The 461373-nt window shown below is 35.7% G+C and carries 386 protein-coding genes, 1 tRNA gene and 1 other RNA gene (1 of these 388 only partly in view); 196 read left to right on the forward strand and 192 right to left on the reverse strand.

The features are described 5' to 3' along the window. On the forward strand, positions 1–606 hold a 606-nt coding region (locus P278_RS04775), incomplete at its 5' end, for a hypothetical protein (RefSeq protein WP_038263199.1). 1251 nt (positions 607–1857) lie between these two features. On the opposite strand, the gene P278_RS04780 is transcribed toward P278_RS04775, so the two are convergent. Genes P278_RS04780 through P278_RS04795 form a run of 4 tightly spaced genes read right to left on the reverse strand, consistent with a single transcriptional unit; the run spans position 1858 to position 7912 of the window. Then, the gene (locus tag P278_RS04780; RefSeq protein ID WP_139226739.1) at positions 1858–2652 is read right to left on the reverse strand and encodes a TlpA family protein disulfide reductase; all 795 of its coding nucleotides are present in this window, start codon (positions 2650–2652) and stop codon (positions 1858–1860) included. Positions 2653–2680: 28 nt separating this feature from the next. Further along, on the reverse strand, positions 2681–6313 hold the full coding sequence (locus P278_RS04785) for a M1 family aminopeptidase (RefSeq protein WP_038263204.1): 3633 nt from the start codon (positions 6311–6313) through the stop codon (positions 2681–2683). 18 nt (positions 6314–6331) lie between these two features. Continuing rightward, a complete protein-coding gene (locus tag P278_RS04790; RefSeq protein ID WP_038263207.1) occupies positions 6332–7204 on the reverse strand; it encodes an ABC transporter ATP-binding protein in 873 nt (290 codons plus the stop codon). A 39-nt stretch (positions 7205–7243) separates the two neighbouring features. Further along, complete coding sequence (locus tag P278_RS04795; RefSeq protein ID WP_038263210.1) at positions 7244–7912, reverse strand: hypothetical protein; 669 nt, start codon at positions 7910–7912, stop codon at positions 7244–7246. Between the two features lie 175 nt (positions 7913–8087). Here P278_RS04795 and P278_RS04800 point away from each other — a divergent pair, with 175 nt between their 5' ends. The 3 genes from P278_RS04800 to P278_RS04810 all read left to right on the forward strand — a co-directional run bounded on the left by P278_RS04800 (position 8088) and on the right by P278_RS04810 (position 11134). After that, positions 8088–9542, forward strand: a complete 1455-nt coding sequence (locus tag P278_RS04800; RefSeq protein WP_051413410.1) for a sensor histidine kinase — start codon at positions 8088–8090, stop codon at positions 9540–9542. After that, positions 9535–10230: a response regulator transcription factor gene (locus P278_RS04805; protein WP_038263213.1), complete on the forward strand. Its 696-nt coding sequence runs from the start codon at positions 9535–9537 to the stop codon at positions 10228–10230. The genes P278_RS04800 and P278_RS04805 overlap by 8 nt, the downstream gene beginning before the upstream one ends. A gap of 343 nt (positions 10231–10573) precedes the next feature. Next, a complete protein-coding gene (locus tag P278_RS04810; protein WP_038263216.1) occupies positions 10574–11134 on the forward strand; it encodes a hypothetical protein in 561 nt (186 codons plus the stop codon). Here the strand turns inward: P278_RS04810 and P278_RS04815 are convergent. Both P278_RS04815 and P278_RS04820 read right to left on the reverse strand, forming a co-directional pair. Further along, positions 11124–11918, reverse strand: a complete 795-nt coding sequence (locus tag P278_RS04815; RefSeq protein WP_038263219.1) for a hypothetical protein — start codon at positions 11916–11918, stop codon at positions 11124–11126. The genes P278_RS04810 and P278_RS04815 overlap by 11 nt on opposite strands. A gap of 105 nt (positions 11919–12023) precedes the next feature. Next, positions 12024–12617 (reverse strand): RNA polymerase sigma factor, encoded by a 594-nt coding sequence (locus P278_RS04820; RefSeq protein WP_038263223.1) that lies wholly within the window; start codon positions 12615–12617, stop codon positions 12024–12026. Between the two features lie 123 nt (positions 12618–12740). On the opposite strand from P278_RS04820, the gene P278_RS04825 reads away from it, so the two are divergent. The 6 genes from P278_RS04825 (at position 12741) to P278_RS04850 (ending at position 23358) form a co-directional block, all read left to right on the forward strand. Next, positions 12741–13922, forward strand: a complete 1182-nt coding sequence (locus P278_RS04825) for a FecR family protein (RefSeq protein ID WP_051413411.1) — start codon at positions 12741–12743, stop codon at positions 13920–13922. A gap of 156 nt (positions 13923–14078) precedes the next feature. Continuing rightward, positions 14079–17441 (forward strand): SusC/RagA family TonB-linked outer membrane protein, encoded by a 3363-nt coding sequence (locus P278_RS04830; protein ID WP_161808340.1) that lies wholly within the window; start codon positions 14079–14081, stop codon positions 17439–17441. A gap of 28 nt (positions 17442–17469) precedes the next feature. Then, complete coding sequence (locus P278_RS04835) at positions 17470–18978, forward strand: SusD/RagB family nutrient-binding outer membrane lipoprotein (RefSeq protein ID WP_051413413.1); 1509 nt, start codon at positions 17470–17472, stop codon at positions 18976–18978. 257 nt (positions 18979–19235) lie between these two features. Beyond that, positions 19236–20885: a glycoside hydrolase family protein gene (locus P278_RS04840; RefSeq protein WP_051413414.1), complete on the forward strand. Its 1650-nt coding sequence runs from the start codon at positions 19236–19238 to the stop codon at positions 20883–20885. 17 nt (positions 20886–20902) lie between these two features. Beyond that, positions 20903–21910 carry a zinc-binding alcohol dehydrogenase family protein gene (locus P278_RS04845; protein WP_038263231.1) on the forward strand — a complete coding sequence of 336 codons (1008 nt, stop codon included), beginning with the start codon at positions 20903–20905 and terminating at the stop codon, positions 21908–21910. A gap of 20 nt (positions 21911–21930) precedes the next feature. Next, positions 21931–23358: a tagaturonate reductase gene (locus tag P278_RS04850; protein WP_038263234.1), complete on the forward strand. Its 1428-nt coding sequence runs from the start codon at positions 21931–21933 to the stop codon at positions 23356–23358. 168 nt (positions 23359–23526) lie between these two features. Here the strand turns inward: P278_RS04850 and P278_RS04855 are convergent, their stop codons facing one another. Continuing rightward, positions 23527–24975 (reverse strand): serine hydrolase domain-containing protein, encoded by a 1449-nt coding sequence (locus P278_RS04855; protein ID WP_038263237.1) that lies wholly within the window; start codon positions 24973–24975, stop codon positions 23527–23529. 470 nt (positions 24976–25445) lie between these two features. Here P278_RS04855 and P278_RS04860 point away from each other — a divergent pair, with 470 nt between their 5' ends. Both P278_RS04860 and P278_RS04865 read left to right on the forward strand, forming a co-directional pair. Next, positions 25446–27008 (forward strand): glycoside hydrolase family 16 protein, encoded by a 1563-nt coding sequence (locus P278_RS04860; protein ID WP_082436114.1) that lies wholly within the window; start codon positions 25446–25448, stop codon positions 27006–27008. 601 nt (positions 27009–27609) lie between these two features. Then, positions 27610–28968 carry a carboxypeptidase-like regulatory domain-containing protein gene (locus tag P278_RS04865; RefSeq protein WP_139226740.1) on the forward strand — a complete coding sequence of 453 codons (1359 nt, stop codon included), beginning with the start codon at positions 27610–27612 and terminating at the stop codon, positions 28966–28968. A 238-nt stretch (positions 28969–29206) separates the two neighbouring features. On the opposite strand, the gene P278_RS04870 is transcribed toward P278_RS04865, so the two are convergent. Then, complete coding sequence (locus P278_RS04870; RefSeq protein ID WP_051413416.1) at positions 29207–30796, reverse strand: discoidin domain-containing protein; 1590 nt, start codon at positions 30794–30796, stop codon at positions 29207–29209. A gap of 760 nt (positions 30797–31556) precedes the next feature. On the opposite strand from P278_RS04870, the gene P278_RS04875 reads away from it, so the two are divergent. Beyond that, the gene (locus tag P278_RS04875; RefSeq protein ID WP_038263244.1) at positions 31557–33686 is read left to right on the forward strand and encodes an amino acid permease; all 2130 of its coding nucleotides are present in this window, start codon (positions 31557–31559) and stop codon (positions 33684–33686) included. 278 nt (positions 33687–33964) lie between these two features. Here P278_RS04875 and P278_RS04880 read toward each other — a convergent pair whose 3' ends face one another. The 14 genes from P278_RS04880 to P278_RS04950 form a co-directional block, all read right to left on the reverse strand. Continuing rightward, positions 33965–34558 (reverse strand): fasciclin domain-containing protein, encoded by a 594-nt coding sequence (locus P278_RS04880; RefSeq protein ID WP_051413417.1) that lies wholly within the window; start codon positions 34556–34558, stop codon positions 33965–33967. A gap of 329 nt (positions 34559–34887) precedes the next feature. Then, a complete protein-coding gene (locus P278_RS04890) occupies positions 34888–35820 on the reverse strand; it encodes a cation diffusion facilitator family transporter (protein WP_038263256.1) in 933 nt (310 codons plus the stop codon). Positions 35821–35832: 12 nt separating this feature from the next. Then, complete coding sequence (locus P278_RS04895; RefSeq protein ID WP_038263257.1) at positions 35833–36054, reverse strand: heavy-metal-associated domain-containing protein; 222 nt, start codon at positions 36052–36054, stop codon at positions 35833–35835. A 103-nt stretch (positions 36055–36157) separates the two neighbouring features. Then, complete coding sequence (locus P278_RS04900; protein WP_038263261.1) at positions 36158–38575, reverse strand: heavy metal translocating P-type ATPase; 2418 nt, start codon at positions 38573–38575, stop codon at positions 36158–36160. Between the two features lie 83 nt (positions 38576–38658). Further along, positions 38659–39219 carry a helix-turn-helix domain-containing protein gene (locus P278_RS04905; protein WP_038263266.1) on the reverse strand — a complete coding sequence of 187 codons (561 nt, stop codon included), beginning with the start codon at positions 39217–39219 and terminating at the stop codon, positions 38659–38661. A 177-nt stretch (positions 39220–39396) separates the two neighbouring features. Then, positions 39397–39771: a DoxX family protein gene (locus P278_RS04910; RefSeq protein WP_161808341.1), complete on the reverse strand. Its 375-nt coding sequence runs from the start codon at positions 39769–39771 to the stop codon at positions 39397–39399. Positions 39772–40023: 252 nt separating this feature from the next. Continuing rightward, a complete protein-coding gene (locus tag P278_RS04915) occupies positions 40024–41844 on the reverse strand; it encodes a M60 family metallopeptidase (protein ID WP_038263269.1) in 1821 nt (606 codons plus the stop codon). A gap of 571 nt (positions 41845–42415) precedes the next feature. Then, the gene (locus P278_RS04920; RefSeq protein ID WP_051413419.1) at positions 42416–44728 is read right to left on the reverse strand and encodes a beta-N-acetylhexosaminidase; all 2313 of its coding nucleotides are present in this window, start codon (positions 44726–44728) and stop codon (positions 42416–42418) included. 40 nt (positions 44729–44768) lie between these two features. Further along, entirely contained in the window at positions 44769–45866 is a 1098-nt protein-coding gene (locus P278_RS04925) for a mechanosensitive ion channel family protein (protein ID WP_038263272.1), read from the reverse strand. A 164-nt stretch (positions 45867–46030) separates the two neighbouring features. After that, positions 46031–46444 carry a hydroxyisourate hydrolase gene (uraH, locus tag P278_RS04930; RefSeq protein WP_152973894.1) on the reverse strand — a complete coding sequence of 138 codons (414 nt, stop codon included), beginning with the start codon at positions 46442–46444 and terminating at the stop codon, positions 46031–46033. A 100-nt stretch (positions 46445–46544) separates the two neighbouring features. After that, on the reverse strand, positions 46545–47069 hold the full coding sequence (locus P278_RS04935) for a nucleoside deaminase (protein ID WP_200909603.1): 525 nt from the start codon (positions 47067–47069) through the stop codon (positions 46545–46547). After that, the gene (locus P278_RS04940) at positions 47059–48180 is read right to left on the reverse strand and encodes an MFS transporter (protein ID WP_235444252.1); all 1122 of its coding nucleotides are present in this window, start codon (positions 48178–48180) and stop codon (positions 47059–47061) included. Before P278_RS04940 ends, P278_RS04935 begins: the two co-directional genes overlap by 11 nt. A 200-nt stretch (positions 48181–48380) precedes the next feature. Then, the gene (locus P278_RS04945) at positions 48381–48953 is read right to left on the reverse strand and encodes a Crp/Fnr family transcriptional regulator (RefSeq protein ID WP_038263277.1); all 573 of its coding nucleotides are present in this window, start codon (positions 48951–48953) and stop codon (positions 48381–48383) included. Positions 48954–49106: 153 nt separating this feature from the next. After that, positions 49107–52049 (reverse strand): ligand-binding sensor domain-containing protein, encoded by a 2943-nt coding sequence (locus tag P278_RS04950; protein ID WP_161808342.1) that lies wholly within the window; start codon positions 52047–52049, stop codon positions 49107–49109. Between the two features lie 363 nt (positions 52050–52412). Here P278_RS04950 and P278_RS04955 point away from each other — a divergent pair, with 363 nt between their 5' ends. The 17 genes from P278_RS04955 to P278_RS05035 all read left to right on the forward strand — a co-directional run bounded on the left by P278_RS04955 (position 52413) and on the right by P278_RS05035 (position 83707). Beyond that, positions 52413–55526, forward strand: coding sequence for a SusC/RagA family TonB-linked outer membrane protein (locus tag P278_RS04955; protein ID WP_082436091.1), 3114 nt, complete (start codon positions 52413–52415; stop codon positions 55524–55526). 12 nt (positions 55527–55538) lie between these two features. Then, positions 55539–57269, forward strand: a complete 1731-nt coding sequence (locus tag P278_RS04960) for a RagB/SusD family nutrient uptake outer membrane protein (RefSeq protein WP_038263285.1) — start codon at positions 55539–55541, stop codon at positions 57267–57269. Positions 57270–57458: 189 nt separating this feature from the next. Further along, complete coding sequence (locus P278_RS04965) at positions 57459–59090, forward strand: sulfatase family protein (RefSeq protein WP_038263289.1); 1632 nt, start codon at positions 57459–57461, stop codon at positions 59088–59090. 4 nt (positions 59091–59094) lie between these two features. Further along, positions 59095–60789: a beta-N-acetylhexosaminidase gene (locus tag P278_RS04970; RefSeq protein ID WP_051413421.1), complete on the forward strand. Its 1695-nt coding sequence runs from the start codon at positions 59095–59097 to the stop codon at positions 60787–60789. 130 nt (positions 60790–60919) lie between these two features. After that, positions 60920–62860: a glucosamine-6-phosphate deaminase gene (nagB, locus tag P278_RS04975; protein WP_038263292.1), complete on the forward strand. Its 1941-nt coding sequence runs from the start codon at positions 60920–60922 to the stop codon at positions 62858–62860. Between the two features lie 3 nt (positions 62861–62863). Then, positions 62864–63961 (forward strand): SGNH/GDSL hydrolase family protein, encoded by a 1098-nt coding sequence (locus P278_RS04980; RefSeq protein WP_038265234.1) that lies wholly within the window; start codon positions 62864–62866, stop codon positions 63959–63961. A 39-nt stretch (positions 63962–64000) separates the two neighbouring features. Further along, entirely contained in the window at positions 64001–67087 is a 3087-nt protein-coding gene (locus tag P278_RS04985; protein ID WP_038263295.1) for a glycoside hydrolase family 2 TIM barrel-domain containing protein, read from the forward strand. 305 nt (positions 67088–67392) lie between these two features. Continuing rightward, positions 67393–67932, forward strand: coding sequence for an RNA polymerase sigma factor (locus tag P278_RS04990; protein ID WP_038265237.1), 540 nt, complete (start codon positions 67393–67395; stop codon positions 67930–67932). A gap of 51 nt (positions 67933–67983) precedes the next feature. Further along, complete coding sequence (locus P278_RS04995) at positions 67984–68844, forward strand: FecR family protein (RefSeq protein WP_038263298.1); 861 nt, start codon at positions 67984–67986, stop codon at positions 68842–68844. A gap of 120 nt (positions 68845–68964) precedes the next feature. Continuing rightward, entirely contained in the window at positions 68965–72198 is a 3234-nt protein-coding gene (locus P278_RS05000; RefSeq protein ID WP_051413422.1) for a SusC/RagA family TonB-linked outer membrane protein, read from the forward strand. Positions 72199–72225: 27 nt separating this feature from the next. Further along, entirely contained in the window at positions 72226–73881 is a 1656-nt protein-coding gene (locus P278_RS05005; RefSeq protein ID WP_161808343.1) for a RagB/SusD family nutrient uptake outer membrane protein, read from the forward strand. 197 nt (positions 73882–74078) lie between these two features. Next, positions 74079–76463, forward strand: coding sequence for a hypothetical protein (locus P278_RS05010; RefSeq protein WP_152973895.1), 2385 nt, complete (start codon positions 74079–74081; stop codon positions 76461–76463). Positions 76464–76496: 33 nt separating this feature from the next. After that, positions 76497–78437 carry a glycoside hydrolase family 97 protein gene (locus tag P278_RS05015; protein WP_161808344.1) on the forward strand — a complete coding sequence of 647 codons (1941 nt, stop codon included), beginning with the start codon at positions 76497–76499 and terminating at the stop codon, positions 78435–78437. A 12-nt stretch (positions 78438–78449) separates the two neighbouring features. Next, positions 78450–79499: a PEGA domain-containing protein gene (locus P278_RS05020; protein ID WP_038263308.1), complete on the forward strand. Its 1050-nt coding sequence runs from the start codon at positions 78450–78452 to the stop codon at positions 79497–79499. Further along, positions 79490–81343 (forward strand): amylo-alpha-1,6-glucosidase, encoded by a 1854-nt coding sequence (locus P278_RS05025; protein WP_082436093.1) that lies wholly within the window; start codon positions 79490–79492, stop codon positions 81341–81343. The genes P278_RS05020 and P278_RS05025 overlap by 10 nt, the downstream gene beginning before the upstream one ends. A gap of 277 nt (positions 81344–81620) precedes the next feature. Further along, positions 81621–82934: a sulfatase-like hydrolase/transferase gene (locus tag P278_RS05030; RefSeq protein WP_051413423.1), complete on the forward strand. Its 1314-nt coding sequence runs from the start codon at positions 81621–81623 to the stop codon at positions 82932–82934. A 326-nt stretch (positions 82935–83260) separates the two neighbouring features. Continuing rightward, positions 83261–83707, forward strand: a complete 447-nt coding sequence (locus tag P278_RS05035; protein ID WP_038263310.1) for a hypothetical protein — start codon at positions 83261–83263, stop codon at positions 83705–83707. Between the two features lie 205 nt (positions 83708–83912). Here the strand turns inward: P278_RS05035 and P278_RS05040 are convergent, their stop codons facing one another. The 7 genes from P278_RS05040 to P278_RS05065 all read right to left on the reverse strand — a co-directional run bounded on the left by P278_RS05040 (position 83913) and on the right by P278_RS05065 (position 90209). Continuing rightward, a complete protein-coding gene (locus P278_RS05040) occupies positions 83913–84416 on the reverse strand; it encodes a DUF4494 domain-containing protein (protein ID WP_038263312.1) in 504 nt (167 codons plus the stop codon). A gap of 529 nt (positions 84417–84945) precedes the next feature. Then, positions 84946–85191, reverse strand: coding sequence for a hypothetical protein (locus P278_RS05045; RefSeq protein ID WP_038263314.1), 246 nt, complete (start codon positions 85189–85191; stop codon positions 84946–84948). 183 nt (positions 85192–85374) lie between these two features. Next, positions 85375–85527: a hypothetical protein gene (locus tag P278_RS16585; RefSeq protein ID WP_161808345.1), complete on the reverse strand. Its 153-nt coding sequence runs from the start codon at positions 85525–85527 to the stop codon at positions 85375–85377. Between the two features lie 367 nt (positions 85528–85894). Continuing rightward, complete coding sequence (leuB, locus tag P278_RS05050) at positions 85895–87013, reverse strand: 3-isopropylmalate dehydrogenase (RefSeq protein WP_038263316.1); 1119 nt, start codon at positions 87011–87013, stop codon at positions 85895–85897. An 11-nt stretch (positions 87014–87024) separates the two neighbouring features. Then, entirely contained in the window at positions 87025–87615 is a 591-nt protein-coding gene (leuD, locus tag P278_RS05055) for a 3-isopropylmalate dehydratase small subunit (RefSeq protein ID WP_038263319.1), read from the reverse strand. 7 nt (positions 87616–87622) lie between these two features. Next, positions 87623–89029, reverse strand: a complete 1407-nt coding sequence (gene leuC, locus P278_RS05060; protein ID WP_038263321.1) for a 3-isopropylmalate dehydratase large subunit — start codon at positions 89027–89029, stop codon at positions 87623–87625. A 7-nt stretch (positions 89030–89036) separates the two neighbouring features. After that, a complete protein-coding gene (locus tag P278_RS05065) occupies positions 89037–90209 on the reverse strand; it encodes a 2-isopropylmalate synthase (RefSeq protein ID WP_082436094.1) in 1173 nt (390 codons plus the stop codon). 154 nt (positions 90210–90363) lie between these two features. Between P278_RS05065 and P278_RS05070 the strand changes: the two genes are divergently transcribed. Then, complete coding sequence (locus P278_RS05070; protein WP_038263323.1) at positions 90364–91908, forward strand: hypothetical protein; 1545 nt, start codon at positions 90364–90366, stop codon at positions 91906–91908. 29 nt (positions 91909–91937) lie between these two features. Next, positions 91938–92813 (forward strand): DMT family transporter, encoded by an 876-nt coding sequence (locus P278_RS05075; protein ID WP_038263326.1) that lies wholly within the window; start codon positions 91938–91940, stop codon positions 92811–92813. On the opposite strand, the gene P278_RS05080 is transcribed toward P278_RS05075, so the two are convergent. Together P278_RS05080 and panB are read right to left on the reverse strand one after the other, a co-directional pair. Further along, the gene (locus tag P278_RS05080; protein ID WP_038263329.1) at positions 92814–93506 is read right to left on the reverse strand and encodes an RluA family pseudouridine synthase; all 693 of its coding nucleotides are present in this window, start codon (positions 93504–93506) and stop codon (positions 92814–92816) included. A 22-nt stretch (positions 93507–93528) separates the two neighbouring features. Beyond that, positions 93529–94347 carry a 3-methyl-2-oxobutanoate hydroxymethyltransferase gene (gene panB, locus P278_RS05085; RefSeq protein WP_038263332.1) on the reverse strand — a complete coding sequence of 273 codons (819 nt, stop codon included), beginning with the start codon at positions 94345–94347 and terminating at the stop codon, positions 93529–93531. A 106-nt stretch (positions 94348–94453) separates the two neighbouring features. Here panB and P278_RS05090 point away from each other — a divergent pair, with 106 nt between their 5' ends. Continuing rightward, complete coding sequence (locus P278_RS05090; protein ID WP_038263335.1) at positions 94454–94909, forward strand: nuclear transport factor 2 family protein; 456 nt, start codon at positions 94454–94456, stop codon at positions 94907–94909. Between the two features lie 17 nt (positions 94910–94926). On the opposite strand, the gene P278_RS05095 is transcribed toward P278_RS05090, so the two are convergent. Beyond that, positions 94927–96351: an L-serine ammonia-lyase gene (locus P278_RS05095; RefSeq protein WP_038263338.1), complete on the reverse strand. Its 1425-nt coding sequence runs from the start codon at positions 96349–96351 to the stop codon at positions 94927–94929. A 222-nt stretch (positions 96352–96573) separates the two neighbouring features. Here P278_RS05095 and dnaK point away from each other — a divergent pair, with 222 nt between their 5' ends. Then, entirely contained in the window at positions 96574–98484 is a 1911-nt protein-coding gene (dnaK, locus tag P278_RS05100) for a molecular chaperone DnaK (protein ID WP_038263343.1), read from the forward strand. A 63-nt stretch (positions 98485–98547) separates the two neighbouring features. Here the strand turns inward: dnaK and P278_RS05105 are convergent, their stop codons facing one another. Together P278_RS05105 and P278_RS05110 are read right to left on the reverse strand one after the other, a co-directional pair. After that, positions 98548–99057 (reverse strand): hypothetical protein, encoded by a 510-nt coding sequence (locus tag P278_RS05105; protein ID WP_051413424.1) that lies wholly within the window; start codon positions 99055–99057, stop codon positions 98548–98550. Between the two features lie 201 nt (positions 99058–99258). Beyond that, positions 99259–99972: a Crp/Fnr family transcriptional regulator gene (locus tag P278_RS05110; RefSeq protein WP_082436095.1), complete on the reverse strand. Its 714-nt coding sequence runs from the start codon at positions 99970–99972 to the stop codon at positions 99259–99261. 245 nt (positions 99973–100217) lie between these two features. Between P278_RS05110 and P278_RS05115 the strand changes: the two genes are divergently transcribed. From P278_RS05115 to P278_RS05160, 10 genes are all read left to right on the forward strand, one after another. Then, complete coding sequence (locus P278_RS05115; protein WP_038263349.1) at positions 100218–100640, forward strand: PaaI family thioesterase; 423 nt, start codon at positions 100218–100220, stop codon at positions 100638–100640. Positions 100641–100642: 2 nt separating this feature from the next. Beyond that, positions 100643–101698: an isochorismate synthase gene (locus P278_RS05120; protein WP_038263352.1), complete on the forward strand. Its 1056-nt coding sequence runs from the start codon at positions 100643–100645 to the stop codon at positions 101696–101698. Between the two features lie 73 nt (positions 101699–101771). Then, complete coding sequence (menD, locus tag P278_RS05125) at positions 101772–103544, forward strand: 2-succinyl-5-enolpyruvyl-6-hydroxy-3-cyclohexene-1-carboxylate synthase (RefSeq protein ID WP_038263355.1); 1773 nt, start codon at positions 101772–101774, stop codon at positions 103542–103544. 31 nt (positions 103545–103575) lie between these two features. Further along, a complete protein-coding gene (locus P278_RS05130) occupies positions 103576–104409 on the forward strand; it encodes a CvfB family protein (protein ID WP_038263358.1) in 834 nt (277 codons plus the stop codon). 29 nt (positions 104410–104438) lie between these two features. Beyond that, on the forward strand, positions 104439–105278 hold the full coding sequence (locus P278_RS05135) for a 1,4-dihydroxy-2-naphthoyl-CoA synthase (protein ID WP_038263361.1): 840 nt from the start codon (positions 104439–104441) through the stop codon (positions 105276–105278). A 42-nt stretch (positions 105279–105320) separates the two neighbouring features. Further along, entirely contained in the window at positions 105321–106223 is a 903-nt protein-coding gene (gene menA, locus P278_RS05140) for a 1,4-dihydroxy-2-naphthoate octaprenyltransferase (RefSeq protein ID WP_038263363.1), read from the forward strand. Between the two features lie 43 nt (positions 106224–106266). Then, positions 106267–106944: a metal-dependent hydrolase gene (locus P278_RS05145; protein WP_038263365.1), complete on the forward strand. Its 678-nt coding sequence runs from the start codon at positions 106267–106269 to the stop codon at positions 106942–106944. Between the two features lie 19 nt (positions 106945–106963). After that, on the forward strand, positions 106964–107998 hold the full coding sequence (locus P278_RS05150; protein ID WP_038263367.1) for an o-succinylbenzoate synthase: 1035 nt from the start codon (positions 106964–106966) through the stop codon (positions 107996–107998). 7 nt (positions 107999–108005) lie between these two features. Continuing rightward, positions 108006–108908, forward strand: coding sequence for a CPBP family intramembrane glutamic endopeptidase (locus P278_RS05155; RefSeq protein ID WP_038263370.1), 903 nt, complete (start codon positions 108006–108008; stop codon positions 108906–108908). 10 nt (positions 108909–108918) lie between these two features. After that, positions 108919–109167 carry a CBU_0592 family membrane protein gene (locus P278_RS05160; RefSeq protein WP_038263373.1) on the forward strand — a complete coding sequence of 83 codons (249 nt, stop codon included), beginning with the start codon at positions 108919–108921 and terminating at the stop codon, positions 109165–109167. Between the two features lies 1 nt (position 109168). Here P278_RS05160 and P278_RS05165 read toward each other — a convergent pair whose 3' ends face one another. Continuing rightward, positions 109169–109771, reverse strand: a complete 603-nt coding sequence (locus P278_RS05165; protein ID WP_038263376.1) for a TetR family transcriptional regulator — start codon at positions 109769–109771, stop codon at positions 109169–109171. Positions 109772–109904: 133 nt separating this feature from the next. Here P278_RS05165 and P278_RS05170 point away from each other — a divergent pair, with 133 nt between their 5' ends. From P278_RS05170 to P278_RS05250, 17 genes are all read left to right on the forward strand, one after another. Beyond that, positions 109905–113069 carry a SusC/RagA family TonB-linked outer membrane protein gene (locus tag P278_RS05170; RefSeq protein WP_082436096.1) on the forward strand — a complete coding sequence of 1055 codons (3165 nt, stop codon included), beginning with the start codon at positions 109905–109907 and terminating at the stop codon, positions 113067–113069. Between the two features lie 19 nt (positions 113070–113088). Further along, positions 113089–114549 carry a SusD/RagB family nutrient-binding outer membrane lipoprotein gene (locus P278_RS05175; RefSeq protein WP_038263377.1) on the forward strand — a complete coding sequence of 487 codons (1461 nt, stop codon included), beginning with the start codon at positions 113089–113091 and terminating at the stop codon, positions 114547–114549. A gap of 15 nt (positions 114550–114564) precedes the next feature. Next, the gene (locus P278_RS05180; protein WP_038263380.1) at positions 114565–115404 is read left to right on the forward strand and encodes a Calx-beta domain-containing protein; all 840 of its coding nucleotides are present in this window, start codon (positions 114565–114567) and stop codon (positions 115402–115404) included. Positions 115405–115492: 88 nt separating this feature from the next. Next, positions 115493–116578 carry an endonuclease/exonuclease/phosphatase family protein gene (locus tag P278_RS05185; RefSeq protein ID WP_074979127.1) on the forward strand — a complete coding sequence of 362 codons (1086 nt, stop codon included), beginning with the start codon at positions 115493–115495 and terminating at the stop codon, positions 116576–116578. A 19-nt stretch (positions 116579–116597) separates the two neighbouring features. Continuing rightward, a complete protein-coding gene (locus P278_RS05190) occupies positions 116598–117521 on the forward strand; it encodes a metallophosphoesterase family protein (RefSeq protein ID WP_235444253.1) in 924 nt (307 codons plus the stop codon). A gap of 3 nt (positions 117522–117524) precedes the next feature. Beyond that, the gene (locus P278_RS05195) at positions 117525–118445 is read left to right on the forward strand and encodes an endonuclease/exonuclease/phosphatase family protein (protein WP_038263383.1); all 921 of its coding nucleotides are present in this window, start codon (positions 117525–117527) and stop codon (positions 118443–118445) included. Between the two features lie 59 nt (positions 118446–118504). Beyond that, positions 118505–119704 carry an alkaline phosphatase family protein gene (locus P278_RS05200; RefSeq protein ID WP_235444254.1) on the forward strand — a complete coding sequence of 400 codons (1200 nt, stop codon included), beginning with the start codon at positions 118505–118507 and terminating at the stop codon, positions 119702–119704. A gap of 147 nt (positions 119705–119851) precedes the next feature. Then, complete coding sequence (locus P278_RS05205; RefSeq protein WP_038263388.1) at positions 119852–122962, forward strand: glycoside hydrolase family 2 TIM barrel-domain containing protein; 3111 nt, start codon at positions 119852–119854, stop codon at positions 122960–122962. A gap of 114 nt (positions 122963–123076) precedes the next feature. Further along, positions 123077–123709, forward strand: coding sequence for a Crp/Fnr family transcriptional regulator (locus tag P278_RS05210; protein ID WP_038263392.1), 633 nt, complete (start codon positions 123077–123079; stop codon positions 123707–123709). Positions 123710–124279: 570 nt separating this feature from the next. After that, on the forward strand, positions 124280–125593 hold the full coding sequence (locus tag P278_RS05215; RefSeq protein WP_038263396.1) for a TolC family protein: 1314 nt from the start codon (positions 124280–124282) through the stop codon (positions 125591–125593). A 5-nt stretch (positions 125594–125598) separates the two neighbouring features. Next, positions 125599–126675 (forward strand): efflux RND transporter periplasmic adaptor subunit, encoded by a 1077-nt coding sequence (locus tag P278_RS05220; RefSeq protein ID WP_038263399.1) that lies wholly within the window; start codon positions 125599–125601, stop codon positions 126673–126675. Positions 126676–126682: 7 nt separating this feature from the next. Further along, positions 126683–129883: an efflux RND transporter permease subunit gene (locus P278_RS05225; RefSeq protein WP_038263402.1), complete on the forward strand. Its 3201-nt coding sequence runs from the start codon at positions 126683–126685 to the stop codon at positions 129881–129883. A gap of 1 nt (position 129884) precedes the next feature. Then, positions 129885–130190, forward strand: a complete 306-nt coding sequence (locus P278_RS05230) for a hypothetical protein (protein ID WP_038263403.1) — start codon at positions 129885–129887, stop codon at positions 130188–130190. A gap of 17 nt (positions 130191–130207) precedes the next feature. After that, the gene (locus P278_RS05235) at positions 130208–130417 is read left to right on the forward strand and encodes a YgaP family membrane protein (protein ID WP_038263406.1); all 210 of its coding nucleotides are present in this window, start codon (positions 130208–130210) and stop codon (positions 130415–130417) included. Between the two features lie 127 nt (positions 130418–130544). After that, positions 130545–131099, forward strand: coding sequence for a YeeE/YedE thiosulfate transporter family protein (locus P278_RS05240; RefSeq protein ID WP_152973918.1), 555 nt, complete (start codon positions 130545–130547; stop codon positions 131097–131099). 6 nt (positions 131100–131105) lie between these two features. After that, a complete protein-coding gene (locus P278_RS05245) occupies positions 131106–131519 on the forward strand; it encodes a DUF6691 family protein (protein ID WP_038263415.1) in 414 nt (137 codons plus the stop codon). Between the two features lie 12 nt (positions 131520–131531). After that, a complete protein-coding gene (locus tag P278_RS05250) occupies positions 131532–132608 on the forward strand; it encodes an AMP-binding protein (protein ID WP_038263418.1) in 1077 nt (358 codons plus the stop codon). Between the two features lie 3 nt (positions 132609–132611). Here P278_RS05250 and P278_RS05255 read toward each other — a convergent pair whose 3' ends face one another. The 3 genes from P278_RS05255 to P278_RS05265 all read right to left on the reverse strand — a co-directional run bounded on the left by P278_RS05255 (position 132612) and on the right by P278_RS05265 (position 136391). Further along, positions 132612–133034, reverse strand: coding sequence for a DoxX family protein (locus tag P278_RS05255; RefSeq protein WP_038265262.1), 423 nt, complete (start codon positions 133032–133034; stop codon positions 132612–132614). Positions 133035–133120: 86 nt separating this feature from the next. Continuing rightward, positions 133121–134737, reverse strand: coding sequence for a M1 family metallopeptidase (locus tag P278_RS05260; RefSeq protein WP_038263421.1), 1617 nt, complete (start codon positions 134735–134737; stop codon positions 133121–133123). 25 nt (positions 134738–134762) lie between these two features. After that, complete coding sequence (locus P278_RS05265) at positions 134763–136391, reverse strand: acyl-CoA carboxylase subunit beta (RefSeq protein ID WP_038263426.1); 1629 nt, start codon at positions 136389–136391, stop codon at positions 134763–134765. Positions 136392–136548: 157 nt separating this feature from the next. On the opposite strand from P278_RS05265, the gene P278_RS05270 reads away from it, so the two are divergent. The 3 genes from P278_RS05270 to P278_RS05280 all read left to right on the forward strand — a co-directional run bounded on the left by P278_RS05270 (position 136549) and on the right by P278_RS05280 (position 139738). After that, positions 136549–136731 carry a CAL67264 family membrane protein gene (locus P278_RS05270; protein WP_038263429.1) on the forward strand — a complete coding sequence of 61 codons (183 nt, stop codon included), beginning with the start codon at positions 136549–136551 and terminating at the stop codon, positions 136729–136731. A 28-nt stretch (positions 136732–136759) separates the two neighbouring features. Further along, a complete protein-coding gene (ettA, locus tag P278_RS05275; protein WP_038263431.1) occupies positions 136760–138454 on the forward strand; it encodes an energy-dependent translational throttle protein EttA in 1695 nt (564 codons plus the stop codon). 114 nt (positions 138455–138568) lie between these two features. Then, on the forward strand, positions 138569–139738 hold the full coding sequence (locus P278_RS05280) for a C1 family peptidase (RefSeq protein WP_038265267.1): 1170 nt from the start codon (positions 138569–138571) through the stop codon (positions 139736–139738). 29 nt (positions 139739–139767) lie between these two features. Here the strand turns inward: P278_RS05280 and P278_RS05285 are convergent, their stop codons facing one another. After that, positions 139768–140502: an MBL fold metallo-hydrolase gene (locus tag P278_RS05285; RefSeq protein ID WP_038263434.1), complete on the reverse strand. Its 735-nt coding sequence runs from the start codon at positions 140500–140502 to the stop codon at positions 139768–139770. Positions 140503–140625: 123 nt separating this feature from the next. Between P278_RS05285 and P278_RS05290 the strand changes: the two genes are divergently transcribed. Beyond that, the gene (locus P278_RS05290; RefSeq protein WP_152973896.1) at positions 140626–142824 is read left to right on the forward strand and encodes a tetratricopeptide repeat-containing hybrid sensor histidine kinase/response regulator; all 2199 of its coding nucleotides are present in this window, start codon (positions 140626–140628) and stop codon (positions 142822–142824) included. Here P278_RS05290 and P278_RS05295 read toward each other — a convergent pair. Both P278_RS05295 and P278_RS05300 read right to left on the reverse strand, forming a co-directional pair. After that, positions 142821–143291, reverse strand: coding sequence for a GNAT family N-acetyltransferase (locus tag P278_RS05295; protein WP_038263440.1), 471 nt, complete (start codon positions 143289–143291; stop codon positions 142821–142823). The genes P278_RS05290 and P278_RS05295 overlap by 4 nt on opposite strands. A 192-nt stretch (positions 143292–143483) precedes the next feature. After that, positions 143484–144500 (reverse strand): formimidoylglutamase, encoded by a 1017-nt coding sequence (locus tag P278_RS05300; RefSeq protein ID WP_038263443.1) that lies wholly within the window; start codon positions 144498–144500, stop codon positions 143484–143486. Positions 144501–144626: 126 nt separating this feature from the next. On the opposite strand from P278_RS05300, the gene P278_RS05305 reads away from it, so the two are divergent. Then, entirely contained in the window at positions 144627–145517 is an 891-nt protein-coding gene (locus tag P278_RS05305) for an intermediate filament family protein (RefSeq protein WP_038263447.1), read from the forward strand. A gap of 51 nt (positions 145518–145568) precedes the next feature. Here the strand turns inward: P278_RS05305 and hutI are convergent, their stop codons facing one another. Then, positions 145569–146804, reverse strand: coding sequence for an imidazolonepropionase (gene hutI, locus P278_RS05310; RefSeq protein WP_038263449.1), 1236 nt, complete (start codon positions 146802–146804; stop codon positions 145569–145571). Positions 146805–146929: 125 nt separating this feature from the next. Between hutI and pta the strand changes: the two genes are divergently transcribed. Next, positions 146930–149023 carry a phosphate acetyltransferase gene (pta, locus tag P278_RS05315; RefSeq protein WP_038263452.1) on the forward strand — a complete coding sequence of 698 codons (2094 nt, stop codon included), beginning with the start codon at positions 146930–146932 and terminating at the stop codon, positions 149021–149023. Between the two features lie 13 nt (positions 149024–149036). After that, a complete protein-coding gene (locus tag P278_RS05320) occupies positions 149037–150227 on the forward strand; it encodes an acetate/propionate family kinase (RefSeq protein WP_038263455.1) in 1191 nt (396 codons plus the stop codon). 44 nt (positions 150228–150271) lie between these two features. Here the strand turns inward: P278_RS05320 and P278_RS05325 are convergent, their stop codons facing one another. Further along, positions 150272–150697 carry an META domain-containing protein gene (locus P278_RS05325; RefSeq protein WP_038263457.1) on the reverse strand — a complete coding sequence of 142 codons (426 nt, stop codon included), beginning with the start codon at positions 150695–150697 and terminating at the stop codon, positions 150272–150274. 579 nt (positions 150698–151276) lie between these two features. After that, positions 151277–152674: a class II fumarate hydratase gene (fumC, locus tag P278_RS05330; RefSeq protein ID WP_038263460.1), complete on the reverse strand. Its 1398-nt coding sequence runs from the start codon at positions 152672–152674 to the stop codon at positions 151277–151279. Positions 152675–152852: 178 nt separating this feature from the next. On the opposite strand from fumC, the gene P278_RS16655 reads away from it, so the two are divergent. Further along, a complete protein-coding gene (locus P278_RS16655; RefSeq protein WP_038263462.1) occupies positions 152853–153026 on the forward strand; it encodes a hypothetical protein in 174 nt (57 codons plus the stop codon). Between the two features lie 82 nt (positions 153027–153108). On the opposite strand, the gene P278_RS05340 is transcribed toward P278_RS16655, so the two are convergent. From P278_RS05340 to prfB, 3 genes are all read right to left on the reverse strand, one after another. Then, positions 153109–155610 (reverse strand): outer membrane beta-barrel family protein, encoded by a 2502-nt coding sequence (locus tag P278_RS05340; RefSeq protein ID WP_038263465.1) that lies wholly within the window; start codon positions 155608–155610, stop codon positions 153109–153111. 128 nt (positions 155611–155738) lie between these two features. Then, positions 155739–156080, reverse strand: coding sequence for an arsenate reductase (glutaredoxin) (arsC, locus tag P278_RS05345; protein ID WP_038263468.1), 342 nt, complete (start codon positions 156078–156080; stop codon positions 155739–155741). A 20-nt stretch (positions 156081–156100) separates the two neighbouring features. Beyond that, positions 156101–157195, reverse strand: a complete 1095-nt coding sequence (gene prfB, locus P278_RS05350; RefSeq protein WP_051413426.1) for a peptide chain release factor 2 — start codon at positions 157193–157195, stop codon at positions 156101–156103. A gap of 92 nt (positions 157196–157287) precedes the next feature. Here prfB and P278_RS05355 point away from each other — a divergent pair, with 92 nt between their 5' ends. Then, positions 157288–159687, forward strand: a complete 2400-nt coding sequence (locus tag P278_RS05355; protein ID WP_038263471.1) for a zinc-dependent metalloprotease — start codon at positions 157288–157290, stop codon at positions 159685–159687. An 18-nt stretch (positions 159688–159705) separates the two neighbouring features. Next, positions 159706–160746, forward strand: coding sequence for a threonine aldolase family protein (locus tag P278_RS05360; RefSeq protein ID WP_038263474.1), 1041 nt, complete (start codon positions 159706–159708; stop codon positions 160744–160746). Between the two features lie 35 nt (positions 160747–160781). On the opposite strand, the gene P278_RS05365 is transcribed toward P278_RS05360, so the two are convergent. Together P278_RS05365 and P278_RS05370 are read right to left on the reverse strand one after the other, a co-directional pair. After that, positions 160782–161111 (reverse strand): YegP family protein, encoded by a 330-nt coding sequence (locus P278_RS05365; RefSeq protein ID WP_038263478.1) that lies wholly within the window; start codon positions 161109–161111, stop codon positions 160782–160784. A 47-nt stretch (positions 161112–161158) separates the two neighbouring features. Continuing rightward, complete coding sequence (locus tag P278_RS05370; protein WP_038263481.1) at positions 161159–161482, reverse strand: YbaB/EbfC family nucleoid-associated protein; 324 nt, start codon at positions 161480–161482, stop codon at positions 161159–161161. A gap of 71 nt (positions 161483–161553) precedes the next feature. Here P278_RS05370 and P278_RS05375 point away from each other — a divergent pair, with 71 nt between their 5' ends. From P278_RS05375 to P278_RS05385, 3 genes are all read left to right on the forward strand, one after another. Continuing rightward, positions 161554–163689, forward strand: a complete 2136-nt coding sequence (locus tag P278_RS05375) for a S9 family peptidase (RefSeq protein WP_038263484.1) — start codon at positions 161554–161556, stop codon at positions 163687–163689. A 71-nt stretch (positions 163690–163760) separates the two neighbouring features. Further along, complete coding sequence (locus tag P278_RS05380) at positions 163761–164801, forward strand: PLP-dependent cysteine synthase family protein (protein WP_038263487.1); 1041 nt, start codon at positions 163761–163763, stop codon at positions 164799–164801. A gap of 165 nt (positions 164802–164966) precedes the next feature. Next, positions 164967–166226, forward strand: a complete 1260-nt coding sequence (locus P278_RS05385; RefSeq protein ID WP_038263490.1) for an aminotransferase class I/II-fold pyridoxal phosphate-dependent enzyme — start codon at positions 164967–164969, stop codon at positions 166224–166226. A 117-nt stretch (positions 166227–166343) separates the two neighbouring features. On the opposite strand, the gene P278_RS05390 is transcribed toward P278_RS05385, so the two are convergent. Continuing rightward, on the reverse strand, positions 166344–167753 hold the full coding sequence (locus P278_RS05390) for a TlpA family protein disulfide reductase (protein ID WP_038265272.1): 1410 nt from the start codon (positions 167751–167753) through the stop codon (positions 166344–166346). Positions 167754–167925: 172 nt separating this feature from the next. On the opposite strand from P278_RS05390, the gene P278_RS05395 reads away from it, so the two are divergent. Further along, entirely contained in the window at positions 167926–169551 is a 1626-nt protein-coding gene (locus P278_RS05395; RefSeq protein WP_038263493.1) for an ABC-F family ATP-binding cassette domain-containing protein, read from the forward strand. A gap of 46 nt (positions 169552–169597) precedes the next feature. Here the strand turns inward: P278_RS05395 and P278_RS05400 are convergent, their stop codons facing one another. After that, the gene (locus tag P278_RS05400; protein WP_038263496.1) at positions 169598–169837 is read right to left on the reverse strand and encodes a putative signal transducing protein; all 240 of its coding nucleotides are present in this window, start codon (positions 169835–169837) and stop codon (positions 169598–169600) included. A gap of 69 nt (positions 169838–169906) precedes the next feature. Between P278_RS05400 and P278_RS05405 the strand changes: the two genes are divergently transcribed. Next, entirely contained in the window at positions 169907–170641 is a 735-nt protein-coding gene (locus tag P278_RS05405) for a sulfite exporter TauE/SafE family protein (RefSeq protein ID WP_038263499.1), read from the forward strand. Here the strand turns inward: P278_RS05405 and P278_RS05410 are convergent. Together P278_RS05410 and P278_RS05415 are read right to left on the reverse strand one after the other, a co-directional pair. After that, on the reverse strand, positions 170631–171353 hold the full coding sequence (locus P278_RS05410) for a hypothetical protein (RefSeq protein ID WP_038263502.1): 723 nt from the start codon (positions 171351–171353) through the stop codon (positions 170631–170633). The genes P278_RS05405 and P278_RS05410 overlap by 11 nt on opposite strands. A gap of 226 nt (positions 171354–171579) precedes the next feature. Beyond that, positions 171580–173058 (reverse strand): nicotinate-nucleotide adenylyltransferase, encoded by a 1479-nt coding sequence (locus tag P278_RS05415; RefSeq protein ID WP_038263505.1) that lies wholly within the window; start codon positions 173056–173058, stop codon positions 171580–171582. 214 nt (positions 173059–173272) lie between these two features. Between P278_RS05415 and P278_RS05420 the strand changes: the two genes are divergently transcribed. From P278_RS05420 to P278_RS05430, 3 genes are read left to right on the forward strand one after another with little or no spacing between them, the layout of a single operon-like run. Beyond that, positions 173273–174040 (forward strand): MBL fold metallo-hydrolase, encoded by a 768-nt coding sequence (locus P278_RS05420; RefSeq protein ID WP_038263513.1) that lies wholly within the window; start codon positions 173273–173275, stop codon positions 174038–174040. 4 nt (positions 174041–174044) lie between these two features. Beyond that, entirely contained in the window at positions 174045–174536 is a 492-nt protein-coding gene (locus P278_RS05425; protein WP_038263516.1) for a hypothetical protein, read from the forward strand. Between the two features lie 12 nt (positions 174537–174548). After that, positions 174549–175508 carry a TerC family protein gene (locus P278_RS05430; RefSeq protein WP_038263517.1) on the forward strand — a complete coding sequence of 320 codons (960 nt, stop codon included), beginning with the start codon at positions 174549–174551 and terminating at the stop codon, positions 175506–175508. Positions 175509–175576: 68 nt separating this feature from the next. On the opposite strand, the gene P278_RS05435 is transcribed toward P278_RS05430, so the two are convergent. Together P278_RS05435 and exaC are read right to left on the reverse strand one after the other, a co-directional pair. After that, entirely contained in the window at positions 175577–175957 is a 381-nt protein-coding gene (locus tag P278_RS05435) for a DUF779 domain-containing protein (RefSeq protein ID WP_038263520.1), read from the reverse strand. A gap of 1 nt (position 175958) precedes the next feature. Next, positions 175959–177482, reverse strand: coding sequence for an acetaldehyde dehydrogenase ExaC (gene exaC / locus P278_RS05440; RefSeq protein WP_038263522.1), 1524 nt, complete (start codon positions 177480–177482; stop codon positions 175959–175961). Between the two features lie 205 nt (positions 177483–177687). On the opposite strand from exaC, the gene P278_RS05445 reads away from it, so the two are divergent. Further along, positions 177688–178593: an AraC family transcriptional regulator gene (locus tag P278_RS05445; RefSeq protein ID WP_038263524.1), complete on the forward strand. Its 906-nt coding sequence runs from the start codon at positions 177688–177690 to the stop codon at positions 178591–178593. A gap of 11 nt (positions 178594–178604) precedes the next feature. Here the strand turns inward: P278_RS05445 and P278_RS05450 are convergent, their stop codons facing one another. The 6 genes from P278_RS05450 to P278_RS05475 form a co-directional block, all read right to left on the reverse strand. Beyond that, entirely contained in the window at positions 178605–179267 is a 663-nt protein-coding gene (locus P278_RS05450) for an alpha/beta hydrolase (RefSeq protein ID WP_038263527.1), read from the reverse strand. Continuing rightward, positions 179267–179596, reverse strand: a complete 330-nt coding sequence (locus P278_RS05455) for a membrane protein (protein ID WP_038263530.1) — start codon at positions 179594–179596, stop codon at positions 179267–179269. The genes P278_RS05450 and P278_RS05455 overlap by 1 nt, the downstream gene beginning before the upstream one ends. Continuing rightward, positions 179589–180845 (reverse strand): dihydroorotase, encoded by a 1257-nt coding sequence (locus P278_RS05460; protein WP_038263533.1) that lies wholly within the window; start codon positions 180843–180845, stop codon positions 179589–179591. Before P278_RS05460 ends, P278_RS05455 begins: the two co-directional genes overlap by 8 nt. Next, on the reverse strand, positions 180842–182761 hold the full coding sequence (locus P278_RS05465; RefSeq protein ID WP_038263537.1) for a vWA domain-containing protein: 1920 nt from the start codon (positions 182759–182761) through the stop codon (positions 180842–180844). The genes P278_RS05460 and P278_RS05465 overlap by 4 nt, the downstream gene beginning before the upstream one ends. Positions 182762–182824: 63 nt before the next feature. Continuing rightward, a complete protein-coding gene (locus P278_RS05470; protein ID WP_051413428.1) occupies positions 182825–183631 on the reverse strand; it encodes a patatin-like phospholipase family protein in 807 nt (268 codons plus the stop codon). Between the two features lie 8 nt (positions 183632–183639). Then, the gene (locus tag P278_RS05475) at positions 183640–185127 is read right to left on the reverse strand and encodes a S10 family peptidase (protein ID WP_038263543.1); all 1488 of its coding nucleotides are present in this window, start codon (positions 185125–185127) and stop codon (positions 183640–183642) included. A gap of 259 nt (positions 185128–185386) precedes the next feature. Here P278_RS05475 and P278_RS05480 point away from each other — a divergent pair, with 259 nt between their 5' ends. Both P278_RS05480 and P278_RS05485 read left to right on the forward strand, forming a co-directional pair. Next, positions 185387–186934 (forward strand): PhoX family protein, encoded by a 1548-nt coding sequence (locus P278_RS05480; RefSeq protein ID WP_038263546.1) that lies wholly within the window; start codon positions 185387–185389, stop codon positions 186932–186934. A 76-nt stretch (positions 186935–187010) separates the two neighbouring features. Further along, entirely contained in the window at positions 187011–188813 is a 1803-nt protein-coding gene (locus P278_RS05485) for a cytochrome-c peroxidase (RefSeq protein WP_038263547.1), read from the forward strand. A gap of 49 nt (positions 188814–188862) precedes the next feature. Here the strand turns inward: P278_RS05485 and P278_RS05490 are convergent, their stop codons facing one another. The 8 genes from P278_RS05490 to P278_RS05525 form a co-directional block, all read right to left on the reverse strand. Further along, the gene (locus P278_RS05490) at positions 188863–189642 is read right to left on the reverse strand and encodes an HD domain-containing protein (RefSeq protein WP_038263550.1); all 780 of its coding nucleotides are present in this window, start codon (positions 189640–189642) and stop codon (positions 188863–188865) included. Positions 189643–189709: 67 nt separating this feature from the next. Continuing rightward, a complete protein-coding gene (locus P278_RS05495; protein ID WP_051413429.1) occupies positions 189710–190630 on the reverse strand; it encodes a helix-turn-helix domain-containing protein in 921 nt (306 codons plus the stop codon). A gap of 90 nt (positions 190631–190720) precedes the next feature. Further along, entirely contained in the window at positions 190721–191146 is a 426-nt protein-coding gene (locus P278_RS05500; protein ID WP_038263553.1) for a hypothetical protein, read from the reverse strand. After that, on the reverse strand, positions 191143–191604 hold the full coding sequence (locus P278_RS05505) for a carboxymuconolactone decarboxylase family protein (protein ID WP_051413430.1): 462 nt from the start codon (positions 191602–191604) through the stop codon (positions 191143–191145). The genes P278_RS05500 and P278_RS05505 overlap by 4 nt, the downstream gene beginning before the upstream one ends. Positions 191605–191681: 77 nt before the next feature. Next, complete coding sequence (locus tag P278_RS05510) at positions 191682–192251, reverse strand: Crp/Fnr family transcriptional regulator (RefSeq protein ID WP_038265279.1); 570 nt, start codon at positions 192249–192251, stop codon at positions 191682–191684. Between the two features lie 4 nt (positions 192252–192255). Beyond that, positions 192256–193020: a TIGR02757 family protein gene (locus P278_RS05515; protein ID WP_038263556.1), complete on the reverse strand. Its 765-nt coding sequence runs from the start codon at positions 193018–193020 to the stop codon at positions 192256–192258. An 8-nt stretch (positions 193021–193028) separates the two neighbouring features. Continuing rightward, positions 193029–193700, reverse strand: a complete 672-nt coding sequence (locus P278_RS05520) for an ABC transporter ATP-binding protein (protein ID WP_038263559.1) — start codon at positions 193698–193700, stop codon at positions 193029–193031. Positions 193701–193753: 53 nt separating this feature from the next. Next, a complete protein-coding gene (locus P278_RS05525; protein ID WP_038263561.1) occupies positions 193754–196183 on the reverse strand; it encodes a DUF5916 domain-containing protein in 2430 nt (809 codons plus the stop codon). 136 nt (positions 196184–196319) lie between these two features. Between P278_RS05525 and msrA the strand changes: the two genes are divergently transcribed. From msrA to P278_RS05540, 3 genes are read left to right on the forward strand one after another with little or no spacing between them, the layout of a single operon-like run. Continuing rightward, the gene (gene msrA / locus P278_RS05530; RefSeq protein WP_038263566.1) at positions 196320–196877 is read left to right on the forward strand and encodes a peptide-methionine (S)-S-oxide reductase MsrA; all 558 of its coding nucleotides are present in this window, start codon (positions 196320–196322) and stop codon (positions 196875–196877) included. Continuing rightward, positions 196867–197463 carry a GTP cyclohydrolase I FolE gene (folE, locus tag P278_RS05535; RefSeq protein ID WP_038263569.1) on the forward strand — a complete coding sequence of 199 codons (597 nt, stop codon included), beginning with the start codon at positions 196867–196869 and terminating at the stop codon, positions 197461–197463. Before msrA ends, folE begins: the two co-directional genes overlap by 11 nt. A 6-nt stretch (positions 197464–197469) precedes the next feature. Further along, positions 197470–197778 carry a hypothetical protein gene (locus P278_RS05540; protein WP_038263572.1) on the forward strand — a complete coding sequence of 103 codons (309 nt, stop codon included), beginning with the start codon at positions 197470–197472 and terminating at the stop codon, positions 197776–197778. A 43-nt stretch (positions 197779–197821) separates the two neighbouring features. Here the strand turns inward: P278_RS05540 and P278_RS05545 are convergent, their stop codons facing one another. The 8 genes from P278_RS05545 to P278_RS05580 all read right to left on the reverse strand — a co-directional run bounded on the left by P278_RS05545 (position 197822) and on the right by P278_RS05580 (position 205274). Beyond that, on the reverse strand, positions 197822–200095 hold the full coding sequence (locus P278_RS05545) for a TonB-dependent receptor (RefSeq protein ID WP_038263575.1): 2274 nt from the start codon (positions 200093–200095) through the stop codon (positions 197822–197824). Between the two features lie 67 nt (positions 200096–200162). Beyond that, positions 200163–200513 (reverse strand): hypothetical protein, encoded by a 351-nt coding sequence (locus P278_RS05550; RefSeq protein WP_051413432.1) that lies wholly within the window; start codon positions 200511–200513, stop codon positions 200163–200165. Further along, positions 200510–200806, reverse strand: a complete 297-nt coding sequence (locus P278_RS05555) for a DUF6787 family protein (protein ID WP_038263577.1) — start codon at positions 200804–200806, stop codon at positions 200510–200512. The genes P278_RS05550 and P278_RS05555 overlap by 4 nt, the downstream gene beginning before the upstream one ends. 29 nt (positions 200807–200835) lie before the next feature. Then, the gene (locus tag P278_RS05560; RefSeq protein ID WP_038263580.1) at positions 200836–201288 is read right to left on the reverse strand and encodes a DUF6146 family protein; all 453 of its coding nucleotides are present in this window, start codon (positions 201286–201288) and stop codon (positions 200836–200838) included. Between the two features lie 73 nt (positions 201289–201361). After that, the gene (locus P278_RS05565) at positions 201362–202000 is read right to left on the reverse strand and encodes a DUF937 domain-containing protein (RefSeq protein WP_038263582.1); all 639 of its coding nucleotides are present in this window, start codon (positions 201998–202000) and stop codon (positions 201362–201364) included. Positions 202001–202090: 90 nt separating this feature from the next. After that, a complete protein-coding gene (locus P278_RS05570) occupies positions 202091–203041 on the reverse strand; it encodes a D-2-hydroxyacid dehydrogenase (protein ID WP_038263586.1) in 951 nt (316 codons plus the stop codon). 24 nt (positions 203042–203065) lie between these two features. Then, positions 203066–204130: a 3-phosphoserine/phosphohydroxythreonine transaminase gene (gene serC / locus P278_RS05575; protein WP_038263588.1), complete on the reverse strand. Its 1065-nt coding sequence runs from the start codon at positions 204128–204130 to the stop codon at positions 203066–203068. 82 nt (positions 204131–204212) lie between these two features. Next, a complete protein-coding gene (locus P278_RS05580) occupies positions 204213–205274 on the reverse strand; it encodes an acyl-CoA reductase (protein WP_038263592.1) in 1062 nt (353 codons plus the stop codon). Positions 205275–205355: 81 nt separating this feature from the next. Here P278_RS05580 and P278_RS05585 point away from each other — a divergent pair, with 81 nt between their 5' ends. The 5 genes from P278_RS05585 to P278_RS05605 all read left to right on the forward strand — a co-directional run bounded on the left by P278_RS05585 (position 205356) and on the right by P278_RS05605 (position 212536). Next, positions 205356–205709: a 4Fe-4S dicluster domain-containing protein gene (locus tag P278_RS05585; RefSeq protein WP_038265285.1), complete on the forward strand. Its 354-nt coding sequence runs from the start codon at positions 205356–205358 to the stop codon at positions 205707–205709. Positions 205710–205805: 96 nt separating this feature from the next. Then, on the forward strand, positions 205806–206897 hold the full coding sequence (gene ychF, locus P278_RS05590; protein ID WP_038263596.1) for a redox-regulated ATPase YchF: 1092 nt from the start codon (positions 205806–205808) through the stop codon (positions 206895–206897). 82 nt (positions 206898–206979) lie between these two features. After that, positions 206980–207897, forward strand: coding sequence for a DMT family transporter (locus tag P278_RS05595; RefSeq protein ID WP_038263600.1), 918 nt, complete (start codon positions 206980–206982; stop codon positions 207895–207897). Between the two features lie 133 nt (positions 207898–208030). Next, positions 208031–209890: a DNA topoisomerase IV subunit B gene (locus P278_RS05600; RefSeq protein WP_038263602.1), complete on the forward strand. Its 1860-nt coding sequence runs from the start codon at positions 208031–208033 to the stop codon at positions 209888–209890. Positions 209891–209923: 33 nt separating this feature from the next. Next, the gene (locus P278_RS05605) at positions 209924–212536 is read left to right on the forward strand and encodes a DNA gyrase/topoisomerase IV subunit A (protein ID WP_038263605.1); all 2613 of its coding nucleotides are present in this window, start codon (positions 209924–209926) and stop codon (positions 212534–212536) included. 25 nt (positions 212537–212561) lie between these two features. Here P278_RS05605 and P278_RS05610 read toward each other — a convergent pair whose 3' ends face one another. The 3 genes from P278_RS05610 to P278_RS05620 form a co-directional block, all read right to left on the reverse strand. Continuing rightward, positions 212562–213377, reverse strand: a complete 816-nt coding sequence (locus P278_RS05610) for a TerC family protein (RefSeq protein WP_038263608.1) — start codon at positions 213375–213377, stop codon at positions 212562–212564. A 1-nt stretch (position 213378) separates the two neighbouring features. Next, the gene (locus tag P278_RS05615; RefSeq protein WP_038263611.1) at positions 213379–213756 is read right to left on the reverse strand and encodes a hypothetical protein; all 378 of its coding nucleotides are present in this window, start codon (positions 213754–213756) and stop codon (positions 213379–213381) included. Between the two features lie 66 nt (positions 213757–213822). Continuing rightward, positions 213823–214260: a helix-turn-helix domain-containing protein gene (locus P278_RS05620; RefSeq protein WP_038263613.1), complete on the reverse strand. Its 438-nt coding sequence runs from the start codon at positions 214258–214260 to the stop codon at positions 213823–213825. 411 nt (positions 214261–214671) lie between these two features. On the opposite strand from P278_RS05620, the gene P278_RS05625 reads away from it, so the two are divergent. From P278_RS05625 to P278_RS05635, 3 genes are all read left to right on the forward strand, one after another. Further along, positions 214672–215796 carry a M14 family metallopeptidase gene (locus P278_RS05625; protein WP_038263615.1) on the forward strand — a complete coding sequence of 375 codons (1125 nt, stop codon included), beginning with the start codon at positions 214672–214674 and terminating at the stop codon, positions 215794–215796. 91 nt (positions 215797–215887) lie between these two features. After that, entirely contained in the window at positions 215888–216367 is a 480-nt protein-coding gene (locus P278_RS05630; protein ID WP_038263617.1) for an Lrp/AsnC family transcriptional regulator, read from the forward strand. A gap of 109 nt (positions 216368–216476) precedes the next feature. Beyond that, on the forward strand, positions 216477–219065 hold the full coding sequence (locus P278_RS05635; protein WP_038263620.1) for a phosphoenolpyruvate carboxylase: 2589 nt from the start codon (positions 216477–216479) through the stop codon (positions 219063–219065). 43 nt (positions 219066–219108) lie between these two features. On the opposite strand, the gene P278_RS05640 is transcribed toward P278_RS05635, so the two are convergent. From P278_RS05640 to P278_RS05655, 5 genes are all read right to left on the reverse strand, one after another. Further along, positions 219109–219798 carry an LOG family protein gene (locus P278_RS05640; protein ID WP_038263623.1) on the reverse strand — a complete coding sequence of 230 codons (690 nt, stop codon included), beginning with the start codon at positions 219796–219798 and terminating at the stop codon, positions 219109–219111. A gap of 145 nt (positions 219799–219943) precedes the next feature. Then, positions 219944–220111, reverse strand: coding sequence for a lmo0937 family membrane protein (locus P278_RS16500; RefSeq protein WP_139226714.1), 168 nt, complete (start codon positions 220109–220111; stop codon positions 219944–219946). Positions 220112–220208: 97 nt separating this feature from the next. After that, the gene (gene uvrA, locus P278_RS05645) at positions 220209–223040 is read right to left on the reverse strand and encodes an excinuclease ABC subunit UvrA (protein WP_038263626.1); all 2832 of its coding nucleotides are present in this window, start codon (positions 223038–223040) and stop codon (positions 220209–220211) included. A gap of 83 nt (positions 223041–223123) precedes the next feature. Further along, complete coding sequence (ggt, locus tag P278_RS05650) at positions 223124–224800, reverse strand: gamma-glutamyltransferase (RefSeq protein ID WP_038263628.1); 1677 nt, start codon at positions 224798–224800, stop codon at positions 223124–223126. A 6-nt stretch (positions 224801–224806) separates the two neighbouring features. After that, positions 224807–225412: an acyl carrier protein phosphodiesterase gene (locus P278_RS05655; protein WP_038263630.1), complete on the reverse strand. Its 606-nt coding sequence runs from the start codon at positions 225410–225412 to the stop codon at positions 224807–224809. A 118-nt stretch (positions 225413–225530) separates the two neighbouring features. Here P278_RS05655 and glmM point away from each other — a divergent pair, with 118 nt between their 5' ends. Together glmM and P278_RS05665 are read left to right on the forward strand one after the other, a co-directional pair. After that, on the forward strand, positions 225531–226913 hold the full coding sequence (glmM, locus tag P278_RS05660; protein ID WP_038263633.1) for a phosphoglucosamine mutase: 1383 nt from the start codon (positions 225531–225533) through the stop codon (positions 226911–226913). 126 nt (positions 226914–227039) lie between these two features. Beyond that, entirely contained in the window at positions 227040–227819 is a 780-nt protein-coding gene (locus P278_RS05665) for an endonuclease/exonuclease/phosphatase family protein (protein WP_051413433.1), read from the forward strand. Here the strand turns inward: P278_RS05665 and P278_RS05670 are convergent. Further along, the gene (locus tag P278_RS05670; RefSeq protein WP_038263636.1) at positions 227816–228703 is read right to left on the reverse strand and encodes a lysophospholipid acyltransferase family protein; all 888 of its coding nucleotides are present in this window, start codon (positions 228701–228703) and stop codon (positions 227816–227818) included. The two genes, P278_RS05665 and P278_RS05670, sit on opposite strands and share 4 nt — an antisense overlap. A 60-nt stretch (positions 228704–228763) precedes the next feature. Here P278_RS05670 and P278_RS05675 point away from each other — a divergent pair, with 60 nt between their 5' ends. Both P278_RS05675 and P278_RS05680 read left to right on the forward strand, forming a co-directional pair. Further along, positions 228764–229411 (forward strand): rhomboid family intramembrane serine protease, encoded by a 648-nt coding sequence (locus P278_RS05675; protein WP_038263639.1) that lies wholly within the window; start codon positions 228764–228766, stop codon positions 229409–229411. Between the two features lie 43 nt (positions 229412–229454). Further along, entirely contained in the window at positions 229455–230144 is a 690-nt protein-coding gene (locus tag P278_RS05680) for an SIMPL domain-containing protein (RefSeq protein ID WP_038265291.1), read from the forward strand. Between the two features lie 368 nt (positions 230145–230512). On the opposite strand, the gene P278_RS05685 is transcribed toward P278_RS05680, so the two are convergent. The 3 genes from P278_RS05685 to P278_RS05695 form a co-directional block, all read right to left on the reverse strand. Beyond that, a tRNA-Tyr gene (locus P278_RS05685) sits at positions 230513–230595 on the reverse strand. Positions 230596–230775: 180 nt separating this feature from the next. Further along, positions 230776–231885: a TlpA disulfide reductase family protein gene (locus P278_RS05690; protein ID WP_038263642.1), complete on the reverse strand. Its 1110-nt coding sequence runs from the start codon at positions 231883–231885 to the stop codon at positions 230776–230778. A 126-nt stretch (positions 231886–232011) separates the two neighbouring features. Further along, positions 232012–232509, reverse strand: a complete 498-nt coding sequence (locus P278_RS05695) for a hypothetical protein (protein ID WP_038263645.1) — start codon at positions 232507–232509, stop codon at positions 232012–232014. A 66-nt stretch (positions 232510–232575) separates the two neighbouring features. On the opposite strand from P278_RS05695, the gene P278_RS05700 reads away from it, so the two are divergent. Together P278_RS05700 and P278_RS05705 are read left to right on the forward strand one after the other, a co-directional pair. Further along, positions 232576–235473: an FAD-binding and (Fe-S)-binding domain-containing protein gene (locus tag P278_RS05700; protein ID WP_038263650.1), complete on the forward strand. Its 2898-nt coding sequence runs from the start codon at positions 232576–232578 to the stop codon at positions 235471–235473. 10 nt (positions 235474–235483) lie between these two features. Next, the gene (locus tag P278_RS05705; protein WP_038263653.1) at positions 235484–236272 is read left to right on the forward strand and encodes a glycoside hydrolase family 16 protein; all 789 of its coding nucleotides are present in this window, start codon (positions 235484–235486) and stop codon (positions 236270–236272) included. 7 nt (positions 236273–236279) lie between these two features. Here P278_RS05705 and P278_RS05710 read toward each other — a convergent pair whose 3' ends face one another. Continuing rightward, positions 236280–237110: a UDP-2,3-diacylglucosamine diphosphatase gene (locus P278_RS05710; protein WP_038265294.1), complete on the reverse strand. Its 831-nt coding sequence runs from the start codon at positions 237108–237110 to the stop codon at positions 236280–236282. 185 nt (positions 237111–237295) lie between these two features. Here P278_RS05710 and aroC point away from each other — a divergent pair, with 185 nt between their 5' ends. The 4 genes from aroC to P278_RS05730 all read left to right on the forward strand — a co-directional run bounded on the left by aroC (position 237296) and on the right by P278_RS05730 (position 241452). Continuing rightward, positions 237296–238360: a chorismate synthase gene (gene aroC, locus P278_RS05715; RefSeq protein WP_038263656.1), complete on the forward strand. Its 1065-nt coding sequence runs from the start codon at positions 237296–237298 to the stop codon at positions 238358–238360. A 25-nt stretch (positions 238361–238385) separates the two neighbouring features. Further along, positions 238386–239702: a dicarboxylate/amino acid:cation symporter gene (locus tag P278_RS05720; protein WP_038263658.1), complete on the forward strand. Its 1317-nt coding sequence runs from the start codon at positions 238386–238388 to the stop codon at positions 239700–239702. 137 nt (positions 239703–239839) lie between these two features. Then, a complete protein-coding gene (locus P278_RS05725; protein WP_038263660.1) occupies positions 239840–240715 on the forward strand; it encodes an alpha/beta hydrolase in 876 nt (291 codons plus the stop codon). Next, the gene (locus tag P278_RS05730) at positions 240715–241452 is read left to right on the forward strand and encodes an alpha/beta hydrolase (RefSeq protein WP_038263663.1); all 738 of its coding nucleotides are present in this window, start codon (positions 240715–240717) and stop codon (positions 241450–241452) included. The genes P278_RS05725 and P278_RS05730 overlap by 1 nt, the downstream gene beginning before the upstream one ends. A 15-nt stretch (positions 241453–241467) precedes the next feature. Here P278_RS05730 and P278_RS05735 read toward each other — a convergent pair whose 3' ends face one another. Genes P278_RS05735 through P278_RS05745 form a run of 3 tightly spaced genes read right to left on the reverse strand, consistent with a single transcriptional unit; the run spans position 241468 to position 245962 of the window. Beyond that, positions 241468–243321: a DUF4139 domain-containing protein gene (locus tag P278_RS05735; protein WP_038263666.1), complete on the reverse strand. Its 1854-nt coding sequence runs from the start codon at positions 243319–243321 to the stop codon at positions 241468–241470. 51 nt (positions 243322–243372) lie between these two features. After that, complete coding sequence (locus P278_RS05740) at positions 243373–243789, reverse strand: thiol-disulfide oxidoreductase DCC family protein (protein WP_038263669.1); 417 nt, start codon at positions 243787–243789, stop codon at positions 243373–243375. A gap of 1 nt (position 243790) precedes the next feature. Beyond that, positions 243791–245962, reverse strand: coding sequence for an endonuclease MutS2 (locus P278_RS05745; protein WP_038265296.1), 2172 nt, complete (start codon positions 245960–245962; stop codon positions 243791–243793). A gap of 119 nt (positions 245963–246081) precedes the next feature. Here P278_RS05745 and P278_RS05750 point away from each other — a divergent pair, with 119 nt between their 5' ends. Together P278_RS05750 and P278_RS05755 are read left to right on the forward strand one after the other, a co-directional pair. Next, positions 246082–246747, forward strand: a complete 666-nt coding sequence (locus P278_RS05750; RefSeq protein ID WP_038263672.1) for a uracil-DNA glycosylase — start codon at positions 246082–246084, stop codon at positions 246745–246747. Between the two features lie 75 nt (positions 246748–246822). Further along, complete coding sequence (locus P278_RS05755) at positions 246823–248913, forward strand: polysaccharide lyase family 8 super-sandwich domain-containing protein (RefSeq protein WP_038265300.1); 2091 nt, start codon at positions 246823–246825, stop codon at positions 248911–248913. Positions 248914–248918: 5 nt separating this feature from the next. Here the strand turns inward: P278_RS05755 and P278_RS05760 are convergent, their stop codons facing one another. The 5 genes from P278_RS05760 to P278_RS05780 form a co-directional block, all read right to left on the reverse strand. Beyond that, the gene (locus P278_RS05760; protein WP_038263676.1) at positions 248919–249764 is read right to left on the reverse strand and encodes a substrate-binding domain-containing protein; all 846 of its coding nucleotides are present in this window, start codon (positions 249762–249764) and stop codon (positions 248919–248921) included. Beyond that, positions 249764–250633 carry a nucleoside phosphorylase gene (locus tag P278_RS05765; RefSeq protein ID WP_038263679.1) on the reverse strand — a complete coding sequence of 290 codons (870 nt, stop codon included), beginning with the start codon at positions 250631–250633 and terminating at the stop codon, positions 249764–249766. The genes P278_RS05760 and P278_RS05765 overlap by 1 nt, the downstream gene beginning before the upstream one ends. 22 nt (positions 250634–250655) lie before the next feature. Beyond that, the gene (locus P278_RS05770) at positions 250656–251588 is read right to left on the reverse strand and encodes a DUF1835 domain-containing protein (RefSeq protein WP_038263682.1); all 933 of its coding nucleotides are present in this window, start codon (positions 251586–251588) and stop codon (positions 250656–250658) included. Positions 251589–251667: 79 nt separating this feature from the next. Beyond that, the gene (locus P278_RS05775; RefSeq protein ID WP_038263684.1) at positions 251668–251994 is read right to left on the reverse strand and encodes a translation initiation factor; all 327 of its coding nucleotides are present in this window, start codon (positions 251992–251994) and stop codon (positions 251668–251670) included. 60 nt (positions 251995–252054) lie between these two features. After that, positions 252055–253005 carry an isopenicillin N synthase family dioxygenase gene (locus tag P278_RS05780; protein ID WP_038263686.1) on the reverse strand — a complete coding sequence of 317 codons (951 nt, stop codon included), beginning with the start codon at positions 253003–253005 and terminating at the stop codon, positions 252055–252057. Positions 253006–253166: 161 nt separating this feature from the next. Between P278_RS05780 and P278_RS05785 the strand changes: the two genes are divergently transcribed. The 5 genes from P278_RS05785 (at position 253167) to P278_RS05805 (ending at position 258315) form a co-directional block, all read left to right on the forward strand. Then, complete coding sequence (locus P278_RS05785) at positions 253167–255167, forward strand: alpha-ketoacid dehydrogenase subunit alpha/beta (RefSeq protein WP_038263688.1); 2001 nt, start codon at positions 253167–253169, stop codon at positions 255165–255167. A gap of 80 nt (positions 255168–255247) precedes the next feature. Continuing rightward, positions 255248–255733, forward strand: coding sequence for a lipocalin family protein (locus P278_RS05790; RefSeq protein WP_038263691.1), 486 nt, complete (start codon positions 255248–255250; stop codon positions 255731–255733). 19 nt (positions 255734–255752) lie between these two features. Next, entirely contained in the window at positions 255753–256436 is a 684-nt protein-coding gene (locus P278_RS05795) for an OmpA family protein (RefSeq protein WP_038263695.1), read from the forward strand. 104 nt (positions 256437–256540) lie between these two features. Beyond that, positions 256541–257389 (forward strand): dienelactone hydrolase family protein, encoded by an 849-nt coding sequence (locus tag P278_RS05800; RefSeq protein ID WP_038263699.1) that lies wholly within the window; start codon positions 256541–256543, stop codon positions 257387–257389. A 74-nt stretch (positions 257390–257463) separates the two neighbouring features. After that, positions 257464–258315: a universal stress protein gene (locus tag P278_RS05805; RefSeq protein WP_038263702.1), complete on the forward strand. Its 852-nt coding sequence runs from the start codon at positions 257464–257466 to the stop codon at positions 258313–258315. 147 nt (positions 258316–258462) lie between these two features. On the opposite strand, the gene trxA is transcribed toward P278_RS05805, so the two are convergent. From trxA to P278_RS05820, 3 genes are all read right to left on the reverse strand, one after another. Next, positions 258463–258762: a thioredoxin gene (gene trxA, locus P278_RS05810; RefSeq protein WP_038263705.1), complete on the reverse strand. Its 300-nt coding sequence runs from the start codon at positions 258760–258762 to the stop codon at positions 258463–258465. Positions 258763–258874: 112 nt separating this feature from the next. Further along, positions 258875–259153 (reverse strand): DUF3817 domain-containing protein, encoded by a 279-nt coding sequence (locus P278_RS05815; RefSeq protein WP_038263708.1) that lies wholly within the window; start codon positions 259151–259153, stop codon positions 258875–258877. 121 nt (positions 259154–259274) lie between these two features. Then, positions 259275–260567, reverse strand: coding sequence for a dipeptidase (locus P278_RS05820; protein WP_038263711.1), 1293 nt, complete (start codon positions 260565–260567; stop codon positions 259275–259277). Between the two features lie 143 nt (positions 260568–260710). On the opposite strand from P278_RS05820, the gene P278_RS05825 reads away from it, so the two are divergent. Further along, positions 260711–261379 carry a sterol desaturase family protein gene (locus tag P278_RS05825; RefSeq protein WP_038263714.1) on the forward strand — a complete coding sequence of 223 codons (669 nt, stop codon included), beginning with the start codon at positions 260711–260713 and terminating at the stop codon, positions 261377–261379. A gap of 18 nt (positions 261380–261397) precedes the next feature. On the opposite strand, the gene P278_RS05830 is transcribed toward P278_RS05825, so the two are convergent. Then, complete coding sequence (locus tag P278_RS05830; RefSeq protein ID WP_038263717.1) at positions 261398–263152, reverse strand: APC family permease; 1755 nt, start codon at positions 263150–263152, stop codon at positions 261398–261400. A 257-nt stretch (positions 263153–263409) separates the two neighbouring features. On the opposite strand from P278_RS05830, the gene P278_RS05835 reads away from it, so the two are divergent. The 3 genes from P278_RS05835 (at position 263410) to tnpA (ending at position 266527) form a co-directional block, all read left to right on the forward strand. Then, positions 263410–265170: a transcriptional regulator gene (locus tag P278_RS05835; protein WP_038263720.1), complete on the forward strand. Its 1761-nt coding sequence runs from the start codon at positions 263410–263412 to the stop codon at positions 265168–265170. A gap of 285 nt (positions 265171–265455) precedes the next feature. Then, positions 265456–265971 carry a hypothetical protein gene (locus P278_RS05840; RefSeq protein WP_038263724.1) on the forward strand — a complete coding sequence of 172 codons (516 nt, stop codon included), beginning with the start codon at positions 265456–265458 and terminating at the stop codon, positions 265969–265971. 121 nt (positions 265972–266092) lie between these two features. After that, positions 266093–266527, forward strand: a complete 435-nt coding sequence (gene tnpA / locus P278_RS05845) for an IS200/IS605 family transposase (RefSeq protein ID WP_038263728.1) — start codon at positions 266093–266095, stop codon at positions 266525–266527. Between the two features lie 74 nt (positions 266528–266601). Here the strand turns inward: tnpA and P278_RS16895 are convergent, their stop codons facing one another. Then, entirely contained in the window at positions 266602–267489 is an 888-nt protein-coding gene (locus P278_RS16895; RefSeq protein WP_038263731.1) for a putative metal-binding motif-containing protein, read from the reverse strand. A gap of 296 nt (positions 267490–267785) precedes the next feature. On the opposite strand from P278_RS16895, the gene P278_RS05855 reads away from it, so the two are divergent. The 4 genes from P278_RS05855 to P278_RS05870 all read left to right on the forward strand — a co-directional run bounded on the left by P278_RS05855 (position 267786) and on the right by P278_RS05870 (position 275399). After that, a complete protein-coding gene (locus P278_RS05855) occupies positions 267786–268454 on the forward strand; it encodes a response regulator transcription factor (protein ID WP_038263734.1) in 669 nt (222 codons plus the stop codon). Further along, positions 268451–269824, forward strand: coding sequence for a sensor histidine kinase (locus P278_RS05860; protein WP_038263736.1), 1374 nt, complete (start codon positions 268451–268453; stop codon positions 269822–269824). The genes P278_RS05855 and P278_RS05860 overlap by 4 nt, the downstream gene beginning before the upstream one ends. 77 nt (positions 269825–269901) lie before the next feature. Further along, positions 269902–274227 (forward strand): CusA/CzcA family heavy metal efflux RND transporter, encoded by a 4326-nt coding sequence (locus P278_RS05865; protein ID WP_038263738.1) that lies wholly within the window; start codon positions 269902–269904, stop codon positions 274225–274227. 14 nt (positions 274228–274241) lie between these two features. Beyond that, a complete protein-coding gene (locus P278_RS05870) occupies positions 274242–275399 on the forward strand; it encodes an efflux RND transporter periplasmic adaptor subunit (protein WP_038263741.1) in 1158 nt (385 codons plus the stop codon). A 375-nt stretch (positions 275400–275774) separates the two neighbouring features. Here P278_RS05870 and P278_RS16835 read toward each other — a convergent pair whose 3' ends face one another. The 5 genes from P278_RS16835 to P278_RS05890 form a co-directional block, all read right to left on the reverse strand. Continuing rightward, a complete protein-coding gene (locus tag P278_RS16835) occupies positions 275775–275909 on the reverse strand; it encodes a hypothetical protein (protein ID WP_262507899.1) in 135 nt (44 codons plus the stop codon). Positions 275910–275996: 87 nt separating this feature from the next. Continuing rightward, a complete protein-coding gene (locus P278_RS05875; RefSeq protein ID WP_051413435.1) occupies positions 275997–277424 on the reverse strand; it encodes a serine hydrolase in 1428 nt (475 codons plus the stop codon). A 1-nt stretch (position 277425) separates the two neighbouring features. Next, the gene (locus P278_RS05880) at positions 277426–277863 is read right to left on the reverse strand and encodes a MarR family winged helix-turn-helix transcriptional regulator (protein ID WP_051413436.1); all 438 of its coding nucleotides are present in this window, start codon (positions 277861–277863) and stop codon (positions 277426–277428) included. A gap of 374 nt (positions 277864–278237) precedes the next feature. Then, positions 278238–279443, reverse strand: a complete 1206-nt coding sequence (locus P278_RS05885; protein WP_038263743.1) for a threonine aldolase family protein — start codon at positions 279441–279443, stop codon at positions 278238–278240. A gap of 10 nt (positions 279444–279453) precedes the next feature. Continuing rightward, positions 279454–280704, reverse strand: a complete 1251-nt coding sequence (locus tag P278_RS05890) for a serine hydrolase domain-containing protein (protein WP_038263746.1) — start codon at positions 280702–280704, stop codon at positions 279454–279456. A gap of 257 nt (positions 280705–280961) precedes the next feature. On the opposite strand from P278_RS05890, the gene P278_RS05895 reads away from it, so the two are divergent. From P278_RS05895 to P278_RS05910, 4 genes are read left to right on the forward strand one after another with little or no spacing between them, the layout of a single operon-like run. Further along, entirely contained in the window at positions 280962–281561 is a 600-nt protein-coding gene (locus tag P278_RS05895; RefSeq protein WP_038263749.1) for a Crp/Fnr family transcriptional regulator, read from the forward strand. Positions 281562–281614: 53 nt separating this feature from the next. Further along, positions 281615–282061, forward strand: a complete 447-nt coding sequence (locus P278_RS05900; RefSeq protein WP_038263751.1) for a DMT family transporter — start codon at positions 281615–281617, stop codon at positions 282059–282061. 9 nt (positions 282062–282070) lie between these two features. Continuing rightward, the gene (locus P278_RS05905) at positions 282071–282796 is read left to right on the forward strand and encodes a GNAT family N-acetyltransferase (RefSeq protein WP_038263753.1); all 726 of its coding nucleotides are present in this window, start codon (positions 282071–282073) and stop codon (positions 282794–282796) included. After that, positions 282793–283422, forward strand: coding sequence for an NAD(P)H-dependent oxidoreductase (locus P278_RS05910; protein ID WP_038263756.1), 630 nt, complete (start codon positions 282793–282795; stop codon positions 283420–283422). The genes P278_RS05905 and P278_RS05910 overlap by 4 nt, the downstream gene beginning before the upstream one ends. Before the next feature lie 208 nt (positions 283423–283630). Here the strand turns inward: P278_RS05910 and P278_RS05915 are convergent, their stop codons facing one another. Continuing rightward, positions 283631–289717 carry a DUF2272 domain-containing protein gene (locus tag P278_RS05915; RefSeq protein WP_038263759.1) on the reverse strand — a complete coding sequence of 2029 codons (6087 nt, stop codon included), beginning with the start codon at positions 289715–289717 and terminating at the stop codon, positions 283631–283633. Positions 289718–290164: 447 nt separating this feature from the next. Here P278_RS05915 and P278_RS05920 point away from each other — a divergent pair, with 447 nt between their 5' ends. Beyond that, a complete protein-coding gene (locus tag P278_RS05920; protein ID WP_038263761.1) occupies positions 290165–290722 on the forward strand; it encodes a TetR/AcrR family transcriptional regulator in 558 nt (185 codons plus the stop codon). Continuing rightward, a complete protein-coding gene (gene fabF, locus P278_RS05925; protein ID WP_038263764.1) occupies positions 290719–291960 on the forward strand; it encodes a beta-ketoacyl-ACP synthase II in 1242 nt (413 codons plus the stop codon). Before P278_RS05920 ends, fabF begins: the two co-directional genes overlap by 4 nt. Positions 291961–292364: 404 nt before the next feature. Here the strand turns inward: fabF and P278_RS05930 are convergent, their stop codons facing one another. The 4 genes from P278_RS05930 to P278_RS05945 all read right to left on the reverse strand — a co-directional run bounded on the left by P278_RS05930 (position 292365) and on the right by P278_RS05945 (position 296144). Beyond that, positions 292365–293495 carry an alkene reductase gene (locus tag P278_RS05930; protein WP_235444256.1) on the reverse strand — a complete coding sequence of 377 codons (1131 nt, stop codon included), beginning with the start codon at positions 293493–293495 and terminating at the stop codon, positions 292365–292367. 31 nt (positions 293496–293526) lie between these two features. Beyond that, positions 293527–294540, reverse strand: coding sequence for a zinc-binding alcohol dehydrogenase family protein (locus P278_RS05935; protein ID WP_038263766.1), 1014 nt, complete (start codon positions 294538–294540; stop codon positions 293527–293529). A gap of 12 nt (positions 294541–294552) precedes the next feature. Further along, a complete protein-coding gene (locus P278_RS05940; RefSeq protein ID WP_038263768.1) occupies positions 294553–295068 on the reverse strand; it encodes a GNAT family N-acetyltransferase in 516 nt (171 codons plus the stop codon). 77 nt (positions 295069–295145) lie between these two features. After that, positions 295146–296144, reverse strand: coding sequence for a polysaccharide deacetylase family protein (locus tag P278_RS05945; protein ID WP_038263771.1), 999 nt, complete (start codon positions 296142–296144; stop codon positions 295146–295148). A 122-nt stretch (positions 296145–296266) separates the two neighbouring features. Here P278_RS05945 and P278_RS05950 point away from each other — a divergent pair, with 122 nt between their 5' ends. Continuing rightward, complete coding sequence (locus P278_RS05950) at positions 296267–297118, forward strand: AraC family transcriptional regulator (protein WP_038263774.1); 852 nt, start codon at positions 296267–296269, stop codon at positions 297116–297118. A gap of 100 nt (positions 297119–297218) precedes the next feature. Here the strand turns inward: P278_RS05950 and P278_RS05955 are convergent, their stop codons facing one another. After that, positions 297219–298124 (reverse strand): DUF5694 domain-containing protein, encoded by a 906-nt coding sequence (locus P278_RS05955; protein WP_038263777.1) that lies wholly within the window; start codon positions 298122–298124, stop codon positions 297219–297221. Between the two features lie 194 nt (positions 298125–298318). Here P278_RS05955 and P278_RS05960 point away from each other — a divergent pair, with 194 nt between their 5' ends. Together P278_RS05960 and P278_RS05965 are read left to right on the forward strand one after the other, a co-directional pair. Further along, positions 298319–299338: a sensor histidine kinase gene (locus P278_RS05960; protein ID WP_051413437.1), complete on the forward strand. Its 1020-nt coding sequence runs from the start codon at positions 298319–298321 to the stop codon at positions 299336–299338. Further along, positions 299335–300024 (forward strand): LytR/AlgR family response regulator transcription factor, encoded by a 690-nt coding sequence (locus tag P278_RS05965; protein ID WP_038263779.1) that lies wholly within the window; start codon positions 299335–299337, stop codon positions 300022–300024. The genes P278_RS05960 and P278_RS05965 overlap by 4 nt, the downstream gene beginning before the upstream one ends. 60 nt (positions 300025–300084) lie before the next feature. Here P278_RS05965 and P278_RS05970 read toward each other — a convergent pair whose 3' ends face one another. From P278_RS05970 to P278_RS05985, 4 genes are all read right to left on the reverse strand, one after another. Next, positions 300085–302559, reverse strand: coding sequence for a TonB-dependent receptor domain-containing protein (locus P278_RS05970; RefSeq protein ID WP_038265315.1), 2475 nt, complete (start codon positions 302557–302559; stop codon positions 300085–300087). A gap of 84 nt (positions 302560–302643) precedes the next feature. Further along, entirely contained in the window at positions 302644–303468 is an 825-nt protein-coding gene (locus tag P278_RS05975) for an AraC family transcriptional regulator (RefSeq protein WP_038263782.1), read from the reverse strand. A 241-nt stretch (positions 303469–303709) separates the two neighbouring features. Beyond that, positions 303710–303907 carry a hypothetical protein gene (locus tag P278_RS05980; protein ID WP_038263784.1) on the reverse strand — a complete coding sequence of 66 codons (198 nt, stop codon included), beginning with the start codon at positions 303905–303907 and terminating at the stop codon, positions 303710–303712. Positions 303908–304071: 164 nt separating this feature from the next. Continuing rightward, complete coding sequence (locus P278_RS05985) at positions 304072–304530, reverse strand: cold-shock protein (protein WP_038263786.1); 459 nt, start codon at positions 304528–304530, stop codon at positions 304072–304074. A 181-nt stretch (positions 304531–304711) separates the two neighbouring features. Here P278_RS05985 and recQ point away from each other — a divergent pair, with 181 nt between their 5' ends. Then, positions 304712–306826 (forward strand): DNA helicase RecQ, encoded by a 2115-nt coding sequence (gene recQ / locus P278_RS05990; RefSeq protein ID WP_038263789.1) that lies wholly within the window; start codon positions 304712–304714, stop codon positions 306824–306826. A 16-nt stretch (positions 306827–306842) separates the two neighbouring features. Here the strand turns inward: recQ and P278_RS16590 are convergent, their stop codons facing one another. From P278_RS16590 to P278_RS06020, 7 genes are all read right to left on the reverse strand, one after another. Then, positions 306843–307010: a hypothetical protein gene (locus P278_RS16590; RefSeq protein ID WP_161808346.1), complete on the reverse strand. Its 168-nt coding sequence runs from the start codon at positions 307008–307010 to the stop codon at positions 306843–306845. Positions 307011–307168: 158 nt separating this feature from the next. Beyond that, positions 307169–307762 (reverse strand): Crp/Fnr family transcriptional regulator, encoded by a 594-nt coding sequence (locus tag P278_RS05995; RefSeq protein WP_038263791.1) that lies wholly within the window; start codon positions 307760–307762, stop codon positions 307169–307171. Positions 307763–307902: 140 nt separating this feature from the next. Then, entirely contained in the window at positions 307903–310161 is a 2259-nt protein-coding gene (locus P278_RS06000) for a xanthine dehydrogenase family protein molybdopterin-binding subunit (RefSeq protein WP_038263795.1), read from the reverse strand. Positions 310162–310198: 37 nt separating this feature from the next. Then, entirely contained in the window at positions 310199–310663 is a 465-nt protein-coding gene (locus P278_RS06005) for a (2Fe-2S)-binding protein (RefSeq protein ID WP_038263797.1), read from the reverse strand. A gap of 389 nt (positions 310664–311052) precedes the next feature. Then, positions 311053–312519 (reverse strand): T9SS type B sorting domain-containing protein, encoded by a 1467-nt coding sequence (locus tag P278_RS06010; protein ID WP_082436099.1) that lies wholly within the window; start codon positions 312517–312519, stop codon positions 311053–311055. Between the two features lie 146 nt (positions 312520–312665). Beyond that, on the reverse strand, positions 312666–314339 hold the full coding sequence (locus P278_RS06015) for a formate--tetrahydrofolate ligase (protein ID WP_038263803.1): 1674 nt from the start codon (positions 314337–314339) through the stop codon (positions 312666–312668). A gap of 124 nt (positions 314340–314463) precedes the next feature. Continuing rightward, positions 314464–314892, reverse strand: a complete 429-nt coding sequence (locus tag P278_RS06020) for an FKBP-type peptidyl-prolyl cis-trans isomerase (RefSeq protein ID WP_038263805.1) — start codon at positions 314890–314892, stop codon at positions 314464–314466. A 225-nt stretch (positions 314893–315117) separates the two neighbouring features. On the opposite strand from P278_RS06020, the gene P278_RS06025 reads away from it, so the two are divergent. Then, positions 315118–315690, forward strand: coding sequence for a pseudouridine synthase (locus P278_RS06025; RefSeq protein WP_038263807.1), 573 nt, complete (start codon positions 315118–315120; stop codon positions 315688–315690). Positions 315691–315713: 23 nt separating this feature from the next. Here the strand turns inward: P278_RS06025 and P278_RS06030 are convergent, their stop codons facing one another. Beyond that, positions 315714–319271 carry a M1 family aminopeptidase gene (locus tag P278_RS06030; protein WP_038263811.1) on the reverse strand — a complete coding sequence of 1186 codons (3558 nt, stop codon included), beginning with the start codon at positions 319269–319271 and terminating at the stop codon, positions 315714–315716. 10 nt (positions 319272–319281) lie between these two features. Beyond that, the gene (locus tag P278_RS06035) at positions 319282–320160 is read right to left on the reverse strand and encodes an ABC transporter ATP-binding protein (RefSeq protein ID WP_038263813.1); all 879 of its coding nucleotides are present in this window, start codon (positions 320158–320160) and stop codon (positions 319282–319284) included. A gap of 207 nt (positions 320161–320367) precedes the next feature. Here P278_RS06035 and P278_RS06040 point away from each other — a divergent pair, with 207 nt between their 5' ends. From P278_RS06040 to P278_RS06075, 8 genes are all read left to right on the forward strand, one after another. Then, on the forward strand, positions 320368–321483 hold the full coding sequence (locus tag P278_RS06040; protein WP_038263816.1) for a sensor histidine kinase: 1116 nt from the start codon (positions 320368–320370) through the stop codon (positions 321481–321483). Further along, the gene (locus P278_RS06045) at positions 321480–322184 is read left to right on the forward strand and encodes a LytR/AlgR family response regulator transcription factor (RefSeq protein WP_038263817.1); all 705 of its coding nucleotides are present in this window, start codon (positions 321480–321482) and stop codon (positions 322182–322184) included. The genes P278_RS06040 and P278_RS06045 overlap by 4 nt, the downstream gene beginning before the upstream one ends. 99 nt (positions 322185–322283) lie before the next feature. Further along, entirely contained in the window at positions 322284–322583 is a 300-nt protein-coding gene (locus P278_RS06050) for a GNAT family N-acetyltransferase (protein WP_038263820.1), read from the forward strand. Continuing rightward, the gene (locus P278_RS06055) at positions 322580–323164 is read left to right on the forward strand and encodes a TMEM175 family protein (RefSeq protein WP_038263823.1); all 585 of its coding nucleotides are present in this window, start codon (positions 322580–322582) and stop codon (positions 323162–323164) included. Before P278_RS06050 ends, P278_RS06055 begins: the two co-directional genes overlap by 4 nt. A 124-nt stretch (positions 323165–323288) precedes the next feature. Then, positions 323289–324125, forward strand: a complete 837-nt coding sequence (locus P278_RS06060) for an OmpA/MotB family protein (protein ID WP_038263826.1) — start codon at positions 323289–323291, stop codon at positions 324123–324125. 302 nt (positions 324126–324427) lie between these two features. Further along, positions 324428–325582, forward strand: coding sequence for a hypothetical protein (locus tag P278_RS06065; protein ID WP_038263829.1), 1155 nt, complete (start codon positions 324428–324430; stop codon positions 325580–325582). Between the two features lie 12 nt (positions 325583–325594). Further along, on the forward strand, positions 325595–327220 hold the full coding sequence (locus P278_RS06070; RefSeq protein ID WP_038263833.1) for a BCCT family transporter: 1626 nt from the start codon (positions 325595–325597) through the stop codon (positions 327218–327220). Next, the gene (locus P278_RS06075) at positions 327217–328080 is read left to right on the forward strand and encodes a universal stress protein (protein WP_235444257.1); all 864 of its coding nucleotides are present in this window, start codon (positions 327217–327219) and stop codon (positions 328078–328080) included. The genes P278_RS06070 and P278_RS06075 overlap by 4 nt, the downstream gene beginning before the upstream one ends. Before the next feature lie 12 nt (positions 328081–328092). Here the strand turns inward: P278_RS06075 and P278_RS06080 are convergent, their stop codons facing one another. Beyond that, positions 328093–328770, reverse strand: coding sequence for a hypothetical protein (locus P278_RS06080; protein WP_051413438.1), 678 nt, complete (start codon positions 328768–328770; stop codon positions 328093–328095). 78 nt (positions 328771–328848) lie between these two features. Beyond that, positions 328849–330093, reverse strand: coding sequence for a carboxypeptidase-like regulatory domain-containing protein (locus P278_RS06085; RefSeq protein WP_161808347.1), 1245 nt, complete (start codon positions 330091–330093; stop codon positions 328849–328851). A gap of 585 nt (positions 330094–330678) precedes the next feature. Here P278_RS06085 and P278_RS06090 point away from each other — a divergent pair. After that, entirely contained in the window at positions 330679–331935 is a 1257-nt protein-coding gene (locus tag P278_RS06090) for a mechanosensitive ion channel family protein (protein WP_038263839.1), read from the forward strand. A gap of 102 nt (positions 331936–332037) precedes the next feature. On the opposite strand, the gene P278_RS06095 is transcribed toward P278_RS06090, so the two are convergent. The 3 genes from P278_RS06095 to P278_RS06105 form a co-directional block, all read right to left on the reverse strand. Beyond that, positions 332038–332430, reverse strand: a complete 393-nt coding sequence (locus tag P278_RS06095; protein WP_038263842.1) for an acyl-CoA thioesterase — start codon at positions 332428–332430, stop codon at positions 332038–332040. Positions 332431–332515: 85 nt separating this feature from the next. Beyond that, positions 332516–333406 (reverse strand): DUF72 domain-containing protein, encoded by an 891-nt coding sequence (locus P278_RS06100; RefSeq protein ID WP_038263844.1) that lies wholly within the window; start codon positions 333404–333406, stop codon positions 332516–332518. An 11-nt stretch (positions 333407–333417) separates the two neighbouring features. Next, positions 333418–334773 (reverse strand): NAD-dependent succinate-semialdehyde dehydrogenase, encoded by a 1356-nt coding sequence (locus P278_RS06105; RefSeq protein WP_038263848.1) that lies wholly within the window; start codon positions 334771–334773, stop codon positions 333418–333420. Between the two features lie 153 nt (positions 334774–334926). Between P278_RS06105 and P278_RS06110 the strand changes: the two genes are divergently transcribed. Then, the gene (locus P278_RS06110) at positions 334927–335334 is read left to right on the forward strand and encodes a hypothetical protein (protein WP_038263851.1); all 408 of its coding nucleotides are present in this window, start codon (positions 334927–334929) and stop codon (positions 335332–335334) included. A 5-nt stretch (positions 335335–335339) separates the two neighbouring features. On the opposite strand, the gene P278_RS06115 is transcribed toward P278_RS06110, so the two are convergent. Beyond that, a complete protein-coding gene (locus P278_RS06115; protein WP_038263852.1) occupies positions 335340–336011 on the reverse strand; it encodes a DUF2461 domain-containing protein in 672 nt (223 codons plus the stop codon). Between the two features lie 230 nt (positions 336012–336241). Here P278_RS06115 and epsC point away from each other — a divergent pair, with 230 nt between their 5' ends. Then, entirely contained in the window at positions 336242–337033 is a 792-nt protein-coding gene (gene epsC / locus P278_RS06120) for a serine O-acetyltransferase EpsC (RefSeq protein ID WP_038263855.1), read from the forward strand. After that, positions 337026–337913 carry a cysteine synthase CysM gene (gene cysM, locus P278_RS06125; RefSeq protein WP_038263857.1) on the forward strand — a complete coding sequence of 296 codons (888 nt, stop codon included), beginning with the start codon at positions 337026–337028 and terminating at the stop codon, positions 337911–337913. The genes epsC and cysM overlap by 8 nt, the downstream gene beginning before the upstream one ends. Positions 337914–338020: 107 nt before the next feature. Here cysM and P278_RS06130 read toward each other — a convergent pair whose 3' ends face one another. The 10 genes from P278_RS06130 to hisG form a co-directional block, all read right to left on the reverse strand. Further along, positions 338021–340522 carry a zinc-dependent metalloprotease gene (locus P278_RS06130; RefSeq protein ID WP_038263860.1) on the reverse strand — a complete coding sequence of 834 codons (2502 nt, stop codon included), beginning with the start codon at positions 340520–340522 and terminating at the stop codon, positions 338021–338023. A gap of 137 nt (positions 340523–340659) precedes the next feature. Continuing rightward, positions 340660–341751 (reverse strand): magnesium/cobalt transporter CorA, encoded by a 1092-nt coding sequence (gene corA / locus P278_RS06135; RefSeq protein ID WP_038263863.1) that lies wholly within the window; start codon positions 341749–341751, stop codon positions 340660–340662. Between the two features lie 26 nt (positions 341752–341777). Further along, positions 341778–342377 carry a bifunctional phosphoribosyl-AMP cyclohydrolase/phosphoribosyl-ATP diphosphatase HisIE gene (gene hisIE, locus P278_RS06140; protein WP_038263866.1) on the reverse strand — a complete coding sequence of 200 codons (600 nt, stop codon included), beginning with the start codon at positions 342375–342377 and terminating at the stop codon, positions 341778–341780. 14 nt (positions 342378–342391) lie between these two features. After that, positions 342392–343147 (reverse strand): imidazole glycerol phosphate synthase subunit HisF, encoded by a 756-nt coding sequence (hisF, locus tag P278_RS06145; protein WP_038263869.1) that lies wholly within the window; start codon positions 343145–343147, stop codon positions 342392–342394. Positions 343148–343260: 113 nt separating this feature from the next. Further along, positions 343261–343989 (reverse strand): 1-(5-phosphoribosyl)-5-[(5-phosphoribosylamino)methylideneamino]imidazole-4-carboxamide isomerase, encoded by a 729-nt coding sequence (gene hisA / locus P278_RS06150; RefSeq protein ID WP_038263871.1) that lies wholly within the window; start codon positions 343987–343989, stop codon positions 343261–343263. Between the two features lie 6 nt (positions 343990–343995). After that, positions 343996–344577, reverse strand: coding sequence for an imidazole glycerol phosphate synthase subunit HisH (hisH, locus tag P278_RS06155; RefSeq protein ID WP_038263872.1), 582 nt, complete (start codon positions 344575–344577; stop codon positions 343996–343998). An 89-nt stretch (positions 344578–344666) separates the two neighbouring features. Beyond that, entirely contained in the window at positions 344667–345806 is a 1140-nt protein-coding gene (gene hisB / locus P278_RS06160) for a bifunctional histidinol-phosphatase/imidazoleglycerol-phosphate dehydratase HisB (protein ID WP_038263874.1), read from the reverse strand. Between the two features lies 1 nt (position 345807). Further along, positions 345808–346857: a histidinol-phosphate transaminase gene (gene hisC / locus P278_RS06165; RefSeq protein WP_038263877.1), complete on the reverse strand. Its 1050-nt coding sequence runs from the start codon at positions 346855–346857 to the stop codon at positions 345808–345810. Positions 346858–346859: 2 nt separating this feature from the next. Then, positions 346860–348149 (reverse strand): histidinol dehydrogenase, encoded by a 1290-nt coding sequence (gene hisD / locus P278_RS06170; RefSeq protein ID WP_038263880.1) that lies wholly within the window; start codon positions 348147–348149, stop codon positions 346860–346862. A 17-nt stretch (positions 348150–348166) separates the two neighbouring features. Then, positions 348167–349024 carry an ATP phosphoribosyltransferase gene (gene hisG, locus P278_RS06175; protein WP_038263882.1) on the reverse strand — a complete coding sequence of 286 codons (858 nt, stop codon included), beginning with the start codon at positions 349022–349024 and terminating at the stop codon, positions 348167–348169. A 353-nt stretch (positions 349025–349377) separates the two neighbouring features. Between hisG and P278_RS06180 the strand changes: the two genes are divergently transcribed. Next, positions 349378–350238 carry an OmpA family protein gene (locus P278_RS06180; RefSeq protein WP_038263885.1) on the forward strand — a complete coding sequence of 287 codons (861 nt, stop codon included), beginning with the start codon at positions 349378–349380 and terminating at the stop codon, positions 350236–350238. Positions 350239–350245: 7 nt separating this feature from the next. After that, the gene (locus tag P278_RS06185; protein WP_038263888.1) at positions 350246–350797 is read left to right on the forward strand and encodes a hypothetical protein; all 552 of its coding nucleotides are present in this window, start codon (positions 350246–350248) and stop codon (positions 350795–350797) included. 4 nt (positions 350798–350801) lie between these two features. On the opposite strand, the gene nadB is transcribed toward P278_RS06185, so the two are convergent. The 12 genes from nadB to P278_RS06245 form a co-directional block, all read right to left on the reverse strand. Beyond that, positions 350802–352352 (reverse strand): L-aspartate oxidase, encoded by a 1551-nt coding sequence (nadB, locus tag P278_RS06190; protein WP_316930402.1) that lies wholly within the window; start codon positions 352350–352352, stop codon positions 350802–350804. Positions 352353–352354: 2 nt separating this feature from the next. Next, the gene (gene nadA / locus P278_RS06195; protein WP_038263893.1) at positions 352355–353281 is read right to left on the reverse strand and encodes a quinolinate synthase NadA; all 927 of its coding nucleotides are present in this window, start codon (positions 353279–353281) and stop codon (positions 352355–352357) included. 135 nt (positions 353282–353416) lie between these two features. Further along, positions 353417–354232 (reverse strand): prohibitin family protein, encoded by an 816-nt coding sequence (locus P278_RS06200; RefSeq protein ID WP_038263895.1) that lies wholly within the window; start codon positions 354230–354232, stop codon positions 353417–353419. A 10-nt stretch (positions 354233–354242) separates the two neighbouring features. Beyond that, the gene (locus tag P278_RS06205) at positions 354243–356276 is read right to left on the reverse strand and encodes a vWA domain-containing protein (protein WP_038263897.1); all 2034 of its coding nucleotides are present in this window, start codon (positions 356274–356276) and stop codon (positions 354243–354245) included. A gap of 64 nt (positions 356277–356340) precedes the next feature. Continuing rightward, the gene (gene fabG / locus P278_RS06210; RefSeq protein WP_038263900.1) at positions 356341–357087 is read right to left on the reverse strand and encodes a 3-oxoacyl-[acyl-carrier-protein] reductase; all 747 of its coding nucleotides are present in this window, start codon (positions 357085–357087) and stop codon (positions 356341–356343) included. Positions 357088–357282: 195 nt separating this feature from the next. Then, positions 357283–358155 carry a succinate--CoA ligase subunit alpha gene (gene sucD, locus P278_RS06215; RefSeq protein WP_038263902.1) on the reverse strand — a complete coding sequence of 291 codons (873 nt, stop codon included), beginning with the start codon at positions 358153–358155 and terminating at the stop codon, positions 357283–357285. Positions 358156–358232: 77 nt separating this feature from the next. Beyond that, a complete protein-coding gene (locus P278_RS06220; RefSeq protein WP_038263904.1) occupies positions 358233–359168 on the reverse strand; it encodes a UDP-3-O-(3-hydroxymyristoyl)glucosamine N-acyltransferase in 936 nt (311 codons plus the stop codon). 12 nt (positions 359169–359180) lie between these two features. Further along, complete coding sequence (efp, locus tag P278_RS06225) at positions 359181–359747, reverse strand: elongation factor P (protein WP_038263906.1); 567 nt, start codon at positions 359745–359747, stop codon at positions 359181–359183. Between the two features lie 26 nt (positions 359748–359773). After that, the gene (gene lpxA, locus P278_RS06230) at positions 359774–360562 is read right to left on the reverse strand and encodes an acyl-ACP--UDP-N-acetylglucosamine O-acyltransferase (protein WP_038263907.1); all 789 of its coding nucleotides are present in this window, start codon (positions 360560–360562) and stop codon (positions 359774–359776) included. A gap of 3 nt (positions 360563–360565) precedes the next feature. Then, on the reverse strand, positions 360566–361972 hold the full coding sequence (locus P278_RS06235; protein ID WP_038265324.1) for a bifunctional UDP-3-O-[3-hydroxymyristoyl] N-acetylglucosamine deacetylase/3-hydroxyacyl-ACP dehydratase: 1407 nt from the start codon (positions 361970–361972) through the stop codon (positions 360566–360568). Beyond that, positions 361965–362993, reverse strand: coding sequence for a UDP-3-O-(3-hydroxymyristoyl)glucosamine N-acyltransferase (gene lpxD / locus P278_RS06240; RefSeq protein WP_038265327.1), 1029 nt, complete (start codon positions 362991–362993; stop codon positions 361965–361967). The genes P278_RS06235 and lpxD overlap by 8 nt, the downstream gene beginning before the upstream one ends. A gap of 30 nt (positions 362994–363023) precedes the next feature. Continuing rightward, positions 363024–364247: an HD domain-containing protein gene (locus tag P278_RS06245; protein ID WP_038263909.1), complete on the reverse strand. Its 1224-nt coding sequence runs from the start codon at positions 364245–364247 to the stop codon at positions 363024–363026. 39 nt (positions 364248–364286) lie between these two features. Here P278_RS06245 and porX point away from each other — a divergent pair, with 39 nt between their 5' ends. After that, positions 364287–365834 carry a T9SS response regulator signal transducer PorX gene (gene porX / locus P278_RS06250; protein WP_038265329.1) on the forward strand — a complete coding sequence of 516 codons (1548 nt, stop codon included), beginning with the start codon at positions 364287–364289 and terminating at the stop codon, positions 365832–365834. Positions 365835–366166: 332 nt separating this feature from the next. Then, positions 366167–366544 (forward strand): hypothetical protein, encoded by a 378-nt coding sequence (locus P278_RS06255; protein WP_038265332.1) that lies wholly within the window; start codon positions 366167–366169, stop codon positions 366542–366544. A 322-nt stretch (positions 366545–366866) separates the two neighbouring features. On the opposite strand, the gene P278_RS06260 is transcribed toward P278_RS06255, so the two are convergent. Then, positions 366867–367988 carry a hypothetical protein gene (locus P278_RS06260; RefSeq protein ID WP_152973897.1) on the reverse strand — a complete coding sequence of 374 codons (1122 nt, stop codon included), beginning with the start codon at positions 367986–367988 and terminating at the stop codon, positions 366867–366869. Positions 367989–368341: 353 nt separating this feature from the next. Here P278_RS06260 and tsaE point away from each other — a divergent pair, with 353 nt between their 5' ends. The 6 genes from tsaE (at position 368342) to P278_RS06280 (ending at position 371477) form a co-directional block, all read left to right on the forward strand. Then, positions 368342–368740: a tRNA (adenosine(37)-N6)-threonylcarbamoyltransferase complex ATPase subunit type 1 TsaE gene (gene tsaE, locus P278_RS06265; protein WP_038263913.1), complete on the forward strand. Its 399-nt coding sequence runs from the start codon at positions 368342–368344 to the stop codon at positions 368738–368740. Positions 368741–368909: 169 nt separating this feature from the next. Further along, positions 368910–369062 carry a hypothetical protein gene (locus P278_RS16665; protein ID WP_200909605.1) on the forward strand — a complete coding sequence of 51 codons (153 nt, stop codon included), beginning with the start codon at positions 368910–368912 and terminating at the stop codon, positions 369060–369062. A 41-nt stretch (positions 369063–369103) separates the two neighbouring features. Next, a complete protein-coding gene (locus P278_RS16670) occupies positions 369104–369256 on the forward strand; it encodes a hypothetical protein (RefSeq protein WP_175496584.1) in 153 nt (50 codons plus the stop codon). A gap of 106 nt (positions 369257–369362) precedes the next feature. After that, positions 369363–369866, forward strand: coding sequence for a hypothetical protein (locus P278_RS06270; RefSeq protein ID WP_038263914.1), 504 nt, complete (start codon positions 369363–369365; stop codon positions 369864–369866). A gap of 33 nt (positions 369867–369899) precedes the next feature. After that, entirely contained in the window at positions 369900–371099 is a 1200-nt protein-coding gene (locus tag P278_RS06275; protein WP_038263916.1) for an alanine dehydrogenase, read from the forward strand. Between the two features lie 3 nt (positions 371100–371102). Continuing rightward, on the forward strand, positions 371103–371477 hold the full coding sequence (locus P278_RS06280; protein WP_038263918.1) for a hypothetical protein: 375 nt from the start codon (positions 371103–371105) through the stop codon (positions 371475–371477). Between the two features lie 29 nt (positions 371478–371506). On the opposite strand, the gene P278_RS06285 is transcribed toward P278_RS06280, so the two are convergent. Beyond that, complete coding sequence (locus P278_RS06285) at positions 371507–372673, reverse strand: proline dehydrogenase family protein (protein WP_038263920.1); 1167 nt, start codon at positions 372671–372673, stop codon at positions 371507–371509. An 88-nt stretch (positions 372674–372761) separates the two neighbouring features. Here P278_RS06285 and aroB point away from each other — a divergent pair, with 88 nt between their 5' ends. The 5 genes from aroB (at position 372762) to P278_RS06310 (ending at position 377737) form a co-directional block, all read left to right on the forward strand. After that, the gene (gene aroB, locus P278_RS06290; protein ID WP_038263923.1) at positions 372762–373832 is read left to right on the forward strand and encodes a 3-dehydroquinate synthase; all 1071 of its coding nucleotides are present in this window, start codon (positions 372762–372764) and stop codon (positions 373830–373832) included. 292 nt (positions 373833–374124) lie between these two features. Next, complete coding sequence (locus P278_RS06295) at positions 374125–375522, forward strand: arginine decarboxylase (RefSeq protein ID WP_038263926.1); 1398 nt, start codon at positions 374125–374127, stop codon at positions 375520–375522. Then, a complete protein-coding gene (gene speB / locus P278_RS06300) occupies positions 375515–376402 on the forward strand; it encodes an agmatinase (RefSeq protein ID WP_038263928.1) in 888 nt (295 codons plus the stop codon). Before P278_RS06295 ends, speB begins: the two co-directional genes overlap by 8 nt. Continuing rightward, the gene (locus tag P278_RS06305; protein ID WP_038263932.1) at positions 376389–377366 is read left to right on the forward strand and encodes a deoxyhypusine synthase family protein; all 978 of its coding nucleotides are present in this window, start codon (positions 376389–376391) and stop codon (positions 377364–377366) included. Before speB ends, P278_RS06305 begins: the two co-directional genes overlap by 14 nt. A gap of 74 nt (positions 377367–377440) precedes the next feature. After that, a complete protein-coding gene (locus tag P278_RS06310; protein ID WP_038263934.1) occupies positions 377441–377737 on the forward strand; it encodes a hypothetical protein in 297 nt (98 codons plus the stop codon). A gap of 27 nt (positions 377738–377764) precedes the next feature. Here the strand turns inward: P278_RS06310 and P278_RS06315 are convergent, their stop codons facing one another. After that, positions 377765–378283 carry a DinB family protein gene (locus tag P278_RS06315; protein ID WP_038263937.1) on the reverse strand — a complete coding sequence of 173 codons (519 nt, stop codon included), beginning with the start codon at positions 378281–378283 and terminating at the stop codon, positions 377765–377767. Between the two features lie 156 nt (positions 378284–378439). Here P278_RS06315 and P278_RS06320 point away from each other — a divergent pair, with 156 nt between their 5' ends. The 4 genes from P278_RS06320 (at position 378440) to P278_RS06335 (ending at position 385187) form a co-directional block, all read left to right on the forward strand. Continuing rightward, positions 378440–381256: a gluzincin family metallopeptidase gene (locus P278_RS06320; RefSeq protein ID WP_051413487.1), complete on the forward strand. Its 2817-nt coding sequence runs from the start codon at positions 378440–378442 to the stop codon at positions 381254–381256. A 185-nt stretch (positions 381257–381441) separates the two neighbouring features. Next, positions 381442–383850, forward strand: coding sequence for an alpha-ketoacid dehydrogenase subunit alpha/beta (locus P278_RS06325; protein ID WP_038263940.1), 2409 nt, complete (start codon positions 381442–381444; stop codon positions 383848–383850). A 53-nt stretch (positions 383851–383903) separates the two neighbouring features. Next, positions 383904–384362: a copper resistance protein NlpE gene (locus P278_RS06330; protein ID WP_038263943.1), complete on the forward strand. Its 459-nt coding sequence runs from the start codon at positions 383904–383906 to the stop codon at positions 384360–384362. Positions 384363–384611: 249 nt separating this feature from the next. Further along, positions 384612–385187, forward strand: coding sequence for a DJ-1/PfpI family protein (locus P278_RS06335; protein ID WP_038263945.1), 576 nt, complete (start codon positions 384612–384614; stop codon positions 385185–385187). Positions 385188–385197: 10 nt separating this feature from the next. On the opposite strand, the gene P278_RS06340 is transcribed toward P278_RS06335, so the two are convergent. Continuing rightward, positions 385198–385929 (reverse strand): DUF3667 domain-containing protein, encoded by a 732-nt coding sequence (locus P278_RS06340; RefSeq protein WP_038263946.1) that lies wholly within the window; start codon positions 385927–385929, stop codon positions 385198–385200. Positions 385930–386037: 108 nt separating this feature from the next. Here P278_RS06340 and P278_RS06345 point away from each other — a divergent pair, with 108 nt between their 5' ends. From P278_RS06345 to P278_RS06370, 6 genes are all read left to right on the forward strand, one after another. Continuing rightward, on the forward strand, positions 386038–387069 hold the full coding sequence (locus P278_RS06345; RefSeq protein WP_152973898.1) for a DUF4421 family protein: 1032 nt from the start codon (positions 386038–386040) through the stop codon (positions 387067–387069). 193 nt (positions 387070–387262) lie between these two features. Then, entirely contained in the window at positions 387263–387643 is a 381-nt protein-coding gene (locus tag P278_RS06350; RefSeq protein WP_038263951.1) for a DoxX family protein, read from the forward strand. A 199-nt stretch (positions 387644–387842) separates the two neighbouring features. Next, positions 387843–388727, forward strand: coding sequence for a TPR end-of-group domain-containing protein (locus tag P278_RS06355; RefSeq protein WP_139226716.1), 885 nt, complete (start codon positions 387843–387845; stop codon positions 388725–388727). 117 nt (positions 388728–388844) lie between these two features. Then, on the forward strand, positions 388845–389321 hold the full coding sequence (locus P278_RS06360; RefSeq protein ID WP_152973899.1) for a hypothetical protein: 477 nt from the start codon (positions 388845–388847) through the stop codon (positions 389319–389321). 188 nt (positions 389322–389509) lie between these two features. Beyond that, positions 389510–390601 carry a S41 family peptidase gene (locus P278_RS06365; protein ID WP_051413440.1) on the forward strand — a complete coding sequence of 364 codons (1092 nt, stop codon included), beginning with the start codon at positions 389510–389512 and terminating at the stop codon, positions 390599–390601. 125 nt (positions 390602–390726) lie between these two features. Next, positions 390727–392250, forward strand: a complete 1524-nt coding sequence (locus tag P278_RS06370; RefSeq protein WP_051413441.1) for a carboxypeptidase-like regulatory domain-containing protein — start codon at positions 390727–390729, stop codon at positions 392248–392250. A gap of 11 nt (positions 392251–392261) precedes the next feature. Here P278_RS06370 and holA read toward each other — a convergent pair whose 3' ends face one another. After that, the gene (holA, locus tag P278_RS06375; RefSeq protein ID WP_038263959.1) at positions 392262–393263 is read right to left on the reverse strand and encodes a DNA polymerase III subunit delta; all 1002 of its coding nucleotides are present in this window, start codon (positions 393261–393263) and stop codon (positions 392262–392264) included. An 87-nt stretch (positions 393264–393350) separates the two neighbouring features. On the opposite strand from holA, the gene P278_RS06380 reads away from it, so the two are divergent. The 3 genes from P278_RS06380 to P278_RS06390 all read left to right on the forward strand — a co-directional run bounded on the left by P278_RS06380 (position 393351) and on the right by P278_RS06390 (position 395714). After that, on the forward strand, positions 393351–393794 hold the full coding sequence (locus P278_RS06380; protein ID WP_038263962.1) for a type I restriction enzyme HsdR N-terminal domain-containing protein: 444 nt from the start codon (positions 393351–393353) through the stop codon (positions 393792–393794). Next, positions 393791–394804 (forward strand): glycosyltransferase family 2 protein, encoded by a 1014-nt coding sequence (locus P278_RS06385; RefSeq protein WP_038263964.1) that lies wholly within the window; start codon positions 393791–393793, stop codon positions 394802–394804. Before P278_RS06380 ends, P278_RS06385 begins: the two co-directional genes overlap by 4 nt. Before the next feature lie 70 nt (positions 394805–394874). Then, on the forward strand, positions 394875–395714 hold the full coding sequence (locus tag P278_RS06390) for an OmpA/MotB family protein (RefSeq protein ID WP_038265342.1): 840 nt from the start codon (positions 394875–394877) through the stop codon (positions 395712–395714). A 117-nt stretch (positions 395715–395831) separates the two neighbouring features. On the opposite strand, the gene P278_RS06395 is transcribed toward P278_RS06390, so the two are convergent. Both P278_RS06395 and P278_RS06400 read right to left on the reverse strand, forming a co-directional pair. Beyond that, positions 395832–396452, reverse strand: coding sequence for an L-threonylcarbamoyladenylate synthase (locus tag P278_RS06395; RefSeq protein ID WP_038263966.1), 621 nt, complete (start codon positions 396450–396452; stop codon positions 395832–395834). A 22-nt stretch (positions 396453–396474) separates the two neighbouring features. After that, on the reverse strand, positions 396475–398805 hold the full coding sequence (locus P278_RS06400; RefSeq protein ID WP_038263969.1) for an ATP-dependent helicase: 2331 nt from the start codon (positions 398803–398805) through the stop codon (positions 396475–396477). Positions 398806–399211: 406 nt separating this feature from the next. On the opposite strand from P278_RS06400, the gene P278_RS06405 reads away from it, so the two are divergent. From P278_RS06405 to P278_RS06415, 3 genes are all read left to right on the forward strand, one after another. After that, the gene (locus tag P278_RS06405; protein WP_235444258.1) at positions 399212–400774 is read left to right on the forward strand and encodes an FMN-binding glutamate synthase family protein; all 1563 of its coding nucleotides are present in this window, start codon (positions 399212–399214) and stop codon (positions 400772–400774) included. A gap of 163 nt (positions 400775–400937) precedes the next feature. Then, complete coding sequence (locus P278_RS06410) at positions 400938–401705, forward strand: OmpA family protein (RefSeq protein WP_038263971.1); 768 nt, start codon at positions 400938–400940, stop codon at positions 401703–401705. A gap of 76 nt (positions 401706–401781) precedes the next feature. Further along, positions 401782–402294 (forward strand): DUF7935 family protein, encoded by a 513-nt coding sequence (locus P278_RS06415; protein ID WP_038263973.1) that lies wholly within the window; start codon positions 401782–401784, stop codon positions 402292–402294. 59 nt (positions 402295–402353) lie between these two features. Here the strand turns inward: P278_RS06415 and P278_RS06420 are convergent, their stop codons facing one another. Genes P278_RS06420 through P278_RS06430 form a run of 3 tightly spaced genes read right to left on the reverse strand, consistent with a single transcriptional unit; the run spans position 402354 to position 406282 of the window. Further along, on the reverse strand, positions 402354–403277 hold the full coding sequence (locus P278_RS06420) for a patatin-like phospholipase family protein (RefSeq protein WP_038263976.1): 924 nt from the start codon (positions 403275–403277) through the stop codon (positions 402354–402356). Positions 403278–403292: 15 nt separating this feature from the next. After that, on the reverse strand, positions 403293–404189 hold the full coding sequence (locus tag P278_RS06425) for a patatin-like phospholipase family protein (protein ID WP_038263979.1): 897 nt from the start codon (positions 404187–404189) through the stop codon (positions 403293–403295). Further along, positions 404186–406282 (reverse strand): M1 family metallopeptidase, encoded by a 2097-nt coding sequence (locus P278_RS06430; RefSeq protein ID WP_038263982.1) that lies wholly within the window; start codon positions 406280–406282, stop codon positions 404186–404188. The genes P278_RS06425 and P278_RS06430 overlap by 4 nt, the downstream gene beginning before the upstream one ends. A 141-nt stretch (positions 406283–406423) precedes the next feature. Between P278_RS06430 and recG the strand changes: the two genes are divergently transcribed. Beyond that, on the forward strand, positions 406424–408535 hold the full coding sequence (recG, locus tag P278_RS06435) for an ATP-dependent DNA helicase RecG (protein WP_038263985.1): 2112 nt from the start codon (positions 406424–406426) through the stop codon (positions 408533–408535). 56 nt (positions 408536–408591) lie between these two features. Here the strand turns inward: recG and P278_RS06440 are convergent, their stop codons facing one another. Further along, positions 408592–409212: a hypothetical protein gene (locus P278_RS06440; protein ID WP_038263988.1), complete on the reverse strand. Its 621-nt coding sequence runs from the start codon at positions 409210–409212 to the stop codon at positions 408592–408594. A gap of 34 nt (positions 409213–409246) precedes the next feature. Continuing rightward, entirely contained in the window at positions 409247–409453 is a 207-nt protein-coding gene (locus P278_RS06445; protein ID WP_038263991.1) for a hypothetical protein, read from the reverse strand. A 219-nt stretch (positions 409454–409672) separates the two neighbouring features. Between P278_RS06445 and pheT the strand changes: the two genes are divergently transcribed. Further along, positions 409673–412099 (forward strand): phenylalanine--tRNA ligase subunit beta, encoded by a 2427-nt coding sequence (gene pheT / locus P278_RS06450; protein WP_038263993.1) that lies wholly within the window; start codon positions 409673–409675, stop codon positions 412097–412099. 77 nt (positions 412100–412176) lie between these two features. Here pheT and fsa read toward each other — a convergent pair whose 3' ends face one another. The 3 genes from fsa to ffs form a co-directional block, all read right to left on the reverse strand. Beyond that, positions 412177–412833 (reverse strand): fructose-6-phosphate aldolase, encoded by a 657-nt coding sequence (gene fsa / locus P278_RS06455; RefSeq protein WP_038263997.1) that lies wholly within the window; start codon positions 412831–412833, stop codon positions 412177–412179. Positions 412834–412874: 41 nt separating this feature from the next. Continuing rightward, positions 412875–413681 (reverse strand): SDR family oxidoreductase, encoded by an 807-nt coding sequence (locus tag P278_RS06460; protein WP_038263999.1) that lies wholly within the window; start codon positions 413679–413681, stop codon positions 412875–412877. A gap of 449 nt (positions 413682–414130) precedes the next feature. Continuing rightward, positions 414131–414229: signal recognition particle sRNA small type (gene ffs, locus P278_RS16410), an RNA gene on the reverse strand. Between the two features lie 89 nt (positions 414230–414318). On the opposite strand from ffs, the gene P278_RS06465 reads away from it, so the two are divergent. The 5 genes from P278_RS06465 (at position 414319) to P278_RS06485 (ending at position 419228) form a co-directional block, all read left to right on the forward strand. Further along, entirely contained in the window at positions 414319–415371 is a 1053-nt protein-coding gene (locus P278_RS06465; protein WP_038264003.1) for a glutaminyl-peptide cyclotransferase, read from the forward strand. Positions 415372–415373: 2 nt separating this feature from the next. Continuing rightward, positions 415374–415763: an acyl-CoA thioesterase gene (locus P278_RS06470; RefSeq protein WP_038264006.1), complete on the forward strand. Its 390-nt coding sequence runs from the start codon at positions 415374–415376 to the stop codon at positions 415761–415763. 86 nt (positions 415764–415849) lie between these two features. Further along, positions 415850–416221 carry a hypothetical protein gene (locus P278_RS16630; RefSeq protein ID WP_051413442.1) on the forward strand — a complete coding sequence of 124 codons (372 nt, stop codon included), beginning with the start codon at positions 415850–415852 and terminating at the stop codon, positions 416219–416221. 70 nt (positions 416222–416291) lie between these two features. After that, positions 416292–418361, forward strand: coding sequence for a TonB-dependent receptor plug domain-containing protein (locus tag P278_RS06480; RefSeq protein WP_235444259.1), 2070 nt, complete (start codon positions 416292–416294; stop codon positions 418359–418361). A 15-nt stretch (positions 418362–418376) separates the two neighbouring features. Next, positions 418377–419228 carry a hypothetical protein gene (locus tag P278_RS06485; protein WP_038264009.1) on the forward strand — a complete coding sequence of 284 codons (852 nt, stop codon included), beginning with the start codon at positions 418377–418379 and terminating at the stop codon, positions 419226–419228. Positions 419229–419302: 74 nt separating this feature from the next. On the opposite strand, the gene P278_RS06490 is transcribed toward P278_RS06485, so the two are convergent. From P278_RS06490 to P278_RS06505, 4 genes are all read right to left on the reverse strand, one after another. After that, positions 419303–420502 carry a glutamate-5-semialdehyde dehydrogenase gene (locus P278_RS06490; RefSeq protein ID WP_038264012.1) on the reverse strand — a complete coding sequence of 400 codons (1200 nt, stop codon included), beginning with the start codon at positions 420500–420502 and terminating at the stop codon, positions 419303–419305. 16 nt (positions 420503–420518) lie between these two features. Then, a complete protein-coding gene (proB, locus tag P278_RS06495; RefSeq protein WP_038264015.1) occupies positions 420519–421292 on the reverse strand; it encodes a glutamate 5-kinase in 774 nt (257 codons plus the stop codon). A gap of 20 nt (positions 421293–421312) precedes the next feature. Beyond that, entirely contained in the window at positions 421313–422113 is an 801-nt protein-coding gene (gene proC / locus P278_RS06500) for a pyrroline-5-carboxylate reductase (protein ID WP_038264018.1), read from the reverse strand. Between the two features lie 293 nt (positions 422114–422406). Further along, positions 422407–423072 (reverse strand): TetR/AcrR family transcriptional regulator, encoded by a 666-nt coding sequence (locus tag P278_RS06505; RefSeq protein WP_038264021.1) that lies wholly within the window; start codon positions 423070–423072, stop codon positions 422407–422409. Positions 423073–423633: 561 nt separating this feature from the next. Between P278_RS06505 and P278_RS06510 the strand changes: the two genes are divergently transcribed. Next, positions 423634–424731 carry an acyltransferase family protein gene (locus P278_RS06510; RefSeq protein ID WP_038264024.1) on the forward strand — a complete coding sequence of 366 codons (1098 nt, stop codon included), beginning with the start codon at positions 423634–423636 and terminating at the stop codon, positions 424729–424731. A gap of 1 nt (position 424732) precedes the next feature. Here the strand turns inward: P278_RS06510 and P278_RS06515 are convergent, their stop codons facing one another. Both P278_RS06515 and glyA read right to left on the reverse strand, forming a co-directional pair. Continuing rightward, positions 424733–425959 carry a glycosyltransferase gene (locus P278_RS06515; protein WP_038264027.1) on the reverse strand — a complete coding sequence of 409 codons (1227 nt, stop codon included), beginning with the start codon at positions 425957–425959 and terminating at the stop codon, positions 424733–424735. A gap of 81 nt (positions 425960–426040) precedes the next feature. Then, positions 426041–427315, reverse strand: a complete 1275-nt coding sequence (glyA, locus tag P278_RS06520; protein ID WP_038264029.1) for a serine hydroxymethyltransferase — start codon at positions 427313–427315, stop codon at positions 426041–426043. Between the two features lie 111 nt (positions 427316–427426). On the opposite strand from glyA, the gene fahA reads away from it, so the two are divergent. After that, entirely contained in the window at positions 427427–428725 is a 1299-nt protein-coding gene (gene fahA, locus P278_RS06525; protein ID WP_038264030.1) for a fumarylacetoacetase, read from the forward strand. A 32-nt stretch (positions 428726–428757) separates the two neighbouring features. Here the strand turns inward: fahA and P278_RS06530 are convergent, their stop codons facing one another. Next, positions 428758–431262 carry a glycoside hydrolase family 9 protein gene (locus P278_RS06530; protein ID WP_038264034.1) on the reverse strand — a complete coding sequence of 835 codons (2505 nt, stop codon included), beginning with the start codon at positions 431260–431262 and terminating at the stop codon, positions 428758–428760. Positions 431263–431549: 287 nt separating this feature from the next. Between P278_RS06530 and P278_RS06535 the strand changes: the two genes are divergently transcribed. The 3 genes from P278_RS06535 (at position 431550) to P278_RS06545 (ending at position 433962) form a co-directional block, all read left to right on the forward strand. After that, positions 431550–432734: a hypothetical protein gene (locus tag P278_RS06535; RefSeq protein WP_038264036.1), complete on the forward strand. Its 1185-nt coding sequence runs from the start codon at positions 431550–431552 to the stop codon at positions 432732–432734. A gap of 95 nt (positions 432735–432829) precedes the next feature. Beyond that, the gene (locus tag P278_RS06540) at positions 432830–433429 is read left to right on the forward strand and encodes a TetR/AcrR family transcriptional regulator (protein WP_038264039.1); all 600 of its coding nucleotides are present in this window, start codon (positions 432830–432832) and stop codon (positions 433427–433429) included. Positions 433430–433473: 44 nt separating this feature from the next. Beyond that, positions 433474–433962, forward strand: coding sequence for an acyl-CoA thioesterase (locus P278_RS06545; RefSeq protein WP_038264041.1), 489 nt, complete (start codon positions 433474–433476; stop codon positions 433960–433962). Between the two features lie 33 nt (positions 433963–433995). On the opposite strand, the gene ytxJ is transcribed toward P278_RS06545, so the two are convergent. Next, entirely contained in the window at positions 433996–434385 is a 390-nt protein-coding gene (gene ytxJ, locus P278_RS06550; protein WP_038264044.1) for a bacillithiol system redox-active protein YtxJ, read from the reverse strand. A 144-nt stretch (positions 434386–434529) separates the two neighbouring features. Here ytxJ and clpB point away from each other — a divergent pair, with 144 nt between their 5' ends. The 4 genes from clpB (at position 434530) to smpB (ending at position 439087) form a co-directional block, all read left to right on the forward strand. Beyond that, positions 434530–437136, forward strand: coding sequence for an ATP-dependent chaperone ClpB (gene clpB / locus P278_RS06555; protein ID WP_038264046.1), 2607 nt, complete (start codon positions 434530–434532; stop codon positions 437134–437136). Positions 437137–437206: 70 nt separating this feature from the next. Continuing rightward, entirely contained in the window at positions 437207–437857 is a 651-nt protein-coding gene (deoC, locus tag P278_RS06560) for a deoxyribose-phosphate aldolase (protein WP_038264049.1), read from the forward strand. A gap of 11 nt (positions 437858–437868) precedes the next feature. Then, a complete protein-coding gene (gene deoD, locus P278_RS06565; RefSeq protein ID WP_038264053.1) occupies positions 437869–438567 on the forward strand; it encodes a purine-nucleoside phosphorylase in 699 nt (232 codons plus the stop codon). A 61-nt stretch (positions 438568–438628) separates the two neighbouring features. Then, positions 438629–439087, forward strand: coding sequence for an SsrA-binding protein SmpB (smpB, locus tag P278_RS06570; RefSeq protein WP_038264055.1), 459 nt, complete (start codon positions 438629–438631; stop codon positions 439085–439087). Positions 439088–439351: 264 nt separating this feature from the next. Here the strand turns inward: smpB and P278_RS06580 are convergent, their stop codons facing one another. Then, positions 439352–439993, reverse strand: a complete 642-nt coding sequence (locus P278_RS06580; RefSeq protein WP_038264061.1) for a protein-L-isoaspartate(D-aspartate) O-methyltransferase — start codon at positions 439991–439993, stop codon at positions 439352–439354. A gap of 230 nt (positions 439994–440223) precedes the next feature. Here P278_RS06580 and P278_RS06585 point away from each other — a divergent pair, with 230 nt between their 5' ends. Genes P278_RS06585 through miaA form a run of 8 tightly spaced genes read left to right on the forward strand, consistent with a single transcriptional unit; the run spans position 440224 to position 449190 of the window. Further along, positions 440224–441183 (forward strand): Gfo/Idh/MocA family protein, encoded by a 960-nt coding sequence (locus tag P278_RS06585; protein WP_038264063.1) that lies wholly within the window; start codon positions 440224–440226, stop codon positions 441181–441183. Between the two features lie 54 nt (positions 441184–441237). Beyond that, entirely contained in the window at positions 441238–442125 is an 888-nt protein-coding gene (locus P278_RS06590) for a 3-hydroxyacyl-CoA dehydrogenase family protein (protein WP_038264065.1), read from the forward strand. An 18-nt stretch (positions 442126–442143) separates the two neighbouring features. Next, positions 442144–443379 (forward strand): DUF1015 domain-containing protein, encoded by a 1236-nt coding sequence (locus P278_RS06595; RefSeq protein WP_038264068.1) that lies wholly within the window; start codon positions 442144–442146, stop codon positions 443377–443379. Between the two features lie 14 nt (positions 443380–443393). After that, positions 443394–444053: a YggS family pyridoxal phosphate-dependent enzyme gene (locus tag P278_RS06600; protein WP_038264069.1), complete on the forward strand. Its 660-nt coding sequence runs from the start codon at positions 443394–443396 to the stop codon at positions 444051–444053. A 4-nt stretch (positions 444054–444057) separates the two neighbouring features. Continuing rightward, positions 444058–445443, forward strand: a complete 1386-nt coding sequence (locus P278_RS06605; protein ID WP_082436120.1) for an exonuclease domain-containing protein — start codon at positions 444058–444060, stop codon at positions 445441–445443. Positions 445444–445450: 7 nt separating this feature from the next. Continuing rightward, complete coding sequence (locus P278_RS06610) at positions 445451–447436, forward strand: DUF3857 domain-containing protein (RefSeq protein ID WP_038264071.1); 1986 nt, start codon at positions 445451–445453, stop codon at positions 447434–447436. Continuing rightward, positions 447437–448258 carry an ion transporter gene (locus tag P278_RS06615; protein ID WP_038264074.1) on the forward strand — a complete coding sequence of 274 codons (822 nt, stop codon included), beginning with the start codon at positions 447437–447439 and terminating at the stop codon, positions 448256–448258. It abuts the gene before it with no gap. A gap of 20 nt (positions 448259–448278) precedes the next feature. Next, positions 448279–449190 (forward strand): tRNA (adenosine(37)-N6)-dimethylallyltransferase MiaA, encoded by a 912-nt coding sequence (miaA, locus tag P278_RS06620; protein ID WP_038264077.1) that lies wholly within the window; start codon positions 448279–448281, stop codon positions 449188–449190. 58 nt (positions 449191–449248) lie between these two features. Here miaA and P278_RS06625 read toward each other — a convergent pair whose 3' ends face one another. The 13 genes from P278_RS06625 to P278_RS06685 all read right to left on the reverse strand — a co-directional run. Then, entirely contained in the window at positions 449249–449965 is a 717-nt protein-coding gene (locus P278_RS06625; RefSeq protein ID WP_038264080.1) for a response regulator transcription factor, read from the reverse strand. Between the two features lie 6 nt (positions 449966–449971). Next, positions 449972–451543 carry a sensor histidine kinase gene (locus tag P278_RS06630; protein WP_038264082.1) on the reverse strand — a complete coding sequence of 524 codons (1572 nt, stop codon included), beginning with the start codon at positions 451541–451543 and terminating at the stop codon, positions 449972–449974. A gap of 77 nt (positions 451544–451620) precedes the next feature. Next, on the reverse strand, positions 451621–452205 hold the full coding sequence (coaE, locus tag P278_RS06635) for a dephospho-CoA kinase (RefSeq protein WP_038264085.1): 585 nt from the start codon (positions 452203–452205) through the stop codon (positions 451621–451623). Further along, positions 452199–453167: a CdaR family protein gene (locus tag P278_RS06640; RefSeq protein WP_038264088.1), complete on the reverse strand. Its 969-nt coding sequence runs from the start codon at positions 453165–453167 to the stop codon at positions 452199–452201. Before P278_RS06640 ends, coaE begins: the two co-directional genes overlap by 7 nt. Then, the gene (locus P278_RS06645) at positions 453167–454168 is read right to left on the reverse strand and encodes a glycosyltransferase (RefSeq protein ID WP_038264091.1); all 1002 of its coding nucleotides are present in this window, start codon (positions 454166–454168) and stop codon (positions 453167–453169) included. The genes P278_RS06640 and P278_RS06645 overlap by 1 nt, the downstream gene beginning before the upstream one ends. A gap of 164 nt (positions 454169–454332) precedes the next feature. Next, positions 454333–455145, reverse strand: a complete 813-nt coding sequence (locus tag P278_RS06650; RefSeq protein WP_038264093.1) for an enoyl-ACP reductase FabI — start codon at positions 455143–455145, stop codon at positions 454333–454335. Between the two features lie 57 nt (positions 455146–455202). Next, positions 455203–456855, reverse strand: coding sequence for a DNA repair protein RecN (gene recN, locus P278_RS06655; RefSeq protein WP_038264096.1), 1653 nt, complete (start codon positions 456853–456855; stop codon positions 455203–455205). 86 nt (positions 456856–456941) lie between these two features. Further along, a complete protein-coding gene (gene porD / locus P278_RS06660) occupies positions 456942–457835 on the reverse strand; it encodes a type IX secretion system protein PorD (protein ID WP_038264098.1) in 894 nt (297 codons plus the stop codon). Beyond that, the gene (gene coaBC / locus P278_RS06665) at positions 457828–459039 is read right to left on the reverse strand and encodes a bifunctional phosphopantothenoylcysteine decarboxylase/phosphopantothenate--cysteine ligase CoaBC (RefSeq protein WP_038264101.1); all 1212 of its coding nucleotides are present in this window, start codon (positions 459037–459039) and stop codon (positions 457828–457830) included. Before coaBC ends, porD begins: the two co-directional genes overlap by 8 nt. Positions 459040–459041: 2 nt before the next feature. Continuing rightward, on the reverse strand, positions 459042–459368 hold the full coding sequence (locus tag P278_RS06670) for a DNA-directed RNA polymerase subunit omega (protein WP_038264104.1): 327 nt from the start codon (positions 459366–459368) through the stop codon (positions 459042–459044). Positions 459369–459376: 8 nt separating this feature from the next. Further along, a complete protein-coding gene (locus P278_RS06675; RefSeq protein ID WP_038264106.1) occupies positions 459377–460183 on the reverse strand; it encodes an outer membrane protein assembly factor BamD in 807 nt (268 codons plus the stop codon). Positions 460184–460309: 126 nt separating this feature from the next. Beyond that, positions 460310–461176, reverse strand: a complete 867-nt coding sequence (dapA, locus tag P278_RS06680; RefSeq protein WP_038264108.1) for a 4-hydroxy-tetrahydrodipicolinate synthase — start codon at positions 461174–461176, stop codon at positions 460310–460312. Positions 461177–461179: 3 nt separating this feature from the next. Next, a protein-coding gene (locus P278_RS06685; RefSeq protein WP_038264112.1) for a DUF6913 domain-containing protein crosses the window boundary here: on the reverse strand, positions 461180–461373 show its end. Its footprint extends 331 nt past the window's final position; the window shows 194 of its 525 coding nt (coding positions 332–525); its start codon lies beyond the right edge, outside the window — the gene reads right to left on this strand; its stop codon occupies positions 461180–461182.

The following is a 461373-nucleotide window of genomic DNA, read 5'->3' on the forward strand; positions in this document are numbered from 1 at the left end:
TTTTTACTAGATACTGTCATACAAATGTCTGAATACGACAGTAAATGGAAAACATATTATTTAGATTCACTTTCAAGAGTTGACCCAGACAATGCTAAAAAGTATGAGAAGAAATATGATAGTGTAGTTAGTGGGTTGGTTGAAAATAAACTAATACCAATTATTGAAAAATACGGATATCCTGGAGAGCGACTAACGGGTGTGATGGTAAACGGACCATTAAACGATTCCTATAAAAGAAGTTATGGGAATAATTACGCGAATGTAATTTTAATTCATTACTATACTTGGTTTACCAAATGTAGATTCAATGATCTTTTAATGAAGGAAGTTATTAAAGGTAATTTAAACTCACAATCGTATGCTAGTTTTATAGATTTTCAAGCAAGAGTTAAAAATAGCAGCTCATGCAATCCTATGTATTATAATGAATGGCATAGGACTAATGATTCTACAAAATTTAAGGATATCAATAAAAGAAGATTTAAGATAGGATTATCAAAGTTTCAGGAGATAGATGAAAAGTATTCCAGAGGCAAGAAAATTTGTAAAGATTTAAAGCAAGGAAATTATAATCATATTAAATTATTTTACTGGTGTGGATGAAATTAATGTTTTAGTATTATCGGAGGAAGGAGATAATACTATAGATACTGTGTTAAAATGGATAAAATATTATGGAGTTAATTTTTTAAGGCTAAATATATATTGAATATTTATTCTCCATTGATTGTAAAGGATCTGATTTAAATCCTTGAAATTACTATTGTCAAATAAAAAAAAATAGATTGTTTGATAACATCAAATGTGTAACTAAAAAGTATGGAAGATGGTGTTGAAAAGCTATAAAATGTTAAAATTTGTTAAATGGTGAGGGCATAGGTGTCAGTTAAAAATTGAGGGTTTGAGAACCCTTATAATACCTAAAAAATATCAGTTTTTTATATTCTCCCCGACTCCACGATTAAGCGGAAAGCCTGCACGGAAGTGCAGGCTTTTGTTTTTTATAGGCGTACAAAGCGTGCTTTGTTAAGCCATCTAAAAAACAAAAGGCACAAGCGGAGCTTGTATGGCTTTCCATTTACAGTACGGGAATTTATGGAGATCACGGTAGTAATCTCAATTAACAGGATACTCTGTTAAGCCATCTAAAAAACAAAAGGCACAAGCGGAGCTTGTATGGCTTTCCATTTACAGTACGGGAATTTATGGAGATCACGGTAGTAATCTCAATTAACAGGATACTTTGTTAAACCATCTAAAAAACAAAAGGCACAAGCGGAGCTTGTGTGGCTTTCCATTTACAGTACGGGAATCTATGGAGATCACGGTAGTAATCTCAGATTCCATATTTTACCTATACTTTGTAACCAGGGAGGTTAGTTCCTGAATATTTATTGGTAGCATAGAAAGAATTTGTATAGATATACATCAATTTAACTCTCCTCATACTTTATCCATACTTTAACTATACTTCAACTATGCTTCAACTACCTATTAAACCATTGGTAATTTAGGGTTGAGAATTGTGTTTTTACAAGTTCAATAAACAATTTATATGATTTTGTATCAATTTGTACATGGTGGTAAAAACATGTGAAATAGGATGTTTTTATGAGAAAATTCAGCCGTATTAAATATCTTATCTTTAAAAAGTATTTTTTAAGGATTTGCTAAAAATATTATTCATGTACACAGGTATCTTAATTCATGGATTTTAATAAACGCATTAAAGATCAATGGATTAATTCGATACAACCAGAGTCTTTATTAAATAAAGTTTTAACCTGGGGCTTTTGCAACCCTAGATTAAAACTTTAACTAAATCTTTTCTAATTAATTCAAATAAATTAAAAACTAACTCTTTAATTCTTCTTCTATAACGTGGTCCAAATTTTCCACCGTATTAGTTGTTAAGCCTGTGGCTTTATAAATAATTTTGGAATCCTGATTGATGATAATATGGGTAGGGAAACTATGTACATTATATTCGTCAGCAATAGACCTTGCCCCGGCAACGATTTGATACTTAAAAGGGGTTTCTTTTAAAAAAGATTCCAAATCGCCGGGCTTATCAAGAGCGAAAGCTATAAATACAACTTCTTTACCCTGGTATTTTTCAACGAGTTTATTTAAATCAGGAATTTCCATCGCACAGGGTTTACAGTTCTTAAACCAGAAATTTAAAACAATAACCTTTCCTTTTAATTTTTTTAAATAAAGTTCATTATTCTTCAGGTCGGTAGCCTCAAAATTTGGGGCAGGTTCGTTTAGCTTTTTGTTACTTTTTAAAGCATCTGAATTCGCAATTTTCATTTGAGCTTTTTCCTCATCAGTAGCCTCCCTCATTAAAATGGCCTTTATTTCTTTATCGTTATCTATATAGAAGTCAGGTGCAAAATCTCCAGAGGTAAAAGCTTTCATAAGAGAAAACCCTTTTAACCTCTTTCCTGTATTGTCATAAACAGGAATACTTTCACCATCGAGTGTTATTTGTTGGTTTTTATTCATTTCTCCTTCTTGTGCTTTTCTAAGCCCTTTTAAAAATTCAAATTTAGGGGGAGTCTTTGAACCGTTTTGAGCATAGGTCGAACGTGTCATAACCCCTATTGCTAATAAGATCATGATTAGTGTAAATAGATGTGTTTTCATTTTAATAGAATTTTTAATATTTATTTTTTTATTTTTCGGCTTTTTCAATCGTATAGGGAGGCCGTTCCCATTCTTTAGTCATTATTAAATAGTTAGGATCGATCACTAAAGTTGATGGTTTTCTGTTGGTTTTTAGATTTAAGTTGTTTTCACCAGATTTAAGTTTTAGTTTTTGATTAAAGAGGATATCACCTTTTGAGTTATTCTCTCGAACTTCAATGTAGTCGTTACAAGGCACTTCGATTTCCTCTCCCTGGTCATTGATATAGAATTTTCGAATATCGACTTTTGCTTCAACCGTATATGTAAAGTCTTTATTTCTCTTATAGTGAGCAGATTTAACAGTGGTTTTATAGAAGGTTATTTTCTCTAGTGCATCTTCTACGAAATACTGTAAGCTATCCGGAGTTTCTTGTTTAAGACGTGTTATAAGGTTGGCAGTAGTAGGATAAGGGGCTGATTTATATGCATAGTCATTCAAAAAGTTACGAAGGACTCCTTGAAATGTATCTTTACCCAGGTACTGCTCAAGCGCATTCATCACTAGAATTCCTTTTTGATAGAATGTTTGTATTTGATAATTAGCAACCTTGTCCAACGGGCGTTCATCTAATTGTTCCTTTTTTCTGGAGGTGATATATTTAAAAGCTTCATTTTTTAGGAACTTGGTTATGGCCGCATCATCAAATCTATTTTTCATGGATTGAAGGGCGCTATATTGCGTAAGTGATTCCATAAGCATTTGTGCTCCTTCAACATCGGCAGCTATAAGTTGGTGCGCCCACCATTGATGTGCCACTTCATGCACTGTAACAAAAAATGGATAGTCGATAGTAATTTCAGATTTGTCTTTAGTTTTATTGTTGAGTTCACGTAAATCAGCAATAAAGCCAATACCTTCGGAAAAAGGAATCATATTTGGAAATGATTGTGCATAACTTGAGTATCGGGGGAATTCAACAATACGTAGCTGTTCCGATTGATATGGAGCATATATCTTACTATAAGTATTTAAGGCTGTTTTCATCCCGTTCATCATGTTGTCAAGATTGTATTCGTGTCCTTTATGGTAATAAATACTTAACTCCGTTTCTTTACCATTTTCACTTTTCCATACGTCTGTTTTTACCTGATAATTTGCAGAAAGAATTGCATAATAATTCACCATTGGATGTTCTGAGCGGTAATGAAAATAATTTCTTCCGTTTTCCTTCCATTGATCAATCAATTTTCCGGGGGTTAATGCTGTTTGATCACTGGAAGTACCTACAATAGCTTCAAAGTCTACGAAGTCTGCATCATTATTAATAAAGTTATGCTGTATTCCTTGTGGATCATTGATATCGGCAGCAATTTTTCTTTTGGGTAATCCATGCTTCTTTCGAGTACGAGGATTTGTAAGTTCTCCTCCCTTATTGTATCCTAATGATGGAAATAAAGAATTGTAAAGGAAAGTCCCGTTTTTGGCACAGAAGTTATTTGCACCACCAACACTAAATCCGTTATTAATGCCTTCAAAGTAAAAGTCAAGGTTTAGACTGTCTTTAGATGCTAATGGTTGCTTAAGAAGATATAGGGAAACTCCATAAGTGTCATCACGCTCGATCAAGGTAACCTCTCGGTTAAACCCTAACGTTTTAACATTTATTCCTGCATTAATATAAAGGGTATCAATTGAGGTTGTTCCCCGGTTCTTTAATGTAAAAGTACCTTTTGCAATCATGTCGCCTTTTTCTGGATATAAATCAACCTTTAGTTTAATATTAGAAATCTTAGGTTGTGGTGTTTTTTCAAAAGATTTATATCGATTTTCATATTCAACAGCTTGTAATTCTCTTTGATATGAAGTTTTAAATTCTTTTTTAATATTGGTGTTATAAAAAATATATGATCCCACAATCAAGGCTAGGGAAGCCAGCCCCCAAATGCCTTTCATGGATTTTCCTTTGATTCTCCTTCCTAATAACTTTATACGTATACGCCAATTGGTTTCACTTTGGGTAACCAATAGTTCGATGCTCAGGATAATTAGAATTCCAGCGATGAAAGTCCAGTATAATTTAAAGATCGAATATGGAAAGAGTCCAAAGCCCCATCCATTCATGTCGGAATACATTACGGACGGGCCTCTACCATAGATTAACAAAGGATGTTTAAGCAATTGATCTATGAAGTAAGTATTCAGTACCCAATAAAGAATGATAAAAACATATCCCAGATATTTATTATTTACGATAATATGAATGAAAAATGCCAGAGCCATGACTAGTATACTTTGTACCAGGCCTATTCCAAATTCTGAGAAAAAGTACAAGCCTAATTCATAGTTATAATAATCCGCCAAACTTTGAATGATGATTCCACATACTATCATCACTAATTTTAGAAAGACAATCCCAATGGTGAGTGCTAAAAATTTGCTGGCATAGGAAACCCATCGAGGGGTAGGGTAGGTACAACTAATTTCATGAATATTTTTGTCGCGATCTCTCCAAATCATTTCCCCGGAGAAAATCATGATGATGATAAAAATAAAAAATCGAGCACTACCACCTAGAATGCCTAGTACCTGGTAAGTAACCGGGTAAGTGTTAGTGTCGTAGGTTTTTCCAATTCCTTTAGAAACCACAAACATAAACACAACCATTACCAAAGTGATTAGTAGAAACCAGGTGTTAGATATTAAGTTTTTGGTTTCGAATTTAAAAAGTTGCATAAATTCGGGCCACACCTTTCTGTTTGCTTCAGCTTTAGGCAAAGGTCTTCCGGGTTTATTACTAAAGTTATTTTCTGTTACTAATACTTTGCTTTTTTGAGTTTTCTTCTTCTTTATAGACCAGGTAGATAGGGTGTATGTAAATTTAAACCTTAAAAGGGTAAAAATTAATATTACGATTCCTATCCCAATCCAAAGTATTCGATTATACATAAAAACGTCTACTAGTTGTGCTCCGGTTTTATTCATGTCGGTAGCTGATGCTGAAGAACTGACGCTTACTGATGCTGCAATTCCAAACGGATCAAGTAAGGCAGCTATAGTTTGACTTTCCAGGTCTTTAAAAAGGCTCATGGCCACACCGTACAGAATATAGAGTCCTAGAATTGTAATCCAGTTGATTACAGCACTACGCAGTAACAGACTAAAGCTGAAAAATATGGCACTTATAAAAAAGATATTAGGGATTATTCGAGTGAGGTAAGGATTAATGTAAGTGAGCCATTGGTTGGGACCAATGTAATCATGGTTAAGGTAAGGCATCAAACTACCTACAAAAAAACCAATACCTGCACCCGTGAACACCATAATAGTAAGTACGTTTGATGCAATGAAGCGACCCAAGACATAGTTTACCTTCTTTAATGGTGTAACGAAAACAAGTTCCAGTGTGTTATTATTAAAGTCTTTTAATACAATACTAGAACATATGGCCGCGATGATAAAGATCCCTAAGTATGAAAAGCTCCCCATAATCAGGTCAATAATTCCAGGAGCATTGATAAAGGTTTTGTCGCCGGCTAATTGTAGGTTAATACTTTTAAATGCTCCGCCTGTTACATTTATGATAGCGAAAGCCAACAGAAAAAGTATGCCCCAGTAAATGTAAACTGCTGGTCGCTGAAGAGCTCGCTTTATTTCAAATCGTATAATTTCGAATAACATGAGATTGGATATTAAAGGTTAGGCAGAATGGTTAATCACCGAAAAATAAACATCTTCCAAGCTGGGGTAAACCGGGCTGAAACCATTTCCCGGATGATCATCATCCAAAATATTAATAAGCATATTCCCTTCATTTAGACGTGAAGTTATGATATGGTAATTTGAATGATATTGTTCAATTTCAGACTTACTAATTCGTTTTTGCCATACTTTACCATCCAGTTCTTTCATTAATTCCGATGGTCGACCGTTTATAAGTTTGTTTCCATGATTAATGATGGCAAGGTTGTTACAGAGGTCCTTGACGTCATCAACGATATGTGTTGACAAAATCACTATTTTATCTTCACTGATATCACTAAGCAAATTGTTAAACCTATTGCGTTCGGCTGGATCTAAGCCGGCGGTTGGCTCATCTACGATGATCAAATCAGGATCTCCCAAAAGAGACAGAGCGATACCAAATCGTTGTTTCATACCACCACTAAAAGTGTGTACACTTTTTTTACGGTCTTTATATAAATTGACTTGATGTAAGAGATTCGCAACGGTTTCTTTTCTTGGTTTTACACCTTTTATACCTTTAAGAACCGCAAAATGCAAAAGTAATTCTTGAGCACTGATTCCTGGATATACACCAAAGGACTGTGGTAGGTACCCCAGGTTTCTTTTCACTTTTTCTTTTTCCTTTAAGACATCGATATCGTTAAAATGTATGCTACCCTGGTCAGGTTCTTGGAGTGTTGCGATTGTTCTCATGAGAGATGATTTTCCGGCTCCATTGGGCCCTAGTAGACCAAACATGCCCTTTCCGATGGTTAAGTTTAGATTGTTTAAAGCCTTAACCCCATTGGAGTATGTCTTTGATAAATTATTTATAATTAACTCCATAACTATTCTTGTTACTTGTTGTAATGGTTGAAAAAGAGATTAGAGTTTTTGTTTTAAAGCATCCATTTTTTCCTCTTGCAGATCCAAAAACTGTTCTTTGGTGATTTCTGTCGAAGAATCAGGAATGAGTTTTTTAGGATCTATATTTTCGGAGAATGACTTAGCGATATAGGAAACTTTATCACCTTCAATGGCTAGAACTGCTCCATTATAAAACATAGGAGCTAGTGGGGTAATATATTTAGGAAGATGTTTGGTAACCCAGATGGAAAATTGTCCTTCACTTGTTTTGAATTCTTCGCAAGGGAAACCAAGAATTTTTTTTGACTTTCCGGTAGGTTTGATGTTTTCTAAAGCTACAATTGGTCCATTGTTATGGTATAATTCCCCATCAACGGTAATGTATTTACGAAAAACATTTCTATCAAAATCAAACCATGTTTTTCCTCCATCTCCTTCGGATGATATGATTATTCCTGTTGACTTTTTAGATGGTATTTCTTCATAAACACCTTTTGATTTATTAAATGTAAATCTAAAATCAGAACTGGTAGTTTCTGGTATCATACTTTTCATCATTTGCTGATCTTCCGATAAGTTTTTATGCAAATTGATAGTTCGTTCGTAAATAATAGTTCCTGAATTTTGAGCTTTCGAGGAATAAGCTAAGCCTATAATTACACTGAATAGAAGGATTGCTTTTTTCATATTCTTTAAGATTTTTGTTAGGTTAAACTTTCTGAGTTCAAAAGTATTGGAGATGTTTAGAGAAGATGGTTAACTCATTGTTACATAGTGTTATCGAGTGTTAACAGGCGTTTGTTTTGTATTAATGGATAAATATTAGTTGTACTTTTGCCTTGTACACGAAATTGTTTTACACATGAATCAGCGCATTCGTATTATCTTTTTTTTAGTATCTGTTTCGATTATTGGTTTAGTCCTGTTACAGGCTCATTGGATAGGAAAGTTCTACCATATAAACAAACAGCAATTAATAAAAGAGCTTAACCTTGCTTTAGAAAAGAGTGTTAATGAAGAGATGAGTTTACGATATAGCGAAGATCTTCAGAGAGTTATGCCTAATATGAATGCTAAAATCATCTCATCTCCACCGGATTCTATTTTGAATAAAATTCCGATGGATTTATTATCTAAAAGTGAAAGTTTTCCATCGGGGAGTGTTACCATGCATGTAGATTCCCCTCAATATCTGGATGAAGCATTTAATATGATAGATTCAGTACCTGAATCTGTTGAATTAAAATTGAGAGAGTTAGTACAACAATTAATTTCAGAAGATAACTCAAGAAATGAAAACGTGCAATTATCAGTAATAGACTCATTATTTCGATCAGAGCTTAATAATAGAGCAATAGATATGGATTATAGGTTGGATGTGTTGGACTCGAGTACTGTTTCAGAGTTTAATATGTCTTTTCCTTTTAAAAATAGCTATTTGGCATCCCGAACATTTCCTCTTAATTTTAAGGGAAACAAAAATATACGGGTAGTATGTACTAATGTACGTCAAGTTTTATATGCACAATTTGGTTTTGGAGGATTAGCTTCATTGGCATTGTTCATACTTATCATGATATGTTTTGTTTATATGCTTCGGACTATATTCAGACAAAAACAACTTTCGCAAATAAAAAGTGATTTTATTAATAATATGACACATGAATTAAAAACTCCGATAGCAACCGTTTCTGCAATTGTTGAATCCATGAAGAACTTCGGAGTTTTGAACGATAGGGAAATGACTGATAAATACCTTGATTCCTCTCAAAAGGAATTAACCCGTCTTTCTGGTTTAGTTGAAAAAGTTCTTAATATGTCGCGTGAGGAAAGGGAGCCAGCACCCATGCATCCGGAAGAAGTAAATTTCCGAGAGTTGTGTCAGAATATTTTAAATGACAGGAAGTATGGTCAGATCAATAAGAAAGTTAAGGTTGAATTAGAAATTGAACCTGAAGCTGAAAGGATTTGGGTAGATCGATTTCATATGGTGAATGTTATGCAGAATTTGTTTGAAAATAGTATAAAATATTCAATTGATGATGTGTTGATAAAGGTAGCTGCTAAACGAGAACACCACAACTTTTTAATTACCATCACTGACAATGGTATTGGGATTTCAAAGGTTGATCAAAAAAAGATATTTGATCGTTTTTATAGAGTCTCAACCGGATCGGTACATAATACAAAAGGATTTGGGTTAGGACTTTACTATGTGAAAAACACCATAGAGAAACATGGAGGAACCGTAGCTGTAAGGAGTGAGCTTAAAAATGGGACTACCATTATAATCGTTTTACCAGTAAATTATGAATGATAAGCTTAAAATTTTATACGTCGAGGATGAGCAAGCCCTTGCAATGGTGGTAGGCGATAGCCTTAGAAGTCGTGGATTTATTGTCGATCACTATGATGATGGAAAAAAGGGATTGGAGGCGTCTGTAAAGAATACTTATGATGTATTGGTTATTGATGTCATGTTGCCAGAGATGGATGGTTTTAGTCTTATTGAAGCTTTTAGGAGGGAAAACAGTAGCACCCCGGTTATATTTTTAACAGCCCGATCATTGACCGAAGATGTAGTGAAGGGATTTGAGCTGGGAGGAAATGATTATCTTAAAAAGCCATTTAGTATCGAAGAGTTAATTGTTCGTATAAAAGCATTAGCCAACCGCATAAATACTTCAGAAACAGCACCTTTAGACCATTGTTTTATTGGGAAATATAAATTCAATGTGCAAAAGCAAAGTCTTGAGTTGGATGGTTATGAAAGAATACTGACCCATCGAGAATCACAAATATTGTTCATGCTATATAAAAACCGGAATCAGGTGTTAGAGCGAAAGAAAGTATTAGATAAATTATGGGGTGATGATACTTTTTTTAATGCAAGGAGTATGGATGTATTTATTACCAAACTTCGAAAATACCTCAATAAGGATCAAGGGGTTCAAATTATTAACATCAGGGGGATAGGTTATAAACTATTTATTGACGAAAATTAGGACTTTGAGGGATTAAGTTTCTAATATTAGAAGATGAATATTCTTTTGTGGTTATTATGAGTTAATTTTGACTCAATTATTTTTGAAATAGGTGACTTTCATTGAAATCATCCCTCACTTAATACAACATAAAACTTAACAATTTTTAATTAAGATATTGATGGGTTATTCTCTAGTGATTGATGTGTATAGTCATTAGTAGCATAAAATCAATTTATATCTAAATACATCAATTTAACTCTCCTTATATTTTAACCATACTATAGGTATACTTCAACTATGCTTCAACTACCTAATTAAATCATTTTTATTAAATTTATAAGTAGCCAATGATTAAGTCATTATGATTTTAAAGATTAGACTTCTGTTATTTTTAATTATTGCTGTTGCTTGTTCATCCGGTCATCAGGATGAATTTCCAAGTCCGGATCAATTTAGTGGTGAAGATTTATATTCGCAAGCTTCGGAAACCGAGCGGATATTGATTGGGAAGTGGTATTTTGGGTACTGCTATAAAGAAATGCTCGATGGATCGGTAGAGATCAGTTATGATTCGGGTACAAGCTATCCCAATAACGAACGGACTGACACCATACAATTTTATTCGAATAAATTGGTTGGATATAGTTGGGATTGCCCTTACCAAAACCCTAATAAGGCACAGGTGAAGCTTGTAACCTCCGAATCGGCAAAATATTTCTCATGGTGTTTTCCCAGCGGGGTGAATGGTTGGCTGGTTGAAAACAACAATCTTACCTACTACAGAGGTTATGACACTAACGACTTTATAGCTTACCCGATTATGGAAATCAATAATGACTCCATTTTTTTCTTGTACAGGGATTATCCTGAAAATAGCCTTAACGGAATAGACAAGGAATATGCTATATTCTTTAAAAAGTAGAAAAATCCATTTGGTAATGGATGTTGTTATCCTTGGTGTTCTTGAACACGAAAACCATGGTGTCTTCTTTTAGCTCTAATAAGGTAGCTTCCCTTTTAAAATCACCTTCAATGACTAACAACATGTCATCTAAATCAAGATGCCAGATGCCTTGCTCATGCAAAACATTATTGGAGTATACAGAAAAAGTACCATTAGTATTGAAACTTACCTTAGCCTTTTCATAAAATAGGTTGTCGACCGATCCGTTTCTTACATATTTAAATCCATCCATACTGAATAATCGAGCCCAGACCAAATCGTATTTCCAATCCTTACAGATCAGGTCACTTCGGTTTATTTCTTTCTTATGCTCTTTTACAAAGCTATATATAACCTTATGTCCCGCGAATGGTTCTATTGAATAAGTTAAACTGTCTTTGGAGACATTTTCTATAAAATAGCGACGTTCATTTGACTGCCCTTTGGCAAGGATCAGGGTATCATTTGTTGCATTTAATTCCCATGTGAATAAATCAATGTTACCATCACTAGTTGATTTACGTACAGATTGGTCATTCTTAAAGAGTATACGCTCATAGTGTGTGTCACTTTCCATTCCTGTAAATGTTTTTCTATTGTAGACTACCTGGTCGTTAAGTACGGTTTTAAACGGCATCCATCTACCAACTATTTGTTCTGATACATTTATTGAGTCGGGAGTGCCATTGATGTCTTCATTGTTGCTATCCGAGCATCCCGATAACCATACCAAAAACATAATATATAATAATTGCTTTTTCATAATTATAAATCTAATCATTTGTAGGATTAGATGTACAAGTTGTGAAAAGGTTGCGTTGAGAAATATTGGAATAATCTCAAGAATTATGAATTAATGGAATAGATATTATGAATAAATTAAAGTTGATAGGACAGCGAAAATTTTTAAAACGACGTCGGCACTTGACAGTCGCTGTTTCAGTAATCTGTATGCTTTATTTATTTGAGATTCTACAGTTCTGATGGATACATTCATGAAATTCGCAATTTCTATATTGGTAAGTCCCTCTTGCTTACTTAGCAAAAAGGTTTCTTTACATTTTTCTGGTAAGTTGTCAATTTCATGGCGAACCATGTCTATTTTGATTTTAAGAAGGTCTTCATTCGAATCTTCTATAATTTCATTCAGGTTTTCCAAATGCTTTGATTCAATGGCTAACATCCTTTTATCTTTCCTCCACTGATCTATAAAGCCATTGTACACCGATTTGTATAAAAAATTTTTCAGTGACTTTACCCTTCCCAATTTTTGTCTGTCTGTCCAAACTTTAATGAACACATTTTGTACGATATCCTGTGCACCTTCATAATCATTAGAAAGACTGTATATGTAAACGCAAAGAGGTTGGTGATAGGTATCAATTAAAAAGGTTAAGGCACGTTGGTTACCTTTTTCCAATTCACGTTTTAGTATTTCTGGATTAGAAAATTCTTTGTTCAAATTTTAGGGAATAAAAAAATATAAGAACTAAAAATATAAAAAAATGATAAATACATAAAAAAAATTGACAAATACGTAAGTGTTATGATAATTTAATACGTCATTATTAAAATTGATATCGTTTTGACAGATAAAAGAATAGAAGATATTATCATAAAATATTTCTCGAAGTCGGCCACCATCCATGAATTAATGGAGTTGACCGAATGGTTAAAAGAACCTTCTAACAATGTTATTTTTAAGCAGTTTGTTAAAGCCAATTTTTTGGCAGATGTGCATTTGGTTGATTTCAATACTGATGAAGAAAAGAAGCATATTCTTCGCAGGATTAAAGAACAGGATAGAAGACTACGCCATAAAAGATACCTAACCGTTTTTAAATATGCAGCTGTCGGGCTTGTTATAATGGGTATCGGCGCTTATTTTATGCTACCGGAATCTTTATTAAAAAAGAACCCCACATCCGTTCAGGTTGTCGATAATGGTGTTCACATCTTACCGGGCAGTGATAAAGCCATTTTAACTTTAGAGAATGGAGCAGATGTTGCTTTAGAAAAAGGAGTAGATGTAAAGTTACATGGACGTACTTTAAACCAACAGCAACTTATCTATGACTCCAACCAGGAGGATGGGAAGTCGACCGTTCAATACAATTATTTAACCATTCCTAAAGGAGGGCGTTTTTTTGTACAATTATCTGATGGTACTAGTGTATGGTTAAATTCTGAATCTAAGCTTAAATATCCAGTTCAATTTATTAAAGGAGCAGTGCGTCGTGTTGAGCTGCTATATGGTGAGGCTTATTTTGATGTTTCGGAAAGCATCCATCATGATGGTAGTGCCTTTATGGTTCATACTGGCGGACAGGACATAGAAGTGCTGGGAACCGAATTTAATATAAAGGCTTATCAGGAAGAGATTAATGTTGTAACTACTTTGGTGGAAGGAAAGGTGAAGGTTAAAGCAGGTGAAGCAGATAGTTACAGATTCCTGAGGCCTTCTGAACAAGCTTTGTTTAATGCGGAAACAGGTGCTTTGGCGGTTCATAAAGTGGACAAGGTATTTGATGAAATAGCCTGGAAGGAAGGTTACTTTAGTTTTAAGCATATGACGATGAAAGAGATCATGAAAGTGCTTTCAAGGTGGTACGATATAGAATATACTTTTAAAAATCCGGATATTGAAGAGAAACGATTTACCGGTGTTTTAGATCGTGAGGTTAGTATAGACAAGTTGCTAAGGTATATTCAAAAGACGAACGAATTTAATTATAGCGTGAAAGATAAAAAGGTAATTATTGAATAAAAAAAAGGAATAAAGTTGCCACCTCCTACAGTTTAGACTTTATTCCTTATTGATTAGTAAGATTAAAATAATGTTTAACCAAACCATTGCAAATTTATGAAAATTAACTTTACAAATGTTTTCCACCTCAGGATAGGAAAACTTTCTAAAATTGTTATGAGGACATTTATTGTTTTATGGGTTACTACGGCATTTAGTTTTGTGCCCAGTAATTCCCTTTCTCAAAATGCCATTATTAAAGTTGATACCGATACCGTTATATCGGCAACTGAAATGTTTGAGCTCATCCAGGAACAACTTGGATACAAGTTTGTCTATAATGATAAGATAATTGCTGAGGCACCTAAGATATCCTTGGTAAAGGGAAAGATTGAGGCCAATGATCTATTATTATCGGCCTTGAATCCAATCGATTGCACCTATGAATTAACTGAAAACAGAACTATTATTGTTAAGAAAAACAGGACTTTTAACAGTTCTGTGCAGCAACTCAGGGTTCGTGGTACGATTAAGGATGCCGGAGGTGTACCCTTAATTGGAGCCAGTGTTTTGGAAAAGGGAACATCGAATGGTACACAATCAGATTTTGATGGTAACTTCACCATTGATGTATCTGGAAATGATGCTGTTTTAGTGGTTTCTTATGTAGGTTTTGCCACACAGGAACTTCCCGTAGCCGGTCAATCAACCTTCAATATAACATTAAAAGAAAGTGCAGCAGCACTTGATGAAGTAGTGGTAACTGCATTAGGTATTGAACGTTCGAAGAAGTCACTTGCTTATTCGGTAACAGAAGTAGGAGGTGAAGAGTTTACAGAGGCCAGAGAAACGAATGTTGCAAATGCATTGGCTGGTAAAGTGGCAGGTGTTAGTGTTAATAAAACTGTAAGTGGTCCGGGAGGCACCGCTCGAGTTATGATTCGCGGAAATACATCATTAACGGGTAATAATCAGCCATTGTATGTGGTTGATGGTATACCTATTGACAATAGCAACCAGGGGTCTGCCGGTATGTGGGGTGGATCTGATGGGGGTGATGGAATTGGTAATATCAACCCGGATGATATAGAGAGTATGACTGTTTTAAAAGGGAATACTGCGGCAGCATTATACGGATCAAGAGCTTCCAATGGAGTGATACTTATCACCACTAAAAGTGGAAAGTTAAACCAGGGATTACGTGTTGAAATTAATTCAAATTATGTGTTTGAGGAAGCCATTAATCTCCTGGATCCACAAAAAGAATACGGTCATGGTTTTAATGGTGAAAAGCCTACAACACAATCAATAGCATGGGATGCGGGTGAATCATCCTGGGGTGCCAGATTAGATGGATCTGATGTCATACAATTTGATGGTGTCAGCAGACCTTATTCGTATTCAGGGAATAACTTCGATAAGTTTTACAGAACCGGGAGTACTTTTACCAACACGGTGTCATTAAGTGGCGGAACCGCTGATATTGGCTACAGGTTTGGAGTTTCCAATATGGAGAACGAAAGTATTATGCCTAATTCCGGAATGAAACGACAGAATTTTAGTGTGAACCTGCATGGAAAAGGTTTGAATGATAAATTAAAATTTAAATCAAGTGCCCAGTATATTTTACAGGATGTAAAGAATCAGCCAGGATTGGCAGATTCTCCAAACAATGCCAACTATTCGGTCTGGCAATTACCCGTAACAACGAATATATATGATTTAAAAGGAGATCCGAACAGGTTAGGTGCCCACCCGGAAGACGCAACGGATTTATACGGTACTCAAGGACAAAAGGGTTATGAGTTGTTGCCATCGAGCAGTATCTGGTTTCAAAATCCTTATTGGGCTGCACATCAACAGCAGAGAGGATATTCAAAAGACAGGGTTTTGGGAAGTGCTTCGGTGCAATATGATATTAATGAATGGGTTTATATTAAAGGAAGAGCGGGTATTGATCAATGGGATCGATTAAGCGGAGGAATCGGTCCAACAGGTACCGGATATGCTCCAAATGGGAGCATCAGTGAATCACAGCGAAAGCATAAAGAGACCAATTTCGATATTATGCTAGGGTCCGATCACGAATTTGATAATGGAATCGCCTATAACTTCTTAGCGGGTGCCAATAAATTGAGAATTCAGGAGAATACAACCTCAGTGAGTAGCAATAATTTTGCACTTCCATTCTTTTATTCGGTAGCTAATGGTATTTCTAATTCCGGTGGAAGCGATATTACCAGATTAGGTACACATTCTGTTTATGGTCAGGCTGAAATTTCATATAACGATTGGCTCTTCTTAACGGGTTCCGGAAGAAATGACTGGTTCTCTACTTTAAATGGTAGAAGTATATTTTATCCTTCTGTTGGATTGAGTGCTATTTTATCTGATGTGGTGAATATGCCAGAGGTGATTGATTTTGCCAAATTCAGAACGGCATGGGCCCAGGTGGGAGGTTCTACAGATCCTTATGCACTTAATCAGTTTTATGGTCTGGGCGTAGCTCAAAACGGGATTCCTCAGGGAGGTATAAGTGGAAGCACGGTTGCTAATTCAGAACTTGTTCCTCTCATGGTAACTGAGTTTGAAGTTGGATTGAACATGCAACTTTTTGAGCGAAGGTTAGGAATCGACTTTAGTTATTACGATAAAAGGACCGAAGACGATATTCTGAATGCTACCATATCTCAAACCTCTGGTTATACTTCTGCCAAAGTGAACGTGGGAGAAGTTACCAACAAAGGAGTGGAATTATTACTGACAGGAACGCCTATCCGAACAAACGATTTTAGCTGGGATGTTTCTTTTAACATGAGTTACAATAAAAGTAAGGTGGTAAGCCTGTTAGATCCGGAAGTTGACAATGAAGTATTAAATATAGAACGAAGTCGTTCATTAAATACCTGGGTACAACATATTGAAGGCTTACCCTATGGTCAAATATCCGGATTTAAATATGTAAGAGATGCCAATGGTGATATTGCCCTCGATGATTCAGGTTTACCGATACAGGATACCGATGCTGGTTTTGTGCCTTTTGGTACTGGTGTACATCCATTTGTGGCAGGCTTACGTAATAGCTTTAGATATAAAAATTTGACACTAAGTTTTTTAATCGACATGAAGGATGGCGCTGTAATGCATAGTGGTACCAATGGTCAGTTATACCGAAGAGGGGTTCATAAAAATACGTTGGTTGGTAGAGAAAATGGCTTGGGAGTGCTACCTGCAAGTCAGATTGCTAACTACTACAACTATATTTATAATAATATCAGTGAAGAGTTTATTTATGATTCCGGCTTCATTAAACTGAGAGAAATTACCCTCGGATTTAGAATTCCTAAAAATGTATTAGATGATACTTTTATAGAAAATGCAACACTTTCTTTTGTTGCGAGGAACTTATGGTTGATTCACTCGAGTGTTGATAACGTAGATCCGGAATCTAGCTATAATGCAGGTAATGGTCAAGGATTGGAATTCTTTGGGTTACCACAAACGAAGTCCTTTGGATTTAATTTGAATGTTAGCTTTTAACTAAAAGACAATTCTAAAAGAGAAAATCATGATGAAGATAAATAATATTAGAACAAAGATTATATTGCTTTTTTTGGCAATATTTACCTTATCAACTACCTCTTGTGTTAAGGAATTGGAAGAACTGAATAGCGATCCGAATGCTATAGAAGAGTTGCCATATGGAATACAACTCACAAGGTTACAGCTATATCTTTCAGGTACTCGGTATGAAATGCGTAGAGCATCATTGGGTTGGGCTATGTCTGCCATACAACAGTTTGCCGATGTTAATATATCTACGAGTTTACTCCCTGGAGATAAATACATAGACTTTCTTGATTACAGTTCGTCGCTATTTGATAGGGCTTTTACTAATGAGTATAAAGATTTAGCTGATTATATGGCAAGAGTTTCTGAAGATCCTGAAGCTATAAATTATCATGCTGCCGGGAGGGTAATGCGCGTATTGTCGTTTCACCGCACTACCGATTTATATGGAGATATACCTTATTTTGAAGCGGGCTTGGGTTATTTAGATAATGAGTGGACGCCATCGTATGATAGCCAGGAAGAAATCTATAATCATATGCTCATGGAACTAGAGGAAGCAGCTTTGGAATTCAGTAATTCAGCTCCTTCCATTGGAAGTCAGGATTTATTCTATGGCGGTGATATTACAAGATGGAAAAAACTTTCCTACTCTCTCATGTTGAGATTGGGTTTGCGATTGGTGAAGGTAGATCCTGCTGCTGCGGAACTTTGGGTTTCAAAAGCCATTGCAGGTGGTGTTATGACTGATTTAAATGATGTTGTTAAAACTGAACATCAGATTGATGGCGGATGGATCAATACGAATCCTTACGGAGAAGCTTTTGAAATTGATAAGTTTATGAGGTTGAGTGATACTTTTGTTAGTTGGATGCAAGATCATGGTGATCCGAGATTAGAAATATTATCTTTTGTAGAAAGCGGTGGCCCACATCAAGGGTTGCCCAATGGGTTGGATCCGAATACTTTAGAGACCATGGGGCCAGCCGGTGGGGATTTAGCAAATTATTCTCAATTAAACCAGGCTTTGGTTCAACGAGATTCTCCTTTTATGTTTATGACTTATGCAGAAGTGGAACTTATGTTAGCGGAAGCTGCTGTGAGAGGTTGGTATAGTGGAGATGCGCAAACGCATTATAATAATGGAGTTAGGGCCGCCATGGAAAATTGGTCTTTTTATGGAGTCAGCACTCCTACTACGGCGGAAGTAGATACTTATTTGTCAGCAAATCCATTTGATGCGGCTAATGCTATAGAAATGATAGGAGAACAATATTGGGCTGCTACTTTTTTAAATCCCTGGGAAGGTTATGCTAATTGGAGAAGAATAGAGTATCCGGTATTAACCCCGGTGAATTATCCAGGAAATGCTACAGGAGGAACCATTCCACGTCGATTAAAATATCCTGATACTGAATATACGTTGAACGAGGAAAATGTTAGGGCTGCTGAGGCCCGACAAGGACCTAATAGCTATACCACCAGAATTTGGTGGGATAAAAATTAATATATACATAGTTTGTTAAGTTGCGTTAATCACTTTATGAAAGGGAGGCATTTGCCTCCCTTTTCTTTTATAAATATTCAATTTTCCCAAAATATAGAAGCAAATACAGTTTTGGTATTTCTAAAAGAACCTTTAAGTTTAACGGATCAAAGATTTTCGAGATTACATCAATATGTTTTTGAAGTCTGATTTACGATTAGCTTGTAATTATTGACAATCATTTAGATTAACAGGATACACCAAGCCATACCGATATTATGAAAAAAACAGGATTTTTATCACTTTTATTACTTTGCTGTAATTTCCTTGAAGCTCAAATAACGGATCGTAGTCGCCCTGCAGCATGGAATGATCTGGTAAATGGCGGACGTTTTATGGATCGATTTGAGGCAATTCCTATCATGAATAAACCAACCTCAGACACATGGGGAGGTGAAAACGTATTACCAAGAGATACATCGAATGGTATCGAAGATCGCGTTTATTCTTATTGGGGTGGTAATATAGTGAGGGGAGATGATGGAAAGTATCATCTTTATGTATGCCGTTGGCGTGAGGATTCACCAAAAGGGCATATGGAATGGTTTCATTCCATCGTAGTACATGCGGTAGCTGATAATGCTATCGGACCCTATAAAGTAATGGACATCGTAGGGTCTGGACATAATCCTGAGGCTTTTCAGTTAAAAGATGGTAGTTATGTGATCTATGTTATTGATGGGTATTATCATTCCAAATCATTAAACGGTCCGTGGGAGTATAATACTTTTCATTTCGATGCCCGGGATCGCCCTGTCATAGAGGGATTATCTAATTTGTCTTTTGCCAGGAGAGAAGATGGTTCTTTTTTAATGGTTTGCAGAGGTGGTGGTATCTGGTTTAGTAAAGATGGTATAAGTTCGTATAATCAGGTTTCAGATAAAAGTGTATACCCACCAGTTGATGGACGGTTTGAAGATCCTGTGATATGGAAAACCAATATACAATATCATATGATTGTAAATGATTGGTACGGAAGGATCGCTTATTATTTAAGGTCTAAAGACGGAGTTAATTGGAAGGTCGATACAGGGGAAGCATACATGCCCGGACTGGCTATTTATGAAGACGGAACGAAGGTAGATTGGTTTAAATACGAACGGATTAAGGTTCTACAAGATGAATTAGGAAGGGCATATCAGGCAAACTTTGCTGTTATTGATACGCTCAAACACGAGGATAAACCAAGAGATACTCATAGTTCAAAAAACATCAGTATTCCATTAATTGTTGGGAGACAAATAGAATTACTAGGCAAGAAAAAAATAACAGAACGAACGAAGCGTATTCAATTATTAATAAAAGCTGAAGAGGGATTTAATCCGCATACTGATATCGATTTGGAATCGCTAAGGTTCGGGGCTTCGGAAGCTGTTAATTATGGTGGGGGTTGCGTGGCGGTAGATTCGAAAATGAAAGGTAATGATTTGATTATAACATTTAACGGAAAGGGTAATGGTTTAAGTGCTGAAAACTTTGTAGGTAAGCTCTTAGGGAAGACAAGCGATGGAGAATTGTTATTCGGTTATACGAGATTGCCATGGATCAGCTATTATGAACCTATACTTTCTCCAAAATCACCTGAAATTGAGCAAGCTTCAGAAGGCGCGGATATTCAAGTTGAAATTCAAAATTTTGGCCAGGTAACTTCATCCATTATTCCAATACAAATCTATGTAAAGGAGCAAAATGGTTATGAGAAGATAGCTGCTGCTGAACTGCAGGGGATTGAGCCATTTGAAAAGATAAAATTAAGGTTATTTACGAAATACGAGTTTGTTAAGGGTGGTATATATACCCTTAAATTAGGGATTGAAACAGAGGAGAGTCATTTCGAGGAATCTGAATTTGAAGTGAAAGTTGAATAAAAAGTTTAAACTGAGTTATGAAATATATTGTGTGTGAAAAACCAGGAGATTTTCTATTAAAAGAAAAACCTACTCCTGAAAGGAAAAATGGTGAAGCCTTATTGAAGGTTACCAGGGTAGGCATTTGCGGGACTGACTTGCATGCTTATTTGGGGAACCAGGCTTTTTTTACATACCCGAGAATTCTTGGACATGAGCTGGCAACTCATGTTTTAGCGATTGACACGAATGAGCAAGGAATAAAGGCTGGAGATAAAGTGGTAGTCATGCCTTATATAAGCTGTAAAAATTGCATCGCTTGTAAGCATGGTAAAACAAATTGTTGCACGAACATCAAGGTTTTGGGTGTTCATACCGATGGAGGAATTCAAGAGCAGATTGTTGTTCCGAATGACTTGTTAATTCCTGCAAACAACCTTACTGATGATGAAATGGCTATAGTAGAGCCTCTGGCTATTGGTGCACATGCTATAAGACGGGCCGATCTTAAAGAAGGGGAGTCTGTTATAGTGATAGGGTGCGGACCGATAGGGATTGGGATATTAAAACAGGCACAATTACTGGGCGCTCAAACCATAGCTCTTGATGTTGATGAAGGGAGGCTACAATACGCGAAGGAATTTATTGGGGTAAACCATGTGGTGGATGTTAAGGATGATCCACTGCTTCAAATACGAGATATAACCAATGGCGATCTGGCATCGGTAGTTTTTGATGCAACAGGAAATAAGACTGCCCTGGAGAAAGGCCCTGATTATATGGCACATGGTGGGCGCTATGTTTTAGTAGGGCTGTCTAAAGGAAATCTAATATACCACCATCCGGCTATTCATGCCAAAGAAATGACAATGATGTGTAGTCGTAATGCAACCCTTGAAGATTTTAAAAGAGTTATTGAAATTCTTCCAGAGTTTCCTACGGATAAATTCATTACGCACACTGTACATTTTTCAGAAATGATTCATCATTTTGATTCCTGGACGAATCCTGAATCGGGGGTTATCAAAGCTACTGTCGAATTTTAATATCTAATCAAAAAGATGTAATGAAGGGGACTACCAGGACCAACCGACCATTAAAAGTCATGCAATTCGGGGGAGGTAAATTTTTAAGAGCCTTTGCAGTTTGGATGATAGAGGAACTCAATCAGAAAACTAACTTTAACGGCGGTGTGCTAGTTGTAAAGCCAACTAAAGGTGGTGACTATCTTGAGCTCAGAGAGCAAAAGGGACGCTTTCATGTGCTTTTAAATGATTGGGAAGGGAATAAAATAGTTACTACGGTTAAAGAAATTGATTGTGTAGAGGGGATTGTTAATCCCTATAAGGAATGGGAATTGTTTTTGGACTATGCCAACGATGCGTCTTTAAGGTATGTAATTTCGAATACTACAGAGGCAGGAATCACATTCAATCCTAAGGATAACTTTCATGATGATCCGCCTAATGAATTTCCGGCTAAACTCACCCGGGTATTGTATCATAGGTACAAACATTTTGGTAACGATCCTTCCAAAGGCTTGATAATACTTCCTTGTGAGTTGATCCATAAAAATGGTGAAGCCTTGAAAAAATGTGTTTTGGAATATGCAGCAGCCTGGAAACTGGACGGTGAATTTATTAGATGGGTAGCATTATATAACAAGTTCTATAATACCCTGGTCGATCGGATCGTTTCAGGTTATCCGGTTACCATTGCACCTGAAATTCAACAACAAATTACTTTTGATGATAAACTTATGGTAACGGGAGAATTTTATCATAGTTGGGTAATTCAGGCTGATGTTGAAATAACCGATGAGTTCCCTGTTGACGAGGCGGGATTAAATGTGACTTTTGTATCGGATATTATGCCTTATCACGATCTGAAGGTAAGAGTCTTAAATGGGGCTCATACAGCGATGGTCTTTTTAGGAAGCTTATTAGAACTGGTGTATGTTCATGAAGTTGTAGAGGATCGAAAATTAAATGATTTTCTCGACGCTTTGATTAGGAATGAGATATTAATGACCATCGACATACCGACTGAAATTAAAGATCAATTTTACCATAGTACAATTAACAGATTTAGAAATCATAGTTTAAAACATCGATTGGCTGATATATCACTTAACAGTTCCCATAAGTATGTATCCAGATTATGGCCTACCATCATTGATTATGTAGATACCTTTAAAAATACACCTGATAGGTTGGCTTTTATAACAGCTTGTATGGTATTGTTTTTTAGAGGAGCCTACAAGGGGAACCTAATTGCATTAAATGATGATCAGGATAGAATTCAAAACTTTTCGGGATTATGGCAGCTATATTTAAGAGGAGAGTTGTCGAGAATTGATCTGGTACATAATATTTTAGTCACTTCTGGAATTCCAGAAAAAGAATTAGATAAAGGCTTTATACAGAAAACAGCTTTCTATATAAAGGATATTGAGGGAAAGGGTGTTATGCAGGTCTTAGAGGGTTTAGTTTAATCTTTCATAATTATTAACGTCCTTATAAATCTAAAGAATAGATAAGTTTAAAACCAGCTAGCTTTTTTAACAGGAAAAGGTAGAATACCCTTCATGTCCTTACAGTTAATAAAATGCCAGCCTTAGTATTTAAGAAATTAAGTCTTGGTTAGGGGATGAGGTCCAGGGTTAATTATGGTATAATTTGTCTATTTTATTTTTCATCAGTTCATTGTAATTCCAATCATTATCTTTATTGAGAAGTATGGCTTTTTTATAATTTTCAATGGCTAGGGAACTATCTTTATTTATTTCATAAATTTCTGCTAAACTCGCCTTTGAAACCCACCAATTTGGATTTGCTTCTGCATTGAGTTGAAATATGTCAAATGCTTTTTGAAGATCAAGCTCATTGTATGCATAGGAATTCCCTATACTATTTATATTCCATTTCAAATTATCAAAGTCTGAATTCGGATTTTCCTGTTTTAATTTTTTAAATGCCAGAGTAGCCTCTTTAAACTGACTGTTTTTTACAAGGCTCATGATGTCTTCTTCCAACGCAAGATTTTGTATTCTCAGCTCTGGAATTGCAATTTTTGCAATGTCATTGATAATGATATCATAGGCTGGTATTTGATATCCATTAGATAATAGAATAATGGTTGTTTTATGATTGATAAATTTTCGTATGGCAGCCAGATTACCACCTGAAAACCCATAAGAATTTATTTCATTTACAGGATAGTATCCCCAACCATATGAAAAGTGGTCATTTTCATTATTAAAATTAAAGGGTTCCCACATTTTGGATTTTACATTATGGCTTAGAAGTTGGTCATTGTCGAGTTTTTTATTCCACTCCATAAATCTTTTTAGCGTAATATTCAGACCGTTTCCGGAATGTCCTCTTTTACCACTGTTATTGGTGTCTTTATCAAAGGCTTTGGTTTTTTCGTTATAAAAATATCTGGTTGCCCGGTTAGGAATGATTTCTTGTGAACTAGAAGAAAATAGAACTCCTGTTGTATCATTGTCAAATTCATTTTTCATAATGTAGTTATCGAAGGTCATTCCTGTAACTTTCTCCATAATTTGAGCAAGTAACCAGTAATTCGTTTGATTATACCGAAACTGATCACCGGGAGCAAAATCCATTTTGTCTTTGAACAGCTTATCCATTAGTTCGTGATCACTTAAAGTGCTTTTATACTTTATGATATCCGGTAAACCTGAGGAGTGACTTAACAGGTTTTTAATCTTGACTTCTTGCCATTGAGGGGGTAAATTATCTAAATAAATTGAAATATTATCATCGAGGTTGAGGGTGCCATTTTCTATCAATTGAAAAACGCCTGTTGCGGTAATCAGTTTTGTGGCTGAAAATATTCTGAACAAGGTGTTTTCATTTACAAGTTCTCCACTTTCTAATGACGATTCCCCCATATAATTTTCATATACTATTTCATCATCAATTATAACGGCCAGTGCCAATCCGGGAATATTATGTAATTCCATGGTGCTGGTAAGATAGTCATCTATGTTTTTTTTAATTGTGTCAGGATTGCTCTTATGCATATTACATGAACCGATCCATAATAAAAACAGGATGATAGCAAGTGGTTTAAATTTTTCCATGTGAGTTTGTTGTTTATTTTTTAAAGACGACACGATTTCTTTTGTGTGGCAAAACGTTGTTCTTTGTGAACGGTTATTTTAAGGTTTAGAAGTTGTATGTGTTTACCCTAAACAATGGCAAATTCTTTCAGAGGTAGCTTCCAAAGCATTTTAAGAAAGGGGATCGACTTTTCCTGAAAGGAATTTTAATTTAAGTTAAATGATGATAGCAAATACTTTTATCTAAATTGGCTTTCCTTGATTATTGTTTTTCAGGTAACCTAAATGTAATGAGGGTGTAACCTACTTGTAACCAGTAGATTGGTTAGATTAAAATTGCTGTGCATATATTTAGATACGAGACTTATTTCTTTTTAAGCAAATCGGTGGAAAATAGCTATTCTATTGTGACGAACCTATTGACTTTTAAAGATATTAATTCTGCCCCCAACTTCAACCAAAAACTTTTTATTAACCTAAAACGAAGTGAAATGAAAAACAAATGGATTATTCTGTTTTCTATTATTCTATTTTTTGGCTGTGATAAGGAAGAGGAAACTGTCGAACAGCTTTTTACTGAACATTTTCAGTCAACCTCATCTTCAAATTTCCAATTGATTTGGCAAGATGATTTTAACGGATCCACATTAGATACCACGAAATGGAGTCGTATTTCGGAAGGAACTCCGGACTGGAAAAATTACATGACTACCGATGACCAGGTTTATGAGATCTCTAATGGACACCTCCATTTAAAGGGAATTGTAAATCCGGATACCCAAACCGATCCAAGACCCTATTTAACGGGTGGTGTATGGACCCGTGGGAAATTTAATTTCACCTATGGTAAGGTCGAAGTACGTGCTAAAATGGATTCTGCCCAAGGATGTTGGCCCGCCATTTGGTTGCTAGGAAGCACAAATGAGTATGGAGGGTGGCCTGATTATGGCGAAATAGATATTATGGAGCACCTTAATTTCGATAACTATATTTACTCCACCATTCATAGTAATACTAAAAGTTCTCCAAGTAGCAGTACCGTTAGTGTTAATCCAGGGGTATTTAATACTTATGGAGTTGAATGGTATCCTGATCACATTGTATTTACCCTCAACGGAGCGGCTACCTTTACTTATTATAAGGAATCCGGTGCTGATTGGCGTCAATGGCCATTCGACAGGGATTTTCACTTGATTTTATCACAACAGCTTGGAGGTAGTTGGGTTGGTAGTATTAATTCTAGTCAATTACCGGTTGATTATGTAATTGATTATGTGAAATACTATGAATATGTTCCTTCTCCTGCGCCACCATCAGGCTCTCAACAGTACATTAAAATACAGATGAATGGGAACACTACAAATACCTGGAATCATCTCACTGAGGTAACCTTAATAAATGAAGGAATTGAATATGTGCTTCCTGCAGGACATAATGCACCATCATTATTGGGAGATGGTGTAGGGGTGAATGGGGCTAGTACCGGTTTTTTTGGGTTGGATGCCAATGGGTTGTTGGAAATTGATCTCGGACAGGGCTATGATTTTGACGCCATTAAATTAGGAGTCTATAATGGAGATAATCGCATTTATGAAGATGTTGAAGTATCTGTTTCTTCAGATGGGATAACCTATGGAAATTTGATTGTTGAAGATGTACAAAGTTCTGAGACTTTTGCGTTGAATCCTCCAGTTTATCAGTATATAAAAATTCAAATGAATGGGAGTACAGCCAACACCTGGAGTCATTTAACAGAAGTTACCCTGATAAATGGTGGAACGACGTTTGTATTGCCTTCCGGACATGATGCATCGGTTCTGTTAGGTGACGGTATTGGCGAGAATGGAGCCAGTACTGGTTATTATGGTTTGGATTCCAGCGGACTGCTTGTAATTAATCTGGGACAGGAAGTGTTGTTTGATGCCGTGAAACTAGGAGTATTTAATGGTGACAGTCGTACGTATCAGGGTGTAGAAGTCTCTTTATCAAAAGATGGAGTAAACTATGGACCTGTTGAGACTTATGATGTTCAAAACTATCAGGTGTTCTTTTAAGGCCACTGCTATTTTCAATATTAAGCACTTTAAAACCAAACATCTCTTGGGTGTTTGGTTTTTTAATTCTGATAATTTGGTTGGATGATACAAGGAAAAGGTAATCTTAAATTAAGGCAAATCATTGCGAACTCTTTAGACATGTTATTAAATCACTTTAAGCAGTATGATATTCAACTGATTTGGATTTGAACACCATTTCTGTCTTAGTACTTTGAAATATAGCTGATACGAATATTGTTTATAAGGGGTGAATTAACAAAATCTTATATGTCATTTAACAAGGTTTTATTACAGGTGTCAAAATGAAATATATAATTTTCATTATGAAAATAGCACCGTATATGTAGGTGATTATCAATGTTTATTGAAGCTTTTTAAGTTGTGTTTTGTTATAAATACTTAACCCCGTTATGATCTGGCTTAAAATTAGCAGGTGTGGCTTTTTTTGATGTATAACACTTTTACAGGATTCAATGCAAGGGTAATTGTTTGTAATTGATTGGGTTTAACCTTCTGTATTGTGTGTTTGTGTTAAAGGGTATGAATTTAGAAATCTTAATTATTCGTTCAATAAACATATTTCACAATGATAAAAAAAATGATTTTTTGCGCTTTTGCAATAGTGCTGGGAAACGGATTGATTGCACAAAACATAACCATTTCAGGGAAGATTATTGATGAAGGTACACGAGAACCTATTTTTGGTGTTGCTTTAATGTTAAACGATCGAATTATATGTTACAGCAATGATGAAGGTGCGTTTAAATTTGAAATTGATAATAGTCATGTGGATGAAATTATCTCTTTTCATCATTTTTCATATCCAAATAAGGCGCTTTTAATCTCGAAGTTAAAAAGTTTGCAAACTATTCAGCTAGTTCAGATGTCTATTCCATTAGAAGAAGTTGTGATTTCTTCTGCAGGAAAACTTACCAAAAAGGAAATTTTAAAAAGGGCCGTAAAACAATACGAAGATTCCGGCAAAACATCGCCTTATTGGTCTGATTTTAACTATAAACAAACGATATATAATAATAGTAAACCACAAGGTTTTTTGGAGTCTGACGGATATATATTAATGCCAGAAAAAATATCATCATGGAACTCTCCTATTATCGTGCCTAATCAGATGAGAAGGCTTAATGAGGATCCTGAAATTGCCGAATTGGACTTTAAAGATATGTTTGTTAATAACCGTAATGGTAATAAAATACAAATCCCTTTCAAGCATATTGGAGGATTATATATGAGGAGTCATTGGAGGGATTATGGATCTTTAGCTGAAAACCATCCATTGAGTAACAAGGGATTTAAATATTTTAGATTTAATATTGATAAAATAATAAACCAGGGGGATGAGGAATTTTACGTTATTGATTTTAAACAACATAAAACTATTTCCAACAAGGGTTGGGAACTTACACATATGCAGGGTAAGCTTTGGGTTAATAAAAGAACCTTTGGATTACATAAGTTAATAACCCAATTTAGACATCGATGGCATTATTCTTATATAAATTATGATATTCAATATCAACTTTTTGAAGACAAGTTGTTTCCTTATGAAATTGACCTATCGACTTATAAATACCAAACCTCTTCGGGTGAACATAATGTTGTAAAAAGAGGTACCGTAAAGTTGAATACCATTTACAAAGCAAATACGAAAAACCCATATATTCATGGCGGAGGGGATGGGAATGCCTTTGTTTGGTATGATGTTCATGAAACCTATAATCCTGAATATTGGATCGACCGACCTTTATCTGATATAAGGTATAGAAATGATGTATTTTCTATATTGGGAAAACAAAACTGGGATTCTGCATTTGTAAAAGGAGCGAGCCAAAAGGAGTATAAGGCTAATTCTTTAGCCATTAAAGGAATAGAGTTTTTTGAGGATGTTAGAAATGAATTCATAACATATATGGAGAAGGATTTGAACATAAATGAATGAGAGCTTGGATGCAGAAAGTTGAAGGTCTTAAAATTTCACATTTTTTTGGTTAATAAAATCATGATGAGCATTAATGATTACAGTTTTGTCCGATTCGGAGGCCTGGTCTGACTGATTGGATGGAATTTCAATATTGTCATGACTCATTACGGGGCAGAATATAAAGTATGCAAAGAATCAAAAAAGCCTCACTAAATAGTGAGGCTCTTTGATTTGAGTCTGATATGATTAGGTGATCTTAATCGAGATAAGCACCGAATTCAGCGAGGTGGGTATAGTTGAAATCGCCGTGACTGTTTTGAGTAACTACTTTTACATAGCGTATGTTTTTTCTTGTGCTAAAAGCGGTGTATTGCCAACTAGACTGTCTTTTTAAATGGTATTGTCCTTCACTGGTCCAGTTGATGTTGTCGGTACTCGTAAAGATTTCACAATCTTTGATTACTCCATTTAGGTTATCTCGATTTTGAAAAGCAAGGCCGTCAACAGTTGTTTCGGCTCCCATATCCACTACAAAATAATGCGGGTGATCAGGTAATGATCTTTTCCACTCGGTATGCCATACAGTAGCGCGATTGTCGTCTAGCATATTGGATGCAGCACCTGTGTCTTCTTCACTGTCCGCATCAATAACCTCCCAGTTATCTCTGTTTAGGATGTCTCTTATTTGCAGGTGGTCAACATTGGTTTCTCCATTGATATATTTATAATCACCCAGGTTTATTTGTCTTGTTGTTCCATTTTCAAATACAAACATTACTTTTAGGGTGTAATTGGTGTTTGTTACCTGAAACAGTTCAGCAACGGGCATGGAAACACTGAAGGTATCATCAGCACCAGGATTAGCTACCCAACCAATCTGATTGTAATTTGATCTTCCTTCCGGATCTTGATTTACAATAATTTTTTTAACTGGAGTATCACTTTCAAATTTACCATTTACGTTGAGGGATCCGTTTTCGAATTTCGATTTTAATTCTGTCAGTTTATAGCTTACCGGACCATAAAAGTTGTCTTCAATTGGACTGAATATTTCATTTTCGCTTAAAATTGCAGCATCAGAGGCCGTCATAAAAGTACGATCGATCTTTCCAACCTTGATTACATGGTTTCCGTTATCCATTAGGGAGGTTCCGAAATCGATGTATTCTGATCTCTTTTGAGAATTGTGCGGAAGGTTAATTCCGTGGCCGAGTTCGTGAATCAGTCCACCGATCCAACCGGCTTCGTTACCAGGCTGGCCTCCGGCACCCATATTATCCCATGTCATGTCGGCTCCGGCGTCGAGAGCAAAACAATATTTACCTACACCGTAAAAAGGAACTCCACCAATTTGATCTCCTTCCATACGTTCCGGAAGAATAACCAGAAAATGCTCGCTGGTTGGTTCAACATCGTCGTTATTAGCAAAATATTCTTTGATTTCGGGGATTATTTTTTGATAACCACCGGAATACGGGTATTCGTCTTTGGTTAATTTACCTTCGATTCGGATAATATTCACCATTTGGCTGCTTGGGTTGATTTGTAAGCCAAATGTAGAATTTGAATATCCCCAATGCTCCATCCATTTTTTTACATAAGATTGGGTATTAATCATGATGTTACTAATTCTTCGGCGATAGTCAGGTTTTGCATCGTTATCAGTAGGTGTAAAGTAAATAACGTTCAATGCGCGTGGAGTGGCAGAAACAAAGCCATTCTTGTCGGTTGTCATTGACGCATTTTCCGAGGTCAGATTTTCCGAGAAATCTGCTTTTTCGCAACTAACACCTATTGCGGCTATGCACAGATAGGTTGCCCATAATTTAATTTTAATGGTTTTCATATGAATAAAATTTAATAGTTCCGTGGTTTAATTTTTTTCTTGAAATCATGTTGTGGATGCCATGATTCATTCGAAGTGCTTCTGGTGGTGAACCAGCAATTAATTTCATGCTTGGTGAATTTATGTTATAGGGGTAACATAGAAGATTAAACATCCATGAGAATGCTGATGAGTCTTGGGGACTCAAGTTGTTACTACTTAATTTTTCAGTTAGTCTTCTATCTACTTTCATATGATATATAAATGGATTCTAATAGCATGAGTTCATATAAATTAGGTAACATTCGTTTTCTAATGTATGAATAAATTATTCTGTAAATAAACTGTTTGGTAATAAAATGTAATATTAAAATTTTCTTTTAGCTTGTTTTATATTTTTGTTTTGTAGGTTTTGGATTATGAAAAGCGTAGTTTATTTTGCGTGGCAAAGGCCTTGTAGCGTTATATTGTAGCTTATTTTATTGGGAATAATTAATAGAGGCACAAAGGCTTTATTATTCAGAATTCAGTGGTAGGTACAATTTGTAATTTAAACCCTGCTAGTACAACCACACAGTTTCTTCCATAGTTATTTCGAAATATTATTTTGTAATTAACTGATAATCATCTACTAGTAATAAAATCTTAAGATTTGATGTGTTTTTATACCATATAACCTATGAACGGGTATAGTTCGTCGGTTCGTTATTCCCGAATCGTGTAGTTTTTCATATATTATTATAGGTACAAGAAAAGTAATTGCTGCTTCAAATGTTTGTATATGAGAAATAAATTAAAAAAGGAGTTAGGGTTATTTGATGTTTTTGCTATTAGTACCGGGGCTATGTTTAGTTCTGGTTTTTTTTTACTTCCCGGTATTGCATCACATTATACGGGAGCATCTGTATTTCTGGCCTATATACTGGCCGGAGTTTTAATCTTGCCTTCTATGTTTAGTATAGCAGAAATATCGACCGCATTGCCACGATCTGGGGGCGCTTATTTTTTTCTGGACCGAAGTCTTGGTCCATTGATGGGAACTATTGGCGGTCTTGGCACCTATTTTGCTCTAATGCTGAAGACCGCTTTTGCAATTATTGGAATTGGAGCATATGCGGCTTTATTTTGGGAGGTTCCTACTAAAATCGTTGCCATAGTGGCCACCCTGTTATTTATGATTTTAAACTTGGTCGGAGCTAAGAAAACCTCCGCTTTTCAAAAAGTCTTTGTAACCTTCTTACTGGTTATATTGATCACCTTTATTGTTGATGGGATTTATTCTATATGTTGTGGCGGCACTATTACTAAACAGGGCTTAGATGCCCAGTTGACACCATTTCTTTCAGGAGGACTTAGCGGTCTGTTCACCTCTGCCGGTTTTGTTTTTGTATCGTATTTAGGTCTCACGCAGATTGTAAGTGTAGCCGAAGAGATTAAAAATCCTGAAAGGAACATTCCTTTGGGGATGATTCTTTCTTTGGTAGTCACTGGTCTCATTTATGGTTTGGGCGTTTTTATCATGGTTGCCATTATAGAGCCAGAGGCTTTTGCTAATGAGCTGGCACCTGCGGCTGTTGCTGCTTCACAAATGTTTAAATGGTTGCCAGAGAATGCCGGTGTGTTGTTAATGTCTATAGCTGCCCTTGCTGCTTTTGCTTCTACAGGTAATGCCGGACTATTATCTGCATCCCGATACCCTTTTGCCATGGGACGAGATAAATTGTTACCGGCTATAATGGCCAGAATAGGAGGCAAGGGGACTCCAGTTATGGCCATATTTTTTACTACCGCATTTATAATTCTTTTTATTTTAGTATTGTCGGAGGAAGGAATTGTTAAGCTTGCCAGTACCTTCCAGTTACTCATATTTATTTTTATTAATTTTTCTGTTATTGTTTTCAGAAAGAGTAAAATAGCCTCTTATGATCCAGGTTACCTGTCTCCTTTATACCCATATATGCAAGTTATTGGTATAGTTATCTCCTTCATATTAATTATATATTTAGGATGGATGCCTATTCTATTTACTGCGGGAATTGTCTTGTTGGGGGTTCTTTGGTATCATTTTCATGCCCGAGACAAAGTAAAGCGTGAAGGGGCTATATTTCATTGGTTTGCTTTATTAGGAAAATACCAATATGATGAACTGGAGAATGAATTAATGACCATCTTAAAAGAGAAGGGACTTAGACAAGGTGATCCTTTTGATGAAACTGTAATAAAATCTAAAATCAGTATGTTCAAAACTCCTGCGGATTTAGATAGAGTTTTGAATAAGGTTTCTGATTATCTTTCGGTTGAATTGGGAAAAAGAAAAGAAGCAATCAAAAAAAGGTTTCTACACGCGTTAAATGATGATGCCGTAATATCGTTACCAGGGGTTCTTATTTTTCATGCTACTTATGATGATGTTTTACATCCTTCCATGCAAATTATTGTTTCTAAACAGGAACTGGATGGTGAGATTCCTTTTAAAAGTCGGGCGGTTAAAGCTCCTATTCATATATGTTGTTTTCTGATAAATTCGGATGAAAAACCCAAGCAGCAGTTGCGTATGCTGACTCGACTTATAGATATTTTAGAAAGACCTGATGTTGTGGATGCATTGTTAGCCATGGATAGCCATCGTGAGATAAAGGAGTACCTTTTACAAAACGAGAATTTTGTGAGTGTAAAATTATTAGAAGGAACTACACAAAGTGCCATGATCGGACGTCAACTGATGGAAGTTTCCTTGCCTAAGGATGTCTTAGTAGCCTTGATTGAAAGAAATAATAAAACATTTACACCAAACGGGTCTACGGTCTTGCAGGAAAATGATATTCTTACCATCCTGGGAGATTCTAAATCTATTTCTAAATTATTTAAGGGTTATATGGGGGCGGAGATAGAAAATATGCAGGATATATAATGGATTGTTTGCTAAACAACCATTCTTCATTTCTCGGGTTTTATTGGGTTATATCAGCTGTTATTATGTAGAAAAATAATGCTTGTCAGATAAGTAAAGCATAGGAGAGGTTTCTGTTTAAATTAATTATGAATAAACTTTTCAAATATCCCTTTATTTGAAATTAAGGCAAAAATCAGGCTAGCCATTATGACAGAAAGATTAATTAGAAATGATTGGGGTGAAATAAAATAAAGCCACCTTGAGGGAGGTGGCTTTAGGAGGAATTAAAAAGTCAACTATTCAGATTCAGGGACTAATACTTCGTCAATTACATGAATGACACCGTTGCTTGCTGAAATATTAAATAACCCTTCAGAGACCAAAATGGTTGCATTTGCTTCCGTATCGTCATCATTTGTATCGATTCCTGCTGTGTTGCTTACAAAAATTGAATATCCGAGTAAGGTTTCTATTTCTCTTGGATTTTGTTTTGGAACTACACTGTTACTGAATCTTCTTCCATCTGTTACATGGTATGATAATACCGATGCTACCTGATCCGGTGTAAAATCTGTTAGTGCGTTATCTCCCAGAAATCGTACGAAAGCAGCATCAGTTGGAGCAAACACGGTGTATTGATCATTACCAGTAAACATTGAGGTAATACCTGCATATTCTAAAGCTGCCAGTAATAGGGTAAATTGCGGTTCTTCTTCATCTGTGGCATTGGCTACAACTATTTCTGCGATGCTTTGATCACCTTTTTCGGCAGCTACCGAAGCTCGAGCATTAATATCTGCGGTAATGAGTTGTTCATCTATTGATTCCTTTTCACAGGATGTGAAAATCAACATCATACTTAAAATTCCTATGGTAAATACATTTTTCATGATATATAACTTTTTGATTATTAGTTAAATATAATAAAATTTTCAACATTGTTCAACTTTTTGTAATAAATGTTAAACAAAATGTAAAAATGGCTTATAGTATTGAATAAAGTTGAATTGCCTGAAGAAGATGATCGAGAACCTTTCACTGAAAGAAAACTAATATTTTGAATCGGATATAATGGAGTGTCAAATTTTTTGCTTTGCCAGGAGTAACTCTTAATTAATAAAGCCATTAAGTCATCAATCTTATTGAAATAAAAATAGAAATGCATCCCCATCGATGGGAATGCATTTATTATCTTGTTTTTAAAGTCTTCAATAAGATTTTAACAAGTAAGTAATTTACAATTACTATTAGTTGTTTCCATTTGTACGGTAGGATGTTGGATATTAAAATTTTCCATAAGCTTTATAATCTTATTTAAGATGTCCTGCTTAGTCGTCGGATTAGAATCATTTATTACCGCGTGCACTGAACCTATATTGTAATCGCCATCCATAGTCCATACATGAAGATCATGAATATCAACGACCCCTTCTATGCGCTGCAATTCAACTTTAAACTTATTTATATTAATATGTTCCGGGACTGATTGTAACATTACCTTTAGGGTTTTGATCAGACTTTTGATAGCATTGATACCTATAAACAGGGCTATTCCTATGGCCAATATACCATCTATCCAATTCCAGCCTGTAAAGTAAATGATTACGGAACCTATTAATACTGCGGCCCACCCCAATACATCCTCCAGAAGGTGGAGCATTATAGATTGACTGTTGTGGCTATGTCCATGATGATGTCCATGATGGTGATGTCCGTGACCACCATTTTTGATTTTAATAAAGGCAAATCCATTTACTGCAAGTCCTAACAAGGCTAACCACAACATCCCGAAGCTATACACTTCTTTTGGGTTGATGAACGAATTGTATGCTGTAATTAGCATGGTAATTGAACCTGCCAATAGAAATATAGACAAACTTATGGCTGACAAAAGAGAAAATCGTTTATAGCCATAAGAGAATTTATCCGAGCGTTTTTTGCCTGCTATTTTTTCCATCACTATGGCAAGTCCGATCGCTCCTGCATCCATGAAATCATGAAATGCATCGGCTACAATGGCAGTTGAATTTGTTAAAATACCCCCAATTAATTCTATTATCGAAAAGAGCAGATTCAACCAAAAGGCCAATGTTAAACCATTTTTATGGTTATGATGTTGATCACAATTATGATGGTCTTCAGGATTTGTCATGATGCATTAGGTTTATACCAAAGGTTTAATTTGAAATCCTTTACTTTTTACAATTGTCATTATTTCATCTTCAGTTATTCCGTCCGATTTTACAGCAAGGATTTTGTCCGCATTATTGGTATCAACATCCCAATGGCAAATACCTTCAGCACTATCTAAGTCCGATTGTACTTTTGAGATACAACCTCCACAATTCAGGTTGGTTTTAAAAAGAAATTCATTATTGTTATCCATGATTTTGAATATTTTTTAATTGTTATTTAATACGGCAAATTTCTGCATAAGCCAGCAGTTGATTATTGTACTATTTTGTATTTGATTTACGAGATTTACAGATTTATTTCTTCAACTTTAATCTTAAGCTGTTACTTACAACACTCAAGCTACTCATGGCCATAGCAGCACCAGCAATCATTGGATTTAATAAAAAACCATTCACGGGATAAAGAATACCAGCTGCAATTGGAATACCTATGAGGTTATAAATAAAGGCCCAAAACAAGTTTTGCTTAATCGTGGCGACAGTTTGTTTTGACAATTTAATTGCTTCTGGAATCTTGGTAAGGTCGGAAGAAATAATGGTCATTTTGGCTACATCCATGGCAATATCACTTCCTTTACCCATAGCAATACTTACATCGGCCGTGGCAAGAGCTGTGCTATCGTTTATACCATCTCCGACCATGGCAACGGTTTTACCTTGTTGCTGTAGTTCTTTTACAAAATTAGCTTTGTCTTGAGGTAATACTTCGGCTTTAAAATACTTAATACCTGTTTGTTTTGCTATGGCCCTGGCCGTAGCTTGATTATCACCGGTTAACATATAGAGATCAATACCTGTTTGCTGTAGTTCTTTGATGGCATGAACCGATGTATCTTTTATCTTATCGGAGATGGCCAGAACGGAAATTGCCTGATTGCCCCTGGCAAACCAAATAACTGTTTTGGCTTGTTTCCCCCAATTATCGGCTGATTTTAATAGTTCACCAGGGATAATTATATTATTTTCGGTCAATAATTTTTTATTACCAATTAAATAAGTTTCGTTGTGATATTCGGCCTTAACACCTTTCCCTGTTATGCTTTCGAAATGATCTAATTTAGGGGAGGTGATTTCTCCGAAGTATTTAACCACTGCTTCTGCCAGCGGGTGCTCGGATTGTTTTTCGATACATACAAGTATATCCTTTGATGAATCGTCATTATGAAGCCAATATATGTCGGTTAGCTGTGGTTTACCTTCGGTAATTGTACCAGTTTTATCCAGAATGATGGCATTTACTTTTTTTGCTAATTCAAGGCTTTCTGCATCTTTAATTAAGATACCCTTCTCAGCTCCTTTACCGACTCCTACCATAATAGCGGTTGGGGTAGCCAGTCCTAATGCACATGGACAGGCAATTACCAGCACAGTGATAGCCGCCAAAAGACCCTGGACAATACCATTGGTTCCTCCAAGAAATAGCCATAGAATCAAGGTTAAGATGGCAATACTAATAACGATGGGAACGAAGATGCTTGCAATTTTATCTACTAATTTTTGTACCGGTGCTTTGCTTCCCTGGGCATCCTGGACCATTTTAATGATTTGGGCAAGCATGGTTTCTTTCCCCACTTTATTCGCTTTGAAACGGAAGCTTCCTTTTTGATTAATAGTTCCCGCAAACACTTTTTCTTGTTTTGTTTTGAGCACGGGCACAGGCTCGCCACTGAGCATGCTTTCATCTACGTATGAACTGCCTGTGGTTACAATGCCGTCTACCGCTATTTTTTCCCCTGGTTTTACCAGGATTATATCGCCGGGTTTTACAACTTCGATGGCTATTTTTTTTTCATGACCGTCTGCCTGTAAAACCGTGACTGTTTTGGGTTGTAGCCCCATTAACTTTTTAATCGCTGAGGAGGTATTTCCTTTGGCCTTTTCTTCCAACAATTTACCTAATAAAATAAAAGCAATGATTACGGCTGCGGCCTCAAAGTAGACGTGAGCCTCCAGGCCTCTTGTTTTCCAAAACGTCGGGAAGGTCATGTTAAATACGCTAAAAATGTAGGCTATACCCGTACTTAGGGCAACCAGCGTATCCATATTGGCAGAGCGATGTTTTGCTTGTTTCCAAGCATTTATATAGAAGTCTTTTCCTAACCAAACTACCACGGGTGTCGCAAAAAGCCACATGATTAAATTGGCATAGGTAATATTCATTAAAAACATCCCAATTATTACCACTGGTAGGGATAGCATTACGGCCCAGGTCGTTTTTTGTTTTAGTTGTTTGAACTTCTTTTGGTGGATAACTTCCAGAGTTTCCTGTTGGGTGGATTCATCTTCAATTAAGAGATCATAACCCGCAGCTTGAACGGCTTTTTGCAGTTTTTTAGCATTGGTCATATTTGGAAGGAATTCAACTGTAAGGTTACCGGTAGCAAAATTGACTGCAGCATTGACCACACCCGATTCATTATTCACAATGTTTTCAGCACTTCCTGCGCAAGCTGCGCAAGTCATTCCTAGCAAGGGATAATTTTTTTTTACAGTGCTGACTCCGTACCCCAGGTCTTTAATGATTTTTATAGCATCAGACACTCCTTTTTCTTGGGGAACGACAATTATAGCCCTTCGGTTTTTAAGTTCAACTTTGTGGGAATGAATTCCTTCAATCTGTGAAAGTCCTTTGTCAATAATACCTACACAGTGGTCACTTTCTACTGATTCCAGGGGCAGGTGGATGATTTTTTCATTATTATTTAAAGCCATTTTTTCTATATTATTTTACAGTACAAAAATGACTTTAAATAGGAGGAAAGCTATTGTATAATTTTGGAATTGTTTTATAAGATTTACACTTCGTCGAGAGGCTTTCTCTTATCGTCTCTGATTTTTTTAAAGTGGCTGGGGGTAAGACCCGTCACCTTTTTAAACTGGTTACTTAAATAGGCTACACTTGAGTAATTTAAGCGAAAAGCTATTTCACTCAAGGAGAGTTCATCATAGACTAATAGCTCTTTTACTTTTTCTATTTTTTGGGCAATGTAGTATTTTTCAATTGTAGTTCCTTCTACTTCAGAAAAGAGGTTAGATAGGTAATTATAATCATGTTGTAGGTTGTTGCTTAATAAATTCGAAAGGTTTGATTTAGCATTGTTATTTTGATGGTGGACCGCTTCGATAATTAGATTTTTTATCTTTTCTATGATGCGACCTTTTTTATCGTCGATAATCTCAAACCCTAACAATTCGAGTGAGTTAGTTATATTGTTTTTTTGTTCGACAGTAAGTTTTTTTTCGAGGATTACTTCTCCTAGTTTGATGTTTTTAACCTTCAAATTAAGTTTATCCATTTCATTTTGAACCACCATAATGCAGCGGTTGCAAACCATATTTTTGATAAAGAGGGTCATTGTATTTCCTTTCCTGAATTTAGGAGACAAAGATAAAAATCTGAAATGAAGACCGTAATTTTTCTGTCAGGTTTATATGCTATACATAATTTCAATTTAACAAAACCTATTTTGGCGGCATCTCTCTATTGAAAAGGCATTAAAGTGTTCTATTATTTATAGTTCAAAAAGAAATTTTCAGGAAAAAAGAGGAGCTCCCACGGTGTCAGCAATATAAATCAATTCGAAGGTTATTGCCCAATTCTTGGTAAAGTGCATTGATTCCATCATTGATTCTTGTTTGTCTTTTAATGACCAGAATTTATGAATGCTGAAGGACGCGATGATTAAAAATATACATAATCCCAAACAGCCATAGATTAGGAAATATCCAGAAATTAAAGTAAATCCGCCAAATATCAATAACATACCACTTATAAGTAGCATCCATTTTGGAGCAAAAAGACTTCGTTTCTCTGCATATTCTTCAAGTATCTTTGAATTAAAAAAGTGGTTTAATCCGTTTAGGATAAAGAAGACTCCGAGAAGGGTTAGCAGAATGGATTTTATCATGTTAGTTAAATTTAGATGTTGATAGACAATGCCAGTAGTTTTGTCCATACCAATTTACTAAAAAGAAGCTTAAGCCATATATTAATCTTAAATATAGGATGGTAGACAAGACGATTTATGAAAATTGAATTTTGGGTAACCATGTTGTTTTATGGATAGAATGAAGATTTTAGCTGTTAAACTTTAAATAACAGGGGGAAATGTATATTTCCCCCGTTAACCTAATTAATTATGAGAAGGCAACTATTGTGACTATATAATCTCAAATTCCGCTAAAGCGGCATTTTCAGTTCCGTCGTAGCTCGAATTCATTTGTATTTTAATATAGCGGCTTTGAACAGATTGATTTAGATCAATGCTTTGTGGAGTAGTGGTTTGATTAAGTTGGAAAGAGCCCAGACTATTCCAGCTTTTATTATCATCGCTAATTAGTAATTCTATGTCTTTTACATGACGACTTCCGTTTTGCCTTTGTGTAAGGCTAAATCCATTTATGGTGGTGGATGATTCGGTATCTATAATTATATAATGAGGGTATTTGCTATTTCCAGAGGACCATTCTGAATGCCAATAAGTATCGAGGTTACCATCTATAATGTTTAAGGCTGCACCATTTTCGGCACTCGTTTCCTGAGAACTATAACTTTCAATAGTGAAGGATGTATTATAATTAGGGTCGTCCGATAATTGCGTCAAGTCTTGTGGTGGTTCCGGTAAGTTCAGGGCTGCTATGGCATTATAGGTTGATTTCGCGTTTTTGAACTGGAATCCCCAGTCTTGAAAAAAGCGCGTCAGATTATATCCCGAAACCGTACACGCTGTTATCATAAAATAATTCATTTTTTCCTCAGTACTTATAACTGGAGGAGCGTCCTCTCTGGTTTGTTTATGAAGGTTTTGATAGAATTCATCTCCAAAGGCTAGCCATAGTTGATGAAACATAGCCAGTTTTACCCAAACGCTAACTCCTTTTCCATTGAAGTCTCTTTTTCTTTGTTCCTGACTCATAAAGGCCCTAACTTCACTCCAATGTCCTTCGCTTACGAGTCTTGAAGGAGTTACTCCCATAGCTCTCTCCACTGCCAGACTGTATATATTTACGGTAACTTCGCCTAATCCATCCCATTTCCATGCTTGTTGTTGATGCATATGTCCAAGTTCATGCCAAGGGCCCCATCCTTGTTGGTAAAGCTGATCGGGGTTAATTATATAATTGACCGCTCCCTGATCATTATAAGCGGTGCGGTACCAGGTGGCAGACATATAGGTACCCGGATCGTCGGTTTCGGTCATTAAAATTTTGTGAACATTTCTTTTGTGAATTGTTGCAGATCCATCTAAACCACTAATATCATCTTCGATATCCATGATCTGGGTGGTAAGATCCAGTAACACATCTTGATCTTTGTCTTTAAATTCAATGGCTTTATTGCGAGATACTACGATATATACATGGTTGCCTTCCAGTGTTACATCAGGAGCGTCGGGATAAGCATTAAGCATTGCGTGCCATTCACTTTGAGTGGTTACTCCGTATTTATAGTAAGGGTGTCGTTTAAATCCATCTATGAAGCGAACGGATGCCTGACCTGTAGGGGTTTCATTTTCTGCCTGTCTGTTTGTGTATCGCAGCCATATAACACCTCCATAAGCATCTGCTTGTATCGTATTTACTCCCCAGTCTAAAGCTATCCATTGGGGATTCCATTTGTTTGAGTATCGTGAGTAGGTACCAATACCCAATTGTATTTTGGAGTTGGTAGTACCACTGGTAAGTTCTGAGGTTTCTATTGTTAGGGTAGCATTCGGCTCTAGATAAAAACCGGTAGGTACAAAGTCTGAGGCTCCTGCACCTTGACCCAATCTATCGTTTTCCACATCTGAAGAAGGTTTTTCAATTACCGTTTGAATACTATCTACAGGGGTAAAACCAGCGATCAGGGTACTATTTGTATTGTTAAGCATGGATTCAGAAATTTCCGTAAATTCTTTTTCAGTGCAAGCTGAAGTAGCTACCAATAAGATTAACAGGCCGAACTTTGAAGCCCTTTTCATAAAGTTGAGTGTTTTCATTTTTTAGTATTTGAATGGTTGAACATTAATTAAATGTCATTTATAACCTCCCTTGCTTTTATCAAGGGACTGTTGTTAATTATTTTAAAGGCCAGTAATATGCAGGTTGCTTATTTCGTATTTATTGTGAAAGATAATTCTCCCTAATATTGGAACCTTTTCATGTACTAGACAATCGAAAGATCTAAATGACATCACTTATTTTCAGTGAATTAAGGTTTTTTAGAGGAATGGTTTTGATAAGCCATAGTTCAATGCTATATAAAACAAGGGGTGTTTCGGATTGTAGGAAATATAGAATGAGCTTTGGAAAGAAACTAAAATAGCTCGAAAGGGTAAAATGAGTTGTGGGATCAGATGATCGAATATTTTCCTCTGATGGCGATTGCAAATAGCAGAGTGGGGAAGGTGAAGGGACCAGGTAAATTTATGTTGGCAGTAATGTCATTAAGCGGATTTTAGTTGGCTTGAATGGTACTAATCAATGATTTGATAGCCAGTAAAGATTCTAAATGAGTCTATTATAAAAATCATTTTTGAAGCTTTACCAGCTATTCTATCTAAAACTTATTTATTTAATTATGATCTCGTCGGTGAATATAAAGGTTCCTTTATCTTGTATTTTCGAGTAACGAGCGGTTACTTTTAAATATTTAGTTTCAACAGCCGGAAAATCGACCCAAAATATCCGGGTTTTCACCTCTGAGTTTACTTCTATTTTTTTTCTGGATAGGTCTAATTTTTGAACCGAAGTAAAAACTTTTCCATTTTGGGAATAAGACACCTCTATGGATGTCGGGAAATAGATGCCAGCAGCGGTTTCTTCGATGCAACTTAGACCAATTTTTTGTACCGTTGTTGTAGTGTCTAGTTGTATTGTACTTTCCAGATCTTTATTCAAAAACCCCAGCCATTTACCATTACCCCATTTATTACCTCCAAAAATTCCATCTGTCAAAGAAGTGGCACCTGAGGCACTATACTTACCAAAAGGCTGATTGATAAGGCTAGTTTTGGCCCCAAGCGCCTTATGAACAATAATTTCTTTTTCTTCGATTTCACTAATTGATATTTCGTTTTTCAGTGCTATCGCTTTTATAATCGTATTGTTTTGTAATACAATTGGTTGGTTGTAAATATTCCCGTTTTGTAAGGATGGGTTACTACCGTCTGTCGTATATATAACCTCGCATGGAAGTTCGGTTATTAAAGACACCAGAATTCCTTTAGTTTCCTTATCTAAGGTACTTTCAATAATAGGTCTGTATGCACTCCTGGAAAAGTTGATTGGGAATTTTTCATATCTCATTATTTGAGATTCCATTTTTTCCTGAAACCTTTTCCAGTCTTTTTTGCCTTTTTCCTGCCAGGCTATTTCAGAAAGGGCCGCTATTCGCGGGAATGCCATGTACTCAATATGTTCAGGAGTTGACATGTATTCAGTCCATATATTAGCCTGGATACCTAAGACTTTTGATTTGTATTTGTTTTCCAGGCTGTCTGGTAGTGGTTCATATTGGTATACTTTCTTCAATGGGGCAAAACCACCAAAGGCTTTTGGCTCATTTTTGCTAAGACTTTGATAGTGGTCGAAGTAGAGATGGGATCCAGTCGTTAATACGGTAGGGTGTCCTTCACTTAATGCCTTTTCAACCCCGTTTTCTGCACCCCAGTACATTATGGTAGCTGTAGGACTCAATTCACCCTCGAGAATCTCATGCCATCCGATTAACTTTCGTCCTTTATCTTTAAGGTATTGATCAAAATGGTTCACAAAGTGACTTTGAAGCTCGAACGCATCATAGTTCTGTGAATTCATAACTTTTTTACATCTAATGCAAGTGTTCCAATTCCTCTTACTTACTTCATCACCTCCAATATGAATGTATTCCGAAGGAAATAAGGTTATGACTTCATCAATAATTGCTTCTAAGAGTTTATAGCTATTAGGATTCCCTGCACAGTAAACCCCATTATTGGCTAGTGGAGCATTGTTTTTGTCAACACATAATAATTCCGGGTAACATTGAAAAACAACTTCTGAATGTCCGGGTAATTCAATTTCCGGAATGACGGTTATATTTCTCTCTTTTGCATAGGCAACAACCTGTTTGATTTCTTCCTGGGTATAAAACCCTCCGTATTTTTTTCGATCATCTCCTGGACGCCATACCTCAAAATCTTCCCAAGGTTTTTTGCCTTCTTTTACTACGCGCCATGCTCCTATATCAGTAAGTTCCGGATGTGACTTGATTTCAATACGCCAGCCAATGCCATCTACCAGATGCCAGTGAAAAGTATTTAATTTATGCATGGCCAGGTAGTCTATAAACTCCTTTACGAAGGAAACGGGCATAAAATGTCTGGAAACATCTAAATGCATGCCACGCCATTTAAATCGTGGTTTGTCAGTTATTTGAAGGCTTGGTATTTCTAATCCCAATTTTGATTGATTCACAGAAGCAGGAGGGAAGAGCTGTCTGATCGTTTCAACACCATAAAAGAATCCCACAGGAGTCGTAGCTTCAACAATAATATTCTTTTGGTTACTTTTTAACAGATAGCCCTCTTTACCCAAAGAATCAGTTTCCATATGATATTTAAATAACACTCTATTGGTCATATCCTTTGCAATTGCCGTCTTGGTTTCAATGGTTATATCATAACTAAGAATATTTTTCAACCTTTTGGCGGCTTGAAACATTGAAGTGTCTGTGATGAATATTTTTGTTTCATCGTTAAATCGAAATGCGGGATTTTCCGTTTTCTTTAAAGATACCGGTTCAGGAATAATATGCAATTTCGTATTATTAGTTTCGCTTTGACATGCCATTAACGTACCGGCAAGTACGAACAGGGCTACAGTCTTATTAATAAAGTTCATGTATAATTATTATGAATTAGGTAGGGAATACTTTTTTAAATTAACTTTGGTTGTTTCCATTTTTAAAAACCAGTGTTCGGTAGGGAAAAGGAATTTCTACACCTTCGGTTTCATATCTTTTTTTAGTACTTTCTAGTATATCGCATTTCATTTCGAAAGCTTTAGGGAAATTTAATGACCAAGCCCAAGCTCTAATAGTTACTGAAGAGTCATTCATTCTTACCAAAGCGGTTTTAACCTTGGGTTGTTGATCTTTTTTTTCAAGCTTCGTTCGGTTATCGTAAATAAATGGATGATTTTCGCATTCTTCCTGAAGTAATTGTTTGGCTAAAGCAACATCGCTGTCATATGAGATATCAATTTCGATATGTTCACAGACTTTAGCGTCCCCTAAATCATAATTAATTAACTTTTCCTTATTAATGATAGCGTTTGGAATCACTATCATTTTGTTTTCAAAGTTTTTTATTACGGTATGACGTAGGGTTATATCCATAACGGTACCAACCATGGTATCTGTTACCTTTATAACGTCTCCTATTTTAAACGGTTTGAAAGAAATTATAAAGACACCTCCTACCAGGTTTGAAAGTGCTTCCTGTGATGCCACACCTGCTATAAGAGCTAAAACTCCGGCTCCTCCAAGTGCAGTATGCGCAATGCTTTTCATTGAAGGGAAGGCTAATAAACCAAACAGAATACCGATGAAATAGATGCAGAAAATAACAAAGTTTTTTAAAAACTTTAAGTTGGTAGTATCTTCATGGGAGTGTTCTTTCCTTGAAATGGTTTTACGGAACCACATATTAGCAACAGCTGCGCTTATAATGGTAGCGATAGCAAGGAATCCCAAGTAGGAGAATAGTTTAAAACGAGTGATTAATAATTCGTGATCTTCCTTTTCGGTGAATATAAAGGCAATGGCGATAATTCCTAATATATACCAAAGAGCATTGAGAATTTTACCTACCAGGTTTATTGTTCTTGGTTTTTCATCAGGAAATTTTTGCTGTTCTTTTTTTATTAACCATTTTTTTAATTGAATGGTTATTAGTCTTAGAAATAAAATACAAACTATAACTACTAGTATGTATAAGAGATGCGACTTATAGTTTTCGATAAAGTTGTTTAAATCCATACAGAATCTGGTAAACAATGGGTTTTTCTAAATTGTAAATTTAATCAAAAAGCATAACTTCTACGAGTGGGATTTTTATTCTAATTAAAATATCCAGAGATATTTTAAACGGAAATGTCTTATTTGTAATTTATTACAGCCTCCATAAATGTTGAATTCTTTTATCAACTACCTCGGTAAGTCGAATACCCATATGGCGAAACCGTAATGGGAACGTGATAATGTGATTGGTCATTAATTTCAAAGGGAATTTCAATATTTGGATAAAACGAATTTACTCCTTTATTCTTAAAATATGGCTTGGTATGAAAAATTAGCTTATATACTCCCTCGTTGTTCTGACTTGTTGGAAGGAAATTACTGATTCTTCCGTTCTCATCAGTTTTGGAAGTCTTTACTAGCACCCAGTTATTATGTTCTTTTTCATATCGCTCCAGACTTATTTGAATTTTTGCACCAGGTTTACCTTCCGTAATATCTAATACATGGGTTGATAATTGGAAATTTTTGGTTTGCCCATTGGTTATTGATACGAGTAAGAATATAACTATCCATAAAAATTTTTTGATCCAGTTCATAATATTTTTTGCTTTTAAGTTCATCACAAAAATAATGTGGGTGATGGCATTAAAACATTGATATGGAGCAAGGGTTTTACAGAATCTTGTTAATGTTTTTCTAAATTTTCTTTTGTCTTGAATAGTATTGGAAGTGTAAGGTCTTTATTTGATGGTAAAAGGATTCAAACGGACCTACTATTTCAACATCTTTTATTATCTCTTGTATGGGAATAAGATTTAATGGAAGGTCATTTATCTGCAATCCTTTTAACCATATTGATAACTGTGCAGCGGAAGAGGCATAGACAATTTTTCCTATTCCAGCCCAGCCATTTGCTCCTGCACACATTGGACAATGCTCCCCTGAGGTGTATAAAATAGATTGTTTACGCTCAATAGGAGTTAAGTTTTCAAGTGCCCATTGTGCTAATTCAAATTCCGGATGTGATAAGCTATGAATTTCGTTAACTCTATTTCTAGCCTCAGCCAATATGGTTCCCTCTTTATTTACGAGTATTGATCCAAAAGGTTTATCACCAGCTTCTAAGGCTTTTTTAGCCAATTCAACACATCTCAATAAATATTTTTGGTGAAACCTATCATTATTACTGAAACTTTCTTCCATTTGAAAATTATGATCCATAATTTTTTATACTCATGGTTAATAAAAGAATCATTAAAAAAGTACCTAGTGTTGTAACGCCAGTCCAACCCCAATTTTGATAGCTGAAAGCACCCAATGTAGTGCCAAGGGCACCTCCTATAAAAGAAGTGAACATGTACACCGTGTTTACACGATTTCTTGCGTCGGGGTATTTTTCAAAAATAATGTTTTGATTCGTTATGTGTAAGGCTTGTAGGCCTAAATCGATAAGTATTACTCCAATAATTAACATTATGACAGAGTGTGTAGAAAATGATAAAACGCACCATGCACTGAAAAGTGTAATACTTGCAATGAGGAGAATCGTTTTTTGATTTAGTTTATCATTCCACTTGCCAATCACAGCGGCTGAAAGGGCTCCAAAAATACCAATAACGCCAAATAATCCGGTAATTGTACTCCCATAACCAAATGAATCATTCATTAAAAAAACTAGGGTTGTCCAGAAAGCACTTAGACCAGCGAATCCCAAGGCACCGCGTAACCCAGCCATTCTGATGTTATTATCATCGACTAAATAAAACCGTAAGGAATTCATTAATTGGACATAATTTCCCTTATAATCAGGGTTGTAAGATGGTAGCCTGTATTGTAAAACGATATATAGCAGGAGCATAGAAATGCCTGCGATTATATACAATATCCTCCAGCCAAAATGTTCACCAATAACCCCACTAATTATGCGACTTACCAGAATACCAATGAGTAAACCACTCATGACTATTCCTATGGATTTTCCACGTTCTTCAGGGGTAGCTATGTGCGCAGCTAGAGGAATTAATAATTGTGGTACCGATGATGCTAAACCAACGACGAAGCTACTCAGTAAGAGGCAGAAAAGAGATGGGGAAAAAGCCATAGCAGTAAGGCCGGTAATCATAAACAAAAAGTTGTAGCTCAGGATTTTCTTTGTAGCAATTTTATCTCCCAATGGAATAATTAGAAGTAAACCGAAAGCATAACCTAATTGGGAACATAGAGCAACATTACTTACTTCCGATTCCGAAACATTGAAACTATTGGAAATCTCATTCAATAAGGGCTGACTATAATAGATGTTAGCAACAATTAACCCCGCTGCTAAACTCATTAAATAAAAAATAGATTTTTTGGGATGCAAAGCCATAGCTTGTTTCAGGTTAAAATATCCATATCTTATTTAAAGTATTGCGAACTTTAAGGGGAATGATACAACAATGATCGATCCCATAGGTTCACCATTGATATGATTTACTTTGGCAGCAAAGAAAGTTATCAACTACTTAAAAAGCATTGATCTAAAGCAAGACTTTAAAGCTTAGATTTTAATCGACTTAATGTTGATGGAGAAATGCCTAAATAGGATGCAGTAAGATTGTTAGGAACTCTTATTAAAAAATCTGGATAAGTTTCTAAAAGTAGTTTTAGTTTATCTATTGCTGCGTATCCTTGAAAGCTATAAATTCTTTTTTGGTTATTTATAAAGCTACGTTCTAAAATTTCTCTGTAAATTTTATCGAAATCACTGTACTGGTCAACTAATTTATAAAAATCGTTTCTTGTTATTTCCAAAAGTTCCGAAGGTTCTATTGCCTGAAAATATTCACAAGCCGGTTTCTGATCAATGAAACTTGGAAGTGCGGTACAAAAACTATTTTCAAAAGTGAAAAACCGAGTTAATTCAACTCCTTTTTTGTTTATGGTAAATATTCTTAAGGCTCCTTTGTTAACAAAATAAAATGCATTTGAAACCTGGTTAAAGTCAATTATTATTTCCTTCTTTTTAACCTTTTTTAGTTTAAAATGATTGGTAATGTAGTTGACATCATTATTAGTAAAGTCACCTTTACTTTTAAGGTAATTTTCCAGAATCGAATAAGTCATTTTTAATGGTATAAGGAAATTTAAAGATATTAAATCTTGTGAATTTGACACTGATGTTTTCCTGTACTGATAGGACCAAGCTTTTTAACGGATCATTATTACCTTTTAAAAAGAGCGTAAATGGAGTTCCTGTATTTAATTTAAGCGATAGCTTTAATTATATTTTTTTAAAAACGTATAAAGATCCTGATCGTTTTCCAGGTTAAGTTTTCGTCTCAGTCGATGCCGGGCTACTTTAATTGAACTTAGGGAAATTCCGAATAAATTAGCTATGTTTTGTGAGGTGAATTTCATCAGAATCAGGGCACAAAGTTTTATGTCTCGTTCACTTAAATTAGAATGTTTACTTTTTAGATTATCTAAAAAGAAGGGGTGAACTTCCTTAAATAAGGCATAAAATTGTTCCCACTCTTTATCTAACATGAAGCTATCATTAATATGATCAATAAGTAAGAGAATGTTCTTTTTGTCTATTTGTTTTTGCTTTACCTCAAATTGAAGTTTGTCTTTTATATTATTCAACAGGTCATTTTTATGAACTGTGAGCAAAGTGTTATTAGTAAGTTCCTGATTTTTGAATTTTAATTCAGCTATTAACTGTTTTTGAGATAATTCTTGATGATCTTTTTCTATTTGTAGCATTCGAATTTTATCCTGAGCAATCCTTTGTTCCTGTCTTTTAGCCTCATTGGTTTTTTGATCCAGAAGATTTTTTAAATGAATCTCTTTTTTTCTTAAAAAAGAGATTCTCCAAAAGTAAATAATTAGTAATAATACAATGGCTAACAAAATCATTAAAACTTTGAACCAGATGGTTTGGTGAATGGCCGGAAGGACGGTGATTTTTAAACTGGCATGGGCTTTTACCGGGGTTCCATTTTTATCAATTGCTTTCACCCATAATGAATAGGTGCCAGGATTCATATTTGAAAAGGTTATGGTCTGTTGAGATCCGACATTATTCCAGGTATTATTAAGTTCAGCTATTTTGTATTCGTATTTTAAATCATTCGAAATAATAGGATCGGAGCAGCTGTAGGTTATTGTAAATAAATTATTGTTGGGAGGGATTGTAATATTACTATCGAAATTGTTGTTACATTGGGTAAGTTCATTAAACGAGTAACTTGTTTCAGTGTTTTGGCTAATTGCTTTTGCTGCTATAAAATTGATTTTGAATTCTGATTCACTGTTATCGATAAGGGCTGGATTAAAGTATGACAAACCGAAAGAACCTGCCATATAAATCAGTCCATTAGTACCTAAATAAGCACCACCTCCATTAAAGGGATACACAGCATCATTATGATTGAAGTTGAATACATTTTGTAACGAATCAACTTTAGTAAGTCCTAAATTGGTACTAAACCATGTGTTTTTATTTTTATCACAAATAATTCCTTCGATGGTTTTTCCTGCCATCTGATCTGATAATGTATAGGGACTAAAGTTATTTTGTTTGCGATTAAATTGATTTACACCATAACCATAGGTGCCAATAAATATATTAAGGTTACTATTTTGACCAACAGATAAAATGTGATTACCGTTAATGGTAGTAGAATCGGTATTGTCGTGATAATAAGAGTGTTTTTTATATTGGCCTTTATTTATGAGTTCATAGCGGAAGAGACCATTCGCAGTACCTACCCACATATCATTCTTAATATCCTTAAATATCACATTTACAAGATTTGATGAGTTGTATAAAGGTTCAGTAGGAGTAAACTTTTCTTTTATATCTAAATTTTCATTATAAATGGTAATCCCTGTTCTGTTACCTACCCAAATGTTCCCTGAATGATCTAAAGCCAGTGCGTATGCCTGGTGAACCTGGTTTTCGGGCTTTAGATTTAAGAACTCATCGGAATTTAAGTCAATAATACTGATACCACCCCTTAAGGTGCCTACCCACAAACGTTTATTATGGTCTTCAACCATTGACATTACGATGCTTCCATTGAGATCTGATACTAAAGAAGGATTATCGGTGAATAGAGTTGAGCTACCAGAATCAGGATCGTATTTAACTAAGCCTTCCCTTCCAGCAGAAATCCAAATTTTTTTGTTACTGTCTTCGAGAATGTTAGAACCTTGTTGATCTTTAGTAGAAAAACCCAGTTTAAGGGCTGGGATGTTTTTAATATCAAAATTATTTTTAACAATTGACAAGCCCCCATGAACTGTGCTTAATAGAATAGTATTATTATGTCCTTTCTTAATATCTAAAATTGAATTATCAGCTATATTAGTTGTACTGTAAAAGTCCTGGGTATAATATTCAAATGTCTCTGAGTCGTGGTAATAAAGGTTTAAACCACCTCCGTCTGTACCCATCCAAACCCTATTGTTATCACTCAATAGGCATAGTACTACATTATTATTAATGGAAAGATTAGAGCTTTTATTTTTAATAAAATGTTTGGTCTTGTTTTTTATAAGATCGATCTTGAATAATCCATTGCCATCGGTTGCTACCCATAGATTATTATGTTCATCCATTGACAGATCATTAATTCGGTATATGTTTTCGGAGTTTTTCAAAAAATAATGTGAAATGGTCCCATCTTTCATTTTGAAGACTTCACCGTAACTTGTTCCAAGAATTAAGGATTCTTCTGGTCCGTCTATTATTTTTGTTATGTGGAATTTCAAAGGAGCTGGGCGGTTTAGAATTCCTTTAAACGAATCTTCAATCGGATTTAAGGAATCGTCGTATTTGTACTGAAAAAAATTACCACTATCCGTAGATATATATATAATATTGTCCGTCATAAACTTCAAGGCAACAATATTCTGATCTAAGAATTGTTTATGTTGGAAATTTGAACTGGTAATTTTTTTAAAACCACCTTCTTTTTTATTAAAGCAGTATAAGCCTTTGGTGGTCGTGGCCCATATATTTTTATCTTTATCCTCAACAATTTTATTAATGTTATTATTTCTACCCAGCGTATAAGAGTGTGTTCTATAGCCGTCATAACGGTCGATAGCAATTTTGTTTCCAGTCCAAATCATTCCTTCAGAATCTTGAAGTACTGCGGTAATTTTGTTGGAGGAAAGACCATTTTTATGATTGATACTTGTAAACCTCAAAATGGGCTTTTGGCCAAACGAAATACTGGCGTAAAGCACCAAGATGACAGTAGAACTATATTTTTTAATTTTTTTTAATGTGTATCCTTTCATTATTTAAAAATGTAAAGAAGCTCAATTTACTTTTTTTTCACAATTCCTTTTATACTGTGCTGGTTAGATATTTTCAAATACTTTGATGTAACCTAAAAGTAAGAATGATGTAACCTGATTGTAACCATTATTATTAACAATTATTTAACCCGTTTGATAATTTGGCGTTCGAAAAATTTTCAATATGGATCTATTTGGGTGACAATTAAAATGGTCCTTATTGAATAGCTAATCAATTAACTATTAATCAAAACCTATGTTTAAAAAATTATGAGAAACTTAATTTTTTTATGTTGCATGCTGTTTGCCACAATGAACACCTTTGGTCAGCAGGATGTAATTACTCTAAATGGTCGGGTACTAGATGCGGAATCAGGATCACCAATTCCTGGGGTTAACGTACTCGAGAAAAACACGTCAAATGGGAACGCTACTAACTTTGATGGAGAATTTACCATTAAGGTCAAGAGAGGTGCTATTTTAACCTTTAGCTATATTGGATATGAGCGTAAGGAGGTTAAGGTTACTTCTTCAGAACCTTTGACTGTAAATTTAAAGCTCCAAATGGAGGATTTAGATGAGGTGGTATTAGTCGGATACGGAGTTCAGAAAAAGGAAAATTTAACCGGAGCCGTTAGTACTATTTCATCTGATAAAATTGAGAACCGACCCGTAACTGATGTTATGCAGGCGATTCAGGGAACTGCGCCAGGATTGCAACTTAGTGTAGGGAATCAAGGTGGTGAGCCAGGAGCCAGCATGAATATTAGTATTCGTGGAGCCGGAAACCTTCAGGGAACAGGCGCACCTTTGGTAATCGTTGACGATATCCCCTTGAATAACCCGAGTGATATGAATGATATTAATCCGGAGGATATCGAAAGTATTTCTGTTTTAAAGGATGCTGCTTCTTCGGCTATTTATGGTTCTCGAGCTGCTTTTGGAGTTATTTTAATTAAGACCAAAAGTGGTGAAGCTATGGATGGACATAAATTTAGTTACACGAACAATTTTGCCTATTCGTCGCCTTTAAATTTACCTGAAATGATGAATTCTTTGGAGTTTGCCAATTATTTTAATCTGGCAGCTACTAATGGAGGTAGAGGAGCTGTTTTCTCTGATGAGGCTATAGAGCGTATTAAAGCTTATTTAGCTGATCCGGAAAATACACCGGTAACTATTGCAAATCCCGATGGTACCAGATGGCAGCAATACTCAGGATCTAATGCAAATACGGATTGGTTTGACGTCATGTACAAGGATATGGTTTTACGTCAGCAACATAATCTAAGTTTTTCCGGTCGTCAAAAGGATGTAAATTATCACGTGTCTGCTGCTGTGTTGGATGCACCTGGGGTTATGAGCTTTGGTGATGATTCATACAATCGTTATAACTTGAATGCCAAACTGGCTTCCAAAATGACGAATTGGTTCAGATTTGATGTTAATATGCGTTTGGCTAAAATAGATCAGGAGCGGCCTAGTTATGATCCCGGACTTTATTTACATAATATAGCCAGAAGATGGCCAACCAACGGTGTAATTATGCCAAATGGAAGTTATAGTGATGGTTCTGAAATTCCTTATATAATGGATGGAGGAAGAAGGTTAAGTGAATCTTTTAATTCGAATGTTGGTTTAAATTTGATTTTTGAACCAATCAAAGATTTGAAGTTTACTACTAGTTTACTTTATCGAAATTATCATACTGAAATACAAAGTCATAATGCTATAGTTTCGGTTACCGAACCTAACGGTTCAGAGCGTAAATTGAGACAGAACAGCAGTATCTGGAATTATGCATCAAACAATACTTACTTGTCTCCTAACTTTGTATTATCTTATAAAAAGACCTTTAGTCAGGATCATAATTTTAATGGGCTTCTCGGATATCAGCAAGAAGAAAACACCTATAGATCTTTAAGTGGAAGCAAAGATAATTTAATCACTGACAACGTACCTGCCATAAGAACAGCTGTTGGCGAAGATTATATTGACGCTACTCAAGGAACGTATGTTACTCGAGGATATTTTGGTCGATTGGCTTATAACTACAAGGAAAAATATTTATTAGAGGTTAATGGGCGTTACGATGCATCTTCTCGATTTGCAGAAGATATGAGGTGGGATTTTTTCCCTTCCGTATCCGTTGGATATAATATTGCGAAAGAAGGGTTTTGGAATGTTAAACCCATTAGCACTTTTAAATTAAGATATTCTGTTGGAAGTATCGGTAACCAAAATGTTGCTAATTACCTCTATATCGGTCGCATGCCTATACGCACTAATCTATGGTGGTTAACGGATGAAGGTAGACCTAACTATACTCTAACACCTGGATTAATTAGTCCGGATATCACCTGGGAAACTGTTACAACAGACAACTATGGTTTAGACATTTCTGCATTTAGTCAACGTCTTGATGTAACTTTTGAGATATTCAAGAGAACTACTGAGGATATGTTTGGTCCGGCTGAACGATTACCTGCCTTATTGGGAACAAGTGCACCACAATCTAATAATGCATCTTTGGAGACCAAAGGATTTGATTTGAGTGTGAATTGGAAGGATAATATTGGAGATCTAGGATATAACTTAGGGTTCATTCTTTCGGATGCACGAACTACAGTAACCGAATATTCCAACCCTAATAATTTGTTGAATACTTATAGAGTAGGTCAGGAATTAGGAGAAATTTGGGGATTTGAAACGGTTGGTTTGTATCAATCTCAGGATGAAATCGATAACGGACCAGACCAGTCACCTGTTTGGGGTGGCGACTGGAAACCCGGTGATGTTCAATATCAGGATTTAAACGGTGATAATATCATAGATTATGGTGATAGTACTACTGATAGTCCAGGTGATCGAAAGATAATCGGTAATTCAACTCCGAGATATACTTATTCTATTACTGGGGGATTGAATTTTAAAGGGATTGACTTTTCTATGTTTTGGCAAGGTGTTGGTAAAAGAGATGTTTGGACAGGTGGTCCATATACCTTTGGCGCCGTAGGGAATTTATGGCAATCGGCTGGTTTGAAAGAACATTTAAATTATTGGTCGGAAGATAATACAAATGGATTTTATCCCAGACCAACCTTTAATAATACATGGAGAAATCAGCAAGTTCAAACCAGATACCTTCAAAACGCTTCTTACTTACGTTTAAAGAATGTTACTGTTGGATATAGTTTCTCAGATTCGATCCTGGATTGTTTTCATATGGATAAACTACGACTGTATGTGACTGCAGAAAATGTTGTAACGATCACTAAAATAGCTGACATTTTTGATCCTGAGGCGACTGGAGGACGATGGGGGAATGGTAAGATTTATCCTTTACAGAAATCAATTGCCATTGGGTTAAATGTTCAATTTTAATTTATTACACTAATGAAAAAATATAAAATACTTTCATATCTCATAGTTTGCTTCCTTTTAACAGGATGTAGTGAAGATTTTTTAAACAGACTGCCGGAGGATGAAATTTCACCTGAACAGTATTGGAAAACGGATAATGATCTCAAGTTATTTTTAAATCAGTTTTATACCACTTTTCCGGTTCACAATGGATGGAATGGGGGCGTATTTGAATTCGACAACAATAGCGACAATCTTGTTCCGGTAAATGTTAATAACAGATTGGTTGGAAATAATAATGTTGCTCCATCTTCAGATGGATCCTGGAATTTTGGTAATATCAGGAGTGTCAATTATTATTTAGAGAATAGCCATACAGCAGAGGGACCTGAAGATATTATCAATCATTATAATGGAGAAGCTTATTTTTTTAGAGCCTATTTCTACTTTAGACTTCTTAAAAGGTATGGAGGAGTTCCTTATATTGATAAAACCTTAAATACAGATTCGCCAGAATTGTTAACGCCCAGAATGCCTCGTAATGAGTTAGCTACCAAGATTGTAGAGGATTTAGATCGCGCTTTAAATTTATTAATGCCAAGGAGTTCTGCTGAAAACTTCAGGGTTCATCGTGGAGTGGCTCTGGCGTTTAAATCGGAGGTTTGTCTTTATGAAGGAACTTGGGAAAAGTACCATGAAGGGTCGCCATTTGGAGCGGAAACTAATGAGAGTACCAAGTTTTTAACACTTGCTGCAGATGCCGCAGAGACTATGATCAATGAGGGGAACTATCAGCTCTACAACGATGGGTCTGATGATACTTATAGATTGTTGTTTAATAAATATGATTATAACGATGTGAGTGAGGTAATATTCTGGAAGAAATATAGTATTGAAGATGGAGTCATTCATCGTGTAAGCCATTATTTACCTCATACCGGGGCTGGTACGGGTTTAAGTAAATCATTAGTTGAATCGTATTTGAGTTCTGATGGATTACCTATTTCTGTTAGTCCGTTATACAGTGAAGCGAATGAAAATAGTTTGGAAACTGTTGTATCTAATAGAGATCCAAGACTTCAACAAACTATTTGTACCCCAGGCGATTTAATTACGGAACGTGCAGCATTGGATAATATATATTTTGATTTTCCTGCATTTCGAGAAAATGGAGAAACTGTATCTACTACAGGATATCAGATATACAAAGGAGGAGCCACAGATGAAGATGAGCGTGTAGAGAGTACTACTGGATCAATTATTTATCGTTATGCAGAAGTGTTGTTAAATTTTGCAGAGGCTAAAGCAGAACTTGGAACTATAACGCAGGCAGATCTTGATAAATCTGTTAATGTTCTAAGAGACAGAGTGGGTATGCCAGCTTTGACCACACTTCCCGTTTCGGACCCTAATAAACTATTCCCTGGGGTAAGCGATATCATTAATGAGATTCGCAGGGAACGAAGAGTTGAACTTGCACTCGAAGGAAAAAGATTTGATGATTTAATGCGTTGGAGAGCTCATGACCTAATCATAGGAAAGAGGTTAGTAGGGTTTAAAATTCAGGGTAGTGATCTTGAGGAAGAATTCGCTGATCTTATTGGGAACTCTATTTTGGTAAATGATCAAGGATATATAGACCCATATATGAATGTAATTCCTTCGGGATATGGATTCAACAAGGACAGGGATTATTTATCTCCGATTCCAACTGAACAAATCGTATTAAGCGAGGGGACTTTAGAGCAAAATCCGGGCTGGTAAGTCTATAAAATAAATGATTAAGTTGGTTAGACCCCACCTCTTATGGTTAATCCTTTTTAATAAGGTGGGGTTTAAATTGTATTAGTTCAAAAAGATTATGTTGTGATACATAAAGTTTGAGGATTAGTTAGTTTTTCCCGTTTGAAGTCTCTGGCTTCAGACGGGATATTTTTATTAAATTTTAATATTATGAAATATTTAGTTGTTGTTTTAGGGTTTTTAATGTTGGCATGCAAAACTCATGAAGAAAAAGATGAAAGGCCAAACATTGTTTTCATTATGTCGGATGATCACGCCTATCAAGCCATAAGTGCTTATAGTGATAAACTGATCAAGACCCCAAATATTGATCGTATTGCGTTAGAAGGAATGTTATTTACCAATGCCAGCGTAACTAATTCTATATGCGCTCCTTCCAGAGCAGTTATTTTAACGGGCAAACATAGTCACCTTAATGGTAAGATTGATAATATTAGCAAGTTTGACACCACCAATGTTACCTTTCCGCAATTGTTGAAAAAGGCTGGTTATCAAACTGCCATGTTTGGTAAACTTCATTTTGGAAATAACCCTAAAGGTTTTGATGAGTTTAAAATTTTACCCGGACAAGGAAGTTATTACAATCCAGACTTTATAACCAACAAAGGAGATACCACCATAACAGGATACGTGACGGATATTATTACTGACCTAACTATCGACTGGTTAGAAAATCGTAGAAAAAAAGAACAACCTTTTCTTTTAATGTACCTACATAAGGCACCTCATAGATCTTGGATGCCTGCCGAAAGACATTTAAAAGAATTTACGCAAAAATCATTTCCGTTGCCACAAACACTGTATGATGATTATAAAAGAAACCCTACAGGAGCTGATATTAATACTATCGATGCGACCCCAGAAATAAATCTCAACCCTTATAGTACGGCTGCTAAACAAGCCGAAATGAACATCAGGGAGCATATGACCCTGGCATATGATAATAAAATAGATAAAGAAACCTTATTGGAGCTTGGGATTTCAGAGCCTTATATGAATTATTCACCTCATGCCAGAATGAATGAACAACAGCGAAGAAACTGGGATGAGGCTTATGAACCAATAATAGAAGCATTTAAGGAGGCCTATCCCAAGATGAATGACTCCAGTTTAATGGCATGGAAATACCAGCGGTATATGCAAGATTATTTAGGAACCATTAAGGCAGTGGATGAAAATGTAGGCGAATTACTTGATTATCTGGAGGCTCATGAACTCGATAAAAACACCCTTGTGGTTTACACCTCGGATCAGGGGTTTTATTTAGGAGAGCATGGTTGGTTTGATAAACGTTTAATGTATAATGAATCGTTTAAAACACCGCTGTTAATTAAATGGCCGAATAGGATTAAACCTGGAATTACGGAGGATGAAATGGTACAGAATCTCGATTTTGCTCAAACATTTTTAGAGGTAGCCGGAGTGGTTGCACCTAAAGATATGCAGGGAAAAAGTTTAATGCCATTGTTAACAGGTGCTAAAAAGGAGTGGGATAGAGATGCTGTTTATTATCATTATTATGAATATCCCGGAGAACATAATGTCAAAAGACATTATGGTATAGCTACGAAGAATTATAAACTGATTCATTTTTACTATGATATAGATGAATGGGAGCTCTACGATTTAAAAAAAGATCCTCAGGAAATGAATAACGTTTATTATGACAAGGCCTACCAGGATGTTGTGAGTGAAATGAAATTAAAGCTTGAGGAAACCAGAATAAAATATAAGGATTCTAAAAAACTGGATGATTTTTATATAGAGTCTTATAAAAAGTAGCGTTATGGAGAATTGTTTATATAGTCTATCTGGATTTAATTTTTATTTCAAAGGAAACATATTGTTGCTTTTTCTATTGTTATGTGGTATAAGTCTTCAAAGTCAAATCATACCAAATCCCGAGGTTATGAATATGAATTCAGAAAGCTTCATGTTTGATTCCAAGGTTGGACTGGTCTACAAAAATTTATCTAAAGCAGATCGGGGTTTCTTGATTCCATACCTTAAAAAATCAATTGAAAAGGAATCGGGGATTATAGTGGATACCGGGAAAAAGCAGCCAAAGAATATCATTTTAGAAATTAATACAAAAAGTGCTCGGGAACAAAATGATGAATCGTATCAGCTTTATATCGATAGAACCAAAATTCATTTAAGGGCCAATTCCTATGAGGGACTTTTTTATGCAACACAAAGTTTCCTGCAATATTTTACTTTTTATAATACCAGTATACCTGTAAAGCTTCCGGGCTTAACGGTATATGATAAGCCTGCCGTTAACTGGAGGGGTATGATGTTGGATGTTAGCAGGCATTTTTATTCAGTGGAAGCTATTAAAAGGGTTTTGGATCTGATAGCGTATTATAAGCTCAACGTTTTTCATTGGCATCTTACTGATAACGAAGGTTGGCGAATTCAAATTAAAAAGTATCCAAAATTAACTACTATAGGAGCCTGGAGAAATGAAATACCGGGAAGCATTTTTTATAAAAAGGATAGTTCATATACCAAGCCATTAGCGATAGAGCCTTATCCTTATGGAGGGTTTTATACCCAACAGCAAATAAGAGAGGTGGTTGAATACGCAAGGCAAAGGGGGGTTATGGTTATTCCGGAAATAGATCTCCCGGGTCATTCGGCAGCGGCGCTTACAGCTTATCCTGAATATTCATGCGAAGGATATAGGCATCCTGCTCCAAATTCAACATTATGGAACGGTAAAGTAGATACGGATAAAGTTAACTTTAATTACTGTCCGGGTAAGGAGTCTTCTTTTATTTTTATAGAGGATATATTAACGGAAGTAATGGAACTTTTTCCATCAAGATATATTCATATTGGTGGGGATGAAGTGGATAAACAATATTGGCAACGTTGCGATGAATGCCAACAACGGATGCATTCGGAAAGATTAAAAGATGAAAATGAACTACAAAGTTATTTTTTGAAGCGGGTTACTTCATTCCTTGAAAAAAATAATAGAACTGTTATTGGCTGGGATGATATTTTAGAAGGAGGTGCCCCTGAAAGTGCCATAATTATGAGTTGGAGAGGGGAAAAGGGAGCTATAAATGGGGCAAAACAAAATCACCACGTTATAATGTCTCCTTCTAATCCTTTTTATTTTAATCGCTATCAGGATGATCCTGCGAAAGAACCATTGGCGGCTTCTTATTCGATTAATACACTTCAGCGAGTTTATGAATATAATATATGGCCTGAGCAATTGGATGAAAATGGTAAGGGACTAATTAAAGGGGGTCAATTCGCCGTATGGACAGAGTTTATATCTTCTCTAGAACATCTGGAATATATGCTTTTACCAAGATTACCAGCATTTTCAGAAAATTTATGGTCACTAGATCAGCGCAAAAATTATAATGATTTTATTAAGAGATTAAATCAGGGGCATTATGATGTTTGGAAAAGATCCGGAATAAGATTTCATCCTAAATATTATAACAAATCGGATTATTAGCATGTAGTATTCATAAAATGAGTTGATAATGGTTAAAATTTGGGTGTAACTATTAAAAACCAATATATTTGCATTATGTTATACATATATAGTATTGAAACCATCAAATGTATTTAATTATTAAGTAATCATGATTGCTGAAGAACAGTTAAGGAACCTAAAAGATATAAGTTACCAGGAGGCAGGTATCTATGAGAACACGCGTTTTGAAAAGATTCACAACGTTGTTTTTGACGATTCAAATATAGCCTCCGCAATAGTAGCTGCAGAGATCGCAGCACTTATCAGAAAGAAGCAGGAAGAAAACACACCATGTGTATTAGGTTTAGCAACGGGTTCATCACCAATTAAAGTGTATGAAGAGTTAGTGAGACTTCACAAAGAGGAAGGTTTGAGTTTTGAAAATGTGGTGACCTTTAATTTGGATGAATATTATCCGATGACCAAGCAGAATGTACAGAGTTATCATTACTTCATGCATGAATATTTATTCAATCACGTCGATATAAAACCAGAGAATGTAAACATTCCACAGGGAGATTTGGATGCTGATGATGTATTGGATTTTTGTGTAGCTTATGAGGAAAAGATCAAGAGTTATGGCGGTTTGGATTTTCAATTGTTAGGTATTGGTAGAACGGGTCATATCGGTTTTAATGAGCCAGGATCACATTACAATTCCAGAACGCGTTTGATCACTTTAGATCACTTAACGCGAAGTGATGCCTCGAGTTCATTTTTAGGATTAGAGAATGTGCCTAAGAAGGCGATCACTATGGGGGTTCGTACGGTAATGGAAGCCAAGCGTATCGTTTTATTGGCCTGGGGTCAAAACAAAGCAGATATCGTAAAGCAGACCATAGAGGATGAAATAGATTCTTCGGTACCGGCTACGTATCTTCAACAACATCACAATGCTACTTTTGTCTTAAACGATGAAGCGGCTTCAGAATTAACCAGGATCAAGACGCCATGGCTTGTAGGTCCTTGTGATTGGACAGAAGAATTAACCAAGAAGGCTGTTTTTTGGTTGTGTGATCGTGTTTCAAAATCAATTTTACGCCTTACAGATAAAGATTATAATGATAACGGAATGGAGGGACTTCTTGCCAAAGAGGGATCTTCATACGATTTGAATATAAAAATGTTTAATGAACTTCAGCACACCATTTCAGGATGGCCTGGAGGGAAGCCTAATGCAGATGACACCAACAGACCTGAGCGTGCAGAGCCAGCGAAGAAACGTGTGATTATCTTTAGTCCACACCCGGATGATGATGTGATCTCCATGGGAGGAACTTTCGACCGATTGGTAGAACAAGGTCATGAGGTGCATGTGGTCTATCAAACCTCGGGTAATATCGCGGTATCGAATCACGAAGCCTTGAAATTTGCAGAGGTAGCGGCTAGTCTGGATGGTGATAATGAGCTTTATCAAAAGATTATAACAAGCATAAACAAGAACGAGGAGTATGTAGTAGATGCACCGGAGGTAAGAGCGCTTAAAGGATTGATAAGACAACGCGAGTCTGTTGCTGCAACCCGATTTGTAGGCATACCGGATAGTCAGGCGCACTTTTTAAACTTACCATTCTACGAAACCGGAACGATAAAGAAGAATCCATTGGGGCAGGAAGATATCGACATCATGTGTAATATCATAAGAGAGATTAAGCCTCATCAAATATATGCAGCGGGCGATTTAGCAGATCCGCACGGAACGCATAAGGTGTGTTTGGATTCCTTGTTTGAAGCATTGAAAGTTTTAAAATCGGAATCGTTCATGGATGATTGTTGGGTATGGTTGTACCGAGGAGCATGGCACGAATGGGGAATGCACGAGATCGATATGGCAGTACCAATGAGTCCTGATCAGGTACTTAGAAAACGAAGAGCAATATTCTATCACCAGTCTCAGAAAGATGGGGTGATGTTCCAGGGAGATGATTCGAGAGAATTCTGGGTAAGAGCCGAAGAAAGAAATAAAGAAACAGCTGGTAAATACCACCAATTAGGATTAGCAGATTATGCCGCAATAGAGGCGTTTAGAAGATATTATTACCAGGATTGATCTATGAAAAGCAAGTTTTTTTTATTCTTAGTTGTAGTAGGGGCATTTTGTGGTCAGATGCCTTTAGTTTTTTCACAAGCAGGATATACCTGGAAGGATGGGCGTGAATTTAAAATTTTCGGACAACTGGATGATACGAATATATCTTATTATAAGCGTTTGCCAGATACATTAGAGCGTCATTTGAGAGCTCCTTTATGGAAGTTGTCTGAACAAGCTTCGGGCTTGTATATTAAATTTAAAACAAACACATCTTCCGTTTCAATTTCTTATCAGGTTGAAAATCCGATTGCGTTTCCTCATATGCCATCCACCGGGGTAAGTGGAGTAGATTTATATGCTAAATCTGGTGATACATGGCAATGGGTAAGAGGGAAATTTTCTTTTAAGGACACTATTAGTTATCATTTTAAGGGTATATCTTCAGATGAAGAAAGAATGTATCGATTGTATCTGCCTTTGTACAATCAAATAAAATGGTTAAAAGTTGGGGTTGATTCCAATGCAGTATTTCAAGCTATTGTTAAAAAGTCTTCGACAAATCCAATAATTATATACGGCACTTCAATTGCACAGGGAGCATGTGCTTCCAGAGCAGGAATGGCTTGGACAAATATTTTGGAAAGAACCATTGATTTGCCAATTATTAATTTAGGATTCTCAGGGAATGGAAGACTGGAGGATCCTGTAATAAATTATATCAAACGGTTTGATGCCAGTATGTTTATTTTTGATTGTATGCCAAATTTCACCAGTGGTCAAGGCTTAAATCCTAAACAAGCCAGGATTCGTTTAAAAAAGGCTGTTTTAGAAATACGGAGTAAACATGTTGAGACCCCAATTCTTCTTGTCGAACATGCAGGGTATTCAGACGCGATTTTGCAAACCGGCAGGAAGACTATTTATGAAAACTTAAACAGGGAAGTGGTTGCGACATTTAAAGAATTACAAAGCCAGGGTATTAAAAATTTGTACTTGTTAAGTCGAGAAGAAATAGGATTAGGGGGCAATAGTTTTGTTGATGGGACACATCCAAATGATTTGGGGATGTATGAATATGCTAGCGCATACGGTAAAAAAATAAAAAATATTTTAGATTAATTAATTATGAATGTTATAACAAGATGTCTACTCAGCTGCATGATTATAGCTGGATTAAATTTTTCAAGATCTCAGACTTTAGATCCTTTTATTGAAAATCCGGACATTATAGAAATAAATAAGCTTCCTCCAAGAGCTAGTTTTTTTCCATATCAGTCTATACAAACCGCTGAATCTGCTGAAATAGATAAAGCAGGTAATTTTCTTTCTTTAAATGGAACGTGGAAATTTAACTGGAGTAAATCACCTGAGGAAAGACCATTAGATTTTTATAAAGAGGATTATGCTGTAGATGGATGGGATGATATTGCCGTTCCTTCGAATTGGGAATTGGAAGGGTTTGGAGTTCCTATTTATGTAAATGCGAGATATCCATTTCAAAAAGGCAAACTTTCGCCACCAGATATTCCTGATGGCTACAATCCGGTGGGATCTTACAGGCATACATTTAGGATTCCGGATGACTGGAACCGACAGCATGTTTATATTCATTTGGGAGCTGTTAAATCGGCATTCTATATTTGGATTAATGGACAAAAAGTTGGGTATAGTCAGGGATCTAAATTACCTGCAGAATTTAATATTACTAAATATCTGAGACCAGGAGAAAATACAATAGCTCTCGAAGTTTACCGATGGAGTGATGGCAGTTATTTGGAGTGCCAGGATTTTTGGAGAATTTCCGGAATAGAAAGAGATGTCTATTTATATGCCAGACCTAAAACATACATTCAAGATTATTTCTCAAAGGCAGGTCTAATAAATAATTACGAGGACGGTTTATTAGATTTGGATATCACCATAGATAACGATCAGGATCGTAGCGTAAAAGGTAGCATAGAAGTTCAATTGGAGCGTAATGGAATATCACACTTTTTGAGTTCAAAAGAGGTAATACTCCAACCGAATAGTTCCGGTAATTTTTCTTTCACAAAAGAATTTCCGGAGATTCAAAGCTGGTCGGCTGAATTTCCTAATCTCTATAATTTAACTATCCTTTTAAAGGATAGAAAGGAGCGTGTATTAGAGGTGGTTAAACGAGCCATAGGGTTTAGAACTTCTGAAGTTAAAAATGGGCAGTATTTATTAAATGGAAAACCAATTCTTTTTAAAGGAGTTAACAGACATGAGCATGATGCTATAAAGGGACATGTGGTTAGCAGAGCAGATATGCTCAGAGATATTAAAATTTTCAAAGAAAATAATATTAATGCAGTACGGACGGCACATTATCCTAATGATCCTTATTGGTATGAGCTTTGTGATATCTATGGTATCTATGTTGTTGATGAGGCCAATATAGAATCGCATGGCATGGGGTATGATCTTACTCGTACCCTTGCCAATAATCCTGATTGGCTTAAAGCTCATAAGGCCAGGGTAAGCAGAATGATTGAAAGAGATAAAAACCATCCATCGATAGTAATATGGTCTTTGGGTAACGAAGCGGGTAATGGATATAATTTTTATGAATCGTACTTATTGGCTAAGAAGTTAGATGAAACCCGTCCCACGCAATATGAAAGGGCATGGCATGAATGGAATACGGATTTGTTTGTTCCTATGTACAGAACACCGGAAGAGGTTGAAGCGTATGCGAAAGATGACCAATGGGATAAACCTTTAGTACAATGTGAATATGCTCATGCAATGGGGAACAGTATGGGTGGATTCAAAGAATATTGGGATCTTTACGAGAAGTATGATAAGTTACAGGGTGGATTTATTTGGGATTTTGTAGATCAAGGAATTAAAACCGTTAAAAACGGAAAGGAAATTTATGCTTATGGTGGGGATTTTGGTCCTGAGGGAACTCCTTCAGATAATAATTTCCTCAACAATGGATTAGTTCAGCCGGATCGGAAATTAAATCCTCATATATATGAGGTAAAACATATTCATCAGAATATCAAATTCTATGAGGATGATTTGGCAAAGGGGAAAGTTCGAATGAAAAATTGGTATTTCTTTGATGATCTCAGGAATTATGAATTAGTTTGGGAGGTGCTTGAGAATGGATCGAAAATAGAAACGGGAAAATTAGATAATATTCAGGTTCAACCTCAAGAAACATTGATTTTAGATCTTCCTTTCAAGTCGGTTTTAAAACCCGGGCAAGAATATTTTTTAAACCTGAGAGTGTTTCTTAAAAAAGATGAACTTTTATTGAATAAAGGTTTCGAAATAGCTTATGAACAGTTTCAATTACAACCTTTTGAATTCAAACCTACCAATATTTCTAAGCAAAAAATTGATTATGAAGTAAGAGGGAATGAATTGATTGTATCTGGAAAAGATTTCGAAATGGTTTTTGATATAGAAAAAGGTATTTTGGATAAATTTTTATATCAGGAAGATCTGGTTTTAAAGGAAGGTCCACAGATTGATTTTTGGAGGGCTCCCACGGATAATGATTTTGGAGCAGGACTCCAAAAAAAGTATCGAGAATGGAAAGACTTGTGGATTACGCAAAAGGCGAAATATTCAATTGATAAAACCGAAGAAGACAAGGTCGTTCTTAATTTTGAAAAAAATGTTTTTGATGGCGATGCTAAACTAGTTCAAAGTTTTTCGATTCATGGAAATGGAAGTATGGAAGTGAAAAATGAACTTCGGGCCATGAAGGGTGAGCATTCTGATATATTCAGGTTTGGAAACTCTTTAGTTTTACCCGAGGATTTTAATGAATTAAAGTGGTATGGAAAGGGGCCGTTTGAATCTTATAGTGATCGTCAGCATGCCGCAAAAGTTGGCATTTATGAACAGCGTATTGATGAACAATATTTCCCTTATATACGTCCACAGGAAAATGGGACCAAAAGTGGAGTGAGATGGGTAGTTTTTGAGGGTGCTAATGGTATACAGCTCAAGATGTCTGCCGCAAAAGAGTTTTATTTTTCAGCGCTTAATTATAGTAAAGAAGTGCTTGATTCCGGTTTGGAAAGAAAGCAGGAGCACGCAGGTGAATTACCGAATCCGAGCAAAGAAGTTTATGTACACATAGATGGATATCAGCAGGGGCTAGGTAGTATAAATAGCTGGGGTAGGTTACCTATGGAAAAATACAGGTTGCCATTTAAAACTTATACATATTCTTATTGGATAATTCCGTCGAAAAAGCAATAATTATATAACGATAGTTTTTTAGTTAGTTTTTTGTAACCAGGATCGTCTTTATTGGTGAGTTATATATGTTGCTTACTAAAAGGTCCTGGTTATTTTTTTGCCAGTACTAAAGGGAGTAAAGATTTATATAGCTCGTAGATCTTTTGATACTTGCAGTCATACATGTGTTAATACCTGAAAATTTCTTCTAACTGGTAGTAGCTATTTTTCTTATTAATTTATCATTCTTAAATTTAATTTTCTATTAAAAAACCATTTTATTAATAATATTTTAAAATTTTCATAATATTGCCACGATGGATACTATGGAAACAAATAAGCTGCGCATAAGGTTACTTCGTTATGGAGATGAGGATTCCTTTAAGCAACTCTATTTGGAATATTATTCAAAATTACAAGGAATAGGAAAGCGGTTTAATTTTAAGTTTTTAACACCGGAAGACTTTGTTCAGGAGACTTTTATAAAATTATATAAAAGTAAAGAGCAGCTTAAAGAAGATGTACTACTGGATAAACAAATCTATGTTATCTGTAGAAACATTATTCTGAATCATCTTAAAAAGGAAAAACGAAGTATTTCTCTTGTCGGTGAGGACCTTATTGGCATGGAACATCAAGAAAATGACCAGGATTCCGAATTAATGGATAAAAAAAAGAAAGAGCTTTCGCGATTGATTAAACAGCTTCCAGAGAAAAGAAAAGAGGTTTTTACATTACATAAAATAGAACAATATACCTACGAAGAGATTGCAGAGATTACTCAATTATCTAAAAAGACCATAGCTAATCATATCTACCTTGCAAATAAGTTTATTTTAGAAAATCTTAAAAAAATTACCTTATAGATTGGGAACTTTCTTTTTTTCAATTGTTATGTATGTAAATAGCAATGAAAATTGGAAGAGCCTAAAAAAAAGTACAACGATTTACTGGAAGACCTTTGGAACCAATCTCATGAGGTGTCTCATTCATCTGATGCAGAAGCTTCATGGCATCAATTTGCTAAGAGGGTTGGTATTAAGGAAAAACGTGAAGTGATCAGGATGCGAGCTATATATTATGCCGCAGCAGTAATTGCACTGACAATTGCCATTGGGAGTTTTATTTACCACCAGACCCGCATAGATTATTTGGTTGTTGAGAATCCAGGGATTGGTTATAAAAAAGTGATACTACCAGATAGCTCTATGGTATCTATTGCCCAAGGAACCACTTTGTATTATGCTCAAAACTTTAATGAGAAAAGAAGTGTCAGACTTGAGGGAGATGGATATTTTGAAGTTCAAAGGAATGAAGCATTACCATTTACTGTTGCCTGTTACAAAACATTAACTACTGTATTAGGAACTTCATTTAACATTAAATCGGATCGAAGAGAAAATGTAGATATAGCGCTTTATGAGGGTAGTATTAAGGCTTCGGTGGAAGGAGTTAAGAACGATTGGTTATTAACTCCAGGTGAACAATTGAAATATAGAGGGCATAAAAAAATAAGTATAGAGCCCTTTAACAACTTTTTTAATCCTCTTGAATCCAATTTTGACCTTGAAAATGTTAGTGTAAAAGAACTTATAACCTACGTTAAAGAGATTTTTGGTTATGAAATTGTTATCGACACCGAATATCTTAATAACAGCATTACACTCCGAATCAATAAAAATGATTCTCTTCAAAATATTATAGAAGTAATAAGTACAATTTATAAACTAAAACCAGAAATAGATGAAGACATGAAAAGAATTACCCTATCGAAGTAAAAAAAGGATTCACCAAGCGTCCAAACTGAGAATCCTTTTTAGTAAAATTTAAAAACGGGAGTGTTAAGCATATTGTTTAACGGGCTCCGCTATTTAATTAACCAAAATTAACAAATTATTATGAGAAATCTACTCGTGGTGTTGTTTTTTATGACAACATTATTATGTTCTTCACAAGAAATTTCTTTATCCCTGAACAATCCTAAATGGGAAGAAATTCTTAAAAGAATTGAGTCTCAGAGCGAATACAAATTTGCTTACGACAGTACTTTTAAACTAACTACAAAATCTAATTTAAATCTAAAGTTTACCGATGCCTCTTTAGAGGATGTTATAGCATATTTGCAAAAGAATACTAATTATAATTTTAAGATTTTAGGAAAGAATATTACCATCACTGCCAAGCAGAATCAATCTTCGAAAGAACAGGCCATGACGGTGGAGGGGACTGTTTATGATGAGGCGGGTACACCACTTCCCGGAGTATCTGTAATGATTAAAAAGACTACTGTTGGCGTTTCTACAGGTTTTGATGGTAAATACGGAATAGAAGCCAGGAAAGGAAATATATTGGTATTTCAATATATGGGATTTACCAAACAGGAGGTTATGGTTGATGGCAATCAACTGGATGTAACCTTGAAGGAAAATGTAGAAAGTCTTGATGAAGTTGTAGTTGTTGGATTTGCAACACAGAAAAAGGTTGATCTGACTGGTGCTGTAACTTCAGTAAAAGGAGATGAGATTGTTGAAAAACCCATGTCTGATGTTAGACAAGCTCTTCAAGGAGTGGTACCGGGTTTAACTATTATTGACAGAGGAGGTAGTCCGGGAAATGAGTCATTGTCTTTTAATATACGGGGATTAAGTTCTGTAAGCGCAAATACGAGTCCGTTGATCTTAATTGATGGAATTCAATCAGACATAACCCAAATTAACACGAATGATATAGAAAGTATTTCGGTTCTTAAAGACGCTGCTTCAGCTTCAATATATGGAGCTCGTGCTGCCAATGGAGTAGTTCTTATAACAACCAAGAGGGGTGCTCAGGGAGAATATAAGGTAGATTACCACGGTTATGCAGGTGTTCAGACCCCAGCAACTTTACCCGAAGCGGTTACTGCCGAGCAATATTTACGTTTAGTCAATGAGGCATTGGTTAATGCGGGAAGGCCCGAAAAGTATTCTGAAGAATACATACAAAATACAATTGCTGGTACTGACCCTATAAATTATCCATATGTTAATTTGTTTGAAGAATTGTATAAAGATGGTTTCATTCAAAATCATTCTTTTGCTGTTCGAGGAGGAAATGAGGGAACAAAAATTGCGGTGTCTGCAAATTACTTAGATCAGGAAGGGATGTTGAAGAACACCAGGAGTACCAAGACCGGCGGTAGATTAAATGGTGACTTTAAGCTGAAAGATTATGCAAGGTTACGTACAGATATTTATTACAATAAGAGAAAATCTTTAACTCCCAACAGATATGGGGATGCCATTGGTGCTATTGTAGGGACTTCTCCTGTAACCGTTTTGCAATATCCAAATGGGGTCTATGGGCTGAATAAAGATAATACCAATGCTTTGGCTGCTCTTGAAAAAAGTGGAATGAACCAGAGTTTCAATGAGGACTTTAGTGTGAATCTTGGCCTGGACATTGATCTGATTGAAGGACTTACTCTAAAAACAGACTATTCTTATTTACGATCAACTTACAGGTATAAAAATTTCAGAGCTTCATATAATTTTAGAGACCCTAATGATATTTCTTCAATTGTTTATCGATGGACACCAAATCAGCTAGTTGATGGACGCGATGAATCGGGACAATGGAACTTTAAGAGTATTCTTAACTACGACCTCAATCTAGATAATCACCAATTTAATTTTTTAGGGGGTATTGATGTTATTGAAAATAAGAGAAACAGAATCTGGGCTAGTCGACAAAATATTTATAATGAAGAAACCCCCGAGCTTAATTTAGGAGATGTCACTTCTGAAAAGAATGGAGGTTACAGCGAGGATTGGTCTTTGTTTTCCTATTTAGGACGGGTGAATTATAGCTTTAAAAATAAATATTTATTTGAGGGAAATATACGTTATGATGGCTCCTCACGATTTGGGGATGGTCATAAATGGGGCGTGTTTCCATCTTTTTCTGCTGGTTGGAGAATATCAGAAGAAGCTTTTATAGATTCAATTGAATGGATCAATAACTTGAAATTAAGAGGTTCATGGGGGCAATTAGGAAATCAAAATATTGGATTATACCGCTTTTCTTCAACAATATATTCGAATTACCCTTATAGCTTTAACGATAATGAGGTTGATGGTTTTTCGCAGCGGTATTATGCCAATGAAAACATAACCTGGGAAACTACTGAAATGACAGATTTTGGATTAGATATTGGATTATTTAATAACAAAATAGATATAGTTTTTGACTGGTTCATTAAGGATACTGATGATATGCTTCTAACCTTGCCAATATCTCCATTGGTAGGTTTGGATCCCTCTGAATTGAATATTGGTAGTGTTAGAAATGAGGGATGGGAATTCGCAATAAATTATAACGGGAACATTAATACATTTAATTATTCCATAGGTTTTAATATTTCTCAGATAAACAATACGTTAACGGACTTTGGTGGCAATGAACCTTCAATTAATAATTGGTTTATACTTAAAGAAGGTGAAGCTATTAATTCTTTTTATGGATATAAGTCTGATGGTCTTTTCCAGTCTCAGGAGGAAATTGATACCCATCCAACTCAGCCTAATCATGCGAGTTTAAAACCGGGTGATATTAAGTTGGTAGACTTAAATGATGATGGTGTTATCAATAGCGATGACAGGGCTATTATTGGTAGTAATATTCCTAAATATCAGTACGGAGTGAATTTGGGAGCTTCTTTTAAAGGTTTTGATTTAAATTTATTTTTCCAGGGAGCCTATCAAGTCGATAACTATCTCTATGGTGCCCCAAATGAAGGTCCTGCGTATGAGATATTTACCACTACACGTGTATTGGATCGTTGGACACCTGACAATACTGATGCCTCATTCCCAAGATTGGAAGCAGCTTCTAATAAAAATAATTATTTATTCAATGATTTTTGGTTAAGAGATGCCTCTTACCTGAGATTAAAGAACCTGCAACTCGGGTACTCACTTCCTGAATCGGTAATAGGGAGGATGAATGTTGATAAGATTAGGTTATACTTTGGGGGAACTAATGTGTTTACCATTACAGATGTTGAATCAGGTTTAGATCCTGAAACATTAGATGGAAGACCTTCTTATTATCCTCCGGTTTCTACCTATACGTTAGGATTACAACTTACTTTTTAACGATTAATGATATTAAAATATAAAGATATGAAAGTATATAAATCAATGATTGCGGTCTTTCTTCTACTATCTTGTATTGCATGCAATAACGATTTTTTAGAGAGAGCACCGAGTGATCAAATATCAACGGCCAATTTTTTTAAACAAACCAAGGATTTAGAGGTTGCACTGAATGCGGTATATGATGAAATAGGATTTAATTCATGGTGGGTTACCTATGGTAGTGGAACAGATATGTTAAGGATTGAAGCGTTGACAGATAACGCTTTAGACCATCATTCCTGGAATGCGGGATATAGACTTGCCGATGGTACAGCAGCCCCGGATGACGGCTATTCCTCCTACAGGTGGAAAATGCGTTATGTTGGAATTCAAAGAGTTAATAGGATATTTGAAGGAGTTTCAGGTATAGAAAATATAGATGAAGAATATAAGAACAGGCTTTTAGGGGAGGCAGCGTTTTTAAGAGCGTATTTTTATTTTGACTTGGTTTATCTCTTTGGCGATGTACCTTACCTAACCACCAGTGTTTCCCCAACCGAGGTTCAAGGAACTGAAGAAGGCCCTACCACCATTGCTCAAAGAGTGGATAAAGATCTTATTCTTGATGATTTGGTAACCCAACTCAATGCAGTCGTGAACGATTTACCAGTGTCTTATCCTGACTCCGATAAGGGTCGTGTAACCAGAGGAGCTGCACTTTTTCTTAAGTCTAAAATATTATTATATCAGGAAAAATGGAACGAGGCTGCAGCCGCAGCTAAAGCAGTTATGGATCTTAATGCTTATCAGTTATTTCCAAAGTATGAAACCCTTTTCGATTATGAAGGGATTGGAAGCAGCGAGGTTATATTTGATATTCAGGTAAAACAAGATGTTAATCAGGGAGAATTCTACACGCAAAATTACGGACCAAATTCCGTCGGAGGATGGAGCAGTTCTTGTCCTCTTCAAAGCATGGTGGATGCATATGAGTGTATAGACGGGTTAACGATTGAAAGCTCTCCATTGTATGATCCTAACAATCCATACGAAAACAGAGATCCTAGGTTAAGGTATTCTATTTTGTATCCTGGTCATGAATGGAGAGGTGGGGTGTATAATACAATTCCTGGTGCTACGTATGATAGTTCCATTGTTTATGGAGATCAATTAGGTGATGGAGCTCCGGGAGAGTGGAATAAAACTGCGACCGGGTATAATTGGTTGAAGTATATTTCTAATCAGGATATCGATGAGTCTGATTATTGGGATGGTGGAGTGCATTTTATACTGATGCGATACGCTGAGGTATTATTAGTTTATGCTGAAGCTAAAATCGAAGCTGGAAGCATTGACCAAAGTGTATATGATGCTATTAACGAGGTACGTCAGCGTGCGGATGTAAATATGCCTCCTGTAATGGGAGGGCTTTCTCAAAGCGAATTAAGAACTATAGTGAGAAGGGAAAGGCGCGTTGAATTGGCCTTTGAGGGGCAACGTCTTTTAGATATCAGACGATGGAAAATAGCCGAAGACGTTATGCCGGGTGTGCCTGAGGGTTTAACTTACCTAGATGCTAACGATAATGAAGTTACCCTCAATTGGGGAGAACGTATTTTTGACCCTAATAAACATTACCTCTGGCCTATACCTCAAAACGAAATTGATATTTCAAAAATAGAACAGAATCCAGGTTGGTAGTACTTGAGTAGATCGAGAACTAACTTATAACTACCGATTTGTATGCAGCCGATAGGCAATATTTGATATTCTATCAATCCGATTTCGGCTGCATACAAGTTGGTAAGTACTCTTAGAAATCTAATTTTTTAGGGGCTAGGTTAGTATTGCCTAAATATTAATCAGAATAACTTACTTATTAAATGAATATGAATTACATGAGACTTTATTGTGTTTTCTTTATGATGCTACTATTTACAAAGATTTCTGTGGCTCAGGAAACCATTTATCCGGGTGCTAATGAAGGCACACCGTCGAAAGCGCAATATTTTAGTTGGATTAATAATACGAATGAAGGAGCTACAGAGGAACAAACCATGATCAACTTTGATTTTTTTGAATGGTTAAAAGACACCTATGGTATGCAGTTGGATATATATGCTTTTGATGCAGGAGCTATTGATGGAAAAAGATTTTATGGGAGTATAAACTCCGAAAGATTTGACGGACAGTTCCCGCATGGATTTGACCCTATTTATGAAAGAGCGAAAAGCATTGGATTCAGGCTTGGAGTTTGGGGCGGACCTGATGGTTTTGGAGATACCCCTGAAGAGGAAAAAAGACGTATACAACAAATGGTAAGCTTGTGCAGAGATTATGATTTTGCTCTTTTCAAATTTGATGCGGTATGTGGTCCTTTACGTCCTGAAAAAGAAGATGCTTTTATTGAAATGATGGAACAATGTCGAACCTATAGTCCGGATCTTATCCTTTTAAATCATCGATTAGGGCTTAATAAAGCGAAGCCCTATGCGACCACATTTTTATGGGGTGGTAATGAAACCTATATAGATGTTTTTATGACCAATAACACTACTGCTCCTCATCATCGGGCTGGTGCTTTAGCCAGAGGATTGGTGCCTGGATTAAAGCGATTAACTGAAGACCATGGAGTATGTATTTCTTCGTGTCTTGACTATTGGGATGATGATCTTATACTCCAGGCCTTTAACAGAAGTTTAATTCTTGCTCCCGAAATTTATGGGAATCCGTGGTTATTATCTGACGAGGAATTTCCCAAGTTGGCCAGGATCTATAATATTCATCGTAAATACAAGGATATTCTGACCAAAGGGATGGCACTCCCGGAAGATGTTTATGGACCGGATGCAGTTTCAAGAGGTGATCAAAATACGCGGATTATAACAGTTAAAAATTTAAGCTGGAGTGATAAGACGTATACCATTCGGTTGGATCAGGAAATTGGAATAAATGGAAGTGATGGTATTAAGCTAATTCAGGTGCATCCAAATGAACAGTATTTAGGCAGCTATACCTTTGGTGATGAGGTTAAGGTTAGTGTACCACCATTTCGTTCAGCTTTATTTATTGCAACGACAAGATCTTATGAAACTCCTTTAATAAAAGGCGCTCCTTATCAAATTATAAAAGATGTGCCGGGCGAGACTGTAATACTGGATGTTTTAGGAGCACCAGACTCCAAGCGTGTAATTTCTTTGCAAAATCCAGAATTATTCAAAAGCGGAATTGTTGAAGGTAAAAGCGCTGCTAAACTATTGGAAGGTCAAGGAGTGAAAGTGCGTTTTAAAGGAGAAGGTTTAAAACTTCCAACTCATCGAAAACTGAATGAATTTGAAGAAATACCAATCCCTCATGATTCAGATGCTTTGTATGAGGCTACGGTTTTTGCTGCCGATAATAATGCACTTGAGATACGATCGCTTCATCGTTCAGGGTCGACTGAAATACCTCAGGTTCAAAAAGCCAGGGATGCATTTTTTAATCAGAGGGTTTTTGTAGAAAGAGGTATCTGGGATAAGAACCTATTTGACGGAAATATGGAAACTGGTTTTTGGCCTTCCCGAAAATATAATATTGATCAAAAGATAAAGGGAGGTGCATTTCGATTGAATTTAGGTGAATTGACAGCCATTGATCAGCTCATTATAAAGGTTCCGGATGATTTTTCTTTACAACCCTTATTGACTGGAGAGGCAAATTATGTTGAGGTTTCTAAAGATCTAAACGAATGGAAACAATTATCATACATAGCGGGTAAAACCATGTCTATTCACATAAACGATACTATTCAATACCTAAGATTTAAGGAGCAACCACAGCGGATAACAGAGATTGAGGGGCTTTATCAGGATAGACCATTAAATCGTAGAAACTGGCGGGCGTCGAACCTGTTTGCTTATTCAAATCAAATGAAACCGGTAAAAGCCTGGAAATCATCTTTTGTATTGGAGGAATTGGCTGGAAATAGTTATTTAAGTATTGCGCTTAATGGGAAGCACGGTATCGAAGGTGCCTATGTGGCAGCCAAGATTGACGGTAAATTGGTAGGAGCACCGGATAGAGCGGTTTCTTATCCTTCTAATACCTGGGAGTATGTTAATGCCAAAGCAGACAGTAATTATACATACTATATACCCTTAGACGATTCTTGTATAGGGAAGGATATTGAAGTTTATGTCATGGCTTATGATAAGGAGCATCTTGAAATACGTCCGGAGGTCTGGATATCATCACCTAATCAGGGGAAGGAAAAAATTAGAATTGAATTTGAACGTAAATAATCCAGAGCTATGTTTAGTAAAATAAAAACCGTCATGGTTTTCATTTGGTTACCATTTTTGGTAGCCTCTCAAGATAATGGTAAAATATACAGTGTAGTTTCACCTGATAAAGGGATCATTTTTAATTTAAAGGTTGGTATGCAATTGCAGATTTCAGCTAGTTTTGAGGGTCAGGTTCTTCTGGAGCCTTCAATACTAGCAATGAATTTGTCTGATCGCGTACTCGGGGAAAATGCTGAGGTGGAAAACATAGAGAAGGCAAGCATTTCAGAAATTATTCATCCTATTGTAAAAATTAAAGAGGCCGAGATTTCCAATAACTGTAATGAACTACGGGTTCACTTTAAACAGGGTTTTTATTTAGTACTAAGGGCATACAATGAGGGATTTGCTTATCGTTTTGGTACTCAATACGATGAATCCATAACTATTCTTTCAGAAACAGGAGATTATCGTTTTCCTGAAAATCATATGGTTTGGTGGGGTAAGGAAACCCAATTTCAGTCTCATAATCAGGTGTTTTACGATTACCAGTCTTTGCGTAATATCGAGGCTACCGATTTGGCAAGTTTACCGCTCATCATTAACCCGATGCATGGACCTAAAATTGTGATTACAGAAACCGATTTGATCGATTATCCCGGAATGTGGATACAGGGCTCCGGAGCTAATACAATTTCCAGAGTTTCACCTAAATACCCTAAAACTATTGGTGCTTTATCAGATAGAAATCTTCCCATTTATGAGCGTGAAAATTTTATAGCTAAAACTAAGGGTTCCAGAACTTTTCCATGGCGTATTTTTGTTGTTGCCAGTGATGATGCAGATTTAATAAATAATCAATTACCATTTGTTCTGGCCTCTTCCAGTCAGATTAAGGATCCGTCTTGGATTCAACCGGGAAAAGTATCCTGGGATTGGTGGAATGCTAACAATCTATTCGGGGTTGATTTTAAGGCAGGAGTAAATACAGCAACTTATAAGTATTATATAGAATTTGCCTCTAACTTTGGAATTGAAAATATTTTATTAGATGAAGGTTGGTATACATTGGGTGATCTCTCTAAGGTTGTTCCTGAGATAAACATGGTGGAGATCCTTGACTATGCAAAACAAAAAGGTGTAGGTGTTATTTTATGGTGTGTTTGGAAAACTTTAGACGAGCAATTTGAAACAGCTTTTAAACAGTTTAAAGATTGGGGCATAAAAGGTATAAAGGTAGATTTCATGAACAGAGACGACCAGGAAATGGTGAATTTCTATTACAAAATAGCTGAAAAGGCTGCTGAGAATAAGTTGCTTGTTGATTTTCATGGTTCTCATAAACCTGCAGGAATTCATAGAATGTTCCCAAATGTTTTGACCATGGAAGGTGTGAATGGAGGGGAGGAGTTTAAATGGAGCATGCACCAAACTCCTGAACATGATCTTATAATTCCCTTTGGAAGAATGTTGGCAGGCCCTATGGATTATACTCCGGGTGCTATGATTAATGCTCAACAGAAAGATTATAGCCCGATATTCGACACACCAATGAGTATGGGCACACGTTGCCATCAATTAGCTATGTTCGTGTGTTATGAGAGTCCTCTTCAAATGTTATGTGACAGTCCCTCCCGATATTACAAAGAACCAGAATGTATGGAGTTTATGTCTGCGGTTCCGTCTGTTTGGGATGAAACCATTGTCTTAGCTGCAGAAATTTCCAATTATTTGTTGTTGGCTCGCAGAAATGGGAATGAATGGTATGTAGGAGGAATGACGGATTGGAATTCGAGAGCCATGGAAATAAACCTTTCTTTCCTTCCGAAGGATACAAAATATACCATGACCCTATATCAGGATGGGCTGAATGCCGATCGAATAGGAATTGATTATAAACAATCCAAACTAATCGTAGATCATTCTTTTAAGAAGTCGATTCATCTGGCTAAAGGAGGTGGTGTAGCTCTTCGATTGGTACCCGTTAATTAAAAATATTTAATTATGAAAAAAGTAATAAACTATAAAGTAGCTTTAATAAGTGTTTTATTCATCTATGCGATGATGATTAACCTGGGGTGTAACTCTATAGATGAATCTTCTGCTGAGGAGACCAACAAGCCAGATACCTCTAAATTTAACCTTAGCGTAGCAGCAGTTGAGGAAGGGGCAGCTATTTATATTGATGGAGTGTATACCGGGAAATCAACACCGGCAAATTTTTTAGTTTCTAAAGGTGAACATGTGATAGGAGTTGGTCTTAATACTGCTAAAACTTATTTAAGGAGAGAAGTGCAAGTATCAAGTACCACCGAGCAATTGGTTATTTCTCTTGATGAAGCAGACCTGCAGCAACCAAAAACTTGGAAGGTTCTTTTTGTAGGGGTAAATCAGGTTACGACTGCAAACGGTAATTGCATATCTTCCTACAGTACAGAACAATTAGATTTGGCTTACGAATTTCTGAAATGGAGTTTTGAAGAGAAGGTAGAGCCTTATTCATACAATACGACGAATTGGGAGTTTTATCGCAGCGATATTACGACTGATATTGTTCAGTTGAGTAATGATCATTTGATTAATCCGGAAATTTTTGAAAGTAAGATTATTGATATACAAAAAGGGGATTATGATCTGATCGTATCCTTTTTTAGAGGGGCTCAACAAGATTGTTTCATAGCCGACTTTATTGGTATTGCCTGGTATGATGTAACGGCTCTCTCTTCTGAATCCTCTTATTTTACAATACGATATTACGATGATCTTGAAGGTGCCATGATAACATCAAAACAAAACGATCCGGGAATGTTTATTCATGAATGGTTACACACGGTAGCCGAAAGGTTTTATCCAAACAGAGGATATACCATGCCAACATTCAAAGGTCAGGTGGTTCATGCAGCAGAACGATATGGATATTCAGCTCCCTGGATGAGCTGGTATGAGGATATTATTGCAGGTAAGGTTAAGGACGGTTCCAGTTATGTAGGGATAGGACCTGAGGCATTTTTGGAATGTACAGTTAGGGAACAAGCTATTGGGCAATGTTTATGATTAGACAGGTGAAACACCATAGGTTACAATTTTATATTCCTTCAGGAAGATTTGTTCAATTCATGATCATGTTGTTGTTGGTTTCCTGTGCCAAGCAGCAAAAAAGCAATAAGCAAAAAACTTCACTAGCTGTTGAATCACATTTTATCGCACCAGCCTATACTCCTGGAAGTCTTGAGTTCGATGTTAAAGAGGTTCCTTTCAGTAAGAAAGGGTCATATATGTCGTGTTCATCAAGAGGTTTAACTGATGATGATGAGGGACTTTTTATTTGGGATGTTTCGGGAAGAGGAGAAGATCGTGGTATTATTAAAATAGAACCTATATATCATGGAGATATTGTGGCTTCAACCATTACAGCAACACCAGAGAAATTAACCTTTAATACCGAATTTGGTGAATTGGGAATTAGCTTTGATGGCGATCAGGTATTACGTTTTTATTCAGCGCATGGCATTGGTGTTAAATTGTCAGTTAGACAATCATATATGTTACCTCGAAATGACCATCAATTAAGAATTATTCAGGGCGCCTTTTTACGGTATATGCTTAGTACCCTACGTGGTGAAATGCAACAGAAAGAAAATAAGGTTACCAATGGTATTATAATCAATATTGAGCCAGAGGATAATGGAACTATAGATTTTGTAATCGAAGAATATGAGAGTGAATGGAATGAACATGGGTATTCAGTGTCATTTTCGAAAGCAGTTGAGGAGGTTCGAAATCAGTTTTCTGAATGGATGAGAACAACACTTCCGGTGAATAAAGAGTACGAACATACAAGAGTATTGGCAGCCTATATAAATTGGTCAAGTATAGTTGCCTCCAGAGGTTTACTAAAAAGACCTACCATGTTGATGTCTAAAAACTGGATGCATCGGGTATGGAGTTGGGATCATTGTTTTAATGCTTTGGCACTTGCAGAAGGGAATCCCCAGCTTGCATGGGATCAATTTATGGTGATGTTCGATCAGCAACATGAAAACGGTGCATTGCCCGATTGCATGGATGATTATAGCATGATCAGGGGATATGTAAAGCCTCCCATTCATGGATGGGCGCTAGATAAGCTAATGATGCGTGGAGTGGTGACAAAGGAGCGTATGAAAGAAATCTACGAACCATTGACCAGGTGGACAGATTTTTGGATGAATTATCGGGACGATGATAAAAATGGGATGCCCCAATATCATCATGGTAATGATTCGGGATGGGATAATGGCTCTGTCTTTGCCGAAAACAGATATGTTGAAGGACCAGAGTTGAGTGCATACCTGATCATTCAAATGAACGTTTTAGCTAAAATAGCCAGAAAACTGGGAAGGCCAAGTGATACTGTTCATTGGGATCAAAAAGCAAATACTTTGCTAAATCGATTAATCGAACGGAGTTGGGTTAATGGAAAATTTGTTTCTAAGTATGTTGGTAGTGATAACTGGAATAAGAACAGTAAAAGTCTGATGGCTTTTTTACCGCTGTTATTGGGAGAACGACTACCGATCGAGATCAGGGAAAAAATGATTCATGATTTATGTTCGGATGAAGGTTATGCCACGTTATATGGACCTGCGACAGAACATCTTCAAAGTTTGTATTATAAGGAAGATGGATATTGGCGTGGAGCTATATGGGCTCCAACCACCTATTTAATTATTGATGGTTTGGTCGCTTGTGGTGAAACTCATTATGCCAAAGAAATGACTACCCGTTTTGTTAATATGTGTAATGAAAATGGCTTTGGTGAAAATTTTGATCCACTAACAGGAACTTCTTTGAGGGATCCTGCTTATACATGGACGGCAAGTGTCTTTTTATTATTGGCTCATGCAAATTTAGAATAAGAAATAGTTTAAGTTGGTTCAGTTTGTTTAAAGTCATTGCCGTATTACGGTGATGGCTTTTTTATTTTAATATGGAATTTGATATCAATAAGAAGTTTACAGGAAACTTACATTCTTAATCCATCAGGCTTTTTTGGGATGCATTAATAATGTTTATTTATTTTTAAAAGCTTAAAAGAAAACTAAATTGTTATATGGTGATTAGTTTGTAATTTAGGTGAGGGTGGTAGGTTTATAGGGGCTCCATTTTTAAAATATTTTAAAATCATATAATTAGATGAAAGCTATTGTTTTAAATACATTATTTGCATTGTTTTTTGTCATGACTTCATGCTCCAATCAGGGAAGTGATGATCGACCTAATGTTGTTTTGATTATGGTTGATGATATTGGTTATGAGTGTATAGGAGCTTATGGCTCAACGTCCTATAGTACACCCAATATTGACAGGCTGGCCTCCAGGGGAATTCTTTTTTCTAATTGTGTTTCTCAACCTTTGTGTACCCCATCCAGAGTGAAGATTATGACTGGGAAATATAATTATAGAAACTATGATTATTTTGGACATTTAAATCTTTCGGAGTACACCTTTGGGAATCTCATGCAAGATTCGGGCTACGAAACATGCATAGCAGGTAAATGGCAATTAAATGGTCTTGCTTATAAGGATATCATAACGGATTGGAGCGATAGTTCCCGACCTGTTAAATTCGGTTTTCAGGAATATTGTTTGTGGCAACTAACCAAGGAGCGAAAACATGGCGGCCGCTACAGCAATCCATTGATCGAACAAAATGGAGAAGTATTAGGACGAAATGTTGATGATTACGGGCCAGATATATTCTCAGAATTTGTCGTTGATTTTATTGAAAGAAAAAAGGATAAGCCTTTTTTCGTTTATTATCCAATGGTATTGGTTCATGATCCATTTGTTCCTACTCCGGATTCCTCTACTTGGTCAAACTTAGAAAACAGATATAAGAACGATACATCATATTTTAAAGACATGGTCGCCTATACCGACAAAATTGTGGGTAAGATTATCAATAAATTAGAGGCATTAGACCTTGATGATAATACCATAATAATTTTTACCGGAGATAATGGTACTCATCCTACTATTGAGTCTCAACTTGGTGAGGAACGAATAACAGGGGGGAAGGGTAACACAACAGATGCAGGAACTCATGTACCTCTAATTGTATATTGGCCCGATCAAATTAAGCGTCCTGTTGTTATAGATGACCTGATAGAGTTTAGTGATTTTTTTCCAACTTTAGCTGAGTTAACAAGTACCAAGGTTGAAGCTGATGGTAAAAGCTTTTATCCATTATTGACAGGAGGAACTTACCAAGCCAGGAAGACTGCCTTTGTGCATTATGATCCTAGATGGGGTAAAAATGTAAATCGGTACAGAAATCAGTTTGTAAGGTCTTTGGGATATAAGCTATATGCAGACAGTAGTTTATACGACTTAACAAATGATAAGCTGGAATTAAACCCTTTAACTATTGATTCCCTTAACACAGATGAACAAATTATAAGAACTGAATTAGTAAAAGAGTTAAAACGACATCCGGCCTGGAAATAAATAGACATTGAATAGCATCCTGATATTATTTATTTTGAGGTTGTATGTTTATTCAGCTCTTTCGGGAAATATCAAATTGTTCTTGTTGCAATTAACATTCTTCTGATCATGTGTTTTTATCTAATAATGTTAAGCATGAACGTTGTTTTGGTAGCGGATGGGAGGTCATAAAGGATATAGAAGTTGTTACAAAGCGGTTAAGTCTAAAATGATCTGTAATGTATTTGAATCAATGACTTTTGTTGTTTAACATGCTGATTCGTATTCTTTTAATGTTGTTTTGGTTTTCTTAATTTTAATAGAGTAAATCGGTAAAAAGTAAAGTTATGGAAAAGGCAAAAACATTTGATTCACTTGACAGAGAGGATAGAGAACTTCTACTAAAAGCGCCTGTATTGGTTTCATTTATGGCAGCCACTAAAGATAATATTATGGATGCACAGGAAAAGGCTGATGCCTTAGATATGGCTCATTTAAGAACTTTTACCGCGAATCCGAAGTTACAACCTTATTATATGGAGGTTGAGAAACGCTTTAAACCGCTGTTAAAAGAAATGATCGAGATGTATCTTCCTATGAATGAATATACCAGAAAGACAGTTAAAGAAGAGATCAATAAAATCAATGAACTTCTTGGGGAGATGGATAAGGAGTTTGCTACTCTATTACACAAAAGTCTTAATAGTTATGCGGAACACGTAAGAAAGGCTGATCGCAATGTTTTAGAATATTTCATGATCCCTTTTATAGTTCCCGGAATTAATGAATTATAGTATTTGATGAAAGATATCCAGGTTAGCTGGGTACGCTAAAATAATTTGGATCCGTTAAATTAAATATGCAGATTACTCAGTTTAAAACCTGTAAAGTTTAACGTGATTTCTGCCATGGCAAAAACATCTTTTAACGTTTAAATACCCAAATAAATTCGATTCGAAGGAGATAGAGGCTCCCCGAATCGAATCATTAATAATTTGATTAACTTTCAGAAACTTCAACCTCAGAAGGGGTTTCCTCAAGTTGATTGTACTTCTCCAACTGTTCTTCTTCTCCCGTAAAGTATGGAAATACATCAAATATTGGAGATTCCGTAATAGAAGGGATCGTATAATCACTCATGGTGTCTTTCATTGCCAATGTAGTGTTTTCGAACGCTTCTTTTACATCATTGGCCTGAACGAGTAAATAAATATTGGATTTACGTTCTTTTCCGCTTTGCTCATCAATGGTTATTAATGATACTTTGGTTTTGAACCAACGATCTGAATTTTCAAACGGATGGACCTCAGAGAAATTAGCCACTTTGATATTCATGATCTGAAATTCCTCACTTGTTAACTCTACCATTACTTCATTAATTCTCGATTCAGCTTCGGTAAATGAAACAGCATCCAGAAGGTAGGTTTCAGAGGTTAGTTTTTGTTCTCCGGTTTCATGGGTTTTTCTATATTTTACTTTGCATTCGTACCAGGTTACGCTCATATTTTTAATTTTTTAGGGTGCCAAAAGTAAAATTAAAATGGTTCCATAAAAATTAATTATACCCTGAGTTGTTCACAATTTATACTATCCGTACTTCAATACATCAGTATAGCGTTTAGATTGTGATGATTAGAGGTTAGGTCTGTTGATGAAGAGCAATGAATATACTTAAGGAAACATTTTATACAGGAATGAACAGTAATATACTCGTCCATACTTTATCCATACTTTAACCATACTTCATCTATACCGTAACTACGCTTGAAATATGCATTATTTGGTGCTTAATTTTGATGAGTTTGGTATTGAAAAATAAGATTTAAACGATTTTGTATGAATTTATACAACCTGCTAAAATGCATGTAAAATTAGAAGATTATGGAAGACACCATAATGTTCTAATGTAAGTCTTTTGGGCTGTTTTACGGGTTTAAAAAAACAGCGGCACAAACAGATACATCATTCCGCAAATGATAATTATGAAATTTAGTTATGCAATTGGAACAGGGTATATTCGTTAGACTACTTATTAGTATAAAGAAGCTAATTCAATACGCACTTCTTTTAATTTTACAATGTATTCTTTAACATCGTGAATTAATTCGCCGTCTTCGTCTAATTCGACCTTTTTGAATACACATACTTCATCATTAATTCTTTTGATATGTGCTTTGATGGTGGCATTTGAAAAGTAGATATTTACGATATCACCACAGCTGAATTTAGACTTTATTCTTTTAGCGAAGAAACTGGTTGAGAGTAAGTTTGGTATCATGTTTTATAAGTTTAGGTAAATAAGAAAATTAAGATATTCCAAAATGCTTAAATCCATTAATTTACCGGATAAACAGTATTTAATGTTCGATATAAGTACCAAAACGTATTATTATAGAGTGATCAAAAATTAACAACCTTCATGTGGTCATGAAGGTTGTAAAATTCATTTTAAGAATGATTTTTATCTGTTTTGGTTGTTCATTTTTTGCATAATGGTATCAAATTTTTCATTGGTAATGGGATTTACGTTTTGAATTTTGAGATACCAGTTTAAAAAGTTATTCATTCGTTTAATTGAGCTTTGTCCTTTTTGAGATGTAATGGTAGTATTCATAACCCTCTGGTTTTTTGGTATACATTGTAGTTACATACATCATTTAATCAATTATATCCTTAATAATTGTTTAAATGTAACCGATTTAACGGCAGTTCCATCATGAGATTACGAGGCGATAAAGTAGGTTTAAAACAGTTTAAATGAGCATTTAAAGCGTTTACTTAAATTTATGAAATTGAGGAGGTTAAGGTTGAAAGTTGCGGATTAACCGTGTTTAAAATCCGATAAAATGGGAAAAATGAATGTTAATTCAGGGTGGGAGATAAAAGAAAACCCCCACTCTAAAGGTGAGAGCGGAGGTTTAACACACACTAAAAACTAATCAAATTTAATGAATAGAGAATTGGTTGGTTAATGGTCTAGTTTAAATAATTGTGGACTGTCCGTAATTAATATTTTCCTGATTGTAGTTGATTGAATCCTCAGCATGAGCAATATAATCAGCAATAAAATCTCCTACTTGTTCAGTACCATACTGACTGTCCGGGTTAAGGTCGGTTGTTACTATTTTCATTTCAAGCGACTTATCGACCGCTTTATTTATGGCTTGAGCTTCTTCGTTTAATCCAAAATGCTCTAATAGCATGGCTGCCGATAAAATCGAGGCAACAGGATTTGCGATGTTTTTTCCTTTGGCTTGCGGAAAAGAACCATGAATTGGTTCGAACATTGCGTTTTCATCACCTACCGAGGCAGACGCTAATAATCCGATTGATCCGCCAATAACACTACCTTCGTCAGAAATGATATCACCAAACATATTTTCCGTTAAAATGACATCGAACTGACTTGGGTTTAAAATTAACTGCATTGCAGCATTATCAACAAAAAGGTAGTCTAATTCAACATCTTCGTAACTTTTACCAATATTTGTAACAACTTTCCTCCATAATCGGGAAGTTTCTAAAACGTTGGCTTTATCTACAAGTGTTAATTTCTTTTTTCTATTTCTTGCAGCTTTAAATGCAAGATGGGCAATACGTTCTATTTCTTTTTCTGAATATTCACAAAGGTCAGAAGCTATAGTTCCTTGTTCATTTAGTTTTTTCTCTCCAAAATAGATTCCTCCTGTGAGCTCACGATATATAGTAAGGTCGGTTCCTTCAATTCGATCTCTCTTTAAGGGCGATTTATCGATTAGTGTAGGGTAGGCCTTAATAGGTCTGATATTTGTGAAAAGTCCTAATGATTTTCTCAGCTTTAACAAGCCTTGTTCCGGACGTACTTTTGCCGATGGGTCATTATCATACTTAGGATCTCCGATGGCTCCGAATAAAACTGCATCATATTCCAGGCACAGATCCAAAGTTTCCTGGGGAAGCGGATCACCAGTTTTATCTATAGCAATAGCTCCAGCTAAAGCTTCTTTAAAGGTAAAAGTATGGTTATATACATCTGCTACGGCATTTAAGGTTTTAATTGCTTGAGCAGTTACTTCAGGTCCGATTCCGTCTCCGGATAATACAGCTATATTTAATTTCATAACTTATTTACTTAAAATTTTCTGGAAGCTTCAAAAGCTTCAATCTTCTCACGTTTACTTACTAAAAAGTCGATATCATCATAACCATTAATCAAACACATTTTTTTGTATGCATCGATATCGAACGATTCTTTAATGTCTGTATTTGCTACCTCAAAAGTTTGATCTTCGAGATTGACAATGAGCTCAGTATTTGCATTTTCTTCAATAGCATTAAATACAGCTTTTAATGTCTCTGGTGATACTTGAATTGGTAATAAGCCATTGTTCAGGGCATTTCCCTTAAAAATGTCGGCGAAATAACTCGATATAACAACTTTGAATCCATAGTCTGTAAGCGCCCATGCAGCATGCTCACGGCTACTTCCACAACCGAAGTTATCACCAGCAACTAATATTTTTCCGCTGTATTTATTATTATTGAATACAAAAGATTCATTTTCACTACCATCCTTATTAAAACGCCAGTCTCTAAATAAGTTTTCTCCAAAACCAACTTTATTAGTTGCCTTAAGAAAACGAGCAGGAATGATCTGGTCAGTATCGATGTTTTCGATGGGTAGTGGTATAGCTTGTGATTTTAATTTCTCAAATTTTTCCATAATATTCTTAGGCAATAACTAATTCTTCTTCCTCAATTTCTTTACTTACATCTACAATTTTACCGGCAATGGCCGTAGCCACTGCTACCAGTGGACTCGCTAAAATAGTTCGAGCTCCCGGACCTTGTCTTCCTTCAAAATTTCTATTAGAGGTAGAAACACAATATTCACCTGCAGGTATTTTATCTTCATTCATTCCTAAACAAGCGGAACAACCACTTTGGCGTATTTCAAATCCTGCTGCTTCGAAAATATCTTGTAATCCTTCCGCTTTAATCTGTTTGGCAACTTGTTGCGATCCCGGTACAATAAGGGCAGTTACATTGTCAGCTTTTTGCTTTCCTTTTATATATGCTGCTGCGGTTCTGAAATCTTCAATTCTTGAATTGGTACAACTTCCTACAAATACATAATTAATTGGCTTTCCAAGTAATTTTTCACCTTTTTCAAAGCCCATATACTTGATTGACTTTTCAAAAGAAACGTCGTTGATCTCAGGTATACGGTCGGTGATTTTTATTCCCATACCCGGATTGGTTCCATAAGTAACCATCGGTTCTATATCGGCAGCATCAAACTCATATTCTTTATCGAATGTAGCTCCTTCATCGGTTGGAAGAGTTTTCCAGTAAGCTACTTTTTGATCAAACGCTTCTCCTTCAGGGGCAAATTCACGGCCTTTTACATATTCGAATGTCGTTTCATCAGGAGCAATCATACCTCCACGAGCACCCATTTCTATACTCATGTTACAAACGGTCATTCGACCTTCCATGGTCATATCTTTGAAAACATCACCGGCATATTCTACGAAATAACCTGTACCAGAGTTGGTGCCTAGTTTGGCTATGATATAAAGAATAACATCCTTGGGAAGGACACCATTTTTAAGTTTTCCGTTTACTGTAATTCGCATACTTTTTGGTTTACTTAACAGTAAACATTGGCTAGCAAATACCTGTGCGACCTGACTGGTTCCAATTCCAAATGCAATGGTTCCGAATGCACCATGGGTAGATGTATGGCTATCGCCACAAACCATGGTCATCCCTGGTTGCGTAATTCCTAATTCAGGTGCCATTACGTGCACGATTCCCTGATATGGATGCCCCAAACCATAGAGTGTAATTCCTTGCTTATTACAGTTTTCTGTAAGCATCTCCACCTGCTTTTTAGATAGAAGATCTTGAATGGGCAGGTGTTGATCTTTAGTTGGAACATTATGGTCTGCCGTGGCAACAATCTGATCTTTCCTAAAAACAGGTATGTTACGTTCTTCCAATTCTGCAAAAGCCTGCGGACTGGTAACTTCGTGAATTAAGTGTTTGTCTATATATAAGATTTGTGGCCCGTTTTCAACAGTATCTACTACATGAGCGTCCCAAACCTTATCGAATAATGTTTTCTTTTCCATTTATAAATTATGCAATCGCTTTAATATCAATTTTACTAAGTTCAATGATCTTATGAATATCGTCATCCAACACTTCTTTCTTAAGGTCGGCAAATTTCAGGAATTCCTGATAAACTTCATCAAGTTGTAACTTAGTTAATTCGTATCCTACATTTTTGGCACGGTAAGCTAATGCTGCACGTCCACTACGAGCTGTTAATACAATAGCAGACTCCGTTACCCCTACATCGGCAGGATCAATAATCTCATAGGTCTCCCTATTCTTGATAACACCATCCTGATGAATACCTGAACTATGTGCAAAAGCATTCGATCCAACAATCGCTTTGTTTGGCTGTACAGGCATAGCCATACTCTCTGATACCAATTTGCTCATTTCATACAAATGTTTCGAATTGATGTTAGTATCCAGGTTTAAGTATGGATGCTGGCGAAGAATCATAACTACTTCTTCTAAAGCTGTATTACCAGCACGTTCACCAATACCATTAATCGTACATTCAATTTGGCGAGCTCCATTGGCAACACCAGCGATAGAATTGGCAGTAGCCAAACCTAAATCATTATGGCAATGGCATGATAAAATAGCCTTGTCTATATCCTTAACATTTTCTCTAAGGTATTTCATTTTTGCGCCATATTCTTCCGGAAGGCAATACCCTGTAGTGTCAGGAATGTTAAGTACAGTAGCACCAGCCTTCACTACAGCTTCACAAATTCGAGCTAAAAATTCATTATCTGTTCTACCGGCATCTTCTGCATAGAATTCTACATCCTCGACAAAAGTCTTAGCGTATTTAACTGCTTCTACAGCACGCTCAATTATTTTTTCACGTGTACTATTAAATTTATATTTAATATGTGAGTCTGATGTACCTATTCCGGTATGTATTCTCGGCTTTTTAGCGTATTTTAGCGCTTCTGCTGCCACCTCAATATCTTTTTTAACGGCACGTGTAAGCCCGCAAACGGTAGCATTTTTAACGATCTTTGCAATTTCTGTAACCGAAGTAAAGTCGCCCGGACTAGAAATTGGAAATCCTGCTTCAATCACATCCACTCCCAGCAGATCCAGTCTTTCAGCTATAACCAACTTTTGTTCGGTGTTTAACTTACATCCAGGAACCTGTTCTCCATCTCTTAATGTTGTGTCGAAAATTTGGACTTGTTCTTTACTCATATTGAATTTTTATAGTAATTTCATTAATGTGGAACGAATATATATATTGCGGTGTTAAAGTCGAATACTTCTTTATATAGTATTACAACGTTTAATATAATTTTAAGATATTTAAAATACTGAAAATCAGTTATTTACATTTTATTTTGTTACAATGACAAGCAGTCCAAAAGAACCATTATTTGTTTTAGTGAAGTCGCTCTCAAAATCTGAAAAGAGACAATTTAAACTCTATGTAAACAGGTTAGGGGTAAACGCTGATGCAAAATTTTTAGCCCTTTTTAATTTGTTGGATAAAATGAAGACTTATGATGAAGATGAAGTTTTAAAAAGTGGTATTGTTAAAAAACAGCAGCTCTCAAATTTAAAAGCCCATTTATATAAGCAAGTGTTAACCAGTCTTCGAATGAATCCGGTTAACCAAAACGTTCGAACTCAATTAAGAGAGCAATTGGATTTTGCTACTATTCTTTATCATAAAGGCCTGTATAGGCAAAGTTTGAAAATTTTGGATAAAGCTAAAAAGCTGGCCATTGATAATGAGGAGAAGGTTATAGCCTTTGAAATTGTCGAATTGGAAAAGGTGATTGAGACTCAATACATTACGCGAAGTATAAGTGGCAGGGCCGATGAGCTAGCGGTACAAGCCAAAGAGTTGATGCAGGACAATGTGATTACAAGTAAGTTGTCGAATCTCTCATTACAGCTTTATGGGATAATGTTAAAAATGGGTTATGTTAGAAGTGATGAAGAGTACAAATGGGTAACCGATTATTTTAATGCCAGAATGCCTGAGTTTAAAATTGAAGATTTGGGCTTTAGGGAGAAACAATGGTTGTATCAGGCGGAATTGTGGTATAGTTTTCTGACGCAAGACTTTTTGAATTGTTATAAATTTTCAAGTAAGCTAGTCGATTTGTTTTATGATCACAAGACGATGATCTATTTAAATCCCGTATTCTTTTTAAAAGGAAGTAACTATTTATTAGAGTCGCTTTATTACATAAAGTATAAATCTCAATTTCAGCAGAGTTTGTCCAGGTTGGAAGAGACCCTGGAAGATAGTCAGTTCCCGAAAAATGGAAATTTAGAGGTTCTGTCTTTTTTATACATCTATAGTAACAAGTTAAATCTTCATTTTCTTGAAGGTACTTTTGAAGAAGGTTTGCATTTAGAAAAGCCTATTTTAAAAGGTTTAAAAGGATTTAGTGATAAAATAGACGAACACCATGTAATGATCTTTTATTATAAGCTTGCTTGTCTTTATTTTGGAATAGGAGATAATAGAAAATGTATCTTTTATTTGAAAAAAATAATTGATAATAAGAGTTTAGTAATGCGCGAGGATCTTATGTGTTTTTCCAGAGTACTGAGTTTAGTGGCCCATTATGAAGCCGGACTTGATTATCATTTGGAAGTGCAGTTGAAAAGCACTTATAAGTTCCTTTTAAAAATGAATGATCTTCATGAGGTTCAAAAGGAAATGATCAAATTTTTAAGAAACCTCGGTAATATTTATCCTCATGAATTAAAAGGAGCATTCAAAAAATTACATTCCCGATTGAAGAAATATGAGAATGATCCTTACGAAAGGAGAGCTTTCTTATATCTCGATATAATTTCATGGTTAGAGAGTAAAATAGAAAATAAGCCGGTTGGTGAGATTATCAAAGAAAAATCTAAGCTTTTAATTCGATAAGCTTTTAAGCTTAAGAAATACTTATAGGGTTGGTAACAAAATCACATCATTTACGGCATATTCTGGAACTTAATTTCGCGGTACTATGCATTAGTACCTCGGGAACACTGGGCAAGTATATAAGTTTACCACCTGAACAAATCATTTTGTTCAGGTCAATTATGGCGGTAATTTTCATCTATATTTATTGTAGGTTAAGGAAATACGACTTTAAAATATCGGGGTTAGATTTCAAGATGGTTCTAATTTGTGGTGTTTTTTTTGGCATTCACTGGGTGACCTATTTCTATGCATTAAAGCTTTCTACGGTTGCTATAGGGATGCTCTCGATATATACCTATCCGGTGATTACTTCATTTTTGGAACCTGTAATATTAAAAACAGGATTTCAAAAATCGCATTTGGGTTTAGCGGTATTGGTTTTAACAGGTGTTTATTTTCTGGTGCCGGAGGTGAGTTTTAAAAACGATCATTTTATAGCCGTAGTGGTGGGGATAATTTCTGCTTTATTTTATGCCATAAGAAACATTCTTATGAAACCAAAAGTGGCACGTTATGACGGGTCTGTTTTAATGTTTTATCAATTATTGGTCATTGTTGTAATGTTAAGTCCGTTATTATTATTCTCTGATTTTCTTCAGGTGAAAACTCAATTGTTGCCAATTGCCTTTTTAGCACTTATTACCACCACAGTTGGCCACACGTTGTTATTGATGAGCTTTAAGCATTTTAGTGCTACTACGGCAAGTATTATGAGTAGTGTTCAGCCGATATACGGGATCCTTCTCGGGATGCTGTTTTTAAATGAAATACCAGAACTTCATACCATTATTGGAGGCCTATTGATCTTGAGTGCTGTATTTATCGAAAGTACCCGAACTATGCGGACTGCCAAAAATTCATAATTAATTACAGGCCTGCCACAAGGGATCGTTTGGAAGCGGAGCAATAATTGAAACCGGTTCTTTCTTTACCGGATGGACAAAACTTAGTTTTCTTGCATGTAAATGGATACTGGCATCTGGATTACTTCTGTTAAAACCATATTTAAGGTCTCCTTTAATTGGACAACCAATTGCTGAAAGTTGACTTCTTATTTGATGATGTCGACCAGTTTCTAAATCTATTTCTAATAAATAGTAATTCTCGAGCTCTTTGATGACTTTGTAATGCAGTACGGCCTTTTTACTGTCAGGCACCTCATTATGGTGAGCATAGGATTTATTTTGTTTGGAGTTTCTAACCATCCAATGAGTCAAGGTGTCCTGGGTGTGGGGAGGTTTATTTTTTACCAATGCCCAATATGTTTTATTAGCTTCTTTAGATGCAAAAAGTTTATTTAAGCGAGGTAAGGCCTTTGATGTTCTTGCAAATAAAACAATACCGGTAGTGGGGCGGTCTAATCGGTGTACCACTCCTAAATAAACATTTCCTGGTTTATTGTATTTTTCTTTTAAGTAATCTTTTACAATGTCACTGAGAGGTGTATCGCCCGTTTTATCACCTTGTACAATATCACCGGCTCTTTTGTTTATAACTACAATATGATTGTCTTCGAAGAGTACCTGAAGGTTCTTTTTGTTTGATATTTTTTTCAAGGTGATAAAGGTTGAGAATTACTTAGTATTGTTCATCATCATTAGGGAAGTCCTGATTTTTAACATCAGCAACATATTGTGATACGGCTCCGGTGATTTCATCATAGAGGTTCAAATAACGTCTTAAAAATCGAGGACTGAATTCATGGGTAATCCCTAACATGTCATGTATCACTAAAACTTGACCATCTACTCCATTACCCGCACCAATACCAATAATAGGTATGCTTACACTTTGAGCTACTTCTTTCGCCAGATTTGCAGGGATCTTTTCCAGAACAATAGCAAAACAACCAATTTTTTCCAAGTATTTGGCATCCTCTTTTAATTTTTCAGCTTCCTGATCTTCTTTGGCTCTGACTGTGTAAGTGCCAAATTTATAAATAGATTGGGGAGTTAAGCCCAAATGGCCCATAACCGGGATCCCTGCGTTTAAAATTCGCTTAATAGATTCTTTAATTTCTTTACCTCCTTCAAGTTTTACTGCATGTGCGCCACTTTCTTTCATGATACGGATTGCTGACCGCAAGGCTTCTTTTGGATCGCTTTGATAACTACCAAAAGGTAAATCGACCACAACCAGGGCTCTATCTATTGCTCGAATTACCGAACTGGCATGATATATCATTTGGTCGAGAGTGATGGGGAGCGTTGTTTCATGTCCTGCCATAACATTACTTGCTGAGTCTCCTACTAAAACTACATCGATACCTGCTGCATCGACCATTTTGGCCATACTGTAGTCATATGCAGTTAACATGGATATTTTTTCTCCATGTTTTTTCATATCGACAAGTGATTTTACGGTAACTCTTTTGTATTCTTTTTTAGCTACAGACATAATGATTGTTTTTAGAGACAGTAAAAATAATGAGTTTTGTTAAACTTTTCTTTAATCGTATCGTTAAATCCTTATTCCTGTTTAACTTTAAAAAAAATAAACTTCCATGTTACGTTTTATACTATTGGTTTTGTTGTTCTTAACTCAAATGGTTTTTGGGCAAGGTTCTACAGACGAAGCTGCAGTAAAGGAAACAATTGATGAGTTTTTTACTGGTTTTCACCAACAAGATTCGATTCAAATAAAAGCAACGGTGTTCAATCCGGTGATGCAAACTATAGGAAAGAGTAAAGAAGGTCTGACTTTGGTTAGAACAGAAACTTTTTCTAATTTCTTAAAATCAATTGTCTCTATTCCTGAAGACAAGGTGTATCAAGAGAAGTTATTGGGCTATGAGATTAAGATTGACGGAGACATGGCTCATGCCTGGACTCCGTACGAATTTTGGCTAAATGATGAATTTAGTCATTGCGGTGTCAATTCTTTTCAATTGGTTCGCAAGGATGACGACTGGAAAATTATATACATAGTTGACACCAGGAGGAGGGAAGGGTGTCAGTAAACAAATTTTTTAAAAAATTAGCAATCACTCAGGTTAACTCCCACAGCCAGGCCTCCTTCAGAGGTTTCTTTATATTTTGAATTCATATCCTTAGCGGTTTCCCACATGGTATTGACTACTTTGTCTAAAGGGACTTTTGCATTCTTAGGATCTGTATCCATGGCTAACTCGGCGGCATTAATTGCCTTAATGGCTCCCATAGCATTTCGCTCAATACATGGTACTTGTACCAGTCCTGCAATAGGGTCGCAAGTTAATCCCAAATGGTGTTCCATGGCAATCTCAGCAGCAATCAGAACTTGCTCAGGTGTTCCACCCATTAACTCCGTAAGTCCGGCAGCAGCCATGGCAGAGGATACTCCTATTTCGGCCTGACAACCTCCCATGGCAGCAGAAATAGTAGCGCCTTTTTTAAATATACTGCCAATTTCTCCTGCTACTAGCAAAAATTGTTTGATATCATCGAAGTTGGCATCGTGATTTTCGATAACCATATAATACATCAATACCGCAGGTATAACTCCTGCGCTCCCATTTGTTGGGGCGGTTACAACCCTACCCAAAGAAGCATTAACTTCATTAACAGCAATCGCGAAACAGCTAACCCATTTAATGATTTGACGGAATTTAACCTCTGTATCGCGAATGGCATAAATCCATTCTACGGGGTTGTTATATGGTTTTTCACTGATGAGTTTTTGATGTATATCGTAAGCTCTTCTTCTTACATTCAGACCGCCGGGTAGGGTGCCTTCCGTATGGCAACCAGTATACATGCATTCTAACATGGTATCCCACACCCGATTCAATTCTCTGTCAATTTCATCATCGCTTCTTAGCGACTGCTCATTTTCCAAAACTATTTCTGAAATAGTTTTGTTGTACTTTTCGCAGTGCGCCAGAAGTTCAGTAGCTTTTTGGATAGGATGAGGAAAGGTTTTAAAGGTAGCCAGGTTTTCTTTGGCATGAGTCCGTTCTTCCTTAACCACAAAGCCTCCACCTATTGAATAGTAGGTTTCACTATGTTGTGAACCTTCATGGGTGGTAGCTTCAAAAGTTAGTCCATTGGCATGAAAAGGTAAAAATTCTCTATGAAAAATAATTTGATTTTTCGGGTCAAATTCTATTATTCTTTTCCCTCCAAAATCGATGGTGTGCCCATCTTCGATTTCTTTTATGATAGCGTTAATGTTTTCAACCGGAACATATTCAGGATCGGCACCAGCCAATCCAAGCATAATAGCCAAGTCGGTGGCATGTCCTTTTCCGGTTAGGGACAGGGAGCCATAAACATGAACTTTTATTGCATTCACTTTTTCAAACAGACCTTCTTCCTGTAGTTCTGAAATCCACCTTTCGGCTGCTCTCCAGGGTCCTAAAGTATGCGAGCTGGAAGGGCCAACTCCAATTTTAAGCATATCAAAAACGCTAATACACTCCATTCACGAAATCGTTTTAGAATTTGGCAAATATACATTTTGTTGTAAAAGTAACTAAAGAGAATATTAAATAGTTTACAATCATTTTTTCTTTCAATGAAGATATTTCAGGAAGAAAAAAACATTTATGACAGCTTGTCATATTTTGCGTAATGGCATAGTCATTGACATATACAGAGCGAAACATTAAAAGAATTTTCAACACAATTTAGAAAATATAAGAACATGAGTAAAATTATTGGAATTGACTTAGGAACAACCAACTCTTGTGTTTCGGTGATGGAAGGTAACGAACCTGTAGTTATACCAAACGCAGAGGGTAAGCGAACTACACCATCTGTGATTGCTTTTGTTGAAGGAGGCGAAATAAAAGTTGGTGATCCTGCAAAGCGTCAAGCTGTAACAAACCCGCATAAGACTATTTATTCGATCAAGCGTTTTATGGGGAATAAGTTTGATGAATCAAAGAAAGAAGTAGCGCGTGTACCGTATAAGGTAGTTAATGGTGATAATACGCCAAGAGTAGACATTGATGGTCGTTTATATACACCACAGGAGTTATCGGCTATGATTCTTCAAAAAATGAAGAAGACTGCAGAAGACTATCTTGGTCAGGATGTAAGTGAAGCTGTTATTACAGTTCCTGCATATTTTAATGACTCACAGCGTCAGGCGACAAAAGAAGCAGGTGAAATTGCAGGATTAAAAGTACGCCGTATTATTAACGAGCCGACTGCAGCTGCTTTAGCCTATGGTTTAGATAAGAAATCAACGGATCAAAAGATTGTAGTTTTTGACTTTGGTGGAGGTACGCATGACGTTTCTATCCTCGAATTGGGAGATGGTGTATTTGAAGTACTTTCTACTGACGGAGATACCCACTTAGGTGGAGATGATGTAGATGAAACTATTATCAATTGGTTGGCAGAAGAGTTTAAAGCAGAAGAAGATATAGATTTAAGAAAAGATCCGATGGCGCTTCAACGTTTGAAAGAAGCTGCGGAAAAAGCTAAAATTGAGCTTTCTTCTTCATCTCAAACTGAAATTAACCTGCCATATGTAACTGCTACGGCTTCGGGACCAAAACACCTGGTAAAGACATTAACACGATCTAAATTCGAACAATTAATCGATGAAATCGTAAAAAGAACTATTAAGCCTTGTGAATCTGCTCTGAAAAGTGCAGGTATCTCGACTAATGATATTGATGAAGTTATTTTGGTTGGTGGATCTACTCGTATTCCAGCAGTTCAAAAGGCAGTTGAAGACTTCTTCGGTAAAAAGCCTTCTAAAGGAGTTAACCCAGACGAGGTAGTTGCTGTAGGTGCTGCTATTCAGGGAGGGGTATTAACTGGAGATGTTAAAGACGTATTGTTGTTGGATGTTACTCCGCTTTCATTAGGTATTGAGACTATGGGAGGGGTAATGACTAAACTTATTGAAGCAAATACGACGATACCTTCAAAAAAATCTCAGGTATTCTCAACTGCAGCGGACAATCAGCCTTCGGTAGAAATACATGTGATACAGGGTGAACGTCCAATGGCACAAGATAATAAGACTATCGGGCGATTCCACCTGGATGGTATTCCACCAGCACCAAGAGGTGTTCCTCAAATTGAAGTAACATTTGATATTGATGCTAACGGTATCATTCACGTGACGGCTCAGGATAAGGCTACCGGTAAGAAACAGGATATTAGAATCGAGGCTTCATCTGGATTAACAGAAGAGGAAATCGAAAAAATGAAGCAAGAAGCTGAAGCTAACGCAGAAGCTGATAAGGCTGCTAAGGAAAAAGTAGATAAGCTGAATGAGGCAGATGCAATGATTTTCCAAACGGATAAGCAATTAAAAGACTTCGGAGATAAGCTTTCTGATGATAAGAAGAAGCCAATTGAAGATGCTTTAGAAGAATTGAAAAAAGCTTATGAGTCTAAGGATGTTGAAACCATCCAGCCAGCTTTGGATAAAATAAATGAAGCCTGGAAAAATGCTTCTGAAGAGTTGTATAAAGCTCAGGCAGAATCGCAACAGGCTGAAGGTGGTGCTCAACAAGACCCATCAGCAGGAGCAGCGTCTGGATCTAAAGAATCAGATGATGTTCAGGATGTAGATTTTGAGGAAGTAAAATAAATTTCTTCCATCTTATAAAAAAAAGCGACCTCTGAGGTCGCTTTTTTTATGTTTTTAGATTGATTAAATGATATTCCCGTAGGTGTCGACTACTAAATTTTTCTTTTGATTATCCTTACGTAGTTGAATTCTATATTGTTTTTTGGTGTCCTTGTCTACATAATATGAAACCAAGTAAATATCTTTATGTAACGTCCATCCCGGATATTTCTGATATACAGAATTTCTTATAGCCGGAGGTAATAGTACATTTTTGAATTTCTCATAAGATCTTACAATTTTACCCTCTTCATCAAAAGTGGCAATGATCATACTATTAGTATGCTCGAAAAACACTTTATACGAATCGTATTCATCATCAAATAGGTCAGATTCTGTAATGTCATAACTGGCAACTTTGTGCTGCATGTCTTTAACATTCTCCGGAGAGTTGTTATCTAAAACATCTTTTAAGTATGTAGTGTTTATTGGTGTTGCCGATACGGTAACACTTTCCAGTTCAACTTGTCCTACCTGAGAATATCCTACGTTTATAAAGGCCATAGCTAGTATAGCCATCAACATCTTTTTCATAATGATATGTTTTAATGGTTAAAAATAATGTTAAGCTAGAGGAGGGAATAGCACTTTATTAATACTGCTGATCATTAGTATTTTGCTACTTAAATTTACGAATTTAATGGTTCAAGTTTTGCTACTTAGGTATCAGATCTGGCTATTTTGTGAAAAGTTTTAGAAAATAGGATGATTATCATAATAAAAACTAAAACAAGTCTATTTGTTAGATTCTGTAATTTTGATGAGAGCATCAATGTTATTGATAGTGATGTGTTTTCTTGTGATGTCAATGATACCTTCTTCCCTTAAATGTTGAAGTTGTCTGTTAACGACAGCTCTTGTAGTTCCAATCATTCCGGCAAGTTCATCATGAGATAAATCACTGATTCCATCAATGGTATTGGACTTTTTATTTGAATGGTTCAGTAATAGTTTCGCTAATCTGGTAGAAGTGTCTTCCAGGCTAACATCGATGACATAGTTTTCTAAGGTTCTGATTTGTTTTGTCAGGTATGTTAATAAATTTTGAGTGAAGCCCGGATTCTTATCTATCCAATTTTGCATATTTACTATAGGTATACACAAGACTTTTAATTCGTCTAAAGTTTCATAGTAAACATGATGCTCTTGATTATCTAATAGTGAAACAACATCAAACATATCTCCTTTTCTTAACATGAATAATGTTAAATGCCTGTTGTTGGATCCGTTTGTCTTATATATTTTAAGCCTACCGGATATGATAATATGAAATTTATATAGTGCTCTTTTACAATCAATAATACAGGTCTTTTTGGGCCATTCTTCTGCCGTGCCAAGCTGTAAAAGGTTGTTCAGTTCACTATCGCTTACTGTGTTTAGGAGTGGGTTCTCTCTTAGAGAACCTAGATATTTCTGATATGTTTTAAAACCACTTTCCATATACCACATAAAAATTACTTATAACATGAAAGGTTATGTAAGAATTTGGGTATTGTTTGAGGGCTCTGTTACGTCTTAATACAAATAGACCTATGTTATTTGGAAAGTATTACTTAAATATACGAAAAAATAAGGCTTGTAATGGCAAAATGTATATTAGGTTGCGTTAGGTCTTTAAAATAAGTCGTTGGATATGACAAAAAATTTAACAATGATGCGGATATTTGTAGTGATTAAATAATATCAATGATCTAATGGATTTTAATAAAGAAGAAATACTAGCTAAATGTAATGCGATATGTGAAAACACGCTAATGGAAACATTGGAGATAGTGTATACGGATGTTGGTGATGATTTTCTGGAGGCCAAGATGCCAGTTAATCATAGAGTGCATCAGCCTGATGGAGTACTGCATGGAGGTGCCATGGTAGCATTAGCAGAAAGTGTGGGTAGTGCGGCTTCGATGGTGTTTCTGAACTCTAAAGATTTTTTTATCAGAGGTATTGAAATTTCAGCTAATCATGTGAAAAGTGTTAAAGAGGGTGATGTTTATGCAAGAGCAACTGTTCTTCATAAGGGTAGGACCACTCAACTTTGGAACATCCAGATTAGAGACGGCAATGAAAATTTAATTTCTGTTGTAAAATTAACAACGATCGCATTACCTAAAAAGTAAGGATGATTAGCAATCAAGATCTCTTTAATAAAATACAGCTTCAATTTGATAGACAGCTTCCATTTGTTGTTTTCAGGGAACCTTTAGGGAAAAGGCTGACCTTAGTTTTGCAGCATACGGATGCCCTTGAGCATTTAAATTCTTTTGAAAAAGAGGGGTTTGTTTTTGCTCCTTTTGATCATTCAAAAAAAGGTGTACTGTTACATCCGGATACTATTTACGTATCAGAATATCATGGATTGAGTGATTCGATGTTTTCCGGATACCAGAAGGCTGTAGAGGATTCGGGAAAAGAGAATCATGTTAATTTGGTGTCCAGGGGGATTGAAAAAATTAAGGAAGGTTTATTTAGTAAAGTAGTGCTTTCAAGATTTCAGGAGGTACCATCCAATGATTTAAAGCCACTTGAGGTTTATAACCGGCTACTCAATAGATATAGAAATGCTTTTGCCTACTTTTGGTATCATCCAAAGGTAGGGATGTGGATGGGAGCAACTCCTGAAACTTTAATTGATATCAAGGGTCAGCATTTTAAAACCATGGCCTTAGCAGGTACTCAAAAGTATAATGATTCTGAGGAGGTATGCTGGGGACAAAAGGAATTGGATGAGCAAAAAATTGTAACGGATTTCATTCTGGAAAGTCTAGCTGGTATATCTGACGACCTTGAGGTGTCTGAGGTGACAACTATCAGGGCTGGAAATTTATTGCATTTGAAAACAGACATTAGAGGAGAATTGAATAAGAGTTTTGATGTAAAAGATTTGATAGAAACATTACATCCGACACCTGCCGTTTGTGGTTATCCTAAAGATCAATCCAATCGCTTTATTTTACAACATGAAAATTACGATCGGAAGTTTTATACCGGGTACTTGGGCTATTTCAATGGGCAAGAAGAACGTTCTTCATTTTATGTAAATCTCCGATGTATGCAGCTTTTTGAGGATAAAGCAGTTATATATGTAGGGGGAGGGATTACTCAGGATTCTGACCCTGTTTCAGAATGGGAAGAAACAGTTAATAAAAGCCAAACCATGTTGAATGCACTTGGATAAATAAGTTTTCATTTCCTTCGGTTATCCTATCATTATTGAGTATTTTTACGCGGCAAATGAGACTTCATAGTACATGAAATATTCTAATATTCCAGCTGCTCAACTTATCGTGCAGCTTTGTAAGCAAAAGAACATTCAACATATAGTAATATCTCCAGGTAGTAGGAATGCTCCATTAACAATTGGTTTTTCGGAAGATCCTTTTTTTAACACCTATAGTATTGTCGATGAGCGGTGTGCTGCCTTTTTTGCGATGGGTATTGCACAACAAATAGGAAGACCGACTGCTGTTATTTGTACTTCAGGGTCTGCTTTGTTAAACTATTATCCTGCCGTGGCAGAAGCTTTTTATAGTGATATTCCATTAATGGTAATATCGGCAGACCGTCCGGCATATTCTATAGATATAGGAGATGGACAGACGATTCGCCAGAAAAATGTTTTTGAAAACCACATTTTGTATAATGCTAATTTAAAGCAAGATATTCGTAAAGAGGGGACTGTGGTTTTTGGGGATGGAAAACTTCAACCCGAAATTATGAATGCGTTAAGTTCCGGGAATCTTCAGAATGGAATTCAACATTACAATAGTTTTGAAGTAAATAAAGCTATTAATATTGCTATTGGTAAAAAGGGGCCGGTTCACATAAATGTGCCATTTGAAGAGCCTTTATATCAGATGATAGAGCGTCCAACGGTTGCCATAAATCCGGATCATTTAAAAGATGAAAATTTCGATAGCGATAATGAGGAGCTTTCGGCTTATGTTGATATTTGGAATGCCTCTGAAAGAAAAATGATATTAGTTGGGGTGAACCCACCAAACGCTATAGAACAAAGGTTATTAAATATCCTTGGAAAAGATGATTCCGTTATAGTCTTTACTGAAACAACGTCAAATCTAAGTCATGAAAAATTTTTTCCGGGAATAGATAAGATCATAGCCCCTATAGAAAAAGATGTGAATAGCGAACAATTATTTGCTGAATTAAGACCTGATGTTCTGTTAACCTTTGGTGGAATGGTGGTGTCCAAGAAGATTAAAGCATTTTTACGTAAATATCAGCCAAATCACCATTGGCATGTTGATACCAAAAAGGCCTATGATACCTTCAAGTGTTTGGGTAAACATTTTGAAACCACTCCTAATGAATTTTTGGAATCATTTTTACCTCAAACCAAATCGGTTGAAAGCGAATATCATCCTCATTGGTTCAAGGTACAAAACTATAGAAGAAAAAAGCATAAAGAATATTTAAGTGAAATTCCTTTTACGGATTTCAAAGCTTTTGATCAATTGCTAACTGCAATCCCCGACAATTATCAATTGCAATTAAGTAATAGTTCTACCATTCGTTATGCACAGTTATTTGAAATAAATGAAAGGACTACTGTGTTTTGTAACAGAGGTACCAGTGGAATTGACGGAAGTACTTCAACGGCTATTGGTGCTGCGACTGTTTCAGATGAACCCACCCTTTTAATTTCTGGTGATCTGAGTTTCTTTTATGATAGTAACGCATTATGGAATAATTATATCAAAAACACTTTTCGTATTATTGTAATTAATAATTCTGGAGGAGGTATTTTTAGAATTCTTCCAGGGCATAAGAATACGGATAATTTTGATACTTATTTTGAAACCAAGCATAATTTGCAGGCAGATCATCTTTGTGAAATGTATGGTTTTGAGTATTTAAAAGCTGAAAATGCATCGGAAGTTGAAGAAGGCTTGAGTACCTTTTTCAATTCAAGCGATAAACCTAAATTGTTAGAAATATTTACACCAAGGCAGCTCAATGATGAAGTTTTGTTGAAGTATTTCGAGTTTTTAAACCAAAAGTAGGTGTTGACCTGCTTGTATAAGACAATATATTATGATTAAAATTGGAGAATATAATACGCTCGAAATATTACGACTTACTTCTGTAGGGTTATTTTTGGGAGATGAAGAGGAGAATGATATCCTATTGCCTAATAAATATGTTCCGGAAAATTATGAGATCGGTGATAAGCTGAAGGTTTTCTGTTACCTGGACCATGATGAACGTCCGGTAGCGACCACCTTAAAACCTAAAATAATCTTGAATAATTTTGCTTTACTTCAAGCCGTGGAGGTGAATGAAATAGGTGCATTTATGGATTGGGGTCTTGAAAAACATTTGTTTGTGCCTTACCGTGAGCAAGCCCGTAAAATGGAGAAAGGGAAATGGTATTTGGTGTATTTATACATGGATGAGGAGACAGATAGACTGGTTGCTTCGAGTAAGACGAATAATTTTATTTCGAATGAAGAATTATCCGTTGAAAAGTTTGAAGAAGTAGATTTGATAGTTTCAAGACATACAGAAATGGGTGTGGAGGTTATCATCAATCAAAGGCACAAAGGTCTGGTTTATGAAAATGAAATCTATAGTGATTTGCATTTGGGAGACCGTTTGAAGGGGGTTGTGAAAAAAATAAGAGATGATCACAAAATTGATATTTCTTTACAACAGATTGGTTATAAGAATATAGAACCTACTGCGCAAAAAATACTAAAGGAACTAGAGGATAATAACGGTTTTCTTGGTTTACATGATAAAAGCGATGCTGATTTAATAAAAGAGATGTTGGGAATGAGTAAAAAGAGTTTTAAGAAGGCCATTGGATCCTTATACAAGCAAAAACTCATTCAAATTAAAGAAGACGGTATTTATTTAAACAAATAAAGGAAAGGATTTAATAAAAATAATAGCATATGAGTTCACCAAATTGGAGAATAATAGAGGGTTATGAAGATATAACTTATAAGAAATGTGATGGTGTAGCCCGGATAGCATTTAACAGGCCTAATGTAAGAAATGCATTTAGACCAAAAACAACGGCTGAGTTGTATAAGGCATTTTACGATGCCAATGAAGATACCAGTATCGGTGTTGTTTTATTATCTGCTGAAGGACCATCAACCAAGGATGGTGTTTGGTCATTTTGTAGTGGAGGGGATCAAAAAGCCAGGGGTAAACAAGGTTATGTAGGCGATGATGGATATCATCGTTTAAACATACTTGAAGTTCAGCGTTTGATTCGTTTTATGCCAAAGGCGGTTATTGCCGTAGTTCCCGGATGGGCCGTAGGAGGTGGACATAGCTTGCACGTAGTTTGCGATTTGACTCTTGCCAGTAAGGAGCATGCTATTTTTAAACAGACTGATGCGGATGTAACTAGTTTTGATGGTGGTTATGGATCGGCATATTTGGCAAAGATGGTAGGGCAGAAAAAAGCAAGAGAGATTTTCTTTTTAGGAAGAAACTATTCAGCTCAAGAGGCCTACGAAATGGGAATGGTAAATGCTGTTATACCTCATGATGAGTTGGAGTCAACAGCTTATGAATGGGCACAGGAAATTTTAGCAAAATCTCCAATTTCTATCAAAATGTTGAAGTTTGCCATGAACCTTACTGATGACGGTATGGTAGGGCAGCAAGTGTTTGCAGGAGAAGCTACGCGTTTAGCATATATGACAGATGAAGCAAAAGAAGGGCGTAATGCATTCTTAGAAAAGCGTAAACCAAACTTTGATAAAAAGTGGATTCCTTAATAAAAGGAACTTACGGAGATTATAATAATTAATAAACTTTTTATGTCGGGTAAAACAAAGGCTTTTATAGCTGCTGCACGTTTGCGAACACTTCCTTTGTCTTTGTCAGGAATCATCGTTGGAACCGGATTAGCTGCGGCTGATGGATATTTTAGTTGGCAAATTTTTGTTTTGGCTTTACTGACCACGGTTGGATTTCAGGTGCTGTCAAATTTTGCAAATGATTATGGAGATGGTGTAAAGGGAACTGATGCAAACCGAGTAGGAGAAAAGCGGTTGGTAGCTAGTGGATTAATTACTCCAAAGCAGATGAAGAGCGCTGTCATTCTAACTACTGTTATTACTTTAGTGATTGCACTAATGTTAATTTATGCGGCATTTGGAAGTGAACATTTCTTCTTGTCTTTTATTTTCTTTATTCTGGGAATTGCTTGTATTGTAGCTGCAATTAAATATACTGTTGGTAAATCTGCTTATGGATATTCAGGTTTTGGAGATATTTTTGTTTTTATTTTTTTTGGTTTGGTTAGTGTGGCAGGCTCTTATTTTCTTTATGCTAAAGCCCTGGATTTGACGATTTTTTTACCTGCACTGACCATCGGTCTTTTGAGTGTTGGAGTTCTAAATCTCAATAATATGAGAGATCGTGAGACTGATATTCAAACGGGTAAAAACACGATGGTAGTAAAAATAGGGGCAGAATTTGCAAAGTATTATCATTACTACCTTTTAATATCAGCCATGTTCTTTAGTTTAATTTTTGTTGTTCTAACTTATAAAGGCCCTTTGAATTTACTTTTTATAATTGCTTTTTTCCCACTTGTGAAGCATTTGGTTACGGTTTATAAAAATGATGAACCGCAAGAGTTAGATCCTGAGCTAAAAAAATTGGCACTCGGTACTTTTTTATTTTCTGTGTTATTTACGTTAGGACAAATTTTGTAAATTCAAGAAAAATAAAACCTTAATTTAAAAACAATCTTTGTAGATGAAAATTACATTTTACGGTCATGCTTGTTTGGGGATTACAATTGGAGATATTAATGTCCTGGTGGATCCGTTTATAACTGGAAATGAAAAAGCCTCACATATTGATATAGACAAAATATCAGCGGATTATATTTTATTAACACATGCACATCAAGATCACATACTTGATGTAGAAGCTATCGCCAAAAGGACTAATGCGGTGATCGTTTCAAATTTTGAAATAGCTGCGTATTATGGTAAAAAAGGTTTTGATCATCACCCTATGAACCATGGTGGTACATGGGATTTTGAGTTTGGAAAGGTAAAATATGTTCCGGCTATTCATACTTCTTCTTTTCCAGACGGTAGTTATGGTGGTCAACCCGGAGGATTTGTGATTGAAGGAGAACATAAAAATATATATATCGCAGGTGATACTTCATTAACTATGGATATGAAGTTAATACCAATGTTCACCAAATTAGACTTAGCTATTTTGCCTATAGGAGGTAACTTTACAATGGGTGTTGATGAGGCGATCAAGGCTTCTGATTTCGTTGAATGTGATAAGATAATGGGATATCATTATGACACATTTGGGTATATTGAAATAGATCATGAAGAGGCGAAGCGTAAATTCTTTGATAGTGATAAAGATTTGATGTTGCTTGAAATTGGAGAAAGCCTCGAACTTTAAATAATTGAAGAAATTATTCATGAAAGCAACCTACCACAAGTATATTCTTGATTTTAAAAAACCAAGCGGGACCTCAAGAGGTGTTCTTACCCAGAAAGAAACCTGGTTTATTATTTTAGAAGAAGATGGTAAAAGAGGAATTGGCGAGTGTGGTATCCTCAGATCTTTGAGTATCGAGGATAAACCCAATTATGAGGACCGACTCAAGTGGGTTTGTGATCATATTCATCTTGGTAAAAAGACATTAATTCACAAGCTAAAACACTATCCATCAATTCAATTTGGCTTAGAGCAGGCTTTTTTATCTCTTGAAAGTCAAAATGAATTTTTGTTATATCCTTCAGACTTTACAAGTGGTAAGGATTCTATCGAAATAAACGGATTAATTTGGATGGGGGAGGCTTCTTTTATGAAGCGACAGATAAAAGAAAAGCTCCATCAGGGTTTTCAATGCATAAAGATGAAGATAGGAGCCATTGATTTTGAAACAGAAATTAATCTTTTAAGAGCCATTCGTAAAGAGTTTTCATCTAATGAAATAGAGTTAAGAGTTGATGCTAATGGCGCTTTTTTACCTGATGAAGCTCTCGAAAAATTAAAGTGCCTTTCAGAATTTGAACTTCACTCCATAGAGCAGCCCATAAAGCAAGGCCAATTTCAGGATATGGCTAGACTTTGTGAATTGTCGCCATTACCAATTGCCCTTGATGAAGAATTAATAGGAGTCTTTGATGTAACAGAGAAGGAGGAGTTATTACAAGTTATAAAACCGCATTATATTATTTTGAAGCCAAGTTTAGTGGGAGGATATGGGGGTAGTGCTGACTGGATTGATCTGGCGGATAAAATGGATATAGGTTGGTGGATAACGAGTGCGTTAGAAAGTAATATCGGTCTTAATGCCATTGCTCAATGGACCTATACTTTGAATAGTAAAATGCCTCAGGGACTTGGAACAGGTGGATTGTACACCAATAACATCGATGCCCCGTTGGAGGTTAAGAATGGCGCTTTGCATTATAACAGGAAGGTAGATTGGAATTTTAATTTATAATAAGAACATGTATATAGAACAAGGTTATAAAGGGAACATAGGTTTATGGAAATATTGGGTACTTCCAGTATGCTTTATCGGGTTTATTATTTTTAACTACATCAGTACAGTTAATTCGCCGGTGAGTGTAGAGGCTATGCTTCAGAGTATGATCGACAAACTCGGATCAAACATTGTTCTTATTATATTGTTGGCGCCATTGGCGGTTGGACTATTTGTTGTTTGGGGTTGGGTAAAGCTGGTACACGAACAATCGATCACTTCGCTTACCACTTCAAGAAGGAAGGTTGATTGGAAACGAATTTTCTTTGCTTTTATTCTTTGGGGAAGTATATCTTCCGGAATGATAGGTGTTGATTATTTTTTAAATCCTGAAAATTATCAGTTAAATTTTAATTTGGTTCCGTTTTTAATATTGAGTCTTATCAGTATTGTTTTAATTCCCCTTCAAACGAGTTTTGAAGAATATATGTTTAGAGGATACATGATGCAGGGTATAGGACTTATGGTTAAAAATCGATGGGTTCCCTTATTTATAACCTCTATTTTGTTTGGTTTAATGCATTTGGGGAATCCGGAGGTGGAAAAGCTTGGCTTTGGTATCATGGTATATTATATAGGTACCGGCTTCTTTTTGGGAATAATTACTTTAATGGATGAAGGATTAGAGCTTGCCTTAGGGTTTCATGCTGCTAATAATTTATTTACAGCCTTGTTGGTTACTGCTGATTGGACTGCTTTTCAAACAAATTCGGTTTTAAAGGATGTTTCTGAACCTGTATTGGGTTTTGATGTATTATTTCCGGTTTTTATAATCTTCCCGATATTGATCTTTATTTTTTCTAAAAAGTATCATTGGAGTGATTGGAGGGCTAAGCTTTTTGGGGAAATTACAGTTGTTGAACCCTAAATAATGATGAATGAATATTTATGAAATTGTTGGCTGGATAGGTTCATTTTTTTATCTCGTTGCCTATGTGCTTCTGAGCTTTAACAAAATAAGGCCGGACAGATTGCCATACCAGGTTATGAATGTATTGGGAGGTTTATGTTTGGTAATATGTGCCTATGATACCAAAGATCGTCCTAATTTCTTTACCAATCTTGTATGGATGATTATAGGTTTTATGGCAATACTAATGATTTTAAAAAAAAAGAAAAGATCTTGATTTAGACCTTTTCATTAATTTTAAGCATTTCCAGCGCTGCTTTTTTATATCGCTTTATCTTTTCTTCATATACTGGGGTTGAAGCATCATATAAAGAAAGATAGTAGTAGGAGCCTTCTACTAAAATAAAAATAAGTTCTGCTGTTTCTTTGGCATTTTCAACTTCTACAACGTTATCTGTTTGAGCTTCTTTAATGACTTCCGTTAGATAGTTTCTTAATGATTGATGCATGTTTTTATAAGCTTCCTGTATTGCTTTATTTCTAAAAACCAGAGCAAAGCTGCTATAAAACACACCATCATCTATAAGGGAGTTCCATTCCCTTGAAAACAGGTTGTTAATAGTACTTATCAGTTTTGTACGGCTATCTCCTGAATGGTTAGGATTATATAAGGACTTATAGTTATCCAGAATATAATTGATTAGTCCAAATATTAATTCATCCTTTGAGTTAAAATAATGGAGAATAAGGCTATTATTTACATCAAGTTCTTTAGCCACTTTAGCTACTGATGTATTTTCCAGGCCTTCTTTTTTGGCGACATTATAAAAGGCTTCTATAATCTCTTTTTGTCTTTCTTTTTTTAAACTTTTTCTACCCATTATGCAAACATAGTTAATATTTAGTTAACAAAAATAATACAAAGATTTTAAATTGATTGACCATTCAATCAAAATATTTTAATACTTTAGCATTCCATTAACGAAAACCTAATTAATAATTAAAAGTAATTAAATGAAAGCTTTAAACTTGTTTAATGTTGTGAGTAACAAGGCAGGTGGTTGTTTTTTAAAAAGGAATGAAATAGGCAAAAATCTATTATTATTTACATTTTTAATTTTTAGCCACGTTGTTTTTGCGCAAGAAAAATTGGTAACTGGAACTGTTACCGATATTGAAACAGAACAGCCATTACCAGGCGCTACTGTTATGTTAAAAGGTACCACTACAGGTCAGGTTACTGATTTTGATGGTAAATTTTCAATTGCAGTACCTTCTTCTGAATCAATTTTAGTAATATCCTATGTAGGGTTTAAAACGACAGAGGTAAAAGTAGGGGGGCAAAATACCTTAAACGTGAAACTTCAAGTCGAAGCCAGTGCCTTGGATGAAGTTGTGGTTACTGCTTTGGGGATTCAAAAAGAAACTAAGGCTCTTGGGTATTCAGTTCAAGAAGTTGAAGGGGAGTCACTTGTTAAGGCAAGAGAACCTAATGTGGTAAACTCTTTAACAGGTAAAGTTGCCGGTTTAGTTATTAGTAATAGTACTGAATTATTTCAGGATCCCGGAATTTCATTAAGGGGAAGACGTCCCTTAATTGTTATTGACGGAGTACCGAGTACTGATAATGATCTTTGGAAGGTTAATGCCGATGATATTGAAGATATAAGTGTGTTAAAAGGAGCTACGGCTTCTGCACTCTATGGTTCTATTGGTCGAGGTGGAGCTATGATGATAACCACAAAAAGAGGTAAACAGGGAAAGGCATCTATTGATTATAATGTGAGTGTCATGTTTCAACCTGATTTTATCCGTATTCCTGAAGTACAGAGTACTTATGGGAATGGTAATAATGGAGTATATGAATATGTAAACGGTTCTGGTTCTGGTTCTGAAGGAGCAGGTTGGATTTGGGGGCCTAAATTAGATCAATTAGACCCTTCTACTCCGAGCGGTTATTGGGAGACCCCTCAGTTTAACAGTCCAATTGATCCAGTTACAGGGGAACGTATTCCTATTCCTTTTCTATCACGAGGTAAGGACAACGTAAAGAACTTTTTTGAAACGGGGATGATCGTTACAAATAATTTATCAGTAAGTGGAGGAACTGAAAAAAGTAACTTTAGAGTTTCAGCATCACATATTTACCAAAAGGGAATTGTGCCTAATACAGATTTAAAGAACTCTTCATTTGGTGTATCCGGAGGTTATAAAATAACCGACCGTTTAAATGTTGACGCTTCTTTAACCTATAACAGACAATATACGAGTAACTTTCCGGATGTTGGATACGGACCTTTCAATTACTTATATAATTTAGTTTTATGGACAGGACCAGATGTCGATGTACGGGATCTTAAAAATTATTGGGTAGAAGGACAAGAAGGAGTGCAACAACGCCACTTTAATAAATCTTGGTATAACAACCCTTATTTTATAGCTTATGAAGCTTTAAAAGGATATTATAAGGACAATAGCTTTGGACAAATACGTTTAAATTATGAAGCTTCTGATGATTTAAACTTTAGTTTAAGATCTGGATTTAATTCCTCAAATGTTAATAGAGATTGGAAAAGGCCAAAAAGTTTCATTGGTTATGGAGATGTATCCTTAGGAAATTATTCGGTTGCCAATAACAATGAATTCAGTATTAATACGGATTTATTAGCAAGTTATAATAAAGAAATATCTGAGGATTTTGTTGTTACAGCTACTGCTGGTGCGTCCAACAGATATAAGTCATGGCGAAACATGAATGTAGGCACTGATGGGCTTACAATTCCTGAATTTTATAATATTGACAACTCTATAAACCCAATAAGTGGAGGGAACTGGAATGGAGAAGAACAGGTAAATAGTGTTTATGCTACGCTAGATCTGGAGCTCTTAAACTCCATGTATATTAATATTACAGGAAGAAATGACTGGGTTTCTACTTTGCCAGTTGCGAATAATTCTTTTTTCTATCCTTCCATGTCATTTTCAGTTGTACTTTCCGATTTATTGAATTTCGACGCAAGTGATCCATTTATTAAATTAAGAAGTTCTTGGGCTAATGTTGGTGATGGCGCTCTTCCAGGCGGTACCTATTCCCAATTACAAGCTTATGATACAGGAAGAACCTGGAATAATACACCATCCCTTTCTTATCCTGGAACACTCTTAAACCCTGATTTAGAACCTGCAAATTCAGATACTTATGAATATGGTTTAGACGTTAGGTTTTTTAATAACCGTTTAGGTTTTGATGTAGCATATTATACCATAACAGATACTAATAATATTGTTTCTATTCCGGTTTCGACAACTTCAGGATATGGTTCAAGGCTGATTAATGGAAATGTTTATAAAAGAAGGGGTGTAGAGCTCGTTTTATCAGCAACTCCAATAGAAACAGATAATTTCTCCTGGAATTTGGTATCTAACTGGAGTCATAGTTACAGGACCCTGGAAGAGGTATATGATGGTTCGGATAAGTTGAACAATATCAAGGTTGGAGAAAGAACTGACCAGATTTATAATTGGCAATATTTAACTACCCCGGGAGGTCAGCTCATTTATGGAAGTAATGGTATGCCTTTATGGGAACCGGTAGTTAGATACCGTGGTAATAATGATCCGGATTGGGTTTTTGGTCTTCAAAACACCTTTACCTATAAGAACTTCAAGTTAAGTGCTTCTCTTGATGGAAGAATTGGAGGTTTGATATATTCAAGTACCAATCAAAAAATGTGGTGGGGCGGAACTCATCCCGGTACTGTAAATGAGCATCGTGATGCTGCCAACAATGGTGAGTCGACCTACATTGGACCCGGAGTTGTGGTTGTTGAAGGAGATGTTGAATATGATGTAGAAGGGAATATACTAAATGATACACGAATTTATGCTCCTAATACCACCAAGGTTAATTATATCTCATGGATGAAAAATACCAGTAATGCACTATATGATCATTACTATGATGAAACTTTCATGAAACTAAGAGAAATCATTTTAACCTATAATGTTCCTAATGGATTTGCTAATAAAATAGGATTTCAAAAAGCATCAGTTTCTTTAATCGGAAGAAATCTTGCTGTATGGTCAGATTTACCAAATGTCGATCCTGATCCGGGTTATGATAGTTTGCAAACACCATCTACAAGAAATATAGGTTTCAATGTTAACTTAACCTTTTAATTAGTTCAATAATAAAAAGATGAAAAATTTAAATATCATATTTAGCTTAATCTTGATCACCATATTTGTGGGATGCAAGGATTTTGAGGAATATCAAATTGATCCAAACAGGACGACTGAGGGTGACCCTGGTCTACTTTTAACTGGAATTCAAATAAGCAATCTGCAACAAGTAACTTTATCCGCAGCTTTGGCATGTAGACAAATGGTTTATACTGATGGGTCTTCTTCGGAACAATATTACGGTTGGCAACGATCTGGATTTGGGGCATACAATAGTCTCAGACAAGTTGTTAAAATGGAAGAAGAGGCCATGAAAATTGAGAACACTAATTATATAGCTTTAGGGAAATTTTTCAGAGCCTATATATTTTTAAGGTTAACGAATACCTTTGGGGATGTACCTTATTTTGACGCACTTCAGGGATCTGAAGGAAATTTCACTCCCAAATATGATAAGCAGGAAGATATATATCTAAGTATTCTTGATGACCTAAAAGCAGCCAATCAATTACTGAATGAAGACAATGGAATTATCAATGGAGATTTAGTGTATGAGGGATCTATTGAAAATTGGAAAAAAGCGATCAATTCTTTGAGTCTTCGAGTTTTAATTTCACTATCTAAAAAAGAAGGCAATACGAAATTAAATGTTGTAAATCGTTTTAAAGAGATTGTGGAGAATCCTTCGCTATATCCAATCTTTAATTCAAATCAAGATAATCTTCAATTGCCTTATTATAATTTAGAAGGTAATGAGTATCCTTACTTCAATAATAACAGCATTAAAACGGCCTATTATTTTGATGAGTCTTTTGTTGATTTACTTAAAAACTATGAAGATCCCAGGTTATTTACGCTTGCAGACAAAGAAGAAAATGGAAGTGATTTAGAGGAGACAGATTTTAATGCATATGGAGGATTCGATGGAAGTGCATTATTAGATGTCAATACAGGTAGATTAGCCAATGGAGAAGGCTCGCCAATTGATGAGCGATATTACAATGATCCAATAAATGAACCTTCCATTGCACTCGGATATGCGGAGGTTGCTTTTACACTGGCTGAGGCAGCAGCGCGCGGTTGGATTAATTTAGATCCGGCCGAACAATACTATAAAGGTATTGAAGCCTCTATGAAATTCTATGGTGTTGATAACCAGGACATAGAATCTTATTTACAAAATGCTGCAGTTCAGTATGTACCGCAACAGGGGATAGAAATGGTTATCACCCAAAAATACATATCATTCTTTATGAACTCAGGATGGGAACCATTCTACAATCAACGCAGAACAGGATTTCCTGAGTTTAAGACGAATGGAGGTGGTGTATTAAACAATGAAATCATACCTAAGCGTTGGATGTATCCTCAAAGTGAAATTAATGAGAACCTTAATAATCTGGAAACGGCAGTAAACCGTCAATTTCCTGATGGTGATAATGTTAATGGAGAGATGTGGTTATTAAAACAAGAATAAAAAAAGTTCAAAAAAATGAAAAATCTTAGATTAATAATAGGCTTATTAGGTATTTTGGTAGTGTTAGCCTGTAGCGACGATGACACTATAAAAGATCCTATCTTTGAATTTATTTCCTTTCAGAATGAGTCGGTTACTATAAATGAAAATGGAGGAAGTATAGAACCAATACCGGTTGTTCTTAGGTTGATGGGATATGAACCTACGGAAGATATAAGAGTAGATCTATCCGTTACCAACACTAATGTTGAGGAAGGTATAGACTATGAATTATCTTCAAAATCATTAATTTTTAAAAGTGGAAGTTTTATCTCAGACACCTTATTCGTAAGTACCATCGACAATGAGATCGGGACTGACCTGGAAAGAAGTTTTGATATTCGTATTGAGAACATTAGCAAACCGGAAATAAAAGTAGGGTTAGGTATTGAAAATCCAACTAATGCTGTTATGAAGGTAGTTATAGCAGATGATGAATGTACAGAAACGATTTCTGTTTTTGACGGAGCACTAACGAATCAAACACCATGGGGAACACATGATATTAATGGATCGGTGAATGGTTCTGTTGTTACTTTAGTAGGGAACTTAATTACCTATTCACCATTTTCCAATGCAACTCTGGAGGTTACTTTAACACCGGATTTGGATGGAGGAACAAAGGGATCTGTAACGTTTGATGATTTTAATGCTGGTACGGATAGCGATGGATATGAATATCAGTTCAGACAGGTAGGGTCAGGTTCTTATGATGTTTGTTCAGGAGAAATACATGTTGGTTTTGATGTGTATTATATGTCTGGCGGATCATGGGTTTATTGGTATACAACAAATAATACAATAACTCTTCAGTAACTTAAAAGTGAAGTTACTTTAGTTTAATTTGGTTGATCTAAATGAAGGGAGTTTAACTCCCTTCATTTTAATTTAAAAATTGAATGAAATGATAAGACAAAAGCTGAAATATTTATTCATTACACTTCTATTTGTAGGCGTGTTTAGTTGTGAAGTTACCAAAAAGCAACAGGATCAAGATGATAATACCATATCTGAAGAGATTTCATTTAATGGAACTTTAAAGGTTTTATCACTCAATACATGGCATGAAACAACCCGGGTTGAGGGAGGATTTGAAGCATTGGCAGAAGTCATTGAGCAAGCGGAAGCTGATATTGTGATGCTATGTGAAATTAATAATTACAATAATGTTACTTTTAGTACGAAAATAGTGGGAGAGCTTAAAAAAAGAGGAATTGAGTATCATTCTTTCAATTCTGGGAAGTCTCCAATTATTTTATCTAAATATAACATTATTGCTACTCCGTCAATAGCATCGAATTCACTAACAAAGTGTATCGTAGAAGTGAATGATGAAACCACCCTGGCAGTTTATGCAGCACATCTTGATTACACGCATTACGCATGTTACTTACCAAGAGGATATGACGGCATTACCTGGAAAAAACTTCCGGAACCTGTTTTAGATGTTAATGAAATATTGGCTCAAAATAAAGCTTCACAACGAGATGAGGCGATATCATTGTTTATAGAAGACGCATCTAAGGAAAAGGAAAAAGGAAACCTCGTGTTTTTAGGTGGAGACTTTAATGAACCTTCACATTTAGATTGGACAGATGCAACAAAAAACATGTTTGATCACAATGGGGTGGTAGTGCCATGGCATAATAGTGTTATGCTTGAGAAGCAAGGCTATTTAGATTCCTATAGAGTAAAGTTTCCGGACCCGGTATCGCATCCTGGATTTACTTGGGAGGCTTATAACAGGGATGTGGAAATTTCTGAAATGATTTGGACCCCTGATGCCGACGACAGGGATCGAATTGACTTTATATATTACAGTGAAAATGAGCGATTAAATGTAGAGGATGTTATAGTTGTGGGACCTTCAGAAACTATTGTTAAAGGTCAAGCTATACAAGATAAAACGGCTTCTGATAAATTTCTGGAACCCACGGGTAAATGGCCTTCAGATCACAAAGGTGTTTTGGCTACCTTCAAAATAGAGTAAAATTAAAGGATATTTTAAAGTGAAAAATTATAATTCCAAAAGAAGAGAGGCATTAAAAAAGTTGGGGATGGCAGCCGGGGCTATATCTTTAAGCCCTATCCAATCTATAGCATTACCCAAGAAATTAAAATACACTACGAATAGACTTTTAAGATTGGCCCATATTACGGACATTCATTTATCTTCGGCTAATGATGCTCCTAATCGTTTCAGAAAATGTTTGTCCGAGATAAAAGATCATGATGTCGATTTCTTCCTTAATGGAGGTGATACAATTATGGCTGCGGATTATAGTCATATAACACGTGAGAGTGTTATCGAACAGTGGAATATTTGGGATCAAGTACGTAAAGAATTTGACACGTACAAAATGTACAGTTGCCTTGGTAATCACGATATGTGGTGGGCAGCACCCAATAAAGATGATGAGATGTATGGAAAAGATTATGTCATTAAAAAATTGGGAATGCCTAATCGGTATTATAGCTTTTCTCAAAAAGGATGGTATTTTATTATACTTGACAGTAATAATAAAAATGCTGGATCTTTGGATGAGGAACAGCGTACTTGGCTTGAAAATGAGCTTGATAGGATTCCGAATAATGCATCGGTGCTAGTGATGTCTCATTATCCCATACTAGGTGTAAGTACAATTCCTTATGGAGGTAGCCATACAGATAGTGCCTATATTACCAAATTGTTCTATGAGCATAGTTATAAAAAAATTCATTGTATAAGCGGTCATATGCATTTATTGGATAGTGCCACCTATAATAATGTTAATTATTTTTGTAATGGATCGTTGAGTGGATTTTGGTGGGGAGAAGGAAATAAAGATTCTGCTAAAAAATACTGGTATCACGAAACACCGCCAGGTTATGCCATAATAGATCTTTTTGAAGACGGATCTATCACTAATACTTATTATCCACATTCTTTTTAGTAAATGAAAAAGTTACATTTAGTAATATTAGCATTAGCTTTCAGTCTATCGGGTTGTAAGGATAAAAATGAGCCAAATACTTTCAAGGTCATGGCCTGGAATATCCTTCATGGGGGAAATGATATAGAAAACGGACCTGAGAATGTAATTCAAATAATAAAAGAAGTTAATCCGGATGTTATTTTAATGGTAGAAACATATGGATCAGGTAAAAAGGTAGCAGATGCTCTTGGATATAACTTTCACCTCATTGCTCCTGAAGGAACATCTCAAGATGACAAAGGAGTCAATTTATCCATCATTTCCAGGTATCCATTCGGAGATCGCATAGATACTGAGCATCCATTTTATTTGGGTGGAAGAGAAGTTTTTGTAGATAAATACAAAGTCCGTTTTTTTACCAATTGGTTTCATTATTTACCGTGGCATGATCAGCCTCATGAAATGGGGAAAACTGCAGAAGAACTTCTTGAATGGGAGCGAACAGAGACCAAATTTAAAATGATTCAGAAAGTTTTGCCCTATCTTGAAACATATGCCTCACAAACGGATTCTATCCCCATGATATTCGGAGGTGATATGAATACCCCATCTCATTTAGATTGGGGCGAAAATACTAAAGAAATACATAACGGGTTAGTGGTTCCCTGGTATGCTACCAAGGTATTAGAAAGTATAGGATTAAAAGATACGTATAGAATGTTGAATACTGATCCTATTCAGAATCCTGGATTTACATGGGATGTAAAGGATAAAAAAGACGAACACCGAATAGATTATATTTTTTATAAAGGGGCTAAACTAACCCCTATAAGTTCAGGGTCTTATAAAGCATTCCTAAATGAACCTTTTCAAATAAATAATAAAACCATCAGATATCCATCTGATCATGGTTTTGTCGTCACAACTTTTAAAACAAACTAAAACAAATACATAGCAATATGAAAGCGAACTTCAAAATAACATTAATTTGTTTATTCATCATGAACATATTTTACGCTCAAAAAGCCGGGGATAAAGTATTGTTTGTAATAGTCGATGGTATTTCATCTGATGTTATCGAAAAAATTAATACGCCTAATCTGGATGCCATCTCAAAGGAAGGAGGTTATACCAGAGCATATGTTGGAGGTGAAAAAGATGGTTATTCGCAAACACCAACAATTTCTGCTGTAGGTTATAATAGTTTAATAACCGGGACATGGGTAAATAAACATAATGTTTGGGGGAATAGTATCAAGGCACCTAATTATAATTATTGGACTATATTTCGTTTCGCAGAGGAATTAAGACCAAATCTTAAGACTGCGATATTTTCTACATGGCTTGATAATCGTACTAAGTTGATAGGAGAAGGAAAGCCAGAAACCGGAAATATAAAATTAGATTACCATTTCGATGGTTTTGAGCATGATACTATAAATTTCCCACATGGCAATAGTAGTATGTATATTCATAAAATAGATGAACACGTAACCGATGGAGCCGCTTCATATATTAAGGAGGGAAGCCCTGATTTAATGTGGGTTTATCTTGAATATACAGATCATATGGGACATGAGAATGGTGATAGTCCGCAGTTCCATAATTCTATTGAAGCCATGGATAAAAAGATAGGTAAATTATGGAATTCTATTCAGTATAGAGAACAAAATTTTAACGAAAACTGGACTATTTTTATTACAACAGATCATGGTCGTGATGAACACACTGGTAAACATCATGGTGGACAAAGTGATAGAGAGCGGTCCACATGGATTGTTACAAATTCCAAGAACTTAAACTCTTATTTTAAAGAAGAGGTTCCCGGAGTTGTTGACATTATGCCAACCATGTTATCAAAACTAAAACTTGAGCCGGAGAAAAATCAACTTTGGGAAATTGATGGAACTTCAATTACCGGCAAAATTTCTGTTGCAAAGGCAAAGGCAAAAAGAATTAACAATAGGAAAATTCAATTAACCTGGAAATCATATAATCCTAAAGAAAAATTGAAAATATGGATTAGTAGTACTAACAATTTTAATCAGGGTGCTGATGATCACTATGAGCTTATAGGAAAGGTGAAATCAGGTGCGGAAAAAACAGTGTTAGAATTAGATGTTAGTTCTTCGGAAATATATAAAATTGTTATTGAAGGGAAATATAATAGTAATAATACTTGGATAGTGAATAAAAAATAGCATCATATTTTTAATATATATTATGTTTATGCCCTACAAACTGGTAGGGCATTTTTCATTTCTGCTCAGGCTGTTAATATATTGTGCATGGAAATTAAAAACTATTATTGATCATTAGGATCGATACAAAACAAGAACAAATTAACAATGAATCAACTTTTAAAAAAAATTAGCCTACTGTTGTGTGTAGGGGCATTAAATCTGCACGGACAAACACTAGATCCGGTAATAGAGAACCCTGATGTGGTAGCGATAAATAAATTACCACCAAGAGCCTCTTTTTTTGCATATGAATCTTTGCAACAGGCAGAAGAAAATGAATCTTCAAGATCAACACGCTTTTTATCCTTAAACGGTACCTGGAAATTTAACTGGTCGAGGAGTCCGGAATTAAGGCCAAAAGATTTCTATAAGAGTAATTATTCAACGCTGGGGTGGGATGACATAGAGGTGCCTTCAAACTGGGAAGTTGAAGGTTATGGAATTCCTATATATACCAATACTGAATATCCATTTAATACCACCAATCCAAATCCACCGGATATTCCTGATGGATACAACCCGGTAGGTTCTTATAAAAGATCATTTAATATACCGGATAATTGGAATGGAGAAGAGATTATAATGCACTTTGGAGCTGTTAAATCGGCATTTTATATTTGGATCAATGGAGAAAAGGTAGGCTATAGTCAAGGATCTAAACTTCCGGCTGAATTTGATATTACCGAATATATTAACACAGGTGAGAATACTGTTGCTTTGGAGGTTTACAGATGGAGTGATGGTAGCTATTTAGAATGTCAGGATTTCTGGAGATTTTCTGGAATTGAAAGGGATGTGTATGTCTATGCTCGTCCTAAAATGTTTGTAAACGATTTTACTATTCATGCAGGATTAACGAATAATTATAGAGATGGATTATTTAATATTGAGGTACTATTAGAGAATCATAATGATAAAAGACAGAAGGGGGCTTTAGGAATTGAGCTTTTTAAAAGTGGTACTAAAATTTATTCAGAGGAAAAGACATACAAATCGGAGTCGGGAGAAACAATAGCTATTTCCTTCGAAAAAGAACTGAAAGATGTGGCAGCATGGTCAGCTGAAACACCAGAGTTGTATGAATTAAAAATAATTCATAGAAATCAAAAAGGTAATATAAAGGAGGCTATAATCAGAAAAATTGGATTTAGAACTTCTGAAATCAAAAATGGTCGTTTTTTATTAAATGGTAAAGCGATTCTATTTAAGGGGGTTAACAGGCACGAGCATGATCCGGTAAAAGGTCATGTGATTTCAAGAGAAGATATGTTGAAAGATATCCGTTTATTTAAAGAATACAATATTAATGCGGTACGAACATGTCATTATCCAAATGATCCTTACTGGTATGAACTCTGTGATGAATATGGTATTTATGTGATAGATGAAGCAAATATAGAATCGCATGGTATGGGTTACAATCTTACAAGGACTTTAGCTAACAACCCAAAGTGGTTAAAGGCTCATATGGAAAGGACTGAACGTATGATTGAAAGAGACAAGAATCACCCTTCTATTGTGATTTGGTCATTGGGTAATGAAGCAGGAAACGGATACAATTTTTATAATACTTATTTATTGGCGAAGGAAATGGATGCAACACGCCCGGTTCAATACGAACGTGCAGGTTTGGAATGGAATACCGATTTATATGTTCCGATGTATGCTACGCCTAAATGGGTTAAGGAATATGCAGAAGATCCCCAATATGAAAGGTCTCTTGTACAATGTGAATACGCTCATGCTATGGGAAATAGTATGGGAGGATTTAAAGAATATTGGGATCTTTATGAAAAATATGAAAAGCTTCAGGGAGGTTTTATATGGGATTTCGTAGATCAAGGTTTGAAAACGGTTAAAAATGGCAAAGAAATTTATGCTTATGGAGGTGATTTTGGACCTGAAGGTACGCCTAGTTCAAACAATTTCCTTAATAATGGTTTGGTTCAACCTGACAGAAAACCAAATCCACATATTTATGAGGTAAAACACATACAACAAAACGTCAAGTTTTATGAACAGGATTTAAATAATGGTTTAATAAAAATTAAGAACTGGTATTTCTTTAGAAATCTTGAAAATTATCAATTAAACTGGGAGGTAATTGCTGATGGAGAAATCGTAGAAAAGGGATCGCTGAATGATATAAATGTGACACCACAACAAACGAAAACCTTTAAGATTCCTTTTAGTTCTGATTTTAAAAGTGGACAGGAATACTTTCTAAATTTAAGTGCAGTTCTTAAAAGCGATGAGTCTTTACTTTCTCAAGGGCATGAAGTTGCATATCAGCAATTTCTATTAGAAGAGGGAACCATACTAAAACCATCTGAATCTGATGCAGCAGTTACATATACAACCAAAAAAGAGGGTATTGTAGAAGTTTCAGGAGATAACTTTGTTTTAAATTTTAATAAAAATAAGGGGAGACTTGTTTCGTATATCTATAATGGTTCCGTGATTATAAAAGATGGCCCGGAGGTGAACTTCTGGAGAGCACCTATTGATAATGATTATGGTGCAAGAACTCAAAATAAATTTAAAGAGTGGAAAGACGCTGGTAGTAGTTCTGAGGTAAGTTTTAATATTAAACGAATAACGAATAGTCAAATATCTATTGAAATTATTAAGGATATTTTTAATGGCGATGCTTCCTATACCCAGACTTTTGTAATAAATGGAGATGGGGTTTTAGAGGTAATAAATGATTTCAAGAAAGTAAAAGGGACGCATAGTAATATGTTTAAGTTTGGAAATGAAATTGTACTTCCTGAAACCTACACTAACATTTCCTGGTATGGTAAAGGACCTTTTGAGTCATACCCAGACAGGCAACATGCGGCAAAGGTAGGGCTCTATAATAGTTCAATTGAAGATCAGTATTTTCCATATATAAGGCCACAGGAAACAGGAAATAAACTCGATGTTCGCTGGGTAGAATTATCTGGCGGTAAAACAACCAAAATAAAAATAATTGGAAACTCATTATTAAATGTTTCAGCACTCCATTATACAAAAGAAGATCTTGACTCTGGAGATAAAAAAACGCAAAAGCATGCTGGTGAGTTAACAGCAAGAAAAGACGTGTATCTTAATGTTGATGGATATTTACAAGGGTTAGGTAGTATAAATAGTTGGGGAGCACTTCCATTAGAGAAGTACCGATTGCCTTATGCATCTTATCATTACTCCTATTGGATTGTTCCAGAACAATAAAATATAAAGGTATTTAATAAAAAGAGGAATTTATCGAATTCCTCTTTTTTATTTAAGTTCAATCCTTGTTTTTTTTAAGATTAAAGTATCTTTATCTAACATAGAAATTAATTTATGGTAAATATTATAAAAGATCGGTACGGTTATATATTCGAGGATGAATTGATTAATGAGATTAATGAAGTTGCTACAATAAAAGAAGTCAAGGAAGGTGAAAAATTAATTGAAATTGGCGACTATATTAAATTAATGCCATTGGTAATTTCAGGTGCAATAAAAATTATGAGAGAGGATAGTGATGGCGATGAATTACTCTTGTATTTTCTCGAAGGAGGAGACACCTGTGCTATGACTCTGGCATGTTGCATGGGACAGAAAAAAAGTGAAATTAGAGCTGTTGCAGAAACTAAAGCTACTTTGATTATGATTCCAGTCCAAAAAATGGAAGAATGGATGACAAAATATAGTACGTGGCGAAGTTTTGTTTTGGAAAGCTACCAAAATAGATTAAACGAAATGCTTGAGGCTATTGATACCATTGCTTTTTTGAAGATGGATCAGCGATTATTGAAATACCTTAAAGATAAAGCCATGGTAACCAGAGATGATGTTATAAGCACAACACATCAACAAATAGCTTACGACCTTCATACTTCGAGAGTGGTGGTTTCAAGGCTGTTAAAAGCATTAGAAAAAGAAGGGAAAATAAAATTGAATCGAAATAGCATTTTGGTTAAGGACCTTTAAAATATCAGTTAAATATCAGCCATATCTACCCCGTTCGAACGGGGTTTTTTTATTTATGGAATTATGTAACATAAGTTACTGTTTGTGTGCTAGTTAGTTTTTAATTTTACCACTAAGAAAACATAAGGTAGGTTGGTTTATATTTCATGATTGATTTGTTTATTGAAAAGGGCATTCTGTTTTTAAGAATGCTCTTTTTTTATGGTATAAATGATACCATTGTAGCTTTTAAAAACTTTAAAACAGTGTTTGTCATTGAAATGATATTAGTCATTGAAAATTTCTTGATTTATGCTGTAATTAGAGAGGTAGGATGCTAAAATGATATAACATAGCGTTTGTTTTAAGGTCATTATGCCTGGTAATATCAAGAACTTTAATATTACTTAAGGATTTGATTCATTCAAAATGTAAATTCAAACAATCTACAGGATACTTCAGTTTTATTAAATGAAGAGATATTGCCCTTGATCTTCAACTTCATACTATTTGGCTAGCCATAGTTGGTAACATTAGTTACTGACTGGCTTTACACTCAAACTTAATTTTGCTTAAATAAATTATAAATTCATGAAAAGAAAGATTTTAATAGTAGTAATAGCAACAATTCTTCATGGTAATAAAGTTTTAGCTCAGGAGGAAGTCGCTATATCTAAATCACATGTTTTAGAGATGATTTCCGAGCGAAACATGTCTTTGAAAATTTCACAATATAACTACAAAGGTGCACAGGCTGATTACAGGCAGTCTAATACTTTGTTTTTGCCAAACATTTCCATTTCATATACAGGAATGGCGACGACAAATCCATTGATGGCCTTTGGCGCTAAGTTAAATCAGGAAGTATTAACCCAGAATGATTTTAATCCGGTATTACTAAATGATCCGGATCAGGTTGAAAATTATGCTACGGTAATAGAAGTTCAACAACCATTGATTAACCTGGACGGACTATATCAACGGAAAGCAGCTAAGGCAACAATGGAAGCTGTGAACTCACAAACAAAACGGACGGAAGATTATTTAATTCTGGAAGCTGAAAAAGCTTATATGCAACTACAATTGGCCTATAAAGCAGTAGCCGTAATTAAAAAAGCTCAGGAAGCTGCCGAAGAAAATCTCAAAATAGCACAAAATAGTTTTAGACAAGGATACCTTCAAAAATCGGATGTGCTGGCAGTTGAAGTTCGAGTGTCTGAGGTACAAAATCAATTACAGCAGGCCAAAAGTAATGTGAAAAATGCTTCTGACTATTTAGCGTTTCTAATGGATGAAAAGACCGATGAGATATATATCCCAAAAGATAGTCTGGTTGTCAATGCTTCAATAGAACAGTTTAAGGAAGAATTAAATCAGGAGCGAGCAGATATAAAGGCCATGGAGTTTACTACCGAGGCTTTTAAGCAAAATTATAAGGCAGATAAAATGGCATTCTTACCAAGTTTAAATGCATTTGGAAGTTATGAACTCTATGATGATGAAATATTTAAAGCAGGAGCCAATGGCTATGTTTTTGGAGCTCAATTGAAGTGGGACATTCTCGAAGGTAGTAGTAGGTTTGGTAAATCTCAAAAGAGTAAGGCTTTATATGAGAAGTCTAAATTGGAATATGCCCAATATGTATCTCAAAGTGAATTAGAACTCAATAAAATAAAAAGAAAATTATTGGACGCTAAGAATAAATTAGAACTTACTTATTTGGCGTTGCAACAGTCTGAGGAATCCTTGCGAATACGCACAAACAGATTTGAGGAAGGACTTGAAAAAACTTCAGATCTTTTGTTATCTGAATCTAAATATGCTCAAAAGCAATTGGAGTACTATCAAACAGTATTTGAATTCAATTATACACAATTATACCTACAATTTTTAACTAAAGAATAAGAATAATGAGAACAAATAAGAATCTAATATTATTGGCCTTGGTAGCTTTATCACTTCAATCATGCGGTACGGACCATTCGAATAAGTCTGAAAGTTCAGAAATTATTTCGGTGAAGGTTAGCACTGTTAATGTCGATCAAAAAGAGGGTGTTTTGAACGCAAGTGGTAAAATCGAAGCAGTAAATAGTGCAAATTTAAGTACTAGAATGATGGGATATGTAAATAAGATTTATGTAAACATCGGTGAGAAGGTTAAAAAAGGGCAACTCTTAGTTTCCATCAGTAATAACGAACTCCAGGCACAGAGGGCTCAAGTCAATGCTAAAATTACTGAGGCTTCCGCTGCTGTTAATAATGCAAAGAAGGATTATGAACGTTATAAAAATCTTTATGAGCAAAATAGTGCTTCTCAAAAGGAGTTTGACGACGTTACTGCAAACTTTAAGATGGCCAAAGCACGTTTGGAAGCCGCAAATGAAATGAAAAATGAGATTGATGCTCAATTTACTTATATAAATATCCGAGCACCCTTTAATGGGGTTGTGATCAATACGTTTATAGATGAAGGAGATATGGCAAACCCGGGAGTACCCTTAATAGCAATTGAAGGACCTGGCAAATTTGAGGTAACCGCTATGGTACCAGAGAATGAAATTTCTAATATAAAATCAGGTATCCCTGTAGCGGTATTTATTAAGGCCATTGACACTACAATTAAGGCTCAGGTATCAGAGCTTAGCATATCGGCTAAAAATACTGGAGGACAGTACCTTATGAAAGCAGTCCTTGATGATACCAAAGCACCAGTCTTGTCGGGAATGTATGCTACGGTAATGATTCCTACCGAAAATAAGTTAAAAACCTCGACAGTTTATTTACCAAAGGATGTTCTTGTTAAAAAGGGACAATTGACAGGGATTTATACTGTCAGTGAACAACAAACGGCAATTCTTAGATGGCTAAGAATAGGTAAAACCTTTGGAGATAAGGTAGAGGTATTATCTGGCTTGAACCCAGATGAAAGCTATATAGTCAGTGCTAAAGGTAAATTGTATAACGGAGCCAAAGTCTTAATAGAATAAAATACTTATGAAAGAAGGATTAGCAGGAAAAATAGCTAAAGGATTTATTAGCTCTAAGCTCACAGTTCTACTGATGATCGTGTTTATGATCATTGGAGTGTATAGTTCATTCTTAATACCCAGGGAGGAAGAACCTCAGATAGATGTACCCATGGCAGATATTTTTGTGGGATATCCCGGAGCAAGCCCTACGGAGGTGGAATCAAGAGTTATTAAGCCATTAGAAAAACTAATATCTAATATTAACGGTGTAGAATACGTATACTCCACTTCGATGAAAGAACAAGGAATGATAATTGTTCAGTTTTATGTTGGAGAAGATATAGAAAGATCATTTGTAAAGCTTTATAATGAAATAAATAAACATATGGATGTCATGCCCCAGGGGGTAACTATGCCATTGGTAAAAACCAGGGCTATAGATGATGTACCTATGTTGGGATTAACGTTATGGAGTGAAACATACGATGATTTTGAACTGCGGCAAATAGCTCAAGAACTTACCAATGAGATAGAAAAGGTACAAGATGTTTCCTCTACCCGAAAAATTGGGGGACGTGATCGTCAGCTGCGCGTGGTATTGGATAAAGATAAGCTTGCTTCGAGCGGGCTGGATTTTTTATCCATAGCCGAAATGATTAGGGTTAACAATGAGCAACTAATTTCGGGATCTTTTGATAAGAATGATACTGAGTTTATTATTAATACGGGTCAATTTATTGCATCTGTATCGGATGTAGAAAATCTTGTTGTTGGAGTACAACAAAACAAGCCAATTTACCTGAAGCAGATTGCCGAAGTTGTAGATGGACCTGAAGTGCCAAAAAACTATGTGTCTCATGGTTATGGGCAAGCCAGCCTTAAAGCAACTGAATTTAACGGAGAGTATCCGGCTGTAACTATTTCCGTAGCAAAGAGAAAAGGAGCCGATGCTATGAAAATCTCTGATGTAATACTTGATAAAGTAGACCATTTAAGACAAAATTTAATTCCAGATGAAGTTCATGTAGAGGTAACTAGAAATTATGGTGAAACAGCCTCCCAAAAGGTTTCCGAATTATTACTACATCTAATCGGTGCCATAGTAGCTGTTACATTTGTTGTTATGTTAGCTATGGGATGGCGAGGAGGTTTAGTTGTTTTTCTATCGGTGCCAATAACTTTTGCACTTACATTGTTGAGTTATTATATGCTAGATTATACCCTTAACAGAATTACCCTTTTTGCCTTGGTATTTGTTACAGGTATTGTGGTGGATGATTCCATTATTATAGCAGAGAATATGCATAGGCATTTTAAAATGAAACAATTACCGTTTAAACAAGCGGCACTTTATGCTATTAATGAAGTAGGGAATCCTACAATTTTGGCAACGTTCACCGTGATAGCATCTGTTTTGCCTATGGCGTTTGTTTCAGGTCTGATGGGACCATATATGAGTCCAATGCCGATTGGCGCATCTATAGCAATGATATTATCACTCTTTGTGGCCTTGACAATTACGCCTTATCTGGGATATTTATTTCTTAGGGAGAAGGAGAAAAAGAAGAAAGGTAAGACCCCTGTAAAAGAAAAACAACTTGAAGATTCATTCATTTATAGAATATATGAAAGATTGGAGCGACCGCTCATTGAGAATAAAAAGAAAAGATGGCTGTTTCTGGGTATTACAATAGTCTTATTACTTGGGTCACTAAGTATGTTTTTTACAAATTCAGTGGCTGTAAAAATGCTTCCTTTTGATAACAAAAATGAATTTCAAGTGGTAATAGACATGCCTGAGGGAACCACTCTGGAACGTACAGCGGTTGTAGCAAGAGAAATAGGTCAATACCTGGCAACGCGTTCGGAGGTTGTAGATTATCAGTCATATGTTGGTACATCTGCTCCAATTACTTTTAATGGTTTGGTAAGGCATTATGATTTAAGGAGAGGCAGTAATGTGGCTGATATACAAGTAAATCTTATCGATAAACATGATAGAAGTCAACAGAGCCATGATATCGCCAAGCTTTTACGTCCAGATATACAGAAGATAGCAGCTAAATTTAATGCCAACGTAAAAGTTGTTGAGGTTCCCCCCGGACCGCCGGTGTTATCAACGATTGTAGCTGAAGTTTATGGGCCGGATTACGACGGGCAAATTGCAATAGCTAATCAAATTCAAAATCTTCTTCACAATACGGATGATGTAGTTGATATAGATTGGATGGTAGAGGCAGATCAAACTGAATATCAGTTTATTGTAGATAAAGAAAAGGCTATGCTCTATGGTGTTGCTCCTCAACAAGTAGTTCATACTATGAATATTGCATTGTCAGAAAATCCGGTTACAACGTTATATGATGAGAATGCAGTTAATCAAGTTGGTTTGATCTTAGCATTGGATGAAAAGGAAAAATCCTCACTGACAGAAATATCCCAATTAAAGGTCGCTTCGAATCAGGGCAATATGATCCCGATATCCGATCTGGTATCGATTGAAGAAACGACTGCCGCTAAAAGTATTTATAGAAAAAACCAAAAGCGTGTGGTCTATGTTTTGGCTGACATGGCAGGTAAATTAGAAAGTCCTGTATATGCAATACTAGGTATGACAGACAAGTTAAATGAGTTAGAATTGCCAGCCGGATATAACATAAATGAATTGTATATCGAACAACCGCAATATGAAGATGATTATACGGTTAAATGGGATGGAGAATGGCAAATAACACTTGAGGTGTTCAGAGATTTGGGAATGGCCTTCCTAGGGGTAATTATAATTATCTATATGCTAATTGTTGGATGGTTCCAAAATTTTAAGGCGCCAATTGTTATGATGGTTGCAATTCCACTTTCCATGGTGGGAATAGTTTTAGGGCATTGGCTAATGGGGGCCTTCTTTACCGCAACATCCTTTATAGGCATGATCGCTTTGGCTGGAATAATGGTTCGGAACTCTGTATTGTTAATAGACTTTGTCAATCTTCGACTGGCAGAAGGAATTCCACTAAAACAGGCTGTAATTGAAGCAGGAGCAGTACGAACCACACCAATTTTATTAACCGCCGGTACTGTGGTGATAGGGGCTTTCGTAATTTTATTTGATCCTATCTTTCAAGGATTAGCAATCTCATTAATGGGAGGAACAATTGCTTCGACAGTATTAACATTATTGGTTGTCCCGTTGGTATATTATTTAATAGAACGCAAAAATCATAATTAATATGAAATTGTTATTAGTAACTGCGGTGGAAGAATTTCAAAAAGACATTCTGAAATTGTTTAGTGAGGCTGAAATAGAGAGCTTTAGCGGATCAGGTATAGACGGATACAAAGAACCAGCATCGGTAATGTTGACTTCGAGCTGGTTTCCTGCAGAAAAAGAAGCAGTTGAATCTATTATGTTTTTTTCATTTACAGATGACGAAAAAATAGATAAAGCCTTTGAATTAATTAAAACCTTTAACGCACAAATAGACACCAATAACCCAGTAAAAGCGGTGGTTGTGCCTATTGAAAAATGGATATAACTCAAAATTAAATTATTATGATCAATAGATATATTAGAGCAATAGCGGGCACCTTTGTAATTATAAGTGTACTTATGGGAATGTTCGTGAATCCAAACTGGCTTTGGTTCACATTATTTGTCGGTGCAAATTTATTTCAATCAGCATTTACTCAATGGTGCTTAATGGAAAAATTCCTGGTAAAGCTGGGAATAAAGGATGAAGGAGATTGTTGCTCCGTGAAATAAATAGACAAATTTATATTTAATGAAAAGATCATGATAATTCATGATCTTTTTTGTTTTACCAGCTTCTGATATTTATTTCATATAAAATATAGTATTTTCACAGTCTAATATTAAGTAGGTAACTATGATTGAAATTATTTCTCAACCTTGGCCATGGTACGTTTCTGGATTTTTAATAGCCTTGATCATGTTGATTTTATTATTAATGGGTAAAAGGTTTGGTATGTCGTCTAATTTGAAAACTATTTGCACGATTTGTGGCGGGGGAAAGGCAAGTGATTTTTTTCGATTTGATTGGAGAAAAGATAGTTGGAATTTATTAATAGTCTTCGGAGCTGCTTTAGGTGGGTTTATAGCATCACATTATTTATCAGATAATACAATTCCTAAGGTTAGCGAAGCTACGATCGAAGCTTTAAGTGAAATGAATTTCAGTAGTGAGAATGCTTATTTGCCTAAAGAGTTGTTTTCACTGGAAGCATTCACCGATTTTAAAACGGTTTTAATTTTGATTATTGGTGGAATCTTAGTCGGTTTTGGTGCAAGATATGCTGGGGGATGTACTTCCGGACATGCAATCTCAGGATTAAGTAATCTGCAAAAAGGTTCGTTAATTGCTGTTATAGGATTTTTTATAGGAGGTTTGGTAATGATTCATTTAATATATCCATTAATTTTTTAGATCGCGATGAAAAGAATTTTATATATCATAATTGGTTTAATTTTCGGAATTGTTTTATACAAGTCTGAAGCTGCATCCTGGTTTCGTATTTATGAGATGTTTAGATTTGAATCTTTTCATATGTACGGAATAATTGGTACGGCTTTAATTTTTGGAAGTTTTTTTATTTGGAGTATAAAACGATTTAAAATCAAGTCTTTTGACGGGAGACCTATTACCATAGAACCAAAAGACAGTTCATTTCGAAAAAATCTTTTTGGCGGAATCATCTTTGGATTAGGCTGGGCTTTGGTAGGAGCTTGTCCAGGACCATTATTTGTGTTAATAGGAGCAGGGTTTGCACCTGTATTGTTGGTGTTAGTTGCTGCAGTATTCGGAACATTTTTATATGGAATTTTAAAAAATAAACTACCACATTAAAGTCTAAAGTACATGACACCATCATTTGATAAGATACATAATCAGTTTAAAATTAATGGTTATCATTACGATAGGGAAGGATTAGCAGAAGTAGCTTACAGTTTTATTAAAGAAGGAAAAGCTTATGAAAAAAGCATTGGTGATTTTCTTTTAGATTGGCTTAGTTCAAATAATGAAATTCAAGTTTTTACTTCGGGTTCTACTGGAAAACCAAAGCAAATTAGCCTTAAAAAGGAACATATGGTCAATTCGGCCATTGCAACAGGAGATTTTTTTGGCTTGAAACCAGGGAATACAGTTTTATTGTGCTTGCCAGCGAATTATATAGCAGGTAAAATGATGTTAATCAGAGCTATAATACTAGGGTTAGAAATTGATTTTGTTGAGCCAAATTTAGAACCTTTGAAAGGTATTAAGAAGTGTTATGACTTTGTTCCTATGATTCCTGCTCAAGTTGAGAGATCATTAATTCAAATAGAACAAATCAAAACGGTTATAATTGGAGGTGCTCCAATTTCTTCAGAATTATCTAGCAAGTTATTAGGTAAGAATACCGAATTTTATAGTACTTATGGAATGACGGAAACAGTTACACATGTTGCGGTAAAAAAATTAAATCAATTGAAACCTGGTGAATCTTTTAATTTTAAAACGCTACCAAATGTTAGTGTATATGCTGACAAAAGATCTTGTTTGGTATTAGACGCTCCATTGGTTTCAGACAAAAGAATAGTAACAAATGATGTAGTAAATATTATTTCCGAATCTGAATTTGAATGGCTAGGGAGATTTGACAATGTAATCAACTCAGGAGGTATAAAACTTTTTCCTGAAAAATTAGAAGATAAATTGTCTCAGGTTATAAAGGAACGCTTTTTTATTGCCTCTGAACCTCATGAATCATTCGGTGAACAATTAATATTGGTGATCGAAAGTGATGAAGCTGATGCGAATGAGCTTTTGAGTAGTATAAGAGGCATAAAAACGATTGAAAGATACGAAATACCAAAAAAAATCTACTCCATTAGCAAATTTGTAGAATCTGAAAATGGTAAAATACTAAGGCATGATACGCTTCAAAGTATATAAGGACTATTTTTGCATTTTAAAGTAATAATCCGCTGAGTGCTTTCCGCTACCATAAACCAGGAAAAAGGCACAAATGACTAAAATAATAAGTGCGGATAAAAAACCTTTTGTATCCATAGGGCCAAAGAAATTAATAGCTACAGCCCCAATTAATATTGGTAACTGAGCTATAATGGCCCAACGGGTTAATAATCCAAAGGCAATTAACAGACCACCTATTAAATGAGCAGGTGCTACATAATGTACCATCATGAGTGATCCCGCCCAGTTTTTTAAAGGGTCAATGAGTTCTATAAGAAGCTCAGTGTTCCCAATAAAATGAATTCCTTTAAAAAATAAAAAAACACCTAAGGCAACACGTATTAAGTCTAGCGGATAATAAGTATGCGCATTCGCCCACTTATTTAAAGTTTTAACCGTTCCCATATCTATTTGATTTACTCTAATATACTGATTTTCATTAACTTTTAAAAGATAAATCATAATAGATAATTAAGGTGTTTTATTTTAGACTACATACGCTTTACGTTAATATAAAATTCAGAGGTCATAACTTTCAGATCGTCTACCCTTGATTTCTTTAGTTTTTTCCATTTAGTGGTAGGTGTTAATCTTTTAGGTTCAGATTGTAATGAAACATCTACAGGCATGTTAAAGTTTGCTACATCAGCATTCCATCGGTACAAAATATCTTTTCCGTCTTGCTGAATTTCAAGGGTGGGTATTTTGGTATACCTAAGGTATTGATCAAATACGGGTTTTAACTTTAATCCTGATTCTTTTTCAAAATAATCTACAACATCTTTTGTGCTAATAATTTGATGTTTAAAGTGTTCAGCATAGCTACGTAAAATCGTCCACCATTTTGTATCGTTGTCAATGATGTGTCTGATAGTATTAAGCATTAAAGCCCCTTTATAATACATATCTCCACTTCCTTCACTATTTACACCATAATCACCAATTATAGGGATATCGTTTTGGATCATTTTAGCGGTACCATTAACATATTTTTGCCCATCTTCATATCCCCATCTACATTCGGTGTATACGTTCTCAGAATAAGCGGTAAAACTTTCATGTATCCACATGTCAGCGATATCGGAAGAGGTTAAACTGTTTCCAAACCATTCATGACCTGTTTCGTGAATAATGATAAAATCCCATTTAAGACCAACGCCAGTACCAGACAGATCGCTGCCCATATAACCCTTTTTATATTTATTTCCATATGCTACGGCGCTTTGATGTTCCATTCCCAGATGAGGTGTTTCAACCAATTTATAGCCATCTTCTTTGAAAGGATATTGTCCAAACTTTTCTTGGAAACAATCCATCATAGGTTTGACTTCCTCGAATTGAATTTTAGCTTTATCAAGATTATAACGCAATACATAATAATCGAGATCTAAACCTTTGTAGGTTTCACCAAAGTGTACATAATCTCCTATATTAAGAGCTACATCGTAGTTGTTGATAGGGTTTCTCACTTCCCAGTCCCAGCGGGTAAATCCATTACCCAGATCTTTATTTCCTTTAAATCTGCCGTTTGAAACATTCATAAGACCATTTGGTACTGCTACTTTTATGCTCATACCTTCTTCGGGTTCGTCAGACTGATGATCTTTATTTGGCCACCATAAACTTGCTCCTGTACCCTGACATGCAGTAGCAATCCAATCATTTCCGTTTGCATCTTTAGTAAATACAAAACCTCCATCCCAAGGAGCTCTTTTAGCTATGATAGGGTTTCCCGAATAATAAAATACAATACGATCTTTTGCACCTTTCTTAAAGTTACCATTTATAAAAACAGCATTAAATTCTCTTATATAATTTAGCTGTTTTCCATGATGTGTTATGGAGTCAACATTCATGTTGTCAAACAAATCGATTTGAATTGTACTTAAATTTTCGTGAGGAATAAATTCAATTGTGTTAGATCCATTTATGAATTTTTTAGCTGGATGAACAGTAATATCTAGATGATATTTTTTAACATCAAAATTTCTTTCAGTTCTCAAAGAACCTCTAAGAGTATCAGCTCTTGTATATGCTCTTTGGCCTGTTAATACTTGCGCTTTAGAAGTTAAAACAGTAAGAAAGGCAATTAATAATAATTTTTTCATGAATGTAAGTTTTGATATTGAATGATCAGACCTGGATAACCCCAAGGTTAAATTTCTTCTCAATAGGAGCATGGTTAGCAGCATTAATTCCCATGCTAATCCATTTCCTTGTTTCTAACGGATCAATAATAGCATCGGTCCACAATCTTGCAGCAGCGTAGTATGGAGAAACCTGGTCATCATACCGCGATTTAATTTTATTAAATAATTCTTCTTCTTGCTCTTTAGTTATGGTTTCTCCTTTTTTCTTGAGAGAAGCAGTTTCGATTTGAAGTAAAACTTTGGCTGCCTGAGCTCCTCCCATCACAGCTAATTCGGCACTTGGCCATGCAAAAATAAGCCTTGGATCATATGCTTTTCCGCACATTGCATAATTACCTGCACCGTAACTATTTCCAATCACTACAGTAAATTTAGGTACCACTGAATTACTAACTGCATTTACCATTTTGGCACCATCTTTAATAATACCACCATGTTCGCTCTTGCTACCAACCATAAAACCGGTAACATCTTGTAGAAATACAAGTGGAATTTTTTTCTGATTACAATTGGCAATAAAGCGTGTAGCTTTATCAGCAGAATCAGAGTAAATTACACCTCCAAATTGCATTTCTCCTTTTTTACTTTTTACTACTTTTCTTTGGTTAGCGACAATACCCACGGCCCAACCGTCAATTCTGGCATAACCCGTAATTATTGTTTTACCATAACCAGCTTTGTATTCTTCAAATTCAGAATCGTCAACTAAACGCTTGATGATTTCCATCATATCGTATTGATCACTTCTGCTTTTCGGGATAATACCATAAATATCGTCAGGATTCATTTTAGGCTTTTTAGCTTTAACCTTATTAAAACCTGCTTGATCTGCATCTCCTATTTTACTAATGATATTTTTAATGGTATCTAACGCATCTTTATCATCTTTAGCTTTATAATCAGTAACTCCGCTGATCTCAGAATGAGTTGTAGCACCTCCGAGAGTTTCATTATCAATGGTTTCACCGATGGCTGCCTTAACCAGGTAACTACCTGCCAAGAAAATACTGCCAGTCTTTTCTACGATAAGAGCTTCATCACTCATTATAGGTAAATATGCACCTCCGGCAACACAACTTCCCATTACAGCTGCTATTTGAGTAATTCCCATACTACTCATAATAGCATTATTTCTAAATATTCTGCCAAAATGTTCCTTATCAGGAAAGATTTCGTCTTGCATTGGAAGGTATACGCCCGCACTATCCACAAGATAAATAATAGGTAATCTATTTTCCATGGCAATTTCCTGAGCTCTTAAATTCTTTTTACCTGTAATTGGAAACCAGGCTCCTGCCTTCACAGTGGCATCATTGGCTACCACAATACATTGCTTATCCTGGATATACCCAACTTTGACGACAACCCCCCCAGATGGGCACCCACCATGCTCCTTATACATACCATTACCTGCCAGGGCTCCTATTTCTATAGACTCTTTATCCTTGTCTAGAAGGTAATCAATGCGCTCTCTGGCTGTTAACTTCCCTTCTTTATGTAGTTTTTCAATTCTTTTGTCTCCACCTCCTAATTTAATCTTTGCCAGTTTATTTCTTAAATCAGAAGCTAATAACTTATTATGATCTTCGTTTTTATTGAAGTTTAAATCCATAGTTCTTTTTAGTATGTTTGCGCTAAAATACAAAATAGGCTTATATATCATTCGATAATATTTGCTTAAATTGTACGACCTTTGTAGCGTTATAAAATTGCTACACGTGCAGTAATCATTACATTTTGCACAAAATTTTAAAACAGAACGGATTATTATGGGTATGAATAAGAATACGGTATTGGCATGGGCAACTTTTATAATGATTATCGTAGGGATATCGCTAATTGCATTAGGTGCATTTCGTTACGATGATGTAGCAGGATGGGGGTTTGCCTCTGTAGGAATTGGGTTCTTTGCAATTGCCTGGGTCTTTAATGCCCTTAAGGGACGTGTATAAAATTTTAAAGAATTAACTATAAATAAATATGTCAGACGATAAGAAAGTCATCTTTTCGATGAATAAGGTCAGTAAGACCTATCAAAGTACCAATAAGCAAGTACTTAAAGATATCTATTTAAGCTTCTTTTATGGAGCAAAAATTGGGATTCTGGGGCTTAATGGTTCTGGTAAATCAACATTATTAAAAATTATTGCTGGTGTTGAAAAGAATTATCAGGGAGATGTGGTTTTCTCGCCAGGATACTCTGTGGGTTATCTTGAACAGGAGCCAAAATTAGATGAAGAAAAGACAGTTATAGAAATTGTGAAAGAAGGGGCTGCTGAAACTGTTGCCGTTTTAGATGAATACAATAAAATAAATGATATGTTCGGCCTTCCTGAAGTTTATGAAGACGCAGATAAAATGCAGAAACTGATGGACAAGCAGGCGGAACTTCAAGATAAGATTGATGCCCTTGGTGCCTGGGAACTCGACAATAAGCTAGAAGTGGCTATGGACGCTTTGCGTACACCCGATCCGGATACTCCGATTAAGGTGTTATCAGGGGGTGAAAGGCGCAGAGTTGCTTTGTGTCGACTTTTATTACAACAACCAGACGTTCTATTATTAGATGAGCCTACCAACCACCTCGATGCAGAATCAGTTCTTTGGCTGGAACAACATTTACAGCAATATAAAGGAACAGTGATTGCCGTAACCCACGATCGCTATTTCTTAGATAATGTTGCCGGGTGGATATTAGAACTGGATAGAGGAGAAGGAATCCCTTGGAAAGGGAACTATTCATCCTGGTTAGATCAAAAGGCGAAACGTTTGGCTCAGGAACAAAAACAGGCCTCTAAGCGACAAAAAACACTTGAACGAGAATTGGAATGGGTTCGAATGGCTCCTAAAGGACGTCAGGCAAAACAAAAAGCTCGTCTAAATAATTATGATAAATTATTGAATGAAGATCAAAGAAAGCTTGAAGAAAAATTAGAGATTTATATCCCTAATGGTCCGCGCTTGGGTACTAATGTCATCGAAGCAAAAGGAGTGGCTAAAGCTTTTGGTGATAAGTTATTATACGAAGATCTTAATTTTACCCTACCACAGGCAGGTATCGTTGGTATAATTGGTCCAAATGGAGCTGGTAAAACCACCATCTTTAGAATGATAATGGGAGAAGAAACTCCGGATAAAGGAACTTTTGAAGTGGGTGAAACCGCCAAAATAGCCTACGTAGATCAATCTCATAAAGATATTGATTCTGAAAAATCTATTTGGGAAAACTTTTCAGAAGGTCAGGAATTAATAATGATGGGGGGAAAGCAAGTGAATTCAAGGGCCTATTTGAGTCGATTTAACTTTTCGGGAAGTGAACAAAATAAAAAGGTAGCAACATTATCAGGAGGGGAACGCAACAGATTGCATTTAGCAATGACGTTAAAAGAAGAAGGAAATGTTCTCTTACTCGATGAGCCTACCAATGATCTTGATGTGAATACTTTACGAGCGCTGGAAGAAGGTTTGGAAAATTTTGCAGGATGTGCTGTAGTAATTTCTCACGATAGATGGTTCTTAGATCGTATTTGTACACATATATTAGCCTTCGAAGGAGATTCACAAGTTTATTTCTTTGAAGGAAGTTTCTCGGAATACGAAGAAAATAAAAGAAAACGATTAGGTGCAGATGTAACGCCTAAACGAATTAAGTATAAAAAATTAATAAGAGATTAATAAAAAGCCCTGCGATCGCAGGGCTTTTTTATTCTTTACAAAAAGTTAAAAATTAGACCAGATCAAGTTGTAATAATTATTTTAGCGAGCAAATTAAATTAATTCATGATGTATATAAAAAGATCTCTTCTATCCGTGATGCTACTAGCTTCAGTAACATTATCGGCTCAAGATGATTTAATTAAGTCTCTCGAGGGAAATAAAAGTATTAAAGCTACGGAAGGATTTCAGTTTACCCCCGTGATCAATCTGGAAACTACTTCTGTGAAAAATCAAGGAAGTAGTGGTACCTGTTGGAGTTATTCCGGAAATTCATTTTTGGAAACCGAAATGATTAGAATGGGTAAACAACCTGTTGATCTCGCAGAGATTTATACTGCCAGATGTACATATATCGAAAAAGCTATTAACTATGTACGTATGCACGGTAATTTAGGCTGGGGAGATGGAGGAGAACTTCATGACGTGGTTAATATCTATAAAAAATACGGAGCTTTGCCTCAGGAAGTTTATGACGGATTAAACTATGGAACCGACATCAATAAGTTTGGTGAAATGCAAGCTGCTCTAAAAGGGTTTTTAGATGGCATTGTTCAAAATAAGAATGGCAAATTAACTCCAAATTGGTTGAGTGCATTTACTGCGGCCCTCGATAGTTACTTAGGTGAAATTCCGGAAGAATTTGAATATCAGGGTAAAACATATACCCCTCAAACATTCGCAGAAGAAGTAGTAGGAGTAAGGGCAGATGACTATATCGAAATGGTTTCTTATTCAGATCAGCCGTTGTATAAAGATGTATTTATGGCAGTACCTGATAACTGGAGTTTCGATACGGCTTATAATGTAGCCATGAATGACATAACGAAAACAATAGACAACGCCCTTAAGAATGGATACAGTGTAGGTTGGGCTACCGATGTAAGTGAAAAATATTTTAGCTGGAAAAACGGGATCGCCTATTTACCGGAACTTGATTACACTCACATGACCAGTGAAGAACGTCAAACTATGTTTTCAGGACCAAAACCAGAACTTGATGTTACAGCTGAAATGAGACAAAAGGCATTTGATAACTACACAACCACAGACGATCATGCTATGCAAATTGTTGGGGTAGTAAAAGATCAAAATGGAAAAGAATATTATATTGTTAAAAATTCTTGGGGAGTAAGTAATGATTATAACGGATATTTATATGTCACCAAAGAATTTGTCAAATATAAAACGACCGCTCTTTTAGTGCACAAGGATGCAGTTCCGAAAAATATTTTAAAGAGCTAAATAAAAGCCTGGAATTTTCCAGGCTTTTTTTAATACCATTTTCGCAATCGTACATCAATGTTATTGTTTTTATCATTTACCTTCTTTTTAAAAAGGTTAATATCACTTACATCTGGTCTCCCTCTGTAATGATAAGGATAAATAATTTTTGGTTGAAATTCAAGAACAGCATCAGCTGCTTGCTCTATATTCATGGTATAGGGTAGATTCATGCAAACAAACGCAACATCGATATCTTTCAAACTTCTCATTTCCGGGATGTCTTCTGTATCCCCACTTACATATATACGAGTGTTATTGAGTGAAATAATATAACCATTACCAACACCTTTTTTGTGTCTTGCGGTTTCATCATGAGGTAAGTTATACATAGGAAGGGCTGTAACAGATATCTCCTTAATTTGCTTCTTATTTCCATTGTTAAGTATTACTAATTGGTTTTTATATCTGGATGGTATTTTTTTAGCGACCGCTTCTGGCACAATAAAGGTTGCATGTGCTGTATTTAAAACCGCGAGCGTGTTTAAATCTAAATGATCACCATGAGTATGGGTAATTAAAATAAGGTCGGGATCTGAAATACCTTTAAATTTTTCAATTCCTCCATGAGGATCAACGTAGATGGTACTTTCATTATAGTCAAAAACAACAGAACCATGATAAACAGGGAAAATAGTTATACCATTAACTATGTCTGAATTATTTATTTGGGTAAAGCCTGATGAGGCATAGATAAAACAACCAATGGCAAGTATATATTTCATAGATTTTATTTTAAAAATACAAAAAATTGAAAATCAGTTAAGATGTTCTTTATCGGTTAATAGTATAAAACCTTCAAGATGATATAAATATTTCATAATATTGTATGTTATACAATTCGAATTTTGAGAACATATATCTGTTACATATTCTTCGTTTTATGCTGTTCTTTTTGGATGGAGGCTCAAGATTCAGAGCACCATTCAAAAACGCTGGATTCACTTACGAGAGCAGCCGAAAAAGCTCAGTTTAAATATCGTTTAAAAGAGTCCTTTGAAATTGCAAATAAGGTTGTAGATATTGCATCAAAAGAAGAAAGACCAGATTACCTAGCCAGGATTTATAATGTGATTGGAATTAATTATGAAATAATTCTGGATTATACCAATGCTGAAAAAAATTACCAGAAGGCATTGTATTATGCCGAACAGGATAAAAACGTAAAGTTTATTGGATGGATTTATAATAATCTGGGGAATGTATACTCAGACGGACTTAAAAATCATGAAAAAGGACTGCAATATTACCAGAAATCTCTTGAAAGTGCTAAGGAAGTAGGAGATTCAATAGATATTTTAACCCCTATATTAAATATAGGCTGGACTTATATCGATGAAAATAAATTTGATAAGGCATATCCATATTTAAAAGAGGCTTCTGCCTACATTGATCAAGTAGGAGATAAAACCAGTAAATTACAAATTAGTTATTTGTTGGGTAAATATTATTCCTCTAAGGAAGTCGATCAAGAAGCGGAAAAGAATTTTAATGATGCAATTGCTATTGGGGTAGAAAATGACTTTTACCTGGACCTGGCCGAAGTGTATAAAGCATCTTCTGAGCATTATAAGAATAAAGGAAACTTAAATCAGGCATTTAAAGATTTAGAGCAGCACAATTTTTATAAAAATAAAGTTTTTGATAAAGATCGACTAAAGCAGTTAGAAGTTGCAAAAGCGAGATTTGATGCAGACGAGTATCGTCGGGATTTGGAACTGGCCAAAAAGGAACGGGAAGCCCAAAACCGTGTTTTAAAGAAATCCAAACAGCTTGCTTTATTTACTGGAATAGGTGTTTTGGTGTTATTCATTTTACTCATGCTCTTGCTTGCAAGTATTAAACATATAAAGCATATTAACAAAGAATTAGAGCTTCAAAATGTACAGCTTGAGGTCGCTAAAGAGGAAGCTGAAAAGCTTTCAAATGTTAAATCTCAATTTATTTCAACAGTAAGTCATGAATTAAGAACACCGCTGTATGGAGTGGTCGGCTTAACTTCTTTATTGCTGGAAGAAGCGAAATTAACCCAGAAAGAATTTCAATATTTAAAATCATTAAAGTTTTCAGGCGATTATTTATTAAACTTAATTAATGATGTTTTGCAATTAAGTAAAATTGAATCCAATAAAGTGGTTCTTGAAAATACTAAGTTTAATATAAAACAATTAGGGAAAAATATAATTAATTCATTTGGTTTTCAAGCTGAACAGAAAGAAAACACCCTTGAATTTCGATTTGATAATGAAATACCAATTGCCATAAATGGAGATCCGGTTCGGTTATCTCAAATATTAATTAATTTAATAGGGAATGCTATCAAGTTTACTTCCAATGGTAATGTTGTATTGGCAATGAAACTCGTTTCGAAATCAGAAAAACATGTTGAGATTAATTTTAATGTGGAAGATAATGGTAAAGGAATTTCAAAAAAGGACCAGGAACAAATTTTTGAAAATTTTGCTCAATTAGATAGAGGTAATAATGAGTATCAAGGTACAGGTTTAGGATTGTCTATAGTTAAGAAATTAATAGAAATATTTGACAGTCAGATTACTTTAGAAAGTGAATTAGGAAAAGGTTCAAGATTTAGTTTTACAATAAAATTCGATTACAATGAGGGAGATATTATCGAAAATGTATATGAGGAATTACCATCTATTCTTGGTTTCAAGAATAAGGTATTAATAGTTGAAGATAATAAAATCAATCAAATAGTAACGCAAAGTATTTTACAAAAAGTTAAGTTTAAATGTAAAATAGTTAGTGATGGTCAGGAAGCAGTTGAAATATTGAAAAAGGAACATTTTGATTTGGTACTTATGGATTTAAATATGCCCAATATGAATGGAATGGAGGCAAGTAAGCTCATTCGGGAGTTCAATAAAAATGTTCCAATAATAGCTTTAACAGCATTGCAAATAGACGAAATTCAGTCTGATATTTATGAATACGGAATTAATGACATTATCAATAAACCCTATGACCAGCATGAGTTTTTTCAAATTATAGTGAAAAACTTAAATAAAGTTCAATCCCAAACTTAAGTGGTGACGGGTAGTTCCATCTTTATATCACACCTTAAATAAGAACAATTATTCTCTACAGGAATTTCTTTAAATCCAAATTTTCGGTATATATGAATGGCATTTTCAAGTTTGGTGCTGGAATAAATAATTAGCTTTTTCCATTTTTTTTCCCTGGCGAAATCAAGAGCATACTGCATTAATTTTTGACCGACCTTGAGATCTCTTTGCTCGGTTACGACCCCCATCTTGCTCAACTCAAAAATGCCCTCCTCAATTTTAATTAAAGCGACAGTTCCAATAATTGCATCATTGTGTTTTGCAAAAAAAATATGTCCTCCATTTCCAATAATATATGTTTCGGCATGATCCAGCACTTCCATGTCATGTTGTTCTACAAAAAAATATTTTTGTAGCCATTCAATATTAATGTCTTTGAAGTCTTTAGCATATTCTGGTTTGAATGGAATGATCTTTAATTCTTGCACAGTTTAATTGTTAATGGATTTGATTTTAATTTTTCAGGGTATTTCGAAAGAGAGGATTCTCGGAACCCTCCATGTTAGTAATATGGGAAAAATTAATCAACCGGTTTATTATAATTTAATTATCAATATGTTTTGCTCTGGAGTGGTTGAATCATCCCCACGTTAAACGATATTAATTAATGAAAATTTTTATTATTTTCTTATAAAATCAGTTATTAAATAACTTATAAGTTTTCCGACCAGAATCATTTCATTTTCCAGCTTCGGATTAGGAGCAGCTTCACATATATGTACGTATTGTATATTTTTACTTCTACTAAATTTATGCGTTAGATATCTGATGTCATTAACTGATAAACCAGACGGAGTCATCGCGCTGGAAGGTATATTTATTATGGAATCGCAATCGATCTCCAATCCAAAAAAGTCATCCTCAACGAAAGATAAAGCTCTCTCAGCCTCATGAATTATTTCTGTTTCTTTTCTAACCACAAGAGACTCGAAGGTGTTATACTGAATTCTTTCGTCTTCGTCATTTAACATATTAAATATTTCTTTGGAGGTATAGTTTTCATGAAGTCCAAATATGAAATATTTATTTAAAAAACCTTCTTCAAAAGCATATGAAAAGCCATTACCACTATGTCTTGTTTCAGTGGTTCGAAAATCGGTATGGGCATCAATATTTATAACATTAACAGGTTTACCATGGGCAAGAGCACAACCCTTTAAAATACCATATGCATTATTATGACCGCCACCAATTATGATAGGCGTTTTTCCACTACTTACTATTAAGTTTATTAAATAGGTGATTTCTTTATCAATAATATTAATAACGTTCTGCAGCTTTTTAGGTAATTCAGGACTGTTGAAATCAACGTTTTCTACCTCTTTTGAAAAATCCAAATGTCCTAATAATAATATTTTACCTCCTTTATTAAATTTATTTTGCTGTACATTAAGAAGCGACTTTAGCGTAGCGGTCCAGGCACTTTTAGCTCCAGGACGACCATAATTAGCCTGAACTCCATAATCTTCCGGAATACCCAGGATTACATGTTTTGTTTTTGAAGCTGTCAGTTCTTCTTTAAGAGCGGTAGGATCGTTTATAAATTTAAACTTTTCTCCTATTTTCACCTCTCCCTTTCTATGACCTATGTACTTATTAATTGTTTTTAATTGATAGGTAATTAAATATTTACTCATATTTTTCTTTACTAAATCTTTGAAATAATCTAAAAATTAAATTGGAACGTATATAATAATTGTAATATGTTTATACAAATTACCAGATAAACCTAAATTTAAATTTAACTAATTAAAACCACAATCATGACTGCAACAAACAGTAGTAACAGTTTAAAAGTAATTGCCGGTTTGCTTGGCGCAGCTTTGGTAGGAACATTAATTTATACCATTAGCTTATACAACGATAAAAAGCAAACTACTGCAAAGTTAAACGAAGAAAAGGATCTAGTAATAGAAGATCTTAATAATCTTAAGTCTGATTATGATAAAGCAATCGCTAACAATGAGGAAACAAGTGGAGAACTTGAAGAAGCAAGGGATAAGATTGCAAGTTATATCGATTCAGTAAAAACGATGAAAGCAGATATTTCTGCACTTTACAGATATAGACGACAAGTTAATCAGCTGAGAAAAGAAAGAGAATATCTATTGGCTCAAAACGATTCATTGAAGAAGTCTAATGAAATGATTGCTATGCAAAGAGATAGTACAATTGTAGCACTGGAAGAGCAAACAACTTTTACGGATTCTTTAGTTGTTCAAAATACTCAGCTGGCAAAAATAGTAGAAGCTGGATCTGCCTTAAACTTAAACAAGTTTAATGTCGATGCCGTAAGAGAAAGAAATAGCGGGAAATTAGTTTCAACGAATCGCAATAATAGAGCAGACAAGATTAAATTGTGCTATACGGTAGGAGATAACAAGATTTCAAATCCAGGACCAAAACAATTTTATATTCAGGTTACAGATCCTTCAGGTAATATTATGGGAGAAAAAGCTATAGCAGCTAATGAAGAGGAAGGAACAAATATTACTTATACCAAGGCGTCTAGTTTTTACTATGAAAATACTGCGTTAGATGTATGTGAATTTGTTTCTAAGGAAGGAAGTGAATTCCCGGAAGGAACATATACAGCTAAGGTATTTGATGATAAGTTGAGAGAGTTAGGAACCTCTACATTTACATTGAAATAAAGTAAATAATACTCTTTAAAAAAGGCGTCGTTAAAACGACGCCTTTTTTTATTAAATTTTTTTTCCATTAATGAAAACGCTGTCAATATTATTGGTGCCAAAGGCATAGGGTAGAAATCCATAAGATGGGATTTCCTTTGTAAGAATTAAATTTGCCTTTTTACCAACAGTAATGCTACCATGACTTTCTGAAATGCCCATGGCATAAGCAGCATTGATAGTTGCCGCATTAATAGCCTCTTCAGGAGTCATTTTCATTTTTATACAGGCGGTTGAAATAACAAAATTCATATTACCACTAGGTGTAGAACCAGGATTGAAATCAGTAGCTAATGCAAGAGGTAATCCTGCATCTATTAATTTTCTTGCTGGGGTATATGGAATACTTAAAAAGTAAGAACATGAAGGTAATGCAACAGGCATTGTTTCTGAATTCTTTAATATTTCTATGTCCTCATCAGATATCACCTCTAGATGATCCACCGATAAAGCATTGTATTCAACTCCTGCCGCAACACCACCAATAATGTTGAATTGATTGACATGAATTTTAGGCTTAAGTCCATATTTTTTTCCAGCTGCCAAAACCCGTTTGGTATCTTCTATTGAGAAATATCCTTTTTCACAAAAAATATCGATATAATCAGCCAGATTTTCATTTGCAATTGCAGGAAGCATTTCGTTAATAACTTGATCAATATAGCCAGCCGTATTATTTTTAAATGCCTTTGGTACTGCATGAGCCCCCAAAAAAGTTGCTTTAACAGGTAACTTATACTCCTGTTTAAGTTTTCTGATTACTCTTAACATTTTCATTTCAGCTTCCGGAGTCAAACCGTAACCGCTTTTAATTTCTACAGCCCCCGTTCCTAATTGCATGACTTCTTCTAAACGTTTCTTGGATTGTTTATACAGATCTTCTTCTGAAGTATTCTGAAGCTTTTCTGCAGAATTTACAATTCCTCCTCCGCGATTGGCAATCTCCTCATAGGTTAATCCGTTTATGCGGTCAACAAATTCTTGTTCACGATTTCCTGCATAAACAATGTGTGTATGACTATCAATCCATGTGGGCATTACTATTTTACCAGTACAATCAATGACTTCGTCAGCAATACCAAAACAAGTATCATTCATTACCCCATAGTCAATTATTTCATCATCCTTAACAAGAAGATATGCATTTTTTATACTAGGTAAGATCTTCATTTCCTGACCGGAAACCTTTTCGATGGTAGAGGTTCTGGTTTGAAGTAACTCTTTTATGTTTATGAATATCGTAGTCATTATAATTTTTTTGTAGGGGCTAAAGTTATTTAAAAGAAATTACTTTAAAACTGATAATACTTAGTTTTTCTTTTGTTTAAATCTCCGTATTTTACATAAAATTTACCACTCATAATACGTATGCTATGAATAAAGGATTATATATTGCTACACTCGAGGCTAATAGTGGAAAGTCACTTATTGCATTGGGGCTTATGCAAACGCTTTTAGCTAAAACTCCTAGAGTTGGTTATTTCAGACCAATTATTAATGATCCAAAAGATCAAAATAAAGATAATCACATCGATACTGTTTTATCATTTTTTAATGTTGAAATACCATATGAAAAAACTTATGCTTATACAGTTAGTGAGGTTGTCCAAAAAAGAAACGAAGGTAAGACTGGTGAAGTATTAGATAACATCATTCAAAAATATAAAGAAGTAGAAGAAAACTTTGATTTTGTTTTGGTGGAAGGTTCTGATTTTTCAGGGGAAACCAGTGTTTTTGAATTTGATGTTAATGTACATATAGCCAAAAACCTTGGTATTCCCGTAATTATTATAGGAAGTGGAGTTAATAAGACAAAGGAAGAGCTTCTTGGGAGTTTGCAATTGGCCTATAATACATTTGTAAATAAAGATGTTAAAGTAATTGGAGTAGTAGGGAACAAAATCCAGGAAAATAATTTAGAAATCGTAAATGAAGGTATAAAATCCTTTTTAACCGATGACGTAGATGTTTTTACCATTCCAATGCAAGAAATGTTAGCAAACCCTACGATGAAAGAAATCGTAGAAGAATTGGATGGAGAAGTGTTATTTGGGGGAGACCTTTTGGATAACCAAACGGGTAGTTTTGGGGTAGGAGCAATGCAATTGAGAAATTATTTAAATCACCTTAAAGAAAATAGTCTGGTAATTACTCCGGGAGACAGAGCAGATATCATTTTGGGAGCCTTACAAGCGAATATATCAGCTAATTATCCCAGGGTATCCGGTATTATCTTAACTGGTGGTATTACTCCTGAGGATACCATTTTACGATTAATTGATGGTGTTTCTCAAGTAGTTCCAATCATTTCAGTCAAAGGAGGAACTTTCCAGGTTACGAACCAAATAGGTAATATTAAATCTAATATTTATGCAGATAGTATACCAAAAATAAATGCTTCTATCAGTGCATTTGAAAAGTATGTGAATGTTGATGGGTTAATGGAAAAGATAACGGATTTTGAAAATACAGGAATCACTCCTCGAATGTTTCAATATAGTTTGATTCGAAAAGCTCAAAAGGAAAGAAAACATATAGTATTACCAGAGGGTATAGATGAAAGAGTACTAAAAGCAGCCTTTAGACTCTCTACCTTAGACTTGGTAGACTTGACGCTTTTAGGAGATGAAGACAAGATTAAAGAAAAAGCCACTGAATTAGGACTTCCGATTGATTTTAAAAAAGTGCATTTAATTAATCCTCCCAAGTCCAAATATTTTGATGATTATGTAAAAACATTTTATGAGCTTCGTAAGCATAAAAATGTGAATATGGATATTGCTCGAGATTGCCTGACTGATGTTTCTTATTTTGGAACCATGATGATTTATAAAGGTCATGCTGATGGCATGGTGTCAGGGGCAATGCATACAACTCAGCACACGATACGTCCGGCTTTACAGTTTATTAAAACTAAACCAGGTGTTTCCTTGGTTTCTTCTATATTTTTTATGTGTTTAGAAGATCGGGTTGCCGTATTTGGAGATTGTGCAATTAATCCGAACCCTTCAGCTAAAGACTTGTCAGAAATAGCCATATCATCTGCAGAAAGCAGTATCAATTTTGGTATTGAACCTAAAATTGCAATGCTGTCATATTCTTCCGGAACATCTGGGAAAGGAGAAGATGTTGACCGAGTTCGTGAAGCTACAGAAATGGTTAAAAATCAGCGTCCGGATTTAAAAATAGAAGGACCTATTCAATACGATGCAGCGGTAGACATTACAATCGGGAAAAGTAAATTGCCAGAATCTGAAGTGGCGGGTCAGGCAAGTGTTCTAATATTTCCTGACTTGAACACTGGTAATAACACCTATAAAGCTGTACAAAGGGAAACAGGAGCCTTGGCTATCGGACCGATGCTTCAAGGTTTAAACAAGCCAGTTAATGACTTAAGCAGAGGCTGTACAGTTGATGATATATTTAATACAGTAATTATTACAGCCATTCAAGCACAAGGAATTTAAATCTATAGATGGAATGAAAAATATTTTAGTGATAAACTCGGGGAGCTCATCCATTAAATTTCAATTATTTAAAATGCCTGAAGCTAAAGTTGATGCATCAGGCTTAGTAGAAAGGATTGGATTAGATGATGCAACTATTCATTATAAAACATCAAAACTTAATCTTCAGGAAAAAATAGCTATTCCTGACCATAAAACGGGTTTAAAAGAAGTAGCTAAACTACTAATGGACCCTGAAGACGGTGTTATATCAGATGCTAAGGATATTGATATTGTAGGACATCGGGTTGTTCATGGAGGGGCATCATTTTCTGATACTATTTTAATAGACAATATCGTAAAAAAGAAAATTAAAGATCTATTTAATTTAGCTCCTTTGCATAACCCTCATAATTATACGGGTATTGATGTAGCAGAAAATATATTTCCCTATGCCAAACAGGTAGGGGTTTTTGATACAGCATTCCATCAAACCATCCCTGAAAGGGCTTATAAGTATGCTATTCCTAATGAGTTTCTTGAAAAAAACCGGATACGTTTATATGGGTTTCACGGTACAAGTCATAAATATGTGTATACCAAAACCGTAGAATACCTGGCTAAACCTTTACCTAAGGTAATAACAGTACATTTAGGAAATGGGTGTAGTATTACAGCTATTCATGAAGGTAAAAGTGTAGATCATTCTTTAGGTTTTGGCCCTGTGAACGGATTAATAATGGGTACACGAAGTGGAGACATTGATCAATCGGTTATATTTTATATGATTGATAAACTAGGATATACTCCTGCTCAGGTCAGTGAATTGCTCCATAAAAAGAGTGGTATGTTAGGGCTAACGGGATATAGTGACTTAAGAAATATTGAAGAGGAAGCATCCAAAGGTAATACAGACTGTTTGTTAGCATTAGAAATGAACGCCTATAGAATAAAGAAATATATCGGATCTTATATTGCGGCAATGAATGGGATAGATGCTTTGGTCTTTACTGCTGGGATAGGAGAAAATAGTAGCACTTTAAGACGTATGGTTTGCTCAGAATTGGATTATTTGGGTATACAAATAGATCCAGATAAAAATAACATTCGATCAAAAGATATTCGTCTCATCAGTCATGAAGATGCAAGGGTTGATGTTCTGGTGGTTCCAACTAATGAAGAATTAGAAATTGCCAGGCAGGCATATGGCTTATTAAAAAACTAAACAAAAAAGCTCAGTTTAAACTGAGCTTTTTTGTTTGAAATAAACTATTGCTTTTTGAAACGCATTAGTTCGATATCATCCATATAGAAACTGAGGGTTTCATTCATTACTTTATAGCTTTCTATTTTTGAAAACAGTTTTGTGAATGCTTGCTCTCCACCACCTTCACAGAATCTCATGGTTGCTATAGGATCGTTGATGGAAATTTTATTTCCTTCAATGGTAATTTTACTGCTATAGGCATTACAACTGGTACTACCTCCAATACTGTTTTCTTCTAAATTGAAAATTAAAGTGGGTCTTTCTTTTGGGAATAAGCCTTCAAAAGAAATTCTCGGACCTGTTAAATAAACCAATTCCCAGGTGGCACCTTCTAACTTATCAATATCCTTAGAGATACTATTTTTAGAACTTTTACAAGAAACTGCCGTAAATAAAATGAGCGTGCAAATAAAAATCTGATTTTTCATATGTGTGTGTATTAATTACGTTTTAAATGCTTTAAGATAATGTTATTATTAATTTTTAATTGTGTAATGTCTTTGTAATTGAGTTAACCGTTCTTTCTTTTACTACAGGTCCGTAATCTTAATTATAAGCATCATCATTTTTAAAGACTTCCCTGTTTGCAGTTAGTTCCTCTGAGGCAATTGATATCCTGCAAGAATCTTGTCTCCTTTGACCATACCATTAATTATGCCATAACGGTATTCTTTTTCAAAGAATTAATATGATAAACTTCCAATTGTTTTATTGTTAGTTATTTGAACGGAAAGATTTATAACATATTTTGATTTGTAAACATATATCACTCCATGTCTTGTCTATTAATAGCTATTTAGGTGAGCTCTGAAGTAGTTTCTTCAATAGTATTATGCCTCAAAATGGTATGATAAGAAAACATAGAAACAGTAAGAATATAAATATAATAGATTGTATTATGCAATACCTGCAAAGTTCATTGTTTTCTAATTCAATCCATTTTAAAAATCCCTTAGGAACAAAAAAAGCATCCTTTAAGGATGCCTTTTTATGTTGTTAGATATACCTTATTTTAAGGATCCAACCATATCTTCTGGTTTAACCCATTCATCAAATTCTTTTTCTGTAAGGTAACCTAAACTAACAGCAGCCTGTTTAAGAGTGGTTCCATCTTCATGTGCCTTTTGAGCTATTTCTGCAGCTTTATAATAACCAATTTTAGTGTTAAGCGCCGTTACCAACATTAAACTATTGTCTAAAAGTTGTTTGATACGCCCATGATTAGGTTCTATTCCCTGAGCACAATGTAAATCAAAGCTTACACATGCATCACCTATCAGGCGAGCAGATTGCAATAAATTAGCGGCCATCATAGGCTTAAAAACATTAAGCTCATAATGACCCTGGGTTCCACCAACGCTTATGGCTACATCATTACCCATAACCTGTGCACATACCATGGTTAAAGCTTCACATTGAGTCGGGTTTACCTTTCCTGGCATTATTGAACTACCTGGTTCATTTGCAGGAATTATGATTTCACCAATACCACTTCGAGGTCCAGAGGCCATAAGTCTAATGTCATTAGCTATTTTATTAAGTGATACGGCCAATTGTTTGAGAGCCCCATGAGTTTCAACAAATGCATCATGAGCTGCCAGGGCTTCAAATTTATTCAGTGCAGATTGAAATGGCAATTCTGTGAATTTGGCAATGTATTCGGCAACCTTTACCGCATATCCATTAGGGGTGTTTAAACCTGTCCCAACTGCAGTACCACCAAGTGCTAATTCAGATAAGTGATCTAAGGTATTATTCAAAGCCTTCAGGCCATGATCTAACTGAGAAACGTATCCGGAGAATTCCTGTCCAAGAGTAAGAGGAGTGGCATCCATCAAATGGGTTCTACCTATTTTAACTACATTGTTAAACTCTTTGGACTTTTTCGCTAAAGTATCTCTTAATTGTTTAACACCAGGAATGGTTTGTTCTACCACCATTTTATATGCAGCAATGTGCATGCCTGTAGGGAAAGTATCATTTGAAGATTGTGATTTATTTACATCATCGTTAGGTTGTAATGCTTTTTCACCTTCTCCAATTTTTTTACCAGCTAATTGATGAGCACGGTTTGCTACAACCTCATTCACATTCATGTTACTTTGAGTTCCACTTCCGGTTTGCCAAATTACCAAAGGGAATTGATCGTCATGCTTGCCTTCTAAGATTTCGTCACATGCTTTTGCAATTAAGTCTCTCTTATCTTCAGGTAAAACGCCCAATTCACAATTTGTATAGGCGGCAGCCTTTTTAAGATAAGCGAAGCCATATACAACTTCCAGAGGCATAGATGCAGGAGCTCCAATCTTAAAATTATTTCTCGAACGTTCCGTTTGAGCACCCCATAGTTTGTCAGCAGGTACTTTAACTTCGCCCATCGTATCTTTTTCTATTCTATATTCCATATAAATGCGTGTATTGTTTTTCTGTAGGACAAATTTAAGCTTTTCGTATTATTTCAGGAATATTCATTGCATCAGATTTAAAATATGTAACATAAAAACAAAAGGATTTTTTAAAATTTATGGGGAAATAAAGAATTGTGTGTATCTTTGAAGCGAATTCAGAAAATTTCCGGAAATTATGTTCGAATTTGATCAGTATCTAGGCTTTTTAGCGTTCTTAACCATTTTAACAATTGGTTTCTGGTTAATGATCTTTTTATTGACTTTTGTTATTCCTTATTGGGTAGGAGGAGCAATTATGGAGATGATTAAAGAAAAGAGAGAAGCTAAAAAAGCTGCACAGAACAGTTAAAAACAAAAAAGAAGCTCATGAGCTTCTTTTTTTATTTAGAAAAAGAAAGACTACCATTTGGTAGTCTTTCTTTTTGGTTCTGTTAGCCTTCGAAGTCCATATCTTCTCCGCCACCGTTTCTATTATTTCCACCGCCTCGGCCATTTCTTTCCTTAGGTTGATTGAATCTGTATATAAAAGAAATATTGAATTGTCTTTCTCTCCATTGGAATTCACTTTCTGAGGTAAATCTTAGATTACCATTAGCGTCATAAGACTCAGTGAATGATTGTCTCTTACGACTGTTTAATAAATCTCTGACATTGAAGCTGATGGTCGCATTATCGTTCAATATGTCTTTACTGAAGGCAAGGTCTAATGAAAACATTCCTTCCGATTTAGTCTGTGAGTTTTCTCTAGGTCCCATGTAAAAAGCATTTGTTTGCCAGTCTATCTTTCCAGGTAGGGTTACTTTTGAACTAAATCTGGCAAACCAACTTGAACTTTTTGTTCCATAATCGATTCCATTAAATTCGCCATCAGAATCAAAATGGAAATAATTAAAACTACCGTTAAACCGCAACTTTCTTGATGGATTATACATCAAACTACCTTCAAAACCTACCCGTTGATTAGTAGCCAGGTTAATTGGGATAGAGCGGATGATTTCAATACCATCAGAGGTCGTTTCTCCTGTTTCTTCCTGAATACGTTCAAAAGCGTTGGTTTCACGTTGATAGTACACAGATGTGTTAAAAGTGATTTTTTCCCATCTTTTAAGGTAGCCTACATCAAAGGCATTGGCATACGCCGGATCTAAATCAGGATTACCTTGAAAAACATTCGTTCTACTAGATCTGGAAGGGAAAGGATTAATAAACCATCCTCTCGGTCTGTTAATTCTTCTGTTATAACCAATAGAGATGTTTTCATACTCATTCAATTCATAAATAAGGTTTACCGTAGGGAATAGGCCCAAATAATTCTTATCGAAATTAGCCTCTACATTAATACCTGGAATATTGTCTACAGGTGTGCCATCTAATGTTTTTACCTTACCAATTAACTGGGTGTTTTCAAGTCTTAAGCCTAATAGAAAAGAAAACTTTCCAAATTTATTACCATATTGAGTATAAAGTGCATGTACGTTTTCTGTATAATCAAAAATATTAGACAGATCATTATTGGTAATGTATTCATTAGAATTACGATCTAGCGTGTCTAATCTGTATTCATTTTGCTCTTTTTCAAAATCTCCACGGTATCCAGCTTCAAACTGCGCCTCTCCCATAGGAAGGACATAATCAGCTTGAATTAGGTAATCTTTTTGAGTTTCTATCTCATAAATATTTTCAGAGGCAATAAGTGAGTTGTTTGGATATGTAGCATTCTCAATAATATTTGAAAGAACGTCTTCATCATCAAAGGAATACTGTAGATCTGCTGTAAGTTGATGACCTTCATCATTAAACTTATTAATATAACTTAATGATACCTGATAATTGGTGTCATCCTCATTCTCCTCTTCCTTTCTATTGGTGCGACTATCTACGACAGAATTAATAAATCGTTCCGTTTTATTTTCTGTAACATCTTGTTCGTCTGATAATCTGGTAAAGAAGCTACCAGTAATAGAAGATTGATCATTAATGAAGTATTCCATACCTATGTTCATGTTAAACCCCTTATCTTTCCTGGACATATCCCGATCTTCTATAATTCTGTCAAATTTACCATCCTCGTAACGGTTGTCAAAAAAACCATTGCCAGGTGGTTCTCTATAAAAATACCCCAGGGTATTGAAGATATTAAACTTATCGGTTCTATAGTTGAAGTTAGTAGTGATCTGGCTACTATTTGGATATCCCATAGTTAAATTAGCTGACCCGTTAACACCTAAAGTTTTTTCCTTTTTCAGAACAATGTTCAATATACCTGCTGTTCCTTCAGCATCATATCTTGCAGATGGACTGGTAATAACTTCTACTTTCTCAATGGCATCTGCCGGAAGCTGACGTAAAGCCTCAGTGCTACCAAAACCGGCCATGGCAGAAGGCTTACCATTAATTAGGATTCTAACATTTTCGTTTCCTCTTAAACTAATAGCTCCGTCAATATCAACAGTAACTGACGGTACATTATTCAGTGCCTCACTTACGGTACCACCACTTGTGGTAAGATCTTTTCCGATATTATAAATCTTCTTATCTAACCTAACCTCTACAGTAGTACGTTCGCTAACAACTTCTACGGCTTCAAGCTGGGCTACATCTAACGATAGTTTAATAACTCCTAAGTCTTTATTTTTGGTTAAATTTTGATTTTTAATTTCATAGGTGCCATATGAGATGAATTCAACACGAATGTTATAAACACCGGAATTTGCTTCGACATTAAATTTACCCTCGGCATCGGTAATTCCACCAGTTACATTATTGGGGTTTTTTACACTCTGTAAAACAATGGTGGCATATTCCAAGGGTTCGTTAGTGTCAGCATCTATAACTTGTCCCGTTAAACGAATTTTCTTTGCAATTGGAGATTGTGCCTCGGCAGTAAATAGGCCAATGATAATGACACAAAAAGCAAATAATTTAAATTTCATAGTAGTTTTTTTGATTTAGCTTATTTCGATTACTAAATCCATTGACCCTAAAAACGGCTACGGGTTTAATTGATTTTGGTTAAAAGATTGTTAAATAAAAAAGCCCGGTGTTAATACCGGGCATGTTTTTATAAAATAGATTTTATGTTTTCAGGAGGTCTTCCAATGATAGCCTTATTGTCTTTAATAACAATTGGCCTTTCAATTAACTTTGGATGTTCAAGCATGATATCAATAATCTCATCATCAGAAAGTAATTTACCTTTAAAGTTTTCTTTCCAGATAGATTCATTTTTACGAATTAATTGTTCTGGTTTAATATCAAGGCAATTCAGAACCTGTCTGAGTTCTTTTTCAGTTGGAACATCTTCCAGATACTTAATAATTTCAAAGGTTTCTCCGGATGCTTCCAGTATTTGAAGCCCCTCTCTGGATTTTCTACACCTTGGATTGTGATATATTTTAATCATAATTACTTTTACTTTTCAGATTATTCTTGTTTCTGTCCCATCATCATCAGATAGGATTTTAAAAATTCGTCAATAGCGCCATTCATTACACCATCAACATCGGCAGTTTCGTGACTAGAACGAACATCTTTTACTAATTTATAAGGATGCATAACATAATTACGAATTTGAGACCCCCATTCAATTTTCATTTTACCTGCTTCAATTTCATCTCGCATCGCTTGTCTTTTCTTTAATTCAATTTCATACAATTGAGATTTCAATAATTGCATTGCCTTAGTCTTGTTATCCAGCTGTGATCTGGTCTCTGAGTTTTCTATAATAATTCCAGTTGGATGGTGGCGAAGTCGAACAGCTGTTTCAACTTTGTTAACATTTTGCCCACCAGCTCCACTTGCTCTCATGGTTTCAAAGGTAATATCGCCTGGGTTTATATCTACTTCAATAGAATCATCTACTAATGGATACACATAAACAGAGGCAAATGATGTATGTCTTTTGGCATTGCTGTCAAATGGAGAGATTCGTACCAATCTGTGAACTCCGTTTTCACCTTTAAGCCATCCAAAAGCGTATTCACCGTCAATTTCTATAGTTACTGTTTTAATTCCGGCGACATCGCCATCCTGATAATTCAGTTCACGTGTCTTAAACCCATGATTTTCAGCCCACATTAAATACATTCTCATCAACATGCTGGCCCAATCACAACTTTCGGTTCCTCCGGCACCTGCCGTTATCTGTAAAATAGCACTCATGCTATCACCTTCGTCCGATAACATGTTTTTAAACTCTAATTCTTCAACCAGAGTTTTGGTAATTTCATATTGATTTTGAACATCTTCTTCTGAAGCTTCATTTTCCTTATAAAACTCATATAGAACCTCTAAATCACCAATGTGAGTTCTGCTTTTATTATAATCATCAACCCATTTCTTTTTTGATCTAAGCTGTTGCATGAATTTTTCAGCTTCTTTTGGGTTATTCCAGAAATCAGGGTCTAATGTTTTTTCTTCATCATTAGCAATTTCAATTAGCTTTGCGTCAATTTCTAAATATTTTTTTAGAGCATCCAGACGCGTAGAGAGTTCTTTAATCTGATCTGAGTTTACCATTAATTTTAATTATGTTAAGCAAAAATACTATTTAACGAAGGGAATAAAAACAATTATACATAAATTTAGCCAATACTCTTATTAGCAAAATTATGTATAAAAAATTTGTTCTAGCCGCCTTAATTTTCATTAACTATACGAATGCTCAGTTTCTAGAAAAGAAAAATGATTTAGAAAAACAGGAAGGTTTCTTTAACATTTACTACCAGCCAAGTGAAGATAAAATATTTTTAGAAGTAGATAAGCTGGAGGAAGAGTTCCTTTACGTGAATTCATTGAGTAGTGGAGTAGGAAGTAATGATTTGGGATTGGATAGAGGGCAGTTAGGAGGCGAACAAGTAGTTTTGTTTAAGAAAGCAGGTAACAAACTTTTATTAATACAACCGAATTTAAAATACCGTGCTAATTCTGATAATGATTTAGAAGTAAAGTCTGTAGAACAGGCTTTTGCTAAATCTGTTTTATTTGGTTTTGAAATAAAAGAACATGAAGGCAAAAGTTATATTATTGATTTTACTCCTTTTTTATTAAGGGATGCTCATGGTGTTGCGAAGAAGTTAAAAGATAACGATCAGGGAACCTACAAATTAGATTTAAGTAAGAGTGCGCTCTATATGGCCAGAACGAAGGCTTTTGTTGAAAATAATGAATTTGAGGCCATGCTCACTTTTAATGGAGAGGCTAAAGGGAATTATATTAGATCAGTATCACCAAATTCAGATTTTGTAACAGTTGTTCAGCATCACTCGTTTATTAAATTACCTGATAATCAATACAAACCAAGAGTATTTGATCCAAGAAGTGGTTCGTTTTCAATTTCTTACATGGATTATGCAACACCCGTATTTGAACCAATTCAAAAGAGATATATTACCAGGCATCGATTGGAAAAAAAGAATCCTGAATTACCAATGAGTGAACCGATAGAGCCTATAATATATTATTTGGATAATGGAACACCTGAACCCATTAGATCGGCTTTGCTTGATGGTGCAAGTTGGTGGAATCAGGCATTCGAGGCAATTGGTTTTAAAAATGCATTTCAGGTAAAAGTGTTACCTGAGGACGCCGATCCCATGGATGTAAGGTATAATGTAATTCAATGGGTTCATAGGTCAACAAGAGGCTGGAGCTATGGCGCCAGTGTGAAAGATCCCAGAACCGGAGAAATTATAAAAGGTCATGTGAGTTTGGGTAGCCTTAGAATCCGGCAGGATTTTTTAATTGCTCAAGCCCTTATGAATAAACCTTTTGAAAAAGATGACGACAATTATGAACCGATGTTAGCGTTAGCTTTAGCTAGAATCAGACAATTGGCTGCTCATGAGGTTGGACATACATTAGGGTTTGCTCATAATTTTGCGGCAAGTGCATTAGATAGGGCTTCAGTTATGGATTATCCACATCCGCAGTTTAGTGTTAAAGATGGTCATGTCGATTTTTCTAAAGCATATGAAACCGGGATAGGTGAATGGGATAAAGTAACTGTTGCCTATTCTTACAGTATGTTTTCAGATTCAATTAATGAAAATAAAGCTTTGAGTAAAATATTAAGGAATGCTTTTGAAGAAGGACATCAGTTTATTTCAGATAACGATGCAAGAGCAAAAGGAGGAGCTCATCCAAATGCTCATTTATGGGATAATGGGCCTAGCGCAGCAGAAGAATTGAAGAATGTATTAGCGGTTAGGCAAGCGGCCATTGAAAATTTTACAAGTGATAATATTCGAACTGGTGAACCCTTCACTGTTTTGGAGGATGTTTTTGTTCCACTGTATTTTTTTCATAGATATCAGACAGAAGCGGTCATTAAAGTTATCGGTGGGGTAGATTATAATTATGCCGTAAAAGGAGGAAATCAAAAAGTAGTGGAAGAAGTTGATGTTGCAATTCAAAATGAAGCTTTAAAAGTGTTGTTACAAACTATTGATCCAAAAACATTAATGATTCCTGAAAATATTTTAAATCTTTTTCCGCCACGTGCATACGGATTTAATAGGAGTAGGGAATCTTTTAAAAGTCATAATGGTGTTACCTTCGATCCGATCGCCGCTGCAGAGACAGCAAGCGACTTTACTTTAAGTTTATTGTTCCATCCTGAAAGGGCAAATAGGCTTCTTCAGCAAGCTGCTTTGAATTCCAATCAATTGGGTTTAGAAGATTTAATAGATATTATACTCCAATCGACCATAGAGAATCCTTATCGTTCAGGTTACGAAGGTGAGGTTCAAAAAATAATTAATTATAATGTTGTTAAAAGTCTAATCAGGTTATCAGTGAATAAAAACACCTCTCCTGGCGTTAAAGCAACAACTGATTTTAAATTGAAAAGATTGAAGACTTGGTTGGAAAGAAGGAAAAAAGATAGTTTTGCATCATTCTTAGCTACAGAAATAAACATTTATTTTAAGGAACCGCAAAAGTATCAGTTGTTTCAAACACCAAAAATACCAGATGGTTCCCCAATTGGAGTAGATTGTTTAATGAATTAAAAACTTTAGAATAAGAAAATGGAAGTAAATTTAATTAGTGATACCATAACAAAACCAACTAAAGCCATGTTGGAAGCCATGATGAGTGCTGAAGTTGGTGATGATGTTTTTAAGCAGGATGCAACCGTAAATGCTCTTGAAAACAAATTGACTGAAATGTTTCAGATGGAAGCTGCTTTGTTTTTTCCAAGTGGAACCATGGCTAACCAAACCGCAATAAAGCTGCATACCCAGCCATCAGATCAGTTAATTTGTGATAAAGACGCTCATATTTATAATTATGAAGGGGGAGGAGTGAGTTTTAATAGCGGAGTGTCATGTAAATTAATAGATGGTACGCGAGGTACTTTTACTGCGGCTCAAGCGGCGAGCTATATAAATCCACCTGATTTCTATCACAGTCCTTTAACAAAGTTGATTTGTACTGAAAATACAGCAAATAGAGGAGGGGGTACGTGTTGGGATTTCAATGAATTAATGAAATTAAAGGATGTATGTGAGCAACATCAGCTGGCATATCACCTTGATGGCGCAAGGCTGTGGAATGCGTTGGTTGCTAAAAATGAATCTCCCGAGCAGTATGGACTTTTATTTGACACTATTTCTGTATGCTTAAGCAAAGGATTGGGATGCCCGGTAGGGTCTGTTCTCCTGGGTTCAAAGGAACATATTGACAAAGCCTTGCGAATTCGAAAAGTATTCGGAGGAGGGATGCGTCAGGCAGGGTATTTAGCTGCTGCCGGTATGTATGCTTTAGACCATCATATTAGTCGTTTAGCAGAAGATCATAAAAAGGCATTGGAAATAAGAGATGCCTTAGAAGATAGACCATTTGTCAAGAAGGTTGAACCCGTAGAGACTAACATTGTTATTTTTTATTTACAGGATGATATAGATGAAGTTCATTTTATGAATGAACTCATGAAGAATAATATTAAGATAATTAGTATGGGTATGGGAAAACTCAGAATGGTAACACATTTAGACTACACGGATCCAATGCATGAATATCTCCTAAAGACCTTGAAAATTTTGAAAATAAAAAAGGCTGCTATTTAGCAGCTTTTTTTATTAGGGAAACCATGTTTGTTTAATTATTCAGTTTTGTCTTCAACCCCTGCGCTACTGGCATTAGTTTTAACAGACTCTATTCCATTTTCCATTCCAGCTTCGGAAGCGTACATTTGGCTACTACCAATAATTTGACCGTTTCCAGCTTTTAAGTTAAAATGAAACTTTCCGTTAGATGCAGTTTTACGTTCATATTTACTGTCATCTTCAGCATTTTCTTTAATTGAATTAATGCCATTAGAAGCTCCTGATTTACTCTCGTATCCTTGACTTGACAGGATTACCTGGCCGTTCTTAGCTTTCAGGTTAAAATAGAATTTGTCATTTTTTTCGCTTTGAAAAAGTTCAAACATGATGATTTTTTTTTATGATTAGTCTGTCATAAATATAACTAAAATCTTTATTTAAAAAAATCCATTCCTGGAATATTAGGCATGCCATCTTTTGCTACCGCTCCTAATTCGGCCTCATTTACTTTAGTTGCTTTTTCAATAGCTTTGTTGATAGTTAGCACCAGATAATCCTCAAGTTGTTCTTTGTCAGTAAGTAGACTGTCATCAATATCGATTGATTTAATCTCCCTATTGGCCGTTAAAGACACTTTAAGCAATTCGTCGGAACTTGATTCATCTACTATTACAGAATCCAACCGCTTCTTTGTTTCTTCAATTTTTTTCTGGGTTTCTTTTAGTTTACCCATCATACCCATAAGATCTCCAAACATAATTTTATAATTTTTATAAGTTTAAGCTCACGCAAAAATACTAAATTAGAGGCTGTACAATAAAAATCTTAATGGAAAACAAAATTTTTGTTTTAGTACTATGTGCTATTTTTGCTACCTCATGCAAACTGGAAAAGCAAAAAGATAATATGATTCACATTCAAGCTCCAAAGGCTAAGATAGAGCCTACCTCATTAGAAAAACACGGTGATATTAGAATAGATAACTATTTCTGGATGAACCAGAGAGATAGTAAAGATGTTTTGGCTTACTTAGAGGAAGAAAATGCCTATTACGATGAAATGACCAGGCATACCAAGGAATTTCAGACAAGCTTATTCGAAGAGATGAAAGGGAGGATAAAGGAAGACGACTCCTCAGTTCCATATAAATATAATGGCTACTGGTATATAACGAGATATGAAACTGGCAAGGATTATCCTGTTTATACCCGTAAAAAAGGATCTTTAAAAGCCAAAGAAGAAGTGTTGTTCGATTGTAACCAAATGGCTGAAGGACATTCTTACTTTCATCTTAAAGGAATAAATATTAGTCCGGATAATAAGTTTGTGGCTTATGGGATCGATACAGTAAGTCGAAGACAGTATGATATAAAGATAAAAAATATTGAAACCGGAGAGGTACTTCCTGTAGTTATAAAGAATACAACAGGAGGAAGTGTTTGGGCTAATGATAATATCACTTTGTTTTATACTCGTAAAGATCAGCAAACCCTTCGCTCAGATAAAATTTACAAACATACTTTAGGAACAGATGTTTCTAAGGATAAGCTTGTCTACGAAGAAAAAGATGAAACTTTTAATGCATTTGTTTATAAAACCAAATCCAGAAAGTATATAGTTTTTGGAAGTTCGAGTACCCTTACGGCAGAGTATAGTATTTTACCCGCTGATAATCCTGATGCTGCATTGAAAATTTTTCAAGGTAGAGAGCGAGGTATGGAATATGGGTTATCTCATTTTAATGATTCTTTTTATATACTTACCAATGCAGATGGTGCTATCAATTTTAAATTGATGAAAACTCCTGAACATGCAACTGAAAAAGAAAACTGGATAGAAGTAATAGGACATAGAGAAGATGTTTTATTGGAAGATATAGATATATTTAAAGACTTTTTAGTGGTTAGTGAAAGAAGTGATGGATTAAATAAAATAAAGGTAATAAGATGGGATGGACAGGATGAATATTACCTTCCATTCGATAATGAAACCTATACAGCTTATTCCACAACTAACATTGAGTTTGATACTCAGATCCTTCGATATGGTTATACCTCCTTAACTACACCTGCCTCCATTATCGATTTTGATATGGTAACTAAAGAAAAAGAGGTTAAAAAGGAACAAGAGATTTTGGATCCGAAATTTGATAAAAGGAATTATGTTTCCGAAAGGGTTTGGGCAACTGCTGAAGATGGCACCAAAGTTCCGATTTCCTTAGTGTATCGTAAAGGGATAAAAAAAGATGGGTCAAATCCGCTTTTACAGTATGGATACGGGTCATATGGAGCTACTATTGATCCATATTTTTCTTCATCGAGATTAACCTTACTGGATAGAGGTTTTATTTATGCCATTGCACATATACGAGGTGGTGAGTATCTCGGAAGGCCTTGGTATGATGATGGAAAGCTACTCCGAAAAAAGAATACATTTACTGATTATGTTGCTGTTTCAAAATTCTTAATTGATCAAAATTATACGTCACCTGAACATTTATATGCCATGGGTGGTTCTGCAGGAGGACTGCTTATGGGGGCCGTTATGAACATAGCGCCGGAATTGTATAATGGTGTAATTGCATCTGTGCCTTTTGTGGATGTTGTTACAACGATGTTAGACGAATCAATCCCTTTAACAACCGGAGAGTATGATGAATGGGGAAATCCAAATGATAAAGAGTATTACGAGTATATTAAATCATATTCTCCATACGATAATATTGAAAATAAAAGCTATCCTAACTTACTGGTTCTTACAGGATATCATGATTCTCAGGTTCAATATTGGGAGCCTGCAAAGTGGGTGGCAAAATTAAGAGAATTAAAATCAGACGATAACAAATTATTATTTCATACGAATATGGATGCTGGTCATAGCGGTGCTTCGGGTAGATTTGAAGCGTTAAAAGAATTGGCAGAAGAATATGCATTCCTGTTGGATTTAGAACATATTCAGGACTAATTCAAAAAAAAGTTTAACTTTGCACCGTTTGAATTCAGCTAATAAACCATTTTGTACCTAACCCCACTATTATGGAACAAAAGATAAATGCTTACGATAATGTTTTAGACCTAGTAGGCAATACCCCATTGATTAAGCTAAGCAAAATAGCTAAAAATTTTAAAGGTAATTTTTATGCTAAGGTAGAAGCTTTTAATCCTGGGCACTCCACGAAAGATAGAATTGCTTTATATATTATTGAACAAGCTGAAAAGAAAGGGATATTAAAGCCAGGTGATACTATTGTAGAAACAACATCAGGTAATACTGGTTTTAGTGTCGCCATGGTGAGTATTATAAAGGGATATGATTGTATTCTTGCAGTAAGTTCTAAGTCTTCTAAAGATAAAATTGATATGTTACGGGCAATGGGTGCAAAAGTGTATGTTTGTCCAGCTCATGTAAAAGCAGATGATCCAAGGTCTTATTATCAGGTTGCAAAGCGCATTCATGAAGAAATGAAAGGATCTGTATATATTAATCAGTATTTTAATGAGCTAAATATGGATGCTCATTATAATTCTACCGGTCCTGAAATTTGGAAACAAACCGCAGGTAAAATAACTCACCTTATTGCCTGTAGTGGAACCGGAGGTACCATTTCCGGAACTTCGAAATTTTTAAAAGAACAAAATCCTAACATCAAAATAATCGGGGTTGATGCCTATGGCTCAGTGTTGAAAAAATATCACGAAACCAGAGAATTTGATTCCAATGAAATTTACCCATACCGCATAGAAGGGTTAGGAAAGAACCTGATACCAACAGCTACAGATTTTGATTTAATAGATAAATTTGTTAAGGTAACGGATGAAGAAAGTGCGCATACGGCAAGAGATATATCCAGAACAGAAGGAATGTTCGTTGGGTATACTTCCGGAGCGGCATGGCAGGCTATTAAACAATTGGAGATAGAAGGCGAGTTTGATGAGCATAGTAATGTAGTTGTAATATTTCCGGACCATGGATCTAGATATATGAGTAAGATTTATAGCGACGATTGGATGAATGAACAAGGCTTTTTCGATAGTGTGAATACCGAAGAAGAATGTAAAATAGAACATGTTAAATAATAGGAATTTAACGAATATAAAATAGCACCTAAGGGTGCTATTTTGCTTAAAAGTATTAATATAAATAGCATTTAGGCTATCGATTTTTTATGATATCAATCGAAAAATCTTTAGTTTTGCATGCTTTTTAATTTTAACTGAGTTGTAATTAACCCGAAAATCTACATGAGAGATTTATTTGAAAGAATACAGAATAACAAAGGGCCTCTAGGTAAATGGGCATCGCAAGCAGAAGGATATTATGTGTTTCCTAAGTTGGAAGGAGAATTGGGGCCACGAATGAAGTTTCGAGGAAAAGAGATACTTAACTGGAGTCTTAATGATTATCTGGGGTTGGCAACACATCCTGAAATTAGAAAAGTAGATGCGGAAGCAGCTGCGGAATATGGTGCTGCCTATCCTATGGGAGCAAGAATGATGAGTGGACATACGGACATTCATGAGCAATTAGAGCAGGAACTGGCTAGTTTTGTTAAAAAAGAATCTGCCTATCTGTTAAACTTTGGATACCAGGGAATGGTATCTATTATTGATGCTTTAGTTACAAAAAATGATGTTATCGTTTATGATGTAGATTCTCATGCCTGTATCATAGATGGTGTTCGTTTGCACATGGGTAAACGTTTTACTTATAAGCACAATGATATCAGTAGTCTGGAAAAGAATCTGGAGCGTGCTACCAAAATTGCCGAAGAAAATGATGGGGGTATTTTAGTAATTACCGAAGGGGTCTTTGGAATGAGAGGACAACAGGGTAAATTAAAAGAAATTGCCGCATTAAAAGAGAAATATAACTTTAGAATGCTTGTTGATGATGCACATGGTTTTGGTACACTAGGTGAAACCGGAGCAGGTGCAGGTGAAGAACAAGGAGTTCAGGAGGATATAGATGTGTACTTCTCTACCTTCGCGAAGTCAATGGCGGGTATTGGTGCATTTGTTGCCGGGAACAAAGATGTTATAGACTTTTTAAAGTATAACATGCGTTCTCAGATGTTTGCCAAATCCTTACCAATGATTTTTACCAAAGGAGCTTTAAAACGTCTTGATATGCTAAGAACCATGCCTCAGCTTAAAGCTAAGTTATGGGAAAATGTTAATATGCTTCAAAACGGATTAAAAGAACGTGGTTTTGATATTGGCGACACAAATACATGTGTAACTCCTGTATATCTGGAAGGTAGTATCCCTGAAGCCATGGCTATGGTAAATGACCTTAGAGAAAATTATGGTATTTTCTTATCTATTGTGGTTTATCCGGTAATCCCTAAAGGAATCATCTTGTTAAGAATGATTCCTACAACCTCGCATAATAAAGAAGATATAGAAGAAACGCTTTCAGCATTTGAAGCTATTCGTGAAAAACTAACGAACGGTACTTATAAAAGATTGTCAGCTGCAGTAGCACAAGCCATGGGCGAATAACAATATTACATAAATACTAATCATAAAAAACTCCGTACCTAAAGTTGGACGGATTTTTTTATGAGGTTATACATATTAAAGATATGATTCGAGTTTTATTCAATAAACTATAATGATTTATCGACTAATGGTGTTTTCTATATTTTGATAATTTGCATTAGCAAAAGCATTCGTAATGATTCCTTGGTTATCTGTAATAATAACCTTATTCAAATGGTCTATAACCAGCTTTTTGCTGGTTTCCTGCTGATTGACAGTCTTGTATTGCGATAATTGATTTAAACCATTCGCTTTTACCGTATTCAACCATTGTTCAGGTGAAATGTCATCGAAATTAATCCCAACAAATTGATAAGAAGGGTATTTATTTTGCAATTCAAGCATTCGCTTGTTAATATAGATAAGGTGTCTTTTTTGATTTGTTGACCAGAAATAGAAGATAGTACCTGAGGTTTTAGGATTTTCTACAACATCTGTAATATGCACTGTATCGTCGCTGATTGATGTTAGTAAAATGTCAGGTAGTTTATTCCCAGGTTGTAAATTTCGAATATTTTGAAAGACATTGTTAATTTCTTCTTTGTGACCTTTGTTTTTTGCCACCTCATTGTAAGCTGCAATGAATTGCTCATTATTTTTAAGGTTGTGGTCTCTCAAAAGATAGGAGTAAGCGGCATTTCTAAAAAGGTTATCTCTTAATTCACTACCATCAACCAAGCTATCAATCAAATGAAGTTTGTGAGTATGATAGTGAAGGGTGCGTTCTATTATTTCATCCTTGGAGCAGAACTTTTTACAGTTATTATAAGATAGATTGTTTAAGTGCATTACCAAGAAATCCATATATGGTTTGTAATGAACCATATCATCGTTTCCGTAATCGATAAAACTTCTGTAATCATAAAAATCTCCTGGCATTTCGGGAGCCTGTTTCAGTCCGTGATTCAATCTGTACATGGTAGGATAGTGCTCAAAGGACACAAAATGATTATAATCAATACTGGCTTTGGCAATTTTTTTGGCGCGTTCAGAAATGTCAAAATTTTGAGCGAAAGACTCGAACTGCTCCAGTTTCATTTCTTGAAGGGAATCCATCTTATGCTTAAATGTGAGAGGTTCCAGGCGATAGTAATTGTAAACAAGTTTTTTTTCATCCTCATCTAATAAGAACATATCGATAAGAAAGTTATTTTTTATGGACCCTTTACCAGAAAATACTAAGGAACCGTCAAAGTCAAGCGTATTTAAACGAAACAGGATACTGTCTCCTTTTTCTATAAAAACATATTGATACTCAGGGTAATGTTTAAAGTTATAGAGTCCCTCTTGCAGATTGTCAAGCCTCATTAAAAATCGATTGTCTTGGTCTAAAACAGCAGAATCGACAACCTCTTCATTATGGTATAATACTACATAGTTTGCTTTAGGGTTTACGATTTCCCCACCAAAGTATGTCGTAGTATTCCGTTTTTCTTCTTGGCAACTGATTAGGGTAATTGTAATAAGAACTAAAAAGAATCTATTCATCTTTATTTCATTAAGCACTTTAGGTAGCTTACTTATAACAAATCTAACAAAGCTTGAGATTTCGTCGTGTTAATGGCTAGTTAAAAAAGTAATTTAAAAGTTATTTAACACCCTTAATTTCATTAGATATTTCTTAATTTTGCGGCAATTAAGAACATCAAAAATAGAATAAATGCTTACAGTATCAAATCTTTCTGTACAATTTGGAAAAAGAGTGTTGTTTGATGAAGTAAATGTCGTATTTACTCAGGGCAACTGTTATGGGATTATTGGAGCCAATGGTGCAGGAAAATCTACTTTTCTGAAAATATTAGCCGGAAAGATGGATCCTACAAGTGGAAATGTTCATTTAGAACCGGGTAAAAGGATGTCTGTTCTGGAACAGGATCACCATGCATATGATGAATATAATGTACTTGATTCCGTTTTAATGGGGAATAAACCTCTTCACAAAGTTAAAACAGAAATGGATGCATTGTATGCTAATTATTCTGATGAAAATGCCGATCGAATTGGAGAGCTTCAGGTTGAGTTTGAAGAAATGAATGGTTGGACAGCTGAAAGTGATGCTGCTTCTATGCTTTCTAACTTGGGTGTTACTGAAGATATGCATTATACTCAAATGGCAGATTTGGATCCTAAACTAAAAGTTCGTGTGTTATTGGCCCAGGCCCTGTTTGGTAATCCCGATGTGTTGATTATGGATGAGCCTACCAATGATCTGGATTTTGAGACTATTGGGTGGTTAGAGGATTTCTTGGCGAATTATGAAAATACAGTGATTGTTGTCTCCCACGACCGTCACTTTTTAGATGCTGTTTGTACGCATATTTCTGATATTGATTTTAGTAAAATCACGCACTTTACAGGGAACTATACCTTTTGGTATGAGAGTAGTCAGCTAGCAGCAAGACAGCGAGCTCAGCAAAATAAAAAAGCAGAAGAGAAGGCTAAAGAGCTTCAGGAGTTTATTCAGCGATTCAGTGCCAACGTAGCAAAAAGTAAACAGGCAACCGCACGAAAGAAAATGCTCGATAAAATTAAAGTCGAAGATATCAAACCATCAAGTAGAAGATACCCTGCTATCATATTTGATATGGATAGGGAAGTGGGAGATCAGATTCTTAACGTTGAAAACCTTTCGGCTTCCCTGGATGGAGAAACACTTTTCCAGAATGTGGATATTAACCTGGCTAAAGGAGATAAAGTAGCCTTGATTTCTAAAAATTCCAAAGCAACATCGGCTTTTTATGAAATTGTAAATGAGAATTTAAAACCAGATACAGGTAAATTTCAGTGGGGTGTAACCACCTCTCAAGCATATTTACCAGCTGATAATTCATCTTATTTTGAAAGTGATGATAATCTGGTCGATTGGTTACGTCAATGGGCACAGACTGAAGAAGAGCGTGAAGAAGTCTATATAAGAGGATTTTTGGGAAGAATGTTGTTTAGTGGAGATGAGGCTCTAAAGAAATGTAATGTGCTATCTGGTGGAGAAAAAGTAAGATGTATGACCAGCCGGATGATGATGATGCGCGCTAATGTATTAATGCTGGACGAACCTACGAACCACTTGGATCTTGAGAGTATTACTGCCTTTAATAATTCATTAAAGAATTTCAAAGGGAATGTGATTTTAACAACACATGATCATGAGTTTGCCCAAACGGTAGCAAACAGGATAATAGAACTTACTCCTAATGGAGTTATTGACAGATATATGAGCTTTGATGATTATATGTCAGATAAAGGCGTTCAGGAATTAAGAGATAAAATGTACGGGGTAACCGTTTAAATAAAAAGCCGCTTAATAGCGGCTTTTTAACTTTTAAATTGAATTCTTAATTTCCTTCTTTTGTGATGTCGCCCATTTGATCCATTATTATTTGGGCTTTTTCCAGTTCATCTTCATGAACAAACACTTGTATATATCCGTAGACCTGCGGAGCGAAACCAGCGAGTCTTCCAGACTCAGATTCATCCTTTAAAAGTGGAATGATATCAACCTCTTTCAGCCTCGTAGCTATTTGATCAGCTATTACACCTGGACCCGTATAAATTCTTTTGTAATGTGATTCCATATCTATTTTATTTACTTATAAAGATAATCAGAATAATTTACTTAAATTAGAATTAGTTAGCCATCACTAATGAAAAATTTAGAATATTTCTTTTTGTTCTTAGCTCTTATAGCTGAAATAGTAGGGACTATTGGAGGCTTTGGTTCGTCTGTGTTTTTTGTACCATTGGCAAATTTTTATTTTGACTTCCAATCAGTTTTAGCTTTAACTGCATTATTTCATTTTTCCAGTAATTTGAGTAAAATAGCGCTGTTTCGTAGAGGTCTTAATAAGAACCTTTTAATTTATATCGGTATTCCATCAATAATATTGGTTATAATTGGTGGGGTCTTAACCAAATTATTTAAAACGAATCTACTGGAAATTGCATTGGGAGCTTTTTTGGTAATCCTTAGTCTGGTACTGCTTTTAAAAAGTGAATGGGTATTGAAGCCAAATAAAATAAATGCCCTGCTGGGAGGTAGTGTGTCGGGGTTCGTAGCCGGATTGCTGGGTACAGGAGGAGCTATTAGGGGTTTAACCATGGCGGCTTTTAATCTGGAGAAGAGCTCTTTTATTGCTACATCGGCCTTTATAGACTTCTTCGTCGATTCATCAAGGACTATCGTGTATTACCTTAATGGATATATGAAGAAAGAGTTATTCATTTATATTCCATTTTTATTTGTTATAGGATTTATTGGAACCTATATAGGGAGGTATCTTCTAAAGTTTATTTCACAAGATAATTTCAAAAGGGTATCACTAGGATTAATTTTATTAATTGGATTGGCAACATTAATTAAAATTATTTTTACGCATTAAAATACTTACTATTCCAAATAGCATGATTAAAGTTTTTCCCTAGCGCAAAGCCATAAAAGATCACAATGCTACCAATCATTTTAAAAACAAACATATATAATAACCAAAAAGTAGCTTTATCCGGATTAGTAGTAAACAACCTAATGGGTAATAGGCTTGTTACCAAAAGGCTCAGTAATAAAACCAAGAGAATTAAATTTCTTAAATTTTTAAAAGGTAACATCAGGTATTTTCGTAATGGATGTAAATTTTTACCCCATTTATCAATTAAATAAAAATAATTATTACCAATCGGCGCAAATAGTAGCGGATCATCAGCGTTCTTTAATTTAAATAATTTGGAAGGTGCAATAATTCTATATCCTTTAATTTGAATTTGATGTTGTGTTTCAATTAATTTAATTTTGTTTATAGTTTTTTGAGGAAAATCACCTTTAAAATAGGTAGTGCTTAAAAAACGTAAACGGTAATCAATGCATATCTTTTTGATCTGGTTAATATGAAAAATGCTTTCAGTATTAAGGAGATCGAAATTAAAATTATTTTCTAATATTTCAGATTCGGAATCAAGCTGAGATTTTATTCTGATGTCTCTGTTTTCTTCCTTATTTAATATAGCATGTACCTCCTCCAGAATTAACTTGGATGATCTTAAAGCATCCCTGTAATTCTGAAGTTTTGAAACAACATCTACCCGACTTAAAATGGCCATTTGTCAACGTATTTTTTTTGTTAACCATCTTAAAATTAAATAATTATGTTTTTTTTGCCAAGATTTCAATACGCAAATTTCTTCAATTAACACTTATGCTTTTGGTTTCTTAACGGTTAATAGAGTATAAGGAGGAGAGTTATGGAGGAAATATCCTTCTTTGAGAAGAAATGAAATAAAAAAAGCTGTCTATTAAGACAGCTTTTTAATTTATCCATTCTATGAGTTAATTATCTTCAATTAAGTTCTTCGACTTCTTTTTATCAAAGTTTTGAGGAAGATAGCCAAAGAGTTGTTGTTCTTTAATTAATTGAGATATTCCTTCTGGTAATAAATCTTCCCATCCATCTTCACCATCGGCAATCATCTTAAGAACCTCTCTAGAGTATATTTTTAATATTTCAGGATTATAATCAAATATATCTACTACTTTGCCATTGTATTTAAAAAACTTATAAAGTTCTTTCATACGAGGATGCACCTTTAAGTTGTTACTGGTGCTTACAGAACCCGTTTCCGGATTAATCATTGGATACAGGTATACCTTAAGGTCTTTATAGAATAGTTTACCGAATGCCTCTAGTATTCCACCACTAAGATGTCTGTAGTACTTTTCATCAAATATTTCAACCAGGTTGTTAACACCCATAGTAAGAGCCATACGTTCTCTTGAGTAATTCGAAAAGTATTCAACCAGTTTGTAGTATTCCTGGAAGTTTGAGATCATAACCTTATGACCTAATGAACAAAGCAATTGAGCCCTATCCATAAAGTCTTTTTCATCGATCTCACCCTCTGCTCTAAGGTTGGATAATGTTATCTCAAATATCACTACTGCATTATCTTGCTCAACCTTATTTTCACGTATAAAAATCTCATAAGATTTCTTATACATATCCATATTCACAAGCGTAACCGGTCGGAAGCTTCCACGCAACGCTAATATATTTTTTTTGTATAGGACAGCCGCTGGCAATATATTATTACCATCAGGACCAAACATAACTGCCTGAGTCATGCCATTTTTTACAAGCTGCAAGCTCATTAATCGGTTATCAACATCTTTAAAGCTAGGCCCTGAAAAGTTGATTGTATCGATTTCTAAGGTATCTTTATCTATATGATCATATAGATATTTTAAAAGCTTTTTAGGTTTATCATGTTTGTAAAATGCACCATAAATAAGGTTTAAACCAACAATTCCAAGCGTTTCCTGTTGTAGTCTGGCCTCTGTTTGTTTAAAACGAATATGGAGTACAATTTCATTATAGTCTTCATTCGGATCTACCTGAAACCTAATACCCATCCAACCATGTCCTTTATACTTTTTGCTAAAATCAATAGTAGCTACTGTGTTAGCGAAGGAAAAGAAAAGTTTATTCGGATGTTTTTCACGAGTTATACGTTCTTCCATAAGGCGCATTTCGTGAGAAAGCATTTTTTTAAGTCTAGATTCTGTCACATAACGTCCATCTTCTTCCGGACCATAAATTGCATCACTAAAATCTTTATCATAGGCACTCATCGCCTTGGCAATAGTACCGGATGCTCCACCAGCTCTAAAAAAGTGTCTAACGGTTTCTTGTCCTGCTCCAATTTCAGCAAAAGTACCGTAAATATCTTCATTCAGATTAATCCTAAGAGCTTTGGATTTTAAAGAAGGGATGTTTTCAAAATTTTTATCACCTTGTAAAACAATAGCCATTGTTAAGTTGTTTTGTTTATTGCAAAGTTAATAAGATTCATGAAGGTATTGCTGAAAAACCGGAGAAATTTAAATTGTTTCGACGATCCAATATTTCTTATAATTTCTGTGTTTTAAATACCACGAAAGTTAATTTTTTAAAAACTCTTCATTTTAACATCAGCACTCTTTTAATGAGAAAAATTTATGTAAGTTTGATTTAAAATACAGCGATTTGAAGGTAACATTTTTAGGTACAGGAACCTCTCAGGGTATTCCTATTATAGGTAGTGATCATCCGGTTTGTTTGAGTGAGGACCCAAGAGATAAACGCCTGAGGGTATCAGTCATGGTTGAATGGGATGACTATCGTTATATTGTAGATTGTGGTCCTGATTTCAGACAGCAAATGCTTACAAATAATGTAGATAGAGTAGATGGTATTTTATTTACCCATGAACATGCAGATCATACGGCCGGCTTAGACGATATTAGGCCTTTCTATTTTCGTCAGGGAAATTTACCTATTTACGGGCATAAAAGAGTTTTAAGATCTTTAGAGAAACGTTTTGATTATATATTCGTAGAACCGCATCAAAGATATCCCGGAGCTCCTGAAGTTGATCAATATGAAATTAAAAATAATCAATCATTTAAGTTAGGAAACTTAAATATAATCCCTGTTAATGTATGGCATCATAACTTACAGGTGTTTGGATACAGGTTCGATAAATTTGCATATTTAACGGATGTAAAAACTATAGATACTTCAGAACTTCAAAAGTTAAAAGGACTGGATGTACTAGTGATCAATGCCTTGCGAATTCAGCCACACATATCCCATCTCAACCTCGAGGAGGCATTGGCATTGATCGAAAGAATCAACCCCAAAAAGGCGTACCTGACTCACATAAGCCATATGTTAGGTTTCCATGCAAAAGTAGAAGCTAATTTACCAAATAATGTATTTTTGGCTTTCGATAACTTAACTATAGAAATATAACGCTATGAAGAATAAAATTTTCATGTTTTTGTTTTTTTTCTCAGTATTGTTCATTTTATTTCAATACGTGAATTCTAAAAAATATTTTGATGCTGAAACAAAGAAAATGGAAGATATGAAGGAGCAACTAAAAGTCTTAGATGATTCTATTCAGCAACTTACCCTTAATAATTTTAAACTACAATATTTTTCTTTGGAGAATAATGATGATGCACTTACTTATTTTGATGCTGTCAACATAGATGATCTGCCGAGGTATATAGCGGATAAATTATTGGAAACTAATGAGATTAAAGGAGATAATCCCTTAGTTCCATATGCAGGAATGAACGGGTCTATAAAGATTAATAAAATTAAGGTTTTAAACCATAAATGGATTATTGCTGATTTCTCTGATGGTAAATACTGGGGAGAACTTTTTATAAAATATGAACTTAAAGAGGATCTTGGAGTAGATTTTACATTAATTGATCATTTACTTTATACATCGTATTAGGGTAGGGGAAATATGGAAACAAATTTAGTTTGGGGAATTTTTATAGCTGGTATCATCGTTTTTTTAGCGTTGGATCTCGGAATATTTAATAAAAAAGCCCATGTGATTAGTAATAGAGAAGCTGGATTTTGGACGACTGTTTGGGTTAGTTCAGCGTTATTGTTTTCCCTGGTAGTGTACTTTATTTATTCTAAAGGATATATTGATAATCCTGATGATTTAACTCCATCAAATGCTACCCTTAAGTATATTACCGGATATTTAATAGAGCTCTCACTAAGTGTAGATAATATATTTGTGATTGCAGTTATTTTTTCATCCTTTAGTATTCCTCAAAAATATCAACACAGAGTATTGTTTTGGGGAATTTTAGGTGCTATTGTCTTTAGGGCTCTGATGATATTCTTTGGTGTTATTTTGATTAAAAAGATTTATTGGGCAACCTATGTATTTGGAGGATTTTTAATTTTTACGGCTATAAGGATGCTCTTTCAAAAAGAGGAAAGTTTCAATCCTAAAAACTCTTTTGTTTATAAATATGTTCGTAAGGTAATTCCAATTACATCGCAGATTGACGGAGAACATTTTTTGGTTAGACGAAGACATATTTTGGCAGCCACCCCGCTATTAATAGCTTTGATTGTTATAGAATTTACAGATGTACTTTTTGCACTCGACAGTATACCGGCAATTTTAGCAATTACACACGATCCTTTTCTTGTTTTTAGTTCGAACATTATGGCTATAATGGGCCTTAGATCAATGTATTTCTTTCTATCCAATATGCTTAACAAATTTTCTTATTTAGAATATAGTTTGGTGATAATATTAATCTTTGTAGGGATTAAACTAATTGTTTCGCATCATTATAGTTTACCCGAATGGTTGTCGTTAACAATCATCGGAGGTTCGCTTGCAGGAGGAATACTAGCTTCGTTATATTTAAAGCCAAAGAAAAATAAAGAACATTAACTTTAGAAAAAAAGGCTTGCCCCAAGCATTAGACAAGCCTTAAATCTAAACAACCTAACCAACTATTACTATTCTATTTCCGTAGCTAACTTTATTGGAGATAGATTTGCTGTCTCACCCTCAGAATAAAGTCTGGATTTAATAATAAATCGTATTCCTAAAGGTATTTCCAGTGAAAAACTGGAACCTCTTCCTTTTACGATATCAACGGTTAATTGGGTGTGTTTCCAATATTCGAATTGTGACTTAGATATAAAAAAATCACAATTATGAATAGTACCAAGCCAGATATCATTATGGTCTAAGATAAACTCTCCTTTTGGGAAACACATTGGGGAAGACCCATCACAACACCCTCCACTTTGATGAAATATTAGTTCACCGTGTTGGGCTCGTAATTGATCTATAACCTCTTTAGCGTTATCGCTAATTTCAACCCTCTTTACCATCTTAGAAAAAACCTAAAGCTTTTTTATCATAAGAGATCAACATATTTTTAGTTTGACGATAATGATCTAGCATCATTTTATGTGTTTCACGTCCGATTCCCGATTTTTTATAACCACCGAAAGGTGCATGTGCCGGATAATTATGGTAATTATTTACCCATACACGACCCGCTTTTACAGCTCTTGAAATTTGATAGGCCTGATGCATATCTCTTGTCCATACTCCAGCTCCAAGACCATAAAGGGTATCGTTCGCTATTTCTATAGCTTCAGCTTCATCTTTAAATGTGGTTACACATACTACAGGTCCGAATATTTCTTCTTGAAAAACTCTCATTTTGTTATTTCCTTTCAGAATGGTAGGTTGAATATAGTAACCGCCGTCAAGACCTTCATTATATGCCGCTTCACCACCTGCCAGAACTTCGCAACCTTCTTCTTTTCCTATAGCGATATAGTTTAATATTTTTTCATATTGATCATTTGATGCTTGCGCTCCCATCATGGTAGCCGGATCTAATGGATGTCCCAGTTTAATAGCATTGGTACGTTCAATAACTCTTTCTATAAACTTATCATAAATACTTTCTTGCACTAATATTCTGGAAGGACAAGTACAAACCTCCCCTTGGTTCAATGCGAACATTACAGCACCCTCTAAGCATTTGTCAAAGAAATCATCATCTGCGTCCATTATGCTTTCAAAGAAAATATTCGGAGATTTCCCTCCTAATTCAAGGGTTACCGGTATAATGTTTTTAGAAGCATATTGCATAATTAATTGACCAGTTGTTGTTTCACCTGTAAAGGCTACTTTGTTAATTCTTGGGTTAGATGCTAAAGGTTTTCCAGCTTCAACACCAAAACCATTGACAATATTTAAAACCCCAGCAGGAAGAATATCTTCAATTAGCTCCATTAAAACCATGATACCAACAGGCGTTTGTTCTGCGGGTTTTAAAACCACACAATTACCAGCTGCTAAGGCTGGAGCGATTTTCCAGGTAGCCATTAGTATCGGGAAATTCCAGGGTATAATCTGTCCTACCACTCCAAGTGGTTCTGGCACGTTTAGTGAAACTGTATTAGCATCAAGCTCACTCACAGTTCCTTCTTCTGCACGAATAACACCGGCAAAATATCTAAAATGATCAATCGCTAAAGGTAAGTCGGCCGCCATAGTCTCTCTAACCGCTTTACCATTATCCCAGGTTTCAGCTCTTGCCAAGCCTTCCAGGTTTGCTTCCATTATATCAGCGATCTTTAGCAAAAGATTACTTCTTTCAGTTGCTGATGAATTGTTCCAGGAAGGGGCTGCCTTCCATGCAGCATCTAATGCTAATTCTATATCCTCGGCTGTTGAACGAGCTACTTTTGTAAATGAATTTCCGTCAACGGGGGAGATGTTTTCAAAATACTGACCTTTAACAGGCGGGATCCATTTTCCACCGATATAATTGTCATATTGATTTTTGAATTTAGGCTTTTCTATAGCATTTTTTTCAGTTGTTTTGACGTTGCTCATAATTTAATTTTTAAGTTAACATACTGGTTATGAATTTCATAGTGATCTAATGAGGTCACTAAATCAAAAATAGGGAAGCACTCGTTTCTAATTATGAACTATACTGCTATTATGATGAACAATTCTATTAAAAATTGATAATATGACATATTTAGGCTAAATTTATTGAGGGTTATTACTTCTTAAGAATATAAAATTATGCATAATGCAATTACCTGAAAGTTTTTTTAAACAAAGGAGGCTTGAAACCTTAGTAGAAAATCAAACCTCCTACACACTTGAAAATGCAGCTTTACATGTTTTTGAGACTCATAAACAAGCAGAACATGTTTTATTACAATTTGATAATCCTGTTTTGGCTAGTATGCTTAAGGGAAAAAAGATAATGCACTTAAAAGATCATAGGTCATTTGATTTTTTGCCAGGAGAATCTTTAATTTTACCTTCAGATGAATTAATGTGTATTGATTTCCCTGAGGCCAGAGAAAACAGTCCTACACGCTGTCTTGCAATGGCAATTTCTGATGACTTAATTAAAGAGGTCATCACCTTTATGAATGATAAAATGCCTAAATGCGATCAAAGAGAATGGAGTTTTCTTGATTATAATTTCCATTTTACGAATGATATAGGTATTCATCAAATTCTACAACGACTCTTGTTTTTATTTACTGAAGCACATCCTTCAAAAGATTATTTTGTCAACAACATGCTTAAAGAGTTGATAATTAGAATAATGCAAACAAATTCAAATAAGATTTATACGGAAAAAACCATGGATTCATCTAAAGATGGCAGGCTTTCTTATATTATTGAGTACATAAGAAAAAACCTAGAAAAATCTATAAGTGTGATGGAATTAAGTAAAAAAGCCTATATGAGTGAATCCAATTTTCATCGGGTTTTTAAAAACGAACTTGGAATGTCTCCGGTTGATTTTATTAACAATGAGCGAATTAAGTTGGCTTCGAGTTTACTTCAAGATCCCAACCTTAAGATAAAAGAAGTTTTTATGCGCTGTGGCTTTGAAAACCGCTCTTATTTTAATAGATTATTCAAGAGAATTAAGAATGTTTCTCCCAGGGAATATCAAAAGAAGATATTTAAATAGGGTATAGGATGCTAAATATGTTCTTCTAACCATTTCTTTAAAGAAAAGAAGTTCTGTGGAGCGACACCATGTCCAACTGGAAATTCTTCATAAGTACAATCAACATCTAAAGCCTTCAAAAATCCTGGGGTCTTTTTGGCCCATTCTACCGGTATAACCTGATCAACTGTACCATGGGAAGCATAAATACTGAGTTTACTAAAATTATTAGTAGTATAGTCAGGTGCAAGTATTCCCTCATTTATGTAACCGCTAAGAGCTACCACATTTTTAACTTTTTCAGGGTAAGACAGGGCAACAGCATAACTTAAAATTGAGCCCTGGCTAAAACCGAATAAGGTGGTATTCTCTTTGTCCAATTCATAAGCTTCACAAGCTTCATCTATAAAATCTTTAATTAGTTCTCTCGATTTTATAGCTTGTGAATCATCACTCCACTTTCCATCTTCAGCATCGAAATGAATGGCATACCAGGCATAACCAAATCCAGACATTGAGTATGGTGCCCGAACTGAAATAATGAAGAGCTCTTCAGGAAGTTCATCAGCGAAAGAAAATAAGTCATCCTCGTTACTTCCATAGCCGTGAAACATAAAAAGAACAGGTGTTTTTTCTTTTTTTAATCTAGGCTGTTTTATAAGGTGATCTAATGAAAGGTCTTGTATTTTTTGCATTATTGAATAAACTTAAACCATTTTTGAAACAATTCACCAACCAGGGGAACTATCGTTTTTCTACCCTGTAGGGCTCCGGAAAATCCATAAACCCATAAAACCAATGAAAAGACCCAAAAACCATAGTAGGCGTAAATATTTTCAAAGAATCCAAGAATAATGGCGATTGAGATATATAACAAATGAATGCCAAAGGCTTGTCGAATATGGAAACGAGCAAATTCATTTTTTGATTCCATATTCATAGAATAAGCAATTAAAGCTCCGGCAATGGTAAGGTAACCTATTATTGCTGTAGTTTTTCCTTCCTTTACAATTGAGTTATTCATTGGTAATTAATTGTCCGTTGTTGTATATGCCGATAACTTTTCCTTTTAATCCTTGTCCAATAAAAGCACTATTTTTTGATTGAGAGTAGATGTTTTCTTTATCAAAAATATATGTTTCTTCAGGGTTGAAAAGAGAAATGTCAGCTTTTTCCCCAAGTGCTATTTTCGAAGTATTAAGACCAAAACGTTCTTTCCCCTTGGTTAATAGTTCGATAGTTTTTTCGGTTCCAAAAATAGTATTCAAGGCACCAAAGGCACTTTCAAGCCCGATAGTTCCGTAAAGCGCATGCTCGAACTCTCTTTTTTTCCATTCTACATCGATTGGATTGTGATCACTGGTCACAAAATCTATGATACCCTCTTTCACACCTGTAATAAGAGCTTCAATATCCGATTGAGTACGTAATGGAGGAAGTACTTTGTAATTAGCATCAAAAGTGTTTAAGACATCGTCGGTCAAAACCATATTATGAATGGCAACACTACAACTTACATCAAGGCCTTTTTCTTTAGCTTCCTTAATAAGCTGAACAGATTTAGCCGTTGAAATGGTAGGAATATGAAGTTTACCTCCTGTATACTCAAGAATGAATAAGTCTCTTGCAATATTTAATTCTTCAGCTAGCGCAGGGATTCCCTTTAATCCTAGTTTCGTAGCGTTAACCTCTTCGTTAACCACGCCTTTACCCGCGATTTTCTTTTCAGAAGGAAATGAAAGTATTAACCCGTCAAAGTTTTGAACGTATTGCAAAGCAATTTTAATAAGGTTAGCATTCGTAATTGACTTTTGATAATCACCAAAAGCAATTGCTCCTGCGCTTTTCATATCATATACTTCAGACAAATCAACACCTTCACTGTTTACAGTAAGGGCACCGATAGGATATAAATTAACAGCATTACCGAGCGCCTTGTTCTTAAGAAAACCGATATCAGCATTAGAATCAATGACAGGGTTTGAATTCGGATTTACAGCTACTGAAGTAAATCCACTTTTTGCAGCCGTAAGTAATCCATTAGCAATAGTTTCACGTTCTTCATAACCGGGTTCTCCGAAACTTACACTAGTATCAAACCACCCATTAGATGCATGGAGCCCCTTAATACTAAGAATTTTAGTCTCTGTATCTGGAGCGATCTCATCTTCTATTTTAGATATAACTCCATTTTCAATAAAGATGTCTTTAGCTTTTAAGTGATGTTCACTTGAAGGATCTATTATTTTGGCAGCTTTTAAGAGGATGTTCATTTAAAATATTTTAAGATGAGCGATTCAATAATTAAAAATATTAGTGCAAAAATAACAAACCATTTCCAAAGCTCCTTCACTTTGTTTTCGGATTTTAAGTCTTGAAAAAATTCCGGAATAGACTCTGAAATGGTTATATTATTTAATTGATTGATATTTAAGTATTCAAGATTACTTTCATTTCGGTTGGAATTAAAACTTATATTCTGAAGTTTTTCATCTTTTGTATAAATTCCATAATGCCCTTCGGTTGAAACACTGTTTGCAGTATTAATTCGAACCTTTTGACCATAATTCTCCTGGATAGGAATGAAATTATATTGATCATTCTTAATGGTTATGGTCTCATCCTGACTCAATGAAATATTAAAATCAATATCCTCTTTAGCTCCCAGAGTATAATATAACGTTGGTTGAGATAAGCTTTTTTTACCCAAATTATAGAGTATTGGTACAATAAGTGGAGAGTTTTTAAAATTAGAATTTGATTCGTCTAAAGAAGCAGTAAAACTATAATTAGTTTTATTACTAATTAAAAAGGGTTCATTGTTTTCTAAACTCAAAACACTGTTAAAATTACCTGTAATATGAAAGTACCCCTGAACTTCCGGATACTGAAAGTTAGAAACGGGATATTCAAATACCCCATTGAACAGCGGGTGGTCAAAATTGATATTGGTGATTTTTTTACTACTTATAATAAGACTATCAAAAATAACACTCGGAATACCGGAAAATGATTCTTTTACAGGTTTGGAAATATTTGGGATAAAGAGTGTGTTGATACCTTTCTTACTCAAATTGTTTAATGTATTAATCAATGAGGTGGTTGGTGTTAGTTGATTTATTATTATAAGTTGTTGCTTTTCTAAACGATTATAATCCAGTTTGTCAATTTGATAAGATTCGTAATTAAATTCATCTGTTGTGTATATTTTTTTTAAAAAGGAATCATCGGTATCATTTACAGATAGAATATTAATTTTCTCTGGTTCGTTCACAGAAAAATAAAAGTTGTTATCATAAGCTAGTCCATCATCAGTAATCGATATCATACCGCTAACACCTGACAGATTGGTAACATCAAATATGGCTTCTGCAGAATTTTTGTCTTTAAAAGATACACTGGTTTTAGCAATTAACGAATTATTACTATTAAATAAAGAAACAGGGATGTTGTTATCTATTTTACCTTGTCTCGATAATTTTGTACTAAGTTGTTTTCGTCCCTCATTATCTTCAATTAGACTAATACTGTCAATACTGATGTTGCTATCAATTATAGATTGAGATTTAATGAGGTTGATATTAAAATTCGTTGTCGTAAATTCAGATACCCGCTGATCAGGAATCTGAAAATCGGAAATTATGACAAGATTTTTAATGCTCGAACTATCCTTTGAAAATAGACTTTTAGCTTTTAAAAGTATTTCATTAAAATCATATTGGTTTTGGGTATAGCCAATATTTAAAAGTCGCGCTTGAAGTTCACTTGGTCCTACCGACTTTAGTGTAAAGTCGTTGGTGAAAATAGCCACGTTATTATTTTCTGAGACATGGTCTATTAGTTCATTAATGCTTCGTTGTAAAAGTGGACCATTTTCACCCCTTGCTTGCATGCTGTACGAGTTGTCCAGGTATATTATAGTTTCCGTTTCTGCATCAATAAATTCTTTATTTGTGATAAAGGGTTGGGTGAACGCAACTATTAAAAACGAAAGGGTCAGAAGCCTGGATAGAAGAATTAACCATTTTTTTAGTTCCGAACTTTTACGGGTTTCAACGCTAATTTTTTTAAGTAACTGAACGTTCGTGAAAGGCGTTTTTTTGAACTTACGTAACTGAAATAAATGGACTATAATTGGTATAACCAATAACAGAAATGCCCAGAGAAAATCAGGATGTTTAAAATTCATTCGCTTATAGGCTTACATGTCAAATATATGATTTTAAAAAATAGCAACATTCAGCACCTGAAACTATTTGGTAAATAGTTTTGCAAGATTATTTTTAATCTTTTGAAATAACGATTTCTCCAAATGAAAATCCAGGCTGATGGTATAATCATATCCCAATTGGAACATATCATCAGCTTTGGAGGTGTCAAATAAAGAATACTCTCTGAGTTTCATGGGTTCAATATAAAGATCTGCCCTGGATTTTTTAGCCTCATTAGCAGCATTAACGGCCAATTGAAATGTGCGTCCCGCAATATCCATTATTCCACCGAGGTTTTGTATTTGTTGAAGTGGACTAATACTACTAATAATAACATGATCACATAAATGTGCAATAGGCTCCATGGGAGTGTTATTAAATACACCTCCATCGACATAATAACTTTCATCGATTTTTACAGGGGAAAATAAAACTGGAATGGAAGCAGAGGCCATTACTATTTTAGATAAATCCCCACGATTAAAGTATTCAACATGTCCATTAAGGACATCAGTTGCTGCCACATACAAGGGAATTGGTAGATCCTCAATCCTTACTTTACCCAGTTCGGTTTGAAGTAAACTTTCTAATTTCTGAAAACTTAATACTCCCGTTTTGGGAATTTGAAAACTAGTAAGGTCACTGAATTTATGTGCCTTCATAATTTCAAAAGTTTCTTCAATCGATTTTCCAGCAGCGATAAATGCCCCAATAATGGCTCCTGCGCTTACTCCTGATATAATACTGGGTTTAATTCCTTTTTCTTCCAAAGCTTTTAAAACACCCAGATGCGCAAAGCCTCTCGCACCACCACCACTTAAGACGATTCCATATTTAAATGTTTCCAATATATTAATTAATATTTTGCAGGTTTACCTTCAGTTAAACTGTTAGAAATGAACTCTCTGATATGATCATTGGCAGCTTTTAAATCCTCTTGTCTCAGATACATCATATGTCCGCTTCGATATCCTTCAAACTGTAAACGATCTTTCATTTTACCACTTGGATCTAATTGCCACATCGTATATTTTGCATCAAAATAGGAGGTAGCACCATCGTAATACCCGGATTGAATTAACACTTTAAGATAAGGGTTTTGAGCCATTGCCTGTCTTAAGTTCTCACCTGTATTATTCCCTGAACGATCCCATGGGTGTACCGGGCCAAACATATTGTATTTAATATCAGTGATAAAATTTAATTCTTCACGTAAATAATAATTAATCGCTGGGGTAAATGAATGTAACCATGATGTTAGTTCCGAATTATAGTCGGGAGATGTACCTGCTTCTTTTTTATCAATACCTAAATATCTGGAGTCTAACCGTCCAACTGTAAATCCTTTTTCTCTTAAGAGATCTTTCCAAAAGAAACTCACCGGAACATCTAAATTATTTCTTAGAATTGATTGTTCTGAAAGACCAGAATAATAAGCCATTTTGGAAGCAACTTCTCGGCGTTTGACTTCATTTAGGAAACCTCCTTTGGCAAGTGCAGGTAGTAAGTCATTAATGGCATATTTTTCAACTTCAGGTAATATTACATCTAGATCCTTAGCCTGTAATTCAGGTTGAAGAACTTTGTGATGCCATGCGGCCGCAGCAAAGTAAGGTAATCTGTTGGCTGCCTCAACAGCACCGTCACGTTCGATACCTAAACCTGTTGGAGATACCAAAATAACCCCGTTCAAGTACATCCATTGCCTGTTTTGTAAAGCAAGAGCTAAACCAGAAACCCTGGTGGTACCATAACTTTCACCAATAAGGTATTTTGGTGAACGCCATCTATTGTGTCTTGATACAAAAGTGTTTATCCATTCAGCTAAATATAGAATATCAGCATTAACTCCAAAAAACTTAGAAGTGTCAACCTCTACATCACCTGTAGAAACACTTCTCGAATATCCGGTGTTTACCGGATTGACATAAACGATATCTGCTACATCTAAAATTGAATACGGATTCTCCTTAACACCGTATGGCTGTACCGGATATCCTTCATCATCAATCTTCAAAATACGCGGACCCGTATATGCCAGATGCATCCATACAGAAGCAGAACCGGGTCCACCATTGAAGGAAATTAACAATGGACGTTCCTGATTGCTTTTAACATCAGTTCTTTCATAATAAGTATGATGTAAAGCAGCAATAATTTCCCCTTTTTCATCCCAAACAGGCTGTGTACCTGTAGAAGCTTTATAAGGAATAGTCTTATTATTGATGGTAACTTTATGATTTGTAACAATTAGGGTGTCATTCGGAATCGTTTTTTGCTGTGCCATAATAGCACATGAAAACACCATTGAGGTAAAGAGAAATAGTATGTTTTTTACAATCATAGTATGAAAACGTTTATTTTCTCTAAAAATATAAATTATCTCACATCAAAAAAATCTATGTATCACCTTTAATATGAACTTATGAATTTAATTCGGTTTCCATTGATTTCAGATAACTTTAGATATGTTGAAGTTTATTAAACTTTTAATTTACATCTTAACATAAAATTACAAATAACGTAAAAGAATGGTGATTTTGAATTAACGCATTCGATTTATTAGCCTGATACTTTTGTGTCAAACCAAAAAAAACAAATCGATGATTAAATTAAACTTAATTTCAAAATTATTACTAATTCCGATAATCGGGTTATCCATTGTTAGTTGCGACGGTGAAGATGGAGCAGATGGAGTTAACGGAAAAGACGGTCAGGACGGTGTTGACGGAAAGGATGGTCAAAACGGTGAAGATCTTGTAACTCAGCCTACCATGTTTGAAAATAAGTCTGAAACAAAGCCTTTGGTCGCTATGTCAGGGCAGTTTAATTATGTTGAGGCTTATTCATTAATCAGTACACCAGATGTTATTGGTGAAAATTTTCAACTTGCAGGTTCTGCAGATGGTGCAGGATTTCTTAAAGATGGGGAAGGTTATATGTATGTGGTAAACTGCGAAGATAGCTATGCAGTTGCAAGGATACGGTTTGATGAACATATGAATCCGGTATCAGGAGACTATTTATTAAATTCCGGAGTAGCAGACTTTGCAAGACAATGCTCAGCTACTATGTGGGAAGCTGCAATTCACGGAGGTACTAAAGATTTGTTCTTGTCGGCTTCAGAAAGTATTAATTACGATGTTAAAGGAATTGACCCATGGGTAGAAACGCCAACTCCCAGTGCAGATTTTGGTCTTGATGCATTAGGGGAGTTTTCATGGGAAAATGCAGTGCCGTTACCTCAAAATTCTTATGCAGGTAAAACTGTTATAATTGGAGGTGATGATGATTCCAGCGATTCAGAAGGACAAGTCGTAATGTATTATTCTGAAAATAGTGATGATGATCTGGAGAACGGAAAGATATATGTATTACGAACAAAGCAGATTTCAGATGGAGCTGATGGCATAGCTCCGGTTGTTGACGGAACTGCGTATAATGAATCAAACTTTGATAGAGGAGCCACTTATGATGTTGAGTTTGTAGAGATAGAAAATGGTGCATCTTTAACAAAAAGTGAGATGGAAACGGCATGTATGAATATCAATGCTACACAATTTATGAGAGTGGAGGATGTGGATTATCAAAAAGGTTCAGATGAAAATGGACGTAACGTGTATTTTGCTGTAACAGGAAGAGGTCCGGGAAGAGGCACCTATAATGACTGGGGGACTGTTTATAAGCTTGAATTAGATGCAGATTCTCCGTTAACTGGTAAGTTAACTCAGGTTATCAGTGGTAACACAAATTCAAACAATATGGATGGTAATGTTGCAGAATTGCAAAGTCCTGATAATATATGTGTAACAGAAAATTTTATTTATACACAAGAAGATCCAAATTCATTCGACAGAGGGCATCCTGCTTATATTTATCAATCTGATTTAAATGGTAACAATACAACTAAAGTTTTAGAGCTTGTAGTAAGACAGGATTTAGACCCTGATTACAGCTCAGGATTTAGTGGAGAGTTTGGTTCGTTAATTGATGTTTCAGATAAAGTTGGAGAACCAGGTACATTCATTTTAGCTGTACAACCACACTATTGGAGAAATGATAACTTCATGAATCTCGATGGTCATACAAACGCTGATTATGAAGATAATCAGTCTTCACAAATTGTATTATTAAGGGGTTTACCTAGATAGTTAGTTTAAGTTAGTTTTAGCAAAAAGGCCACCATGTTTATGGAGGCCTTTCGTATGTATTTGAAAAAATTATAATATGTTGAAACGATCATTTAAGATATTCTTTTTAACACTCCTTCTTATTTCATGTAAAAAGGAAAAGACCGTAACTGTACCCGATTGGAAAATTACAGAAGAATTTTATATCAATGCATTGGAAAATGCAATATTGTATGCTGATTCCATTAGAATGACTGGGATAAACGGAGAGAAAACGAAATACTATTTTTCAAATTTACGTAAGGAGTTTAAAAAGGCAGAACCTTTTGCATCTTATATTAATCCAGAGGTTGGGCATAGAGTAAACGGACCGGCCTTACCTGTTTTTAAAGAGGATAATCAAAAAACTCTCTCTCCTGTAGGCCTCCAAAAATTGGAAGAGAGTATTTATGAAGGAGGTGTTACTGCTGATGAATTTACACGTGAATTGAATATAACCACTGGTATGCTGACTGTGCTTCAAAAAGGAATGAAGAAAAGAAATTTAAATCCACAGCGATTCTTTGTAGCTACGCATCAGCAGCTGTTAAGAATCATAGCTTTTTCAATTTCAGGATTTGACACTCCTGTAAGCCATTTATGTATAGACGAAATCAATGTATCCTTAGACGGTTTAGCAGAAGTATACAGAAGGAGTGTCCAATCTATGGTACAGGTGAATAAGGATGATCTAGATTCACAATTCATGAATCAGATAGAAGCTGCTAAAATATTTGTTTCTAATAATAATGATTTTGAAAATTTTGATCGATATCGATTTATCAGGGAATTTATGAACCCTATCACCAGAAGTTGGGTAGAAATAAGGAAAACAATTGATATTTGGAATGGGTCAGAGGATTTTCCATTCAATTTTGATGCTCCTACCTTTTTTGAGGACGATTCATTTAACCTAAAATATTTTACGACCAATACGAATAAGAATCCAACGCAAATACAAATTGAATTGGGTAAAAAATTGTTTTTTGAACCTAAATTGTCAGCGAATGCTAAAATGTCTTGTGCTAGCTGTCATATTCCGGAAAAAGGATATGCTGATGGAAGGGTTTTTAATGTCGGAAACAAAGGCTTGGAATTGCAAAGAAATACCCCCACATTATTAAATGTTGCTTTTCAAAAAAACTTTTTTTGGGACGGTAGGGCTGCGGATCTGTTAGATCAGATTTCAGCCGTTTTTCTAAATGAAGATGAATTCAATACAAGTGTACACGAATTTTCATTGGAAATTCTAGACGATAGCATATATAAAGCATCCTTCGAAAAAGCATTTGGAAGTGTGCCGAATAATAACCTTAATACAATTAAAGCCATCTCGTCATATGTAAGTACATTAAATAATTTCGACTCTAAATTTGATAAGAATATGAAGGGAGTGGAGGACACCTTTACGAAGGAAGAAATACAAGGCTTTAATTTATTTATGGGAAAAGCGCTGTGTGCTACCTGCCATTTCATTCCCTTAACCAATGGAACGGTCCCTCCATTTTATAGCGAGACCGAAAAGGAGGTAATAGGAGTTCCGGAAACAGCTGCTAATACTGCTATTGATGAAGATTACGGATTTTATTGGAAATTCAATGAAGCTACTCATAAAGGAATGTTTAAAACGCCGGGAATTAGAAATATTAATGAAACCGCACCCTATATGCATAACGGCGTTTATCAAACACTCGAAGAGGTAATTAACTTCTATAACCTTGGTGGAGGTGGAGGACTCGGTTTTGAACTTCCGCATCAAACCTTGCCGTTTGATAAATTAGATCTTTCGGACGATGAGCAAAAGGCACTGGTAGCTTTTATGAAGACCCTTTCGGGTTCAAGAATTGTCGATACATATTAATGAATCAATTGGAAAGATAATAAAGCCGTTACGCAACGGCTTTATTAAATTAACTGTATAATCTGTCAAGCGGATTGTCTTTGGCAAATTTAGAAAATCCTAACCGATACAAGTATCCTGCTCTGGAGTCTTTCTGATGGGGAAAAGACATGGTTTTAATGATGTCATTTTTAAATTGAGCCCTGGGATATTTGTCATGAACTTTTTTTAGTATGAGAGGAGGGATTGTATGATGCCTGGTTCCCAATACATCAAGCAAAGCACCCGATCCGAGTAGAAAACTTTCATTTCCATAGATCTTCGAATCAATTTTCGGGTTAAGATGGGCACTTATACTTGTGTAGAGCTTTACAGATCGCCTTTCATTCCATGAATTCTTTTCAGCAATAGATTTGGCAACTTTAGCACCTTCCATGGTAAAGCAACAACTACATAGATTTTCATTATCCTTGTTTGTTAATCCTAAATCGTGTAAAATGCTTCCTACAAACAAAAGTTCATGATCAATGGAATGGATTCCTTTCACCTGGGCAATGAGTTCTCCAAAAACAAAAGTTCTGTAGCAATGATTCAATAGTACCTGACTACATTGGTCTGTTGCATAGGAGAGGGCTTCTTTACCAGCTTTGCTTTCAGGAAATTTAATTTTATCTAAATCTATTTTCTTTAAATCATGTTTTGTTAACCCGATGCGATAACTTAATGCTGATAAATGGTTAGTTACCTGGCTTATCACAAGTTGCTGTACTAACTTTTTCTTTTCTTTTTTTGATAAAATACCATTGGTTTCTTTACACCAATCATAACTGCCAATTTTTTGTGTACTCATAAGATAATTATTTATTGAGTACAAAGATTTTTAAGAATGAGGATTTGTCATGAATACATTTAAATCATTATTTGGTATTATTCAATCTGTTTTGATATTCTGAAGGAGTGAATTGGGTATGCTTTTTAAAATACTTGGTAAAATAAGATTGGTCTTGAAAATTTAAATAATAGGCAACCATGCCAACAGTGTTTTCCAGATTTGACAGCAATACTTTTGCCTCTAAAATTAGTGCCTCAGCGATCCAGGTACTCGTTGTTTTTCCCGTTACCACCTTAAGTGTTTTATTTAAATGATTTTCAGAAATATGAAGTAGTGAGGCATAGTAACTAGGTGATTGGTGACTAATGATTCTTTCAAATAACAAATCCTTGAATCTCTGAGTAATGTATGTAGGCCTGCTTGTTTTCTTTTCAATGATCGTTTCATTGAAATTAGCTTTTGTTTCAAGTAAAATTGAAATCAGGTAAGATGAAATCAAAGCATGATTTAATTCATTTTTAAATAGGTAATTCATTCTTTTAAAGGTTTCATAAATGATCTTGAATGATGACCTTGATAAATTAACACCCTCATAAAAAGTTCTTTTATTAATTTCATCGAGATCCTCTAAAACTTTATATTTGGGATGGTACTGAAACATATAATTCAAGTCGAAGTGACAATAAAACCCTTCAATGTCATCAGAGAAATTATCAACAGTAGCTATTTGATTTGCAGACCACAAATGAATTTCTCCTGATTTAACGGTAACCTTGCTTAAATTACACCCTTTAGTGATGCTGCCCCTGGTTATAAATACAATTTCAGTAATTGGTCTTCTGTAATGAGTAATAGGCAACTTCATTATTTTCCTGATATCTCGAAATTTGGCTATTAGAAAACGTTCATAATCATTGATAAACATTTTATTAGCTTCATTTTCGGGACTGAAAAATTTCTTCTTAAAGGTTTCGGTGGTATAAAACGGGATGGGTCTTGAAATCATGATAGTTGTTGGTAATTATCAATCATCAAAATACATAATTATATTAAAATACACGGAAACTTTCATAGTAAGTTACCGTGTATTTATGTTTTAGTCCTTGGTAAATAATGAATCTATTTCCAAAAAGGATTGCGTCATACTACTAAGGCTAAATGCTGCTGCTGAGGCAATATAAACTGAATAATCCAACGTCCCCTTTATACCGTAGAAAAAAGTCATCGACAAAGCAAAAATCAAAAGCAAGATTCCACTTAATTTAGCAATCAATTGAGTTTGATACCCAACAAGTAAAAGAAGGGCAAAAAGAAGTTCTAAAACCGTGGCAATTCCGGCGATATATGGAATACTAAAATCTGGTAGGTAGGGTAGGAGTGATTGTGTATAATTCACAAAATTTTGCCAGTTACCCCAAACGGAAATATGTTCATCCCACCAACCAAATCTATCAGCAACGGCCGATAGGAATCCTAGCGCAATACTTAATCTTAGAAATAATTTAATATAGATTATTTTCATTGATGATGATTTTTAACTTGATAATTTCCGGGAGTAAAGCTAAAGGCTCGCATCAGTCTGGTCCATGTATTAATTTGGGCAATAGCTAATGTTAATTGACAAATCTCATTTTTAGTAAAAAACCGGCCAAGATTATCTAATAAAGATTGACCTATTGAATGATCTTTTAAAATAGTTAGTTCTTCCGTGAATTGCAAGATGAGTCGTTCCTTTTCATTAAAATAAGGGGTTTCTTGCCATACACAAAGCGAGGCTAATCGTAATTCAGTTTCCCCTGTATTTCGAAGCTCTTTATGGTGCATATCTACACAATAGGCACATTTGTTGAGCTGAGAAACTCGTAATCGTATTAATTCCAAAAGGCCAATTTCAATCGGAATTTCTTTGAGGTAGTTTTCGACCACCATCAATTTTTCATAATATCCTGGTGGAATATCTTGTTCTTTTATTTGTATCATAAGTTTATAGTTTTAATTATGCTACAAAATTATAGGTAGTCAAATGGATTTTCATTAAGATATCTTAAGAAATACGGCTAAATATCTTTTCTGAGGGAACTTAAGTATTCCGGTGATATTTCAAGATAGGAGGCAATCATGTATTGAGGTACACGCTGACTAAAGTCAGGTAAAGCCGCTATCATTTGTTGATACCTTTCTTTGCTACTTTTTTTCTGATAGAACTCATACCGCTTTTGAATGGCCACTAACATATTTTCAGTAATAATTCTAAAAGCTCTTTCTAATTTAGGAATACTTTCAAAAGCTAATTCTAAATTTTCTTTAGAAATTCTAAGTACAGTGGTTTTTTCAATAGCTTGTATAAAAAGTGCGGAAGGTGAGAGATTTTTATAACTGTCAAGGTTGGTAACCCACCAGTTTTCTATGGCGAATTGGGTGATTCTTTCATCTCCTTTCTCATCGATATAATAAGATCTAACAAGCCCTTCTGTAATAAAAAATTGATATTTACACAATTCATCTTGAACAAGGAGATGTTCCTTCTTTGGGAAGGTTCGGTATTCAAATAGTTTAAATAATATATTCATTTCCTCTTCACTGAAAATGACATACCTGTTTAGATAATTATGTAACTGATCTTTCATACCCTCAGAATTTTTCAAAAACACCTAATCCGAACAAGGCAAAATCGTATTTAACAGGATCTTCTTTGTCAAATTTCCTGAGATTTTTATCTAATTCTAATAATGCCTTAGCGTCGTTTTGCTTTCTTTTCAATAGACCCAATTTTCTGGCTACATTACCAGAATGTACATCCAAAGGACAAGAAAGTTGGGCAGGAGAAAGGGTTTTCCAAATACCCAGATCTACACCTGTATTGTTTGGCCTTACCATCCATCGTAAAAACATATTGATTCTTTTGGCAGCAGACCCTTTCATTGGATCAGAAATATGTTTTTGAGTTCGTTTTAAATGCTCAATTTCGAAAAATATTTGCTTGAAATAAGAAATGGATTCCTGTAGAGAATCTTCTAAGGCATGCTTGGCAAAAACAGCTTCAAGACCATTATGATTCAGGTAAATGTGACGCAATGATTTAATAAATTGTATGAAGTCTTCTCCATTGAAGGTTCGGTGTACAAATGGTAATAAATCTTGTTGGTCATCTTCAGTTGAGTTCATTACAAAGTCATGAGGAGTATTGCCCATCAATTCCATCATCTTTCTGGCATTATTGATAATACTTTTTCTATTGCCCCATGCAATAGTCGCAGCTAAAAATCCTGCAATTTCAATATCTTCTTTCAAAGAAAACTGATGAGGAATTTGTATTGGATCTGATGCTATAAAGCTAGGATGATTATAGACTTCAACCTTGGTGTTCAAAAACTCTTTTAACTCTTTCTGAGTCATAAATTTGCCTATTTATCTTCATCTACAATCTTTCCATCAACCATAACCAATTTTCGATCAGCCATATTAGCAAGCTCTTCGTTATGGGTTACAATAACAAACGTTTGTCCGAATTGATCTCTTAAATCAAAAAATAACTTATGTAAATTATCTGCTCCCTCTGAATCTAAATTACCACTAGGCTCATCTGCAAAAACAATAGAGGGATTATTAATTAAAGCTCTGGCTACAGCAACACGCTGTTGTTCGCCTCCGGAAAGAGCATTGGGTTTATGATGGATTCTGTGAGATAGTCCAAGGTAGTCTAAAAGCTCCTTAGCACGACCTTCAGCTTCCTGTTTGGAAGTTTTTTTAATATAAGCTGGGATACAAACATTTTCTAAGGCAGTAAATTCTGGTAGTAACTGATGAAATTGAAATATAAACCCAATATGTTCATTTCTAAACATGGCCAGATCTTTATCTTTCAAATTATTCACCTTGGTACCGTTAATCATTAATTCGCATATCGGTTTTTTGTCAGGAGCGTCCAAGGTTCCTAAAATCTGCAAAAGAGTAGTTTTTCCTGCACCTGATGCCCCAACCACTGAGACTACCTCGCTTGTTTTAATATGTAAATCTACACCTTTTAATACCTCAAGTGTACCAAAGGTTTTGTGAATATTTGAAGCCTGAATCATTTTTTAAAATTAGATTCGTGAAAGTAATCATTCCAAAGTGAAATTTGAAAAAATTACCCCTTAAATGAATCGTTTATGTTATTTATATCTATGAAATATACAAGTCTTAACGATAAGGTATGCTGGTTATTTTGTTTAAATAAGTTTTGAAGACTATTACCATAGCTCAGATCAGAGAACCTATCATTATTGAAGATAGCATGTCTGTAGAGTATAACAGCTTCACTTCCCGGAGCAAACCGCCAATTAAATTTCAAATCGATGTTCCAGATATTAAAATTTGTGTTCGGATTGTTATTTTCTATATCGTAATTATATGGCGTCCTGGTTCCATCATTATTTAATATGAAAAATTGTTGATCTCCATAATTGGCTACACTCCAGAAATTTCTGAATTTTATATTGATGGCCTTATAGGGATCAAAATTATAACTTGCATTTAAAGCGTTTTCGACGCTTTGAATATCTCTTTGTCCAATATAAATATGAGCCTCATCGTGGCCAACATAACCAAAATCATTATTGTGCCAAGCCATACTGGTTTCCCAAAGCATAAAAAAGCGATCTGAAAAACGATAACGCGGAAGAATACTTATTTCAAAGAAATCCTGATCCTCTTCAAACCATGTTCTTGCTTCGGAACGGATATCATAAGCAAATTTTTGACGATAATCTGATGATACAAATCCGTTAATTCCAGCATTTTTATTATAGGTAATAAATCGTCCATCTACTCTGGGCTCGAAATAATCATCTTTTTCACCATAGTAATCAGCACCAGCTCCAAAGGCAAATCGGGAAGGTTTTATAAAGAAGGTGTCAAAACCAAAGGAATCACCAGTAGCAACATTCGGATCCAATAATCTTCCATGTCTTCCCCAAAATGATAATCTGTACTTATTAAATGTTTTGGTTGGCTCGAATATCTCATAGCTCAGTTCACTGTATACATTGTTGAAATTATTTTCAAACATAATTCCCATGTCATTACTATCGTATGTTTTATTAGCCAGGTAATGACCAATAAACCACCTGAATTGACCTTTGGTTTTACTAAATTCTAAATTAGATCTAAATCCCGATTTGAGATCGTTAGGGATACGTACCTGACTCATTCTGACACCACCTTCTAAACGATATGAATTGGATTTATTAGAAAGGTCAAACAACAGGGCAGAAACATTAGCATCTCTGAAACCTCCACTTCTTAATACACTGGTATTAACAACCGAAATTGATGAGTTCTTATTGAATTGCTGGTCTAAAACAAAAATATTGTAATTCGCCAAAGATTCAGTAGTGAATTTGCGTACTTCGTTGGTAACTGTATCCTTAATAATTGCAGCTGTTTCCTGGGTTATAGCATTAAAAACACCAATGCCTAAATTATCTTTGGTGCGCCCCGATACTTTTACGGCATTGAGAAGTTTTGCATTAATCGGGTTTTCCAATATCACTTCATTGGCATCCAAGTTATTTACAACTTGATTTCTTCTTGTAGGAGCACCTCCAATTCGGCGACTGTAAAAAAGATTGCCTTTAGCGAACATTTCTGTTCCTTCTATAAAAAACTGTCTGTTTTCATTTAATTCCTGTTCAAAGGGGCCAAGGTTTAAAATGATGTTATCAAAAGTTGTTTGACCAAAATCAGGAATAAGGGTTGCATCCAGTGTAAAATTATCACTAAGCCCATACTTAACGTCCATACCCGCTGAAAAGTCTGTCTTGGTCTCACCCCCAAATGTAGTTACTGCTCCTTGTGTGAAAGGAAACAGCAGTAGTCGAATAGGAGGGTTAATATGCGCTAGACCGGTTATTAAACCATTATACTGAGTGATCTGCCCAACTTTTCTGTCAACATAACTCCAGGAATATTGTTCATTTAAGTGCTTTATTTTACGATGAAAGTTAATACTCCAATTTTGAATAGCTGTTTCCGGGAACCTTAGTGCATTATAAGGAATCTTAAATTCAGCATACCATCCCTTCTCGTCTAATGACATATTAGCTTTAAAAACCACATTATAACTAAAGTCCTCATTGTTCCCATTAGCTCTCGCATCTCCTATAGTTCCGGCTGAAGTAATGAAAAACCTGGTCTCATTGAGCCCGTCATCAAGTGTATTTATCGCTATAGCAAATAAATCTGCCTGAGCATCAATATCATCCCGTTGTGTAAATTGGCGTAATATCTTTGAGGAATCATTGTCATACATATAAGCGGCAAAGTATACGGCGTTATCGTCATAAGCCATTTTAACTTCCGTTTTATGCGTATTTCTCTCTAAACTTCCATCATTTACCGGTTCAAAAAAGAAAAAATCCTTGGCGGGTTCAATAGATTCCCAAACAGGATCATTCAGTATACCATCAATTTTTGGAGGGGTTTCAATACGGTAAGCTTGAATTGATTTTCTCTTTTCTTGTGCTTCACTGATAATGAAACATAGAAACCCTAGAAGAGTAAACGTTAGTCTGTGCATAGTTAGTTGTAAAGTTTAACAAAACTATAAGACTGATTAACGATGCTGTCTTAAATAAACGTTAAAATAAATCACAGTTATTTAGTATATTTATTAATTATAATACGAAATTTAAATAAAGTTTATTTAGTTTGGTATGCCTATATCCAATTTAAGTTATGTTGTCTTTGCGGGAGGATGCTTTTGGTGTACCGAAGCAATCTTTAACAGACTTGAAGGTGTAAAAAGTGTTGTTTCCGGTTATACCGGCGGTAAAACCAAAAATCCTTCTTATCAGGTGGTTAATGAAGGTAGTTCAGGTCACGTTGAAGCCGTTAAAATATTTTATAATGAGAATGTTATTTCTTTTCTTACATTAATGGAGATATTTTTTGCCACACATGATCCAACAACACTGAATCAACAAGGAGTCAATAAAGGAACGCAATTTAGATCTGTTATTTTCTACGCTGATAATAATCAAAAAGAACAAGCCGCCTCTTTCATTAAATTATTAAATGATGAAAAGGTATTTCAAAATCCGGTTATTACGACAGTAGAGCCACTAAGTGATTTTTATAATGCTGAAAAAGAACACCAGAATTATTTTGAAAATCATCCAGAAGAGGAATACTGTAGAGTGGTAATAAAATCTAAAATTGAAAATTTAAAACATTATTATGCTAACAAATTAAAAGATAAACATGCCATATAAAAATATAGAAGAATATAACATTAAAATTACGGATGAAGTCCGTGAGCGTTATAAACATATTATAGAAGAATTAGGAGAAGATACAGCCAGAGAAGGTTTAGTTAAAACTCCTGAAAGAGCAGCCAAAGCCATGATGTTCTTAACGCAAGGTTATCATCAGGATGCGAAAGCGATTCTGGAAAGTGCTATGTTTAGTGAGAATTATAATGAAATGATTATCATTAAAGATATTGAAGTATACTCTCTATGTGAACATCACATGCTTCCTTTTTTTGGTAAAGCTCATATTGCTTACATCCCTAATGGAAAAATTGTAGGTTTGAGTAAGATTCCTAAGGTGGTTGATGTTTTTGCAAGAAGGCTGCAAGTTCAAGAACGACTTACCAAGGAAATTTTAGAATCCATTGATGATGCCTTAAGACCACAAGGTGTTGCAGTGGTTATAGAAGCTGCACATCTATGCATGATGATGAGAGGTGTACAAAAACAAAATTCAGTAACCACGACTTCTGGTTTTAAGGGCCAGTTTGAAAAGAATGAAACCAGAAATGAATTTTTAAAATTAATCAGTTCAGATTTACGTTAAAAAAATATGTCAGAGAAAAATAAAGGTAAATACAAAAAGTTAGTACTAGGTATATTATTAGATTTAATAGGGATGCTTTCCTTCGTAATACCTGGAATAGGAGAGTTTTCAGATATTATTTGGGCCCCAATGTCCGGATGGATAATGACACGTTTATACAAGGGCAGGGCTGGACAAGTAGGGGGAGTGGTTTCTTTTGTTGAAGAACTGGTTCCAGGTCTTGATATAATTCCAACCTTTACCATCATGTGGTTTTATACCTACGTTTTTAAAAGAGAAGATTCAGCTAAAGATAAATTAGCAGATGCAAAATAAAAAAGGGCAGTATTATACTGCCCTTTTTCTTTTCGACTTTATATTAGAAAGGCATATTAATTCCAAAATTAATATTTCGTCCTATATTATATATACCATCTCTTTTTAAACGCGATAAATGCGAATAATAACTTTCATCTAATAGGTTATTAACGCTTAAATTAAGGTTGAGTTCTTGTCTGCCCAAGCTTATTTTGCCGCCAAGACCTAAATTAAGTAATACGTAACTGTTCGTTGGAGTTTCAAATTGACTGGCATTATTCTGATCAAAAACATTTTTAAGGGTAATAAAACCATAACTGTTTTTAACAACCTTTTTATCCTGATCAAATTCAACTCTGAAAGTATTAGTTAAGGAGCTAGCTGGTATTAAAGGTAAATATTCACCGGTATTTTGTTCGCCAAATACAATTTCAAAGCTAGATTCAAAGTGTAACCAATCTATTGGGTGCGGATGCAGATGAAATCCTGTTTCACCACCAAAAAGTTTAGCATCTTCCTGAACATAATTAAATACAGGGTTATCATCCAGAGTTTCCCCATTCGGCTCCAAAAAGATATAATCATTTATTTTATTGTAAAAACCGTCAAAGAACGCTTCGAAATGTTGATTTTTATACTCCAGGGTAAAATCAGTTTGCAGGTTGCGCTCGTTGTTAAGGTTTGAATTTCCAATTTCATATCGGTTTGTACCATGATGAACTCCATTAGAAGTAAGCTCTGCCAGGTTTGGAGCCCTGAAGCCACTAGCTATGTTCAACCGTAAGTCGATATGATCAGAAAAATTAATTTTTGTACCGAAAGAGGCATTAAAACTATTAAAGTTTTTATCTATAGCCGCAATATAATGTTCATCAGTAATTTCACCATGTGCGTCAGTATCAATAGATCTGATATCGTAACGGATACCAAATTGAAAATCAAATTTTTCTAAATGATAATGTGAAGTAGCGAGCAGTCCGAAGTCGGATGTAGTTGCATCAGGGATCAATATTTCTTCACCAAAATTTTTATTAGTCTGATACATTCCCTGCACTCCAATGATAGTTTCAAAGTTTCCTAATTTAGGTAAATTGTATCGTATGTTATAATTGAAGGTGTTAAGGTCCATATTCAGAGCCGCTTCTTCTCCATGTTCTTCTTCGAGATGCTCCTCTTCTCCGGGTACCTCTTCTTCTTCATGATGGTGATGTTCTTCAAATTCTTGTCTGTCATTATACGTGTAGCCGAGAATTACATCTAAACTACTGTTATCAAAAAACAAACTTGATTTTGAACTGAAAATATGGCTGGTAATCTCCTGATAAGGCTCTAAAGGTGTTCTGTCTTTACTTTGTAAACCAACTTCTTCAGGAATGCCTAGTTTAGACTTATTTAAATTGTAACGTATTTCAGATATAAAGTTCCCCGACTGATAACCAATTCCTGATTTCAAATCAACTTCGTTAAACCTGGTGTTGGTAACACGTTCACTAGCTCCTGTTTTATAATCTGCATGTGAACTATAGGTACCACGAATCAAAAATTTAAATTTATCTCCTGAAGTTTTAAATCCTCCATTGGTGCTATACCCTAAAGTATTGGTGTAATAATTTAAATTGATATCACCTTCACTACTATTGCTGTTAGCAAAGCGCTCAGGGTTCAAATATAATACCCCTCCGAGGGCATCTGATCCATATAAAAGAGAGGCTGGTCCCTTAATAACTTCTACACTTTCAATACCGGCATCATTAATTCCCAAACCGTGTTCATCTCCAAATTGTTGGTTCTCTAATCGTATCCCTTGCGTATAAACCAAAACCCTATTGCCACTTAAACCACGAATAACAGGTTTTCCTATTCCTACACCTGTAGAAACACTTTCTACCCCCGATATATTATTAAGTCCTTCAGCAAGGGTTAGCGCACCTTCAGCTTTTAATTTGGAAATACTTGCGCGTTCTACTTTCATTACATTATCGCTTTGTAGTTTATGAAATGGAGTAGAAACTATAACCTCCTCCATCTCTATAGCGGATGGATTGAGGCTAATAGAAAGTTGATTAGTTAATCCCGTTTTTACATTGGATGTAAAAGTGGTAAAACCTACCGATGAAACCACTAATTTGTATGTACCGTCAGGAAGGTTTTCTATGGTAAAGGAACCATTACTGTCAGTTTCTGTTCCCTTTTCAAGTTGAGGAAAGTAAACCGAAGCAAAAGGAATTCCATTAGTTGTTTTAGCATCTGTAACAACCCCCTTTATAGTGTTTTGAGAATGGGCTGCATGAATAGTAATCACACCTAATAGTATGATTTGTATAAAATTTTTCATTAATTTTTTAAAATCTTAGAGTTTATTAAATAGTAAGTTGTTTTCTTTTTAATAAAAGGAAACTAAATTATGCCCGAGAATTATGAACAAAACTCGGTGGACCTCTAAGATAAAAGTGAAGTGCCTGGTATTCGCTTAAATATGAATAATAATTGAATGTATTAACGGTAGGTAAAACGAGGTCTTCTAATTCAAAAACCTTTGGAATCAGGTCAACATAGTAATTCGACTTGAACTTGAAAATCTCGCACTCCACATCTTTTTTATGGAAGTGTGTAGAGTCAAAATCATAACATTCAAAATGATTATGTTCAAGAAGACTATGGGCAACACTTAAAATAGTGGGGAAAAAAAGGATTCCACTTAAGGCAAAGCTAAAAGCAAATAAAACAATATGTTTAATGAGTCTTTGTCTCATTTAAGTTTAATTCCTATTCTTTTAAGCATTTTTTTTTCAAAACCCCAGAAAAATTGAAATTGTCCAAATACCCAACCAAAAAACACCAGTAAAACCTGGTAAATAGGGAATATAAGAACAATTCGAAGCATCCAGTAAATCCACGGATTGGTAGTTTCTTGCCTCAAAGTTAACAGTTCCATTAGCGGTCCTGCTAATTTTGCAGCACTACTACCCGTGATTGCAAAAACCAACAAAATAACAAAAAGCTGAATATTAGATTTAATATTCCAACGTTGTTTCAGTTTTTCCATGTGTGCAATTTGAGGGCAAAGATAGGATTTTAATTAATACGAGGATAGAATGGCCCTAATCGTTGATTGTACTTCCTTTGAAAATAAATGAAGTAGTTGTACAATTGATAATTCACCTCATACCCGTAATCAATATCCGATCTGTAATCAATTTGCATTTCATAAAGATTAGGACTGTAGCGCATAGGTTGCATCACCCTTTGATTCCAGTTAATGACATAAATTTGATTACGATTCTCTAAATAGTTTTGAGAATAAAAACCACGAGGTTTGGCTATACTGTTCAGCCACGTATAAAATCCCGGATCTATAATAATGATTTCATATTCTAAACTATCATTGGCAATTTTGACAGTATCTTGTGGGCTTTCTTTCGTGTTAAAGGCTAATTTTTCCTCTTCGGAGATGTTCAGCGCTTCCTTTGAGGAAGAACAACCCCAAATTAGCATGAATAAAAATAATATAGATACGATGTACTTCATAATTGAGGCCTTTTATTAAAGATACAAAAAAAACCAAACATGATGTCGGCTTAAGGCTGTGAATATGCGAGTTTTATTTATTTTCAAATAATCCTCCAAGCATACCTCCTAAATCACTTTTTTTATTTTTTCCTCCCAAAAACATATCAGCAACATCATCAATAACACTACCATCTCCATCTGCATCCAGAATGGCTGTAATGAGGTTTTGCTCATGTTTAGGTTGACTACCCATTAAATTACCTAATAAATCATTTATATCATTCGAAGAATTGATTTTTCTGGACCTTTTTTGCTTTCCTAAATAAGACATAATTATGGGAGCAGCAATTTTAAGGATTTGCGCTATGGTACCAGAGTCTAACCCTGCTTTTTGACTCAATGCATTTTGTACAGTAGATTGTTTACTACCTAAAACATGTCCCAAAATACCTTCACCATCTTGCAGTGAATCAGTATCGACACCCCCATCAAAAAAGCTCCCCAGGTTCTCTAATATACTTCCATCATGCCCCGAAGAGTCTAAAGCCGTCAACAAACCTTCAGCTCCTTTGGTTGAAGAAGTGTTACGTTGCATAGCACTAAGTAATAAAGGTATTGCAGAACTTAAGACATCAGCTGTTTTGTTTTCAGGTGCTCCTGTATGAGAACTTACACCATTGATTATTTGTCGTCCCAAATCACTATTCAGTAAATCTAATATGCCAGACATTTTTATTATTTTATTGATTAATAGCACCCTAAGGTACAAAAAAAGCCTCTCTTAAGAGAAAGGCTTTATTATTATTAAGTTGTTTAATTGTTACTTAAGGAGTTCTGATATTTGGGTTGCGAGCTCCGTTCCGATTCTATCTTGAGCTTCAGAAGTAGCAGCACCAATATGAGGTGTTAATGATACCTGTGGGTGCATTAAGACCTTCATAGCAGGTTTAGGTTCGTTTTCAAATACATCAAGACCGGCAAAAGCTATTTTACCACTTTCCAGAGCATCTAATAAGGCAACCTCGTCTAACACACCACCACGGGCTGCATTAACAATACCCACACCATTTTTCATACTATCTAATTCCGGTTTCCCGATTACATATTCTTTTTGAGCTGGAACATGAACAGTGATAAAATCAGCTTGTTTTAAAACCTCCTCCTTAGAAATGGTTTCGATAGGGAAGTTAACAGACTGTCCATCATAGAAATCAACTTTGATATCTGCTTTCTCAATAAATGGATCATAAGCAACAACTTTCATTCCTACCCCTAAGGCAATTCGGGCAGTGGCTTGACCAATGCGACCTATTCCTATAATTCCTAATGTTTTACCTCTCAATTCCATACCGCCGGCGTAGGCTTTTTTAAGATCCTTAAAACGAGAATCTCCTTCTAAAGGCATGCTACGGTTGGCGTCATATAAAAATCTTACGCCACCATACAGGTGAGCAAAAACTAATTCAGCAACTGATTCTGATGAAGCTGCGGGAGTATTAATAACATGTAATCCTTTTTCTTTAGCATATGCAACATCAATGTTGTCCATTCCAACACCGCCACGTCCTATTAGCTTCAAAGAAGGACAAGCATCTATCAGCTCTTTCCTTACTTGAGTGGCACTTCGTACTAAAAGTCCGTCAATTTGATTCTCATTTATGTAGTTGATCAATTGTTCTTGAGCAACTTTAGTTGTGATGACCTCAAAACCATTTTTTTCTAAAGCATCCACACCACTTTTAGAAATTCCGTCGTTTGCTAGTATTTTCATTTTAATTTTGTTTTATGTAGTATTTTAAGCTCGTTTTTCAAATTCCTGCATTGCTTGTACTAAGACTTCAACACTGTTAAGAGGAAGTGCATTGTACATAGAAGCTCTGTAACCTCCAACACTTCTGTGTCCATTTAAGCCATTAATGTTAGCCTCTTTCCAAAGGGAATCAAAGATATCCTTGGTAGTGTCATCTGTCAGGTTAAACGTTGCATTCATGTTTGAACGATCTTCCGTAGCTGCAAAACCTTTAAATAATGGGTTTCGGTCTATTTCATCATAGAGAAGATCTGCCTTCTCCTGATTAATTTTTTCGATGGCCTGAATACCACCTAAGTCCTTTAACCACTGTAGCGTGAGCATCGAAACATAGACAGCGAATACCGGAGGAGTATTAAACATGCTATCCTTGTCTATATGAACCTGGTAGTCAAGCATAGAAGGAATAACTCTTTCTACTTTTCCTAAAACATCCTCCTTAACAACAACCAAAGTAGTACCAGCTGGTCCCATGTTTTTTTGAGCACCGGCATAAATGACATCGTATTTAGAAAAATCTCTTTGACAAGAAAAGATATCTGAACTCATATCAGCAACCAATGGAACACCAAAATCATAGTCTTGTTTGATTTGAGTACCAAAAATAGTGTTGTTTGTAGTTACGTGTAAATAATCCACGTCTGAAGGAACCGAGAATCCTTTTGGAATGTAATTAAAATTTTGATCTTTTGAAGAAGCAACTTCAATGAGTTCGCCGAATAACTTCGCCTCCTTGATAGCTTTGGAAGCCCATGTCCCGGTATTGAGATATGCAGCTTTTTCATTGAGTAAGTTATAAGCAATATTCAAGAATTGTGTACTTGCTCCACCTTGTAAAAACAGCGCTTTGTATCCCTTGTTTTCCAACCCAAGAAGTTCTAAGGCAAGGTTTTGAGCATTATCCATTACTTCGATAAAATTTTTATCGCGATGCGAAATTTCAATAAGAGATAATCCTAACCCGTTAAAATCAATTATTGCTTCTGAAGCTTTTTGAAAAACCTCTTGAGGCAAGATGCATGGTCCTGCACTAAAATTATGTTTTTTCATTATAAATAGTTGGTTGTTCGTGAATGCATACAAAGGTGCTAATTAATTCGGGAAAATTTGTTATAAACATTTTAGAATTTTGTTAAATACGCAACAGAAAATCCATAGTATCCACACCATCTGCATAATCATGTAATTGAGGCTTTTGTGTTTTACCAAAATCTACCTCATTCTCTAGAATGCCACTACCTACAATACATTGAATTTTATCGCTATCTTGAAGAAGTTTTTCACGAATGGAGTCTAGCGACTTGTATTCTTCATAGAATAAAGTGGCGATAGGAGAGACGTAACTTTCATCTTCCTTGAGCATTAAAAAACCGTTTTCCAGAATATTAAATAGACTCATTAAGTAAACAGCCTTGTTGTAATCATAATTATTAGCATACTTTTGATAATCGATCACATTCCTATAGCTATAAATAGCCTTAAAGAAGGAGTCAAAGTTGTAACCTTTTGGGACAAATATTTTGGAGACATTGCGACAACCTAAACCATAGTACCTGAAAATATCTTCTCCAAGGGCTTCCAGTTGTTCTTCGGTCTCATTTCCAGTAAGTACTGCTACCGAATTTCTGTTTTTTCTAATAATATTTGGCTTACTCTTAAAATAATAATCAAAATACCTGGCGGTATTGTCACTTCCTGTGGCTATAACTGCATCAAAACCTTCAAGCTTCTCCTCCGTAAAAATGATCTTACCCTTAAATTCAGGATTCACATATTCAAGATATTTAGCTAAAAATGGAAGTAAATGTTTGTCGTTAGATGATAACTTGGCAATCACCGAATGTCCGGAAAGTAAAACAGATAAAAAATCATGAAACCCTACCAGTGGGATATTTCCGGCCATTACGATAGCGACTTTTTTAGGAGTAACATTTTCAATAACATAATTTGAAAGCCATTGACTTAAATTCTCGTTTGTAAGAGCCTCAGACCATTGAGATAATGCAAAAGAAAGATTCTCTCTAGTAAACCAACTGTTGTTTTCGTTCGCTAATTTCAATTGATGTTTGAATCCATCAAAAAACAGGTCGTTATGTTCCAGGTTCTCCTTTTTAACAGGATCTATTTCGATAAATTGATTTAAAAAATCTCCTAGTTTAACAAATGCATCAATCTTGTTGCGAATATCACTCATTATATTTGTTTATGTTTTACTTCAACAGTATTTTTGTTCCAGCAAATTTATGGAAATTTAAACGACTCAAAGGAAATTGCTATGGCTATTATAATAACAGATGAATGTATAAATTGTGGTGCTTGCGAACCTGAGTGCCCAAATACAGCGATATATGAAGGGGCTGACGATTGGAGGTACAGTGATGGGACTTCTTTAACGGGCAATGTTGTTTTACCTAATGGAAAAGAAGTCAATGCTGATGATGCTCAAACCCCTGTTAGTGATGAAATATATTATATTGTACCTGATAAGTGTACAGAATGTAAAGGATTTCACGAAGAACCGCAATGTGCTGCAGTTTGTCCTGTAGATTGTTGTGTACCTGATGATGATCATGTTGAAAGCGAAGAGGAATTACTGGGTAAGCAAAAGTTCATGCATCCTGAGGAATAATTAATCAGTAAACTGATAATCTTAAATCCCAAGCTAGTTCTTGGGATTTTTTTATGAATAAAATATAGTATATTTGCGCGTCTAAAATTAAAGTGAATGAAAGCAGGAATTGTAGGATTACCGAATGTTGGGAAATCAACATTATTCAATTGTTTGTCGAATGCTAAAGCACAGAGTGCTAACTTTCCGTTTTGTACCATTGAACCAAACCTTGGGGTGGTAAATGTACCTGATAATCGCCTTCAAAAACTAGAAGAACTAGTGAATCCGGAACGCGTATTGCCTGCAACTGTGGAGATTGTAGATATCGCCGGTTTAGTAAGAGGTGCCAGTAAAGGAGAAGGGTTAGGGAACCAGTTCTTAAGCAATATTCGAGAGTGTAATGCGATCATTCATGTTTTAAGATGTTTTGATAATGATAATATTGTGCATGTCGACGGGAAGATAAATCCTGTTAGTGATAAAGAGACCATCGACATCGAATTACAATTAAAAGATCTTGAAACCGTAGAGAAGCGATTAGATAAAGTGAATCGTGCAGCAAAAAGTGGTGACAAAGATGCAATAAAAGAAAAAAGTCTACTCGAACGTTTTAAAGAGGCTTTGGAAAGTGGTGTTTCTGCACGTGCAGTTGAATTAAGTGATGAGGAAGAGGAGTTGGCTAAAGGTTTTCAACTGTTAACCGCAAAACCTATATTATACGTGTGTAATGTAGATGAGGGGGCAGCCAAGGATGGAAATGATTATGTAGAGCAAGTGAAAGAAGCTGTAAAGGATGAAAATGCAGAAATTATTGTATTGGCAGTTGCAACGGAAGCTGACATCGCTGAACTTGAAACTTATGAGGAAAGAGAAATGTTTCTGGATGATTTGGGTCTGGAAGAGCCCGGGGTTTCTAAACTAATCCGTGCGGCATATAAATTACTTGATTTACAAACTTATTTTACGGCAGGAGTCAAAGAAGTTCGGGCATGGACTGTTCCTGTTGGAGCAACCGCTCCACAAGCTGCTGGTGTCATACATACAGATTTTGAAAAGGGATTCATCAGAGCAGAGGTGATAGGATATAACGATTACGTTGAATATGGCAGCGAATCTAAAGTGAAAGAGGCAGGTAAAATGAGGGTTGAAGGTAAAGAATACGTCGTGAAAGACGGCGATGTAATGCACTTCCGTTTCAACGTTTAAGATAAACTTTAACTATCTGACTATCGTATAATAGTTATAGAGATTACAGTGATATCATAAAGAGGTATGTATTTTTGCTCCTATGTTTAAAAGCAACAATACATACCTCGCTGTTTTTATAGGTATTTTAGGAGTAGTCTTTTTCTCTGCAAAGGCAGTAATGGTTAAGCTGGCCTATCATTACGATGTTTCATCTGTGAATCTATTAATGTTCAGGATGCTTTTTGCATTACCGTGCTATGTGGTAGTTCTATATTTTATACAAAGCAGGAAGCGAGTAAAGTCTCCTGTAAATTTCAGAGATGTCCTCTGGTTGCTTTTTTTTGGGTTCATTGGTTACTACCTGGCTAGTTATTTCGATTTTTTAGGGTTGCAATATATCAAGGCGAGCATTGAACGTGTTATTTTATTTATTTACCCCACCATAGTTGTATTGCTTTCTGCGATTTTCCTCAAGAGAAAAATCAATCCGTTGCAAATATTGGCGATTGTAATTACCTATATAGGGGTTTTTGTAGCCTTCTGGGATGAATTTAAAATAGAAGGGACTGAATTTTTAATAGGAGCTGGGCTGATTTTTTTAAGTGCACTTACATATGCTTCATATCTTACCGGAAGCGATTTTTTAATACCAAAGTTCGGGGTATTGCGTTTTACTTCCTATGCCATGATTATTGCTTGCATCTGCGTATTGGCTCATTACTTTATTGTGGAAGAAACTTCTTTGTTTGGTTATCATGAGAATGTATATTGGCTAGGATTGGCAATGGCAATTCTCTCTACCGTAATACCTTCCTTTATGGTCTCTTATTGTATAAAAGAGATTGGGGCTTCTAATTTTTCCATTTTGGGTAGTTTAGGGCCCGTTTCCACCATTATATTGGCAAATATTTTTTTGGGAGAAAGGTTTTCTACTCTTCAAATGGGAGGAACACTTATTGTAATCTTTGGGGTGGTCATAATCTCTTTCCAAAAGAATGTTAAAACAGTAAAAAATTGAGCTGCTCATAACTGGTTGATTTACATTATTTAACTTTTATTTTAATAACCTTGTTAATTACTTTAACTATCGTATATTTTATTTTTACAGTTGTTATAGTATATTAGCGATTGTACACGAAATCCCTTTATTTATGGCTGACACTACTCAATATACCGAAGATAATATTCGTTCGTTAGACTGGAAGGAACATATTCGTATGCGTCCCGGAATGTATATTGGTAAATTAGGAGATGGGTCTTCAGCTGATGACGGTATTTATATACTGTTAAAAGAAGTTTTAGATAATAGTATTGATGAATACGTCATGGGGGGCGGAAAAACCATTGAGATATCTGTCCAGGGCGAAAAAGTCATTGTGCGTGATTACGGTAGAGGGATACCGCTGGGAAAAGTAGTAGATGTAGTATCTAAGATGAATACCGGTGGAAAGTACGACACCAGGGCGTTTAAAAAATCAGTAGGTCTTAACGGTGTTGGTACCAAGGCGGTAAATGCCTTGTCGAATTATTTCAGGGTAGAATCTACCAGAGATGGTAAATCAAAATCTGCCGAATTTGAAAGAGGTGAGTTGACTAATGAAGAAGAACTTGATGAAACTTCAAGAAGAAGAGGCACGAAAATAACGTTTATTCCTGATGACACCATATTCAAACATTATAAGTTTCGCAATGAGTATATAGAGAAAATGTTACGAAACTATGTGTACCTGAATCCAGGATTAACCATAGTTTTTAATGGTGAAAAATATTATTCAGAAAATGGTCTTAAAGACCTCCTTCAGGATAATACTAATGTTGATGATATTCTATATCCGATTATTCACCTGAAAGGCGAAGATATAGAGGTAGCAATAACACATAGTAAAACCCAATATAGTGAAGAGTACCATTCTTTTGTTAATGGACAAAATACAACTCAGGGTGGTACCCATTTAGCGGCATTCAGAGAAGCTGTAGTGAAAACAGTTCGAGATTTTTACGGTAAAAATTACGATGCTTCAGATGTAAGGAAATCTATCATATCCGCAATTTCGATAAAAGTAATGGAACCAGTATTTGAAAGTCAGACCAAAACAAAGCTGGGTTCTACCGATATGGGAGGTAACCTGCCTACGGTACGTACTTTTATAAATGATTTTGTAGGGACACATCTGGATAACTTTTTGCATAAGAATCCGGAAACGGCTGAAAAATTGCAACGTAAAATATTGCAGGCCGAACGAGAACGTAAAGAGTTATCCGGTATAAGAAAACTTGCGAAAGAACGTGCAAAAAAGGCTAGCTTGCATAATAAGAAATTGAGAGACTGCAGGGTTCACTTGGGCGATATGAAAAAGGACAGAAGGCTTGATACCACTTTATTTATTACAGAGGGGGACTCGGCATCCGGTTCAATTACTAAATCCAGAGATGTAAACACTCAGGCAGTCTTTAGTTTACGAGGTAAACCATTGAACTCTTATGGAATGTCTAAAAAGATTGTTTATGAAAATGAAGAGTTCAATCTATTACAAGCTGCACTTAATATCGAAGAATCTTTAGAAGATTTAAGGTACAATAATATTGTAATTGCTACCGATGCCGATGTAGATGGAATGCACATTCGATTATTGTTGATTACATTTTTCTTACAGTTTTTTCCCGAACTGATAAAAGAAGGACATTTATACATATTACAAACACCCCTGTTTAGAGTTCGTAATAAGAAAGAGACTATATATTGTTATAGTGAAACGGAAAGAAGGGAAGCAGTTGAAAAATTAAAAGGAAAACCAGAGATAACTCGATTTAAGGGTTTGGGTGAAATCTCGCCAGACGAATTCCAACACTTCATAGGTGATGACATCCGTTTAGAACCTGTAATGCTAGACAAAGCAATGTCTATCGAAAAGCTTTTAGAGTTCTATATGGGTAAGAACACGCCTGACAGACAAGAGTTTATCATAAACAACCTTAAGGTTGAATTGGATGTAATTGAAGAAAAAGCCTAATCATTAACCACTAAATAAAATCGATTTTCTTTCATGGATGAAAATCAAGAATTGAACGGACACGCAGAAAATGAATCTCCAGATACTATTACTCGGGTAACAGGTATGTATAAAGATTGGTTTCTGGATTATGCATCATATGTAATACTGGAAAGAGCAGTTCCTGCCATTGAGGACGGTTTTAAACCGGTTCAGCGAAGAATCATGCATGCCCTAAAAGAACTCGATGATGGCCGCTACAACAAAGTGGCTAACATAGTGGGACATACTATGCAATACCACCCCCATGGTGATGCCAGTATTGCCGATGCCATGGTTCAGATTGGACAAAAAGATCTTTTGATAGACACTCAAGGAAACTGGGGTAACATACTCACAGGAGATAGTGCGGCGGCTTCAAGGTATATAGAAGCTCGATTGTCTAAATTTGCGCTTGATGTCGTGTTTAGTCCAAAAGTTACGGAATGGCAACTAAGCTATGATGGTCGTAAAAATGAACCCATAAATTTACCGGTAAAATTTCCCCTGCTTTTAGCTCAGGGTGCAGAAGGGATTGCCGTAGGTTTATCAACTAAAATTCTACCTCATAATTTTTGCGAACTGATTGATGCTTCTGTAAAATATTTGAAAGGTAAAAAATTTACAATTCTTCCTGATTTTCCGACGGGAGGGATTATGGATGCAAGTAATTATAATGACGGTGAACGTGGAGGGAAAGTAAGGGTGCGAGCCAAAATTTCTCAATATGATAAAAACACGCTGGTAATTAACGAAATACCTTATGGCACTACAACCACTTCTTTAATAGATTCTATCCTGAAAGCCAATGACAAGGGGAAGATAAAAATTAAAAAAATAGAGGATAATACAGCTGCCGAAGTTGAAATTCTGGTGCATTTGCCAAATGGGATCTCACCCGATAAAACCATTGATGCGCTTTATGCATTTACAAATTGTGAAAATTCAATTTCTCCACTAGGTTGTATAATTATTGATAATAAACCTCATTTCATGGGGGTTTCTGAAATGTTACGTCGCTCTGCGGATCATACAGTAGATCTTTTAAAGCAGGAACTGGAAATCCAATTAAGTGAATTGGAGGAAAAATGGCATTTTGCTTCCCTGGAAAGAATTTTTATTGAAAACAGGATCTATAGAGACATAGAAGAAGAGGAAACCTGGGAGGGAGTAATCTCGGCTATTGATAAAGGCCTGAAACCGCATGTAAAACATTTAAAGCGTGAGGTAACAACTGACGATATTACGCGCTTAACGGAAATCAGGATAAAAAGAATCTCTAAGTTTGATATTGACAAAGCTCAGCAACTTATTGATTCATTGGAAGATGAAATAGAGAAGGTAAAGTATAACTTGAATAATTTGATACCGTTTACCATCGATTATTTCTCGACCTTAAAAAATAAATACGGAGAAGGAAGAGAGCGTAAGACAGAGATTCGCCTATTCGAGGATATAGAGGCTACCAAGGTAGTGATTCGTAACTCTAAATTATATGTAAACAGGGAAGAAGGTTTTATAGGTACGTCTCTCAAGAAAAATGAATACGTCTGCGATTGTAGCGACATTGATGATGTTATTGTATTTACGCAAGAAGGTAAAATGATCGTAAGTAAGGTGGCAGACAAAACCTATGTAGGTAAAAACATTATCCATGTGGCAATCTTTAAAAAGAAAGATAAACGCACCACCTATAATATGATTTACCGTGATGGTAAGGGTGGAGCGAGTTACGTGAAGCGATTTAATGTTACAAGTGTCACCAGAGACCGTGAATATGATCTAACAAACGGTAAAGCCGCTTCAGTAGTTAGTTATTTCTCAGCCAACCCGAATGGGGAAGCCGAAGTTGTTACTATACATTTAAGACAGGCTGGTAGTATTAAGAAATTAAAATGGGATCTTGACTTTTCGGATATTCTGATTAAGGGTAGAAACTCTAAAGGAAATGTAGTGACTAAATATGCTGTAAAACGAATCGAACTTAAAGAAAAAGGTGTATCAACACTTAAACCACGTAAAATTTGGTTTGATGATGTGGTACAACGCTTAAATGTTGATGGAAGAGGGGAATTATTAGGAGAGTTTAGAGCCACAGATAAACTTCTTGTAGTAAATCAAGACGGTGAAGTAAAAACAATAGCGCCGGAATTAACAACCCATTTTGACTCCAACATGATCCTGCTCGAAAAGTGGCAACCTGAAAAACCAATTTCAGTCATTTATTTTGATGGAAATAAAGAACGTTACTATGTTAAGCGCTTCTTAATAGAGAATGGAAACAAAGAGGAATTGGTGATTTCTGATCATCCTAAATCCAATTTAGAAATTATTTTGACCGATTGGAGGCCAATGGTGGAAATAGAATTTGTGAAACCTAGAGGTAAAGACCCAATCCCAAATTTAGAGGTTGATTTAGAAGATTTTATAGCCATTAAAGGAATTAAAGCTTTAGGTAATCAATTGACTGCCGATAAAATTCGTCAAATTAACAGATTAGATCCATTACCCTACAAGGAACCTGAAATAGTACCTGCCGAAGCTATGGAAGTCATAGAAGAAGAAGAGGTGCATGAAGATAAAGAAAATTCAGAAGGCGAGTCACAAACATCTATAGAATTTGAATAAAAAAAGCGCCTAATGGCGCTTTTTTTTATTCGTTGTTTTTTATGTTTTCAGTAACTGCAATTTTCTTTTTAAGCTTCATATTCAAAAATTCCACAAGTAATGAAAAGGCTATTGCAAAATAGAGATACCCTTTGGGAATAGCACCTATTTCCTGACCGAATACTATAGCATGTGATAAATGTGCAGCTTCAGCAATTAGCATAAATCCGATAAGGATCAGAAAAGAAAGGGCCAATAATTGCATGGATGGATGCTTGTTGATAAAGACTCGTATAGGATTGGCAAAGACCATCATGATAATTATAGAAATCATGACAGCTATAATCATTAAAATAAGAGCATCAGTCGGTTTAGATCCAATACCATTAGTCATTCCCACTGCCGTCAATATCGAATCTATTGAGAAAATAAAGTCAATGATAACAATTTGAAATATTGCCTTTGATAATTTTGTAATATTTTTTGATTTAAGCACCGCCTCATCGTGTTCAGGAATCTCTACCTTTTCATGAATTTCAGATGTACTTTTGTACAGCAGGAACAATCCTCCTAATAATAGAATTATGGCTTGGCCGCTTACACCCATGGTTAACCAGGTAGTGTCAATATGATAAAAAGGCTCTTTGAGCCCTACTAAATAAGAAACCGCAAACAGTAAGATAATACGCTGAACCATAGCTAATAACAGCCCCCAATTTGTAGCTTTTCTTTGGTGTTCTTTGGGTAACTTATTGGCTACTATCGAAATGAAAACAATATTGTCGATTCCGAGTACGATCTCTAAAAAGGTAAGCGTTAAAAGTGCAACCCAAGCATCTACACTGGTTAGAATTTCAAACATATTAATTGATTTTTATAGCAGTTCCTTTCTGTTTGTTCTTTGAGTCTCCAACAAGAGAATATTCAAAGGTATACGCATCCTCTGAAGTCTTAAGAATTTTAATATGTACAGCTTTTTTATCCGAATTAGATTTCGGATTAAGTTTACGAACTACAAACTCACAATCATTGATCCACTTAACGCTGTTCGTATCCACCTTACCTTCTACATATTCGAATTCAAGACTGTCAGTTCGAGTGAATTTATTAACGTGTTCTTCTCCATTAACTGTATAATGAAATTCAAATTCACCCGTTTTGAAATCCGAACACTCTCTCTGAACACTATAACAAGAAATAAATAAGGGGATAAAAGTAAGTAGTATTAATAATTTCTTCATTGTGGATCTTTTGTTTTGAATTTCAAAAATAAGCAATAAACGAGGAATATGAATTGGTTGGAGCTGTTAAGATTCTATAAAAGTTTTAAAAGTACCGTCTGTGTAAAAAATAATAATCTTTTCAATATTCTTTTTTTGAGCGCTCTTTATCGGATCTTCCTGTTTAGTTGAAACTTCCGGTTCCACATCAACTTTAGCAATACGAACCTCAGGATTTTCTCTGGGTGGAGCAGGATTTGAAAATAAGGTGCCGCTTGTTTCTTCAGCCGAATCAGGTTTTTTAGGGAATGTTCCCTGACCGTTTAGTAACCAATACAATTCAATCTCAGGAAAAGTATCCAGTATTTTAAGGACAAAATCCAGGCTAGGCTTATTTCGACCAGACATCAAATGAGAAATAGAGGCTCTGTTTACTTGTATTTTATCAGCAAAAGCAGAGGCGCTTAAGCCGTAGTAATCTAGTACTTTTTGTAAGCGTTCTATGAATTCAGCAGTATTAACCATATGTTTACAATGTTAAACAATAAATATTCGTTCTTCATGTTTACAAATGTAATGAATATTCATGAATATAACCACAATAAGACCTTAAATACACATAATCACTTGATTTAATAGTCTAGATAAACAACCATAACTATCTAGAATACAATTATTTAGATTGTTTTTTATAAAATTGTAATTTTCAGAAACATCTGTGTCTGTAACAGTACAGATACTGTATACAAAACTTAACAAAGGAGTAGTGAAATCATAGAAAACTCTGTTTACAGATGTAGCCAATGTTTATTAACAATGTTAAACAGATGCTTGTTTACCTTTGTAACATTCGGTTTTAAATGCGTTAGATTTTATAACTGTAAGGATGGACAACTTTATAATTCTCTATTTTTGCAATACAAAATAATTATAGCCATGAACGATTCACTTACGCACCATGAACAGTACCTGGAAAAACAGTTGCATGGTCGATATATTCATATGAATCACATTGAAAAGATTCTTAAAAACCTGCCAGATACTTTTACCGTTAGCATTGCAGGCAGATCTGTAAAAGACCAGCCTATTTATACACTTAAGGCAGGTAATGGCCCAATTAAAGTTTTAATGTGGTCTCAGATGCATGGAAATGAATCTACAACTACTAAAGCGGTATTTGACCTGCTTAAGCTCTTGCAAGACGCTGATAATCATTTTGGACAGTGGTTAATGGAAAAATGTACTGTTCTTATAATGCCTATGCTTAATCCTGATGGTTCAGAGGCCTATACAAGAGTAAATGCTAATAACATAGACTTGAACAGGGATGCACAAAACTTATCTCAGCCGGAAAGTAAGGTTTTAAGGACTGTATTTAATGAATTCGAACCTGATTACTGCTTTAACTTACATGATCAACGCACGATATTTAGTGCCGGGAGTGTAAAAAAGCCGGCAACAGTATCATTTTTATCACCATCAGAAGATATAAACAGATCAGTAACCGAAACCAGAAAGAAAAGTATGGAGGTTATTGTAGCTATGAATAAGGTTTTACAGGGATATATCCCTGGCCAAATTGGAAGATATGACGATGGTTTTAATTTAAATTGTGTTGGGGATACCTTTCAGTCTTTAGGAGTTCCAACTATTTTATTTGAGTCCGGTCATTTTCCTGATGATTATCTACGGGAGGAAACCAGGAAATACATATTTATAGCCATATGCACGGCTTTAGAATATATAGCAGAAGACAAAGTAACCGGAAATGCAGATCTTTTGTACGCTGAGATCCCTGAAAATGATAAATGCTTCCTGGATATCATTGTAAGAAAAACAAATGAGAATGGGGAAAGAGAGGATATTGGAATTTTGTTCAAAGAAACCTTAATTCAAGATAAGCTTCATTTGCTCCCAACTATTGAAAAAACTGGTGATCTCAAAGAATTTTATGGCCATATCGAACTGCAGAATGCTGTAAACTCTACTAAATCGTTTGAAATAAAGGGGTTTGGGAGGGTAGATATTACAGAAATCTTAAAAAATAGGCAGAATAGTTAATAATAATTTAACGTTTAGTCCAAATTTGACCAAAAAAACTAACGTTTGTGTATATATTTTTGATATTTTTGCTTGAAATTTAATTATAGTTATGGCGAAATTTAAATTAGACGAAGTCGATCACCAGATACTGGATATGTTGATAGACAATACCCGTACTCCTTTTACAGATATAGCAAAAAAATTACTTATATCTGCAGGTACAGTGCATGTTAGAGTTAAAAAAATGGAAGATGCAGGGATCATTAAAGGCTCATCCTTAACCCTGGATTATGAAAAGTTAGGTTATTCTTTCATCGCTTACGTTGGTATTTTTCTTGAGAAAACACACCAAACTAAATTTGTTTTGGAACGTCTTAATGAAATACCATATATAACAGTAGCATCAGTTACAACCGGGAAGTTTAATCTTTTCTGTAAAATAAGAGCTAAAGACACCAAGCATGCTAAAGAAGTGATCTTTGAAATTGATGATATTGATGGTGTTTCTAGAACTGAAACAATGATCTCTCTTGAAGAAAGTATTAATGATAAAAAGAGATTGATGCACACGATTTTCAACGAACTGTAATATCTGAAACATTTTGTTTAATTTCTGTGTTAAACACTTAAACAAGCCCTTTCAAGTCTGGTATTTGGAAGGGTTTTTTGTATTTTCACGCAAATAAAAATACCGACCTATGTCAAGAAAACCAAAGATAGACCGATTTAATGAAAGCGTACTTGCTAAGTATCAGATCTATAACAGTATTTTTATCACCTTACCTTTTGATGAAATTACGAATACAGGGGTGATGTTACCGTTGTTTAGTGAGTTCTGTGAAAAAGGTTTTGATAATGATAAAAACCCTTCGGAAATTGTAGAAGCCTTTTTTACAAAGTATTTTGATAATCCGAGTGAAGAAGAGAAAACAGCACTTCTTTTCAGGTTCATTCAATATATTGAACGTCAAGTTGTATTATTTGATGCTATTGAGGATGCCGCATTTCCTGTTATTAATAACATGAATGGACGTGGAACACTTAGAAACCTGAAAGAAGAGGCACAAGCCAAGAATAAACGTAAAGAGTTGGTTGAAAACCTTAAAAAGTTCAATGTGAGAACAGTGTTAACTGCTCACCCAACTCAGTTTTATCCCGGACCGGTACTAGGTATTATTACTGATTTAGCAAAAGCAATTGAATCGAATGATTTAACATTAATTAAAAAGCTACTCGCTCAGTTAGGAAAAACTCCATTCTTTAAAAAAGAGAAACCAACTCCATTTGACGAGGCCGTAAGTCTTAATTGGTACCTGGAAAATGTCTTTTATCAGGCAATGAGTAGTATCTATAACTATATTCAGGATAATATTTTAGAAGATGAAGAAATAGATAACGACATCGTTAATCTAGGATTTTGGCCAGGAGGAGATAGAGATGGAAATCCTTTTGTAACCACAGAAATCACCCTGAAAGTTGCTAACAGGCTGAGAAGTACCATTATTAGAAACTACTACCGTGACGTTAGACGTCTGAAAAGGAAGATTACCTTCAATGAAGTAGATGTAATGATTTCTGACTTGGAAGCACGTTTATATGAAAACATTTTCAAGGAAGAGGAAAAACCAACGGTTACAGCTGATGAAATTTTAAAAACGCTAACAACCATTAAGCAAATCCTTATAAAAAAACACCAATCATTGTATGTAGATGAGATCAGTAGCATGATCAATAAGGTGAAGCTTTTCGGACTCCATTTTGCAACTTTAGATATCCGTCAGGATTCCAGAGTACATCATAATGTACTTTCTAATATCGTAAAAGAATCAAGAGCTATGGGGCTTGATGTGTTCCCTAAGGACTATGAGTCCTTATCTGAGGAAAATCAAATAGAAATTCTAAGTAAGGTAGAAGGTAAATTAAATCCTGAATTATTTCAGGATGATATGGCTAAAAAGACCCTGGCTTCCATTTATGCAGTAAAGACCATCCAGGATATGAATGGAGAAAGAGGATGTAACAGATATATCATCAGTAATAATGGTAGTGTTATAAATGTTTTAGAGGCATTTGCTATGATTCGCTTGTGTGACTGGAGTCAACCAAATTTAGATGTTATTCCTTTATTTGAAACCGTAGATGATCTTGAAGTAGCCCACCAGGTTATGGAGACTTTATATACTAATAAAGCTTACGCCGAACATTTAAAGCGAAGAGGAAATAGACAAACTATAATGCTTGGATTCTCTGATGGTACTAAAGATGGAGGTTATTTAATGGCAAACTGGGCGATCTATAAAGCTAAAGAACGTCTTACCGAAATTTCAAGGAAATACGATATCAAAGTAATGTTCTTTGATGGTCGAGGAGGACCTCCGGCAAGAGGTGGTGGTAAAACACACCAATTTTATGCCTCATTAGGACCAACCATTGAAAATGAAGAAGTACAGTTAACGATTCAGGGACAAACCATTAGTTCTAATTTTGGAACAATAGAATCTTGTCAATATAATTTAGAGCAATTAATTAGTTCTGGTGTTGCCAATCAAGCTTTTGGTCAGGAAGAAGAAAATCTTCTTAGCAAAGAAGATCGTGAGACGATGAACAGATTAGCTGAAATAAGTTATAATGCTTATGTTGATTTTAAAAAGCATCCTAGGTTTTTGTCTTATCTGGAGCAAATGAGCACATTAAAGTATTATGCAAAAACAAATATCGGTTCCAGGCCATCAAAAAGAGGGAAGTCTGATAAACTTGTGTTTTCTGATTTAAGAGCGATCCCTTTTGTAGGTAGCTGGAGTCAACTAAAACAGAATGTACCTGGTTTTTATGGAGTAGGACTTGCATTTGAAGAGTTTGCAAATAATGGAGAATGGGATAAATTGGAGTCCCTTTATAAAAACTCTCTGTTTTTCAGAACCTTGTTAGAAAACAGTATGATGAGTTTAACAAAATCATACTTTAAACTAACAGCTTATATGAAACACGATAAGGAATATGGTGCTTTCTGGAATCAGATTCATGATGAATATCAGCGTAGCAAAGCAATGATCTTAAAGCTTACAGGTTACTCTAAACTAATGGAGGATTCACCAACAATGAGAGCTTCTATTCATGTCAGAGAGAAAATAGTATTGCCTTTGCTTACGATACAGCAATATGGTTTACGTAAGCTGCAAAAAATGCATAGAGAGAATAAAATTGATAAGAAAGAGTTAGAGACCTATGAAAAAATGGTTACTCGATCTTTATTTGGAAATATTAATGCCAGTAGGAACTCAGCATAATTAAGTAAAACAAAAGCCGCTGATAACAGCGGCTTTTGTTTTTTTAAAAGTTCGGACTCAAATTGTATTTTTTATAGAATGCATCCAAGGCTTCTATGACCTCTTCTTCTGAATCTACAATTTTTATCAAGTTTAAATCTTCAGGACTAACTTTTCCATGCTTTTTGAGTAATACTTCTTTAACCCAATCAAATAAACCTTTCCAAAATTCAGAACCTACAAGAATAATAGGAAATCGTCCTATTTTTTTAGTTTGAATCAGGGTCATAGCCTCAAATAATTCATCCAAAGTTCCAAAACCACCAGGCATTACAACAAATCCTTGAGAATATTTTACAAACATTACTTTTCGCACGAAGAAGTAATCGAATTGAAGATTCTTATCACTATCAATATATGGATTATCGTGTTGTTCAAACGGAAGATCAATATTTAAACCTACAGAGGTTCCGCCTCCCAGGTGAGCACCTTTATTCCCAGCTTCCATAATTCCCGGTCCGCCTCCGGTAATGACACCATATCCAGCTTCAACAATTCGCTTGGCAATACGTTCTGCTAATTTATATTGTGGATCTTCAGGTTTCGTACGGGCTGAACCAAAAATTGAAACACATGGACCGATTTGACTCATTTTTTCAAATCCGCTAACAAATTCACCCATAATTTTGAATATGGCCCATGAATCATTTGTTTTTATTTCATTCCACCCTTTATGATGTGATTCTTTTCTCATAGATTGTCAGTATTATATTTCTTATCAAATTTATAAATATAGGAGCTAACTTAGGTTGCTCAGTGTAAAAATATTTACCGATTATTGGACAAAAAAAAGCAAACCCCATGGCTTGCTTTGTTCTAACACTTTAAATCAAATGTAACTAAAGTGGTTTTCGTCCGGATATAACATTGTATAAAACAATAATGACAGCTATTACAATTAGAACATGTAATAAGCTGCTGGTACTTAAACCGGGAATGATTCCCAACAATCCCAGTACCCAGGCAACGATACAGATTACTGCAACTAACCAAAGAATGCTTCTCATAATGTAGTTTTTAATTGATTTCAGTCTAAGTTACTGATTATTAGATTAAAAACGTGTTTTCTGTCAATTAAATTGCTCTTTAATGACATTATTGAGATTAAACTAACTCCTTTTTTAAAAATTTAGCCGTATAACTTTTCTTATCCTTGATTATTTCTTCCGGAGTACCTGTTGCCACAACCTTTCCTCCACCTTTACCGCCTTCATAACCAATATCGATAATATGATCAGACATTTTAATAACATCCATATTGTGCTCAATGATTAACACCGTATTTCCTTTATCGACTAGTTTATTCAATACAGACATCAATACATTGATATCCTCAAAATGAAGTCCTGTTGTAGGTTCATCCAGAATATAAAAGGTGTTTCCAGTATCTCTCTTAGATAATTCTGTGGCTAATTTTATACGTTGGGCCTCACCACCTGAAAGAGTAGTAGACTGTTGTCCAAGTGTAATATAACCAAGACCTACATCCTGAATGGTTTTTAGTTTTCGATATATTTTAGGTATGTGTTCGAAGAATGTAACAGACTCGTTTATGGTCATTTCCAATACATCAGCAATAGATTTTCCTTTGTAACGAATCTCCAAGGTTTCTCGGTTAAAACGCTTTCCGTTACATGTTTCACATTCGACATATACATCCGGAAGGAAATTCATTTCAATAACCCTTAAACCACCTCCCTGGCAGGTTTCGCATCGTCCTCCTTTAACATTAAAGCTGAATCTGCCTGGCTTATACCCCCGAATCATTGCTTCAGGAGTTTTGGCAAATAAGGATCTTATTTCACCAAAAACACCAGTATAAGTTGCAGGGTTAGAACGAGGAGTCCTTCCAATGGGCGACTGGTTGATGTCGATAACCTTATCAATGTATTCCAATCCCTTAATTTGTTTGTAAGGCATTGGCTTTTTTACCGCATTAAAAAAATGCGCATTCAATATAGGGTAGAGGGTTTCATTAATAAGAGTAGATTTCCCACTTCCTGAAACACCAGTAACGCCAATCATTTTACCTAATGGAAAAGTAACATTTACATTTTTAAGGTTGTTTCCCCGACAGCCAGTTAGCGTAATTTCATGACCATTCCCTTTTCTTCTTTCATCAGGTATTTCAATCTTCTTATTTCCATTAAGGTATTCAGCAGTTAAGGTGTCATGCTTCATTAGCATCTCAGGAGTACCCTGTGAGATGATTTCTCCACCATGTTTACCCGCCTTCGGACCTATATCAATTACATGATCCGCACGTTCTATCATGTCTTTATCGTGCTCCACAACAATAACTGAATTCCCGATATCCCTTAGCGATTCCAATGATTTTATTAATCGTTCATTGTCTCGTTGATGCAATCCGATACTAGGTTCATCTAAAATATAAAGTACGCCCACCAATTGCGATCCAATTTGAGTAGCGAGACGTATACGCTGAGCTTCACCTCCTGAAAGAGATTTTGAACTTCTGTTTAATGAAAGATAATCCAATCCAACATCCAATAAAAACTGAATCCGGGCATTAATTTCTTTTAGAATTTCTTCCGCAATCTTAAACTGCTTTTCAGACAGGTATCCGGATAAGGTTTTAAAGAATTGAGCCAGGTCAAGAATATCCATATGAGCCAGATCCGCAATACTCCTGTTATTGATCTTAAAATACAGCGACTCTTTACGTAATCTTGAGCCTTCGCATTCCGGACAATTAATTTTATCCATATACCCTTTAGCCCATCGGGTAATTGAAGAGGAGTTGCTCTCTTCAAACTGATTTTTAATGAAGTTAACGATACCCTCAAAATCAATTTTATAATCCCTCGTTATTCCGAGGGTCTTTGAAACCACTGAAAACTTTTCTTTCCCTCCATAAAGGATGACATTCATAGCTTCATCAGGAATGTCTTTGATAGGATCAGATAGTTTAAAGTTATAGCGTTCAGCTATTAATTGGATCTGCTTATAAATCCAACTATTTTTTTGTTCGCCGAGGGGAACAATCCCTCCACTTTTTATATTCGAATTTTTATTGGGTATAATTTTGCTTAAGTTGACCTCATGAACCATACCGAGTCCCTTGCAATTCGGGCACATTCCTTTCGGAGAGTTAAATGAAAAAGTATTAGGTTCAGGATTTGGATACGAGATCCCCGTCGTAGGGCACATTAAACTTCTACTGAAGTACCTTGCCTCATCCGAATCGTTATCAATGATCATTAAAACATCATCACCATGATACATAGCAGTATTGATGGTTTCCATTAACCGTTTGACGGTATCGGGGTTTTCGTCAACTTTTAATCGATCAATGACGATCTCAATATCATGAGTTTTATAACGATCAACTTTCATTCCATGCTCAAGATCTCTTATTTCACCATCTACCCGAACTTTTAAGAATCCTTGTTTAGAAATTTGCTCAAATAATTCTCTGTAATGCCCTTTACGACTTTTAATCACAGGTGCCAGTACATTTATTCTTTTGCCTTTAAAATCCTCATAAATGAGATCCTTTATTTGCTCATCACTGTAACTAACCATCTTTTCTCCAGTCTCATAACTGTATGCATCAGCAGCTCTGGCAAACAAAAGCCTTAAAAAATCATAAATCTCGGTAATGGTTCCAACAGTTGATCGAGGAGATTTGGATGTTGTTTTTTGTTCAATTGCTATAACTGGTGATAACCCATCAATTTTGTCAACGTCAGGACGTTCCAAACCTCCCAGAAATTGACGTGCATAGGCAGAAAAGGTTTCTATATACCTTCTTTGACCTTCAGCGTAAATGGTGTCAAAGGCCAGAGAAGATTTTCCACTTCCAGACAAACCTGTAATTACCACAAGTTGTTCTCGGGGAATATTAACGTCTATATTTTTAAGGTTATGAACGCGTGCACCCTTAACCTCTATAAATTCTTCAAAATTATTCATAGTAATGAAACAAGATGCGAATTTACAACTTTAACCGCTAAAAATGAAGTCATATCCTATTTGAATATCAGTATTTACGGTTTCTAAAACCCGGCGGCTGCATCATCGCCTCGATGATCTGCTCCCGCTTCCAAACGTCCACTTTCAAGGCGTAATATTGCATCAACTTTTCCTATAATTTTAGAAGAAGTTTCATCAATCTCATAGCCTGATTTATAAAGCTTTCGTTTAAGGGAGCGGTTAAATTGTTTGGGTTCCATTTTCACGATGTCTGGTAACCACTGATGATGAAACCGTGCCGCATTTACTGCTTCCTGCATACTCATACCAAATTCATATACGTTTAGTATGGTTTGTAGGACAGAAGTGATGATAGTCGAACCGCCTGGAGTTCCAACGACCATAAATAACTCACCATTCTGTTCTACTATCGTTGGTGTCATACTGCTTAACATCCGTTTTTCGGGTGCAATACTGTTGGCTGTTGCTCCTGTGAGTCCAAATTTGTTAGGAACTCCCGGCTTGGCACTAAAGTCATCCATCTCGTTGTTGAGAAAAAAACCTAGTTCATCGCAATATAATTTAGATCCATAAGCTCCATTAATGGTGGTGGTAACCGAAACAGCATTTCCATATTGATCAACAATAGAGTAGTGAGTAGTTTCATCACTTTCCACGATTGTGACATTTCCGTGACTAACCTGATGCGATGGTGTTGCTGCCTTAAACGAAAAGTCACGCATTCTATCTTCTAAGTATTCTGACGATAAAAGTTCTCGCAAGGGTACGGAAACAAAATCAGGATCTCCTAAATAATAATTTCGATCTGCATAAGCTCTTCGCTCAGCCTCCGTTATTACCTGGATGGTTCTTTTGGAATTATGTCCATATCGGTCTAACGGATACCGTTCAATCATTTTCATAATTTGAGCTAAAGTTACACCGCCACTGCTGGGAGGAGCCATAGAAATAACCTTAAGGTCTTTGTAGTTGAATATGATAGTTTTACGCCATTTAGGAGTATAATCCTTTAGATCCTCCATCGTAACAAAACCTCCTTCTGATTGAATAAAATCAATCAGTTTACGAGCAGTTTCACCCGTGTAAAATTCTTGTGGCCCATGCTTTAAAATTCGACGAAGAGTTCGGGCTAGTGCATGGTATTTTATAGTGTCCCCTTCCTTATAAGCTCCGGAAAACAATGTAGTTACTCCACTTAGCTCCACAATTTTATCCTGATATGTTTCAATCGTTTTTTCTTGTTTTCTGGTAACAACGACACCGCGTTCAGCTAAAGAAATAGCCGGTTGTATTATCGCTTCTATCGGGAGCTTACCAAACCTGCGGTGACTTTCAAAAATTCCGGCAATACTACCGGGAACTCCAGTTGAAGTAGCTCCATACCAGGACATATCCGGAATAACATTCCCTAAAGAGTCTAAATACATGTCTCTGTGGGCAAGTTTTGGAGCTTTTTCCCGATAATCCAGAGATCCAACTTCACCATTGTTCAAACGATATACCATAAAACCACCCCCACCAATGTTTCCGGCATAGGGATAAGCTACTGCTAAGGCCAGACCTGTTGCTGCCATAGCGTCAAAAGCATTTCCTCCTTTAGCAAGAATCTCTTTCCCAATTTCAGAAGCTTCCACACGTGCAGAAACTACCATGGCTTTTTCTGTAACTAATCCGGAAGTTTTGACTGTTTTACAGCCTATGAACAGGCAAATTGCAAATATGGAAAGTGTTATTCTCATAAATCGCTAGTTGAAATCGGTTTCTTTTTGAAGTGATTGAAGTTTATGTGCTGAATAAGTTCTGAGTTCCTCAAAAAAACTGTAGAACTCTTCTTGAAACTCTTCGTAATATTCTTCGAGTTCATTAACCGCGAAGTTCATCTTCGATCTATTATTTGTTCGCCTGTTCATTCCATTTAAAACCCGCGAAATACCTTCGATACTGGCATAATTCAACAACCAGTTATCACTAATCATATAAGGCATCATTTTCTTGGTGTTAAGAGGTAGTATATCGTAATGTTCTCGAAGCAAATCATAAAAATCAGCTACAAACTCCGATAGAGGAATGTCGCTGTATCGATCCCAGTTTTTCGCTAAAAAATGATCGTAAAATATATCTACAATAACACTGCTGTAGTGATGGTAATTTTTATGAAGTTTTTTTGTGCTTAACCTTACAGTTGGATGAGCATCTGTAAAAGTATCAATCGCCCTGTGTAGTATAACTCCATTTTGAAATTGAACAGGATAACTTAAATATTTTTTACCTCGAATACTGTCGGCTACAAAATTACCTATTTTAACAAGGGGCTCATCGCCAGAAAGATAAATGTGTGCTAAAAAATTCATTTTCTAAAAATACAAATTCACTTAGGCTTATCACTATTTTATTCATTTTTTAATGGACGAAAGCTGACTTTTGTATGAAATAATTTGCAAATTTGTTCTTAAATCAAAATAAAACTAAATGACCTTAATAAAATCTATTTCAGGAATACGCGGAACCATAGGAGGTAACATAGGAGACAACTTAACACCAGTCGATGCAGTTAAATTTGCGGCAGCCTATGGAACCTGGCTAAAAAAAGAAGTAGGGAAAGATAAAGTAACAGTAGTAATTGGACGTGATGCCCGCCTTTCTGGCGAAATGATCCAAAATTTGGTCGCATCCACCTTAGTAGGGTTGGGAATAGATATTGTAGATTTAGGACTAAGTACTACTCCTACGGTCGAAGTTGCCGTTCCAATGGAAAAAGCAGACGGTGGAATTATTCTGACCGCAAGTCATAATCCAAAACAATGGAATGCTCTTAAACTTCTCAACAATAAAGGTGAGTTCCTTAGTGGAGCAGATGGAGCTAAAATATTACACCTTGCAGAAAATGATGACTTTGCATTTGCGGAGGTTGATGATCTTGGTGTGATTTCAAAAAATGATGCTTATATAGACATTCATATTGATGAAGTGTTAAATCTTTCGTTAGTAGATGTAGAGAAAATTAAATCCGCCAAATTTAAGGTGGTTGTAGATGGGGTTAATTCCACTGGGGGTATAGCGATCCCAAAACTTTTAAAAGAACTAGGGGTAGAGGTGGTTGAACTCTATTGTAATCCTACAGGACATTTTCCTCATAACCCGGAACCTTTAAAAGAACATCTCACCGATATTTCGGACCTGGTGATAAAAGAAAAAGCTGATTTGGGTATCGTGGTAGATCCCGATGTTGATCGTTTGGCCTTTATCAGTAATAATGGGGAGATGTTTGGGGAAGAATATACTTTGGTAGCATGTGCTGATTATGTTTTAGGGAAAACTAAAGGGAATACAGTATCCAATCTAAGCTCATCCAGGGCCCTGAGAGATGTTACTGAAAAGCATGGGGGAACTTATGAGGCTTCAGCAGTTGGTGAAGTAAATGTTGTAACACTCATGAAAAAGAATGAAGCCATTATTGGTGGGGAAGGAAATGGGGGAATTATATACCCGGAAATTCACTACGGTAGAGATGCACTCGTAGGAGTAGCACTTTTTTTAACACATCTTGCTGAGTTAGGTATCTCGGTTAAAGAGCTCCGGGATAGTTATCCTTCTTATTATATGAGTAAAAAGAAAATTCAATTAACGCCTGAAATTGATGTGGATGCTATTCTTAAAATGATGGAAGAAAAATATGCGACTGAAGATATTTCTACGGTCGATGGGGTTAAAATAGATTTTCCAGATAATTGGGTTCATTTACGAAAGTCGAATACAGAGCCTATCATTAGAATATACACCGAAGCAAAATCACAAGTAGAAGCAGATAATTTAGCAGATTCAATTATTGCCGAAATTAAAGAGTTGCTATAATTGACATCCTAATTTAATACAAAATATGTTTTGATTCGAAACTAATCGTAATTTTTATAGTTTCAATATTTTTCTTATTCATCTCTATTTGTATCTTAGCACTACTAAATTTAGAAACTTGAGAAAATGAAAAACATATTTTGTATTATTTTGTTCTTATCGGTATTAGCAGTTCCTGCGCAAAATAAACCTGATACTTTAAAAGTGATGACGTTTAATATTTTGCACGGAGCTACCACCAAAGGTGATTTCAATCTGGAGGCAATTGCGGGGGTTATTAACAAATACAATCCTGATCTGGTTGCCATGCAGGAAGTCGATTTCAAAACCAAAAGAGCAAAAAAATACAACTTACCACTAGAATTAGGATATAGGACTCAGATGATGCCCCTTTATGCGAGAGCGATGTATTATGATGGAGGAGAATATGGTGAAGCTGTATTATCAAAATACAGTCTTACATACACGGAGAATATTGCTTTACCACATCAAAAAACATCAGAACCTCGAGCAGCCCAGGTAGCCAGATTTGAAACCAGGCAAGGAAATATCATTCAGTTTGTAGCTACACACCTGGATCATTTAAGGAATGAGACGGATCGTTTAATGCAGGCTGATGCATTAGTAAAAGAGTTTAAAAACGAAACATATCCTACGATTTTAATAGGAGATCTGAATGCGCAGCCCGATAGTGAAACAATGAAAAAGCTATATCAGGTGTTTCATAAACCGGATATGGAAGAGGCATATAAACCAACTTATCCATCAACAGGACCTAAGATATGCATAGACCATATCTTGTTTAATCAGCCTGAAAAGTGGTCTGTTTTAAACTATGAGATTATTTGTGATGATTATGTAACGGATCACTGTATTGTGGTGGCGACCTTGATATATAAACCCTAATTAATTTTAGGAGCTTTGTCTTTATGCTTGAATCTTTTGTGAGTCCACAAATAGTATTCAGGCTTTTTCTTTATTTGGGCCTCCAATAACTCAGTAAAACGATCTGTGATTTCATAATCAGGAAGGTCTTTGGGTTCTTCTGAAATTACACTGAACGAAGTTTCGTAATACCCGCGTTTTATTTTTTGGATGTCTAAGAATAATACCGGGCAATTAAGACCTTTGGCAATTTTTTCAGCGCCTACAAATACAGGCACCTCAATCCCGAAAAACTCACGCCAATATTTGGCTCTGCTTGGCATAGGAGATTGGTCAATAGCTAAACCATAAAGCGCAAGCTCACCTTCTCTGTACTTTTGTAAAATCGTCTTGGTGGTATCGTACCTGGATATTAAAAAAGCCCCATGACGCGTTCTTATTTTTTTTACCAGGCGATCGAAATACTTATTATTAATAGGTTGATAAACAGCATAACCATTGTGCCTAATCTGGTAACCTAAAGACATTAACCATTCATAGCTTGCATAATGTCCACATAACAAAACAACACTTTTATTTTGATTCTCATAGGCTTTAAGGACTTCGATATTCTTAAACTTAAACCTTTTTTGCATTTCCTCCTTTGAAATGCTCAGAGATTTAATCATCTCCAGAAATAAATCACATAAATGATGGTAAAACTTTTTTTCAATGATTCGTATCTCAATTTCATTCTTATCAGGAAAGGCCAGCTTCAGATTCCCTCGAACTACTTTTTTACGGTAACCAATAAGTCGGTAAACAATAAAGTAAACAAAGTCAGAAACTTTATAAAAAATGGGGAATGGAAGCTTGGAGATAAACCAAAGCATCGGATATATAAGAAGGTATACAAGTAACTGCATGAATAGATTCTTTGCTTCGGCAAATATAACTATATTTGACTCTAAACATTTATATTTAATATGAATTTACAACTAGTTACTATTGCAATTATAGCCGCCAATGTCATTATTTCTATGAAAGGATTTAATGATTTTTCTTTTTTTGAACGGTACAAATTTCACGTTGGGAGTATTCGACGAGGAGAGCAAATTCGAATGCTTACTTCGGGTTTTTTACATGTAGATTGGTCTCACTTGTTTTTCAACATGTTTACCCTATACTTTTTTGCGCCGGTGGTTATCATGTATTTTGGAACGGTAAAATTTTTATTGATATATCTTATTAGTTTATTCGCGGGTAATTTACTTGCCCTGTTTTTTCATAAGGATGAGTACCATTATAGTGCAGTAGGTGCAAGTGGCGCTGTTACAGGTGTTTTGTACGCAGCAATATTGCTACAACCAGATATGAGATTAGCACTAATGTTTATCCCTATACCTATTCCTGCCTATATTTTTGGAATCTTATATCTTCTTTATTCGATATATGGAATGCGTAATAGGGTAGGGAATATTGGCCATACTGCCCATTTTGGTGGTGCTGTCGGTGGCTATGCCGCTACCTTAATTTTCAGCCCTCGATTATTAGAAACTGATACCTTGATGGTTGCGTTATTAGCTGCGCCAATTGTAGTACTTTTTATACTTGAAAAAGCGAAAAAGAATTAGTTTGGCACGAGTGTTGTTTAAGGTATTGATAAATTATCAAACTATGAAAAAAGCAATATTAATTTTAGTAGCAATGACTACAGTAGGTTTACAGGCCCAAAACAACAAACAGATAAATCCATCAGTTTCAGTAACCGGTGAAGGTCTGGTGAAAGTGGTGCCAGATCAGGTGCTCATAAATGTAAGGGTTGAACATGAAGGGAATTCAGCTTCTGAAGTAAAACAGAAAAACGATGAGTCTGTTAGTCAGGTGTTCTCTTTTCTGAAAAAGATGAAAATTGACAAAAAAGATGTCAGAACAGAATACCTGAACCTTAGAAAGAACTATAACTATCAAACTAAGGAGTACAGATATGTAGCGAACCAGTCAGTGTCGATCCTTTTGAGAGACCTTAATAAGTATGAGGAATTGTCTCAGGGATTGGTAAGTTCGGGTATCAATAGAATCGATGGCGTTCAGTTTAAATCTTCAAAAATGGAGGAATACATGTCTGAAGCCAGGATTAAAGCAATTTTAAATGCCAAACAAAAAGCCGGGGAGTATGCTGGAGCAATTGACCAGGAAATAGGTAAAGCAACACATATAAGCGAAACAACAGCTTCGGTTCCTCCGAGACCGATGTTCAAAATGATGGCAGCAGATACTATTGAATCAGGTGGTGCAGAGCAAACTATTGCTACTGGAGAATTAGAAATTAAGGTAACAGTGAATGTCGCTTTTGAATTGAACTAAATAAACTTTTATATGAATTAAAAGCTCAGCCAGTTGGTTGGGCCTTTTTTGTTTAAATGATTCAGTTTGGTAAGGATTGAACCATTTAAGTTTCGCGGTGTGTAAACTATTTATTGTTACGCTTGTCCAAAGGTGTCTAAGGAATAATTAAATACTACTAAAAAAGGCTCTAGGCCCGGTGCAAAGGCATAGATAAGCCATAGATAAGCCATAGATAAGGTATAGATAAGGTATAGATAAGGTATAGATAAGGTATAGATAAGGTATAGATAAGGTATAGATAAGGTATATATAAAGTATGGATACAATATGGTTAGAAATATAAAAAGCGACTAAATAAATCTAGTCGCTTTCTTTTCTTATGGTTGTGGGGAGAGCAGGATTCGAACCTGCGAAGGTAAAAACCAACAGATTTACAGTCTGTCCTCGTTGGCCGCTTGAGTATCTCCCCAGCCTTTGCTGTCACTACCGTATCGGTGGTTAAGCGGTTGCAAATATACTACAGTTTTTAGTCTGTGCAAGTAAAAAATAATATAATTTTAAATGTTTTTCATAAGCCGTTGAAATAGTGAAAAATAAAAAAGCCACTCATTTGAGCGGCTTTAGTAAATATCTTAAATATTAATTGATCTTAGTCTAAAATCTCAGCAACTTTAGCTCTCAATTCTTCACCTCTTAGGTTTTTGGCAATAATTTTACCATCCGCATCAATAAGATACGTAGCCGGGATAGCTCTGATATTGTATAATTGAGCTACAGGATCTTGCCAGAATTTTAAGTGAGAAACATGGTTCCAGGTAAGACCGTCGTCTTCAATAGCCTTTTTCCAATCTTCTTCTTTTCTGTCTAGAGAAACACCAACAATGTTAAGACCTTTATCGTGATAGTCATTATATAGGGCTACAACATTTGGATTTTCTGCTCTACAAGGCTTACACCATGCAGCCCAGAAATCTATTAAGGTAACTTTCCCTTTTGCTTGACTAAGAGTTAAAGAGTCTCCCTCTACAGTAGGAGCAGTAAAATCAGGAGCTACAGCACCTACACTTAACTTGTTAAGTTCAGTTAACTTCTCTTTAATGTTCTGTCCTTGTTCCATTTGCTTTAAATTATCAGCAAAGGCTTCAAAAATAGGAGCTAAAACATCAGGTCCCTGAGCACCAGAGTTAAGAACTCTCTCCATGATCAGTAAAGAAATAAACGAGTTAGGATTTTCTTTTAAGAAGTTTAATTCATAGTCCTTATTCTCTTCTTGAATCTCCATATAAGCTTCTTGAATGGCTTTCATTGAAGTTGTGTCGTTTTCTTGCCTCGCAGTGTTGAATTCTTCTCTTAAAGCACTAATTTTTTTGCCCATTTGCTTAGTGCCTTGCAAGTATTTATAGAAATCTTCATTAGATGGAGTTCCCGATATAACAGATGCATTTAAGCTATCTTTGTAGGCAGTAATATTGATAACACCTTCTTCAGCTACAAAAGGAACAACTCCTTGTACACCTTCTATTCTTATCAAGTGCATCGTAGGATCTTCTGCTTTACCAGAGAACTTTATTTCTCCTTCGGTAACTTGTACAGTGTCAATCACCTGAGGTGGGGTGTTTCCCGATGGCTTTTGTAGATATACATTAGTACCATCTTCCACGCTTCCTGCATCTACTATAACCTTAAAAGTGTTTTTTTCTACTCCGTTACTACATGCTGTTATAGCAACAGCAAGTATTAATAATCCCAATTTTTTCATTAAATCTTATTTTTTCGCTTTGTGCAAAGTTAAACTTTAAAGTAACTTATAAAAGTTTATTTAAAAACCATTAACAAAAAAAGCCTTCTTTATAAACAGAAGGCTTTTAATATGTTAAAAATATGTTTAGAATTGATACCTGATACCTAGAGCGATATCAAAATCAAAATCATCATCAAATCCGTCATATCCAACTAATCCTAATTCAGGTCTAAAATCCAATGACAATAAAAGCGGAATGTCAAAATTATATTCAATACCGACATCACCAGCAGCGAAAATAAAAGCCCCATCATTGTCATCATCAAATCGATCATCGTTGAAATCAACACTTCCGATACCACCACCGGCACCAACATACCAATTGAATCTTCCCTCAATAGGCATTACCCATTGATATAATCCAGTTAGTTTAAAGGCGTCAAAATTATTGTTATCTCTCCAGCCAAGATCAAACTCCAATCGATTCATATTTCTTCCCAATGCTCTTTGATACGAAATCTCTGCGCCAAATCCATCGCTATCACCTAAGCGCAAACCTAAGGCATTATCCGAAACTTCCTGAGCATTAGAGTTTAATGCAAATCCAATTGATAGTAAACCTAAAAAAAATAATTTTTTCATACGTATTGTTTTTGTTAATAACGTTTACAGCGCTAATTTAGTTCAACATTTTTATTTATTTATAAAATGAATCCTAAAAATAAGTTGAATAATCTGGTTAAACAGCTTCACGGAGAATTACACCATGATGCGCTTCATAAAGCTATTTATGCCACCGATGCTTCGGTATACCGAGAGTTACCAACCGCTGTTTCATTTCCTAAAGATATATACGATCTAAAACTGTTGATAGATTTCGCCAGGAAAGAAAACACTTCATTAATACCTCGCACGGCAGGTACGTCTTTAGCCGGACAATGTGTGGGAGATGGTATTGTCGTTGATGTGTCGAAATATTTTACAAACATACTGGAATTAGACGAACAAAATAAAACAGTTACCGTTCAACCTGGAGTAATCAGAGATGAATTGAATCAGTATCTGAAGCCCTATGGTTTATTTTTTGGTCCGAATACTTCAACGGCTAACAGGTGTATGATAGGGGGTATGGTTGGCAACAATTCCAGTGGTACAACCTCCATTAAATATGGAGTAACACGAGACAAGGTTCTGGAACTTGAAGTACTTCTATCTGATGGTTCCGAGGTTGTCTTTAAACCATTACTTCCTGAAGAGTTTAAAGAAAAATTGGAATTACCTTCTTTGGAAGGTGAAGTGTACAGAACGGTTTTTGATTTATTGAATGACCAGAAGAATCAACAGACCATAAAAAGTGAGTTCCCAAAACCTGAAATTCATAGAAGAAATACAGGGTATGCCGTTGATGAATTACTAAGATTACTACCCTTTAATAAAAATGGCGGTAAGTTTAATATGTGTTCTTTGCTGGTAGGAAGTGAAGGAACCCTTGCTTTTACTACCAAAATAAAACTCAAACTTGATCCATTACCTCCTCAACATAATGTAATGGTCGCAGCACATTTTAAAAGTGTTAGTGAAGCCTGTAAAGCCGTAGTTCCTGTTATGAATCATGGCTTATACACTTGCGAAATGATGGATAAGGTAATCCTCGATTGCACAAAAAATAATAAAAGTCAAGTGGCGAACCGGTTTTTTATAGAAGGAGATCCGGAGGCCATTTTAATGCTGGAACTGGCCGATAATGACCTTGAAAAGCTTGAAGTACAGCGTCGAAAACTCATCGAGACACTTGAAACGACAACTTCGTCTTACGCACATCCTTCTCTTTATAAAGAGGATATAGATAAGGCTTTGGAGCTCAGAAAAGCAGGACTTGGACTTTTGGGTAATATCGTAGGGGATCATAAAGCAGTAGCCTGTATAGAAGATACTGCGGTAGCAATTGAAGATTTATCAGATTATATTGATGAGTTTGCACAAATCATGCAGAAATATAATCAAAAGGCAGTCTATTATGCACATGCAGGGGCAGGGGAACTGCATTTAAGACCAATCCTCGATTTAAAAACATCAGAAGGGGTTCATTTATTCCGGGCTATTACTACCGATGTGGCCATGCTGGTTAAGAAATATAAAGGATCTATGAGTGGAGAACATGGTGACGGAAGGGTGCGATCGGAGTTTATAAAACTTATGATTGGCGAAGCTAATTATAATTTGCTTGAGCAAGTTAAAACGGCATTTGACCCGGAGAATATCTTTAATCCTGGTAAAATAGTGAACTATGTAGCCATGGATGAGTCACTGCGATATGAAAAAGATCGTCAAGAGCCGCTCATAGAAACCTTAATGGATTTTTCGGATTCCGAAGGGATCTTAAGAGCTGCAGAAAAGTGTAATGGTAGTGGAGATTGCCGTAAAACACATCATGCAAATGGTGCCATGTGTCCTAGTTATCATGCTACCAAAAATGAAAAGGATACCACGAGAGCCAGAGCGAATGCCCTGCGTGAATTCTTAACCAATAGTGATAATAAGAATCGTTTTAGTCATAAAGGGCTTAAAGAGGTTTTTGATTTATGCCTTAGTTGTAAGGCGTGTGGAAGTGAATGTCCAAGTAATGTTGATATTGCATCATTAAAAGCGGAATTTCTATATCAATACCAATCGGAAAACGGCACTACGCTGAGAGATAAGGCTTTTGCTTATAATACGAAACTGAATAAGTTGGGAAGTAGATTGCCATTTCTAATAAACAATTCAATCTCGAGAAAAATTGTTAAAAGAATATTGGGGGTTGCTCCGGAACGTTCGCTTCCTGAAATTTCAAGCTATAATTTCGACAGGCACCTTCAAAGTGCTAAAAATAAAAATATTACAAATAGGAAGGTGCTTTTGTATATTGATGAATTTACGGAGTTTTTAGACATAGAACTGGGTAAAGATGCCATAGATTTATTTCAAGCTTTAGGTTACGAAGTTGAACTTTATTACGGTGAAAGCGGAAGGACGTTTATTTCAAAAGGCTTTTTAGCTCAAGCCAAAAAAATTGCCAAAACGAACCTTACCAGACTAAATAAATTAGTAGACGATGGTTGTCCGTTAATCGGTTTAGAACCTTCAGCTATATTATCGTTCAGAGACGAATATTACAGATTATTACCGAATGATGCGAATGTAAAAAGAGTGGCTGAAAACGCATATTTAATAGAAGAATTTCTTGCCGGTGAAATAAAGGAGGGTAAGATAAACAGCTCTATGTTTACCAAAGAAATTAAAGAAATAAAGATTCATGGTCATTGTCATCAGAAAGCATTATCGAATCAAAAGGTTACGTTTGACATACTCAACTTGCCGGATAACTTTAAGGTAAGCATTATAAATTCCGGATGTTGTGGAATGGCAGGATCTTTTGGATATGAGAAAGAACACTATGAGGTAAGTATGAAGGTAGGCTCGCAAAGATTATTTCCCGCCATAGAAAAAACCGCCCCTGAAACTATTATAGCAGCAAATGGCACTAGTTGTAGACATCAAATTTATGACGGAACCAAACGCAGAGCGAAACACCCGGTAACCATATTAAAAGAAGCATTAATATAACACCTGAATTATGTTTAAGTATATCTCTGTTTTAATTCTATTGTTAGTTGGTTGCAAATCGTCTAAAATGGAAACCCTCAGTACAAAGGAATGGAATATAATCTGGGAAGATAATTTTGACAAAGACAAGGTTCTTGACCACAGTAAATGGACCAAAATAAAAAGAAACAAGGCAGATTGGGGAAATTATATGACTGACTATGAAGGCTGCTTTGAAATTAAAAATGGAAACTTACACCTAAAAGGTATTCAGAAGCCTGACCACATCAACGACACGGTTCCTTATTTAACAGGTGGAGTAGAAACCAAAGGGAAGTTTTCCTTTCAGTACGGTAAAATAGAAATTAAAGCTAAACTCGATAGTGGAAAAGGGGTATGGCCTGCGATTTGGATGTTGGCAGATCAGCCTAAATATGGAAAGTATCCAAGAAATGGAGAAATTGATATTATGGAACACCTGAACTATGAAAACAAGATCTATCAAACAGTGCACTCGTATTACACCTTAGTCTTAAAAGAGAAAGAAAATCCTCCCTATTATAGTACAACAGAAGTCAATACTGAAAACTTTAACGTGTATGGATTAGAGTGGTATCCCGATAAATTGGTTTTCACCTTAAACGGTAAAAAAACCTTTGAATATCCGCGATTAGATAATGTGGATAAAACCCAATGGCCTTTCGACCAGCCATTCTATTTAATGATAGACATGCAAATAGAAGGAAGTTGGGTAGGAGAGGCGGATCCTAAAGACCTGCCGGTAGAAATGATCATTGACTGGGTTAAGGTTTATCAATAAAAGTAACCTATTTTTTACCAGTGATCGTAATGGCTGCGAGTAACTCTTTATAATTTAATGATTTCAAGTCTTCGTCAGAGTAAAACGGACTCAATTTGTCGTTACTGAAATGATAGAGTTCCCATCGCTTGTCGTGATACTCTAATGCAGTTAAATTTTCAACCCAATCTCCGGAGTTTAAATACAAGCAGGTACCGTGTTTATTCGTTTTACGAACCATTTGTGGTTGATGAATATGTCCGCATATCACATATTTATAACCGTTTTCAATGGCAAGATCTGCAGCAGCTTTTTCGAAATCCCCAATATACTTTATGGCCTTTTTGACACTGTTTTTTATTTTTTTAGATAGTGAGTACTTTTCCCTTCCTAATCCAACCAATACCCAATTTATAAACCTGTTTAAAAGAATTAGAAAATCATACCCCCAACCACCAAGTTTGGCAATCCATTTGGTATGTTGAATGGAGGCGTCAAAAACATCACCGTGAAATATCCAGGCCTTCTTTCCGTCCAGGTTCAAAATAAGTTTATCCAGAATATGAATATTGCCCATAGACACATCACTGAATTTACGAAGCATTTCATCGTGATTACCCGTAATGTAGTAGACCTCGGTCCCCTTGGTAGATAAATCAATTATCTTTTTTATGACCTGTAAATGAGCTTTTGGGAAAAATCTTTTTCTAAATTGCCAGATATCAATAATATCTCCGTTAAGGATTAACTTCTCCGGATTAACACTGTTTAAATAAGATAACAATTCTCCAGCGTGGCATCCATAGGTTCCGAGATGTACATCCGATATAACTACTGTTTTAACTTTACGTTTTCTCAATGCAATAATGTTTATACAAAAAAACATGCTTCGTTTTACTCAAATATTAAAATGTAATTAATTCTATATGAGAAGATTGTTAATATAACATCACTAATTAAATGTGAATATTAATTTAGGTTTACTGGTATTTAATTTTTGTTTATTTGTATTTAGCTTTATTTTTGAACAAAAACCAAAACTATATGGCGGGAAATTCCTTCGGGAACCTGTTTAAGGTAACCACATTCGGAGAATCACATGGAGAAGCGTTGGGCGGTATTATAGATGGATGTCCAGCCGGTGTCGAAATAGACTTCGAAGCTATTCAAAAAGATTTAGATAGAAGAAAACCAGGCCAGTCGGCTATTGTAACACAACGTAAAGAACCTGATGAAGTACGTTTCCTGTCGGGGATATTCGAAGGAAAAACAACAGGGACTTCTATCGGGTTTATCATCGAGAACACCAATCAAAAATCTCACGACTATTCGCATATAAAGGACAGTTATCGTCCTAGTCATGCTGATTATGTATACGATCAAAAGTATGGTTTCAGGGATTACAGAGGCGGAGGAAGAAGTTCTGCCCGTGAAACAGCCTGCAGGGTTGTAGCTGGAGCTATCGCCAAGCAAGTACTGCGAGATGTAAACTTTCAGGCATTTGTTTCCGCAGTCGGAGAAATGTCTTTGGATAAACCTTATGAAGAATTAGATCTCAATGTAGCTGAATCCAACATAGTCAGATGTCCTGATGCTGAAAAGGCTTCAGAAATGGAATCCTATATAAAAGAAATTCGTAAACAGGGAGATACCGTAGGTGGTGTTGTCACTTGCGTTATAAAAAATACACCTATTGGATTGGGTGAACCGGTTTTTGACAAACTGCATGCTGAACTCGGAAAGGCTATGCTTTCTATTAATGCGGTTAAAGGTTTTGAATATGGAAGTGGTTTTGAAGGTTCCAGGATGAAGGGTAGTGACCACAATGATAAGTTTAATACCGACGGTACTACCAAAACTAATTTTAGTGGTGGGATACAAGGAGGAATTAGTAATGGAATGGACATCTATTTTAATGTGGCATTCAAACCGGTAGCTACGCTTATTCAATCTTACGAAACAATAGATAAAGAAGGTAATATAGTCGAGATGCAAGGAAAAGGTCGACACGACCCTTGTGTAGTGCCTAGAGCTGTTCCTATCGTTGAGGCTATGGCAGCATTGGTACTTGCGGACTACTACCTTTTAAATAGAGCTTCTAAAATATAAAGCTCAAAAACCTAAAATAATCTTTATGAAGAAACTAGCTTTACATTGGCAAATACTTTTGGGAATGTTAGTTGGGGTGCTTTTTGCCCTGCTAATGATTCAATTTGATTGGGGACCAAAATTTGTAACCGATTGGATTAAACCATTTGGAAATATTTTTATAAATGCCTTAAAACTAATTGCTGTTCCTTTAATTCTTGCATCCCTTATAAAAGGGGTCTCTGATCTTAAAGATATCTCTAAACTCTCTAAAATGGGAGGAAGGACCATCGGAACCTATATCATTACTACTGTAATAGCTGTTTCTATTGGTTTAACAGTCGTTAATGTCATTAAACCTGGGAAGACTATAAAAGAAGAAACTCGTAATGAGTTAATGGACAGTTATAGTGGTGATGCAAGCAGTAAAATTGCCGATGCCGAAAAGCAAAAAGAAGCAGGACCATTACAGGCCCTGGAAGATTTAGTTCCAAGTAATATTTTTAATGCAGCCAGCGATAATGGTAATATGTTACAGGTTATTTTCTTTGCCATCTTCTTTGGAATAGGCCTCATTCTTATTCCTGAAGAAACAGCAAAACCTGTTAAAGCCTTTTTTGACGGCTTTAATGAAGTGATCTTAAAACTCATAGATCTGATTATGCTGGCAGCACCATATGGTGTTTTTGCCTTGCTAGCCGCATTAGTGGTTGAAGCTCCAAGTGCAGATTTATTTAAAGCCCTTGGTATGTACGGGATAACGGTATTATTGGGCTTAGGTCTAATGATTGGAGTATATATCTTAATTGTCTGGGTATTTACCAAAAAAACGCCAAAATTCTTCCTGAATGGTATTTCTCCGGCTCAATTACTGGCATTCTCAACAAGCTCAAGTGCAGCAACTTTACCTGTCACCATGGAAAGAGTTGAAGAACATCTTGGAGTAGAAGAAGAGGTAACCAGTTTTGTGTTGCCTATAGGGGCTACGATAAATATGGATGGAACCAGTTTATATCAGGCTGTTGCCGCTGTCTTTATAGCTCAGGCGTTCGGTATGAACCTTGATATTGCCACGCAATTAGGAATTATAGCGACCGCCACTTTAGCATCAATAGGAAGTGCAGCAGTACCCGGAGCAGGAATGGTAATGCTGGTGATTGTTTTAGCCCAGGCTGGAATACCGGAGGCCGGTTTAGCTCTCATCTTTGCTGTAGACAGACCCCTTGATATGTGTAGAACAACTGTGAATGTTACTGGAGATGCAGCAGTATCGATGCTGGTTGCCAAGTCGGTAGATAAACTGGGAGAACCCCACGTAAGAGATTGGGATGATATTTATAAGAATAAGCCTAAGGAACAATAGACTTTAAATAATTGATTGTTAAGCCTGTGAATGTACATTCACAGGCTTTTTTCATATGTAAAATTAGGTTTAAATAAAGATTCTGTTTAACTTAAATAATATGTTTTAGACAAAGGTCTTTCTAACCAAATAAGAAGATGAATTGGTGGTTTGTCATACCCGTTGTAATACTGACTTATATAGTATTAAATATAGCAGTATATTTTTTACAGGAACGAGTTATATTCAAACCAGAAAAACTTCCTCAGGATTTTGAATATAAATATAAAAATCAGGTATTTGAAGAATATAACATAGCTGTAGCGAATCATGTCCATATTAATGGAGTTCATTTTAAGGTCAGGAACTCGAAAGGGATTGTTTTTTATCTGAAGGGGAATTCTAAAAGTGTAAAAGGTTGGGGAAAATTTGCTGTAGATTTCACGCGATATGGTTTTGATGTACTAATGATAGATTACCGTGGCTTTGGAAAAAGTACAGGATTAAGATCTGAAGCAGGAATAAAGCATGATTTACAGTATATCTATGATGAACTGAAAACACAAATTGAAGAAAGTCATATTGTTTTATATGGCAGATCTTTAGGATCGGGGTTTGCCGCTTACCTTGCGGCAACTAACAACCCTAGATTACTGATTTTAGATGCACCGTATTACAGTGTGAGTTATATAGCAAAAAGGTTTTTACCCTTTATGCCAATGTCTTTATTGCTGCGATTTCCTGTAAAGACGCATAAATCGTTGAAAGAGGTAAATTGTCCCATAAAAATTATTCATGGTACCAATGATAAATTAATTCCGTTTAAAACAAGTATTAAATTGTCTAAGATCAAACCGGAACAAACCAGACTTTACCCTGTAATTGGGGGAGGACATAATAACTTACACACGTTTCCTATGTACCATCGATTTTTAGAGGAAATATTAAACTCTAAAAGACCAAAACCTATAGACCCTGAGACAACGAGTTTGAATTTTAGAAAGAAGAAGAAAAAAGGTAAAAAATTATTTTGATGTTAAACTATTTACAGGAAAAACTAATTTTTAAAAGTGAGCAACTTCCAAAAAACCATAAATTTAATTTCAAAATACGCTTTAAAGAGTTGTTTTTAAAAGCAAAGGATGGTGCTAAACTGCATGGGGTACACTTTCAGCAAGATGACTCAAAAGGAATTATATTATACTTTCATGGTAATGCACGAAACATTGATTATTGGGGTATTTGGGGAGAGCAACTATCAAGTACTTATAAATATGATGTGGTCTTGATGGATTACCGAGGCTATGGAAAAAGTAAAGGAGAACGTTCCTACACACAAATGCTTGAAGACTCTTTGGTATTTTATAACTATTGCTGTCAATTTTTTACCGAAGATAAGATTATCCTGTTCGGCAGGTCTCTGGGTGGTGCCTTTGCCTCTTATACATCACTTCATACCAAATCGGAAAAACTTATTTTGGAATCTACTTTTACTACCCTGGAAGAAGTAGCAAAAACAAAATTTTGGTTTTTACCAACAAGTCTATTATTAAAATATCCCTTTCAAAATGAAAGGAATATGCCACTGATTAATAGTGAAACATTTATAATACATGGGTCTGACGATCCTTTAGTGAAATATGAACTTGCACAAAAACTTTATCATTTATCAAATAGTAAAAGTAAAGAGTTGAAAACTATTGAGGGAGCCGTGCACAACGATTTACGCAACTTTGAAGGCTATCATAAGTATTTAGATCGGATTTTATAAAAATGAATTTATATATTAAAGGTTAATGTATTTTCCTTTTGGGTACCTTAGTTCATAAGATAAATGTTTTTTAGACTGTTCTTTACTATTCAATGTAATTTTCCATTCAATAATCTGAGTTTTTGTATTGTAATCACCTTCATCAAACTCAATATCGTTAACTTTAATTTGGTTATTCTGGCTTAAAGGAATTCGATCTTTTAAGATTAATTCTATCCCATAGTTTTTATTGTTTTTAACCAGAATTTCAAAGGCTTTATCTACTATTCTGGAATTACCAATAAATGATTTATTCTTGTTGTACCGGGCCTCATTCCTTTCAACAACTACACTAGGATCAATACCAAGAGAAACATTTAATTTCTCTTCTATTGAGTTAGGGTCTATATATGTTTTACCGGCATAATTCCCCTCGAAATAAACATTTGCTTCTCCTGGGAGTAAATTGTATTGTTCCCAATCAGTTATTTTAGCTAACAGATAAACATTTTCGTTAATCACTGGTGCAGCAAAGTATGTATAATCAGCGTTTATAGTAAATGAATCAATCTCTATTACCGTTACGTCATTAATAGAAGGGATATTGTATTTTTTGGATATTTTAAAAACAGTAGTAGTGACATTTTCATGTTTTGTTACAGGTTGTTCTTCCTGAACTTGCTCAATTATTTCTTTTTTACGCGAATTTGCTTTAGCATATCCCGCAACTACCACTTCATCTAATCGATTTTCGGAATATTCTAAATGTACATTCATTCTGGTTGAATAAATCGGTAGGGTTTGTGACTGCATACCAACATAACTATATTCTAATTCTTTGGCTCCCATCACATTATTAATTATATATTTTCCATCAAAATCAGTTGATACTCCTGTTGATGTTCCCTTTATCAATACATTTACCCCAGGTAAAGGTTGTCCTTCTTCATCGTAAACATAACCTACGATATTGTTTACCATAGGATTATATTTATAATTAAATCTGTTTTTGGTCGAATTTTTATTATAATTAATGGGGTTTACGAAGTTAAGATTATGAGACTCAATAATCGGCATGGTATTATCGACCGAAGGGTCACCTGTAGAAAGAGTTAATTTAACATTCGACCAATCCTGACTAGTGTTTTGATATACATGTGCTTTATAATGAAAAGTTAAAGGAGCCTTTGTGCTTTCGGATTTTACATCATAAACAGGAAACCAACCTGCCCCATTTACGTTATAGGAAATTATTAATTTTAAATCCAGTTCTTCTTCTGAATTGAGTTTTAATTTAATTTCACCTCGCTTCTCTTTATTGTTCTCTAGAACCTTATTAAGCTCATTCTGGATTTTTGTTAATTTTTCTTCAATTTTTTTAATAGACGCGTTTGCATCATAGATTTCATTTTTTATCGAAATAGTGCGCCTTCTGTAATAGTCAGAAATCTCCTGAATTTTGGCTAAAGATAAACCCTTTTGCTCGGAGGATAGGTTTCGGTTCGTATTCAATACCTTTAGCTCTTCATCTAAACCAGTTATTAAGTTGATTAATTCATTTTTAGATTTTTTTTGAGCTTCTAGTAGTTCATTTAAACTCTTTTCTTTTTCAGACTTTTCAGCTACTACCATATAATTTATATCATAATTAATAGCTAATACTGAAGCTGATTTTAATCCTCTAATTTGAATGGTGCTTGAGTTAATATTTGGAGATAAACCTGTTAGGGTGATATCATTACTACCCGAATTTAATGATAAATAAGCCTCCCTTGTAATCTCTGCACCGGAAAGATAAACAACGGCCTCTGTAATTTTAGAAGTTGTATTTATTTCTTTACTAAATAGGAGAGAAGTACTAAATAATAAAACGTACAATATTTTTCTCATTAGATTAATTTTTATTTCTAATCTAAGGAAATTTCTTTAACATTTATGACACTAGTCTAAAAATTTATCCCTCAACTCCGGTGTTGGAACCATACATTGTTCTTTTTTGCCATACCACTTATACCTGTTTTTTGCAATAAAATTATAAACCATATCCCTGACACTGCCAGGTATAAATAGTAAAACAGAACCCATAAAGCCCATAAATCCTCCAAATTCTTTTGCAATTTCTAAGGCTGCAGTTGATTTTACAAAATAGGCGCTTCCTGGATCGATTAGAATTATAGAATCTATCTTTTGAGTATCGATTCCTCGTTCTTTGGTAAGTTGCATACCGATATCACTTTGTAATGAAGCAAATCGAAATGAATCTTTTTTGTCTCGTTTAATTACAGATAGTACAGTGCTATTACATAAATTGCATACACCATCAAATAGAATTATCTTTTTATTATCAGGTATTTTCATATCATTTCTTTGCTTCAACAAGTTCTAATTGATCTAATGCTACACTGGTAGTAAACATACCATAATTTACAATGGCCTTATTTTTCTCTATAGTGTCTATGCTACCGATTGCCTTCCCGTCCAAAAGCCTAACACGGTCACCAATTTTAAGAATAGGTTTAGGTTTGTTAACCTCCTTTTCTAAATTCTTCTTTTTCTCTACATTTTTCTTTTTTCGAATAACGGCAACCTCTTTCTGAACCTCTTTTTCTACGGTTTGCTTCTTAACCTTAATTTCTTGCTTTTCCTTTTTTGTTTGATGTTTTCGCTTAGAGTTTTCTGTTTCAACAATTCTCAAAAATTCGGAAATTAGCGGACGTTTCTTTTTGTTATAAAAATACTTTTCAGCAATATCATTTACCTTATTTCCTAAATAAATCATGCGCTGGTTATGATCGTACAACTGCTGATAGCTTTCTAGTTTATTTTTTATTTTACTGTTAAGTTCATCTAGTCTCCTTGCCTCCTCACGGGCCTTAACTTCTTCTTCTTTTAATTGTGAAGAGGTTTTGGACATCTGACGATGTTCTTTTTGAAGCTTTGCAATCGTTCTGTCAAATCGAACCTTTCCGCGTTCAATTTTTTTCTTCGCCCTATTAATTAAGCTATAAGGGATCCCGTTTTTTTGAGCTACCTCAAATGTGAATGAACTCCCGGGCTGACCGACAACAAGTTTAAAAACAGGCTCTAAAGTGTTGTTGTCAAACATCATGTTCGCGTTAGTAGTGTAAGGAAGTTCATCAGCCAACATTTTAAGGTTTGCATAATGAGTTGTAATAATACCAAAAGCGTCACGGTGATAAAATTCCTCGAGAAAGGTTTCTGCCAGAGCACCACCCAATTCGGGGTCACTACCGGTGCCAAATTCATCAATTAAAAATAAAGTTTGATCATTACACTTCTTTAAAAAGTAATTCATGTTCTTTAATCGGTAGCTGTAGGTGCTCAAATGATTTTCAATAGACTGATTGTCTCCTATATCCGTTAAAACCCTATTGAATAAGCACATTTTACTTCTTGGATGAACAGAAACCAACATTCCACTCTGAAGCATTACCTGAAGTAATCCGACAGTTTTAAGAGTGATACTTTTCCCCCCGGCATTAGGCCCGGAAATAACAATGATTCTATTTTCTTTATGAAGTGAAATAGATTGAGGATATGTCTTTTCACCCTTTCTTTTATTAGTTAGGAATAAAAGTGGATGATAGGCATCAATCAGTTCCATTTCTTTATGCCCGACAATTTCAGGTAATATTCCATTTACGTCTGATGCATATTTAGCCTTGGCTGATACGACATCAATTAAGGTTAAATATGTTTGATAATCTTGTAAAAGGGGAATATAGGGACGAAGAAAATCGGTTAAACCTTTTAGAATACGATTTATTTCTTCTTTCTCATCATATTCCAAATTATTTAATTCTCTGTTGTATCTGAAAGTCTCTTCCGGTTCAATATAAACAATACTCCCTGTTTTACTGCTCCCTAGAACACTTCCTTTGACTTTACGACGATACATGGCTTTTACCGCTAAAACTCGTCGGTTTTCAACCACTGATTCTTTGATATCATCTAAATAACCGGAGGCAATATAACTACTCAGAGCTCTGGAGAAGCTTTGATTTATTTTACTTTTCACCTCGTTTAACTGTATTCGGATGTATTTTAAATCGGGAGATGCATCATCTTTAATCTCGCCAAAACGATCAATGACCTTTTCTGTTTCCTCAATAATTTCCTTTGTAAATTCAATTTGTTGAGAAGTCCTAAAAAGGGTAGGATAGTAGTCATGGAATTTTTTAAAAAAAGTGATATGAGTATTTACAGTACCTGAAATAGTACCTATTTTTCTAAACCCTTTAATTTCAATAACCGTATTCTCGATATTTAACAACTTGATTTCAGGCGAAATATCTTCAAATCCATGATTAGGGATTTGATTATTGTTATCAAACGATGATAGATACTCATTGGTGAGATTTAAAGCTTCTATCATCTTGTCCCTCTTTGAAAAAGGCTTAATCTCTAAAGCAGCTTCTTTTCCTAATTCAGTAGTACACCTGTCGGCAACTTGATTTAGGACGGTTGAAAACTCTAAATCTTGTAATGTTTTGTCGTGAATCTTATTCATAGCAATATATACCTCATTTAAGGCCATACAAAATTAAGTATTTCATTAGAATGCCAATGGAGTTAGACTCATAGTTTAAAAAGATAATATTATTTTAGTCACAGAATAATTTGATGAGAATGAATGCATATATACATCCCGATTGGGAATCAATTTTAAAATCAGAGTTCAATAAACCCTATTTTGACGAGTTAACTGAATTTGTGAACGCTGAATATCAGGAGAATACCTGTTACCCTGAAAGGACCAAAATTTTTGCAGCATTCAATCATTGTCACTTTAATGACCTTAAGGTGGTTATAATCGGACAAGATCCTTATCACGGTCCTGGCCAGGCAAATGGTCTTTGTTTCTCGGTCAATCCAGGGATGGCGCATCCACCGTCGTTAGTTAACATTTTTAAGGAAGTGAATGATGATCTTGGAATTCCTTATCCTGTTAGTGGTAATTTAGAACGATGGGCAGATCAGGGAGTTATGCTACTTAATGCAACATTATCCGTAAGAGCTAATCAGGCAGGTAGTCATCAAAATAGGGGATGGGAAACGTTTACGGATGCTGTTATTCGATCCATTTCAGAACAAAAAGAAAATGTGGTCTTTCTTCTGTGGGGTGGATATGCGAAAAAAAAGAGTAAGCTCATAGACAAGTCTAAACATAAAATATTAACCTCCGGACATCCCTCACCTTTAAGTGCTAATAGGGGGTATTGGTTTGGAAACAAGCATTTTAGCGCTTGCAACACCTATCTTAAAGAAGCAGGAAAAGAACCTGTTAGCTGGTAGATTATTAATCTACTTATATTATTTTAGTATATTTACAATCGATTGTATTACCAACCAATAATGAATAATCGTAAAATGAGATTCTGGTTAATTTGCCTCTTAATAATAAGCTTCAACAAAATATATGGTCAAACTGATTTTGATAAGATCATAGAAAACATCCAAAAAGAGGAGCATACTAAAATTAAGGATGTTCTAAAATTAGATGATAGTGTAGCAGTTATTATCGGAAATCAAGAAAATAATGGTTCCTGGGATAATATAGATTACTCGATAACACATCGTACTTTATGGGAACCCTTACAACATTTAAGATACTTGAATCAGTTATCCTTGGGTTATACGTATCCTAAAAGTAAATTTTATCTAAATGAGGCAGTTTTCCATGCATTGAGAAACGGACTGAAATATTGGAATGAAAGAGATCCTAAAAGTAATAACTGGTGGTTCAACAAAATAGCTGCTCCACAGCAACTAGGAGCTATTTTAATCTTGTTAGAGCATGGGAATAATGAATTAAATCCAGAGTTGGAAAAGCGATTGATCAAACAAATGCATCGTGGGGATCCAGAAAAATGGACAGGAGCCAATAAATTAGATATTGCACTTCATTATATTTACAGGGGTTGTTTGTTAAGAGACCATAACGTTTTAAAAAAAGGGGTAGATGAAAGTTTCTATCCTATAAAATTTACTACCGAAGAAGGCCTTCAACATGATTACTCGTATCAACAACACGGGCCTCAACTTTACATAGGAGGCTATGGTACCGTTTTTGTTCAAAATGAAGTTTTAGTTGCTACCTATCTTAAGGGGACCTCTTATGCTTTAACAGGGGAGAAATTAAAATTATTATCCAAATTTATATTAAATACCTATGTGGAAACCCTGCATGGTGGTTATATGGATTATAGCGTAAACGGCAGGGGTATTAGTCGTGAAAACCGATTACATGATAAAGACATTGTAAAGACACTTGAAAAATTAAAATTTATAGATCCCTCCAGAGGTAAGACTTATGATAGAGCCATAGCCAAAATTAATAAAGTCGATTATAAATCAAAGTTACCTAAGAATCAAAATTATCATTTTTGGAGATCTGATTTTACCATTCATAAAAACAACAATTATAGTTTTTCCGTTAGGACTTCCTCCAACAGAACTTCTAAGACAGAAAATGGTAATAAAGAAAACCTAAAAGGATACTTCTTATCTGATGGAGCAACAAACATAAGGGTTAGTGGCGATGAATATTATAATATATTTCCGGTTTGGGATTGGAACAAAATTCCCGGTGTTACCGCCCCGATGGTCAATGAAATACCCGTTCGCAAAGCATGGCAGATCCCTGGAAATTCATCTTTTACCGGTGGTGTTTCCAATAATGTGTATGGAATTCATATGTATTGGCTAAAAGACTATGGGGTTCATGCAAAAAAAGCCTGGTTCTTTTTTGACGATGAAATTGTTTGTCTCGGATCGAATATACGTTCATATACCACGAACCCTATAATTACAACCATAGACCAAACCTCCTTAGGAAACAATTTCATGGTGTTTGAAAATGAAAAAAACGAACAAACTGAATGGATTATAAACAACGAAATTACGTATATCTTTCCCAGGAAAAATGAGTTGCAGTATACTGCCGGAGTACAAAAAGGGAGTTGGTATGAAATTAATAATACCCAATCATCACATCAAGTATCGAAACAGGTCATGACAGCCTGGTTCGATCATGGAATTAAACCAGGTAACGCTTCGTATGAATATATAGTGGTTCCAGGAATCAGTAATGAAGCTCAGTTAAAAGATTACAACCAAAAAGATATTGAGGTACTGTATAACGAGGCTTCCATACAAGCCGTAAAGAGCAACCAGCTTAGTTTATTACAAATGATCTTTTATGAAGCGGGAACCTTTCAACATGAAGGCATTAAAATTAGAGTCGATGCACCATGTGCACTTATGCTGAATTATAAAGACCTGGGGAATCCTGAGGTATACATCTCAGATCCTTCTCAAACTCGTAATAAAATACAACTCGACATTAAGATCAAAAAAGCTAATTATCAATTAATCAGAACTTGCAACATGCCTGGCGGACCTTATGCCGGATCTAGCCTTAAGGTTGATGTTGAAGGAAATATACCTGTGAAAAAATAGTTGTTTTAAAAGGTTAATTTCTTAAATGGAAGCTTGTCGTTAATTAAATTTAATTCTAAAAGTTGATGCTGCACTTTGTCAATCATAGCCTCCGATATCTGAGATTGACTCCACTGCGTGATGGATAACCACTTTTGAATATCGGTCAATTGTTGATTATATCGATTGGCAATAGTTCGGTCAATACTAGGTATATCTTTAAATTCAGTAGTATAAGAATTTATAACTTCCAGGATATGGTTAACGATGTTATGATTTTCTTTATTGAACTGATCGCTAACCGCTATTACAAAACATGGCCATGGAGTAGGGCAGTCCCCAACTCTGTTAAAGATTCCTTCATCAACAATAGGCTTTGTCGTAAAATGTTCCCACATAAAATAATCGGCAGTCCCATTAGTTAAAGCCTCGATGGCCCCATTTAAATTGTTGATCACTTCGAACTGTAACTCATCAACATTCCAACCTTGATTCTTTGCATTTACATAGGCCATTAAATGACTTCCGCTACCATATCTTGAAATCGCAACTTTACCTTTTTCAAGATCATTCAATGAATTAAAAGCAGATTTGGAACCAACATGTATTCCCCATAATAGCGGACTTTCAATGTATTTTTGGATTATTTTAGATGGGTTTCCTTCGGTTATATCCTTTATGATTCCTTCGGTAAGTATGATGGCTATATCGGTATCCCCATTGCGAAGCATCTGACACATTCGTCCAGTTCCCTCAGGAACCTCATTCCATACTAAATCAATACCTCTATCTTCAAACGCACCTTCTTCAATGGCTAAATGCCAAGGCAGGTTAAAATGTTCCGGAACTCCGGCTATATTTACTTTTATCATTAATTTGTTAATTTTTTCAGGGTATACTTTATGAGGTTATCCACAGAAGTTTTTGGGTCTTTCGAAAAAGTACCATTCGGACGGTTAGCAATAATACAGTTCATAGATGCTGCTCGATGCCCCAGTAATTTAGCTAAACCATAAATACCGGCAGTTTCCATTTCTAAATTGGTGACTTTTAGCCCTCGATATTCAAAAGAAGCCAATTTATCATTTAAATCGGCATCACTTAGGGGTAGTCTCAAAACACGACCCTGTGGACCGTAGAAACCGACATTAGTCCCCGTCATACCTAAATAAAGTTGATCCGAATTTAATAAATCGCCCAGGGCACTATTATATCCTACGATATAGGGAGTAGATTTATGTTTACTCCATAAAGTATGCTTTATAAAATCTTCTTGTAATGCCTGATGTTGAATATCTTTGCTTAGATAATAATGAAGTAAACTATCAAAACCAATAGCATATTCACTCAATAAAAACGAATCTACAGGGATATCCGGTTGTAATGAACCTGAGGTCCCTATTCTAATGATATCTATAGACTTTAAATGATTCTTGATTTGCCTGTTCTTAAGATCAATATTTACTAAAGCATCTAATTCGTTTAATACAATATCTATATTATCTGTCCCTATTCCCGTTGAAATAACACTTAAACGCTTACCATTTAATTCGCCGGTATGAGTAACGAATTCTCGCTTTCCTTTTTTTATTTCAATACGATCAAAATACCGGGAAACACTTGTTACACGATCAGGATCTCCAACAGTAATTACAGTATCTGCAATATCCTCAGGCAGGAGGTTCAGATGATAAATACTACCATCCGGATTTAGTATTAATTCTGAAGGTTCTAGACTCACTTAGAATAATTTTAAAAGGACACTATAACTTTAATAGTTTATTAGTTTCGGTATGGTAAAGAAAAGAATATTTTGGGGCACCACCTAAATAAACATTTTCATCTTTAATACTTCCATAATAGTTGGTAATGTTGTCAACCACTTCATTTCCCAATTTGGTAAGCTTAGCAGGGTGGAATGATATGAATAATGGACGTAAATTGGTTATCAGCTTTTTGTATTGCAAGTCACTAAAACCATAATAACCCTGGTCATTCAACATGTGTCTTATAAGCTCTTCTTTACTTTTAATCTTAAAATTTCTGGCAGATTGAAGGGTCTTGTTTTCAAGTTCATTAAGTCCATTTTCAACAGTAGGGAAACGATGTAAATGAGTCAGTAGGGCAGGTGTAAGGTACTTTAATTGGGAAGAATTCTGCTGAATAGCTGAATACAGTTGAATTGGGTTATCTCCGCAATACAGTTGCCAGATATAATCGGCATATTCAATATCATCTATGGTTAACCTAATTCGTTCTTTAAATAACTTTTTTAAATGATTCCCGGGAAGTTCACTTAAACCAAAAAGTTTATCAGAGGCATCCTCAATTCCAGAGCAAACCAGTGAAACGGGTACACCCTTTCTGTTTTTATGCAACCAACTCAATACTGCAATCATATTTACCTGACAAAACAGGTCGTATTCAAACCAAAGAACAATTTCTCTTTGGCTTTTTTGATTACATAATCTTCGATATTCCTTTAAAGTAAACTGAACAAAACGTTCTTTGCTTATTTTGTAGGTGTTTTTGAGATAGTCATAACGATTTCTCCAAAAATACTCACTTCCAACATCAGTAGTGGTTTTACCCTCACACAGCATTTCACGCCAGGTAATAATATCACCTTGTATGCCTAGTTTTTCCAAATATGAAGTAAAGGAATCACCATTAGTTATGTGCAGTATCTTACTCATTAGTATAATGTTAAGGTTTGATTAAGTAATGATAAAATTATAAATTTCATATAACACACCACAACAAAAAATGTTAAGATTAGCCTCCAACTCTTTTTACATTAAATCCTTTTTTCTTTAAGAAATCCATTATTTTATCACGGTAATCTCCTTGAATGAGTATTTCATCATTTTTAAAGCTCCCTCCAACGCTTAACATGGTCTTAATTTCTTTGGCAAGGGTCTTAAAATCGTTATCCGCACCATTGTATCCGGCGATTATAGTAACCGGTTTTCCCTTTCTCTTTTCATATTTACACAAAAGAGGTTCATCCTGAAGCCAGACGTTACTTTGTTCTTCCTTTTGATCTTCCTCAGATGGCACGTGATCTGGAAATAAATTTTTTAACTGATCCTGTAAATCCATAATCGTAAAATGAAGTTAGTTGCTGGTTTTAAAACTGTTCTTCATTCATTTTATTGTTTTTTATTCTTTAATTAAACCAAGCTCTACGAGTCGTTCATGTAAAAATTCACCCGCCGTAATATCTTCATAGAGTTTTGGGTGTGTTGCATCAATACAATTCTCAAGGCAATCTAACGGCATCTCACTAATAGGGTGCATAAAAAATGGAATCGAATATCTGGAAGTACTCCACATTTCTTTCGGCGGATTAACGACCCTGTGAATCGTTGATTTTAAACGGTTATTGGAATGTCGCGATAACATATCTCCCACATTGATCATTAGCTCATCGGGTTGGGCGATAGCATCAACCCAATCTCCCTGATGGTTTTGTACCTGTAACCCTTTACCCTGAGCTCCCATGAGTAAGGTTATTAAATTAATATCACCATGGGCCGCTGCTCTAACTGCATTATCAGGTTCTTCCGTAATTGGCGGGTAGTGTATCGGACGTAAAATAGAATTACCATTCTTGATGTATTTGTCAAAATAAGTTTCTTCTAATCCGAGATGTAATGCCAAAGCCCTTAATACGTATTGCCCTGTTTTTTCCAACATTTTATAGGTTTCTTCACCCACTTCATTGAATTTCGGAAGTTCCTCAACGATTACATTGTCAGGATACTCCTTTTCTAATTTCGGATCACCTTCAACATACTGTCCAAAATGCCAAAACTCCTTGAGATCAGGTTTTTTAAATCCTTTAGCCGTTTCTTTTCCAAAAGAAGTATATCCTCTTTGCCCTCCAATACCCGGTATTTCATATTTATCCTTTACGTCTTGTGGTAATGCAAAGAAATTTTTTATTTCCTCATATAAATCCTTGACGAGTTGATCAGATAAAAAGTGTCCCTTTAAGGCTACAAAACCTATATCCTCATAAGCAGCTCCTATTTCATCGATAAACTTTTGTTTTCTAGCAGGATCATCTGATAAGAAATCTCTTAAATCGACGCTGGGTATATTACTCATAATTATGTGTGTTTAATTAGTCTGTAAAGTCTGTTAACACAAATGTAGGGAATAATGTTGCCATTTTTATAACATAAATATTAACAGACTAAAAAAATATAACTTTCATACAGCTGATTGTTAATTTTTTCTACATTTGAGTGTTAATCTCACAAGTCGTAATGAAAACAGTATCAAATACACATATAGAATTCAATAGCAATGACCTTGCTAACGAAAAGCTCCTTGAGTTATACAAGGGAATGCTTAAGCCCAGAATGATTGAAGAAAAAATGCTGGTTTTACTGAGACAAGGCAAAATATCAAAATGGTTTAGCGGGATCGGTCAGGAAGCCATTTCGGTTGGTGTAACCAAGGCATTGATGGAAGATGAATACATTTTACCTATGCATCGAAATCTAGGGGTATTTACAGCAAGGAATATTCCTTTACATCGATTATTTGAGCAGTGGCAGGGTAAAGAAGGAGGTTTTACCAAAGGCAGAGATAGAAGTTTTCATTTCGGAACCCAGGAATATAAAATTGTTGGCATGATTTCTCATTTAGGACCTCAATTAGGGGTGGCCGACGGTATTGCACTCGGAGATCTGTTGAACAATAGAAAGAAAATAACAGCAGTTTTTACCGGAGAAGGAGGTACGAGTGAAGGAGACTTTCACGAAGCACTTAATATTGCATCTGTTTGGAATTTACCGGTGCTTTTCTGTATTGAAAATAATGGATATGGGCTTTCCACTCCGGTAAAGGAACAGTACAATTGTGAGAACCTCGTTGATAGAGCTACCGGATACGGAATTGAAGGACACCTTATTGATGGTAATAATATTCTGGAAGTGTATAGTACGATTTCAACCATAGCTGAAGATATTCGGTCAAATCCAAGGCCCGTGTTAATTGAATTCAAAACATTCAGAATGCGGGGACATGAGGAAGCGAGTGGAACAAAATACGTTCCGCAAGAATTATTGAACGAATGGGCACTTAAGGATCCAATTGCAAATTATAAAAACCACCTTTATGATTTAGGACTCTTAAATGACAAAATCGATGAGGAATTAAAGCGTAATATCAAACTAGAGATAGATGAAAATTTAAACCGGGCATACGATCAAAAAGCAATCACTCCTTCTCGAAGTATTGAGTTAAATGATGTTTACAAGGATTTTGATTATGAGTATGTTAAAGAATCAGATAACTGTAAAAACATACGTTTGGTAGATGCTATCTCGGAAGGATTAAAACAGAGCATGGAAAAGCATGACAATTTAGTTATCATGGGACAGGATATAGCTGAATATGGAGGTGTTTTTAAAATAACAGAAGGCTTTGTTGAATCCTTTGGGAAAGATAGGGTCAGAAACACTCCAATTTGTGAATCCGGAATTGTTTCTACAGCTATGGGACTCTCCATAAACGGGATGAAAGCAATTGTTGAAATGCAGTTTGCTGACTTTGTTTCATCAGGATTTAATCCGATTGTAAATTATTTGGCAAAATCGCACTATAGATGGAATGAAAATGCAGATGTTGTTATTAGAATGCCATGTGGTGCTGGAGTAGGAGCCGGTCCTTTTCATTCCCAGACAAACGAGGCCTGGTTTACAAAAACCCCGGGATTAAAGGTGGTATATCCTGCTTTTCCACGAGATGCAAAAGGCTTATTAAATACAGCGGTCAACGATCCGAATCCGGTTATGTTTTTCGAACATAAAGGATTATACAGAAGCATCTATCAGGAAGTTCCTGAGAACTATTATACTATTCCATTTGGCGAGGCAGCTGTTTTAAAAGAAGGAAAAGATATTACCATAATATCATATGGGGCAGGTATTCACTGGGCTTTAGATGTATTAAACAGTCATGACGATATAGACGCTGATCTCATCGATTTAAGAACTTTACAACCTTTGGATGTATCTTCAATCATACAATCCGTAAAGAAAACGGGGAAAGCAATTATTTTACAGGAGGATACCTTGTTTGGTGGAATGGCCAGTGAAATTTCTTCTATAATAATGGAGAATTGTTTTGAGTATCTTGATGCTCCGGTTAAGAGAATTGGTAGTCTCGAAACCCCTATTCCTTTTGCAAAGGAATTAGAAAATCAATTTTTAGGAAGGACCTATTTTGAAGTGGCTTTATTGGAGCTTTTAAAATATTAATAAAATGTGAAATCTTAAGGTTTCGTAATCTTAACAGGATATTTTTTACGTATCTTTAGTAGAACTAATATTAAAATCTTATGAATAAAAAACACATCTTACTAATTACAATTTGTTCTTTAATTCTGTATTCATGTAGTTTGAGTAAAGAAAATAAAGAGACGAGAAAATCTATAGATGGCACTTGGGAGTTGACAGATGTTTCTTATGAAGGAACTCAAGGATACTTTAAATCTACCTTATTTAATGATGCAGATTCAAAATGTTTCAAAGGCAGTGAATGGTTTTTCAGATCTAACAATAGTACAGGATTCTATAATATCATGAATGATGGATGTCCAACCGGACAAAGAAATATTCGTTGGTCTATTCAAGATGTAAATGGAGTGCCTTCTCAATTCCAGTTCAAGTATATCGATGAAAAGAAAAATGATTTAAACGGAGGATATGGCTATGTTTTTAAGGTAGCCTCACTAAATCAGAATCAAATGAAACTCACTACTGATGTCAATGTAGATGGTGATATTGTCACTATAGCGCTTGAATACAGTAGAAAATCTTTATAAATAAAAATAAACAACAGGAATGAAATCAATTTTAAGAAAATCTTCATTAGTAATAATAGCTGCATCTTTAATGATGAGTTGTTCAGCAATTCAAAATGCAAACAATGAACAAAAGGGTACCGCCATTGGTGCTGCTTCTGGTGCTGCTATAGGAGGTGTCATAGGGAATAATGTAGGTGATGGTAATAGTGTATTAGGTGCTATTATTGGTGCTGCTGTCGGTGGTGCAGTTGGGAATCGAATAGGTAATAAAATGGATCGTCAGGCTGAAGAAATCAAAGCAGCTGTCCCTGGAGCAGAGGTAACAAGAGTTGGTGAAGGTATCAACGTTACTTTTGACGAAAATAGTGGTGTTAAATTTGGCTTTGATTCTGACCAAATTCAATCGGAAGGTCAGGAAACATTGCAAAAAATGGCCGAAGTATTTAAGGAATATGATGATACTAACATTTTAGTAGAAGGTCACACAGATAGTTCAGGAGCAGACAGTTATAATATGTCTTTATCCAAAAAAAGAGCTAATTCGGTAGTTGATTATTTAGTGGCACAAGGGGTAGACCGATCAAGATTTACAGTAAAATGGTATGGAGAAACACAGCCTAAATACGATAATGCTACAGCTGAAGGTCGCTCTAAAAACAGGAGAGTAGAATTAGGAATCGTGGCGAGTCAGGAAATGATTAACGAAGCGAAGAATCAATAAAGAAACTTCCCTATATGAAATAAAAAGTCCGGTTTTCCGGACTTTTTTTTGTGATAAAATTCTAGAAATCACTATCTTAATAAGGTAAATCAAAAAACAAAGAAATGAGACTTTATAAAAGTGCTTTTATCCTATTACTCGGAATCCTTTTTATTACAGGATGCAAGCAGAAAAAACAGGAAGCACCGCAGTCGGAAGATAAGCCTTCAGTAGTTGTAGATGTTAAAGGGGAAGTCATTAAATATGCCGTTGACACGACTAATTTACAAGGATACCTTGCTTATGATGCAGGTAAGAAGGGTAAAAGACCAGGAATATTGATTGTTCATGAGTGGTGGGGACATAATGATTATGTACGTCACCGGGCCGATATGCTGGCAGAACTGGGTTACACCACTTTGGCTCTTGATATGTATGGAGATGGCAAGCAGGCTATGCATCCGGATGACGCCGGTAAATTTGCACAACAAGTAATGGGTAATATAGGGGAGGCAAAGAAACGTTTCGATGTAGCCTTAAAACTATTAAAAGAACAGCCTACAGTAGACTCCACAAGAATAGCTGCCATCGGCTATTGCTTTGGAGGTAGTGTGGCTTTAACAATGGCTAATATGGGTGCTGACCTTGATGCTGTGGCAGCCTTTCACAGTGGAGTACAATTACCGGTAATGCCAAATAAAGATTTAAAAGCAACTGTTCTGGTTTGTAACGGGGCCGACGATCCTTTTATCAATAAAGAATCAGTCACAACGTTTAAAGCTCAATTAGACAGTTTAAACATTGAATATAAATACGTGGAATATCCCGGAGTTGTGCACTCCTTTACCAGTAAAGTTGCTGACTCGTTGGGTAATAAATTTAACTTACCACTTAAGTATGATGCTGAAGCAGATAGAAAGTCCTGGAACGAATTAAAAAACCTTTTAAACGAGGTTTTCAATGAATCCATGTAGTAAACGATTGACATATATCATTTTATGAATAAAGTGTTGATAGTATCTTAGAACTATAATTATGATATAACACCATGAAAAACATTTTATTACCAACCGATTTCTCTGAAAATGCATGGAATGCAATTAATTATGCACTTCGTATGTTTTCTAAAACGGAGAATTTTTATTTGTTCAATTCCTATACACCTCCAACAGCACAACCGACTAGCGGAGTTACTTCTTCCAAAAACACTAAGTTATTATCAGACATGGCCAGAAAGTCCTCTGAGGAGGGGCTTACTGAAGTCATGAACAGGATCAAAAAAGAATTCCCTGAATTAGCCGAAAAAGTAAAATCAATTAGTGCATATGATTTTTTCGTATCCGGAGTTAAATCTGTAGTGAAAAAGTATGAAATTGATTTTATAGTCATGGGAACTAAAGGTTCCAGTGGAGTACGGGAAGTGATTATTGGAAGTAATACAGCTGGAGTTATTGGAAAAGTGAAATGTAGTGTGTTAGCAATTCCTGAAACAGCCGTATTCAAACCAGTAAAAGAAATAGCCTTCGCTACTGAGTATGATGTCTATTGGGAAGAAAGCGAGCTGGCTCCTATGATTGATATTGCCAAAAAATGGAGTGCAAGTATTAGAATTTTACACGCACTTGAGGCCAGGAATGAATTAAAATCCGAACAGATTAAAATTAAAGAATATTTAGACGGTATCCTGGAGACCATCCCGCATGCTCATTATACCTTATCTAAACTCTCACTAGAATCTGCCGTTAGAGCGTTTACAGAGAGCAGGGAAGTAGATATGTTATGTATGGTAGCAAGACACCATAACTTTTTTCAACGAATATTTGGAAAACCCAGAGTTGAAGAAATAAGCTTCCATATTCAAATACCATATTTGGTATTACATGATTATACTCATAAATAAAATAACGCTTAAACCATTATAAACCAAAGGAGAGACTAAATATGGATACCTTTAATGCTTTATGATAAAAGATTATAAATAGAATTTGTTGGTTCTCAGATCACTTTTATCAAACAAACGATCCCAAATATTTAGTCTCTTTTTTATCTATAAATGTGATTTAATCACCTTTACAAGGTCATTTTTTGATGCGAGTCCGGAGTGTCGCCAAACAATCTCTCCATTTTTAAATAAAATAAGAGTAGGTACTCCACGAACCTGGAAGTTAGCCGCTAAAGGTTGGTTTTTATCCACATCCACCTTTACAATATTAACCTCTTCACCCAATTCATTCTTGGTTTCTTTTAAAATAGGTGCCAGTGTCTGACATGGTCCGCACCATGTTGCGAAAAAATCGATAAGCACTGGTTTCTCTTTATTGATGATATCTTTAAAACTACTTTTCATGGTTTCTTATTCTTTTTAATTGATAACAACGAATAACTTGTCCATACCTTGTACAAGGTGGAAAATTTATGGCAAAGTTCTAAAGTTGATATTTAAAAATCAGTAACTTATGTTACGCCCGTAAATATTTTCTATCCATCCAGAAGGTACCGAAAGGAATTATCGAGCATAAGAGTATGATGCCAAGGGTGTATGCAGACCAGTTTTGTTTATTTTTTAAAACCAAAGCCATTACTACATACATCATAAAAAGGATCCCATGCATCATTCCAATATATTGATTTGGAGCATGCTGATCTAACATGTATTTCAATGGCATGGTTACACCCAAAATAAGTAAATATGAAATTCCTTCTAATATGCTGACTATTCTAAAATTCTTAAGATTCATAAGTTCATTCTTTGTGCGGCAAAATTACAACACAGCTTACAATCTCTTTTGAAATATTTGTTAAAAAGAAAAGGGTCGAGAAAAATTATCTCAACCCTTTATTTTGGTAATTTTAGCTTTATCAAGATTGCTGTTGTAATTGCTTTGCAACGGCCTGTACTTCATCCAATACACGAAGAAGGTTCTCACCCCAAAGCATAGCAATTTCCTTCTCGGTATAGCCACGTTTAACGAGTTCAAGGGTTACATTGAAGGTTTCGGAAGCATCATTCCACCCGTAAATTCCACCACCTCCATCAAAATCTGAACTAATTCCCACGTGTTTTATCCCTATTTTATTGACGAGGTAATCGATATGATCAACAAAATCCGAAACATCCACAGGATCTCCAGAAGCCTTTAAAGCTTCGACCTTATCACTAGCCGCCTTTCGCATGGCCATATACTTATCAACATATGCATTACGCATAGAATCCGGCATTTTTCTTACGCTATCCCATCCAACTGTTGTAAAGTTCATTTCTTTAGCCACGTCATCATAGATAGCTTTTGCTTGCTCCTGGAAAGCTTCATGCTTTTCCGTATTTACATAAGAGCTAAAGGCCACTGTCTGGACAACACCGCCATTTTCTTTCAACCACATTAATTGTTCATCATCCAGGTTACGACTATGATTACATAAGGCACGTGAAGATGAATGAGATGCTATAATGGGAGCCTTTGTAAGTTCAATCATTTGTTTCATAGATTCCTTTGACGGGTGAGATACATCGATCATCATTCCGTATTTATTCATTTCGGAAACGACTTCTCTTCCTAATTCACTGAGACCATTGTGCAACCATTCATCATTTTCCTCTCCCGTATTAGAATCACATAGTTGGCTATGTCCTTGATGAGAGAGCGACATATAGCGACCTCCCAGGTCATAAAACTTTTTTACATTACTAATATCCATTCCAACAGGATATCCGTTTTCTATGCCTATCATTGCCACCTTTTTTCCGGCATCATGGATACGGCGTACATCGTCAGAATTATAAGCTAATTCTATTTTATCAGGAGCAATTATCTCTGTAAGACGGTGAATCGCTTCGAATTTTGAAATGGCATTGTTATATGCTTTTTCATATCCCGAAGGATTTAATGAATCCTGCCCTGTGTACACTATGAACCAAGCCACATCCAGGCCTCCTTCATTCATTTTAGGGAGGGTGATTTGAGTATCCAGATCTTGTGTGTAATTGAGGGAATCAGTAAAATTTTTAACATTGATATCACAATGGGTATCGATGGTGATTACTTTTTGGTGTATTTCTTTCGCTTTTGCTACTATTTCTTCTTCGGTTAAAGGCTTTTCTTTACATCCTAAAACCAGGAAGAATACTAATACCGGTAAGTATAAGTTTTTCATTTATAATTTATTAATTTGGTTAGAAGTTTGGATGAAAATACATTATTATTTGTAAAGAAAGAAATTTGATTCGTTTGTTGTAATTCAATTAAGTGCATTTTTATAAATTTGTGTAGGCTTTAACCATCAATCTTGTGCATACTATGAGTGCTAAAAAAAATAGAAGACCTAAACATAAGGGAAGTGGTACCATATTTAAAAATCCAATTCTCGAACAATTAACCAAAACACATATAGCAATTCCGCTAACCCTGTATACAATTATTTCAAGTTGCCTGATATATTATGGGATTATTGAAAAAGGATTTACAACCCCGGTAATGATCTTATTATTCTTTGCCGGCATGTTTGTATTTACACTGGTGGAATATTTAATGCATAGATACCTGTATCATCCGCAAACGGAGAAGATGGAGGAGTTTAGTCATAAAGTTCATGGGGTACACCACGATTACCCTAAAGACAAGAAGCGTCTGGCTATGCCACCTATACTGGCACTAATACTGGCAAGTTTCTTTTTTATTATCTATCGTGCCATGATGGGGGATTATGTATTTGGATTTTTAGCGGGCTTTTTAATGGGATACACAGGATATCTTGCCATTCACTATAGCGTACATATTTTTAAAGTTCCTGGTAACTTCCTAAAAATACTATGGCATCATCATGCCATTCATCATTACAGGCAACCGGACAGAGCATTTGGTGTATCATCGCCTTTATGGGATTATATATTCGGAACGATGCCTGAGTTATTAGAAGATAAAAAGAAACAACAAGCGAAAGCTGGAGAATTTATAGACCCGTCCTAAAAGACGGGTTTTTTTTGATCAAATAATAAGTCTAACTCCACCCAGTTCTTCAATCCTGTAGGGGAAATGATCGCCTGGGGATGCTATAAACATAAAATTGATAGGTAAATTCCACTGTTTAGATAGTTTTTTAATGAGTTTAGGACCAAATTCACCTTCCATTTGAATAAACTCCAGCTTAACATCCGGATATTCCCTGTCTAATACTTCTATATCACTTAACAACGTTTTAGAGATTTCTTCATCTTCCTTTAAAACAGCAACAATTTTAAGTCGCCTCGTATGCTCATTTCTTTTAATATAAAGCATTACTTTATTCAGGGTAGCTACATCATCATCTTTTGTGAAATAAACGAATTCCTGTTCATTAATTTTATTTATAATCCGCAATATACCGGCGTGCAACCTCCTGACGGACCTTTCTAATGGCCTGAAAAAATAAAGTATTATATTTAAAATTAGTTTGAGAATAAAAACCCGGTTTAGCATAATGACCACAATCAGCATGGTAGGAATGAAATATTCAATAAAGACATTCAGATAAGCCGGATTCATGATGGCATTTCCTATTAAAGCCAGGATAACCATCCCTATGGCTAAAAGAAGAGCGATCCAGTTAGAGCGTTCGGGTCTGGGAAGATTTTTTCTCCTGATTTTCAATAGAATATTACCGATTCCAAACAGTACCATTACCGAGAGAAAAGCAATAGTATAAACGCCTGCCAATGCTTCCAGACGACCTTTTGTTATAAGCATCACAGATGTACATAACAAGAAAAAGGAAAAGGCAATTAAATAGGTACTCCCTTTTTTATTTCGCTTTAGTAAAAAGGAGGGTAATATACGATCTAAGGTCATTCGCTCAGTGAGTCCACTAACTCCAATAAAGGAAGTAAGCACAGCACCACTCAATACCAATGCAGCATCAATTGAAATAAGAAATGAAAGCCAGCTTCCTCCAGCTTTTAACCCTAAATGAGACAGGAGCGCTTCCTGGTGTAATTTTACTTCAGGAATAGGAAGAATGGCGAGGGCCAGAAATGCCATTAGCGGATTAAAAACACTAACGATAACCCACATATTTCTCAGTGTTTTTCTAAAAACACCACGTTGTTGTTCTTCTACAAAATTAGCAGAACTTTCAAAACCCGAAATTCCTAACATAGCGGCACTGAACCCAAAAAATAAGGCATTCGTAACACTACCCTGAACCGGAAGCGACAAGTTTTTATTAAATATCCCTAAACCGTTGTTCACGATAAACCATCCACAGAATAATGAAAGAATAATCAGGGATGAAAGATGAAACACAAAGATAACGACAGCCACTCTCGACGATTCGCCAATCCCCATTATGGTTACACTCATAAATAAGAACAAAAGTATAATGGTGGTAATCATAACGGGCCAGTTATCCAATAATCCATGGGCATATTGCATGGCCTCACTGGCCGAAATTACTGCGGTGGCCATATAAGAAAGTATGGTAAGGGTGGCGGCAAGGGAAGCAACCGATTTACTGGTTGTATTCAACAGGGCATTATAAGCTCCACCATTAAGTGGAATGGCTCCAACAACCTCTCCGTAAATTTTGCGGAACAGGTATAATACTAATGCGACAATTAATAACGATATCCAGGCATATTGGCCCGCATATAAAATGGTAAGCGAGGACACATATAAACATGAAGAACTAATATCGTTACCACAAATGGCTGTTGCAGGTAACTCTTTGAGTTGTTTTACAATGGGTTTAATGGTGGTCTTAGGCATGCCGTTTTAAATGAATGAAACAAACAGAAATCAAAAACAGGATAAATCCGTATCTAAGAACCTAATAATCGCAGGTCATACTAAAATAGGAAATTTTCCATGAATAATTGATTATTCCTCGGTATAATACCTAGAAATTCATAAAGTTAACTTCGATGTTGTCTTACAACGAAGAATTATACAGCATAGTGATATCAGTAGCTTCAATTGTGTATTATTGGTTATTTTAACACGAATAATCATCTGTAATTAAGTTTATGTATCAAGCATTTGCGGTTAGAATTAGTAAAGTGGTGTTGTTACTATTGTTTTCAATTGGATATAGTCAAGAAGCTATAGACAGTGATGAAGCTTTATTACGACATCAGGAGCTAACCGCCACTATGAATGCACAATTTCCTGTAGACGATATCAAGACTTTCCGAAGAGAATCTTTTACTGAAGATGAATTACAGGAATACCTTATGAAGCATTTTGAGCGAATGGAGTTACTTCCATATATTACCGACCACATTACGTATAAACTCGATAGCTATTTTCATTCGGGTAACTGGTTTTACCAGATAGGGTTGCCGGAAGAGAGTATAAAGTCTAATAAGGAAGCATTGAAATATTATCACCAGGTTTCTGATCAGCTTACCGAAGGTACTAAAGAGGAATTTTATGTAAAAGTATGTTTTGCGTATTCCGCCTTAGCCGAAAATTATGCCAGACTTTCTCTAAATGATAGTGCTGCGGTTTATCATCTTAAGAATATTGATTTTGCACAAACAAGAAACACCCCTTATTATCCTTCTGCATTAAATAATTTGGGTCTTTTTCATTATTGGAGCAAAAATGAAACCGACACGGCATTGGTCTATTTTAAAAAGGCTTTCGATATTACGAGGGCGGAGTTTCCAAATCATTATCTCATTGGAAGTATCAGGGATAATATAGCAGATATTTATATGGATCAGGGTAAAACGGAGGAGGCCGGACACTTATATGGCCTGAATTTCGATTTTTACCAGCATATCATTAATAAGGATTTAAAATCTTTAGACATGCCTCGTATTATAAGTGCGGGAGCTCAGCATATGAATGCTACTTTAAAACAAGATAAGCTAGAGGATGCACAGCAGACGTACTTCAGGTTGAATAGTCTTATAAATGACCCTAAGAATAAAGCCTGGGAATACCAGAAGTCAATGCCTGAATTCTTAAAAGCTAAATCGATTTTGTTGTACAAAAAAGAAGCCTTTAAAGAGGCTTATGAAAATGAACAATATTTAAATCGACTGTCTGACAGTCTTTATCAAGTTTCAAAAGATGTAGATAAAAGATGGCTAACCGCTACGAATGATATTGTTTTAGATAAAATAAGATTAAACTATAAAATGGAGCAATCCATTAAAGAGAATAAAATTAAAAACCAGCGATTAAAATTATACATTTCAGCTTCGCTGTCCTTATTGGTAATAACCTTACTTACCTCTTTATTCTTTAGCAGGCGACAACATCTAATTAATGCCAGGAATAAACGCCTTCTCGCTGAAGAACGGTTGAAATATGCTGCCGTACAAAACCAACAATTAGAAAATGAAGTAGCGGCTAAGAAAAGAGACCTTTCTGATTTTGCTATTAATCTTTCTCAAAATCAAAAATGGGCAGAGTTATTGGCTAATAAAATTGAAACGTTAAAAGCCACTAAAGGCAGGCAGCGAAAAAGTTTAATGGATGAATTGGAGCAGGAGATCAAGAATAAAGTGAGTTTCGACTCTGAGAACAAAGAGTTTTATGAGCGACTTGACAAGTTAAGTGATGCCTTTTACCGAAAATTAAAATCTAAGTTTCCCGAATTAAGCAAAACAGATAAAAGATTGTGTTCATTGATTCGTCTGAAAATCAACAGTAATGAAATTGCACGTTTACAAAACATTACCATAGCGTCTTTAAATACCAGCAGATACCGTCTACGCAAAAAGCTTAACCTCGCTAAAGAGGTCGATCTCGATGACTTCATTCAAAGTTTATAGTCTTTCCTATCTACTGATATTCAAGCAATGAAGAACATCTATTCACTCCTTGTCTATAATTAGTCTATAGTGATTTTTAGTGTTAGACGCTGATTTTCTGTACTTTAGAACTAAAGATTTAGCAAGGAACTATGCTCAACTTATTTCTATTAATAGCATTGAAATAAGTACACAACATATCACCAATGTTAGAGCACATTAAATAGTTCCGGTAAAAACTTCCCCCAAGCCAAGTCGGTTAACAAACATTAATCACCAAAACTTTAACTCAAAAAATCAATCACAATGAAAACATTTATTTTTGGTTTGGTATTTTTAGGATTTACCAATCTAACAGCTGCTCAAGAGGTAATTGCCTCAGTTAATTATGATAACAGTTCATTTAAAAGCGAACTAACGACTCCATTAAAAAACAGTGAATACTTATCAAATTTTGATACAAAGAATGTAAGCGAGGTTATTTCAGACTTTCAAAAGTATGTGGCAAATTACGACTTAGCAAATGCTAAGATATATACTTCAGAAGATCCTTCCATTTATCACATCTCTTTTTCTGAAGGCAATAATAGAGTAGAGGCCACCTATAATCAGGAAGGTGCATTGATCAGTTGTATTGAAAAATATGAAAATGTGCGCTTGCCATTAACGATAAGTAGTAAGATCGCCAGGCAATATCCGGATTGGGAATTCAATAAGGTACATTGTACCATTAAATACGTTAAAAATTCGGATGCTATTATTGCTTATGAGGTAGCTATTAAGAAGGATTCAAAAAGAAAGACCGTTAAATATACCCTATAAAAAAACTCACTCCTTTTTTAAGGAGTGAGTATCAAGCACTTTATTGGTTTCAAATTAGGGTCTAAAACCCTGCAATTTCATTGCAGCACTTTAGTTATATTAAAAATTATATCTTTATGAGATGCCAGAATATCAACTAAAAGGATCTCATACCATTAGTCGTTTGAGTTGCCATATAGTATGGTCAACGAAGTATAGGTATGAAGTACTAAAAGGAGATATTCAAATACGTTGTCGGGATTTGCTGATTCAAATATGTGAAGCAGAGGAAGTAGAAATATTAAAAGGAGTGGTGAGTTCAGATCATGTTCATATGCATATAGAATATTCTCCCAGACAGAGTATTAGTTTTTTGGTAAAGCAGATGAAAGGTCGTAGTTCAAGAAAATTACAGCAAGAATTTCCTCAATTAAGTAAAATGTATTGGGGGAAACATTTTTGGGCAACAGGTTATGGAGCTTGGAGTACTGGAAATATCACAGATGAAATGTTCAATGAATATTTAGAGCATCATAGAAAACCAAATTCAGATAACTCTAATTTTATATTAGAGTAAAAAGAGGGACTTTAGTCCCTCGTGTAACAAACCTATGGACTTTCAGTCCATAGTGGTTTAGTTAGTTAATGGGGCTATTTTATTATAACAGGTCCGCCACCGGAACAACTTCGATCAAATCCATCGCAATCCTGATCTATATTATCTCCACATATTTCCGGAGCTCCGGGATATACAGTCGGATCGGTATCATCACAATCTTCACTGGCGTTAAAACCATCTCCATCCGCATCTAATTCCGGACATCCATTAAGTTGGGGAACACCAGCTACCAATGGACAGGCATCTAGTGAATCCTGTATCCCATCGCCATCTGTATCAGGACATCCATTAAACAATATGAGGCCAGGAACTTCAGGACAATCATCTACATTATCATTAACACCATCATTGTCGCTATCAATAATATCAGGTGTTTCGGGGTTACAATCATCATCTATTCCATTAAATACTATTTCAGGGTTACCAGGAAATCTCAACGGATCGTTATCATCACAATCTAAATCTGATGAAACCCCATCATTATCAGCGTCAACAAGTTCGGGAGCATCCGGTGTATTCGGATTACAATCATCATCGATACCATTATTAACAATTTCGTTGTTTAAAGGGCTTACATTGGCATTCAGGTCATCACAATCGCCCATTACTCCAAATTCACAGGCATTATCAGGTACCGTACCGTCATTGTCCTGGTCATCTAATCGAACATCTCCATGTGAAGCATGGTCATCCCAGGAATTATCATTTACTTCAATAATATCCCATGAATTATCCTCCGAATCATAATGACAAATCTGAATTTTCTTGTCTTTACTCTTTTTAAAAGTTACATTTTCAGGATCTAACATTAATTCATCGTCGTGGTCTGATGTACATCCGCCCGTTATGCAAACAACCATTGTGATTGCTAATGCGTTGATTGCACGTCTGGGTGTTAAAAATAAAATACTGCTTTTCATAAAATAAAAGTTTTGGTTATTTAATATTTACTTCGCTTGGTGTGGAAGAAACTTGCGGTATACGGGGGAGGTAATCAGTGCTCTAAATTAAATGAATATCTGCACGGAGGCTCATTTTAGTAATAGACAAATAATCAACAACCACTAAAAAAGGAGATTCCACAACAACTTTTAAAAGGGGTAAGTGGAATTTATAAAACCAGGATATTAATCTTTTCAGAATCAGGAATTAAAAATTAAGCAAATCTTAAGGATCGTGAATTGATTATTTTTTCGATTTGTAGTTCTTTTGTATGATGCGTATTTTAATTGTTGAAGATGAACCCGGAATCGCCAATTTCCTCAAGCAGGGTCTTGAAGAGGAACTCTATACGGTAGACGTAGCTGAAGAAGGAGATACAGGGCTGGAACTGGCGCTTACGGGCGAATATGATTTACTTTTACTCGACTGGATGTTACCGGGAATGAGTGGAATCGAAATTTGTCGCCGTTTTCGAAAAAAATCTAAAGACACCCCAATCATCTTTCTAACAGCGAAAGATACGGTTAGTGAAACCGTGTTTGGATTGCAGGCAGGAGCAAATGACTACATCAAAAAGCCTTTTCATTTTGAAGAACTTTTAGAGCGTGTAAAGGTTCAGCTCCGTAATTCCGTAGGTGAAAATTCCATATATGAAATTGGTCCGATTACCTTGAATAAAGACACGCATCGGGTTTTTCGGGAAGATCAGGAGATCATTCTAACCCAAAAAGAATTTGCTTTGTTGGCCTATTTACTTCGAAACAAGGGGAAAGTATGCACACGTACCAAAATCATTGAAAACGTTTGGGATATCCACTTTCAATACAATACGGGCGTCATCGATGTTTATATTAATGCCCTTAGGAAAAAGCTTAACCTGACCGACAAAGAAAATTATATACAAACCGTACGAGGGGTGGGTTATATAGCCCTGGAGAAATGAATTTAAGTTTTAAAAATAGAATTGCCTTACATTATATGATCGCTACAGCAGCGATTATGCTGATTATATTTAGTGTTATATTCTTCATCGTAAGAAGTACCGTATACCGCAATTTAGACAGCGATTTAGCGTATGAAGCCCATCGGCACACAGATGAGATTGTGGTTGTAGGCGATAGCCTAAAATTCATCAATAAATTAGAGTGGGAAGAGAAAGAACACCGAGAAGTACAGGTAAACCCTGTTTTTCTCCAAATTATTGATAAGGATGGGAAATTGATGGATAAATCTCCCAATCTGAAACATGAAAGTCTTGCCTACCGAAGTCATGCTTCCAGCAGGGATCATATTAATGCCGAACTTCACAACCAGGCGATTCGACAGGTACAGATCCCTATAGAACAGCAGGGTGAAACCAAGGGGTATATTCTCGCTGCCATGTCACTCGAATCTTCTAAAATGGTAATTCTCAAGCTTAAAAACGTGCTTGTTTTTTCGTTTTTAACTGTTTTAATCGGGCTTTATTTTATTTCCAGGTATCTTGCCGGTCGCAGTATTCTTCCTGTATCTGAGATATCGAATACCACTAAACGGATCACCAAAAACAATCTGAATGAACGGGTTAATTTGCCCCAACGTAAGGATGAACTTTATGATTTGTCTTCCAACTTTAATGAATTATTGCAGCGCATTGAAAATGCTTTAGAACGTGAACGCCAGTTTACCTCAGATGCTTCCCACGAACTTAGAACCCCTTTAGCTGCCTTAAAGGGTACCCTCGAAGTCCTCATCCGAAAACAGCGCACTCCGGAGGAGTATATAGATAAGATCGGTTATGGATTGCAGGAAATTAACCGAATGTCAGAAACTATCGATCAACTGTTATTATTGGCTCGAGTAGATTCAGGTAAGAGTCTCGATGCCGGAATGGAGGTAAGTCTGCCGCTGGTCATCGACGAAATTCTTGCACGTCATAAGGAGCTTATCGAAGAAAAACACTTACAGATTACTACTCATTATGATGCGGAGACCGATTTAAATACCCCGCAATACTACACCATGCTCATCATGGAGAACGTTATACACAACGCTATAAAATACTCACATCAAGAAGGAAGCATTAAGATTGGGATAGAAAGGAACGAGCAAGGTATTGTTTGTACTGTAGAAGACCGCGGTATTGGAATTAAAAAAGAAGATATGAATAAACTCTTTAATTCATTCTTCAGATCTGATGCCCTGGCTCATAGAAACATTAAAGGCAACGGTCTGGGCTTATCAATTGTTAAAAAGGCAGCAGATGCCATTCATGCCCGGGTTCACATAGAAAGTGAGTTAAATAGAGGCACTAAATTCACCATTGTATTTTAAGCGAATCTTAAGAAAGTACTTAGAATAGCTTTAGATAGCAAACCTACATTTGGTCTTTATCATTTATAAAGATTAATATGCTAGAAAAGATTATTCAGTACAGTATTCGCCATAAGCTTATTGTATTCCTTTTTACTGCGGGAATAGTAGGTTATGGTTTGTATGCACTATCTCATATTCCAATTGGAGCGGTACCCGATATCACCAACAACCAGGTTCAGGTGATTACTACCTCGAAGAACCTGGCTACGGAGGATGTAGAAAAGTTTCTGACGTATCCGGTGGAGTTAGAGATGACCAATTTACCCGGGGTTAAAGAAATCCGGTCCATTTCTAAATTCGGTTTGTCGGTAGTAACCATCGTGTTTGACGATAAGGTTGGTACCTATTTACCACGACAGCTCATTGCCGAAAAAATAAAAAATGCCGAGGAGAAAATTCCGGAAGGATTTGGAACTCCCTTTATGGGACCAATTACCACCGGATTAGGGGAAATATATCAATATGTTATTGATGTCGATCCGGAGTTTAAAGACAACTATTCTTTATCTGATTTGAGAACCATTCAGGACTGGATTGTTAAGCGACAGCTTTCAGGAATTCCGGGGGTGGTTGAAGTAAATACCTGGGGAGGCTACCTGAAACAATACGAAGTAGCGATTAACCCGGAGCGGTTAAGGGCGATGAACGTTTCTGTATTTGAGGTCTATGATGCGCTTAAGGCCAATAATAGTGTTGCCGGTGGTGGGTATATAGAAAAAGTGAACCAGGCCTATTTTGTTAGAGGGGAAGGGTTGGTAAACAATATTCCTGATATTGAAAACATCGTAGTTACCAACCGCAATGGCGTTCCTGTATACATAAAAGACGTGGCAACGGTGGGCTTTGGTCATGCCAACCGATTTGGAGCCATCACCGGAAACGGTGAAGGAGAAAAAGTGCTTGGACAGGTAATGATGTTGAAGGGTGCTGATTCGAATGAAGTTATTAAAGCTGTTAAAGCACGGGTAGCAGAACTACAAAAAAGTCTGCCGGAGGGAGTAAAGATCAATGCATTCCTGGAGCGTAGTGAACTCATCGCTAAAACTACATTCACCATAGCGGAAAACCTTATTCTGGGGTGTTTAATTGTCATCTTTGTGGTAGTCCTGCTTCTAGGGAACTTCCGTTCGGGGCTGGTGGTAGCGTCCGTTATTCCATTGTGTTTATTGTTTGCTCTTTCATTGATGTATATTTTTGGTGTGGATGCGAACCTGATGAGCCTTGGAGCCATCGATTTTGGTATTATTGTAGACGGATCGGTTATTATTGTGGAGTTCATCGCATTCCGGATTACCAGTCAGCGTAACCAGCTATTACAATTACCCAAGGTAGAGCGACAAAAGCTCATAGATAAGATTACTTTTCAGGGGGCTACAAAAATGATGAATTCGGCGGTTTTCGGACAACTCATCATTATCATCGTATTCATTCCAATACTTTCACTAACCAATGTAGAGGGTAAAATGTTTAAACCGATGGCATTGGTATTTTGTTTTGCCCTTATAGGAGCCATGTTACTGTGTTTTACTTATGTACCTGTTATGGCATCTGTATTTATTAAACCGGGCGACCCTAATAAGAGGACTATTTCGAGAAGACTTATCACCTGGTTAGAGAATAGCTACCGTCCGGTTATTACCTGGGCCTTAAAAAAGCGAAAACTCGTGATCGCTTTGGCCGTTAGCTTACTGGTAGGAACAGCATGGTTGTATTCAAGAATGGGAGGGGAGTTTGTACCAACCCTTGATGAAGGTGATTTTGTAATTCAACCGGTGCTAAAAACCGGTACTTCACTAAGCCGAACCATAGAGGCGACTACGAAGATGGAGCAGGTATTAAAGACCTTCCCGGAAGTTGATCAGGTGGTTACCAGGATTGGAGCCGCTGAAGTTCCAACTGATCCGATGTCGATGGAAGAAAGTGATGTCATGATCAAGTTAAAACCCAAGGGTGACTGGACGTCTGCTGAAACAAAGGATGAATTAGCTGATAAGTTTAAAGAAGCCTTAACCCAACAGCTTCCGGGCGTAGATTATGAATTTACCCAACCTATTGAAATGCGATTTAATGAGTTAATTACGGGGGTTAGAGCCGATGTAGCCATTAAGGTATTTGGAGAGGATTTGGATATCCTTTATAAAAAGGGACTTGAAATACAAAAGGCTATCGAACATGTAGAGGGTGCTGCTGATATTTCGGTGGAAAAAATAGCCGGGTTGCCTCAAATGTCGGTAACCTACAACAGGCAGAAGATTGCCAAATACGGATTAAATATCGAAGATCTGAACAGGATTGTAACCATGGGATTTGCGGGTGCCAGTGCCGGAACCGTATTTGAAGGAGAAAAGCAGTTCGACCTGGTGGTGAGATTCGATCAACAGCATCGCAGCGATATTCAGCATTTGGAAACAGCTTCCATAACATTGCCCGACGGACGTTCACTGCCTTTGAGTGAGTTTGCTGATATAACTTATACCAAGGGTCCTGCCAAGATCTCAAGAGACAATACCAAGCGCCGTATCGTAGTGGGTATCAATGTCCGTAATCGCGATCTGGAATCAGTGGTGAATGATGTCCAGAAGATTATAGAGGACCAGGTACATCTACCGCCGGGATATACGATTAGTTACGGCGGACAATTCGAAAACCTGCAAGCAGCTTCGCAACGTCTTAAAGTAGCGGTTCCAATCGCATTAATTCTCATATTCGTCTTGCTCTATTTTGCTTTTAACTCCGTTAAGGAAGCCTTGATGATTTACAGTGCGATTCCCTTATCTGCAATCGGAGGGGTCTTATTGCTATACTTACGCGGCATGCCCTTTAGTATTTCGGCAGGAGTAGGGTTCATTGCCTTGTTTGGAATAGCGGTATTAAATGGGATTGTGCTTATTGAAGAATTTAAAGAATTAAAAGCCCATGGAATGACGAACATTCATAAACGTATATTAACAGGAACCAGAAACCGGTTACGTCCGGTATTATTAACAGCATCTGCTGCAGCATTAGGATTCTTGCCGATGGCTATTTCCAGTTCTGCAGGAGCCGAAGTGCAACGTCCGCTGGCCACGGTGGTTGTTGGTGGACTGGTAACGGCTACGTTGCTGACTTTAATTGTACTTCCGGTATTGTACGCCTGGTTTGATAGTAAAAAGCCTATCAAGCCTTTTAAAAGAAAGCAGCTTGCTACCTTGCTCATATTCATCTTACCGGTGGTTGGTATGGCCCAGGAAAAAGCGATTAGCTTACCGGAAGCCATTGAAATTGCCTTAGAGAACAACCATGGAATACAAGCAGCCAGGCAAGAGGTGCAACAATCGGAAGAATTTGAAGGTAGTGCATTTAACCTGGAGAAACCACAGGTGTATTACCAGTACGATGAAAATAATATTGCTGAAAACGGGGAAGCCTTAAGAGTATATGGGGTAACCCAGCAGTTCAGATTTCCGACCATTTACGGTACCCGAAGTAAAGTACTGAAACAGGAAACGGCCATGGCTTTACAGGTTTATAATATGCAGGAGCGCACCCTGAGAAAAGAGGTCTCTATAGCTTATTTAAGCGTGGTATATCAGCAGCAACTGATCCATCAGTACAATTACCTAGATAGTTTGTATAAAGCTTTTTCAAAGGCAGCAACCAGGAAATTCGAGTTGGGAGCCACTAATATGCTGGAGAAACTCACTGCAGAAACCAAACAAAAGGAAGTAGCCATGGCATTAACGCAGAGTCAAAAAGATTACGACAAGTCTTTGTTGGAATTAAGACAGTTATTGCAAGCTGAAGAGGTTATAACGGTACAACAAACGAATCTGGATCGATTGGATTATAAGGAAATCGATACGATTAATCACCCGGGATTGACTTATTTTCGTGAAAAGCAAGCCTTATCGGAGCTTGAGTTATCGATAGAAAAGCAGCAATTTCTTCCGGATATCGAGGTATCATTATTCCAGGGAACCAACAGTATGGTGGGTGCTAAGACCTACCGAGGTTTCCAGGCCGGACTTACCGTACCGCTTTGGTTTTTCAATCAGCGATCGAAGATAAAAGCAGCAAAAGCCAGAAGGGCTATGACCGATCACCAGGTTCAGGACTACCAGGTACGCCTGGAATCGCGCAATGAAAAGCTGCATGCCGATTTAGAAAAGTATGATCATGTGCTCTCTTATTACCAGGAAACCGGTAAAAAAATGGGAGATCAGCTCACGCTGAGTGCTTCTAAAGCCTATAAAAGTGGTGAAATCGATTTTTTACAGTACGTACAGCTACTGGAAAATGCCCGTGATATTGAGATCAGGCGTCTTGAAAGTCTTTTCAACTATAACAAAACAGTACTTGAATTAAACTATATAACCGAATAATAAGTCATTATACCATGAAGATTAATATATACATATTCCGATCAGTGATGTTTTTAAGCCTGTCAGGCTTGCTGTTCACTTCCTGTAATTCAGAAGGAGGGAAGGACCTTAGGGAACAGGCTATCAATATCCCCGATACTTCCAATTCGGATCACATTGTTATAACGGAGAATCAATTTAAAGCTGCGCAGATGCAGGTAGACACTATTACACCAACAGCTTTCTATCAAACCGTTAAGGCAAACGGGGTTTTTACGGTTCCACCGGAGCGTAAGGCTTCTGTAAGTCCGTATTTCTCAGGTTATGTAAAAGAACTATCGTTATTGCCCGGAGACCAGGTGCGCAAGGGACAAGTATTATTTACCCTTGAAAATCCGGATTATATCAGGGTTCAGCAACGATTTCTGGAGGCAAAAGGCCAGCTAAGGTATTTAGATGCGGAATACAAAAGGCAGCAGGAATTGATGAAAGACCAGATCACTTCTGAGAAAAATCTATTAAAGGCAGAAGCTGATTATAGTGTTATCAAGGCGCAATACGAATCACTAAAAAAGCAGTTATGGTTTATGAACATTAACCCGAATACGTTGAGTGCCTCTAATCTACGTTCAACCATAGCAGTAATAGCACCTATAGAAGGCCATATCACCAAGATAAACACTCAGAAAGGCGCTTATCTGAATCCTTCGGATATGGCGTTGAGTATCACTGATACAAAGCATTTACAAATAAAGACCCAGGTTTTTGAAAAGAATTTACCGCAATTAAAAGCAGGTCAGCCGGTGGTATTTAAGGTTCAGAACGGTAACGAGGGAAGTTACCATGGAACCGTTAAGCTTATCAATAAGGCTATAGATGAACACGACCGTACGGCGAGTGTGTATATAGACCTTAAGGACGATGAAGCTGCTGATCATTTTGCACCGGGAATGTATGTAGAAGTAGCTATTGTAACTGCTAAGGATACTTTGAAAGCTTTACCGGAAGAAGCTGTGGTTGCTATTGACAATGACTATTATGGATTGGTACGTATCAATGAAACGACCTTTAAACAAGTAGGCATTAAAATTGGGAAAACATCGAATGGTTATGTGGAAATTGTAAACCCTGAAGTATTTGAACCGAATACGGTATTCTTAACGAAGGGAACCTTTGAAATGATCATGCAATAATAAAGCATTAGAAAACCCATAAAGTACCATTGGAGTAGTTTGTGGGTTTATTTCTAAATATTCTATTTTACATAATATAAATTATAGTTCATTTATATCTATAGAGAAAATTGACGAATGCTTGTATATTACATCATTGCAGCTTTAGCAACACGCTCGTATTTTATATCGAAAGTAATTATGTAAAAGTCTATTTGCAATACGCCCGTTACATTAGTACTTATTATTGTCGGTATCTATAACAACACCTCAATGTTTTATCTCGTTGTTAATAATATAAAAGTCAATTGGTCCTGGTTTCAGAAACAAACCGTGATTCTCGTATATCATTTTAAAGCTTTCTTAAAAAACACCCTCTATCAAACCTCCCTTAATCTAAAAAATAGCAGGCAATAGATGTTGTGTTATCATTTTATCAATATCAGCATGCATATAGGGTAAGCCGTACCCTGAAGCGGTAATGACAATGACAACAGGGATGCCTTTAAAAATAAAGATTTTGTTTCCCATGCCATGCCCCAACTGTTTATAGAATACCATTTAATGTATTGGCTACTAAACAGGTTGGAGCATTCATTTAAATATTGAAGGTTAAAATCAACTCACTGATAAGGTCTTAAGTTTTTCTTTAGCGTTGTTGTTTTCAGGGTTGAGCTCCAGGCTCTTTTCGTAATATTCAATCGCCTTTTTCGTATCTCCATTCATCATATAAGCTTCTGCGAGTGAATCATAGGCATCATACGAATCAGGGAAGGCATATACCTCTAATTCAAACAAATCGATTGCTTTTTTATAGAATCCCCTGTTTATCATTTCATAACCTTTAGCATTAATATCTAATTCTGATAGATCAATCTCAGAGGCTGCTATAAGTTTTTCTGCAGTAGTTATACCGTCCTTTAAATACGCATTGATTACATCTTTAGTAAAGAAATAGCTCTCCAGCTTAGGTGTAGCTCCTGAAATTGTCTTTTCTATAAAAAACCGAGCGTCTAAGAAGCCTTCTCCCAGGTCCTTATTGGTTAAAAGAACTACCGTATAATCTTGTTTTCCGAAAACTCGCCATTCTGCACCTACTCCAAAGTGGCCCCCGCTATGGCCATAAACCCCTGATCCTTTACCTCCCGAAAACTGCATACCATATCCATATGAACCACTTTCCGGTTCTTTTTTCATAAGATCTGTATAAGTCGCTGAAAGTAATTGATTGTGTTTAAATGAAGTCGCAAAATTGAAAAGATCATCTATTGTGGATCTGCCTCCACCGGCGGGACTCCCCTTCACCCCACTCATAAACAAGGTCTTTTGAAGTTTATTTGGATAGACATCAGACAAGGTATAATGTTCGGCTGCATTAGGCGTTGGATGATCAGCATCAAAATTGCCTGTGTTCTTCATTTTTGCAATCGAAAAAATATGATCTTCTATATAGTTAGCATATGGCATTTGTGTAACCGCTTCTATTATTCTGCCAAGCATGATATAGTTAGTATTTCGGTATGCAAACTGTTCATTTGGCCTGAATTCTAATGGTTCGTTTTCATATAAAGGGGCAATACTCTCTAAAGTTCTGAATTGTTCTTTAGAGGTATTAATATACTTCTCAGAGCGAAAATAATTGGGTAACCCGCTTCGATGTGACAATAATAGCCTAATCGTAATAGCTTCTCTCGCCTCTTCATTCGGGTAGTCCGGAAAAAATTTTCCGATCGGATCATCCAATGATAGTTTTCCGGCTTCTATGAGTTGGAATATTGCTACGGCGGTAAATGACTTCCCAACGGATGCATATGAAAATTTGGTGTTTGTATTATTTTTTACCTGATGTCCGATATGGGCATAACCAAATGCTTTTTTATACAAAACACTATCGCTCTTGGCTATTAATACGGCGCCACTGAAGCCTTCCAGTGCCTCCAGGTAATTATTAATTTCTGTAATATGATTGTCACTGAAAGTTACGGGTTGTTCATTCGAACATGCTATTATTAAGGTAGCAATGATTGGTAGAAAAAAGTTTTTCATTTTAGTTGGTACAGTTTTTAGTTATTTTTTTTAGTAATTCAAATAATTGAATACGTTCCGGTTCTGTTAGTCCATTTAAGGCTGTAGTCCTGTTTAGGGATATAACGGGGGCTAATAATGAAATGGCCTTTTTACCCTTATCGGCAATTGTTAATGTTGAACGTCTTTTGTCTTTAGCATCGATCGTTTTTGTTAAATAGCCTTTCTTCTCCATTAATTTCAATATCCGGGTAATAGAGGCATAATCTTTAAACACTAAATCAGCCAACTCCATTTGAGTGTGATCGGTATTTTTATCTAAGATTAGCAGTATGAGTGCCTGGTCGACCGTTATGTCCGGAATCACTTCTGATATGTTTTTTGCACTTAGTTTGCGATATGCTTTAATGGTTTCCTCAATTGCATATAAGACTGTATTGGTAGGTGTATTTATTTTCATATTTATTTGATATATCAAACAAAAGTAGCAATTTATTTGATATATCAAATAAACACACTAAAATGTTCGTTGAAGTTATTTGTTGAATGGGAGGTTTTTACTTAAAGCCTATTGGGGAATTAATATGGGTTGGGCACCCTTAAGGCGCAAAATATATACACTCGAATCTTATTACAGTCCTCGCCTGCCACTTATAATGTAGTTTGAACATATTGGAAGATGCCATTGCAGTTTTGCATATGATTTAGAACGAAATGGCGCATAGTTAATTCGTATTAGTTTACCATTAACAACTTCCTAACTATTGTACTAACTATTTTTATTCGATCATTTATCCCCAGATTCAATCAAGCTAAACTCATAAAGCGGTCGCTTCACCCCTCCTTTCGAACTGACTTTACGCCCTTTTTCCAGGCATTGACAATATCGTTCAGGTTTCTGGTGAGCAGGCTTTCGTTGACGGTAAATTTCACGATGCCTTGATCATTAGCTCTTCCCAACCAGATATTATGCTCGTTATACAAATACATGGCCAGGTCTTTTAAATTGATGTCTTCCCTCAAACGCAGGTCATAAATATTGGTTCCCTTATCAAGACTGCTGATGTTCACCCCATCGATGGTATTCAACTCAGTGATTAAGGATTGGGTGCTTTTGATCACCTGTTGCCACCTCTCTTCAATACCCTTGAGGTAATGCAGGGCCATGGCCGTTTGATTCCAGCTTTGGAATACGGTTCCGCCAAGGATCTTCACCTGATGCGATACCTGGTCAATAACAGCTGCATCTCCACAGAGTATGGCGCCTCCGCTGGCATTTAAGTATTTGTATAAGGATATATATACCGTATCAAATTGTGCTGCATATTCGGCTATGGAGACTCCGGTATAAGCTGCAGCAATATGTAGCCTGGCACCATCGAGATGCATTTTATAGCCTTGTTGCTTGCAATAAGACGCTATTTCCTTTATGGCTTCTATAGGAACAATTCTTCCATCGGCTCTTCTAACAGGATTTTCGATCACTACCGTTCCTAATCCGCTTTTAAAAACCTCTTCGTGCTCCAGGTAGGAAATTTTCGTTTTCAGATCTTCCAGGCTAAAAGTTGACTGCCCGTTGCCTACCGGGATCAGTCGTTTCCCATGAACGCTTTGGGCTGCATCGGCTTCATCTCTGAAAACATGTGAATTTTCAGGGACCATTGCTTTCGTATTGGTTCCATTCAGCAATTTAATTGCCAGTTGATTCGCCATGGTGCCAGTTGGCAGGTAGATAGCTTTCTCTTTCCCGGTTAACCTGGCAAATTCTTCCTCTAATGCTTTGGTTGCTCCACCATTTCCATAAAAATCAGGTTCGATCGGATGGATATTGCTAATGGTGGTTAGTTTTTCCAGGTATTGCTTCGGGTCGAGCGATAAACCATCAAAAATAAAATTAACGGCTGTGGGATTATTTGTCGGTTGATTTTTGGCCCCGGTTTCAAAGGGCAAGGCGCTCATGCCTATGCCTGGTATCATAAGGGGTACTGCCGTCAGGCCACATTGTTTCAGAAAGTTTCGTCTTTTATTCTCGTTATTCATTTGGTTGGTTTTAAGGTCTTAGCCGGTTAAAATATTCATTCATTGTATCCCAAATCGCATAATACTCTAATTCTTTAGCCCTGTTATCGTTCCCCATATCGGTATTGATCACGATGTATCTTCCGGTCTTATCTTCCTTATTGAAATAGAACCAGGTACCGACCCCGGCATCGCCCCCGGAGTGTCCGACATAACCTTTAGCACTATGGCCGATAAAAATGGCAGGGCTATAATCTCCATTATACGGATTACTGCTATTTCGTTCGTCAAAATGGCGAGCATCCAGTTGTTCAGCGAAGAACTCTTTATAGCTTTCCTTCTTGAGTAAAGTCCCCTCCCCACTATATCCTTTCACCAATTCCAACAGGTACTTTGCCATATCGCTACTTGAGGATATCAACATCCCATCCGGATAGGTAATCCCTTTATAGAAAGGCAATACGGTCTGATCGTTTCGGTACAATCGCGAGTGCATAGAACGATCTATAGCTGCCAGGGACCAACCTGTATCCTTCATCTGCAATGGATCCAGTATATGTTTTTGTGTAAAGGAATCAAAGGTTTGCCCTGTTGCTTTTTCTATGATCAAGGCGCATAAAGTGGCGCCTATATTGGAGTAATTATAGCGTTCACCGGGTTTGAAATTAATGTAATGATCATTTTGATAGTATTCCCCGGTGGTGGTTAGATATTCCTTTAGAAACGTTTCCATGGGCATATCGGCTTCGGATGGGTTTAGTTGCTGATAAGGATAATCGGTACTCACCTTACTTAAATCCTGATCTTTTTCCAGGATCCAGGCTCTGTTCATGTACTGATCGGAATCGTTTATACCCGAAGTATGGGTTGCCAAATGCCTGATGGTTATTTTTTCATCTGGATAATTTGGGTTTATTACCTGAAAGGGCAGATAGTTTTCAATTGGGTCGTCGAGTTGTAGTTTACCGATTTCTTTGGCTTTCATCAAAGCGATCCCTATTAATGTTTTAGATACGGATGCAATATGTTGTATGGTATTTTCAGTGTATTCTTTTTTGGTTTCACGGTCGGCATATCCGAAGCCTTTGGTGTATAAGACCCCGTTTTGATCGACCATGGCTACAGCAAACCCATTTATTTGTCCGTTTTTCCAAATACCCTCTAATTCGGCGGTCAATGAATCTGATGCTGTCGGTTGTGTTGTTGCCTGGTTACTTTGATTGTTTTGCTTACAGGCTATACAAAGGAAGCTTAGGATAAGTAATCTGATTGCGTTTTTCATGGGTTATTTGGTTTCCTTTTAAAGAGATCAATAATTGTTTCTTGTTACAGTTATGGTATGAATTCATTTTTATTAATCGTTAATTTACAGCTCTCATCTATCGCATGCTCCCCTGTTCTGAATATCAAACAGCTCCTCTTTGTTCTTAAAAATACGCAATTGTTTTTAACCGTTAATTATGAACATGAGATCCAACAAATAACTTTAACTTTATGCCCGTGATATGTCCACCGTACATTTGAAGTTATCATCATACAATGAACTCAACAGAAACATACCGATCATTTACCAAGAGTATATTCAACACCTACAGTCCGCTCAGTGATGATACGCTAGCCACATTGTTTGCTATAGCTTCCATACAGCACTTAAAAAAAGGATCCATATTGCTTGAGGTTGGTCAAATTTCAAAGCACATACATCTCTTATATGGAGGTGCTGTCGTTTCCTATTACCTACATAACGATGGTAACCTGTATCATAAAAACATTTTTTTAGAAGGTGATTTTGTAGGATCTACCGTATCAGCAATTACCCAAAAGCCATCTCATTTCGCATTGGAAGTTGTTGAAGATGCCATGCTTATCAGTTTGGATTATAGCCAATATCGAGCGCTGATGGAGGACCATCCGGATCTTAAGGATTTCTATATTGCTTACCTGGAGAAAAACTGGGTTATTGATAAAGAAAAGCGGGAAATAGAAATTGTACTCACAGAAGCCAGGGAACGATACCTCGATTTTATCCAAAAACACCCTGATATTGAAAATCGGGTTCCATTGCGTTATATTGCCTCTCACCTTGGGATTACCCCAACTCAATTGAGTAGGATTCGAAAAAAATTACAGGAAATTTAATCGAATCAACATATGTAAAGAATAAAGTCAAGCCGACTGCTCATCTTTGCCATATGAAAATATTATTTTACTTATTAGCCTTTACAGGAGGCATATTTTTAGCTATACAGGCAGGGTTTAATTCGCAGTTGGGTTCGCTTTTAAAGAATCCCGTTATTGCGGTGATATCAGCTTCTATGGCCAGTGCCGTTTTTGGTCTGTTTTATATGTTTTCGGTTGGTAAGGGAAGTATACAGTTGAGCAACTTCCATCAAGTGCCCTGGTATTTATGGTTTATTGGGGGCTTATTTAGTATGATTGGCATCTCGCTTTATTTTTATACGATTCCTAAACTTGGTATTTCAAAAATGATTGCCTGGGGACTCTGCGGTCAGCTGTTGTTCTCCCTGCTAGCCGGAAAATTTGGCTGGCTTAACCTTCCGGTAGAACCTTTAACAGCCAGACGACTTTTAGGTGCCTTTGCCATGGTGGTTGGTATCGTTTTAATTAACTCAAAATAAAACTTAACAATGAATAAAACAGCTTTAAACATTAATAACCTAACGAATTTATGGACGGTAGCCGGAGAAGTATTTCAGGGATATTCAGAGCATAATGGAGTTTATTGTTCCCATATAAAAAACACCCAATGGCCGAATCGATTGTGGACTGACACTCCTCTTTCCGCTGGACTAAAGCATCAATTGAAAGGGAGTATGGAAAAGATACCCGGACTTACTTTTTCTTATTTTAATAATGGACATACGTCTCCTTTTCAGACCGATCCTGACTTTATGCTAAAATCTAAGCAGTATGGGATGAGTATGGAATTAACTGAAAAGTTCGGATCTAAAAAAATCTTTGATTTTAGAACGGTAACAAACCGTGAGGAGGCCGAATTATGGAGCAAGGCTTTTCATTTGGCTTTTAATTATAATATCAGCGTTGAAACGGTTCTGAATACAATGAATACGATTCCCTATATTCTTGTTTCTGAAGAGGAAGTACTTGTTGGTACCGTTATTTTACATATTACTGAACAGGTAGCCGGGATCCATAGTTTGGGTATTGTTCCTTCACAAAGAAAAAAAGGCTATGCCACCGAAATCATGTATCATATTATGAATGAGGCTATCGACTCTGATTCAAAACTAGCCACGCTGCAAGCTTCGGAGATGGCGAGAGCCATGTATGAGAAAATGGGATTTACAACTGATTTTTTAATGGAGAATTACACCCTAAAAAACGAACTATGAAATTTATAGAAAACCAGGAATGGCGTTATGCCACCAAAGAATTTGATCCGAACAGGAAAATTACTGCGGAGCAATTGGAAAGTTTAAAGAAGGCCATACAGCTATCGGTCTCTTCTTATGGCTTGCAATTGTATAAAGTGCTAATTATTGAAAACAAAGAAGTCAGGGCAAAACTACGTCCGGCTTCCTGGAATCAATCGCAGATAACGGATGCCTCTCATTTATTCGTTTTTTGTAATTATACCCGGGTATCTGAGCAAAACATCGATAGCTATGTAGAGCTGATAGCGGCTACCCGAGAACTGGAAAAAGAGAACTTACAGGGTTATGGTGATTTTATGAAGGCGAAGATCGATGAGAAATCGATTGATGATCAATTTCAATGGACCAAACATCAGACTTATATTGCTTTAGCCAATCTGCTGTCTGCTTGTGCCGAGTTAAAAATCGACACCTGTCCGATGGAAGGCTTTGAAGCTGCAACGTATAATGAAGTATTGGGATTAACTGAGCGAGGCCTCAATGCTTCCGTTATTGTTCCTGTAGGTTACAGGAGTAATACAGATACTACCCAATCGCTGGCCAAAGTTAGAAAACCATTGGCACAATTATTTGAAATGCTATAAATAGGAAATCAACCAAGCTTAATTTTGTGAATGAATGGGTATGCCCCTGCCCATGCTTTAGAAAGGCCCTTCGGGGCTTTTTGGGTTGACATCAATTGAATTTTTATAGCAAACAAATATTAAAATTTAAATCCTCCTGTTTTTAAAAAGGTAAAAGCTGCCATAAAAGACAGCTTTTTAATGCAATTAATAAAGTTTATCGTTAGTACTATGGTGTTGTACGGACTTTAATTACAACAAAGTATTGACTTTGTGATCCGGTATATTGAACTCGATCATCAAAATCACTGCCCGTATCGTTATTATAGATTTGCCAGGTTTTGTTTGGATCTATTTTACCGGCTTCATCGAGGTAAATTCTTCGTTTACCTACACTCACATTTGTTAAGGCATGAGGTGTAACCAAATTGTTCCAGGTACCATTAGCCAACTTCTCTGTTTGAATAGAATCAACTTCTAAATTCCCTCCAATTACAGTAATATATTCGTCCGTCTTTTCGACCACAATATCAGTATGTGATGACGCACGATTTACCTCCTGGTTTGATCTGTTGACTACATCATTATAATTGACTGCGGTACTCCTTCCTACAATATCTCCAACTTGAGGAGCATAGTCACTAATTTTATAACCCCAGAACGGATTTCGACGATTATTGTTTTCTTTGTTCAAAATGGCTTTAGCTATAAAATCTACATGACGTTGAGACCTTACAAACACAGAGTTACTTGAAATCCCTGCTTCCCGAACCAGGTATCCGATAAAAGCAGCACTCCATGCAGCTCTCGTATTAATATTGTCGTTGGCCCTCGCTGTTGTAAAGGCTGTCGTTGCAGAACCCGTATCATTTGTATCAAAACAAGCCAGCCAGTAATCTCTTAACCGTTGTTCTACATGGCTCTCTGTTTCCCAGAAAGCATCGCCGGTATGAAAGCCTCCATTATGCCAAAATTCATACTCACTAATTGCCCGGTTTTTCAAAGTATCCTTAAAAGTAGTCATATTAGAAGGTACACCATTCATCCATGTGATACTTGGTCCTTGTCCTTCAGATAATTGAGGTATAGCTTCTGCAAACCTTACTATCTGGAAAAACAGGCTTCCTGAATTGTCGGTAACCATTTGTTCGAACATCTCTATAAAATCTTCAAAATATTCGAACTGCTCTTGTCCGTCAGCCGGATTTATAAACTTAAAGGTTACATCATTCTGATTATTGAGATCTCCTTCCATTCCAAATAACAATAAAGCATGTGGCGAGAAACCTTCACTACTATCAGCATCAACAGTCACCCAAAGCGGGCCATAATGACTTAACCAATCGTAATACTGTTGTATGGTATAACTTGCAGGTGGCATGGCTTCCATATTCAATGCCGTAATAAATTGCTCTTTTTCAGAAGCTGGCAGCCCTGTAGCATTATTGAACATATCTACATAATAATTTTCATTTGGCGGATTTAAATTGTCACCTGCCATTCGTAACACTTCCTGAATTGGATTGGAACTTCTTAATTTCCAATTCATCATCATGGTAGCTACGGTTGCCCAACATCCCATAGGAGGTTGAACTATACCTTCAACCTGGAAATTTACATTTATTGGGTGAGATCCTTCCGGTGGTCTTACGTCTATAGCCTCATGCGTACCATCTGCATCGGTACGTTGTGCCTGAACCGATTGCCCTCTACTGATAGCCTCCGAGGCGGGTTGCATTAACGATGGACGGTTCTGTTCTCGTTCAAACTGTTCACTCTCTCTTGCACTTTCACCACCGTCAATCTGTTGTTGTAGATGCTGACGTGTTAAATTTTGAGCATCTTCCTCGCTAATGTTTCCATCGCGACGGGCCTGGGCTATTCCATCGGCTATACCCTGTGAATTTTGGGTGTTATGTTGTTGGGTGGCAAGGCTCTTAGCCATTTCTGCAAAAGCTTTCGCATTTTCCTGATTAGACAGGTAGGTCTTCATAGCGTTTTCCTGGTTGCCGCTTAAACCGGTAATATCTTTAAACACTCCCGATTTACCTAACAGTTCCGACATCTGAGCTAATCCTGCTGCTGGTGCCGGTGCGTCCGGAGCATTCTGGATATTCACCATTGGGGTAGCAAAATCTTTATATTCCGGCTTATAATCGGTAATGGTTGGAGTTGGTGTAATTACCGGTGAAATTTGAGTTGGTTCTTCGGTTCTAAACTTATCCCAATCCTGAGATGAGTTCTCTTTTACCATTTCACAGGCATCACAATTACCCTGGATAGCCTCCATGAATACGCCTTTAGTAGGAACACTCAATCTGTACGGTGGTATTGGTGTTAAAGGTTTGTAGTAATCAAATAAAGTGGTCTCTTCGAATACATTATCCCCTATCTCTTCGAGCATATTATTTCGTCCCACCCGGTAACCATCAGCAACCGGAAATACAAGTGAGTTTCCTGTTATGGTGACCAGTTCATTCTTGACCACTGAGGCCAGACTGCGCATAACCGACTTGTTTCCTGTAGAAGTATAGGTCTGAATATTAAAGCCATCCAGTAACATATACCTTCGGTCGGGGTCTAAGTTAGCCCAGAGTATCTTGTTGTAATGCTCGAGGTTGCTATTGAGATGTTCTATCAGTTCATTTACTAAATATTCATCCTCTTTACGTGGATTTCTTTTTTCGAATGAGTTTAAAGGTGTATTAATATTCTCAACATCATCGTGTAAATCATTATAAATACGTCTGTTTATAAGAGTTGAGGAATGATGATCACTTCTATAATTAATTTGAATACTGTGAAGTTTAAAGGTCACAAAATCAAAGAATAAGTCATGATGTTCCCCGGTAAGTGGAGAAGAATAATCAATTTCTATTTCATCAATAGATTTTCGGGTAATACTGGCAGGAATGCCATTATCTTTAATATAATACTTAAGAATTCTATTCCCTCCTTTATACTTTCTATCCTCTGTAAGATCAATATCTCCCAATGGTGTAATGGAGATTCTTCCTCCACTTCCACCGGTGGCGTCATTAATTAGATTACTTACAATTTGAGGGGCTATATGTTCATTAAATATGCGATCCCAATCCGCAATCACATTACCATTAAAATATTGAAATAATTCTTGCAAGTCCATATCCAGTATCTGCGCATATGCTTCCCATAGTTTCTTTTCCTTTTCCATACCTGCAAAGAAATCCATAGGAGTAGGAGTCTCATCACCATCAAAAACAATTCCCATAAAGTCATCAAATACATTTATACCATTTGAGCCATCGAAATTTACCCTAATACATTTTGCAGGGGGTACACTTTCATAGTTAGCATCCAGCGTCATGAACATATCAAATATTTGTCCACGGGTTAAAACTTCCGTAGAAGTTGTATTTCGCTTAATAGACGGCCCTTTTGCTGCACAAGGAACAACAGCCCCCACAACCGAATCTTTGATATTTTCGCGAATTGTACCGGCTACATCTATTCCTGCGTCTGATGTAATGGTCTTTTTTATAACCGGAAAAGATAGTATTCTGTCAAACCTTGTTTTTGGTCTGGGAATATGTATGTTAAACTTCAAATGCCCTGAAAGTTCAGTAATAACTTCATCAGCATAGGTATTCTCAGGATAATCTACACGCTCATAAGCTGTTTTTATACGTTCATTCGCATCAAAAGCTTTTAACAAAGGATGTTGTCTTCTTCTAAATGAAAATGGTCTTAAATAGGTATTAGAAGGGATAGGTTTTAGATTTTTAGCTAAAATATCTTTCCACTTATGGATGTTCTCTGTTGAGAAATTGGTCATTAATAAAGGAACAAACACACATTCTTCGACATGTGAGAGTTCCTGGTAAATGGCATAATGTCTCAATACCTCGAAATACATCATCGTCAACGAATGGCAATGGTTATGATTGGCTACCGTTTCTGCGGTAACTCCATAGTCTTGTCCTTCGGTAACCGTAGTTACAACGGATGCATTTAGTTCGCGGTAACTTTCTGCGTTCTGCATCAGGGATTGTCTTAGTTTTTCACCAAAAGACTGAGAGATATTTCGGGAACTGTTTTGAGATGCAGAGGAATTTGAATTCGCAAATCCTCCGGCAACCCCTAAAGAAGCTCCAATTCCACCATAGGAAACACCTACACCTAAACCGGCTGACATTCCGGAAGTGTGTGCTCTGCTTCTTCCGCTCATATTTTCATTAATACCTCCACTGATCTGATCGGTAATAAATCGATCACTGATTAGTTCGGCAGATAAACTTTCTCCCTGGGAAATGCTTTGTGATTCTGCACCGGTTAATGAATGCGAAGATTCAAACACTACAATTTGTTTCTTTTGTCCGGGTGCCAGGGGTAGTGAATACACTAAATCTCCTAAAGAATATCCATCTGCTTTGAAAACGGATTTATAATGGAGTATATGCCCTGTGGCCACTGAAACTGCCTGATACATTGAAAGGTTTTCTTTCGCATCGGGAGCATCTTCCCAGCGAATAGGATTATCGAGTCCTACCTCTCTTCTATCAAGGGTTTTCTTTCCTCCTACCAGGTTATATGATATTTTACCATCTCGCTCCTTTTTCTTTTCCAGTACATAATTTGATACTTCAGGATCTGATATACGTACAATGGCGTTATAACTATATTCTCTTAAGGTTCTGTTGGGTGTAGAAAGATTGATACATGAACCTCCAATATCCTGAGTATATTCATCAGAGTTAATCAGGTCTTCCTGATCGGGTAACCTTTTGGCTTTTTTTGGGGTGTGACAACCGCAATCGTCTTCTTCGGATTCACTTTCCGGCACCTGCACTTCTTCATCAATCAGGAGCAAATAAATAAAATCGTCTGAAATAGTTTCATTGGAATTATCTTGATCTACATCCAGGTCAACCGGACTATTGGGCATTAAGGAAACCATGGCCTGAGCTTCAGTATAATCCCCATAAGGATAATCTAATGAAAAGTTTCCTGATTGGTCTGTAGTAGAAGAAGCAACGATTCGATTTATTTCATCACCTTCTTTTTTAGCCTGAACAATAATTGTTAGTCCATTTAAATTATACTTATCACCATTTTGCAGAACCTTTCCCCTCAATCGCTTCGTACTTCGTGGTATGCCTGTTTGCGGATCAACCTCTATGGTTCCGGAAGGGTACTTTTTTATTGTTATATCGAGATTCTGCAAGGTTTCGTCCGTTTTACGAAGTTTATCTTCCCAAAGTACGGCACCGTCGTAACCTTTAACCTTTATGGTTATCGGTCCGGATATATTGTTTGTGAGTATAACTTCGTCTTCAGTAAAATTGAAAGCTATCTTATTATTTTCAATCGTCCGGGCACTTGATAACCAATCGTATTTTAATATTTTGGGGGTTCCATCCGGATGTTGATATTCTACAGAGAGGTCGTAGAAATCTAAATCTTGCTGACTAACTTCCTCCTCTGAAATAATAGTCATTTCTCCTGCTATAGACAAGGTATTAATTTCAGGAACTGCGATTGGGAAATCGAATAATTTGTTGAAGTTTTCCTGTAAATATTCAAAAAACTCCTTGCTTATATTATATTCGGACTTCTTAAGAAAGTCTCTTAATTGTGTAATTCCAATCGTAAAATCAGCATCCATAAATTCAGGATGCTCTCCATTGAGATCAACAAGAATTTGGATAAAGTTTAATACAAATTCATCAGTGATATTCCTGTCCGGATGAGCTGCATCGAAAATATATTTAAATAACTCATACGCCTCTTTATTTATAATAAAAACACGATTATTGTATTGTTCAGGAAGATTTGACAAGCCTTTTTCATTCAATTTCTCAGTTTTTTTAGAAGTAATATCGCCATATGTGCTTCTAAACTTACCGTATTCCTCTTGATGATTACGCCTGTCAAAATCAGAAGAATAAGGGGATTTCAAATAGTAAATACCTTCAAATTCTTTTGACTTTATAACCTGATTCAGCCCATCTTTGATATCTATGGTAAATTTAAAGGAGTAATCATTGATATTGATTCCAACATCTCTTAGGATATCAATAAAATGATATAGGAAAAAGCCATAGATATCTTCAGTATCAGACCCGACCAATTCGGGTAATGGTAAATGAACCTTATAGGAGTTGTCATCAATATCCTGAGAGGTACTAAAAGTCTTATGGTCACTAACATATCGCGAAATATGACTCCTACTGATATTAAAAGAAAATTTAGGAATCTTTACTTCTATAGATATATTGTTTAAATCAGATGAACGCTGGTCATCTGCTGATGAAAAAGTAAATTGTACTGAAGCCATAACATTTGTTGTTTTTAGATTTTTGAGTCATTGATAAGGCTGGGGATCGTGGGCATTTTGATTATACTTAGCATAATCACGTTATAAAGATCTAAAACAACTACTTGTTAATCAATGGGTTATTCCCTTTTTATGAATGGGGATTTTTCCTTAGAAACTACACATTTATTAGAGGGAAGACTGTCTGAATTGTAATAAGAAAACAGATATGTGTTATGGTATGAGCTATTCGGATTATTTTCTCATAATCGAAGGCTGTTGGAAAATTTTTCGAATATAACAATGGTTTTTTCCTTATAAATGTGGTATTTCTACGCTCATACGTATTAACACGAATAACGTCCAGCCGGGTTCTGGATAATTAATAGTTCATATTGTTTTGGAGTAGATTCAAAATATTTTGCATAATTATTTGCCTACCTATTAGTAGGTAAATATATTTGTACTATGAAAACGAGAGATAAAATAATTGTCGTTGGCGACAACCTCATAAGAGAGAAAGGATATAATGCTTTCAGTTTTAGCGATATATCAAAAGAATTGAAGATCAAGAATGCATCTATACATTATCATTTTCCCACTAAAACCAATTTAGTGATTGCTGTAATTCAAAAGCATTTAATACTCTTAGAAAAATTTAAAACAGCGGTGGTCAATGAAAACGCTATTATGAAAATAATAAAGTTTCTATCCGTTTATTCAATAGCTAAATCTGGGGGTAAGATTAGTATTTTAGGATCTTTAGCTAACGATTATAACACATTTGATCCCGAAGTACAAACAGAATTAAAAATTTTAACTGAAAGCACCATCAATTGGCTTACACAAACATTAACTGAAGGTAAAAAAGAAGGAACTTTTAAATTTATCCAGGATCCACGAACCAAAGCATTAACCATTATTACTACCATTTTAGGTGCTGAACAACTTTCCAGGATAACCTATCCGCATACCTTTCAAACAGTTAAAGAAAATATTCTTAATGATCTAAAACAAGAAATATGAGACGAGTTGTAGTGACAGGTATTGGAGCATTAACCCCGATTGGGAATACTGTTTCAGATTTTTGGGAAGCATTAATTAATGGAAAAAGTGGTGCTGCACCAATTACTTATTTTGAAACAGAAAAGTTTAAGACAAAATTTGCCTGTGAATTAAAAAAATTCAATCCCTTAGATTTTATTAAAAAATCAGAAGCCAGAAAATATGATTTATATACCCAATACGCTTTAATTTCAGTTGAAGAAGCTATAAATAATGGAAACATAGACTTTTCACATTTAAACAAAGACCGCATTGGTGTTATCTGGGGCTCAGGAAATGGAGGAATACAAACATTTCAGGAGGAATTAAGAACATATTTTAAAGGTGATGGAACACCACGGTTTAATCCGTATTTTATTCCTAAAATGATTGTCGATATAGCCTCAGGTGTAATCTCAATCAAGTACGGTTTAAGAGGTGTTAATTTTGCTACTGTATCGGCCTGCGCCACCTCCAACACGGCAATCATTGACGCCTACAATTATATTAAATGGAATAAAGCAGACATGATTATCACAGGAGGTTCTGAAGCAGCTATCACTGAAAGTTCTGTAGGTGGATTTAATGCCTCACGCGCTTTATCCACACAAAATGACAATCCGCAAACGGCATCGCGGCCATTCGATATTAATCGAGATGGATTTGTCATTGGGGAGGGCGCCGGTGCTATTATACTGGAAGAATTAGAAAGTGCTAAAAAGCGAGGTGCGAACATAATTGCAGAGATTGTTGGCGGTGGAATGGCTGCGGATGCATATCATTTAACAGGTACACATCCGGAAGGAAATGGTGCCATATTAGGAATGAAAAATGCCTTAGAAGATGCTAATATAGAGGCTAGTCAAATTAATTATCTAAATGCCCATGCAACCTCCACTCCCGTTGGAGATATTAGTGAACTTAAAGCCATTGATAGCCTTTTTGGAAGAATGAATGAACTTAGCATTAGCGCCACCAAGTCAATGACCGGGCATTTATTAGGTGCTGCAGGTGCTATTGAGGCAATTGCTTGTATAAAGGCTGTACACGATGATATTATACCCCCTACGATGAATACTACAGATGTAGAACCGGAATATAAGGGTTCTTTTAATTTTGTCTTGCACAAAGCTCAAAAGCAAAAAGTTAATTACGCCATGAATAACACTTTTGGTTTTGGAGGTCATATAGCCACCACGATATTTAAAAAATACCAGTAAAAGCAGACTGATGGTACCTCAAATTAACGGAAATTGTAATTTTTGTCAAATTGGGGTACTACTATAGGGTAATTAAATATTGTTTTCTAAAAACAATTCAAAATAAGCAGATTAATTCATTGATCCTGAATATAAAAAGGTTAACCCAATTATGGGACGATTTATAACCTTACCCTTTTCCTCTATTCCACACTAAAAAATAGCCAAGCAACAACAAACCTATTGCGAATCCACCAAGCACTAAATATATTAACAGCATAACATTGCTTTTATAATTCCTTATCAAATATAATATTAATAAAAGGTTCTTTTTCTACATGTATTTTGAAGCATTTGCCTACATAAATTCATGTCTATTCCCCGGTTATAAAACAATTATAACGTAACCGTATGCTATATAATATTTAATTCTCAGCCACCAGGTAGGGATAATCTGTATACCCCCTTTCATCACCACCACCAAATAGCGTATGGGTGTCTGTTATCTCATTCATTTGGGCATTTAATACTACTCGTTCCGGATAATCAGGGTTCGCTAAAAATCCGCGACCAAACCCGATCAAATCCACGAGCCCTTCTTTTAATAAAGCCTCTCCTTGTTCCGGTGTTTTATTACCGGTTGCAATGACGGTATTATGGAAGTTATTTCGTAATTCTACTCTGAAATTATCGGGAATTTCCGGGGCATCATCCCAATCTGCCTCACTCAGGTGAATGTAGGTCACCCCTATTTCATCAAGAGCTTTAACTGCCAACATGATGGTATCCAGGATATCCGGATCGTCCATATCCTTAAATTTAATAAAAGGTGATAAGCGAACCCCAACATGAGCTTTCCCTACCGCCTCCACCACCGCCCTGGTGATTTCAAGAAGCAATTGAATTCTATTTTCTTTACTTCCACCATAGCGATCGGTCCGTTTATTGGCATTGCTTCGTAAAAACTGATCGATCAAATATCCATTGGCTCCGTGAATTTCTACCCCATCAAACCCCGCTTCCATAGCATTTAATGCCCCTTGAGCAAAGGTTTCAATTGCCTGATCGATATCCTCCTGACTCATTTCTTTAGGTTCATCAACCGGTACAAAGGTAGCATCTCCGTTGGGGGCTCCGTTAAATATATACACTTGGGTATCCTTAGCCTTTATAGCTGAAGGCCCCATCGGTTGGAGTCCATTCACTTTATAAGTACTAACACGACCCACATGCCAAAGCTGCAAGAAGATCTTGCTTCCTTTCTGATGTACTTCTTTAGTTACCTGCTTCCAGGCTTCAATTTGTTCTTTGGTGTATATTCCAGGTGTATTGGCATAGCCTTTACCCTGTAAAGAAACCTGGGTGGCTTCAGTGATGATAATCCCTGCTGAAGTTCTTTGTCCGTAGTATTCCGCCATTAATGCATTTGGGACATCCCCGGGCTGAGAACTTCTTGAGCGGGTCATTGGTGCCATTAAAAAGCGGTTCTTCAATAGTTTTCCGCTCAAATTATAGGGTTCGAATAGTTTGGTGTATTTCATTTTATTTCTCTTCATTTTGACCATTGAAAACGGGATCAGTTGTTGCTTAAAATTTAATAACGGTTTTTCCTATGGCCTTTCCCGACTCCAGTAAAGCATGAGCATCTTTAAGATTTTCAACAGTTAATCCATTCAAGGTATTGGTAAGGGTCGACTTAAGGGTTCCATTTTCAAGTAAAGCAGCGACCTTATTCAATATATGGTGTTGTGCAATCATATCTTCCGTTTGAAACATGGGACGGGTGAACATGAATTCCCAGGAAAAGGACACACTTTTTGTCTTCAGATCATTCAACACCACCGGATCTGCACTTCCGGTAATGGATGCAATATGGCCTTGGGGTTTTATGAGTTCTACCATTTTATCCCAATAGCTATTGGTATTTACAAAATCTAAAATGAAATCCACTTGCGGGTATCCAGCCTCTTTCATTTGATTTAGTAAATCTTTATGGTTGACCACCACATCGGCACCCATTTCTTTGCACCATTCCGTGGTCTCGGGTCTTGATGCCGTGACGATCACGTTCAGTCCTGCTATTTTTTTTGCCAATTGAATGGCTATAGAACCTACTCCACCGGCTCCTCCGATCATTAATATGCTTTTGCCTTTGTCTTTTTCCGCTGAAATACGCATGCGATCAAATAGAATCTCCCAGGCTGTCAAGGAAGTCAGAGGCATAGCAGCAGCTTCTTCCGGTGTTAGTCCTTCGGGACGTCTTCCCACAATGCGTTCATCTACTAGTTGATATTCAGCATTACTACCCGAACGGGTAATATCACCCGCATAGAAAACCTGATCGCCGGTCTTGAACAATGTAACTTCATTTCCTACTGCCACAACCGTTCCAACTGCATCCCACCCAATGATTTTAGGGGTTTTCAGGACGGTATCTTTGGCACTGTTCTGTCGTACCTTATAATCAACCGGATTGACTGAAACGGCAGCTATTTTTACCAGTATATCTTTTCCTTTGGGTTCCGGCTTTTGAGTTTCAAATGCTATAAAACTATCCTTTTCTTTTATGGCTAACGATGTTTTAAATCCTATTGCTTTCATAGTTTTTAATTTTTAATGTTTTATACGATACAACATCCAATCTTTTTGTGGATGGTTTCGATGGATCATTCTTTCAAATTCAAATCCTAATTTGGTTAACAGGTTCTGAGCTCCCACGTTTACAGGCAAGGTAATGGCAATCAGTCGGTTCAATTGAAATGTATTTATTGCCAGTTCGGTTAGTACCTTTACACTTTCAAAGGCATATCCATTTCCTTCAAATTCCGATAAAAAAGCAAAACCCAGGTCAATATCATCCAAATCTTCGCGATCATAGAGTCCGATTGCCCCTATTTTCTTCTGATCGGATTTTCTGATCACGGTGTAATTCCCATATCCCAAGCGCTTTAATTGTGATAACATATTGTCTTCGATATACCTTACAGCATCTTCCCTTGTTTGTAACTGTCTGTCACCGATAAAAGTTAACCATTTCGGGCTATTAAATAACTCGAGTATAAAATCGGCATCTTCCAAATTAGTTGGTCGTACCCATAATCTTTCTGTTTGGTAACTTAAGTTAGTCATAATATTATATAATCCGGTTTTTAATGCTTCTTTCTGTTTACAGCTTAATGGTATTATTCAAAAATTACATAGCGTTTTTACTTGTTATACTCCATTTCCGAAGGATCTATAAGGGTATTTGGATCGTCTATGACCATTTCTGCTATTTCATCTTTTCTCATGAATACCACATCTTGATGACTTTTGGCATACTCAATAAATTGATCAACAACCTTCACTATACCCGGCGCGCCCCCGATGCGATCGTGGAGGCTTACACTCATCATTCTTCTCTGACTAGCCCCTTCGAGGTATAATTGATCGAATTCGGCTTTGAGTTGAGCCAAAAACTGATCAGGACTCCAGTTTTTCCCCTCTATATTCACGATGTCATTATTCCTAAGGGTATAAGGAATTACCACAAATTTTTCTCCTCTGACCAACGTCACAAACGGTTCATCACGACTTAAGTCATCGATATGGTATAAAAAGTTAAGGTCTTGCAACACCTTTAAGGTGTTAGGGCCTCTTCGCAACCAATTCGCATTATACCCCCTGCCTCGTTTACCGGTAATAGCTTCGACAGTATCAATGCCTTTCTTTATGAATTCATATTCTTCTTCGTAAGTCATATTCCATTGGTCACTCCAGGAAATTCCATGAGCCTCAATTTCATGTCCACCTCTGGCGATCGCCTTCGCTACCTCAGGATATTTTATGGCCGCCTCTCCTACCACATGGGAAGTTACGTGAATACCATGTTTTTCCCATAGCTTCAGCATTCTGTAAATACCTTCTTTAGCTCCATAACGAAACCAACTGTTAGCCGGCATATCAGGTGTTTCCTTGGGTAATGGCTTTCCTGAAAACGGACTCTCAGCACCATCGGGTTGACCTCCGGTCTCAAACTGCATGGAGAATGAAATCACCAATTGAGCCCCATTGGGCCAATGACGATTCTTTTTGGATTGCTGTGGTTCCAATTTTTTAGTATTTGCCATTTTTGAGGATTCCGGTTGCCCGCAAGCGACGATTCCGAACATTGATAGCAGTACTCCTATTGATTTAAGCTTTTTATTAGTCTTGATTATATTCATGATTTTACTGTGCTTAATTTTAAACGCGGGTTTTATTGCTGAATTTGTTATGACAAAGATAAAGTTGACAGAGGTAGTTGGTCTTGTAAAAACTCATGGTATATTTGTATAAATCAATCACCATGTCGAAGCGATTTTACATCACCAGGGATTTTGACGTTTTCGAATTTGAAGCGGTTCATGAATGGGGATACCCCCGTCACAAGCATCATTTTTTTGAATTAACCTTTGTGATCAAAGGAAGTGGTCAGCATTTATTGAATGAAAGTATGGTTGATTATAAGCAAGGAGATCTTTTCTTTCTGACTCCTAAAGATGAACATGAATTTATTGTTGCCGAACCAAGCACCTTTGGGATAATCAAATTCACCGAACAGTTATTTATAGAAAAGGCATCTTTTGCCACCAGCACCTACTGGCGCAAGCACCTGGAATCGGTTATTTTTCACTCTAATATTATTGCTAAGAGTATTATCTGTAATGAGCAAGACAGAAAGCAACTTTTTGGATTGTATGCGCTTATTCGCGATGAATTCCAAATGCCACAAACCTACGGGCGTAATGTAATGACCGCCTTGTTTGAGGCGTTGTTAATTGTGCTCTCGAGGAATTTAAAAGCTACCCTGAAGGAAGCTCCCCCGGAGCGGATGACCGATAAAGACAAGGTGGATGCTATCTTAACCTATGTCCGTCAAAATGTTTTAAAAAGGGAGCTGATAAACACCAAAGCTATCGCCTCTGCATTTCAGATGTCACCAAATTACGTCGGCATTTATATTAAAAAACACCTTGGAATTTCTCTTCAACAGTATATTATGGAAACCAAGATGAAAATGGCGGAAAGTCTTTTGAAACAAAGTAATTTGAATATCAACGAGATCGCCTTTAAATTAGGATTCGTCGATGCTGCACACTTTAGTAAAGCCTTCCAAAAATATGCAGGTATGAATCCTAGTGCACTCAAACAGCTTTAAGTATAATATTCAGGATGGCTGTAATTGTTCAAACCATCCTGATTTTAAATGTATATTATATTTTGTTAGCCCCTTACACACTTTAACCGTCGTTTAAGTATCAAATACTTTCTTTCACCAGGCTCTCCAGGCTAACCACTTTAAATTGTGGTGAGGCCTTAAAGCACTCATTCAGAATAGACATATGTCCATTTCCAAAGAGTACTAATATCCGATCATCTGAGGTGGGTTGAGTTTTCAGGATATTATTATAGATTCGGAGGTTTCGGCTATACCACCACATCGCTAATCCGTCAGGCCCGAGCGTATTATGAGTATTGAACCCCTGGGTGAGGTAATGACCATGTGCACGTCTTAAATATTCAGGAGACGACATTCCAAGAAATATTTCCAATAAGGTCATATCTTTTTCCCACACATCACTTGCTTTATACAATTCGCTGTATTTCGCACCCCAATAGTCACTTAATTCTTTATTAACCAATGTATTGTTATCCCCAAAAATCTTATCCTTGAAGGTGTTCTGTTCTTCCTTGCTTAGCTTATTACCAAAATCGGAATTCAAGCTTTCTGCATCCACTGCATACACTTTTTTATGCCCCAGGGCTTTGGCTAGACGATATGCCACCTGATAGATTTCGTTTCTTTTTAATGTGAAATCCCCTTTTAAATAAGCGTTATAAAGGGAATCGTGATAGGATTGATTTAAAGATTCTACATATATTTTGGTAGGATTGAATCTTTTTAAAACTACTAATAGCTCCTCTAATTCCTTTTGTTTCTGAGGTGACAGTATATCCATTTTATCGGCATCTGCGGTTTTATGCCCGTCAAGTCCGGGATAATTGAAGTGAAATGTCCCCAGTAACAGAGCTTCGGTTGGTTTTTTATCCTCTAAAAGTATATGATCTGCTGAGATCTTTTCTAATTTTTGCCAATCAACAGACTGAGCATACAAGCTATTCGCTACTAATAAAGCGGTTACTATTGATAAAAGGTTTTTCATTATTTTAAATGTTTATGAGTTTTAAATGCAGCTGCAAATTCGTAAGGTCCGCTTGTTATAACAAATAAGTTCTGTCAACTCAGGAAACAAAACTGTAAACACGGAAACTCGGCCTTGAACGGGTTCACCGATTCGATTCACGGGTTTACAGATTTGATTATCTTTAACCTCACATACATGCTACATTTGCCTACATGACTAAAAAACAACGCCTATTACTTTACGGGATCTGTATCCTGCTTTTTTTATTTGGGTTTGACCTCATAAACACTCTGAGTCAGGGAAATCGGGTGGAATGGAATAAGTTCTTCAGTTTTTATCATATTACCACACTCGTATATATGACTGTAACTTTCTGGTTAAGTTATAAACTGTGGAATCTTGTATGGCCACAACGCAAATGGCTCCATATTACCGGGGTCGTGGTATTGTTATATGTATTTTTTATAAGCTTTCGATATTTGCTGGAAGAAGTTATCAGTCCGCTATTAATTGGACATGGGAATTATTTCACCGGGGTCACCTTTCAATATTACGTCAGTGATAATTTATATTATGCCAGCATTTATATCGTCGTAGGGTTCTTATTATTTCTGCTTGATCATCAGATTAGACTGCAAAAAGAAAAGGCAGCTATGGAGGTTATAACGAGAAATGCAGAGTTGGATTTTCTGCGCTTACAGGTAAGTCCTCATTTCTTATTTAATGCATTAAATTCTATTTATGCGCTGGCCTATAAAAAGGCAGAAGAAACTCCGGAGGCGATCCTACAATTAAGTAATTTAATGCGCTATGTGCTATACGAGAAAAACGCGATGGTTGATCTGGATCAGGAATGGGATATGTTGCAGGACTTTATATCGCTACAGGCTATAAGGCTTAATGAACCACTGCAGTTGGCCACAGAAAAAAGCGGAGGTATTAATGGATTTCAAATACCTCCTTACTTACTGATTGCCTTTGTCGAAAATGCATTTAAACATGGTATTCTAACCCACAAAGATGATCCATATAAACTCTCTTTATCGGCTGAAAATGACCATATTCGGTTTATTTCAGAAAATAAGATTGGAAAAAAGAACAAAGACCACCAGAAAGGAATTGGTCTGGATAATATCCGTAAAAGATTAGATTTACTATATCCGAACAAGCATCGTCTGGTAATTAATCATACTGCCACGCACTTCAGCGTCGATTTAACTATACATTCATGAGCATAAGAACAGCCATTTTAGATGATGAACCTTTAGCACTAGATATTCTGAACGATTATGTAGCAAAAACAGCTTCCCTTGAGTTGGTATTGGCCAGTACCGATCCTTTTGAGGTTTTACAAATGGTACAAGAGGGTAAAGTTGATCTATTACTGCTGGATATTCAGATGCCCGAATTAACCGGGATACAGTTTATGAAAATCGTAAAAGAACAATGTCGAATTATACTCACTACCGCATACACGGAATATGCCATGGATGGATATGAGTATAATGTGGTGGATTATTTACTAAAGCCCATTCCCTACCACCGATTTTGCATGGCGATCGATAAACTATCTCCTAATGAAGATACTCCTGTTATTGGAGCTTCAGATGACTTTATTTTTGTAAAAAGCGGTTATAAAACTTTAAAATTACTACTTAAGGACATTGTATACATCAAATCTGATAGTGATTATATTGCCTATTATTTAACCGATGGCAGTAAGGTGTTAAGCCTGGACAATCTCAAGGACTTACAAGACAAACTCCCAGGTAGTTTTTACCGTGTTCACAAGTCTTATATGATCAATTTAGAGCATATTACCTCTATAGAACGCAATCGTATTACAACTTGTTTACAAAATATAATTCCAGTTGGTGACCGCTATAAAGAAGCATTTTTCAAAAGAATTCAATCCTAAAAAAAAGGCATCACACCATGAGGTGTGATGCCTTCTGAGTACGCATATATGTTATAATCTTTAAAACTCTTGCTTACCGAACTCACTATCGATAAATTTCGATTTGTTTTTACCGGATTTTAAGGTATAAGAAAGGTTCAGCATAACCATGTCTACCTCATAGATGTAATTGGTAGTCGTATAAAACTGATTGGGACTGTAAGTGGTAATTCGCTGTTCATTCGTATTTAAAAGCCCCATATCCATATTAAGCCATTGTAAGGTGGCCGTTAGCCTGTTATTTAAAAATGATTTTTGAAAAGTAAGATTCGGTGAATAAAACCTGGAATCTTCCCCTTGAGCAGTAACGCGCTCAGACAAATAGTTAAAATTAAACTGTACGGAAGCAGTTTTCCAGAACTCATAAGTCGAGTTGATATTTATGGAATATACAGTATTATTGGTGTTTACAGGAGTATTGTTAAAGTTTCCCTTTAAGTTGTAGTGGTTTAGGTTCCCTCCTATATAATTACTCCACTTTTCTGTGACATTGAACTGAGATCCTAATTCCAATCCGATGGTTTTTGCATTCCCTACATTCGAGTAGATCCTGTTTAAAATTGTATCATTATAGACCGTATTGACTCTGTTAACCACATTCTTAACATTTCGGTAATAGGCTGTCGCAAATAAGCTATTTCCATTCTTTAAATCTTTATTCACTCCAATTTCAAACAAGTCAATGAATTCTGGTTTTAGAGTTGGGTCTCCTTGTTCCAGCGTCTCTGAATGTTCCCTTTCAGGAAATGGATTCATTTTAAATGTTGTGGTTCTTTCAATACGCTTGGAGTATGCTGCTTTCAGATCTGTGGTTTCACTTAAAGCATACTGAACACTTGCTGAAGGGAATAATTTAATGAAATCGTAGTGATAGGTCGTGTCTACAATTCCTATTTTATCTTTAAGGTCGTATGAACGATCCATACTTTCAAGACGAATTCCGGCGCTGTATTCCCATTTATTTTTAGTACCAGCCAGTTGCAAGTAGCCCGAGTGAATGTTTCTTTTAAGGTCTGCGTCACTGGAAAATTCCGGAACCAGTTCAAAGGTTCCCATATCATTGTCCAATCGCTCATAAATAAAATCTCCGGTATGATCAAGGCTTCTGAATTGATATCCCGCTTCCACCGTTCCGAGGCTTATCGGTTTACTTACATAATCTACCTGGAACCTTGTTCCATATAGCGGATTGTCGTTGGTATTATATTCATCCTGATATACCAACGAGTTGTCCGGATAACCCAGATTCTGATTTACTGTTGGTCCACCAAGTAAGGTATATTCATATAGGAAAGAAGCCGTTAATTCAGCTTCATTTTGAAAGGTATGTGCATAATCAAAACTTCCCAGGATAAAGTCTCCTTTTCTTGTACGCAGGTTGTGATTGAAGTATTGAAATGTATAAATCCTGTCGCCACCTTCAGGTGGCGTTATTGCATGGTTATCATAGTACACAATATCCGCCAAACGGTCTTTGGTTCGTTTTCCTGCATAGAATCCAAAAGAAAAGTCATTTTGGTCATTGAGTTTGTAATCAACAGTAAGGCGACCATTATAGTTAATCTCATCAAAACTTCTTTCTCCGGTAGACGGGAAGCGGGTTAAGGTGTCATTGATAATCGTAAACACATCTCCTTCTCTTCTGCCTCCAAGATCATTTCTCTGATAACTGGCTCCGAAAGATACATTCCAACGGTCATTTCGAATGTTATATGTAAAATCGCCTCCGTATCTACGATGTATCTCTTCGTTTTCATAGGTCTCTATAGACGGTAATCCACCTTTAATATTTACTTGTGCAAAAGCACCATTCAAAGCACCTTTTTTAGTGATGATATTAAGCATTCCCGCTTTTCCTTCCGGATCGTATTTTGCTGAGGGAGCCGTTATAACCTCTACTTTTTCAATAGCATTGGCAGGAAGTTGACTTATAAAAGAAGCCGGATTACTTTGTAACGGCTTACCGTTTAACAATACCACAAAACCGCTAGAACCTCTGACGTTAATTTCTCCTTGACCATCGATATTTACTGAGGGAAGATTTCTGATGACATCTGCCCCGGAGCCCCCTTGAGCGGTATTAAATTGATCCACTTCAAAGACTTGTCGATCTATTTTACTAATTACTTTCTTTTTATTGGCTGCTACCACTACCTCCGAAAGTTCATTTCCTAAACTTAATTGGATGGTTCCCAGGTTTTGCGTCTTATGCTGTTTATTTATGATAATGTTATTGATATAACGAGGTTCAAAACCTATAAATGAAGCTTTTATAAAAAAAGTACCTTTCTTTAAATCAGGTATTTCAAAGTTTCCGTCTATATCGGTAACCACTCCTGTTACCAAGGTACTATCCTTTTCCTGGTAAATGGTAGCCGTAGCATATTCTAAAGGAGTGTTGGCATCATCAATAATTTTTCCGCGAACCTGACCATACAAGTTTATTCCACAAAAAAGGAAAAGAAACAATAGAGAAAATAATTTGAAATATTTCATGTTTTGAACCATTACATTTAATGGCGTCAAAGATACTTTTTAGGCAGTTTTGAAAATGGTATAAATGAAAAATAAATGGTGTATTTAGAGCACTTGTCCTGTTTTTCTAAATTGCAATGGTGTTATTCCGGTATGTCTTTTGAAATATTTGATAAAATTAGAAGTGTCTTGAAAGCTTAATTTATGAGCTATATCAGAGATACTCAAATCCGTATATAGCAATAATGATTTAACTTCTTTTAAGACATAGTAAGAAATAACCTGGGAAGCTGTTTGCTGGAAGCTTCTTTTGCATAAGTTATTGAGATTCTGCGGAGTCATATATAGTTTCTCCGCATAATGCCCCACATGAACTTTAAGGTCTGTCGCAATCAAATTGAGAAACAGTAATTTCACATCTTGTTTATGATTGTTGGTTTGTCCTTTAAAGTCTCTTAGATTCAATAAGATGACCTTCAAAATCCCTTCAAAGATTTCCGGGTTGGGATTCTTTTGTTCGTATTCGCTGCATAGTGCTTTAAAAAGGTGATCTAAATGTTCTGTCTTTCCTGTTGGAACCTGTAATATGTCGATCTCATTTAATTGCAGAAGTTGTGAGGTAATGGTTTTATCGCTGACCTTTTTCAGATAAGTTTCTTTAATGATAACCACAAACCCCCGGGGTTTGGTAGCAATCTCCCAATGATGTACCTGATTCTTATTAACGAAGAAAAGGACCGGCGGTTCGATTCTATAATTATTTAATCCAAGATTATGATACCCGTTCCCCTGGGTAAAGAAGACAATTTCCAGGTATTTATTGTGTTTATGAGGTTTGGTGTAACGTTTATTGATATCAAATTTCGCTACTTTAATATCCCCTATCGAATTCATTTTATCGACTACAGGTATTTCCTCTTTTCCGGCCATTATTTTTTAAAAATAAATAACGAAAATATGGAAAGTTGCTATCTAATAATGGGGTTGTTATTGTTTTAACATAAAATAAAGGAATTGTTTGTAAAATCAGGCCCTGAATAATAGCCTGAATGGATCGCTCATACTTTCTTTGTATATGGGATGTTATGAAATTCAAACCTCTCAAATACCCTGATAAATTAAATTTTCAGTTTATTGAATGGATATTCCGAATTATAATTACTGCTGGAAGTTAGGATTTCTTCAGCTCCGCTATTTCAGCCTTGAGAGAATCTATCTTTTTCAATAATGGAACAACTTTCTCCCCTATTTCTTCATCGTATTCCCAACCAGGGGTCTTTTTGGTGGTATAAGTCGATGTCCAAAATCCTATTCCAAAAAAGAAGATGGCAATTAATATGATATCAAAGAGGCGGTTATTTTTCATCATATATAGATTTTTGTTCTCTTGTAAGTATAGTAACAAATATATAGAAAACAATCTATAGTTTAGTGACAATTATCTATTCTCAGGAATAAACCAAATGAAAAAAGCTTCCTGATGCATTACATCACCAGGAAGCTTTTATATTTTGTTCTCCTATATTTCGGGAGTTATTTTCTCAATGTTACCTTCACGGCATTCATTCCTTTTGCTCCTTTTTCCAATTCGAATGTAACTTTATCATTTTCCATAATGTCATCAATCAGTCCGCTTACATGAGTAAAATACTTTTCCTGATTATCCGTGTCTATGATGAATCCATATCCTTTAGAGTTGTCAAAATAGGAAACTTTTCCTTTTCTAACCGGATCGATTTCTTCTTCAGACGCTATCGTCTTGGGAACACTAACATCGATATTAGCGGCTTCTACCTCTATCTTTTCGGAAGGATCGGGAGGGGTATCCGTTAAATTACCATATTGATCTACATATGCAAATTCAATTCCCTTAGTACCATTTTCTTTTACATCAGCTTTCCGAGCCTCCATTTTCTTTTTCTTTTCCTCACGTTTTTTTAAACGCTTTTTCTCTCTTTGACTCTTATTATACGATTGCTGAGATTTTGCCATAGTTTCAATTAAAAATTTATGTTATGCTCCAAAGATACCGTTTTAAAAAGAGCTCAAAGAACTTATAGGCTTCTATTTGGTTAATTAGGGGTAATTTATTTTAATTAAGAGGGTATTTGAATCCTGTTTATGCTGTTCTTTTTAAATCCATTACTTTTGTGCCCTAAATGAAATAAGGCATATGGCAGGCACCCAACTTCAGGATCAATTAATACCTACTCTTAAGAAATATTTTGGCTACGACAGCTTTCGTGGGCAGCAACAGGTAATTATTGAAACTGTCCTCAATAAAAATAATTGCCTGGTGATTATGCCTACCGGAGGCGGAAAATCTATTTGTTTTCAATTGCCTGCATTATTGTTCAAGGGGGTTACTTTGGTGATATCTCCCCTAATCGCCTTGATGAAAGACCAGGTAGACGGACTTAATGCCAATGGTATAAAAGCGGCTTACTTTAACAGTAGTCAGACTCCTGAAGAACAACAGTTAATAATCGATCAGGTTGCGGATGCTAAGCTTAAATTACTCTATGTGGCACCAGAGAGCTTACCCGGACTTGAAAACATACTCAAGGAAAATTACATCAGTTGTGTTGCCATTGATGAAGCGCACTGTATCTCTTCCTGGGGGCATGATTTCAGGCCTTCTTATCAACAATTGGGCTTTTTAAAGAAACAGCTCCCCAATACGCCTGTAATTGCTTTAACGGCAACAGCGGATAAGGCTACCCGACAAGACATACTCGATCAGTTAAACATTTCTAATGCACACTCATTTATATCTTCTTTTGATCGAAAGAATATTGAAATTGAAGTTCGTCCGGCTGATAAAAGAGCCCAGCAGATTATCCGCTTTATAAAGAAGCGACCGCAGGAAGCTGGTATTATTTATTGTCTAAGCAGAAAGAGTACGGAACAACTGGCTGAGACATTACAAAATAACGGAATCAATACCCGTGCCTATCATGCAGGCCTGGGTTTTGAAGAACGCAGCAAGGTTCAGGAAGACTATTTGTTTGATAAAGTGCAGGTTGTTTGTGCTACGGTAGCTTTTGGAATGGGTATTGATAAATCGAATGTACGATGGGTTATTCATTATAATATGCCCAAAAACCTGGAAGGCTACTACCAGGAAATCGGGCGTTCAGGTCGTGATGGCCTAAAGGCTCATGCCCTGCTCTTCCACAGCTATGCAGATGTACTTCAATTACGAAAATTTGCAGAAGGCAGCGGTAATGAAGAGGTGCAACTTGCCAAACTGGAACGAATGAAACAGTTTAGTGAAGCAACCAGTTGCCGACGTAAAATATTATTGAGTTATTTCGGTGAGTTGTTAGCTGAAAACTGCGGTAACTGTGACGTTTGTAAGAACCCACCCAAGTTTATTGACGGCACTATCATAGCTCAAAAAATATTATCGACGATTGCAAGATTAAATGAGAGCGAGGGCGTTGGAACCATTATAGACATTCTTCGCGGTGCTCAAAACGCTACCATTCTCGAACGACAGCTCAACCAGGTAAAAACCTATGGTATTGGCAGCGATATTGGATGGAGAGACTGGCAGCATTACTGTATTCAGCTTATTAACCAGGGACTTTGTGAAATAGCTTTTCATGAAAACAATACCTTAAAACTTACTGATTTATCAAAAAAGGTGCTTTTTGAAAATCAACAGGTGTGGCTCACCAAACCGGTAATTATTAAAGAAAGCGTTAAGGAAGCTCCAGTTAAGAAAGCTAAAACCACCAACGTCAATAACCTGTTCGAGCGTCTGCGTAAATTACGTTATGAAATTTCACTGGAAGAAAACATCCCTGCCTACCTCATTTTCAATGATGCTACCCTAAAAGAAATGGAACAGGTTCGTCCTATGAGTGAAACCGAACTATTGAATGTTAGTGGAGTTGGGCAACACAAAATGGAAATTTACGGTGATCGATTTATTGCTGAAATTTTAGACTTTATGGGATCTAAAATTAAAAAGCCGCGAAAAACAGATACGCATCTAAAAACTTTTGAACTCTATAAATCCGGAATGTCTATTGAGGAGATTTCTACTAAACGGAAATTAAAGACGACCACCATTTATTCTCATATTGCCAAACTATACAGTGACGGAAAAGACATTAACATCTATGATTTCATTACTAAAAATGAAGTGGCTGCTGTTCAAAAGGCTAAAGAAAAACTAAACGATCCCAGCGGATTAAAACCTTATTACGAATATTTTGAAGAGCAACTTGACTATTTTAAAATTCGACTGGCCTTGAGTGTTGTTGATAAGGCGTCGTAAGTGAATTGGGTTAAAATTAAACTTGTACCCCTGCTTTTTCTATGGTGCTGATAATTCTGTTGTAGCGCTCTTTTTGCTTTTTGAAATCGCGTTTCTTTTTCTGACCATAATGATAGCCAATGCCTATTCCCAAAGCAAAGGTGACACATATAATAACAAACGCATAAATGATTAAATATGACATCGCGTACGGGCTTTAGAGGTGTGTACACACCGATGGGTAAACAATTTGTAACAATCAAGGATAAATGTATGCTATTAGTGATTAGACTGGTTTAGAAGGCTCTAAAAACTTCAATTTCCTTGACATTTGTCAAGATATACCATGAGTTGATGGGGCTCCTAATCCTCCCTGTTGTAATCTTTTAGTATCCTGCTAAAAGTTTCCGGTCGAATATTAAGCATGGAGGCCAGGTATTTATGAGGTGTACGATTTAGCAAAAATTTATTACCGGTTTCTAAAAAATAATGAAAGCGTCCTTTTGCAGAAGGGATTCTGGATAATAAGGTTCTGTTTTCTGCATGTATATAATACTCGATCAGCAAGGCTGTAAATATCTGATTCATTTCCGGGAATAAAGCCAGTGCCTTCTGCAGGTTATCATAACTGATACATTCAACAGCCGTATCTTCCAGAGTTTGCATAGTTTCCCGGGCATTTTCGTTTTTAAAGAAGCCGGTTATTGAAGTTACCAGTTCATTATCAATGCTTATCCATGTCGTTATCTCCTTAGCTTCAATTACATGATATCCCCTGATCATTCCCTTTTTTATAAAATAAAGGCTATCACATAGTTGACCGCTTTCATTTAAAACCGTTCCTTTTTTATAAATATGTGTCGTAATATTACTTTGAAAAAATTGTTTTAATTCGGATGAAAGAGGTGCAATTTTTTCTAAAAAAAATAAACTTAAATAGACCTTTTTATTTTTCACTAATGCGTTTTTTACTAGCTGAATACTACATACTACATCTTTCTTTGGTTATTTCCTGGGGTGTTTCAAAAAGAAAGATCTTCCGAAACGCATGCGCTCCGGAAGATCCAAATATACTCCTTTAAGTGGATTTAATATAATTATGATGGCATTTCAGAACCATTATATATAAATGGCTGATGGTAATAACGTTTTCCCGTTGCTTTATACAAAGCATTAGCCAAAGCACCCATTACCGGTGGCAGTGGTGGTTCTCCAAGTCCGGTTGGATGAACATCACTATCGACAAAATGTACCTCTATTTCTTTAGGAGCTTCATTATGCCTGATCAAACGGTATTTATCGAAATTATTTTGCTGTGGAACTCCATCTTTGAAAGTCATCTGGCTATACATGGCATGTCCGATACCATCAACAGTTCCTCCTTCCATCATGTTCGTGGCAGCGATTGGATTAACCACAATTCCACAATCGACGGTACAGTATACTTTCTTTATAACAGGCTTATCACCTTTCATTTCAATATCCAGTACATTAGCCACATAAGAGTTGTGACAATAATAAGCTGCTACACCTCGATGCAGACCCGCACTATTCGAATTCCATCCTGATTTCTCTTTCACCATTTTTAGTACTCTTGCATAACGCTCTGCGTCGTAATCATTTCTTTCGCCTACAGGATTTTTCATAGCCTTTTCAAAAAGTTCCAAACGGAAGTCGATCGGATCTTTTCCTGCCGCTTCTGCAACTTCATCGAGGAAAGATTGTTCGGCACCGGCTATAAAGTTAGAGCTTGGAGCTCTCCAGGCTCCTACGCTAATGTTTGATGATTGTGTCCAGGATTCGGCGAGATAATTCTCAACGGCTCCTGCAGGATACCTGTTGGCAAATAAAGCAGCCTCGGGTATGCCACCGGATTTCACATGAAAACCGATTAAGTTTTTATCCTTATCCAAAGCAGCACGATAGGTTACATAATATGCAGGACGATAAATTCCAAAACTCATATCATCTTCACGGGTATAAATAAGTTTGACCGGAGCTTTTACTTTTTGAGAAATAACGGCCGCCTCTACCAAAAAATGACCGTACAGACGCCTTCCAAAACCACCTCCCTGACGTGTCATCTGTATGTCAATTTTATCCAGTGGAAGTCCGATTCGGTCTGAGACTGATTTTTCCATGTATTCCGGCGTCTGAATGGGTCCAACCAATTCGGCCTTTTCATCAGTAACATCCGCAAAAAAGTTCATAGGCTCCAGGGTGTTATGAGCTAAGAAAGGTGCTGTATAGACACTTTCTATGATCTGATCTGCATTTTTAAAAGCCTTTTCCGGATCACCATCTTTCCTGACCACGTTGGCGGCCTTTCCTGCGGCCTCCTTCATTCTCATTAAATGATCAGAAGTACTTTCTAAACCTGATGGCACTTTATGCTTGGAGGTATTCTCTTCGCTCCATCCATAGACTTCATATTCATAAGCTTCAAAAGGTTCCCATTCTATATTCAATGCTTTTTTCGCTTGTAATACCTCCCATGTAGAATTTCCGATTACAACGACCAATTCCGGAAATGAATCTACATCACACCATCGTCTTGGCGTTCCTTCTTCATAGGTGTTTATGACCATGACATCCTTAATTCCCGGCATTTGTCTTGCCTCGGTATCATCTACCGATTTAAGTTTCATTCCAAAGGCCGGTGGATGAACAGTCATAGCGATCAGCATCCCCTCTTTTTTATAATCTAAACCAAATAGTGGTTTTCCGGTAACAATATTTTTAGCATCGACATTCGTACGGGAAGTTCTTATGATTTTAAAATCTTTATATTCTTTTAACTCCAGCTCCTCAGGTACAGGAATTGAAACTGCAGCAGCAGCCATTTCGCCATAACCTGCTGTTTGTCCACTTGCTTCGTGACTAAGAACGCCTGCAGCCGTGGTTATTTCTTCTGCCGGAACATTCCAGGCTTTAGCTGCTGCCTGTACCAGCATATAACGTGCTCCGGCACCAGCCATTCTCAATCCGTCCCAACTCTGTCGAATCGATTGGCTACCTCCCGCTAATTGTCTTGTGAAGACTGCTGTATTTAATGGGGCTTGTTCAACGAAGACGTCCTTCCAATCTGCATCTAGTTCTTCAGCAATAATCATAGGCATAGAGGTTTTCACATTTTGCCCTATCTCCGGATTTGGAGACATGATTGTGATCATTCCATTGTCACCGATTTTTAAAAAGCCATTAATTTCAAACCATTCATCAGGCATCTTAGCAACGTCATCAACTTTAGGCTTACAGGAAGCCAGCCAACTAAATCCGATAACCATGCCGCCACCAGCAAGTGCTGATACTTTTAAAAATGATCTTCTTCCGTATGTTGTTTTTATTAGTGTCATTGTGTGATTTTTTAAGTAGCTGTTTTAAAGAAGTATGTTATGCCTCCTGCGAATTTGAAGCCGATTTAATCGCTGCCTTAATTCTGACATAAGTTCCACAACGACATATATTTCCACTCATAGTATCTTCGATTTCCTGATCCGATGGATTCGGATTGTTATTCAGCAAGGAAGCCGCTGACATAATTTGACCTGCCTGGCAATATCCACATTGTGGCACATCATGCTCTAACCACGCCTTCTGCACCGGATGATCCGCTTGTTCTGATAAACCTTCTATCGTTGTTATTTTTTGGGATGATACAGCTGAAACGGGTAATTGGCACGAACGTACAGCACTACCCTCTACATGAATGGTACAAGCTCCACATTGAGCAATTCCACATCCGTATTTGGTACCTACTAAATTAAGATGATCTCGAAGAACCCATAAAATTGGCGTTGATGGATCTACATCAACCTGATGAGTTTTTCCATTAACATGAAGTGTAAATGAAGCCATAATTTATTTTTTCCATAAGTTACTAACTTTAAACATAAAGTAAGTATTTAATGTTAAAAAATTAGCATTTCTTTAAGAAGTTAATTTTTATCTCTTTAGAGAGATAATACGAACAGTAATATAAAGAAGAAATTCAGAATAATTTCAATCACCTTTGAGACAAATGGAAACCGGGTTAACTAAATAAAAAGGGAAATCGGGTGTTTGGGCCATTTGTACATGTTTATAACACCCGATTTATATATTAGCACCAAACTTCTTGTGGGGCTCGTGCTATTAATCAACTTTAAATTACAACTTATAGTTAAGGTGTTGAAAATGAATCGTTAAACGGTTCACATATTACGGTTATCAACAGGTTATTAACAATTTTCACCTTAGGAACACCGCTAACGAAGTAAGGTGAAATGACCGTTTTTTGTAGTGCCATCTTCAAAGTTAACTAAAAACCAGTAATCTGCAGAAGGCAAAGGATTCCCATTAAAAGTACCGTCCCATCCTATCGAATGATTATCAAAGGTATCGATTGGCCTTCCATAACGATCAAAAACCTTAATGGTATAATCTATATTTGAAATATCAAACAAACTCCAGTAATCGTTTATACCATCTCCATTGGGTGTAAAAAACTTTGGTCCACCAAGCAAAACCACCTCTTTATGAAAAAAACCACAACCCTCGATTTCTCTGATATAAACCGTATACTTACCTCCTGGTAAATTAGTAAATGAATTAGACGATTGGTAATTGATATTATCCAGAGAATAATGGTAGTTGGTCCTGTTCGGAATCTGAACATGAATGCTATTATTGCCGGATAAATCAGTAATCGCTAAGGAAACATTGGGTTGGTTATTGGTATCGATTAAACGAACTTCTACTGTTGCCGTATCCATACCACAGGAGCCATTGGAAATGGTATAGGTATAGACTCCCTCCTGATCTGTTAACGGATCAAACCAGCCTGAACCACCTGATAAGGCCGGCGACCAGCTACCTCCGGCGTCTGGACCATCACCCAAAAAAGCATATAAATCGACAGGACCATTATTAACGCACAAGTCTGCTACAGCATCTGAACCGGCAAAAGGAGATTGATCTAACGAGACAGTTACGCTTGCACTCGAATAACCACAATAATCATTTCCAACCGTATAACTATATACCCCCGGGGCATCTCTTTGAGGATCAAAATATCCACTTCCATTTCTTAAAGGCGGAGACCATGTACCTCCTAAATCGGGGCTTCCTTCCAGGGCATCAAATAAATTAAACGGACTGCTACCTTCACATATAGATAATGAAGTGCTGATTCCGGAATTTGGGGTGTCGATCACCTCCACATATACTTCTGAAACCGTAGTGCCACAGGCGCCACTTGCAATATATGAGTAAATCCCGGGTTCATCGACACTGGGATTGAACACACTTGTTCCGCTTGATAATTCAGGTACCCAGGTACCTTGATTCGATGTGTCATTAGTAAAACCGATAAGATCGACCGGACCCGCATTGCTGCATAAAGTAGTTGAGGTAGTCGTCGCTGCTATCGGATCGACAACACTTACTTCAATTTCTACTTCATATAAGGTTACGTAATTACTTGTTACAGAATACATGTAGGTTCCTGAAGGATCAATAGAAGGGTTAAATATTCCATCACCTCCTGATAAACTGGGCGACCAGACGCCACCAGAAATGGCATCAGCATTTAGCATCGTAAATAAATCGACTGAAGATTCATTTGAACATATTTCCAAAGACACAACAGCTGTACTTCCGGACGAAGTTTGGGAATAGCAAAATAAAGCAGGCATTAACAGGAATGCACACCTTAGCATTTTGAATAGATTCATAGGGTAAGTTTGGGTGGTTGTTATATGAATAAAAGGTATTCAATATAATTTGTTTTGATTTGGGACTTAAATATAGTTAAAATTTAATTTTAACAAAAAATCAACTACCCAAACTTATCCTGAATTCATGAATGCATTAATGATTTTTAAGACAATCCACCGATCGTTCCATATTCATCAATATGCATTCCTTCGGAGGCTGGTGTTTCTGGAAGCCCTGGCATGCGCATCATGCTTCCGAGGATAGGGATTATAAACTGCGCTCCGGCAGCTATTTCTATATCCCTAACCGTTATATTAAATCCTTCTGGCCTTCCGATTAGCTTAGGATTATCTGAAAATGAAGTTTGTGTTTTGGCCATACAAACCGCAAAGTTTTCAAATCCTAACTCCTTAATCTTCTTCAATTTTTGTTTAGCCTGTGGACTATAATCCACACCAATTGCTCCATATATTTCACGAGCAATGGTGGATACCTTATTCTCTATAGGATCACTCCACTGATACAATGGGGTATATTCTTCCTGATTTTCATCGACAATGTCTGCAACCGTCTTCGCTAACTCTATATTCCCTTCTCCTCCCATTTGCCAGCTTTTAGAGACGATAGCTTCGATTTGGAGGCTTTTACATTTTTGTATAATGAATTCTTGTTCTTCCATGGTATCTGACACAAAACTATTTATGGCCACTACCGGTGTCAGGTTGAATTTTTTAATATTCTCTATGTGTTTCTCCAAATTACAAAAGCCTTTCTTAACTGCTTCCAGATTCGGTGTATTGTAATCTTCTTTTGCAACGCCACCATGATGTTTTAAAGCTCTGATAGTCGCTACGAGTACCACAGCTTTAGGGTTTAATTCGGCATAAGCGGCTTTGATATTCAAAAACTTTTCAGCTCCTAAATCCGCGCCGAAACCTGCTTCAGTAATCACGTAATCAGAAAGTGACATAGCCATTTTTGTGGCAATAATCGAATTGGTGCCCTGAGCAATATTCGCAAATGGCCCCCCGTGAATAATCGCAGGATTTTTCTCCAGGGTCTGAACCAAATTCGGCTTTATGGCATCTTTTAAAAGGATGGCCATAGCATCCTGAGCCTTTAAGTCTCTTGCGAAGATTGGCTTTTTATCATAGGTATACCCTATGAATATGTTCCCCAGGCGTTCTTTTAAATCGTCAAAATCTTTAGCCATACACAAAATGGCCATAACTTCAGAAGCTGGAGTTATATTAAATCCTTCTTCCCGTGGGATACCATTAGCGGTACCACCAAGTCCGATAATTATATTTCTAAGGGCTCTGTCATTCATGTCAATTACCCTTTTCCAGACAATGGTTCTCGGATCGATATTTAAGTTCTTTGTTTTACTTTGCAAGTTATTATCGATAAGTGCCGATAATAAGTTATTTGCTTTTTCGATGGCGTTAAAATCTCCTGTAAAATGGAGGTTAATATCTTCCATAGGAACCACCTGTGAGCAGCCTCCTCCTGCAGCCCCTCCTTTGATGCCAAAAACAGGTCCTAAAGAAGGTTCACGAAGCACCACGGTTGATTGCTTTCCTATAAAATTCATCCCTTCTGACAGGCCTATAGAAACCGTAGTTTTTCCTTCACCTGCCGGAGTCGGAGTAATCGCGGTAACCAGAATCAGGTTACTATTCTCAATTTTATCTTCATCGATTAATTCAAGCGGAAGTTTTGCTTTGTAATTACCATACATCTCAAGATCCTTATCATCTAGATATAGTTTATGAGCTATGTTTTTAATGTGGGTCATCGGATTTGAATGGGCAATTTCTATATCGGAAAGAAACATAGTTATATAATTTATATTTTACCCAAAAATACGTCCTAATCCATTCAAAGATCATGATAAATATCAGTCATAAAAAAAGCCGATCAATTCATTGATCGGCTTCCTGATAGGTTTGCTATTTAGCTTATTTAATTTCAATCAATTCTAAATCGAAAACTAAATCTTGTCCAGCAAGCGGGTGGTTAGCATCAATTACAATATGATCCTCTTTCACCTCAGCAATACGAAGTTGTTGCTCAGCTCCATCAGGGCTTTTCGCAACTAATCCCATACCTACTTCTGGTTTTATGTCTTGTGGTAATTCTTCATTTTTAACAACTTGAAAAAGCTCTTCTCTTACTTCTCCGTAAGCTTCTTCCTTAGGAATAGTAATGGTTTTCTTTTCGTTAACTTCCATTCCAACTAATCCCTTTTCAAAACCAGGAATTAACATTCCATCACCAAGTTTTACTTCTAAAGGACCTCTGGCTGCAGAGCTGTCAAAAACTTCTCCGTTGGATAATTTTCCTGTGTAATGTACGCTTATGGTATCGTTTGCTTTTACTTTACTCATAAATATAATCTTTGTAATTTATAGTATATTAATGTTTTGCAAATGTATGGTTTATAAAATGGCTTCTCCTAAAATATTGGAGAAATCTGAGAATTTGACATAACCTTAACAATTAAAGGCTGTATCGGGTTAATTACCAAATACATACCTCCTGTTTTTTCGGTTCCGGACAAAGCAATTGATTATCTTTTGGATTTCCTTAAATTCGCGCCATAATTCATCGGGATGCAGCATCGACATTTTATTCATTTTAAACCTTTCGGGTATATCAGTCAACTCAATAGCAATGACGACAGACAACTTCGTAAAAAAAAGTTTATCAATGAATTATTTGATTTCCCAGAAGGTACAATGCCTGTAGGCCGACTTGATGAAAAATCGGAGGGTTTGTTGTTATTAACCACCGATGGCAAGTTATGTCATCAAATTAACAGCGGTGGCTATGAAAAAGAATACTATGTGCAGGTGGATGGTGAAATAAACGAAGAAGCTATCGACGAACTTAAGACAGGTGTTTTAATTGGTATCAATGGTAAGAAATACAAAACTCAACCCTGTAAGGTGCATCGCATAGCGACTCCTGAACTTCCCGAACGCGGAAAGAAAATAAGAGATCCACGCCATGGGCCAACCAGCTGGATTTCTGTTACTATCACCGAAGGTAAATTTCGACAAGTGCGTAAAATGACCTCTGCTGTTGGTTTTCCGACACTTCGCCTGGTAAGGTTCAGGGTGGCAACGATAACCTTAGATAATTTACAACCGGGAGCCACTAAGTCCGTTTCGGAGCTGGTATAAACGCCCCCGGTTAATTATAAGGGTTACTTGATGTTATCGACGGGATTGATGTCTAAACGAGTACCAAATGGATCTACAGCCACATACTGAGGTTTCTTATCTACAATAAAATGCAGCACTGTTTTTTCCTTTACTAAATTTTGATTATCCAGATAAATAATGTCTTCATCTGACTGAATTTCAGAAGGGTGTTTCGTAAAAACCCCCACAGGAACCGGTTCATTAATGGTTATTTTTTTTTCACTCCCGTCTTCTAAGGTTTGATATCGTTTTGCAACGATACACATGCTCACCTGGTATTTCCCATTTTCCAATGATTTTATTTCTACGTCTTCTACTTTTAAATCATAAGTGATGATTTTTTTAAACCAATCGTCAATCAAAGCATGATATTTACCTGGAGTCTCCTTATAAAGTTCGTTGATAAAGGCTATTGAAGTTACAGAAAATGGCGGTGCCGTTCTTTGCTCTTCCAGCAGCCGCTTTAAAACCTTGTTGACTTTGCTTTCTCCTATTAATTCACTTAAAGCATACAGAACGGTATGAGCCTTGCCATACGAAAGAAAGCGCTCCCCTTCTACCTTGTATAAAGGCGATTCCAGCTGCTCATGATAGGAACGACCTGAAAAATAAAGCCGGTTGGCATTCTCACTGAGATCCCAAAGTGCTCTTTTTCCATACATTTTCTCCATAACCATAGCTTCTGTGTACTTGGCAAGTCCTTCTATCAATAAGGCTCCTCCTGCAACAATCTTTGGCGTTAACCCATGTCCCCACCATTGATGCGACACCTCGTGAATCGTCCTTTTTGCAACCAGGTTGAATTCCTGTTCTTCTCTTACATCCGACAAATACAACCTGTTTTCCACCATACTGATAGTGCCCGGATGAGCATAGCCACCCATGGGCCAATGCCCCGGTACCTCTGCAATTCGGAGGTGATTGAAGTCGTAATTCCCAAAATTAGAAATACAATATTCTAAAGCATATCGTGCTGATCTTTGAATCTCCTTAATGTTAAACTGATGTTGGGGATGAAAATACTGCTCTATCCTTATTCCCTTGTAATGATCAACCAAAGTATCATAACAGGCTGAGAAATATCCCGCTGTTGGAACTACTTTATCTTTGGCTTTGTACCTGTAGTACTTTCGATCCTCCTCCGTCCACTTTTCGGTTAAGTCTCCTGAACCAATAGCTATTTGATCGATACTGGTGGAGATGAGAGTTTCATAAGTCACCTTCCCAAATCCCATCGCTTCATTTATGATATGTTCATCACTAACTACACTGGATTCTAAGGGTGGTAAGTCCCTTTTTGTACGTTCGTAACTATTTTGTATTTCTAATCTATTCCGATACCCTAAGACCGGACTAAAATCCTTATGCATGATGTAACTTCCATTTTCTATAATGCCCGGGTTAATTTCATATCCCTTTTGTTTATAGTTGATTTCATATCGCATTTGAATGGAATCTTTAGGTGCTAATGGCTCGGCGAGTTGAAACAGATAAACTCCCAGTTCCGGATCCTGTTCTATTAAAGCAGCATTTTCAAAGCTTAAGAATTTCAATGGTTCCTTTTCAGTTACAAAGATCTCTGTCAATCTTTCTGTTCCTTTATTCTGCAGGATATATTCAGCCTGTACCTTGAACTGCCTTTTATGTGGGTATAAATCTACCTTAGTTTTTATGGACAATGGAAATAGCTGGGGCAAGGTATCATATTGCTTGTATAATCGCTCATAGACTTCCCTTTTGTTTATGTAATCGGCCGTACTATGGTAAGATACCTCAATATTGGTATTATGGTATATGACTGCACCGGAATACAAAAAAATAACCGACAAACAAATTAGAATTAAATTGCTCTTTTGATTCCAGCCGGATCGCAATATCCGCCAACGATAGTGAAGCCGTGTAACTTCTCCTCTTTTCCACAATTTATAACTGAAGAACACCAACAAAAATGCAATTGCCAACCAATATAACGCGAGGTGATTAAACATTTTGGTTTGATCACCGTATCCATTCATATTTGTATATCCGGGTGTTGGTAAGGCTCCAAAATGGAATAAAGGATGTTCGATACCCAGGAAACCGGCTACCTGAGTTCCCAGCACAATTATCAACACTCCGGTAAGTGTCATTCCTATATATTTATTATTGAACATCGTATGCATAAATAAGGTGATTGAACTGTATATAAACACAGGAATACCTTGATGATAAAGCATCATCAGGTATTGTTTTAATTCAAAGTTGTAATAACCTAAGCTCATTTGAAAACCTAAACATATTAAGATCCCGGTAACCATCAGTACCAAAGGCAATGTCACTAAGGTTATAACTTTTGAAAAGTAAAGTGTTCGGTTTTCCACAGGTGTAACGTCTACAATAACATGTAAACCATGACTTCGATCTCTCCAATACAATTCACCTCCATAAAAAATAATAAGGATGGTACTAAGAATGGCTAAGGGCTGAGATATCAATCCTATCAGGAGGTTAGTTGTCGGGTATAAACTATCATTGTACTGCCCCCCCTGATGAACTCTGGAATAGATTTCGGATATTACAATAATGATCCAGCAAATTGAAATGGCTACAAAAGGAAGGCTTTTAAACACTCCAATTAAATCTGCTTTAAGTAGGGAAAAAAAAGCTTGTCGCTGACTTCTTTTGGTCAATTCCGGTATCACGGGCTGATATGCCTTCATTTCCATAGACTCAACCGCTATTACCCCTCGCCTTTTTATGGTTTTACTAATATTTCGATATGAAAAACGCCTGAAGGTAATAAGCAACAGTAGGAATGCAACTGTGAACCACAGCATTCTGTTCCACATAAAATAACCCGAGAAAGCAATCATTTCCGTGTTTTTTTGAAAAGGCGTCCAATATTGCGTCTGCTCAAAAAATGCTGAAATCGCAAAGGGATCAGAAATTGCCGCTATAGCCATACCTTCAGGAGAAGCCGGTACAGCCTGTGCCATTAACGGAGAATTTAAGTAAATGGAACTAATAAAATACAAGGTATAGATACCTACAGCACTCACATAGATGGCAATGTTATTTTTGGCGAAAAGTCCGACGGAAAAGATGATAGCCGAACCGATAAATATATTAGGCATAATGATACAACAAATGGCCCATGCGTAGTGTGAAAAATCAAATGAGCTTATTCGTCCGGGATCAATGCCTGGTAAAAAGGTACTGATGAGGAAACCAATTAAAAACATAGAAAAAGTCAGTACACTGCTAAGGTATACCCCTAAAAACCTGACAACAAAAAAGCGAAGCTTTTTTAAAGGGGTTGAATACACTAATGGAGCCATATTAAATTGCTTGTCGCGAAGAATACCACTGACTGTAAAAAACATGATAATGAATACACTCCCTAAAGTAAATAATGATGTTATATGGGCTATAGCGTAAGCGGAATTATAAAATAGTTCGCCTCTCGTAGCGCCTTGCTTTCCCATTAAAATACCAAATCCAAGAAAAAGTATAGAAAGCCATAGAAATGCACGTTGTCTTAACTGATAATAAGCTTCAAACAGAATTAGATGTCTAAACATAGATATCGAATTAAATTGATTGATGAATTAATGAAGAGAAATACAAATCTTCCAGGTTCGCTTCCACCGGCTCAAAATCGAAGCCCGGGTGTGGGTCTGAAACGACTCGAATCTGGGTTTCTCCGGAGATTAAACGTGCTGAAATAACATCGAAAGTTCGATGGTAGGTATCCAAATCATTTTTTGTGATGATTTTAGACCAAATCTTGCCTTGCAGTTTCTTGACCAGGTCTTTGGGGTTTCCCTGCTCTATAATTTGTCCTTTTGACAAAATAGCCATGCTTTTGCATAGATCGCGTATGTCTTCTACAATATGGGTAGACAAAATAACCACTACGTTCTCTCCTATTTCACTTAACAAATTCAGAAAGCGATTACGCTCTGCCGGATCCAATCCTGCGGTAGGCTCATCCACTATAATCAATTGTGGGTTTCCTAATAAGGCCTGGGCAATTCCGAACCTTTGTTTCATTCCTCCTGAAAAGGTGTATACTGATTTTTTACGATGATCGTATAGGTTGGTCTGTTGCAGTAAAGCTTCGATTTGGTTCTGTCTCACTTTCTTGCCGGTTATACCCTTTAATACCGCGAGATGATCTAATAGTTTTTCTGCAGATACTTTAGGGTATACTCCAAACTCCTGAGGCAGATATCCTAGTTGCTTTCTTATTTGCTGTGGGTTTTGCACAATATCGACCTCGTTAAAAAGTATTGATCCGGATGAGGGTTCCTGAAGGGAAGCAATGGTACGCATTAAAGACGATTTACCTGCCCCATTGGCTCCCAACAATCCAAACATTCCATTGGTGATATCTAAGGAAACCCCACTTAAAGCTTTGGTTCCATTTGAATATGTTTTTGTTAAATTTCTTATTTTTAAGGTGTTCATATCATAAATGTTAAATATGGAATACGAACTTATAATACCTTAAAAATTTATCCCATTTTTTATGATATACACTATTCAAAAGGCCATGCATCAGTTGCTATTGGAGTCCAAATGAATTCATATTAAATAAGGATCGGTTGGATTAAAAAAATATCCTGTTCATCAAAATTTTTATTCTATGTGTCTCTGGTGACTTATTTTTGACCTATGATGAGATTTTTAAAAAAATACAAAGCCTTCTTTTTTGGAGCTGTAGTAACTATATGTATCCTTATAATCCTGAAGGTTACCGGAATTATAATCATCAATCCTAAAGCATGGGTAGAAAACACTTTACTTTTTCTATTTTGGTGGCTCTTTATTTCTATACCCATATATAAGTTTACATACATTCGAAAACAGAAGCAGTTGCTTTTAAAGCTGTTGATCTTGTGCGTATTATTAATCCTGATCGTAGCCATTGACAGCACTCTCGAGATCAGAGACAACCCTATCACCATAAGCTTATTAATTGCATTCTGGCTTGGGGTTACGTATGTAATTGCACCAGGGTTTTTCAATAAATATAAAGTACCTGCATTGTTCGTTTACGGCGCCATTCTGATTTACTTTTTCTATGCAAGATTCGGAAATTCATATTTTGAAGTACACAAAGAACGCGTTGTTTCATTTTTATTAATTCCCATTCCCTTTTTTATAGGGTTATGGGTGTTTGAACAATGGAAATGGGTGAAATCGCTGGAAAATGACAAAAAGGAAGCGGAACTTGCCTTATTAAAGAGTCAATTGAACCCACATTTTTTCTTTAATACCTTGAACAACCTTTATGGCCTAACTGTAGAAAAATCAGATCAGGCTCCCGAAATTGTATTGAAGTTATCGGACATGATGAGATATACCATTTATGAAGGAAAACACGATTGTGTTCCGCTTATAAATGAGTGCTCCTATTTAGAGAATTATATCGATCTGCATCGCATCAGATATCAAAAAAATATTGAGATACAATTTACTCATGACATCGATAAAAATGTGGAGGTAGCTCCCTTACTCTTTATAGTATTATTGGAAAACGCATTCAAACATGGCGTCGAAAGTATGGCCGAAAATGCTTATATTCATTTGAATTTAAATACCACACCAAACAAAATTGAATTTCAAATTGAAAACAATTTTGACATTAGTAATACAAATACCAAACCCGGTATTGGTATAAACAATTTAAAACACCGTTTAAACCTTATATATCCAAACCGACACAGGTTTAAAATAATTAAAGAAAATAATACCTTTATTGCACGTTTGGAAATAACTCTTGTATGATCTCATATATTATCATTGATGATGAGCCCATTGCTCATAGAATAATTGAAGGATATTGCGAACATTTACCACAATTAAAAAAAGCTGGTAATTGTTTCAATGCATTCGAGGCCATGCAGTTATTAAATGAGCAACAAATTGATCTTCTGTTTTTAGATATCAATATGCCCAGGCTTTCCGGGCTCAGTTTTATTAAAACACTTTCAAATCCTCCCGAAATAATCATAACCACCGCTTATAAAGATCATGCATTGGAAGGGTATGAACTGAATGTGTGCGATTATTTATTAAAACCATTCAGTTTTGAGCGCTTTATGAAAGCCATCAATAAAGTGTCCATAAACATAGCATCTTTGTCTAAAAATGGAACATCAACTCCTGATGATATCAGTCTTAAAAGAATCTTCCTTAAAGGAAATAAAAGGCACCATCAAATTGATATCGATCATATTTTGTTTATTGAAGCTTGTGGTAATTATTCAAAGGTGGTACTCCTCAATGAATCTATTGTATGTCATGAAAAAATTTCTACATTAGAACATATGCTTCCGTCAAAAAAGTTTTTAAGGGTTCATAAATCATTTCTTGTTGCTCTTGATCATATTGATATCATTGAAGGAAACAGAATTTTAATCAAACAACATAAAATACCAGTCGGACAAACTTATAAAGCGGCAATTAATCACTTAATTAAACATTAAATCTTGTTAAAGACCTGAATTTCGTTTCAATTAAGTAACTTATCATACATCAATGCAGTACTCATTGAATGTTCATAGGTTTGATTAAAATTTATTCTAATGGAATTGAAGCTTATTAATAACGAGCCTCAAAAAAGGTTTGAGGTGCACTACGAAAACTCTATAGCATTTGTTGACTATAAATTGTTTAAAGGTGGAATTGCATATATACATACGGAGGTCCCCAAAGCATTAAGCGGTAAAGGCATTGGGTCATTTTTGGCCAAAGGGGTATTGGATTATGCGGACGAGAACGGATTAAAAGTAAAGCCATATTGCCCTTTTATCAAAGCCTATATCGATCGACACGTTGAATACCAAAAGAACTCAATTTTTCATCAGAAAGACGAAGGTGTATGAAATCGGGAAGATTAGAAGCTTTTAGCGATGGTGTATTGGCCATTGTAATTACGATCATGGTGCTGGAGATGAAGGCCCCCGAAGAAATAACACTCGAAAGTCTATTCAGTGTTTGGCCTGTCTTTATTAGTTACCTGTTAAGTTTTATATACCTGGGAATTTATTGGAATAACCATCACCATTTAATGCAGGCTACGGAAAAAGTTAACGGAACCATATTATGGGCAAATTTACATCTGTTATTCTGGTTATCCTTAATCCCGTTTTCCACCAGTTGGCTTGGTGAAAATTATTCGGCCCCCCTGCCGGTAGCACTATACGGTTTTATTTTACTTATGTCTGCAATTGCCTATCGAATATTAGAAATCGCACTTATAAGATATCATGGTAAAGAACACGTACTTCAAAAAGCCCTTAACAAGGGAAAGAAAGAACTAATTTCTATGGTCCTTTACATCATTTCAATTCCCGCTGCCTTTATTAATATTTGGCTTGCTCTTGGTTGTATTGTGTTTGTTGCTATCCTCTGGATTGTTCCTGAACGGAAAATCGAAAACCTTATTAAAGAAAAGAATGAATAATATTTCAGGGATAAAAGCCTGTAAACGTGATATAAACAATGAATTCATAAAACTTTTTCAAGTCTAAATAATCTATATTTCTCAACTGTCCGTAAGTAATTATAGAAAACAATTAAATTTAGATATGAAAAAAGTAACGATCACATTACTGACTTTTGCACTACTAACTTCATGTGTTTCAAAAAAGAAATATGTTGCACTGGAACAGGAAAATGGTGAAATAAGAAGTCAGCTTCAAAAAACAGAAGTTGAGAAAGAAGAGCTAGAGGCTAAATTTGCAAAAATCCAATCACGTGTGGATGAATATAACAGCAAAATAAACTCATTAACAGAAGAAAACAACTCAAAAATGGTTGCTGTTGATGACGTAGCGGTTATTTCAAATGATGCACGCGAACAAATGCGTGAAACCCTTAAAAATGTAGATCCTGCTATCGTAAGTCAAGCGACATCTCTAAAGGACTCTATGAATATTGCTGTTTCATACAATCTACAAAAATCTTTAGATAACAGCACCTTGAATGAAGATGAAGATATTGCAATTGATATCGACGAAACGGTAGTGATGATTTCAATTTCTGATAAAATGTTATTCAATTCAGGAAGCTATAGAGTGAGTAATAAAGCAAATGCCATACTTCAAAAAATAGCTGATATCATCAACTCTGAAGAGAGCCTTGATTTAATGGTAGAAGGTCATACAGACAATAAACTTTTACTTGAATCTGCTGGTATCAGAGATAACTGGGATTTAAGTGTGTTACGTGCTACTTCTGTTGTACGCAAATTACAAAACGATTACGATGTGGCTCCTGAAAAATTAATCGCATCAGGAAGAAGTTTTTATCAGCCGCTTGTAAGCAATGATACAAAGGAGAACAGAGCTAAAAACAGAAGAACTCGAATTGTAATCCTTCCGAACATTGACAAATTCTTTGCTTTAATGGCTTCGAATCAATAAATAAAAGATTTATTCTTTTCTAAAAGACGGCTTAGGCCGTCTTTTTTTATGCCTTGCTATTAGGCATAATAATAAATTAAATGATGAAAAAGCCTATCTTTGTCTATACATGAAGACAAACCAGCTCTATAGACAAAATAATTCCCGCATTTATTCGCGTGCTTATGGAGTTATCAGATGCCAACCACATCGGTTTGTTCCTCCTTCCCTCTTATAATTATTTACCCCCTTCCCCCTAAACAAACTTATTCAATCCGCTTATTGGTTATGGCTTTTAGCTATTAACATTAAAACCCTTTATTTTGAAACAGCTCTTGTGGTTATTATTCATTTTTCCCTGTTTGGGTATCGCACAAGATAAACCCCAGATAAAATTTGGTGGTGCCTTAAGATTTAATTACATCTATTCTTCCTGGAAGCCGGAACAAAAACAGCAGGGCGGAGATTTTATGTATGATATGTTTCGTGTAAATGCCAAGGCTTCCTATCTGGGTATTAAGCTAAACGCGGAATACAGGTTGTATTCTGATGAGTTTGGAGGGGGTGTTTTAAAACAAGGTTGGCTCAGTTACAGCTTTAATGAAAACGATCAAATACATATTGGTCTCACACAGGTACCGTTCGGTATTCAACAATACAACTCTCATAACTGGTTTTTTAATATAGGTTATTATATAGGTCTGGAAGACGATCACGATATTGGCGTTAAATTCATTCATGAGAAAGAAGAAGGGTTCAATTACCAAATAGCATTTTTTAAAAATGCTGAAGCCATTGCCTTTGGGGGCAATAGTGATGTTTCTTATAGCAGGTATTCCTATGATGTTTCATCTATGGACATTGACGGCGACGGAGTACTTGATTATCGAAATAAAGAAATCAATCAATTCAACTTTAAGTTCAATTACAAATTAAACCATGGTGATTTCAGACATCAAATGGGTGCTTATGCCCAATATGGCGGACTCTATAACCTCGATACCAAGGAAGTTGGATCGCATCATGGTTACGGTGTTTTTTATGAGTTGGATTTTAAAAAAATCAATATAAAATCCGAACTATTACATTATACGAAATCTCCAAAAAATCCGGAAAGCGAGCGTAGCGAGTTATTTGCCATGGCGGCCTATGGAGCTCCTTATTTAGTAGCCTCCAAAGCTGATATGGCTACCTTGGCTGTTGCCTATACACTCCCAGTAAACTGGAAACCAATCCAAAGTCTTCAGTTTTATAATGATTTTGGCTATATTAAAAAGAGTGCTCAGGGGTTTGCCGATAGCTATATGAATGTTACCGGTATAGGCATAGCGGCAGGTCACTTATATACCTATATAGATTTTGCCGCTGGTAAGAATCATTCCTGGCTCGGCGGTAATTTTATTGATGATTTTGCCCAGGGTACCCCGGATGCGAAATGGGAAGCCAGGTTTAACATAAACATTGGATATTACTTTTAAATAAAGTCTATTATGGCAAAAAAAATTATTAGAAGCGACGAAAAGAAATCAATATTCGGGTTGGAAATTAACGGTCCTGTATTCTTTTCCTCTGCCATTATCATTATCATAACCATTATTCTAACCTTATCCTTCAAAGATACTGCCAAGGAACACTTTGAAAACATTCAAACCTTTGTTTCCAACAAAGGAGGATGGTTTTTTGTTCTCATGGTAAATGTCTTCCTGTTTTTTATGGTATTTCTGGCCTTTAGTAAATACGGAAGACTCAGAATCGGTGGTCAGCATGCTAAACCGGAATTTAAAACAATTTCATGGTTTGCCATGCTTTTTAGTGCCGGTATGGGTATCGGATTGTTATTCTGGAGTATCTCTGAACCGATTACCCATTTTAACTCCCCTCCTATTACCGCTGAAGGTGGTGCTGCCGCCGCCCAGGAAGCTATGAACTTTACATTCTTACACTGGGGATTTCATGCCTGGGGTGTATATGCACTGGTCGGACTGGCATTAGCTTATTTTACCTATTCAAGAGGGCTCCCTTTAACCATTCGGTCTGTGTTCTACCCGTTTCTGGGAGATAAGGTTTATGGCATTATAGGTGATATCATTGATATTTTTGCCGTATTAGCTACCATTTTCGGTCTGGCTACATCTCTTGGATTGGGTGTCAAGCAAATAGCTGGCGGCCTGGATCATGTATTTAACATACCTGGCGGACTCACTACACAAATAACACTAATTGCAGGAGTTACCGCTGTTGCAACAATATCGGTGGTACTCGGGGTTGATAAAGGTGTTAAATTCCTGAGTGAATGGAACATGCGGATCGCTGTCTTGCTTTTACTTTTGGTTGTTATTTTGGGACCAACGATTTATATATTTCAGTCATTTGTTCAAAACACAGGTAGTTATTTTTATAATTTTCTGGAGATAGCTACCTGGACCGAAAGCTATAACAATACCGGTTGGCAAAATAGCTGGACGGTCTTTTACTGGGGCTGGTGGATAGCCTGGTCTCCATTCGTAGGGATCTTTATCGCACGTATTTCAAAAGGGAGAACCGTTCAGGACTTTATTTTAGGCGTACTGATTATCCCTGCCCTGGTGACCTTCTTTTGGATTAATGCTTTCGGAAGTACTGCTGTTCAAGAGGCACTATTGGGCGATTTAACTATAGTCAATGCAGTTAAAGAAGATGTGGCAACCGCTATGTTCGTATTTCTGGAAGATTTTCCTTTAGCCACGGTATTAAATATAGTTGCTATTATTCTTGTTGCCGGATTCTTTATTACCTCTTCCGATTCCGGATCACTTGTAGTAGATAGTATTACTTCTGGAGGTAAAATAGATGCCCCCGTAGGACAGCGTGTATTCTGGGCAGTAACAGAAGGTACGGTTGCTGCAGTATTACTTGTCGGCGGAGGTCTTCAAGCATTACAAACAGCCGTCATCGTAACCGGATTACCTTTTGCCCTTATTTTACTGGTTATGTGCTATTCACTCTTAAAAGGATTAAAAGAAGATTTATTTAAGCTTAAGAAAAGAGAACAACAAAAAGAAATAGATAATTATAAGGATATTGTATCCGGAATCGTTAAAAAAAGAAATATTAAAGAACCTAATCAGAAGTCATGATGCAAACCATTAACAATATACTCGTAGCTCTCGACCTGTCAGACATCGACGAGACGCTCATTAAGTATGCGGCATATTTAGCTGATTCACTACAGGCTGAAAAGGTCTATTTTGTACACAACATAAAAAAGTATGAGATCATCGAACTCTTTGAAGATGAGCTTGCTGAACTCAACCTTGAGGAAATGATAGGTGATGAATTAAACGAAACCGTTGCACATAATTTCAAAAGCAAGGTTGAATGGGAAGTGTTGATTTCTAATGATCCATATACGGAATCGTTAATCAATTATATCGTCAATAAATACGAAATACAATTAACCCTGGTTGGAAACAAAAACAAGGTAAAAGGTACCGGGGTGATGAGTGGCAAATTATTGCATATGCTCAAATGCCATATCCTTAGTGTGCCTAAGAACATTGCTCCGGAAATTACGAAGCTATGTATTGGAACAGATTTTTCCAATGCTTCCAGAAAAAGCTTTGTGATGGCCAACTTCCTTAGAAAGAATGTTGGATGCAAGGTGAAAGCAATGCACATTTATAATGTTCCTTTGCAGTTCTCTCCCTATTTGCCAAAAGAGAATTTAATTCCGACCATTGAAAAGCATATTGAAGAAAAATCAAAAAAATTCATTAAACGACTGAAAGAATATGGAGATGGAATTGAGTTTGAAATTGTTCCCGGCAGAAGTTCCAGCGTACCTGAAAATCTTATACATCAATGTTTAAAAGAAAAGTTTGATATGTTGATGATATCTGATAAAGGAGGAAATACCTTCTCTTCACTCGTTATTGGTAATGTAACTGACGAATTGTTTAATGAAGATCTTGAATTTCCGTTATGGGTGTGTAAATAAATGTAATAGCGGTTATTCTACTTCTTTAACTACAACCATGGATGCTTTATAACCTGTAGCCAGGTTCCATTGTTTGGCGGATAACAATACTCCATTTTCATCATAGACTCTGAACTCAGCCGTATTAGGGCCGGAAGTACCCTGATTTAACGCTTTAAACTCTATGGTGTTGAATCCATCTTTCAATGGAACTGAAATGCCTTTAGACATATTAGTCAACACCACACGAACCTGAACCACCTCGTCGTTGATAATGACTTTAACCATATCCCCATCTTCCAGTTGATGATCTCTATACCTGATTTCTATTTTACCTGAAGTCGTCTTAATATCTCCAAGAAACTGATTTCTTTTAAAAACAGCCATGTTTTCATCCTCTCTTGGACGAACACTTTTGTTGAGGCGTTGTTCCAGGCCAAGCCCTTCTCCTGCACGAAGAAGTTTACTTTTTTCACCAAACCCCAGACTTTTACTCCTGTCTATTAATGGTTCCGGACGCCTAAGATTAGGTGAATTCAATAATGAAAAATTACTTTTCTCCTTTTTATTTAAATCCGGTTTAGGGACATCAGATGGCGGTGCAATAGCTGAAGAGTCAGCTGGAATGACCAACTTAATCTTCTCCTTTTCAATTTGAGCATTGATACTCGAAAATGAAAACAATAATACTATTAACACCAATATCCTCATTCTTAAATAAATTTTGACTAAAATATTATTTTTATAAACTGATAGACAAAATTCAACACTTAAACTATCGTTAAAATCTTATTTCTTGTCGCGTTCAATTTGCCTGCTTATCTTTTTAATTGCTGATTCAATAGACTTTTCCGGTTCAATTACATTGTACTTACCCCAAAAATCAGGATCTAGAAAACCTTCGGCTTCATCTGGAATAATCGCGGTTCTCTTTAAACGTTCCTTTCCTTTCGGACGCTCATAGTCTTTATCACTTTCCCAGTTGGTAATGGCCATTTCACTTTGTAAAGTAAAGACTGAATTAAATAACTTTCTTTTCCAATTAATTTTAAATTCTAACTGTACATTACTATGACCGTAATACCACTTACCATTATTCTGTCTGTAATCAACCCTGTAAACTGCCTCGGTTGGATAAACTTTAGCATTTTTGGGTTTCTTTCTTACCAGCAAATCTGATGCCACTTTTCTATTCTCAACATTTAAATTATAAACACCAGTTACCAGTGCATAGGTCTCAGCATCTATATATAACCTGCCATAGTACAAAGGAGTAACCACATTTGGCTTTTGTTTGAAGCGCACCACATACACTAATTTTTCGTTTATACGTGTAGATTTATCCATTTCAAAATCGTAGTAATTCATAAATAAATCAGAGAAAACGTATTCAGGATACTTCATTAAATCAACATGAAGTGTATTATAAGGACCTCCTTCCAGTTTAAGTGTTAGGGTGTCTAACCGCTCATAATCTGTTTTCTTTCTGGCTTTATATAAACTCACTATATCATCCCTGTTTGATGTATACGGGGTTTTATGAATTTTAATTACGGCCTCTGCCAAAGAAACATTTCTTCTTCGCTTTTTAATTGTTTCCCTGTAAAAAGCAGTCATTAAGGTCGGATAATCTATATAGTTTTTAGCCTTATTGGACAACATCTTCTCTACCAGCATTCCTGGATTATCTGCTTCGCCAACCATTACCTCAGGAAGTTCAGTAACCAACATCGTAAGGGCTATAATATTTTCTTCCCCGTTGAGTTCGCTTAATCTGATCCAGCGTTCCTGGTATCCAAGAAAGGTTACTATAATCTGTTGTTCATCTATAGACTTTGGAATCTTCAACACAAATTGCCCCTCGCTATTGGTGACCGTGCTGATATTGGTATTAGCCACATTAAGGGAAGCAAAAACCAAAGGTTCGTCTGTTTCAATGTCAACAACAGTACCTTTGTATTCCTGGTAAGACAAGGTATCCTGAACTATTGGCTCATGATTAAAGGTTTTAGCCTGCACTTGATATTGAAGCACAAAACAGCAGCTAAATACAACTATTTTTATAAAAAGATTTTTGGTAAAGCGTATCATTACTATAAACGTTAAAATATTCCTTATATAAAGTTAGTATATTTTAACCAATATAGCCTATTTCTTGAGATGGTAGGCTAAAAATATATGTCGACAATGAAATATTGACCAACGAAAAAACGCTGGACAAATGTGAAATAAAAGCCAATGTTGAGAAACGATCGTTAAATAAATTCTATTGCAGTGATATCATTCTCGAGGAGTATACCATTAATTCCTTCTAAAAAATCAGCATACTCAACACCATAAATTTGATATAGCATAGTAGATACATTAAGGGGTTAAACAATTATTTACTGCCTGGTTTATCAATCATTAATAATTTAATAATGCATAATTAAACATTTTTTCACATTTATAAAAGCTTTTTATCTAAAAATCAGCATTTTAACCTTAAAAAATATCTGATTATCGAGTAAAGTTCGGATGTTACATAATTGGTTGTATGAAAACTAAAACAATTCAATACTATTTGTAGGAATTCCGAACGATTTTTATTTAATTTTGTTCACTCAAAAACAGACTCGTATGAAGGAATATTTTAGATGGTTTTATCAATTTTTAAAAGATCATGGTACGGCAGATGAGACTGCACTCTATTTGAACCTTGCTTTTAACTTAGTCGTAATAACCATTGTATTACTTGCTATTGATTATGCCTTAAAATATTTCATCATTGGTTTATTCAAAAAGTTTTCGGATAAGACCAAAACCTCTTATGATGATTACCTGGTAAAAAGTAATTTTCCCAAGTATATTGCCCATTTGGTTCCGTTTATAATCATCCGGAATATCATACCTGTAGCCATACAAGATTTTCCACATTGGGAAGAAAACCTTATAAAGGCTACCGATGTCTATTTAATTATTCTTATTGTCTGGATCTTCAGGAGCCTGGTAAAAACCACAAAGAATTATTTATCACAAATAGAGAACTTTAAAGATAAGCCCCTTGAAAGTTATGCCCAGATCGTTGTACTTTTTATATGGTTTATCGGGTTTATATTTATTTTTTCAGAATTAGCTGATAAAAGTGTAATCGAGTTTCTTGCTGCATTGGGAGCAGCCTCAGCGGTCTTATTACTGGTCTTTAGAGATACCATTCTCGGTTTCGTTTCAAGTATTCAGGTTTCGGTGAATGATATGGTACGAATCGGTGACTGGATTACCCAGGAAAAATACGGTGCCGATGGGAATGTAACCGAAATAAGTCTGACAACGGTTAAAGTGCAGAACTTTGATAACACCATAACAACCATTCCGACGTACGCCCTTATTTCAGATTCTTTTAAAAACTGGAGAGGGATGCAAAACAGCGGTGGTCGAAGAATAAAAAGAGCTCTTTACATCAAACAAAACAGTGTTAAATTCCTTAGTGTGGAAGATCTGGATCGCTATGCTAAAATTCAGATGGTTACCCAATACATAGAACACCGTCAGAAAGATATTGATAAATACAATCAAGAAAACAATTTCGACAAGTCACTTATTGTGAACGGTCGTAATCAAACTAATTTAGGCATATTTAGAAAGTATTGTGATACGTATCTGAACAATCACCCGGCAGTAAATAAAGACATGATGATTATGACACGTCATCTGGCACCGTCCCCGCAGGGAGTGCCATTGGAAATTTATGCGTTTTCAAGTGATAAACGCTGGATTAACTATGAACACATCATGGCCGATATCTTTGAGCACCTTATAGCTGCAGCAAAATACTTTGACCTTGAACTCTATGAAACTCCTTCGGGTGAAGACCTAAAAACGTTGAAGGAAAATTAAAATCTACGAGAATAATTCCTGGAGGTTTTTTAAGCGTAACAATGATTTCGTTGCTTATGGAAACATATCAGGACAACTAGTACCGATGGATTATCCGACAATTTATTTGTCCTTTAATCGGTCTTTTACATATTCTATCTGCGTCTTACCATGGGCTACAGGTTTCCCTTCCTCGTTGAGGTTTACCATTATGATTTTATCGATACTAATGATAGATTCACGTGTCATTTTGTTGCGCACCTCGCAGCGTAAGATTAAAGAAGAATTTCCAAATTCAATAGGTTCTATTCCTATTTCTATGATTTCTCCTTCTCTGGCAGAGCTCTTAAAATTAATATCAGACATGTATTTGGTTACCACACGCTGATTTTCTAATTGTATGATGGCATATAAAGCAGCTTCCTCATCAATCCATTCCAATAAACGACCACCAAAAAGTGTTCCGTTAGGGTTTAAGTCTTCGGGTTTAATCCATTTTCTCGTGTGAAATCTCATAACTTATTTTTACCCAAAGTTAGGACACATATCGCTCATATTACAGTGATTAGGATCATTATTTTCAAATTGTTAATCAGATTTATCAATTAGAAAATAGATGCATGGCTTCATTGGGAATTTTAAGATTTGAACCGGGTTGTTTATTCAACTTTTCAATAAAATAAGAGGATAATAAAGGTGATTCTTTTTCTAAATTTTGATGCACGAAAAAATGTATTTTACCTAACCCCTGCTCTTTCCATTCTTCTAAACGTGCTGCCCAATCGTCTAACCTCCCGTAATCAGAAGCATGATTAGCACCAACATAGCGTACAAAAGCTTCATTATTGGTTAAACGCATGTGCATTAAGTCTCGTCTGCCGGCAGTATCAACTATAATATTAGCAATATTGTTTTCCTCCAGTAAATAATACAATTCATTGGCCACCATTTCGTCGTTGAACCAATCAGTATGTCTGAATTCGATTGCTAAAGGCAACTCCCGGGGCCACAACGTTACAAACCTGACTACTCTGTCAAAATTCTTTGGCGCAAAATTATTATGCATTTGTAAAAATACAGTACCCAACTTTTCTTTAAGATGCACAACCCCATCGAGATACTCCTCTAATGCCTGTTCGACATTTATGAGTCTTTTATAATGGCTTATTGTTTGATTCACTTTAGGGAAAAACTTAAAGTGTTCCGGAGTTCTGTCGTACCAGGATTTAAATTGTGAGGCCGGGAAGTTTCTGTAAAAAGTAGCATTTAACTCTATACTGTTGAATTGAGAGCTATAATAAGATAATTCATCCTTGATTCCTCTTGGATAAAATCCTTTTAAATCGGCTCTGTTCCATTTCGCGCATCCAACCGCAAGCTTTGCTGTTAATTTTTGATCTTTATTTTTTGCTAAAACCCCAGCAGTTCCAAAATGGTCTGCCGGCATTGTAAAATCTATATACTCAGGTTTATCTACCTTACCAAACTTCATTTATTATTCTATTATTTATTGATAAATACCGTTTTAACATTTACAAACTCTTTAATACCATGATGACTTAATTCACGGCCAAAGCCAGAAGTTTTAACACCACCAAAAGGTAATCTGGGATCTGATTTTACCAACTCATTAATAAACACCGCACCCTCATCAAATCGATGCACCAATGCTTCTGCATTAGTTATATCAGAAGTAAATAAAGTTACTCCTAATCCAAACTTCGAATTATTAGACAGTTCAACAGCCTCTTCTATTGTGTCAAAAGTAACCACGGCAACCAGTGGTCCGAAGGTTTCCTCACTGAGTACAGGCATATCTTCTTTCACATCGGTTACAACCGTGGGTTCAAAATAGGCACCGCATCTTTTACCTCCAATGAGCACCTTAGCCCCTTTATCTACTGAAGCTTTTAGTTGTTTTTCCAATTCAATAGCCAGATCCTCCCTGGCGAGTGTTCCTATATAAGTATCTTCATCTAAAGGGTTTCCGGATTTTAATGTTTCGACTTTCTTCAAAAACTTATTCAAAAATTCTTCTGCAATATCCTTCTGAAGTAAAAATCGTTTGGCTGCAATACAACTTTGACCTGTATTTTGATATCGTGCATTAATTCCTGTTTCAACAGCTTTATCTATATCGGCGTCATGAAGCACAATGAAAGCGTTGCTCCCTCCGAGCTCAAGCACAGATTTTTTTATTTCTTTAGCAGCCTTAGACGCAACAGCGCTTCCTGCCGGTTTACTTCCGGTTAAAGTAACCGCCTTTATACGTTCATCTTCAATGATAGCTGCAACACTATTACTACTGATGATTAAATTTTGAAAAACACCCTTTGGAAATCCGGCTTCAGTAAAACACGCTTCAATATTTCCAGCACTGATCATCACATTACTGGCATGCTTCAACAACCCCACATTACCAGCCATTATAGCCGGTGCGGCAAAGCGAAATACCTGCCAAAATGGATAATTCCAAGGCATAACTGCCAATAGTACACCTAAAGGCTCATGTTTAACATAACTTCTATCCGCATCTGTTGATATCAGCTCATCTCTAAGAAAATCAGCTCCGTTCTCAGCATAGTAGTTACATACCCATGCACATTTTTCAATTTCAGCAATAGCTTGTTTAATCGGCTTTCCAACTTCCAGTGCCATGATTTTACCGTACGCCTCCTTCTGTTCAATTAATACGTCAGCCAAAGAATGTAAGAGTCCGGAACGCTCATCAAAGGTTGTTTGTTTCCAAGATTCGAAGGCGTCCTGAGCCAGGGCTATTTTAGCTGCTATATCAGCTTCAGAAAGTTCTTCAAACTCTTTGATTAGCTGATTATTATATGGGTTAATAGATTGTATCATTTTATATTGCCTTTATGTCACTAAGTTATAAAGAATTCAACACTCTATACAAACACAATTATAGTTAATTGTTTATAAGATGGTTAATAAATAAGAGCCAAACACTTTACTGGCGCCTTTAGAATTTATAACTTTAAAAAAACTACTATTATTATGGACACCCGTACGAAGGACTTACTCAGTGTTCGTCCAGAAATTCCATCAGCATTAGTTTACGATTCAACAAGCAAAGATGAGCGTTTTCAGAATGCAACCCTGCGCCCTATTATTAAGCTTCAGAATGACTTACTTATCGAGGCTTTTAAAAATTATGCGAATAAGCACAAAGGTGTTTTCTTCGGTCTGGTTCTTGAAAGAAAGCTAAGATATATTGAAAATGCCATTCAAAAGGATATAAAATTTCGGAATTCCCTTAAAGGTATGATTATTGGTCAATTTACCGTAGAGGAGTACCAATGTTATATCGAGAACTCCTCTGCCTTAAATAAACGTATGATGAATATGGTGGTCGAAAGATTAAAAGACAACGTACAGCTTATGGACAATACCGCTGTGGCATAATCTCATTAATCGATCAAAGAAACTCCGTTTAAATCAGTGGTTAAGATTTCGCTCATATAATCAAAATATGGGCGAATTTTTTTAAAAACTTCATTTACCTCATTCATAAAGCCCTGAGACAACACCTCTTTATCATTAAATTCTTTAATTACAATAAATTGCTTTTTTCGAATGAGATCTATTGCTGGATGGTCTTTGTCAAAACCCTTCGGAGCAGTTTTCAACTCATCTCCTTTAAGCATACCAAAGGTGTCCTTGAAATCTTTTGAATTAATTAGGGCTCTTATTTCAGAATCATCAAGTTCAAATTCTTTTCTGATGCGCAATAGGTCGGCTTTTTCAGGTGCCCAAAAACCACATGCCAAAAAGCTGTTCCCTGGTTCAATCTGTAAATAGTATCCCCCTCTAAGCCTGGGTTTAACGCGATGAAAACTTGCAGAAAAATGTGTTTTGTAGGGCGTCTTGTCTTTAGAAAACCTAACATCTCTATAAATTCTGAACATCTTCATTTTATCTACCTCATCATGTGTTTTAAGAAGTTCAAATAAGGCCTCAAAGAAATTTTTAGCATTCTTTTCTTCCTTTTTGAATTCTTTTTTATGAGTTTCAAACCAGTCGCGATTGTTATTCGCTTTCAATTCCCTTAACGCTTCAAATACTTCTTTCTGTAGTTGCATAATTTATAAACTATTCTTAAAAGCCTACTAAATCTATAGACTTAACTATTTTTTATCATAATTTTGAAACTTCTCCGGTCATATTGTTTAATTTTGAAGCTTCGTAAACTAAACTACAAATAAGTATTGAGGTTTCCATGCTGAAATTTCCTTATATACTGTTAATTTTATAGTATAGATACGACTGATTACGAGATCATATCAATTTCATAACGGGTAAATCGTTAGCCATGAAGAATGAAACCATTTTAAACGCCATTCAAAAGCACAAAAAGCTTCCGAATGTAAAATTTCGTCTGAAAGAAAAAACAGAGTCCTTTACGGATACATTATTCTATACCTTATTTGATGTAGAGACTTCTGTTGAAAAACATATCAATAGCCTTGAAAAGGATTTCGAAGAATTAGTTGATCTGGCTTGTTGGGAACAACACAAGCCTTGTGCTAAAGTTTGGGAGAGTTATTTAAACAAACTTCCTGAAATTCTGGAACGTTTGAATCTGGATGCTCATTCCATCTATCAGAACGATCCTGCATCCTCTTCAGTGGAAGAAGTATATCTGTCCTATCCCGGATTTTATGCGATTGCGATTTATCGTTTGGCTCATGAATTATATTTAAAGGGTTTTCCTTTGGTGCCAAGACTTATGACAGAATACGCACACTCGAAAACAGGCGTTGATATCAACCCGGGAGCCTCTATAGGTGATTCATTTTTCATCGACCACGCCACCGGAGTTGTCATCGGTGAAACGACCATCATTAAGAATAACGTAAAAATATACCAGGGAGTTACGCTGGGAGCTTTAAGCGTGGACAAAAAAATGCAAAACGTAAAAAGACATCCCACTATTGAAGATAATGTGACTATTTATGCAAACGCTACCATTTTGGGAGGAGAAACTGTGGTTGGAGCTAACACGGTTATTGGGGGTAACGTTTGGCTTACCAAATCAGTTCCTGCAAACTCCTTAGTATCACATACCCCTGAAATAAAAATAAAGACAGTTACCCATGAGTAATACCATTCTAGATCAAATTGGCAACACCCCTATGATCGAAGCCACTTCTATAAATACAAATCCTAATGTAAAGCTATTTTTAAAATTAGAAGGCAATAACCCCGGAGGAAGTGTTAAAGACCGGCCTGCCTATAATATGATTAAAAGTGCTTTAGAACGCGGCGCTATTGATAAAAACACCAAACTTATCGAAGCTACCAGTGGCAACACCGGTATCGCTCTGGCTATGATAGCTGGAATTTACGGCTTAAACATAGAATTGGTCATGCCGGAAAATGCCACCAAAGAACGGGTGCAAACTATGCGCGCCTATGGAGCCAAAGTTACCTTAACCCCAGTTGATATTGGCATCGAAGGATCCAGGGATTATGCGGAGGCTAAGGTAGAAAAAGAAGGCTATGTGATGGTCAACCAGTTTGCCAACGACGACAACTGGAAAGCCCATTATAAAACCACCGGTCCTGAAATATGGCGTGATACTGATGGGAAAGTAACTCATTTTGTCTCTGCTATGGGAACTACGGGTACCATAATGGGTACTTCTACTTATTTAAAAGAACAAAATCAGCAGATACAGATAGTGGGGGTACAACCCGATGATCATGCAAGCATACCAGGCATCCGTAAATGGCCAGTGGAATACCTTCCTAAAATTTTTAATCCGAGTAAGGTTGATCAGGTAATAGAGGTAACAGAAGCCGAAGCAAGAGCTACTACGAAAAGATTAGCCCATGAAGAGGGTATTTTTGCAGGAATGAGCAGTGGAGGTGCCGTTGCCGCCGCATTAAAACTTATTGAGACCATCGATGAAGGTATTGTGGTAGCCATTATTTGTGACCGTGGCGACCGTTATCTTTCGTCCGATTTATTTGATAAATAGAGTAAAATGCTTTATCTGTTTTTTAGGAACTACATATGCTAATTTAAGAGTTAAACAAAAAAGCTCCGGAATGTTCCGGAGCTTTTTTTATGAAGGTACTAACACTATTAGCCGTTAGGGTTTAATACAACATCAATACGCTCTAAAGCATCTTGTAAATGAATTCTGCTCATGCTATCTCCTGTTCTGTTTAAACCGGAACGTATAGCTCTTTGAAGAGATGTCAATTCAGCTCTCACAACTGCTCTGATATCAGATTGACTCGTATTAACTGCCGTAGCTTTTATATATCTGCTGCCGCTTGCACCATTTTGATTTGGCGCATTCATTAAATAAGCTAATCTTTCAATATGTGCACGTTGCAAATTCCTGCGATAGGTATCGATCGCTTTACCACTTCTTAATTCAGTCCACACACCATTTCTAAGGTCACGTGTCATATCAGTAAGTTTGTAGGCATCGTTACCATTAATGGTTTCATTTTCAATCATTCGAGCCATTTTACCTACACTTAATACATTATTCAAGGTACGTGCCTGCAATTTACGAACTCGCTCTATTGAACCTGAATATTCAATTTTATTAAATATATCCTGGTCTAACAACCACTCAGGTGTTTCAAATAAGTTATCAATTACAAATTGTAAGGCTTCTTTCTGATGATTTTTATCAACATGAATATAAACAGCACCATCTTGTCCGGCAGCCTTGTAATATTCATACACTCCTCCTATATTATTTGAAACGTGCCCCATGTAACGATTAAACTGACTGATTACATGTCCGTACATTTCATCGAGATCTTCATATGTTTCTCCTTCAGTTGTAGTCCACTCAATTAGGTTCGGAACAATACGTTTCAGGTTTTTTATTCCATATTCACTTGCTAACATAGCATTATCGCCCAAATCCTCTGTTTGGGAGCTAGGGTCTACTACATTTCCAGCCTGTTGATGTCCAAATCTATATAGAGGATCTCCTGCATGCTTTAAAATCCATTGGTTTAAAGTTTCCTTCTCTTCCTCAGCAGTTTTATCTAAAATTGGTCTATACCCCCAAGAAATTGAATATTTGTCGTAAATCCCAATATTTGGCATAAGTGCTACCCCATCATCACCTGGCTGGGCAACATAATTAAAACGAGCATAATCCATTATAGAAGGTGCGGTACCGAACTGTTTTGTAAATTCAGCATCGCGTAATTTTTCAACAGGATAAGCAGCACTACTTCCCATATTGTGAGGTAAACCTAAAGTATGTCCAACCTCGTGAGATGAAACGAAACGAATCAGTCGTCCCATAACTTCATCTTTAAACTCCGGGCTTTGTGCTTCCGGATTAATTGCAGCTGTCTGCACAAAGAACCACCCGCGCAACAAAGACATTACGTTGTGATACCAGTTGATATCGCTTTCTAAAATTTCTCCTGACCTTGGGTCACTCACGTGAGGTCCGTTTGCATTAGGAATAGGAGATGCCAAATAGCGAACTACAGAATAACGAACATCTTCAGGACTCCACTCCGGATCTTCTTCAGGAGTTGGCGCATCTTTAGCAATTATTGCATTTTTAAAACCGGCAGCTTCAAAAGCCACTTGCCAATCTTCGATACCCTGCTTGATATATTTTCTCCATTTTTCAGGGGTTGCTCTATCTATATAATAAACTATTGGCTTCTTAGGTTCTACCAGCTCCCCTCTTTTAAACTTCTCGATATCTTCATCTTTCACCTCAAGTCTCCATCGATCAAGATATTCCAGTTTCTTACTGCGTTGTGCTTCCGAACCATAATCTGTTTGAGTACTTGTGAACCATCCTACACGTTCATCGAAATAACGACGCTTCATTGGCACTTTAGGTAAAAGAATCATTGAATTGTTCATCTCGATCGAAATCGTCCCGGTTGAACCATTTGAAGGCGGATTTCCTGCACTATAGGTTTTAACATGTCTTGACTCTATATTATGAGGGTAACTTTTAATACTCTCAATGAAAGATTTATCGTTTTCAAGACGTGTTACTTTATAAGCTTTTCTTGCACCACTAGCCAAACCGAATGGCTTAACATCACCCTCAAAAAGAGATGTTACATCAATAACAGTACTTACAGAGTCTTTCCCAATAGCTTTAATCGGAAAGGTCGCTAAAACAGGTTCGAAATTAGAGTTAACTACCGCTTGATATACCGGCAGGGAATCATTCGCTACAACATTATGAGAAACGATCCTTAAGATAACCTTCTTATCTTTCTTTTGCCAACGTAATACCTGTTCGTTTTGTTTACCTCCACCAAAACCTAAACCACTGGCTGTTTTGGAAATACGGGTAACCATTAACATCTCACGATCAAAAAGTGAATCATTGATTTCGTAAAAATACTTATCGTCTAATTGATGTACCGTAAATAAACCCGTATCGCTTTTAGCATCTTTGGTGATTACCTTACTATAGGGCTGAATACCATTTTTATCGGCTTTCTTGGCAGCAGGTTTTGCAGCAGTATTATCGCCTTTTTTAGATTTACTAGCCTTTTTCATTGTTGAGCATGAGGACAATACCAAAAATGCTGAAGCAACTAAAAGGAACTTCGAGGAAAAGTGTTTCAAAATAATAATTTTTTAAAATTAGCAGGCGTGAAAATAATTATTCTATGAGGAAAATTATCTATATGGCTGTTTTTTAGTTTTTTTTTAACTAAAGAAACGAATCCTGACCTCTGGCAAACTTCAGTTGAGGTCCGAAAGAATTAAAACCATCGTTTTCTTTTGAAGTAAATGATCATTACAATTAAAATCAGAAACATAATACCCAGCACATAAAAATACCCATACTCCGATTCCAGTTCAGGCATATTTTTAAAGTTCATACCATAAATACCGGCTATAAAAGTCAGTGGAATGAAAATAGTGGCTATGATCGTAAGCACCTTCATGACCTCGTTCATTTTATTGCTCATGTTGGTCATATACACCTCCATGAGGTTAGTGATAAGCTCTCGGTATAACTGTATATTTTCATTAATCTGAATGCTATGATCTAAAGCATCCCTTAGAAATAATTTAGTCTCTTTGGTGACCAGCGGATGTTCAGACTCAATAATCCTATTCACCAGATCTTTTACCGGAACCACCCATTTTCGAACGGAAAGTACTTCTTTTTTTAATCGTTGTATTTTTTCTGCAGTTTCCTGGCTTGGGTGATTATACACCTCCTCTTCGAGCAGGTCTATCTTTGCAGCAATGTTCTCTGTAACTACAAAATACTGATCGATAATAGCATCGATCAGTGCAAAGAATAAATAATCGGCCTGCCTGGTGCGAATCCTTCCAAACTTATTCTTAATCCGATCCCGAACCCCTTCAAAAACGTCGAGTTCAATTTCCTGAAATAACAGTACATTATGCTCAGATAAAATGATCGCACAGTGTTCTGTACTGATCTCATAATCTTTATTCAGGTATAGCATCTTCAAAGTTGCAAACACATAATCATCGTACTCGTCAATTTTTGGACGCTGATTTGTATTTACAATATCTTCGAGAACTAATGGGTTGATATTAAAGTAATTCCCCAGCTTATCGATCTCTTTCTCATTACTTAACCCATACACATTGAACCAGGTAACATTAACCTGTTCTTTAAATGCCAAAGCATCTTCCACCCTGGTAAGGGTTTGAAAATCAAACAGGTTATCAGAATAGTCAATAACGGTAATAGCGTAGGTACCATCTTCACGGTTTCCCATGTAGGTTATGGTACCCGGAGCTTTACCTATTTGTCGCTGAGAACGAAATTGCTTTTGTATTGCAGATTTAAGATTAAGCTTTTTCTTAGTCATGCCTAAATTTAAGAAAAAGCCTCATTTTAACGATGTCTATCCTGTAAAACCTTTTCAATATCTTTTAAAGAATACCCCTTGGCTCTCAACAAAATTAAATAATGAAATAACAGGTCTGCACTTTCATTTAAAAACAGTTCTTCATTATCATCCTTTGCTTCAATAACAGTTTCTACAGCTTCCTCGCCTACTTTCTGTGCTATTTTATTTATTCCTTTAGCAAACAAAGAAGCTACATAACTGCTATCCGCATTAGCACTTTGCTGGCGACTTTTTATAATCGCTTCCAAAACAGAAAAGAAACCATATCCTGATTCATTATTTTCTCCCCAACAGGTATCAGTACCTTTATGACAGGTAGGTCCTTCGGGATCGGCCTGAATTAATAGGGTATCATTATCGCAATCTACCTTCAGATCAATAAGCGTTAAAAAATTACCGCTTTCCTCTCCTTTAGTCCATAATCGCCCCTTGGTACGACTGAAGAATGTAACTTTTCGTGTTTCAAGTGTTTTGGCATAGGCTTCTTCATTCATATAGCCCAGCATTAACACATTTCTGGTACTGGCGTCCTGAATGATGACAGGCACTAATCCGTCGTTGTTTTTATTAAAATTAATTTCCATAAGTATATGCTCATTTATAATCTAACCGGAATATCGTGTTTACGTAATTCCGATTTCAAATCGTTTATTTCTATTTCTTTAAAGTGAAATACACTGGCAGCCAAAGCCGCATCAGCTTTTCCTTCCTTGAAAGTATCGGTAAAATGCTGGATAGATCCCGCACCCCCTGAAGCTATAATCGGAATATTTAATGCGGTAGATAATTGGGCTAAAGCTTCATTTGCAAAACCATTTTTGGTACCATCGTGATCCATAGACGTAAACAAGATTTCTCCTGCTCCTCTTTTTTCTACCTCTTTGGCCCATTCAAACAGATCTAATTCGGTAGGGACCTTACCTCCTACTAAATGTACCCTCCACTGCCCGTCAATTTGTTTAGCATCTATAGCTACTACTACACACTGACTTCCAAATTTAGCCGCCAGATCATTGATGAGTTGAGGATTCTTCACGGCTGAAGAATTTATAGAAACTTTATCAGCACCACACTTCAACAAGCGATCAACATCTTCAACAGAGCTGATCCCTCCACCTACAGTAAAAGGTATGTTTACTTTTTCTGCAACGTGCAATACCAACTCCGCTAAGGTTCTTCTTCTTTCTTCAGTGGCAGAAATATCTAAAAACACCAATTCATCCGCTCCTTCTTTAGCATAGATTTCCGCAAGTTCCACCGGATCTCCGGCGTCGCGAAGATCTACAAAATTCACCCCTTTTACCGTTCGTCCGTTTTTAATATCCAGGCACGGTATGATTCGTTTTGTTAACATTGTTCTTTATTCTTTAAACTGTCAGGTCGAGTCCTGTCTGAATGTATCTGACAGGCAGTTTAGACACATACGTTCTGTGGTCTGCCTTTTAACTTTACTCGAGCTCACAATTATCAACTATTTAAAATATAATTCTCCAATTGCTTCAGGCTAATTCTGCCTTCATAAATAGCTTTACCTATTATAGTACCCTCACAACCTATTTCCTCCAGTTTCGGCAACTCATCGAAAGACGAAATACCTCCGGAGGCAATGAGTTTCAAATCTGCATCAGAGGCATTCAGTATCTTTTTATACAAACCAAAAGCCGGTCCTTCTAGCATGCCATCTTTGGAAATATCCGTACAGATAACGTATTGAACTCCTTCTTTTTGATATCTATTAATAAATGGTATTAGCTCCTCTTTTGACTCCTCCTGCCAGCCGCTAACAGCAATTTTTTCATTATTGGCATCAGCACCAAGAATAATTTTATCGCTGCCATACTGGCTAATCCAGCTTTTAAATTGAGCAGGATTCTTAACGGCTATACTTCCTCCGGTAATTTGAGTAGCTCCACTCTCAAAAGCTATTTTTAAATCTTCATCAGATTTTAATCCACCTCCGAAGTCGATATTCAGGCTTGTTTTCCCGGCAATCTTTTCAAGAATTTTATAATTAACAATATGACTTGATTTTGCTCCGTCCAGATCTACGAGATGCAAACTTTTAATCCCGTAGTTTTCAAATTCTTTCGCCACTTCAAGAGGATCTTCATTATATATTTTCTTGGTATTATAATCTCCTTTGGTAAGACGTACACACTTACCCTCAATTATATCTATGGCTGGTATTATTCTCATTAGTTTTTAAAGGCTTAAAAAGTTCTTAATAAGTTGTTCTCCCGCAATACTACTCTTTTCAGGATGGAATTGTACTCCGTAAAAATTGTTCTTTTGTAAAGCTACCGAATATTCTACGCCATACGTAGCAGAGGCAATGGTATCCTCACATAACGGGGCATAATAACTATGAACCAGGTACATATATTCATTGTTCTTTATTTCAGAAAAGAAGGGAGCTTCCGGATGTTTGATTTGATTCCAACCGATTTGAGGAACCTTTACAGAATTATTAAACCGGATTACATCTACGTTAAATATACCTAACCCTTTGGTACTTCCTTCTTCAGAACCATTACACATCAATTGCATCCCTAAACAAATTCCCAAAACAGGTTGCTTTAAACGCGGTATTAACGAGTCAAGTCCTGTCTCTTTAAGCTTTCTCATCGCACTACTCGCCTCACCAACACCCGGAAAAATAACCTTATCTGCCGTCATAATTTCATCCGGATCATTACTTAATACAGGCTTAAACCCTAAACGTTGGAAAGCAAAGATGATGCTTTGAATATTTCCAGCTCCGTAATCTATAATTACTATTTTCATTTTATTGGTATTAGGCAGCGGACGATAGGTTTTAAAATTTGAATAACATCTTTTTATCCATCTACTCCGCTACCAACATCTATTTACTTTTATAATACTCCTTTTGTTGATGGTAATACCATTTTATCAGGATCGCGTTTTACTGCCACCTTAATCGCCTTTGCAAAAGCCTTAAAAATAGCTTCAATTTTATGGTGTTCATTTTGCCCTTCCGCTTTAATGTTCAAATTGGCCTTAGCACCATCAGTAAATGATTTAAAGAAGTGATAAAACATTTCAGTCGGCATCTTTCCTATCATCTCACGTTTAAAATCGGCTTCCCATACCAACCAATTTCGGCCACCAAAATCAATTGCCACTTGCGCTAAACAATCATCCATGGGTAAGGCAAAACCATATCTTTCTATTCCTAGTTTATTACCCAGAGCCTTACTGAAAACTTCGCCCAAGGCAATAGCAGTATCTTCAATAGTATGATGCTCATCTACTTCAAGATCTCCTTTTACATTAATATCCAAATCCATTTGTCCGTGTCTTGCAATCTGGTCTAACATATGATCGAAAAAAGCCAATCCGGTACTGATGTTACTTTTTCCAGTACCATCCAGATTCAACGTAATGCTAATGTCTGTTTCGTTAGTTTTGCGAACAACATCAGCAACACGGTCCTCAAGTTTTAAAAACTCATAAATTTTCTGCCAATCATCAGTTTCTAAGGCGATGTAAGGACTCAACTCCTCTTGTTTAACTGATATTTCGCCCGTACCCAAATTAGTATTCGTATTTATATAAATCGCTTTAGCTCCGAGGTTTTTAGCTAGTTCCACATCGGTTAGCCGATCCCCAAAGACAAAAGATTGATTTAAATCATAATCACCATTCATATACTTGCCGAGCAATCCCGTTTTTGGCTTTCTTGTTGGCGCATTTTCATGAGGAAAAGTTCGATCTATTACGATGTCATCAAATACGACTCCTTCGTTTTCAAATGCCTTTAATATAAAATTATGCACGGGCCAAAACGTATCTTCCGGGAAAGAGTCCGTCCCCAATCCATCCTGATTGGTTACCATCACCAATTCATAATCAAGCTCCATCGCAATCTTACTTAAATAAGTAAAGGCTTTGGGGAAAAATTCAAGCTTATCGAAAGCGTCAATCTGTTCGTCTTCCGGTTCTTTGATCATAGTTCCGTCTCGATCTATGAACAATACTCTTTTTTTATTCATTTTATAATTCTTTTAATGCTTTAATCAATGCTTCGTTTTCTGATTTAGTTCCAATAGTAAATCGTAATGTATTATCACAAAGTGGCTGCTTACTTCTGTTTCTTACAACAATCCCTTTTGCTATAAGCTCTTCATATCGACGATCGGCATTATCCACCTTCAATAACACAAAATTAGCGTCTGTTGGGTATATCTTTTCTACAAAATTAACTTGAAGTAATGCTTTAAGTAAATCCTCCTTATTTCTTAAAATACAATCAATTTCATTATTAACTTTACTAATATGCAACATTGTTTCCAAAGCTTTCTGCTGCGTAAGTTCGTTTACATTATAAGGCGGTTTAATTTTGTTTAAAACCGCAATAACTTCCTTCGATGCATAACAAATACCCAATCGAATACCAGCCATCCCATAAGCCTTTGACAAGGTTTGTGTAATTATTAAATTAGGGTATTCATCAAGTCGGTTTAACCAGCTTGGGTGCTTTGAGAAATCAATATAAGCTTCATCGATAACTACGAGTCCTTTAAACGCTCTCAGCAGCTGCTCAATTCTAACTCCGTCAAAAGAGTTTCCGGACGGGTTATTAGGCGAGCAAAGAAACATCAACTTGCTGTTAACATCCACTTTCGCTAAAATAGCCTCAACATTTGGCTGAAAATTTTCATCAAGAAGCACTTTTTTATTTTCAACATCATTAGTTTCGGCTAGTACCCCGTACATGCCATATGTGGGTGGCAATGTGATGATATTATCTTCTTTAGGTTCACAAAAAGCTCTGAACACCAAGTCAAGCACTTCATCACTACCATTACCTAATAAAATCTGATCAACCTGCACCCCTTTCTGCTCAGCCAGGACTTCTTTTAAGCTTCGCTGCTGAGGATCCGGGTACCTGTTTACTCCATTCTCAAAGGGATTCTCATTAGCATCCAGATAAATCATCTTCTGTTTAAAATCAACAAATTCATCTCTGGCAGAAGAATAAGGTTTTAAACGCAATACATTGCTCCTTACTAATTTTTCTATATTAAACGTCTTTATATCCATCTCTAATTTTCTTCTAGTGCTTTTAATCTTAAAGTTACGGCATTTTTATGGGCCTGTAAACCCTCAGCCTCGGCCATTAATTCAATAGCTTTCCCTAAAGATCGTATCCCTTGCTCGGTAATCTTTTGAAAAGTCATGCTCTTCATAAAACTATCTAAACTAACCCCACTATATTGCTTGGCATACCCATTCGTCGGAAGTGTGTGGTTAGTTCCGGAAGCATAATCTCCCGCGCTTTCCGGAGTGTAATTCCCAATAAAAACCGAACCTGCATTCTGCACTCCGTTCACGTAATAATCTTCATCTTCAGTGCAAATTATAAAATGCTCAGGCCCATATTCATTAATCATCTCTAAAGCAATCTCCTTACTTTCAACAATGATTAACTTAGAGTTTTCAATAGCTTTTTCCGCTATTGATTTACGAGGAAGCACCTTTAGCTGATCTTCAATTGACACTTCAACTTTATCAACCAAACTACTTGATGTTGTGATAAATACAACTTGGCTATCCGTTCCGTGTTCGGCCTGACTTAACAAATCTGATGCAATAAAATCAGGATTCCCGGAATCATCTGCCACAACCAGAAGTTCAGATGGTCCTGCAGGCATATCAATAGCCACATTAAACTTAGTAGCTAATTGCTTGGCAACAGTTACAAATTGATTACCCGGGCCAAAAATTTTATAAACCTGAGGTATGCTTTCCGTACCAAAAGTCATACCGGCAATAGCCTGTATACCTCCAACTTTTACTATTTTCGAAACTCCACATAATTGTGCCGTATAAAGTATTGCAGGGTTCACCACCCCTTCTTTATTTGGCGGTGTGCACAACACGATTTCTGAACACCCGGCCAGGTTAGCGGGTACTGCCAGCATTAAAATAGTCGAAAACAAAGGTGCTGTTCCTCCAGGTATATACAAGCCTACTTTTTGTATAGGTCTTTTTTCTTGCCAACACTTAACACCATCAATCGTCTCGACCTTGATTTTTGGGGTTTGCTGGGCTGCATGAAATTTTTCAATATTCTTTTTAGCGATTTGTATAGCTTCTTTTAAATCGTCTGAAACAGTCCTTGATGCTTCTTCGATCTCCACATCAGAAACCATCATATCACTGAGTTGAACACCATCGAAAATACTGGTATACTTTGCTATAGCCCGATCACCCTTTGCACGAACCTCTGCAAATATCTCCTTCACCGTATCTTCAATATCATCTACCGTTTGAGTAGGTCTTTTCAAAAGCGCTTCCCAGCTTTGTTTTGGTGGATTATATATCTTATTCATTGTTTACGTATTATCTTTTAAAGCACCATTTTTTCAATTGGACAAACCAAAATACCTTCTGCACCAACCTCTTTTAGTTCATCTATAATTTCCCAGAATTTATCTTTATTCATTACCGAATGTATAGAACTCCAGCCTTCTTCAGCTAAAGGCAAAACCGTCGGACTTTTCATACCCGGTAGAAGTGAAATAATCTCATCTATTTTCTCGTTTGGAGCATTTAGTAACACATACCTTGATTCTCTGGCTCTAAGGACAGATTTAATTCGAAACTGTAGTTTGTCCAGAATTGCCTGCTTCTCTGAAGATAAGTCAGGTGCCTTGGTGATCACAGCTTCACTTTTCAACATGACCTCTACTTCTTTAAGATTATTCTTGAAGAGCGTACTTCCACTGGAAACTATATCGCAAACAGCATCAGCCAACCCGATATTTGGTGCTATTTCTACCGAACCATTAATGATATGAAGGTCTATATCAACTCCTTTGTTATCAAAGTACCCTTTTACTGTATTAGGATATGAAGTGGCCACACGCTTTCCGGCTAAATCTTTTATATCCGTATAATCCACTCCTTTAGGAACAGCTATAGACACTCTACATTTTGAAAAGCCCAGCTTTTCAATAATTTCGAGATCCTGCCCCTTCTCTATTAAGGTGTTTTCACCCAAAATGGCGATGTCTACTACACCATCTCTGAGGTACTGAGGAATATCTCCATTTCTAAGATAAAGTACTTCTAACGGAAAGTTTCTGGCACTTGCTTTAAGTTGCTCTCGTCCATTATCTACAGAAATACCACAATCTTTAAGAATCTTCAACGAATCTTCGTTAAGTCTTCCTGATTTCTGAATTGCTACTTTTAATTTGGTCATTTTCTTTCAAAGTTTGGTTCGAGCAACTCACTGACAGGTATAAAAAAACCCGTTTGAATTGCTCAAACGGGTTAAATTTTTATGCTTAGAATTACACATAACTTTCTCACCTCGCCTGAGCGCAAGTATGAAAATGATGATGATGTAATTGAATGTTATTCATTATTTCTTTTTGTTGGTACAAATATATAGCACCTTTTTTAAATTAAACAAATGAACATGATAGTTTTTGTGTTATAAATATGTTTTTCATCCGATAAATCTGTGACAAAACTTATAAAACTCTCATAAATTGGAAGCATGATCACATATTTTTAAATTTATTATACACTTAACAACCAGCGTTTTACACAATGAAAGGATTTTTGGTTGCATTCACGATTTTCTTTGTTTGGTCCATTGTGGGCATTTGGATATTTAATATGCTCATGACGCATAATACGATCCAAACGGTTACCTCTGAATCAGAAACTCCACTGGTTAGTAATCAAACATCCAATGTTATCAATGAACCTGGCACCAATAGCCTTGATAGCGATATAAAAGGCAAGTTTATCATTAAAAAGTGGGAAACTAAAATCAGAGAAGTTAATTCCAAGGACTTTAAGAATAAACTACACACCTACCTAATTAATAATCCGGATAAATTTATTACCATACAGGGAATCTATAAAAAAACCGAGCCCTATACACTCGCCGAACGCAGAGCTGAATATTTAAAGTCAATTTTTGTAATTCATGGAGTTGACAGTAGCAGAATCAAAGTTAAAACGAAAGAAGGTGCTTTTGAATATAACAAAAAAGAGGAATACGATAACGGATTTCTAATTCACATCGACACCATTCCAAAAAAAATCAAAAAAGTAGTCAATAACAACATTTCTCGTAAAGTTTTATTTGCTAAGTTTGCCTCTAACACCTTTGAACCGGATAATGCATTTAAAACATATGTAGACTCATTAAGGGTGTTTATCACAGGTAATCCTGAAAAGAATATTGCTATTACGGGACACACAGACGATATCGGAAACGAAGCCGACAATGAGTGGGTTGGATTACAAAGAGCTAAAAGTGTTGCTTTATATTTAGTTGAACAAGGGATTCCTAAGGATAATATTACAGTTCGATCTGCTGGTGAAACAGAGCCTATTGGTGATAATAACACAACCGAGGGCAGACAAAAAAACAGACGTATTGTTATAACCATGAATTAAAGTATCTATGCTAGCTTTGAATGTATTTTTATTTACCGGATCGAACATTCTTATATGGATATTAATGTTTACCTCTTTTTTATTGGGATGGTTTTTATCTAAATTATATGCTGATAAAAGCAAGCCAAAGAAACCGAAACCTCAAAAGAAGACCCAAGAAGATGGCGAACTTAACAACAAAGAGGAAACACTAACTACGGAAGCTCCCAAAATTAAGGCCGTTTTACGGTACGGAAGAAGTGGCGCCAGCGTAATAGATCCGGACAATCAAGTATTCAAATCACAATTACCTAAGAAGAACGGCGCAGAAAAACCCAAATTAAACTTTGGTAACATAGGTGTAGCCACTACCCATGAAAAAGATGATCTGAAACAAATAGCCGGTATAGGGCCGTTTATTGAAAAAAAACTTAATGATATTGGTATTTTCACCTATCGTCAATTAAGCAAAATGCAAGAAGAAGACATCGAAACCATCACAACCCTCATAGAATTTTTCCCCGGTAGAATTAAGAGGGATGACTGGAAAGGACAAGCTCAAAACCTTATGGATGAGTAATAATTCATTTTAATTCCTTTACAAAAGGTACTCTATCTGAATTAAAATACCCGCCCTTATTAGTGCCTCTCCGTAAAGAATGCGCAATGATAAGCCCTGCCACTGTAAGCATATTCCTTAACTCACCAACTGCTAAATCAAGTGGAGGTGACGAATAATGACGCGCTACCAACCGCTTCCAATGGCTCACTTTAGTCTTTGCCTCGGCTAACGCCTCATCCGTTCTAACAATCCCAACACTTTCCGTCATTAAAATTTGTAGCTCTTCCTTTAAAGATTGTACATGAATTTGAGCATTTTTAGCTACATTTTTTTTTAGCTCTTTATGAAATTTTAAGCCATCAGGAATAGTATATTGAATTTTATGATATTCATAAATTTGATGCGCATAAACAACCGCCTCCAACAGCGAATTGGATGCCAAACGATTAGCACCATGCAAACCTGTCCTCGCACATTCTCCACATGCAAACAAATTTTTAACTGATGTCTGTCCGTTTATATCAACTTTAATACCCCCACATAAATAATGAGCAGCGGGTCTAACCGGAATCCAATCTTTAGATACATCGATCCCTGCAGTTAAACAATGATGATATATCGTAGGGAAACTCTCTTTAAATGACACTATATCAAGGTGCGTACAATCCAAATACACGCAAGAATGATTACTCATTTTCAATTCATTATAGATAGCTCTGGACACAATATCTCTGGAGGCAAGCTCACCTCTTTCATCATACTTAAAGACAAATCGTTTTCCTTCTGAATTTTTCAAATATGCCCCAAAACCTCTGACAGCTTCAGATATTAAAAAGGCTTTTCGATTCGATTGCCGATACATAACTGTAGGATGAAATTGCACGAATTCCATATCCTCAATGTCTGCCCCTGCCCTGTACGCTATGGCTATGCCATCGCCTGTGGCTATAAATGGATTTGTTGTATGACCATAAATATGACCTATACCACCAGTAGCCAATATGGTACTCCCGGAAGTTATGGTAATTATTTCTTGGGTGTTTGTATCAAGTATATAAGCGCCATTACATCTGAGATTCGGGACTTTATCCACTATGAGATCGATAGCAAAATGATTTTCCAGGATAGTGATGTTTTCACAAAGACGTATTTTACTTAAAAGTTTCTTTTTCAACTCAAATCCCGTAATATCCTTATGATGTAATACTCTGGGCAAAGAATGCCCTCCCTCTCTTCCTAGATCATAAGAATTCTGGTTATTTAAATCAAAAGATACACCCCAACTAATTAATTCCTTTAATCTATCGGGCCCTTGCTCTACAACCAATCTAACAACATCCCTGTTACACAAACCATCTCCACACTGTAACGTATCCTCAATATGCCTTTCGAAGGAATCTGATTTGAAATCTGATACAATTGCAATACCTCCCTGTGCATATCTTGTATTCGATTCCGAGGCTTCTTTTTTAGTTACAATAGTAATTTGCTTACCTGGATAATAAGTAGCTATTTTTAGCGCATAGGAAAGTCCTGCAAGACCCGATCCTATTATTAAAAAATCAGTATTCACTATTACACGGACAATTTAAGCATTCGCTCTATTGGTTTTACCGCTTCCTTTCTGATATCCTCAGGAACTTCAACAAGAGGAGCTTCATTTTTTAGTGCTTCATAGAGTTTTTGAAGTGTATTCACTTTCATGAATGCACATTCACTGCATGCACATGTATTATCCTCTTGTGCCGGTGCAGGTATTAAAACCGTATCCGGAACCTCCTTTTGCATTTCATGTAAAATTCCAACTTCGGTTGCAACGATATATTTTTCCTCGGGGTGCTCTTTTACATACCGAATCATTCCAGCTGTAGAACCAATGAATGAAGCTATTTTCAAAATGTGCTCCTCAGATTCCGGATGGGCAATTATTTTTGCCTCGGGGTTTTCTTTTAATAGCGTCAGGATCTTATCAATTGCAAAGGCCTCATGAACCACACATGATCCATCCCACAAAAGCATTTCTCGCCCTGTAACTTTATTTATGTAATTCCCTAAATTTTTATCTGGTGCAAATATTATGGGCTTTTCTTTAGGAATCGATTCTATTATTTGAATTGCATTTGATGAGGTACAGACAATATCAGTCATCGCCTTGATTGCAGCAGAACAATTTACATAAGTAACTACCACATGATCGGGATGCGATTTAATAAACTCATTAAAAGAATCCGGAGGACATGAATCTGCCAACGAACAACCAGCATCTAGATCTGGTACCACTACCCGCTTTAAAGGATTTAAGATTTTGGCAGTTTCAGCCATAAAATGAACCCCTGCGAACACTATGATATCAGCTTTGGCATCAACTGCCTGTTGTGATAACCCCAGACTATCGCCGACAAAATCAGCAACCTCCTGAATTGCCCCGTCTTGATAATAATGAGCCAAAATGACGGCGTTCTTTTCTTTCTTTAAACGCGTTATTTCTTCTTTTAAATTCATGTTTTAAGAATAGATAATCGCAAACAAAAATAGATAGCACTACCAGGAATAAACATGATAAAAGTCAGGTATTATTCCAAAACAAAAACGGCATCCCGTTAAGGATGCCGTTTAAACTATTAAATGCCTTAAAATTTACTGATTTCCAAGGATAATCGGTAAACCGTCATCACCCCCTCCAATAACAATAACTTTACTATTAGGAGATTCTGACATTCTCAAAGTGGCATCAATACCTTTTTCCCGTAAAATATTATCCGTCAGGGAGGCATTTAGAATTCGGTTGGCATTTGCCTTACCTTCTGCTTCAATACGTTGGCGTTCCGCTTCTTTTTCTGCTTTTTCCAAACGAAATTCATACTCCAAAGATTCCTGCTCTTGTCTAAGCTTTCGTTCAATGGCCTCTTTGATCGTCGGTGGAAGCGTAACATCTCTAACCAAAACTTCATTAAGCTGGATGAATTGATCAGAAACTATCTTCTTGGTTTCTTCAAAAATTTCCTTTTGAATGGCATCTCTTTTCGTGGAATACAATTGCTCAGGAGTATAGCGCCCTACTACACTACGCGCAGCAGATCTTACCGCAGGTAATAGCACTCTTTCTCTATATTGCTCACTCTTTTCTTGATGAAGTTTTCCCAAATTTTGATAATCCGGCTGAAACCAAACTGAGGCATCAAGTTTGATATCAAGACCATTAGAAGATAACACGTTCATTTTTTCAAAAATCTCTTGCTGTCTTACTTCGTATACAAAAACCTTGTTCCATGGAGCCACAATGTGAAATCCCTCTCCTAGTGGAGGCTCATCGGTAACAACACCCCCTCCAAAGACCTTGTATAAAACACCAGCCTCTCCAGAACCAATGGTTACTGTTGATTTTGATATAAATATGATTAAAAGTATAAAAATCACAATTCCGGGTATGACCGCTTTAGGTAATCTATCCATAAATATTAATTTAAATTAATCCGTTATATTTTCTTAAAAACCATTCCATCGCCAAAACCGCCGTTAAGAAAAATAAAATCCATTCCCATTCAATTAATGGAGTTTTAATTTCTTCTGTTTTGTAAATTGGTTTGTATGTATCTGTTTGTATAAGCCCTTCTATCAGATCATTTACTTGAGCTCCTAAATATACTTGAGCAGAAGTCTGTTCTGAAGCACTTTTTAATTTACCATAATTGGCGCTTGTAAACTGCTCTTCAGCGTTGTATTCTAATATAGTAAATTTGCCAGACTTACTAATCTTATCAGACAAGGAAGTTACCGTAAAATTATAATCCCCCGCTTCCAGCGCACTAAGGTCTACCTCAAAATAATTATTCTTCAATAGCATCGGAATAGTATTCACCTCATTCTTATCATCCCTTATAACAATTTGTAATTGTGCTTTATTATCGAATACATAATTCTTATCGAAATAAGTCGCTGAAATGGACACCTGGTTATTACCGTAATAAAATGAATTGAAATTCAAATTCAATCGATCCCTATCATTAGAGCTGCTCAGATATTGAATTAAACCACCCATAAATCTATCAAAAGGTTCGAAAGAATTTTGATCTCTAAAACTTTTTGCGCGCCATTGCCAGATTCCTTCACCAAAAAGAACTATTTCTCTTTTCTGTTTTTCCTCAAAAGACACCAATAGCGGTGTGTCTGTGTTCACATTACCTATTCTTGTGTTTAATAAAACATCCAATGCTCCAAGAATATTTAAATCTCCAAATGAAGCATGTAATGGTGGAAAATCATCAAACCCAATATCCTCAAAAATAAACGGTTGATACCCTTCATTATATATAGGTAAAACTTCTTCTGTATCAAAACTTATCGCTCTCTCAAATTGTATATACTTCTTGTTTAAATAAGACCAGTCTGTTGAAGTGCCTGTAATCGTAAAAGCGTTTTTATTGGTGTTTTTTAAATACCGATAAACCTTTTCAAATTTATTAGTAGGATTAAAAAGGATCAGGATTTGATATGCTCCCGCCTTTTCATCACTAAACATATCCACTTCAACCACATCAACTGCACGTTGCTCATTGGAAGTGATAGATCTTTTCAACGCTCCTATATCTGGATGTCTAATGTCAGTAACGATAGCTATATTAGTCTTCTGATCGATCACTTCAATAGCAAAATGCCGTGTGTTATTGGTTTTATTTTGCTCTTTTTCAAATGGAGTCAAAGTAGCCAGCAATCGCTGCACACCTATATCCACTGCTGGCAACTCAATCGTAAAAATATTTGAATTATTAGTTTCGGAAAAAGTAAAAGCTTTAGAATAAACCAATTTATTTTCATTGTAAAGCTTAAGAACCGTTGGTACCTCATTTTCTCCTTTATAACTGGTTATAATCTCTACAGGATACGTATTGTTTAAAAATGCATATTTATTAACGTTGATATTGTCGATACGAATATCCTGATGCTTGGTAGTATCACCTATAACCACCGAAAATATGCTATTCGGGTAATTCCTGGAATAAAAATTATAATCATAACCATAGGTCTGATTTCCATCTGAAATCAAAACAACAGGAAGTTTATTTTCATCCTGTAGCTCTAGCAATTGAGACAACGCCTTGGTTATGTTAGTTTGTTTTTCCTCAAAATTCAAACTGTCTAAACGATTTAACTCATCAGAAAAACTATAATAGACGACATTGTATTTGTCATTAAGATCTTTATGAGCTTTTAGGGTGGAAACAATATCTTTAGCCATCTGCCCCTGTCCCAAAAACCTGATCGATTCTGAATTATCAATTAAAACAGGTAATTCTTTTTTAGTTATAAAACTATGAGTGGTTGTTATTTCAGGACTAATTAACAATACCAACAAACTAAAAACACTAAGGAATCTTAAAAAAGCGAAAAGCAAGTCTTGAGAAGACTTGCTTTTCTTTTTATAAATATACTGAAATACAGCAGTTAACAAGGCGATAACTGCTGCTAATATTAGTAGTAAAACGGTTTCTATATGCATAAATACAGTACAAACCTACAAGCTACAAATTTATAGCGGAATGTGCTTAATCAAGTTATAAAAACTATGTTAACATCCCACCGTCTACATTCAACACTTGTCCGGTTACATAAGCAGATAAGTCAGAAGCTAAAAACAAACACGCGTTAGCAACATCTTCAGGAGAGCCACCACGTTTTAAAGGAATTGCATCTCTCCATCCCTGAACTACCTGATCGTCAAGTTTTGCGGTCATTTCAGTCTCAATAAAGCCTGGCGCAATAGCATTACATCTAATATTTCTGGAACCAAGTTCCAATGCAACCGACTTGGTAAAACCTAAAATCCCTGCCTTTGAAGCAGCATAGTTGGTTTGTCCGGCATTTCCTTTAACCCCAACCACTGAGCTCATGTTAATAATAGAACCTTTACGCTGTTTCAGCATGGTACGCTGAACCGCCTTAGTCATATTAAACACAGACTTAAGATTCACTTCAATTACCTTATCAAAATCCTCTTCTGTAATTCTCATTAAAAGATTATCCTTGGTAATTCCTGCATTATTAATAAGGACGTCAATCGAGCCAAACTCCTTTACAACAGCTTCAGCCAATTGCTGTGCTTGTTCGTAATCGGCTGCGTTACTCTTGTAGCCTTTAACTTTCACCCCTTTAGCTGATAATTCATTTTCTAAAGCATTAGCAGCCTCAGTTGATGAATTATAAGTGAATGCTATATTCGCCCCTTGTGCTGCAAAAACTTCAGCAATACCTTTTCCGATACCCCTGCTGGCACCTGTTATAATTACAGTTTTTCCGTCAAGTAATTTCATGTTTATTTCCAAATGATTAGTAAAAATCAAATATAAGTTATTTGTGTGAGCAAAAAAACAAATAACTTAGGACTATACGCACTAAACAGCATTGCATTATTAATCTACTGCAAGTAAATAGTTTACTACAAACAAAAAAGCCATCTTCAATAAAGAAGATGGCTTTTTAAAGTAATATTTCTTTAGAATCACCGATTACCCAAGTACCTCGGCAACTTTTTTTCCTATTTCAGCTGGTGAATTAACTACGTGAATTCCACATTCACTCATAATTCGCTTCTTGGCTTCAGCAGTATCATCAGCACCTCCAACAATAGCACCTGCGTGTCCCATTGTACGACCTTTAGGAGCTGTTTCTCCAGCAATAAAACCAACAACTGGCTTTTTATTACCATTTTCTTTAACCCAACGTGCAGCATCTGCCTCAAGCTGACCACCTATTTCTCCAATCATTACAATACATTCTGTCTCTTCGTCATTCATTAACAATTCAACAGCTTCTTTTGTAGTAGTTCCAATAATTGGATCACCACCAATTCCAATGGCAGTGGTAATTCCTAATCCTTGTTTTACCACCTGATCAGCAGCTTCGTAGGTTAAAGTTCCCGACTTAGAAACAATACCAACATTTCCTTTTTTGAAAACGAAACCTGGCATAATTCCAACCTTCGCTTCACCCGGAGTAATTACTCCAGGACAGTTAGGTCCTATAAGACGACAATCTTTATCGTTAACATAATCGTATGCCTTTACCATATCAGCAACAGGAATACCTTCTGTAATTGTAATAATTACTTTAATCCCTGCGTCGGCAGCTTCCATAATAGCGTCTGCAGCAAATGCAGGTGGAACAAAAATGATTGTAGTATCAGCTCCTACCTTTTCAACAGCTTCAGAAACTGTATTGAAAACAGGCTTGCCAAGATGTTCTTGTCCTCCCTTACCAGGAGTAACACCACCAACTACATTGGTTCCATAATCAATCATTTGTTCGGCGTGAAAAGTTCCTTCACTTCCGGTAAATCCTTGTACAATTATTTTTGAATCTTTATTTACTAAAACACTCATGAGTTATTTTTTTAGCTTCACAAAAGTAGTATTTAGAATACGAACTGCGAAATGAATTTTAATATTTTAATGATGATTTAATCTTTACCTATTTTCTCGATGATAAAAGGAATTTTACGAATAGATGCTAACTCTTTATACTTCTTACGGGCTTCCTCTGCTGGATATCCGAAATATGTAGTATTACCAGGCAAAGATTTACTGATACCCGATTGAGCCAAAATAACAGCTTTCTCTCCTATGGTAATCCCACTGGTCATTCCTACCTGACCCCAGATCGTTACTTCATTTTCTATAACCACACATCCTGCGATTCCTGTTTGAGAAGCTATAAGACACTTCTCTCCAATTACAGTATCGTGCCCAACATGAACCTGGTTATCAATTTTAGTACCTTTTTTGATGGTTGTATCACCTGTGACCCCTCTGTCTATGGTGCAAAGAGCTCCAAGATCAACATGATCTTCTATAACAACACGACCTCCGGAAAGCAATTTATCAAAACCCGTAGGCCTGTTCTTGTAATAAAATGCATCAGCCCCTAATACAGATCCTGCATGGATGGTTACATTATTACCAATAATCGTGTTATCATAAATACATACATTCGCATGGATTAGGCAATTCTCCCCTATCTCAACATTGTTACCTATGAAAGCACCAGGCTGAACAACCGTTCCTTTCCCTATCCTGGCTGTGGCTGCTATATTTTCATGAGCCCCTTCAAAAGGCTTAAAATAAGCTGTTAACTTGTTAAAATCACGAAAAGGATCATCTGATATCAACAAAGCTTTTCCTTCCGGACAATCCACCTCCTTGTTAATTAAAACAACAGTTGCTGCTGAGTTCAAAGCCTTTTCATAGTATTTAGGATGATCGACGAAAACAATATCACCGGGTGCCACCACATGAATCTCGTTCATTCCGAGAACAGGAAAATCATCAGCTCCTATATACTTCACACCAATAATGGTAGCTATTTGCTTTAGCGTATGCTTTTGAGGAAACTTCATATAAACAACATGCTATTCCTTAACGCGCTCTACGTAAGTACCTTTATCAGTCTCTATTTTAATCTTGTCTCCTTCATTGATAAACAAAGGCACGTTAACTGTTGCGCCAGTCTCAACCGTTGCAGGTTTTGTTGCATTGGTTGCCGTATTCCCTTTAACTCCAGGTTCCGTATGTGTAATTTCCAAAACCACATGAGTTGGCATCTCAACAGATAAAGGCATCCCGTCTTCTGAATTTAAGAGAATCGAAACCACTTCACCTTCTTTTAAAAGATCTGGTGCATCCAGCGCACTTTTTTGAAGTGTGATTTGATTGAAATCTTCAGTATTCATAAAATGAAATGAATCGCCCTCGGGATACAAATACTGAAAACTATGCGTCTCTACCCTAACGTCATCAATTTTATGACCAGCAGAAAAAGTATTATCGATTACCTTTCCGGTAGTTACACTTTTAAGTTTTGTTCTTACGAATGCCGGTCCCTTACCCGGTTTAACGTGTAAAAACTCAATAATCTTAAATATATCGTGATTGTAACGAATACAAAGTCCTTTTTTAATATCTGAAGTACTTGCCATTTTTAATGTTTTTTAAAATAATTATTTTAACTGTTCGCGCTGAAATACCCTTTCATAATTCCACGTTGAGAATCTTTAATAAACTGAAGGATTTCATCTCGCTCCGGAGTAGCTTCCATTTCAGCCTCTATAATTTCGACCGCTTGGGTATTGTTATAATTTCTTTGATATAGTATTCTGTAAATATCCTGAACTTCTCTGATTTTCTCGGTAGAGAATCCACGTCTTCTCAATCCAACAGAGTTAATTCCCACATAGGAAAGTGGTTCTCTTGCCGCCTTTACATAAGGAGGCACATCTTTTCTAACCAGTGAACCACCGGTAACAAAAGCGTGATTCCCAATAGAACAAAACTGATGTACAGCAGTCATCCCAGCCAATACAACACTATCTCCCACAGTAATGTGTCCCGCTAATGTACTATTATTAGAAAAAATACAGTTTGCACCCACAATGCAGTCATGTGCAATATGACAATAAGCCATTATAAGACAATTATCACCTAAAACAGTTTTCATCCTGTCGCTGGTTCCTTTGTTGATGGTTACACATTCCCTGATGGTAACATTATCTCCAATTTCAGCTATTGTATCTTCTCCTTGATACTTAAGATCCTGCGGTGGAGCAGAAATTACGGCCCCTGGAAAAATATTACAATTCTTTCCAATTCGTGCCCCTTCCATGATCGTTACATTACTCCCTATCCAGGTACCCTCTCCAATAACCACATTATTATGAATGGTGGTAAAAGGTTCAATTACTACGTTTTTTGCTATTTTGGCACCAGGATGTACGTATGCTAGTGGTTGATTCATTTCTTAATTTTTTACTTTTACTATCTGAGCCATTAATTCGGCTTCTGTTGCTAGTTTTCCATTAGCATAGGCATAAGCTTGCATATGACAGATACCTCTTCTTATTGGCGAAATTAATTCACATTTAAAAATAAGGGTATCACCGGGAGAAACTTGTTGCTTAAACTTCACATTATCCATTTTCATGAAATATGTCAAGTAGTTTTCTGGATCTGGTACGGTGCTTAACACCAAAATACCTCCTGTTTGCGCCATAGCCTCTACCTGAAGAACTCCCGGCATAACCGGAGCTCCTGGAAAGTGCCCAACAAAAAAAGGTTCGTTCATGGTCACATTCTTAACCCCAACTACATGACTATCTGACAACTCCAATATTTTATCAACTAACAAAAATGGAGGTCTGTGAGGGAGCTTATTCATGATCTCCGTAACATCCATCAATGGAGGTTGATTCAAATCAAATTTTGGAACTTTATTGCGTTTTTCAATCTTAATGATCTTTGACAGCTTCTTAGCAAATTGGGTATTCACAAAATGTCCTGGTTTATTAGCAATGACCTTCCCTCGAATTCGAGTCCCCACCAATGCTAAATCTCCAATAACATCTAATAATTTATGCCTGGCCGCTTCATTAGGATAATGTAATGTTAAATTATCTAATATACCGTTTGGCTTCACAGCGATGCTGTCTTTATCAAATGCAACCTTTAACTTTTCCATAGTTTGAGGAGATAATTCTTTATCTACATAAACAATGGCGTTATTAAGATCTCCACCTTTAATTAACCCTCCTTCAAGTAACATTTCTATTTCATGCAAAAAACTAAAGGTTCTGGCATTGGCGATTTCATCTTTAAAATCTGCCATTCTCTTCAACGTAGCATTCTGTGTCCCTAATACCTTCGTGCCGAAATCAACCATAGTGGTTACCTGATATTCATCAGCAGGAATAATCGTTATTTCACTACCTGTTTCCTCATCGGAATACGATATCACATCTGTTACCACATATTCTTCGCGATCTGCTTCTTGAGTTACCAATCCGGCCTTTTCAAGGGCTTCTATAAAATACTTCGAAGAACCATCCATTATTGGCGGTTCTGAAGCATCTAACTCAATTAAAACGTTATCGATATCCAATCCCACCAAAGCGGCTAAAACGTGTTCAGATGTCTGAATCTTTACCCCATTTTTTTCAAGGTTGGTACCTCTTTGGGTATTCACAACGTAATTAGCATCTGCTTCGATTACAGGTTGCCCTTCCAGATCTATTCGCTTAAACGCATATCCAAAACCTTCAGAAGCAGGTTTGAATGTCATTGTAACCTCCTTACCAGTATGAAGCCCTACACCTTTTAAGGATACTTCTTTTGCAATCGTACGTTGCTTATCTGTTATGGTATTAGTCATTGAAAGTATGTTTTTTTTCAAGTTGGTCAATTCTATCAACTATTTTAGGTAAATTTCTAAAGTAAACATAAGACTTATTATAGTCTGAATATCCCATTGCAGGAGAACCCTGAAGCACTTCATCGTCTTTTATATTTCTACCTATCCCTGATTGTGCCTGTATTCTAACTCTATCGCCTATTACAATATGTCCAACAATACCTACCTGTCCTCCAATCATACAATTTCTGCCAATTTTAGTAGAACCGGCAATCCCTGTTTGTGCTGCAATAACCGTGTTTTCTCCAATTTCCACATTATGGGCAATTTGTATTTGATTGTCGAGTTTAACCCCTTTTCTAATAACTGTAGATCCCAGGGTTGCTCTATCGATAGTAGTTCCGGCTCCAACATCAACAAAATCTTCTAAAATAACATTCCCGGTTTGTGGCACTTTCTGAAACGCTCCATTCTCATCTGGTGCAAATCCAAAACCATCAGCCCCTATTATTGATCCGCTGTGTATCACGCAATTATTACCAATAACAGATTCTGAATATATCTTTGCCCCGGCAAAAACGATACAATTGTCACCCAGACTAACATTGTCACCTATATAAACATTAGGATATATCTTCACATTATCCCCAATACTAACATTTTCTCCAATGTAGGCGAAAGCACCAATGTATATATCTTCACCATACGAAGCTGATTCAGAAACAAAAACAGGTTGTTCAATACCTTTTTTATTCAGTTTAACCTGATTATAATACTCCAATAGCGTAGAAAAAGCCTTGTAAGCATCATCTACTCTAATTAAAGTAGTAGTTAAACTTGCATCAACCTCGAAATCCTTATTTACAATAGTAACTGAGGCCTTTGTGGTATATATATGTGGTTTGTATTTCGGATTTGCCAAAAAAGTTAATGATCCTTCTGTACCTTCTTCTATCTTGGAAAGTTTAGAGACTTCAACATCTGGATTTCCTACAACATCCCCTTCAAGAATGTTGGCTATTTGTGCTGCTGTAAATTTCATCATGGCAAAAGTATAAAAAAACTCCAAAAGTTAGGACTTGGGGTAACAGAGATAATATTTTGTAACGGGTTTTGAAAGCGCCTTCAGGTTTAATTGGTCTGAGGCTTTCGCAACATCTATTATTTTTCCCGACTTTGATAATATATTGATATTCTGCTTCTCAACGTTATAAGCCTGGTTTTCAATTGCACCGGTGAACACAAAATAAGCCGCCTCTTTTTCTGTAATTCCCTTTTCAGCAATATATGCATTTTTAAGCCTTAAAAATTTCTTTTCCGATATAGGTTTCTTTTTCAGCTTAATCTTTAACAAATCCCGGTCTAAAATCATTTTACACAGATTAGACAATACAAAATCATCGCAGAATTGCCATTCTTTCATTGCAGAAATAATGTCGTAATCATCCAATCTTGCAAAAGTTTGCAATACATCTGTGTTAAAATCATTAAAAGAAACTTCATTGTTAAGAAAAAACGACAATGCAGAACTAGCCTCTAATTTCACCCCGTTATTTACCAATTCCTTGGCACGCTTAAGTATCCTGATCAATATTTGTTCAGCAGCCAGACTTGTTTTGTGCAAATAGGCCTGCCAATACATAAGGCGTCTCGCTACCAAAAATTTTTCGACCGAATAAATCCCTTTTTCTTCTATAACCAACTCATCATCAACTACATTAAACATAGAAATAATACGCTCCGAATTGATATTTCCTTCAGCAACCCCGGTGTAAAAACTATCTCGTTTTAGGTAATCTGTTCGATCCAAATCTAATTGGCCGGAAACCAATTGGTTCATGAATTTACGAGAATATTGCCCTTTAAAAATTTGAATTGCTAATGAAAGTGCCCCATCAAATTCTTCATTCAGTGCCTCCATAAACAATAACGAAATTCTTTCATGACTAACCCCATTAACAATGCTATGTTCCATAGCATGTGAAAAAGGTCCATGCCCTACATCGTGAAGTAAAATTGCCATTAACAATCCCATTTCCTCTTCTTCCGAAATAGCTACTTGTTTAAACCTTAATGTCTCAACGGCCTTCTTCATAAGGTGCATGCAACCTAAAGCATGATGAAATCTCGTATGATGCGCTCCCGGATAAACAAGATAAGACATCCCCATTTGAGAAATTCTTCTTAGACGTTGAAAATTTTTGTGTTCTATTAAATCGTAAATTTGTGTATTGGGAATGGTAATAAAACCATATATTGGATCGTTAAAGATTTTCAGCTTATTAGTTGTCTTCAATGTGAAATAGAAATTTATAAAAAGCAAATATACGTAAGTATGAGCGACATAAAAATATTATGGGTAGATGATGAGATTGAGTTGCTAAAACCTCATATACTTTTTCTGGAACAAAGAAATTATAAAATCGATACTCGGAAAAGTGGTTCTGAGGCTGTTGACAGTATCGATTCTAATGAATATGACATCGTTTTTTTAGATGAAAACATGCCTGGTTTGAGTGGCCTGGAGACCTTGTCAGAGATTAAGAGTAAAAAACCGGATCTTCCTGTGGTGATGATTACCAAAAGTGAAGAAGAAAATATTATGGAGGACGCAATAGGTGCAAAAATTGCCGATTACCTAATCAAACCGGTAAATCCAAATCAAATCTTGCTTTCTTTAAAAAAGAACCTGGATCATTCCAGACTGGTTTCCGAAAAAACAACCTCCAACTATCAACAGGAGTTTGGAAAAATTTCAATGGAAATGTCGATGGTTAATTCATATCAGGAATGGGCTGAATTATACCAAAAACTCATTTACTGGGAATTAGAACTGGAAGATATTGAAGATGCAGGGCTTATTGAGATACTCGAATCACAAAAAATCGAAGCCAATTCACAATTTGGAAAATTTATTGACAAGAACTACCAAAGATGGTTTGAAGATCAAGATCCTCCGGTAATGTCTCATACACTTTTCAAAGAAAAGGTAATTCCAGAATTAAAAGACAACACCCCCACACTCCTTGTAGTCATTGACAATCTGAGATACGATCAATGGAAAGCCATTGAACCGCATATTGCACCTTATTACAAAAAAACAAATGAAGCTCCTTATTTCAGTATTCTTCCTACGGCTACTCAATATGCAAGAAATGCTATTTTCTCGGGCTTGATGCCTGCCGAGATGGAAAAACTTTATCCGAATTTATGGAAGAATGATACCGACGAAGGTGGTAAGAACCTGCACGAAGCAGATTTTTTAAATGAGCAAATACGAAGACTCGGAGTGTCCTTAAAATGGGAGTATCATAAAATATCTTCATTAAAGGCCGGACGTCAGTTGGCTCAAAATTTTAAATCTCAAAAAGATAATGACCTTACGGTTATCGTGTACAACTTTGTAGACATGCTGTCACATTCAAAAACAGAAATGGAAGTGGTTAAGGAACTGGCATCTAACGATAAAGCTTACAGATCATTAACGCAGAGCTGGTTTAGAAACTCACCATTGCTAGATATTATCCAACAATCTCAACAACTTGGGTTTAGACTTATAATTACCACCGATCACGGAACCATTAATGTTAAAAACCCTTCAAAAGTCGTTGGTGACCGGGATACCAGCCTTAATTTAAGATATAAAACGGGAAGAAGCCTAACCTATCAGGATAAGGATGTACTCGCCATCAAAGACCCAAAAGAAGTACATCTACCCGCAATCAATATGAGCAGTTCTTTTATTTTTGCTAAAAATGATTTGTTTTTCGCCTATCCGAATAACTACAACCACTATGTAAGCTATTATAAGAACACTTATCAACATGGCGGGGTTTCACTGGAGGAAATGATCATTCCTATAGCAGTATTTGAACCCAAATAATAATAACCGATAAAAGATAAAAAGTTATCGAAATTTAGTGTGTGGCAGTTTTGGGGATATTTTTAGCACAGCCATCAAAAAAATAGATACCAAAGGCTATTTTTATTATATGCAACTTTTGTATATCCGTTCAATTGTTAACAAATTTTAGGGAACCAAAATATAGTTTACTTCCTCTGTTATTTCATCTTTTATAGCAATAAAAGTATCATCTTAAATTAGCAATATTTTATAAAAGAGTACGATAGCCGTAATAAAACTTATTTTTTTTCTTATTATTTACTATCTTTGCGATGTATTCAAGTATAGAATATAATCTACAAACTAAAACTATGCCTAAAACAATTGACAGAATAACTCATATTATCAAAATATTTGGTCTAAGCGCCAGGCAATTCGACATGTCTATAGGTGCTTCAAATGGCTACACCCTTAGAATGAGCAAAAACAATGCTTCTGTAGGAAGCGATGTATTAGCTAAAATTCTTGAAAAATATCCTGTTATAAACGCTCATTGGTTAATTACAGGCCAGGGTGATATGTTCAATACGAGTTCTAAAGCTAAAACCATTGATGCTTATAGCATTTCTGAAGAAGAAATCGAAGCCATCATTGATAAAAAATTAAAAGAACATGATAGTAAAGAACGTGATCTTTTAATGGACGAGATTAAAAAAGAAATTGAAGCTACTAAAAAAGGTTTAAAGTAGTTCTTCTACTTAAACCTTTTACCCCTGTTTTCTCCTTTACAAACAACCATCCTCAATAACTAGATTTACCCAATTTAAGGATGTGTTCCCTTCATGTCAGATTATCGAGCTTTAATCAATGATTGCAATGCAGCTTATTTGCAGAAACAATTATTTTTATTGGTAAAAGCAATTTGCTCAGGTAGATAAAGACACATCCCTCGCTAAGAACCCTTTAATTTATGTGTAATGTGAAAATCTTTAGAGCAGTCTCACATTTATATGGAAAAGAAGCCCCTTCGCCCTATCCTTCAAAATTATTATTAGCAACTAATCCTTTTTTCTATCGATCAACTTCCTCCTGCAACACCAATAATTTCTCTAAATATTCTTCAGAAGACATCCTCTTTTTACCTTCTTTTAAAGAAATTAATTGATCTCTTATTTTATCCCTCCTCTCATTGTTAATGATAGAGACCAATTGCGTAATTTCTGACTCTATTAAGGTTTGCAGCCTGGCAATAGAAAAATAATAATTAACCTTTCCGGAAATCCAGATTAATACGAATAAAATAGGAAGTAAATAGGGCAAGGCCCCCCAAATTGACTGTTCATCAATTACAGAATTCAGGTTAACGATATCGATAATCTGAATAATGGTAACTGATACAGGAGATAATATGGCAAACTTCCACCAATTCTCATTGGTTATATACCAAATTGAAAGCAATACAACAAGGTATAATTTTCCCCCAAGCAACCAAACTACTGTTAAAACAGAAGCATAATCATTGTCAAAAGCATCTCCAATCAAGCTTCCGGGAGCAACAAAATCTTGAGGAACAAAACGATAAACATAATACAGTATTGGCGTTGCTAATAGAAAAACCGAAGTAATTACCCCGGCAGCGTTTAATTTTGGCCTTGTCTTTTCGCTCCCCGTAACCCCTTCACCATATCGCTTCTTAACCTTGATACTTAATTTAGATAGCTTTTTTAGATATTCCTTCTGGTTTAAATAATTTTTGGAGGCTCTGATCGACCGCGACTTATTTCGTAAGTACTGCAAGTCACCCTTCAAAAACTTAGATTTATTTATCAGGTCATCAATCTGGAATGCATACACATCAGAACTTAATTTAAAATAGGCCTTCAACCGAACCTTTTTAAAAATCAACATACAGCATAAGGAAATTACCGTTACCGGAATAATCATAGCATACAAAATTCCCATTTCCTTATTAGCATGAAAAATAGTAACATCAAATTCCCTGAATAAAATATGCAAACACTGAATCATGTTCACATTAATTAAAAAGATAAGCGACCAACGCCACCAACTTCTACAAGTAAAATACCATATGGAAAGAAGAATAATTGGAATTAACTTACTTAAAACCAAATAAGACACAACATCCATCCCTTGAGACACCATCACCTCTACCCTAAAACCAAAAAGTTTCATGAAAGAATTTTTCGGGAATAATTCATTCAATCTTATTAGAAAGGGACTTACAATAATGAAAACTCCCAAAAAAACCTCAAATAAAAATATACGGCTATTTTGTTTACTACTATATTTTACGCTATCTACAAGACGCTTTATTGGTATACTAATAAGCATTCTCAAGTTTTTTCCATTACCCGATATAGCAGTATCGTGAATTTAAAATCAGACTCTTTAAATTTCAAACCAACATGCTTCATGGTTGCAAACCTAATAGATTTTAATGAATTACAATGATCAATTTAATAATATCAATATTTTTGTGAAATAATAAAATCGTTAGTTGCTTTCAAAGATTAAACAATAATATTATGAACTATACGTTAACAGATATACCCCAGGTTGCTAACTACATTATTAAGAATGCTAAAAGTAATATTCTATTATTTTATGGAGAAATGGGGGTTGGTAAAACTACGCTCATAAAAGAAATTGTAAAAGTGTTAGGAGTAAATGACGTAACCTCCAGTCCTACATTTTCGATCGTTAATGAATATGAGGGAAATAGTGGTAAAATTTACCATTTTGACTTTTATAGATTAGAAACTGAAGAGGAGGCTTATGATATAGGATTTGAAGACTATATTTACACAGATGCTATATGTTTGATAGAGTGGCCGGAGAAAATCGAAAATTTACTACCAGAAAATGCCACCAAAATTATGATCACAAAAGTTTTAGACAATAAAAGATCTTTAATTCTAAAATAGTTGTATATTAGGTAACTTCATTCCTTTTTAACTTAAAATATAGAAGAAAAAAACTACTAATATACGACTAACTTATTAATTTCCTGTAAGTTATTTTTTCGTAGGTTTGTTTCAACAAACAACGAAAAACAAAACGAATTTTTAAAATATTACCAAAAAACTTACAGTCATGAAATTAGTAAAAATTACTTTCGCCTTATTATTTATGGCCTCTTTTGCTTTAACTTCTTGCTCTCCTAGTAGCGTAGCTGATGAAGACAACCTGTATGATAACACTCAGGGAGTTGAGAAATCGAAAATCCAAATGCCTTCGGCTGGATAATTAAAGCAAACCTATATTCTACAACCTTTAAACTTACGATTATGAAATTAGTAAAAATTACTTTCGCTATATTATTTGTTGCATCTTTCGCTTTAACTTCTTGCTCTCCTAGCAGTGTCGCTGATGAAGACAACCTGTATGATAACACTCAGGGAGTTGAGAAATCGAAAATCCAAATGCCTTCAGCAGGATAAGAAAAAATACTTTTAATTTTATATATTTAATCCCTAATAATTTTATTAGGGATTTTTTATTAATTTATTTATGTTATTTAGACTCATTAGTTGAGAATAAAGTTTTATGAACCGTTCTATAAACTCCAAATCTAACACCACCAAGGTAAAATTAATATCAGTTGGTACACTCGTTGCTGTATTAATTGCTATAAGTCCGTATGTATTTTATCTATACGAAAGCTTGCCTTTAGATAATACCTGGAACACCCCATTTTTTGACTTTAAGACCGACTATTTCGCGACCATTTATATGATGGCTTGGGTATTCATGAATAAATTTGTTCCTTTCTATCTTTTAATATTATGGTTTTTAACCTGTCGACATTGGTGGTACCATATCATCCTGATCCCTATTAGTATGTTTATGTTTCAAATGGTGGTAACCATTAATGATGAGGCCAGATATGTTGATGAATTTGAGATATACTATATAATTCCGGTTATGATGGTGGTTATACCAATTGTTTATTTAATCAGAGCAAAAATCTTTGATAAAATCGTGCATGGTATAGATCTAAAGGAAATAGAAAAAGAGCTTAAAGAATACGAAGAAAAAGGAATTGATTAATTTAGTATCTTCACAAGAGTCTAATTTTAGCTTATGAATTTTCCAACCACTCCTTTTTCAAAGCAACAATTAATTCCACAGGAAGAAACCTTAGAGGTTCTCAAGCAAAAAGGAGAGCTCTTTATAGGTATTCCCAAAGAAATCTCGTACCAGGAAAAGAGAGTGTGCCTGACCCCCGATGCTGTAAATGCATTAACTTCTCATGGTCATCGGGTCCTGATTGAATCAAATGCCGGAGAAGGTGCTAATTTTTCTGATAAGCAATACAGCGATGCAGGTGCAGAAATAACCCGAGATACTAAAAAAGTATTTTCTTGCCCCATCCTCTTAAAAGTAGAGCCCCCTTCCATAGAAGAACTGAGCTATGTAAATCCGCAAACCATATTAATTTCAGCCTTACAACTCAAAACTCAACAAAAAAAATACTTTGAGACCCTGGCAAAAAAAAGAATTACAGCAATCTCCTTCGAATATATCAAAGATGAGGATGGAAATTATCCCGCTGTAAGATCCTTAAGTGAAATTGCGGGAACAGCTTCTGTTCTTATCGCTTCAGAATTATTAACAAATGTAAATCAAGGAAATGGCCTTATGTTTGGCAACATCAGCGGAGTACCGCCAGTGGAGGTTGTTATTTTAGGAGCAGGAACTGTTGGTGAATTTGCAGCACGATCAGCTTTAGGGCTGGGCGCTAACTTAAAAGTGTTTGATAATTCAATTACCAAATTAAGGAAACTGCAGTCCCATCTGGGAAGACCACTGTACACGTCTACCATTCAACCCAAAAACCTTATCAAAGCACTTAAAAGATGTGATGTGGTCATCGGAGCTATTCGAGGCCTAGACAGAGCTCCCGTTATTGTCACTGAGACCATGGTGGAAAATATGAAACCTGGTTCAGTAATAATTGATGTCAGCATCGATATGGGAGGTTGCATCGAAACAAGTGAAATAACCACCCACGGAAAACCTACATTTATCAAGCACGGAGTCATACACTACTGTGTGCCTAACATACCTTCTCGATATTCAAGAACTGCATCTGTTTCAATAAGTAATATTTTCACGCCATATCTTTTAAAAATAGGAGAAGATGGCGGACTTGAAAATTCTATTAGATTTGATAGAGGTTTAAGGAATGGTTTGTATTTTTACCACGGAATTTTAACCAACAAAACCATTGCTGAGTGGTTCGACCTCTCTTATAACGATATTAACTTATTGATTTTCTAAAACATGTCATTTTTAAAACGATTTGGGTTCTATTTAATAGGGCTGTCTTTGGGTATTGTTTTTTTAGCATTTTTCTTTAAGGAAAAACGAACTGAGTTCTGTTATCTGCCGAATTGCAGAGTCTTAAAGGATATTCGTTCTAAAGAATTAATATTTTCAGACGATATTAAAAAGCTTATGAATGATCAAACCATATCAAAAGCGTACTTCGATACTTTGTTAGTTGAAGGGAATGTGTTATTTAATAAGAGTGACACGAAGGCAAAGCCTTGTAAAACCTATATAATCGAAGGAATCATTAAAGAACAATTAGCCGAAGTTACCATTAAAAACTGTAAAAATGGTGCTGAGATATCAGCTTTGAAATTTGTAGAATAAAAAAAAGGCTTTAAAAGCCTTTTTTTTATTTAAATTTTTCTTCTTTTTCGTTCCTGTTTTAGCAAGCTTAACTCCCTGGTAGTTTGACCTGCAACAGAAGTGTTTTCTTCAGCCCTGCGGATTAAATATGGCATAACATCCCGAACCGGACCATATGGCAAATATTTTGCTACGTTATATCCCTTTTCAGCCATGTTAAAAGTGATATGATCACTCATCCCATATAATTGACCAAACCACACCCTGTCTTCATTAACCTTAATTCCCTTGGCATCCATAATATCCATGATAAGATAATTGCTAGCCTCGTTATGTGTGCCGGCAAAAATTGAAATGGTCTCTAAATTATCCATAATATATGTAGCGGCAGCATCATAATTCTCATCGGTTTCCTTCTTGGATGCACAAATAGGAGTTGGATACCCCATTTCCTCGGCACGTTCATTTTCTTTTTCCATATAAGCCCCTCTTACCAACTTGAAACCCAAACGAAATTCTTCCTTTTTCGCTCTTTCATGGAGTTTCTTCAAGTAATCTAAGCGATCCCATCTGTACATTTGTAATGTATTGAAAACAATCGTACTTTTTTTGTTGTACTTAGCCATCATCTGTTCGATTACCTGATCAGCCGCTTCTTGCATCCAGCTTTCCTCTGCATCTATTAAAACTGTAACCCCCAGGTTATAGGCATGCTGACAAACCCTATCGAAACGATCAACCACTCGATCCCATTCCTCTTGCTCTGATTTAGATAATACAGCTTTCTCCCCAACCTTTTGATAGAGTTCTAACCTGCCAAAACCAGTTGGTTTAAATACACTAAATGGCATTTCCTGCTTTTCAGCGGCAAAATCCAGCAGACTTATCACCTTATTGTAACAAGATTCGAATTGCGCCTCCTCTTCCTTTCCTTCTACCGAATAATCAAGGACCGAACGTACTCCCTTTTCGTACATACTTTTAACAATAGGCAAACAATCCTCCTCATTTACACCACCACAAAAGTGATCGAAAACAGTGGCTCTAATTAAACCTTCAACAGGTAAATGAGCCTTAATTGCAAAATTGGTTACGGCAGTACCAATCTTAACCAATGGCTCATTAGCGATCATCTTAAACAAAAAGTATGCTCGCTCTAGTTGCGCATCACTTTTAAGTGAAAATGCAACCTCAGTATTGTCAAAAATTCTATTCATTTATTTCATTAAAATCGTTTTACAAATATATTTACATTTTAAAAAGAAAAAACCGTTATTTTGCTTTTCGTAAAAAAAAAATCAAACCATGCTTCAACCAATTACCTGTAACAATTACACCATACACTTTAACGAAGAATTATATACCCGGTTAAACAAACATATTGACTCGCATTTTTACTCTAAAATCTTTGTGCTCGTCGATGAAAATACCCATGAGCACTGCTTACCATATTTTCTTTCTAATGTTCAAACCAATCTGGAAATAGAAATTATTGAAATTGAAGCAGGAGAAGAACACAAAAATATAGAAACATGTAGTGGAGTTTGGAATGTACTTTCTGAATTAGGAGCCGATAGGAAAAGTTTAATGATCAATCTGGGTGGTGGTGTCGTAACTGACCTTGGTGGGTTTGTAGCTTCTACTTTTATGAGAGGCATTGATTTTATTAATGTACCTACTACCCTTCTTGCTATGGTTGATGCTTCTGTTGGAGGCAAAACCGGAGTAGATTTGGGATCGTTAAAAAACCAAATTGGAGTAATCAATGTTCCTGTTTTTGTTTTTGTCGATACCAAATTCCTGAATACACTACCGTCAGAACAAGTCAGAAGTGGTTTTGCAGAAATGCTAAAGCATGGCTTAATTCACGACGAAAAGTATTGGGATAAACTGTTAAAAACATCTGGAGAGACAAACGAGCTCGACAATCTTATACATGAATCTATTGTTATCAAGAATAAGGTCGTAATGGAAGACCCTAAAGAAAGTGGTTTACGGAAAACTCTTAATTATGGCCACACACTAGGTCATGCTATTGAATCTTATTTTCTACAGGAACCATCCAAGCCAACTTTACTTCATGGTGAAGCTATTGCCATTGGAATGATTCTGGCAACTTTCCTTTCTCATGAATTACATAGTTTTCCTGTAAACAAACTAAAGACCATTACAGAAGTATTCATTCAAAAATATGGCAAAGTTCAATTTGAACCGACCGATTATGAAAGGATAATTGAGCTATTAAAATTTGATAAGAAAAATGCTTTTGGAGATATAAATTTTGTTCTTCTCGAGGATATTGGCAAAACGATTATTGATGTTAAAGTTGACAACGATCTGATTATCAAGTCTTTTGAGTACTACAAAAATCATTAAAATTTAATAAATTTATGTTTGCACAAATGAATTTTTTATTCATTTTTGCAACCGTTATTTGTTATGCCAAATGATTTCTAACGTACATATCGTATTTCCTGAAAAAGGAAAATGGTACTCACTCCATCCTCATAGATGGTGCAAATATTCATATAGAATTATTTCATTTAATTTACACAAATCCCAAAATCTGTTTAGGCATGACAACTCTATATTAGCCCTTCGCATTTGATTACAGTTTTCATTATTGTTTATCCCCAATTTTTTTAATAATTTAATCCAAAAGCAATAAATGAAAACTAAATATATAGACCTAATCGATCAAACCTATTACTTTCCTCAAGAGGAATTTAATCTTAAAAATAATAGCCTGCAGTTTCATGGGATTGACCTGATGAAACTTGTGGAAGAGTACGGAACACCATTAAAGTTCACCTATTTACCGCAAATCTCAAATAACATACAAAAAGCAAAACGATGGTTTGCTAATGCTATTGAGAAACATAATTATAAGGGTCAATACCACTATTGTTATTGTACCAAAAGCTCGCATTTTGAACATGTTTTAACAGAAGCATTACAAAATGATATTCATATCGAAACCTCTTCAGCTTTTGATATTGATATCGTAAATAAACTAATCTCACAAGGAAAACTATCCAAAGACAACTATGTAATTTGCAATGGATTTAAAAGAGATAAATACATTCAAAACATAGCAAAACTTATTAATAGCAGTCATAAAAAATGTATTCCGATTATTGATAATTATGAAGAGTTAGGTTTATTGACGGAAGTCATCAATGGTAAATTCAATATAGGCATACGGATTGCATCTGAGGAAGAACCAAAATTTGAATTTTACACAAGTAGATTAGGTATAGGCTATAAAAATATTGTACCCTTCTACAATCGTGAAATCAAAGATAATGAGCAGATCTCTTTAAAGATGTTACACTTTTTCATCAATACAGGTATCAGAGACACTGCCTATTACTGGAACGAATTACTAAAATGTCTTAAAGTATATATTCAATTAAAAAAAGTATGCCCTAGCCTAGACAGTTTAAATATTGGCGGTGGTTTTCCAATTAAAAATTCATTGGCCTTTAACTATGATTACCAATACATGATTGATGAAATTATCAATCAGATTAAATTGGCGTGCGAAGAAGCCGATGTTCCAACACCAAACATTTTTACCGAATTTGGAAGTTTTACCGTTGGTGAAAGTGGTGGTGCTATCTATCAGGTGCTTTACCAAAAACAACAAAACGATAGGGAAAAATGGAATATGATTAATTCATCATTCATTACCACTTTACCTGATAGTTGGGCAATTAGCAAACGATTTATTCAATTAGCAGTGAATCGATGGAATGATGAATATGAACGCGTATTATTAGGAGGTTTAACCTGCGACAGTGATGATTACTATAATAGCGAACAGCATGTGAATGCGATTTATTTACCGAAGTTTAATAAAAGTAAACCGTTATATATTGGCTTTTTTAATACAGGAGCTTATCAGGAAACCATTGGAGGATTTGGAGGTCTGCAACACTGTTTAATACCACAGCCAAAACATATTTTGATTAATAAAGACGCTGACGGAAATATCACCACTAAATTATTCGCAGAACAACAAACAGCTGACGACTTTCTTAAAATTTTAGGTTATCATGAGTAAAAAAACATATGCAGGTATTCCTGAGAAATACAGTCGATTAGACGATGCTAAAGTCGTACTGATCCCGGTACCTTATGACGGTACAAGCACCTGGCAAAAAGGAGCAGATAAGGGCCCAGAAGCTTTTTTACACGCTTCAGAAAACATGGAACTGTTTGATATTGAAACGCGCACTGAACCATACAGAAAAGGAGTTTATTTAGCACCATCAGTTACTGAAAACAGTAGTCCTGAAAAGATGGTTGAAGCGGTATACAGAACAACCAAAAACTACATTAAGCAAGATAAGTTTGTTACTTTGTTCGGTGGCGAACATTCTATATCAATAGGGACTATTAAAGCCTTTAATGAAAGTTTTGACAATCTTACTGTTTTACAAATTGATGCACACGCAGATTTAAGGCCTGAATACGATGGTACTAAGTGTAATCACGCATGTGCAGTATTTGAAGCCAGTAAAACGACGAATCTAATTCAGGTAGGAATCAGAAGTATGGATATCGAAGAGCTGGATCATATGGATGAAAATCAGACTTATTTTGCTCATGATATTATTTCAGATGACGATTGGATGGAAGATTCGATCCACCAAATGACAGATAATGTATTTATCACCATCGACCTCGATGCCTTTGACCCTTCCATCCTACCAGCTACCGGAACCCCTGAACCTGGTGGATTATTATGGTATGAAACCTTAGATTATTTAAAACAAATTTTCAAAAAGAAAAATGTAGTTGGCTTTGACATTGTAGAGCTCTGTCCAAACCCTAACGAAAAATCATCAGATTTTCTTGCTGCCAAACTTTATTATAAAATGTTGGCTTATAAATTTAAATATGGTACGAACCAAAATACAGTAGAAAATGAAAACGACTAAAGGACCTATTTCAGATTTTATACAAAAATACTATCTGCATTTTAACGCAGCTAGTGTTGTTGATGCAGCCAAAGCTTATGAGCAACAGCTGAATAATGGTGCCAAGATGATGGTTACCCTCGCGGGAGCTATGAGTACTGCTGAGCTTGGAAAAATATTTGCAGAAATGATTCGTCAAGATAAAGTTCAAATAATTTCTTGTACAGGAGCCAATCTTGAGGAAGACATTATGAATTTAGTAGCCCACTCTCATTATGAACGTGTTCCTAATTACCGCGATCTTACACCTAAAGAAGAATGGGATCTGCTTGAAAGAGGTTTGAATCGGGTTACCGATACTTGTATCCCGGAAGAAGAAGCCTTCAGACGTCTGCAAAAACATATTTTTAAGATTTGGAAGGATGCAGAAGAAAATGGTGAAAGATACTTTCCACATGAGTTTATGTATAAATTACTGTTAAGTGGAGTACTGGAAGAATATTATGAAATAGATATTAAAGACTCCTGGATGTATGCAGCTGCTGAAAAGAACCTTCCAATTATTGTACCCGGATGGGAAGATAGTACTATGGGAAATATTTTCGCTTCTTATGTCCTCAAAGGAGAACTGCAGGCAAGTACTATGAAGAGTGGAATAGAATACATGACATTCTTAGCAGACTGGTACGCTAATAACTCAAATAATGGAATAGGATTTTTTCAGATAGGTGGAGGAATTGCAGGTGATTTTCCAATTTGCGTAGTACCAATGCTCTATCAGGACATGGAAATGACAGATATTCCTTTTTGGAGTTACTTTTGTCAAATATCTGATTCAACAACCAGCTACGGATCCTATTCTGGTGCCGTTCCAAATGAAAAAATAACGTGGGGAAAACTGGATATAGATACCCCTAAATTTATAATTGAATCAGACGCCACTATCGTCGCTCCACTCATTTTTGCATATTTATTGGATATGTAATTTTTTTTAAAAATGAGTGATACAATTAAAAAAAAAATATATTATTTTTAACTAGTACCAACACCATCAAGCCCATGAAACGTGTTATAGTCGATTACAAAAAACTCACCAACGAAATTTTATCGATGTTGGTAGAAAAATATCCGGATGGATATGGAGATGATGATATCATTAGCTTTAAAAATGCTAAGAATGAAACTGTTGACGCTCTTGAGATAAGAGCTGAAGATGCGATCTATTTAGTAAAGGTTAGCACCCGTTTAGCCAATACTATGGAAAATTTCGATGAAGAAGATGATGATTATTCCAGTGATGATGTTTCTTCAGACGATATTGACGTACCTGACGATAACGATGATTCTGACGAATAACTTAAAGGAGCCTAATTAGGCTCCTTTTTATTTTAAATACCTGTCTTCAATTACATTGACATGATGTTTCATGTGCCCGCAAATAATAAAAGCTATTGCTCTTGCTGTAAAGGGTTTATTCATAACGAATCCCTTGCTGTTAAATGCTTCTTCATCAAATGATTTAACCAACTCGATCGAACTGGCTCTGACCGCTTTAAGCTCTTTTAGTAAGCTTTCACGAGACCTCAAATTCGCCTTAGAGGCAGGCACGTAATCATTTTCTTCAAATCCGGGCATATTAGTTTGATCACCCCTGGCTATGCGTAATAAACGATACTGAAATACCCGTTCGGCATCAATAACATGTAAAACAACCTCGGCAATGGTCCATTTTCCGGGAGCGTAGGCATATAACATTTTCCCCTCAGGTAATGCCTCCAGCAACTTAGAGAATTGATTAGCCCCCTCCTCCATAGCTTTCATTAACTCGATGTCATCAAGTACTTTTATATAATTCGCATAAAAAGCGTCATATTCGTTTGCACCTATATCTGTTGCCCTCATATTTCAAAGTTTATTCCTGGGTTATTGTATTGCCGATTAAAATTCTTTGATAATCTATTTTTTTATTTAATATTGCAAGTAACTAACTATTGTTTCAACTTAAACGATTTGGACCCTAAAATTACTAATCATTTTAAAGACAAACGAAAAAAATTAATGTTGAAACTATTCTGGTCTTCTATATTTACAATATGTTCGTTCCATTTATCCTTTGGTCAAAACACCCAAAAGATTTATGCAAGATTGAATTCGCTTCAAAATTCAATAAATATTCAACAGGAAATTGTATTTCACAATAACTCCAATGACACCCTGAATACTCTTTACCTTAACGACTGGAACAATGCATATTCAAATAAAAATACACCACTAGCCAAAAGATTTGCTGAAAACTTCAATAAAAGTCTGCATTTTGCCAAAAATGAAGATAAAGGATCTACCCAAATCCTAAGCGTTACGGATAATAACTTTAAAAGCCTGCAATGGAGCCGACCTAAATCCAGTGATCTTATAAAACTACAACTTAATCATCCCATTTATCCAGGAAAAAATTACAAGTTCTCACTCACCTATATTGTTAAATTACCGAATGCTAAATTCACGGATTATGGCTTTACAAACAATAGGGATTTCAACCTAAGATATTGGTATTTGACTCCCTGTGTTTATGATGGTAACTGGAAACTTTCCAGCAATAAAAACCTGGATGACCTCTATTCGTTAAAAACCACCTACGATGTCCAGTTTACTTATGCCTCAGGATATCATATCATTACTGATCTGGATGAAATTAACAAAGAAACCGGGAACGGAGTAACAACCATTAACCTTCATGGTGATAACCGGTCAGATTTGAAATTAATTTTTCAAAAAAGTTCTAACGCGTTCTCACATTTCACAAATAACAAATTAACCCTGATTACCGACTTAGAAGCAAAAAATCTAAACGACATCACCAAAGCCTCCTCAGCGAATCAGGTTGTAAATTTTGTCACAAGTCACTTGGGAGATTATCCGAATGAGAAATTAGTAGTCACTGCCCTTGAGTACAATAAAAATCCATTATATGGCCTTAATCAATTACCCTCTTTTATCAGACCGTTTAAAGAAGAATTTCAATATGAATTAAAACTCCTAAAGACCTTACTTCATAATTACCTCGAAAATACATTAACCATAAACCCTCGGGAAGAGCAATGGGTCCTGGACGGTATTCAAACTTATCTCATGATGAAATATGTAGATGAATACTATCCCAACATGAAATTAATTGGTAATCTTTCCGATACCTGGTTGTTGCGATCTTATCATTTGGCCAATATGAGCTTTAATGAACAGTATCCTTTCCTCTACATGTTAATGGTAAGAAAGAATCTAAATCAGGCACTCACCACCCCTAATGATTCATTAATTAGGTTTAATTTAAAGATTGCCAATAAATATAAAGCAGGAGTTGGACTTACCTATTTAAAAAATTATTTAGGTACAGATGCCGTCGATGAAGTAATTCAGGAATTTTATAACAATTGCCAGACCATAATGGCAACACAAGAAAATTTTGAAGCACTTCTAAAGGAAAAAGCCCAAAAAGACATTGATTGGTTCTTTACCGATTTTGTGGACTCTGAAAGACACATTGATTTTAAAATTAAAAAGGTTAAAAAAATAAAAGACTCTATTACTCTATCGGTAAAAAATAAAACAGGAACTAAAGTACCCATCTCCCTATATGGTATTAATAAAAATGATTCTGTTGTTTCTAAATTATGGTTAACCGACATTCGTGATGAAAAAAAAGTAACCATCGCCAATACTGGTATAGATAAACTTGTCCTTAATTATGATAAGGTCATTCCCGAATTCAATCAACGGAATAACTGGAAATCTACAGGAGGGTTTTTATCGAGCAATAAAAAATTAAAATTTCAATTTTTTAAGGATGCTGAAAATCCATACTATAAACAAGTGTTCTTCGTTCCCATAGCAACTTACAACCTTTATGATGGATTTACCCCCGGATTAAGACTCTACAATAAAACATTTCTAAATCAGCCGTTTATTTATGATATACGTCCCTCCTATGCTTTGAAAGAAAAAGCACTTGTCGGAGGCGGATCGTTTTTGTATAAAAATTATATACAGAATAGTAATATGTATGTCGTAAACTATGGGTTAGGTGGCTCTTCATATCATTATGCACCTGATTTAAGGTACAGCACCATTACCCCATTAGTGAGCTTTGGCTTTCGACCTGATGATCTTAGATCGAATGAAAGGGAATCTCTGATGCTTCGTTTCGTAAATGTTATACGAGATAAAGATCCGTCGATACAAACCAACCCTGATTACAGTGTATTTAATGTTCGATACAACTATAGAAATATTGGCGCTATCAATCACCTTACCTGGTTTGTAGATGGACAGGTCGCCAAAAACTTTTCAAAAGTTTCATTAAATATCGACTACAGGAAGTTATTTCAAAATAATCTACAGCTAAACCTCCGGTTTTTCGCAGGTAAATTTATTTACAACGATACCACCTCCGATTATTTTAGCTTTGCACTAGACAGGCCAACCGATTATTTATTTGATTATAATTATCTCGGTAGATCGGAAGATACCGGACTATTCAGTCAACAATTAGTGATTGCTGAAGGTGGTTTCAAATCTCAATTGGATAATCCTTACGCAAATAATTGGATCATGACCACTAACGCCAGTGTTAATATTTGGCGTTGGATTGAAGCATATGGTGACTTAGGGCTTGTGAAAAACAGAAATATACCAACTCGTTTTGTTTATGACTCTGGAATCCGATTAAATCTTGTTCCGGATTATTTTGAATTATATTTCCCTGTATACTCGAATAATGGATGGGAGATTGCAGATAACAGATATGATCAAAAAATTCGCTTTATCGTTACATTAAGTCCAAGAACACTGATCGGTTTGTTTACCAGAAAATGGTTTTAACCCTTTCAATAAACACTTCTTTTCTTTAAATAATTCTCACTAAAAACTGAATATTTTATCAAATATTAAAAATTACTCAAGTTTAAGGCCTTAAAACTGATAATAATTCATGATTTTAAGATGCTTTTACGTTGTAAAAAACGATTCTTTTACCTACTTTTGTATGCACTTGAATTAAAAATTATATGCAGACAGAAACCAATCCCCAAACAGACATTTCATTTGAAGATTTTAAAGATCAAGTACTTAGCGATTACAAAATTGCAGTACTTAGTAGAGAATGTAGCCTTTTAGGAAGAAGAGAAGTTCTAACAGGTAAGGCAAAGTTTGGGATATTTGGTGATGGAAAAGAACTCCCGCAATTGGCCATGGCCAGAGCATTTAAAAATGGAGATTTCAGAAGTGGCTATTACAGAGATCAAACCTTTATGATGGCCATTGGAGAATTGAAACCTAACCATTTTTTTGCCGGCCTTTATGCACATACCGATATAGAAAAAGAACCGATGAGTGCGGGGAGACAAATGGGAGGTCACTTTCTTACTCAAAGCAACAACCCTGATGGTTCATGGGTCGACCTTACCAAACAAAAAAATAGTAGCGCTGATATATCACCAACAGCAGGACAAATGCCAAGACTGCTCGGATTGGCTCAGGCCTCAAAAATATATCGAAATGTTGAAGGAATAAATCAAGACAAGTTCTCCAATGACGGCAATGAAGTTGCCTGGGGTACTATTGGTAATGCAAGTACCAGTGAGGGACTGTTCTTCGAAACATTCAATGCTGCCGGCGTTTTGCAGGTTCCTATGGTGATAAGTGTTTGGGACGATGCCTATGGCATATCTGTACCTGCAAAACACCAGACCACCAAAGAGAATATATCTGAAATTCTAAAAGGTTTCCAAAGAGACAATAAACATAATGGATACGAAATTATTGTCGTAAAAGGATGGGACTACCCTGCCCTTATTAATGCCTATGAAAAAGCGGGTAAAATTGCAAGGGAGGAACATGTTCCTGTTTTGGTTCATGTTATTGAACTAACACAACCTCAGGGTCATTCTACTTCTGGATCTCATGAACGATATAAAACCAAAAAACGTCTTGAATGGGAAAAAGAACACGATTGTAACCTAAAATTCAGAAATTGGATTATAGCTAATAACTTAGCAACTGACGAGGAACTTTCTGAGTTGGATAAGCAATTAAAAAAAGAGGTTAGGGATCAAAAAAAAGAAGCATGGGCCGATTTCTTAAATCCTATCATAAAGGATAAAAAAGAGGTTACAGAATTATTAGCCAAAATTGCAGACAAAAGCGCTAACAAAACATTTATTAATAAAATAAAAAATGACCTCATATCTATTGACGAACCTGTTAAAAGAGATGTGGTTGCCGCCGCAAGGAAAACATTAAGATACCTGAATCAGGAACAGTTCCCTGAAAAAGAGGCATTAAAAAATTGGATTGCTGAATTCATGAATCGTACCCAACCTGAATACAGCTCTTTACTTTATAATGAAAATAACGACAAGGCGACAAGTATCGAAAGTATTCATCCTGCATATGAGGATGATGCAGCCCTCGTAGATGGACGCGTCGTATTACGTGATAATTTTGAAAAATTACTGGAAAAACATCCTGAAGCACTGGTATTCGGTGAAGATAGTGGTAATATAGGTGACGTAAACCAAGGCCTGGAAGGCTTACAAGAAAAGTTTGGCGAACTTAGGGTTGCAGATGCAGGTATCAGAGAAGCAACCATTCTCGGACAAGGAATAGGAATGGCTATGAGAGGTTTGAGACCCATTGCAGAAATCCAATACCTCGATTACCTACTATACGCAATCCAGATTATGAGTGATGATTTAGCCACACTTCGATATAGAACCGCAGGTAAACAAAAAGCGCCTGTTATTGTTCGAACTCGCGGACATAGACTTGAAGGAATTTGGCATGCTGGTTCCCCTATGGGAGGTATCATTCACCTTTTAAGAGGAATGTATATCCTTTCTCCTAGAAATATGACCAAAGCAGCTGGTTTCTACAATACCCTCATGGAGACTGATGAACCAGCCCTGGTGATTGAAAGTCTTAACGGATATCGATTAAAAGAGAAAATGCCATCAAACATGGGTGAATTCAAAACCCCTATAGGAATTGTCGAAACTGTAAAAAGCGGTTCCGATATTACCGTGATTTCTTATGGTTCCACCCTGCGAATTGTAGAACAAGTAGCTAAAGAATTATTAGAGGTGGCCATTGATGTAGAAGTAATCGATGCCCAAACCCTTCTTCCGTTCGACATCAATCATGATGTTGTTGAAAGTTTAAAGAAAACGAACAGATTACTGATCATCGATGAAGACGTTCCCGGAGGATGTTCGGCTTATTTATTACAAGAAATTATAGAAAAACAACAAGGTTATAGATACCTCGACAGCGCTCCCCAAACCCTAACGGCACAACCCCATAGACCTGCCTACGGTACAGACGGAGACTATTTTTCTAAACCCAATGCTGAAGATATCTTTGAAAAGATATATAGCATTATGAATGAAGCTAATCCAGAAAAATATCCCGAATTGTAGCATCTTTTTATTGTGATTTTTCGTATTTAAATTAAACGATAATACTTATCACAATGAAGAAGTTTGTTTGCATTATACTATTGGGATCTGGTATCTTAATGAGTTGCCAGGAACGTAAAAGTAAACCTGATAACAACCAAATAAATAAAAATAACCTCGACAATGAGCATGTCGTAAGTGATTTACACAATGCCCAAAATGCACTCGACTGGGAAGGAACCTATTCAGGAGTATTACCATGCCCCGATTGTGATGGAATTAAAACCAAAATCGTTATAAGTTCGGATAACAGATATATATTTGAGCAGCGATATCTGGGTAAAAATGATAGTGTGTTTTTAAATAAAGGTAATTTCAGCTGGTCTGATAGTGGAACCAGGATTACGCTAAACAACTTAAATCAAGCTGCTTTCATGTATGTTGTTGGAGAAAATTCACTCACACAACTTGATCCGGATGGAAAAAGGGTTACCGGCGAATTAAGTAAGCAATACATATTAACAAAAGAATAAAAAGTTCATTCTTTAAATAAGGCCTGTTCAAAAAACAGGCCTTATTTATTTCCTGAAACTAAATCATAATTGAGATGATTGGGCCCCCCCCCTTTTTAATGTTTTCACCTCAAACAAATACACTTCATCATCTAAAATTCTTATCCTGACAGAAATAATATTTATTTCATCTTAATTCTATACCAACCTTCGTATAATTATTTAACTTCATGTAAAACAGTAAATAACTTATATTTAACCCTTTACGAAATGAAAAGAATTCTATTTTTAACAGGTGATTACACAGAAGACTACGAAACCATGGTGCCCTTTCAAATGCTTGAAATGGTAGGTTATGAAGTTCATACGGTTTGTCCCGACAAAAAAGCCGGAGATACCATAAAAACCGCAATTCATGATTTTGAAGGCGATCAAACCTACACTGAAAAGCCGGGGCATAATTTTGCGCTGAATTACTCATTTGATAACATAAGACTTAATGATTACCATGGACTTGTGATCGCTGGAGGAAGAGCTCCGGAATATCTGAGGTTGAATTCTAAAGTAATTGAGGTCGTTAGACATTTTTTTAAGGAAGATAAACCAGTGGCTGCTATATGTCATGGTATTCAAATTTTAACCGCAGCAAATGTGGTAAAAGGAAGAAAATTAACTGCATATCCTGCCGTAGGTCCGGAAGTCATATTAGCCGGTGGTGAATATCAGGGTGTTCCTGTCGATAGCGCCTACGTCGATGGTAATCTGGTTACCTCCCCTGCCTGGCCGGCACATCCAGTATTCATCCGGGAATTTCTAAAAATAATGGGAGCAACAATTACGCTTTAAAGTCCAATGCTTATTTGAGAAAATACCACAAAATGAAAACCACCATAAAAACAGTATATGCAAAAACTCCGGTAAGTACTGTCAACAGAAAACTTTTAACCTTTGATACCTTTTCAAAAAATTGGGAATAACACCAATACACCAAGATCAAATTAAGAAATAACAAAGCCCTGGAAATTAGAGATTCTATTTCACTGTTATAAGAAGCGTATAATAAAGGAAGTATCATAACATGAACCACCAAACGCTGAGAGGCGGCATAAGCATTCAAGACCATATGCTCTATAAAATTATAGCCTTGCTTCCAGAAAGCTATATAAGAACCCATGCTGAAAACAGGAATTAAGCATAGTGAAACAAGGGCATAGTGCTGTGTCAACCATTCATTTAAGGAGGGGTAATCAATTAGGTTTTCAGATTCGGAGACGCTATTCCCATGAATAAATTCTATACCCAAAAAATGAACAAGAAGCGCGTAGAAGGTGGCAAGCAAAATCACTAACGACAAAGGCTTAAAATGTCTTACACGCTTCCCTTTTATAAACGCTCTGATAGTATGACCCGGTCGGGTAAAAAGCTCTTTGAGCGTATAGAAAAGCCCCTTATCGAAAGCAAGAACGCCCAATTGAATATCATTTACTATATACTTTACGTTTAGTCGATGGGTACTAGCAGCCTGTCCACAATCAGAACAATACTTTCCAATTACTTCACTTCCACAGTTTTTGCAGGTTATTGACATGAGTAATACGCTTTGACGGTCAATTTAGGATTTGACCCTTCAAAATATACAAGTTTTTTTTGATTTATAATTCGTTTAGTATTTTCGTTAGACCAACAGCCAGGCAATTTGAAAAATACAATTCTGCTATTGATAGCCGTTTTAGTGTTCTTTCCAATTTTTGGGCAAGACCTAAAATCAAAACAAGACAGCGCTTCAGTGATCTCGTATTACGACAGGATCATGCTGAAAGCAAATATTGACACGCGTACAGATAGTTACCTCAGTAAAAGCTTGAATAGTAATGACGACGAATTAAACATTAGAAACAATAACGCTTTAAAGATGTTTTTCAATCTCAATTACAGATTTCTAAGCGTCAGTTTTGGATTTGCTCCGGAATTCTTACCAGGTAATAATGATGACCAATTAAAAGGAGAATCGTCATTTAGTGATATAAAATTTAGACTCTTCTTCGGTAATTGGATTCAGGAACTTCATTATAGCAAAGTAAGTGGCTTTTATGTTGTTAATACGGGTGATTTCTTTTCTGGCTGGCAAAAAGATATCGATCCCTATTTTCAATTTCCAGGTATATCCATTACATCCTGGGGAGGTACCACCGGTTACGTTATGAACCCCGAATATTCCCTTAAAAGCCTCTATTTTAAAACAGAATGGCAGAAGAAAAGTTCAGGGTCCTTCATCCCTTCTATTAGTTATTATTATGATCATTATTCGCTTCGATTTAAAGAATATTTAGGCTCAGATAGTATTGAGAACATATTTACCCTTAGTAGTGCGATTTCTTACTACTATACCATGGTTATTCACAATAAATGGTATGTTGCTCCTTATGCTACGGCAAAATCAGGGGTTAAATTCTCAAATTTTAAATACAATAGAAGTGATAATAACACTGCGGAGAGTCATACCTATTTTACCATAGCATTGGAGGGCGGTATACAAATTGGTTATAACACACCTCGGTTATTCTTTGGATCCGCATTTAACATAAACTCTAATTGGTATACAAGCTCAGAAAACAACAGGTTGATAAATGACAAAATTTATGGTGCTGTTTATGTTGGCTACCGATTTAATGCTCCGAAATTTATAGCAAATACCTTCGATAAAGCCGAAGACAAGTTAAAGCTTTAAATAAGCCTGCCACTCTATGGCTATCTCACTACAAGACCCCAAGGTTAATCTCATGCAAGATTAAATTTCCGATCCATTATCAATATCTACCCTAAATGATAACATCCATTATACAGGCCACAATTAAATTTATTGGGGTATTATCTCTTACTTTTTTCCTAAATTTAAACCTAACTCAAATAAAAATCATTTTATGAGAAATTATTCTAATATTGGCTTAACTGTGCTCAGGGTCGGAGTTTCATTACTAATGATGACGCATGGGTATGGTAAACTGGAAAGATTACTTTCGGGAGAAGAAATTCAGTTTATGAGCTTTTTGGGTTTAAGCCCTACCATATCTTTAATACTAACCATTATTGGAGAATTTGTAGCTCCAATATTCATTATCATAGGTTATAAAACCAAATGGGCATCAATACCTCCAATAATTGCCATGGCTGTAGCTGCGCTGATCGTGCATGGGGATGATCCACTAGCTAAAAAAGAAATGGCCTTACTATATCTTATAGCATTTATAACCATTGGCCTGTTAGGGCCTGGAAAATTCAGTATTGATGGAAGGAAAAGTTAAATTTTAAGGCTTAGATTATAATACCCAACCTCCTGTTTTTCCAATAGGAGGTTTTCTTTTTTTATCACCAAGCCTGTTGTGTATCACTAAATTACTATCTTCGCGCCCAATTTTAGTATTCAAACATAATACCGACGTAGGTATTATAAGGTTCTTGGCAGTTAACCTGCATATTCAAAAATCAGTAAAACGAGAAGGTATGATGCAAATCATTAAAAGCAATAGCATACGCTATTCCAAGGGACTATATTTTATAATCATGATGTTAATTGGCTTTAGCATGCAAGCCCAAAAAAAAGACTCTATCCAAATAATTGAAGAACCATTATACAAACCTTTTATTGAACGTTATATTCTTGATGAATTAAAAAACCTGCGTAATGATCAGGCTGAACTTAAAAAACTAACCGTTGAGAAAATTGCTAATTCTGAACTCAACAGCGCCGACAGAGCTATACGGTATACCACAGACACTACAACCAACATTTTCTATATTATTACGATTGCCGCTTCCATCCTTGTAATAATCGGCTGGAGATCATTAACGGATATCAAAAGAAAGGTTGAATCTTTAACGGAACAAAAAATTGAACAGGTTACCGCCGAATATGAAAAAAGACTTACCGAATTAGAGAATGACTTGATACTTAAATCAAAAGAACTTATCAATACTCAGGAAAAATTGACCATCACTAATCAAATACAAAGTTTATGGAGAAGAGCCTCCATTGAAGAAAAAAGTGATGAAAAAATACATATTTACGACCAAATTCTGGAAGTAGCCCCTAATAATGTAGAAGCCATGACTCATAAAGCTGATAGCCTTTTAGACATCGGAGAAATAAGATGGGCCAATTCGCTTGCAAATCAAGCCATAGATATAGATTCAAGATACTATTTGGCTTATTGGCAACGAGCTTGCTCCAATGCCATGCTGGGAAACACCACTGATGCCATTAAAGACATTGATAGGGCCGTTAAACTTACAGAGCTTACAAAGGAGGATCTTTTAAATGAAGACATGTTCACCAGCTTACACAAGCATAGTAAATTCAATCAATTATTAAAAAAGCTACAAGGGTAACCTCATTCTGTAAACAATAAAGCCGGATAATCTGTTATTAACTATGTAAATACGCTATAAACTGATTTTTTTTCATTAATTTAAGGGTGTCACCATTTAACAAAAAAACAATTGAAAATGAAAAAAATTTGCTCATCAATATTCAGTTTGGTATTTGTCATGTTGATTTACGGAAATACTTCATTTCCGTCCTATGCTGAAATACCGTTTCAGGAAAAATGGAAAACTTTAGCTCAGAATAAACAATATTTAGAAGCCGCAAGCGAATTATTATATTTAATGCATTCTGATGATACCAGAAAGAAAACTGTTGATTTTTGGAATATAGGACAAATGTATGCCATGGCCAATCAATATGATAAAGCCATCTTCTATATGAAAAAATCCATCACTGATTATTCAGATAAACAATGGACCTGGTACTGCAAAGGAACAATTGCCTTTTTGGAAAACGACAAACAAAAACTTGCATTGTATGCAACAGATTTAAGTGAAGATCACGATGACTACTATGCTCCAAACGTAGAAATACTGAACATGCTTTTAAAAAACTTTGGTAAGCCCTATGAACAGGCATATACCGGTAAGTATTAATCGGTAAGCTCGCCGGTAATCCTAATGTGGCAGATACGTACAATTTGTAGTATGCTCGTAATCCTGTTATACCCTCAATTCTTTTTATAATGCAACTTAGACTACCCCTATTTTTTGTGTGTACCCTCTCCCTATGTTTTATCAATTATGCGCAAGATAATTGCAATTGTCTAAAGGCCTTAAATGAAGTGGAACAGCTGGTTAAAAAATCGAAGAGCTATAAACTTCAGATAAAAAGGAATAAAGAAAAGGAAAAAGAATTTATTAAATGGAAAGATCATATAAATGAACAAATAACAAACGATCCGCAACGTCAATATTTTTGCGTCGGATACCTGCAAAAGTTCATTTCTTTTGTTAAAGACAAACACAATCAAATTGGGTATCAAAACACAAACCTTCCTACCTCCTTTCCGATATTTAATAAAAAAATAAATACTAGAAATTTCCTTTCTGATCAATTTTCAGGGATCTACCATGCCGGCAAAGAAAAACTGGTGATTAATAAAGAAAACGACAGTATTTGGTATGGTATCATGCTCAGTTCCAACGATCACAAATGGTCGAATGGAACTATCCGTCTAAAAATCATGAAAAACCAAAAGGGTGATCTGGAGATGTTTGAATATTTTAATAATGGCTTTCTGTTATACCATAAATTTATTGAATTCAAAAACGGTCGAATCTACCCTACATTTTGGAATAAACAGGATAGATACTTCTTTAATAAATCATATAAAGAGAACTTTGAATATAAATCTACCTATAATAATATAGATTACATCGCCATTGGATCACTTAAAAGAACCAACAAAAATATCATTGAAGCAAACCAATTTTACGAAGAGATCATACCCAAACTAAACAAAGAATACTTGATTATCGACCTTAGAAACAATGTTGGCGGGGCAATAGCTCAAACAGAACCATTACTCAAGTACATTAAAAGAAGTGATGGCCTGAAGCACATATATATCATCATCAATTTCAAAACAGCAAGTGCAGCAGAACTTGTAACTTATAAACTAATGGGTGATAAACGAACTACAGTCGTAGGTGAAAATTCAAGTGGTATAATAGCCTATAGCTATGGTAATAAATCGATGGTCGACGCTACCAATTGTTACGATTTAAAAGCTACTTTTAGTACCAAACATACAAGTTCTAAATTAGATCAATATGAATACGTTGGTATTACCCCTGCCTTTTATTTAAATAATCGCACAGATTGGGTTTCACAAATCGTTTCATTAATTAATTCCAATGCTTCTTCGAAATAAGTTTTATAAAAAATTATTAAAGCGGGTGGTATTTATGTTAATTATTTATAAATCGTAGCCAAAGAAATATTAAAGTAGATATTACTTCAGCTGTAATACTTTATTTTCAAAACAAAATCAAACAGATGAAACCATACTACTTTGCAATTACCTTATTTCTTACATGCATTTTACCGTCTTCAGGACAAAATTCAATTACTGCCAGGGTTATTGATACCACATCCAAACAACCAATCCCGTTTGCCACCATTACCCTCAATAAAAATTCTGGAATAATCAGTTCTGAATCCGGTAATTTCACCCTCCACCTTAATGCCAATATAACCGAACATGATTCGCTGTATATAAATTGTTTGGGGTATAGTGAAAAAACACTTAACATCAGTAAATTTAATGATTCCATCATTTTTCTTAGTCCAAAGGATATTGAACTTAATGAAGTAGTGCTTTTAAATAAAAACTACACCTTGGAGGAGATCATTGAACACGTCAAAGACAGCCTCGAAAAAAATTATGATTTTGATTTTTTAAAACAAAAGCTATTTATACGCAACTCCTACTACACAAAAATCGATAAAAAGGACGCAAAATTAACTGAGAGTTCCATTGCCGAATTTAATCAACCTTTTGTAGACAGCTTATTAAATGCCATCCCTAATACGAGTTCTAACCATTCTGAAGTATTAGGCGAGTTTTACAGCAAACTTTCGGAAGATAATGCTCCATCTAAGTTAGATATAATCAAAGCTTCACGGTTGTACGATAAGAATAATGAAATGTCAATAACCGCAATGACTGAAAAATTACAAGCCATTGTTAGAAAACACGTAAAGAGAGATTCCTATTTCAAAATAAAATCTGGAATCATTGGTACAAAAACAGAAATTGACTCTTCTCTTTTTGGTGATAATCAAATAAATCAAACCAAAGAAGCCATTGAAAACCGTAAAAAACAAGAGGAAGCACGTCGCAAAAGATTCTTACACTTTAAAAAACAGTCATTAACACAATTACAAAAGCATAACTTTATATTCAAGGATTCAGATCTAAACTTTATTCATAAAGACCATAAATATCAATTCGAATTAGAGAACTTAACAACATTAAACGATTACATTGTTTATAAGGTTTCTTTCCATCCAAAAGGCAGTGCCGATTACCAGGGAACCCTCTATATTAATGCCGATGATTTTGCTGTAATAAGGGTTGATTACCAAAATGTAAAACCGCTTAAAACATTTAAGTTGTTTGGAGTTTCATTTAATCATTACTTGAATAAAGGAACACTCCTCTACGAAAAGAATACCAGAAATAAATACGCCCTTAAATATGCGGAAGAAAAAGAAGGGCAACTGGTAGGTTTTAAAAGACCTGTTAAAATAATAGAAAAGAATAAAAATGTAAAAGGAAGAAGAAAACAAAACGAAGTAGCAAGTGATGTTGATTTTATTGTGAGAAATACTGACAAGGTAGAAATGATTGTATTTGAAAACACTCCAATCAACAAATCAGTCTTTACTGATTTCAAAGAAAAACCAAATGTAAAACCACACTATTTATCCAAATATGATCCGGAATTTTGGCAAGGATATAATATAATAGAACCGAATAAAGCAATTAAAACTTTTAAAAGTCTAGAAAACGAATAAACTTGGTAAGGTTAAGACATTATTTTTATAAGTAATTCTTTGAGCAAATCTGCCTGACTTAGGTTAGCGCCAACCCCCTTTCCCTGAACATCAACCTCACGCAAGTGAGATATTACAGAACTCACTTTTTTCATTGGGTAATTTTTTGCAGCCACCTGATACTCTCCCACGAAAAAAGGGTTAATCTTAAGAGTACTTGCTACACTCTTCTTAGAATGATCTGATAGCCCATGATATTGAAGAAGCTGCGTAAAAAAATTATGTAATAAAGACACGGTCACCACCAATGGGTTATCTTTCGGGTTTTGAGCAAAATAATTAATAATTCGGGTAGCTTTAACAACATCCTTATTACCTATTGCTTTGCGAAGCTCGAAATTATTGTAATCCTTACTTATCCCTATATTTTCTTCAATAATTTCAGGGGTAATCTCTGTTCCTTCCGGTAAAATTATCTGTAACTTTTCAAGCTCGTTATTAATACGCCCCAAATCAGTACCCAAAAATTCAACTAACATTTGGGATGCCTTAACACTTATCGAATATTTTTTACCTGCCAGTACCCTGCGTATCCAGTCTGGCACCTGATTATCGTAAAGCTTTTTAGACTCAAACAAAGCATCGCACTTTTTTAAGGCTTTGTATAATTTTTTTCGCTTGTCTATGGTCTTATATTTATAGCATATTACCAATACCGTAGTTGGCTGAGGATTCTCTACATAATTTTCAAACTTCTCAATGGTTCTGCTAAGGTCTTGAGCTTCCTTTAAAATAACCACTTGTCGTTCAGCCATCATCGGATAACGCTTAGCGTTAGAAACAACTTCCTCAACAGAAACATCACGGCCATAAAGCACCATTTGATTAAATCCCTTTTCCTCTTCAGATAATATATTATGCTCAATATAAGCAGCAATTTTATCAATATAATAAGGTTCATCACCCATTAAAAAATAAACAGGTTTTATATTTCCCTTCCTGATATCTGCTACCAATTGTTTTACCTCTTCCATTCAAAAGTGTTATTTTTAAGATACATCAAATGATAATAACCATATTTTAATTTGTGTAATCTCCTAGGTTATTTGCATATTTGCCTGATGCAAAAACTGAACTTCTCAAAATATAGCTTTCGCTTCAAAAGTAGCGAAAATAACATCCAAATCTTTGATGAAATTCGCAAAAAATTTGTGGTTCTTCAGCCAGAGGAATGGGTTCGCCAAAATGTTGTTCAGTTTTTAATTCATGAGAAAAAATATCCAAAACAATACATAAATGTTGAAAAACTACTTAAGGTCAATGGGTTAAACAAAAGATATGACGCTTTAGTTTATCACCCCGATGGCTCCATTAATATAGTAGTTGAATGTAAAGCACCGTCTGTTAAAATTAACCAGGCAACCTTTGATCAAATTGCCCGGTATAATTTGACACTAAAAGCAGACCTGTTAATGGTTACAAATGGTTTAAGGCATTATTTTTGTAGGTTGGATTATAAAAATGAACGTTATATATTTTTAAACGAATTACCTCCAAATAATTGAATAAACAACTCGAAATAGCCATTGTCATTCTGAATTGGAATGGACGCTCACTCTTAGAGCAATTCATACCGAATGTATTAAAGTATTCGGATAATGCAACCGTTTATGTAGCTGACAATGCATCTGAGGACGACTCCGTCGAATACTTAAGACAAAATTATCCGGAGGTCGGGATCGTTATGAATAAAGAAAATGGTGGATTCGCGAAAGGTTATAATGATGCCCTCAAACATATCAATGCAGATGTCTATTGTCTTTTAAACTCCGATGTAGAAGTTACAAAAAACTGGCTCACTCCTATTCGATCATTTTTTGAAAACGATAAAAAGATAGCCATCGCTCAACCCAAAATTTTAGATTTCAAAAATAAATCAATGCTCGAATATGCAGGAGCTGCCGGAGGTTTTTTAGACATGTTCGGATATCCTTTTTGTAGAGGAAGAGTATTCCAGACATTAGAAATGGATCAAGGGCAATACAATGACATTAAAGATATTTTTTGGGCAACAGGAGCTTGTATGTTTATCCGAAAACATGTCTTCGATTCACTAAAAGGTTTTGATGAAGACTATTTTGCCCATCAAGAAGAAATAGATCTATGCTGGAGAGCCAATAATTTGGGCTATAAAACTAAATATATTGGTACGTCTTCAGTTTATCACGTTGGTGGTGCAACTCTAAATAACATGAACCCTAAAAAGACTTTTCTAAACTTTAGGAATTCATTATACTCCCTGACCAAAAATCTTCCCTTAAAAAAGGTGATCCCTTTGGTTTTAATACGCCTGGTTTTAGATGGTGTTGCTGCAATGAGATTTTTATTTCAATTTAAATTCCAGCATTTGTTCGCAATATTTAAAGCACATTTAAGTTATTATTGGAACCTTCGAAAAATGTCGAAAAAAAGACAACAATTGGATGAGTATAAAAAATATTATGTGTGTACATCTATTGTATGGTCATATTTCGTAAGAAAAAGAAAACACTATAGCAGTTTAGTAAAAGATTAACGATAAACTCTTATTTTGTTTTAACATATTTTAATATTTTTGGTTGAACTTTAAATTAAGCATGTTAGTTATGAAAAAAATTCTTTTCTACGGTTTAGGATTAACCGTATTATTTAGTTCTTGTGTTTCTCAAAAGAAATATGCAGACTTAGAATCTAAGTACAAGGAATCACAAGATCTTTTAAATTCAGCAACAGTTAAGTTAAACTCTTGTCTTGAAGAAAAATCATCATTAAACAGTCAAATCGATAGACTTAGCGCAAGCAATAAAGATCTTATTAACCAAATAGGTAACTTTACTGATTTGACTAAAAAAGGTGCTGAAAACCTAGAGAAATCTCTCGAAAGCCTTCAAGAAAAAGATCTTACGATCAGAAAACTTCAAGATGCTGTTACGCGTAGAGACTCAGTTAACTTAGCCCTTGTACAAAGCTTAAAAGGTGCTCTTGGAAATCTTGATGACGAAGACATCGAAATCAGCGTTGAAAAAGGTGTAGTTTATGTTTCTATTTCAGATAAACTATTATTCTCAAGTGGTAGTACAAAAGTATCATCTAGAGCTAGAGAAGTTTTAGGAAAAGTGGCTACAGTTGTTAAAAACAAGCCAGACTTTGAATTTATGGTAGAAGGTCACACTGATAATGTGCCAATCCATACTTCTAGCATCCAGGACAACTGGGATTTAAGTGTTCTAAGAGCTACTTCAGTGGTTAGAATTCTTCAAAATGACTTCGGTGTTGCTCCTGCTAGAATGACAGCAGCTGGTAGAAGTGAATACATTCCTTTATCTGATAACTCTAGTAAAGACGGTAGAGCTAAAAACAGAAGAACAAGAATTGTTGTACTTCCTAAACTAGATCAGTTCTACAATATGATCGAAGAAGGTATGAAAGATCCTGAGATCAACTAATTTCTTCGAGATATACCATCATAAAAAAGGCTTCAAAATTTTGAAGCCTTTTTTAATATTTATAATTTAAAATTGAATGAGTAATTGAAACGAAACTAATCCCTTTAGCTTAATTAATTAAAATATATCCAGTGATCCTTTTCCTTCCCTGACAATTACAGCCTCATCTTCCGATAAATCAATTACCGTAGAAGGTATATTATCACCATACCCCCCATCAATAACTATATCCACAAGGTTATCCCATTTTTCAAGAATCAGCTCAGGATCGGTGGTATACTCTATTAATTCATCCTCATCATGGATAGAGGTAGATACAATAGGATTTCCTAATTGTTCCACAAGTTCTCTGGCTATATTATTATCCGGAACCCGAATACCTACCGTTTTCTTTTTCTTAAAATCCTTAGGTAAATTATTACTACCAGGAAGAATAAATGTATATGGCCCCGGAAGTGCTCTTTTTAAAATTTTAAACGTTGGCGTATCTATTTGCCTTACGTAATCTGATAAATTACTCAAATCCGGACAAATAAATGAAAAGTTCGCTTTTTCAAGTTTTACCCCCCTGATTCGGGCTATTTTTTGCAAAGCTTTGGAATTTGTAATATCACATCCCAAACCATAAACAGTATCAGTTGGATATATGATCAGCCCTCCCCGTTTAAGAACAGCAACCACTTTAGCTATCTCCCGCGGATTAGGATTTTCTTCGTATATGCGAATTAATTCTGCCATTTAACTATATTAATATACAAAATCAATCTAACACTTTGAGTTTGGCAAATCTTAAAAGCAACTTTTTAACACTACCATTATCAAATTTAATCTCAGCTTTTTTGTCGTTGCCAACACCTTCTAATTTAATAATCTGACCTCTGCCAAAACGCGTATGTTCTACCTTACACCCTTCCGACAAGCTTTGATCAATCGTATTAGTATTCTTTAAAGGTTCCCCTAAATTTGGTTTCAATTTACGCAATTTCCTTAGCTTTTCTTCATTGGGCCTTGGAACGGAAGGTGGAGTTCCCGATACGGGTTTCTTTTGTCGATATTTACTTTTGTCAACCTCACCGAAAATATCAGAGTCAATCATCGATTTATATCGGTAGCCGGAATTCACGGGAGGTGTTAAATATTCAAGAAACTGATCGTCTATTTCCTCTATAAATCTACTTGGCTCTGCATCGATAAGTTTCCCCCAGCGATACCTGCTTTGCGTATATGTAAGATATGCTTGTTTTTCAGCCCTGGTGAGTGCCACATAGAATAGGCGACGCTCCTCCTCTAATTCACTTCTTGTATTCAAACTTAATGCCGAAGGAAATAAATCTTCCTCCATTCCTACAATATATACATTCGGAAATTCAAGTCCTTTAGCCAGGTGAATGGTCATTAATGCAACACGATCATCATCTTCGTTATCATTATCAAGATCTGTCGCTAAAGCAACATCTTCAAGAAATTCAGACAAATTCCCGGTGGCTTCATCGATTTCCCTTTGGCCTTCGACAAAATCCTTAATACCATTCAACAATTCCTCTATATTATCGAGTCTGGTGATACCTTCCGGAGTACCATCTTTTTTTAATTCCCGGATAAGGCTGGTTTTCTTAATTACATGCTCAGTTAATTCGAAAGCATTAGCACTTTCATTCATAATCTGAAAACTCTGTATCATCGTTACAAAGTCTTCTAATCGCTGTTTGGTAGGATTATTAAGATTAAGATCAATTTTCCTGACATGTTGCATCACCTCATATATAGATCGATCATAATGTTTCGCAGCAACAACAAGTTTATCTATCGTGGTTGCTCCTATACCCCTTGCAGGATAATTTATGACACGCTTTAAAGCTTCTTCATCTTTAGGATTTAAAACTAAACGCAAATAAGCAAGTACGTCTTTAATTTCTTTTCGCTGATAAAATGACAAGCCTCCATAAATTCGATACGGTATATCACGTTTACGAAGTGCGTCTTCAATAGCTCTTGATTGTGAATTGGTACGATACAGTACAGCAAAATCCGAATTTAACATCTGATGCTGCATTTTAGACTCAAAAATAGAAGAGGCAACAAAGCGTCCTTCTTCTGAATCAGTTACTGATCTGTGAACCTTAATAAGCGGCCCCTCATCATTCGCCGTCCATACAGTTTTATCCAGTCTGCTTTTATTTTTCTCTATAACCGAGTTTGCCGCCTTTACAATATTATTCGAAGAACGATAGTTTTGTTCTAAGCGATATACCTCTACACCATCATAATCTTTTTGAAAATTAAAAATGTTATTGATATTCGCCCCTCTAAAAGCATAGATACTCTGAGAGTCATCACCAACAACACAAATGTTTTGATAACGATCACTCAAAGCCCTTACGATTAAATACTGAGAATGGTTGGTATCCTGGTACTCATCCACCAATATATACTTAAATCGCTCCTGATACTTCGCCAGAACTTCAGGAAATCGCGTTAGCAACTCATTGGTTTTCAACAAAAGATCATCAAAGTCCATGGCACCGCTTTTAAAACATCGGTTACAGTACTCTTCATATATTTCACCAATCCTTGGTCTCTTTGCCATGGCATCAGCTTCTTGTAAGTCGGAATTATTAAAATAGGCCCTAACAGTAATCAGGCTATTTTTAAAAGATGAAATACGATTCTGAATTTGCTTGTATTTATAAATATCCTTATCCAGCCCCATCTCCTTAATAATAGCCGCTATCAATCTTTGTGAATCCTGAGAATCATAAATCGTAAAATTACTTGGATAACCAAGCTTATCACTTTCAATCCTTAAAATCTTGGCAAAAATGGAATGGAAGGTTCCCATCCATAAATTCTTAGCTTCACTAGATCCTACAATCTGCGCAATTCGATGTTTCATCTCTCTCGCAGCTTTATTCGTAAAGGTCAACGAAAGAATATTAAACGGATCAACCCCCTGCTCCATTAAATATGCTATACGGTAAGTGAGCACACGTGTCTTACCAGATCCGGCTCCGGCAATCACCATTAAGGGTCCATCTTTATGTAACACAGGCGCTTTCTGCGCTTCATTTAACTCTGCTATATACTGTTCCAAAGTCGTTTATCTTATATCATTAATCAAACCGTGAATTTAACCATAATGAAACTATTATTAAAGGACATTACAATTATTTATAAACATCTTTTTAAGATCACTTTTTTCAGCTACCCAACAAGTATTTAAAGTCAGCCATGAATATTTATTGAAGTCAGAATCATACAATCCTCGAACATCATTAAAGGGCTGCTTAATCAATCTTACCCTACCCTAAACTAAAATCCAACATAATATTTTCAATGATGTTATGAGAATTTATTTCTTTATATACTACAAAGCCCGTAGATTTACATACAGGAAAATCAAAACCCATCGGAATCCTGGTAAATCGATGGAAAATGTTTTGATTGCAAAAACTATCATTCTTTGAATCAATGATATCAATTGTTAAGAAAAATAATTTATGGTAAACAATTTTATGCAGGTTCTGGCTAACATTCCCTGGTGGGGATGGGCCTTATTCATTTTACTAATAATTGCCATCAGAGACATTTTTATTCAACGAGCTCACACCATCAGTCACAATTTCCCCATTGTTGGTCACATCAGGTATATGTTGGAAAGTATAGGCCCTGAGTTAAGACAATACTTAGTGGCGAATAACAGAGAAGAATTACCATTCAACAGAATTGAACGTGGTTGGATTTATGCCTCCGCAAAGAGAGAAAATAATTATGAGGGCTTTGGGACAGACAGAGATATATATGCACAGCAATATATCTTTATAAATAATGCTATGATTCCTTTTAAACTTCCTGACGGGCATCCCAATAAAACCGATTATGCATTTATACCATGTGCTAAAGTAATGGGAGCTTATCATAAAAGAAAAAAGCCCTATCGTCCAAAATCCGTTATTAATATTTCTGCCATGAGCTTTGGATCATTATCAGCAAAAGCTGTGGAATCAATGAATGTCGGAGCCAAAAAAGCAGGTGCTTATCACAATACCGGGGAAGGTGGCCTTTCTCCTTATCATAAAAATGGCGCCGATGTGATTTTTCATATCGGAACAGGATATTTTGGTGTAAGAGATGAGGAAGGAAATTTTTCCATGGAGAAATTAAAAAACCTTGTCAAAGAAAATCCGTGTATTAAAGCTATTGAAATTAAACTTTCTCAAGGTGCTAAACCTGGTAAAGGTGGCGTATTACCAGGCAAGAAGATCTCTAAAGAAATTGCAGAAATCAGGCATGTCCCAATCGGACAAGATGTGCTTTCCCCACCAAATCATACTGTATTTAACACGGTAAGTGAAATGGTAGATTTCATTGAAAATGTTGCCAATGAAACTGGCCTGCCAGTAGGAATTAAAGCAGCCATTGGTAAATTAGACGAATGGAAAGAACTAGCCAAAATAATGAAGGAAACTAATAAAGGCCCTGATTTTATTACTGTCGACGGTGGTGAAGGAGGAACCGGTGCTGCTCCTCCTAGTTTCGCTGATCATGTATCACTGCCATGGGTTTATGGCTTTAGCGATGTATATCGAATATTTAAAAATCAAGACATTACAGATCACATCGTTTTTATTGCCAGTGGTAAATTAGGCTTTCCTGCCAGAGCTGCAATGGCATTCTCTATGGGAGCCGATTGTATCAATGTGGCTCGGGAAGCAATGATGAGTATTGGCTGTATACAAGCACAAATTTGTCATACCAATCGCTGCCCGGCAGGAGTTGCAACTCAGAAAAAATGGCTACAAAATGGTATTGACGTCCCCCTTAAAAGTGATCGCTTGTTTTCCTATTTTAAGACTTTTAAAAAAGAATTACTCGAAATCACCCATGCATGTGGCTATGAACATCCATGCCAGTTTACCATGGATGATGTAGATGTTAGTTTAGGCGATAAAAATATGACACAAACCTTAGCAGCTGCCCATAATTATAATAAACATAAGGTGCCGTTTAACGGCATGCAAGAATTAAAAGAATGCCCGTATTTAGGTGGGTCAAATGATTGAAAATGATTTTACAGGAAACACCTGTTATACATGTAAACACATTACCAATGTTATAAATTTAACGCTATTGCGCTAATTTCACCAATTATCTATGGTGAATTACTTTTTAAAAATTAATAAATTGCGTCGATTTTAAAATAATTAAAACTTAATACCTTTACTAATGAAGTACCTTTTACCTACTTTAACATTACTTTTATTAACTACAGGTGTATTCGCACAAAGCAGAAGAGAATTAAAAGATCAGGTGGAATCCTTAAGTTCACAACTAGACTCCACAACCACCCTACTCACAAAAACGCAAAGAGATCTTGGAAGTGCGGAAAGAAAGGTGAATAGTCTCGATACTCAGGTGACGCAACTTTCTGAAAGTAATAAAGAACTGCTTAATAACATGAACAAGTTTCTTTCAGCTTCGACTCAACAGTCAAATAGCATGAATAAAACTTTAAAAGCACTTGAAAATAAAGAGGCACAGTTAAAGGGCTTACGTGATGCTTTCAGCGCCAATGACTCCATCGCTCTGATTATTCTTACTGACCTAAAAAAATCATTAGGGGAAAATGCGCAGGTTGGTGTTCAAAATGGTGCCATTACGATTTTATCAAATAACTCTTCTATTTTCGGCTCTAAAACGGGAAGCAGTACAATAGAAGCGTCTGCTAAAGAATTTTTAGGAAAAATCGCAACCGCAGCCAAAAAACACCAGGGCTTTATGGTTTCGGCAGAAAATAATAGTAATGACTGGGCTATTAGTGGCTCTAGAGCTGCTGCTATAGGAGAGGTTTTTCAAAATGATTTCGAAACTCCAGCTAATGAAATAAAAACTTCAGCCGTTGCAGGAGAGAAAGATTTAACCATTATCCGTATTCATCCGTCATTCGACAATTTTTACCTTTGGGTAAGAGACAATATTAAAAATGGGAATTAAGAGGCATACCTCTAATTGGATGAACCGCTGAAACCAATAATTTTATTTACTTTAGTTTTAAATAAACTATAAAAAAATGGAAAACATTCTCTTCTATGTAATTGCCTTTACGGTACCAACAATAATAACTGGAGTTATTGCCTACTACTTCTTTAACCTTCACACAAAAAATGAGGAAGGAAGAAGAAGGTTTTTAATCCAAAAAGATGCCCAAAAGAATGCAATGCCGATACGACTTCAGGCTTATGAGAGAATGGCTTTATTTCTAGAAAGAATTAGTCCTGCAAAGCTACTTACCAGAACCGTTCCTGAATCAGCTGATAAAAATGATTATGAACGATTGTTAATTCGATCTATCGAAAGCGAATTCGATCACAATATTGCTCAGCAAATATACATGAGTGACGAATGCTGGAACATCGTAAAAACTGCTAAAAATGCAACCATCCAGCTTATTCGTAAAGCAGGAATGCAGGCCGAAACCGCTAATAAATTAAGAGAGACAGTGCTCAATGAACTTTTAGAAAAACAACCACCATCAAGTGCAGCCTTAGCATTTATAAAAAAAGAAGTTGACTCGATGTGGTAATCCCACGTCGATCAGGAAAAATTAAAAGCCGCTTACAGCGGCTTTTTTAATTCTTTATTTTATCCTGCTAAATTAATGTTTTTGACACTTTGCTTTCGCTCTGCTTCCAGACGTTCTTTTGCATAACCATAACCCTCTTTCCACCATTCCTTCATCAATTCTTTATTAAAATATAATGAGTTCTCAGTTAACCGTTTAGGGGTATAAAAAGTTCTCAGTTTAACATTCTTATTCATAGCGGCTAACTTCCCTTCTACAATATCGTGATACTCTAGCTGATCCAGTACAAATGTGTATAAATTAACCATAAGTGAAAAAGGGTTCTTTCCCAAAACTTTATTGAACTCCATGTTCTCGGTTTCTAAAATAATAGCATCAACTTCAGTAGCACCACGCTTAATAGCTTCTCTTATCGGAACCACACTTCCAAACCCCCCATCAGCATATTCGCATCCGTCCTTTTTTGCCAGCGTCATAAATGGAATATAATTACATGACATCCAGATCCAGTCACAAAAATCATCGTAATCAAAATCGTTGATAGATTTGTATTCTACCCTGTTTTTGGAAAGGTTACTTACAGTCACTACAACATCTTTATTACTATCCTTTAGAATATTGAATTCTTCCGGAGTTAAATTTCTCCTTATATTTTTCCTTAGACTTTTACTCTCTCCAAAGGTCCGCTTCCCTTTAATAAGCTGCCAAATTACATTTATATGATTCATTGCTACATATTCCTTTCCATCCTTCTTCCTGACAACAAAGGGATTATTACTAAATATTTTACGTTGTGTAACTGTTGTATAAATATCGTATAGCTTTTCAATATTTCGATTCGCTAAATGCGGTATTATTAAACTACCGGTAGAAGTTCCAACATAAAGATCGTAATCTTTTTGCTCGACTTCCATTAAATATTGTGCCACTCCACCAGCAAATGCACCTTTACTACCTCCTCCACTAATTACCAATGCCTTCATTCTTAACTTGTTTAATTATATCTCTGATGTCTGTTGATTCTTAAATTGTGCAAATTCAAACCCCCTTTGCCACCACTTAGTCATTTTTTCTTCGTCAAAAATTAATGAATTTGTGGTTAAAACCACTGGAGTGTAATAAAAATTTATGATCACATTATGATTACTTGCCACAAATTTCCCAATTTTTATATTCTGATTCTCTATTCGATCTAACATAAAAGCAAACATATTCGTCAATAATGAAAAAGCATTTTTTGACGGCATCCGGTTTAAATGTGTAACCTCCGTTTGTAATATAATTGCATCAACTTCAGTAGCACCTCGTTTAATCGCCTCCTCTATTGGAACCATACTTCCAATACCTCCATCGGCGTACTCACAGCCATTCTTTCTTACCAGGCTCATGAAAGGAGTGTAATTTGCAGATATCCATACCCATTCACAGTATTCTTCATAATCATAATCTAAAATCGATTTATACTCAACCTCATTCATCGATAAATTTGAAACAGTAACAACTACTTCTTTACCAGAATGTTTTAAGGCTAAAAATTCCTCTTTAGTTAATGTGTTACGTATTAAATTTAGCAAATTATAACTCTCTCCAAATGTTTTGCTACCTCTTAAAAAATTTCGAAGGACATTAACGTGATTAATCCCTACACTTTGTATTCCATACTTATTTTTAATGGTAAAAGGATATTTATTAAAAATATCATCATTGGTTACCGAGGTGTAAACCTTTTTAATCTTCTCAACCTTATTTAATGCTAAGTGATTAGCGAGTAAACTTCCGGTTGAAGTTCCTATTACCAATTTATAATCATTCTGTAATTCCTCTATTAAATACTGAGCCACTCCGCCGGCGAAGGCCCCCTTACTGCCACCACCCGAAATTACCAGCGCTCTCATTGTAACTTGCTTTTTAAAAAGGTTTGTTCTTTAGTATTAAGTTCGGAAATAATAGATTCAAATCTAATTTTATATGTTAAATCATTTAATAAATCGGTTAAAAGTGATTTTGAGAATTTAGCAAATTGCCACGAATGATGTAAACAGGCATTAACCAAATCCTTTAAATTCTGATCCGTAAAGGCCTGCAACTCATTCAGCATTATAAATGCGTTTTGCCTTACTTCAAAATTGAACCTGGATGAAGTATAAACGGATAATTCGTCAAAATATGACGACTTTTCTACAGTATTGTAATCCTCCGTTAGAATTGCCAGTGTTAACCATAACATCCTAATATTCTTATTATTAAAACCATAAATACCGTCTGTTTTATCCAGGTAAATGGAGGTTCGATTCGGAAAATTTCTCCAGAGATTGAATAAAGCATTTTCCATGGTAGTATAACTTTGATCAGAAAGTAAACTTTCATAATCAGATTGGAGATCGGGAGGAATACTATCCAAAGTCATTGACAAAACCTGTCTCACCTTCAGGTCTTTTAATTTAAACGCTTTCTTATAAAGAGGCATAGCCACAGAAAGTGGTAGTTTTTTTAACTGCACAACAGCTTCTTGCTTTAACGTATAGTAATAATTACCTTCTAAAATAGAATCCAGTAAGTCATAACGTTCCTTTTCAGATAGCAAAGTATCCCTTCTATCCTTTAAACCAATTAAATCCCGTAATGATTTATTCCTTTTCAAATGGTTAAAAGCCTCAGACTTCGGAAACTCCTTATTCATCAACCATGTTTGCTTAAATTCATTTAGATCTTTACCACTGGAAGCCTCCATTTCCCGTATAAAATCATCAACGGTAACATTTTTATAAGCGTAACGGTTCAAATAGTTCTTTATCCCCTCCCTAAAAGCATGAGATCCGATCTGCGATCTTAAAACGTGAAGCGCCCAGGCGCCTTTTTGATAAAACGTTAAACTGCTGGCTTCTGGATCCAATAGCCCCTCTCCCTTACCCTGTTTACTTAAATCTGTCAATTGCTTTGCCGATTCGTATAATGCATTAAAATAATAATCATCTCCAAATATTTCTCTTTCCGCTAACAAAGCATAATACGTTGCAAACCCTTCATGCAACCAATGATGTCCACCGTCAACTTCAGTAACTAAATCTCCAAACCATTGATGAGCAAGCTCATGAGCATTCACATTCACATAGTTTTCATCGTTATAGGCAATTGTATCAACGACATATCGATCAGAAAAAATAGTAAGGGTCGTGTTCTCCATGCCTGCATACATAAAATCCCTAACCGGCACCTGCTTATAGTTCTGCCAGGGATAAGCCACCCCTATTTCCTTTTCTAAAAAATCAAATATTTGTTTGGTGTATTTATATGTGGGTTCCAGTTTTACTTCATCCTTTGGACGATAGTATAATTCAATCGGAACTCCCCCCTCAGAATAAATCACCTTTTTATCAAAGTCACCTATCGCCAATGCTAATAAATAACTACTCATGGGCGCAGACATATCATAATTCCACGTCTTGGATTCACCACTGACATTTACACTTTTTAAATCTCCGTTAGCAATCACCACATAGGCCTTGTTAAAAGTTACTGATAAATCGAATTCAACCTTTTCGTTCATATCATCAAAACTAGGCAACCAATGACTCGTGTATTTACCCTGTCCCTGGGTCCATAACTCTTTATTCCGATTAGGTTCGTCCCAACCGATAAAATACATAGCTTTAGATGGAGTAGTATTAAAACTTATGGTCAAGTCGTAATTCTTACCACTTCTGAATTTTTTATATATAATTAATTTATCTCCCGTATAGCGATATCTCACCTTCGCATTATGTAGCAAAATTTCAGAAAAATTCATGTGTCGGGCATCTACCGTTAAGGAATCGGTTTTAGCCATAACATGAAAATTATATACCACAGTACCGGAAACGGATTTCTGTTCTGAATTTATTTTTATAGATGCCTTTCCTTTAAGAATATCTACCCCGGCATTCGAGGTAGCCTTAGAAAAAACCGCGTTATAAATGATAAAGCAAATAAAAAGTAAAGTTTTATTCATGTATGTCTTGGGTATTTTATTCTAAAATATGCAAAAGTTAACGAAATACAGAACGAACACCTAAAACTAAATGCAATCACCCCACAATTTAAATTTTTACAGGCCTTAGAATGCTTACAATTTATTTATATTTTCGTAGTTGTGAATAAAAGCCCTAACATACTACAAACCCCTATTGATTACCTCAAAGGCGTAGGCCCTAATAGAGCCGATCTTTTACGTAAAGAATTGGGTATTCACACCTATCAGGATCTGATTAATTTATTTCCTAACCGTTATATCGATAAAACGCGCTATTACAAAATAAACGAATTACAAAGAAACAGCGCAGATGTACAATTGGTTGGTAAAATTGTCCACTTAAAAACAGTTGAGCAAAAAAGAGGAAAACGATTGGTTGCCACCTTTACAGATGATACGGGTAGCATGGAGCTCGTTTGGTTTCGTGGGCATAAATGGATCAAAGAGAGCATAAAGATCAATCAACCCTATGTCGTTTTTGGAAGAACTAATTGGTATAATGGCGTTTATAGCATGCCTCATCCGGAAATGGAATTACTGGAGGAGCATAAAAAGAATATGCGTATTACAATGCAACCGGTATATCCATCCACCGAAAAACTAAATAACAAGGGAATAACCAATCGTGTTGTAAATAAATTGATGCAACAACTTTTTATAGAAACACGAGGCAGGTTTCAGGAAACATTATCCAATAAAATCTTAAATGAGTTAAATTTAATTTCCAAAAATGAGGCCCTTTTTAATATTCATTTTCCAAAGGATCAGGAACTATTGGCCAAGGCTAAATTTAGATTGAAGTTCGAGGAGCTTTTCTATATTCAACTTCAACTCATTTCTAAAAACATCGTTCGTAAACAAAAGATTAAAGGACTGACATTCGACCAGGTTGGAACATTCTTTACCGATTTCTACAACAATCATCTTCCATTTGATTTAACAGGGGCTCAAAAAAGAGTAATCAAGGAAATTAGAAATGATTTAGGCAGTGGAGCTCAAATGAATCGCTTACTTCAAGGTGATGTAGGCTCCGGAAAAACCATGGTCGCTCTGATGTCAATGCTACTGGCTATAGACAACGGATGCCAGACTTGCCTGATTGCTCCTACGGAAATACTTGCGCAACAACATTATAACGGACTTTTGGAGTTAGTTAAAGATTTAAATATCAATATCAATATACTAACAGGATCCAGTAAAACATCAGAACGAAAAATTATTCATGAAGCTCTTGAAAATGGAACGTTAAATATTCTTATTGGTACCCACGCCATATTAGAAGACAAGGTTATATTTAACAATTTAGGACTTGCCATTATAGATGAACAGCATCGATTCGGAGTTGCTCAACGCGCTAAAATGTGGCATAAAAATAGTGTTCCTCCCCATATTTTGGTCATGACCGCTACCCCTATCCCAAGAACCTTGGCAATGAGTTTATATGGAGATCTCGATGTTTCAGTTATAGATGAACTTCCACCGGGCAGAAAGCCTGTTAAAACAGTCCATAGATACGACAGCAATCGATTAAAGGTTTTTAAGTTTTTGAAGGATGAAATAGAAAAAGGTCGGCAAATATATATTGTTTACCCCCTTATTCAAGAGTCTGAAAAATTAGACTATAAAGATTTGATGGATGGATTTGAGAGTGTAGCCCGAGAATTCCCATTACCTGATTATCAGATATCTATCGTTCATGGTAAAATGAAACCTGCGGACAAGGATTATGAGATGGAACGATTTGTAAAGGGTGAAACTCAAATAATGGTGGCTACTACTGTTATAGAGGTAGGAGTGAACGTTCCTAACGTATCGGTGATGATTATAGAGAGTGCTGAACGTTTTGGACTGTCCCAACTCCACCAGCTTAGAGGAAGAGTTGGTCGGGGTGCAGAACAAAGCTACTGTATCTTAATGACCAGTCATAAACTGAGCAATGACTCTAAAACACGTTTAGAAACCATGGTAAACTCTAATGACGGCTTTGAAATTGCAGAGGTTGATTTAAAACTTAGAGGCCCGGGAGACATTATGGGTACCCAACAAAGTGGAATCCTGAACCTAAAAATTGCAGATATTGTAAAGGATAACGACATCCTTAAAACTGCTCGCTATTACGCAATGAATGTTCTAAAGAACGACACCAATCTTTCAAAAGAAGAAAATGCCATTATACGTTACACTTATGCGCAACTAGCCAAACATAAAAACATCTGGAACTACATAAGTTAATACATAAAAAAGGTGGGTTGAATAGACCCACCTTTTTTATTCCAATATACTATCGTTTAGTCCTCATCGCCTGCAGGCAAAACAATTTTACCTAAGCGCTCTTTTTCCTTTTCCAGAGCCTCTCTGCCATTTTTGATATGTTTATCCAACTCATTAAGCGACTCTTCAGCCCTGACAATAATTTCCTCTTTTTCTTTTATAACTGATTCTTCAAGGGTTCCCTCTTCCTTAGCTTTTGAAAGGCGCTCTTTTGCTTCAGTAACTTTCTGACGCCCATTTTGTAATTCACTTTCTTTATCGGCTAGAAGCTTTTCATGAGCTGATACCAACTCTTTTGCCTCCTCAGCTCGAGCTTGTCCATAAGCCTTACCGGTTAAACCATCTTTGTCTTTTCCATAAGAATGGCCATTATGATCAGCTTTATCATCTTCGCTCTGAACCTTAGCTTTTGTTTTTTCAAGCTGTTTTTTAGTTTTTTCCTTAGCTTTATCTTTTGCTTCCTGAGTGTCGTCCTCAACCTTATCTGATTTTTCTTTAAGTTCCGTTGTTTCCTTTTCTACTTTTTCCGAAGCTGCTTTGGCTGTTTTTTCAACAGACTTACCCTGAGCCATAGCTGTTTGGGTTGAAAAAAATAATCCTAACACAAAGGTTGATAATACAAGTTTATAAGTTTTCATCGAATAGATTTTTTTGAGTTAATTAAGTGAAGTTCTAAATACTGTCTAATTCCTTTACGGCTTCATGAACATCATCTGCCACATTTTTTAATGATTCAGCAGATGCTTCAATCGTATTTTGAACAGAATCTATAGTCTGAACAGCCTTATCAACTTGTTCTTGTTCTTTCTTTTTTGTGTCTTCGCAACCTACAGTGAATACTACAGTTGCCACTAAAGCTAAAATTTTTATTGATTTCATGTTTGATTTGGTTAGTAATTAAACATTTGTTACATAAACATATACGGGGATATTAAAAAATTAGACGTTTCTGGCCAGAAAAATATTTTTATCAGTTTGAGAACTACTAGCATTAATTTATCTTTGCCCTCCGTTGGTGCATTTCTGGAAAGGAGATTCATTTATGTTCTTCGGATAGAATGTTAAGGCACTGAATATTGTTACTATAAAAGCAAACAAATGAAAATATCTTACAACTGGTTAAAACAATTTATCTCATTAGATTGGGAAGCTGATAAAACTTCAGAACTTTTAACAGATCTTGGACTTGAAGTAGAGGGCGTAGAAAAATTTGAATCTGTTAAAGGTGGGTTAAACGGTGTTGTCGTTGGACATGTTTTGGAGTGCATCAAACATCCAAATGCAGATAAATTGAAAATTACCAAGGTAGATATAGGAAATAATACACCTGTACAAATAGTATGTGGAGCTCCAAACGTTGATGCAGGTCAAAAAGTTCCGGTTGCCACTATTGGTACCGTTTTATATGACGAAAAAGGAGAGCCCTGGCAGATAAAAAAAGGAAAAATTCGAGGCGAAGAAAGCTTCGGAATGATTTGTGCCGAAGATGAATTAGGTCTTGGTAAAAGTCATGATGGTATCATGGTACTTAACGAAGAACTAGAACCTGGCACACCATGTGCAGAGCTGTTTGAAATTGAAAGTGATACTGTTTTTGAAATAGGTCTTACCCCAAACAGAGCCGATGCTATGAGCCATTATGGGGTAGCAAGAGATCTAAGGGCAGGACTTGTTCAAAAAGAACATAATTTACAACTCATAACTCCATCAGTAAGTAGTTTTCATGTAAACAGTCGCACCTACAAAGTAGATGTAGAAGTAGAAAACAAAGAACTTGCTCCACGTTATTGTGGAGTGACTATTGCCGGAGTTAAGGTTACAGAATCTCCAAATTGGTTAAAAAACAGATTAAAAGCAATAGGTCTGACCCCTAAAAATAATGTAGTGGATGCTACGAATTACGTACTGCATGAACTGGGTCAACCCTTACATGCTTTTGATGCTGATAAAATTACAGGCGATAAGATCATCGTTAAAACCCTTGAAGCCGGAACCAAATTCACAACCCTTGATGAAGTTGAAAGAGAACTCAGCGATGAGGATCTAATGATCTGTGATACCGAAAAGCCATTATGTATTGCCGGTGTGCTGGGTGGTCTGAATTCAGGGGTTACCGAACATACGTCTAAAGTATTTTTAGAGAGCGCATATTTCAATCCTGTTTCAATTCGAAAAACAGCAAAGAGACATGGTATTAATACAGATGCTTCTTTTAGATTTGAACGAGGAATTGACATCAATTTCACTAAATATGCCATGCTTAGAGCGGCATTACTTATCCAGGAAATAGCCGGTGGTGAAGTTACTGCTGATATTGTAGACCTCTACCCTACTAAATTTGAAGACTTTCAAGTTTTTCTTACCTATGAAAAGGTTAACAGCCTGGTAGGACAGGAAATCTCCAGAGAAACCATTAAATCAATTTTAATGTCCCTGGAAATTAAGATTAATAACGTTACCGAAACCGGAATAGGACTAACCATCCCGTCGTATCGCGTTGATGTACAAAGAGAAGCCGATGTAATTGAAGAAATTCTCAGGGTTTACGGATACAACAATATCGAAATTAATTCCAAACTAAATGCCTCTGTATCACCTACCTCAAGATTTGAAGACTATAAGGTACAGAACGTAATTGGAAATCAATTGGTAGCTCAAGGGTTCTATGAAATTATGTCGAACTCATTGACTTCTGCCGAATACATAAAACTAACAGAAAGTCTTAAGGAAGAACACAATGTTGAAATGCTAAACCCATTGAGTTCAGACCTAAGCGTTATGAGACAGTCGTTATTATTTAATGGCTTAGAAGCTGTTTCCTATAACATTAACAGACGTAATCCGGATCTTAAACTGTTTGAATTTGGTAAAACCTACCATAACTACGAAAACGGTAGAACAGAAAATAAAAGGATGAGTATTTTTGTAAGTGGAAACAAAAACACTGAAAGCTGGAATAATTCATTACAAAAAGGCGATTTCTTTTACACCAAAGGTATTGTGGAAACTGTCCTTGAAAGACTAGGTATAACAAAGCTTAAAGCAGCTCCGATCAAAACTGATGTGTTTTCGGAAGGGCTGTCACTAAGCCTTGGTAAAATGAAACTCGTTGAATTTGGTATCGTTAAAAAATCTATTTTAAAATTCTTCGATATCAAACAAGAAGTATTATACGCAGAATTTAATTGGGATAAAGTTTTAGAAGCAGCGAGCTTTAACAAACTTAAATTTACCGATATTCCGAAATACCCTGAAGTGCGAAGAGACCTTGCTCTCTTAATCGACAACAACATCACCTTCAAGGAGATCTTTAATATAGCTCAACAAAGTGAGCGTAAACGGTTAAAAAACATCAATTTGTTTGATGTTTACCAAGGTGATAAATTACCGGAAGGTAAGAAAAGCTACGCAGTGAGCTTCACTATACAAGATGATGAAAAAACTTTGAAGGATAAGGAAATAGACAAAATAATGAATAAGCTTCAGAGTAGCTTCGAAAAACAACTCGGAGCTGAACTGAGATAAAAACAAAAAAACCCGCTCAATGAGCGGGTTTTTAATTTTATACATACTACAAACTGTAGTGTATAATATATCTTTAATTAACTATTTCCTTTATTGTAATCAGCAAGGAATTTTTCTAACCCAATATCAGTTAAAGGATGTTTTAATAATCCTGTTATTGAAGATAATGGTCCAGTCATTACGTCAGCACCAATTTTAGCACAGTCAATTACGTGCATTGTATGACGAACTGAAGCTGCTAGAATTTGTGTTTCAAACCCGTAGTTATCATATACTTGTCTGATATCTGCAATCAACTGCAATCCATCAGTAGATATATCGTCCAAACGTCCAATAAACGGAGATACATATGTTGCCCCAGCTTTAGCCGCTAAAAGAGCCTGACCAACTGAAAACACCAATGTACAGTTCGTTCTGATACCTTTATCGCTGAAATATTTAAGAGCTTTCACACCATCTTGAATCATAGGCACCTTAACAACAATCTGTTCATGTAATTCAGCCAACTCTTCTCCTTCCTTTATAATTCCCTCAAAGTCAGTAGCAATTACTTCAGCAGATACATCTCCTTCAACAGCATTACAGATATCAACATAATGCTTCAAAATGTTGTTTCTCCCTGTAATACCCTCCTTTGCCATTAATGATGGGTTCGTAGTAACACCATCCAGTACACCTAGTGCTTCAGCTTCTTTAATCTGATCTAGGTTTGCAGTATCGATAAAAAATTTCATCTGTTAATATTTAGTTGTGTATTTTTAACTTTGGTGCAAAACTACAACTTATAATGATTTAGTAATAGTTTCTCGTAAACTTTGTCTGGTAAAATATTCTTAAGAACAATTGAGAACTTCTGCATAAAGGCCCCTACCTTATAATGCACCTTAGGTTTTGTAGTATTTATAATCTTATACACAGTTTCAGCGACATCGTTTGGATCACCCCCATCATCGACATGCTCATTTATTAAATTAAGCGTATCCCCATAAGGCTTTTCATATGGCGAACCCGTTAAAACAGGTGCATGGTACCGTCCTGAAGCTATGTTAGTAGCAAAATCTCCTGGTGCTAAATTTGTGATCTGAACACCAAAATCTTTAGTTTCCATACGCATCGCTTCTGTAACAAGCTCAAGAGCTCCTTTAGAAGCTGAATAAAGTCCTCTGTAAGGAAGCCCCATATAACCCGCAATAGAAGTTATATTTATGATTAGACCCTGCTTTTGCTTACGCATTGGAGGCAGTACAGCCTTCATAACTTCTATCGGACCATAAAGGTTCGTGCTGAACACCTTATGAATTTCCTCCCGGGGAGTTTCCTCAATAGGTCCTGTAATACCAACACCGGCATTGTTAATTACAATATCGAGTCTTTTTTCCTTCGATACAATGGTATCTACCGCCGATTGTATACTGGCAGTATCTCCTACATCCAACCTTACCAGATTAAAGCTCAAATCTTCTTTAACACGATCAGGATTACGACTAGTACCGTATACAACGAATCCTTTATTCGTTAAAAATTCAGCTATTGATTTACCGATACCGGATGATCCGCCTGTAATTAAAACAACTTTCGACATGGTTTAAGGTTAAATTTTGGTTGACAAAGAAACAAAACAAATAGGGATCAAACCTAACACTCAGGTCTAAAAAGGTCAAAATAATTAATTTTTCAAGCACCTCGTCAAGCAATAAGCAGAAATCAGTCTTAACGATTCAAAAAGGTAACCCTAAATACACAACACCTTAAAAGCAATTTTAACATACTCTAGGCCCGGTGCAAAGGCATAGATACCCCAGGGATAAAGCATACATAAAGCATATATACATCGTACTAAAAACTGTAGAATTCAAATTGCAGCCTCCGGACAACTCCACTTCACGGCTAATAAACACCTCCTCACCTATATCTGAAGAATATTATACAGCTTGATTAAGGACCGCTAAGATGATCAATCACTTTTAATGCACTTTTATTAAAAACGATCCAGTATTTTATCATCAGAAACACCTAACAATAAGGCATAAAAAAAGGCAAGCTACCTACATCGCACCGCTACGACCGTATACCCTTGCTGTGTTCCCACCCTGGGGGATTCTACAGGAGCTGGTCGTGTAGGACTTGCCGGGTGCAAAGGTACAATAATTTTAAGTTTTCACAACCATTTCGACATCTTAATTTTATTGAATAACTTGCGATCAAAATCAACGAAATTAATGAGAACCCATAAGATTTTAATTATCAGTTTTTTATCTGTTTTTGCATTATCATGTAACGGAAAACATGCAACCAAAAAAAATAGATTATCGTTAGAAATTACTTCTGAAAACAAGAACATTCATCTAAACGATGAAATAAAGTTAGCTATTAAAAACCCTAAACAATTAGATATTTCATCCGTTGACTACACGCTTAATGGTAACCCCATCAATGTAACATCAAATAAGCTTCAGTTAACAGATGTTAAACTTGGAAAACACCTTCTTGAGGCTCATATTAATATAAATGATGATGAACCAATTAAGATTTCAAAATCCTTCATAGTCTTCAATAATACCGCTCCCAAGATATATACCTATAAGATCCTAAATGAATATCCACATGACATAGAAGCCTTTACACAGGGATTAGAATTTTACAATGACACCTTGTATGAAGGAACCGGACGCAGAGGATTATCCAAACTAATGAAGATTGATTACAAAACCGGTGAAGTATATAAAGAAATAAAGTTGGCTAACTCCTACTTTGGAGAAGGTATTTCCATTCTAAATGATAAAGTATATCAACTTACCTGGGAAAGTAAAACTGGTTTTGTCTACGATGTCGACAATTTTAAAAAACTGGAAACTTTCACCTATAATGCGAGTAAAGAAGGATGGGGTTTATGTAATGACGGGCAACAATTATATAAAAGCGATGGAACAGAACGTATCTGGACCCTCAATCCCGAAACTCTGCAAGAAGAAAATCACATTGAAGTATATACCAACAAAGCCAAACTTCAAAAAATCAATGAGCTGGAATTTGTGAATAATAAAATATATGCCAATACCTGGCAATTTGAGAAGGAAGTAGGAGTAATTATCAATCCTGAAAATGGAGCTGTTGAAGGAGTAATAGATTTCAGTGGTTTAAAGGAAAAAGTAAAGCAACATGCAGGCTTAGACGTATTAAATGGTATTGCTTACAACCCATCGACCCGTACATTTTTTGTTACCGGTAAAAAGTGGAATAAACTCTTTGAAGTTGAAATTTTAGAAAAGTAATATTGAAGATCTACGAAAAACATATTACCGTTCGGAAGGAAGACCTCGATTCTATGAACCACGTAAACAATGTTCGTTATGTTCAATGGGTTCAGGATATTGCAGAGGAACACTGGATTGCGCTTACTGATAAAATTTTACAAGAAAAATACCTTTGGGTGGTTTTAAGTCACCATATAGAATACAAGGGAGAAGCCCTGGTCAATGATATAATCAAGCTCAAAACCTATGTAGCCAACTCAGAAGGAGTCAGATCGGTTCGAATCGTTGAAATGTATAATTCCCAAACTGACAAACTATTAGTTAAAGCTGAAACTAATTGGTGCTTGATAAATGCTTCTACGAAAAAACCTTTGCGAATTCCTCAGGAAATCCAGGATATTTTTCAATAAATGAACCTCACTAAAAAATATAGTTTAAAAAGTTAAAATGACAATTATCATCTCGTTTTAAGCGACAAGTAATTAATTTTACAGCCGTGAAAAACCTCATTCTAATCATAGCGATCTCTACTTTGTTTAAGCCACTATGGCCTGTAGTAGACTATATTATAAACTACAAGTACATTAGTGAGGTTCTTTGCGAAAACAAAGATAAACCAGAGCTTAATTGTGACGGAAAGTGCTACCTGAGCAAAATGCTGGCTCAGGAAACAACCGAACAGGATAAGAATCCTTTTGAGGGAAAACAACTAAAAACTGAAACATTTCAAATAATTTGTTTTAAAACGTTTTCTTTTATCAACACTTTTACCTCTAAACAATTTCACTCCCCTATTTTTGGGCATGATGAAAGTGTAACTTCCAATTTATTTGCTTTCACAATACCACACCCCCCAAAAGTGTATTAATACCTTATTCAGGCAGATGCAATCTCTTCATCTGCAACGTATTTTATATTAATCATTTTTATACAACTATATGAGTATCTGTAAAATGATGCATAAGGCCTTATACGGCCTTTTAGCATCCAGAAAAGGTGCTTTATGTTCAGGTATTGCCGTATGCCTATTATTCAACTTTAAATTAATAGCTCAACAAACCGAACACAAGGACACACTTATTCTGCCGATAAATTTAGAAGAGGTTATATTAATATCTAAAAACCTCAAGAATAACACTTTAAACTACCAGAGTGAAGTAAAACCCCTCTCATCTCTTGATGAATACCTTGAAAGCGCGAAGAAAATAAACATGATAAAGCGAGGTGCATATGCATGGGAACCTATGCTCAATGGTATGTCGTCTGAAAGACTGGCTGTTACAATTGATGGAATGCGAATTTTCGGAGCCTGTACCGATAAAATGGATCCCGTTACATCTTATGTGGATGTATCAAACCTATCTAAAATTGAAATAGGATCGGGTCAGCAAGGTGCTGTATACGGAAATACCATTGGTGGAGGAATCAATTTAAACCTGGACAAAGAAGGGTTCAAAAATCAAGGCTGGAAAGGTTTATTTGATAGCGGATTTGAATCGAATAACAACCTTTATGTCCTTGGAGGTAAAGCCAGTTATTCAAACAACGAATTTTTTATAAATACAGACTTGGTATATCGTATAGCTGATGATTATAAGGCAGGCGATGCTGAAGGGATACCTTTCTCCCAGTATGAGAAATATAATCTCGCTATCAACAGCGGTTACAAACTGAATGAGCAACAGCAATTGTCTGCTTCATTTATATATGACGAAGCCAGAGACATAGGCTACACTGCATTGCCCATGGATGTTTCATTAGCTCGCGGCATTATTGGTTCCTTAAGTTTTCAGCAAGATTTGTTGTTTAACCGTTTATCTGATTGGGAAACCAAACTATACTTTAACAACATAAAACACGTCATGGACGACACCCAACGCCCAGAGGTGCCTATTCATATGGATATGCCCGGTTGGAGTAATACATACGGATTTTATTCTTCAGCAGGTATGGGATTTGACAGTCATAATTTCACCTTTAAAGTAGACGGATATTATAATAAATCATTGGCTGAAATGACCATGTACCCTAACAACCCTAACGAAGACACTATGTTTATGCTTACCTGGCCCGATATACGAACTTTGGATATAGGCATCTTTGTTAAGGATCAGATCGAACTGGAATGGTCTAAGCTGATCGTGTCTACGAGAATTGACATCCAAAACAGCAATGTTAAAGACGAGATTGGACTGAATAGCCTTAAGATATTCTATCCCGAAATAGAAGACAGTCAGGCACGATTCTTAAAAAGTTTTTCAATACAGCTTCATGAAGCCTTAGGTAACTTTCATTTCAGCCTGGGAAGTTCATATGGCGATCGTCCTCCCTCGGTGTCTGAAGGATACGGTTTCTACCTATACAATAGTTTTGATAATTATGACTATGTTGGAAATCCAGAACTTAAAAATGAAAAATCAACAGCATTTAATGGTAAAATAGGGTTTGAAAAAAGCTCATTTAAAACCCATTTAGAGGGTAATTACTTTTTGATAAAGGATTATATCATTGGAGTACCAGACACTTCCCTAAGTCCGATGACTATAGGAGCAGACGGAATTAAAGTGTACACCAGTCTGGAAAGCGCAAGAATTACAAACCTTTTGCTAGATGCCTCCTACGAATTCAATAAAGTTTTTAAGTGGTCTGGACTTATCTCATATCAGCGGGGAGTTGATCAGGATAATGAAAATCTACCGCTTATAAGTCCGATTCAATATAGAGGTCAGATCACTTTCAATCAGCATAAATTTTCAGCTAATGTGAGCTGTAATGGTGCAGTCAAACAATCGCATTACAATTCATTATACGGAGAAGATCAGACAGATGCCTACACCATTTTATCAGCTTCCGTTGGAAAGCAATTTTATATAACCAATGATGACTTCTATGTAAAGGCTGGAGTGGAAAATATTTTTGACGCTAATTATTCAACTTATACCGATTGGAAAAATATCCCGAGAATGGGACGTAATTTCTTTTTGACCTTATCATATACAATTCAATAACTAAACATAATAACAATGAAAAATATAAAAAACATTTTTACAGCTCTAATACTTACAATTACATTAACTGCTTGTTCATCAAGTGATGATACTCCAGAAGAAATTATCGATCCGGTTGCCAATCTAAACTTAGTAGATGTTATTGAAGATGATCTATATCAAATAGAATTATATTCCGCAACTGATCAATTATACGTGGGTTATAACGAACTTATCACGCGTATTAAGAATAAAAATTCTGAAGACTATGTTGAAAATGCAAGTATGAATTGGACTCCGGTAATGCATATGACCGAGATGCAACATTCCTGTCCTAAATCTCAAATTACTGAAACCGAAATTTCTTCAGTATATAAAGGTTTTATAGTGTTCCAAATGTCTGGAAATATCGAAGAGAATTGGAGTTTAAAAGTTGATTTTGAAATTAACGGAGAGGCATATTCCATCACCCAAAACATCAATGTCGTCAACAATGAAGACGAATATAGAGTTGTTAATGTATTTAAGGGTAACGATGAAAGCAAATATGTTTTAGCAATGGTACCCTCAGAACTTAATGTAAGTATAAATGACTTTGGAGCGGTACTGTACAAAATGGAAAACATGATGACCTTTTCGATTGTAGAAAACTACACCATTGCAATTGATCCTAGAATGCCTGGTATGGATAACCACAGTTCGCCAAATAATGAAAACCTCACTTTTAATGCCAAATCAGAATTATATAATGGTAAACTTTCATTAACAATGACGGGGTACTGGAAAGTAAATCTAAAAGTACTCAATCCTAACGATGAGATAATTAAAGGGGAAGAAATCACTGATGAAAATAAAGCTAGTTCTATCTACTTCGATCTTTCTATATAACAAATCACAAAATAATAAAACCCTCATGAAATCATGAGGGTTTTTCATTATATAAACAGGTATAAGAGTCTTGTTTAAACCCTTACATGACCATCACCAAAAACATAATATTTATTAGTTACTAATTGTTTCAAACCAAGAGGTCCGCGGTGATGTAATTTATCTGTACTGATTGCCAGCTCTGCTCCTACACCCATCTGTCCTCCATCTGTAAATCGGGTAGATGCATTGTGATAAACAGCAGCACTGTCTACCTGTTCCATAAATTTCTGTGCCTTAACTTTATCTTCGGTTAAAATGGATGCTGAATGACCTCCGGAATATTTATTAATCATTTCAATTGCCTGATCTAAACTATCCACTTCAGCTAAAACTATCTTAAGTGCCAGAAATTCTTCATACCAGGTATTTTCCTCAGGAATTTCAGTAGCATCACTAAGAATACCCTTGATCGATGAATCTACTAAAATATCTACATTAACAGCTTTTAAAACCTCTTCTAACGCTTTCACCTTAGCCTCATAATTGGGAATATGCTTATTGATAAGCACCTTATCTAAAGCATTACATCCAGAGATTTTGTCGGTTTTTGCATTCACAATGACTTTAAGAGTTTTTTCCCAATCTGCATCCTCAGAGACATATAAGAAATTATTTCCCCGACCACTGACTAAAACTGCACAAGTCGAATGCTCTTTCACAAACTGTATCAGTCGTTCACCGCCACGAGGAACAATCAAATCCAATTGCTCTGGTGGATTTTTTAAGAACTCCTGAGTCTCTTGCCTATTAATATGTAATAAAGTAATCCAGTCTCTTGAAAGCCCATTATCCTCCAGGGCCTCATGCCAGCATTTTTCAAGTATTACATTACTATTATATGCCTCTTTCCCTCCTTTTAAGAAGATTTTATTATTCGCTTTAAAAGCTAAAACAGCCGCCTCTATCGTTACATCTGGTCTTGATTCATATATGATCATAATGGTACCAAATGGAGCCGTTCTATTTGTAACTTTCAAACCGCTATCCAAGACGATTTCCGATTTTAGCTGACCCACAGGGTCTTCTTGATCTTTCACCTCTTTAATGGCTTGAATCATCCCATCTACCTTAGCCTCATTAACGACTAATCGATCATATAAAGCCTGATCATCACGATCAAATGCTTCTAAATCTTTTTTATTCTCATTAATGATGTTCTCTCGTTCTCGATCAATAATCTTCATCATTGAGTCAAGTACTTTATTTTTTAATTCTGAATTTAAAAGTTCCATGAATTTAATTTTATTTTTAAGAAATAAACTTTGTACCGACTTCTTTTCCGTCTATAATATCTACTATTACATTTTCGCGTTTACCATTTGCTATAAATGTAGGTATGTCTTTGCCGGCAGCACCTTTTGCTATCTTTAATTTTGACTCCATACCTCCGCGGCCTTCACCTTCGCCCTTTTCAGATTCCTGAACATACTTTTCAACATTCTCATCAACTTTAACTTCATCAATTTTTTCGGAATCATCATCATCTGGATGCCCTGTATACAGACCGTCAATATCTGTCAGAATTATGAGCATATCCGCATTGGTAAGCTCAGCAACCAAACTGGCTAATTCATCATTATCAGAAAACATAGACATTGATAATGAAACGGCATCATCTTCATTCGCAACCGGAATAACTCCTTCCGACAACAATCCTTCATAACAATTGATCATATTCTCACGGTGTCTTCCTGGGGCAAAATCGCGTTTGGTCGCTAAAACCTGAGCACAACGCATTCCATAATCATGGAACAACCCATAATAATGTCGCATCATTCGGGGTTGACCAACAGCAGAAAAAACTTGTCTTCTTGTAGATGGATCTTCTATATCCGAATGCCCAAGGATTTCCTGTCCTGCTATCGACGAACCAGAAGACACTAAGATTGTCATGATATCACGCTCATATAAAACACTTATCTGTCGCACTAGCTCTTTTAAAATTGGCTGTAAAATGCGGTTGTCTTTATTGGTTAATACATTAGTACCAACCTTTACCACAACTCTTTTTAAATCATCCATAATTTTAATATAGGTTCATACTATTTTCCAAGTTCAACAGCTCTGTTAAATGCAGCATATGCAGCTTCTTTTATTAACTCTTTCACGTTGTTATCCTCCATCGAGTCTAAAGCCGCACGAGTGGTACCTCCTTTAGAAGCAACCCTGTTCATCCATGATTCTGGCGAAAGATCTGACTCGTTGAATAATTTAACTGCACCTTCAAAAGTATTACTAACAAGCACTTTTGAATCGTGATCTGAAAATCCCATTTTTTGAGCAGCTTCCAACATAGACTGCATAAAATAGAAGACGTAGGCAGGACCACTACCCGATATTCCTGTTGAAGCATCAATATCACGTTCTGTATCAACATGAATCGACTCTCCTGTTGTATCTAATAAATTACGAACTGCTAATAACTCTAGCCTTGACACACCTTCGGACTCAGTATAAGAGGTAACGCCCATCCCTACCTGCGCAGGTAGATTTGGCATCGTTCTAACCACTTTTAAAATACCTAAACCATTTTGAATAGATTCTATGGTTACACCCGCCATTAATGACACGAAAATTTGCTCTTCATTAATGAGAGGTTTCATTTTATCGAAAAGATCATCTGCGTGATAGGGCTTAACTGCAATAAAAATGACGTCGCTATCTTTAAGCGGTTCTTCGAGATTTTCGTAAACCTTATACTTTGGATTCTTTTTTAGGGCAGTAATTTTTTCTGGATCGGTATCAAATATTCTGAGCTTATGCTTACCCAAAAATGGAGAATTAGACATTCCTTCAGAATACGTGAGCCCCATATTACCGGCTCCAATTACTAAAACTTTCATGTTTTTAATTTATAGTTAATTAACTTTTTTAGTTAACTAACATGCCGCAAGGACTATGCGAGGGTGCCAAATTATTTTTTTAATTTCCGAGAAATCAATATTTCTCAATCATAAAACAATATTTTTTGTATATCCTCAACAATAGAAAGCTATAATTTCAATATTCTCAAAATAATTTTTTACAAAATTTTAGCCCGACTGACATTTAGACATAAAAATGCAGTTATGACAGTTCAAAGACATGACTGTCATGACTTGATAGCTCGTTAAATAACTTCTATAATTTAAGCATTTTAACTGGAAAATGAAAACCTTTGAGTAACTCGTTCATATTCTTCTTTACCCAAATCTGTCATATACGGCATCAGTAACTCCCATATATGTTTAACCATTTCTCCTTCTTTTTGAAATTTAAAACTCGTTAATACCTCCTGCTGTATCAACCAAAAGGTAATAACAATCCGAATCGTATGTCTCAAACGAATATATTCATCTGAAGATTCTCCTATGATATACTTCTCATCAATAAACTTTTCAAATAAAGCTAACATTTGATCTCTTCTCAATCTTAAATTTTCTTGTAAGATCTCATTTATTCTCGGATAAGAACGATGGATTTCCAGAAGGTCTAAATGAAAGAATTTATATTTTAAATGGAAGTGTGCCAAATGTATTAAAAGCCTATGTAGGTGTTCTATTGAACTTGAATATGATTCTTTTATCAAATAAGATTCCGACATTTCTTCTCTCATTTGCTTATAGATCGCTAACAGAAGGTCTTCTTTAGTATTGTAATGATAATCCAAATTACCATGACTGATTCCCATTTCTGCGGCTATATGACGACTAGTAACGTTTTGTACTCCATTTGTATTAAACATTTCAATCGCATAATTAATTATGCGTTGTTTGGTACTTATTTTATCTGATTTTTTATTAGACACTGAACTTGTCTTCATGAATTCTTTTTTTATCAAAATGTTTGAACCTAAAACTCTATAGAAAAAATAGATTTACAAATATGCGAAAAAATTAACACTTAGTTTCTTAAATTTTTACACCCATTTCATGTAAAAACTACTCTATTAATTACACATTGCATCTAATGCTTTCTCACAAAACACTACAGCTAAATTAAAATTAATTTTCATCAATAAAACACGTAATATTCAATAATTAAACTTGATATTTAACTAAAATATAAAAAAATGTAAATTATTTTGCATAATTAGGGCTTGCGCACTATTTTTGGAACAGCAAGAAATTTAAATTAAAATGATTAATACCTTTAGGGAGCAGTGTTTATAATCTATGAGTTAAATACATAATGGTTTTTTAAGATTTGTTTTGGTTGACCGGTCTTAGCAATTAAGCTCCCTAAATGGGTATTATTCTACTCCTTCTATAATAACTTCATCGTAAATTTTAAACTGTATATTCTTCAAAATCGGTCGTAGGGCAATAAAATTTTATGTTTAATTACTATTACCTATATTTCATAAACTTTATTTCAAAAAAGCATGAAAAACCGAATTCTTTCTATTGATGTACTAAGAGGACTAACCATATGCCTTATGATTATAGTGAATACTCCAGGTTCATGGAGCTATGTTTACCCTCCTCTTCAACATGCATCTTGGCATGGATGTACTCCAACAGATTTAGTATTCCCCAGCTTTTTGTTCGTGATTGGCCTGTCAATGTCCATTTCATTAAAGAAATTAAATTCATCTAACGCTATACCTATTTTAAAAAAACTGATTAAGAGAGGAGGCATTATTTTTATAATTGGACTTCTTCTCAACTGGTTTCCATTTTACCAAACACACATTTCAGATTTAAGAGTTTTTGGGGTATTGCAGCGTATAGCCCTGGTCTTTATTTTAGCGGGTATTTTAATCAGCCTGATTCGCCAAACCTCTATTTTAATTATCACCGCTTTTACACTTCTAATTACCCATTGGGCTCTTTTATATTTTCTGGGAGGCGATAATCCTTTTGGACTCGAAACAAACCTGGGTAGATCCATCGATTTATTTGTCATTGGTGAAAACCATATGTATAATGGTTTTGGTGTACCCTTCGATCCGGAAGGACTCCTGGGTACCTTATCAAGTTCCGCTCAGGTATTACTTGGATACATCATTGGGAAAAATATCTTACAGAAAGGAATCCCATCCGCTCATGAACTAAATAGGTTAGCGTTAATTTCACTAATGTTAATATTTATCAGCTTAATATGGAATATCATTTACCCCATTAATAAACCGCTATGGACAGGCTCGTATACACTTTATACCACAGGCATTATAACAGGGGTTTGGGGTATTTTAATTTGGATTATCGATATCAGGAAAAAAGATAGATGGACCCTTCCGTTCAAGGTGTTCGGGCAAAACCCTTTAGCCAGTTACATTCTTTCTATTATCGTAGTTAAGCTATTTATTTACGTATTCAAAGTAGGAAATACATCGTTGTATGGATGGTCATTTAAGAACATATTTCAAACTTTATTTGATAATCACTTTGCGAGTTTTACCTTCGCCCTTGTTTTTACCTTTATGATTTGGCTAGTTGCCTTTTGGCTATATAAAAAAGGTAAGATCATAAAAATTTAAACTAGTTTTTGTTCTTTTCTTCAATCCACTTGGCCATATACTTATACGACAACATTGTTTGATGATTCAGCATCCGTCCAATGATGTTATTCTTTCTATCTTTACTCAGGTTTATGCATTTTTCTTGAATTTTAAGGTCGAAGTTTTTAAAATGAAGATCGAATTCAAACCTGCTGTTTATAATTTCCATCCCCTTTTGCTGGGAGCGTATCCACTGCTCTTTATTAAGATACAATTCAATACTTTTCTCAACAAAAAATTTAGATTCATCTTCAACAAACCCACTCCATTCGATGTCTTCATTTATGCCCTCTGCCCCTATACTTGTGGTCACACTTGGTGTACCATACCGCATTGCATCTATCAGCTTCCCTTTTAATCCGGCCCCAAAGCGTAAGGGCGCAAGACATACCCTGGCTTGTTGCATTACTTCCTGAACATTCTTGGCTCTCCCCTTAATTAAAAAGCCTTCATTCTTATTGTTCAGGTCATACACTTTTTGTGAGGCATAGGCTCCATAAATATGCAGCTCAGCCTTAGGCAATTGTTTTTTAATAGATGGCCAAATATTTTGCTTTAAATTGAGGACAGCATCCCAATTGGGTGCATGTAAAAAATTACCGATAAACATAAAATGTTCTCGCCGTTCATACGCTACCCATGAATCGGTATTCAATTCATTTAATTTTTTCTCTATAAATGGAATATACAATAACAAATCTTCCGGCACATTAAAGACATTCTTTAACAATTGAAACTCAATCTCTGATATAATCAGGGTAAGATCTGATCTGTAAATACTCGCTAATTCTCGCAATACCAAATCTCCTTCATAAAGGTCCGCTTCAGTACCTGTTTTAAATGCTTGATGACGTGCTTTCCTCAAAAAATGCAAATCCTCTGTATCAAGAACTCGTAATGCCGAAGGACAAATTTCTGAAACCCGCCAACCAAATTGCTCTTCCATCATATATCTATCGAACATAACAATATCAGGATCTACGGATTTAATGTAGTCATCAAAGGATGAATTATTAAGTTCAATCTTTTCTGACATGACTCCCAGATGGCTTAGATCAACCTCATTACCGGTTTTCTGTGAAGGAGAACAAAAAACAACCTGCATCCCTTGCGCCTGATAAAAACGTATAAGCTGCATCATTCTACTACCTGCAGCTGAAGAGGAAGGCTCCGGCCAAACATAGCCTATTATCAAAATTGTTGACATGCGCTATAATTTATTTGAAATCTAATAAAAAAAGCCTTAACCACAACGATTAAGGCTTTTTCCTATTATTTAAAAAACTATTTATGCCTGAAACAATGGATAGTTTTTCATCAGTTCATTTACTTTGTTTTTCACTGAAGATAAAACCTCGTTATCATCAATATTCGTAACAACTTCATCTATCAGTCCAACCACTGTTGCCATATCCTCTTCTTTCAATCCCCTGGTGGTGATTGCTGCAGTTCCAATTCTTATTCCACTAGTTACAAAAGGACTTTTATCATCGAATGGAACCATATTTTTATTCACTGTAATTCCAGCTTCTTCCAGCGCTTCTTCGGCTTGCTTTCCAGTGACATCCTTATTTCTAAGGTCAATTAGCATTAAATGATTATCTGTACCTCCAGAAATAAGATCATAACCTTTTTCTACAAAAGATTTAGCCATTGCCTGAGCATTTTTTCTCACCTGAATGATATAATGCAAAAATTCATCTGTTAATGCCTCTCCAAACGCAATTGCTTTAGCTGCAATTATGTGCTCTAAAGGACCTCCTTGGTTACCAGGAAACACGGCACTATCCAATAACGAAGACATCATTCTTGGTTTGCCATTTTTCAAGGTAATACCGAATGGATTCTCAAAATCTTTACCCATCATAATCAATCCACCTCGCGGTCCGCGCAACGTTTTATGTGTAGTAGTTGTTACAATATGACAATGAGGAATAGGATCGCTTAATACTCCTTTAGCAATAAGTCCTGCCGGATGCGAAATATCTGCCATTAATAAAGCTCCTACCTTATCTGCTATGGCTCTGAACCTTTTAAAATTTATATCGCGAGAATAAGCAGAAGCACCTGCAATAATCATTTTAGGCTGCTCTTTCTCTGCTATTTCCTCAATTTTATCATAATTCAAAATTCCTGTTTCCTTCTCTACTCCATAAAAAACAGGTTGATATAATTTACCTGAGAAATTTACAGGTGATCCATGCGTAAGGTGACCACCATGAGAAAGATCAAATCCCAGAATTTTATCCCCCGGTTTCAAACAAGCAGCATATACAGCGGTGTTAGCTTGAGAACCACTATGTGGCTGAACATTTACCCACTCAGCACCAAATAATTCCTTTGCCCTTTCAATAGCTATAGTCTCTACTTCATCAACAACTTCACACCCTCCGTAATAACGCTTGCCAGGATATCCTTCGGCGTATTTATTAGTCAGTACAGAACCTGCAGCCTCCATAACTTGCTCACTTACAAAGTTCTCAGATGCTATAAGTTCTAAACCATGTATTTGTCGCTCTTTTTCAGCTTGAATTAAATCAAAAATTTGTTCGTCGCGTTGCATTATAATAGTCTTTCGTTAAATAAAGCCCAAAAATAAAAAATAGATTGGTAAATTAGTTGAAAATAATACCTTTGAATCATTATTTATTAAACAATAATAAACAAATTTGTCATGCCACACACTGCAAACGACCCAAAAAAACAATCTTGGATCTCTGTAAAACAAGACTCCGACTTTCCTATACAAAATATTCCATTTGGTGTTTTCCTAACCCGTGACGATGTTATCACTATCGGTACACGTATTGGTGATAAAGCTATTGACCTTGGTGCCTTACACCAGTTAGGGTATTTTGAAAACATCCCATTAACTGACGATATATTTCTACAAGATTCATTAAATGATTTTATATCTGATGGAAAAAAAACATGGAGATTGGTTAGAAATAGAATCTCTGAGTTATTCGAAAAAAACAACCAAGAACTACAAAATAACAAGGAACATTGTAAAATCGTACTATTCGATCTCGATGAAATAGAAATGCAATTACCTGTACAAATTGGTGATTATACTGATTTCTACAGCAGTAAAGAACATGCCACCAATGTGGGTACTATGTTTAGAGACCCTAATAATGCTTTATTACCCAATTGGCTTCATATTCCTGTAGGTTATCACGGAAGAAGTTCTTCTATAATACCTTCAGGGATTCCGGTACGCAGACCTATGGGACAAACTTTGCCGTTGGGTAGTAGTGAGCCTGTTTATGGTCCATCTCAAAGGGTAGATTTTGAATTAGAAATGGCATTTATTACAACAGATGCAAACCTTTTAGGCGAGCCTATTCCGGTTGACGAAGCTGAGGACTATATTTTTGGAATGGTGCTTTTCAATGACTGGAGCGCCAGGGATATTCAAAAATGGGAATACGTTCCGTTAGGACCATTTCTTGCTAAAAATTTTGCCTCTTCCATGTCTCCCTGGATAGTAACGATTGATGCCTTGGAGCCGTTCAGAGTTAAAGGACCAGAACAAAACCCTGAACCTTTAGCATATCTAAAGTCAAGCGGTAAAAAAAGCTTTGACATTAACCTTGAGGTAGATTTAATTCCTGAAAATGGAGAGGCACTAACGATCACTAAAAGTAATTTTAAGTACATGTACTGGAACATGGCACAACAACTTGCTCACCACACCGTAAATGGATGTAAAGTAAACAGCGGTGATATGATGGCCAGTGGCACCATTTCCGGACCTACCCCAGATTCATATGGTTCCATGCTGGAGCTTACCTGGGCCGGTAAGAACCCCATCAAACTCAAGGATGGTAGTGAACGTAAATTTATAGAAGATGGTGATACCATAACCATGCGAGGTTATTGCAAAAATAAAGATTACAGAATTGGATTCGGTGAAGTAAGTTCTAAACTTTTACCCCCATTTGACCCTAAAAAAGGGAAAAAATCTTAATTAAACATAAAGAGGTCTTTCGACCTCTTTTTTTATTTTGAACCCAGCAGACTAGAAAGTGACTCAAAAACATATCCACGGTCTTTCAACAATACAATTAAGTTATCTAAAGAGTTATAAAACTTATCTGTTCGAGCTGGATGGCTCCCCAAATGACTTAACAAAATAGCCCCATTAAGTCCCTCCCTTTTTTCAAAATCTTTAACGGAATTGAAAATTTCTTCACTAGATCGATATTGTTTCGTATTTGGAATGGTATAATCAGCGTGCATCAAAGTTCCCCTTGTATAATTAATAATTTGTATATCCTGCTGAATTGCCCACTGGGTAATAATATTGTTATTCCATTCATAGGGAGGTAAAAAGTAAGTCGCATCTTTTTTCAAAATCCCAAACTTTTCCATTGCGATATAATTATTGATCAGATCAACCGTAAATTGGTCATGTTTTACTAATATTTTTTTTTCATCAGACCAATCATTGTATAGCAAATGTTTATCTGAATGTGCTCCCATATAATGTCCCTCCGCCATTGCCTTTTCAATGAAATCTTTATTAGCTTTGTTTTTATAGAACTCACCGGTTAAAAAAAAAGAAGCTTTTACACGATGTTTTTTTAATGTTTTGAGTATAGTTTCAACTCCGTCAGAATATTCATGTCCGCTAAAAATTAATGTCAGTTTTTTACGAGATGTTCTCCCCCGTACAATAGCTCCGGAATTATCTAACACATTACGGCTACGTTTTCTTCCTTTCATTCCATGTTTTTCAAGAGAAGATAAGTAATACACCAGACTAGCGGTCCCATCCATTGTTGGTTCATTAGTAGAATAATCTCCTGCATCATCATGGTACACCATCATCTCCGATTGGAAATCGGCATATTCATCTTTATTGTATAATTCAAGACCTATGAGGCTATTATATATTGAGCCATACACCGGTCCATCAACTAACCCTCCATAGGTTTGATATTTTTTTAAAACTTTAAAGGATGAATGGGGATCTTCTGGTGAGTCTACCGTATTAGGCAATCCAACGATCATGGTAGTTCCCCATGGATTACACCCAAAAAGCCAATCTCTTAAGCTTGCCTCCATCTCATCGAATGATTCGTCTCCGGTTAGCTTTTTATATAAGAGACATTGGGTTACCGCTGCGGTAACATAATTGTTGGAACACCAAACAAAAGGTGTACCTACTAAAAACGGACTATCCTTAGCACGTTCATAAATCATTTTAAGACCTTTCCGGTAAAAGTCACTCAACAACTCTTTATTATCCTTACTTGAGATCGATGCCATCTCATAATGTCCTACATTTAAAAATGGATAATACTGATAATGTCTTATGCTATCTCGTCCAATCCAGGGAGAAACGGGCTCACTGATAGCATAATTTAATCCGTCGATTTTGTAATCAAGCTTTTTTGTAAACTTAAATAAACTTGCTGCCGCTAATTCCATATCATCTTTCCAGTTCTCTTCTTCATAAAAATATGGAGCCTTACATGGAGCAGTTTGACTTACCCCAGGATGAGTTTTACCATAGGTATATGCCCGTATGGATCTTTCTTTTAAATCTTTAGCATACTTTGGATAAAACACTGATAAAACGTCTGCTCCTAAAGCAAAAGAAGATGCAAACTTTCCTGCTGTAGAGGCAACGCCGGTAGATCGGTTTTTAAACACTCCTAACCCTTGTGGCTTCGAAGAAGCAAGATATACGGGTCGACCTTTATATTTTTCGCTGTAAACAACCGTATCTTCATTTGGTAAACGATACCCTGCATGATCTCGATCATCAGCTATTTGATTATAATACTCATCCGGTGAAGGATTCATTTTTTGAAGCCAATCCATTCCATGCTTCGCCTCATCAATAACATCTGGAACCCCATTTGATCCCGGTAAACCATTCTCTTGAAACTCATCTCCGAAAACCATTGAATTTTCACGATAAGCAAAAAGTAGCTGATAAATTGCATTTGCTGAAGTAGTAGTATATTGCAAATAATCCGAAGCATCATGCCAACCTCCCGTCACATCTATTCGCTCACCCGATTTTGTCGGGTGATAAACAATAAAACCATCGTCTAAATGACAAGAATCTGTTAAAAATGGATTATACCCACAACGCTGCTGACGCATATATTTTAGAAGAAAGTCAGCTGTTCCTTCATATACATTATCGTCAATTTTAAAAACAGGTGATTTTGTAGACCCTACTTTTAAATAATACATTCCTGACGTTTTAAATTTAGAAAAATCAAGCCTAAAAGAAGATTTAAAAGGTCCAAACATCCCCTTTTCTTTTATCTCATTAGACGTGTAAACCACCGAATCTGTATACGCATTAACTAAAGAAAATTTTGTTACAGGTTCAATTCCCTCAGAACCTAAAACAGCTATTTTTATAGCGTCTGGTTGATAACCCAAGTTGTTAATTCTTATCCAGGCTCTGTTATTGTTGTTTACATTGCAGCACGGAAATAAACAAAGAATTGATGCTATGCAAACCAGAAAACTCGATTTCATGTATGATAATTTTAGTGATCAAATTAAATAACCACTATGAATATAAGACAAATATTTCTTTAAGTGTAAGTTGACATCTGTAATTATAAACATTTGCAAACGTATCATTTACGCATACGGAATTATGAAAAATCCGCCATAGTGAAGTAATTTAGATCATCTCTTAAAAATAAAAATGTGTTTTTTTCCAAACAAATTGACCACTAACCTTCAACATAAATCATAGGCTTTTTATATTTTTGGCATTATGATTGATTTAGTGATCATAAACCGCAAAAACTTAACTTATGAAGAAACTATTACTCTTACTGATTTTCATTTTTACAATCGCTTGTAGTGGCGTAAAGAAAACGCAAGAAGCAATTAACACTGGTAATTACGATAGCGCAATAAACCTGGCTATCACCGAATTAAGGGACAATAAATCCAAAAAATCAAATCAGCCATACATCATAATGCTTGAAGATGCATATGCAAAGGCTAAGGTTAGAGATTTAGACCAAATCAAATTTCTTATTAAAGAAAATAACCCTGAAAATTACGAGGTTATTTATGAGGCTTATGAAAAACTAAAACAAAGGCAACAACGCATAAAACCACTTCTTCCGCTATATATTACTGAAGAAGGCCGAGATGCCAAGTTTAAGTTTAATGATTACTCGGATGAAATCATTGGTTTTAAAAATAGAACAGCAGATTACCTATACAGTAAAGCTAGTAAACTACTTAAGACAGGAAAAAACAAACAGGATTTCCGCGTTGCCTACGAAGATTTTGAATACCTGAACCGTATCAATCCAAATTATAAAGACGTTCTGAACAAAATGGAGGAAGCGCATAACAAGGGTACAGATTTTGTAGAAGTTGCATTATACAACGATACTGACATGGTGATTCCAAAAAAACTGGAAGAAGACCTACTAAGCTTTAACTCATACGGAATTAATGATTTTTGGACAATTTATCATAGCAATCCACAACCAGAGTTAAGTTATGACTATACCATGGACCTTGCTTTTAAACAAATCAATATCTCTCCTGAACAAATTAAGGAACGGGAGATCATAAAAGAAAAGCAAATCAAAGACGGATGGAAATATGCTACCGATAACAATGGTAATAAATTAAAAGACAGCTTGGGTAACTTCATAAAAATAGACAATTTCAAAACAGTTCGATGCGTTTTTTATGAATTCACACAATCAAAATTTGTAGAGGTTATAGGAGATGTTGATTTTAAAGAATCGCAAACAAAACAAACCTTAAATTCTTATCCTTTAGCAAGCGGTTATAAGTTTGAACACCGCTTCGCAACATACAAGGGAGATAGAAGAGCTCTCGACAACTCATTATTACCATTACTTGAATTACGTAGGATTGGTTTCCCTAGTAATGAAGAGATGGTTTATAATGCCGGTGAAGATTTAAAAGCAACATTAAAATCTATAGTTTCAAAACAAAAATTTAACTAATAAATAAAAGGCGTTCATCTATTGAATGCCTTTTATTTATTTAAAAATATACCAAATGGTATATTTTTGTAACTTTGAAAAATATACTTTACCTAATGACCTATACAAAATCGGGAAAAACAACTGCTTTTATAATTGAAACCGTAGCCCCTATTTTTAATAAACATGGCTACGCTGCTACAAGTATGCACAAAATTACATCAGCTACCGGTTTAACAAAGGGAGCTATTTATGGCAATTTTTCTGATAAAGAAGAATTAGCCTACGAAGCTTTCAGATATAATATAAAAAAAGTACTTGGACTAATCAGTGAGCATATTAATGTAACAAACTCACCAATTAAAAAATTGCTCTTATTAATTGAGTTTTATAAAAAATATTATGAATTGTCAAAAAACCTTGGAGGTTGCCCTATTCTCAACATAGGTGTCGATGCAAATAATCAAAATGAAAGATTATTAAAAAAAGTAAAAAATACAATTTCAAAAATGGAATTCAGTATTATGGAAATGGTAGCAGAAGGTATGGGAAAAGGAGAACTTAAACCTGATCTTAACCCAGGAAACTGTGCTAAACAAATATTCAGCACAATTGAAGGAGCTATTTTCATGACCTCAACCATGAATGATCCTAAATACCTGGATGTAGCTACGAATTCTTTAAGGGAAACGATATTAACTCATTGGAAAAAATGATTTTTTTTACATAAAAATATACCATTTGGTATAAAATCAATATTATGAACAAACTACCAGTTACTTTAGAAAGTCAAACGAAAATACGATTTCAAGATTGCGATCCATTTAATCATTTGAATAATGGCAGATACATTGACTACTTTATTAATGCCCGGGAAGATCAATTATTAAAATATTATAATATAGATATCTTTAAGATCATACGAGAAGACAAACTTGGATGGGTTGTTAGTAGCAGTCAATTGGCTTATTTAAAACCTGTATTTACGATGGAAAAAATCATTATTACCACCGAACTAATAAGGTATTCTAATAAAGACCTAACTGTTGAGGCAAAAATGTGGAACAAAGACAAAACCATTTTAAAATCTTTGGCATGGATGAACTTTGTGCATTTTAACCTAACATCAAATCAAGTAAATGTACACTCTGAAACCTTCATGAATCTTTTTAAAGAAGTTGTCAGTCCTATAAAGGAAAATACTTTTGAAGAAAGACATTTGAATTTTAGACTTCAGAAAGTAAATTAACAAGGAAGAGCTGTTTTAAAGCTTAAAAATATACTAAATGAATGCCTCAATTGCTGAAGCGTTAATGCTTCCATGCGAGGCATGATGTACTATTTGACCTTCTTTAATCACCAACAATTGTGGACTTTCATGCCTTATATGAAAACGATTTGCCAGAGCATCAGAAACATCTCTAAATCGCAACAAGTCTAAAAAATATAATTGAGCATCTTCCTTTTTTAATCCATATTGCTTTTCAAAGCTGTTTAAAACCATCCTGCTAATACCACAACGAGTGCTATGTTTAAATACCGCTATAGGCATTTTGTATGATTCTTCCACCAGATTCTCTATCTCATTAATATGCACTAAACTATTCCAGGGCACATCAGAATTCTCACTATCTTTGCTAGTACTCCCAAATATTTTATCGAAAAGGTTCATTTCTGATCTAAATTAAAAGCATTATTAATGTCATTTTGTCCGTTAAATCTTATATAATCAAGTCATTTTGTCTCGATATATAATACGGAACAAGAATTGACAACTACAAATCAAAAGATTTAAACGCAACAAAAATAATATAAAATGAACTTTAACAATTATACAATAAAATCGCAGGAAGCCATACAACGTGCGCAGCAAATTGCTCAAGGTTATGGCCATCAACAAATAGAAAATGAACACCTTTTCAAGGGACTTTCAGAAGTTGATGAAAATGTGCTCCCTTTTCTATTAAAGAAATTGAATGTCAATGTCGTACTTCTTAATCAAATATTAGATAGCACCTTAAATAGTTTTCCCAAGGTAAGTGGCCAAGACATGATGTTATCGAGAGATGCTGGGACAGCATTAAATGAAGCCAGCATTATTGCCAAGAAAATGAACGATGAATTTGTATCCGTTGAACACCTTATAATTGCAATTTTTAAATCGAAAAGTAAAATTGCCCAGATTCTAAAAGATCAGGGTGTTACCGAAAAAGGGTTAAAAAGTGCTATTGAAGAACTTCGAAAAGGTGAACGTGTAACCTCAGCAAGTGCGGAAGAAACTTATAATGCTCTCAACAAATATGCTAAAAACCTGAATCAGTTAGCCAACGATGGTAAACTAGATCCAGTAATTGGTCGTGATGAAGAAATCCGTCGTGTATTACAGATTCTATCCAGACGCACAAAAAATAACCCAATGTTAGTTGGTGAACCTGGAGTAGGCAAAACTGCTATCGCTGAAGGCTTGGCCCACAGAATTGTACAAGGGGATATTCCTGAAAACTTAAAGGATAAGCAAATTTTCTCACTAGACATGGGAGCCTTAATTGCAGGGGCAAAATACAAGGGGGAATTTGAAGAACGTTTAAAATCAGTTGTTAAAGAGGTTACTTCAGCTGAAGGAGATATAGTAATGTTTATCGATGAAATTCACACCCTTGTTGGCGCAGGTGGTGGCGAAGGAGCAATGGATGCAGCTAATATACTTAAACCTGCATTAGCACGTGGAGAATTAAGAGCTATTGGTGCTACTACATTGGATGAGTATCAAAAGTACTTCGAAAAAGACAAAGCACTTGAGCGTCGTTTTCAAAAGGTAATGGTTGATGAACCTGATACAGAAAGCGCTATTTCAATTTTGAGAGGTATTAAAGAAAAGTACGAAACCCATCATAAAGTTCGAATAAAAGATGATGCCATAATATCTGCTGTTGAATTATCACAACGATATATTACCAACAGGTTTTTACCAGACAAGGCTATTGATCTGATGGATGAAGCGGCTTCTAAACTTAGAATGGAAATTAATTCGAAACCTGAAGAACTTGATGTTCTAGACCGAAAAATCATGCAGCTTGAAATCGAAATAGAAGCTATTAAACGGGAAAAAGATGAGGCTAAACTCAAAAGCTTAAATGCTGATTTAGCAAACCTAAAAGAAGAACGGAATGAGATTTTTGCAAAATGGCAAGCTGAAAAAGATGTTGTTGACGAGGTTCAAAATGCCAAAGAAGCAATCGAAAGTTTCAAATTAGAGGCTGAAAAAGCTGAGCGCGACGGTGATTATGGTAAGGTCGCTGAAATACGATATGGGAAAATCAAAGAGGCCACTGAAAAACTAGAACAACTCCAAAAACAATTAGATGAAACACAAGGCGATGGAAGTGCCCTTATCAAAGAAGAAGTCACCAGTGAGGATATTGCAGAAGTTGTTGCTAAATGGACGGGGATCCCTGTTTCAAAAATGCTTCAAAGTGAACGCGAAAAATTACTCAAACTTGAGGATGAACTTCACCTAAGAGTTGTTGGCCAAGATGAAGCCATACAAGCAGTTTCTGATTCGATCAGAAGAAGTCGTGCTGGACTACAAGATGTTAAAAAACCTATTGGCTCATTCCTGTTTTTAGGTACAACCGGTGTCGGTAAAACGGAACTGGCGAAGGCATTAGCAGAGTACCTTTTTGATGACGAGTCTGCCATGACTAGAATTGATATGAGCGAATATCAAGAACGTCACTCTGTAAGTAGATTGGTTGGGGCCCCTCCAGGATATATTGGATATGACGAAGGTGGACAATTAACCGAAGCAGTACGACGCAAGCCATATTCCGTAGTTTTATTAGATGAAATTGAAAAAGCACATCCCGATGTATTTAATATTTTGTTACAGGTACTAGATGAAGGAAGACTAACGGATAACAAAGGACGCCTTGCTGATTTTAGAAATACTATAATCATTATGACGAGTAATCTAGGTAGCCACATAATTCAAGAAAAGTTCGATGCAGTAAAAGATATTGAATCGGCAACAGAATCTGCTAAAATAGAAGTTCTTGGTTTGCTTAAACAATCGGTCCGACCTGAATTTTTAAATAGAATTGATGACATCATTATGTTCACTCCACTATCTGAGGCTAATATTAAGGATATAGTAAGATTGCAATTAAAAAATGTTTTCAAAATGGTAGCCAAACAAAACATTACGTTAGACGCTACAGAAGAAGCTATTGAATATTTAGCTAAAAAGGGATACGACCCTCAATTTGGCGCCCGACCTGTTAAAAGAGTCATACAGAAGGATGTCCTGAACGAGTTATCAAAAGAAATTCTCAGTGGTAAAATTCACATAGAAAGTATTATTTTACTGGATGAATTTGACGATCAACTTGTCTTCAGAAATCAATCCGATTTGGTGGAGAATTAATACTAAAAAAAGCAGCGTAAAACGCTGCTTTTTTTTATTTCAACGACTATCTATTCCTTATATTTACTATATGGAATTAAACAAATACATCGATCATACGCTTCTTAAACCAACCGCAACATTCGATGATATCGAAAAGTTATGTCATGAGGCAGATATTTATAAGTTCTTTTCAGTATGTGTTAATGGAGCATACATTCATTTAGCTAAAGAACTTCTGAGGGATTCAGAGGTTGCAATTTGTGGAGTTGTTGGCTTTCCATTAGGAGCCATGAGTGGCAAAAGCAAAGTCTACGAGGCAGAACAATCTATTGAAGATGGTGCAGATGAAATTGATATGGTCATAAATATAGGAGGCCTTAAAAGCGGTAAGCATTCTGAAGTTCTTCAAGAAATATCATTTATTAGGAATGTATTAAAAAGACATACGCTTAAAGTTATTATAGAAACTTGTTACCTTACGGATTTAGAAAAGACCACCGCCTGTAAAATTGCTATCGATGCCGGAGCTGATTTTATAAAAACATCAACAGGATTTGGAACAGGAGGTGCTACCTATTCCGATATAAAGCTTATGAAAAAAGCAATAAATGGTAAAGCAAAATTAAAAGCTTCGGGAGGAATCAAAGATTACAATACGGCAAAAGAATATATCGATCTTGGAGTAGATAGAATAGGTACTTCAAATGGTATCCGGATAGTAAAGAAAATTAATTTATAAACCTAATACTGATGAGTGTTCATATTGGTGCAACTAATGGAGATATTGCTGAAAATATACTTTTACCCGGTGATCCGCTGAGGGCAAAATGGATTGCAGAAACCTTTTTTGATAACCCTAAACTTTATAACGAAGTACGTGGTATGTATGGCTACACGGGTGTATACAAAGGAAAACGTGTTTCTGTACAAGGTACTGGAATGGGCATCCCCTCTATAGGTATTTACGTAAATGAACTCATTAATGAATATGGAGCCAAAAAACTTATTAGAGTAGGCACTGCAGGCTCCTATCAGTCTCATATAAAAATCCGAGATGTAGTTTTAGCAATGTCTGCTTCTACCAATAGTAGTATCAACCGATTTACTTTTAATGCTGAAGACTATGCTCCTACTGCAAACTTTGATCTTTTACTGAATGCTTATACTGTTGCTAAAAACAAAAGCATTAACGTAAAAGCAGGGAATGTTCTCACAAGTGATGTTTTTTATCAGGACAATTCTAATTATTATAAGAAATGGGCAAAATATGGTGTCTTATGCGTTGAAATGGAAACCGCAGCCTTATATACCATTGCTGCTAAATACAATGTTCAGGCATTATCAATTTTAACAATCTCTGACAGCTTGGTAACTCATGAGAGTTCATCCACTGAAGACAGGGAGACATCATTACATGACATGGTGGAAATAGCTCTTGATTGTATTTAATAACACTCATCTTAATAAATGAGATGGGATATTCCATAATTGTTATTACTTTTGCTCTCCTATGCAAAATAAGATCAACATACAAAATAAAAAAGCACGTTTTGAATACGAAATCCTGGACAAATATGTTGCTGGTATTGTTCTTACCGGAACGGAAATAAAGTCAATCCGTATGGGAAAAGCGTCGATAGCGGAAAGTTTCTGTGAGTTTAATGAACGCGGAGAGCTTTTTGTAATTAATATGTATATTGAGGAGTATGTGCATGGCACCCACTATAACCACAAACCGAGAAGTGAGCGAAAACTACTGTTAAATAAAAGGGAGTTACGAAAACTTCACAAAGAAGTTAAAAATGTTGGCCTAACCATCGTTCCTCTAAAGCTATTTCTTAACGACCGTGGTTTAGCTAAAATGCAAATAGCTCTCGCCAAGGGTAAAAAACTTCACGATAAACGTGAAACCATTAAAGACAGAGATAATAAGCGAAACTTAGACAGAATCAAAAAGGCATATCGATAAGTTTAATGCCTATTCCTCCTATCTCTTTCTCGTTTTTTCATTTGTCTCCAGGCAAAATACAGAATGAAAATCAAAATTGGTATGATAATATAAATCAATATATTATCAAAATCAGTGAAATCCACTGGTTCACTATCAGATTCTTTTGGGATTTCTTGTGGCGCCTGATGCAAAATTGATAAAATCGATATGTAAGCATTTATAAACATAATTCTTAATTATGCTTCAATTTACAAAAAAGAAAATGCTTATTAAAAGATCTAATTAATTCTTGTCTCCTAATAATGGAACAAATCTGAACTGACCTAACTCCTTTTTCTCAAATTCCTTTTCAGAAGTTCTGGTAAACAATGTCATCACTTGCTCATTTTGTCCGACAGGAATCACTAATTTCCCCCCTACCTTTAACTGAGCCAAAAGAGGTTTAGGCACAAAAGGAGCGCCAGCAGTAACAATAATACCATCAAAAGGTGCTTCATTAGGCAGCCCCTTATATCCGTCCCCAAAAATGAGCCTTTTAGGCCTGTACCCCAGTTTAGGAAGAAAAATATTCGTTTTTTTAAAAAGTTCCTTTTGTCTTTCTATAGAATATACCGCTGCCCCCATTTCTAAAAGCACGGCCGTTTGATAACCACTTCCTGTTCCTATCTCTAATATCTTATCCCCCGGAGATACATCTAACAATTCTGTTTGAAACGCAACTGTGTAAGGCTGTGAAATTGTTTGATCGGCAGCAATAGGAAAAGCTTTATCCTGATAGGCATGATCTTCAAAACTGCTATCCATAAATAAATGTCTGGGAATTTTTTTTATGGCAGCCAATACCTTTGAATCTTTAATACCTTTTGCCGCAACTACTTCAGTTAGTTTGTTGCGCATACCTTTATGCTTATGAGTATCTTTCACGGGGTTCACTATTATTAGAAATGCAAAGTTACACTCAAAATTATTTACTTAAAAATATTGCTATTTAACATTTATTATTAGATTAAAGCCTATCCTTACCTGTAGCTATATGCTTTTAAGGCGATTCTTAAGAGGCATCTATTAAAAAGACTTTAGGGTTACTTCCTTTAATTTTATAAACCATTGGCAATCTCGGTCAATAACCTTATTTTTGTTAAAAACACAATTCTATGCTTAAAGCCGGAGTACTAGGTGCTGGACACCTGGGCAAGATTCACTTGCGACTGTTAAACCAATCTGAAAAATACGAATTAGTAGGGTTTTATGATCCAAACGAAAAAAATGCGCAAAAGGTTGCCAAAGAGTTCGGATATAAAAGTTTTGGTTCCATTGAAGAATTGATTGATGCGGTAGATGTTGTGGATATTGTAACCCCTACCCTTTCTCACTACGATTGTGCTCTTAAAGCAATTTCAAAGAAAAAACATATTTTCATAGAAAAACCAATAGCCAACTCAGTAGAAGAGGCTTATGAGATCATTAAGCTTGCTAAAGAATATGGAGTTAAAGGACAAGTAGGACATGTAGAACGATTTAATCCTGCATTTTTATCGGTTAAGGATAAAATTGAAAATCCAATGTTTATTGAAACGCATCGTCTTGCCGAATTTAATCCGAGAGGCACTGATGTTCCGGTAGTGCTTGATCTAATGATACATGATATAGATATTATTTTACGTGTGGTAAACTCAAAAGTAAAAAGTATTAATGCCAGTGGAGTATCTGTTATTAGTAACTCTCCGGATATTGCCAATGCGAGAATAGAATTTGAAAATGGTTGTGTCGCTAATTTGACGGCGAGCAGAATCTCACTCAAAAACATGAGAAAATCACGCTTCTTTCAACGTGATGCATACATATCCATAGACTTTCTTGAGAAAAAGGTTGAAGTTGTTAAAATGAAAGATGCTCCTAAAAATCCAGATGAATTTGCCCTTATCCTTCAAAATGCTGAAGGACTTAAAAAGCAAATTTACTTTGAAAACCCAAAGGTATCTATCAATAATGCAATCTTAGATGAACTAGAAACCTTTGCTAAGGCCATCCAGAATAATACTGATCCAGTTGTAACATTAGAACATGGTACAGAGGCTTTAAAAGTGGCTCACGATATTATAAATTCTTTTTAAAAACACACTTATATAACTAATATACTTAACACACACTTTGAAATTATTTAGACTATGAAAAACATAACAGTTATTGGTGCTGGAACAATGGGAAACGGAATTGCCCATACCTTCGCTCAATTCGGTTATAAGGTTAACCTGGTAGATTTATCTAAGGAAGTTTTGGAAAAAGGAATTACTACCATTACTAAGAATTTGGATCGGATGGTTACAAAGGGTTCTATTTCTGAGGATGACAAAAACAACACCTTAAATAATATCACTTCCCTAACAGATCTTAAAGAGGGGGTTTCAAATTCGGATTTGGTTGTTGAAGCTGCTACTGAAAACAAGGAACTCAAACTCAAAATATTTAAAGACTTAAATAACTTATGTAGACCTGATACAATTCTGGCTACGAATACATCGTCAATCTCCATTACACAAATTGCTGCAGTTGTAGATACGCCTGAAAATGTAATCGGAATGCACTTTATGAATCCTGTTCCGATTATGAAACTCGTTGAAGTTATAAAAGGGTACAACACTTCTGATAAGGTTCTCAACACCATAATGGAAATTTCGAAAAACTTAAACAAAGTCCCTGTTGAAGTAAACGATTATCCCGGTTTTGTTGCAAATCGTATCTTAATGCCTATGATAAATGAAGCTGTTGAAACCTTGTATAATGGTGTCGCAGGAGTAAAAGAGATCGATACCGTTATGAAACTAGGAATGGCGCATCCAATGGGGCCTCTTCAATTGGCCGATTTTATTGGCCTGGATGTATGTTTGTCAATTCTTAATGTTATGTATGATGGATTTAAAAACCCTAAATACGCTCCCTGTCCATTATTAGTTAATATGGTTACTGCCAGAAAATTAGGTGTGAAGTCCGGAGAAGGATTCTACGATTATTCCGAAAGTAGAAAGGCTGAAAATATATCGAAAATGTTTCTATAATAATTCTTATCAAAAACTATGGCGAAAATAATTCCTTTTAAAGCTGTTCGCCCATCACGAGATAAGGTTGGATTGGTTGCTTCCAGGTCTTATGAAGATTACTCTCGAAAAGAATTGAAAGCGCAATTAAGATTTAACCCTTTCTCCTTTTTACATATTATCAATCCTGGGTATAAATTTCAGCATGAAGTGTCTGGTGTTGAACGTTTTAAATTAGTGCGTAATCGTTATTTAGAATTTAAGGAAGATGATACCTTTATTAAAGATGAAATACCCTCTTTTTATATTTACCAGCTAAACACAAGAGATCATTCCTTCTGTGGTGTTTTTGCCGGTGCCAGTATTGAGGATTATGATAATAATATTATTAAAAAACATGAAGATACCATTGAGCGAAGAGAGGTCTTATTTAAAGATTATCTAAAAACAGTTGGCTTTAATGCAGAGCCAGTATTACTCACCTATCCGGATAATGATAATATTGCTTTAGTAATTAAAAAAACAACATCCCAGAGACCTGAATATGAATTTGCTACTCCTGACAAATCAGTACATCGGTTTTGGCTTATAAATAAAAAAGATGATGTAGAAACCATTCGAAGAGAATTTAAAAAAATAAAAACATTATATATAGCTGACGGACATCATCGCTCGGCTTCTTCTTCCCTTTTAGCTAAAGAATTGCGTTCGGAAGATAATAACCAAACAGGAAATGAGGCTTATAATTATTTCCTAAGTTATATGATTCCTGAATCAGAATTAAGGATTTCCGATTTCAATAGAATGATTAAGGACCTTAACGGACTTACCAAAGAAGAGTTTTTAATAAAACTTGACGAATTTTATAGGATAGAAAACCGAGGAGAAGAATTATATCAACCTACTAAAAAACATCACTTTTCTATGTATTTAGACGACGATTTTTATTCACTCTATTTACGAAAATCAGTTTATAATTTTAGTGATGCTTTAAGCACTTTGGATACGCAAATCTTGTACAAAACAATATTAGAGCCTATATTAGGAATTTCCGATTTACGGAACAATAAACGTATCTCTTATGGATATGGGAATCAGCATTCTTTAAAGATGAAAGATTTAATAGATAAAGGAAAGTTTAAGGTTGGCTTTAGTATGCTTCCGGTTACAATTGATGAAATGAAGCTTATTGCTGAAGAAGGCCTGAAAATGCCTCCAAAAAGCACATATATAGAACCTAAGTTAAGAAGTGGACTTACAATTTATGAATTTTAAATTTAACTGTTTTAATGAGTATTTCTGAAAATATATCTCAATTAAAATCAAAGCTTCCCAAAGACATTACTTTAGTTGCGGTTTCCAAAACCAAACCGAACCGTGATATTTTGGAAGCCTACAATACTGGTCATAGAGTATTTGGTGAAAATAAAATCCAAGAAATGACTCAAAAGTGGGAAGAACTTCCTAAAGATATTCAATGGCATATGATTGGTCATGTTCAAAGGAATAAGGTGAAGTACATGGCCGAATACGTACATTTAATTCATGGGGTAGATAGTTTAAAACTCCTCAAAGAAATTGAAAAACAGGCTAAGAAACACAATAGAATTATTGAATGCTTACTCCAGATTCATATTGCCAAAGAAGACACCAAATTTGGTTTGGATGAAAACGAATTAAATAGCCTTTTAACCTCCAACGAATATCTAAGTATGACCAATGTTAAAATCGTTGGACTTATGGGAATGGCTACATTTACAAACAATAAAGAACAAGTAAGAAAAGAATTTTCATATCTTAAAGAAATATTTGAAACCCAAAAAAGTCGTTTACCGGGATTAGAAATTCTTTCTATGGGTATGAGTGGTGATTATGAAATTGCAATAGAAGAAGGAAGCACCATGGTTCGAATAGGAAGTAACATCTTTGGAGAACGGAATTATAAATAACCAAATTAAAAATCAATTGTACGCAATACTCGACATAGAAACAACTGGAGGACAATATAATGAAGAAGGGATTACAGAGATTGCCATATACAGGTTTAATGGTCATAAAGTAACCGATCAATTTATTAGTCTTGTGAATCCTGAAAAGGCAATACAACCATTTGTGGTTAACCTTACCGGGATCAATAACAAAATGCTTACAACCGCACCTAAGTTTTATGAGGTTGCGAAAAGAATTGTTGAAATTACAAATGATTGTATTCTGGTTGCACATAATGCCCAATTTGATTACCGTGTTTTAAAGAATGAGTTCAAACAGTTAGGTTTTGATTTTGAAAGAAATACTTTATGCTCTGTGGAACTTTCCAAAAAGTTAATCCCCGGACAGGCTTCGTACAGTTTAGGCAAATTAGCAAGATCACTGGGAATTCCTGTCAGTGATCGCCATAGAGCAAGTGGTGATGCTCAGGCTACCTTGAAATTATTTAAATTATTACTAGCTAAGGACAAGTCTAAAAACATTCTTGAAGAGTCGGTTAAGAACAGTAGCAATACACTATTAACCCCTAAGTTATTGAATATTGTTGATGAACTCCCATCTTCCACAGGTGTCTATTATATACATAGAAGTGATGGCAGAGTGATTTATATAGGAAAAAGTAAAAACATTAGAAAAAGAGTAAATCAACACTTTACCGGAAGTTCAAAAAAAGCAAGAGCATTACAAAAAGAAGTTTCAGCAGTTACTTATGAGGAAACAGGTAGCGAGTTAATTGCACTTCTGAAAGAAAATGAAGAAATCAAGTTAAATCAACCACATTTTAACAGGTCACGCAAGAGAAAAATATTTTCATATGGCTTATTTGAAGATATGAATCCTGAAGGTTATATCACTTTGCACATTGAAAAAATAAAACCTAAAGGTAATCCTATCACTACATTCACCAGTATTCATGAAGCCAAAAACACACTATACAAACTAACCGAAGAGTTTAGTTTGTGTAATAAACTAAATGGCTTGTCAGATGCCAAAAGCCATTGTTTCAATTATACAATCAAAAAATGTATCGGGGCTTGTATTCAAAAAGAAGATGCCGAAAAGTATAATGAACGTGTTATAATGGCAATCAATAAATATAGTTACCCTCATAAAAATATGGTTTTAATTGATAAAGGTAGAGAGATTGATGAGCGAAGTGCTGTACTTATAGAAGGAGGCTTGTTTAAAGGTGTAGGATTCTACAACCTTAATTTTCAATTAAATAATATTCATATATTGCAGAAAGTAATTACTCCTATGGATAATAACGCTGATGCCAAACATATTATTCAAAGCTACTTGAGAAAGAAAAAAGGAGTTAAAATTATACAATTAATCACAGAAAAATAACTCCTTAATGAAGCTTAGATTCTTTTTATTCCTGATTATAATAATTAATAATTTTTGTCACTCTCAAAAAGAAACATCCTTTGGAGATATTCCTTTTAATCTTCTGGAAATGAAAGAATATCCCAAAGATTCAACAGCTTCTGCCGTTATTATAATGGAAAAAGGGTTTTCCAAAATAGACAAAAACAGATACGATCGAGTAAAATTGATTACAGAATATCTGGTTAGGATAAAAATTTTGAATAAAAAAGGATTAGACAAGGCTACTATCGAAATTCCATTATATAAATCACAATCATCCAAAAGCAAGGAGATCTTTAGAGAAGTACATGCGGTAGTGATAAATCCGGACAGAACTACTGGATCCCTAAATAATAATGACGTCCATTTAGAAGATTACAATGAGTATTATGACCTTCTTAAATTTACTGTACCCAATGTTCAGATTGGTGCTGTCATTGATTATCGCTATGTAATTGAATCTCCGTTTTTCTTCAACTTTAATTCATGGAAGTTTCAGTCGGATATACCAAAAGTTTATAGCGAATATTCTACTTCAATTCCTGCTAATTACAAGTACAACATCATGTTAAAGGGGCCATTGAAATTGAGTATTCATGAAAGCGACATTAAAAAAGACTGCTTTTACTTTCAAGGAGTCGGAAGTGCTGATTGTATTTTAAACACATATGTCATGAAAGATATTCCTGCCTTCAAGGAAGAGGACTATATGATTTCCAAATATAATTATCTTTCCGCTATAGATTATGAATTAGAATCTTTTGAAGATTTTCAAGGACAAGTAGATCGTTACACTAAATCTTGGAAAGACACCGATAAAGAATTTAAATCAGATATAGAAATAGGTAGTCAGGCAAAAAAAGAAAACTATTTCGAAAAACTAATTCCTAATGAAATAACTAAAAGTAACGCTAATGGGATTGATAAAGCGAAGCAATTATATTATTGGCTTCAAAGTGATCTTTTTTGGAATAATAAAAATTCATTATTCAGCGCTATCGATGTAAAAGATGCATTTGATCAGAAATCTGGGAGTTCGACAGAATTAAACCTGATACTCTTAAATTTTTTAAAAGCTGCAGGTTTTGATGCCGAGTTCATGTTATTATCCACAAGAGAACATGGATTGCCTACCAAATTACACCCGGTAATATCGGACTTTAATTACCTGGTAGTTAAACTTAACGATAATAATAAAAGTTATTTACTGGATATCACTAATAAAAACATGTCCTTTGGAATGATCCCATTTAAAACTTTGAATGGGTACGGTAGGGTTTTTGACTTAGAAAATAATAGCTATTGGTATGACATAAGGATAACTAATCCATCTGAGATAAAGACTACCTTAAGCATCAATATTGCAAAAGACAATCAGATAACTGCAAAAATAAGGAGGATTTATAAAGGATACAAGGGACTTAACAGGCGGAATGAAATAAGAAATAGATCTAATGAAGATATTTCGAATGAAATTCAAAGCGAGTTAGACAATGAAGGATTTTATAATATTACTAATTACATTACTCGTAATGAAGGAGCCTTGGAAAAAGCTTTGATAGAAGAATATGATATACAATCTACCGAAGAATTAAACTACACCAAACTGCTATTAAATCCATTTATTATAGATCGAATAAAAGAAAATCCATTCAACCTAAATGAACGCCTTTATCCAGTTGACTTTGGTTACCCTTTTTATGCTGATTATGCTGTAATTATTAATTTCCCTGAACAATGTTTAATTGAAAATTTACCTGAAAGTAAAGGATTAAAATTAGCAGAGGATAAGGGATATATGATATATAAAGTTTCAAAAAACAATAATAAGATTGTAATCAATAATAATTTAAGGTTAGAAAAATCTAACTATGAGAGTTATGAATACGAAGGCTTAAAGCAGTTATTTGCTGAGTTAGTATTTTTACAAAACAACCAACCATTAATATTCAAATTAAAACCAACTAAATAATTGTCTGGAACGGAAAATACCAAAACATGGCAAAAAAAGCTGCATGAAGTAATTTATGAAGCAGACACTCCTGCAGGAAAACTGTTTGATGTAGTCTTAATTGCTATCATTATTTTTAGCATCATTTTAGTGATGCTTGAAAGCGTAAATGACATCGACAGTGAATACCATTATATCCTTTTAACAGCAGAATGGATTATAACTATCTTATTTACAATAGAATATATTTTAAGAATTATTTCGATAAAAAAACCCGGTAAATATATTTTTAGCTTTTATGGAATCATTGATTTCCTATCTACAGTTCCTTTATATTTATCATACATAATAGCCGGTTCACAGGCATTATTAGCTCTAAGAGCACTTCGCCTGCTAAGAATCTTCAGGGTATTAAAATTAGTTCGATTTTTAGGAGAGGCTTCACAATTAAAAAAGGCTCTAAAAAACAGTAGAACCAAAATAACAGTTTTTATCTATACAGTATTGGTAGTTTCAATTATTTTGGGTACGATAATGTATTTAATTGAAGGTGAAGAGTCTGGTTTCACCAGTATCCCAAGAAGCATTTATTGGACCATAGTTACACTTACCACTGTAGGTTATGGTGATATTGCACCACAAACATCATTTGGTCAATTCTTCGCTACCATTATTATGATTTTAGGTTATGGAATTATTGCTGTACCCACAGGTATCGTAACTGTTGAGTTTGCCAAACAGGGAAAACAGCTTCATTTGAATACACAAGCCTGTCCAAATTGTGGCACAGAGGGACATCAGGATAGCGCTAATTTTTGTCATAAGTGTGGACATAAACTTTAATTAATATAAACCTTCATTTAGTGAAAGAACCCGAAAAGTACCTAATTACGGTAGTTGGACCGACTGCCATTGGTAAAACGAGTCTAGCCATAAAATTAGCGAAACATTATCATACGGAGATACTATCATGTGACTCCAGGCAGTTTTTTAAAGAAATGTATATCGGAACGGCTGTACCTTCGGAAAAAGAATTGAACGAGGCGCAACATCACTTTATACAGCATATTAGTATTTTTGACTCTTATTCTGTTGGAGATTTTGAAAGAGATGCTATCCTAAAACTTAGCTCCTTGTTTAAAGACAATAATGTTGTTGTAATGGCCGGAGGTAGTGGATTATATGTAAATGCTGTTATAAAAGGGCTCGACGAGTTTCCTGAAGTCCCGGAACACATAAGAACTGAACTAAACAAACTGTATGAAAATCAAGGCATCGAAGCACTTCAAGTAAGGTTAAAAGAATTAGACCCTGTACATTATGAAAAAATGGACATCCAAAATCCACAACGAGTTATTAGAGCTCTTGAAATTTGTATTGCCAGTAACAAACCTTATTCTTCATTTTTAAACCAGAAGAAAGTAATAAGACCTTTTAAATCTATTGTAGTGGGGCTTACCGCAAACAGAGAGGTCATCTACGATCGAATTAATAAGAGAGTTGATATAATGATTGAAAATGGGCTAATAGAAGAAGCAAAAAGATTATTTACATACAGAAAATTAAATGCATTACAAACTGTAGGTTACAAGGAGCTTTTTAAATACTTCGAAGGAGAATACACAAAAGAATTCGCAATATCAGAAGTAAAAAAGAATACAAGAAGATTTGCAAAAAGACAACTAACATGGTTCAATCGCAATGAAAATACTTTATGGTTCGATTTTAATATTCCTTTAAAGGAAATCATCGAAAAAATTGAAATGGAAAAATAAAAAAGCCTGTATAAAATACAGGCTTTTAAAATAGTTTTTTTTGTAAAATATAACCCAATTATCTATCCGCTTCGCTCTTAATCACCAACCTAAATCCTTCTCCGTGAATATTTAGAATTTCAACGTTTTCATCTTTTTTCAGATACTTACGTAATTTAGCTATATATACATCCATACTTCTAGAAGTAAAATAATTATCATCTCTCCAAATTTTTGTCAATGCCAATTCTCTAGGCATCAAATCGTTTTCATATAACGCCAGTAAACGCAGTAATTCATTTTCCTTTGGAGATAACTTAATAGGCTCTTCATCTTTAAAGGTTAGAAATCTCAACTTAGAGTTTAAATGAAAATCTCCAATTTGAAATTCAAATTGCTTACTGTCAGCAACAGTTTCTGTAGATTTACGTTGTAATATGGCTCTAATTTTCATTAATAAAACCTCCGAATCGAATGGTTTGTTAAGATAATCATCTGCACCAACTTTATACCCCTTTAAAACGTCTTCTTTCATCGTTTTAGCTGTTAGGAATATAATAGGTACATTCTCATTCTTTTCTCTTATTTCTTTAGCAAGCGTAAATCCATCCTTATAGGGCATCATAACATCTAAGATGCATAAATCATAGTTATCCTTCCTGAATTTCTCATACCCCTCCATCCCATTTTTGGCAAGGACTACGTCAAAATCATTCATGGAAAGATAATCCTTTAAGACAGTTCCAAAATTCGGATCATCCTCGACTAATAAAATCTTCTTATTTACTGTTTCCATAGTGTTTTATATTAAAGGTAACTTTATATAAAAGATACTTCCTTTGTTTTTCTCGCTTTCGGCGTATACCTCTCCTTGATGGTCATCTACTATTCTCTTAACATATGCCAATCCTAAACCATGCCCTTTCACATTATGTATATCCCCGGTATGCTCTCTATAAAATTTTTCAAAAATACGCTTCAAAACGGCTTTGGTCATTCCTGTTCCCTGGTCCTTAACCTTTACAATGATTTGATTCTTAACCACTTCTGTATATATGTCTATTTTAGGACTCTCTGGTGAATACTTAATGGCGTTATCAAGGATATTAACCAAGACATTTGTAAAGTGAGATTCATTTGCTAAAATGGTACTTTTTTCTGCATCTAAATGCGTTTTAACATATCCACCTCTATCCTCAACTATTAATTCGACATGGGTTATAGCATCCTCTATTAGTTCATGCAGATCTACTCTATCTTTACTAATATCTAACTGATTCTTTTCTAGTTTTGATATTCGAAGAACATTTTCTACTTGTGCATGCATTCGATGATTCTCATCTCTGATCATTTTCAAGTAGCGCTTCACCTTATCCTCATCAGCAAAGGCCTTTGGGTTTTTTATTGCATCTAAAGCTAAATTTATGGTGGCAATAGGAGTTTTAAACTCATGTGTCATATTGTTGATGAAATCTGTTTTTATTTCAGATATCTGCTTCTGACGTATTAACTGAAATAAAGCGCTTGAATATGCCACAATGATTATTATCGTAAAGATAATAGATAGTAATGCCATACCTATAATAGAAGAAATCAAAAACTTTTTCTTCTTAGGGAAACTAACCATTAAACTATAAGGTGTATTACCGTCAGTATCACTAAAAAGCGGAGCTTTATACTTTGTACTTTTGTTTAAATTGAATGATCTTGTTTTAACCTTAGTGGCTAACCCATTAGCAAAAACACCATATTCAAAATCTAAATCAATATTTCGATCTTTTAATTCTCTTTGAATTAAAAATTCTAACTCTGCTTTAGAAACTCTCTTATGAACTGGTACCCTATTAACAATTTCCCTGAAATAATCTTCAAATTGAGCTTTCTCAATTTCAGACATATTCCCCATTTTTTGAATTTTCTCAACTGGCGTATAAGCTGATTTGCCATCTAACCCTTTATCTTCTCTATAGATAATGGTTGTTCGTTTACTTACATAACTTTTTATTGCCGTCGAATCAAAACTATTATCAAAGAACGTGGCAGTTATCCCGTAATCCTCTTCAAGAATACCGTGAGAATAAATAAATGTTTCGTTATTATTCTCATTTTTTTCTAGATAAAATACTTCGTTGAGTGTAGACTGTTTAAGTTCTCCTACACTATCAATAATCTGCAATAACTTATCGGAGTAATCCTTAATTTCACGTTGTTCTACACGTTGTACTACCGATTGTAAAACTTGTGAAACTGTGTTAGAAAACTGCTCTTCCTTATTATCTACAGCTGTTTTTATCCAGTAACCCTGAACAAAAATAATGCCAATTAAAGAAAGGCTCATCAGAATTACCAAAGCGATAAATAATCTCTTATTCATTAGTCCAAAATTAAGGTTTTAACGGCAAGAACTATAGGTATTTAACTGTTAATTAACAAAAATGTTAATTACAAAACCTATTTCCTTTTAGCAAGTAAAGTATTATGTATTGTAGTAACTTGTTGCTGTGTTTTAACAAGATTAGTATTGTTAATAACAAAATCAGCTAATTCAATCTTTTTATTATCCGGCCATTGATTGTTCATACGTTCCAGCACCACTTCTCGATCTACTTGATCTCTTATTATCACTCTTTTAATTCTATCCTCTTCCGGTGCTGTAACTAATATAGTATAATCACATTCATTCGCTCCTCCAGTTTCAAATAGAATTGCAACTTCCTTTATTACATATGGCGATTTCTGAGCTTTATACCATTCATGAAAGTGTTTTATTACCACAGGATGAATAATAGCATTTAGTGCAGATAACTTGTGTTTATCTTTGAAAACAATATTCGCAATGTATGAACGCTCTGGTAATAATCCATCATATGCCTGCTCTCCTAACAACTCAATAATCTTATTTCGAATATCATCTGATTTCTCCATAAGCTTTTTGGCTTCCTTATCGGCTATGTAAACAGGCACCCCTAAATTATGAAACATATCAGCAACAGTTGACTTTCCACTACCTATCCCTCCTGTTAATCCAACTACCATTCCTTTTTTAATAAAAATTCAACTTTCGTTTGCATCAACTTCACCTCTTTTATATTTGAAGGCTTTTTTACGAGCTTGGGTATTAAGTACCCCCCACCTTCCTGAACCTCTTTATAATCAGCTACTATTAAAAAGTTATCAGGAGATATCAATTTTAAATTTTGAATTGGAGCTCTGCAAATTACATTTATCTGCTGAGGAAAAGTCCTCACTTTGGTTCCTTCAGGTATATTTTCAATTAAAAGAGGTACTTTAATCATTTTCTCCGAAAATCGATTAACCTTACCTCTAATATTTACTTCTTTTAGTTCAAACTCAATAGAGCTTAATGAATCTGGCTGACTCAAAGAAGTCTCTATATCTATATCACTTTGTACATTCTTTAAAACCATATCCTGAGTACTTACATAGTGAATACTATCAATTAAACCATCAGGACCTAAAATCCATATTTCAGAAGGGGAAATAATTAGAGAATCAACTAAGCCATAATCAGTTTTAAAGTTAATTTCTAAATTCGATACTACAGGTACTTTTTTCTTTTTATTAACACCAAGGTCAAATACAATAGAATCAGTGAGCACTTGTTTAATCTCAATATCCCTATATTGTTCTTTAAGTTGAGTCTCAATATCGTTACTCAAAAGAAACCATTTATTGCTATGTGACCTTACTTTAGATAAATCAATTGATGCCTTCTCATCAATTAAATTGGTCTTCAATAATCTAAAACCATTTGCTTCAACCAAAACATTAACCCGTGTACTCGGCGGATTTAGAAATAATTTATTTTTAGGTAAGTTTTTATAAACTACATTATATGACACAGAATAAGAATAAATTTGTGTAAGTTTAATCAGTAGCCATAAGATAAATGAAACCAACAAAAAAGTTAAAAACACCAATGACTTTGGGCGCTTCAACCACCCTAAAACTGTATTTGCTTTAGTTTCTTGTAACATTATTTAAAAAACAATTTAGGAAAAGCCATTTCCGGCTCTTTTTTCAATACATCAATATAAAAAGTAGATTTTATAAATCCAGTACCATAACCATAAAATTGTACTATAACTGCATAGATGGAAAGTAAGCCAATATAAATATTTTTGTTCTTTATTGTTGAATCTATAAATATCAAAAGAAAATAAATGACATAGAAAAACATTAAGAACCAATTACCCAATAGGGCTCCTATTAGTGCTAAACCACTTCCTAACATAAATAATGATGGAAACCAAAATGTTATTTTTCGAGTTTCTGGATGCCATGAATTTAGAATTGGACGTGTTAAACCAAATTTTCTAACCTGGACCTTAAACTTATTCCATGAAATACGTCTCTTGTGATAAACAAAAGCTTCTTGGATTAATTTTGTCTCAAAACCTGCTTTCCATAATCTAATAGTAAGATCAGGATCTTCTCCAGGATGAATTTTCCCAAACCCATTGGTAGCCTCAAAAGCCTTTTTTGAAATCCCCATGTTGAAACTTCGTGGCTGGAATTTATTTACTGACGTTTTTCCACCCCTGATCCCTCCAGTTGTTAAAAAAGAGGTCATGCTATAATTAATTGCTTTCTGAACATTCGAAAATGATTCATGAGCAGCATCAGGACCTCCAAAACAATCGACATAATTTTTCAACAAACTATTCTCCACCTCTTTAAGGTAGTTTGGTGGTAAAATACAATCAGAATCTAAAACCAAATAATAATTTCCATGTGCTCTTTTCATTCCATAATTTCGAGAATCACCCGGACCTGAATTGGATTTATAATAGTAGGAAATGTTTAATTGATTCGAAAATTCACTTACTACTTCTTGAGAAGAAATATCTGAACCGTCTTCGATAATTACTATTTCATAATCCTTTGGATAGCTTTGCTTTGATAAACTATCTAATAATTCTTTAATTTCATCAGGACGATTAAATACCGGAATAATGAACGAAAAATATAGATTCATACTGCCAAATTATGGATATATTAAAAAAACAGGAAAAGCTATCCACCAGGCAGATAGCTTTCTGTTATCATTTTTGATATCTAAAGAAGTACCTACCTTAAAGGCACTTCTTTAATGAAATCACTATAATTCTTAATGATACTCTTTGAGAAATTCAATAAATACTATTTCTCAAATTTTTCAATAACCTCATTACTCACACCTGTATTAGAAAAACCTCCATCATGAAAAAGGTTCTGCATAGTTACTTTCTTGGTTAAATCAGAAAATAAGGTCATTGTATAATCCGCACATTCTGCTGCAGTTGCGTTCCCTAATGGAGACATCTTATCAGCATATGCAATAAATCCATCAAATCCTTTTACACCTTTACCAGCCGTGGTTGGTGTTGGAGATTGAGAAATTGTGTTTACTCTTACCTTTTTATCTTTACCGAAGAAATAACCAAAACTACGTGCTATGGATTCCAAGTAAGCTTTATTGTCAGCCATATCATTATAATCAGGAAAAGTACGTTGAGCAGCCATATAAGTTAATGCTACAATGCTCCCCCATTCATTCATTGCATCTGCCTTATATAAACTTTGACATACTTTATGAAATGACAATGCCGAAACATCCCATCCTTTTTCAGTAAAACTATAGTTTTGATCCGTATAATGTTTTCCTTTTCTAACATTTACCGACATTCCAATAGAATGTAAAACAAAATCTAATTTACCACCTAATATCTCCATAGACTTCTCGATCAGATTGTTTAGATCTTCCTCACTTGTAGCATCAGCTGGAATGATTTCAGAACCAGTTTTTTCAGCAAGTTCATTTATTTTTCCCATTCTCATAGCTATCGGAGCATTGGTTAAAACGATTTGAGCACCTTCTTCATGAGCTCTTTCCGCAGTCTTCCAAGCAATTGAATTCTCATCTAAAGCTCCAAAAATAATTCCTCTTTTTCCTTTTAATAAATTATAAGACATAATGTATCTATTTATAACTTGATATTTTTTTCTATTTTAAAGTTTTCAAAGATAATACTAATTCAATAATTGTTTTGCATGTTGGAGCGCCGAAGTACTAACATCTTTTCCTCCAAGCATTTCTGCTATTTCAAAAACCCGTTCTTCCTCACTAAGTCTTTTCAGATTAGTAGTAGTCGTGTCCTCCTCATCCCTTTTATATACCTTATAATGAACATTTCCTTTCGCCGCAACCTGTGGTAAGTGGGTAATAGTAAATACCTGCATTGTTTCACTCATTTTTTGCATAATATCTCCCATTTTGTTCGAAACCTCTCCCGAAACCCCAGTGTCAATCTCATCAAACATTATGGTCGGTAGTTTTGTGTGCTTGGCAAGAAGCGATTTAATGGTTAGCATTATACGGGACAACTCCCCACCTGAAGCAACCTTTTTTAATTCTTCAAAACTAGTCCCTTTATTAGCAGAGAAAAGAAACTCCATATCTTCCTTACCATTGGGCAAATATGAGTTAATCGCTCTCAAATTGATTTTAAATTCGGCATTTTGCATCCCAAGCTCTCCCAAAGTAATTTCCAAATACTGAATAAGTTCTGGAATTACCTTAACTCTTTTTTCGTGTAATTGTTGAGCCAAATGATCAAGATCTTCCTCAAGTTTAAGCACACTAAGTTGAGCTTCTTTAATTTCGACATCCAAATTCTCAGTTTTAAAAACTGTTGACTCCAATTGTTCTTGAATTTTTAGGAGCTCACCTATCTCCAAAACTCCATGCTTCTTCTGTAAATCATAAATTTTCTGCAATTGTTCACTTACATTCCCAAGCAAAATTGGATTAGCATCAAGCGATTCCTGCAAATTAGTGATTTCATCTGAAGCATCATTTAAATCTATTAATATAGAATTAATTCGATTATGTAAATCTTCATACTGTTTACCATAGGAGACTAATTTATTGAGAGTTGCTTTTAAATTGGCCAAAGTATTAACAACACCGATTTGATCCTCATTTAACAATTGGATTGAAAAAACTAATTTTTCTCCAATCTCCTCGACATTATTCAATTCTTCATAAGTAGCCTCTAATTCTTCCAGCATCCCTTCCTTTAGATTGGCTTCCTTAAGTTCATTAAGTAAAAAACTATTATAATCGTGTTCTTTATTCGACTTTTTTTGAAAATCTATTAATTTTTCAAGCTCTTTTTTTTCCTGATAATAGTTTAACAACACTTTTTTATAATCAGCTAATACATCTTCAGAACCTGCCACTAAATCTAAAATTTTAAATTGGTAGGTATTATCAGTCAACTGTAATGTTTGATGTTGTGAATGAATATCTACTAATTTAGACCCTAAGGAGGATAATACTGAAAGCGTTACCGGGGTATCATTAATAAAGGCTCTCGATTTACCACTCGGTAAAATTTCTCTACGGATAATTGAAACCGATTCATAGTCGAGATCTTCGGAGTTAAAAAATTCTTGAAGGTTATAGGCTGATATTTCAAATACAGCTTCAATTATACATTTTCGATTCTTGTCCTTAATAGTACTCAAATCAGCACGACTTCCTAAAACCAAGGAAAGTCCTCCTAGTAATATAGATTTACCTGCACCTGTTTCCCCTGTTATAATATTTAACCCGTTATCAAACTCTACTTGAAGGGCATCTATAAGTGCGTAATTAGTTATGGAAAGACTTCTTAACAAATTATTACATTTTAAATTTCAAACTTACGCAAAATAAAAATTTCATGGAAGTGAATGAAATTGGAAAATAAGCATTCAGACAATCCTTAGTATTTAATATTCTTCCAACTAGCCGAATATGTCGGAGCCAAATTATTAAGTTGGTTAACCAAACTTACTATATCCGTTTTTATCCCTCCTGAAAAGATATCAGCAATTTCATCTGCTTTAGCATCAAAAAATAATTGTAGCATTAATGAATTTGATCGAACTTTATTCAATTGTTCTAACAAAACCACACTTTCCTCTATAGCAGTTTTGGCCTCCCTTTCATCGCTGAGCATTCTATCCAACCCCTGCCTATGATATTGATATAATGCCTTTCGGTAATTTTCGTAAGTCCCTGATTTAAGATTATCAATTAAAGTCCATCTGGTTCTAGCATTCGGACTATCCTGTTGCCAACCCGCATATCCTGTTCCTTGCGCCAAACTAACTATATTCTGTGCCTGATTATAATAAGGATTTCCACCTTTTAATTCGAAAGTATCTGCATCAATCCCTAATATAAGATAAACATAATAAGAAATTACGGCTGTTAAATTGGAGTCAAAGACATTCGTGTTAAAATATAATGGCTCAAATTCTAAATATTTAAAGTTGAAAGATTTATCCTGAAAATTAAAAACTGATGTTTCATAGTTAGTATTATAAACTGGCCGACTGGACTGTACCTGTATGGAAGCTTGAAAATTATTATTTTCAAAAGAGGAAATCATGATAAGCATACTGCAGTTGATACGCTCATTTTCTTTAACATTAAGATTAGTCCATTTCGTCTTATTTACAAAATCATTAAGAGATTTTTCAAGAGTTTTAAAAACCTGTTGATTAGTTTGGTTTACCAGTTCTGAATTTACAATAACATTACAATTCAATTCTTGAGAACACAATTGATTTGCACAAAATAAAATACTTATTAAAACAAACTTTCTAATCATTGATACGATAAATGATTTCGTTGAAAATATCCAGGGCAACCTCATTCTTAGGCTTAAGATTAAACGATTTAATTTTTAATTCCTTATCTATAAATGTAACTTTATTAGTTGGTTTACCAAAACCTGCGCCTTGATCTCTTAAGGAATTAAGAACGATCGCATCTAGATTTTTCTTTGAAAGTTTCTTTTTAGCATTCTCTAATTCATTTTCAGTCTCTAAAGCAAACCCAACCAAAAACTGATGTGACTTTTGAGCACCAAGTGACGCTAATATATCTTTTGTCGGCTCTAAAACCACTTCCATGACCATAGATTTCTTTTTAATTTTTTCATCAGCCACAGATTTTGGACGGTAGTCAGAAACAGCAGCGGAAAGTACCGCTATATCCACACTATTATAATGCTTATGAACTGCATTATACATTTCCTCGGCCGAAACAACTCGATCAATATGAATGAGATTGTCATCTATTGTAAGATGAGTTGGTCCCGTAATTAAATAAACTTTAGCTCCTAGGCTTGCAGCTGCATTAGCAAGCTCAAAACCCATTTTACCACTAGAGTGATTTCCAATAAAACGTACTGGATCAATAGCTTCGTAAGTCGGTCCTGCTGTAATCAAAACCTTTTTACCCTTCAAAGGTAACCTGGAACTAATGTCATTAATCATGTAATCAATTATGTCCTCAGGTTCTGCCATCCTTCCTTCTCCTATCAGTCCACTTGCGAGCTCTCCATGAGCAGCCGGTATCATTTTATTACCAAATGATTGTAATATATCTAAAGAATTCTTTGTGGATTCATGTTTATACATATCCAAATCCATGGCAGGAACAAAATAAACAGGACATTTAGCTGACAAATAGGTAGCTATCAGAAAATTATCACTGTTTCCTGAGGCCATTTTAGATAAAGTATTTGCTGTAGCAGGAGCTATTACCATGTAATCAGCCCATAATCCTAGATCCACATGATTATTCCATACAGCATTATCATCATCCATACTTGTAAAAGAAGAAATAACTGGATTTTTTGATAATGTAGAAAGCGTTAGAGGGGTTACGAAATCTTTTGCACTTTCCGTCATAACCACTTTAACGCTTGCTCCGGCCTTTATAAAAAGCCTTATTAATGTAGCAGTTTTATATGCAGCGATACCTCCGGTAATACCTAAAAGGATATTTTTACCGCTAAGCACTGTCATTACTACTGTTCTTTTTCAGTATTCCTGAAGTAAATTTTATCTTCCAACCATTCCTGCACTGCTATTGCATGAGGTTTAGGCAGTTTTTCATAAAACTTAGAAACTTCTATTTGCTCTTTGTTCTCAAATATCTCATCCAGACTATCTGTATATGTAGCAAACTCCTCTAACTTTTCAATAAGCTCTTTTTTCAGCTCTGCATTAATTTGTCCTGCTCTTTTTGAAATGATAGAAATTGCCTCATAAACATTTTCTGTAGGCTGATCTATTTTATCCCTGTTATATGTCTCTGTAGAAACAGGGGCATTAGAATTTCTTAAATCGCTCATCTTCTCTATTATTTACTAAACTTTTGTAATTCGTTATCTATAACTGCTAACATTTTGTCAGCATCTTTTTGATATTTTGTTTCTGGAAAATATTTCAACAACGTGGTATAAGTACTTTTTGCAGCACTTAATCGCTCTTCCATTCTTGCATAAATACTATTAACAGCCAGATTATATTCTGCCGTCATCTTATAAAACAAAGCATCTTCTCTGTATATTGATCCTGGTGAATCAGATAAAAATAGTTCAAATGATTTAATAGATGCTTTATAGTCACTTAAAGTATTGTATTGCTTAGCAACTTCAAAAGCCTTTTTATCCAACTTATTTCTTAATTCGCGAGCCATTTCATTAGCTTCACTCATATAGTCTGAACTCGGATAATTATTAATAAAAATTTGAAGTTTGTCAATCGCCTCATTCGTTTCGGTCTGATCATTACTATATTTAGGAGACAACATAAACTTACTTTTTGCACTCAAAAAAGCCGCTTCTTCCGCTTTATCACTTCTTGGATAAGACTTAGAAAATCGTTCAAATTGATATGCTGCAAGATAGTAATCTTCCGTTTGATAATAAGCGTCTGCAAAGAAATAGAGAATACGCTCACCTTGAGGTTTCCCAACATAACTAGGTGCGATTTGCTCAAACAAACGCAAGGCTCTTTTGTAATCACCTGAGTCATATAGTTCCTCTGCTAAATCATATTTAGCCTTTACATCTGTATTCTTGAGTGTTTTTTGGTACTCACTACAAGATGTAAACAAAAGTGAAGCTACTAATATCAGGGTATAAATGTGATTGCTTTTAATCATGCGGCAAAATTAGGTAAATATCCGGTATTAAAAAAACTATTTTAGCTAGCTAATTTAATGGAATCTTTTAAATAAAGCCTAGAACTTAAATAAAGTTTTAACATTTATACCCTGACATGCTATTTCTTAAATAGCACTTTTTATTTTTTCCTTCAGAGAATCACTGGCCTTAATAAGAGGTAGTCTTACTGTATCTTTACATAAGTTGAGCTCTTGAAGTAAAGCTTTAATACCAGCAGGATTTCCTTCTTCGAAGATGTGATCTATTGCATCCATTACTTGAAAATGAAGCTCACTGGCTTCTTTTGAGTTTCCTTTTAAAGCTAAACGAACCATTTCAGAAAATTGATTTGGTAACCCTTGACCAATAACAGAAATAACACCACTACCGCCAGCTAAGGTCATAGGTAAGGTAATCATGTCATCCCCTGAAATAATGAGAAAATCTTCCGGTTTCTCTTTGATCAACCTCATTGCTTGCACCATATCCCCTGCAGCTTCTTTAATAGCAATAATATTATCGAAATCTGATGCTAACTTTATCACCGTTTCTGGTAGTAAATTAGAGGCTGTTCTACCCGGAACATTGTATAAAATGATTGGCAACGGAGAAGCCTCAGATACCGCTTTAAAGTGCTGATAAATCCCTTCCTGTGTAGGTTTATTATAATAAGGAGAAACCGATAAAATAGCATCAAAATCACCCAAATCTGTTTCCTTCAATTCCCTAACTACATCTAAAGTATTGTTTCCTCCTATACCCAATACAAGTGGTAGGCGTTTATTATTTGTTTTAACTATTATTTCTTTAACCAACTCCTTTTCCTGTTTAGACAATGTTGCACTTTCGGCTGTTGTCCCCAATACCACCAAATATTCAACTCCTCCATCAATAACATGATTTACAATGTTGCCTAATGCCTCAACATCAACACTTAAATCAGACTTGAAAGGAGTGACTAGCGCAACTCCTGTACCTGAAAATCTAGACATAAACTATATCTTATTTAAAATCGATAAATATTTAATTAACTCTCTTTCAAAACCCTTGTAATTATCTAAATGAGAATCAATCACAAGGTTATTATACATTGTACTTTTTTGTCCAATCCCTACCCTAAAATCAGCCTCTACAATCGAAGACATAAATAACAAAGGTAAATTATGCTCATCATAAAAACTGATCACTA

Origin of the sequence: Zhouia amylolytica AD3 (assembly GCF_000511935.2) — a bacterium.
GTDB lineage: Bacteria > Bacteroidota > Bacteroidia > Flavobacteriales > Flavobacteriaceae > Zhouia > Zhouia amylolytica.

Coding starts and splice junctions, on each gene's coding strand:
- P278_RS04780 (WP_139226739.1), bottom strand. CDS start 2,652: ATGAAAACACATCTATTTACACTAATCATGATCTTATTAGCAATAGGG.
- P278_RS04785 (WP_038263204.1), bottom strand. CDS start 6,313: ATGTTATTCGAAATTATACGATTTGAAATAAAGCGAGCTCTTCAGCGA.
- P278_RS04790 (WP_038263207.1), bottom strand. CDS start 7,204: ATGGAGTTAATTATAAATAATTTATCAAAGACATACTCCAATGGGGTT.
- P278_RS04795 (WP_038263210.1), bottom strand. CDS start 7,912: ATGAAAAAAGCAATCCTTCTATTCAGTGTAATTATAGGCTTAGCTTAT.
- P278_RS04800 (WP_051413410.1), top strand. CDS start 8,088: ATGAATCAGCGCATTCGTATTATCTTTTTTTTAGTATCTGTTTCGATT.
- P278_RS04805 (WP_038263213.1), top strand. CDS start 9,535: ATGAATGATAAGCTTAAAATTTTATACGTCGAGGATGAGCAAGCCCTT.
- P278_RS04810 (WP_038263216.1), top strand. CDS start 10,574: ATGATTTTAAAGATTAGACTTCTGTTATTTTTAATTATTGCTGTTGCT.
- P278_RS04815 (WP_038263219.1), bottom strand. CDS start 11,918: ATGAAAAAGCAATTATTATATATTATGTTTTTGGTATGGTTATCGGGA.
- P278_RS04830 (WP_161808340.1), top strand. CDS start 14,079: ATGAGGACATTTATTGTTTTATGGGTTACTACGGCATTTAGTTTTGTG.
- P278_RS04835 (WP_051413413.1), top strand. CDS start 17,470: ATGATGAAGATAAATAATATTAGAACAAAGATTATATTGCTTTTTTTG.
- P278_RS04840 (WP_051413414.1), top strand. CDS start 19,236: ATGAAAAAAACAGGATTTTTATCACTTTTATTACTTTGCTGTAATTTC.
- P278_RS04845 (WP_038263231.1), top strand. CDS start 20,903: ATGAAATATATTGTGTGTGAAAAACCAGGAGATTTTCTATTAAAAGAA.
- P278_RS04850 (WP_038263234.1), top strand. CDS start 21,931: ATGAAGGGGACTACCAGGACCAACCGACCATTAAAAGTCATGCAATTC.
- P278_RS04855 (WP_038263237.1), bottom strand. CDS start 24,975: ATGGAAAAATTTAAACCACTTGCTATCATCCTGTTTTTATTATGGATC.
- P278_RS04860 (WP_082436114.1), top strand. CDS start 25,446: ATGAAAAACAAATGGATTATTCTGTTTTCTATTATTCTATTTTTTGGC.
- P278_RS04865 (WP_139226740.1), top strand. CDS start 27,610: ATGATTTTTTGCGCTTTTGCAATAGTGCTGGGAAACGGATTGATTGCA.
- P278_RS04870 (WP_051413416.1), bottom strand. CDS start 30,796: ATGAAAACCATTAAAATTAAATTATGGGCAACCTATCTGTGCATAGCC.
- P278_RS04875 (WP_038263244.1), top strand. CDS start 31,557: ATGAGAAATAAATTAAAAAAGGAGTTAGGGTTATTTGATGTTTTTGCT.
- P278_RS04880 (WP_051413417.1), bottom strand. CDS start 34,558: ATGAAAAATGTATTTACCATAGGAATTTTAAGTATGATGTTGATTTTC.
- P278_RS04890 (WP_038263256.1), bottom strand. CDS start 35,820: ATGACAAATCCTGAAGACCATCATAATTGTGATCAACATCATAACCAT.
- P278_RS04895 (WP_038263257.1), bottom strand. CDS start 36,054: ATGGATAACAATAATGAATTTCTTTTTAAAACCAACCTGAATTGTGGA.
- P278_RS04900 (WP_038263261.1), bottom strand. CDS start 38,575: ATGGCTTTAAATAATAATGAAAAAATCATCCACCTGCCCCTGGAATCA.
- P278_RS04905 (WP_038263266.1), bottom strand. CDS start 39,219: ATGACCCTCTTTATCAAAAATATGGTTTGCAACCGCTGCATTATGGTG.
- P278_RS04910 (WP_161808341.1), bottom strand. CDS start 39,771: ATGATAAAATCCATTCTGCTAACCCTTCTCGGAGTCTTCTTTATCCTA.
- P278_RS04915 (WP_038263269.1), bottom strand. CDS start 41,844: ATGAAAACACTCAACTTTATGAAAAGGGCTTCAAAGTTCGGCCTGTTA.
- P278_RS04920 (WP_051413419.1), bottom strand. CDS start 44,728: ATGAACTTTATTAATAAGACTGTAGCCCTGTTCGTACTTGCCGGTACG.
- P278_RS04925 (WP_038263272.1), bottom strand. CDS start 45,866: ATGGATTTAAACAACTTTATCGAAAACTATAAGTCGCATCTCTTATAC.
- uraH (WP_152973894.1), bottom strand. CDS start 46,444: ATGAACTGGATCAAAAAATTTTTATGGATAGTTATATTCTTACTCGTA.
- P278_RS04935 (WP_200909603.1), bottom strand. CDS start 47,069: ATGGATCATAATTTTCAAATGGAAGAAAGTTTCAGTAATAATGATAGG.
- P278_RS04940 (WP_235444252.1), bottom strand. CDS start 48,180: ATGAGTTTAGCAGCGGGGTTAATTGTTGCTAACATCTATTATAGTCAG.
- P278_RS04945 (WP_038263277.1), bottom strand. CDS start 48,953: ATGACTTATTCGATTCTGGAAAATTACCTTAAAAGTAAAGGTGACTTT.
- P278_RS04955 (WP_082436091.1), top strand. CDS start 52,413: ATGAGAAACTTAATTTTTTTATGTTGCATGCTGTTTGCCACAATGAAC.
- P278_RS04960 (WP_038263285.1), top strand. CDS start 55,539: ATGAAAAAATATAAAATACTTTCATATCTCATAGTTTGCTTCCTTTTA.
- P278_RS04965 (WP_038263289.1), top strand. CDS start 57,459: ATGAAATATTTAGTTGTTGTTTTAGGGTTTTTAATGTTGGCATGCAAA.
- P278_RS04970 (WP_051413421.1), top strand. CDS start 59,095: ATGGAGAATTGTTTATATAGTCTATCTGGATTTAATTTTTATTTCAAA.
- nagB (WP_038263292.1), top strand. CDS start 60,920: ATGATTGCTGAAGAACAGTTAAGGAACCTAAAAGATATAAGTTACCAG.
- P278_RS04980 (WP_038265234.1), top strand. CDS start 62,864: ATGAAAAGCAAGTTTTTTTTATTCTTAGTTGTAGTAGGGGCATTTTGT.
- P278_RS04985 (WP_038263295.1), top strand. CDS start 64,001: ATGATTATAGCTGGATTAAATTTTTCAAGATCTCAGACTTTAGATCCT.
- P278_RS04990 (WP_038265237.1), top strand. CDS start 67,393: ATGGAAACAAATAAGCTGCGCATAAGGTTACTTCGTTATGGAGATGAG.
- P278_RS05000 (WP_051413422.1), top strand. CDS start 68,965: ATGAGAAATCTACTCGTGGTGTTGTTTTTTATGACAACATTATTATGT.
- P278_RS05005 (WP_161808343.1), top strand. CDS start 72,226: ATGAAAGTATATAAATCAATGATTGCGGTCTTTCTTCTACTATCTTGT.
- P278_RS05010 (WP_152973895.1), top strand. CDS start 74,079: ATGAGACTTTATTGTGTTTTCTTTATGATGCTACTATTTACAAAGATT.
- P278_RS05015 (WP_161808344.1), top strand. CDS start 76,497: ATGGTTTTCATTTGGTTACCATTTTTGGTAGCCTCTCAAGATAATGGT.
- P278_RS05020 (WP_038263308.1), top strand. CDS start 78,450: ATGAAAAAAGTAATAAACTATAAAGTAGCTTTAATAAGTGTTTTATTC.
- P278_RS05025 (WP_082436093.1), top strand. CDS start 79,490: ATGTTTATGATTAGACAGGTGAAACACCATAGGTTACAATTTTATATT.
- P278_RS05030 (WP_051413423.1), top strand. CDS start 81,621: ATGAAAGCTATTGTTTTAAATACATTATTTGCATTGTTTTTTGTCATG.
- P278_RS05035 (WP_038263310.1), top strand. CDS start 83,261: ATGGAAAAGGCAAAAACATTTGATTCACTTGACAGAGAGGATAGAGAA.
- P278_RS05040 (WP_038263312.1), bottom strand. CDS start 84,416: ATGAGCGTAACCTGGTACGAATGCAAAGTAAAATATAGAAAAACCCAT.
- P278_RS05045 (WP_038263314.1), bottom strand. CDS start 85,191: ATGATACCAAACTTACTCTCAACCAGTTTCTTCGCTAAAAGAATAAAG.
- P278_RS16585 (WP_161808345.1), bottom strand. CDS start 85,527: ATGAATACTACCATTACATCTCAAAAAGGACAAAGCTCAATTAAACGA.
- leuB (WP_038263316.1), bottom strand. CDS start 87,013: ATGAAATTAAATATAGCTGTATTATCCGGAGACGGAATCGGACCTGAA.
- leuD (WP_038263319.1), bottom strand. CDS start 87,615: ATGGAAAAATTTGAGAAATTAAAATCACAAGCTATACCACTACCCATC.
- leuC (WP_038263321.1), bottom strand. CDS start 89,029: ATGGAAAAGAAAACATTATTCGATAAGGTTTGGGACGCTCATGTAGTA.
- P278_RS05065 (WP_082436094.1), bottom strand. CDS start 90,209: ATGAGTAAAGAACAAGTCCAAATTTTCGACACAACATTAAGAGATGGA.
- P278_RS05070 (WP_038263323.1), top strand. CDS start 90,364: ATGACAAGCAGTCCAAAAGAACCATTATTTGTTTTAGTGAAGTCGCTC.
- panB (WP_038263332.1), bottom strand. CDS start 94,347: ATGTCTGTAGCTAAAAAAGAATACAAAAGAGTTACCGTAAAATCACTT.
- P278_RS05090 (WP_038263335.1), top strand. CDS start 94,454: ATGTTACGTTTTATACTATTGGTTTTGTTGTTCTTAACTCAAATGGTT.
- P278_RS05095 (WP_038263338.1), bottom strand. CDS start 96,351: ATGGAGTGTATTAGCGTTTTTGATATGCTTAAAATTGGAGTTGGCCCT.
- dnaK (WP_038263343.1), top strand. CDS start 96,574: ATGAGTAAAATTATTGGAATTGACTTAGGAACAACCAACTCTTGTGTT.
- P278_RS05105 (WP_051413424.1), bottom strand. CDS start 99,057: ATGAAAAAGATGTTGATGGCTATACTAGCTATGGCCTTTATAAACGTA.
- P278_RS05110 (WP_082436095.1), bottom strand. CDS start 99,972: ATGTGGTATATGGAAAGTGGTTTTAAAACATATCAGAAATATCTAGGT.
- P278_RS05115 (WP_038263349.1), top strand. CDS start 100,218: ATGGATTTTAATAAAGAAGAAATACTAGCTAAATGTAATGCGATATGT.
- P278_RS05120 (WP_038263352.1), top strand. CDS start 100,643: ATGATTAGCAATCAAGATCTCTTTAATAAAATACAGCTTCAATTTGAT.
- menD (WP_038263355.1), top strand. CDS start 101,772: ATGAAATATTCTAATATTCCAGCTGCTCAACTTATCGTGCAGCTTTGT.
- P278_RS05130 (WP_038263358.1), top strand. CDS start 103,576: ATGATTAAAATTGGAGAATATAATACGCTCGAAATATTACGACTTACT.
- P278_RS05135 (WP_038263361.1), top strand. CDS start 104,439: ATGAGTTCACCAAATTGGAGAATAATAGAGGGTTATGAAGATATAACT.
- menA (WP_038263363.1), top strand. CDS start 105,321: ATGTCGGGTAAAACAAAGGCTTTTATAGCTGCTGCACGTTTGCGAACA.
- P278_RS05145 (WP_038263365.1), top strand. CDS start 106,267: ATGAAAATTACATTTTACGGTCATGCTTGTTTGGGGATTACAATTGGA.
- P278_RS05150 (WP_038263367.1), top strand. CDS start 106,964: ATGAAAGCAACCTACCACAAGTATATTCTTGATTTTAAAAAACCAAGC.
- P278_RS05155 (WP_038263370.1), top strand. CDS start 108,006: ATGTATATAGAACAAGGTTATAAAGGGAACATAGGTTTATGGAAATAT.
- P278_RS05160 (WP_038263373.1), top strand. CDS start 108,919: ATGAATATTTATGAAATTGTTGGCTGGATAGGTTCATTTTTTTATCTC.
- P278_RS05165 (WP_038263376.1), bottom strand. CDS start 109,771: ATGGGTAGAAAAAGTTTAAAAAAAGAAAGACAAAAAGAGATTATAGAA.
- P278_RS05170 (WP_082436096.1), top strand. CDS start 109,905: ATGAAAGCTTTAAACTTGTTTAATGTTGTGAGTAACAAGGCAGGTGGT.
- P278_RS05175 (WP_038263377.1), top strand. CDS start 113,089: ATGAAAAATTTAAATATCATATTTAGCTTAATCTTGATCACCATATTT.
- P278_RS05180 (WP_038263380.1), top strand. CDS start 114,565: ATGAAAAATCTTAGATTAATAATAGGCTTATTAGGTATTTTGGTAGTG.
- P278_RS05185 (WP_074979127.1), top strand. CDS start 115,493: ATGATAAGACAAAAGCTGAAATATTTATTCATTACACTTCTATTTGTA.
- P278_RS05195 (WP_038263383.1), top strand. CDS start 117,525: ATGAAAAAGTTACATTTAGTAATATTAGCATTAGCTTTCAGTCTATCG.
- P278_RS05200 (WP_235444254.1), top strand. CDS start 118,505: ATGAACATATTTTACGCTCAAAAAGCCGGGGATAAAGTATTGTTTGTA.
- P278_RS05205 (WP_038263388.1), top strand. CDS start 119,852: ATGAATCAACTTTTAAAAAAAATTAGCCTACTGTTGTGTGTAGGGGCA.
- P278_RS05210 (WP_038263392.1), top strand. CDS start 123,077: ATGGTAAATATTATAAAAGATCGGTACGGTTATATATTCGAGGATGAA.
- P278_RS05215 (WP_038263396.1), top strand. CDS start 124,280: ATGAAAAGAAAGATTTTAATAGTAGTAATAGCAACAATTCTTCATGGT.
- P278_RS05220 (WP_038263399.1), top strand. CDS start 125,599: ATGAGAACAAATAAGAATCTAATATTATTGGCCTTGGTAGCTTTATCA.
- P278_RS05225 (WP_038263402.1), top strand. CDS start 126,683: ATGAAAGAAGGATTAGCAGGAAAAATAGCTAAAGGATTTATTAGCTCT.
- P278_RS05230 (WP_038263403.1), top strand. CDS start 129,885: ATGAAATTGTTATTAGTAACTGCGGTGGAAGAATTTCAAAAAGACATT.
- P278_RS05235 (WP_038263406.1), top strand. CDS start 130,208: ATGATCAATAGATATATTAGAGCAATAGCGGGCACCTTTGTAATTATA.
- P278_RS05245 (WP_038263415.1), top strand. CDS start 131,106: ATGAAAAGAATTTTATATATCATAATTGGTTTAATTTTCGGAATTGTT.
- P278_RS05250 (WP_038263418.1), top strand. CDS start 131,532: ATGACACCATCATTTGATAAGATACATAATCAGTTTAAAATTAATGGT.
- P278_RS05255 (WP_038265262.1), bottom strand. CDS start 133,034: ATGGGAACGGTTAAAACTTTAAATAAGTGGGCGAATGCGCATACTTAT.
- P278_RS05260 (WP_038263421.1), bottom strand. CDS start 134,737: ATGAAAAAATTATTATTAATTGCCTTTCTTACTGTTTTAACTTCTAAA.
- P278_RS05265 (WP_038263426.1), bottom strand. CDS start 136,391: ATGGATTTAAACTTCAATAAAAACGAAGATCATAATAAGTTATTAGCT.
- P278_RS05270 (WP_038263429.1), top strand. CDS start 136,549: ATGGGTATGAATAAGAATACGGTATTGGCATGGGCAACTTTTATAATG.
- ettA (WP_038263431.1), top strand. CDS start 136,760: ATGTCAGACGATAAGAAAGTCATCTTTTCGATGAATAAGGTCAGTAAG.
- P278_RS05285 (WP_038263434.1), bottom strand. CDS start 140,502: ATGAAATATATACTTGCCATTGGTTGTTTTATCTATGCCTCATCAGGC.
- P278_RS05300 (WP_038263443.1), bottom strand. CDS start 144,500: ATGAGTAAATATTTAATTACCTATCAATTAAAAACAATTAATAAGTAC.
- P278_RS05305 (WP_038263447.1), top strand. CDS start 144,627: ATGACTGCAACAAACAGTAGTAACAGTTTAAAAGTAATTGCCGGTTTG.
- hutI (WP_038263449.1), bottom strand. CDS start 146,804: ATGACTACGATATTCATAAACATAAAAGAGTTACTTCAAACCAGAACC.
- pta (WP_038263452.1), top strand. CDS start 146,930: ATGAATAAAGGATTATATATTGCTACACTCGAGGCTAATAGTGGAAAG.
- P278_RS05320 (WP_038263455.1), top strand. CDS start 149,037: ATGAAAAATATTTTAGTGATAAACTCGGGGAGCTCATCCATTAAATTT.
- P278_RS05325 (WP_038263457.1), bottom strand. CDS start 150,697: ATGAAAAATCAGATTTTTATTTGCACGCTCATTTTATTTACGGCAGTT.
- fumC (WP_038263460.1), bottom strand. CDS start 152,674: ATGGAATATAGAATAGAAAAAGATACGATGGGCGAAGTTAAAGTACCT.
- P278_RS16655 (WP_038263462.1), top strand. CDS start 152,853: ATGTTCGAATTTGATCAGTATCTAGGCTTTTTAGCGTTCTTAACCATT.
- P278_RS05340 (WP_038263465.1), bottom strand. CDS start 155,610: ATGAAATTTAAATTATTTGCTTTTTGTGTCATTATCATTGGCCTATTT.
- arsC (WP_038263468.1), bottom strand. CDS start 156,080: ATGATTAAAATATATCACAATCCAAGGTGTAGAAAATCCAGAGAGGGG.
- prfB (WP_051413426.1), bottom strand. CDS start 157,195: ATGGTAAACTCAGATCAGATTAAAGAACTCTCTACGCGTCTGGATGCT.
- P278_RS05355 (WP_038263471.1), top strand. CDS start 157,288: ATGTATAAAAAATTTGTTCTAGCCGCCTTAATTTTCATTAACTATACG.
- P278_RS05360 (WP_038263474.1), top strand. CDS start 159,706: ATGGAAGTAAATTTAATTAGTGATACCATAACAAAACCAACTAAAGCC.
- P278_RS05365 (WP_038263478.1), bottom strand. CDS start 161,111: ATGTTTGAACTTTTTCAAAGCGAAAAAAATGACAAATTCTATTTTAAC.
- P278_RS05370 (WP_038263481.1), bottom strand. CDS start 161,482: ATGTTTGGAGATCTTATGGGTATGATGGGTAAACTAAAAGAAACCCAG.
- P278_RS05375 (WP_038263484.1), top strand. CDS start 161,554: ATGGAAAACAAAATTTTTGTTTTAGTACTATGTGCTATTTTTGCTACC.
- P278_RS05380 (WP_038263487.1), top strand. CDS start 163,761: ATGGAACAAAAGATAAATGCTTACGATAATGTTTTAGACCTAGTAGGC.
- P278_RS05385 (WP_038263490.1), top strand. CDS start 164,967: ATGAGAGATTTATTTGAAAGAATACAGAATAACAAAGGGCCTCTAGGT.
- P278_RS05390 (WP_038265272.1), bottom strand. CDS start 167,753: ATGAATAGATTCTTTTTAGTTCTTATTACAATTACCCTAATCAGTTGC.
- P278_RS05395 (WP_038263493.1), top strand. CDS start 167,926: ATGCTTACAGTATCAAATCTTTCTGTACAATTTGGAAAAAGAGTGTTG.
- P278_RS05400 (WP_038263496.1), bottom strand. CDS start 169,837: ATGGAATCACATTACAAAAGAATTTATACGGGTCCAGGTGTAATAGCT.
- P278_RS05405 (WP_038263499.1), top strand. CDS start 169,907: ATGAAAAATTTAGAATATTTCTTTTTGTTCTTAGCTCTTATAGCTGAA.
- P278_RS05410 (WP_038263502.1), bottom strand. CDS start 171,353: ATGGCCATTTTAAGTCGGGTAGATGTTGTTTCAAAACTTCAGAATTAC.
- P278_RS05415 (WP_038263505.1), bottom strand. CDS start 173,058: ATGGCTATTGTTTTACAAGGTGATAAAAATTTTGAAAACATCCCTTCT.
- P278_RS05425 (WP_038263516.1), top strand. CDS start 174,045: ATGAAGAATAAAATTTTCATGTTTTTGTTTTTTTTCTCAGTATTGTTC.
- P278_RS05430 (WP_038263517.1), top strand. CDS start 174,549: ATGGAAACAAATTTAGTTTGGGGAATTTTTATAGCTGGTATCATCGTT.
- P278_RS05435 (WP_038263520.1), bottom strand. CDS start 175,957: ATGGTAAAGAGGGTTGAAATTAGCGATAACGCTAAAGAGGTTATAGAT.
- exaC (WP_038263522.1), bottom strand. CDS start 177,482: ATGAGCAACGTCAAAACAACTGAAAAAAATGCTATAGAAAAGCCTAAA.
- P278_RS05445 (WP_038263524.1), top strand. CDS start 177,688: ATGCAATTACCTGAAAGTTTTTTTAAACAAAGGAGGCTTGAAACCTTA.
- P278_RS05450 (WP_038263527.1), bottom strand. CDS start 179,267: ATGCAAAAAATACAAGACCTTTCATTAGATCACCTTATAAAACAGCCT.
- P278_RS05455 (WP_038263530.1), bottom strand. CDS start 179,596: ATGAATAACTCAATTGTAAAGGAAGGAAAAACTACAGCAATAATAGGT.
- P278_RS05460 (WP_038263533.1), bottom strand. CDS start 180,845: ATGAACATCCTCTTAAAAGCTGCCAAAATAATAGATCCTTCAAGTGAA.
- P278_RS05465 (WP_038263537.1), bottom strand. CDS start 182,761: ATGAATTTTAAACATCCTGATTTTCTCTGGGCATTTCTGTTATTGGTT.
- P278_RS05475 (WP_038263543.1), bottom strand. CDS start 185,127: ATGATTGTAAAAAACATACTATTTCTCTTTACCTCAATGGTGTTTTCA.
- P278_RS05480 (WP_038263546.1), top strand. CDS start 185,387: ATGATTAAATTAAACTTAATTTCAAAATTATTACTAATTCCGATAATC.
- P278_RS05485 (WP_038263547.1), top strand. CDS start 187,011: ATGTTGAAACGATCATTTAAGATATTCTTTTTAACACTCCTTCTTATT.
- P278_RS05490 (WP_038263550.1), bottom strand. CDS start 189,642: ATGAGTACACAAAAAATTGGCAGTTATGATTGGTGTAAAGAAACCAAT.
- P278_RS05495 (WP_051413429.1), bottom strand. CDS start 190,630: ATGATTTCAAGACCCATCCCGTTTTATACCACCGAAACCTTTAAGAAG.
- P278_RS05500 (WP_038263553.1), bottom strand. CDS start 191,146: ATGAAAATAATCTATATTAAATTATTTCTAAGATTAAGTATTGCGCTA.
- P278_RS05505 (WP_051413430.1), bottom strand. CDS start 191,604: ATGATACAAATAAAAGAACAAGATATTCCACCAGGATATTATGAAAAA.
- P278_RS05510 (WP_038265279.1), bottom strand. CDS start 192,251: ATGAAAGATCAGTTACATAATTATCTAAACAGGTATGTCATTTTCAGT.
- P278_RS05515 (WP_038263556.1), bottom strand. CDS start 193,020: ATGACTCAGAAAGAGTTAAAAGAGTTTTTGAACACCAAGGTTGAAGTC.
- P278_RS05520 (WP_038263559.1), bottom strand. CDS start 193,700: ATGATTCAGGCTTCAAATATTCACAAAACCTTTGGTACACTTGAGGTA.
- P278_RS05525 (WP_038263561.1), bottom strand. CDS start 196,183: ATGCACAGACTAACGTTTACTCTTCTAGGGTTTCTATGTTTCATTATC.
- msrA (WP_038263566.1), top strand. CDS start 196,320: ATGCCTATATCCAATTTAAGTTATGTTGTCTTTGCGGGAGGATGCTTT.
- folE (WP_038263569.1), top strand. CDS start 196,867: ATGCCATATAAAAATATAGAAGAATATAACATTAAAATTACGGATGAA.
- P278_RS05540 (WP_038263572.1), top strand. CDS start 197,470: ATGTCAGAGAAAAATAAAGGTAAATACAAAAAGTTAGTACTAGGTATA.
- P278_RS05545 (WP_038263575.1), bottom strand. CDS start 200,095: ATGAAAAATTTTATACAAATCATACTATTAGGTGTGATTACTATTCAT.
- P278_RS05550 (WP_051413432.1), bottom strand. CDS start 200,513: ATGAGACAAAGACTCATTAAACATATTGTTTTATTTGCTTTTAGCTTT.
- P278_RS05555 (WP_038263577.1), bottom strand. CDS start 200,806: ATGGAAAAACTGAAACAACGTTGGAATATTAAATCTAATATTCAGCTT.
- P278_RS05560 (WP_038263580.1), bottom strand. CDS start 201,288: ATGAAGTACATCGTATCTATATTATTTTTATTCATGCTAATTTGGGGT.
- P278_RS05565 (WP_038263582.1), bottom strand. CDS start 202,000: ATGTCTGGCATATTAGATTTACTGAATAGTGATTTGGGACGACAAATA.
- P278_RS05570 (WP_038263586.1), bottom strand. CDS start 203,041: ATGAAAATACTAGCAAACGACGGAATTTCTAAAAGTGGTGTGGATGCT.
- serC (WP_038263588.1), bottom strand. CDS start 204,130: ATGAAAAAACATAATTTTAGTGCAGGACCATGCATCTTGCCTCAAGAG.
- P278_RS05580 (WP_038263592.1), bottom strand. CDS start 205,274: ATGAGTGATATTCGCAACAAGATTGATGCATTTGTTAAACTAGGAGAT.
- P278_RS05585 (WP_038265285.1), top strand. CDS start 205,356: ATGGCTATTATAATAACAGATGAATGTATAAATTGTGGTGCTTGCGAA.
- ychF (WP_038263596.1), top strand. CDS start 205,806: ATGAAAGCAGGAATTGTAGGATTACCGAATGTTGGGAAATCAACATTA.
- P278_RS05595 (WP_038263600.1), top strand. CDS start 206,980: ATGTTTAAAAGCAACAATACATACCTCGCTGTTTTTATAGGTATTTTA.
- P278_RS05600 (WP_038263602.1), top strand. CDS start 208,031: ATGGCTGACACTACTCAATATACCGAAGATAATATTCGTTCGTTAGAC.
- P278_RS05605 (WP_038263605.1), top strand. CDS start 209,924: ATGGATGAAAATCAAGAATTGAACGGACACGCAGAAAATGAATCTCCA.
- P278_RS05610 (WP_038263608.1), bottom strand. CDS start 213,377: ATGTTTGAAATTCTAACCAGTGTAGATGCTTGGGTTGCACTTTTAACG.
- P278_RS05615 (WP_038263611.1), bottom strand. CDS start 213,756: ATGAAGAAATTATTAATACTACTTACTTTTATCCCCTTATTTATTTCT.
- P278_RS05620 (WP_038263613.1), bottom strand. CDS start 214,260: ATGGTTAATACTGCTGAATTCATAGAACGCTTACAAAAAGTACTAGAT.
- P278_RS05625 (WP_038263615.1), top strand. CDS start 214,672: ATGAACGATTCACTTACGCACCATGAACAGTACCTGGAAAAACAGTTG.
- P278_RS05630 (WP_038263617.1), top strand. CDS start 215,888: ATGGCGAAATTTAAATTAGACGAAGTCGATCACCAGATACTGGATATG.
- P278_RS05635 (WP_038263620.1), top strand. CDS start 216,477: ATGTCAAGAAAACCAAAGATAGACCGATTTAATGAAAGCGTACTTGCT.
- P278_RS05640 (WP_038263623.1), bottom strand. CDS start 219,798: ATGAGAAAAGAATCACATCATAAAGGGTGGAATGAAATAAAAACAAAT.
- P278_RS16500 (WP_139226714.1), bottom strand. CDS start 220,111: ATGAGAAGCATTCTTTGGTTAGTTGCAGTAATCTGTATCGTTGCCTGG.
- uvrA (WP_038263626.1), bottom strand. CDS start 223,040: ATGAATAATTTTGAAGAATTTATAGAGGTTAAGGGTGCACGCGTTCAT.
- ggt (WP_038263628.1), bottom strand. CDS start 224,800: ATGAGAATAACACTTTCCATATTTGCAATTTGCCTGTTCATAGGCTGT.
- P278_RS05655 (WP_038263630.1), bottom strand. CDS start 225,412: ATGAATTTTTTAGCACACATTTATCTTTCTGGCGATGAGCCCCTTGTT.
- glmM (WP_038263633.1), top strand. CDS start 225,531: ATGACCTTAATAAAATCTATTTCAGGAATACGCGGAACCATAGGAGGT.
- P278_RS05665 (WP_051413433.1), top strand. CDS start 227,040: ATGAAAAACATATTTTGTATTATTTTGTTCTTATCGGTATTAGCAGTT.
- P278_RS05670 (WP_038263636.1), bottom strand. CDS start 228,703: ATGCAGTTACTTGTATACCTTCTTATATATCCGATGCTTTGGTTTATC.
- P278_RS05675 (WP_038263639.1), top strand. CDS start 228,764: ATGAATTTACAACTAGTTACTATTGCAATTATAGCCGCCAATGTCATT.
- P278_RS05680 (WP_038265291.1), top strand. CDS start 229,455: ATGAAAAAAGCAATATTAATTTTAGTAGCAATGACTACAGTAGGTTTA.
- P278_RS05690 (WP_038263642.1), bottom strand. CDS start 231,885: ATGAAAAAATTGGGATTATTAATACTTGCTGTTGCTATAACAGCATGT.
- P278_RS05695 (WP_038263645.1), bottom strand. CDS start 232,509: ATGAAAAAATTATTTTTTTTAGGTTTACTATCAATTGGATTTGCATTA.
- P278_RS05700 (WP_038263650.1), top strand. CDS start 232,576: ATGAATCCTAAAAATAAGTTGAATAATCTGGTTAAACAGCTTCACGGA.
- P278_RS05705 (WP_038263653.1), top strand. CDS start 235,484: ATGTTTAAGTATATCTCTGTTTTAATTCTATTGTTAGTTGGTTGCAAA.
- aroC (WP_038263656.1), top strand. CDS start 237,296: ATGGCGGGAAATTCCTTCGGGAACCTGTTTAAGGTAACCACATTCGGA.
- P278_RS05720 (WP_038263658.1), top strand. CDS start 238,386: ATGAAGAAACTAGCTTTACATTGGCAAATACTTTTGGGAATGTTAGTT.
- P278_RS05725 (WP_038263660.1), top strand. CDS start 239,840: ATGAATTGGTGGTTTGTCATACCCGTTGTAATACTGACTTATATAGTA.
- P278_RS05730 (WP_038263663.1), top strand. CDS start 240,715: ATGTTAAACTATTTACAGGAAAAACTAATTTTTAAAAGTGAGCAACTT.
- P278_RS05735 (WP_038263666.1), bottom strand. CDS start 243,321: ATGAGAAAAATATTGTACGTTTTATTATTTAGTACTTCTCTCCTATTT.
- P278_RS05740 (WP_038263669.1), bottom strand. CDS start 243,789: ATGAAAATACCTGATAATAAAAAGATAATTCTATTTGATGGTGTATGC.
- P278_RS05745 (WP_038265296.1), bottom strand. CDS start 245,962: ATGAATAAGATTCACGACAAAACATTACAAGATTTAGAGTTTTCAACC.
- P278_RS05750 (WP_038263672.1), top strand. CDS start 246,082: ATGAATGCATATATACATCCCGATTGGGAATCAATTTTAAAATCAGAG.
- P278_RS05755 (WP_038265300.1), top strand. CDS start 246,823: ATGAGATTCTGGTTAATTTGCCTCTTAATAATAAGCTTCAACAAAATA.
- P278_RS05760 (WP_038263676.1), bottom strand. CDS start 249,764: ATGATAAAAGTAAATATAGCCGGAGTTCCGGAACATTTTAACCTGCCT.
- P278_RS05770 (WP_038263682.1), bottom strand. CDS start 251,588: ATGAGTAAGATACTGCACATAACTAATGGTGATTCCTTTACTTCATAT.
- P278_RS05775 (WP_038263684.1), bottom strand. CDS start 251,994: ATGGATTTACAGGATCAGTTAAAAAATTTATTTCCAGATCACGTGCCA.
- P278_RS05780 (WP_038263686.1), bottom strand. CDS start 253,005: ATGAGTAATATACCCAGCGTCGATTTAAGAGATTTCTTATCAGATGAT.
- P278_RS05785 (WP_038263688.1), top strand. CDS start 253,167: ATGAAAACAGTATCAAATACACATATAGAATTCAATAGCAATGACCTT.
- P278_RS05790 (WP_038263691.1), top strand. CDS start 255,248: ATGAATAAAAAACACATCTTACTAATTACAATTTGTTCTTTAATTCTG.
- P278_RS05795 (WP_038263695.1), top strand. CDS start 255,753: ATGAAATCAATTTTAAGAAAATCTTCATTAGTAATAATAGCTGCATCT.
- P278_RS05800 (WP_038263699.1), top strand. CDS start 256,541: ATGAGACTTTATAAAAGTGCTTTTATCCTATTACTCGGAATCCTTTTT.
- P278_RS05805 (WP_038263702.1), top strand. CDS start 257,464: ATGAAAAACATTTTATTACCAACCGATTTCTCTGAAAATGCATGGAAT.
- trxA (WP_038263705.1), bottom strand. CDS start 258,762: ATGAAAAGTAGTTTTAAAGATATCATCAATAAAGAGAAACCAGTGCTT.
- P278_RS05815 (WP_038263708.1), bottom strand. CDS start 259,153: ATGAATCTTAAGAATTTTAGAATAGTCAGCATATTAGAAGGAATTTCA.
- P278_RS05820 (WP_038263711.1), bottom strand. CDS start 260,567: ATGAAAAACTTATACTTACCGGTATTAGTATTCTTCCTGGTTTTAGGA.
- P278_RS05825 (WP_038263714.1), top strand. CDS start 260,711: ATGAGTGCTAAAAAAAATAGAAGACCTAAACATAAGGGAAGTGGTACC.
- P278_RS05830 (WP_038263717.1), bottom strand. CDS start 263,152: ATGCCTAAGACCACCATTAAACCCATTGTAAAACAACTCAAAGAGTTA.
- P278_RS05835 (WP_038263720.1), top strand. CDS start 263,410: ATGTATCAAGCATTTGCGGTTAGAATTAGTAAAGTGGTGTTGTTACTA.
- P278_RS05840 (WP_038263724.1), top strand. CDS start 265,456: ATGAAAACATTTATTTTTGGTTTGGTATTTTTAGGATTTACCAATCTA.
- tnpA (WP_038263728.1), top strand. CDS start 266,093: ATGCCAGAATATCAACTAAAAGGATCTCATACCATTAGTCGTTTGAGT.
- P278_RS16895 (WP_038263731.1), bottom strand. CDS start 267,489: ATGAAAAGCAGTATTTTATTTTTAACACCCAGACGTGCAATCAACGCA.
- P278_RS05855 (WP_038263734.1), top strand. CDS start 267,786: ATGCGTATTTTAATTGTTGAAGATGAACCCGGAATCGCCAATTTCCTC.
- P278_RS05860 (WP_038263736.1), top strand. CDS start 268,451: ATGAATTTAAGTTTTAAAAATAGAATTGCCTTACATTATATGATCGCT.
- P278_RS05865 (WP_038263738.1), top strand. CDS start 269,902: ATGCTAGAAAAGATTATTCAGTACAGTATTCGCCATAAGCTTATTGTA.
- P278_RS05870 (WP_038263741.1), top strand. CDS start 274,242: ATGAAGATTAATATATACATATTCCGATCAGTGATGTTTTTAAGCCTG.
- P278_RS16835 (WP_262507899.1), bottom strand. CDS start 275,909: ATGGGAAACAAAATCTTTATTTTTAAAGGCATCCCTGTTGTCATTGTC.
- P278_RS05875 (WP_051413435.1), bottom strand. CDS start 277,424: ATGAAAAACTTTTTTCTACCAATCATTGCTACCTTAATAATAGCATGT.
- P278_RS05880 (WP_051413436.1), bottom strand. CDS start 277,863: ATGAAAATAAATACACCTACCAATACAGTCTTATATGCAATTGAGGAA.
- P278_RS05885 (WP_038263743.1), bottom strand. CDS start 279,443: ATGAATAACGAGAATAAAAGACGAAACTTTCTGAAACAATGTGGCCTG.
- P278_RS05890 (WP_038263746.1), bottom strand. CDS start 280,704: ATGAAAAACGCAATCAGATTACTTATCCTAAGCTTCCTTTGTATAGCC.
- P278_RS05895 (WP_038263749.1), top strand. CDS start 280,962: ATGAACTCAACAGAAACATACCGATCATTTACCAAGAGTATATTCAAC.
- P278_RS05900 (WP_038263751.1), top strand. CDS start 281,615: ATGAAAATATTATTTTACTTATTAGCCTTTACAGGAGGCATATTTTTA.
- P278_RS05905 (WP_038263753.1), top strand. CDS start 282,071: ATGAATAAAACAGCTTTAAACATTAATAACCTAACGAATTTATGGACG.
- P278_RS05910 (WP_038263756.1), top strand. CDS start 282,793: ATGAAATTTATAGAAAACCAGGAATGGCGTTATGCCACCAAAGAATTT.
- P278_RS05915 (WP_038263759.1), bottom strand. CDS start 289,717: ATGGCTTCAGTACAATTTACTTTTTCATCAGCAGATGACCAGCGTTCA.
- P278_RS05920 (WP_038263761.1), top strand. CDS start 290,165: ATGAAAACGAGAGATAAAATAATTGTCGTTGGCGACAACCTCATAAGA.
- fabF (WP_038263764.1), top strand. CDS start 290,719: ATGAGACGAGTTGTAGTGACAGGTATTGGAGCATTAACCCCGATTGGG.
- P278_RS05930 (WP_235444256.1), bottom strand. CDS start 293,495: ATGAAGAGAAATAAAATGAAATACACCAAACTATTCGAACCCTATAAT.
- P278_RS05935 (WP_038263766.1), bottom strand. CDS start 294,540: ATGAAAGCAATAGGATTTAAAACATCGTTAGCCATAAAAGAAAAGGAT.
- P278_RS05940 (WP_038263768.1), bottom strand. CDS start 295,068: ATGACTAACTTAAGTTACCAAACAGAAAGATTATGGGTACGACCAACT.
- P278_RS05945 (WP_038263771.1), bottom strand. CDS start 296,144: ATGAATATAATCAAGACTAATAAAAAGCTTAAATCAATAGGAGTACTG.
- P278_RS05950 (WP_038263774.1), top strand. CDS start 296,267: ATGTCGAAGCGATTTTACATCACCAGGGATTTTGACGTTTTCGAATTT.
- P278_RS05955 (WP_038263777.1), bottom strand. CDS start 298,124: ATGAAAAACCTTTTATCAATAGTAACCGCTTTATTAGTAGCGAATAGC.
- P278_RS05960 (WP_051413437.1), top strand. CDS start 298,319: ATGACTAAAAAACAACGCCTATTACTTTACGGGATCTGTATCCTGCTT.
- P278_RS05965 (WP_038263779.1), top strand. CDS start 299,335: ATGAGCATAAGAACAGCCATTTTAGATGATGAACCTTTAGCACTAGAT.
- P278_RS05970 (WP_038265315.1), bottom strand. CDS start 302,559: ATGAAATATTTCAAATTATTTTCTCTATTGTTTCTTTTCCTTTTTTGT.
- P278_RS05975 (WP_038263782.1), bottom strand. CDS start 303,468: ATGGCCGGAAAAGAGGAAATACCTGTAGTCGATAAAATGAATTCGATA.
- P278_RS05980 (WP_038263784.1), bottom strand. CDS start 303,907: ATGATGAAAAATAACCGCCTCTTTGATATCATATTAATTGCCATCTTC.
- P278_RS05985 (WP_038263786.1), bottom strand. CDS start 304,530: ATGGCAAAATCTCAGCAATCGTATAATAAGAGTCAAAGAGAGAAAAAG.
- recQ (WP_038263789.1), top strand. CDS start 304,712: ATGGCAGGCACCCAACTTCAGGATCAATTAATACCTACTCTTAAGAAA.
- P278_RS16590 (WP_161808346.1), bottom strand. CDS start 307,010: ATGTCATATTTAATCATTTATGCGTTTGTTATTATATGTGTCACCTTT.
- P278_RS06000 (WP_038263795.1), bottom strand. CDS start 310,161: ATGACACTAATAAAAACAACATACGGAAGAAGATCATTTTTAAAAGTA.
- P278_RS06005 (WP_038263797.1), bottom strand. CDS start 310,663: ATGGCTTCATTTACACTTCATGTTAATGGAAAAACTCATCAGGTTGAT.
- P278_RS06010 (WP_082436099.1), bottom strand. CDS start 312,519: ATGAATCTATTCAAAATGCTAAGGTGTGCATTCCTGTTAATGCCTGCT.
- P278_RS06015 (WP_038263803.1), bottom strand. CDS start 314,339: ATGTTTCTTTCCGATATAGAAATTGCCCATTCAAATCCGATGACCCAC.
- P278_RS06020 (WP_038263805.1), bottom strand. CDS start 314,892: ATGAGTAAAGTAAAAGCAAACGATACCATAAGCGTACATTACACAGGA.
- P278_RS06025 (WP_038263807.1), top strand. CDS start 315,118: ATGCAGCATCGACATTTTATTCATTTTAAACCTTTCGGGTATATCAGT.
- P278_RS06030 (WP_038263811.1), bottom strand. CDS start 319,271: ATGTTTAGACATCTAATTCTGTTTGAAGCTTATTATCAGTTAAGACAA.
- P278_RS06035 (WP_038263813.1), bottom strand. CDS start 320,160: ATGAACACCTTAAAAATAAGAAATTTAACAAAAACATATTCAAATGGA.
- P278_RS06040 (WP_038263816.1), top strand. CDS start 320,368: ATGATGAGATTTTTAAAAAAATACAAAGCCTTCTTTTTTGGAGCTGTA.
- P278_RS06045 (WP_038263817.1), top strand. CDS start 321,480: ATGATCTCATATATTATCATTGATGATGAGCCCATTGCTCATAGAATA.
- P278_RS06050 (WP_038263820.1), top strand. CDS start 322,284: ATGGAATTGAAGCTTATTAATAACGAGCCTCAAAAAAGGTTTGAGGTG.
- P278_RS06055 (WP_038263823.1), top strand. CDS start 322,580: ATGAAATCGGGAAGATTAGAAGCTTTTAGCGATGGTGTATTGGCCATT.
- P278_RS06060 (WP_038263826.1), top strand. CDS start 323,289: ATGAAAAAAGTAACGATCACATTACTGACTTTTGCACTACTAACTTCA.
- P278_RS06070 (WP_038263833.1), top strand. CDS start 325,595: ATGGCAAAAAAAATTATTAGAAGCGACGAAAAGAAATCAATATTCGGG.
- P278_RS06075 (WP_235444257.1), top strand. CDS start 327,217: ATGATGCAAACCATTAACAATATACTCGTAGCTCTCGACCTGTCAGAC.
- P278_RS06080 (WP_051413438.1), bottom strand. CDS start 328,770: ATGAGGATATTGGTGTTAATAGTATTATTGTTTTCATTTTCGAGTATC.
- P278_RS06090 (WP_038263839.1), top strand. CDS start 330,679: ATGAAGGAATATTTTAGATGGTTTTATCAATTTTTAAAAGATCATGGT.
- P278_RS06095 (WP_038263842.1), bottom strand. CDS start 332,430: ATGAGATTTCACACGAGAAAATGGATTAAACCCGAAGACTTAAACCCT.
- P278_RS06100 (WP_038263844.1), bottom strand. CDS start 333,406: ATGAAGTTTGGTAAGGTAGATAAACCTGAGTATATAGATTTTACAATG.
- P278_RS06105 (WP_038263848.1), bottom strand. CDS start 334,773: ATGATACAATCTATTAACCCATATAATAATCAGCTAATCAAAGAGTTT.
- P278_RS06110 (WP_038263851.1), top strand. CDS start 334,927: ATGGACACCCGTACGAAGGACTTACTCAGTGTTCGTCCAGAAATTCCA.
- P278_RS06115 (WP_038263852.1), bottom strand. CDS start 336,011: ATGCAACTACAGAAAGAAGTATTTGAAGCGTTAAGGGAATTGAAAGCG.
- epsC (WP_038263855.1), top strand. CDS start 336,242: ATGAAGAATGAAACCATTTTAAACGCCATTCAAAAGCACAAAAAGCTT.
- cysM (WP_038263857.1), top strand. CDS start 337,026: ATGAGTAATACCATTCTAGATCAAATTGGCAACACCCCTATGATCGAA.
- corA (WP_038263863.1), bottom strand. CDS start 341,751: ATGACTAAGAAAAAGCTTAATCTTAAATCTGCAATACAAAAGCAATTT.
- hisIE (WP_038263866.1), bottom strand. CDS start 342,377: ATGGAAATTAATTTTAATAAAAACAACGACGGATTAGTGCCTGTCATC.
- hisF (WP_038263869.1), bottom strand. CDS start 343,147: ATGTTAACAAAACGAATCATACCGTGCCTGGATATTAAAAACGGACGA.
- hisA (WP_038263871.1), bottom strand. CDS start 343,989: ATGAGAATAATACCAGCCATAGATATAATTGAGGGTAAGTGTGTACGT.
- hisH (WP_038263872.1), bottom strand. CDS start 344,577: ATGAAAATAGTAATTATAGATTACGGAGCTGGAAATATTCAAAGCATC.
- hisB (WP_038263874.1), bottom strand. CDS start 345,806: ATGAATAAAAAAAGAGTATTGTTCATAGATCGAGACGGAACTATGATC.
- hisC (WP_038263877.1), bottom strand. CDS start 346,857: ATGGATATAAAGACGTTTAATATAGAAAAATTAGTAAGGAGCAATGTA.
- hisD (WP_038263880.1), bottom strand. CDS start 348,149: ATGAATAAGATATATAATCCACCAAAACAAAGCTGGGAAGCGCTTTTG.
- hisG (WP_038263882.1), bottom strand. CDS start 349,024: ATGACCAAATTAAAAGTAGCAATTCAGAAATCAGGAAGACTTAACGAA.
- P278_RS06180 (WP_038263885.1), top strand. CDS start 349,378: ATGAAAGGATTTTTGGTTGCATTCACGATTTTCTTTGTTTGGTCCATT.
- P278_RS06185 (WP_038263888.1), top strand. CDS start 350,246: ATGCTAGCTTTGAATGTATTTTTATTTACCGGATCGAACATTCTTATA.
- nadA (WP_038263893.1), bottom strand. CDS start 353,281: ATGAATTTAAAAGAAGAAATAACGCGTTTAAAGAAAGAAAAGAACGCC.
- P278_RS06200 (WP_038263895.1), bottom strand. CDS start 354,232: ATGGATAGATTACCTAAAGCGGTCATACCCGGAATTGTGATTTTTATA.
- P278_RS06205 (WP_038263897.1), bottom strand. CDS start 356,276: ATGCATATAGAAACCGTTTTACTACTAATATTAGCAGCAGTTATCGCC.
- fabG (WP_038263900.1), bottom strand. CDS start 357,087: ATGAAATTACTTGACGGAAAAACTGTAATTATAACAGGTGCCAGCAGG.
- sucD (WP_038263902.1), bottom strand. CDS start 358,155: ATGAGTGTTTTAGTAAATAAAGATTCAAAAATAATTGTACAAGGATTT.
- P278_RS06220 (WP_038263904.1), bottom strand. CDS start 359,168: ATGAAGTTTCCTCAAAAGCATACGCTAAAGCAAATAGCTACCATTATT.
- efp (WP_038263906.1), bottom strand. CDS start 359,747: ATGGCAAGTACTTCAGATATTAAAAAAGGACTTTGTATTCGTTACAAT.
- lpxA (WP_038263907.1), bottom strand. CDS start 360,562: ATGAATCAACCACTAGCATACGTACATCCTGGTGCCAAAATAGCAAAA.
- P278_RS06235 (WP_038265324.1), bottom strand. CDS start 361,972: ATGACTAATACCATAACAGATAAGCAACGTACGATTGCAAAAGAAGTA.
- lpxD (WP_038265327.1), bottom strand. CDS start 362,993: ATGAAATTTACAGCAGCACAAATAGCCAACATTCTTGAAGGGGATGTT.
- porX (WP_038265329.1), top strand. CDS start 364,287: ATGAGCGACATAAAAATATTATGGGTAGATGATGAGATTGAGTTGCTA.
- P278_RS06255 (WP_038265332.1), top strand. CDS start 366,167: ATGCCTAAAACAATTGACAGAATAACTCATATTATCAAAATATTTGGT.
- P278_RS06260 (WP_152973897.1), bottom strand. CDS start 367,988: ATGAAACTTTTTGGTTTTAGGGTAGAGGTGATGGTGTCTCAAGGGATG.
- tsaE (WP_038263913.1), top strand. CDS start 368,342: ATGAACTATACGTTAACAGATATACCCCAGGTTGCTAACTACATTATT.
- P278_RS16665 (WP_200909605.1), top strand. CDS start 368,910: ATGAAATTAGTAAAAATTACTTTCGCCTTATTATTTATGGCCTCTTTT.
- P278_RS16670 (WP_175496584.1), top strand. CDS start 369,104: ATGAAATTAGTAAAAATTACTTTCGCTATATTATTTGTTGCATCTTTC.
- P278_RS06270 (WP_038263914.1), top strand. CDS start 369,363: ATGAACCGTTCTATAAACTCCAAATCTAACACCACCAAGGTAAAATTA.
- P278_RS06275 (WP_038263916.1), top strand. CDS start 369,900: ATGAATTTTCCAACCACTCCTTTTTCAAAGCAACAATTAATTCCACAG.
- P278_RS06280 (WP_038263918.1), top strand. CDS start 371,103: ATGTCATTTTTAAAACGATTTGGGTTCTATTTAATAGGGCTGTCTTTG.
- P278_RS06285 (WP_038263920.1), bottom strand. CDS start 372,673: ATGAATAGAATTTTTGACAATACTGAGGTTGCATTTTCACTTAAAAGT.
- aroB (WP_038263923.1), top strand. CDS start 372,762: ATGCTTCAACCAATTACCTGTAACAATTACACCATACACTTTAACGAA.
- P278_RS06295 (WP_038263926.1), top strand. CDS start 374,125: ATGAAAACTAAATATATAGACCTAATCGATCAAACCTATTACTTTCCT.
- speB (WP_038263928.1), top strand. CDS start 375,515: ATGAGTAAAAAAACATATGCAGGTATTCCTGAGAAATACAGTCGATTA.
- P278_RS06305 (WP_038263932.1), top strand. CDS start 376,389: ATGAAAACGACTAAAGGACCTATTTCAGATTTTATACAAAAATACTAT.
- P278_RS06310 (WP_038263934.1), top strand. CDS start 377,441: ATGAAACGTGTTATAGTCGATTACAAAAAACTCACCAACGAAATTTTA.
- P278_RS06315 (WP_038263937.1), bottom strand. CDS start 378,283: ATGAGGGCAACAGATATAGGTGCAAACGAATATGACGCTTTTTATGCG.
- P278_RS06320 (WP_051413487.1), top strand. CDS start 378,440: ATGTTGAAACTATTCTGGTCTTCTATATTTACAATATGTTCGTTCCAT.
- P278_RS06325 (WP_038263940.1), top strand. CDS start 381,442: ATGCAGACAGAAACCAATCCCCAAACAGACATTTCATTTGAAGATTTT.
- P278_RS06330 (WP_038263943.1), top strand. CDS start 383,904: ATGAAGAAGTTTGTTTGCATTATACTATTGGGATCTGGTATCTTAATG.
- P278_RS06335 (WP_038263945.1), top strand. CDS start 384,612: ATGAAAAGAATTCTATTTTTAACAGGTGATTACACAGAAGACTACGAA.
- P278_RS06340 (WP_038263946.1), bottom strand. CDS start 385,929: ATGTCAATAACCTGCAAAAACTGTGGAAGTGAAGTAATTGGAAAGTAT.
- P278_RS06350 (WP_038263951.1), top strand. CDS start 387,263: ATGAGAAATTATTCTAATATTGGCTTAACTGTGCTCAGGGTCGGAGTT.
- P278_RS06355 (WP_139226716.1), top strand. CDS start 387,843: ATGATGCAAATCATTAAAAGCAATAGCATACGCTATTCCAAGGGACTA.
- P278_RS06360 (WP_152973899.1), top strand. CDS start 388,845: ATGAAAAAAATTTGCTCATCAATATTCAGTTTGGTATTTGTCATGTTG.
- P278_RS06370 (WP_051413441.1), top strand. CDS start 390,727: ATGAAACCATACTACTTTGCAATTACCTTATTTCTTACATGCATTTTA.
- holA (WP_038263959.1), bottom strand. CDS start 393,263: ATGGAAGAGGTAAAACAATTGGTAGCAGATATCAGGAAGGGAAATATA.
- P278_RS06380 (WP_038263962.1), top strand. CDS start 393,351: ATGCAAAAACTGAACTTCTCAAAATATAGCTTTCGCTTCAAAAGTAGC.
- P278_RS06390 (WP_038265342.1), top strand. CDS start 394,875: ATGAAAAAAATTCTTTTCTACGGTTTAGGATTAACCGTATTATTTAGT.
- P278_RS06395 (WP_038263966.1), bottom strand. CDS start 396,452: ATGGCAGAATTAATTCGCATATACGAAGAAAATCCTAATCCGCGGGAG.
- P278_RS06405 (WP_235444258.1), top strand. CDS start 399,212: ATGGTAAACAATTTTATGCAGGTTCTGGCTAACATTCCCTGGTGGGGA.
- P278_RS06410 (WP_038263971.1), top strand. CDS start 400,938: ATGAAGTACCTTTTACCTACTTTAACATTACTTTTATTAACTACAGGT.
- P278_RS06415 (WP_038263973.1), top strand. CDS start 401,782: ATGGAAAACATTCTCTTCTATGTAATTGCCTTTACGGTACCAACAATA.
- P278_RS06420 (WP_038263976.1), bottom strand. CDS start 403,277: ATGAAGGCATTGGTAATTAGTGGAGGAGGTAGTAAAGGTGCATTTGCT.
- P278_RS06425 (WP_038263979.1), bottom strand. CDS start 404,189: ATGAGAGCGCTGGTAATTTCGGGTGGTGGCAGTAAGGGGGCCTTCGCC.
- P278_RS06430 (WP_038263982.1), bottom strand. CDS start 406,282: ATGAATAAAACTTTACTTTTTATTTGCTTTATCATTTATAACGCGGTT.
- P278_RS06440 (WP_038263988.1), bottom strand. CDS start 409,212: ATGAAAACTTATAAACTTGTATTATCAACCTTTGTGTTAGGATTATTT.
- P278_RS06445 (WP_038263991.1), bottom strand. CDS start 409,453: ATGAAATCAATAAAAATTTTAGCTTTAGTGGCAACTGTAGTATTCACT.
- pheT (WP_038263993.1), top strand. CDS start 409,673: ATGAAAATATCTTACAACTGGTTAAAACAATTTATCTCATTAGATTGG.
- fsa (WP_038263997.1), bottom strand. CDS start 412,833: ATGAAATTTTTTATCGATACTGCAAACCTAGATCAGATTAAAGAAGCT.
- P278_RS06460 (WP_038263999.1), bottom strand. CDS start 413,681: ATGTCGAAAGTTGTTTTAATTACAGGCGGATCATCCGGTATCGGTAAA.
- P278_RS06465 (WP_038264003.1), top strand. CDS start 414,319: ATGAGAACCCATAAGATTTTAATTATCAGTTTTTTATCTGTTTTTGCA.
- P278_RS06480 (WP_235444259.1), top strand. CDS start 416,292: ATGAGTATCTGTAAAATGATGCATAAGGCCTTATACGGCCTTTTAGCA.
- P278_RS06485 (WP_038264009.1), top strand. CDS start 418,377: ATGAAAAATATAAAAAACATTTTTACAGCTCTAATACTTACAATTACA.
- P278_RS06490 (WP_038264012.1), bottom strand. CDS start 420,502: ATGGAACTTTTAAATTCAGAATTAAAAAATAAAGTACTTGACTCAATG.
- proB (WP_038264015.1), bottom strand. CDS start 421,292: ATGGATGATTTAAAAAGAGTTGTGGTAAAGGTTGGTACTAATGTATTA.
- proC (WP_038264018.1), bottom strand. CDS start 422,113: ATGAAAGTTTTAGTAATTGGAGCCGGTAATATGGGGCTCACGTATTCT.
- P278_RS06505 (WP_038264021.1), bottom strand. CDS start 423,072: ATGAAGACAAGTTCAGTGTCTAATAAAAAATCAGATAAAATAAGTACC.
- P278_RS06510 (WP_038264024.1), top strand. CDS start 423,634: ATGAAAAACCGAATTCTTTCTATTGATGTACTAAGAGGACTAACCATA.
- P278_RS06515 (WP_038264027.1), bottom strand. CDS start 425,959: ATGTCAACAATTTTGATAATAGGCTATGTTTGGCCGGAGCCTTCCTCT.
- glyA (WP_038264029.1), bottom strand. CDS start 427,315: ATGCAACGCGACGAACAAATTTTTGATTTAATTCAAGCTGAAAAAGAG.
- fahA (WP_038264030.1), top strand. CDS start 427,427: ATGCCACACACTGCAAACGACCCAAAAAAACAATCTTGGATCTCTGTA.
- P278_RS06530 (WP_038264034.1), bottom strand. CDS start 431,262: ATGAAATCGAGTTTTCTGGTTTGCATAGCATCAATTCTTTGTTTATTT.
- P278_RS06535 (WP_038264036.1), top strand. CDS start 431,550: ATGAAGAAACTATTACTCTTACTGATTTTCATTTTTACAATCGCTTGT.
- P278_RS06540 (WP_038264039.1), top strand. CDS start 432,830: ATGACCTATACAAAATCGGGAAAAACAACTGCTTTTATAATTGAAACC.
- P278_RS06545 (WP_038264041.1), top strand. CDS start 433,474: ATGAACAAACTACCAGTTACTTTAGAAAGTCAAACGAAAATACGATTT.
- ytxJ (WP_038264044.1), bottom strand. CDS start 434,385: ATGAACCTTTTCGATAAAATATTTGGGAGTACTAGCAAAGATAGTGAG.
- clpB (WP_038264046.1), top strand. CDS start 434,530: ATGAACTTTAACAATTATACAATAAAATCGCAGGAAGCCATACAACGT.
- deoC (WP_038264049.1), top strand. CDS start 437,207: ATGGAATTAAACAAATACATCGATCATACGCTTCTTAAACCAACCGCA.
- deoD (WP_038264053.1), top strand. CDS start 437,869: ATGAGTGTTCATATTGGTGCAACTAATGGAGATATTGCTGAAAATATA.
- smpB (WP_038264055.1), top strand. CDS start 438,629: ATGCAAAATAAGATCAACATACAAAATAAAAAAGCACGTTTTGAATAC.
- P278_RS06585 (WP_038264063.1), top strand. CDS start 440,224: ATGCTTAAAGCCGGAGTACTAGGTGCTGGACACCTGGGCAAGATTCAC.
- P278_RS06590 (WP_038264065.1), top strand. CDS start 441,238: ATGAAAAACATAACAGTTATTGGTGCTGGAACAATGGGAAACGGAATT.
- P278_RS06595 (WP_038264068.1), top strand. CDS start 442,144: ATGGCGAAAATAATTCCTTTTAAAGCTGTTCGCCCATCACGAGATAAG.
- P278_RS06600 (WP_038264069.1), top strand. CDS start 443,394: ATGAGTATTTCTGAAAATATATCTCAATTAAAATCAAAGCTTCCCAAA.
- P278_RS06610 (WP_038264071.1), top strand. CDS start 445,451: ATGAAGCTTAGATTCTTTTTATTCCTGATTATAATAATTAATAATTTT.
- P278_RS06625 (WP_038264080.1), bottom strand. CDS start 449,965: ATGGAAACAGTAAATAAGAAGATTTTATTAGTCGAGGATGATCCGAAT.
- P278_RS06630 (WP_038264082.1), bottom strand. CDS start 451,543: ATGAATAAGAGATTATTTATCGCTTTGGTAATTCTGATGAGCCTTTCT.
- coaE (WP_038264085.1), bottom strand. CDS start 452,205: ATGGTAGTTGGATTAACAGGAGGGATAGGTAGTGGAAAGTCAACTGTT.
- P278_RS06640 (WP_038264088.1), bottom strand. CDS start 453,167: ATGTTACAAGAAACTAAAGCAAATACAGTTTTAGGGTGGTTGAAGCGC.
- P278_RS06645 (WP_038264091.1), bottom strand. CDS start 454,168: ATGAATCTATATTTTTCGTTCATTATTCCGGTATTTAATCGTCCTGAT.
- P278_RS06650 (WP_038264093.1), bottom strand. CDS start 455,145: ATGTCTTATAATTTATTAAAAGGAAAAAGAGGAATTATTTTTGGAGCT.
- porD (WP_038264098.1), bottom strand. CDS start 457,835: ATGATTAGAAAGTTTGTTTTAATAAGTATTTTATTTTGTGCAAATCAA.
- coaBC (WP_038264101.1), bottom strand. CDS start 459,039: ATGACAGTGCTTAGCGGTAAAAATATCCTTTTAGGTATTACCGGAGGT.
- P278_RS06670 (WP_038264104.1), bottom strand. CDS start 459,368: ATGAGCGATTTAAGAAATTCTAATGCCCCTGTTTCTACAGAGACATAT.
- P278_RS06675 (WP_038264106.1), bottom strand. CDS start 460,183: ATGATTAAAAGCAATCACATTTATACCCTGATATTAGTAGCTTCACTT.
- dapA (WP_038264108.1), bottom strand. CDS start 461,176: ATGTCTAGATTTTCAGGTACAGGAGTTGCGCTAGTCACTCCTTTCAAG.